We start from the raw sequence: 460,067 nt of genomic DNA, 5'->3' as shown, positions 1-460,067 counted from the left end.
CTGATCCTGTTCAGCACCGCCGCCGGCGCCGGCACCGACCTGTCGCACTTCGTGCCGAAATCCACCATGCTGTACCTGATCGCCGGTGCGGCATTGGGTCTCGTCGGGGTCTTTCTGCTGATTCCCAATGTGCGACGGTGGCTTTCGACGGCGGTGACCCCCAAGCTCAAGGAGATCGTCACCGACATCGCCGAGGTGGCGCGCGAGCCCCAGCGGATGGCGTTGATCGTGTTGGGTTGCACCGGAACCACACTCGGCGCGGCGCTGGCGCTGTGGACCAGCGTCGAGGCGTTTGGCGGCACCGCGTCGTTCGTCACCGTCACCGTGGTGACGATGGTGGGCGGCACGTTGGCGTCGGCCGCGCCTACGCCCGGCGGTGTCGGCGCTGTCGAAGCCGCGCTGATCGGTGGGCTCGCAGCCTTCGGGGTGCCCGCGGCCGTCAGCGTGCCCTCCGTGCTGCTCTACCGGGTGCTGACCTGCTGGTTGCCGGTGTTCATTGGGTGGCCGGTCATGCAGTGGCTGACCCGCAACGACATGGTCTAGCCGCCGGCGAAGTCGCCGACGGCGATCAGGGTGTTGCCGGTCCAGGCGGTGGCGAAGCCGACCGCGGTGAAAGCACAGTCCTCGATAACCGCGCGATGGGGAGGACTCTGCATCCACAGGTCCAGCGCCGTGCTCGGAGTTGCGCGGGTTCCGCTGCCCCAGAACAGGATCTCGCTGGTGCCGCCCGGCTTGGCGTAGCCCGCGTCGAGCACCCGTGCCCGCGGTGACGAACCGTCCGAACCGATGTGGCCGCGCTCGATGCCGTTGACCGCCAAATCGTCGGCGTGCCGTTGCGCGGCCGCCGTCAGACGCGGGTCGTCACCGATTGGCCCGCAGAACTGACGGAGTGCGCTGACGCCGTTGTAAATGGCGTCCCTGAAATCGTCTGCGCCTGCAGCAAATCCGGCAACGGCACCAAGAGGCATGCCGGACAGGCAGCAGACCGACAGGACAACGCTTATCTTTACTTTCATTTGACGCCCCCCACTACGCTCCCCGATATCGCCGTAGCAAACACATATTAGCCACTCCAGCCTGTTCGCGGGCGGAAATGGCGAACCCTCCGCTCCCGGTGTCCTTGCTCACACGATGATGGGGATGCCCAGCTGGTCGGCTAAGCTTGTGCAACGTTGGCGATCCAAGAAGCCGACACCGTCGTGGACTGCTCCGACATTCCATTCTCAAGCTTTCTCGCGGCGATCGATTTTGCCTCCCGGCAATCTCGCCACCCCTGATGCCTGAAAGGCACCACACCACTGTGACTGCTATTTCCTTTGCTGACCTCGGCGTGCCCGAGCGACTGATCAGCAACCTGTCCGCGCGCGGAATCACCGCGCCTTTCCCGATCCAGGTCAACACCCTGCCCGACACGCTCGCAGGCCGCGACGTGCTCGGCCGTGGCAAGACCGGCAGCGGTAAGACGCTGGCCTTCTCAATCCCGTTGGTAGCTCGGCTTGCAACGGCCAAGCGGCGCCCCCGGCATCCGAGCGGCCTGGTGCTCGCCCCGACCCGCGAGCTGGCCACCCAGATCACCGCGACGCTCGAGCCGCTGGCAGCCAGCTACGGCCTCAAGGTCACCACGATCTTCGGTGGGGTCTCGCAGACCCGTCAGGAATCCGCGCTCAACGCCGGCGTCGACATCGTCGTCGCCTGCCCGGGCCGGCTGGAAGACCTGATGCGCCAACGGCTGATCAGCCTCGACGCCGTCGACATCACCGTGCTCGACGAGGCCGACCACATGGCCGACCTCGGCTTCCTGCCCGGTGTCACGCGCATCCTGGCGGCCACGCCGTCGTCCGGTCAACGGCTGCTGTTCTCCGCGACCCTGGACAACGGCGTCGACAAGCTGGTCAAGCGATTCCTGCGCAACCACGTCATGCACTCCGTCGACGAGGCCCACTCGCCGGTGCCGGAGATGACCCACCACGTGTTCCACGTCGAAAGTGTCGGCGCCAAAAAGGAATTGGTGCACCGGCTGGCGTCGGGCACCGGCCGGCGCATCCTGTTCATGCGCACCAAGCACCAGGCTCGCAAGCTGGCTCGTCAGCTGACCGACGCCGGCGTGCCGTCAGTTGACCTGCACGGCAACCTTTCTCAGCCCGCCCGCGACCGCAACCTGGCGGCCTTCTCGTCCGGCGAAGCTCGGGTCCTGGTGGCCACCGACATCGCGGCGCGCGGTGTGCACGTCGACGAGGTCGAGCTGGTGGTGCACGTCGACCCGCCAGCCGAGCACAAGGCATACCTGCACCGCTCCGGTCGCACCGCCCGCGCCGGCAGCAGCGGCGACGTCGTCACCGTCGTGTTGCCCGACGAGCGTCGCGACACCTCGGTGCTGTTGAAGCGCGCCGGGATCAACGTGCGCCCGCAGACCGTCACCGCGGCATCCGAGTCCGTCGTGCAGCTGGTCGGCGAGATCGCGCCCTACCAGGCGCCGGCTCCGAAGCCAGTGGTCGCGCAGCCTAGCCGGGCGCCCAGGCGTCGTCCGAATCGTGGCGGCGAGCGCGCGAAGGCGGCCGCCCGCAACGGCCAGCACAGCCGGAGGCCACGTCGCTCCGCCTAGAGTTGTTTCGACTGTTCGACTTGGATGCGGGTGCCGACGGCGCCGCGTCCTGTCCACTGCCGTGCTGCGGCAGGTCGCCGCACGTGCCTGCACCGAGCTCGGGTTCGCCGAGGTCTCGGAAGCCGTTCGCAAGGCTCCGATCACGCTGGTCTCGTCCGCTCCCGTGAGGAAATGACACCGATCACCGAAGGCGTTGATGCGCCTTGTGGTCAGCCCGGTCCTGGGCTGGCCGCGGCGTACGGAGGGCCCAGCATCTGATGGGAATCGGGTTCCGCGACCACCGGGGGCCGACGAGCGACCAGTTCGCCGAGGCCATCGAGGAGCTGGGCCTGCGCGCGATTCGATTCACGCCCGCATCCTGAGCCGACCGGGGGGCTTTGTGCCCGCCTTCGAGCGAATTGGGCAAGACGCGGCGTGAATTCGCTACGAGGCGGGCAGGCGGACCGTTTGCAGGAGTCAAGGCCCCATTGGGATCGCACCACCTGCGGGTTCGCCGAGAATGTTCGCAGCGCTTTCTACGCATCGGGGATGATGCACAACTTTGTTGCCTATTCGCCGGTTACCGGCGAACGCTACGAAATGGACTGCGAAGGCGGCTTTTCCGCTCGCTTCAGCAACGGTGCGTTGGTGAATTCGACTCGTTGTTACGCCGGAGACAACGCCGAGGTCGTGGTTTGGTAGGGACGACCGAAGGTGTGCTGCGCTAGTTGATGATAGGGAACTCGTAGCCAATCGGCCTGCCTCGGTTGGCTTTGCGAGACTCTCCGCAAGCATCGGGTGCCGACGAGCGAGCAGCTCGCCGGGACCGGAGGGCTTTGTGCCCGCCTTCGAGCGACAACTTGTCGAGCGGGTGAAGTTGTCGCTGTGAGGCGGGCAGAGCGAACACCCCCGCCCCGCTGTTACTCATGTGGCGGATGCGCCCTCTGCGGCGTAAGTCGACGTAATCACAGGCTGGTTCCCGGCAGCGGCGCTCACGGCGACGCTGACGGCAGAGACGCGGCTGGCCGGCACTAGCGCGATCACGCAGCCACCGAATCCACCACCGGTCATTCGCGCGCCCAGGGCGCCGGCGTCGACGGCGGCGCGGGCGATCCGGTCGATGTGCGGCGTGGTGATCGCGAAGTCATCGCGCATCGACGCGTGCGAAGCGGTGAAGATACGACCGGCCGCTGCGTAGTCCGAATTACGCAGCGCCGCAACAAAATCAAGGACCCTCTGATTCTCTGTCAGCACGTGCCGAGCGCGACGCGCGTCGACTGGGTCGGTGACGCGCCCGAGCGCCGCGACGTCATTAACCTCCCGCAGCGACACCACACCCATGTCCGCGGCCGCCCGCTCGCACGACAACCGGCGCGCGGCGTACTCACCGCCGGCGTGGCCGTGCCGCTCACGTGAATCGATGAGCAACAGCTCGACACCGGACGACGACGGGTCGAAGCCGACCTGTGTCACGGTCAGCTCCCGAAAGTCGATCAGCAGCGCGGTAGCCCTCGCGCCGAACAGCGACGAGATCTGGTCCAGCAAACCCGTTGGCGCGCCGACGTATTCGTTCTCGGCGCGCTGCGCCAACCTGGCCTGGTCGAGGCGGTCGATACCGGGACACAGCGCGCCCAGCACCGCACATTCCAGGGCCGCCGACGAAGACAGCCCCGACCCGACCGGCACCTCGCTGCTAATCGACAGCACGCCGCCGGGTATGCGATGCCCGGCCGCGCGCAACGCCCAGACCACGCCGGCCACGTAGGCGGCCCAGCCGGTCACCTCACCGGGCTTGGTGGTCAACGGGATTCGCGCCGCATCGTCGGCGAGGTCGCTCGACACGGTCAGCTCGTCCGCAGCGGACGGCTCGAAAACGACCGACGTGCGCTGCGGCAGCGCGATCGGCAGCGACCAACCCAGGTTGTAGTCGGTGTGCTCGCCAATCAGATTCACCCGCCCGGGTGCCGAGTACCGAACCGTCACGCGAGATCCCGCAAGCGCTGGGCGACGGCTTCGGGCACCACGTCGGTGATGAACGCGTCCATCGCCGATTCCGACGCGGCCAGATACTTCAGCGCTGTCGCGCTGCGCCGGATCGACATCAGCTCGACGTGGAAGTAGCCGTCCCGCAACAAATCAGTGTCGGCGTACTGGTGCAGCGCCGACATGTATGGCAGCGGCGCGGAATACATCCGGTCGAAGCGCTGCAGGATGTCGACGTAGATCCGGGCGAAGTCGTCCAGCTCATCCGCGGATAAGTCAATCAAGTTGTGCACGAACCGGTTCGGATAGATGTGCACCTCGACGGGCCAGCGCGCGGCGAACGGGACAAACGCGGTGAACAGCTCGGTGCGCGCGACGATCCGGGCCCCGTCGGTGATTTCGGCGGCCAACAGGTCGGCGAAGAGGTTGCCGCCCCGGTGGGCGGCGGCCTGCGCCATCATCACTGCCGTCCGCGGCGTCAGATAGGAGTAGCCGTAGATCTGGCCGTGCGGGTGGGCCAACGTCACGCCGATCTCCTCGCCGCGGTTCTCGAAGCAGAACACCTGCTCGACGCCCGGCTGGGACTGCAGCGCGGCGGTCCGGTCCCGCCAGGCGTCGACCACCAAGCGGGCATGCGGCGCGGGCAGCTCGGCGAACGACCCGGTGTGGTCGCTGGAAAAGCAGATCACTTCGCAGCGTCCGACCCCGGGCAGGGGCGCGAAGCCGTCGGGCACGGTCGCCGCAGCGCCGGCACCGGACAGCGCCGGGAACCGGTTCTCGAAGACGACCACGTCGTAGTCCGGTGCGGGCACCTCGCTGGTCAACCCGGTCGGACCCGGGCACAGCGGGCACTGGTCGGGCGGCGGCTTGTAGGTGCGGTCCTGGCGGCGAGCGGCGATCGCCACCCACTGCCCAGTCGTCCGGTCGAACCGCAGCTGCGACTCCCCCGGCACAAACGGCGGCAACGGACGGCGGTCAACCACCGGCGACGGGGTATTACCCGGAAGTGAGAAGAACAACAGCTCGCGGCCATCGGCCAGCGTCACCTCCGTGCTCATCGGGTCTCATCTTCGCGCGTGTGCCAGAGTCGGTGGCAACAGACACGCATTTCGCAGGAGAGAGGCTGGCCACGGGTGTTCGGTGACGCAGCCGCGCTGTATGCACGGGCCCGTAACTGGACGATCGGATCCGACCCGGGCCTGCTGCGGCTTCGGATGGCCACCCGCACCACCGGCGCGCTGGCCACCGCCCTTCTGGTGCTGTTCCTGCTGACCAAAGCCACCGGGCAACCGATGACCGTGGCGCTGCTCGGTGCGCTGGTCACGATGGTGTCGGCGCGGTCGGTCAACGAACCCGATCCACACCGGCAACGCGTCACGATGGCGTTGCTGCCGCTGCCCACCGCGGCGGCGATCACCGCCGCCTCGCTGGTGACGCCGCACCCGGTGATCGGCGACGTCATCTTCGTCGTGGTGGTGTTCATCGCGGTCTACCTGCGCCGGTTCGGCCCCCGCGGGATGGCTTTGGGCATGGTCACGTTCATGTCGTACTTCTTCTCGCTGTACCTGCGGGCGCAGCTGTCCGAGCTGCCATGGCTGATCGGCGCCACCGTGATCGGCACCCTGTGCAGTTACGTGTGGGCGATGCTGCTGATGCCCGACCGGCCGGAAAGCGTTCTGCGCGCGAACATCCGGTCGCTGCGCGCGAGGATGGCGATCGTCGTCGACACCACCGCCGAGCTGGTCCGCAACCGCCGGGTCGACGAGCGGTCGCAGCGCCGGCTGCGGATCCGGACCGTCCGGCTCAACGAGACCGCGTTGATGGTTCAGGCGCAGATCGAAGACCGGGTGAACCCCGGTGTGCTGTTTCCCGGGGTCAGCGGCGAGGACCTCGCGATGTGGCTGTTCGACGCCGAACTCACCGTCGAGCGCCTCGCCAGGGCCGGCGCCCGAGCGTCAGAGGCCGACATGCCGGCCACCACCCGCGCCGAACTCGCCGACACCGTCGCGATGCTGTCGCGGGCAATCCGCACCCCGCACGACCACGGCCTCAAGCAAACCGCGGAACGCGCCCAGCGCCTGCTCGATCAATGCCCCGACGAGCTGCCGGTGCGCCGGCTGGCCCTGGCGGTCGTCGACACCGCCAAGGCGACCGCCGAAGTCCGGTCCCGGATGGAACGCGTCGAATCCGACACCGCACAGACCGCGGACATTGCCGCGCCGCCGCCGGAGCCGGCGCAGCAGACCGGCATGCGCCAGACCACCCGGCAAGCCATCCAGGTCGCCGTGGCCGCGGCGCTGGCCATCGTCGTCGGGGAGCTGCTGTCGCCGTCGCACTGGTACTGGGCGGCGATTGCCGCTTTCGTGATCTTCGCCGGCACCAACTCGTGGGCCGAGACGCTCGACAAGGGTTGGCAGCGACTGCTCGGCACGGTGCTCGGTGTGCCCAGCGGCGTGCTGGTCGCGACGCTGGTGTCCGGCAACAAGATTGCGTCGCTGGTGATGATCTTCGTCTGCCTCTTTTGCGCCTTCTACTTCATGAAGGTGACCTACAGCTTGATGACGTTCTGGATCAGCACCATGCTCGCGTTGATGTACGGCTTGCTTGGCGAATTCACGTTCAGCCTGCTGCTGTTGCGGATCGAGGAGACCGCGATCGGGGCGGTCATCGGGATCGCCGCGGCGATGCTGGTGTTGCCGATCAACACCCGCACCCATATCCGCAACGATGCCCGCGCGTTCTTCCTGACCCTGTCCGAACTGGTCGGCGATTCGGTCGCCAGCCTGCTGGGCGACAACCCGGGCACGAACCTGACCGAGACGGCGCGTCAACTCGGCCGCGACCTGCAGCAGTTCCGCACCTCGGCCAAGCCGCTGAGCGCCGGCATTGCCGGCCTGGCCGGCCGTCGCACCATGCGCCACGGCGTGCGGATGCTCAACGCCTGCGACCGGTACGCGCGAATGCTGGTGCGCAACAGCGAGACCCGCGTCGACACGTCGCCCGAGCTGGCCGACGCGATCAACGCGGCCACGGCGCAAATCCGCCGCAACATCGAGGTGCTGATCACCGCTCTCGAGTTCGACCATCCCGCAACGGTTTTCCCGTCGACCGACTTCATCGACGCCGCCGAGTCACTGGCCCGCCAGCATGGCGACGCCACAACAGAACGCGCGCGGCTGCTCGCCGCCCTGCATTCGCTGCGGCAGATCGACCGGGTGGTGATCAACTCCGCGATCGACCTCGGCGCCGACAACGGGGTCCTGATCTCCAACGAGGCTTAGGCCTGGCGGGCAAGGAAATTCAGCACCGCGTCGGCAAACAGATCGTTGCGGTCGCCGGCGACCATATGCCCCGCGCCCTGCACGTCGACGAATCCGACTGCCGGGAAACGGGCCAGGAATTCGTCCGCACGGTCCTGGCTGACCAGGTCGCTGACCTGACCGCGGACCAACAGCATCGGCACCCCGCCGTCGAGAATCGCCTGCACCGCGGCGTTCATCCGGTCGACATCGGTCAACTCGTCGGGCGGCAGCGAAGCGGTCGCGCTGATGAATTTCGGGTCCCAGTGCCAGTACCACCGATCGCCGCGGCGCCGCAGGTTGGTGCGCAGCCCGTTGAGGTCGGACGGCCGCGGTCGGTGCGGGTTGTATTCGGCGATCATGTCCGCGACCTCGTCGAGCGAGGCGAATCCCGACTCCATGCGGTCGGCCATGAAATCGTGGATCCGGTTTGCCCCCGACGGATCCATGTTGGGCACGATGTCGACCAGCACCACCGCGCGGGCGATGCCCGGCGAGAGTTCGCCCGCCAGAAGCATTGTCGTGAAGCCGCCCAGCGATGCGCCGACCAGCACCGGCCGCGGAGGCAGATACCGCAGGACTTCCTGCACGTCGCCGGCAAAGCTGGTCAGCCGGTAGTCGCCCTCTTCCGACCAGTCCGACTCCCCGTGGCCGCGGAAGTCGACGGTGACTGCTTGCCAGCCGCGTTCGGCCACCGCGGCGGCCGCCTTGCCCCAGGATCGGCGGGTCTGTCCGCCGCCGTGCAGGAAAACAACGGCCGGCTGGTCGGGGTCGCCGACCCGGTCGGCGACGATGCGGGTGCCGCCGACGCCGCTCGTCGTGAAGGTCTCAGGGGTGACGGTCATTGTTGAGTCCCTCCTTGAGTTCTCGCGTCAGCGCGCGAATTTCGTCGCGAAGCTCTTCGATGTGCGCGACGGTCGCGGCCTGATTCTCGGCGTCTTCCTCGGCAACCCGCTCGATGATCCATGACGCCAGGGCCGCGGTGACCACGCCGACGAGGCCGATGCCGCCGAGCATCAGGAGCACGGCGATGACTCGGCCGGTGTTGGTCAATGGGTAGACGTCGCCGTAGCCGACGGTGGTCGCCGTGGTGATCGACCACCACAGCGCCTTGCCGAACGAATTAATCGTGGCCCCGGGCAGGTTGTGTTCCTTGTCGTAAACCGCGAGCGACGCCGAATAGATGAGCAGGACGACACCGGACGTGGTGTAGACGAGAAGCCTGCCCCGGAAGGCATCCCCGACCGCCTTCTGCAGCAACTCGATCAGAACGATCAAGCGCAGCAAGCGAAGTGGCCGGATCAGCGGCAGCGTCACGATCCCGAAGTCGATCAGGTGATGCCAGAACCAGCGCCACCGGTTGGGGGCGAGGTATAGGCGTATGACGTAATCGACGATGAACATGCCCCAGATCGACCAGTCGATCAGCCAGAGAATGTGCGCTTCGCGCGGCGGCCTGGGGGCCAGTACCTGCACGGAGAATACGACCAAAAAGACCAGGGCTGCCGCGGCGAGCGGCCATTCGGCGTATCGCTCGAAGCGTTGGAGCCTCTCTTCGCTGCGCATTCCGCCAGTCTCGCTGGTGAGCCGGACCTCGTCACGGAGAACACGCAAAGAGCGCTAACCGATGGACACCAGTTGGTCGATGGAGTCGATCGGAAGGTCACCGTCCACGATTGCGGTGACCACCAGCTTTTTGAGGTCGATGAGACCCCGATGATTGTCCAGAAACGCGATGTCGGCGGCGTCCCGCCCGGTAGCGATCCGAACGAGCGTCTGACGGGGCGCCAGCAAGGTGCCGTCGACGACGTGCCATTGGCCGTCGACGAATGCCTCGGCGACCGCGTGAAAGTCCATCGGATACAGCCCTGGCGCGTACACCGACACCGCACGGGCCGGCACGTTCACCGCCCGGAGGAGCGCGACGACCAAATGAGCGAAGTCGCGACATACTCCGGCACCCGCGAGCATCGTCTCCACCGCACCGTCGATCGGATCACTGGATCCGGGCACGTAGTTCAACCGGGTGCCGACCCACAACGAGACACGTTCCAACAGCGTGGCCGAGTCGGCATAGCTGCCGAATTCCGTTCCAGCGAAACCGTATAGCTTGTCCGCCTCGGCATATCGACTTGGTCGCAAGTACGTGGAGAGGTCTTGCTCGGTCACGGGTGGGGGGTCGGTGCGGCCGATGACTGTCGCCGCATAGTCGACGGTCAGATAGCCGGCCGGAACGACCAGCTTGTGGATGCGGTTACCGTGCATGCCGCTGATTTCAAGTGGCTCAACCGATTTGCCGTCCAGCTGAAACGACAGACGTTCGGACACTTCGGCATTCGGGCGCGGCGCAACCGCGATCTGGAACTCCAACGTCGTGGGCTCGATGATCTCGACCTCAAGCTCGGCGCCCACTTCGCGCCTGAGTTGCCGGTTGTTCATGGGCCGCTTCCTTCTGGTGAAGGCCGAGCTGGAATGAGAACTGCCGCTCGAGGGCCGGACACCGCCCGACCAGGGCGTTCAGACCGACATTACACCTCGCAGGAGAGCTCCGACGGCAACGCAATTCGCCGCAGGCGTGTAGTGTCGAAGTATCGGCGATATTTCGCACGCAACCTTTCGACGTTGAGTCGTCGCCGATGTCAATTTCTGGCCGATTCACGGCCGAGACAGGAGCGTCTCATGACGCTGACATCAGATCGCAGTTCGACCGGTTCCGGCCCGCAGGTCACACCCCGGTTGCGCCTGAAACCTAAAGCCCCTACGACCGGATACGTCGACGGGGCCTGGTGGCCCCACAGCAGCGAATTGGTCGACGAACTTCCCGACTTGCTGGCGGTGCTGTCAGTCCGACTCGGCATCATCCAGCGGGTTCTGTACAACCTCGGTGAATGGACCGCGACACCGAGGAGGTTCTCGACCGGCGGCACTGTGGTACGCCTCGACGGTTACACCCGTCAGCCGGCCGACACCGTGGAGGTCATGGGGCGCAACGCCGCCACGATCCACCTGCTGGTGATACCACCCGGAACCGACCCCGACCGGGCACACGACGCCATGATGTCGGCCGCGGCACCCGGCAACGGGTCTACCTCCGCACAACTGTTGTCCGACAAACACTCCTAGTGACATTACGCAACACCCAACGATCTAACGCCGCCAAGCCACGCCTACGGCTGAAACCGAAAGCACCGACGACCGGATACGTCGACGGGGCCTGGTGGCCGCACAGTGACGACCTGGTGGTGGAGCTTCCCGACTTGCTGGCGGTGCTGTCGATCCGGATCGGACCGATCGAACGCGTCGTCTACAACCTCGGCGAATGGGCCACCGCGGCCGACGAGTTCCGCACCGGTGACAACGTGATCCAACTCGGCGGGTGTACGGGGCAGCCTGTCGACACCATTCAGATCATCAGTGACAGGGGCCCGAAGCTGATCCTGTTGGTGATACCGCCGACGACGGAGCGGGAAGAGGCGCGCACGGCCATGATGTCGGCTGCGGCAGCGGAAAATTCGTCGACGATCGAAGACCTGCTGAGGGATTTGATCGAAAACGGCGGTTGACCACTCAGAGAAACGAATTCTCGGCGGTCAGGCCGCGCTCGGGAAAGGCGCCCATCGCGAAGGTCTCCGCGTTGCCCAACCCGGTGCCGCCACCGACGGGGTCGTCGATTCGGACCAGCAGGTCGCGCAACTGGTGCAGCTCGCGGGCTTTCTCGGGCTTGTCGCAATCGGTGACGTGGCTGCCCTCGACCTTGAGGTCGCCGACCCACTGGCCGTAGACCCAGTCGTTCCAGCCGTAGTAGCCGGCGGTGCCGAGGTGGAAACCGCCAGGCCCCGCGGCGGTGACGGTCAGCGGTCGCCGGGATCCGTCGGTGTCGATCAGCGTGACGGTACCGTGGGTGAAGCGGCGGTTGCCGTCCTCGAAGTGCATGTCCTGTTCGACCGACGGGAATCGGTGCGACGATCCGTCCGCATTCTGTTGTTCGGCCTGGCAACGGATTTCGGTGAACCCGTCGCCGCGCTCCTCCTGGTACATGACGAACAGCGAGTAGGCCGAGCCGTCCGGCCTGGTCAGCGTCATCGGCATCCAGGTCATGAACATCTGCTTGATCTTGCGGCTGCCGCGGGGTAGTCCGGGAATGGGTTTGCCGATGCCGGGCCGAAGCCCCCAGGAGTGGTCACGGATCGAAATCCATTGGTCGTCCGCGACGTCGGTGCGCTCGCCGTCGACCTCCACCCAACCGGAGGCGACGCCGACCTGGTGGTAGCGCAGGATGTTGTGGGTCACCCGGTAGCCGTCGGGGCTGCGGTCGGGCCACGGGTCCTCCAGCGCCGCGTCGAAACTCCCGCGCAGCTCGACGTCGAAGGCGATCGGCTGATGTTCGTTGCGGTCCAAGCTGATTCGAATGGCCCGAAGCGGTTCGACGACGCGGTAGTGCACCGGCCCGACGTCGGTGCTCGATGGCGCGGACGACAATCGCCGGCCGGCGCGCACGGTCCACTGCTCGGTGCCGCGGCACACCCCGGCGGCGCCGTCGAACACGCCGCGATTGGTGTACTTGCCGATCCCGAGCACCACCTGCAGCGAGTTGTCGCGGGCGTGGGCGATAGTCCAGATCTTCTCGGTCCACGACGGGTCCGACTGGCTGACCGTGGCGAAGGTGTCAACGATTTGGTGGGTGAGCAGCTCATCCTCCGGCACCAGGGCGCCGTAATTCGTTGACAGCAAATCGATTACCTCGTCGTCGTCGGAAAGAACCGGGTCATGTCGACACCGTGGTCATATTCGCGCATCCAGGTGTCCGCCCACTCGGGCAGCGGCTGATCGGCCGGGTCGTGGTTGGGGGCCTGGGACAACACCAGCCGCCACACCATCGCCAGCAGTTCGCGGGTCGGGACGGCACTGAACAGTGTCGGTGGACCACCGCGCCCGGCGCGCCGGCGCCGGCCGCCGGGGCCGCGAAACATGAACTCGCCGTACAGCAGCGAGATCGACATCAACTCCTGCGCGGAGGCGCCGCGGTCCTCGAACGGGACGACCTCGTCGAAAGCCTTCGCGATCTCGTGGGCGACCGCGCTGACATGGGCGAACGTGTCGCGGATGCGCCTGGTCCGGTACCACGGGTTGGGGCTGATGTGGCGATACAGGATCAACCCGGAGCTGCGATGCTCGATCTCTTCGACGAAATGCCACATCATGAGCGACGCGACCCGTTGATCGCCTCCGCCGAACAACGAATCCCGGTTGTCCAGAAAGACTTTGAACAGCGGGGTGAACGTCGCCTCCAGGTTGGCGATGTAGGCGGCGTGGAATTCGATCGGCTGTTCGTCGAGCAACCGGTCATAAGCGCGGCACGCGTCGACGTAGCACCACTCGAGTTCGGGGTAACGCTGAACCAGCGCCAGCATGTGTTTGCGGTGCGCGGACGCGTGTTGCGCCTCTTGCCGCAGGAAGGCGTCGGCCTCCGCGGCGACGTCCGGGTCGTCGCGCCACGCGTCGGCGGCCCGCCGGACCACATTGACGATGTAGCGCTCGAACGGGACGGCGATGAACGTGAACGCGTTGCAGAACAGCCCGAAATTCGGATTGTCGGGCTGCCACTTGAACGGCACGCCGGCGTCCTCGAAATCCCACGGGATCTTGCGGATCACGAGGTGGGTCACCGTCGCTACCTTTCCATCGACCAGGGCCAGCGGTAGGGTCAGTGTGACATTTGACCCCCTGGATGTAAAGGACGCGATGGTGGCCTCCGCGCACGCCGCCGACGCCGAGCAGTCCACTCGGCGACGGATTCTTGCCGCCACGTTCGTGGTGCTGGCCCGGGATGGTCGCCGGCGGTTGCAGCTGTCGGACGTGGCAGCGCAGGCCAAGGTGTCGCGGCCCACGTTGTATCGCTACTTCGGCTCGAAGGAGGGGCTACTCGAGGCGTTCGGGCTGTACGAGCAGGACAACTTCGATGCCGGCATCGCCACCGCGATCGCGGGTCTGAGCGGGGCCGATCGGCTCGACGCCGCACTGCGATTCGTAGTGGACTTCCAGAACGGCTACTCGTTGGGCTCGCTGGCCGAGGTCGAGCCGGAACATGTTCTGCAGCAGATGAAGCGGGTGTTGCCGATCATGCGCGATCGCATCGCCCGCATCATCGGCGGCGAGCACGCGCATGTCGCGGCCTCGGCGGTAGTACGGATCGCCATGTGCCACTACGTGATCGCCGACAACTCCCCGAGCGAATTCCTCGCCGAGTTGCGCCACGCCGCCGGCCTGAGCCGCGCAGGTCTGCCCGCCTAGAGGATAGGCGTTATTTACATCCGGACCGTCATATGTAAATCTGTCTGGCATGGCGGGAATCGCGCTCGTACAACGCGACCTAGCGGACACCAGGGCCCGGCTGGAGACGTGGTTCGGCCACCGGTTCGGCGGCGAGGCGACGGTGTCCGAGCTCAAGACGGCGAACCGGGCGGCCGGCTGGTCGAGCGAGAGCCTGGTGTTCACCGCCGAAGTGGATGGCCAAGCCGGCGATTACGTGCTGCGCATCCCGCCCGCCGGCGGCGGCATCTACCCCGACTACGACCTCGAGGCGCAGACCCGGACCCAAGAGTTTCTGCACCAGCATGGGATCGCGACACCGTCGCCGATCGTCTACGAGCCCGACGAGTCGTGGATCGACTCCAAGTTCCTGGTGATGCCGCGCATCGTCGGGCACACCCCGTCCGACACCACGTACGCGACGCGCGGCTGGTTACACGATGCGGGCGCACAGGTGCAGCGCCGCGTTCACGACGCGTTCGTGGAAACGCTCGCGGCGCTGCAGCGGGTACCGGTCGACGAAGCGACGTGGCTTCATCGGCCCAGCGGCGCAGGCGTTTCCGCGGAGCTGGCGTGGTGGCGGGAGTACGCGGCCTGGGGCACCGACAACCAGATTCCCGACGTGATGGCCGAGGCGTTCGACTGGCTGTATCGCCACCAGCCCGAGGAGACCGGACACAACGCCGTGTGCTGGAATGACGCTCGGCTGTCCAACGCGATCTTCGGCGACGACGGGCAGATCGTCGGCGTCCTGGACTGGGAGCAGGCCTGCCTGTGCCCCGCCGAGACCGACTTCGCGTGGTGGCTGGCCACCCGTCGACAGATGTTGGAAGTCAATGGGATTGACGCCGATCCCGAGCTGCCCGGGTTCGACAGTCGCGCGCAGGTGATCCGCCGCTTCGAGGAGATGATCGGCCGGGAACTGGTCGCGCTCGACTGGTACGAGGTCTTCGCGATGACGCGGATGGGTTGTTGCATCATGCGGACCCAGGCGCTACTGCGCAGCATCGGGCAGGGCGATCATTTCCTCACCCGGGCGCCGATCCTGCCGGCCTGGACGATTGCGGCCGTGCGCGGGTAAACCGTGCCGAGTGGCCAATTACGACACGCGATTCGTCGAAAACTGTTGCAATAACTGGCTATTCGGGCCGCAGCTGATCTACAGCCAGGGCGGCACAATCCATTCGCCATAGGGAGCGACCGCGAGACGATCGAGCAGACCCGCCTCGTCGAACGCGACGCCGACTTCGCCGACGCCCTCGCTGAAATGCGCCCACCCGTCGACGTGGGCGGGAATGACCAAGCGGGCGCCCAGCACCTCGGCTGCGGCGGCAGCCCGCTGACCGGTCAGCGTCAACGGCCGGCCCCGCTCCTTCGACGCAACCCGCGCCGCTCCCGCGAAAATCACCGCGACGTCGACGTGGCCGACCCGTTCGGCGATCTCGCGGACCGCCGCCACCGACGCGTTGTCGCCGCTGAGATACACCGTCGGCAGACCCTCCCCCGACAACACGAATCCCGTCACCTCGCAGTTGACGTGGCCGGCGGCGTCGCGCACCCCGTCGGCGGGACCGTGCACGGCCGGAACCGCTTGCACCGATATCGCTTTGACAGCGCCCTCCGCGGGCAGCTCATAGGTTTCGAACGGCGTGAGGCCGACGGCCACCCGACCAAGCCGCCCAGCGGCGCCCGGATTCGTCAACACCAGCGGCGCGGCCAGCGCCACTCGGCGGCCCTCGTCGTCGAAGTTGTCGGGATGGTTGTCGTGGCTGATCAACACCACATCGACCGGCCCCAGCGCGTCGGACGGCACCGCCGGACCGACGATCTTCTTGAGGTAGTCGTGCGGGCCGGGCTCGTCGAACGTGGGGTCGATCAGGAACCGGCGGCCGCCGAGATCGACGACCGTCGTCGGACCGCCGAGGACGCTGAATGCGACGTCACGCCGTCGGGCGTCTACGCGAGTGCTCACGCCAAGGACTGTAGGCGCACTATGGGGTGGTGGATATCTATGACGTCATGCGGACCACATTCGCCGCGCGCAGCTACACCGACGACCCGCTGCCCGACGACGTGCTGGAGCGAATCCTCGACAATGCCCGCTTCTCCCCCAGCGGCGGCAACCGCCAGGGCGCCCACGTGATCGTGATCCGTGAACACGCAACCCGGCAACGGCTCGCCGAGCTGTCGATGACAGGCGCGCGCCGGTACACCGCGCAGATTGCCAACGGCGAAAGTCCTTGGAACCCCTTGCACGAACCCGGTCCCAGCGCCGAGCAGATCGCGGCGACCGACGTGCCGGCGCAGTTCACCGCCCCGTTCCTCGAGGCCGCGGTCGTGCTGGCCGTCTGCGTCAACCTGGAGGTGGTCGCCGCGATGGATCAGCACCTGGACCGGATCGGCGTGATCAGCGGCGGCTCGGTCTACCCGTTGGTGTGGAACATCCTGCTGGCCGCCCGCAACGAGGGCTTCGGCGGCACGATATCGACCATGCCGGTGGCCGAGGAGCCGCGCGTACGCGAATTACTCGGTATCCCAGACACTTACGCGCTCGCCGCGTTCGTGCCGTTGGGCAAGCCGACCAAACAGCTGACCAAACTGCGGCGGGTCAGCGTCGCCGAGTTGGCCACCCGGGAACGCTTCGACGGCGAGCCGTTCGAGGCCTAGTCCGCGGTGAGCGCATCCCCGGGTTGCTGCTGGCCGAGCAGTTCGTCTTGGCCGACTTCGGGCACGTCGTGGCCGTTTCCGTTGCCGTTACCGGAACGCTTGGTGGACTTCTTCTTCGAAGCGGTCTTGGCGGTGTCGTGGGCGTGGCCGTTGGTCGGCACGCCTGCCGCGGCGGCTACTCCCTCGATGGCCTTCTCGGTGTACACCCGGTAGCCGAACTTCGGTTCGTAGCCGTGGATCTCCTTGGTGTCGAGGTCGCGCATGAATTGCAGGATTTCACGGCTGAACACCTGACCGGGCACGAGCACCGGGAAGCCGGGCGGGTACGGCGTCACGTAGGTCGCCGACACGACATCGATTCCGGCGTCTAGCTTTTCGTCGATCTGGTCGCCGTTGAGATATTCGCCATTGCTGTCGTCGTAGGACAGGTAGAACGCGCGACGGACATCGCCCTCGGGTGTCGGTTCCGATCCGCTGTGGTCCCGGAACGCCTCGTGGAATCCGCTGAAGTTGCACAGCGGCACCGGACGCTCGGTGAGTCCCCACACCGCCTGCTCGAAGTGCTCCCGCTCACCCAGGCTCATCTCGGAGATGGACTGGTCGAGCTCGGCGGCGATGCTGACCAACACCTCCACCAAGAACGCCACCGAGCTGCGGGTGGTGCCGATGTTCGTCATGAACAGCACGCTGTTGCGCGACGTCTTGTTGATCTGAATGCCGTAGCGGTCCATCAACTGCTCACGCTTGAACGTGTCCCCGTCGTAACCAGTCCGCCCGATGGACAACGTGATTCGTGACGGGTCGAGCACGAACTCGTCGTCGTGCCAGGCGGCCATCATGTTGCGCAATCCGGAGCGCAGTGGCTGGTCGATGGCCGTCGGGCGGAACTCGCTGGGGATGAGATGCGCTGTGCCGAGGGTGTTCATGTACTTGCTGAGCAGTGGGTGGTTGTCGATCGCGTCGCGCAGCTGCATCGCGTTCTCGATCTGGCGCTGCACCAGCTCCGCACCCTCCAGCGCCACCTGACGACGCCCCAGGTCCAGCGATGCCAGGATCTGGTAGTTGGGCGAGGTCGAGGTGTGCGCCATGTAGGCCTCGTGGAACGGCACCGCGACCTTCTGGTCGAAGTCCTGGTCGTAGACGTGGATCATCGAGCCTTGCCGCAGCGAGGTCAGCGTCTTATGCGTCGACTGCGAGGCGTACACCCGCACCCGAGCGCGCGCCGGGTCGGGCTTGAGTCGACGGTTGAGAAGGTCGTCGTCGCTGGGGTTTTCGGCGGTCTCGGCGGCCAGGTACTTCTCGTATTCGGCCTTGTATTCCGGACTTTGCAGCCGCTCGCGCACGGCCGCGGCGCCGGCCATCGCGGTGCGGGTGCGGTACACCGGGTGGAACCGGGCGAACGCAAACCACGCCTCGTCCCACAGGAACACCAGGTCCGGCTTGATCGCGAGGCACTCCTCCATCACCCGCTCGACGTCATAGACGATGCCGTCGAAGGTGCAGTTGGTCAGCGACATCATCTTGACGCGCTCGAGCTTGCCGGCTTGCTTGAGCGCCAACAGCTTTGACTTGATCTCGCGCAGCGGTACCGCGCCGTACATCGAGTAGTCGTTGAGCGGGTATGCCTCGAGATAAACGACATTCGCGCCGGCCATCATCATGCCGTAGTGGTGCGATTGGTGGCAGTTGCGGTCCAGCAGCACGATGTCGCCGGGGGCCACCACCGCCTGGGTGATGATCTTGTTGGCCGTCGACGTGCCGTTGGTGACGAAATAGGTGTGCCGTGAGCCATAGGCTTTCGCGGCGAGCTGCTGGGATTCGCGCAGCGGGCCGGTGGGCTCCAGCAGGGAGTCCAGACCGCCGCAGGTCGCCGAGGTCTCGGCCATGAACACTTCCAGCCCGTAGAAGCCGACCATGTCTTTGATCCAGTGCGAGTTGACGATCGACTTGCCCTGCGAGATCGGCAGCGCGTGGAAGACCCCGGTCGGCCGGTGACTGTACTGCTTGAGAGCGCTGAAGAACGGGGTGCGGTAACGCGCCGCGACGCCCTGCAGGATCGACAGGTGCAGCTCGAGCATGCCTTCGCGAGCGTGGAATACCCGGCGGAAGTACTGGCCGAGCCGGCCCGCGATGTCCTCGACTTCGATCTCGGTCATCAGGTAGAGGTCGAGTTCCGGGCGCAGCTTGGCCAGCGAGGTGGCGAGGATCTGCGCACGCTCTTCCGGCGAATAGTGATCGGCGAGGTCGTTGGACAGCCCGGTGTCGACGAATTCCGACAGCGACGACAGATCGCGGGTCGACTTCGCCGAGAAGCGCCGCCGAATCACCACGGCCTGCAGGTTGACGTTGAGCCGCGCCGCGATCAGCGCCTCGTCACCGCTGGGCACCACGACCAGCTCGTAGACGAACTCGTCGTCGGGGCGCCGCCACTTGCGAACCTCGTTGCGCAGTGCGCGTTCCTGCGCCTCAGTCATCTTCTCGACGACCAGCACCTCGAAATAGGGGCGATCACGCTCGGCCTCGGTCTGGCCTTCGAGTTGCCGCGGATCGGACGGAAACATGTCCAGCTCGTCGGCACCGGCATTCTCGACATCGCCGGTGCGATACGACTCCTGGCTCAGGGCCCGGTTGATCTGCGCGACCAGCTGGCAGAACTTGTCATAGCTGCCGGCGGTGAAAAGCCTTTGCACGCGCGCGAATTGCGGCGAGCCGGGATAAGCCCAATACGGCTCCAGCGAGCTCAGGCGGCTCAGTAATTCCTGGCAGGACGCGATGCACTTCTCCTTGAGCTCACCCGCAGTGTCCGGGCGCGTCAGCCGGTCGGCGGCCTCCTCCAACCGGCACCAGGAGTCGCTGCGGACCTGCCACAGGCTGTTGTAAGCGCGCAAGTGTTCTGTCATGACCGGCCCTCTCGGAGTACGACGTGTCAAGGTTCGCAGACACAGCCCGCTCGATGGTGGCTGTTGAACAAACTCTGGGCGACCGTCGTATGATGCCGACGCCGCACCGGAAGCCAGCCCGTCCGGCTACAGTTCCGGCCTTCGCACTAATCCGCAGCGGGAAGGAATGCCATGTCGGTGCCCGAATTCGTGGCTGGCTCGGGACCCTCGCCGGTGCCGCAACGGCCGTTGCCGCCGGTCCACCACGTCTGGGTCGCCGGGCCGGGAGACGGGCGGCGGCTGTATCGCACCACGGTGATCAAAACCGCCAGCATGCGGTGGCTGGCGGCGCTGTGGGGGCTGTCGCTCGCGCTGCTGGTTTGCTCGGTCGTCCTGGACCCGACCCACAACGCGACGTGGTTGGTGGTCGACATCGCCTTTCCGGTCATCTTCGTGCTGCTGCTGCGTCAACGAAGCAAAGCCCAAGAAGCACTCATGACGCCGGGATCGGTATGGGCGACGGGTTTCGGCGCCAACGAACTGCTGATCGTCACTCCGGCCAGCACGCTGGTGATCGACTATGCGGCTCTGCTGCCGCCACACGTCGCCGGGTTGGCGGTGCTGATCCGGACCCGCTACGGGGTGAGCGCGACAGCGCTTCCGCTGCAACTGTTTCCGCCAGAGGCATTGGCCTTCCTGACCCAACGCACCGCGCAACACAGCTAGCGCAGCTGCGGAAGGACCTCTTTCTCGTAGGCCGAGAAGAAGCCCTCCAGGTCGGGCCCGATCTGCTGGACGTAGACCTCGTCGATCCCGGCGTCGAGATACTGACGCAGTTGCGCCGCGTGCTTGTCCGAGTCGTCGCCACACGTCACCGACTCGGCGACCTTGTCGGGTGGCACCAGGGTCGACGCGGCTTCAAAGTCCTTGGGACGGGGCAGGATCTGCGCCAGCTGGCCCGGCAGACTCTCGTTGGCCCACAACCGATGCGCTTCCTTCAATCCCGCGTCGGCGTCGCGGTCCCAGCTGACCTTCGTGCCGGCCTGAGTCGGCTTGTCGCCTCCGCCGTTGTCGCGGAACGCCTTGAGTAATTCCTCGTCGGGTGAGGTCGTGCAGAAGCCGTCTCCGATGCGACCGGCCAGTGCAGCTCCCTGCGGCCCGAACCCGGATACGTAGATCGGCACCGGCTTTTCCGGGAGGGTGTAGATGCGGGCTTCCTGCACCTCATAGTGCTTGCCGTGATAGCTGATCTCTTCGCCCTTGTGCAGTTTTCGGATGACGTCGATGGACTCTTCGAGCATTTCCTGACGGACACCAACCGACGGCCACGGGTCCCCCAGTACATGCTCGTTGAGGGCCTCCCCGCTGCCGACCCCGAGCACGAAGCGTCCACCGAGTTGCACCGCCGCTGTCGCGGCCGCCTGCGCGATGATCGCCGGGTGGATCCGGATCGTCGGGCATGTCACCGCGGTGGTGACCGGCAGCGACGTCACCTGTGACAGCGCGCCGATCACGCCCCAGACGAACGGGCTCTGGCCCTGCGCGTCGTTCCATGGGTGGAAGTGGTCAGAGATCCACAGCGCTTCGAAGCCGGCGGCCTCGGCACGTTTGGCCTGCTCGACGAGTTCCACTGGCCCGAATTGCTCGCACGAAAGAAAGTATCCGATTTTTGGCATGGCATCCGGGTACCCGCTTAGGCCTACCAACTGAACGTCCGCTAACCGAAGGTAACTTTCTTGTCGGCTCCCGAGCTCGATCCCTCGATCACCTCGTCCAGCGCATCGCCGTACCGGCACGAGGGTTTCGTTCCGCTGCGCAGCTACGCCGCCATCGGCGACGGCCGCACGGTGGCGCTCGTCGCGCAGGACGGTGCCATCGACTGGCTGCCGCTGCCGGGTTTGGACGACATTCCGGTGTTCGCGGCGATGCTCGACGAGATCAACGGTGGCCGACTCGAACTCGCGCCCATCGCCGACTTCCGCTCCGAGCGTCGCTACATCTACGGGACGAACGTTCTGCAGACCACCTTCATCACCGACTCCGGAAAGGTCACCGTCACCGACGCTCTCAATGTCGGCATCGCCGGCCGGCTGCCGTGGAGCGAACTGGCCCGCCGCATCGACGGCGTCGAGGGCTCGGTGCAGATGACATGGCGGGTGGCACCCGGGACTTGCTTCGACACGTCGTCGCCATGGGCACGAAAGACGCCGCACGGCATGGTCTTTCGGGCGCAATCCGTGACCCTGGGAGTGTGCGTGTCAGACGAACTTGACACCGACCTGACCGACCAAGCGATCTGCGGGACATTCACCATTCATGCCGGGCAGCGCCGCGTCATCGGCGTGGTCGGCTCGAAAGCCGAGCCGTTGATGTTGTCGACGGCCCAGGACGTCGACCACGGGGTCGATCGCACGATCGACGCGTGGGAGGCTTGGTCGGCTCAGTTCGACTACACCGACGATTGGCAGGACGCGGTGCGGCGCAGCGCGCTGGCGTTGAAGCTGCTGATTTTCAGCCCCACCGGAGCGATCGCAGCGGCCGCGACAACCTCACTGCCGGAACGCTTTTCGAGCGCGAAGAATTGGGACTACCGATACGCCTGGATTCGCGACACCGCCTACACCGTGTCGGCGCTGCTGCGGTTCGGCCTACGCGAGGAGACGCACGCCGCCGTCAGCTGGCTGCTGCGCACCGTGCGCAGGCACGGACCCGAAGTCGGCGTCTTCTACCGTCTGGACGGGTCGAGCCCCGACGAGCCGCAGACCTTCGACATCCCTGGCTGGCGACACATCGGCCCGGTGGTGACCGGAAACCGCGCCGACGGACAACTGCAACTCAGCATCTTCGCGGACCTGTTCGACACCGTCCGTCTCTACGTCGACAGCGGACGGGCCTTGGACACCGAGACCGGGCACTTGCTGGCCGCCTACGCCGACCAGGCGTGCGATGCCTGGCGCCAGCGCGACGCCGGCATCTGGGAGTTACCCCAACGCGAGCACTACACCAGCTCCAAGATCGGCTGCTGGCACGCGCTGCGCTGCGCGGTCCACCTCGCCGAGGAAGGCCAGATCCCCGGCGACCCGTCCCGGTGGGCGAGTGAAGCCGAGCGCATCGCCGACTGGGTTCACCGGCACTGCTGGTCGGATGCGCTCGGCGCCTACGAGTGGTATCCGGGCAGCGGCAAACTGGATGCCTCGTTGCTGTTGCACGCCGGCAGCGGCTTCGACACCGGCCCGCGCATGTCATCCACCGTCGACGCACTGCGCCGCGAACTAGGTTGCGGCTCATTGCTTTACCGCTACAGTGGGGCACGCGACGAGGAGCGGGAAGGCGCGTTTGTAGCCTGCGCATTCTGGGCGGTTTCGGCGCTGCACCATGTGGGGCGCACCGACGAGGCGCGGGAACTGATGGACGAGCTGGTCAACCACGCCAACGACGTCGGGTTGTTCGCCGAGATGATCGATCCCGACGACGGCTCGTTCCTCGGCAATCTTCCCCAAGGACTGAGCCATTTGGCGCTGATCGGCGCGGCACTCGACCTGACCGCCGACAGGCAGCGGTGAGCTCACATCGGCGGCAGATAAGGGATGAGCAGTTCGGCATTCGGTGCCGGGGAGTCCGTCGCCGTCGTGTGGTCGAAGTCGCGGCGCAGACTCGCCCCGAGCGCGTGCAACAGAGCGTCGAGCCGGGGCGAGTCCGCCGGGGGGTGGTCGAAGTTGGTCACAGCCGGTCCATTTCGCGGGCCATCCGGGACTGCTCCAGGTACCCCATGTCGCTGGGGTAGTGCTGACGCGGCGGCGGCAGATGCCACGAGCTGGCGGTGCTGCGTACCGCAGCGAACAGCCGGCGGGGCATCGACAACCTCCCCGACAGCGCCGACCGGGTTCCGAACAGCACCTCCTGCTCGGTGATCAGCACGGGTGCCTGATTCGGCGCACTGGGCTTCGGCGGGGTCTGGGCCGTGGTGTGGGCGACATCGCTCGTCGGCGCTGATATCGCTGTTGTGTCGGACATTTCGCCTCCTCGTGGGTGTGGTCCGCTGGTGGCGAACCCGCTGGGATGAACATCGAGTCTCATCCGAGGAGGAGCTGGCGAACAGAAAGCACGCACCACTTATGCGGTGGTGTGTACCCCCCGGTTTTCGCCCTGGTGATCGAGTGCCGTCGAAGTCGTTGCCGCGCCCGATAGTTCAGTAATTATGTGCGTTCAGTACGCGTCGAAGTGCGCGCCGCAAAACATAAGTAGTCGGCTACTCTAGCCGCCCGCGCCACATCCACGGATAGTTTGGGCAATCATGATCAACCGCTTCACCAGGCGATATGGGTTGCGTACCGTGAGAATCGGGAAAGGGCAACAATGAGTAGTCCAATTTCGGTCGTCATCGCCGAAGACAGCCTCTTGGTGCGCGACAGCGTTCACCGCGCGTTGTCCACTGACTCAGATGTGAATGTCATTGGCGTCGCCGAGGATTACGACTCCGCGGTCGAACTCATCGACAAGCACCGTCCGACACTGCTTTTCACCGATGTGCGAATGCCGCCGACATCAACCGACGAGGGCATTCGGCTGGCCCGGTGGATGCGCTCGGCACATCCCGAGATCGGTGTGATCGTGCTGTCGCAGTACGCGGATCCCGGTTACGTCGCGGGGCTGCTGGACGGCGGCACCGCCGCGCGGGGCTACCTGCTCAAGGAGCGCGTATCGAATTTCGACCAGCTCAGCGAGGCGGTCCACGAGGTTGCCGCGGGCGGGACGGTACTCGATCCGCTGGTGGTCGAGGCACTACTTGCCCGGCCCAGTTCGGTCGCGACGCTGAGCCGGCTGACGCCCCGTGAACGCGAAGTGCTGGCCGAACTGGCCACCGGGCTCAGCAATCGCACGGTGGCACAGCGGCTCGTCCTGACCCAGCGGGCGGTCGAGAAACACATCAACTCGATCTTCGCCAAACTGGGCCTGACCGGCGACGACTCGGTCGACCGGCGGGTCAGGGCGGTGCTGATGTTTCTCGGCGACAACAACTCGGTCCACCAGTCATGAGAACAGTGGTGTGTACACCCTGGCGAGCAGCGGATCGGCGCCGCATTATCCGTAGGTGGTGGACAAGGGAGTGCCGGTGTGGGTCGTCGACGACCAGACCAGTTTTCGGCTCGCCACCGCCGCGACAGTCGCCGCCACCGACGGTTTCACGATGGCCGGTATCTGCGAAAACGGCGAATCGGCGATCGCACTCATCCCCGGCGGAAGCGCCGGCATCGTGGTGATGGACATCCACATGCCGGGAATGGGTGGCATCGAAGCCACCCGGCAGATCCGCGCCGCACATCCCGAACTGATCGTGCTGTTGACGTCAACCTACGACGTCGAAGACCTTCCTGCGGAGGTCGCGGACTGCGGTGCGGCGGCCTACCTGCACAAGGAAGACCTCAGCCCCGAACTACTGACCCGGATATGGCGAACAACCCGGTGAAAGCCACCGCCGCAGCCGAATCGGTGCCCTACTGGCAGGTGCCGAAGGTGCTGCTGCTGGCGGCGGTGCGGTCGTCGTCGGTGCTCGGCCACGACCTGATCAATCGCTTCATGGTCGAACGCTTCCAACTCTTCCTCGCCGGCCACCTGGCCCTGTACTTCGGCGCCGGCGTGGTGCTCCCGCTGTGGGAGTACGTGTACGTGTTGCGATCGGCATGGTTTCTCGCCCTCATCGCGATCTGCGGAATGCAATGTGTCGTGCTGGCGGTGGCGCTGCCGTTGGCGCGGCGCGGACGCCACCAGTCCTCGATCACGTTGGCCTGCATCGGCAACTGGATCGCCGCGCTGCTCATCACATTCATCGCGCCGAACCTATTGCCGGCGATGGTGCTCCTCGCCCTGGTCCCCGTCGTCTTCGCTCAGCCCTACATCCGCTGGCAACGTGGCTTGACGTTCGCGGTGATCACCGCGGGCTGCGTGCTGGCACTGGCCGCGGTGGCCCGCTTCCAGCATCTCTCACAGTCGGCCAGCGGCCAGGTGCCGCGCTGGATCGACCACGCGTTCATTCTGATTGCGCTGCCGGTGAACGCCTTTCACATCCTGGTGATCGCGTGGAACAACGCCGCGGCGCTTGCGGTGTCGGAGCAGCTGCTCGCCGAACGCGCGGCCGAAGTCGAGGCGTCGCGCGGCCGGCTGGTGACCGCCGCCGACGAGGAACGGCGCCGCCTCGAACGCGACCTGCACGACGGGGCCCAGCAACACCTCGTCGCGTTGGCGGTGCTGATCCAGCTTGCCCGCAACGCCGAGGGTGACGCGCACCGTCCGCTGTTGACCGAAGCGAGCGGGTTGCTGGACAACGCGATCGCCGAGATCCGCCGGCTCGCCCACGGCATCTACCCGCCGTCGCTGGTCAGCGGGGGTTTGCCTCAGGCGCTGTCGGCGGTGGCCGCGCACTCCGCCATCCCGATCCACCTCGAGCTGCACGACCTGGGGCGCTACCCGGGTTCGATCGAAGCCGCGCTGTATTTCTGTTGCAGCGAAGCGCTGCAGAACGCCGCCAAACACGGCGGCCCAGACGTCACAGTCACCATCGCCGCACGCGCGAAGCCAGAGTTGTTGACGTTGACCATCAGCGACACCGGCCCGGGATTCGAGCCGGCCACCATCGGCACCGGGCTAACCAACATGCGGGACCGGATCTCGGCGATCGGCGGTCAGCTGCTGATCGACACCGCGCCGGGACACGGGACCCGCATCACCGCTGTCGTAGCGACTGCGGCGCAACAGGATTCGCTTCAGCCTCAACGCAGAGTCGCCGCTCACACCTCGTAAACGCTGATCAGGCCGTCTTGCACGGCGCGGGCGAACAACGCCGCTTTCGACGGGGCTGAGCGATTGATTTCGCTGTAGCGCTTTCGGATTCGCTGCAGATGGGTCCGCACCGTGCTGGGTGCGATGTGCAGCTTGTGGCTCACCGACTCCTTGTTGTCGGTGAGTAGCCACTCGATAAGGACGCGCCGCTCCTGCGCGGTGAGGTCCGGGCGGCCGTGTTGTCGTGCGGCTCGCACCGCCGCGGCGGCGCGTGGGCCGCAGGATGCCTTGCCGTGCTGGGCCGCCGTGATGGCATCGATAAGATGTTGCGGTGCTTCCGATTTCACGATGTAGCTAGTGGCTCCGGCGTCCAGGCACTTGAGAATGATCTCAGTCGAGGCGAGCTGCGAGTAGGCGATGACGCGATGCCGCAGCTTGGACAGTTGCTCGAGGCCGGCGAAATCCGGCCGCTGCTCGCCGCATTCAGGGTCGTAGACGATCACCTCCGTGACGCTGGGGTCACGCGGGTGCTCGTGGAGAAACTCCGCCACTGAGCGGTAGGCCGGCACGATTCCGGTCGGAATAGCCGCCTCGGCAGCCCACCGCACCACACCGGTGTGGACGATCGGGTGGTCATCGATAACGACCAGGGGAACGGTGCCAATCATGTGTGCGACCACCATCCGATGGCGCGTGTAAACGCGCAGGAACCATAGCCAACCTCCCTGCTGAAGTTGACTGGTACGTGACGTACCAGTAGCTAGATTAGCGGGACAGTACGTACCATGTAAAGCATGACATTCAGGGGGCAGGAAATGTCATCCGGAACACGGGTGGTCGACGGGCGGGCGGCCCGTTGGGAGGGGCAGCGCGAGAAGCGCCGCGAAGAATTCATCGAGGCCGCGTTAGAGGCGATTGCCCTCTACGGGCCGGGCGCATCGACAGAGCAGGTCGCCGAACACGTCGGGGTGACCCGCACCAAGCTCTACCGGTATTTCGACGGAGCCGCCGACCTGCACCACAGCATCGCGCGGCGGGCCAGCGACATGCTCACCGCCAAGCAGACGCTGGTCTGGGACCGGCCCGTCAGCCCGATGCAGCTGGTCAGGGCCACCGTGACGATGCACGTCCGGTGGCGCATCGAGCACCCGAACCTCTACGAGTATCTGACCCACCACCCGCTCAGCGATGACGCGCACGCTGTCGCCGCCATCCACGACGTCAACCGCACGGTGGCGGCGAATCTCTGCGAGGTGATCGCAACGTACTACCGCACCCTCGGCATCGACGAACGCCCCGCCGTGCCGCTGAGCATCGGCGCGGTCGGCTTCGTGGAATCCTCAGTCACCCACTGGCTGAACGACCCGAAGCCGCTGCCGCGCAAGGAATTCACCGACCAACTCGCCGAATGGATGTGGTCGCTGCTGAACACGGCGGTCGTGAAGGCCGGGCTCGTGGTCGATCCCCACGAGCCGATCGCCCCGAAGAACCCGTGAGACGGACGAGCCCGCAGCATCTCGATGCTGCGGGCTCGTACCTCTGAGTGGCAGATCCAGGATTCGAACCTGGGTAGGCGTTAGCCGACGGATTTACAGTCCGCTCCCATTGGCCGCTCGGGCAATCTGCCGGTGTATTACGGGTAGCTAGCCTACAACGAAGATGTACTCCGATAACAAACGGCCAACACCGCACAACCGGCCCACACCGATGGAAGGAGACGTACCCGATGGCGGATTCATCGTTCGACGTCGTGAGCAAGCTTGACCGGCAGGAGGTCGACAACGCCCTCAACCAGGCCGCGAAGGAACTCAGCACCCGATTCGACTTCCGCGGCACCGACACCAAGATCGCCTGGAAGGGCGAAGAGGCGATCGAGCTGACGAGCTCCACCGAGGAACGGGTCAAGGCAGCCGTCGACGTCTTCAAGGAAAAGCTGATCCGCCGCGACATCAGCCTCAAGGCGTTCGACGCCGGCGAGCCGCAGGCCTCCGGCAAAACCTACAAGGTCACCGGAACCCTGAAAGAGGGGATCACCAGCGAGAACGCCAAGAAGATCACCAAGCTGATCCGTGACGAAGGACCCAAGAGCGTCAAGACGCAGATCCAGGGCGAAGAGGTTCGGGTGACCAGCAAGAGCCGCGACGACCTGCAGGCCGTGCAAGCACTGCTGAAGAAGGCCGACCTGGAAGTGGCCTTGCAGTTCGTCAACTACCGGTAGGCCCTCGCCCAATCAACCGGTGGGTGCCTACTCTGGTGACCTAGTTAACAGCGGACGTGAGGGGCACCGATGACTGTGACGCCATCTGAGGTAACCGAGGTCGACGTCGTCATCATCGGCGCGGGCATCTCGGGGTTGGGTGCGGCCTACCGCATCACCGAGCGCAACCCGGGGACCCGGTACGTCATCCTGGAGCGCCGCGAGCGGATCGGCGGCACCTGGGACTTGTTCCGCTACCCGGGCGTGCGGTCCGACAGCAGCATCTTCACCCTTTGCTTCCCGTGGGAGCCGTGGACCAAAGCGGCGAGGGTGGCCGACGGCGTCGACATCCGGGAGTACCTGGAAAAGACCGCGCACAAATATGGCATCGATCAGCACATCCGGTTCAACAACCGGGTGCGCTCCGCGGACTGGGACTCCTCGACCGACACCTGGACCGTCACCGCCGAGCATGACGGCACGGAGAAGACCTATCGCGGCCGCTTCGTGTTCTTCGGGTCCGGCTACTACAACTACGACGAGGGCTACACCCCTGACTTTCCCGGCTTCGACGAATTCGAGGGCGCGAAAATACATCCACAGCATTGGCCGCAGGACTTGGACTACCGCGGCAAGAAGATCGTCGTGATCGGCAGCGGCGCAACCGCGATGTCGCTGATTCCGTCGCTGGCCCAGCAGGCCGCCAAGGTCACCATGCTGCAGCGCTCCCCCACCTACCTGTTCTCGGCGGCCAAAAGCAGTCCGTCGACGAACTTCGTACGAAAGATTCTGCCGCGCAAGCTTTCTCATTCCTACGCGCGGCAGAGCAATGCATTGCTGGAAGGCGTGATCTGGTTTCTGGCCCGCACCACGCCGGGGTTCGTCAAGTGGTGGATCCGTCAGATCGCGCTGCACTACCTGCCCAAGGGCTACGACGTCGACACGCACTTCAAACCGCGCTACAACCCATGGGACCAGCGGCTGTGCCTGATACCCGACGCCGACCTGTACGTCGCGATCGGTGACGGCCGGGCCGAGGTGGTGACCGATCACATCGACCATTTCGATGCCACCGGAATCACGCTGAAGTCCGGTAAGCATCTCGACGCCGACGTGATCGTCACCGCGACCGGCCTGCAACTGCAGGCGCTCGGCGGGGTGACGGTGTCGATGGACGGCGGCGAGGTCAAGCCGCAGGACCGATTCGTCTACAAGGCTCACATGCTCGAAGACGTGCCGAATCTGTTCTGGTGCGTCGGGTACACCAACGCTTCGTGGACGCTGCGCGCCGACATGACCGCCCGTGCGACGGCAAAGCTGTTGCATCACATGGCCTCTCACGGCTACACCCACGCCTACCCACACCTCGCCGGCGAACCAATGCCAGAGAAGCCGGCGTGGGACATCCAGGCCGGCTATGTGCTGCGCGCTCCGCACGCGCTGCCGAAGTCGGGCATCAAGCGGCCGTGGAACGTCCGGCAGAACTACTTCGCCGACGCGATCGACTATCGCTTCGATCGGATCACCGAGGCAATGGTGTTCGGGAGGGTCACGGAGAAGTCGGCACTTACCGGGTGACTCCACACGGGTGAAGTGACAGGGCAGGCAGATCCGTGAAAAGCTCAGTGCCGTGACTGGTCTGTCGGTTGCAGACATCGACCGATGGCAGCCCACCGATGTGCGCGAGGTTTTCCATGCCGCGCGTAGTCGCCATGAGGCCAACGAACTCGCACGCGATGGCCTGGCGAGACTGCCTGCTTTTCAGAGTTGGGGAGGCGCGGCGGCCGATGCGGCCAAAAACTCCGTCGAGCAGACCCGGAAAGACCTCGACAAGGACGGGCGCGAAGCGCTGGCCGTAGCGATGGCCGCCGACCGGGCCGCGGATGGCATCGAAGCAGTGAAGGCGCGACTGCAAACGCTTCGCGATGCGCTGGTATCCGCCGGGCTGACAATCGACCCCGTGTCCAACAAGGTCGTAGCCAGCTCGGCATTCACCGGCAGCGCTCACATGCTCGCGGAGAAGCTTGCCCAATTTCAGCCTCAGCTCGACGCGATTCTGGGCGAGGCGACCATCGTGGACGAGGAATTAGCGCAGGCTATCGACATGGCTGACGGCGACATTCCGATCCCTCACGGAACGCCAACCATCGATCGGGTTGGTACCGATGGCCTGACACCCGAACAAGTCACCATCGATGCCAACCAGGAAAAGAATCGCCGGGATGCGTTCCGCCAGGTTTACGGCCGAGACCCGTTGTCTGCCAACGATTGGCGGATGGCCGAGGCGCTGGACCCCCATACCTACGACCCGAGATATCGTGGGTACGAATCCAATGTCGTCGTCGGAAAGTTCAATCCGATTCCCGGTGCAGGTGTGTATCGGCAGAACATGTACATACCCGGCGCGGAAGTCCAGAACTTCGAATTCAACGACCGGGCCAATCCGCACATGGTCGGTGACAACCGGGGGCCATCCCCGTTCGCGCCATCGGAAGCCTCGCGGGTCAGCCTCTATGTGGACATGGACCACGGCATTATCGTCGCTCGGCAGAATCCCACGCTGTCCACCGACGGGAAGGACGCCGGCGCCGGCAAGCCCATCGTCAATGCGCTCCAAGGCGACAACGGGGCGTTGATGATTGGCTACCAGGCCGCGGATCCGTTTGAGCCAGGGATTGCGAAACCGTTTGTGAATGTCAACGGCACGATGAATATCGTGCCCACCGGAGGCGGCAATGTGGCCGTTGGTGGGAGCATCACGCCGTACCCGAGCACGGAGGCGTATCAGTTCAAGCCCGACGGCACCATAACTCAACTGTTCAACCAGCAGGTGACCACGAACCAGCTTGGCCCGCTTACTCTTCCGCTCGGCCACAACGATGTTGGGGCGTCCCTGCCGAATTTGCCTCAGCCGTGGACTCCACAAATGCCAGACGGATTACCTCCTTCGGCGCCCCGCCTCATACCCACCCAGCCGTTACCGTTGACAACGCTGGGTTCGGCCGCTAATCCACCACAGGTGTACACGGTCCCGGTGCCGCCTCCTCCTGCACCGCCCGTGGCCGCACCACCGTTGCCGGTCCCCACGCCACCGCCTATGCCCGCTCCGCCGTCCTGACAGAAAGCGTCGTTGCCATTAAACCGATCAGGCTGTCACCGCAATACTGGGCGCTGGCAACATTTCTCATACCGATTGCCAGCGCGATCGCCTACGGCGTCTGGCTCGGTGTCAGCGCTGCCGGACTGGCGCATTCGACGCAGAGTGAAGAAGCTGTCCGCACGGGTGCGCTCGCAATATTGGGCGCCGCCTGTGCGCTCGTACCGCGCGCGTGGGTGCGGGCCGTGGCCATCTCGTTCAGCGCCGCCTTGCTTCTCGCGCTCCTCGTCTTGCTCCAAACCACCATGCTCGGAGCAGCTTGATGAGAGCTGATCGCGAAGTCGCTCAATCGGCGCCACGCTTTTCAGCCTGGTCGCCCCTCGTCGCGGTGATGGGAGCATTGATCGCCGGATCGTCGCCCGGATGGGTGACCGCGGCGGCTTGGGGTCTGGCGGTGGTGTGTTCGCTGCCGTTCAGAAGGTTTCGGATGGTCGTTCCGTGCGCGCTCGTGGCCTGGGCAGCGGGATGGTTGGCCTCCTTTGCGGTTCGGCTCACCGAAGCGGGGTTGATCGGGCTGTTCGTGGTGAAGTGACAGCCGTTTGCGGGCTTGGTAAGAAATCGTCATGACATTGCGGGTCAACCTCGAACACCTCGTCACGTCCGTCGCTCAAATCACCGGTCACGGCGAAGACCTGGCGACTTCGCACTTGTCCGCCGACAATCGGATCGCGGCCGCACAAGGCGGCTGGACGGGCCGCTCGGCACAAGCTCTGGCTCGCCGCACGCCGCAATGGAGCGAGAATTCGACGGCGCTGGTGACCCAAATCGGCGATCACGCCGATCAGTTTTCCGCCTGCGGTCGGACGTTCGCAGCGATGGAGACCAGGCACGCGAGCCAACTGCATTCTTTGATCGACTCCTAGTAACAACTTCTGGCCAACCGCCGGTAAAGATCACGCGACCGCAATACGCTGAGCCACATGGCAGCTACGCGCGAACCGAACGTCGTCGTTCTGGGGGGCGGCTCCTGGGGTACCACCGTCGCATCGATCTGCGCGCGCCGCGGGCCGACGCTGCAGTGGGTGCGCTCGGAGGAAACCGCCAAGGACATCAACGAAAACAACCGCAACACCAAATACCTTGGTGAGGATCACGTCCTGTCCGAAAGTCTGCGCGCCACCACCGACTTCGCCGAAGCCGCACAGTGCGCCGACGTCGTGGTGATGGGAGTGCCGTCTCACGGATTCCGCGGGGTGCTGACCGAGCTGGCAACCGAACTGCGGCCGTGGGTGCCGGTGGTGTCGCTGGTCAAGGGTCTCGAGCAGGGCACCAACATGCGGATGTCGCAGATCGTCGACGAGGTGCTGCCGGGCCACCCGGCCGGCATCCTGGCGGGGCCCAACATCGCCCGCGAGGTCGCCGAGGGCTACGCCGCCGCGGCCGTACTGGCGATGCCCGACCAGCATCTGGCCGCGCAACTCGCTCAACTGTTCCGCACCAAGCGTTTTCGGGTGTACACGATCGACGACGTGCTGGGCGTCGAAATGGCCGGCGCGCTGAAGAACGTGTACGCGATCGCGGTTGGAATGGGCTACTCGCTCGGCATCGGCGAGAACACCCGAGCGATGGTGATCGCGCGCTCGGTGCGCGAGATGTCCAAGCTGGGCGAGGCAATGGGCGGGCAGCGGGACACGTTTGCGGGCCTGGCCGGGATGGGCGATCTGATCGTCACCTGCACCAGCCAACGCAGCCGTAACCGGCACGTCGGCGAGCAGCTGGGCTCGGGCAAGACCATCGACGAGATCATCTCGTCGATGAACCAGGTCGCCGAGGGCGTCAAGGCCGCGAGCGTGATCATGGAATTCGCCGACAAATACGGGCTGAACATGCCGATCGCCCGCGAGGTCGACGGAGTGGTCAACCACGGCGCCACCGTCGAGGACGCCTATCGCGGGCTGGCCGCGGAGACGCCCGGTCACGAGGTCCACGGCGCCGGGTTTTAGTCACAGGTCGAGCAAACTGATGGGCGAGCGGCCCGCCAGCTTCTGCACGACCCACTGGTTCAGCGACACGTTCTGCTCAGCGGCTTCGACAGTGAGTCGCGAATGCAGCATCGGCGATGTCCGCACCAGGAACTGGCCGCTGAATTTTCGGTCGGTGAGCGGCGGTGGGCCCTCTCCGTCATGTTCGGCGAGGTATTCGTCGACGTCGCGTTCGATGCCGGCGATCGCTTCGATGACCGTCGAAGCACGCTGCGACAGCCACGGCAGTTCGAGGCATCGCCCGATGTATTCGCCGAATTCAGAACACCATTCGGCGCGGTAGGTGTAGCGGTTCATCGGATGGTGATACCACCGGCGCGGCCGTCTCACGAGTCAGCCTGTGGAAAGCCCGAGGGGCCCAAAAGCGAAGGCACAATGCTTTGTGAAAAACGACTCGTATGCGATATCACCGGCGGGCAGTGGTATCGCATACGAGTCGAAAACGAAAAAGCATTACGCCCCAGCTGACGGGACAGATGAGGCGGACGTGACGAACGTCCGGCGACCAGTTCGCGACAGCGGATGCGACTAATGCCCGGCCATTTGTTCCAGACGGCGGATGCGGTCGGCGATCGGCGGGTGCGTCGAAAACAACGCCCCGATCTTCTCGCCGGCGCGAAACGGGCTGGCGATCATCAGGTGCGCCTGCGCGGCCAGCTGCGGCTCGGGCGGCAGCGGTGCGGCTTGCACGCCACCGGAGATCTTGCGCAGCGCCGACGCCAGCGCCAACGGGTCGCCGGTCAGGATCGCACCCGACTCGTCGGCCTGATACTCACGCGACCGCGACACGGCCAGCTTGACCACCGTCGCCGCTACCGGACCCAGCAACGAAACCAGCAGCAGCGCAAACGGATTGCCGCCCTCCCGATCGTTACCGCTCATCGACCCGAAAATGAACGCCATGTTGGCCAACGCGCTGATCACCGACGCCAACGCGCCGGCCACACACGAGATCAGGATGTCGCGGTTGTAGACGTGCGACAGCTCATGACCGAGCACGGCACGCAGCTCGCGCTCGTCGAGAATATTCAGAATGCCGGTGGTGCAGCACACCGCGGCGTTACGCGGGTTGCGCCCGGTGGCGAACGCGTTGGGCGCGGCGGTGTCACTGATGTACAGCCGGGGCATCGGCTGGTGGGCGGCGGTGGCCAGCTCGCGCACGATCCGGTAGATCACCGGCTCCTGCACCTCTGACACCGGCTGGGCGTGCATCGCACGCAGCGCCAGCTTGTCGCTGTTGAAGTAGGTGTAGAGGTTCATGCCGACGGCAAACAGGACCGCGACGAACATCACGCCCCTGCCGAACAAGCTGCCCACGAACACAATCAGTGCCGACATGCCAACCAGCAACGCGAACGTCTTCGCCGTGTTGTGATGCGGATGCCAGGTCATCAAAATCCTCCTACGACCATCCAGGTTCTCCCATTTAACGACGAGCAGCCGCGGGAGAGTTCCGCCCGCTAGCCGTGTCGGTGAATCGTGTAGTCGACCAGCGTGGCGAGCGCCGTGCGCCCGGGGCCCGCGGGCAGCGCGTCCAGTAGCTCACGGGCCTGCGTGGCGTATCCGGCGACCGTCTCCTTGGCCTTAGCCATGCCCGGCGAAGCGCGCAGCAAGCCGAGCGCCTCGGCCAGCGCCGCATCGTCGTCGATCGGTCCGGCCAGCAGCTCGCGAAGCCGGTCGGCGTCGGGTCCGCCGTCGTGCAGCGCGTAGAGCACCGGCAAGGTGTGCACGCCCTCACGCAAATCAGTCCCCGGCAACTTGCCGGACTCGTCGGGGTCGCTGTCGATGTCGATGATGTCGTCGGAGATCTGGAACGCGGTGCCGACCAGGTCGCCGAGTCGGCTCAGCCGCTCGATCTGATCGTCGTCGGCGCCGGAGAACATCGCCCCGAACCGGCCCGCGGCGCCGATCAGGCACGCCGTCTTCTCGTGAATCACCTTGAGGTAGTGCGCGACCGGGTCGGCGTTGTCGGCCGCGCCCTTGGTTTCGCGCATCTGACCGGTCACCAGCTGAGCGAACGTCTCGGCGATGATCCGCACGGCGTCCGGCCCCAGCCGCGAGACCAGCCGGGACGCTGTGGCGAACAGGTAGTCGCCGGCCAGGATCGCCACGTTGTTGTTCCACCGCAGGTTGGCGCTGGGTGCGCCGCGACGGACCTGCGCCTCGTCCATCACGTCGTCGTGGTACAGCGTGGCCAGATGCACGAGCTCGATGACGGCCCCGGCGGTCGTCACGTCGTCGGAGTCCGGATCGGGACCCAGTTGTGCGGACAGCACCGCGAACAGGGGCCGAAATCGTTTGCCGCCCGCCTCGAAAAGGTGCAGCACCGCGTCCGTCATCAGGTCGTCTGACCCACGGAGTTCGGTTTCCATGAGTTGCTCGATACGCGCCACCCCATCGCGCACGCTGGTGGCGAAATCGGCGTCCCCGAAATCCACCCCCGCTACCACTGTCGCCGGAGTCCTCACCCGACCAACATACTGGTCAGCATGGACCCCCATGCCTCCAGAGCCGAAGTGGTGGTCGTGGGCGCCGGACCGGCCGGGTCGGCGGCTGCCGCCTGGGCGGCCCGAGCCGGTCGCGACGTGCTGGTGATCGACGCGGCCAACTTTCCCCGCGACAAAGCCTGCGGCGACGGGCTGACACCGCGGGCGGTCGCCGAGCTGGAAAGACTGGGCCTCGGCGAATGGCTGGACGCGCGGATCCGGCATCGGGGCTTGAGGATGAGCGGGTTTGGCGGCGAGGTCGAAGTCGAGTGGCCGGGCCCGTCGTTTCCGTCGACCGGCAGCGCCGTGGCCCGCACCGAGCTGGACGACCGGATCCGCAAGGTAGCCGAAGAGTCCGGTGCCCGGATGCGGCTCGGTGTCAAAGCCGTTGGCGTCAATCATGATTCGTCGGCGCGGGTGACGGCGGTGACGCTGTCGGACGGCAGCCAGGTCGCCTGTCGCGAGCTGATCGTTGCCGACGGCGCCCGTTCGACGCTGGGACGAGTGCTGGGCCGGCGCTGGCATCAGGAGACGGTGTACGGCATAGCGGCCCGCGGTTACCTCGCCACCGCGCGCAGCGACGATCCCTGGCTCACATCGCATTTGGAGCTTCGCTCACCCGACGGAGCGGTGTTGCCGGGCTACGGCTGGATCTTCCCGCTGGGCAACGGCGAAGTGAACATCGGGGTCGGAGCGCTGTCGACGGTCAAGCGGCCGGCCGAGTTGGCGCTGAAGCCGCTGATGTCCTACTACACCGATCTGCGCCGCGAAGAGTGGGGCTTCGAAGGTCAGCCCCGCGCGATGTCGTCGGCGCTGCTGCCGATGGGCGGCGCGGTATCCGGTGTCGCGGGCCGCAACTGGATGCTGATCGGCGACGCCGCGGCGTGTGTGAATCCGCTCAACGGCGAAGGCATCGACTACGGATTGGAGACCGGACGGCTGGCCGCGGATATGCTGGGCTCCGGTGATCTGTCGAGCGCATGGCCGCACGAGCTCCAATCCCATTACGCGCGTGGGTTTTCCGTCGCGCGGCGGCTGGGATTGTTGTTGACGTTCCCGCGGTTCCTGCCCGCTGCGGGACCGATCGGGATGCGCTCGACGACGCTGATGGGCATCGCCGTGCGGGTGATGGGCAACCTGGTGACCGACGAGGACGCCGACTGGGTCGCACGCGCATGGCGCGGCGGTGGCCGGATCTCCCGGCTGCTGGATCGGCGAAAGCCGTTCAGCTGACCCGTAGTAGCGGCAGGACCTGTTCGCCGATCCGCGACACCTCCGACAAATACGGGGTGTCGGACAGGATGAACTGGCTGACGCCCAGATCCCGGTACTTTTGCAGGGCGCTCGCGACTTCGGCGGCCGAGCCGACCAGCCACGTGGTGCCAGCGCCCTCACCGCCATATCTGCTCGGCGCGGTGTAGAGGCAGGAGTCGAGGACTTCGCCGCGATCGGCGAGATCGGTCAGCCGTCGCTGCCCCTCCGCGGAGGCCGCATTGTGCAGCGCCGACAGCGATGGCTTACCCGCCAGCTCGGCGACCTTCGCTTCGGCGTCGCGCCATGCCTCCTCGGAGGTGTCGCGGACCAGCGTGGTGATCCGCAATCCGTACTCCAGCGGTGCATGCTCGCGGCCGAGCTTTTCGGACAGCAGCTTGAGTCGTTCGATGCGTTCGGCGATGCCGTCCAGCGGCTCGCCCCAAAACAGTTGCACGTCGGCCTCTTCGGCGGCGACCTCCTCCGCCGCCGCCGACGCGCCGCCGAAATACAGCTTCGGTCCGTCACCATCGGGACGCGGTTCCAACGTCGAATGCTCGACGGAGAAGTATTGACCGTCGAAGCTGACGTCTTCTTCTTGCCAGAGCCGGCGGACCAGCTGCATGAATTCGCGGGTCCGCTCGTAGCGGCTCGACTTGTCGAGTTCGACGTCGCCGTAAGCCAGGACGTCGTCGGCGCCGGTCACGACGTTCACCAGGAGCCGCCCGCGGCTGAGCTGGTCCAGGGTGGCGGCGGCGCTGGCGAAATGCGCGGGGTGCCAGTAGCCGGGCCGGATGGCGACCAGCGGGGCGAAGGTGGTGGTGCGTGCGGCGATGGCGGTCGCGATCGTAAAGGCGTCCGGCCGTCCCCAGCCGGTGCCGATCAGCGCACCGCCGAAGCCGTTCGCCTCGGCTCGCAGCGCCAGCTCGACCGAGTAATCGAGGCTGCCCCAACCGTCGACGGTGTCGTCGCCCCGGTGTCCGGCCAGCACAGTATTCGGGATATACCAAAGGAATTCACGGCTCACCGGACCCGATGGTGGCACGCGAGGGTGGATAGGGCCAGACCGAGAATCAGCGCGAGTGAAACTCAACGGGCCTTGTAGGCGGCATGCAGCGCCACGATGCCGCCGGTGAGATTGCGCCACCGCACCGCCGACCATCCCGCGGCCGATATCTGGTGCGCGAGCTCGGACTGGTCGGGCCAGGCCCGAATCGATTCCGCAAGATAGACATAGGCTTCGGGGTTGCTCGACACCGCGCGGGCCACCCGCGGCAGGGCCTGCATCAGGTACTCCTTGTACACCGTGGCGAAGGGCCGGCTGGTGGGCGTGGAGAATTCGCAGACCACCAACCGTCCGCCGGGCCGCGTCACCCGCGCCATCTCGCGCAGCGCCTGGTCACGCTGCGCGACGTTGCGTAGCCCGAAGCTGATGGTGACCGCGTCGAACACGTTGTCGGCGAACGGCAAGCGGGTCGCGTCGCCGGCGACCTTGGGAACCAGGCGGGCCCGGCCGGCGGCCAGCATCCCGACGGAGAAATCGGCGGCCACGCACCACGCGCCGGAGGCGGCCAGCTCGACCGTCGACACCGCGGTACCGGCGGCCAGATCGAGGACCGTGTCCCCCGGTCCGATGTCGAGGGCCTTGCGGGTGGCGCGACGCCAGTATCGGTCCTGGCCCAGCGACAGCACGGTGTTAGTGATGTCATAGCGACGAGCGACGCCGTCGAACATCGACGCCACCTCGCGAGGGTCTTTGTCCAGCGTCGCCCGGTTCACACCGTCGAACCTACCTTTTGCCGCGCTGCGACAATGCGGACCGTTGCACGGCCCGAGGAGGAGCAGCGCAAACGGCCGGGAATGGGTCGACGACGGATGCGTTGCACCACGGCGTGACAGAAAAAGTTTGGTTCATCACCGGTACTTCACGAGGCTTCGGGCGGGAATGGGCCATCGCGGCCCTGGAGCGAGGCGACAAAGTCGCCGCCACCGCGCGCGACACCGCCACCCTGGCCGATCTGGTCGACAGGTTCGGCGACGCGATATTGCCCATCCAACTGGACGTCACCGACCGCGCGGCCGACTTCGCCGCCGTCAAGCAGGCGCACGACCATTTCGGGCGGCTCGACGTCGTGGTCAACAACGCCGGCTACGGACAGTTCGGCTTCGTCGAGGAACTGTCCGAGCAAGACGCCCGCGACCAGTTCGAGACCAACGTCTTCGGAGCCCTGTGGGTCACCCAGGCCGCGTTGCCTTATCTGCGGGCTCAACGCAGCGGCCACATCGTGCAGGTGTCGTCGATCGGCGGCATCACCGCGTTTGCCGACGTAGGCATCTACTGCGCGTCGAAGTGGGCGCTGGAGGGTTTCTCGCAGTCGCTGGCCCAGGAAGTCGAGTCGTTCGGTGTGCACGTCACACTGGTCGAGCCGCAGGGATATTCCACCGACTGGTCGGGGTCGTCGTCGCGACGGGCCGACGAATTGGCGGACTACGCCGAGGTGCACGCCGCCACCGAGGAAGGCCGCAAGACCCGGTGGTCGGCACCCGGCGATCCGACAGCCAGTGCCGCGGCGATACTCAAGGTCGTCGACGCCGAGAAGCCGCCGCTGCGGGTGTTCTTCGGCGAATCACCGCTCCGGATTGCCAAGGCTGATTACGAACAGCGGCTGAGCAACTGGGAGGAATGGCAGCCGGTTGCCGAGCTGGCGCAGGGCTAGCTCACTCGCCCTGCGCCTGTTGCCGGCGCGCCAGCCGCGCGCGGGCGATCGGCGACAGGACGGCCTCGTAGTGGCCGAGCAGTTCGTCGCAGATGGCGGGCCAGCTGCGTTCCAGGATGCTCTTACGGGCGGCAACCGAGTAGCGTGGCCGCTCTTCGAGTAGGTGTGAAACGGCCTGCGGCAGTTGGGCTTCGAATTCCTTGACCGGCAGCAGCAGCCCGGTGCGGTACGGCGTGACCAGGTCGCGGGGCCCGCCGGCGTCGGGGGCGACCACCGGCAACCCGGACGCCAGCGCCTCCTGCACCACCTGGCAGAACGTTTCGTGCTCACCCGCGTGCACGAAGACGTCCATGCTGGCGTACGCCGCCGCGAGTTCCTCGCCGTACAGCGCGCCGGTGAAAACGGCTGTGGGCATGGCTGATTGCAGCTTGGCTCGGTCGACACCGTCACCGACGATGACGACCTGCACGTCACCGGACGCGGCCAGTGCGGCGAGCCGTTCGACGTGCTTCTCCGGTGCGAGCCGGCCGACGAACCCGACGATCGGCTTGCCGTCCGGCGACCAGTGCTCACGCAGCGCCTCGTCGCGCGCCGACGGCGCGTAACCGATCATGTCGACGCCGCGGGCCCATTTGTGCACCCGCGGAATGCCATGAGCGACAAGCGATTCCATGGTCGCGGTGGACGGGGCCAGCGTCCGGTCGGCGAGCTTGTGCAGGTGACGAAACCAGGCCCAGGCGGCCCGTTCGGTTGGGCCGATGCCGTAGCTGGCGGCGAAACCCGGCACGTCGGTCTGGTAGACCGCGACGGTGGGCACACCGAGACGGCGAGCGGCCTTCACCCCGCCCCAGCCGAGCAGCGCAGGTGAGGCCAGGTGCACGACGTCGGGCTCGAAACCGCGCAGCACCCGCAGGATTCGCGGCAGCGGCAGCCCCAGCGGCAGGGTGGTGACCTTCGGGAACATCCAGGACGGCACCCGGTGAATCCGGATACCGTCGTAGACGCGCTCCGCGGGCTCTTCGCCGTGCGGAGTATCGGGAGCGATGACGAGCGCCTCGTGGCCGGTGCGGCGCAGATGCTCGAGAGTACGGACGACGGAGTTGCTCACGCCGTTGACGTGCGGGAGAAAGGATTCCGCGACAATCGCTACTCGCACACCATCACGGTGACAGTGCCGCCTGTCGATATGGTTACCGACTGGCATACGCGACACGAACTCTGACGCAAAGGGGAATCTTGCGATGCGGTCCTACCTGGGCGTTTTGGCGATCGCGTGGAGCCTGGTGATGTTCACCACCGGCACCGCGCACGCCGACGTGCCGCGCACCCTGGACGGCAACGGAGTGCTGGTCGGGTCGTGGCTCGCCCCGGTGCAGTTGGAAATCTTCTGCGAGCCCCAGTGCCCGTACTGCGCGGAGATGGAAGCGACCGACGGTGACAAGCTCGCGGCCGCGGTGGCCGGCGGTCGGCTGGCGATCACGTATCGGTGGCTGACCTTCCTGAATGCCCGCCACCACAACGACGTGTCGACCGGTCTGGTGAATGCGCTGTTCCTGGCTGCCGACCCGGCCACGGCACCGACGGCGTATCAGGCCTTCGTGCAAGACCTCTACCGCCACCAGAGCAAGGACGGACCGAGCAATGCCGCCGTCGTGGCGATGGCCAGGGAAAGCGGGTTGCCCGACGTGGTCGCCGACCGGATTGCGGCCGGCGACAACGCCGTCGACGCCAACGCGGTGGGCGACGCGAACAAAGCGCGGCTGCACGACGAGAACCCGGAGAACCCGGGCACGCCGACGATTTACAACCTGAACACCAGAAGCGTTGTCGACACCGATGATCCGGGCTGGCTCGACGCGCTGACCAATTAGGATGCCCACACCAGCTTCACGCTCGCGCGCCGACCAGCTGACGGTCCAGCCGTTTGTCGACCAACGCCAGACCCGACAAGACCGCCGCGGCGACCAGCCAGCCGAGCACCGCAATGGAACCCGCGGGGACAATCGCCAGCTTGGCGTTGCGATGTTGCACCCGAACGAGATTCGGGTTGCGCTTGTCGTACTCGACGTAAATCCGCATGCCCGTTGCCAATTCGGACGGGTATAGCACGCCGAGCTCAGGCCGGTAGGTGACCCGGTCAGGGGTGACGAACTCGATGGTCGAGCGTCGCGGACCCGCGTCGAGCACCTCGGCTTCCGCCGCGCCCATGTTGTGCGTGATCGCAAAGTCGTTGCGCACGGCCCCGGCCACCAGCAACACCGATTGCAGGGTCACCAGCCCGGCGACGATGAGCACCGTGACCCGGGCGACGCGGACCGCGTGATGTCCACGGGTGTTGGGGAATTCGCCGCTGCGGCCGTGGATCAGGATGCGCCACCACGTCTTCAGCACGGCCAGAGCGCCGACCAAACGCGTCACAAAGCTGCCTTGATGGCCGCGTGCAACTGCCGCAGCGACGACCGGTCCGCCTTGACCTCCAGCACCCGCAGGCCGGCGGCCGGCTCGTCGAGTGCGGCCCGCAGGTCGCCGAGCTCGATCTGCCGGCTGTCGATGTGGTACGCGCGGCACAGCGCACCGACGTCCACGTCGTGCGGCGTGCCGAACACCCGGGCCGACACGTCGGAGAATCGGGGGTCGCCCTGCTCGAGCAGTTCGAAGATGCCGCCGCCGTTGTCGTTGGACACCACGATGGTCAAGTCGGCCGGGACTGGCTCGGTCGGGCCGATGAGCAGACCGGAGCTGTCGTGGACGAAGGTCATATCGCCGATCAATGCCACCGTCCGCCCACCGGTCGCATCGTGCGCCAGCGCGGCGCCGATCGCGGTGGACACCGTGCCGTCGATGCCGGCGACGCCGCGGTTGGAGCGGACTTTCACCCCGTGGGGATTGAGGCCGACCAGCGCGGCATCACGGACCGGGTTCGACGCGCCGAGCACCAGCTGGTCGCAGGGGCGCAGCGCATCGGCGACGGCCGCGGCGACGTGCAGTCCGGTGGTCAGTGGGTGCGCCGCGAGCTGGTCGCGCACCGTGGCGACGGCGTGACGGTTGAGTTCGCCGCAGCGGTTCAACCAGTCGGCGCGCGGCGTACCGGTAGTGACCGCGCGGGTGCCGGTGGCCTGCGAGTTGCCCGAGACGTCAGGCCAGCGCGGGCCGGTGGTCAGCGCGTACACCGGTAGCGACGGGTCGGCCAGCAGGGCCGACACCGGCCGGTGCAGGGTGGGACGGCCGAGCATGATCACCTGCTGCGGGCGCAGCTTCGGCAGCGCCAACGGGTGCAGGGGGTTGGCGGCGGCCGGGGCGGTCGGCTCGGCGACGGTCGGCAGCGCGGCCAGCTCGGGCCGCTGGCCCGCTCCGTGGCCGGCGATCACCACGGTGTCGAGGCTCAGGTCGATGTCCAGCGGCTGGTCGAAGGTGACCGCCGGGGTGTAGGTCCACGGCCGGCCGTCGGGCCGCCCGGGCGGGATGTCGCCGGGCTCGGGGTCGGGTACCAGCGGCTCGCGCAGCGGAATGTCGAACTGCACCGGGCCGGCGTTGGCGCTTCGAGCCCCTGTCGCGGCGACCAGCACGCGGCAGGTGGCCGAGCGCCACGTGGCGTTGAAGGTGTCCATCTTGTCCGGGGCGTCCTCGGCCAGCCCGAGGCTGATCGTGGCGCGAACCTGGGTGCCGAAGTAGCCCAGCTGCTCCATGGTCTGGTTGGCGCCGGTGCCGAGCATCTCGTAGGGCCGGTTGGCCGACAGCACGATCAGCGGCACCCGGGCGTAGTTGGCCTCGACCACCGCGGGCCCGAGGTTGGCCACCGCGGTGCCGGACGTCATCGCGACGCAGACCGGTGTGCCCGCGGCGATCGCCAGCCCGACGGCCAGGAACCCGGCGGTCCGCTCGTCGATGCGGACGTGCAGGCGGATTCGGCCCTCGCGGTCGGCGTCCTGCAGCGCGAAGGCCAGCGGGGCATTCCGCGAGCCCGGGCACAGCACCACGTCGCGGACGCCGCCGCGAATCAGTTCGTCGACGACGACGCGGGCCTGAGCCGTCGAGGGATTCACCAGACCAGCCTAGAGGTTCGTCGACTGTGCACCTTTTGGGCGCGAAATTCGCTGATCAGCGTGGATAACCCGCACACTCGGCGGCTCAGAACCCCATGCTCTTGAAGAACTTCAGGATCGTCGCGTTGACCGTATCGGGCCTTTCCAGGAATCCGAGGTGGCCGGTGTCGGCGATCAACTGGTACTTGGCGCCCGGAATGGCATTGGCAACCTCTTTGCCCAGGTGCGGCGGCGTCACGACGTCGTCGGCGAAACCGATGACCAGCGTCGGCGTGTGGATGCCCCCGTAGGAGGGCAGGTGGTTGCCCTGCGGCGAGATCCAGCCCTGACGAACGATGCCCGGCGTGATCTTGATCGGCCAGATGGTGAACATGCTGATCCACTCGGCGACCGCTTCGTCGTTGTTCAGCGTCTTGGGTGAGAAGCTCTCCAGCAGCCGGATCTTGGCGTCGTAGGCGGTCGGGATCTGCACCCCGGACGCGGCCAATTCGTCCTCGGCCGTGCGGAAGAAGTCGCGGGCCTTGTCCAACCGGCCGCGGGTGGCCATCAACACCGTCTGAGTGACCAGGTCCGGCCGGGCCAGCATCAGCTCCTGGGCGATGAAGGAGCCCATCGACACCGCCACGATGCGGACCGGGCCGACGCCGAGCGACTCGATCAGCGCCGCGGTGTCGGCGACCATGCTCTCGGTCGTGAACTGGTCGGCGCTCGCCGTCGCGCCCACCCCGCGGTTGTCGAACGTGATGACGCGGTAGCCGGCGTTCAAGAAGGCCGGGACCTGATGCAGATGCCAGGTGCGTCCCAGTCCGCCGCGGCCGGCGATGAAGAGGACGGGCTCCCCCGTCCCGTTGTCGTCATAAGCCAGGTTGATCACGACGACGAAACTACGCGACACCGGCCCGCTGGCAGCATTTGGCAGTCGACGGCGTCGTGCTGGCAGTGTGTTCGGCGGTTGAGTGGCAGCCATGACTCAACTGACGCTCACGCAGGCAACCATCGACTATCGCGAGTACGGCCCGAAGGACTCGGCGTATCCGCCGGTGTTCTTCGTCCACGGGGTGTTGGTCGACGGCGAGATCTGGCGCGAGGTCGCCGAGGAGCTCGGCCGACGCGGCTACCGCTGCATCGTGCCGACCCTGCCGCTGGGCTCACACACGATTCCCGTCGACGACGCCGGCGCGCTGTCATTGCGGGGCGTCGCCTCGATCGTCAACGACGCTCTCGACGCGCTCGACCTCTCGGAGGTGACGCTGGTGGGCAGCGACACCGGCGGTGGAATCTGCCAGCTCGCCGTCGACGCCCGCTCGGAACGTATCGGTCGTCTGGTGCTGACCAACTGCGACGCCTTCGACCAGTGCCCGCCGTTTCCGTTCAACGCGGTGTTCGGCTTGCTACGTGGCCCGGTCACGATCAAGGCGATGATGGAGCCGATGCGGATCGGCGCGTTGCGCAACTCGGCGGCCGGGTTTGGCCTGCTCATCACGCGGCCCGACAAGCGGGTGACGCTCGAGTGGATCAGGCCGTGCCTCGACAACGGCCTGATCCGTCGTGACCTGGCGACGCTGCTGCGCGACATCGCCAAGGCCGACCTCACCGACGTGGCCGACCGGCTGACCCGATTCGACAAGCCGGTCACGCTGGTCTGGGGGCAGGGCGACGTGGTGTTCAAGCCGAGCCTGGGCCGGCGGTTGGCCGCGGTGTTCAGCAACGCCAAGCTGATCGAGGTGCCGGGTTCGCGGACCTTCGTGTCGATGGACGAACCCGAGGCGGTGGTCGACGCGATCGCTGGCTAACCACCAGCGCCAGGAAGTTTCCCGGTGCCCGTTGTGCCCGCCTTCGAGCGACAACTCGGGGAGTTCGCTGACGTTGTCGCTCGGAGGCGGGCACTTTGCCTGCCCTCCCGCGCCGGGGCGATTGCTAGCGGACGGCCTTCGCCCGGACCGCATCCAGCGCCCGGTCCCAGAGCAATCGCGCACCGGCGGTGAGCGCCGCAGGAATCTCGACTCCCCGGGCGACGTTGGCGGTGGCAAGCGCCTTTGTCTTCGCCGACGCCTTCGACATGTGACCGGAGTCGAACGGCGGCTGCGGGTCGTATTCGATGGCCAGCTGGATGGCTTTGGCGGGGTCTTCGCCGGCGATCTCGCCTGCCAGCCACAGCGCCAGGTCGATGCCGGCCGATACGCCGGCGCTGCTGACGATGTTGCCTTCGTGCACCACCCGTTCGTCGCCAACAGCGTTGACGCCCAACGTCTTCAGCAGAGCCAGCACACTCCAATGCGAGGTGGCGCGTTTGCTTTTCAGCAAACCGGCGGCGGCCAGGATCAGCGAACCCGAGCACACCGACGCCGTCCAGGTCGCGGTCTGGTGCGCGGTGCGCACCCAGTCCAGCAGCTTCTCGTCGCGGGCATGCTCGACGGTGGTTACGCCGCCCGGTACCAAAATGACGTCCGGCGAGGGGGTTTCGTCAAAGGAGTGGGTGGCCCCGATGACCAGGGCGGCGGAGTCGGCGGTGATCGGGCCAGGCTCGTGCCACAGGAAGCGCACTTCGGTGTCGGGCATCCGATGCAGCACCTCGTAGGGGCCGATGAAATCCAGCGCCGTGAATCCCGGGTAGACGACGATAGCGATCTGAGTCATGCGAATGCCTTTCGGTATTGATCGGGTGAGACGCCGATGCGACGAATGAAGTTGCGGCGCATGGTTTCCGCGGTACCAAAGCCACACCGGGACGCAATCGTCACCACGGTGTCGTCGGTCTGCTCGAGTTGGCGACGGGCCGCCTCGGTGCGCACGCGCTCGACGTAGGCTCCCGGCGCCTCGCCGACCTCGTCGGTGAACACCCGGGTGAAGTGCCGCGGGCTCATCGCAGCGAGGCGGGCCAGCTCGGTGATGCTGTGCGCGCCGCCGGGTTGCGATTCGACGGCTTCCTGGACGGCGCGGATCGGCTCGCGTTTCGCGCGCGCCACCCATATCGGCGCCGCGAACTGCGTCTGACCGCCGGGCCGGCGCAGATGGAGCACGAGCCAGCGCGCCACCGTCTGCGCGACCTCGGTGCCGTGGTCTTCCTCGACGAGCGCCAGCGCCAGGTCGATGCCGGCGCTGACGCCCGCCGCGGTCCACACCGTCGGCGAGCTGCGGACGAAGATCGGGTCGGGGTCGACGACAACGGCGGGGAATTCGCGGGCGAGCTTGTCCGCGAAGGCCCAATGGGTGGTGGCGCGGCAGCCGTCGAGCAGGCCCGCCTGCGCAGCCAGAAAGGCGCCGGTGCAGACGCTGACCACGCGGCGGGCGTGCGGTGCCGCGGCGGCGATCCAGTCGACCAGGCGCGGGTCGCGCCGGTCCCCACGCGCCCCGCTGCCGCCCGGCAGAAGCAGCGTGTCTATCCCTGCAAGGTCATCGGCGGCTTCCGGCAGCGGTTTCGCCCCGAAGCTCAGCCCCGTGTCGGTGGACACCGACAGCCCGTCGAGCGTCACTACTTCCAGCGCGTAGCCGTCCTTGCCCTGGGCGGCCAGCACCTTCGTCGCGCCGGCGAACACCTCGAACGGACCGACCAGATCCAGCGCTTGCACGCCGGGGAAGCCGACGATCAACACCTTCTGCGTCATGGTCTCAGTGTTGGCGACCCAACCCCGTGTCGTCTACGCCATGCACCCCACACATCAGGACATCAATGGATAACAGGCTTTGACCCGGTCGATCCACCATTGCCGACGGTCCGGCGCCGCAGCCAAGGCCTGCAGCCGGGCCGGGTCAGGCGTGACCGGGCCGACCGGCAAGTAGCCGTCTTGCGCTTCGATCGGTTCGGCGACGTCCTCGACGAACAACCGGCCGGTGCCCAGGCCGCAAGCGTGCTCGAGGCTGGGCAGGGCCGACGCCGCGTTCAGACCGACGCCGATGCCCACCGCGGAGTCGAGCGCGCTCGAGACCACGACGGGGATGTCGATCTGCCGAGCGATGGTCAGCAACGCCGAAATACCGCCCAGCGGAGCGACTTTGAGCACCGCAATGTCGGCGGCCCCGGCCCGCACGACCGCGAGCGGGTCGCCCGCCTTGCGAATGCTTTCGTCGGCGGCCACCGGGACGTCGACCTGGCGGCGAACCTGTGCGAGTTCCTCGACGCTGGCGCAGGGCTGCTCGATGTACTCGAGCGGGCCGAGCGCTTTCGCGGCCGCAACGGCCTGGGCGACGGTCCAGGCGCCGTTGGCATCGACGCGCACGGTCGGCACCAGCGCGCGCACGGCGTCGACCCGGGCGACGTCGTCGTCGAGGCTCTGGCCGGGTTCGGCGACCTTCACCTTGGCGGTCCGCGCACCGGGAAAGCGCGCCACGATCTCGGGCACCTGCGCGGCGGGCACGGCCGGGACCGTGGCGTTGACGTCAATGCGGGTCCGCAGCGGCGGCGGGGGCATCCGGTAGGCGGAGTCGAGCGCGGCGGCCAGCCAGTGCGCGGCCTCGGCGTGGCCGTATTCCAGGAACGCGCCGAACTCGCCCCAGCCCGCCGGGCCGTCGATGAGCGCTACCTCGCGAGTCATGATGCCGCGGAAGCGAACCCGCATCGGCAACGACACGACATGCAAACGGTCGAGGACGTCGTCGAGATTCATCGCGCGTAGACGGGGCGGCCGGCCAGAAACGTGGCGCGCACCTCCAGGTCGGCGATCTCTTCCGGCGGTACCGCGCGCGGATCTGCCGACAGCACAACCAGATCGGCGTACTTGCCGACTTCCAGCGAGCCGATGACGTCGTCGGCGAACAGCTGCCAGGCCGCGTCGATGGTCTGCGCGCGGATCGCCTGCTCGACGGTCAGCCGCTCCTCGGGTCCGAGCACCCGACCGCTGGGCGACATCCGGGTGACGGCCACGCTGATGTTGCGCAGCGGCTCCTCGGGCGTCACCGGCGGGTCGTTGTGCAGTGAAATCCGCATGCCGGTTGCCACTGCGGAACCCGCTGGCATCCAACGGTTTCCGCGTTCCGGGCCGAACAGCCCGTCGACGATGACGTCACCCCAGTAGTGGATCTGGTCGACGAAGATGCTGCAGGTGACGCCCAGGTTGTGCGCGCGCTGCAACTGCTCGGGCCGGATAGCGCCGACATGCTCGAGACGCAGCCGGTGGTCGTCGCGAGGGTTGCGGGTCAGGGCCTCCTCGTAGACATCGAGGATAGTGTCCACTCCCGCGTCGCCCTGGACGTGACAGGCCATCGGCCAACCCAGCGGGTAGTAGGCGCCGACGATCTCAATGAGCTGTTCCTTGGTGTAGTTCGCGCACCCGCACGATCCCGGCGTCACCCCGATCGTCCGGGTGGCCGCGGTGTCGAGGTACGGGAACGACAGGTCGATGTTGCCGATCCACGGCGAGCCGTCGACCCAGATCTTGATGCCGACCTGGCGCACCATGTCGTCGCCCTGGCCGGGAGTGGCGGTGGTCGTCATCTGCGGGTTGGACATCTCGTAGGTACGTAACCGGACGGTGAGCGCGTCGCGCAGCCCTTCCACCAGGGGCCGCAGCGAGGGGTCGAACGCCATCTCCGAGCAGGTGGTCAGCCCCGCCCTATTGAGCCGGGCGCATTCGGCCAGCAACATCGCCGGGTAGTCGCTGGGCGAGATCGCGCCGCTGAGCAGCGGGAACACCGCACCGGTTTCTTCGGCGGTGCCATCGAGGTCCCCGTGGGCATCGCGGCCGTATTTGGCACCCTTCGGGTCGGGGGTGTCGCGGGTCAGCCCGGCCCGTTCGGCGGCCCGCGCGTTGAAATACGCCTTGTGCCCGGAGTTGTGGATGATGACCAGCGGATGGTCCGGCGCGATGTCGTTCAGCCAAGCCAGCGTCGGCTCGGGCAACCCGTCCTGCAGCAGCGGGTCCCAGCCGTTGAGGTAGGCGCCGTCGGCTCCCCGGCGGGCCACCTCGCGGCGAATCGACTCGACCACCTGGCCGGCGTCGCGCATGGTGACCGGGCGGATGTCGACCAGCCGATCGGATAGCGCGATGGCCTCCATCAGCGGATGACCGTGTGCCTCGACGAAGCCGGGCATCACGCAGCCCTCGCCGAGGTCGATCGTCTGCGTCTGCGGGCCGAGCCAAGAGTGCACCTCGGAGCGGTCCCCTACCGCGACGATCCGGCCGTCCGCGAACGCCAGCGCCTCTGCGGTCGGCCTCGCGTCGTCGACGGTCAAGACGGTTCCGTACATGACGACATCTGCGACGGCCATGAGCAGAAATGCTAGTGATTTCCGGGCGCTGCTGACACAAATTGGAACACGTTCTAGTCTGACCGTTATGCCTGACTTGTTGCGCCATCCCACCCACAACGGCCACCTGCTCGTCGGGGCGCTCAAGCGCCATAAGGACCGCCCGGTGTTGTTCCTCGGGGACACCACGCTGACCGGCGGCCAGCTGGCCGAGCGGGTCAGCCAGTACACCCAGGCCTTCGAGGCGCTCGGCGCCGGCACCGGCGTCACGGTCGGGCTGCTCGCCCTGAATCGTCCCGAGGTGCTGATGATTCTCGGCGCCAACCAGACCCAGGGTTACCGGCGCACCGCGTTGCACCCGCTCGGCTCGCTGGACGACCACGCCTACGTGCTGTCCGACTGCGGCGCCAGCTCGTTGATCATCGACCCGAACCCGGCATTCGTCGAGCGAGCCCTGGGCCTGCTGGACAAGGTCGACTCGCTCAAGCAGATCCTGACAATCGGGCCGGTACCGGAGGCCCTGAAAGATGTTGCGGTCGACTTGTCCGCCGAGGCGGCCAAGTTCGAGCCCAAGCCATTGGTAGTCGCCGAGCTGGCACCCGACCACATCGCCGGCATGGCCTACACCGGCGGCACCACCGGCAAACCCAAGGGCGTGCTGGGAACCACCGGCAACATCGCCACGATGACGCAGATCCAGCTGGCCGAGTGGGAGTGGCCCGAAAGCCCCCGGTTCCTGATGTGCACCCCGCTGTCGCACGCCGGCGCGGCGTTCTTCACGCCCACCGTGGTCAAGGGCGGCGAGATGGTGGTGCTGGCCAAGTTCGATCCGGCCGAGGTGCTGAAAGTCATTGAAGAGCAACGCATCACCGCGACAATGCTGGTGCCCTCGATGCTGTACGCCCTGATGGACCACCCCGATTCGCACACCCGGGACCTCTCGTCGCTGGAGACGGTGTACTACGGCGCCTCGGCGATGAACCCGGTGCGGCTGGCCGAGGCGATCCGTCGGTTTGGACCGATCTTCGCTCAGTACTACGGGCAGTCCGAGGCGCCGATGGCGATCACCTACCTGGCCAAGGCGGACCACGACGAGAAGCGGCTGACCTCCTGCGGGCGCCCGACGCTGTTCGCGCGGGTGGCGTTGCTAGGCGAGGACGGCAAGCCCGTCCCACAGGGCGAACCCGGCGAAATCTGCGTCAGCGGACCACTTTTGGCAGCCGGCTACTGGCAGCTGCCGGAAGCCACCGCCGAAACCTTCAGGGATGGCTGGCTGCATACCGGCGACATGGCCCGCGAGGACGAGGACGGTTTCTACTTCATCGTGGACCGGGTCAAGGACATGATCGTCACCGGCGGCTTCAACGTCTTCCCCCGAGAGGTCGAGGACGTGATCGCCGAGCACCCGTCGGTGGCGCAGGTATGTGTGGTCGGCACGCCCGACGACAAGTGGGGCGAGGCCGTCACCGCGGTGGTGGTGCTGCGCTCCGACGCCGCGACCGAGGAGACCGCGATCGAGGCGATGACCGCCGAGATCCAAGCCGCGGTCAAGGAGCGCAAGGGTTCGGTGCAGTCACCCAAGCGGATCGAGATCGTCGACGCCCTCCCGTTGACCGGGCTGGGCAAGCCGGACAAGAAGGCCGTACGGGCGCGGTTCTGGGAGGGCGCCGGCCGCGCCGTCGGCTAGCTTTGGCGGCTCCCGCCCGGCTGGCCGGGCGCTCGCATCCCGCCGCCCGGCAGGCCGGGCGCTCGGCCGGCCGTTCAGGCCCAGGGGCCGATACCGCCGACCTTCTCGACGCGGATGTGCGTGACGTATCCCGGCGGGGCGTCTTTGGGCGGGAACTGATTCGGGTCCAGAAGGGCCTCCGACAGCTCGGTGAGCAACTCGGGCGCGCCGCCCTCTTCGATGTAGGCGGTGCCCTCGACCGATAGGTAGTTGCGCAGCGCCCTGTTGGTGTCGCCCGGTTGCGCGATCGTCACCGCGACCCTGGGGTCCCTGCGGATGTTGCGGACCTTCTTGTGCTCGGACAGATGCCCGGTCACCAGCTCGTCGCCGTCGGGTGTCGACCGGAACGCGACCCAGACCAGGCTGACCTGCGGGCTGCCGTCGGGATTGAGCGTGATCAGCGTGGCGTCGGCGCCGTCTCCGATGAATTCCCGTGCTGCATCGTTGAGTTTCATGTTCGCTCTAAGCGCGATTACCGCGTGGCTATTCCGGCCACCAGCAGGTCCAACATGCGCCCGGTCTGCTCGGGCGATCCGCTGGCCAGGAAGATGCCGATCAGACTAGACACGATGTCGTCGGCCCGGACACCGGCGCGCAGGCTGCCATCGTCGACGCCGGCCCCCAGCAGTCGGTCGACGGCGCCGATAATGCTGGCGCGCGTCTCGTTGGGTTGCATGGCGCCGGAGTCGAACATCGCGTGCAGCGATTCGGCCATCCCGCGTTTGGCGGCGACGAAGCTCGCGTACCGGTCCATCCAGCGACGCAACGCAAGCTTGGGTGGATTCTGCTCGAGCAGCGTCGCGGCCGTTTCCGCCACCTCGGCAAGTTCCGCCCGGTAGACGGCCTCGACCAGCGCCTCGCGAGTCGGGAAGTGGCGGTACAGCGTCCCGATGCCGACTCCGGCTGCTCGAGCGATCGATTCCAGCGTCACCGGCTCTCCGTCGCCGGCGGCGAACGCCGCGGTCGCGGCGTGCAGCAGCCTCTCCCGGTTGCGCCGCGCATCGGAGCGCGCAGTCTCGACCAAGGCGGAGGCACCTCCGTTTCTGCTACTGTCGGATAAGCGGAGGTACCTCCGCATCGCTACCAGTGTCGCACGACTAGAGGAGCACCATGACTGACCAGCAGGCACCCGGCGGGTTGGGCCGCATCGGCACGCACGACGTCGCCCGGGTCGGCTACGGCGCCATGCAGCTGGACGCGACGTCTCACGACGAGGCGGTCGCCGTGCTGCGTCGGGCAGTCGAGCTGGGTGTCAACCACATCGACACCGCGTCGTTCTACGGCCCCGGCGAGGTGAACCGTCGCATCCATGCGGCACTGGCGCCCTACCCGGACGACCTGGTGATCGTCAGTAAGGTCGGCGCGCGCTTCACCGGCGAGAAGCCGATTCCGCTGGCCCCGGCGCAGCGACCGGCAGACCTACGTGCCGCCGTCGAGGACGACCTGCGCCAACTCGGCCTCGAGCAGATTCCGGTGGTCAATCTGCGGCGCCTGGACCTGGGCCCGGGGCTGCAGGCCGAGGGCAACCAGATCGTCGACCTGGATGACCAGCTGGCCGAGATGATCGCGCTGCGCGACGAGGGCAAGATCGGCGGGATCGGCGTCAGCAGTGTGCCGCTGGAGGTCCTCAAGCAGGCGCTGCCCGCCGGCGTTGTGTGCGTGCAGAACTCCTACAGCCTGCTGGACCGTTCGCAGGAAGACATGCTCGACGTCTGCACCGCCGAGGGAATCGCGTGGGTGCCCTATTTCCCGCTCGGCTCGGCGTTCCCTGGCCTACCGAAGGCATCGGACCACCCGGTGGTGAAAGAGATCGCCGGCGACCTCGGCGCCACCCCGGCCCAGGTCGGGTTGGCGTGGCTGTTGGCACACGCGCCGACGACGCTGCTGATCCCGGGAACCAAGTCGATCGGACACCTCGAGGAGAACCTCGGCACCGGAGACGTCACCTTGAGCGCCGACGCACTCGCCCGGCTGGACTCCATCACCGCGCCCGGAACCAGCGCCATGCCCGAGGGCATGGAGGGGTTCCACGACAACACCTAGGCGATCGCGGCGCCGACCAGGTGGCCGATCAGGTAGGTCACCGCGAGGGCCAGCCCTCCCCCGACGAAGTTGCGCAGCGCCGCACGGTGTTTCGGTGCGCCGCCGAGGCTCGCCGACACCACTCCGGTGACGAGTAGCGCCAGCAGCACGGACGCCACGGTCACGGGTATGCGCACGGCGACGGGCGCGACCAGGATGGCGATCAGCGGCAGCAGCGCGCCGATGGCGAATGACAGCGCCGACGACGTCGCGGCCTGCCACGGATTGGTCAGCTCGTCGGGATGGAAACCGAGCTCCACTTCTGCGTGCGCGAGCAGCGGATCGTGGTCGGTGAGTTCCTCGGCCACCGTGCGGGCCGTCGCCGCGGACAGACCCTTGGCTTCGTACAGCGCAGCGAGTTCGTCAAGCTCTGCCTGCGGGTCGTCGCGCAACTCCCGGCGTTCGACATGGAGCAGGGCCTGTTCGGTGTCGCGCTGCGCGCTGACCGATACGTATTCGCCCAGTGCCATCGACACCGCGCCGGCGGCCAGCCCCGCGATCCCGGCGGTGATGATCGGGCCGCGCGCCACCGTCGCCGCGGCGACGCCGACGACGATGCCCGCAGTCGAGACAATCCCGTCGTTGGCTCCCAGCACCCCAGCCCGAAGCCAATTCAGGCGCGCGGACACCGAACCCGAATGCGGCTCATGAGGATGCGACACGGCACCAGACAATAGGCAGTCGGCAACGTCGCCGCCAGGAAACATAGCCTTGCCAAACCGCGACGGGCCCGACGAGTACCGTCGCCGTATGTTCACCAAGCGGGTCGCATTTGCGGTCTTTCGACTAGACGGAGTCCAATAGTCTTGACTGACAATCCTTTTCACGCCGATCAGTGGAAGCCCGTCGACGGTTTCGGCGAACTGACCGACATCACCTATCACCGGCACGTCACCGACGCCACCGTGCGGGTCGCGTTCGACCGCCCCGAGGTGCGCAACGCCTTCCGGCCACACACCGTCGACGAGCTGTACCGAGTGCTCGACCATGCCCGGATGTCGCCGGACGTCGGCGTGGTGCTGCTCACCGGTAACGGACCGTCACCCAAGGACGGCGGCTGGGCATTCTGTTCCGGTGGCGACCAGCGAATCCGCGGCCGCAGCGGCTACCAGTACGCGTCCGGGGAGACGTCGGACACGGTCGATGCCGCCCGCGCCGGACGGCTGCACATCCTCGAAGTGCAGCGGTTGATTCGCTTCATGCCGAAGGTGGTGATCTGCCTGGTCAACGGTTGGGCCGCGGGCGGCGGGCACAGCCTGCACGTGGTGTGCGACCTCACCCTGGCCAGCCGCGAGCACGCCCGGTTCAAGCAGACCGACGCCGACGTGGGCAGCTTCGACGGCGGCTACGGCAGCGCGTATCTGGCCCGGCAGGTCGGTCAGAAATTCGCCCGCGAGATCTTCTTCCTCGGCCGGCCTTACACCGCCGAGCAGATGCATCACATGGGCGCGGTGAACGCCGTCGTCGACCATGCCGAACTGGAGTCCGAGGCGGTTCAGTGGGCGGCCGAGATCAACGCGAAATCGCCGCAGGCGCAACGGATGTTGAAATATGCCTTCAACCTGCTCGACGACGGGTTGGTCGGCCAACAGCTGTTCGCCGGTGAGGCAACACGGCTGGCGTATATGACCGACGAGGCCGTCGAAGGCCGCGACGCGTTCCTCGAGAAGCGGCCGCCCGACTGGGGTCCATTCCCGCGCTACTTCTAGGGAGCCGACGCTTCAGTCACACCCGTCACTGAGGTAACTGCGGGCAGGCGGTGTTCGATGTGCCCACCTCCGAGCGACAACTCAACATCCGCGCCGGATTGTCGCTACGAGGCGGGCACAAAGCATGCGCCCTCCGGCGGAGGCGGTTGTGGCGGCTGTGACGCCTCGGGCGGACTTGGGACCGCGCCCTAGACTTCGGGCCTGTGAGTTGGAACCCGATCCGAGCCCTGGCCGAGCAGATCACGTTGACCTCGATGCGTCCGCCGCTGCTGCCCCGCCTGCTACCTAACCCCGCCGCAACGACCGTCGACCTGGCCGGCAAGCGCGTCTTGCTCACCGGGGCCTCGTCCGGTATCGGCGAATGCGCCGCCGAGCAGTTCGCTCGCCGCGGCGCCACCGTCGTCGCGGTCGCCCGCCGCCAGGATCTGCTCGACGAGGTCGTGGGCCGGATCACCGCCAACGGCGGCGACGCCACCGCCATCCCGTGTGACCTGTCGGACCTGGACGCCGTCGACGCGTTGGTCGCCGACGTCGACAAGCGCCTCGGCGGGGTGGACATCCTGATCAACAACGCCGGCCGGTCGATCCGCCGACCGCTGGCCGAGTCGTTGGAACGCTGGCACGACGTCGAGCGGACCATGGTGCTGAACTACTACTCGCCGCTGCGGCTCATCCGCGGCATCGCGCCGGGGATGATCGAGCGCGGCGACGGGCACATCATCAACGTCGCCACGTGGGGCGTATTCAGCGAGCCGTCGCCGTTGTTCGCGGTCTACAACGCCTCGAAGGCCGCACTGTCGGCGGTGAGCCGGGTGATCGAAACCGAGTGGGCGACAAAGGGTGTGCACTCGACCACGCTCTACTACCCGCTGGTGGCCACCCCGATGATCGCGCCGACCAAGGAGTACCAGGGCCTGCCGGCGCTCACCTCCGAGGAGGCCGCGGGCTGGATGATCGACGCGGCGCGTACCCGTCCGGTGCGGATCGCGCCCCGGATGGCGATCGCCGCGCAGGCCATCGACACCCTTTTGCCGGGGATCGCCACGACGGCGATCCGGCGCCAGCGTTTGCAACCGAACGCGTGATAGACACGAGGACATGGAAATTCTCGCCAGCCGGGTGCTGTTCCGGCCGGTGGACTATCAGCGGTCGCTGAGCTTCTACCGGGATCAGATCGGGCTGGCCATTTTCCGCGACTACGGCGCGGGCACGGTCTTCTTCGCCGGCCAGTCGCTCATCGAACTGGCCGACCATGGCGCCCCCGAGCAACTCGCGGGACCGTTTCCGGGCGCACTGTGGCTCCAGGTCCGCGACGTCGCCGCCACCCAAGCCGAGCTGGAGAGCCGCGGCGTGCTGATCGCCCGGGAGGCCCGCCAGGAACCGTGGGGTCTGCACGAGATGCACGTCGTCGACCCCGACGGCGTTGTGCTGATTTTCGTCCAGATTCCACCCGAGCATCCGCTGCGCCGGGACACCCGCGGTTAACGCCGCTAGCTGCAAGGTTAACCCCAGACGAACATCTGACTACTAGTGCAAAATACCTTGGTCTTACGACACAGTTCTTTCGACAACGACGCCCTGCTACCCCCAGAATTAGGCCCGTGACCCTTCAGCTGTTCCTTCTGATCATTGTCGTGATCACCGCGCTCGCTTTTGATTTCACGAACGGCTTCCACGACACCGCCAACGCCATGGCCACTTCGATCGCGAGTGGGGCGCTCAAGCCGAAGACGGCGGTGACGCTTTCGGCAGTGCTGAACCTCCTCGGAGCGTTCCTGTCCACGGCGGTGGCCGGAACCATCGCGAAGAACCTCGTCGACGCCCACCTCGTCAAGCCCGACCTGATCTTCGCCGGGCTGGTCGGCGGGATCGTCTGGAACCTGCTGACCTGGCTGCTGGGCATTCCCTCCAGCTCGTCGCACGCCCTGGTCGGCGGCATCATCGGCGCGATGATCGCCGCGGTCGGCGGCCACGGTGTGATCTGGAAGGGCGTGGTGTCGCTGGTGCTGATTCCCGCGCTGGTCTCGGTGGTCCTGGCCGGCGTCGTCGGCGCGGTCGGCACCTGGCTGGTGTACCGGTTCAGCCGCGGCGTACCCGAGGAGCGCAGCGAGGCTTCGTTCCGTCGCGGCCAGATCTTCTCCGCGTCGCTGGTCTCGCTGGCCCACGGCACCAACGACGCCCAGAAGACGATGGGCGTGATCTTCTTGGCCTTGATCTCCTACGGCGCGGTGAGCCGGACAGAGCACGTGCCGCCGTTCTGGGTGATCCTGGCCTGCGCCTGCGCGATGGCCCTCGGGACCTACACCGGTGGCTGGCGAATCATCCGCACGATGGGCAAGGGCATCGTCGAGATCAAGTCGCCGCAGGGCATGGCAGCGGAATCCTCGTCGGCCGTCATCATCTTGCTGTCGGCTCACTTCGGCTACGCGCTGTCCACCACCCAGGTGGTCACCGGTTCGGTGCTGGGTAGCGGGGTGGGTAAGCCCGGCGCGGAGGTGCGGTGGGGCGTCGCGGGCCGGATGGCCGCGGCGTGGCTGATCACCCTGCCGTCCGCGGGCCTGGTCGGTGCGATCGAGTACTTCATCGTGCACGGCATCGGCGGCTACCCGGGTGCGGTCATCGGCTTCCTGGTGCTGCTGGCCACGGCCGGGGCGATCTACCTGCAGTCGCGCAAGACGAAGGTCGACCACACCAACGTCAACGCCGAGTGGAAGGGCGACCTGACCGCCGGCCTCGACGAGCACGGCCACCCAGGCCTGGCAGGCGCCCCCTTCCGCAACGGTGAAGTCCCCACCGACGCCGCAACCGCCACCGAGCCCAGGAAGGCAGGCACGCTGTGACTCACTGGTTCAACTACGAGGCCTCACTGAAAATCCTGATCTTCGGCCTGTTGCTCGGCAGCGGACTGCCCGCGCTGTTCGCGCTCGCCGTCAAGGTGGGTGCCGCGGGCGCCGGCATCCAGGGCTCCAATGGCGCTGCCGTCGCGCACAAGAACCCGGCACTCACCGCCATCAGCTACGTGATGTATGCGCTGGCGCTGGCCGCGGTCGCCGTCGGCGTGCTGTTCATCGCGCGCGACGCCATCGGGGCGTGGACCGGCTTTTACCTGCTGGGAGCGAAGCCCGCGTAGCATCGGAAATCTCACTCCGAATGCATATCGACCGTCCGGCGGGGGAAGTGCACCTATCGTGAACCGATTCCTGAGCTCGGTGGTCGCGTGGCTGCGCGCGGGCTACCCCGAAGGCATCCCGGCGACCGACTACTTCCCGGTGTTGGCGCTGCTGTCGCGTCGGCTCAGCAACGACGAGGTCGCGGCGGTCGCGCGCGAGTTGATCGACCGGGGCGATTTTGACCACGTCGACATCGGCGTGCTGATCACCCGGCTCACCGACGAGTTGCCGGCGCCCGACGACATCGAGCGGGTACGCGAACGGCTGGCCGCCAAAGGCTGGCCACTCGAAGACGCACACGACGGCGAGGACAGCGGATAGCCGTCCTGCGCGCTTTCGCCGTGGCGCAGGGCTCATCGGTCGGCCCGTTACTGGCGGCGCTGGAGCAAGCGCTGCACGGCGAGTCACCCACGCTGGTCCCGGTGGCCAGCGGCATCGAACGCTCAGCCCTAGAAGCCCTGCGCGTCGACGAGGCCATCGACGACGACGTGGCGCTCGTCGCGACGACCTCGGGAACGACCGGCGCACCCAAGGGTGCAATGCTGACCGCCGCCGCGCTGACCGCCAGCGCGGCGGCCACCCACGCCCGCCTCGGCGGGCCTGGCCGGTGGTTGCTGGCCCTGCCGTCTTATCACATCGCGGGCATCCAGGTGTTGGTGCGCAGCCTGCTGGGCGGCACCTATCCCGTCGAACTCGACGTCTCCGCTGGTTTCGATGTCAGCCAATTACCCTCTGCCGTAGACGAACTCGGCGCCGGCCGGCGTTACACCTCGCTGGTCGCGACGCAATTGGCGAAGGCGCTGACCGATCCCGCCGCCGCGGGGGCGCTGGCCGAGTTGGACGCGGTGTTGATCGGCGGCGGCCCGGCCCCACGACCGGTGCTCGACGCCGCCGCGCGCGCCGGGGTGAACGTGGTGCGCACCTACGGGATGAGCGAGACCGCCGGTGGCTGCGTGTACGACGGCGTACCGCTAGACGGCGTCAGGCTGCGCATCGACGACGGCCGGATCGTGATCGGCGGCGACACTTTGGCCAAGGGCTACCGCAACCCGCCGCAGCCGGACCCGTTCGCCGAACCCGGCTGGTTTCGCACCGACGACCTTGGCGTGGTCGACGACTCGGGCGTGCTGAGTGTGCTGGGCCGGGCCGACGACGCGATCAGCACCGGCGGGTTGACGGTGTTGCCGCAGCCGGTCGAGGCGGCGCTGCGGACCCATCCGGCAGTGGCCGACTGCGCGGTGTTCGGCATGCCCGACGAGCGTCTCGGCCAGCGGGTGGCGGCCGCGGTGGTGCTGGCCGACGGGGCAGCCGCGCCGACGCTGGAGGAGGTGCGGGCGCACGTGCGGCGAAGCCTCGACCACACCGCCGCGCCGCGTGAACTTCTCGTCATTGACGCGCTGCCGTTGCGCGGCATCGGCAAGGTCGACCGTCCGGCGCTGACGCGCCTGGCCGCCGAGCGGCTGCCATAGCAATGCGGATGCGCCTCACTGGTCACTCCAGGTGACATAATGCCCTGGTGAACCGGCCCGACGAGTACGCACCATCGATCGGGCCCTCGAGCAACGGACGAAGCCATGCAGCGCCACATCATTGTCAGCGGTGACAATGCGTTGGCGACCACCATCGCCGACGAGCTGAAGAGCGCAGGGGCGGTTGTCACCAGACTGGTCAGTTCCGATCAGAGCGACGCCGGCATGGCCCGGGAACTGGTGCTTGCCGACATTTCCAATGCGCTGGCCGTCGTCTGCGCCGGCGACGACGACGCGGTGAACCTCGAGATCGCCCTGCTGGCAAGAAAAGCCAACCCGACCGTGCGGGTGGTGTCCCGGGTGGCCAACGACGTGCTGCGCGAGGCCGTCGCCAACGACAACGGTCCCGGCGCGATTCTCGATGTCGCCGACCTCGCGGCGCCCGCGATCGTCGAGGCCTGCCTGTCGCAGGCCACCCACGATTTCGAGGCCGCCGGTCTGCGGTTCGTCGTGACCGGCAAGGCCGCCTCGCGCGAGGCCACGCTGCGGGAGCTCTACGGCGACCTCGCTCCGGTGGCCGTCATGCGCGATGGAGACTCACCCGGGCCCGGCGAAGTCGAGATTTGCCCGGGCCGCGATCAGCGGGTGCACGCCGGGGACTGGACGATGATGATCGGCACGGCCGAGGAGCTCGCCGCCCAGGGCATCAAGGTGCCCAGCACGTCGGTGTCACGCTCGCGCCGCAACATCTTCAGGCGGGCGATCGACTCCATCCGGGGCGTCATCAACGACTTCAACCCCACGTTCTATCCGGTCGCCGGCGCGACGCTGCTGGTCTTGGTCACCGCCACCTTCGTTCTGCGGTTCGGCTACAAGCCGCCGCCCAAGATGGGCTGGGTCGACGCGTTCTACTTCACCATCGAGACGATGACCACCACCGGTTACGGCGACTTCTCCTTCGTCGACCAGCCGACCTGGCTGCGCACATTTTCGACGCTGTTGATGTTCAGCGGAGTCACCACCACCGCCCTGCTGGTGTCGTTCGTCGCTGACGTATTGCTTTCCCGCCGTTTCGTTTTCGCGTCGGCACGGCCGCGGGTGGGACACCTGCGCAACCACATTGTCGTGGTCGGGCTCAGCGGCCTCGGTATGCGAGTGGTCCAGGACCTGAGCAACCTGGGATACGACGTCGCGGTGATCGAACAGAACGAGGAGAACCGCTTCCTGTCGGCGGTCCGTGACCTCGATGTGCCGGTGATCCTCGGCGACGCCACCCTGCGCGAGACGCTGCAGTCCGCCCGCGTCGACCGTGCCCGCGCCGTGGCGGTGCTGACCCGCGACGACATCATCAACATCGAAACCGGCATCGTGCTGGCCGAAATGCTGGGCAAGAAGACCCCGACCCGCGAGCATTACACCCATATTCCGTTGGTGCTGCGCGTCTACGACCGCACGCTGGGGTTCGCGGTGGCGCAGCGATTCGGTTTCGAGAACGTCCGCTCGACCGTCGAGCTAGCGGTGCCGTACTTCATCGGCGCCGCGATCGGCCTACAGGTGCTGGGCACATTCTCGGTCGGCCAGGCCTCATTCGTGGTCGGCGGCATGCAGGTGGCCGCCGGCAGCGAGCTGGACGGGCTGCGGATGTTCGAGTTGTCGACTCAAGCGCGAGTCATCGCGATCGTGACCTCCAACGGCCTGCTCAAGCTGCACCCGCGCCGCGACGCCCGGCTGCACGCCGACGACACCGTGTACCTGGTCGGTCCGTACCGCGAGCTGATCGACACGCTGCGGCGAGGCCGGCTCCCCAGCCAGCCGGACGTCAAAGCCGGCTGATTCGCTAGGTTGAATCGCCCGCCTCCTCCTCATCGCGCTGCGCGCTCTGCATCGTCGGCGCGCTAGGTCTCGTCGAACGGGAGCGGCATCCCGGTGTGCGACAGACACTCCGTACACGTGCGCTCGGCGGGCACCCGCCCCACCGCTTCGCGGATCAGCTCCTTGAACGGCTCGATGTTCTTGGCGAATTCGTCGACGACGTTCTCCATCGTCACTCCGGCGCCCGATTCGATGCCCGCATCCAGGTCGGTCACCAAGGCTACTGCGGCATAACAGATTTCAAGCTCGCGGGCCAGCACGGCCTCGGGATAGCCGGTCATGTTGATCAGCGTGAACCCCGCCGAGGCGAACCACCGGCTTTCCGCGCGCGTGGAAAACCGCGGGCCCTCGATCACGACCATGGTGCCGCCGTCGACGACATCGGGTAGACCGGTCGCCGCCGCACGCAACGTCGGGCAGTACGGGTCGGCGAAGGCCACGTGCGCCGCGCCGGCGTCGTAGTAGGTGTCGGTGCGACGCCGGGTGCGGTCGACGAGTTGATCGGGCACGACGATCGAACCGGGGCCGTGTTCGACGGTCAGGCTGCCGACCGCGCACGGTGCGAAGATCTGCCGGACGCCGATGGAGCGCAGCGCCCACATGTTGGCTCGGTAGGGAACCTGGTGTGCGGGGTAGCGGTGGTCGAGACCGTGACGGGGCAGAAACGCCACCTCGTGGTTCCCGACCGCGCCGATCGTGACGGGACCGGCCGGCTCACCGAACGGGGTGTCCAGGCTGACGCTGCGGGCGGCCGAGTCGAAGAAGCTGTAGAAGCCGCTGCCGCCGATCACTCCGATCACTTGGCCATTGTCGGTTACCGGCATGAAACGATCACAAGGTGGCCAGTCTTGCGCAGTGGATCGAGGGTGCGCGACCGCGAACGCTCCCCAACGCCGTAGCCCCAGTCATCGCCGGAACCGGTGCCGCCGCGTGGCTGCACGCAGCCGTCTGGTGGAAAGCGCTGCTTGCGTTGGCCGTCGCGCTCGCCCTGATCGTCGGGGTCAACTTCGCCAACGACTACTCCGACGGCATCCGCGGCACAGACGACAACCGGGCCGGCCCGCTGCGACTGGTGGGCTCTCGGCTGGCTGCGCCGCGATCGGTCCTCGCGGCGGCGGTCGCCAGTCTTGCCGTGGCGGGACTGGCCGGACTTGCCCTGGCGCTGACGACGGCGCCGTGGCTGATCGCGGTCGGCGCCGCATGTATCGCCGGGGCCTGGCTCTACACCGGCGGCTCGAGGCCCTACGGCTACTCCGGCTTCGGCGAGGTCGCGGTGTTCGTGTTCTTCGGTCTGGTTGCGGTACTGGGCACGCAGTACACCCAGGCGCTGCGCATCGACTGGGTCGGTGGCGCGTTGGCCGTGGCGACAGGGGCGTTGTCGTCAGCGGTGCTGGTGGCCAACAATTTGCGAGACATCCCCACCGACGCCGAGTCGGGGAAGATCACGCTGGCAGTTCGACTGGGCGACAAGCGAACCCGCGTCTTCTATCAGCTGTTGCTAGGGGTCGCCGCAGTGTTGACGCTGGCGCTGAGCGCGGCAACGCCGTGGTGCCTGGTGGGCCTGGTCGCCACCCCGCTGGCGCTGCGGGCCGCGAAGCCGGTGCGCACTGGTCAGGCTGGTCCCGCGCTGATCCCAGTCCTGCGCGACACCGGTCTGACAATGCTGGTCTGGTCGATCACGGTGGCCACGGCGTTGGCAGCGACGGCTCGTTAGCTCGCTGACTCTGCGCTCAGGGCGGGCCCCACTCGCACTTCTCCGCCCTCACCGAAGTGTCAATCCGCGGCGGGTGGTGGCTCGCCACGCAGCCGGGCCCGTAGTTGTTCGCGGTCGTGCCGGCGCCTGGCGGTGGCTTCTTCGAGTCCGGCGGTGGCTCGTCGACGTAGCGGGGCGAACAGCCACATCCCCAACGGCATCGCGACGATCAACGCGAACAGCAACGCGACGACGATCGGGAATTCGTGTATGCCGAGCGCCCGGCCGATTCCGAAGATCGCCGCGGCCAGAACGGCGACCAACGCCAGCCGAGCGACGACGTAGAGCAGCACGCTCGCGACGGCACGGCCGGCTGAGCTCTGTCCGTTTGACACAGTGCGAGCCTAGGTCGCCGCGTATATTCAGACCAAGGAGGTGTTGAGTGCTGTATCTGCTCCTGGTCTTCGTTCTCGGATCGTTGGTGTATCTCGGCGTGCGCGTAGCCCGCGCCCAGATCAACCGGCCCAAGAGTCGCGTCATCGGGCCTGACGACGATCCGGATTTCCTGTGGCGCTTGAGCCACGGCGACAACAATCCGCGCTAGCGCTCGGGTTCGATTTGCCCTACTCACCAGGCCGTACCGGCCTGCACCGCTGTCGAGCTAGATGAAGTGCTCGTTGGATCGGCGCTGATCGCTCGGAAAGCCATCTGCGACAACGGCTGCCAGTTCGATGAGAGCCTCGCGGGTTTCCCGCTTCAGCCTGTCCAGGTCGATCTCGGCACCCTCTTCGAGATGCGGGTCGAACGGCACCAAACGCACTGCGCGGCAACGCCTGGAGAAGTGGTCCACCACCTTCTGCATGTCGACCTTGCCGGAGCGCGGACGCACCGCGTTGATCACCGCGATCGAGTTGCTCACCAGATCTTCGTGGCCGTGCGCGTCGAGCCAGTCCAAAGTTGCTGAGGCACTGCGAGCGCCGTCGATCGATCCAGAGCTCACGACGACGAGCGCGTCGGCCTTCTCCAGCACCGCCTGCATCGCGGAGTGCAAAAGTCCTGTGCCGCAGTCGGTGAGGACGAGGCCGTAGAACCGCTCGAGAATTTCCAGCGTCTTGCTGTAGTCCTCGGCACTGAACGCTTCCGACATCGCAGGATCACTGTCGGAGGCAAGCACTTCCAGCCTGCTGCGGCCCTGCGAGGTGTAACTGCGGACATCGCTGTAGCGCTCGATGGTTCCGGCGTCGCGCAGCAGATGGCGCACCGTGGCCGGGGTTTCCAGCGGCACCTTCTGACTCAACGTCCCGCGGTCGGGGTTGGCATCGACGGCGATCACCCGGTCGCCGCGGACCGAGGCGAACGTCGCGCCCAGCGTCGCGGTGATGGTGGTCTTTCCGACGCCGCCCTTCAGCGACAGCATCGCGATGCGATAGCAGCCGCGCAGCGGACGGTTCACTTGAACGGTCAGGTCGTTGTAGCGGATGGTCCGCGGGCTCTCCCCGACGTTGATCAGCTGCCCCGACAGTTTGTACAGCCATAGTCGCCAGCCCTCCGTCGGCGCCGGCTTGACCTGGCGCAGCAGGGTGCTGGTCGACAACTCCGGATACCGCGACGGCGGCAGGTGTCCCTGCGCATCGGCCGACAGGGGTGCCGACGGTCCGCCGTAGTTGCCGTAGACGCGGCGGGGCGCGTTCGGGGGCTCGACCACGCGGGGCAGCCCCTGATACGGCGTCTCTGCCCACGCCCGCGGTTCGACCCTGGTTTCTGGGAGTGCCGCGTTCTGGGTGGCCCCGGGCGCATTGTCACCGAAGCGGCGTTCGGTACGGAACCCGGCGAACGCGCGGGTCGGCGGCTCGGCAGGCGGGGGCGGCGGCGCGTGCGGTGGCAGTTCGGTCGTCGGATGGTCGCCGCGACGGCCGTCGTCCGCTTCGTGCGGCGGATGGTCAGACACGTGAAATATCCCCTCGTTGCAACACTCGGGTCGCTAGTCGACGAACAGTTCTCCCGATCGAACATAGCTCAGCGCCCTTAGAAGCCGCTGAACTGCGCTTATCCAACTCCGGCGTACGAGTGCAGGCCGACGGTGACCAGGTTGACGAAGAACAGGTTGAACACCATGGCCACGAAGCCGGCCACGTTGATCCAGGCCGCCTTCCGATCCCGCCAGCCGGCGGTCGACCGGGCATGCAGGTAGGCGGCGTAGACCACCCATGCGATGAACGCCACAGTCTCCTTGGGATCCCAACCCCAGTAACGCCCCCACGCCTCCTCAGCCCAGATCGCGCCGAAGATCACCCCGAAACCGAACACGGGGAAACCGAAGATGGTGGTCCGATAGGCGATGCGGTCGAGTGTCTGCGCGTCGGGCAGCCGCTGCACCAGCTGCGCGAATCGTCCCGTCGCGTCGGGCTCTGCCAACCGCGAGGTGCGCAGCAGGAACAGGATGCTGGCCACCCCGGCGACCATGAACACCCCGGAACCGAGGCTGACCACCGAGACATGGATGGGTAGCCAGTACGACTGCAGCGCGGGCATCACCGGAGCGGCGTTGGTGTAGAGCCAGCGCCCCGACACCGTCAGCAAGATCAGCACGGGCAGCAGCAAAAACACCCACAGCGGACGGTATTGCGGGCGGCGCAGCACGATGGCGCCGGCGACCAGGCCGCAGAAGCAGGTCAGGTTGATGAACTCGTACATGTTGCCCCACGGCACCCGCTGGGTGGCCAGGCCACGCAACACGATGCACAGGAACAACAGCCCGATTCCCGCGTAGACCAGCAACAGCCCGGCGCGCCCGACGCGTTCGTCGACCGGTCGGCGCGGGGCCTCGGTCACCAGGCCAGGGGTTGCGCTGTCCGCACCGACCCCGACCAGCTCATTCTCGGCTTTCCGGCTGCGGGTATAGGCGAGCTCGACGGCCAGCAGGAGCAGCGCGACGACCATGATCACCACCGACGAGGTGAACGCCCAGTCCGAGTTGCGCGCCAGCCCGAGGTGGATATGAGTCGTATTCACCGGCGCCACTCTCCCCCGCAAGCGGGCGGTACCCCCACACCGCCGGCGATGCCGGCTTTATCGTCGTCGGCGCAATTCACGGGTTGCTCCTTCCGGTCGCGATCGGCTCAGCCGAGGTGACGCTCAACCCCTCTTCGAGGCGTTCGACGAGCCGCTCGAATTCGTCGCCCCAGCCGGCGTTATCGGTCCGTGCCAAACCGCCTACCTGCACGTTCACCGTACCGGGCGTCGTCGTTTCCAGCCTCACCCAGACCCGTCGCCGGCGCACCAGCAGGGACACCACCAGCCCGGCCATCATCGCCATCGCCGAGACCAGCACCCAGATCTGGCCGGGATCGTGGGAGACCTGCAGGTTGACGAACGGCACCGCGCCGTCGAAGCGCACGACGGTGCCGGCGGCGGGCCCTTGGTCGATGCGCACCTCCTGACCGACGCGCAGGTTGACCCGTTTGACTCGGGTGATCCGGTGCTGGTCGATGAGGCGCGGGTCGAGGGTGTACAGCGACTGGGGCCGACCGCTGTCCAGTCCGGTGTCACCGGAGTAGATGTCGACGGCGACCGCGGGGGCGATCAACGCGGGGAAACTCGACGAGAGCAGGGTGCCCTCGAGTTGCTCGGTCGGGGCGAGCAGTCCGGTGATCGCGATCTGGTGTTGACGACGCTCGGCCGCATTGGGGTACGTCCCGGCGGGCGGATCGATGCGGGCGACGCCCGAGGACAGCAGCGTCCGCGGGTTGTCGGGGCGCCACTGCACGGTCGACGTGCGGACCTGGCCGTCCGGGAACACCACGCTGAACGTCGGCGCGTAGCCGTGGCCCTGCAGGTACACCCGGTCGCCGCCGACCCGCAGCGGGTGGTTGACCTCGAGCCGGTAGGGTCGCCAGCTGCCGCCGGCGAGGTCGCGGCCGGATTGGTAGTCGATGTCCGCAGCGAACGACGTGGCCTGCCCGGACGGGAGGTACTTGGCCTTGAAGTCGTTGACACGCAGGCAGATCGGATGCAGGGACGTGCCGTCGACGGTATTTCCGGCTCGGAACGAGTCGAACGCCGCGGGCGATGCCGAGCAGAAGCCCGGTCCCCCGTCGGCGATCACCACCACGTTGCCCTCGTAGCCGAACAGCTTGCCCGCGGCCACCGCGACGAGCAGGCCGAGCAGCGAGAAGTGGAAGACCAGGTTGCCGAATTCCCGCAGATAGCCCTTCTCGGCAGAAATTTCGACAGTCTCGCCACGGCGGACGATCGTGCGCCAACCACGCAGCCGCTCGGTCATCGTGGCACTGATCGAGTCGGCGTCGCCCGCGACGGTGGCCACGGCGTGCTTCGGCAAGCGGGTCAGGTTGCGCGGCGCGGCGACCGGCGTCGCCCGCATGCTGCGAGCGTGTTCGATCATCCGCGGCGTCAGGCAGCCCAGCAGCGAGATGAACAGCAGCGTGTAGATCGCGGTGAACCAGAAACTACCGAAGACGTTGAACGCCTGCACCTTATCGAGCAGCGGCCCGATTTTCGGGTGGGCGGCCAGGTAGTCGTCGACCTTGCCCGCGTTCAGACTGCGCTGCGGCAGCAACGCGCCGGGCATGGCTCCCAGCGCAAGCAGGAACAGCAACACCAGCGCGGTGCCCATCGACGTCAGCGCCCGCCAGGTGTTGCGGGCGTAGGCGATTACGCGACTCAAATCGGCAACCTCACATCCGAGACGAGCCCGTCGCGCAGCCAGGACACGAAGTCGTTCCAGCCGCCGCTGACCAATGCAATGCCGACTGCGACCAGTAACGCGCCCCCGAAAATTTGGAGCGCCCGGGTGTGCCGACGCAGCCAGCCCAGCCCCGCGACCGCCGACGCCGACCCAAAGGCCAACAGCACGAACGGAATTCCCAGACCGAGGCAGTAGGCGATCACCAGCACGATGCCTCGGGCGACGCTGGCGCCGTCGGTGGCCGACGCGACCGTGACCACGCCGGCCAGCGTCGGTCCGAGGCACGGCGTCCAGCCCAGGGCGAACACCGCACCGAGCAACGGCGCACCGGCCAGTGTCGACAACTGCCGCGGCGCGAAGCGCAGCTGGCGTTGCAGAGCCGGGACGTAGCCCACGAACACCAGCCCCATCACGATCGTGATGACGCCGCCGACACGTTGCAGCACAAGCTGATTGGTGATCAGCGACGTGGTCATGCCGAGCACGGCGACCGTGCCGAGGAGGAAGACGACGGTAAACCCGGCGACGAACAGCGCCGCCGAGCCGGCCACCCGCCAGCGCGCGGTCGCTGGGGCGCGCTCGGATTCGTCGACGCCGACGACGGCGGCCAGGTACGACAGGTAGCCCGGCACCAACGGCACCACACACGGCGACGCGAACGACACCAGGCCGGCCAGCACCGACACCGCCAGCGCGAGCACCAGCGGTCCGGCAGTGGCGGTTTCGGTGAAACTCATTTCTCGGCTGCGATCCGTTGCACAACCGGCTGCAGATCTTCGGCGAGCAGTTCACGCAAGAAGACCGCGGCGACACGGTGCTGGCGATCCAGCACTGCCGTGGACGGGATGACGGAGGTCGGATATTTGCCGCCGAAGGCAAGCATCGTGCGCATCGCCGGGTCGTAGATCGACGGGTAGGTGACCTTGCGGTCTTTGACGAAGTCCTGCGCGGCCTGCCGGTTGTTGTCGCGCACGTCGATGCCGAGCATCTCGACTTGTTCGGCGCGGGTGGCGTCGTACACCTTCTCCAGCGCCGATGCTTCGGCGCGGCACGGCCCACACCATTGACCCCACACGTTCACGACGACGACCTTGTCGACAAAGTCGTCTACGGCCACCGTGCGGCTAGGATCCATCAGGTCGGGACCGGAGATCAGTCCGGGCTTGCCGCGGCGATCGGGTGGATCGTAGAAGATGTCGGTTTTGCCTCCGGGAGAGACGAATTCGAAGGTGCCGCCTTGCGCGACGGCGTCGTCGCCGGTGGAGCAGCCGGCGAGCAGGCCGACCACCATGAGGACGACGAACGCCAGCCTGGTCACTGCAGTGTCGGTTCCATGTACTGCACGTCGACCAGCCGATCGCCTTCGTAGATCAGCGAGGTGATCGAGCCCACCGCGCACTCGCGGCGGCGAGGGTCATGCCAGAGTCGTTTGCCGGTGACCGCCAACCTGCTCGTCCACACCGGAAGCTGATGGCTGACGCAGACGACCTCGTGCCCCGCGGCCCGGGCACGCGCCTTATCGATCGCGGTCGTCATCCGCGCGGCGATCTGCTTGTACGGCTCACCCCACGACGGGGTGAACGGGTTGCGCAGCTGCCACCAGAACCGCGGGTCGCGCCACGCGCCGTCACCGGGGCTGACCCGCTTGCCCTCGAAGAAGTTCGAGGATTCGATCAGGTCGGGGTCGGTGTCGACGGTGAGGTTGTGCTTGGCGGCGATCGGCGCGGCAGTCTCCTGTGCGCGTTGCAGCGGCGAGGCGACGACGGCGACGATGTCGCGGTCGGCCAGCGCGTCGGCGGCAGCCTGAGCTTGTCTATTTCCTTTGTCGGACAAGCGAAATCCTGGTAGCCGTCCGTAGAGGATCGCGTCGGGGTTGTACACCTCGCCATGCCGGATGAGGTGGACGCGGGTGTGCTCAGCCATCAGGGTTTGGTCTCCTTGGCTGCCGCTTCGGCCGCGGCGGGCAGTGCGTCGGCAATTCGGTCGAACGCAGCATCGTCGAGCGCCGCCGAGACAAACCACGCTTCGAAGGCGCTGCAGGGCGGGTAGATCCCGCCGTCGAGCAGCGCGTGGAAGAACGGCGCGAAGCGCCAGGTTTCGCTGGCGCGCGCCGAGGCGAAGTCGGTGACCGGCTCGTCGGTGAAGAACACGCTCAGCATGTTGCCGGCTCGCGGAATCTGGTGCGGCACACCTGCTTCGGTGAGCGCCAGCGACAGCAACCCGGCCAGCCGGTCGGCGTTGGCGTCCAGGGCGGCGTAGACGGCATCGTCGGCGGCCCGCAGCGTGGCCAATCCCGCGGCGACCGCGACCGGGTTACCCGAGAGCGTGCCGGCCTGATACACCGGCCCCAGTGGCGCGAGCCGTTGCATCACTTCCGCGCGACCACCGAACGCCGCGGCGGGCAGCCCGCCGCTCATCACCTTGCCGAAGGTGAACAAGTCGGCGTCGACGGGATCGATTCCGTACCAACCACTTCGGCTGATCCGAAATCCGGTCATCACCTCGTCGACAATCAGCAAGGCGCCGTGCTCGGCGGTGACGGCTCGCAGCGCGGCGTTGTAGCCAAGGGCGGGCGGGACGACGCCCATGTTGCCGGGGCTGGCCTCGGTGATCACCGCGGCGATCTGGTCGCCGAACTCCTCGAAGGCGTGGCGCACCGCGTCGATGTCGTTGTAGGGCAACACAACCGTGTCGGCCGCGGTCGCGCCAGTGACGCCCGGCGAGGACGGCAGCGCCAGAGTCGCGACGCCGGAGCCGGCGTCGGCCAGCAGTGCGTCGACGTGGCCGTGGTAGCAGCCAGAGAACTTCACGATCTTGGACCGGCCGGTGAATCCGCGGGCCAACCGGACCGCGCTCATGGTGGCCTCGGTGCCGGAGTTGACCAATCGAACCAAGTCGACAGGCGCGACCCGGTCGACGAGCTCGGCGGCCAGTTCGCTTTCGGCCGGCGTCGGCGCCCCGAACGACAAGCCGCCGCGTGCGGCCTGGGTCACCGCGTCCACGACCGCGGGGTGCGCGTGCCCGAGGATCATCGGGCCCCACGAACAGACCAGGTCGACGTAGCGGTTGCCGTCGGCATCGGTGAGCCAGTAGCCGTTGGCCTCGGTGATGAAGCGGGGTGTGCCACCGACCGCCTTGAACGCCCGAACCGGCGAGTTCACTCCGCCCGGGATGACCGCGCTGGCGGCATCGAACAACTTCGACGAGGCTTCTGTGCGCTGCGACGATGCAGGCCGCGCTGCGGCCTGAGGTGGGGGCACCTCCCGCTTGCGGGGGAGAGCCGCGCCATCGTGCTCCCGCTGCGACGATGCAGGCCGCGCTGCGGCCTGAGGAGAAGCCGCGCCATCGCGCTCTTGCTGCGACGATGCAGGCCGCGCTGCGGCCTGAGGTGGAGCCGCACCATCTTGTCTGTGCACGTCCTCCAGTGTCCCAGCCGCCGAGTCGTTGTCGACTACAGGGTGTAGTTGTTGACGGGAGGCGCGAAAACGACGGATTCACGCGTTTGGTTCGCCGGTGAGCGGTGGTACTCCGTACGGATGACATACATCACACGAATTGCAGCCGCAACTGCCTGTGCCGCGGGTCTTGGACTTGCTGGTCTGGGCGCGGCGAGCGTAGCCGAAGCACTTCCGGGTCCGAGTGGACCCATGCCAGCCGACTGGTGTCCTGGCCAGTTCTGGGACCCGGGTTGGGGCAACAACTGGGACTGGAACAACTGCCACGGTGGCGGGCCTGGATTTATGCCCAACGGCGGTCCCGGGCCCGGGCCGATCGGCCCCAACGGGATGCCCAATGGCGGCCCAGGACCCGGTCCGTTCGTGCCCAACGGTCCGGGCGGCTTCAACGGCGGTGGAGGATTCGGCGGCGGCCACGGCGGCCACTGACTGGTAGCCACAGACGTCGAAGACCCGGTGCCGGCCGCACCGGGTTTTCGCGACGTCAGCTCACACCGGCGCCAGCTCGATGACGTGCGGGTAGTCGTCGTCTGGTAACGGCGCGAGCTGATGTTGGTCGGCCCAATCCAGCGGGTCGACCTCGACGGGTAACGCATCGAGTTCCACGGTCAACCTCCAGTCCTGCTCATCGTCATCTCGCCAATGTGAGGGGAGCCGGCCCGTCGCGGGAAACCCAGGACAGGGATGGGCGCGGCAGCTTCCATCGCGCCAACATTCAGCCCGTCGACGGGCCGGCTATGACTTACTGCGATGACATCACCTCCTCGATTCAGCGTGAGCGTTGCTTTGGTGGCGGAGGGCTGCGCTGGACGGCGACCACCCCCCGCGGCGGTACTCGCCACCGTCCCCTCGGCGTCAGCCAAGCCCGACCAGCGGGCCGGGGCCCCCGCAGAGCCCGCCCGGTCGCTGGTGGTGCCGGCCGCTGACCAAGGCGGTTCGCCTGCGCCGCCGCGCACAAGATCGCGTCGACCTCGATGAACAGCTCCATTTCCTCGGGTAGCGGGCACGGCCGAACCCGAGGCCGACTCACTGAAGTTTCGCTGTCCACCGGCGCCGCCGTGCGCGTCCACAGCATCAGCGCTGGCTCACTAACCGTCAGCATCTGACCGGCCAATCAGGCGTAGCAGGCCTGCAGTCCGTTGAATCGGCGGGAAGGTTTCCCACCCCGGAAAACTGTGCATTTCGCCAACATGGTCGCCACCTCCCAAACGTTCGATCTTTGGCAAACTAGCCACAAGATCTATGCCTGAAGACACATGTTTTATACAACGCGCCGCGCGGCGCTGACAAGAACCGGTCGAGATTTTTTTCGGGAAAAGTGTTGAGGCCCTTGCCTCAGACGGCCGATTGGGGTGAGGCCAGACGGAGCCGGGCGGCCGACCGTGTTTGGCAGGCGATGCGTCTCTCCTCGGCCACGATCGCGGCGGCCTTGGCGTCGATCGCCGCCTGCTCCAGTTCGCGACGGCAGAGATCGGCGATGATGAGCCCGTTCATCCGGGTGCACCAGGCGACAACCGCCTCGTCTTCGCTGGCTTCCGCGCCGGCCAGCAGCAGCGAGTGCAGACCTTCCAACTCCGCGGCCGCAAGCGTTTTCAGCGGACGCGGTTCGCTGGTGCTGCCGTCGACTTGGACGCCGGTGCTCGCCGCCACCAAGCGGACCAGCAGGGCGTCGGACACCGACGCAGCCCACCGCGCCAGGCCCTTGTGCCGCGACCGCGACAACTGCGCACACACGCCGAGCAATGTCGCGGTGGCCTCTTCGGGCAGATCGTCGACGGTGGGATAGGTCATCGTGATCCTCCTCGTGCTGGTGAGAGGAATTCGGTGCCGAACTCGACGTGGTTGGGTCGAATTTCGAGGGGTTGAGGTCGACGCTGCCGCGGGGGTTGGATAGCGGTATGCAACTACCGCAGCGGCTCGCCCGGTTCAACCGGCACGTGACCAACCCCATTCAGCGGATCTGGGCCGGTTGGGCCCCGTCGTTCGGCATCCTCGAGCACGTCGGCCGGCGCTCCGGCAAGCCATACCGCACGCCGTTGACGGTGTTCAACGCCGAAGTCGACGGAAAACCCGGCGTGGCCATCCTGCTGACCTACGGCCCGGATCGCGACTGGCTGAAGAACCTGAACGCGGCCGGCGGCGGCAAGATGCGACGCCACGGCAAGACGTTCAGCGTCAGCAACCCGCAGATCGTCACCAAGGAGGAGGCAGCGGCTCACGTCGCCGGCGCCGCGCACCGAGTCTTCGCCCGGTTGCCGTTCGAGCAAGCGGTCCTGCTGACCAAGGCCGGCTAATCACGCCGCGCCGCAACACGTTTGGTGGCGAAGTACAACGCCACCGTGACGGCCCAGGACAGCAGACTCAACCAGAACTGCACGCGGGCGCTCGCGTCGAATGCCATCTGCACCAGCACAGCGACGATGCCGGCAACGGTCAGGATCGACAGCGCGGGGAACCACCACATCTTGACGGGTAACTTCTCCGGCGGCGTCCGGCGTCGTAACACGATCTGCGACAACGCAATCAGGAGATAGACCAGCAGCACGATCGCACCCGACGAGTTCAGCAGAAACTGGAACACGGTGTTCGGCGCGACAGCGGCCATGATCACACACAAAAAGCCCACCACCGACGAGGCGACGATCGCGAGGTACGGCACGCTGCGGTCGCTGACGTTCAACATCCGGGCCGGCGCCTCGCGTCGACCGGCGAGCACGAACAACACTCGCGATGCGCTGTAGAGACCGGAGTTTAGGCACGACAGCACCGCGGTGAGCACGACCGCATTCATCACATGGTCGGCGCCAGGGATTCCCATCTGCTTCAGCGCACCGACGAACGGCGAGGCACCCGGTTGCACGGCATTCCACGGCATGACGACGGTGAGCAGGAAGACCGATCCGACGAAGAAGATCGCGATGCGCGCGGCCACCGCGTTGGTGGCGCGCTGGACGGCCTTCTCCGGGTCGGGGGTCTCGGCTGCGGCGATGGTCGCGATCTCCGCGCCGACCATCGAGAAGATGACCGTCACAACGGCGCCGAAGGCGCCGTGCAATCCGTTCGGAAAGAACCCGCCGTGGGCGTGCAGGTTGGAGAAGTCGGCGTGCCGGTGCGGCCACAGCCCCAAGACATACATCGTGCCGAGTAGCAGGAACACCACGATGCTGGCGACTTTGATTCCCGCAAACCAGAATTCGAATTCACCGTAGGACGACACCGAGAATAGATTTGTCGCCGTCATCAACGTCATCAGCAGCAGCGACAGCAGCCATAGTGGCGCGTGAAACCAGTAGGTGATGACCTTCGCCCCGGCGACCGCTTCGAAGCCGACGACGATCACCCAGTAGTACCAGTACAGCCAGCCGACCGAGAACCCCGCCCAACCGCCGAGCGCTTCGCGGGCGTATTCGGCGAACGAGCCTGTCGATGGGTTCGCGGCGGCCATCTCTCCAAGCATCCGCATCACCAGAATGATCAACACGCCGCACAGCGCGTAGGTGAGGACAGCCGCGGGTCCGGCTTTACCGATGACCACACCCGAGCCGACGAAGAAGCCGGCGCCGATGATCCCGCCGATCGCGATCATCATCAGTTGACGCTGCGAGAGCCCTTGGCTGAGTTGCGGTGTGGTGCTCTCCGGCATGTCGGGACGCTAACACCCGGCCGCCGGAGCGCGCTCGATTACACCGGTACCGCGCGCAGTGCGGCGGGCAGGCTGGGCAGAAAGTGCGCGGTGGCGAACGCGCGAATATCGTCTTCGTCGACGATCGGCTGACGGGCCGGCAGCAACAACAGCATGGCCGCGTAGCGCAGGATGGTGTCGGCGAGTTCGTCGACGGCAGCCGCGCCGATTCGTTCTGCGAATCCGTCGGGAAAGATGATCCGCAGTGCGGCCGACATCCGCTCGACCGCGGCGCCCCAGTGTTGGTGAGCCAGCTCGATCATCAGGCCGGGCTCGTCGGCGAGCATCCGGGTCAACACCCGGTGCTGACGGAACCGCACCATCGAGAGCGTGAACGCCTCGACGTAGTAATTCGATTGTCGCCGTCGGCTTTTCAGCTCATCGGCGATGTTGGCGAACAGCACCGCGTTCTCGCGGTCGATGACCGCGGAGACCAACTCGTCGCGGTTCGCGAAACGCCGGTAGATCGTGGTCCGGCTGACCCCGGCCCGGCGGGCGACGTCGTCCAGTGCGACCCGGCGAAAGCCGTGCTGCTGGAACTCGGCGACGGCGGCGTCGAGAATGGCGTTGGTGGCCGCGTCAGCCCCGGGCATAACCACCGCGCGCAAAACCGTTGTAGCGCACACGCATTGGCAGATGGTCCCACAGCCAATTCACCGGCCGTGACCGCCATGCCGCGGCGAACCGCTGATAGCGGCGCTCCTGGCGCTCGGTCCACGGCAACCCGAGCAGTTCCCGGCCCCGCGGCGGCATCCCGCCGGTGGTGAGGAAGGCAGCGATCGGGTTGAACACCGGAGACACCAACCGCCAGACAAATGGCGATACGCCCTTGGGTCGCGGGAATCCTTTGGTCACGTATCCCACACCGTATTTCGCGGTCGGGTGGGCGATCATGACCTCGTTCATCATGTGGTCCCAATACTTCTCGAACTCTTGATAGTTGGCGGGCATAGGCCGCTCGCTGACGCCGTAGCGGCGATACCACGTCTTCGACTCGAGGTAGATCTGTTCTTTCTCCGCCTGCGTCAGCCGTTTGACAAAGGTGTCGGCGAAGTAGAGCACCTGCTCGACGAAGGTGGCATGCGCCCAGAAGTAAGTGTCGGGGTCCAGCGCGTGATAGCGCTCGCCGCTAGGCATTTCGCCCTTGATCTGATGATGGAAGTCGCGCACCTGCCGGCCGGCGTTGTCCTCGTCAGAGCCGTAGACCGTCCTGAAGATCGGAGGCAACGAGCGTTTGATGCGCGCCGAGGTATCGCTGAAGAACACCGAATGGTCGAGCACGCCCTGCCCCAGCTCGGCCAGCATGTTCTGCAGCACCGCAGGCCGCGGTCCGATCAGGAACATCCGGTTGTCGCCGAAGTACCGCCAGACCAGCGATTGGGGCCCCAACGGCAGCGCGTCGGCGGTGGCATCAACGTCGGACGACTCGCGCAACTCGGTCATGGGAGACAGTGTTACATATTTTGCACTTTGTACCAAGTGCGGACTCGGTCAGTGGCCGCGGACGGCCACCACCGCCTTGTTCAGCAGATCAACGAGAGGAGCGGGGTCGCCCCTGCCCCCGACCGCGATTTCCACCCGGCCGCTGAGCTCGGCGCGAAAGGTCGTCTCGTCGACCGTCTTCGGGCCCTGCGGGGTGGTCAGGTCCGCATGGGTCTTGGTGCCGGTGGTCTTGAGTCCGGCAATAGGTGGCCCGGGGATGCGTTCGGCAGTGCCCTTCACTTCTCCGGGGACGCTGAAGGAGACGCGATTGCAGCCGGCAACGTCGGGGGGATCCGCGACCGCTGCCGGCGATTCCACGGCCAGGATCACGATCTCCTGGGGCTTGCGGACCGAGACGCCTTGGATCTGGCTACCCGCGACGAGATGCGACGATTTCGACAGCAACGCCCCGCACTGAGGCGGGTCGTAGCTGAAGTCTTTACGCATACCAGCCAGCTTTTTGGCTTCTTCCTCGTTCACCGTGGTGTGCGGGATCGGGACGGCCTCCATCTCCGGCGGGAGTGCAAGTCCGACTTGGTCGATCCGGGATATGTCGAAGCCGCCCGGCGCCTCTGACGTCGTGGTAGACGAGGGGCTCTGCGTCGCGGACTTGTCTTTGGAAGCGCATCCGGCCAGTCCGCCGCACGCTGTCACGACGATGAGAAATGCGGCACCTATCCGGCTTGCGCCGGCAACGGAAAGCATTACCCGACCCTAGCAACCGGGCGTTGTTGTCGGAATGTTGTCAGACCGTTGCCGTCGAGCGTCAGTTGCCTTGGCACGATTCGCTGGTGGATTCGATGAGCCGCCGTGCCGCTCTGCGCCTGGGGGCTCGGGCCTTCGCCGGCGCAGCGGGCGCCTGGGCGGTCACGGCTCTAGCGGATCCCACTCTCGGGCCAGCCGACCCGGGCCCGGTTCAACCCGCCGCGCCACCCGGACCCGCGGATCCCCCCGCCGCCGCGCCAACCCCGTTGCCGACCAAGGTGTCCGGTTCCTTCGTGTCGGCGGCGCGCGGGGGCGTTGTGACGAACTACATCATTGCGCGACCGCCCGGAATCGTCGGTCCGCTGCGTCCGGTGATCGCCCTGCACGGCGTGCGTGGAAGCGCCAAGCAGGTGATGAGCTTCGGAGTCGAGCAGACGCTGGCGGATCTGGTGAAGGTGGGGCACCCGCCCTTCGCGGTGGTCGCTGTCGACGGCGGCGACACGTACTGGCACCGACGGGCTGGCGGCGAGGACGCGGGCTCGATGGTGCTCAACGAGCTGATCCCGATGCTGTCGACGATGAGTCTCGACATCACCCGGGTGGGTTTCATCGGCTGGTCGATGGGCGGGTATGGGGCGCTGCTACTGGGCGCCCGACTGGGTGCGGCGCGCACCGCCGGGATCTGCGCGGTCAGCCCGGCGCTCTATCAGTCCTACACGGCCAGCACGCTTGGCGCCTTCGACAGCTACGACGACTGGACACGCAACACGGTGTTCGGATTGCCTGCGCTGGCGTCGATTCCGCTGCGGATCGACTGCGGCAACGACGACCGCTTCGCGCCGGCCACCCACCAGTTCATCGGGCAACTCCGGGTCCCGCCCGCGGGTGGGTTCACTCCGGGAGGCCACGACGAGGCGTACTGGCGTCAGGAACTGCCCGGCGAGCTGGCCTGGCTGGCATCCTGACGGGGCTAGCCGTCAAACCGCTTGAGCCGCAGACTGTTTGTCACCACCAGCAATGACGAGCAGGCCATCGCCGCGCCGGCGATCATCGGGTTCAGCCAGCCCAGCGCCGCCAGCGGGATAGCCGCCACGTTGTAGGCGAATGCCCAAAAGAGGTTCATTCGGATCGTCCGCAACGTGCGCGCCGACAGCCGCAGCGCGGTCGGGACGGTGTGCACTTCAGTGCGGATCAGCGTCAGATCGCCCGCGTCGATCGCGGCGTCAGCGCCGCTGCCCATCGCCATACCGATATCGGCGACGGCGAGCGCCACCGAATCGTTGACGCCGTCACCGACCATCGCGACGGTTCTGCCACTGGCCTGCAAATGCTCGATGGCGTCGGACTTTTCGGTCGGCAGCACGCCGGCGATCACGTTGTCGGCGCTGATGCCCACCTGCTCGGCGACACGTCGGGCCACCGCAGGGCTGTCGCCGGTCAGCAGCATCGGCGTGATGCCCATGGCGAGCAATTCCGCGATCGCCGTGGCGCTGTCGGGCTTGACCTCGTCGGCGAGCGTAATCACCCCACGGACCTGTCCGCCCCAGGTCACCTGAACCGCCGTCTGCCGGGCCGGGGCCAGCAGCTCGACGCCGGCCAGCGAGCCGGCCCGCGAGACCGCCACCTCGACACCGTCGACCACGCCGACGACTCCCGTGCCGGGATGGTTCACGAAATCGGCTGGGCCGCTGCCCAACTCAAGCCCGCGCAGACGGGCTGCCGCCACGATCGCCGCCGCCACGGGGTGTTCTGAGGCCGACTCGACCGCCGCGGCGCGAGCTAACACCAGGTCGGCATCTTCGCCCGGCTGGACCTCGACGTCCTGGACAGTCATCGCGCCGGTGGTCAGGGTTCCGGTCTTGTCGAAGACGACCGTGTCGACGCCGTCGACGGTTTCCAGCAGCGTGGGATCCTTGATCAGGATGCCGAGCTGGGCACCACGGCCGGTGCCGACCAGGATCGCGGTCGGGGTGGCCAGTCCGAGCGCGCAGGGGCAGGCGATGATCAGCACCTCGACGGCCGCGGTGAACGCCGACGCGGCCGGCTGCCCGGTGAGCAGCCAGCCGGCCATCGTCACCGCGGCGATCACCAGCACGGCGGGCACGAAGATCGCGGCGACCCGGTCGGCCATCCGCTGGACGGGGGCCTTGCTGTTCTGGGCCTCACTGACCAGCCTGGCCATCCGGGCCAACTGGGTGTCGGCGCCCACCCTGGTGGCGCGCACCAGCAGCCGCCCGTAGGTGTTGAGTGAGCCGCCGACGACGATGTCACCGACAGCCACGTCCACAGGGACCGGTTCGCCGGTCATCGCCGAGGTGTCCAAAGCCGTTGCGCCGTCGATGATCACGCCGTCGGTAGCGACCCGCTCCCCCGGCCGCACCACGACGACGTCGCCCACCTGGAGCTGCGATACCGGCACCGGCACCTCTTCTCCGTCGCGCGACACGACGGCGTCCTTGGCCGCCAGACTCACCAACGAGCGCAGCGCCGCCCCGGACGCGCGCTTGGCGCGTACCTCGGCGTAGCGGCCCGCCAACAGGAAGACGGTGACCGCCGCCGCGACCTCGAAGTACACCGGGCCCACTCCGCGCAGCACCGCCGTCGCCGACCAGAGGTAGGCCGCGAGCGTGCCCAGCGACACCAACGTGTCCATCGTCGAGGTGCGATGCCGAAGGCCGGCCAGCGCGGCGCGGTGGAACGGGTAGCCGCCCCACGCCACCACCAGGGTGGTCAGCGCCAGGGACAGCCACTGCCAGCCGACAAAGTGCCACGGCATCACCATCGACACCGCGACGACCGGCAGTGCCAGCAGCGTCGACCCGATCAGCCGCCGACGCAGCTCGTCGTTCGGGGCGTCATCGGCCGGCCCGAACGGGTCGACCACCACTGACGCCTGATACCCCGTCGACTCCACCACGCGAATCAAGTCTGTGGCCGACACCGCGGGCTCGTGTTGGACGTGGGCGCGCTCGAGCGCAAAGTTCACGGCCGCCCGCACACCGTCTATCCCGTTCAGTGCACCCTCGATGCGCGCGGCACACGACCCGCAGCTCATGCCGCGCAGGTCGAGATCGGTGACGGTCATGGCGCCGCGGCACGGCTGGTTCGTCGCAGCCGCGCGACGCCGACCACCGCCAGCATTCCGGCGGCGGCCGCCAACAGCAGGGTGAGCAGCAGCATCGACGGGTCGTAGACCACGGACGTGGTCGCGGGCTGATCCTTGATGACGGGTGCCACCAGGATGGTGGCCCGCACCGTCGACCAACTGGCCGCGCAGCCGACTGCCGCGGCGCAGGCCAGCAGCAGCTCGATAACCGCACGCACTCGTCCCGTCACCAGCCTGAACCCTCGTCGTCGTCCGGAACCTCGGTGGGCCCGACCCGTTCCTCGACCAGCGGGGTCAGCGCGTTGCGCAGGTGGCGGTGACGCCGCGCCCATGCCTGCGCGGTCCGTCCGCCGGTGAGCCGCAGGCCGATGCCCGTCCGACCCTTGGGCACCCCGACCAACTCGCCGAGCGCACGCGCCGACTGCCACCGCTCCAGGTCTTTCTGCGCCGCCAGCGGGCTTTCGGGTTCGGGGTACACCTTCACGATTTCGGACACCTTGATGGTCTCGGTGCCCTGACGCAGCGTCTGCGGGGTCAGCACCACCGAGGTGTGGATCCGGGCCGCTTTGACTTGCAGCGCAATGAAACTCGAGACCACGACCAAGAAGAACAGCGGGACCGAGACTTGCCAGCCGTTGCCGTTGGACTTCTCGATCCACAACATGATCCCGGCCGAGATGGGACCGGCCAGCACCCAGTACCAGGTGGCGCCGACCTCGCGAAAGATCGGCGCCGCGTCGGTGTCCGTACCGGCAGTCACGCCATCCATCATCCCCTGTCCGACCAGCGGGCGGCGAACCACCTGGGGTCGTGACTGTCAGGCGTCTACGGCGTCGGCGTCGGTGCGGTGTCCCAGGGGCCCGGGCCGGGCGCGGTGTGATGGCAGCCGGTCTGGCCCTCGACGGTGATCAGCGGACGGGCCGGCGCAGCCGGGGTGCCAATGGTGAGCCGCGGGAGACCGTGATCGCGCGGCAGCTGCCCGCTCACCGACTGACCCTTCGCCTCGTCGATGTTGTCGGCGTGGCGGGCGCGCAGCACATCCGCCGCGGCGGCGACGACGGCCTCGCGATCGGCGGGCGACGTCGGCGCGGGGGTGCTGTAGTGCGGTAGCTGGTACACCGTCCCGGTGAGGAAGGTGAACGGCGGGTCGCAGCCGGCTTGGCCGCCGTGGGTCACGGCCGACCACTGGGCCCCCGGGTAGACCCGCTGCACCGCTTCGCGGATCTCCTTGGCGACCGCGATCAAGTCGTTGGCAGCGTCCTGCAGCGAATCACGTTGACTGAGTTGGTTTTCCAGCGGCGTGGCGGACGGCTGACCCGGCCGGGGCCACGGGTACGGGTCGTAGTGGCAGCCCGCGAGGGCGGCCGCACCGGCGACGGCGATCCCGGCGCACCACCGCCGCGACGTCATCTCACTTGCCCGTCTTGGCCGCATGCGGCACCCCGGACAACACGGCGGCCAAGTTGTATCCCGACATCCGCAACGTCCCGTCGACGGCGCGGGGATAGTCGGCGTGCACCTCGGCCGCGGCTCGATCGATGCCCAGAATCGGGTCGACGCCGGCCGACGTCGACAGCGGGACGATGCCGGCGACCTGGTTGGGAGTGTTGCCGAACCACTGGTCGTTGACGCCGCTGCCGCCGAGCACGTCGATCAGGCCCAGCACGCCGAACGGCGCCAGCGGAGGCACGGCGAGCGCGGGAAGCAGTGCCTGCCCGTACTCCGGGGCCTTTTGTATCAGGGCGATCGGATCGCGTGCCGCCTCCTCGAAGAACGCGTGCCCGCCTGGCGCCAAATGCAGATCGCCGACGCTGTTGAGCTCCAGCCCGGGCGAGCCGTAGAAGACGACGTCGTGGACGTGGCTGTCCCCCTGTTGCAGCGCCAGGCTGGTGACCAGCGATCCGTAGGAGTGTCCGAACGCGGTGATCTGCTGTGACGGATTTTCGCTTGTCGCCGCCAGCCCCTGCCAGAAGCTGTTTAGGTGCGGCGCCGCCGCCTTGGCCCCCGCGTCGCTGGCGACGCTGAGGTCGGTCATCGACGCGGGTGGTTCGTAACCCACCCAGGCGACGGTGGCCACCGAGTTCGGGTTGAGATTGCCTGACTGCTGCAGGATTTGCGTCGTGGTGTGACGCAGGTTGGTGGCCTCGTCGACCATGCCGGGCAGGCTGGTCGCGTTGGTGCCGACCCCGCCGGTGGTGACCCCGAGATGCGTGGCGTTGTCGACGTCGCCGACACCGATGGCGGCGAAGACGTGATTCTCGTTGGATTTCGTGTCGAGCATGATGAGGCTGCGACGGTCGGCGGGGTCGATGGCTCGCGGCGTCCCGTTCGAGTTCGTCGGGTACAGCACGCTCTGGATGGCCTGCAGGTCGTTGTAGCGGGTTTGCGCCTTGGCGAGCGCTTCGGCGTTGGCGAATCCGGTGCTGCCCGTGGAATGTATGGCGTCGTCGTGTGCCCGGTCCAGCGTCTGTTTGGCGACGCCGAGTTCGTGTGGCAGCCGGATGCGGTTACCGGCGTCACGGACTGCGGTCGGGATCCCGTCGCGGTCGAGCGCGCCTGGGTCGTTGGCCAGGTAATCGGATTGCTGTTGCGGCGTCAGGCCGTCCCACCACTTCTTGACGTCGGTCGGCTTCGCCGAATTGTCCGGCGCCTTCGGCAGATTCGGCTTGGGAGCGGTTGGCGCCGGCGCGGCTGCGGCGCCGTCGGCGGCTTTGATGGCGGTCGCCAGGTCGCGGTCGACGCCGTCGGCGTCAGCGATCAGTTGCCGGATCCGGCTCTCGACGTCGGCTTTGACCGCGTCCTGCTGCTTCTTCATTTGCACCGTCATGACCGTGGCCTTGGAGGTGACCGCGCCGGTCTGCTCGTTGATGCTGAGTTGCGCCGCGTTGGCTTCGGCTTTGATCGTCGACAGCCGGTATTTCAGGTCGGCGACTTCCGCGGACGCCTTGTGCGCCGCGGTGGCCACCCGCTTGCAGTCTTCCGCGTGGTCGGCCAGCGTGACCTTGATTCGATTGGCTGACTCGCGGGCGGCCTCGGCCGTCTCGCCGTGCCAATCGACGAACGTGAGCAGGTCTCCGACGGTGTTACCGGTGGTCTCCGCGCCCTCGGCACGAAGCGTCGCCGCCAAGAACACCTGCTCGATCGCGGCGTCATCCCATGCCTCGATGTCGGCTAGCGACAGCGTCATCGGCCGAGTTTCAACCGCTGACTGGCGTCTTTGTCCATCTCGCTGAAGGCCGTCGCCGCGGCGTCGAGTCCGTCGTGGTGGTCATTGAGCATCCGGTGGTGGTCGCCGGCATGCGACTGCCACCGGTCGAGCAGACCCGACAGCGCCGCGCCCGAGGAGCCGACCCACCCGGACTCGGCATCCCATCCCTGCGACTGGGTCGAGGCGTAGGTGCCCGCCAGTTCTTCGTGGTGGTCACGACCGACCGTCGCGGCGTGAAAGACCTCTTCAGGCTTGATCCTGAGGTTGTCCACAGCGACCCCCGATGTCGACTCGACTAACTGGCCGAAATCGTATATCGCACCGCGAGGCCTGACACTTCACCCTTTTTTGGCGCTCACCTGGTGAAGTAGTTGTGCGCATCGCTGCGATGCAACAAGAACATGCCGCCTGCGATCAGCACCGACCCGGTGATGCCGGCCGCGCCACATACGACCGCATAGACGGGCGGCCACGTGGCGCTGAACAGGCGGGTACCGACGTAGACGACGGTAGCGATCGCCCCGCCCGTCAATGTCGTACGGGCCCAACGGTATCCGGCCCGCATCAGGATCAGGAAGGTCACGACGATAGCGCACAGCACCGCGGTGAAGAGCCCGGACGCAACGAGCAGCGGCGTGGCGCGCTGGCCGTCCGACGAGCCGACGAGGTCGGCGGCGTAACCGATCACCATCAGCGGGACGGCGACCAGCCACAACCAGAAGCCGGTATCGACGTCGACCGGCCGGTTCGGCGCCTCGGGATTGACCGGGGGCTGTTGACCCCAACCCGGTCCGACGGGACCCGTCACGACAACCAGTCGGCCGCGCTCGCGGCCCAGTAGGTGAGCACGATATCGGCGCCGGCACGGCGGATGCTGGTCAACGATTCGAGCGCGGCCGCACGCTCATCGATCCAGCCGTTCGCGGCCGCTGCCGCGATCATCGCGTACTCCCCCGACACTTGGTACGCGGCGACGGGAACGGGCGAGATCGCGGCGGCCGCGGCCACCACGTCGAGGTAGCTCATCGCGGGTTTCACCATCACGATGTCGGCACCCTCGTCGAGGTCGAGTTGGACTTCGCGCAGCGCTTCGCGGGCGTTGCCCGGCTCCTGTTGATAGGTGCGCCGGTCGCCGATCAGGCTGGAGCTCACCGCGTCTCGGAAGGGGCCATAGAACGCCGACGCGAATTTGGCCGCGTAGGCCAGGATGATCACGTCGGCATGCCCGGCGGCATCCAGGCCATCGCGGATGGCCGCCACCTGGCCGTCCATCATGCCGCTCGGCCCCACCACGTGTGCCCCCGAATCAGCCTGTGCCACAGCCAGTTCCACGTAGCGCTTCAAGGTGGTGTCGTTGTCGACGCGACCGCGTTCGTCGAGCACGCCGCAGTGGCCGTGATCGGTGAATTCGTCCAGGCAGGTGTCGGCCATCAGCACGGTCGAGTCGCCGAGGTCGTTGGCAAGGTCTCGCAGTGCCACGTTGAGGATCCCGTCGGGGTCCGATCCTGCCGACCCGACAGCGTCTTTGTCTTCGGCCCGCGGAACGCCGAACAGCATCAGCCCGCCCACCCCTGCGCTCACCGCTTCGGCGGCGGCTTTACGCAGCGAGTCGCGGGTGTGTTGGTAGACGCCCGGCATCGACGCGACGGGAGCCGGCTCGTCGATGCCGTCGGCGACGAACATCGGCAGCACCAAATGCCTTGGCTCGAGCGAGGTTTGCGCGACCAGCCGGCGCATCGCCGGGGTCGACCGGAGCCGACGCGGACGCTGCCGCATGCTCATTCCCCTACGTTGACTCTGCGTCCAGGGCGGGCGTTGCTCGCACTTTTACGCCGTGGGCGCAGACTCAACGTGCGACAGGTCATCGCCTGCGGCTCTTCTTACGCGGCGGCGGCAGCGCACCCTCGGCGCGCAGTCGCGCGGCATGCTCGGCCAAGGCCTCGATCAGCGGACCGACCGCCGCGGTCTCGGGCTGCACGTCGACGCGCAAGCCGAATTCGGCTGCCGTCTCAGCGGTTTTCGGCCCGATACAGGCGACGATCGTGCGGGCGTGCGGCTTGCCGGCGATGCCGACCAGGTTGCGCACCGTCGAGCTGGAGGTGAAGCACACCGCATCGAAGCCACCGGTCTTGATCATTTCGCGGGTGGCCGCCGGCGGCGGGGCGGCCCGCACGGTCCGGTAAGCGGTGACGTCTTCGATCTCCCAGCCGCGTTCGCGCAGGCCCTCGGCCAGCGTCTCGGTAGCGATGTCGGCACGCGGCAGCAGCACCCGGTTCACCGGGTCGAAAATGCTGTCGTAGTCCGGGAATTCGTCGAGCAGGCCCAACGACGACTGCTCGCCGGAGGGCACCAGCTCTGGGCTGATCCCGAACGCTCGGACCCGGTCGGCGGTCGATTCGCCGACGCAGGCGATCTTCACACCGGAGAATGCGCGGGCGTCCAGACCGAACTCGCCGAACTTCTCCCACACCGCGCGCACCGCGTTGGTCGAGGTGAACACCACCCACTGGTAGCGACCGTCGACCAAGCCCTTGACCGCACGCTCCATCTGCGCGGGGCTGCGCGGCGGCTCGACGGCGATGGTCGGCACCTCGATCGGCAATGCGCCGTGCGCGGTCAACCGCTCGCTCATCTCGCCGGCCTGGTCCTTGGTGCGCGGCACCAGCACGGTCCAGCCGTACAGCGCGCGGCTCTCCCACCAGTTCAGCTTGGCGCGATTGGCGACGGTCTTGCCGATCGTGACGATCACCGGTGACGGCGCGGCGCCGTCCGGTGCGAGCAGCAGCGTCGAATCGGTCAGCCCGCCCAGCGTCGACTCCACCGAGCGCTGCTGGCACGTGGTGCCCGACGACGTGACCACGCAGGGCGTGGTGTCGGCCAGGCCGTACTCGATCAGCGTGCGCGCCGCATCGGCGACATGCGACGACGTGGCCTGCAGGATCAGCGGGCCAGGTCCCGCGGCCAGCGCGCCCCAGTCGACGTCCCCGCGGACGTCGGCGACGGTGTGTGAGGAGCCCAGCGGCAGACCGGCGTAGGTCGGCACCGCGTCGCTGGCGGCCAGGCCCGGCACGATCTCGAAGTGCAGGTGGCTGCGCGCCACGGTGTTGACTTCGGTGATCACCGAGTCCACCGACAGCGGGTCGCCCGAGACGAGCCGGACCACGTCGGCGCCGGTGCGCGCCTCGGCGACCAGCGTCTTGGCCACCTCGGCGGGGTCGCCCAGGGCCGGCCGCACGTCAGGCCCAACCGACACCACGGCGGGGGGTTGGTCGCCGGCGTCGGCACCCGCGGTGTCGTCGTTGCCCGACTGCGCAGCCGGTTCAGCCGGCGCAGGCCCGGAGACTGGCGGCAGATCCTTGCCGATCAACGCCAGTACCGCCTCGGGCACGTCGGGATCAATGAACACCAGGGGGGCATTGGCCAGCACCGCCGCGGCCCGCGTGGTCAGCAGGGCCGGGTCGCCTGGACCCAAACCCACGAACATGATGCGGCCGGGCCTCGGCTTGCGCCCTCGCGTCGTCATCGTCGCTCCTACCTACCTACCTCGTTGGCGCGCGTGGGTTATCGCGCGCTCGACATGACTTCCCGTGCGCCCAAGTCGAACAGCTCGGCGGCCACCGAGAGCCCTAGCTCTCGTGCCCGATCCGGACTGCCGATCCCGGACGCGCGGATCACGTCGGATCCGTCCAGGGCCGCCACACAGCTGCGCAGCGACAGCTCCTCGAAGATGTGGCCGTCCTCGTCGATGGACTCGACCACTTCCGCGATCGCACCCACCGGCGCGGAGCAACCCGCCTCCAGTTCGGCGAGCAGGGCACGCTCTGCCGTGACGGCCGCGCGGGTGTCGGCGTCGTCCAGCTCTGCCAGCAGAATCGCGAGCCGGGAATCCCCAGCTCGGCACTCAACGGCGAGAGCTCCTTGAGCCGGCGCCGGCAGCATTTGCACCGGCTCCAGCGTCTCGGTGACGTCGTCGAGACGTCCGAGTCGGGTCAGACCCGCCCGAGCAACCACGATCGCGTCCAAATCACCACTGCTTACCCTGTTCAACCTGGTGTCTAGGTTGCCTCGTAGGGGGCGAATTTCCAAACCGAGACCCAGTGCTCTAAGCTGCGCGGCCCGACGGGGCGACGATGTGCCCACGACTGCCCCGCCCGGCAGCTCTCCCAGCACCAACCCGTCGCGGGCCACCAGCGCATCGCGGGGATCTTCCCGTGGCGGGATGGCCGCGATCACGAATCGCTCGTCCTGCGCGGTGGGCAGGTCCTTGTACGAATGAACGGCCATGTCGACCTCGTCGGCAGCGATGGCTTCGCGTAGCGCCGCGGTGAAGACGCCGACGCCGATGTCGGCAATCGGCTCGTGCGACTGGTCGCCAGCGGTGCTGATGATGACGAGTTCTGCCGGGTGGCCGTTGGCCACTAAAGCGTCGCGAATGGCGCCGGCCTGGGTGGTGGCCAGCAAGCTACCACGGGTACCGATCCGGATCACGTCGGGCAAGCGGCTACTCTGCTAAATCCGTTGAGGCAGTGGGTAATTCACCGACATTCGCGACGGCGTCGACGGCGGTCTGGTCGAGCTCGAACAGCTCCCTGAGCGCTTCGGCGTAGCTGTCTCCACCTGGTGCGCTGGCCAGCTGCTTGATCCGCACGGTAGGCGCGTGTAGCAGCTTGTCGACGACACGGCGGACCGTGCGGGCGACTTCGTCTTTTTGCGCGGCCTCGAGCCCGGGAAGCCGATTTTCGAGACGCAAGAGTTCGGCTTCGACCACGTCGGCGGCGCGCTGACGAAGCGCGGTGACGGTCGGAGTCACTTCGGCCATCCGCTGGCCGGCCAGGTAGGTGGCAACCTCGGCGGCGACCATGTGGCGGGCGGCGTCGGCGTCTTTCGCGGCGGCCTTGGCGGTCGGCTCGCGCTGGATGCGGTCCATGTCGACCACCCAGACGCCGGGCAGTCCGGAAACCGCCGGGTCGACGTCGCGGGGCATGCCCAAGTCGCAGATCACCAGCGGCTGGTCGTCGCGGCGAGAGGCGGCCAGCGCGTTGTGCACGTCGGCCAGCGACACCACCGGGCGCACCGCGCCGGTACAGCTGACCACGACGTGCGCATCGGCCAGCGCCGTCGACAGCTTGTCCAAGCTCAATGCCTCGGCGGCGGTGCCGGATTCGCGCAGCTTGCGGGCCAGCCGCTGCGCCCGCGGCAAGGAGCGGTTGACGACGTAGATGCGGCCGATCCCAGCCCGAGTCAGGTGGGCGACCGACAGGCCGCCCATGGCCCCGGCGCCGACGACGACGGCGGTCTTGCCCTGCAGGCCTTCGAGCCTGGTGTCCGCCATGCCGAGCGCGACGGAGACGACGGATGCGCCGGCCGCGTCGATACCCGTTTCGGAATGCACCCGCTTGCCCACCGCGAGCGCGCGCTGAGCCAGCTCGTGCAGCGTCCGGCCGACAGTGCGGTTGACCTCGGCGGCCGCATACGCGCGCCGGACCTGCCCGAGCACCTGCTGTTCGCCGACGACCGCCGAATCCAGGCCGCTGGCCACGGCGAACAGGTGCTCGACGGCGGCCTCGCTGTAGCGGACGTAGGCGTGCTTGGTCAGGTCGGGCACCGACATGCCGGAGTGGTCGGCGAGGACCTGGCCGATGGCCGACAGTCCGCCGTGGAACGCCTCGACGACCGCGTAGACCTCGACGCGGTTGCATGTGGAGAGCACCATCGCCTCGGTCACCAGCGGTGACTGCATGATCCGGTCGACGAGCTTGATCTGCTCGGACTCGTCGGTGCTGAGCTGCTCGAGGACGGAGACTGGCGCGCTGCGGTGCGACACACCGAAGAGCAGGACGCTCACGGCTGGATCACCTGGCCTGCTCCCTTGCTAACACCGGTGAATTGACTGCTATCCACCGTAGTCGGTTACCTGAAAGGCCACCAAATTTACGGCGAAGTCACCCGTTGGCGAGATCTGAGCGCAGCCGGGGTTCGTCGAGTTCCCAGTAGCTGTGTTCGCGGCCGTCGAGCAGGACCACCGGAAGCCGGTCGCCGAATTCTGCTCTGAGTGACGTGTCGCCCGTCGAGGCCTCGGCGTCGACGTCGGTGGTTTCGAGGTCGAAGTCGAGCTCGGCCGCGAGCTTTTTCAGCTGCGCGTGGACTCCGTCGCAGATCGTGCAGCCGGCGCGGGTCAACAGCTGCACTTGTCGACGACTCATGGGGCCCAGTCTGTCAGGGCGGGCAGGCCGATGGAAAACGCGGAAAAGCGCATCCGACGACGACGTTCGGCGGACAAAAGCTGAATACCGGAATCGGTGATCAGCGATAACATCGCACCATGTCGGAAAATCCGTCGAGCGGACCTATGCACGGGCCTGGAGCTGGGTTTCCGCCTGCGCCGACCGGGTTTCAGCCGGGCCCGCCGCTGTGGCAACCCGCGCCTGCCAAGGGCCAGTCGCGCGGATTGACCTACGCCGCGCTTGCGATTGCCGTGATCGCGACGGGTCTGGCGATTGTCGGCTGGTTTCGGCCGACGCCCCCGCCGCCAGCGACAAAGGCCTCTCCGAGCACCCCGACGTATACCGAGCAGCAGATCGCCGACGCGAAGGCAAAGGCGTGTGCGGCACTGGATGTCGTGAACAAAGGCGTTACGCAGCACGCTGGCTCGGGCTCACAATCGCATCAGAGCGATGACCCTGCTATGGCGGAGGCTCAAGCCGCTGATTCACGACTCGCAATCATTGCGGGCGGTTGGTATTTACGCGATCATTTGGACGCCGCCACGCCCGAGGCGATCGCTGATTCGATCCGTCATCTCTCGCAAATCTTGCTCGATCTGGGCGAGAACTACCTGGCTGGCTTAAGAAACGATGATCCGGCCCAAGCGAATTTGATCAAAGAGGGTAACTCCGGCTTCGACCACGCCCTGGAGTTGTGCAAGTAATGGCGTCAAGCAACGTCGATCCGTGGTTCAACCTCATGGTGGGTCACTGGTACACCCCAGAAACTGACCTGGGATTAGTCCATGCCTCATCGACTAAGCGTCAGATGACCTCTGCCGTCTGGCGAAATTTCTCAGAGCAATTGCGCCAGCAACTAACGTCGTCATTGAGTCCCGACGTGCAAAAGGGCATCACTGCCGACGGCCTCCGCGAGACGTTCAAGTGGGGCGCAGATCAAGCGGAAAATGTCGCCGACACGAACGGCGTGATAAGCAATTCGCACGCATCAGGCTTCCACTGCGCGAGCGACTTGAATTCCCGGCTCAAAACGATCGCTTCCGAGGGCAAGGCGGAGATCAACCAGATCCAGCAATCGAAGGATCTGCCTCCTATCAAGCTGGGCAAGATTGTGGAGGTGGTGATGCAGCGTCAGCAAGAGGCAAACAGCGCTGCTGCACCTAGCACTCAAACCGTCTTCGAAGCGATCCAGAAAGTTCTAGACCAGCGGGGAATCCCTCTGAGTGCCCGACAATTTGCCCAACAGCAGGGGATCGATACCACACGCATGTTGGGATCCCCGAACCAACAAAAAGTTACAGAGCAAGTTAAGAACATACTCGGTCAAGGCGGGCCACCTCAGGCCCCGCCGCCACCGGCAGAAAAGACACATCTTGGAGAGGACGCTCCACAAGGTCCTTTACCCTCGAACGTTCCGCCAACAGAGCAGAGTACGCACCTCGGAGAGAGTGCTCCGCAGTCCCCTCCGGCTGCCCTAGGTACTTCTCAACCCCTGCAACCCACCCATCTTGGTGGCCCTGAGCCGCAAGCGCTTCCGTCCGGTATGGGCACTCCTAATTTGCGAGCCCCTGTATCACCCGCCCTACCCTCCACGAGTTCATCCCTTCCCATGACCGGCCTGGCAAATAGCACGCCCACCAACGCTTTTGGCCCGCCGACACTGGGATCCGTTCCCCAGACCGGCGGGTTGATGCAAGGGATGAACCCAGGCCTGGGCCAGGGCGCACCGATGCCGGCCGCGCTGAACAATATGCCGCCGGTGACAAGCCCGGTTCAGCCTCAACTGCCTACTCAGGCGATCTCGGATCTGCCGGCCTCGACGATGCCGTCGGCGGCGCACGCCCCCGCGTTCGATGCGCCGACCCCGCCCGCAGCGCCACCTGTCAGCAGCACCCCGAGCCCGGTGATCGAGTCGAATACGCCGTATTTGGCCTCGCCCGCCGCTGCCGCTTCGGCCGCGGCGCCACCTGTCGGTCCCCTGCCGAGCTACGGATCAGACATCAGGCCGCCCACGCCAATAGCGTCGACACCCACCGTCCCGTCCAGTCCCGTCGCGGCGACGTCGAGCCCGTCGAGTTACTCCCCGACGTCAGCGCCGGTAAGCCCTTCGGCCGGATCGAGCGCTCTCTCGCAACCCGCGGTGATTCGTCAGCCCGCAAGCGCGCCGACCGCGCCCCCCGCACCGGCCAGCATCGGCGAGCAAGCCGTCGTGGCAACGGCTGGCGGTGCCGCTGCCGGCGCCACATCTGCGCAAGCGACCGCAAATGCCCGACTTCAACGCATCGTCGACTTCGTCGCTCGCCAAGAACCGCGACTCCGCTGGGTAGCCGGGGACCGCGCAGACGGAACGACTGTGCTCATAACCGATCTCGCGAGCGGATGGGTTCCACCAGGCATCCTAATCCCGTCGGTGGTGACCCTGCTCGAGCCCGCCGACCGTCGAGGTGACCTCGAGGCGTTGCTCGGCCAGGTCGAGACCTCGGCTAGCTACACCCCGCTGCACTACCTCCCCGAGCCCGATGAGGAAATCGAACCCACGCCAACATCGTTGCGGCCTAGGCGAGTTCGTGCCGTCGATGACTTGGGCTGGGAGTTGGGACAGGCAACCAACTACCGCGACGGACTGCCGCGAATGGCACATACGATCGCCAGAGCCGCATTGGCCGACACCGGTGTATTAGATATCGAAATCCAGCTGCTCGACGAACATCTCACAAAACTTCGCGAAGGCGTGATCAGCTCGTACCCAGACGACATCGATAGCGCGGCGGTCGCCAACTGGCAGCTATTGGCGGCGATCGACGCACTTGTCGCGAAGGACGCGATCGGTGCCAACTACCACTTCGCCTGGTTTCAGGCACTCAATCGCGTGCCCTAGGAGTAGAATTCGATGGACCCGCAGCAGTTGCAAATCGTCTTGAGTCAACTCGCGCACGCCTACGGCATGCCACCGCCGCCGCCACTGACACCCGACCAGATCGCCTCGGGAAGCTCCCTGATGAGTCAGCTGCTTGCGACGTTGGGCCTCGCGGGCAACGTCGGCGACCCGGCCGATCTGGCCGCCGCCCAAGCTCAGCATGCTCAGCGCGGCCAGCAAACTGGCGATGCCATGACGAAATTTCCTGCCAATGAGGAGAATTCGAGCAAAGAGCTAGAGCAGCTGATGGGCACCGTCCAGCAGTTGCCTCAACAGGTGATGCAAACCTTCAGCGGACTTCTCCAAGGCCTGACTCAACCACTGAACCAAGCCATGCAACAGGTGTCGCAGATCAGTTCGCAGCTGACAAGCACTCTCGGCAAGGCCGGTCAGGGCGCGGGGATCGGTGCATCGGTGCCCGCCGACGCACTTGGTGATGCTCTCGGCGCCGGGAGCGCCGGGCTGGGGGCAGGAGGAGCCGGGGCAGGGGCAGCTCTCGCGGGCGGCACCACCCCGGCGGGAACCCTTGGGCCACCGCCAACTCCGTCGGCCGGGACTGTTCCAGCCTCGTCCCAGACGCCTGTCGTACCGCCGAGCGCGCCGGACTCCGCCGCCGGGGCACGCGGAACGATGGGTGGTGGCATGCCGATGATGCCGCCGGGCGCAGCGCATGGCGCCGCGGGTGGCAGCGACAGCAAGGCCGACACGAAGCGCATCGTTCCCCCGACCGTGAAGAACGGCGCACCCGTTCAGGGTCGGATCGCCACCCCACAAGCAGCACCCGAGGTCGTCAAACGAGTGGCGGGCAAGCCGGTAGCCAGCCGTCGCCTCCTTGTCCCCGAAGACAAGCGCGACGACGACGAAGAGGACAACAGCCGCAAACAGGCCTAGCACCCTGCGGCCAGGGGTGAATTGTGCTGTTCGCGCGAGACCTCTAGCTTTACGGCTATGGCCGAGCGTTCCGTCCTTCGGGCTCAACCTGAGGCGATGCACGTTGTCTCACAAGCCTTGTCAAGCGCAGCGAAAGACCTGCAAATCCGACTGGTCGAGCTGGACAATCAGGTTCGCGATCTCCTAGGCGGCTGGCAGGGCAGCTCGGGCGGTGCCTACGCCGCAGTATGGGATTCGTGGCATCAGGGCGCCCGCGAAGTGCAAAAGGGATTGTCGATTATGGCCAACGCCGTGGGCTCGACGGGCGCTGAATTTCAGACTAACGAGGAGGCGTCGGCGCAGGAATTGAACGGACTTTACCGTGACTGACGCCTTCAGCGTAAATCCCAATGCGCTCGCCGACGCGATAGAGCGCATGGGCGATTACCTCACGCATACCGAAAGCATCACTGCTGAAATCGACTCGTTGGTAGCTCATTTGCACCAGAGCTGGTCGGGCCAAGCGGCGGCAGCACACGCAGAGGCACACAAACACTGGTCAGCGGGCGAATCGACGATGCGGCAAGCACTGAGCCAACTAAAGGCTGCCGGCGCCACCGCACACCACAACTACACCCAAGCCATGGCGACGAATTCTGCCATGTGGTCCTGAGCCATGGCACCGCTTGCGGTCGATCCGAGGGCGCTGGATAGTGCTGGTGCCAAGGTCATTTCGGTCGGCCAAGGCCTCGACTCCGCCGTTTCGGCGTTGACCACGGCGCTCGCTGGGTGCCACGGCATGTCCGGCGACGACCCGGCGGGTGCGTCCTTCGGCCACGCCTATGACAGTTCGGCGTCCAAGTTGCTCGATGCCATGGCGACTACCCGAAACGGATTGTGCCGTTTGGGTGATGGCATCAGAGTATCGGCACACAACTACTCTGTCGCAGAAGCGAATTCAGATATCTCAGGCCACGGTCAACCGCTGCCGGGGCCTCATCGAACCGGTGCCATCGCGTCGGGATCGGCGCCGTCGTCGGTCGGCCACGGCGTCGGAGTCCCGGCGGGTTGGGGCTGGGTGGCCAACTACATCGGGATGATCTGGCCGACGGGGAATTCGGCCAAGCTGCGCGGTGCGGCGGCGGCGTGGACGACCGCTGGGACCCAGTTTGAGGTCAGCGAGATACTCGGCACGGTCGGGCCAATGAGCGTCATTGGCGCGCAAGAGATTCCCGAAGGCCCGGCGATCGCCGCCGCCTTTGCCGAAACCCATCGTTGCGCAGCCGGAATCTTGCAACAGTGTGCGACGGTCGCCACCCACTTAACGACCTACGCAGCCAAGATCGACACAGTCCATGCCGCAATCATCGATTTGCTGTCCCGCATCTGCAATCCGCTGACCGGGATCAAAGAAGTGTGGGAGTTCCTCACTGACGAGGACGAAGACGAAATCAAGAAGATAGCCAACGACATTCGTGTCGTCGTAAAACAGTTCACCGCCGAAGTGCATGCCCTGGGGCAACAAATCGCCTCTGCGCTCCACGAGGCGGAAGCGATTCTCTCCACCATGGCACAGTATGCCGAGAAGGAGTGGGACCACTTCCTGCATGCCACCGACATCGGCCGGGCGCTCGACAACTTCGGGCGGGCGTGCGGCGGCTTTCTACGAGAAGCGGAAAGCACCGTCAAAGGTCTGTGGAATTTCAATCCGCTCCGTGCTGTCGTGGATCCAAAAGGTTTCTGGCACTCCGTGTCTGGTGCGGTCGAGAAGCTGGAGGCGCTCACCGGCGCTGACGGCGAGCAGAAAGCCGAAGAGTCGTGGAAAGAGCTCGGCAAAGGCATTGTCCACTGGGACGACTGGGGCACGGACCCGTTTACGGCAGCGGGCGAGACGCTATTCGACGTGGCAACGGTAGCGCTGCCCGGCGGCGCCTTGTCGAAATTGTCCAGACTCGGCCGCGTCGCGGAGGATGCCGCAGAAGCGCCGAGAGGGCTTCATATACCCACACCGGGACGCTTGCCGAACCCCGCCCCTCACGACAACCCACCGCCTCGTAATGACCAGCCGCGAACTGAGGCACCTAAAGCGGCTCAACCGATTCCCGCTCCCACTACCAAGGGTCCGCTGCCGCCCTACGGGGTCACCGAGCCGAAAAGCCCCGTTACTCAGAAGCCGCCGGCGGGCGTAGAGCCGAAGTCAGCGGGCGAGTCGGTCCCACCATCGCCGTCACACGCCGCCGTTCCGCCCGTGCCCACGTCGCCGGCGAGCGCGCCACCCGGAGCCGTCGGTCCTCATACGGCTCACCCGCCAGCTCAGAGCAGTGCACACCCTCCGGCCGGCGGAGACGACGCGGCAGTGCATGGCTTGACGGACGCGAAACGCGACGAGATTCTCGCGATGCCGAAGGGCAGCCGTCCCGACCCAAGTGAATATCTATCCCCCGAGTACATCCAGCAGCATCTGGACCAATTCCACGACGGCGTAACTCGATTCATGCCGGAGAGCAACCTCGATAAGTACGGCATCGCGCAGCGAGACGGGACATCGTTCGTCATGCCGAGGAGCGAAGCTGACGCGCTGATTGAAGCGACGCGCGGTGACCCCCGCGCTATGGAGAAGGCCCTTGGTCTAGTCGACGGCTTTCTCGACTCGACCAAGATTGTCCGAATTGATATCGGTCATCCGGATGACTACGACCTACGCGTGCCATCTGGCAATGAGGCTGGCGCCAATGATCAGTGGATTCCCGGCGGCAAGTTGCCCGACGGCGCGTCCGAGGCCGTTATCGACGGTGGAAGGGTCCCGGAGCCCGGCTACAGTGTCACCGTCATCTACGAATACGAGGATCTCTCATGAAGTTCGAGGACACCTATTTCTCGCGGGAAGACCGGTATTCGTTGGGTGTCGAATCCACGTCGGGCCGCAACTACGTATCGATTCCCGTCAGCAACGGCGTTGTGGATTACGAAGAATATTACGAACTCACGCCCGCTCAGTTCGAAGAGTTCTCTAGCGACCGAACCGCGGCGATTCAGTTTGTCGAGGCGTGCCGTCGCCACGAGCGGGACGAGTTGCTTTTGCAGAAACCCGGCAGCAACCGAGGCACTCCAGTGTGAGCGCAACCCGTCTGCCAGACGTGTCGACCAACCTGACCCAACGCCGCGGGGACGGATAATGTGAAACCGTGACCGCTCCCGGCGGCCCGGGCACTGTCGAACCCGGCCCGAACGCAGAACCTGACCCCGCTGAGCAGCAATTCGAGACGGCGGCCGCCAACGCCAGCGCTGAGCGGGCGCTCGAAGGCGTCCAAGCCGACGAGGAGCCAGGGCCCGAGCAGCCGCCGATCGACCTGACCGCCGCAGCGTTCTTCGACGTCGACAACACGCTGGTGCAGGGTTCGTCGCTGATCCACTTCGGCCGCGGGCTGGCCGCCCGCAAGTACTTCACGTATCGCGACGTCCTCGGATTCGTCTACGCGCAGGCCAAGTTTCAGGTCCTCGGCAAAGAAAACAGCAACGACGTGGCCGCGGGTCGTCGCAAAGCACTGGCTTTCATCGAAGGCCGGTCGACCGCCGAGCTCACCCAGCTGGGCGAAGAGGTCTACGACGAGATCATCGCCGACAAGATCTGGGAAGGCACCCGCGCCCTGGCGCAGATGCACCTCGACGCCGGCCAGCAGGTCTGGCTCGTCACCGCCACGCCCTACGAGCTTGCAATCACCATTGCCCGCCGCCTCGGACTGACCGGGGCGCTGGGCACTGTCGCGGAATCGGTCGACGGGATCTTCACCGGCCGTTTGGTCGGCGACATTCTGCACGGACCCGGCAAAGCTCACGCCGTGCGCTCGTTGGCCATCCGCGAGGGCCTCAACCTCAGGCGCTGCACCGCCTACTCTGACAGCTACAACGATGTGCCGCTGCTGTCGCTCGTCGGCACCGCCGTAGCGATCAATCCCGACGCCGCCTTGCGGGACTACGCGCGCAAACGCGGCTGGGAAATTCGCGATTTCAGGACCGCCCGCAAGGCGGCCCGCATCGGCGTACCGTCGGCTCTGGCACTGGGCGCGGCGGGCGGCGCACTGGCTGCGGTGGCATCTAGGCGGCAATCTCGCTGATAGGCTGCGCCGCTGAACACCCGTAAGAGTGGAGAGCAGCGCATGTCATTGCCCGCAGGCACCGAAGGCCTGATCGGCACGCACTACCGGTACCCCGACTACTTCGAGGTCGGACGCGAAAAGATCCGCGAGTTCGCCGACTCGATCAGCAACGACCACCCTGCTCACCACTCGGAAGAAGCCGCCACGGAGTACGGCTACGACGCCGTCGTGGCGCCACTGACCTTCCTTGCGGTCGCAGGACGACGCGTCCAGTTGGATGTCTTCACCAAGTTCGACATCCCGATCAATCTGGCCCGGGTACTGCACCGCGACCAGAAATTCATTTACCACCGGCCGATCAAAGCCGGCGACCGGCTGTACTTCGACACCTACCTAGACTCGGTCATCGAGTCGCACGGCACGGTCATCGCGGAGATCCGCAGCGAAGTCACAGACGCCGACGGCGAGCCGATCATCACCAGCATCGTCACCATGCTTGGCGAGTCGTCGAATCCCGACGCCAACGCCGAGGCGACGATCGCGGCAATTGCTTCTATCCGCGCTGGCGCTTAGGGTCAGCCGGAACCTTGTAGGGGGATTTCGACCGATGAGCACTGACCTCACGCCACATTTCGACGACGTTCAGTCGCATTACGACCTGTCTGACGAGTTCTACCAGCTATTTCTCGATCCCACTCAGACGTACAGCTGTGCCTACTTCGAGCGTGACGACATGACGCTCGAGGAAGCTCAGCGGGCAAAGGTCGACCTGTCGCTGGGCAAACTGGGCCTGGAGCCCGGCATGACGCTGCTCGACGTCGGCTGTGGCTGGGGGGCCACCCTGCGCCGTGCCATCGAGAAGTACGACGTCAACGTCATCGGCTTGACGCTGTCGAAGAATCAGGCCGAGCACGTCCAGAAGTCGTTCGACGAGCTGGACACCCAGCGCTCCCGGGAAGTCCGGCTGAACGGCTGGGAGCAGTTCCACGAGAAGGTCGACCGGATCGTCTCGATCGGCGCCTTCGAGCACTTCGGCTTCGAGCGGTACGACGACTTCTTCAAAATGGCGTGGGACGCGCTGCCTGCTGGCGGAACGATGATGTTGCACACCATCGTCGTCCCGAGCGACCAGGAACTGGCAGACCGCGGCATCAAGATGACGATAACCAGGGCACGGTTCGCCCTGTTCATGATGCGGGAGATCTTCCCGGGCGGCCGGCTGCCGACGGTCGCGATCGTCGAAAACCACGCCACCAAGGCCGGCTTCCAGCTGACCCGCGTCCAGCCGCTGCGCGAGCACTACGCGCGAACCCTCGATCTCTGGGCCGAGGCGCTGAAGGCCCGCAAGGACGATGCCGTCAGGATTCAGTCCGAAGAGGTCTACGAGCGGTACATGAAGTACCTGGAGGGCTGCGCCGAGCTGTTCCGCGAAGGCGCCACCGACGTCTGCCAGTTCACCCTGGTCAAGCCGGCCGAGTAATCAGCCGAAGAACATATTGCGGCGGCCGGCCAGCAGCTGATACAGCGTCTGCTGAATGGTCTCGCGCACCTGGTCGGTCAGCTCGAACGTGACCATCGGGTCCTCGGCGTCTGCGCCCTCGTAGTGCGCGGTGTCGATCGGCTCGCCGAACGCGATGTGCCACTTCGACGGTAGCGGCACCAGACCGGCCGGACCGGCCAGCGGGAACAGCGGCGTGACCGGGAAGTACGGCAACCCGAACAGCCGCGCCAGCAGCCGGACATCGGTCAGCATCGGGTAGATCTCCTCCGACCCGACGATCGAGCACGGGATGATCGGCGCCTTGGCGCGCAGGGCCGCCGCCACGAATCCGCCGCGTCCGAACCGCTGCAGCTTGTAGCGATCTTTGAAGCGCTTGCCCAGCCCCTTGTAGCCTTCGGGGAACACGGCGGTCAGCTCGCCGGCGGCCAGCAGGCGGTGTGCGTCGGCAGTGCACGCCATGGTGTGGCCGGCCTTCCGGGCGGCCGAGCTGACCACTGGCAAGTCGAACACCATGTCGGCGGCCAGCAGGCGCAGATCGCGGTGCGCGGGATGTTCGTCGTGCACGGCGACCGACGCCATCAGACCGTCGAACGGCAACACGCCAGCGTGGTTGGCCACCACCAGGCCGGCGCCGGTGTCGGGCAAGTGCTCGATGCCGCTGACCTCGACGCGGAACCACGACCGGAAAAAGAACCTCAGCAGTGGCCGAACGATCGCGTCGTTGAAGTGCGGGTCGAACCCGAAATCGTCGACGCGGTAATCGCCGGCCAGCCGTTGCCGTAAAAAATCGGCGACGGAGCTGACCTTCTGCACGAGTTCGTTGGTGGGCTTGTCAGCCGTTGAGCGGACACTCGCGCCCCGTCGGTGCTGATCGATTTCGCGTACGACAGCGGCGATCTCGTCGGCGGAGGCACGAGAGTCGGGCTCCGTGAGCAGGGACGGATGTTGGCGAGTGCTGTGCGTGCGTTGCCCGGCACGGCGTTGTGCCGCTGCGCGGGTCGAATTGCCGTGCAGCGGAATGACTTTGGCTTTCGAGTCGCCCGCCATAGGAAATACCTCACCCGCGTCAATTGATTTTGGCTCGGGGACCAAAGCGCTGCAGTGCTGCTACGGCCCGACCTTCAATGAAGCGTACCCATTCGGGATCAATAATGGGAGTCAAAGCTCGTCCACGAACGTAATCGTCAAAAGCCTCCGCAGTGGACCACTTGGGATGGTATCCGAGTTCCTGTTCCATGCGGGTGGTGTCCATCACTCGGCCATAGCTCAGGTAGTCGAGTTGCTCTCGGTTGATCTCGAGATAGCGGTTGGCGCGGCGCAGCGAATCCAGGGCCGCGAGACCAAAACCCGGTACTGGCACCGCAACTCGACCCGCACGCCGGATTGCTTGCGACAACATGATGATCCCGCTGGCTCCGATGTTGAACGTCCCGGGCTTGCCCGCCATCACCGCACGCTCCAGCGCGCCGAGCGCATCCTGCTCGTGTAACAGTTGCAAGCGCGCGTCGCGGCCGAGCACCGTCGGAACCAACGGACCCGCGAGGTAGCGCGACAATGTGGTTTCCATCGCCGGACCGATCATGTTCGCCAGCCGCAGGATTGTCACCGAGATGTCAGGCCGACGCCGGCCGAGACCACGTGTGTAGCCCTCGATGTCGAGGCTGTCCTTGGGAAAGCCCTCGCGAAAAGGACGACGGCTACTGCTGTCTTCGGTGAACATCACCGGGTCGTGCGGGCTGGACCCGTAGACCTCCGACGTCGACTTCAACACGACGCGACGCACCGACGGCGCCTTCTGGCACGCGGCGAACAACTGCATCGCGCCGAGCACGTTGATTTCCTTCAGGGCCGCCCCACCACCCGACCGCGGCGCGAATGACGCGGCGGCTGCGTGTACGACGGTATCGACGTCGCCGTTGCGGATCACCTTCGCGACAAACGGATTGCGGATGTCGGCCCGGACGAACTCGGCGCGGCCCATCCGGCGCAACATGTCCTTGCTGGGCGCGACGGCGTCGACGGCGATAACCCGGTCGATCATCGGATTCTGCGCCAGTCGCGCGGTCAAATAGCCGCCCAGAAATCGGCACGCGCCTGTGACCAGGACAACTTTCGGATAGTGCGGGGTGTCGGCGCCGGAACCTGATTGACCGCCAGACGAGTCCACGTGATCAGCCTAACGATCTCGAGCCAGCGGGGCATCGGCCGCGCATGACGGCAGCACGCAGCAGAAGGGTTACTTGCCGAGTTTTCTGCGCTGGACCCGCGTGCGGCGAAGCAGCTTACGGTGCTTCTTCTTCGACATCCGCTTACGGCGCTTCTTGATTACTGAACCCATAACTCCGCTATCTGTACTGGATTGCCCGACTCCTCCTCAGGACGCTGTGCGTCCCGCATCGTCGTCGCGCGGTCTGGATTGCCCAGGGCCGACGCGGCCGGGCAGATGCATGAACCTGGCTACTCTACCCGGGGGGGTAGGTCGAACACCAAAGCCGTCGAGCGGGCACTCAGGGCGACGACACGCCGACACGCGTCACCCTGACGGCACGCTGGACGCCGCGAAAGCACACTCGAGGAGTGTCGATCGCTAGCCGGCGTCGAAGTACGAGCTCTCCAGCATGTCGTGCACGGCTTTCGCGTGCACGCGGAAGGACCGGCCGACGCGCACCGCGGGCAGTTCACCGTTGTGAACCAGCCGGTAGACCGTCATCTTGCTGACCCGCATCAGTGCTGCCACTTCCGCAACGGTCAGGAATTGCGTCCGGGGCTGCTGGCCGTCCACGGAACCTGCGTCTCGTCCCGCTTTACCGCCAGCCGATGGCCCGTTCATAGACGTCATCGCAACCCAATCGTCAGGCTCCTGCAGTCCCAGCGGCTTCCCCTCCGCTGGCACCCACAGGTGCATACCAACAAGGAGAATAGCGGGACTCGTGTGGTTATTGCGACGGGTGGTGGCAAATAAATAAAATTCTATAAATTACTCAGATGTAATTCTTAGCTGCTCAGAGCGTGTTTTTGCGGCCTGCACAGCCGCATCGACGGCCGTGCGCAAACCACCTTTTTCTAATTCCCGCAGCGCAGCGGCGGTAGTGCCACCGGGCGAGGTAACAATGGCGCGCAGCCGTGCCGCGGTGGTGTCCAGCGACAGGTCGCGGCGTGAATCCGGGCCTGTTCCGCGATCTTGTTCGATGCGGTCCAGCAAGAGCGCCGCCGAACCAGCAACCGTCTGCGCGACGAGCTCGGTCGAGACGGCGCGGCTCAGCCCGGCCGCCACCCCGGCATCGATCAACGCCTCGATCATCAAGAAGAAGTACGCCGGTCCCGACCCGGAGACCGCCGTGACGGCGTCCAAGTGGTCTTCTGAGACCGTCAGCACCGCTCCTACCGAGTCGAACAGCGCCGCGACCTCCTTGAGCTGCTCAGGGGTCGCAAAACGGCCTGCCGCCATCGCGCTGATCCCGGCGCCGACCAACGCCGGGGCGTTGGGCATCACCCGCACGACCGGAGTACCGGCAAGCAGCTTGGATTCCAGATACGCCGTCGTCACCCCGGCCGCGACGGTGATGAACACCTGATCCGGGCTGTCATGCGCGGCGTCCGCGGCCACCTTTCCGATCTCGCCGATTACCGACGTGACGTCCGAGGGCTTGACGGCGATGATGACGAACGTGGCGTTCTCCACCGCGTCGGGCAGCGAGGTCACCAGGACGCCGTAGGTCTCAGCCAGGTAGCGGGCGCGGTCGGGTGACTTCTCGGCGACCACCAGGTCTTTGACCTGCCGTCCGGCGCGCAGCAAGCCCGACAGCAGGGCCTCGCCCATGCTTCCCCCGCCGACGAGCGCGATTCTGGCCATGTCGTTCAGCATGGCAGACGGATGTGACGTTTGAGCATCAAGGCGATCGCAAGCGCGGCGCACGCGCACCTCTACGGGCGCTGCAGACCACCCATCGAGCCGGGCGACGCTTTCTCCTTCGCCCGGGCCTTCTCGTCCCTTCCGTCAACGATGCCTCCGGCGAGCATGATCACAATGACCCCCGGGAAGCCAGCCGAGACGGCGATGACCAACCAGGAAACTGCATAGGACGGGTCGATTCGAGCAGTGATGCCGGTCAAAGCCGCTCCAGAAATTCCAAAGCCGCCTATGACATACACCGACCACTCAATGTACTTATCCCGACGCTCCCGCCGGCTGGAGCCCCGAGATGACGTGTAGGTAATGACAGCGATCAATAAAGCCATCAGAATTGCCACCACAATGAATGTCCAGGTGAGCAATTTGTCTGGACTGTCCAGGAGTACCTCATAGAAATTCGTCGAAGTGTAAAGCATGAAAATGGTGCCGGCCAGAACGCCCACCGCTGTCGCCGTGGCCAGCCGCTGTAAGTAACGCCGCTCGGATTCGGCGTTGTAGGCCACCAACACGTAGCCCAGGCCCACCACCATCGTTGCGGCACCGACCACCAGCATCGCGATAGCGATCATCCCCGCCATCCACGCCGCTTTACAGGCATCTGCGGTGGCGCGCGGATCAAGAGTCGATTGCACCGAAAAACCGGAGAGGCGGCTGAACAAAAAGCTGGCGAATGCCAATACAATAAAGCTAGCTGTAAAAAGCAGCACCACTTCTTCACGCTTTTCGCTTCTACCCAGAAGGTAAACGAGCCCAAAAAATAGGAAGCCAGCCAATATACCCGCAACATTTGAATTCGCTTGCGCCGACGTTATTATGCTCCACCCGTTCGATCCGCAGTCGGCCATGCCGCATCTTCGCACACGCGAGCCCTTTGCAAGCCTCCGTGTGCTGTATTCAGGGACGAGCAATTTTGAAATAGCGGACCGCGGCCTCGAGGGTCAGGGGGCGGGCACCATGGCCAGCTGACGGCTCTGCACGATGATGCGGCCCGTCGAGTCGACGACGGTGTGGTCTTCGTCGAACCAATCCTGGCCGATCTGCACACACGTGCACACCACCCGCAGCCAACCGTCGGCCGGCAGACCCCGCAGGTAGGCGGTCAGCTGCACGGTGGGCGCCCAGCCGGTGCGGTCGACGGCAAAGCTCACCGGCGCCGAGATGTCACCGCACATCAATGCGAACAGCACGTCGGGCGCCGCGTCGCGCGGGCGAACCCAGTTCTGGATTACCGGCGGACGGCCGTCTGCCGAGATGTCGAGCGTCGACTCGCGCGTGCGGATCTCGCAACCCTCGGCCAGGTTGACCAGCCCGCGCAACCGATGGCCCGGTTCGACCGCCGCGATGTCCGCGGGCGGCTCGGGGTCCATCAGACCTGCCACCGGATTGGCCGACAGCAGGGGCGGCGCCAGGTGCTCCGGCTCCCCCAGCGTGACCACCGCGTGCACGGCGGCGCGCTCGCCCTGGATCAATTCGACGTCGACCACGCTGATCCGGCGGCCGCGTTTGCGCATCGACGTCGTCAGCCGCATCGGACCAGGGTCGGGTGCCGACAAAAAGCTGGCCGAGACCGCGACCGGCTCAACGGGTCCGCCGTGTGCTGAGCGAGCGGCGTTGGCGCACAACGCAACCATGACTCCACCATGCACCTTGGGCCCGATGGTCCAGATCTTGTTCAGCTCGCCCTCGTAGACGGTGTGGACGCCGTCGGACTCGATTTCGCGAAGCTCCATCGCCTCGGTGAATAGCGCGGTCATGTGAGGTTGGAGTTCCCTTGTCTGTCAACGCAATAGGTGCGTACGAGCGAATTGCAGCGACTCGGCCAGCATGGCTTCGCGCTCATGGACTGAACGCGCCGAGGAAGTGGATACCTCCAGCACTACGTGGCCGGCGAAGTCACCGGTAGCCAGCATTTGGCATACCTCGACGACCGGTTGGCTGCCGCGACCCGGCGGGAGGTGCTCGTCTGCGGGCAGTCCGGTGCCGTCGCATAAGTGCAGGTGCACCAAGCCCTCACCCATTCGCTCGGCCATGTCGATGGCGTCGGTGCCCGCGGTCGCCGAATGCGACAGGTCGAGCGTGTAATGCGCGTGATTGCCGTCAAGCGGGTCGTAGGACGGCGCGAATGCCGAAATTCCTAGCCCCGGTCCCCCGCCGCGACGACGCATCCGCTCCTTCGTCTGGCCCGGGAAGAACCGGTCGGTGCGGAACGGGAACATGTTCTCCACGGCGACCAGCACGTCGCTGGACTCCTCCAACTCCGCCACCTGCTCGGTGAAGCCCTCGACGTAGCGGCGCTGCCAGCGGAACGGCGGATGCACGACGACGGTCTGCGCGCCGAGTTTCTCGGCGGCGCGGACGCTGCGGTCCAGCTTGGCAATCGGATTCGCACCCCAGACCCGCTGCGAGATCAACAGGCACGGCGCATGCACCGACAGCACCGGTACCCGATACTTCCGTGACAGCTTGGCGACGGCGTCGATGTCCTGGCTGACCGATTCGCCCCACACCATCAGCTCGACACCGTCGTAGCCGAGATTGGCCGCGAACTCGAAAGCGGCCTCGGTCTTCATCGGATAGACCGAGGCCGTTGACAGACCGACCTTGATTGCTGGGCGCACGTGGACTTGTTGCGGCTCAGCCGGATTGCAACAACGCCAGGGGCCCGAACGTGACCAGTGCCCCCACCGCCACCGCGATCAGCGTGCTGCCGAAGTCCTCGGTCTTGCGCACCACCCGCACACCGACCACCAGGCCGAGGATGACGAGCACCGAGAGGACCAGCGCAACGATGTTGTTCCAGCGCCATAGCTGGTCGAACGCAATAAATAACCCGGCCCCGAATCCGACGGCCAGAAGCGACTGCAGGACAACCGCTCCGCCGAACTTCACGGCGTCGGCACGCGACCATGTTTGCGGCTCGTCGGACTCGTCCTCGGGGTAATCCTCTTCCTCGGCGACGTCGTCGATGTCGTGATACCGCGCGTCGACGTCGCCCTTGCTCGCGGATGACCGCAGATACGAGCGCACATAGGCGGAGTCTTCGATGGCCGGCTCGGCGTCGCGAACGTCGGTGTCCATCACATCAACCGACATGCCCGCGTAGTCCTCGAGCGGGTCGGGGATCATTCCCTCGGCGCCGGCCCGGTCTGCCGACGTCTCGTCGCGCAATTCGGAGCGCTCGCGCTCCGGGCGGACGTTGTTGCGGACCGGGCGCGGGTAGGCGCTGCGCTGCGGACGGGATTGCCGCGCCTGGGCGCCCTCTTCGCGCGGCCGCGGCGGCGCAGACGGCGGCCATCGAGGCTCGGGCTCGGACCAAAACTTCTCCGCCGGCGCCTCTTCAGCAGGAGCCTCGACGACCTCGTCCTCGACGCGGGAGCGCCCGTTAGCGCGATCTACCCGCGATTCCGGCGCGGAGTGCTCGTCGGCGGAGGGGTCAGTCTCGTCGGTGATGACGGGGATCTCACCGGTCAGCTCGGCGACGGTGACCGCATCGGAGTTGCCGCGACGACGGCGGCGGCGTGTCGGGGCCGGAGCACCGTGCGTGCCGTTCTTCGCAAGCAGCTCGGCAACCGAGATTGGTCGGGTGGTGTCGTTGGGTCCGCTCATTTCTTGCCACCGTTCCGATTGGCTTGCCGACCTCCAGCATCCCGCACCGACGTCTCTACGAGAGCGGTTCCGTCAGCTTCACTGTCGAGTTTGCGCAAAATGAGACCTTCTCGTAGCGCCCACGGGCAAATGTCCACCGTTTCTATCGACAGCGCTCGCATACTCGCCTCTGCGACCAGAGCTCCTGCCACGATTTGCGGCGCTCGCTCGGCGCTCACCCCTTCCAGTTCTGCACGGTCAGCGGTCGTCATCCTAGAGATGAAAGATATGAGTTGTCTGAGGCCATTTGCCGTTAGCGTTCTCTTGACGCGGGGCCCCGCCGCCGATGGCGCCGCGCCGGTGAGGCGGGCCAGCGAACGAAATGTCTTCGAGGTCGCAACCGCCAGATCGGGGCTGCCCGCGTCAAGCATTTTGGTGGCCGCATCGGCCAGTTCGGCGTCCAACCAATCACGCAGCATGCCGACACGGCGCCGGCCCGGTGGGTCGTCGTTGAGCCATTCGCGGGTCAGCCGCCCGGCCCCCAGCGGCAATGACATCGCGACCTCGGGCTCCTCGTCGACGCCGTTGGACAACTCCAGCGAGCCGCCACCGATGTCGAGGTTGATGATCCGGCCCGCGCTCCAGCCGTACCAGCGGCGGACCGCGAGGAACGTCAGCCGCGATTCGTCGACGCCGCGGAGTACCTGTAGCTGGACGCCGGTCTCCTTGCGGACCCGGGACAGCAGGTCGTCGGAGTTCTTGGCGTCGCGCACCGCTGAGGTGGCGAAGGCCATCAATTCTGCGCAACCGGAGCTGTCGGCGATCTTTTCGAATTCCTCGATCGTCTCGATCAGCTTGTCGGCGCCCTTGCGGGTGATCTTGCCGGAGTTGTCGATCGACTCGGCCAAACGCAGCGTGGCTTTGGTCGAACTCATCGGCGTGGGATGGCCGCCGCGACGAGCGTCCACCACGAGCAGGTTCACCGTGTTGCTGCCGACGTCGAGAACACCTAATCGCACAGGACACAACCTTACGTGTGACCAGCCAGGCCGCAGATTGGTCTACCGTTAAAACTGTGGCAAGTGCGCACCCTGAGCATCCCGGCGAAGTCGAATTGGACTTTGCCCGTGAGTGGGTCGAGTTCTTCGACCCAGACAACCCGGAACATCTGATTGCCGCCGACCTGACCTGGCTGCTCTCCCGATGGACGTGTGTGTTCGGGACACCGGCCTGTCAGGGCACGGTCGAGAATCGTCCCGACGACGGCTGCTGCTCGCACGGCGCGTTCCTCTCCGACGACGACGATCGCGCTCGCCTCGACGACGCTGTGTCCACGCTCACCGACGACGACTGGCAATTTCGCGAGAAGGGCCTGGGCCGCAAGGGCTATCTCGAACTCGACGAGCACGAGGGCGAAGAGCAGTTCCGCACCCGTAAGTACAAGGGCGCCTGCATCTTCTTGAACCGTCCCGACTTCCCGGGCGGCCAAGGCTGCGCGCTTCATTCCAAGGCATTGAAAATCGGTGTGCAGCCGCTGACCTTGAAGCCAGATGTCTGCTGGCAGTTGCCCATTCGTCGCAGTCAGGAATGGGTGACGCGTCCGGACGGCAGCGAGATCTTGAAAACGACTGTCACCGAATACGATCGACGCGGCTGGGGCGCCGGCGGCGCCGACCTGCACTGGTACTGCACCGGCGATCCGGCCGCCCACGTCGGCGCCGAACAGGTATGGCAAAGCATGGGCCCGGAGTTGACCGAGCTGCTCGGCGAGAAGGCCTATGCCGAGCTCGCCGCAATGTGTAAGCGGCGCAACGGCTTAGGGCTGATCGCCGTGCATCCCGCGACCCGGGCCGCCGAGTAGCGGCTCGAGCCGCGGATCTAGCCTTCGAGCTTGTAGCCGAGGCCGCGCACGGTCACCAAGTGGATCGGGTTTGCCGGATCGGACTCGATCTTGGAGCGCAGCCGCTTGACGTGGACGTCGAGCGTCTTGGTGTCGCCGACATAGTCGGCACCCCACACCCGGTCGATCAACTGTCCACGTGTCAGCACTCGGCCACTGTTGCGCATCAGGTATTCGAGTAGGTCGAACTCCTTGAGCGGCAACGTAATTGCCTCACCGTTCACCGAAACGACGTGACGCTCTACATCCATCCGGACCGGGCCGGACTCCAGCACGCCGTCGGTGACTTCGGAGTCGTCATCGCCGCCGCGGCGTAGCACCGCGCGGATGCGGGCAATCAACTCGCGGGCCGAATAGGGCTTGGTGACGTAGTCATCCGCGCCCAGCTCCAAACCAACCACCTTGTCGATCTCGCTGTCGCGAGCGGTCACCATAATCACCGGCACGCTGGAGCGCGACCGCAACTGCTTGCACACGTCGGTGCCCGACATGCCCGGTAGCATCAGGTCGAGCAGCACAATGTCGGCGCCGGATCTGTCGAATTCGGCCAGAGCGGTCTGGCCGTCGGTCACCACGGTGGCCTCGAAGCCTTCCTTGCGGAGCAGGAACGCCAGCGGATCCGCCAGCGATTCTTCGTCCTCCACGATCAGGACACTTGTCACGGGCGTGACTCCTCAGTGCTCATCGGTGTAGTTCTTCCTCTCGTTGGGGCTCCCGTAGGGGCTTCATGGGGCGCGACTCGCGCTCGGGTGGCAGTTCGGTCGGCTCGACGTCGCCGGCGTAGGCGGGGATCGACAGGGTGAACGTCGAGCCGGTTCCCAGCTGACTCCATAGCCCGATGCTGCCGCCGTGGTTGGCGGCGACATGTTTGACGATGGCCAGCCCGAGTCCGGTGCCGCCGGTGGCCCGGGAACGGGCCTTGTCGGCGCGGAAGAATCGCTCGAACACGCGCTCCTGGTCTTTGCGGTCGATGCCGATGCCGCGGTCGGTGACGGCGATCTCGATGTTGTCGCCGCGCCGCCGCCGGCTGATCGAGACCAGCGAGCCGCGCGGCGAATAGGCGATGGCATTGGAAACCAGGTTGGCCAGCGCGGTGACCAGCAGGGCCTGCTCGCCGTGCATCCGCAGGCCGCTGGCATCATCGGTCCGCACGACGATGTCGGCGTTCTCGGCGGCCACTTTGTGGCGCGAAATAGCTTCGGCGACAACGGAGTCGACGTCGACAGCGCCCATGTCGGGCATGCGCTCGGCGCCCTGCAGCCGGGACAGCTCGATCAACTCGCTGACCATGTTGCCCAGCCGGGTGGCCTCGACCAGAACTTTCTCGCCGAACCGTCGCACCGTTTCCGGGTCGTCGGCCGACGACAGCAGGGCCTCGGCGAGCACCGACATTGCGCCCACCGGCGTCTTGAGTTCGTGGCTCACGTTGGCCACGAAGTCGCGGCGGGTCGCCTCCATGCGCGCGTATTCGGAGTGGTCGTAGACGAAGACCACGGCGAACCGGCGATCCTCCTCGCTGAGCAGGCGTGCCTGACCATGCACCGACAGCCCGGCCCTACCCGGGGCCTGCCGCTTGCCGGGCAGCACGTCGAATTCCACGTCGGCTCCATCGGCCAGGGTCTTGCGGGCTGCCTTCCAGGCCTCGTCGTCAAGCTGGCGCTCGCGAACCAGACCCAGCTCTCTGGCCCGTTCGTTGTGGTAGACGACGTCGCGGTGCCGATCGACGACGGCGGCTCCCAGAGGCATCAACGCGACAATGCAATCAAGCATCTGCGCGACCGTGATTCCGGCCGCTTCGACGGCCTCCCGTTGCCGTCGCTCGATCGCCCTCGGCGCCAAGTGCGCGCCGACGGTGATCCCGACGGCCAAGGCCGCGAGAAACGAAACCCCGGCCAGTGACAGGGCCGAGAACACGGTCACGTGAAAAGCTTACAAATTCGGTGAACGCCAACCCAGCAGCACAAGGCCAAAATCGGTCATGTCACAGGCTACGAGACAGGTGTTCGGTGGCCGTTTACCCGACGTTTGCCCAGTTGCTGCGGTCAGGCGGCTACTTCGCGCCTTGGCTGGCCACGGCGGCCGCACCGGCCGCTGCCGCATCCGGGTCGAGGTAGCTGCCGCCGGGCACCAACGGGCGCATATCGGCGCCCAAGTCGTAGCGCAAAGGAATTCCGGTCGGAATGTTCAAACCGGTCACCTCGGCGTCGGACATGCCGTCGAGGTACTTCACCAGGGCGCGTAGCGAGTTTCCGTGCGCAGCGATCAGAACCGTCTTGCCGACCCGCAGGTCAGGCATGATGACGTCGGTGAAGTACGGCAGGAAGCGGGCCACCACGTCGGCCAGGCATTCGGTGAGCGGGCCACCCCCGATGTCGACGTAGCGCGGGTCGGTGTCCTGGCTGTACTTGCTGCCTTTTTCGATGGGCGGCGGCGGGGTGTCGTAGCTGCGCCGCCAGGTCATGAACTGCTCGTCGCCGTAGCGTTCCTTGATCTCGGACTTGTCGAGACCCTGCAGGGCCCCGTAGTGCCGCTCGTTGAGCCGCCAGGTGCGGTGCACCGGGATCCACAGCCGGTCCGCGGTATCCAGCGCTAGGTGCGCGGTGGTGATCGCGCGGCGCAGCAGCGAGGTGTACAGCACGTCGGGCAACAGGTCGTGCTCGGCGAGCAATTCACCGCCGCGGACCGCTTCACGGCGGCCCTTGTCGGTCAGGTTGACGTCCACCCAGCCGGTGAACTGGTTACTGGCGTTCCATTCGCTTTCACCGTGGCGGAGCAGAACCAGCGTTGCAGCAGCGTCTCCCATGGCGGGAAGTATTTCACGCGCAGGCGAGACCTTCGCTGTGCGTAACGCCACGTCTTGATACACCCGGAAAAATGAGCCGCGGCGTTACGCTCGCCGACCAGCCCTCGAAGACTTAGTCGTCTTCGGGCCCTACGCTCGACTCCTCCTCATCGCGCTTCGCGCTCTGCATCGTCGTCTTCGATCAGATGCGCGAACGCTTCGAGGTTCTTCAACGACTCGCCGCGCGACACCCGCCACTCCCATTCTTTCTGGATCGACGAGCGAAAACCCAACTCCAACAACGTATTGAAGTCGTTGTCGACGGCCTCGAGGACCTGGCCGAGCACTCGGTCGATCTCCGCGGCGTCCACCGACGCCAGCGCCATCCGGCCGACCAGATAGATGTCGCCGACGTTGTCGAGGGTGTAGGCGACGCCGTACAGCCGGCGGTTGCGCTTGAGCAGAAACTTGTAGACGCCCTCGTGATTTTCGTCGGGTTTGCGACAGACGAACGCCTCCACGCGCACCGAGTGCTCGCCGATGCTCAGGATCGTGTTGGTCTTGAGCCGACGCTCACCGGGCAGGGCGACGATCAGGCCCGGCAGGCCACCGTGCGCACCCTCGTGGCGGGTGTATTCCAGTCCGCTGGTTTCCAGCGTGTCTTCGATTATCCGTTGTGCGTGCGTGATCGGTGCACCGCTGTCACCGTTGGCGGTCATGCCCATGCCTTGCGTCGCGACGGCAGTCGTCCCGCCTGCGCGGACCGCCGCGTCGAGGGCAGCGCACGCATCGCGCGGCGTGCGGTGAAGTCACCGATCGCCCGGCGGTAGCTGGCCAGCAGTGAGTCGACGGTGTTGTCCCAGGAGAAGTCCTTGGCGTGCGCAACCGCGGCCGGCCCCAACGCTTCTGGGCCGAGCTTCAGCGTCTCGTCGATCGCGTGCGCCCACCGGTCGGCGTCGTGGCCGGACACCAGCGCGCCGGTGACGCCGTCGCGCACCGCTACCGGCAAGCCGCCTACCGCCGCGGCAACCACGGGCGTGCCGCATGCCTGCGCCTCCAACGCCACCAGACCGAACGATTCCGAGTAGCTCGGCACCGCCACCAGGTCGACGGCCCGGAACACGGTGACGAGATCTTCCCGCGACTGCGGGGGCAAGAACGTCACCCGGTCAGAGATACCCAGATCGGCGGCGAGCCGAACCAGGCCGTCGGGAACCGCCAGCCCGCTGCCCGACGGCCCGCCGGCCACCACCACATGAACCCGGGGCAGCTTGGCCGCCGCACGCAACAACACGTCGGGACCCTTGAGCGGTTGGATGCGCCCCACGAACGCCACCACATCCTGGTCGGGGGGCAAGCCGAGTTCGGCCCGCGCGGCGCGGCGGTCGCCGGGACGAAACACGTCGAGGTCCACGCCGGGGTGGGCGATGTCGATCCGCGCGGGATCGGCATGATGCAGCGAAACCAGTTGCGCGGCTTCGTCATCGGTGTTGGCGATCAGCCGGTCGGCCTCGTCGACCACCTGCTGCTCGCCGACCGTGCGGAGCGGCGGCTCCGGGGTGTCGCCCTCGGCCAGTGCCGCGTTCTTCACCGCGGCCAGAGTGTGCGCGGTGTGCACTAGCGGGACTGACCAGCGGTCGCGGGCCAGCCAGCCGACCTGACCGGACAGCCAGTAGTGCGAGTGCACGATGTCGTAATAGCCGGGCTCATGGGCGGCCTCGGCCCGCAGTACGCCGGCCGCGAACGCGCACAGCTGCGTCGGCAATTCGTACTTGTCCAGGCCTTCGAACGGTCCGGCCACCACGTTGCGTACCAGCACGCCGGGGGCGACCCGCGCGATGGGGGGATCGGTGGACGCGGTCGCCCGGGTGAAGATTTCCACCTCGACGCCGCGGCGGGCCATGTGCAGCGCGCTCTGCAGCACGTAAACGTTCATGCCGCCGGCATCGCCGACGCCGGGCTGGGCGAGCGGCGACGTGTGCACCGCGAGCACCGCGACGCGACGCGGATCGGTCAGATCAGAGGAACCCACCCCGCCATCATGCAGGGCTGGCCAGAGACGCAGGTCAGGCGGGTGTCTCGACGTCGACTTCGTAGACGGGCGCCGGCGGAGCGGCGCGTCGCATGGCACCCAGCGGGTCGGCGTACAACCCGGCCAGTGACACGATGCCGGCGCCGGACTCCTGCACCCGGTTGCCGAACGCGGTCATGCGAATGTCGCGCGGCGGCAGCACCAACCGGGCCTTATAGGCCTCCTCGACCCGCTTCATGCCCTCGGGGTATTCGGTGAAGGCCTGTCCGCCGACCACCAGGTCGTCGGGGTTGAGCAGGTCGCGAAGCAGAGCGACCGACTCGCCGAGCACGCGGGCCCGCTCGTTGAGCAGCTCCTGGGCCTGCTGGTTGCCGCCACGGGCGGCCTTGAGCACCTCGGTCACGCTGCCGTTCGCGGGGCCGCCGTGGGTCGGCAAGATGCGCAGCCGTCGCGCGGCGGCCAGCACGGCCTCGTCGCTGACCGTCGATTCCAGCAGCCCCGAGCCGCCGAGGAGCTCGGAATGCGCGGGCAGGTTGGTGATCGTGCCCGGTCCGCTCGCCGGGCTGTGCACCCGCCCGTCGATCATGAGCGCGTAACCGACAGTCTCGCGGGCGTAGACATACAGGCTGGTCGAGGAATTCGGCCCAAACCGTCGCATGCCGAGCAGCAGTTCGGCGGCGGCCATCGCGTCGACGTGCGAGGCCACCGAGACCGGCAGCTCCAACGTCTCGGCGATCACCGGACCGACCGGAGCGTCCCGCCAGCCGAGGCGGGCGTGGTCGACATGGCCGCTGGAAGCGTCGACCGTGCCACCGATCGCCACACCGACCCACAGCGCGCGCCGGCGATGCCAGCGCCGCAGGTAGCGCTTGGCGCCGTCGGCCAAGGCGGCCAGCGCCGGACCTTGCGCGGTCCGCGGAGTCGGGGTTTCGACGGCATCCAACGTGCGGCCGAACAGGTCGGTAGCGACGATGCTGGTGGTCCGGGCGCCGACATGGATGCCCAGCGTCAGGAACGGCTCGTGGTTGACCTCGACCGGCACCCGGGGACGCCCGATCGCGCCGGAGACGGCCAGGTCGGCCCGCTCCCGCAGGATGCCCGCCTCCAGCAGAGCGATGACCTGGCGGTTTACCGTCGCAATCGACAGCGACGTGATCTGGGCGATGACGTCGCGCCCGATCGGGCCGCGCAGCCGCACGGCCCGGAAGACCGATGACGCGGCAGCGTCGGAGAGTTGCAGCGAGGGCGCCACCACGCGGTGCCGTCCGGGGCCCCGACGGCGAGCGGCCGCGAGGGGGTTGTGCTGATGAGAAGTGAAAGTCGTTGAACGCATTTGCATTTCCTTGTCCGAGTTCCGATGGCGGTCTGTGCCGCACACCGTCGCGAGCGCTAGGCGCTTAGCTCAGGAGCGGCTAGTTGCGCGGCAACAACACGCGCAGCCCGCGCAACAACACGCGGGCAGACAGCCGAACAAGGTGCTCGAGTACACAGGGGGAATTTAGCACGGTTACTAGAGTCGTTCAGATGAGTTCCCGTAATCCGCATCCGACCGCCTCTGACGACCCGAACGGCGACCAACCCGTCGCGGTCGTCACCGGTGCCAGCGCGGGTATCGGCGAGGCGACCGCGAGAGCTCTTGCAGCGCAAGGCTTTCACGTGGTCGCGGTGGCACGACGGGCCGACCGGATCAAGGCGCTGGCTGCCGAAATCGGCGGATCCGCGGTTGTGGCCGACGTCACGGACGATGCCGCCGTCGACGCCTTGGCCGCCGGGCTGGGGCGGGTAGATGTGCTGGTCAACAATGCCGGCGGCGCCAAGGGCCTGGCGCCGGTGGCCGAGGCTGATCTCGACCACTGGCGCTGGATGTGGGAGACCAACGTGCTGGGCACGCTGCGGGTCACCCGGGCGCTGCTGCCCAAGCTGATCGCATCGGGCGACGGCCTGATCGTCACCGTGACCTCGATCGCAGCGCTGGAGACCTACGACAACGGCTCGGGCTACACCGCCGCCAAGCACGCCGAGGGAGTGCTGCACCGCACGCTACGCGGCGAGCTACTCGGAAAGCCCGTGCGGCTCACCGAAATTGCACCCGGGGCCGTGCAGACGGAGTTCTCGCTGGTGCGTTTCGACGGTGATCAGGACCGTGCCGACGCGGTGTACCAGGGCATCACACCGTTGACCGCGGCTGACGTCGCCGAAGTGATCGGCTTTGTGGCGTCGCGGCCGTCGCACGTCGACCTGGACCTGATCGTGATCCGGCCTCGCGATCAGGCGCCGGGCAGCCGGTTCAGCCGCCGGGCCCCGCAGGACTAGTCGTCGTAGTCGGTGTGCCGGACAGCGTCGGCGCGTCGCGCGGAGTGGCTGGGGCGCTGCGCGGAACCGATACCGGCGATGGCTTGGCGCCGCTGGGCGCCGGTAGGGCCGACATCCCGACCCAGGTGTTCCAGTCGACAGCCCAGTCCCAGATATCGCCGTCGGCGTAGGACAACTCGATGGTGCTGCCGGTGACCTCGACCGGATCGCCGTAGATCGCGCTGGCAAAGTACTGCTCGGCGTCGGACGTCGAGAGGTTGATGCAGCCGTTGGTGACGTTGCTGTTGCCCTGCGCGCCGGCGCTCGACGGGTTGGCGTGGATGAACTCGCCGTTGTTGGAGATCCGCACCGCCCAGCGCTCGTGGACGTGGCTGTAGCCGGCCGCCGGGTTGGACATGTAGAAGTCCGAGTACTTCTCGCTGACCACGTGGATCCCGTTGCGGGTCACGTTGCGGGGCTTGTCGGCTTCGCCGTAGCTGCACGGAAAGTCCATGATCACGCCCTCGTCGCGGACCACCTGGATGCGGTGCGAGGAGACTTCGGCCTTCACCACCTGACGACGACCGATGTCGATCTTCAGGCTCATGTCCTGTTTGCCGTAGGCGCCGTCGCCGAAGGCCAGCCCGTAGAGCTTGGCCTCGACGTTGACCTTGGTGCCGGCCGGGTAGTACTCGCGAGTGCGGTAGTGCACCCGGGCGCCCTGCGCCTCGTCGGGCAGCCACGCCCAGCTGCCCTCGACGGGCGGCTCGGTGGTGATCTTCAGGGCGCGCTCGACGGCGGCCTTGTCCGCGATCGGCGCATCGAACTGGATGATGATAGGCGTCGCGACCCCGACGGTCTGGCCGTCGGCGAGCTGGAATCCGCCGTCGATCACCTTGGTGGGCGCGATCGTGGAGATCTCGCCCTTGACCGGGACGGGCTTGCCGTCGTGGCCGACCGCTGACCCGGTCCAGGTGTACGTGCCGTCGTACCCCAGCGGCTCGGTGATCGTGTAGATCGTCCGGTCGCGGTTGAGGGTGCCGGCGACCACCTTGCCGTCCGCGTTGGTCAGCGCGACGTGCTGGAACCAGCCGTCGCGCACTTCGACGCTGATCGGCGCGGTCGGCAGCACCTTGGTGGCTTTGTCGGCCGGGCGGAACGTCAGCGCGGCCTGCGCCGGAGGCTTGGCCTTTTCGGCCTCCTTGGCCGACGGTCCGCCGCACGCGGCCAGCACGCTGGGCGCAAAAACGCTGACTGCCAGGGTGGTAAGGGCCCGGCGCCGGGTCACCGGCGAGTCGCCGCGCTCTGTGGTCACGACATCAAGATACCGGCGAAAACGGCGCCGTTCCGCCGCGTGTGATCTACAGGGAGCAGCCGACCAGCACCGGCTCGGGAACCAATGTGACACCAAACACATCACGCACACCGTCGCGCACCCGGCGAGCCAGCGCGAGCACATCGTCGCTGCCGGCGCCGCCGCGGTTGGTCAGGGCCAGCGCGTGTTTGGTGGACAGCCGGCACTGTGCACCGGCATCGGGGTAGCCCTTACCGAAGCCTGCCTGCTCGACCAGCCAGCCCGCGGCCAGCTTGACGCCGTCGGGCGCCGGATAGTGCGGCACCGCACGATCGGTCCCGTTCGCCAGCTCCTCGTAGAACTGTTGTGTGACAACGGGATTGGTAAAGAACGAACCGACGCTCCAGGTGTCGTGGTCGGCGGTGTCGAGCACCATGCCCTTGCCTGCCCGCAGGGTGAGTACCGCCTCGCGCACCGCCGCCGGGTCGGCACGCTCGCCGGCCGTGGCGTTCAGCGCGCTGATCAGCTCGCCGTATCGCAGAGGCGCGCTGCGACCGGTCGGGTCGAGGGAGAATTCCACCTCCAGCACCGTGGCGGCGTCGGAGTGCTTCAACACGCTGGTGCGATACCCGAAGCCGAGTTCGACCGCGGACGCCCAGCGGACCTCGCCGCGGCGGCGGTCCAACAGCCGGACCCGGGTGATGGTGTCGGCCACCTCGACCCCGTAGGCGCCGACGTTCTGCACTGGGGTGGCCCCCACCGACCCGGGGATTCCCGACAGGCATTCCAGCCCGCCGAGCCCGGCGTCGATCGCCGCGACCACCACGTCGTCCCATACCGCGCCCGCCTCGGCCCGCAGCGTACTGCCATCGATGCGAATTGCGTTGTTGGCCAATCGAATTACGGTCAGGTCGGTCAGCGTGTCGCATACGACCAGGTTCGAGCCGCCCGCCAATACCAGCAACGGAGCCGCGTTCAGCTCGTCGAAGTGGCGCAGCGACGCGACCACTTGCTCGGCGCTGGTACACGTGACGACCTGGGAGGCGACCGGCCCGACGCGCAGCGTGGTCAACGGGGCCAGCGGCACGTTCTCGTCGACGCGCGCGCCGGCGAAATCCGTTCCCACGGTGCCCCCTTCGAACCCGGTTACCTGGTTGTTGACGGTAGCCTGACCAGCTATGCCGCGTTCTTTCGACATGTCCACTGACTATGCGGAATCCGTCAAAGCGGTACTCCAGGCGTTCAGCGAAGAGCAGTACTGGCTGACCCGGCTGGACGATTCCGGTGCAGACGACTCGACGCTGGATTCGATGGACGTCGCCGACGACGGAACCATCGACGTGGTGACCACCCAGGTGCTGCGGGCCGACCGGATGCCGGCCGTTGTCAACCAGTTCCACCGCGGCGATTTGCGGATCCGCCGCGAAGAGCGGTGGGACCCGCTCGTCGACGGGTCGGCGACGGCGACCGTCACCGGCTCGATCCTGGACTCACCGGCCTCGCTGACTGGCACCGCGGTGCTCGAGCCGCTGGATGGGGGCGGCTCCAGGCTGAAGTTCCGCGCCACGGTCGAGGTGAAGATTCCGCTGGTCGGCGGCAAGCTGGAGAACTTCATCGGTAGCCAGCTGGTTGAGCTGCTGATCCGCGAGCAGCGCTTCACCACGACGTGGATCGGTGGAACCGCCTAGGACCGCTCAGCGGCCTTGACGGCGCCACCGAGCAAGTCGCCGATCACCCTCTTGAGCAACGGTTTCAGTAGCCAATTCGAGCCAGGGATCTTAGGCGTCGACCGCAGGTGCCACTCGACCTCCGTGCCGGACCCCGCGGGGCGCAGCGTCACCGTTCCGACGTGGTCGCGGACCGGAGCGCCGGAGAGCATCTTGTACGCGTAGCGGGTCGGCCGCTCGTACTCGATGATCTCCTCGACGATGGCCGGTCCGACCGCCTCGATCCGGCGGATGGCACCGACGCCGTTGGGTGCGGGGACGCCCTCGCGATCCAGTGTGCTGCGACGTGCCATGGACACGTCCGCGATGGCGGCATGGTCGGTGAGCGAGTCGAACACCTTCTCGATCGGTGCCGACGTCGTCTTCCTCAGCGTGAACTCGATCATGGGGGGAATTCAAGCACGGCCTCGTCGAACGTCGACCTGTCGGGCAAATCGGCCGCGGTTTCACGCAGCAACTCGACGCTCGCCAACCTTTAGGCTGGCATTCATGCGAATCGCGGTGGCGCAGATCCTCAGTGGCACCGACCCGGCCGCCAACCTCGTGGTCGTGCGCGACTACGCCGCGCGGGCCGCCGAAGCCGGCGCCTCGCTGGTGGTCTTCCCGGAGGCGACGATGTGCCGCTTCGGGGTCCCGCTGGCCCCGATCGCGGAACCAGTCGACGGACCGTGGGCCGACGGCGTCCGCCGGATCGCCGCCGACGCCCGCATCACCGCAGTCGTCGGCATGTTCACCCCCGCCGACGACGGGCGGGTGCACAACACGCTGCTGGCCACCGGGCCGGACGTCGAGGCCCACTACGACAAGATCCACCTCTACGACGCGTTCGGGTTCACCGAGTCGACGACGGTCGCGCCCGGCAGCGAGCCGGTGACCATCACGGTTGACGGGGTCGGCGTGGGCCTGACCACGTGCTACGACCTCCGCTTTCCCCAGTTGTTCACCACGCTGGCCGGCCGCGGCGCCCAGCTGATCGTGGTCAGCGCCTCGTGGGCGGCTGGACCCGGCAAGCTCGACCAGTGGACGTTGCTGGCCCGGGCCCGTGCGCTGGACTCCACCAGCTACATCGCCGCGGCCGGGCAGGCGGACCCGGGCGAGCCGCTGGCCTCCAGCGCGCCGACCGGTGTGGGCGGCAGCCTGGTGGTGTCGCCGTTCGGCAAGGTGGTGGCCTCAGCCGACGGTGATCCACAACTGCTGATCGCCGACCTGGAGCCCGAGCAGGTCACCAAGGCCCGCGAGACGATCGCCGTGCTGCGCAACTCCACAGCTGTCGCTCATGGTGATAAGGCAGAATCGCGCGGGTGACGAATCCGCAGGGGCCCCCACACCAGGACCCGTCCTCGCCATGGTCGCGTCCGGGGGAACAGAATTCGCCCACCCATCCGGGACCGCAGGCCGAATACTCCTATCAGCCGCCGACCACGCCGTCGTACTCGCCGCCGGTGCAGGAGTACCCGGCGACCACGACGTTCGACCAGTCGCCGCAGGACCCCGCCGAGCCCGGCACGGCCAAGCGTCGCTTCCGGGTCGGCGGCGATCCGGTGTCGATCGTGCTGGTGCTGGTGATCGTCGCAGCCCTGGCCATCGCCGGCCTGGTCGGCGGGGAGTTGTATGCCCGACACCGGGCCGACAGCGTCGTCGCCTCGGCCACCCAGTGCGTCATCCAGGACGGCGCCACCGCCTCCTTTGGGCCAAGCCCGTTTCTCTTGCAACACGTGATGGGTCACTACAAGGACATCACCATCCACACCGCCGGACACAACATCCGCGATGCCAAGGGGATGAAGGCCGACATCGAAATCGACGATGTCGACTTGCACGGCAATGCCGACTCCAAGGGCACCATCGGCAAGCTCGACGCCAACATCACCTGGACGTCGGAGGGCATCCAGGAGACGATCCAGAACTCGCTGCCGTTCATTGGCGGCCTGGTAAACAGCGTTTCCACCGATCCCAGCGCCGGCACCATTGAGCTCACCGGTGCGATGGGCCTCGGTGGCGTCACCGTCAAGCCGCAGGTCACCGACGGTCAGCTCGCACTGCAGGTGTCGAGGGTGAACGCGCTCGGCGTCCTCGTCCCGCACGAGACCGCGCAGACGGCGCTGAACACCTTCACCGCGGCGCTACTCAAGCAGTACCCGTTGGGTATCAAGGCCGACAGCGTGCAGGTCACCAACGATGGTGTGGTGGCACACTTTTCCACCCACAACGCCTCGATCCCCGCCGGCGGCAGCGACCCCTGTTTCGCCCATGTCTAATCCACCGGTCCCCCCGAGCAACGACCCGCAGCGCGGCCGTCCGTCGGGGCCGCCCAACCGCGGCTTCCCGCCGCGCCGCGTACCGCCGCCACCGTCGGAGTCGCCGACCCGCAACATCCCGCAGCCGGGCCGCGCCCAGCAGCCTTCCGCGCGCGACCTGCCGCGACCGCAGCAACCGGGACGGCCACCGGGCCGCCCGCCTCAGCAGCCGGCTCCGCCGACGAATCGTCCGCCGCATCAAGTCGAGCCGCCACACCAGCCCGGCCCACCGCCGGTACAGCCGGGTCTGCCGCCCAACGCGCGGGCGCAGCAACCCGGGCCGCCGCCACCGGCACATGAGAACCTCACAACCCGGATCTCGATACCGACCCCTCCCCCGTCGATCGGCGAACCGAAGCGCGAGGGTGGACGCCGCGTGTTCGCCAACCGCACGTCACTGCTGTTGATCCTGTTGATCGCCGCGCTGGTGGTGGTCGCGACTGCGATCGGCGGCGAGTTGTACGCGCGTCATGTCGCCAGCACCAAGGTCGCCAACGCGGTGCAGTGCGAGGTCCAGGACAGCGCCAAGGTGTCGTTCTCCCCGGCCCCGCCGGTGCTGTGGCAATACCTCACCAAGGACTACAGCGACATCTCCGTGCAGACGGCCGGCAACCAGGTTCGCAGCGCCAAGGGCATGACGGTCAAATTCGACGTCCGCGACATCAAGTTGAACAACACCGCCAACTCCCAAGGCACCATCGGATCGATCAACGGCACGGTCGACTGGTCGAACGACGGCATCAAACAGTCGATTCAAAACGCTGTGCCGGTGCTGGGGGCCTTCGTCACGAGTGGGGTGACCACCAACACCGCCGACGGGACAATCAACCTCAAAGGCATGCTCAACAGCGCCACGCTCAAGCCGCAGATCGTCAACAACGGCCTGTCGCTGCAGGTGGTGAGTGTGTCCGCGTTCGGCAAGACCATCTCGACGGATACCGCGCAGAAATACATCGACGACCTGATGGCCAAGGCCACCAGGAACTATCCGCTAGGTCTGCACGCCGACAGCATCAAGGTCACCGACAGCGGGGTCGAGGCGGCCTTCTCCAGTAGCAACGCGACGATCCCGTCCGGTGGTAGCCAGGACCCCTGCCTGGCCGACCTCTAGCCCGCCCGGCGACGATGCAGAGCGCGTAGCTGCGACGAGACGGACCCCGGCAATCTAGTCGAGCGCGTCGAGCACGGCGCGGGTGCCGGACAGCCCGAGGCGGGTAGCCCCGGCGTCGAGCATCGCCACTGCCGCCTCCGCGCTGCGGATGCCGCCGCTGGCCTTGACCCCTAAGCGCCCACCGACAGCGTCGGCCATCAGCGTGACGGCCTCCACCGACGCTCCACCGGCGGGATGGAAACCCGTTGAGGTCTTGACGAAGTCGGCGCCCGCGTCCTCCGCGGCGCGGCAGACCTCGACGAGGGTCTTGTCATCAGTGAGGGCCAACAGTGCCGCCGACTCGACGATGACCTTGAGCACCGCGGTCGGGATCGCGGCGCGCACCGCGGCGATCTCCGAACGCACGGCGTCGATGTCTCCGGCGACGGCCGCGCCGAGGTCGATCACCATGTCGATTTCGGCGGCGCCGAATGTCACCGCCAGCGTCGCCTCCCCAGCTTTGATCTCGGGCATGTGCTTGCCAGACGGAAAGCCGACCACTGCGGCGACCGGAAGACCACCCGCGATCGCGTTCGGCACCATCGACGGCGAGACGCAGACGGCGTAAGCGCCCAGTGCGGCAGCCTCTTCCGCCACCGCGACGACATCAGCGGCTGTCGCCTCGGGCTTGAGCAGAGTGTGGTCGACGAGCGCTGCGACTTGCTCGCGGCTCCACGCCATCAGAACGGCTCCTGCGGACCACCGGGATTGCAACCGGTAGTGACCATCGTCGCGTCGTCGACGACCGGTCGCCAGGGCTCGAGGTTCCAACTCGTCTTGCCGGGCTGGACGTTCTCGGCGAAATCCCAGTGGCAGCGGAACTGGTCGCGCATCCCGGCGGTATCGGCCTGCGGCGCCAACGCCACCACTTCGGCCCAGGCCTCGCCGGCCTCCGGGCTCGATGATCCGAGCTGTTTGGCGGCCGCACGCCCGCTCGCCGTCGGGTACACGCGCAGGCTGGACAGCTGGCTTCCGCTGCGCCACTGCACCCAGGAGATGTGGTCGACGAACGGCGGTCTATCGACCTGCGCGCTCACGGGATCCGGCGCCGCGGACACCGGCGGGGCCGCGCACAGCGGGCCGATCAGCGTCATCGCGAAGATGCAGGCTCGCATACCGCTATCGCGACTTGCCTTGAATCTCAAGAAGTTTGGGCCGCACGTCGACCCAGTAGACACCGGCGGCACAGGCGGCGGCCACCGCTCCCATAACGTTGAGGATCCAGGCGAGCGGGATGGCCAGACCCAAAATCAGCAGCCATACCGGCTTGGTGAGCTTGTCGGCGGCCGTGTAGGCGTCGGGTCGCTGCATCGCCGCGTGCACGAACGCGTAGAGCGTCATCAGCATGACGCCGATCTGTAGGTAGAAGACGACGATATTCACCAAGTCCACCCACTAAGCGTAAGCGGGTGTCGCCGGAAACGTCGACTCCGAGCCACCCAGGCGGGCGACTCGGAGTCGAGTGGTGAAGCGAAATTACTTCTGGGTGACCTTCTTGGCGGGAGCCTTCTTGGCCGGAGCCTTCTTGGCAGGCACCTTCTTGGCCGGTGCCTTGGCGGGCGCCTTCTTCGCGACCGCCTTCTGGGCCTTCTTGGCGGCTTCGTCGGCCTTCTTGGGCAGCTCGATGCCGACCAGCTTGGCGGCACGCTCGCCGACCGCGCGGGTCTGCGACGCGACGGTGCCCAGCGCCTCCTGAGTCAACTCGACAGCCTGGTCGACGTAGCCCTGGGCGTTCGCCGAGGCTTCGTCCAGACCGGACTGGCTGCGCAGGCGCTCCAGGGCGGCCTCGCCGCGTTCGACCAGCTCGTTGTAGCGCGAGGTCGCGGCCTCGACGTAGCCCTCGGCGGCGCTGCGCAGCTCCTCAGCGGTGAAGCGGTCGCGCAGGTCGCGCAGCTGCTCGGGCAGTTCCTCCTGCAGCTTGGTCAGGCGTGCGCGGCTCTCCTCGACCCGGCTGCGGGTGTCGGTGCGGGTCTCCTCGGCCCGCTCGCGCAGCTCGGCAAGCAGGTCGTTGACAGTGGCCAGGGCCAAGTCGGCGGCGCCGAGCGCGGCAAGCAGCGGGGCCTTCAGGTCGTCGATCGACGGGTTGTTGTCAGCCATGGTGGCTCCTTTCGTCATTCTTCTTGTGCGTCAATGGTTTCCGTTGGTGTCCGGGTTTAGGCAGAGGTGGTCTCCTCCCGCGCAGCGTCGTTTTGCTGCACGAAGGACGTGTAGATGTCCAGCAGGACCTGCTTCTGCCCTTCGGTGATTGTCGCGTCGGCAACGATGGCGTCGCGTACTTCGCTCCTCGGACCGGGTTCGAGCATTCCGGCCTGGACGTAGAGCACCTCGGCGGAGACACGCAGCGCTTTGGCGAGTTGGTTGAGCACGCCGGCCGAAGGTTTGCGCAATCCACGCTCGATCTGGCTGAGATACGGATTGCTCACGCCGGCTTTTTCGGCCAGCTGTCGCACTGATACCTGGGCGGCTTCACGCTGCGCTTTGATGAAGCTGCCGATGTCCGAGGCAGCGGTTGTCACCACTGCAGCGAGGTTTTCCTCCTGCGGCATTGACGCTTCCTCCAGTCCTTGCATCGGCTCGGTCGGTGCGAACGCGCCCACCGTAGCTAACAGGTGCTAACTTTTGCAAGCACTGTTAGCGGACCGAAGAACTTTTGCAAGCAGGTTCAGAACAAAAGCTGGGCTATCGCGTAGATAATCAGCCCTGCCAGCGAGCCCACGACGGTGCCGTTAATTCGGATGAACTGCAGGTCACGGCCAACATGTAATTCGATCCGCCGACTCGCTTCTTCCGCATCCCACCGTTCGATGGTGTCGGTAATAATCGCTGTGATCTCGACCCCGTATTGAGCCACCAAATGCTCGGCCCCGCGCACGATCCAGTTATCGACTTTGTCGCGCAATTCCGCGTCATCGCGTAGCGATTCTCCGATCCCGACCACCGCGTCAGCGATGCGGGTACGCAACGCGCTCGATGGGTCGTCGACGCCTTCGAGCACCAGACGCTTGAGCGTTTTCCACGCCGTGCCGGCGGCGTTGGTGACCTCGTCGCGCGACATCAGCTGATCCTTCACAGCCTCGGCGCGAGCGATCGTGGCGTCGTCGTGCTGTAGGTCGTCGGCGAACTCGAACAGGAACCTGGTCGCCGAGCGGCGCAGCTCGTGCTCCGGATTGCGCCGGACCTTGTCGGTGAAGTCCATCAGCTCGCGGTGGATGCGGTCGCCGACGAGCTGGTCGATGAACCGCGGTGACCAGGTCGGTGAGTCGCGCTCGATGACCCGCTGGATCACCTCGCCGGCATTCAGCGACCACTGGAAGGCGCGATCGGCCAGCAATTGGATCAAGGCTTCCTGCCGGTTCTCGGCCAGCAGAGTGGACAGCACCCGCCCCACCGGCGGCCCCCACTGTGGCTCGGCGATGCGCCGCACGATCATCCGGTCGATCACTTGCTGGACGTCGTCGTCGCGCAGCAGTTCCACCAGCACCCTGAGCACCGTCGCCGATTCGGCGGCAACCCGCTCGGCGTGCGACTGGTCCGAGAGCCACTTGCCCAGCCGGCTGGGAACCTGCGCGTCGCGAATCTTGGTGCTGACGACTTCCGGCGACAGAAAGTTCTCTCGCACGAAGGTGCCCAGGCCCTCGCCGAGCTGGTCTTTCTTGCGCTTGATGATCGCGGTGTGTGGGATCGGGACGCCGAGCGGATGCTTGAACAACGCTGTGACAGCAAACCAGTCCGCGAGTGCGCCGACCATCCCGGCTTCGCCCGCGGCTCCGAGGTAGCCGATCCATACTGCGGTCATGCCACTCGCCTGTGCCCACCGGCAGCCGAGGAATACGGCGGTGGCGCCGACGAGGAAGCTCAGGGCCACGGCCTTCATTCGGCGTAGTGCCCGTTGGCGCTCCGCGTCGGCCTGCGGGTCGGCGCCGGCGAAAGACTCGGCGAACGACGCCGGCTTGGCCGGGTCGCCCGGCGGCAGCGGCGCACCTGCTGCGCGCGACGGACGTTGCGCGTCGGCTCGGTGCCGGGGTCCCGGTGCGGGCCTCCCGTTCAGTTCGACTGCCACTCCACCATCATTCCCGATCCACGTCGCTGTTCGGTGACGATGCACTCCAATTCTCGGTCGGTAACTGTTACCGGCTACGCGACATTGCCCCGTTCTCGGAGGTCCAGACAGGAAATCGTCAGAGTTAAGCATTACTATGCAATAGAACGACGGGATAGGAACCGGCATAGTGGCAAAGCAAATCCCGGCCGGGACGGTAAAAACCGATGGCCGGAAGCGGCGGTGGCACCAACACAAGGTGGAACGGCGCAACGAGTTGATCGACGGAACGATCGAGGCGATCCGGCGTCGTGGCCAGTACGTCAGCATGGACGAGATCGCCGGCGAGATCGGCGTCTCCAAGACCGTGCTCTATCGGTACTTCGTCGACAAAAACGACCTGACCACCGCGGTGATGATGCGGTTCACCCAGACCACGCTGATCCCCAACATGACCAAGGCCTTGTCGTCGAACCTCGACGGCTTCGACCTGACCCGCGAGATCATCCACGTCTACGTGGACACGGTGGCTTCCGAGCCCGAGCCGTACCGCTTCGTGATGGCCAACAACTCGGCCGGCAAAAGTAAGGTCGTCGCCGATTCCGAGCGGATCATCGCCCGGATGCTCGCGGTGATGCTGCGCCGGCGGATGCGCGCGGCGGGCATGGACCTCGGTGGCGTCGAACCGTGGGCGTACCACATCGTCGGCGGCGTGCAGCTGGCCACGCACTCGTGGCTGCTGGACCCGCGCATGAGCTCCGACGAGTTGATCGACTACCTGGCGATGCTGAGCTGGAGCGCGCTGTGCGGCATCGTCGAAGTCGGCGGCTCGCTGGCGAAGTTCCGCGACCAACCTCATCCCTCGCCGATTCTGCCGTCGTCGAGCATGTAGCGGACTACGTTGCGGAAATGACCGCAACGACGCGTTCGCGTTTCAGCTCCTGGGCCTACGCTCTGCGTACCACCAATCCACCGCCGGACGGCCCGGTCGATCGCGTCACCCGCTGGCTGGTCGTCACCCGCGCGGCGGTATTGCCGATGACGCTGTTCGCGGGCCTCGTCGCCGCGCTGCTGGCGGTGGGCCAGCCCGGGTGGGATTGGCGCTGGCTGACTCTCGCAATCGCGGGAATCCTGTTGGCGCACACCGCCAACAACCTGATGAACGATCTCTACGACACCGAGACGGGTTTGGACAGCGCGACCTATCCGCGGGCGCTCTACGCCCCGCACCCGGTGCTTTCCGGGCTGGTCAGCCGGCGCACGCTGCTCGTTGCGATCGGCCTGGTGAACCTGGCCGACCTGGCCATCCTCATCGTGTTGACGTGGGCACGCGGCTGGCCCGTAGTGGCGTTCGCACTGACCGGGTTCGTGCTGAGCTTTGCCTACACCGCACCGCCGTTGCGGTTGAAGAAACGCGGCCTCGGGGAGCCCGACGTGCTGGTGGTCTGGGGACCGATGATGGTCTGCGGCACATACTATTCCGCGGTCGGGCACGTGGGCTGGCCGGTGCTGCTGGCGTCACTGCCCTACGGGCTGCTCTGCACGACCGTGCTGATGGGCAAGCACATCGACAAGATCCCTTACGACCAACCGCTGGGCATCAACACGCTGCCGGTGCTCCTCGGCGGAAGACGGGCCCGCGCAGTAACGCTCGCGATGATGGTCGGGTTCTATGTGCTGGTGGTCGCCGCGGTACTGGCGAAGGCGATGCCGTGGCCGGCACTGCTCGTGGGGCTGGCGCTACCCCGGCTGATCAAGGTGTGGCCGTACTTCCGGCGCCCACCGCCCGACCAGCCGCCGCCCGACTTCCCGGTGTGGCCATTGTGGTACGCGGCGTTGGCCTGGGTGCACGTCCGTCAGGCGGGCGCGTTGCTGGTGGCCGGTCTGGCGATCGGGGCGTTAGTGCCCGGACTAGGTCGTTAGCTCTTCACCAGAGTGAATTGGCCGACCTCAGAGACGTTGCGCTGGAAGAAGTCCGAACACCCGATGAGGTAGCGCATGTAGCGGTCGTAGACCTCTTCGGAGGTGGCCGCGATGGCTTCGTCCCGTGCGGCTTCCAGCTTGGTGGTCCAGGTGTCGAGGGTCCGCACGTAGTGCGGGGTCATTTTCTGCAGCCGCTCGACCTTGAAACCGGCGTTGGCGGAGTACTCGAAGACGTCCTCGTCGCATGGCACCGCGCCACCCGGGAAGATCTCGGCCGCGATGAAGCGCATGAACCGCAGGTCGGACATCGTGATCGGAATGCCCATCTCCGGCCAGCGCTTGAGCGGGTGCCCCATGATCGTCTGCAACACCATCCGCCCGTCGTCGGGCATGATGCGGTAGCAGAGGTCGAAAAAAGCCTTGTAGCGCGACTTCGGGAACGCCTCGAAAGCCTCGATGCTGACGATCCGGTCAACCGGCTCGTCGAACTCTTCCCAGCCACGCAGCAGCACCCGCCGCGATCGATCGCTGTCCACCCCGTCGAGAATCTGTTGTCCCAACGCATGCTGATTTTTGCTCAACGTGAGGCCCACGACGTTGACGTCGTACTGCTCGACGGCCCGCTTCATCATCGCGCCCCAGCCACAACCGACGTCGAGCAGAGTCATCCCGGGCCGCAAGTCGAGCTTGGCAAGGGAGAGATCAAGCTTGGCGATCTGCGCCTCTTCCAGCGACATGTCGTCGCGTTCGTAGTACGCGCAGCTATACGTCCGCGTCGGGTCCTGGAAGAGGCCGAAGAACTCGTTGGAGGTGTCGTAGTGGGCTTGGACGTCCTCGTAGGCCGGCCGCAAATTCGACGAGTCCTCCGACCCGATGTCCGTCATCTGCGATGCGCCTTTCACGTTCGAATCCTGTTGTCAGCTCAAAGCATTGCGCACGTTCGCCGAATCGGCTACGCGGCGGACTTCTCGCAGGTGAATTGGCAGACGTCGGTATAGCCGTCACGGAACAAGTCGGCGCAACCGGTCAGGTATTTGTAGAAGCGCTCGTAGATCTCCTCGGAGGTGATCGCGATGGCCTCGTCCTTCTTCGACTCCAGGTTGCTGGCCCAGGTGTCCAGGGTGCGCGCGTAGTGCGGGCGCAGTTTCTGCTTGAGCGTCACCGAATAGCCGGCGTTGACCGCAGCGTCTTCGACCTGGGCGGCCAGCGGGAGGCGGCCGCCGGGGTAGATCTCGTCCATGATGAATTTGATGAAGCGCACCTTCGACATCGTCAAAGGCAGTTGACGCTCTTTGATCTCTTCATCGCTCGGAATGATGATGGTGTGCAACAGCATTACGCCGTCGTCGGGCATCAAGTTGAACGTCTTCTTGAAATAGTCGTCGTATTTGTTGAAGCCGAAATGCTCGAATGCGCCGATTGACACGACGCGGTCGACCGGCTCATCGAAGTCTTCCCACGGCTGCAGACGCACTTCCATGCTGCGTGTGGTGTCGATGTTCGGGAAACGGTTCTGTTCGATGTGCTGCTTCTGATTCTCCGAGAGCGTCAAACCGATGACGTTGACGTCGTACTTCTCGACCGCGCGCTGAATCGTCGAACCCCACCCGCAGCCGATGTCCAGCAGCGTCATTCCGGGCTTGAGACCGAGCTTGCCGAGCGACAGATCGACCTTGGCCAGCTGCGCTTGCTCGAGGGTGTAGTCGTCCTTTTCGAAGTAGGCACAGCTGTAGGTCTGCGACGGGTCCTGCCACAACCGGAAGAAGTCATTGGAGATGTCGTAGTGGAACTGGACTTCCTTTTTGTCCGAGCCGCGGGTCTGCGAGGCCGACTTGGACAACCATTTGGACTGGGCCGTAGGCGTAGGGCTTGAGGTATCTGACACCGTTTGTCCTGACAATCGGAATGAAATTCTGGGCGGCCGTGCCGGTTGTTCGACACATGGGCCGAGGTTACCGCCCCCTTGCGGGGAATCAGCCTAACTGTTGGCGCAAGTCTAATGCGCGCTCAGTATCGCCCGAAGGCGAGTGCGACGTTGTAGCCGCCGAACGCGAACGAGTTGCTGACCGCGTACTGGTAGTCGCCGCGTCGCGGCTCACCGGCTACGACGTCGAGATCGATCTGCGGGTCGAGTTCGTTCAGGTTGAGCGTCGCCGGTATCACGCCGTCGCGCAGCGCCAGGACGGTCAGGATCGCTTCCACTGCGCCGACCGCGCCGAATGAATGCCCCAGCGCGGCCTTCGGCGCGTAGACGGCGGGCTGGTGGGTCCCCATGATCCGCCGGATCGCCTTTGCCTCGGCGAGGTCGCCTTCGACCGTCCCGTTGGCGTGCGCGTCGACGTGATCGATGTCTGCCGGGCCGAGTCCGGCGAGTTGGATCGCGCGTGCGATGGCGCGGCCGGCCTGCTCGCCGGTCGGGTCGGCAAGCACGGCCTGGTAGCCGTCCGATGTGATGCCGGCGCCCATTACCCGCCCAATGATGTTGGCGCCGCGGGCTTTTGCATGCTCCTCGGTCTCGAGGGTCATCAGCGCTCCCGCTTCGCCGAACACGAAACCGTCGCGGTCCTTGTCGAACGGCCGACAGGCGCCGGCCGGATCGTCGTTGTTGGTCGACAGCAGACCCTGATTGCAGAAAGACGCGATCGGTACCGCTTCGATTTTGGTTTCGACGCCGCCGCAGATCGCCATGTCGGCCTCACCGAACACGAGATTGCGCCAGGCCAGCGCGATCGCCTCGGCACCCGAGGCGCACGAGGCCACCGGCGTGAGGATGCCGGCCTTGGCGCCGCGCTCCAAACCGACGGCCGCCGCGGCCGCATTGGGCATGGCCTTTTGGACGCCGACAGGCGAGATCGCCTTCATACCCCGCTTTTGAAAGTCGTCACTGACCTCGATGAACTCTTGCGTGGAGCCCATCCCGGTTCCGATGGAGACCATCAGGCGACTGGTGTCGACCTCCGGCGAACCGATGCTGTCCCACAGGCGCCGCGCGACCTGCGTCGAGATCTTCTGCAGGTATAGAAACCGGCGCAGCTCGATCCGGGTGAGGTACTGGTCGAAGTCCTCGAGTAGATGGCCGCCGATCCGAACCGGTAGGTCGAACCTTTCGACGAACTCGTCATCCAGCTTGCGAATACCGCTCTCGCAGGCAAGCAATCGCCGCCAGGTTTCGTCTGCGTCGGTGGCCAACGGCGTCGTCATCGCGACGCCCGTGACTACTACGTCCGGAAGACCGTTTCCCGTAGACAACTCCGCCATCGCTGCACATCAGTCCTTCGCTCAAGTTAACAGCGCTGATTGCCACTACTCGCGGCCATTCCCCATTGTGACGAAAGCCTAAACCTGGCGCGATCGCGAGGTGGCCTCCGGATTCGCCCCCGGAGGGACGCTTCGCAATTGGGATTGTGGCGTCACGCGGCCGGGTATATCGTCACGATGGTGGCTCCAGGAGGCGAAGCCGACGGCGTTGCGCTGCAACCGAATGTCGGCAACATTCAATCGCATTACGATCGCTCGAACGAATTCTTCAAGCTGTGGCTTGACCCAACGATGACCTACAGCTGCGCGTATTTCGAACGCGACGACATGACGCTGCAAGAGGCGCAAATGGCGAAGGTCGATCTATCGTTGGGCAAACTGGGTCTGCAACCGGGAATGACGTTGTTGGACATCGGTTGTGGCTGGGGCTCGACGATGCGTCGCGCCGTCGAGAAGTACGACGTGAACGTGATCGGGTTGACGCTGAGCGAGAACCAGTTCGCCCACAACAAGCAGAAGTTCGCCGAAATGGACTCTCCCCGCACCAAAGACGTGCGGCTGCACGGATGGGAAGAATTCGACGAACCCGTCGACCGCATCGTGTCGATCGGGGCGTTCGAGCATTTCGCCGACGGCGTCGGCACCTACGAGCGCTACGCCGACTTTTTCAAGATGTGCTACAACGTTTTGCCCGACGACGGTGTGATGCTGCTGCACTCGATCGTGGTGCCTTCCGAACAGGAGGCCGAGGAGATGGGCCTGAAGCGGACCATGTCGCTGATGCGCTTCATCAGTTTCATCCGCAAGGAGATCTATCCCGGCGGCCGGCTACCGATGGTCTCGGTGGTCGACGAGTACGCAACCGCGGCTGGATTCGAGATCACCCGCCATCACATGATCGGCGAGAACTACGTGCGCACCCTCGACACTTGGGCCAAGGCGCTCGAAGCCCACAAAGACGAAGCCATCCAGCTGAAAGGGGAAGACGAGTACAACACCTTCGTCAAGTACCTGACCGGCTGCCGGGAGCTGTTTCGCGACGGCTTCACCAACGTGTGTCAATTCACCATGGAGAAACCAGCCGCGTAACTGCTCGCGGCGTCACTTGACCAGGGTGTATTGCGCGACGTCGGTGATACCTCGGCGGAAGAAGTCGGCACAGCCCGTCAAGTAGCGCATGAAGCGGTCGTAGGCCTCCTCGGACTGCACCTGGATCGCGCGCTCCCGATTCGCTTGGAGATTGGCGGCCCATGTGTCGAGTGTGCGCGCGTAATGCGGCCGCAGCCGATCGATTTTCTCGCAGCTGAAACCGGCTTGTTGCGAGAATTCCAATATGTCTTCCTGGGACGGCATTTGACCGCCCGGGAAAATCTCTTTCTGTATGAAGCGCATGAACTTCAGGTCGGTCATCGTGACCTTGACGCCGTGTTCGCTCCAATACGTCCAGGGGTGGGTGAATATGCTGTGCAGCAGCATCCGGCCATCAGCCGGCATTATCTCGTGTGCACGTTCGAAGAAGGCCAGATAGCGTTCCTTCTTGAAAGCGTCGAAAGCCTCGAACGACATGATGCGGTCGACCGGTTCGTCGAACTCTTCCCAACCCTGCAACCGCGCCTCGGCCCGGCGAGTCGTCGGGATGGCGTCCAGCTTAGCCTGGCTGTACGCCGCATGATTGCGGCTGAGCGTGATACCGATGACGTTGACGTCATAGCGTTGCAGGGCCCGGACCAGTGCCGCTCCCCACCCACAGCCGACATCCAACACCGTCATGCCGGGTTCGAGCTTCAGCTTGTCCAGCGCGAGATCCAGTTTGGCCATCTGCGCTTCTTCCAGCGTCATATCGTCGCGGTCGAAGTATGCGCAGGTATAGGTCATCGTGGGATCAAGAAAAAGCGCAAAGAATTCATCGGAGATGTCGTAGATCGCCTGCGACTCTTCATAATACGGCTTTAGCTTGGACATGCTATTGACCTATCGAGTTGACCCGGCCCGAGTGGTCACGACAATACCGCGTTCTGCGGCATATGGCATACCGCTCATTCAGTACGAGTAAAAGCCCTTGCCGGATTTCTTGCCCAGTTGGCCGGCTTCGACCATGCGCTGCAACAGCGGTGGGGGCGCGTAGTGCGCATCCTTGAGTTCGTCGTACATCGCGTCGGCGATCAACTTCATGGTGTCCAGGCCGATCAGGTCGGACAGCCGCAACGGACCCATCGGGTGCGACAGGCCCGCGACGACCGCGGTGTCGACGTCTTCGATCGACGCGACGCCCGACTCGACCATCCGGATGGCCGACAACAGGTAGGGCACCAACAGCGCGTTGACGATGAAGCCGGAACGGTCGCCGCAGCGCACCACCTTCTTGCCGAGCACCTCGCCGGCGAAGTGCTCGACGCGTTGCACCGCCTCGTCGTTGGTGACCAACGTGTTGATCAACTCGACCAGCGGCAGCACGGGCACCGGGTTGAAGAAGTGCAGGCCGAGCACACGACCCGGATTCTTGGTCGCCGCAGCGATTTTCATGATCGGGATGCTCGACGTGTTGGACGCGAGGACGGCCGTGGGATCGGTGACGATCTCGTCGAGCTCGGCGAAAAGCTTGGCCTTGACGGCCTCGTTCTCGACGATCGCCTCGATGGTCAGCTGACGGTCCGCGAGGTCGGACAGCGTGCTGGTGTAGCGCAGCCTTTTGCAAGTCGCGTCGCGGTCGTCGGCGGACAGCTTGCCCTTGCCGACAGCCCGCTCCAGGGACGCCTCGATGCGCCCCTTGCCCGCGGCGGCGAGTTCTTCAGTCGGCTCGTAGACCACCACGTCGGCGCCGGCCTTCGCCGACACCTCGGCGATGCCGGCGCCCATCTGTCCAGCGCCGATAACGCCTACGCGCTCAATCGCATTGCTCACGTCCAGGTTGTCCTCTCGATATGCGGCAGGCCCCGCCCAGGGTTTCCGGGCGGGGCCTGCGCTGTCAAGCCGGATGCTTGTGGCTACGGCTTGGGCTTAGTGGAACTTCCCATGCGCGAGCAGACGCGAACTCGCGCGATCGCGGCCGCATTTATGCGATTTTGCGTCTGTTCGCCACGGGGCCTTGGGCTCAGTGGCTGACCATGTCGGTTCCACTTCCTCCTCGCGGCCCCAAGGCCGCGCATCGTCAGTGGCTACCGTTCTCGGTTCCACTTCCTCCTCGCGGCCCTAAGGCCGCGCATCGTCAGTGGAACTGACCCTCTTCGGTGGAGCCGGCCAGAGCGGTCGTCGACGAGGTCGGGTCCACCGTGGTGGCGATCCGGTCGAAGTAGCCGGCGCCGACCTCGCGCTGGTGCTTGGTCGCGGTGTAGCCGCGCTCCTCCGCAGCGAACTCGCGCTCCTGCAGCTCGACGTAGGCGCTCATCTGGTTGCGGGCGTAGCCGTAAGCCAGATCGAACATCGAGTAGTTCAGGGCGTGGAAGCCGGCCAGCGTGATGAACTGGAACTTGAAGCCCATCGCGCCGAGTTCCTTCTGGAACCGCGAGATGGTCGAGTCGTCCAGGTGCTTGCGCCAGTTGAACGACGGCGAGCAGTTGTAGGCCAGCATCTGGTCCGGGAACTCGCTCTTGACGCCCTCGGCGAAGCGGCGCGCCAGGTCGAGGTCCGGAGTACCGGTCTCCATCCAGATCAGGTCGGAGTACGGCGCGTAGGCCTTGGCGCGGGCGATGCAGGGCTCGAGGCCGTTCTTCACCCGGTAGAAGCCCTCGGCGGTGCGCTCGCCGGTGATGAACGGGCGGTCGCGCTCGTCGACGTCGGAAGTGATGAGGGTGGCGGCCTCGGCATCGGTACGGGCGATGACGACGGTCGGCACGTCGGCGACGTCAGCCGCGAGGCGGGCTGAGGTCAGGGTGCGGATGTGCTGCTGGGTCGGGATCAGCACCTTGCCACCCAGGTGGCCACACTTCTTCTCGGACGCGAGCTGGTCTTCCCAGTGCGAACCGGCGACACCGGCGGCGATCATGGCCTTCTGCAGCTCGTAGACGTTGAGCGCACCACCGAATCCGGCCTCACCGTCGGCGACGATCGGGGCCAGCCAGTTCTCGACCGAAGTGTCGCCCTCGACCTTGGCGATCTCGTCGGCGCGCAGCAGCGCGTTGTTGATCCGGCGGACCACCTGCGGCACAGAGTTGGCCGGGTACAGGCTCTGGTCGGGGTAGGTGTGGCCGGACAGGTTGGCGTCACCGGCGACCTGCCACCCGGACAGGTAGATGGCCTTCAGGCCGGCGCGAACCTGCTGGACGGCCATGTTTCCGGTCAGCGCACCCAGCGCGTTGACGAACTCCAGGTCGTGCAGCTGGCGCCACAGCACCTCGGCACCGCGGCGGGCCAGGGTGGCCTCCTCGACAACCGAGCCCTGCAGGGCCACGACGTCGGCGGGGGTGTAGGTACGGGTGATGCCCTTCCAGCGGGGGTTGGTGTCCCAGTCCTTCTGGATCTCTTCGGGGCTCTTCGGCTGGCCAACGCTCGACATAGCGCTCTCCTCAAAAGTTACTGACCTGAGGACCCGAGATTTCCATGCTTGCTAAGGACCCCAGCGCCATTGCTGACTTGCTAACACGAAGATGGCACAGGTCAGCAGCCCAGGTCCACCTATTTTGATGCCAACTTTGGCTAGGGGTCAGCCGCTTTTTGCAAAGATTGCGAAGATCCTTCGCAACTGAACCGGTTCAGCTGTTACCCGTTGGTAACTTAAATTCGCAGGTCAGCCCGGCGGTTTGCATAACGCTCGTACGGTTAAAGCGGGAAGATCGCGGCGAGCGCTTTCACCTCGTCGCCGACCGCATATGTGAGCGTTCTAACAGTGCGGTTCGCGAGGTTCTCGCCGAACCGGTCGGTGGAACCCGCCGGGTGGACGTGCGAGATGATCTCGAGCTTGTCGCCCAGGGCCACCGGCGCGTCGTGCTCGATGGCCACCCGCAGCGGCGCCGCGAGCAGTTCGGGAAACGACCAGAGATAGTCCTCGACCACGCTCCAGTAGACGGAGTTGTTCATGTGGTCGAACAGGTCGATATCGGTCACGCGAACCGGAAAGTCGTGTACCGCTGTGGCGTCGTCGCGGCTGCCCGGTTTCAGGTGGCCCTTCCAGCGCAACCGGTTGACATCGGTCGTCTTGCGCAAACCGTCGAGGAAGTCGTCGGAGATGCGCGACGGCATCTGTGTGTCGCGGTTGATGTTGATCCAGAACGCCTCGGATTCCATGAGCCCGCCCTTGCGCCCGTCGATCCGCACCCTCATCTCGCACCAGCGATTAGAGGTTCCCGAACACCAGCGGCGCATCCGCAGCATGTCGCCGAACTCGACGGGACGAATCAGGTCGATGATGGTGCGGCGCACGATCCACAGCGGGTGGGTCTCTTCGAACCCCATCTCCCGTAGCTGATCCTGGCCGATGTCCTGAATGTGACGGGCAGCGGCGTCGAAGCGAAGCCGGCCGTGTCGGTCGATGTCGCCGACACGTAGCGGCCACTCCCGGTCGAAGACGTCGGGATGCCCGTCGGGCACCGGCATCATCACTTTGTCCAAGCTCACGGCTCCACTCCCAGCCCTGCAAGGCACCCTGGCCTTCGAGCGCATAATGCCAAAAGACCTGCCCTTCCAGCCAATCCTCAGTCGCTCTGCAAATGTTGCTAACCGTGCCTTCGCAACGCGGTACGCTGGCTGAATGGCCAAGACATTCGTTGGCTCGCGAGTCCGGCAGCTACGCGGCGAGCGCGGGTTCAGTCAGGCCGCACTCGCGCAGATGCTCGACATCTCCCCCAGCTACCTCAACCAGATCGAGCACGACGTCCGGCCGTTGACGGTCGCCGTGCTGCTGCGCATCACCGAGGTCTTCGGCGTCGATGCGACGTTCTTCGCCTCGCAGGACGACACTCGGCTGCTTGCCGAACTGCGCGAAGTCACTCTGGACCACGACCTCGGTGTCGAGGTGGATCAATCCGAGCTTGCCGACGTGGTGAATTCGCACCCGACGCTGGCGCGCGCTTTGGTCAATCTGCACCGGCGATACCGGCTCACCACGACGCAACTCGCGGCCGCCACCGAGGACCGGTTCTCCGACGGCAGCGGCAGCGGCTCGATCACCATGCCGCACGAAGAGGTGCGTGACTACTTCTACGAACGGCAGAATTACCTGCACGAACTCGACACCGCCGCCGAGGAACTCACCGTACGAATGCGCATGCACCGCGCCGACCTGGTCCGCGACCTGTCCGACCGGCTGACATCGGTGCACGATGTTCGCATCAAGCGGATTGATTTGGGCGACAACGTCCTTCATCGCTTCGACCCGAAAACCAACACGCTGGAAATCGGCGGCCATTTGCCGTCGGGTCAGTACGCGTTCAAACTCGCCGCCGAGCTGGCCTACCTGGAGCACGGCGAGCTGATCGACCGCCTGGTCGACGAGGGCAGTTTCACCAGCGACGAGTCGCGCACGCTGGCCCGGCTCGGGCTGGCCAATTACTTCGCCGCCGCGACGGTGCTGCCGTATCGGCAGTTCCACGAGATCGCGGAGAATTTCCGCTACGACGTCGAGCGGCTGTCGGCGTTCTACGCGGTGAGCTACGAGACCATCGCCCACCGGCTGTCCACCCTGCAGCGGCCGTCGATGCGCGGCGTGCCACTGTCTTTCGTCCGCGTCGACCGGGCTGGCAACATGTCAAAACGCCAGTCCGCCACAGGGTTTCACTTCTCGTCCGCGGGCGGAACCTGCCCGCTGTGGAACGTCTACGAGACCTTCGCCAATCCCGGCAAGATCCTGGTGCAGATTGCGCAGATGCCGGATGGACGCAGTTACATGTGGGTGGCCCGCACCATCGAGCGCCGCGCATCGCGATATGGTCAGCCGGGTAAAACCTTCGCGATCGGGCTGGGCTGCGAACTCCGGCACGCCCACCGGCTCGTCTACTCGGAAGGACTCGACTTGTCCGGCGACCCCGCCTTGTTGGCCACTCCGATCGGCGCGGGTTGCCGGGTCTGCGAACGCGACACCTGCCCGCAGCGGGCGTTCCCCGCGCTGGGTCGCGCCCTCGACCTCGACGAGCACCGCAGCACGGTGTCGCCTTACCTGGTGAAGCAGGCATGACGGCCCAGAATCCCCGTATCCCGTCCGGTCGTTTCCGCGAGCTCGGACCCGTCAACTGGGTGCTCGCAAAGCTCGGCGCCCGCACGGTGAACGCTCCGGAGATGCACCTGTTCACCACGCTCGGTCAGCGTCGATTCCTGTTCTGGGCCTGGGCCGTCTACGGCGCTCGGCTATTGCGCGGCCGCCTACCGCAGGTCGACACCGAACTGGTCATCCTGCGGGTCGCTCATCTGCGCAAGTCGGAATACGAACTGCAACACCACCGCTGGATCGGACGCCGTCGCGGCCTAGACGACCGCACGCAGGAACTGATCTTCGCCTGGCCCGAATCAGCGCACGACACCACGTTGACGGAACGGCAACGGGTGCTGCTCAGCGCGACCGACGAATTCGTGTTGCACCGATCGATCAGCGACGCCGTCTGGCAGCAGCTCAGCCAGCATCTCGACCGCAAGCAGATCATCGAATTCTGTCTGCTGGCAGGGCAATACGATGCTCTAGCCGCCACGATGTCAGCCTTGGAGATCCCGCTAGACCATCCGGGCGATCACAAGTAACTGTCGGCCACCACAAGCAGCGACAGCAGCACCGGCAGCACCGGCAGCGCGAGCGCGAAGGCCGCCACAGCGCGATTCCCGCGTCCGCGCACCCGTCGTCCCCATAGGGTCGCGACCAACGCCAAGACCGCCGAGAGAGCCAAAATGATCGGCCCCCACAGCCCCGCCGTAGTGAAAAAGTCGCCCACCGAAATGGCGATCAGCCATAGCACGTAGCCGACGAGCACGCCGCCGACCGCGGCCCACACCGATTCGGCTCGCACCGCTTTCATCCTCGTCACGTCGGCCCCCAGGCAGTCGGTGTCAGAAGTTGATCATGTGCCCGGTCAGGCCGTGGAAGCACTCCTGCAGCGCCTCGGACATGGTCGGGTGCGTATGGACGTTGCGCGCCAACTCAACTGCGGTCAGGTCCCACTTCTGCGCCAGAGTCAGCTCCGGCAGCAGCTCCGAGACGTCGTGGCCGACGAGATGTCCGCCGAGCAGCTCGAGATGTTTCGCATCGGCGACCAGCTTCACGAAGCCGCTGGCGTCGCCCACACCATGGGCTTTGGCGTTCGCAGTGAACGGGAATTTGGCGACCACGACGTCGTAACCCTCGTCGCGGGCCTGCTGCTCGGTGAGGCCGAAGCTCGCCACGTTCGGCTGACAGAAGGTCGCGCGCGGCAACATCCGGATGTCGCCGAGCGGCATGGTCTCGTCGCCGCCGATGGTTTCGGCCGCCACCACGCCCTGCGCCTCGGCGACGTGCGCCAGCTGCAGCAGGCCGGTGACATCGCCGATCGCGTAGACGTGGTCGACGTTGGTGCGCATGTAGTCGGTGACACCGATCGCCTTGCGGTCGGTCAGCGCGACACCGACCTTGTCCAGGCCGAAGCCCTCGACATTGGGAGCGAAGCCGATGGCCTGCAACACCTTTGCGGCCTTGAGTTCCTCGGTCTTGCCGTCCTTGCTGACCGTCACGGTGACCGTCGACCCGTCGTCGTTGATCGACTCGACCTTGGTGCCGGTGAGAATCTTGACGCCGAGTTTCTTGTATTGCTTTTCGATCTCTTTGGACACGTCGGCGTCTTCGTTGGGCAGCGCGCGCGGCAGGAACTCGACGATGGTCACGTCGACGCCGTAGTTCTTCATCACGTAGGCGAACTCGATGCCGATGGCGCCGGCGCCGGCGATGATGATCGACTCGGGCAGCTCGCGGGTCATGATCAGTTCCTCGTAGGTGACCACGTTCGCCGACAGCGAGGTGCCGGGGACCAGCCGGGTGCTGCTGCCGGTGGCGATGATGACGTTGTCGAACGTGACGGTCTCGGTGCCGCCCTCGTTGAGGTCGACGGAGAGGGTGTGTGCGTCGGTAAATGTGCCGTAGCCGTGGATCTCGGTGATCTTGTTCTTCTTCATGAGGAAGTGCACACCGGCAACCCGACCCTCGGCGACCTTGCGGCTGCGGTCGAAGGCGGCACCGTAGTCGAAGGTCACCTCGCCGCTGATCCCGAAGGTCTTGGCTTCCTTGTTGAAGATGTGCGCGAGTTCGGCGTTGCGCAGCAGCGCCTTCGACGGGATGCAGCCGACGTTGAGGCAGACTCCGCCCCAGTACTTCGGTTCCACGATCGCGGTATTCAGCCCCAGCTGCGCGGCGCGGATGGCCGCAACGTATCCGCCGGGTCCGGCTCCAAGAACGACAACGTCATAGTGGGTCACGGCACCTACCCTAGTGGCTGCCGCCAAACAGAACTGAGGGTCGTGATCTCGGGCGCGATCGCAGCCGTGGCTTCCGTTTCGCGGCGCTCAGTAAGGCAGAACGCCCGCCGCGCAGTGGCGGTGGCTGTGCTCGCAGTAGAACTTGCCGTATACCGGCGCCGCGCCGACGACAGCGGCGAATACCGCCGAGATCAGCGCGATCGACAACGCCGGGACCAGCGGCCGGTCGGGCACCATCGCCAAGATCAGACCGGCGACAGTCGTCACGACGACGTAAGCCAGCACCACGAAGACCACGGTGGTCTTGTGTTTCGAGGGGTCGTGGCTCCACCAATAGAACAGCCCTGCGCCGGCGGCCCCCGCCGGGATCCAGACCGCAAGCAGGATCAGCGCGAACTTCCACCACATCAGGTACGGGTATGCGACCGCCGGAAGAGCCTCCGACGGCGGCGCTTCGGTCTCGGTGTAGGCCGTCGGAATGACACCGCTTTCCGGTGCCGTTTCCTCCGGTGATTTGCGGCGCAACCAGCCGCGTCGGCGCGGCGGCGGCTCGGGCTCGATGAAGGCGGGCTCGGCCCTGGGCTGCATGCCGGTGTCGAAGGTCGGCTTGTACGGCTCGGTCAGCGGCATCGACTCGGTCTCCACGCGTTCGCTCTCAGCCACGCGTCACGACCTCGACCAGGGCAAGCACTCCGAACCACCCCGGCGCCAGCGCCAGGATGAACGCGCCCAACGCGGTCAGCCACGGGCGTCGGGCCATCAGAACCACCAGCAGTCCGACCACGCTGGGGAATCCCACCACCAGGGCGATCGCGATGTCGGGACGCATTCGAGCATGCTCCACCGTCAACGCGGCCGTCCCGCCCAGGAGTCCGGCCGCGACGCCGAGCAGCATCGCGCTGGCCAGAAACCAGGGCCGCGGCAGCGGAATCACGATTCAAAGATACTGCCGACGCCGCCGACTACGGCTTTAGCGGCGCGGCGCGCCCTGCGGGGACTGGACAGACGTCGACAGCGGCCGCAACCACCGGCGCACGCTCACGGGGCCGGTCTCCGCGTTCGTAGTCGGCCCCGGTGACGACGGCAGCTGCGGCGAGTTCGGCGTTTTCACTGTCGGTGAACGACCGTCCGCGAGACAGGAAACGCTTGCCCTCGGGCGCTTCCACACTGAACCCGCTGCCCCGCCCGGGCACCACGTCGATCACGAGCTGGGTGTGCTTCCACGCCTCGAACTGCGGCCCCGAAATCCACACCGGCACCCCGTCGGCTCCGATGTCGAGCACACCGAGCAACACGTCGCGGTCACCGACGATGAAGTCGCCCAGCGGGTAGCACATCGGCGACGACCCGTCGCAGCAGCCGCCGGACTGGTGGAACATCAACGGGCCGTGCTGCTTTCGCAACTGGTCGAGCAGCGCGGCCGCGTCGGCCGTGACTACCACGCGCGGGGTCATCAGAAAAAGCCTTGTGCCTTCTGCGAATACGACACCAAGAGATTTTTCGTCTGCTGGTAGTGGTCGAGCATCATCTTGTGGTTCTCCCGGCCGATGCCGGACTGCTTGTAACCACCGAACGCGGCGTGCGCCGGGTAGACGTGGTAGCAGTTGACCCACACGCGACCGGCCTGGATGTCGCGGCCAGCACGGTAGGCGGTGTTGCCGTCGCGGCTCCAGACTCCAGCACCCAGGCCGTAGAGGGTGTCGTTCGCGGTCGCGATGGCGTCGTCGTAATCCTTGAACGATGCGACTGACACCACCGGCCCGAAGATCTCTTCCTGAAAGATCCGCATCTTGTTGTTGCCGGCGAAGATGGTGGGCTGCACGTAGTAGCCACCGGACAGGTCGCCGCCCAACTCGGCGCGCTCACCGCCGGTGATCACCTTGGCGCCTTCGTCTTTGCCGATTTCGATGTAGGACAGCACCTTTTCGAGCTGATCGTTGGAGGCCTGGGAACCGACCATGGTCTCGGTGTCCAGCGGGTCGCCTTGGCGGACGGCTTTGGTGCGGATCGCCACGAGTTCCAGGAATTCGTCGTAGATGTCGGCCTGCACCAGGCTGCGCGACGGGCAGGTGCACACCTCGCCCTGGTTAAGCGCGAACATCGTGAACCCTTCCAGCGCCTTGTCCTGGAAGTCGTCGTTGGCGGCCATCACGTCGCTGAAAAAGATGTTCGGGCTCTTGCCGCCCAGTTCCAGGGTTACCGGGATCAGGTTCTGGCTGGCGTACTGCATGATCAGCCGCCCGGTGGTGGTCTCACCGGTGAAGGAGACCTTGGCGATCCGGTTGCTCGACGCCAGCGGCTTGCCGGCCTCGACGCCGAATCCATTGACGATGTTGACCACACCGGCCGGTAGGAGATCACCGATCAACGACATCAGATAGAGCACCGAGGCGGGCGTCTGCTCGGCGGGTTTGAGCACCACGGTGTTGCCGGCCGCCAACGCCGGCGCCAGCTTCCAGGTGGCCATCAGCAGCGGGAAGTTCCACGGGATGATCTGCCCGACCACGCCCAGCGGCTCGTGGAAGTGGTAGGCGACGGTGTCGTCGTCGACCTGCGACAGCGAGCCTTCCTGGGCGCGGATCGCGCCGGCGAAGTAGCGGAAATGGTCGACGGCCAACGGGATGTCAGCGGCCAACGGCTCTCGGATCGGCTTGCCGTTGTCCCAGACCTCGGCCAGCGCCAGCGACTCCCGATTGGCTTCGATCCGGTCGGCGATCTTGTTCAGGATCGCCGCGCGCTCGGCGGGCGCCGTCTTGCCCCACTTCGGAGCCGCCCCGTGTGCGGCGTCGAGCGCCTTCGCGATGTCGGCCGCATCGGAACGGGCCACCTCACAGAATGGCTGTCCGATCACCGGCGTCAGATTTTCGAAATAGCGGCCGGCGGCCGGCGCCACCCATTCACCGCCGATGAAGTTGTCGTATCGCGACTCGAACGACATGAGCGCGCCTTCGGCGCCGGGACGTGCGTAAACGGTCATCGACATCAGCTCCTCGGTCGTGCGTGACAAACCTCACAGTACCGCTCACGGCCCATGGACGGCCGTCGTCACCAGCATGGCGTGAACCCTGATTGTCGGCGGCAAGCAGAATGGCGGTCATGAACGACGACCCCTATCTGTGGCTGGAGGACGTCCTCGGCGACGAGCAACTCAACTGGGTGCGCAACCGCAACGATCCGACGGTCGCCCGGTTCGGCGGCGAGGAGTTCGAGCGGATGCGTGCCGAGGCGCTCGAAGTGCTCGACACCGACGCCCGCATCCCGTACGTCCGCCGCCGCGGCGACTACCTGTACAACTTCTGGCGCGACGCCACCAACCCCCGCGGGCTATGGCAGCGCACCACGCTCGACAGCTACCGAAGCGACAACGTCGAATGGGACGTGCTCATCGACGTCGACCAGCTGGCTCGCGACGACGACGAGAACTGGGTCTGGTCGGGCGCCATTGTCATCGAACCCGAATTCGACCGTGCCCTGGTCAACCTCTCCCGGGGCGGTGCGGACGCCGTCGTCGTCCGGGAATTCGACGTGACGACACGACAATTCGTGGACGACGGGTTCGAGCTGCCGGAAGCCAAGACGCAGATCAGCTGGCACGACCGCGACACCGTCCTGGTGGGCACCGACTTCGGCCCCGACTCGCTGACCGACTCCGGCTATCCGCGCATCGTCAAAAAGTGGCGGCGCGGCACGCCGCTCGCGGAGGCGCAGTTGGTGTTCGAGGGTGCCCGTACCGACATCAGCGTAAGCGGATCGACCGACCGGACACCGGGTTTCGAGCGGACCTTCATCTCACGCGCCACCGACTTCTGGAACAGCGACCGCTACGAGTTGCGTGGCGAGGAGCTGATCCGAATCGATGTCCCGTCTGATGCCAGCAGCGTCTCGATCCACCGTGAGTGGCTCTTGATCGAACCGCGCACCGACTGGGAGTTCGGCACAAATACCTACCCTGCCGGCTCGTTGCTGGCGACGAATTACAACGAATTTGTCGACGGTGCACGCGATTTGACCGTGATCTTCGAACCCGACGCGCACACCTGCCTGCACCAGTACGCCTGGACCCGCGACAGGCTGCTGCTGGTCACGCTGGCCGACGTGGCCAGTCGGGTCGAAACAGTCACCCCGCCCTCGCGTGACGACCCGCTGCGCCCGGCTTCGCCGCGCTTGCGATCGTCACGGGGCAGTTGGGAGCGCGCACCGCTCGCGGGCATTCCCCCGGCGACCGAGAGCGTGATCGTCGCCGCCGACGACACAGGCGACGAGTTCTTCCTCGACTCCAGCGGCTTCGACAGTCCGTCGCGCCTGCTGCGCGGCACCGGCCACGGGCCGCTCGAGCAGGTCAAGGCCGCGCCCGCATTTTTCGACGCTGAAAATCTCTCCATCGCACAGTATTTCGCCACGTCGAAAGACGGCACCGCGATTCCCTACTTCGTCGTGCGGCCCGGCGGAGTCGGCGGCCCGGGTCCGACGCTGCTCTACGGCTACGGCGGATTCGAGAATTCTCTGACCCCCAGCTACAGCCCGGTGATGGGCCGGCTCTGGTTGGCCCGGGGCGGCACCTATGTGCTGGCCAACATCCGGGGCGGGGGTGAGTACGGTCCGCGATGGCACACTCAGGCGATGCGCGAAAACCGCCACCTGGTTGACGAAGACTTCGCCGCTGTGGCAACGGATCTGGTTGACCGTGGCATCACCACGGTGCCACAGCTCGGCGCACAGGGCGGCAGCAACGGCGGTTTGTTGATGGGCATCATGCTGACCAAATACCCGCAGCTGTTCGGTGCGCTGGTGTGCCAGGTGCCGTTGCTGGACATGCGCCGGTTTCACCTGCTGTTGGCGGGCGCATCATGGGTCGCCGAATACGGCAATCCTGACGACGCCGACGACTGGCAATTCATCGCCGAATATTCGCCGTACCAGAATGTTTCGGCCGACGTGAAATATCCGCCGGTGTTGATTACGACGTCCACCCGGGATGACCGCGTGCACCCCGGGCATGCCCGCAAGATGACTGCGGCGTTGGAGGCGACCGGCCACCAGGTTTGGTACTACGAGAACATCGAGGGTGGTCACGCCGGTGCGGCCGACAATGCCCAGAGCGCGTTCAAAACGGCGCTGGCGTTTTCGTTCCTGTGGCAGATACTCAGCACTTGACAGCAAAACCGGTGAAGGTGTGGTGTAGGGCAATGCGCGTGCCGTACATGCTGGGAGTCGGGGCAGCCGCAGTGACGTTGCTGATGGTGCCCGGATGCTCGAAGGTGACCGCGGGCAGCGCGACCCGAGATCCTCAGGCACAGATCAGCAAATCGACTGACTGCGAGTCGGTTTCGGCACCCCTGACGTCCATCGACTCGCGCGCGACGGGCGAACCGCAGCTGAAGATTCCGCAACCGGCCGGCTGGGAGCGCGCGTCGACGCTGGACTCGGACATCATCCGATTCACGATGCGCAACAAGGATTTGACGGCAGACGACTTCATGCCCACCGCAGTCGTGACGCTGGAATCCATCCCGGGCGACGATGCCGACACCAGGTCGATCTTCGACCAGGAGCGTGCGGCCCTCGTCGATCGCCTGGGCGCCACCGGCCTTCAGGTCTCCGATACGACCCGTTGCGGGGACGAAGCGGAGCTCGTCGACTACGACGCGCCGAGCATGGGCCGGATTCCCGCGCGAAAGATCAAGACGCTCATGGTGGCCGGCCCATTCGACGGCACCACCTACGTAGCGACGGTCACCGTTCAGTCCACCGACCCAGACAACACCGTGTATGCGCGGGACACCGGGACCGTCCTGGCCGGATTCCAGATGCTGCCCCCTGAGCCGAATTAGCCGCTTTCCGTCACCGCCGCAGCGGCAACGTTTGGCAGCGGCTCGACCGCGAAATCGATCGTCAACTGGTTCAGCGTCATCGGCAGCGGCTCGCTCGGCGACAACGTCGGCCTCGATCGCATCCCCAGCCGAAGCGACGAAAGAAGATGCGCCATCGTGGTCGCGGCAAGGAATAGCACCAGGTTGCGTCCCGGACACTCAGCCGGGCCGGCGCTGAACGGAACCAGCGCCGGATGCTGCTGGGCCCGGCCATCCAACCAGATGTCCGGAGTGAACTGATGCGCGAAGGGCAGCAATTGCTCGTCGCGATGGAACGCCGGCACTGCCACCATCACCGCAGCGCCGGCAGAGATAGTGAATTGTCCGGCTTTGGAACGCCATTCGGTGTCCTCGATGGTGTCGCGCAGAATGGTCGGTGTCGTCGGCCACAACCGCACGGACTCGAGCATGCACGCGTGCAAGAATGTACGGGGCAGCACTTCGTCGGGGTCCGCGGCGTCCTTCAAGGCTCGGTCGAGTTGCTCGGGGTGCGTGCTCAGCAGGGCTAGTGCCCTGATCGACGCCATCCCGACCGCGTCGAAGGCGAACAACCAATGCGGCACCTGGCCCACCGGGTCTAGGGCGCCGCCTGCCGGGATTTGCGCCAATGCATGCAGCAGCGTCCCAGGTTGTGGCGTCTCGGCGTAGCGGTACAGGTGCTCGGTGAACCGCTCCCGCAAACCGCGGCGCGGTATGGCGAGAAATGACCAGTTACCGGCTTTTCGCAGTCGCATCAGCTGGTCGGTGATCGCCTCGTCGTCTGCCGCACTATCGCCGAGTGTCACCCGGCGCACTATTCGCCACCAGGCGGCCATGAAGTGGGTGGAGTCCAGGTGTCCGAGCCTGACGGCGACGAAGGACAGCCGGTCGGCCTCCTCGCGGATCACTGTCACGAAGTCGCCCGCCAATGAATGGATTTCGGACGCGGTTTCCAGCGCGGCCTCGTTGAGGGCGCGACGTTGTTCGCGGATGGGGCCTCGGCTGATCAGGACGCCGTGTGGCTGGAACCATTGGAGCGCCTTGCGCTTCTCGATGTTGGCGGGATGAAACGGGTTCGGCGAGTCTTCGAGGACCTGGCCGACCTCTTCGGGATCGGTGATCACGACATAGCGGCGGCCGGGAAGCCTCAATTCAACCGGGCCGCCGTCGAATTCAGCACGCAGCTTGTGCATGCGGGTCACCGCTCGTTTGTCGGCCTGGATGCGCTCCAGGGCTCGCACCACATTGCGGCGGCGAGCCAGTACTCCGGCCGCGATCGAGGCGAACCCGAGATCGGCGAGGGCGGCCAACGCTCGCAGCCCAGTGAGATGCGGGGTGTCAGTTGCCATGGGGCCGCCATACCCCCATCCCAGCGACCGCAAAACCTTTGTGGCCAGCGGTTCGCATTCCGTACTGGCAGGGACCTGCCGAGGCCTACGCTTCGCCCATGCCGACAACAGATTTCGAGACGTTGCTGTACTCCACGGCCGGGTCGGTCGCGACCATCACCCTGAACCGGCCCGACCAGCTCAACACGATCGTTCCGCCGATGCCTGACGAGATCGAGGCGGCCGTCGGGCGGGCCGAACGCGACCCCGCAGTCAAAGTGATCGTGCTACGCGGAGCCGGGCGGGCGTTCTCCGGAGGCTACGACTTCGGTGGCGGCTTCCAGCAGTGGGGTGACGCGATGAACACCGGCGGACGCTGGGATCCGGGCAAGGATTTCGCCATGGTCACCGCCCGCGAAACCGGTCCGACGCAAAAGTTCATGGCGATCTGGCGGGCCTCGAAGCCGGTGATCGCGCAGGTGCACGGGTGGTGCGTGGGCGGTGCGAGCGATTACGCGCTGTGCGCGGACATCGTGATCGCCAGTGAGGACGCCGTGATCGGCACCCCGTACAGCCGGATGTGGGGCGCTTACCTGACCGGAATGTGGCTCTATCGGCTGAGCCTGGCCAAGGTGAAATGGCATTCGCTGACCGGCCGTCCGCTGACCGGTGTGCAGGCCGCCGAGGTCGAACTCATCAACGAAGCGGTCCCGTTCGAGCGGCTGGAGGCCCGGGTTGCCGAGATAGCTGCTGAGTTATCACAGATCCCGTTGTCGCAGTTGCAGGCTCAGAAGTTGATCGTCAACCAGGCCTACGAGAACATGGGCCTGGCGTCGACCCAGACGCTGGGCGGCATCCTCGACGGTCTGATGCGCAACACCCCCGAGGCGCTCGGCTTCGTCGAAACGGCGGCCAGCAAAGGCGTTCGGGCCGCCGTCGAGGGCCGCGACGGGCCGTTCGGCGACTACAGCCAGGCGCCGCCGGAGCTACGTCCCGATCCGTCGCACATCATCACGCCGTGACGACGCCAGCGCCTGCGGACGGCCGAACAGCACGCCCAAAGCCAGCATCCCGGCGCCGAGCGCAAAATGCAGCCAGTTGTCGCCCGTGTTCACCGGCACGAAGTTGATCGGCTTGTTCTGGTTGATGACAAGACCGTAGATCCAAAGCACAACATAGATGGCACCGCCGATGATCAGAAACGCCCGCGCCGCCATCGCGTTTCGACTCAGGGCCAAGCCTGCGACGCCGAAAGCCAGATGCACGATGTTGTGCAGTATCGACACGTTGAACAACCCAAATAGTTCGGCACCCGAGTGCGGACCGGCGGCCGTCAACATGGCGTAATGCGTGGTGATGCCGGGGATGAAACCCAGAATTCCGACCAGCAGGAATACGACCCCAACCACCAACGCGGATATCTGAACGGGCGCCCAACGCAGTTGCGCTGCACGGGATTCGGCGTCGATGTTGTCGGTCATGATTTTTCGCCTGTCATCGAAGTGAAATCCCGCTCGCGACTTGGCGGAGACGCTTCCGAATACCCGCGGGGCCTCGCGCTAAACAGCTAAAGCAAAGCCGGAGCCGCTTCGCGACGTCGCGCGACAGTGGGAAGAAACGGCAGCGCCGCCAGCGGGAAGAGACCACATACCGCGAAGGCCGAGGGATAGCCGGCCGTGGTGATGAACGCCCCGAACACCGGTGGAGCGACCGCGACCACTAACCGCTCGACGGTGTTTTGGACGCCCAACGCTCGACCGCTCCAGAATCGCCCGGCGATCTCGGGGACACTGGTGAACGGCAAGCCGTTGTCGCCGGTGATCGCCAGGGCGATGACCATGGGGTACAGAGCGATTGGCGAGTGCTGCTGGTCGGCCAGCGCCAGCACGATCAAGACCGCCGTGGTGGCGACCGCGATCACGCGCAGCGGTCGCATGCGCGAGCCGATCCGGTCTGCCCAGCGTCCCGCTGCGGTCCGCGCGAGCGCACCAAGCAACTGCGAGAGGCCCATCAGGACGCCTGCCGACGCGATAGAGAAGCCGTGGCTGCGGGTTGCCCAGACCAGCATGAAGGTCAGCACCACCGGTTGCGGAAGCATCAGCAGCGCCGACCCGAGATGAATCCGCCACAGCGTGCCCGTGCGTCGATAGGGATTGGCCAGTTCCTGTTCGTTGGCATCGGCTCGCGCCGGACGCGGCGGATCATGCACGCCCACAAGAACAGCGACTGCCGAGATCACGCAGGCGGCGGCAGGGAACACCAGCGCCGTAGAGTATTCGCGCCAGGCGAGCTCGGGGAGCACGACCGCTCCGATCCCGATGCCCAGTGGCTGCGCGGTCTGGCGGATTCCCATCGCCAGTGCGCGTTGTTGCGGCGCAAACCATCCCGTCACCAGCCGGCCGCTCGCGGTGATCGCGCTGGCGGCGGCCATGCCGCCCAGGAACAGGAAGACCGCCATCATCGCCATCGACTGCGTCGCGGATGCGGCCAAGGCGGCGGCCGCCGTCAACGCGAGACCGGTCGTGAGTACGAAGCGCTCGCCGGTAACGTCCAGCAGGTAGCCCCAGCCGATCAAAGTAACCATGGTGCCGAAGTTGGGCATCGCCGCGAGCAAGCCCGCCGTCGCCAGACTGATACCGCGCTGCGCATTCATGGCGGGAATCAAAAACGCGATCGCATTGATGAAAACGTTGGCCGCCAGCGTCGCGATCAGCGAAATGGCCAGCATGGACCAGCGTTTGGTTGCTGTCACCGCCACGCGTCGCTGCCGATCATCGCGGGTGGTCGCCGCATCAAAATCTGGTCGACCCCCGCCCGGCCGTACGCGAAGGCCATTCGCCCGCCGGCCAGATAGAGACGCCAGGCGCGGACAGTCTCTTCGCCGACCAGTTGCACCGCGGTGTCCCAATGATTTTCGAGATTCGCGATCCAAGCATCGAGGGTCTGCACATAGTGCCGAACCATCGTGTCGACCGAAAGAGTGACCAAACCGGCGTCTTCCAGCAGTGCAATCGTTTCCCCGAGCGGACGCAGATGCAGGTCGGACGAGATAAACGCTTCGATGAAGGGACCACCGCCACGGTGACCGCCGCGTCGGGAGGTCTGCTGGATCAGCACCCGACCGTCGGGCCGGACACAGTCGTGCAAGATGCCGGCAAAAGTCGAATAGTCTTGCAGTGTAACGTGTTCGCCCATCTCGATCGCGGCCGCCGCGTCGAACAGCCCAGCAGTGAAGCCGCGGTAATCCTGAACCTGAATCTCAACCCGGTCGGCCAATCCCCGCGCTGCGAGCGCAGCGTCGATGTAGGCCTTCTGCGCGGCGCACGGCGTGATACCGACGACCTGTGCGTCGTAATGCGCGGCGGCGTGCAGACTCAGCGCACCCCAGCCGCAGCCGATGTCGAGTAGCCACATGTCGGATCGTCGATCCAAGCCGAGTTTCCGGCAGATGCGGTCCAACTTCTCGCGCTGCGCGTCACCGAGCGTCGCGTGGGATTGCGCCGAATCCCAGTATCCGCACGAGTAGGACATCGACGGATCCAGGACCAGCTGGTGGAAGGCGTGCGTCACGTCGTAGTAGTGCCTGACTTTCACCGGATCGTCACTGGTGGCCGGCAGCAGTTCGTCGAGAGCCCCGAGTCGCAAGGCGATCGCTCCGAGGCGTGCCAGCGCGGTCGCGGACGGTTTGTGCGGGCTCAAGCGCTCGTCGGCGATCCTCGACCAGACGCTGTCCAGCACGGTGACCAGATCCCCGTCGACATCGAGATCTCCAAACACGTAGGCCTGCGCTACACCCAGTTCTCCTGGATTGCAAAGCATTCGGCGCACGGCGGCTGCGCTGCGCAACCAGACGACGGGCGCACCCACGGGCCCGGCGACGCTGCCGTCCCAGGCGATCAGTCGTACTGGCAGCTCGCCATCGATGACCGGTTCGATGGCGGCCGCCAGTACGGGTGCCACGGCGGTCGTCGCCCGTGTCGAGGTGTCGTGGCCAAACCTCACTAGGCGGGCGGCAACAACACCGTGTCGATCATGTACACCGTCGCGTTGGCGGTGGGCACGCCACCACAGACCAGGCCCGCGTCGTTGACCCTGACTCCGTCGCCCATACCGGTCACATTCACCGGAGCACCTTGGACGGTGTTATGCGAGCCGTCCACCTGTGCGGGACTGAGCTGTCCCTTCACCACGTGGTAGGTCAGGATGCTCTTCAGCTTGTCCGAATTGGTCTTCAGGTCGTTGATGGTGTCGGCCGGCAGCTTGTTGAAAGCGGCGTCAGTCGGGGCGAAGACCGTGAACTGGCCGTTGTTCAAAGTGTCGACGAGGTTCACCTGCGGGTTGAGCTTGCCCGACAAAGCTGCGGTGAGCGTGGTCAGTTCGGGGTTGTTCGATGCCGCCACCGCCACGGGGTCCTGCGACATGCCGGATACCGATGCGGGTCCACTGGGGTGGGTTGCCGCGTAATTGGCGCAACCGGCCCCGACCAGGTTCGGCGCGGCCGTCGCGGGCGCACAGGTGGACACGGCGATACCCATCGCGGCGGCCACTGCCGGCACGACCTTGGTGTGAATGGTGCTCACGTTAAAGCTCCTCACGTGTTTTTTGCTGGACACAGGTTGTTCGGAGCTGGACGCAACGCGGACGGGCTGATACGTAAATCAGCCGTAGGTGAAGGAGAACACCTGCAGCCCTTTGCTGACGCCGATGTCGAGTGTCCCGCTTGCCACTTGGTCTCTGGTGGCGATCTCGTGTGAGGTAGGCGGCCCGCTGATCGGCACCGACGTCGTCTTCCCGTCCCGCGTCACCTCGAGGCCGCCGGTACCACCGACGACCATGTAAACGTGCTTGGCGTGGTAGTTGAGTTTGATGCGCGCCGCGTCACCGTCGGCGGTCGCGCCTTGGTAGTCCAGCGCCCAAGGCCCCTGCAACGCAAAGGTATCGGGCGGCAACGTCGGGGGGTAGGAAAACGTCGCCTGTCCTTGGTCGTACACACCGATGCCGGCGTAGTTCGACATTTTCCCGACGCCGAAGTACGTCTCGGGCGTCAGGCCCGCCGTGGGGGTGGTGTCGGGCGCATCCACCGAGGGTGGCAACGATACTCCGGGCCGCGCAGACGTGAGCAACTGCCGGATCAACTTCTCGGTGCCGTCATAATCGCCCTCGCCGAATTTGATATGCCGCACAACGCCATTCGCATCGATGACATATTCGGCCGGCCAATAACGGTTTCGGTAGTTGGTCCAGGTCGAGTAGCTGTTGTCCTGGGCGATGGGGTAGGTGATGCCGAGGTCGGCCGCGCCTTTCTTCACATTGTCGGTGACCTTCTCGAACGCGTACTCGGGGGTGTGCACGCCGATTACCTCGAAACCGCTGTCGCGATAGGCCTTGTACCAGCCCTCAACGTGCGGGATGGCGCGTTGGCAGTTGATGCAGGAGTAGGCCCAGAAGTCGATCAACACCACCTTGCCATGCAGCTCATGCAGATCGATCGGCTTGCCACCCGGAGTGTTCAGCCAAGACACGATGCCCTTGAGGTCGGGTGCCTGCCCGCAACTTTGCAGCTGTTCCGATGGCTTGGCGCAATTCGACAACTCCCTGTTCTGATCGTTGACGATGCCACCGAGCTGTTGCTGGACCTGCTTGTCGCGCGCCAGCTTGTCCTGCAGCGACGCGGTGTAGTCGGGCAGCGCCCGCTGCAGTGCGGCCGGAAGGTTGAACACCAACGCGACCGCCAGCAGAATCGTCACGATTCCCGCCGCTACCCGGATGGCGCGCTGATGCCGCCGAAAAGTGCCGACGCGGTGCGCGATTCGCTCACCTGCTACCGCAAAACAGAGCAGCGGTACCGCAGTGCCCACCGCAAATGCACATGTGAGCACGATGATGGGCAGGCCGATCTGCGCGGTAGCCCCGGCAACGACGATCGCCGCCAGTACTGGACCCGCGCAGGGAACATACAGCACGCCCAGCGCCAGTCCTAGACCGAAACCATTGGCGCGCTGCATGATCCGCTTTTGCGGAATACGGGAGAACGGCTTTTCCAGCAATTCTTCGACACGCGGAAAGATCAGGCCAAGGCCAATTGCCACCAATGCGACCAACGCCACCCACCGAATGGCATCCTGTGGGAGATGCAACAACGACAGCAATGCCGAACCGAGCAGCGTTACCAAGCTGAAGCTCAGCACCAGCCCCGCGATGACCCGATACGGCCGCGACACATCACGTTTGGTGTCGACGACCATGTCTTCGGCGTTGGTGGTTCCGGAGAAGAAGACCACCGGTAGCACCGGAAGGATGCACGGCGAGATACCGGTGATGAGGCCCCCCAGGAGGCCGATCAATGCGAGCGACACCACAATCATTATTCGCGACGAGGGTGTGCTCGGATTGGTACGGGCCCTCGACGTGAGATAGGGCAGCCCGGATACCGGGCTGCCCTATCGCGCGACGCCTGACCGCTACTGGCTGGGCGGCACCAGCACAGTGTCGATCATGTACACCGTCGCGTTGGCGGTGTGCACCCCTCCGCACACCAAGCCGGCGTCGTTGACCTTGAGTCCGTTGCCTTGGCCGGTCACGTTCAGCTCGGCGCCCTGCAGCGTCTTGTGCGTGCCGTCGACCTTGGCTGGGCTCGACTGGCCTTGCACCACATGGAAAGTCAGGATGCTCTTCAACTTGTCGGCGTTGGTCTTGAGCTCGTCGATGGTGCTCGCCGGCAGTTTCGCGAACGCATCATTGGTCGGCGCGAACACCGTGTACTGGCCGTTGTTCAGTGTGTCGACCAGGTTGACCTGCGGGTTCAACTTGCCCGACAGCGCCTCGGTCAGCGTCGACAACATCGGGTTGTTCGACGCGGCCGTTGCAACCGGATCCTGAGCCATTCCGGCCACCGAGGCCGGCCCGCTCGGGTGCAGCGCAGCGTAATCCGAGCAACCGGGTCCGATCAGGTCGCTCGACGGGGCCGCCGCCGGCCCGGTCATGGCCGGCGCCGCAGAGCTGCTTGCCGGCTGTGCGGTGCTCTGTTGCGCCGAGTCCGACTTGTTGCTCGAACACGCCGACATGCCCACCGCCGCGAGCGCCGCCAGGCTCATCGCGAGCGTCTTACTGTGGCCGATTTTCATTCGCGTAACTCCTTTGTCAGGGGCCTAACGCAAAGCATTCGGAGCACTCACCCTCAGGGACGGGTGGTGTTTCCCGCCGTCATCCACGACGCCGTCCGCTCCGAATGCCTGACGTGCAACAGCCATGCCACCTGTCCGTGGTCGACGACACCGCAGAGATCGCGTTCGCAGGACCCGCTTTCCACCACCACAGCCTCGGCCGGCCGCCCAGTGCCGACTCGGCGATGTGGCCGGAAGTCTTCACGGTGCCGTCCGGTGCGCTCGCAACCGCTTCGGCGGTCGTCGCCGATCGGTTGCTGCGCCGCGCGGTCGCTCCCCTGCCGATCCGGCTCGAGTACCCCGACGGAACTGTGATCGGGGCGGGCGGCGCCGCGGCACCAGTCCTGACGGTGGACGAGCCGGACCGGTTGGCCCGCAGACTCGGACGGCATGGCCTGATCGGCTTCGGCGAGTCCTACATGGCTGGCGAGTGGGAATCCCGAGATCTCGTCGGGGTGCTCACCGCGCTGGCGCCCGCACTCAACGAGATGGTTCCCAGCGAGCTGTGCTGGCTCGACCTCAATGCCTTTCGGCCGCAATCGCATTCGTCACATAACGGCCGAGAACAGATGTTGCGGAATATCGCGGCACATTTCGACGACCTGTCCAGCGATTTGTTCATCGAGTTCCTCGACGAGACGATGACCTATTCGAGCGCGCTGTTCGACCGGTTGCCTGCGTCATGGGACGACCTCGCCGCGGCGCAGCGCCGCAAGATCGACCGACTGCTCGACGCGGCCCACGTGGGACCTGGAACCCGGCTCCTGGAGCTCGGCAGCGGATGGGGCGAGTTGTGCATTCGTGCGGCCGTACGCGGCGCCGTAGTCCACTCCGTCAGCCCGTCCGAGCGCCAGGTTTGGCTGGCTCGTCAGCGGGTCCTCGCGGCAGGTCAATCGGACCGGGTGCGTTTAGTGGCGGCCGACTATCACGACGTCGACGGATGCTACGACGCCGTGATTTCGGTGGAGATGATCGAGGCCGTGGGGCATCGCGCGTGGCCGGAGTTCCTGCGCACCGCCGGACGGCTCGTCAAACCCGGCGGCAACGTAGTGATCCAGGCGATCGCGTGCCCCCACGAGCAGATGCTCGCCACCCGAGACCGGCTGACCTGGCTGCAGAAGTACATCTTTCCCGGCGGCGCGATTCCATCGAGCAAGGCGATTCTCGACGTCGTCGAGCAGGAAAGCGACTTGCGGCCGATCCACACGCTGTCGCTGCGCGGACACTACGCGGAAACCCTTCGGTTGTGGCGGGAACGGTTCCTTCAGCGTCGGAAGACATTGGCGCACGTTGGTTTTGACGAGGTATTCGCCCGGATGTGGGAGCTGTACCTGGCCGACCGCGAAGCCGGGTTCCGCTCCGGCAACCTCAATGTCTACCAGTGGACCTTCGTCAACCTCGCCGCCCCATGAGCACCGACTTGGCCACCATGTCGAGGGCGCCGGCAGTCGCACTGCTGGCGCGGTCCGAGGCGGCCGCTGACATCGAATTTCATCCCGGAAGCATCCGGATCGGCCCGAAAATGACGACCGCAGTTCTGGAGCCGTTAGGCTACCGAGCGATGACCCAACCGAGGGACGGCGCCGACCTGGACTCGTTGCTGCGCCAGGTGGCACGCCGCGACGCCGACGCGTTCGCCGGGTTCTACGACCAAACCAGGTCGCGAGTGTACGGCCTGATCACCCGTGTGCTGCGAGATTCGGGCTACAGCGAGGAGACCACCCAGGAGGTCTACCTGGAGGTGTGGCGGACCGCGGGCGCCTACGACCCGTCGAAGGGTTCCGCGCTGTCGTGGCTGATGACCATGGCCCACCGCCGCGCCGTCGACCGGGTGCGCGCCGAACAATCGGCCGGCCAGCGAGAGTCGCGCTACGGCGCGGCAACCGTCGAGCGACCCGGTGATCTGGTCGCCGACTCGGCGATCGCCGCCGACGAACGCCGTCGCGTGACGGCATGCCTGGACTCGTTGACCGACGTGCAGCGCCAGTGCATCGAGATGGCGTACTACGGCGGGTTGACCTACGCCGAAGTCTCGCAGCGGTTGTCGGCGAACCTGTCGACGATCAAGTCGCGGATGCGTGACGCGTTGCGCGGACTGCGCGGCTGCTTGGGGGTGTCATGACCGGACCCGCCGACTTCGGCCTGCTGGAACTTGCCACGCCGTATGCATTGAACGCCATTTCCGACGACGAACGCGCCTCCATCGATCGGCAACTCGCCGCCGCACCGTCGGCGGTGGTGAACGCCTTCAACGACGAGGTCCGCGCGGTGCGTGAGGCGCTGGCCGTCGTGTCGGCCGCGACGGCCACCGAACCACCCGATCGCCTGCGCGCGGCGGTGTTGGCCCGCGTTCAGCGCGACTCGGCGCGGCCGTCTAGGTGGCGCACTGCTCTGTTGGCGGCGGCCGCCGCGATCGTGGTGGCGCTTGCCGCGTTCGGCGCGGGTATCGCGCTGCGCCCCCACCAAACTCCGACCATGGCCGAGCAGATCATGGCCGCGCCCGACGTGCGAACGGCGTCCACGCCGATCGCCGGTGGAACGGCAACGGTGGTGTTCTCACGTGAGCGCAATGGCGCTGTGCTGCTGATGAACAACGTGCCGCCGCCGACGCAGGGCACCGTCTACCAGATGTGGTTGGTCGGCGACAAGGGTCCGCAGTCGGCAGGCACGATGGACGCCGCCGCCGTGCTGCCGTCGACGACCCACACCTTCGGCAGCCTGCAGAACTCCAGCATGCTGGCGTTCACCGTCGAACCCGGCGACGGGTCGCCGCAGCCGACCGGAAAGATTTTCGCGAAACTGCCGCTGACGTAACGGCGTACGCCACCGAGGGGGGACTTGGCGTGACAACCATCGACACCGACTACCTGGTGGTCGGCGCCGGCGCGATGGGCATGGCGTTCACCGACACTTTGGTGGCCGAGACCGACGCGCAGGTGGTGATCGTCGACCGCGGGCATTCACCGGGCGGTCATTGGAACAGCGCCTATCCCTTTGTCCGGCTGCACCAGCCGTCGGCCTATTACGGTGTCAACTCCCGCGGGCTGGGCAGTGACAGCATCGATCAACTCGGTTGGAACGAAGGGCTTTACGAGCTGGCCACCGTCGGCGAGATCTGCTCCTACTTCGACAAAGTGATGCATCAGGAGCTGTTGCCGAGCGGGCGGGTCTCCTACTTCCCGATGGCCGAGTATCTGGGCGACGGCCGCTTCCGCTCGCTGTCCGGCGGCGACCACAGCGTCGACGTCCGCGCCCGGATCGTAGACGCAACCTACCTGCAGACGACGGTGCCGTCGATGCGGCCGCCGGCCTACGCGGTCGCCGACGGTATCGACTGCGTGCCGCCCAACGATTTGCCCGCCAACGCGGTCGACCGCGATCGTTTCGTCATCGTCGGCGCCGGCAAAACCGGTATCGACGCGTGTTTGTGGTTGCTGCGCAACGGTGTTCCGCCCGAGCGGCTGACCTGGATCATGCCGCGTGACTCGTGGCTGATGGACCGCGCCAACATCCAGCCCGGCCCGCAGTTCCTGGAGCGGTTCCAGGCCGGGTTCGCCCAGCGTCTTATGGCGATCGAGGCGGCCACCGACGTGGCCGACCTGTTCGAGCGCTTGGAGGAATGCGGCAACCTGCTGCGGCTGGATCCGACGGTGCGTCCCACCATGTACCGCTGCGCGAACGTGACCAAGACCGAACTCGACCAGCTGCGCCGAATCGGCGACGTGGTCCGGTTGGGCCGAGTCCTCAGCATCGAACCGGGAAAGGTCGTGCTCGACGACGGTGAGATCGCCGTCGACGGCTCGGCGCTCTACGTCGACTGCAGCGCCGACGGCCTCGAGAAACGACCGGCAGTAACGGTTTTCGACGAGAACCGGATCACCCTGCAGAGTATCCGCGGCTGCCAGCAGGTGTTCAGCTCCGGCATGATCGCTCACGTCGAGGCCTCCTACGGCGACGACGAGACGCGAAATCGGCTGTGCCAGCCGGTCCCCCACCCCAACACCGACCTCGACTGGCTCACCACCACGCTCGCCGAGCAGCGCAACCAGATCATCTGGTTCTCCGATGCCGAGCTGATGAACTGGCTGAGCGGGGCGCGCCTGGACTTGATGCGGCACATGTACGCGCCGCTGGTAGGTCAGTCCGAGAAGGTGCGCAACAAGGTGTTCGGGCTGATCATCGCGGGGTTGCGGTCGGCCAACGAGAAGTTGGAAACGCTACTGGGTCAACATCTTTCAGCTGCTCCGCAGACTACTCAGGCCAGCCGCTAACACATCGAGCAGCAGCAGCAGCATTACTTTTTGGCGACGCGGCGGGGACGCGCGAGCGCCAACTTGGTCATCATCTTGTTCGTCCGCTTCAGCGCCTTCAGCGAGTTGTGGTAGAAATTCCCGCCCGCACCGACATTCGTGCGCGGGGCGACAACGGTCTCGACCCGGCAGAACTTACGCAGACCGTCCGCGCCGCCGAACCGCGCGCCGATACCTGAGGTCTTCCAGCCGCCCATCGGCGCCGTCGTGCACATCAGGTTGGTGATCACGTCGTTGATGTTGACCGCACCGCAATCCAGCTGCAGTGCAATCTCTTTGGCCCTCTCGACGTCCTTGGAGAACACCGAGGCACTCAGCCCGTACGGACTGTCGTTGGCGAGCCGGATCGCTTCATCGACCGATGCGACCTTCATGATGGGCAGCGTCGGGCCGAACGTTTCCTCGGTCATACAACTCATCGAATGGTCGACGTCGACCAGCACGGTGGGCGGGTAGAAGCTGCCCGAGGTGGTGGTGCGTTGACCACCTGTGAGCGCTTTGGCACCGGCGGCCAACGCCTCGCGCACGTGCCGCTCGGTGACCGCCAGCTGCTCCTCGTCGATCAGCGCTCCGAAGGTGTTCCCCGCGCCGGCTCCGACCTGCAGCTTCTGCACGTCGCGGACCACGGCGTCGACGAACTGGTCGTAGATCGAATCGAGCACGTAGACGCGCTCCACCGAGACGCAGGTCTGGCCGGCGTTGAACATCGCACCCCACACCGCGGCGTGTGCGGCGAGATCGACGTCGGCGTCCTCGAGAACGATCATCGGGTCCTTGCCGCCGAGTTCGAGGCTGACCGGCGTCAGGCGCCGCGCGGCGCGCTCCATTACCTTGCTGCCGGTGGCGCACGAGCCGGTGAACTGGACATAGTCCGAGTTGTCGATGACGGCCTCGGACACCGCTCGGGCACCCTGTACCACCGCGAAAACGTCGGGCGCCCCCGACTCCAGCCAGCCGCGTCGCAGCACCTCGGCGGTCAGCGGGGTGCGTTCCGACGGCTTCAACAGCACCGCGCAGCCCGCGGCCAGGGCACCGATGCCGTCCATCAGCGCGTTGGCCACCGGGTAGTTCCACGGCGCTATGACGCCCACGACGGGTCGCGGCCGGTAGTGCACCGACACCTTCTTGATCGCCATGAAAGGCAATGCGGCAGGACGTTTTTCGGGCGCCAGCGCCTTGGCGGACGTCCTGATGTAATAGGACAGGATCATGATCAGCATCGGCACTTCCTGTGCCGCATCGACAGCCGATTTCCCGGTTTCGGCGATCAGCAGGCTTTCGATCTCGTCGCGGTGGTCGGCTAGCCAGATCGCGAACCGCGCCAGCACTTTGCCGCGACCATCGGGGCCGCGCTGCTCCCATTCGCGCTGCGCGGCGCGCAGACCAGCCGCGATGGCGGGCACGTCGGCGGGATCGGTCCATTCGACCTGGCCGGCGACGGCGCCGGTGGCGGGGTTGTGGATGGTGCCGGTGCCGGAAAACTCGGTGATGCTAGGCGCGGTTTCGGGAGGCTTGATGGCGGTCATAGGGGCCATCGTAGACGCGTCAGTGTGACGTGGGTCGCACGGGTTCGACAGGTGTCAAGTTTTACGGCGTCAGGGTGCGATTCCGCGCAGATACGCCGCCTGGCCCAGGTGCTGTGCACAGTCGTCGATGATGCTGACGATCCGGGCGCTGGCCGTCACTGGCGGATCCCAGTTGCGGTCGACGATGCGCAGCAGGTCTTCGGCGGTGACGCCCGCGACGAATTTCAGCGTCGCCTCGTGCAGGGCGTGGTAGTACCCGACCAGCAGCTCGATCGGTGCTCGCACCTTGGCAACCTCTTCAGGGCCGTGTCCGTAACCGGAGTCGTTGCGCGGCAGATCGAGTCCGAACCGATCCACCCATCCGCCGCTCGTCCACACCTGGTCGATGCCGGCGATCGGAGCGAGCTGGAGGTCCTGCACCCGGGCGCTGTGCCAGATCAGCCACGCAATGCTGTTGGCCTGCGGCGTGGGCCGGTAATCCGCCTGCTCTTCGGTCAGGCCGTCGGTGATCTCGTCGACGTGTTCGATCAGGCGGGTGAACGAGTCGCGGAGCAATTCCCGGGCAGCGTCGTCGGGGTCAGACATATCTGCCGACCCTACGCGTGACAGACGGCTTCGACATTGTTGCCGTCGGGGTCACGGACGAAGGCAGCGAAATAGCCCTCGCCGTATTCCGGCCATAGCCGGGGTGAGTGCAGTACCTCGGCGCCCAGCTCGACGGCAGCCTGATGGAACGCATGTACCGCGCCGTGGTCGGCCGCGGTGAAGGCGAAGTGTGTCTCACGATTCGGACCCATCCCCGCACCCACGGCAATCCAAAAGTCCGGGCTACCGTCCGGTCCGTATCCGACGGCCTCGCCGAAATCGAGTTGCCGCGAGTACCCCAGCGTCGGCAGCACCCGGTCGTAGAACTCCTGCGCCTTGGCGTAGTCCTTGCAGTTGATTCCAAAGTGATCGATCACTTGGGCCGCTCCTCCTCATCGCTACGCTCTGCATCGTCGCCGGCCATCACAGCCTTGGGCCGCTCCTCCTCATCGCTACGCTCTGCATCGTCGCCGGCCATCACGCCACCGATCCTGGCATCTAGCACCGACACGGTCGTAGATTCGAGAGATGACCTACGACCTGATCATCCGCAACGGCACCATCGTCGACGGGCTGGGCGGCGAGCCGTTCGCCGGAGATGTCGCCGTGCGCGACGGAGTCATCGCGGCGGTCGGCGACCTCAACGGAGCCGGTGCCGCTCGCGAGATCGAGGCCTCGGGGTTGCTGGTCACGCCCGGCTTCGTCGATCTGCACACCCACTACGACGGCCAGTCGATCTGGTCGGAACGACTGACGCCGTCGTCCGCGCACGGCGTGACCACCGTGGTGATGGGCAATTGCGGCGTGGGATTTGCGCCCTGCCGGCAGGAAGACCACGACGTCCTGGTCGACGTGATGGCCGGGGTGGAGGACATCCCCGGTGTCGTCATGACCGACGGCCTGCCGTGGAATTGGGAGACCTTCCCGGAGTACATGGACGCTCTGGAAGCGGGCAAACGCGACATCGACGTCGCCGCCTACCTCCCGCACTCGCCGTTACGGGTCTACGTGATGGGCCAACGCGGCGCCAACCGCGAGCCGGCCACCGCCGAGGACCTGGCGATGATGCGCAAGCTGGCCAAGGAGGCGATCGAGGTCGGCGCACTGGGCTTTGCGTCGTCGCGGCTCACCATTCACAAGACCGAAAGTGGTTCTCCGATACCGAGTTACGACGCGGCCCGCGAGGAGATCGAGGAGATCGCGCGCGGAGTCGTGGACGGCGGCGGCGGACTGCTGCAGTTCGTTCCCGACATTCCAGCCGCCGGCTACCAGCCGGTGCTGCAGACGGTGTTCGACGTGGCTGAGGACGTCGGGCTGCCGGTGACGTTCACGCTGGTGGTCGGCAACAGCGGCGACCCGACGTGGCCGGACGCCATCACGATGATCGAGAAGGCCAACGCGTCGGGCGGCGAGGTCACCGCTCAACTCCTGCCAAGGCCGATCGGGCTGATCATCGGCCTGCAGCTGACCGCCAACCCGTTCGTGCTGTATCCCAGCTACCGCGAGATCATGGACCTGCCGCTGGCCGAGCGCGTCGCCGAGATGCGCAAGCCCGAAGTCCGCGCCCGCATCCTCGCCGACAAGCCCGGCGTCGGCCACCCGATCCTCTACGTCGCACAGATGTGGGACTGGATCTTCCCGCTGACCGACAACCCCAATTACGAGCCAGACCCGAAAGACAGCATCGGCGCCCGCGCCCGCGCCAAGGGCGTCGACCCGATGGAAGAGGCCTACGACCGGCTACTCGACGACGAAGGACGCGCCATGCTGCTGGTCGCGACCAGCAACCTGCAGAACCAGTCACTGGATACGGTCGGCGAACTGCTTCACCGCGACGACGTGGTGCTGGGATTGGGAGACGGCGGCGCGCACTACGGAATGATTTGCGACGCAAGCTATTCGACGTACTTCCTGGCGCACTGGGCGCGTGACCGCAAGGCCGGCCGATTCGAGGTGGCGGATGCGATTCGCCGTCTGACCTCGGTGCCGGCCCAAGTCGCCGGCTTGGCCGACCGCGGCCGGATCGCCGTGGGGTACAAAGCCGACCTCAACGTGATCGACCACGCAAAACTGCGGCTGCACAAGCCAGTGATCGCGCACGACCTGCCCGCCGGCGGACGTCGGCTCGACCAGACCGCCGAAGGCTACGTCGCGACGATCGTCAGCGGTGAGGTGATCGCCGAGAACGGCGTGCCCACCGACGCGCGCCCCGGCAAGCTGATTCGCGGCCGCCAGCCCGTGCCGGCCTGACTTCGACGGGCAGTCCGTACCCGCGAATGTCGCTGGCCGGACGGGGGTGATGTGCCCGCCTCTGAGCGAATTGCCCGGGTGTTGTCGCGCGAAGGTGGGCACATCGGATGCCACCTCCGCGGGTGACGGGTGTGGCGGGCGCCCGCGAAGTCAGTTGGTGGACAGCGCGTCGAACAGTGCCGCCAATTGGTCCGGTGACACCGACGTGTTGCACCGGCCGCGCAGGTCGAGCAGCGGCTGGGCGATGCCCTTCAACTCCAGCGCTTGCCCGGGATGGCTGAGGAAGTAACCCCGCACCGATGACTTGGCGTCGGCCGGCGACTGGTTGACCGCGCCGGTCAACACATTGTTGGCGTCCGGATGGGCATCGAGGTATCCGCTCGCCGAGTTCAGCACCCCGCTAGCGGTGGCCGCCACTCCGCTGGCCGAGCAGGGGTCGGGCGCAGCGGCTGCGGTCGGCGCCAGGATCAAGCAGGCCGCGCAGCTGGGGATTACTCCAAAGATCGTGCGCTGTAACGTTTTCCGCATTACTTCATTCCCTTCATCCCCAACTCTTCGAACGTTCAGTAGATCAGTTACCCAAATTCGCGGATAACCAGGCCTACTCTCGGTCGCATGAGCCTCTGCCGCTGGTGCGCTGCGCGGCGTTGACTCTGCGGTGACGGTGGTGGCTACTCGCACTTTTCCGCCATGAGCGCAGAGCCAACATACGAAAAAGGCCCGACTCCTGATAGGAGCCGGGCCTTTTCGTCGACTTACTTAGAAGTCCATACCGCCCATGCCACCGGTCGGGTCGCCGACGGGAGCGGCGGCCTTCTCCGGCTTGTCGGCAACGACGGCCTCGGTGGTCAGGAACAGCGCCGCGATGGACGCCGCGTTCTGCAGCGCCGAACGGGTCACCTTGACCGGGTCGGCGACGCCCGCCTTGAGCAGGTCCTCGTACTCACCGGTGGCGGCGTTCAAGCCGGTGCCGGCGGGCGAGTTGGTGACCTTCTCCGCGACGACGCCGGGCTCGAGCCCACCGTTGAACGCGATCTGCTTCAGCGGAGCCGAGAGCGCCACGCGCACGATGTTCGCACCCGTCGCCTCGTCACCGGTCAGCTTCAGGTCGTCCAGCGCGGGAGCCGACTGCAGCAGAGCCACGCCACCACCGGCGACGATGCCCTCTTCGACGGCCGCCTTGGCGTTACGCACGGCGTCCTCGATGCGGTGCTTGCGCTCCTTGAGCTCCACCTCGGTGGCAGCACCGGCCTTGATCACCGCAACACCACCGGCCAGCTTGGCCAGACGCTCCTGCAGCTTCTCGCGGTCGTAGTCGGAGTCGCTGTTCTCGATCTCGGCGCGGATCTGGGCAACCCGTCCGGCGATGGCGTCGGAGTCACCGGCGCCCTCGACGATGGTGGTCTCGTCCTTGGTGATGACCACCTTGCGGGCCTGGCCCAGCAGCGAGATGTCAGCGGTCTCCAGCGACAGGCCGACCTCTTCGCTGATGACCTGGCCACCGGTCAGGATCGCGATGTCCTGCAGCATGGCCTTGCGGCGGTCACCGAAGCCCGGGGCCTTGACGGCGACGGACTTAAAGGTGCCACGGATCTTGTTGACGACCAGGGTCGACAGAGCCTCACCCTCGACGTCCTCGGCGATGATCAGCAACGGCTTGCCGGACTGGATGACCTTCTCCAGCAGCGGCAGCAGGTCCTTGACCGTCGACACCTTCGACGACACCAGGAGGATGTACGGGTCTTCGAGGACCGCTTCCTGACGCTCGGCGTCGGTGACGAAGTAACCCGAGATGTAGCCCTTGTCGAAGCGCATACCCTCGGTGAGCTCCAGCTGCAGGCCGAAGGTGTTCGACTCCTCGACGGTGATGACACCCTCGTTGCCGACCTTGTCCATGGCCTCGGCGATCAGCTCGCCGATCTGGGTGTCACCGGCCGAGATGGCAGCGGTGGCCGAGATCTGCTCTTTGGTCTCGACCTCCTTGGCCGACTTCAGCAGGGTCTCGGTGACCTTCTCGACGGCCTTCTCGATGCCGCGCTTGAGGCCCAGCGGGTTGGCGCCGGCGGCAACGTTGCGCAGGCCTTCCTTGACGAGCGCCTGCGCGAGCACGGTCGCCGTGGTGGTGCCGTCACCGGCAACGTCATCGGTCTTCTTGGCGACTTCCTTGACCAGCTCGGCGCCGATCTTCTCGTAGGGGTCCTCCAGCTCGATCTCCTTGGCGATGGACACACCATCGTTGGTGATCGTGGGGGCGCCCCACTTCTTCTCCAGGACGACGTTGCGACCCTTGGGGCCCAACGTCACCTTTACCGCGTCGGCGAGGCTGTTCAGGCCCCGCTCGAGGCCGCGACGGGCCTCTTCGTCGTACGCAATTGTCTTAGCCATTGCGAAGTGATTCCTCCGATTGGGGATGACACGTCTATGGCCGGGTGCAGTGCCCGCGACGGACGGCTTGGGTGTCTCCGCTGGCGCGGCCCTTGCCTCACCGTCCCGACCTAGCACTCGCCGGTCGCGAGTGCCAGTGTCATTTTTAGCACTCGCCTATATCGAGTGCAAGATCAGCCCAGGCTCATCGCGGCGGGCGTAAACCGTCGATGACCACGCTGGTCACCCGCTCGGCACGCTCCTTGTCATAGCCCTGCATCGCTTGGCATCCCACCAGCAGGGCCTTGACCTCGGGCACGTCGACGTCGGGCCGGACGGTTCCGGCTCGCTGGGCGGCGACCAGCAGTTCGCCGAGGAGCCTGCGGAAGGCGTCTTCGGCGTCGGGCGCCGCCGTATGGATGTCAATGCCCATGCCGCCCAACGCGTCGACCAAGCCCTGGTCGGTCGCACCGAAGTCGAGCACCATCGACCGCAGGAACGTGAACAGCGCCTCCGCCGGACCGGGATCGTCGAGTAGCGCGTGACCCGCCGAGATGACCTGCTTCAACCGATTGTCGACGACCGCGGCGAACAAGTCTTCTTTGGTAGGGAAATGGCGGTACACCGTGCCTGCGCCGACGCCGGCTCGCCGGGCGATCTCGTCGATCGGCACCGACAGGCCTTCGGCGGCGAAGGTTTCGTAGGCAGTTTCCAGTACCCGGGCGCGGTTGCGGGCCGCGTCCGCACGCAACGGCTTGGCGGGTACCGACATTTCACTCCCTCGTGGGTTGACAAAGCGGGGCGTGCGTTCCGTATAGTCGTGGCATCAAACCGGGGCGAACGCCCCGCTTACCTTACCGCCTGAGGAGCATTTCATGTCGAAATGGACGACCGCCGACATTCCCGACCAGACCGGTCGCGTCGCCGTCATCACCGGATCCAACACCGGCCTCGGATTCGAGACCGCCGCAGTCTTGGCCGCCAAGGGCGCGCACGTCGTGCTCGCGGTCCGCAACCTCGACAAGGGCAAGGACGCCGAACTCCTGATCAAGCGGCGCTTCCCGAGCGCAGACCTCGCCCTGCAGGAACTCGACCTGACATCGTTGGATTCGGTTCGCGCTGCCGCGGAGCAGCTCCGGTCCGACCACGACCGCATCGATTTGTTGATCAACAACGCGGGCGTGATGTGGACCCCGAAGTCGAACACCAAGGACGGTTTCGAGCTTCAGTTCGGCACCAACCACCTGGGCCACTTCGCCTTCACCGGGCTGCTCCTGGACCGCCTGCTGCCGGTTGCCGGCTCCCGGATCGTGACCGTGAGCAGCATCGGCCACCGCATCCTGGCCGACATTCACTTCGACGACCTGCAGTGGGAGCACAGCTACAACCGGGTCGCGGCGTACGGGCAGGCCAAGCTGGCCAACCTGTTGTTCACCTACGAACTGCAGCGGCGGCTGGCGTCCCATGGCACCACGATCGCCGCTGCCGCCCATCCCGGCGGGTCCAACACCGAGTTGACCCGCAACTTGCCGCCACGGGTTCAGCCCGTGCTCTACCGCCTCTTCGGTCTTATCGCGCAGGACGCGGATATGGGAGCGCTGCCGCAGCTGCGCGCCGCGACCGACCCGGCGGTCGTCGGTGGGCAGTACTACGGACCCGACGGCTTCGGCGAGATGCGCGGCTACCCGGTCGTCGTCAGCTCGAGCGCGAAGTCCCACGACCCCGCGCGCCAGCGCAAGCTCTGGGCTGTCTCCGAGGAACTGACCGGGGTGAGCTACCCCGTCTAACCGATATCGAGCAGCTTCTCGTAGAAGCCGCCGAACCGGTGCTGCGGATCGATCAGGTGTATTTCCAGAATCCAGTGACACTGACGGCCGCTGGGGTCGAGCCGCCGCATCGGTTTGGTGGAGCCGGGCATGACGTACCACTCAGTCTTGGTGCCGGGGATCGTCTTATGCGGGAACTCCCCGACCAGGTGACCGGCAATGTGACTGCCCCAGTCGAACCCCTCGTCGCGGGCCAATCCGACTGTGGCGTCGAATAATTCGGAACCGGTGACGTCGGCATGGTCGTTGAAGTAGGCACGCCCCGCCTGCCATACCCTCGGTAGCGCGTCGCGCAGGGCAAGCTTATCCGGGTCGTCGCCGAGGACATACGTGCGACCGAAGTCGGCTTCCCACTCCTCGAATATCGGGCCGAGGTCGAGGAACGCGATGTCGTCCGCGCCAAGGACGCGGTCGGGCGGACGTTCCTTGAACGGCTGCAGGGTGTTCTCGCCGGCGCGCACGATCCGCCGATGCCAGTGCCGCGTGACGCCGAGCAAGTCCGCGGCCAAGGCGTTGATCTCGTCGGACAGATCTTTCTCTCCGACTCCGGCGCGAATCAGGCCGCGACGCTCGATCTCGTCGAACAACTGCTCGGCCTTGGCTTCGGCGTCGAGTAGTCTTTCGACGCGAACGCTCTCTTCGGTCACCGCCTTGATGCTACGGGCTGGGCCGCTCAGCGGCCGCCGAGCAGGCGCTGCTTTTGCTCGGTGAACTCGTGCTCGGTCAACGCCCCGTTGTCGCGCAGTTCGGCGAGTTTGCTGAGCACGTCGGCGATCTCACGCATGTGCGCCGCGGCGCCGACGGGTCGAGCTTCGATTTTGGCTTCTCGTGTAGTGACGACTCCCGGCACTGCGGCTCGCTGGCGCGGCTCGCGCGTGCTGTCGCGACCAGGCATCGCCATCAACGGCGCCTGGCCGAGCAGCGGCATGTCACCGAACATCCCCGAGGCGCTCGGCGGAGCGGCGCTGGCCACCGGCGCCTCCACGGCGGCGAGCCGAACCTGCGGGGCCGCCGATGTCCAGCCGTGCGGCACCGAGAGTCGTCCGAGCGAACCGGATTCGCCCATCTCGGCCGACACCGCAGACGCTGCTTTGGGCACGTGGGCCCCCGGCTTCGGCGGAGCTGCCGGTTTTGCTGGATCGTCCGAATCGAACAGGGGGGCGGTGATCTTGTCCTCGGTCTTGGTGATGAAGCCCGCCGCACCAGACAGCCCGATCAACCCCGTGCCGTTGCCAAGCAGTCCGGAGCCCAATGACGCGAGGTCGTAGACGTTCGAGAACTCCGAAAAACCGGTCAACCCGGTGGACGACTCGAGCGATTGCAGGGCGCTGGGTATCGCCGACATCGTCGACTGCGCGTTCCCGGCCACGGTGCCGCCGGCCTGGGTGGCCGCGGCGCTCTGCGAGGCCACCCCATCCTGGTTCGTGGCCTGCTGCGGCTGGGTGAAGGGCGTCACCTGGGACGCCGACTTCGCGGCGCCGGCGTAGGCGTACATCGCCGCGACATCCTGGGCCCACATTTCGCCGTATGCGACTTCGTTGGCCGCGATCGCCGAGGTGTTCTGGCCGAGCACGTTCGTCGCCTGCAGAGTGAGCAGCTGCGCCCGGTTGGCCACGATCGCGGTAGGCGGCACGGTCATCGAGTAGGCCGACTCGTAGGCCGAGGCGGCGGCCTTGGCCTGCGTGCTGGCCTGGGTCGCCCGCGACGCGGTGGAACGCAGCCACTCGACCTGAGGCGCGGCGGAGGCTGCCATCGACTCCGAGGAGACGCCCTGCCATAGCTCGCTGGTGAGGCCCGCAATCACCGACTCATAATCGCTCGCCGCCGAGTGGAGCTCGTTGGCCAGCTCGTCCCAGGCCGAGGCGGCGGTCAGCAACGGCCCCACGCCGGGGCCGGCGTACATTCGACCGGAGTTGACCTCTGGCGGCAGACCCGCGAAGTGCATGTCGATGACTCCTGAACCAAGCTGCGAGCAGAACAGCCACCCTTGCTACCACGCGATCCAGCAGCTCACGAGCGAGCCGCCGCCGGTCACAGCAACCGCGAGCTGTCGACCCCGCATTGTCTTGCGCTTTCGCCATCAAGATCGATATTTGTTGCGTTGCCCACAGCCGAAATGTCTAGGCCTGTTGCCACGACTCGCCGCCGCCCTGCGAAGATGCATGGCCCGATGTCCTTGCCCTAGACTGCATCTCGATCAGATTGGAGTCTCGGGTGCGGGCAGTTGAAGCGCCCAGCACCCGGGCTTTGCGGGGCTGGCAGCGTCGAGCCTTGGTGCGTTATCTGAGCGCCAAACCGCGCGATTACCTGCTGGTCGCTACCCCCGGCGCAGGCAAGACCGCATTTGCCCTGCGGATTGCCGGGGAGTTGCTGGCGGACCGCACCATCGAGGCCATCACCGTCGTCGTTCCCACCGAACACCTCAAGGTGCAGTGGGCCTCGGCCGCCGCGATCGACGGCATCGCCCTCGATCCCAAGTTCAGCAACAGCGCGGCGCACACCTCCGCCGAGTATCACGGTGTAGTCGTCACCTACGCGCAGGTGGCCAGCCACCCGACCCGGCACCGGGTGCGCACCGAGGGCCGGCGCACGCTCGTCATCTTCGACGAGATCCACCACGGCGGCGAGGCCAAGAGTTGGGGTGACGCCCTCCTGGAAGCGTTCGGTGACGCCACCCGGCGGCTGGCGCTGACCGGCACGCCGTTCCGCAGCGACGACTCACCGATCCCCTTCGTGCGCTACGAACCGGACGCCGCGGGCGTGCTGCGGTCGCAAGCCGACCACACCTACGACTACACCGACGCACTCGCCGACGGCGTGGTGCGCCCGGTGGTGTTCATGGCCTACTCCGGTGAGACGCGGTGGCGCGACAGCGCCGGCGCCGAGTACTCGGCCCGGCTCGGCGAACCGGCCAGCGCTGAACACACCGCGCGGGCCTGGCGTACCGCGCTGGACCCGGCCGGCGAGTGGATGCCCGCGGTCGTCACCGCGGCCGACACCCGGCTTCGGCAGCTGCGCGCCGGCGGGGTACCGGACGCCGGCGGCATGGTGATCGCATCCGATCAGCAAGCCGCCCGCGCGTATGCCGTTCTGTTGAAACGGATTACCGGCGAAGAGCCGACCGTGGTGCTGTCGGATGATCCGGGCGCGTCGAAGCGCATCGCGCAGTTCTCCGCGGCAGATAGCCGCTGGCTGGTCGCGGTGCGGATGGTGTCCGAGGGTGTCGACGTGCCGCGGCTCGCGGTCGGCGTCTACGCCACCAGCGCCTCGACGCCGTTGTTCTTCGCTCAGGCCATCGGCCGGTTCGTCCGGTCGCGACGGCCCGGTGAGACCGCGAGCGTCTTCCTGCCGTCGGTGCCGTCCCTGCTCCTGCTGGCCAGCGAGCTGGAGGCACAGCGCAATCACGTTCTCGGCCAACCACATCGAGAGAAAGAGATCGACGAACTGGCCGAGGCGCAACGGCGCCAGGACGAGCCCTCGGAGAACGACAACAAGTTCGAATCGCTCGGCGCCGACGCCGAACTCGACCAGGTGATCTTCGACGGCTCGTCGTTCGGCACCGCGACGCCCGCCGGCAGCGACGAGGAGGCCGATTACCTCGGCATCCCGGGACTGCTGGACGCCGGGCAGATGCGAGAGTTGTTGCGGCGCCAGCAAGAAGAGCAGTTCGACCGTCGTAGCCGTGACAGCGCCGCGACGGCCGAGCCGGTCACTCGGCACGGCCAACTGCGCGAACTTCGTCGCGAGCTGAACGCGCTGGTGTCAGCGGCCCACTATCGACTTGGCAAGCCGCACGGCTGGATTCACAACGAACTTCGTCGGCTGTGCGGCGGCCCGCCGGTTGCCGCGGCGACCAGCGAACAACTCGCGGCCCGCATCATCGCGGTGCGCGGGCTGACCGCCTAGGAACCTGTGCGGGCCCAGATGCTGTCGGCCACCCACGGCGACGCCTGCGCCGCGATCGCCCACACCTCGTCGTCCGGGACGTCGATCAGCGGGTAGCGCTTGACCCCGGCGGCGGTGGCCGCCACCAGCGTCGCGACATTGGCCCGGCGCTGAAACGGCGTCTGGCGGACCGTCCAGCTGATCACGCCCGCCGTCGCAATGCAGTCGCGGCGCCGCTCGACACTGCCCGACCGCATCACCAGCCAGCCGTCGTCAACCCGATGCCCGAGCGCGCCGATTCGGTCGACCGCCAGCAGCGCACACCATGCCGTCACTGCAATCCAGGCGGGCCAAACCCATACCGGCACAGTGCCTTTCGTGCCCAATGCCGCTGCCAGCAGCAAGCCGATGCCGGCCAGCACTGGCAACCCGAGTGCACGGGTCCATCGCCGGGTCGCGGCCCGACGGCCGTGGCCACGCAGCGGCCCGGCCACCACCTCTTGATCGCCGATTAACTCGGTCAGCACCGACTCCGCGGTGGCCGCCGGACACGGGGGCAGCAACACCGACGCCTCACCGGCCCCGTGTACCCCGGTCATCACCGCATCCAACCGCGCGCCGCCGAATAGCCGCACCAACAGCGGTTGCCGTAGCGTGCCGCCGCGCAGCCTGCTCATGTCATAGGAACGCTCGCGCAACCGCAGCAGACCGTGCCGCAGGTGCAGCACGTCGGCCTGGCGGACAAGCACCAGGTTCCCCCAGGTGAGCAGCGACCGCAACACCGCGAGCAACACCGACGCCAGCAGGATGACGCCGCCGATCACCGCGACCGCGGTCACCGTCCCGAGCTTGTGGGCCGCGTCGATTCCCGACTCGACGATCCGCGAATGTTGTAGCGGCCCAACGAAACCGCTCTCGTAGACCACGCCGGCCGCGGCAGCCAGCGACAGCAGACCAGAGACGCTCAACGGCGAATACCGCAGCCACGCCGGCTGCCAGCGGGCCAAGACACCCGACGTTTCGGAGGGTTCGTCCTCGTGGGCCTGGGCCGTGTCGGCCAGCAGGATGGCCTTCAACCGTGGCACCTGGCCGGCCTCGACGGCGTTCAATTCGAAGACGCCGGAACCGCTGCCGCCCTTGGCCTCCTGACCGGTGCTCACCCGCACCACCGCCAGGCCCATCAGCCGGTGCAGCAGCCCGGCGTCGCTGCTTACCGAACGAATCCTGTTCAGTGGCAACGACAAAACCTTGCGCTGCAGCAAGCCGGTCCGCAGCTGCAGTTGGCCGGCGTCGATGCGATAACTGGTGGTCACCCAGCGGGCCACCCCGATCACGACGGTGTAGGCCACAACGCCGACCGTCCACAGTTGGTTGCCGGTCGTCGTGCCGACCACGATCGCGCCGATCAAAAACGGCAGTTCGCGCAGCAGTTCGTACACCGGGTGGACGAGCAGCATCCTGGGACTCAGTCGCTGCCAATCGGCTGTGTTCATCGGTGCCGCTCCTCAACATTGGCGCCGCTACTGCGGCGCGTGGTCGAGTCACCGGCACAACTCACGTGGCATCCTCGACGCCGATCGCGGCGACGTCGGTCAGTTGTGCGACCAGCCGATCGGCGACGTCGTTGTCAAGCGCCACGATGTGCACCGCTCCAGACGACGAGGCGGTCGTGACCGTGACATTCGCCAGTCCGAACAACCGATCGAGCGGGCCGCGGTAGGTATCGACGGTCTGCACCCGCGAGATCGGCGCGATCCGGCGTTCCTGTACCAGCCATCCGGTGCGGGTGAACACCGCCTGGGGACCGAGCTCCCAACGATGCACGCGGTAGCGCCAGACCGGCACGAGGGCCGTCGACACCACCAGACCGAGCGCCGTCGCGGCACCGATCACGATGTGCAGCCACGGCATTCGCGTGTCGAATTCCAGCCAGACGACCTGAGCAACGGCCAGCAACAGCCACGGAATGACGCCACCGACCGCCCATCGCAACGGCGCCCGCCGGCTGGGCAGATGCGCGGGATCAACCATGTCCACGCCTTCAGAGGATGCCACCGCCGCAAGAACGAATCGCACCGACACGGCGACACCGCAGTCTGATGGGTATCGTCGTTCCCGATGAGTTCCGAGGGCACGTGGACCACCGGCGACATACCCGACCAGCGCGGACGGGTAGCCATTGTCACCGGCGCAAATACCGGCCTCGGCTACCACACCGCCGCGGCCCTCGCACAGGCCGGAGCGCACGTCGTCCTCGCGGTGCGCAACCTGGAGAAGGGCAACCTGGCGCTGGCACGCATCGTCGCCGCCAACCCCGGTGCCGACGTGACGTTGCAGGAACTCGACCTCAGCTCATTGGATTCGGTGCGCGCCGCCGCGGCCGCGCTACGCGAGACGTATGCGCGAGTCGACCTGCTGATCAACAACGCCGGCGTGATGTGGACGCCCAAACAGCTCACCGCCGACGGCTTCGAGATGCAGTTCGGCACCAACCATTTGGGCCATTTCGCGCTGACCGGCCTGCTGCTGGGCAACCTGCTGCCGGTACGCGGATCGAGGGTGGTGACCGTCAGCAGCAACGGCCACCGGCTGCGTGCGGCAATCCACTTCGACGATCTGCAGTGGGAACACAGCTACGACCGGTACGCCGCCTACGGCCAGTCGAAGTTGGCCAATCTGCTCTTCACCTACGAGTTGCAGCGACGATTGGCGCAGCATGACCAGAACACCATTGCCGTCGCGGCGCACCCCGGCGCGTCCAGCACGGAGCTGGGCCGCAGCGTGCCGGGGTGGGCGAAGCCGCTGTTCACGGTGGCCGGCGCGGTCTTCTTCCAGGGCGCGGCGATGGGCGCGCTTCCGACGCTGCGCGCCGCTACCGACCCGGACGTCGTTGGGGCCCAGTACTACGGACCCGACGGGTTGGGCGAGATGCGCGGCCACCCGAAGCTGGTGTCGTCGAGCGCGCAGTCTCATGACGAGGCCCTGCAGCAACGGCTGTGGGCGGTCTCCGAGGAACTGACCGGCGTCACGTATCCGGTCTGACGGCGATTCGGGCTCCGTAAGATAACCGCGTGGCACGACGTCCCCGCTCGACGGCCGAGAACCCGACGATCAGCCCGCAGCACATCTTCATGCTGCTGCGGGAGACCGTACCACCCGTGCATCCCGCCGGGCTGCCATTCATTTCGGCCGGTCTGGGTCTTGCTCTGGTCGGTCGCCGCTCCCGCTGGCTGCGACGGACGGGCCTGCTGGCCGCTGGCGCGTGCGCGGGCTTTTTCCGGCACCCGCCGCGGGTTCCACCCACGCGGCCCGGCATTGTCGTCGCGCCCGCCGACGGCCAGGTGTGCCTGATCGAGTCGGCCGCCCCGCCTCCCGAACTGGAGATGGGCGACGCCGAGATGCTGCGGGTCAGCATTTTCCTGTCGGTGTTCGACGCGCACGTGCAACGAGCGCCGGTGAGCGGCGAAGTGGTCGACGTGCTGCACCGGCCGGGCCTGTTCGGATCGGCCGATCTTCCGGTGGCCAGCGACAGCAACGAACGCAACAGCGTGCGGATCCGTACCCCCGACGGGGTGGACATTGTGGCCGTGCAGATCGCCGGGCTGGTGGCCCGGCGCATCGTCTGCAATGTTCGGACGGGCGACAAGCTTTCGATCGGCGACACCTACGGCCTGATTAGGTTCGGGTCGCGGCTGGACACCTACCTGCCCGCCGGTTCCGGGCTGGCGGTCAGCGTCGGACAGCGGGCGGTGGCCGGCGAGACGGTGTTGGCCGAGTTGCCGTGATCACGACCAAGCCGCGCGGCAGACGGAACGTTCCCCTGCGCATCCTGCCCAGCTCGATGAGCGTGCTGGCGATCTGCGCGGGGCTGACCTCGATCCGGTTCGCGCTGGAAGGCCAGGCGTATGTGGCGATCGCGTTGATCGCCGCGGCCGCCATCCTCGACGGGCTCGACGGCCGGGTGGCCCGCGCGCTGGACGCCGAGTCGCGGATGGGCGAGGAGATCGACTCGTTGGCCGACGCCGTCAATTTCGGGGTGGCCCCGGCGGTGGTCATGTACGTGTCGATGTTGCCCGGCCAGCCGGCCGGCTGGGTCGTGGTGATGCTGTACGCGGTCTCAATTGTGTTGCGGCTGGCGAGATTCAATGCACTACTCGATGACGTCACCCAGCCGCTGTTCGCGCGGGAGTTCTTCGTCGGCGTTCCGGCGCCGGCGGGTGCGATCTGCGCGCTCGGCCCGCTGGCCGCCAAGCTGCAGTTCGGCTCGGGCTGGTGGACGTCACCGTGGTTTGTCTGCGCCTGGATGGTGGCCTGCTCCATGCTGCTGGTGAGCCGAATCCCGATGCGCAAGATGCACGCGGTCTCCGTGCCGCCGAACCTGGCCGCGCTGCTGCTGGCCGGGCTGACCATCGTCGCGGCCGCCGCGTTCCTGTTTCCCTACATCCTGATCATGGTGGTGATCGCGGCCTACCTCTGCTACATCCCGTTCTCCGTCCGCAGCTACCACTGGCTCGCCGCGCACCCTGAAGCCTGGGGTGAAAAGCCCAAGCAGCGGCGTGCGACCCGGCGCGCGATTCGCCGAGCACAGCCCAGCCGGCGATCGGTCGCACGGCTTGGTCTACGCCGGCCGACCGGCCGCACATGACCTCTCCGGCTCGGCTGACCCTGACCGCGCGGTTGAACACCTCTGCCGTCGACTCTCGGCGAGGGGTTGTCCGGCTGCATCCCAATGCGATTGCTGCGCTGGGCATTCGGGAGTGGGACGCGGTGTCGCTCACCGGCTCGCGCACCACCACCGCGGTGGCCGGGATGGCCGGCCCGCAGGTACCGGTCGGCACCGTGCTACTCGACGACGTGACGCTGTCCAACGCCGGGCTGAGCGAGGACGCAGCCGTCATCGTCACCGCGGCGACCGTGTACGGCGCGCGGTCGGTGACGCTCAGCGGCTCTGCCCTCGCCTCCCAATCCCTGCCGTCGGGGACCTTGCGCCAGGCGTTGCTGGGCAAGGTGTTGACCGTCGGCGACGCGGTATCGCTACTGCCCCGGGACTTGGGGCCGGGCACCTCGACGTCGAGCGCGACGCGTGCGCTGGCCTCCGCGGTGGGCATCAGCTGGACGTCGGAGCTGTTGACGGTCACCGGTGTCGACCCGGCCGGACCGGTAAGTGTGCAACCGAATTCGTTGGTGACGTGGGGCAACGGTGTCGTAGCCGGCCCGGTCGAAGCACCGGCCACCGTGCCGGCACCGCAGCTCACCGTCGGCGACCTCAAAGGCGTCAGCACTCAGGCGGCCAAGTTGACCGAGTGGCTGAAACTGGCGCTCGACGAGCCGCACCTTCTCCAAACGCTCGGCGCCACAACCAATTTGGGTGTCCTGATTTCGGGACCTGCCGGTGTCGGCAAGACGGCGCTGGTGCGGGCGGTGTGCGTGGGACGTCGGCTGGTCGAACTCGACAGTCCCGAGGTCGGCGCGCTGGCCGCCGACGACCGTCTGCAGCGGGTCACCGAGTCGGTGGCCAAGGTGCGCAACGGCGGCGGAGTGCTGCTGATCGCCGACATCGACGCGTTGCTTCCCGCCGATGCCGAACCGGTTGCGACGCTGATCCTTTCGGAGCTGCGCAAAGCGGTTGCCGCCGAACGTGTCGCGGTGATCGTCACGTCGTCGGTGCCAGAGAACCTCGACCCGCGATTGCGCGCCCCCGACCTCTGCGACCGGGAACTGGTGCTCAGCCTGCCCGATGCACCCACCCGTGCCGCGCTGCTGCAGAGCCTGCTGGCCCGGGTACCCACCGACGGCCTCGACCTCGATGAAATCGCCGAGCGCACACCAGGTTTCGTCGTCGCCGATCTGGCCGCACTGGTCCGCGAGGCCGCACTGCGCGCCGCCGCCCGCGCCAGCGCCGACGGCAACTCACCCACCCTCACCCAGGCCGATCTGGTCGGCGCGCTCAGCGTGATCCGGCCGCTGTCACGCTCGGCCGCTGTGGAAGTCTCGGTCGGCTCGATCACACTCGACGACGTCGGCGACATGGCCGAGACCAAACAGGCGTTGACCGAAGCGGTGTTGTGGCCATTGCAGCATCCCGACACCTTCGCCCGGCTCGGCGTGCAGCCGCCGCGCGGCGTCCTGCTGTACGGGCCACCGGGCTGCGGCAAGACCTTCGTGGTCCGCGCGCTGGCCAGCACCGGGCGGTTGTCGGTGCACGCCGTCAAAGGCTCTGAGCTGATGGACAAGTGGGTCGGCTCCTCAGAAAAGGCGGTGCGCGAATTGTTCGGGCGCGCCCGCGATTCCGCTCCGTCGCTGGTGTTCCTCGACGAGGTCGACGCGCTGGCCCCGCGGCGCGGCCAGAGCTTCGACTCCGGCGTCACCGACCGGGTGGTAGCGGCGCTGCTCACCGAACTCGACGGCATCGAGCCGATGCGTGACGTGGTGGTGGTCGGCGCGACCAACCGGCCCGACCTCATCGATCCGGGTCTGCTGCGGCCCGGCCGGCTGGAGAAGCTCGTGTTCGTCGAGCCGCCCGATGCGCACGCGCGAGCGGCCATCCTGCAGGCAGCCGGCAGGTCGATACCGCTGCACGACGTCGACCTCGATGCCTTGGCCGCCGACCTGGACGGCTACAGTGCCGCCGACTGTGTGGCGCTGCTGCGCGAGGCCGCGCTCACCGCGATGCGGCGATCGGTCGACGCGGCGGAGATCACCGCCGAGGACGTCGCGGCCGCCCGCCAAAACGTCCACCCCTCATTGGATTCCGCGCAGCTGGCCAACCTGAGGGCGTTCGCCGCCGAACGCTAGTCGGCTCGCCGCAGCAAGAATGCGTGCGGTTCGATCACCGAGTCCTTCAACAGCTTCGCGATCCGGTCGGACTGCTCCTCGGCCACCTGCCACGCATGGTCGTCGCCGTGCCTGCGCTCCAACTCGGCCTCGACGGCCCTGACCCGCTGTTGCCACGGCTCCGGTGGCTGCCAGATGTCGCCGACGCTGCGACACGTCTCGATGCGCAGACCCGCTCGACGCACCGACTCGTCGAAGGACTCTCGGGTCGGGAAGAAGCTGTCTTCGGGCTCGCCCGGCGGTGCCGGCTCGCGGGTGATGAGGATCAGCAGCCCGATGCGGCCGGGTCGCCGCACCACGCGGCCGAGTTCACGTAACAGTTCCACCTGCGCCTCGGTCGTACACAGCACGCCGAGCGCCCAGGTCGCGTCGAACGCCTCGTCGGGAAATGGCAGCTTCGACGCGTCGGCTTGCAGCGCGGGAAAGCCGAACAGCTCACGCGACGCCGCGCAACCTCCCGCCTGTGGCTCGACCAGGATCGGCTGGACACCGCGTTGTTGGGCCGCATAGGCCGCCGGCCCACCGACGCCCGCACCGCAATCCAGCAGCGTCTCACCGGCTTTGAGATCCAGCTGGTCGATCAGCCAGTCGAGCACGTCCGGACTTCCGCTGCCGCGGCAGCCCGCCGGAATGTAGAACTCTTCACCCAGGTCCTTGGCGACCTGCGCGGTCCACTCCGCGAGTGTGTCGAACTCGGCTTCCGCCGGGTCACTCATGACGCATGCTCCCTTCGAATCCGTGCGCCGACCTCGGCTTTGATCTCCGCACCGCGCCGCGTACCGGACGCTGATGCCAAACCGGAGAGGTTGACTCCGTCGATCCCGTTGATAGCCAGCAATTCTCGCGCCTCGGTGACGGCCGCCTCGATACCCGCCTCGATCGGGTCGGCCGCATTCACCACTCCCTCGACCACTGCCGGGTCAAGTTCCAAACCCGGCAAACCCTGCAACACGGCGGCCGACACCACGTCGGTGAACACCGCGACCGCGGCCAGCACCGGCATCCGTAATCCCGCGGACCGCGCGTCGTCCATGAAGGCCGACAACGCCGGGGCTGACGACACGTGGTTGAGCACCGCCAGGCTCGCGCCGGCGCGCTGCTTCTCGACCAGCCGCGCCGCCCGCGCGTGAGTCGGCGGCGCCGTGGGAGTTTCGGGCACCGCGGCAACCATGTCGAGCGAGGCGGCAAGCGACACCAGCCGCGGCCCGTCCAAATCGAAGGTCTGCGTCACGTCGGGGCGCACGTCGTAGCCGCGGCCGTCACCGGTCACGCAGAACACCGTCGTCGCGCCCGTGAACCGAAGCCCGCGCAATTCCTGTTCCAGGACAATGCGATTGCGGTCGCGACAGGACAACGTGATCCACGGTGTGACGCCTTCGTCGAGGATCAGTTGGCTCATCAGCGTCGGAGGAAAATCGGGCCGGTTCTGGTGCTCGCCCACCAACACCGCGTCGCAACTCGAGGCGAGCGTAGCGGCGGTGGCAGCGACGTCGCCGGCGTCGAACGGCGCACAACTGAAATCGGTGAGGATCAGCGGCGCCGCGACCGGGGCCGGCTGTGCCGGGACGTCGGCCCACGGCACCGGGCGGTCGAAAGCGCAAGGCCCGGGACGCATTTCGCATTGCCCGTCGGGTTTGACACCACCGCAGGGTCCGTACAGCATGCGCTTGGGACAGTCGTCGTCGACCAATCATCCACCACCCGTCCCAGCCGCCGCCGGCTGCGGACCAGATACCCGCTCGCACCGGCCGAAAAACGCCTGGGCTGAGATGTCAGCTAACGCTCAACGCGTGAATGAGGCGAGTCATGACGGCGCCGGCTTCTTGGCGCGCCCGGTCATGATCGTCGGCCCGCGCCACGTAGAGGGTCGCCTCGCGCATGGCGCCGAGCATCGTCAGTGCGGTCGCTTCGACCGGCTGCGGCGGTATCCGGCCGATCTCGATGGCGCCGGCCAGCAGGTCGCGCACCAGCCCGATGTTGTAGCGGTTACCGATCTCAGTCCATCGCGCCCAGCCCAGCACAGCCGGCGCGTCGACAAGCACGATGCGTTGCACCTCTGGATCAGATGTGGCGTCCAACCAGAAATCGACGCCCAACCGCATGATGGTCACCGGGTCGGTCTGATTCGACGCGGCGATCACCTCACCCATTCGCGCGGCAAGTTCGCCCTCCACCCGTTCGAATACGGCAGCGAACAGCTCGGTCTTGTCGGCGAAGTGGTGATAAAGGGCCCCGCGGGTCACGCCCGCGGTACGCACGATCGTTTCGAGCGCGACATCGGCGAATCCGTGTGCGGCGAACAGCGATCGAGCGGCCCCGATCAGCGCCTCCTGCGTTCCGGCAGCCCGCTCGGCCTGCGTCCGACGCGTCGCATTCATCAGCTGTTGCCTTTCATACATACGGTATGTATCTTCATACATACCGTATGTAGGTTTGTGATCACCGTTCTAATTCGCCCGTCGTACCAGATAGTCCTACCAATCGGAGGGAACACCGCGATGCCCAGTTCCGCACTTGAAGCAATTGAGGCCGACCGCACGACACTGCTGACGCTGTGCCGCGACGCCGACGACTCCGTGTGGTCGAGACTGTCGGCGGACATGAAAAACTGCCCACTGGCGGACATGAAAGTGCCCGTTCGCGGCCAATAAGAACTGCCCACCGGCGGATACGAAAGTGCCCGCAGGCGGCCATGAATCTGCCCAGACCTACTTGATGTCGTTCGGCGCGTCTGCGCTGGGGCGGCCTCTCCTGCGGTTTCGATGTCGATGCCTAGTCGACCCGACAACCCCAGGAGAGACCTACTTGAAGTCTGACGGAGAACTCATGGAAATACTCAATGCCTACGACCTGACCGGGTCCTACCGCGCCGCGGCCGAGCTGTGTGGGTGCTCGCACCACACCGTGAAGAAAGCGGTCGAGGATCGCAACGCTGGGCTGCCCCCGGCCACGCGGCGGGCCCGGATGATCGATGATTGGCGCGACCTGCTGGAAACCTGGGTCGCTGATTCGAAGGGCAAGATCCGCGGCGACAAAGCCCACGACAAGCTGGTGGCGTTGGGCTACACCGGCACCGACCGCACCACCCGCCGTTCGTTGGCGGAGATCAAAGCGCAATGGCGCCTTGGCAATACACGCGTGCACCGGCCCTGGATCACCGAGCCAGGACTGTGGCTACAGTACGACTTCGCCGACGGCCCCCTTGTCGCCGGCCGCAAGATCGTGCTGCTCGTGGCGTGGCTGGCGTGGAGCCGCTACCGCGTCGTGGTGGCTTTGCGGGACCGCACCGCACCCAGTGTCTTCGCCGGCCTGGACCGCATCTTTCGCATCGTCGGTGGTGCTCCGACCTACCTGCTCACCGACAACGAGAAGACCGTCACCACTGGACACATCGCCGGAGTTCCGGTCCGCAACCGGGCCGCGGTCACCTTCGGCCGCTACTACGGCCTTTCGGTGCTGACGTGTGAACCCGCCGACCCAGCCACCAAGGGTGGGGTGGAGAACGCGGTGAAGCTCGCCAAAGCCGACATCGTGCCTACTGAGACCAACCTCCTGCCGCAGTACGACTCGTTCGCCGACGTCGAAGCCGCATGCGCCGGTTTCACCACCGAGATCAACGCCCGCGTGCACCGGATCACGGGACGCCGGCCGGCCGAGATGCTCATTCAGGAACGCCCGGCCCTGCACGCGGTTCCTGACCTGCCCCACACCGCCGCGTTGGGGGTGACCCGCCGGGTTCCCGACAACACCCCGATGGTCACCTTCGACCACTGCCAATACTCGCTGCCCGCAACTCTTCTGGGCCAGACAGTGTGGATCCGTGACCACGACGGCACCGATGAGGTGGTGATCTGCGCTCTTGATGGCGGCGGCCCGGTGGAGGTGGCGCGGCATCGCCGCGCCGCCCCCGGTAGTCCCGCCATCAACGATGACCACTTCCCTGAGCATCGGGACAAGGTGCCCGGTGATTACCGGGTGCGGGCCCGCACTGTCAGTGAGCAGACCTTCCTGGCGCTGGGGCCGGGTGCGGCGGTGTGGCTCAAAGAAGCCGCCGCCGTCGGCACCGAACGGATCCTGCAGAAGATGGCCCACGCGGTGGAACTGTCGGCGTTAACCGGCCGCGCCGATGTCGACTGGGCGCTCGGGCATGCTGGCGTGCACGGTCGCTTCGCCACCGGTGACCTTGATTCCATCCTCGCCAGCAAGGGCATGGACACCACTCGCCGCGGCGCCGACGAAGACACCTCCCTGGCGCAAGGAACCAGTGGGTGGAACTTATTCGGCCGCAACGTTATCGACGCTGACGAGGCAGGCATCGCGTGACTACCACCACGACCACCGCGTCGCTACCCGCCGACGTCGAAGCGCTGATGCGTGGGCTGCGGTTGCCGCACGCCCGCGCGATCGCCGCCGACGTGCTGGCCACTGCCCGAGCTCAACGCTGGGACCCCACCGAGGTGATCAAAGCGCTGCTGACCGAGGAGTCCGCCGGCCGGGCCCGGTCCATGCTGGCCGCCCGCCGCAAAGCCGCCGGCTTCCCGACCGGGAAGACATTCGACGTGTGGGACCCCAATGCGTCGTCGATCCCGTTACCGACCCAGCAGGCGCTACAGACCCTGGAGTGGGTGGGTCGTCGGGAGAACCTGGTGGTCTGCGGGCCCGCTGGCACCGGCAAGACGTTCTTCCTCGAAGCGTTGGGGCAGAAGGTCATCGAAGCCGGGATGCCGGTGGCGTGGTTCACCCTCGAGCAGATCGGGGTCCTGGTTCGGGCGCACCGCGCTGACGATTCGTTGGGCAAGGCCGTGGCCAAGATCGTGCGTGCCGAGCTCGTGGTGATTGACGACGTTGGACTGTTGCCCGTCGGTGCCGATGCCGCTGAAGGGCTCTACCGCATCGTCGAGGCCGCCTATGAACGGCGCTCGGTGGCGATCTCATCGAACCTGCACCCCAGTGGTTTCGATGAGCTGATGCCCAAGACGTTGGCGACTGCCACCGTGGACCGGCTGCTGCATCACGCGCACCTGTGCCAGACCAGCGGAGACTCCGTGCGGCTGGCCCAAGCCCTGCACGGGAAGGGAGTCAAACCCTTGAGCTGACAACGGCCTCAACCACCGGTGGCGGACACACCCTAATGGGCAGATTCGTGTCCGCCACTGGGCAGTTCTTATTGGCCACCTACGGGCAGTTCTCATGTCCGCCCACGGGCAGTTTCAGCTGTCCATTGACACGAGACCCACCGGCTGTCCGGGGTGGACGGTGCAGGACGTGGTGTCGCATATGGCCTGCAGCTTCTGGCTTGCCGTCGACATGTCGAAGTTGCCTGACTCGACTGGCTTGAGCTCGGAACGTGCGGCTGATTTGTATGTGGGGTCCCGGCGATCGATGACTCCCAAAGAGGTGCTCACCGACTACGAGACTGCCAGCTCGCGGGGACTGGAGATCATGGCAGCCATTCAGGGCCAGGATGTCGACGTCCCGCTGGGAGACGTCGGAACGTACCCGGCCGCGATCGTGCCGACCGCCTACGCATTCGAGCACTACGTCCACATCAGATACGACCTGTTCTCACCCGACGGGCCATTCGGCGACGAACCACCGGCGTCCGACGCGTTACGGCTCGCACCAACGCTGGACTGGATCGAAGCGGCCCTCCCCCAGCAGAACCGGGAACTCCTCGACGGGCTGAACGACGCAGTCGAGGTTCGGCTCTCCAGCGTGGAAAGCCGGACGCTGACGATCGGTGGCGGCGATGTTTCCAGTCGAATCGATTGCGATGCAGCGGCGTTCGTCCGCTGGGTGACTCAGCGGGGCAGCTGGGAATCGCTGGGCATCGACGCAAAGGGCGACCCCGCCGACCTCGGGATCGCACGCCGGCTACACGTCTTCTGAGGTTTCCGCGGCCTCAGCGCAGTCCACCGCCGCACAACTGCTCGTTTTTCATTAGCCTGGTCTCCGACACCGTTGTCGTCGTATTCAGCACGGCCGAAGAAGCGAGATGGGCGATGGTCATGACACGGGCCGACGACGACAGCTGGGACATCACCGAAAGCGTCGGCGCCACGGCGCTGGGTGTGGCGATGGCCCGGGCCGCTGAAACCGATTCCGGCTGTCCGCTGTTCATCGACCGGTACGCGCAGCTGTTCGTCGACGCCGCCGTCGCGCGAGGCTGGGATTCGTCGGATGTCGGCCGGCATCTGCCGTTGGTCCAGAACTACGCTGCCGCGCGGACCAAGTGGTTCGACGAATACTTCATCGCCGCCGGGGCCAACGGCATCGACCAGGCCGTGATTCTGGCCGCGGGGCTGGATGCCCGAGCCTGGCGGCTGCCCTGGGTCAGCGGAACCACCGTGTACGAGGTCGACCAGCCGCAGGTGCTGGCGTTCAAGGCCGAGACACTGGACGCCCGAAACGCCCGCCCCACCGTCGGCTATCGCGCCGTGCCCATCGACCTGCGGGGCGATTGGCCAACGGCGTTGCGAGTAGCCGGTTTTGACCCCTCGACGCCCACCGCTTGGTCGGCCGAGGGGCTGATGCCCTACCTACCGGCGGTCGCCCAGGATCTGTTGTTCGAACGGCTCGTCGAGCTCAGCGCACCGGGCAGTCGGATCGCCGTGGAAACGTTGAGTCCGAACGCCTTCGACGCCGATTACCTGGAGCGGGGTCGTGAGTTCCTGGGCGACGGCGGGCAGGACATTCCCAGCCTGCTCTTCGCCGAAGAGCGCGCGGACCTACGACAATGGCTGACGGACCGCGACTGGTCGGTCTCGTCGATCGAGGGGCTCGACCTGATGCGGCGATACGACCGGATGCCGGACGAGCATCTGATGGATCTGGCACCACGTAGCGTCTTCATCGAGGCACGCCTGGCCGCGATGCCGCCGCTGCGTTACTGCGAGAGCTGAAATTCGATCACCGCGGCCACGGACTCCACCGCTTCGTTGAGCGCGTCCAAGCGCGCGTGCGCTGTCGGCGCGGACAATACGGAGTAACGGTCCGCGGGTCCGATCGGAATCCGAGAGGCCAACGCGTACAAGCGTTCTCCCGCGTCGGTGAAGTCAAGTCCGGAGCCGAGCACTTCCCTCCGATCGGGCACCTGCAGGTCGCGGGCGTTGGCGATCCGTTCGAACAGCCCCATCATCCGATCCTCGACCTGCTCGAGGTCCGAGGCGGTCACCGGCTCCCCCGGCTGATCGGGCCATTCCTCCACCACCGCAAGCGGATACGGGTCGTCGGGCAGCCACTCGCACACCTTGATCCGTTCGGCCGTTTCGCAGCGCAGCATGAACCGGCCCGAGCCGGCGATCTCCACACACTCGGAAATCCTGGCGACCGTGCCCACGTCGCAGCGGACGTCGTCACCGCCGACCTCTCGGCCCTGAGAGATCAGCACCGTACCGAATCGCGGGGCGTTGTCCTGCAGGCAATCTCGTACCATTTGGGCATAGCGCGGTTCGAAGACCTGCAACGGCAGCTCCTCGCCGGGCAGAAACGCCGACTGCAGCGGAAACATCGCCAAACGACCGAATTCCGATTCCATCAGATCTCCAACTCGTCGACCAAGGCATCAACGACGGCACGCAAATCTCCGTCGTGCTCCTCGGCAACCCTTCGTTGTCGTTGGTAGGACGCCCCGCGTCGCGGAATGTCGGCCACGGCAGCCAGTTCATCGGCGCAATCCAGCGACGCGGCAACGGGTTCCAGTCGAGTCAGCAGATCGTCGAGGTCGTCGGTAACCAGGCGCTCGTTGCTGTCGGCGTCGAGGATGATGATGGAGTCCAGCCCGTAACGGGCTGCGCGCCATTTGTTTTCCTGGTTGTGCCACGGCGGCATGGACGGCAGCGTTTCGCCGGCATCCAGCCGACGCTCGAGATCGACCACCAGACAGTGCGTCAACGCCACCAGCGCGCCGAGCTCGGCGATGTTGGAGACGCCGTCGCACACACGTACCTCGAGCGTCCCGTTGCGCGGCGAAGGCCGGACGTCCCAGCGCACCTCGTTGACGTCCTCGATGATTCCGGTCTTTTTCTGGTCGTGGACGAAACCCTCGAACTGCGACCACGTTTCGAACTGAAACGGCAGACCCGCGGTGGGCAGCTGTTGGAACATCATGGCCCGGTTGCTGGCGTATCCGGTGTCGTCGCCCACCCACCACGGCGACGATGCCGACAGTGCGAGCAGATGCGGATACCAATTCAGCAGAGCAGACATCACCGGCATCACCTTGTCGGGTGAGGACACCCCGACATGGACGTGCACGCCCCAGATGAGCATCTGCCGGCCCCACCACTGGGTGCGTTTGATCAGCTCCGCGTACCGCGGCGCGTCGGTCAGCTTCTGCGTCGACCAACTCGCGAACGGATGGGTGCCCGCGCCGAACAACTCCATGCCACGCTCCCGAACGATCGGCAGGACGGCCTTCAGCGTGGATCGCAGATCGTCCATCGCTTGCGCGGTGTTGTCACATACACCTGTGACGACCTCGACGGTATTGCGCAGCAATTCCTTGTGCACGTGCGGGTTTTCGCCGATCTCGGCGAATACCGCGGTGGCTTCGTTGCTCAGATCACGCGTCTGCGAGTCGACAAGCGCGAATTCCCATTCGACTCCCAGCGTCGGGCGGGGCGAGGACGCGAAGTTCACCCTGATAGCGGTACCCCTGTCCGAAAAGGAATTAACCGGTGCCAATCACGCCGCACGCCACTCGCTTGCCGGCATCGCCAGTCGACATCGTCGTCTGGTCGGGTCCGGGTGTGCCGTTGACCTGGGTGTAGCGGTTGGGCGGGATGTTGCCGAAGTTATCGGCGCCGGCGTGGATCATTATCGAGGTTCCCGGAGCCGCGAGCAGATCGGCTTTGGTGAACCCGTCAGTGGTGGTCTCGAGCAGACCGCCACCGTCCTTGCGGACCTGCAGCGAGGTCAGGTCGCCGGCGCCGTGCTGGCCGTGCGGCATGAAGTGTCCACCCGCAGAAAGGAAGTCACCGGGCTCACCGCCGTTGGGTGCCGCCGAATTGGCTTCACACTTGCCCACCGAGTGGATGTGGACGCCGTGGAAACCGGGGCTCAGCTGACCGGTCCCGGTGGTCTCGATCGTGATGGTCACGTAATTCTGGTTGAACACGAACTTCGCGGTGGCGACCTTGGCGCCCTTCGGGTCGTTTAACTGCGTGGTCAGGCTGTCGGTTCCACCCTGCTGGCCCGTTTGTTCCGCACTCGTCGGCGCTGGTGAGCCGGTCCAGATCGACGGCTGGGTGCCGGGCGACGTCGCCGGGTATTGCGGCGCCTTGCAAGCGCTCATCAGCGCGGCCGAGGCGACGACGGGCAGGACTGCAGTGGCGGCGGCGAATCTGCGGCCGCTGGCTGGCTTGAGCATGGAGAGAAGCCTATCCCGGCGACGACGCGGGTCGGAACGACCCGCAAAGGAGCGGGATCATTCAGGCACGCCGGCGACGACGCGGGTCGTTGGGGTCTCGGGGCGAACTGAGTTTCGGGGCTTGCGCGCGTTCACCGTGTCAGTGCCGCCGATTATAATAGAACACATGTTCGAGAAACGCGATCCGGTCGGCTCATCACCTGAGGTGATAGCCCGGTTCGACGAGCTCTTCGAACGGCGCCATCCAAGCACTACCCCCGAATCAGCGGCTTTGGTAGATCGGATCAGCGCGTCGTGGCGCGAGCAGAACCGCGGTGCGGCCGCAGCGCTGGTGGCTGTCGGCGACTTGTTCGCCTACCGGTTGACCCGGTGCTCCGACACTGAAGACTGGGCCGTCGACACCGAGGCGGCGGTCAGCGCCGAGGTGGCAGCCGCTCTGCGGATGAGTCAGGGCTTGGCGGCAAGCCAACTGCGCTACGCCCGGGCGATGCGCGAGCGGTTGCCGAAGTTGGCTGACGTCTTCAAAGCCGGTGACATCGACCAGCAGACGTTTGCGACCGCGGTCTATCGCACCGACCTCATCAACGACTCGCGCGTGCTCGCGACGGTCGATGAGCAGCTGGCCGTCACGGTGCCGCGGTGGCCGTCGATGACGCGCGGCCGGCTGGCTGGGCAGATCGACAAGATCGTCGCAATGGCTGATGCCGACGCCGTCCGTCGCCGCACCGAGCGGCGCGCCGAACGTGAGGTGTGGTTCGCCGATCACGGCGAAGGCTTGTCGCGAATCTACGGAAGCATGCTGACTCCCGAGGCGCACGCCCTGGAGAAGCGTCTCGACGCGTTGGCCCGCACGGTGTGCGAACACGATCCGCGTACTCACCACCAGCGCCGCGCCGACGCTCTAGGCGCTCTCGCTGCCGGCGCCGATCGGCTGACCTGTCGCTGCGAACGTGAGGACTGTGCCACCGAAAAGCAGCCTGCTGCAACGTCTGTGGTCATACACGTCATCGCCGAGCAAGCGATGGCGTCCGAAGTGTGCGCCGATGGGCTGATCGGAGCCGAACTCGTCGCCGAGCTAGCGGCGACTGCGAGATTGGCGCCGCTGGTGCATCCGCGCGATGCGGCACCCGAGCCTGGATACGTACCGTCGACAAAACTCGCTGACTTCGTGCGCTGCCGGGACATGACCTGCCGTTGGCCCGGTTGCGATCACCCAGCATTCGATTGCGATGTCGACCACACCGTCCCCTTCGCCGACGGCGGGCTGACTCACGCGTCGAACCTGAAGTGCTATTGCCGCATCCACCACCTCGTCAAGACGTTCTGGGGCTGGCGCGATCAGCAGTTGCCAGACGGCACAGTCATTCTCACCTCGCCCGCGGGCAAGACCTACGTCACCACCCCGGGCAGCGCCTTGCTCTTCCCCAGCCTGTGCGCGCCGACCGGTGAGCTTCCCAGCCCTACAGCCGTCGACGATCGCGGCGATCGGGCGTCGATGATGCCTCGGCGACACCGCACGCGTCGGCAAGATCGTGCCCGCCGAGTCGCGATCGAACGCAAACAAAACCACGCCGCCAGGCTGAGTCGACGCGGCAACCGCCCAAGTTACTTTGGCCCCAGACCGCCAAGCGACAGCGACGACGACCCACCACCGTTCTGATTGCAGGGCAATGGTTTTAGCCGGTGACGGCGTAGAGCCGCCACTCCCCAGGAACGCCCTTGAGCTCGTGGGAGCCGCGCTCCTCGAATTCCAACCCTGACCCGATCACCAGATCATGCAGCGTGCTGGACACTAACACGTCGTTCGGCCTTGCCAGCGCGCTTACCCTCGCGCCGATGTGCACGCCGATCCCGCCAATGTCATCGCCGCGCACCTCACATTCGCCCGTGTGCAATCCCGCACGCACCTCAATCCCGAGCGCCTGCAGGGCCTCGCGGATTGCCATAGCGCAGCGGATCGCTCGCTGCGGTCCGTCGAACATTGCGAGGAAGCCATCGCCCGACGTGTTCACCTCACGCCCGCGAAACCGACCGAGCTGTGAGCGAACCACGGCGTCGTGCGCGTCGAGCAGTGCACGCCAGTCGCGATCGCCTATCTCGGCCGCGCGGCGCGTCGAGTCCACAATGTCGGTAAACAACACGGTGGCAAGCACCCGATCATCGGCCACGACGGCCTGATGGCCGGTCAGGAACTCGGCCATCTCCTGAAACGACTCGCGCCAGGGTTCAACGATGTGGTGCCAGTTGCGGCCGGCTACCTCAACGTATTTGGCGTCAGGTATGTGATCGGCAATGTACCTGCCTTTCACAGATGGGACGAAAACGTTGTCGGTGTGCTGTAGAACAAGCGTCGGCACACGGACAGTCGGAAGGACCGCCCGCACATCCACTTCGAACGCGAGCGGCATGACCAGAGCAAGCGACTTAGGGCTGGCCGAGAGACGTTCCAATCGAGCCCACGCGGTCCGGATCTCCTCGTTCCACGGCATGTCTGGATTTACCACAGGTTGAAGCTCCCCCGTGCCCCACAAGCGGACCGTAGCTGCCTTGGATTCGTCTTGAACAAGTGGGGTGTCGCCCGCGTCTGCGTAGCCGTCGAGCACGACCAGCGCGGTGGTGCGGGACGGATATGTCGCTGCAAACAGTGCGGCTGTGGCGAACGCGGAGTTCGAAGCTACGAGAACCGCTTCAGTGATCCCCACATCATCGAGGACCGCAGTGATGCTGTCGGCCCATTGCTCCAAGGTCGGCAGCATGTCCATTGCGACGGGATCGGATGCCCCGGTTCCCGGTTGATCAAATATGACTAGCCGACCGAGCGATGTCGTCGCCTGTAACCAACCTTGAACGGATGACAGCTCCGGCAGCACCTCACAGTTCGTGAACCAGTTCGGAACAAGCACGATGTCGCGCTCACCCTCACGCGACGCGCGATAGGCGACGCGCAAGTCACCGTTGCGCGCATAGCGCGTCTCGGAGAACACGCCCGAAGTCTAAGCAGAGGAGCCCGTCGGGCGGTGCGCATTAGCAGCATTTGTGCTGCTCATGAAGCGTCCCTTCGAAATGTACTTAAGCCAGTTGATCCCATCATCTCTTCGGAACATTTTGGGGCTGGCACGATCAACAGTTGCCCGATGGCACAGTCACTCTCACCTCACCCGCGGGCAAGAATGACCACGGCGGCTTAACGCGACGCCTGCGACTCAGTACTCGAGACCCTACGATCTCGATATGACGACGAGAGTATGGACGACCAAGGTCGGGGCGGCCGCGGCGGCGATGGCCGCTGCTGTCATGTGGGCCGCGCCGTCGGCCTGGGCGGGCAGCGACTTCTGCAATTCGCTCCCGCCGGCCCAGATCCGCGACTGCACCTGTGGTTCCGACAACGTCCCGGGCACTCAGGAGTTCAAGGATTGCCTGCACGGCAACGCGGCGCCCAAACCGCCAGCCGAGCCGCCCGCGCCGACTCCGTAGAAACGTCAGCCGGTCGCGAGCACGATCACGCCGGGCGGCTGGTCGGCGACATCCTTGATCCGCGGCGCGACGGGCGCTTTGAGCAGCTGACCGACCGCGTCGGCAGTTTCGTGCTCACCCGGCGCATCGGTGAAGTACACCGTTGTCTTCGAGATGTCCGGCAGCGACAGATTGTCGACCTTGGTGACGTTGAACCCACCCTGCTTGAGCTGGTCGGCGGTCCGCTTCGCGACACCGGACGAGTTCGAGACGTTGAAGACGAGCACGTCTGCCTTGGGCGCCGGCTTCGCCGAGGTCGTCGACGCCGCCGCGCTGGTCTTCACGCTGGACACCGCCGAGTCGTCGTCGGTGTTACTCCCCGATCCCATGGCCTGAAACCCGACCAGCAAAAAGATGACGCCGAGGAACAACAGCACCATCACCATGGCCCGCAGCGGGAGACCGGTCGAGTCGGGAACGCGCTCATTCATCGCAGTCACTGTATCCACGAGTGCGGGAAAACCCACACCGACGCCCAGTGAGCAGGCAAAATTCTCAGGTGAGCTCGAAGCCCAGCCGTCGAGCGGCCCGCGCCTTCTGCCGGCTGGCCCGCAACCGACGAAGTCGCTTCACCAGCATGGGGTCGGCGGCCAGCGCCTCGGGTCGGTCGACCAACGCATTCAGCACTCGGTAATAAGCCGTGGCTGACATTCCGAACAAATCTTTGATGGCTTCTTCTTTGGCTCCGGCGTATTTCCACCATTGGCGCTCGAAAGCCAAAATGTCGTGTTCGCGGCGAGTCAACCCATCGGCGAGTTCAGAGTCGTCCCCCGATCGATTAGCCCGCGCCATAGCGCTGTCCATATCGCTCCTGATCCTCCAAGACCCTGCGACTCGCGAATGCCCGCTGCTCCGGCGATTATTCAACCACGTCGACAACTGTTGACCTGGAAGCCAGACCCGCGAGTCGGCCGACTAGGTGAGGTTGCCTGCCGCACCCGTTCTCCGCAACTTAAGCTTCTCGGTCATGGCAGTAGTACCTATCCGCATCGTGGGGGATCCCGTCCTGCACACTCCCACCACGCCGGTGGCCGTCGCGGCGGACGGATCACTGCCGGCGGATCTGGCGGATCTCATCACAGATCTCTACGAGACCATGGACGCCGCCTACGGGGTCGGATTGGCCGCCAACCAAATCGGCGTGAGCCTGCGCCTCTTCGTCTACGACTGCCCCGACGAGCGCGGACAGACGGCGCGCCAGCGCGGCGTGGTGATCAACCCGGTGCTGGAGACCTCCGAAGTGCCCGAGACCATGCCCGACCCGGATGACGACGACGAAGGTTGCCTGTCCGTGCCGGGCGAGTCGTTTCCGACCGGCCGGGCGAAATGGGCGAAAGTCACCGGGCTCGATGCCGACGGCAAACCGATAACCCTGGAAGGCACAGGGCTTTTCGCTCGGATGCTGCAGCACGAGACCGGCCACCTGGACGGCTTCCTCTACCTGGATCGACTGGTCGGGCGTCACGCCCGCTCGGCCAAGCGCGCGGTCAAATCGCACGGCTGGGGGGTCCCCGGACTGTCGTGGACACCCGGCGAGGGTCCGGACCCCTTCGGCCACTGATGGTTTCGTGGCCGGAACTCGGCGCCCGGGTGACGGTGCGTTACCGACGGCCCGCCGGCTCCGTCCCGCCGCTGACCGACGTGATCGGCAACGTGCTCGAGATCGGCCCGACGGTACGCATCGCGACGAACTCGGGCGAGGTCGTCGAGGTCGCCCCCGACGACGTCGTTGCGACGCGCCTGCTCAGCGATAAACCGGTGCGGGCTTCAGAGATTCGGGCGCTCGAGCACGCGGACGCGTTGGCGGTGCCCGAAGTCGAGCGGCAGTGGCTCGACGGTTGGCTGCTGCGTGCCGGGACCGACGACAGACTTGCAAGCAACTCCGCTGTGCCCCTGTCGATCTCGGCGAACCAATCGGCGATACCGGCGATCATCGACTGGTACCGGAGCCGTGACCTGGTTCCGCGACTGGCCGTGCCGGAGCGGCTGCTGCGAATCCCCGACAAGGGCGAGCACGCCAACCGGGTGATGGTGTGCGATGCCGACCCAGCCTCGGACACCGAGCAATCGGAGGCCGTCATCGCCGACGCCCCGGACGGCACCCGCTGGGTGCGTCTGGCGCGAATCGACCACAGCTGCGCAGCCCAATTGGCCTGGGGCGCGTCCCAGGGCGCCACCCGTGGCTACGTCCGGTTGGCCGAAGGCGACCGCCCGTCCGCTGAACTGGCCCGGTCGCGGGGTTTCGTGCTGCACCATCACGCGCGCTACATCACGCTCACGTAGGGTCTGGGCCATGCCCGAAGGCATCCGCCTGGCCACCTGGAACGTCAACTCCATTCGCACCCGATTGCCCCGGGTGCTGGACTGGCTGGAGCGCGGCGAGGTCGACGTGCTCGCGATGCAGGAAACGAAGTGCGCCGACGACCAGTTTCCGACCATGCCGTTTCTCGAACTCGGCTACGAGGTTGCGCACTGCGGATTCAACCAGTGGAACGGTGTGGCGATCGCGTCGCGGGTCGGCCTGGAAAACGTCGAAATCGGCTTCGACGGCCAGCCGACCTGGAGCAGCAAACCAAACGTGGCCGCCGCCGCCGAGGCGCGCGCACTGGCCGCCACCTGCGCGGGGGTGCGGGTGTGGAGTCTCTACGTGCCCAACGGCCGCACCCTGGATGATCCCCACTACACCTACAAGTTGAATTGGCTTGCCGCGCTTCGTGATACCGCGGAGGGCTGGCTGCGCGACGACCCGTCAGCCCCGATCGCCCTGGTCGGCGACTGGAACATCGCACCGACGGACGACGACGTGTGGGATGTCGACGTCTTCAAAGGATCTACCCACGTCTCCGAACCTGAACGCAAAGCGTTCGGAGCCATTCTCGATACTCAATTCACGGACGTGGTAAGGCCTTTCACGCCAGGGCCCGGCGTCTACACCTATTGGGATTACACCCAACTGCGATTCCCGAAAAAACAAGGGATGCGCATCGACTTCATCCTCGCCTCCCCCGCACTTGCAGAGCGCGTCACCGATGCCCAAATTGTCCGCGAAGAACGGAAAGGTAAAGCACCCAGCGACCATGCGCCGGTGGTGGTGGATTTGCGCGCCGGTGACGCATAGAAACTGCGCGGGCGGGTATTCATCCGCTGTTCATTTACCCATCAAGGTCATAGGATTGCGGACATTAGTTTCGGCCCTATACCGACTAACAGGGAGACATCATGGGTGTCGTTGACGGCGCCGTACGCAATGTAAGTCGAACGGTCAGCCGCGCCGCCTCAGCAACCACCGCGACCGCGGGCGCCGTCGGGGGCGCCGCGGTCAATGGCGTCGTCGGCGCCGTGACCGGCGCGGCCGCCGGCGTGCAGAAGGGTATCGACAGCGGCAGCCACTCCACCCCGGCAGCGGCGTTGACGCTGGGCGCTCTCGGCGTCGCGGGCTTGGTCGAATGGCCGATTCTGCTGGCGGTCGGCGGCGGTGCACTGCTGCTGCGACGCCTGAGCAACTCACACGACGACGGCGGGCACGTCGCCTCGGTAACGCCGGTCAAGGCGGCTCCGGCGAAGTCCACCAGTTCCGAGCGGCCACGTAAGACGCCCGCCAAGCGGACGCCGGCCCGGAAATCCAGCGGCGCCCAGTCGCGCACCCGCAGCTGATCTGAAGACAAGTAGGTAGCGTCGCGTTGGTGCGAGCATCCTTTCCGCTGCGCGCGGTCACCATGGGTTTTGCGGCGACGTCCGCGCTGGTCGACTCCCTAGGTACGGCGGCCTCAACCGGTCTGACCATGGCCGCCATCCCGGTTCGGGAAGGCGCCAGGGCCCTGACTTCCGGGCTGCCGACTCCCACGTTGACCCGGCACAGTTGGCGCGGACGAGGTCGCGCGTGGGTCGAGGTCCGCGGACTCGACGGCCCGGACGGCGCCGAACTCGGTCGCTTCGTGGTCGACGCCGTGCGCGCGCGGCCGGGAGTGAAGTCCGTCAGCGTCAACCGGCCGCTGTCGCGCATCGTGGTCACCCTGGCCGGCGATCACATCTCGCTGCGCGACCTCTGCCGTGATGTCGACGACGCCGAAAACCGTTGGCGGGCAAGCAATGCCGTCGATGAACAGCGCAACGACACGCGTCCCAAACCGCTCCCCGGCGACGGACTGCTGCTGGCCACCAATGCGTTGGGTGTCGGCGCCACCGCGGTCGGCGTCAGCGCCGCCATGGTGGGCCGGGTGCTGCGGTGGCCGCACCTTTTCGACGGCGTCGAAGCGCTGGTCGTCACGGTCGACTACCAGCCGCGGCTACGCAAGCTGCTCGAAGACAGCATTGGCCACTCGGCGACCGACGCGGTGTTGTCCGTCGCGATGGTGGTCGCGCACGTCCTGGAGTTGTCGCCCGCCTCGTTGGCCGTCGACCTGGCGATGGAGATCCTCAAGGCTTCTGAGTTCCAGGCCGAGGCGCGGGCCTGGGGTCGCCACGAGCCCGCACTGGCCCGCCACGCCGACCATGCCGAGGTCTATCCGCCGTCGCGGCCGGTGCCTCCGGCCGAGGGCCCGGTCGAGCGGCATGGTCGGCGCAGCGCGTGGGGCCAGGTGCTCGCTACCGCGGGAGTCGGAGCCTTTACCCGCAACGTGGCGCTGGCCTCGACCGCGACGCTTGTCACCACTCCGAAAGCCTCGCGCACTACTCGCGAATCGTTCGCCGCCGCCCTGGGGCAGGGCCTGGCCCAACAGCACGAGGTGTTGCCGCTGCGGCCCGAAAAGCTTCGTTGGCTCGACCGCATCGACGCGGTGCTGATCGACCCCCGAGTGCTGTGCACCAACACCCTGCGGGTGGTCCGCGTCCGCGGCGCGAACGAGGCCGAGCTGACACCGGCCTGGAACCGCGCCCAGCTGCTGCTGGAGAACAAAGGCCTCACGGTTGGCTGGCATCCGGTCGATGCGAAGGTGGAGGCGCTGATCGGCCCGACCCACCACCCCTTGGCCTCGGCCGTGCTGGCGGAGGCACGGCGGGCCGGTCTGGAGCTGATCTCTGTCGACATCGACGACCTCGGCGAGCTGCAACCCGCGTTCGACGAGCTACGTCCTTGGCGCCAGATGCCGATGGACATCGCGCTCGCCACGGCGTTGGCCGACCTGCAAGACGCAGGGCACACCGTCGCGGTGATCTCATCGGCTGCAGCGCAAGCACTTTCGTCAGCCGACATCGGCTTGGGCCTGATGCCCGACTCCGACTCCGAACCACCACCGTGGACCGCGGACCTGATCCTGAGCGACCTGGACAGTGCGTGGCGGCTGCTGCATGCCATCCCGGCGGCCAAGTCGGCGAGCAAGCGAGGCATCGAAATAGCAACCGGAGCAACGGCTTTGGGCGCTCTGCTGATGGTGCCGGGGGTACGCGGACGTGGCCCCGGCCCGGTGACGACGGGTGCCGCTGCCGGCCTGCTGTCCGGTTACCTGATGGCCCGCCGCGTGTTACGCGAACCGACACCGCTGCCCGCCCCAATTCACGAGTGGCACGCAATGTCGATCGAGCAGGTTCGAAAGATGTTGCCGCCACCGGATGTCCGGCTGGCGGTGCAGCCTCGCCAGGGCATAGCCACCCGCGCGAAGGAGACGGCGTATCGAGGCGCCGAGTTGACCGACCGCCCGCGTCAGGCGATCTGGCAGTTCCTGAAGGCGGTGCGGGCCGAGTTGTCCGACCCGCTGACACCCGTGCTGGCGCTCGGCTCGGCGGCCAGCGCGGTCCTCGGCTCACCGGTGGACGCGGTGCTGGTCGGCTCGGTGCTCACCGGTAACTCGATGCTGGCGGCCAGTCAACGGCTACGCGCCGAAAGCCGACTCAATGAGCTTCTGGCGCAACAGATCCCGCCAGCCCGCAAGGTGACGTTCCAGGCAGACGGGTCGTCGGTCTACACCGACGTGCTGGCCGCGGACTTGCAGCCCGGCGACGTGATCGAAGTGCGCACCCACGAGGTGGTGCCCGCGGACGCTCGACTGGTCGAGGAAGAGGATCTCGAGGTCGACGAGTCCACCCTGACCGGCGAGTCGCTGCCGGTGGAAAAGCAGATCGACCCCACGCCTGGCGCCGACCTGGCCGAGCGACGTTGCATGCTCTACGGCGGCACCACGATCGTCGCGGGCACTGGGGTCGCGCTGGTGACCGCCGTCGGCGCCGACACCCAGGCGCGGCGGGCCGCCGAACTGGTCTCCAGCGAGCTGCCACAGATCGGTCTGGAACATCAACTCAGTCAACTCACCAACCGCGCCTTCCCGGTCAGCGTCACCGGCGGACTACTGGTCAGCGGCTTGGGCTTGTTGCGCCGCAAGGGTTTACGCCAAGCCGTCGCCAGCGGCATCGCGATCACCGTGGCGGCGGTCCCCGAAGGCATGCCGTTGGTAGCGACCCTGGCGCAGGCGGCGTCGGCCCGGCGACTGACGAACTTCGGTGCGCTGGTGCGGGTTCCACGGTCGGTGGAGGCGCTGGGCCGCGTCGACGTCGTCTGCTTCGACAAGACCGGGACACTGTCGGAGAACCGGTTACGGGTGTCGCAAGTGCATCCCGCCGACGGTTACTCCCGTGACGAGGTGCTGCGCTGCGCGGCCAGCGCCGCACCGGACGCCAACGGCAGCCCGCAGGTACACGCCACCGACCGGGCCATCATCGAGGCGGCCAAGTCGGTCACGGACCCCGCGGCGAAGGCTGCGGAAAGCACAGCGCACCTGCCGTTCCGGTCCGGTAGGTCGTTCTCGGCATCGGTCCTGGGCGACGAGCTGACGGTCAAGGGCGCACCTGAGGTCGTGCTGGCCGCCTGCAACGGCGTCGGACCCGACATCGACCAAACCGTCCGCGGGCTGGCGGCCGAGGGCCTGCGCGTGATCGCGGTCGCGCGCCGCCAGTTGACCCCACAGCAGGCGCAGCTAGTGGCCGAAGACGAGGACGCCATCGCCGATCTGGCCGGTGCTGAGCTCTCGCTGGCCGGCTTCCTCGGATTGTCCGACACCCCGCGCGCCGAGGCGCCCGCCCTGCTGGCGGCGCTCACCGAGCGGGAGATCGGGATCCGGCTGATCACCGGCGACCACCCCATCACCGCCGCGGCGATTGCGCGTGAGATGGGCATGTCGATCACCGCCGACCAGGTGATCAGCGGCGCCGAATGGGACGCGCTGTCGCGCAAAGACCAGGAGCGGGTGGTCACCGAGCGGGTCATCTTCGCCCGGATGTCACCCGAGAACAAGGTCCAGGTGGTCCAGACGCTGGAGCGGGCCGGGAAGGTCTGCGCGATGGTCGGCGACGGCGCCAACGACGCCGCCGCGATCCGGGCGGCCACAGTCGGCATCGGCGTCGTCGCGCGCGGCAGCGACTCGTCCAGCGTCGCGGCTGACGTGGTGCTGCTGGATGCCCGCATCGAGGCGCTGCTGAACGCGATTGACGAAGGCCGTGAGCTGTGGCGGCGGGTGCAGGCGGCGGTGTCGGTGCTGCTCGGCGGTAACGCCGGGGAGGTCGCGTTCGCGATCATCGGCAGCGCGATCACCGGCGATTCGCCGCTGAACACCCGTCAGCTGCTGCTGGTCAACATCTTCACCGACGCCCTTCCCGCCGCGGCGCTGGCGGTCAGCAAGCCGAGCGGGCCGGCTGGGGCCGACGGCGCCACAGCCAGAGGCCCCGACCAGCAGGCGCTGTGGCAGGCCGTCGCGATCCGCGGTGTCACCACCGCGGCGGCTGCGACGGCGGCCTGGACGATGGCCGGATTCACCGGACGGCCACAACGGGCGTCGACGGTTGCCCTGGTCGCGCTGGTGTCCGCGCAGCTGGGTCAGACGCTGCTGGAATCCCGGACTCCGCTGGTCGTGCTGACCGCGGGCGGCTCGCTGGCCGTGATGGGCACGCTGATCAGCATCCCCGGCGTCAGCCAGTTGCTCGGCTGTACTCCGCTCGGCCCGCTCGCCTGGGCGCAGGCGCTGGGCTCAGCCGGGGCTGCGACTGCGGCTGTGGCCGTCGCGGGCCGGGCGTTCGCGAATCCGACCGACTCGGATCCGAGCGAGTCGACACCACCTCGACCGCGCCGAGGCGCCACAACGCGGCGTACAACTGGGTCAGCGGAACAGTCAGAAGGCCAGCCACGGCTCCGCCTAGTGGATCGGCAAGAGCATCGGTCGTCGACATAGTTCCGACGGTGACCGCACCAACAGTCACAATGGCAACGCTCAAGTTACCGAAAGGCAAATGATGGCCGAAAAGAATGCGCGCCGGGGAACGTCGCAGGCAGACGCCGTCGCACATATCCGGGAAGGGGAAACGTTCGCGATCAACCTTCCGGTATTCGGACAGGTCGACATTCCGCGGCCAGAGGCGCTGGCCTACTACGGCGGACTTGCGGCCTTAGCGGCGTTCGAGCTCATCGATTGGCCGGTCGCGCTTGTCATCGCCGCGGGTCATCTGCTGGCCAGCAACCATCACAACAAACTTCTCGAGGAGCTCGGCGAGGCCATCGAGGACGCCGAGTAGCGAACTCAGCTATTACCGCCGCGCAAGGCCCGGCGCGCGGCCTTCGCGTCATGATGGATCGGCATGCACATCAATTCCGCCACCCGATACATGAAGCTGTTCGGCGCCAACACAATAACGACCTCATGGTCAGCGAGCAGCCGATCCAGTGTCGAGAAGCCTGCGCTGTCCAGATATTTCACCTTGCTCAGGTGCAGGATCATCGGCCGCTCGCCGGGAAGGTCGCGTACCGATCGGTTGAACTCGACGACATTGGAGGCGTCGACCTCACCGGTCACGGTCACCTCCAACGGCGTCGACTCCAGTGCCGTCTGCAGCTGAAACTCCGCGCGGCTCACGATGTCATGCCTTCCACAAGACCATCCTCCGGCAGCACTGCCTCCTCGAACGTCAGCGTGACCCGGGTGCCGGCGGCGGTGCGCACGGTTTTCGCGTCGTCGGCGAGACCGTTGATCATCGTCAGGCCGCGGCCGCGCTCCTGACTTCGCTGGGATGCCGATGAGTCGCCGGACCATTGGCCCGCGTCGGTCACGGTCGCGGTGACGGTCCGCCCGCGCACGAACGCTTCGATGGACACCGTCATGGTGCCGTCGCCGCCACACCCGTGTTCGATCGCGTTGGTCACCGCTTCACCGGTGGCCAGCAGGATGTCGGATTCCCGACGCGGATCGACGTCGAGACCAGAAAGCCAGTCGCGCATACGATGTCGGGCATCGGCGATGTTGTCCAGCGACGCGGCCACCACAGTGGCAAAGCTGCGGTCCGAGCTGTGACAGGGACGCAGCGCCAGCAGCACGACGTCGTCGGTGTAGCCGCCGTCCGGGGCCATCCGCTCGAGCAGTTCGTCGCACAGGTCCCCGACCGGGAGGTCGGCGCGGTAAGCCGCGGCCCCTTGCAAACGCGCGAAGCCGTCATCGAGGGGTTCACCGGGCCGCTCGATCAGCCCATCGGTGTACAGCAGAATGACACTGCCGCTGGGTAATTCGTGCACCGCGGTGTTCTGCTTCAACGGGCTTTCCCAGGCGGCGACCGGAGGGCGTCGACCGTCTGAGAGGAACACCGGCGGCTGGCCGGGAGCCACCAGCAGCGGATAGGGATGGCCCGCACAGGAATAACTGATGCGGGCCACGCCGTCGCCGGTGTCCGGATCCGAGCCGTCGTCGATCACCGCGTAGCTGACCGTCGCGCACCGCGCCCCCGGCACCTTGGCCGCGTAGCGGTCCAGGTTCCCCAATACCGCGCCCGGGTCGGCATCGGTCAGCGCGCTGGCGGCCACTCCGGCCCGCAATCGGCTCATCGCGATCGCGGCGGGCAGGCCGTGCCCGACCACGTCGCCGACCGAAATCGCAATCCGGCCTTGCTGTTCCAGCGGCATGACCAGGTACCAGTCACCGCCGACCCGCATCGCTTCACCACCGGGCTGATAGACCGCGGCGACCACCGCCGCCGTCGAACCATGGTCCAGGTCCAGCAAGTGGTCCTGGAAGTCGACGGCGATCTGGTGTTCGCGTTGCACGCTGCGGATGCGGTCGACTGCCGACTGGGTGATTCTGGCAACGTGTGCGGCCCAATCGATTTCGGCCGGCTGGAATTCTCTGGGCCTGGGCCAGAGCATGCCGAGCGAACCGACGATCTTACCGTCCATACCGCGCAGCGGCTGGCTGATGCAGGACCGCACCGCGTTGGACGTCTCACCGACCACGTGCCGGTAGCGCGAGCTGAGATTGAGCGTGTCGGTGATGACCATCGGCTGCCCGGACCTGACCACGTCCACCGGCACGATCGGGGTGTCCATCGAGGCAATGTGGTAGCGGTCGCGAATTTCGGGCGCCACCGGAGCGCCGTACTCGAAGCGGAGGTTCTTCGCCTCTTCGTCGAGCAGACCGAGGCAGATGGTCGGCGGCTCACCCGGCACGAATTCCGCACCCTGCAACGCCGCCACGATCGCCGCGCCGGTATCGGCCCCCTGCAGCGCGGCCTCGAGTTGCGCGAAATACAAAGCTTGCTGCGCCCGGGCATCGCTGGTTCGCCTGCTGTCGCGTTCGCGCGCCTTGGCCGCTAGTCGCGCCGCGACGCGATCGATCAGGTCCTGGGACCTGAACGGCTTCGGCAGATAGTCGTCCGCGCCGCTCGCGAATCCCTCGCTGACAGCGTCCGCACCGGCCCGCGCCGAGAGCATCAGCACGGGGGTGGACGCCAGCGCGGAATCGGCGCGGATCTCCTCGACCAGTTCGAAGCCGTCCAGTCGCGGCATCATCACGTCGGTGATCACGATGTCGGGGCGAAGCGCACGGATCGCCTCGAGTGCTTTCTGGCCGTCGTGGACCAGCACCGTTCGCCAGCGCGGTGAGAGCACCCGGTGCAAATGTGCTCGCATGTCAGCGTTGTCATCGGCGACCAGCACCAACTCGCGGCCGTCGGGTGCAGGCTGCAGATCGCTTGCCCCCGGTCGGGGTCCCACCCATTGGTCCGCCTCGATCACGTACGGGTTCTCCAGCAACGCCGAGGAGGAATGGGCCACTGGCGTGTCTGCCGCCGACCGGGGCAACCGGATGGTGACGGCGGTGCCGCGACCGGGCTCGCTTTCGAATTCGACTGTGCCGTGGTGCAAGTCGACGAGCCCCTGCACCAGCGACAATCCGATCCCGGTGCCCTCGACGCTGCGCCCGTGCGTACCGTCCGCACGAAAGAACCTCTCCCCCAACCGCTTCAAGTCCGCCCTGGAAATGCCGACGCCGGTGTCGCGAACGGTGATGCGACAGAAGGCTTTGTCGTTGTGCGTGGTGACCTTGATGGAACCGGACAGGGTGTACTTGACCGCGTTGGACATCAGGTTGAGGATGACGGTCTCCCACAGGCCCGGATCGACGTCGGCCAGCACGGGCTGACAGTCGAGCACCAGGTCGAGATTCGCGCGCTGACACAGCTCGGCGAACGACGACGCGATGTGTGCCGTCAGCGCGCCGACGTCGGTGCAGACGAGCTCTGCAGTGGCCCGGCCGGCTTCGATGCGAGAGAAATCCAGCAGCGAGTCGACTAACCGCTGCAGCCGGCCCGCATTGCGCCGAGCGGTGCTCAGGCGGTTGGCCATCACGCTTTCGGGCGTGGTCGCCGCCAACGCATCGTCGAGCGGCCCCAACAACAGCGTGAGCGGTGTGCGAAATTCGTGACTCACGTTGGTGAGGAAGGCCGTCTTGGCGTGGCCCAATTCGGCGAGGGCGTCGGCCCGCCGCCGCTGCTGTTCGTAGGAGACCGCCGACGCCATCGCCGAGGTCAACTGGTCGGCCAGGAGCTGACAGAAGCCGAGGTATTGCTCGTCCAACACGCACAGCGGATTCGTTCCGACCAGCAGCGCCCCCGCCGCCGATCCCTCGCCCAGCGGTAGCAACAGCGCATGGTCGGGACATTCAGCGCCCAACACGTCCTGCACACCGTCGATCAGGGCCGCGACATCGTCGATCACCCGCGTCTCGGCGCGGGTGCGCGGCAAGTCCTGGGATTTCGTCAACGCCGCCAGAGTCGGCGGCAGCAGCGGGAGCACCGAGGGCGTGGCCGCGCGCAGCGTGACATCGGACGCCTCCGGATCGCCGACGTACATGGCGACGAACGGCACGTCGGGCCGGTTGGCGCACACCGCGACCGCTGCCTGCACGGCATCGTCGATCGTGTTGGTGTCCATGACCGCCGCGGCCACCTCGTTGAGCAGTTGCAGCCGTCGCTCGCTGAGCACTCGCTCGGTGGTTTCGAACGACGGACACATCAGCCCGAACGTCGTGCCGTCGGCACGGACCAGCGGGCTGTAGGTGAAGGTGAAGTAGCGCTCGCGACGACGTCCCTCGGTCACAATCGGCAGCATCAAGTCGTAGGACCACGTCGCGATGCCGGTGTCGATGACCCCGGCCAGCATCGGGCGGACCGGTTCCCATACATCCCACCAGGCGTACTGGCCGCGCTGGCCCAAGGCGGCAGGATGCCGGTCGGCGAGGATCGGTATGTAGGCGTCGTTGTAGATCAGGAACAGCTCGTCGGTGTCGAGCCACAGGACCATCGGAAAGCTCGACGTCAACAGCATCGCGACCGCCGACCGCATCTCGGTGGGCCATGACTGCGGCGACCCGAGAGGGTGTGCGGTCCAATCGAATTCGGCGAATCTGCGGCCCATCTCGCCGCCGAGCTCGACGGCGGCGGCCAGGTCGGGCGGCAGGAGTCTTTCGTCGCGCGGCCAGCCGCGGCGTTCGTGCCCGCTCACGACTCCTGCTCGGATTCGCGGCCTTCCAATGCGTCCGGGAGTGTGGGATAGAGGTCGAGCAGGCTGTCGAGATTGGTCACCTCGATCGGCCGGACCACCAACCCGTTGTCGGCCACCAGGCGCACCGTCGTGCCACCGCGCAGGCCCTGTTTGTGGGTGTCGAGGACGGCGTTCAGTCCCGCGCTGCCGAAATACGTCACGTCGTTGAGATCGATGATCAGCAGTCGAGATTCGTGGGCGCCGGCCTGCCGCAGCGCGGCCTGCAGCTGAGACCGCAGTTCGCCGGCCGTGCTGGAATCGATCTCTCCCGACGCGTGCACCAGTACTGCGTCCGGTCGAACGTCACAGTCGACCACCAACAGTTCCATCTCGCTCACCCGCTCCGACGCGCTCCAAACTGCTGGATCCAACGCCTGCCATCCACCGTTCGAAGGAGCCTATCTGGCATGACGGCTAACCGGTGGGTTCGACCGGGATACGTTGGTGCACGGTGAGCAGCAGATGATCGAAGGCGGCCTGGGTGTCCGCCGACGGCGTTGGCTGCGTTGAGATTTCGGCGATGAGTTGCCTAGCCAGGGATCGCAGTTTGGTATTGGTCTCCTGCGACCGCCATTTCAACACCCCGAAGGCCTGCTCGGGACTGACCCGGTACATCGCCATCAGGATGCCTTTGGCCTGCTCAATGACGGCGCGCGCCTCGAACAGATCGGGCAGCGCTTCGTCAAGCGCGTTCTGACGGTTCTCGATGAAGGTCGCGGTCAGGTCCAAGTAGTAGCCGGCGGTCCCGACCACCACCCCGGCGTCGTCGGACACCCGGTCGGCCACCACGACCGCGTCGTGCACATTGCCGGCCGTGTCGACGAAGCGGTGGCGGCCGGAAAACGAACCCCTGGACAGCAGCGCCCGGTCGAGCATGTCCTGGACGTGGCTCAGGTCGTCGGGATGTTTGTGGGAAAGCAGCAGTTCGGTCGTCGGCTCGACCGTTCCCGGTTGGTAGCCGTGCATCCGGGCCAATTCGTCGGACCACTCCCAACGCTGGCCGACGAACCAGAACCGGAACCATCCGACGCCGGGCTTCTCGGCATCGACGGGCGGCCAGCGGGCGGGCCAGGCATCGGCCCCGATGCTTGGTTCACCCGCCTCGTGCACGACGACCATCCTTCCACCGATGCCCCAGCTTGCCTACCGATTAGCCAGCAACCGAACGCATCCCTGCGCACCCCCGCCAGGCTGCGCTAGCGTAGGCACTGCCAGATAAACGTGCCCGGCGACAATGCGGATCGAAAAACGATCCGAGGAGGAGCCGGGCAAGACAGCGGGAGCGCACGCCCGGTGCGCTGAGAGGACGGCTCGGGGCCGTCGACCGTAAGAACCTGATCGGGTAATGCCGTCGTAGGGAGAGAAAATGACCGACTTAGCAGTCGAACCGACCGTCACCACCGGCCCGATCGCGGGCAGCAGCAAGGTCTACCGGGACGTCGACGGGGTGCCCGGTGCGAAAGTTCCGTTCCGGCGCGTGAACCTGTCCAACGGCGAACACCTCGACCTGTACGACACATCGGGCCCGTACACCGACCCTGACGCTGTGATCGACGTGCACGCTGGCCTGCCGGCTCGTCCCGGCGTGGTCCGCGATCGCGGCACCCAGCTGCAGCGGGCCCGCGCCGGAGAGATCACCGCCGAAATGGCGTTCATCGCGGCCCGTGAGCAGATGCCGGCCGAGCTGGTGCGCGACGAGGTCGCGCGCGGCCGCGCGGTGATCCCGGCCAACCACAACCACCCCGAGAGCGAGCCGATGATCATCGGCAAGGCGTTCGCGGTGAAGGTCAATGCCAACATCGGCAACTCCGCGGTGACGTCGTCGATCGCCGAGGAGGTCGACAAGATGGTGTGGGCAACCCGATGGGGCGCCGACACCATCATGGACCTGTCGACCGGCAAGGACATCCACGCCACCCGCGAGTGGATCATGCGTAACTCGCCCGTCCCGGTTGGCACCGTGCCCATCTATCAGGCGCTGGAAAAGGTCAACGGTGATCCGACCGAGCTGACCTGGGAGCTATACCGCGACACCGTGATCGAGCAGTGCGAACAGGGCGTCGACTACATGACCGTGCACGCGGGAGTGCTGCTGCGCTACGTGCCGCTGACCGCCAAGCGAGTCACCGGCATCGTGTCCCGCGGTGGTTCGATCATGGCCGCCTGGTGCCTGGCACACCATCGAGAGTCGTTCCTGTACACCAACTTTGCCGAATTGTGCGACATCTTCGCCCAGTACGACGTGACCTTCTCACTCGGCGACGGGCTGCGGCCCGGATCGATCGCCGACGCCAACGACGCCGCCCAGTTCTCCGAGCTGCGCACGCTGGGCGAGCTCACCAAGATCGCCAAAGCCCATGGCGCACAGGTGATGATCGAAGGTCCGGGGCACGTCCCGATGCACAAGATCGTCGAGAACGTGCGACTGGAAGAGGAGGTCTGCGAAGAGGCACCGTTCTACACGCTCGGGCCGCTGACCACCGACATCGCCCCGGCCTATGACCACATCACCTCCGCAATCGGCGCCGCGATCATCGCGCAGGCCGGCACGGCGATGCTGTGCTACGTCACGCCCAAGGAGCACCTCGGCCTGCCGGACCGCAAGGACGTCAAGGACGGCGTGATTGCCTACAAGATCGCCGCCCATGCCGGCGACCTGGCCAAGGGGCACCCGCACGCGCAGCAGCGCGACAACGCCTTGTCGCAGGCCCGTTTCGAGTTCCGTTGGCACGACCAGTTCGCGCTGTCACTGGACCCCGACACCGCCCGGGAATATCACGACGAGACGCTGCCGGCCGAGCCCGCCAAGACCGCGCACTTTTGCTCGATGTGCGGTCCGAAGTTCTGCTCGATGCGTATCACGCAGGACGTCCGGGATTACGCGGCCAAGCACGGACTCGACAGCGAGGAAGCGATCGAGGCCGCCATGGCGGAGAAGTCGGTCGAGTTCGCCGAGCACGGCAACCGGGTGTATCTGCCGCTTGCCCAGGCGTAGTTTTCTACCGCTGGCGCCGCCCGGCGGGACGCCGACGCGGGTGCTGACGATCGCCGGGTCGGACTCCGGCGGCGGTGCCGGCATGCAGGCCGACATCCGTACCTGCACCCTGCTCGGCGTTCACACATTGTGCGCGGTGACGGCGGTGACCGTGCAGAACACGGTGGGCGTCAAGGGTTTTCACCCCATTCCGCCCGAGGTGGTGGCTGCCCAGATCGCCGCGGTGTCTGACGACATCGGGCTGCACGCCGCGAAGACGGGAATGCTCGCGTCGACCGAGATCATCGCCGCCGTCGCCCGGAGTTGGCGCGAGCATGGCGCGGGCGTTCCCTTGGTCGTCGATCCGGTGTGCGCGTCGATGCACGGCGACGCGCTGCTCGACCATGCGGCGCTGGATTCCCTTCGCACCGAAATGTTTCCGCTCGCGACCCTGGTGACGCCCAACCTGCACGAGGTGCGGCTACTGGTCGATATCGACGTCGTCGACTCGACGACGCAGGCCGAGGCCGCCCGGGCGCTGCACGCATTGGGCCCGCAGTGGGCGATGGTCAAGGGCGGACACCTGCAGGGATCGGCCAGCAGCACCGATCTGCTGTTCGACGGCAACGACTTTCACGAATTCGAGTCGCCGCGGGTGAACACCACCCATGACCACGGCGCCGGTGACACCCTGGCAGCGGCGACGGCATGCGCGCTGGCACACGGCTACCCGCTGCTCGACGCCGTCGCGTTCGCCAAACAGTGGGTGACCGAGGGTTTGCGCGCGGCGTATCCACTCGGGCACGGCCACGGCCCGGTGTCGCCGCTGTTTAGGCTGCACGAATGAGCAACCTCGAGGACATCGCGGGCATCGCACACGAGCCGGACGGGAAGCCCTACGGTGTGGTCGTGCTGACGCACGGCGCCGGTGGTAATCGCGAATCGCCGATGCTGCAACGCCTTTGCGACGAGTGGGCCCGGCGGGGCTGGCTGGCCGTTCGCTACGACCTGCCGTATCGGCGCAAGCGACCCAAGGGACCGCCGTCGGGTTCGGCGGCCGGTGACCGCGCCGGCATCGTCGAGGCCATCGCGGTCTGCCGCGACCTGACCGACGGTCCGCTGATCGCCGGCGGTCATTCCTACGGCGGCCGGATGACGTCGATGGTGGTGGCCGCCAAAGACGCGGACGTCGATGTGCTGACCCTGTTTTCGTACCCCGTGCACCCACCGGGAAAGCCGGAGCGCGCCCGGACGGAACACCTGCCCGACATCGCGGTGCCGACGGTATTCACCCACGGCACGTCGGACCCCTTCGGCTCGCCGACGGAGGTGCGGGATGCCGCGGCGCTGATTGCCGCGCCCACTCAAATTGTCGAAATCGCCGGGGCCCGACACGATCTCGCGTCGAAAACCCTCGATGTGCCGGGACTGGCGGTGGCGGCCGCGCTTCGTCTGCTCGGCCGCGAGTAGCAAGATGGGCGGCAGCACGGTCACCTCGACCGGCTGCCGCCCACCGAGCGGTTATGCGTTGATGACTTCGCGAGCGCCTACACCGTTCTTGAGGGCCTGCTGCCCGCCCCCTCGACCGATCGTGATCTTGCGCGGCTTGGCCCGCTCGGACACTGGAATCCGCAACCGCAGCACGCCCTCGTCGTACGACGCGTCGATGTGCTCGGTGTCGAGGTTGTCACCGAGAACCAGCTGGCGGCTGAAGACGCCACGCGGGCGCTCGGACGCGAGCATCTCGCGGTTCTGGTCGACGGCGGGACGCTCGGCGCGAATCGTCACCACGTTGCGTTCGATGTCGAGGTCCAGCGAGTCCTGCTTGATACCGGGAAGGTCGAACTCGACGAAGAAGGCGTCTCCTTCGCGCCAGGCATCCATGGGCATCACCGCCGGGCGTGCGGCCGTGCCTTGCACCTGCTGGGCGAAACGGTCGAGCTCGCGGAACGGGTCGGTGCGCATCAGCATGGTGGTCACCTCTGTTCTCCAATCGTTGTGAACTGCCATGTATAAAGTGTGCCAGATGGCATAGATTTGATATAGCACTCCGGCGAGATATGTGCAAGCATGGTAGAAAGATTTTCTGAACTTACTGCGGAGGGTGGCGCGATGGTCGACCAATCGGACAACCACGTGACACCCTCGTCGGATCGCGGCGTCTATGGGATCTCGGTAGCTGCCGAACTCTCGGGCGTCGCGGTGCAGTCGCTGCGGCTGTACGAGCGCCACGGCCTGCTCAGCCCGGCCCGCAGCAACGGAGGCACCCGCCGCTACAGTGCGGACGACATCGCCCGACTCCGTCGCATCAGCGAGCTGGTGGACGCCGGGGTCAACCTCGCCGGCATCGGACGCATCCTCGACCTTCAGGACGACAACGCCGAACTTCAGGCCGCGAACCGGGCGATGGGCGCGAAGAACACGTCGACCGACTAGCGCGGCAGTTTACCGGTACCGGTGGTACTGCGTATATTGTCGTGCCATGACATCGGAGCATTTCGAGGCTCTCATCGTCGGGGCCGGCTTCGGCGGTATCGGCGCGGCCATCCAGCTCAAGCGCATGGGTATCGACGACTTCGTGATTCTCGACCGCGAGGACGACCTCGGCGGAACCTGGCACGTCAACCACTACCCGGGCCTCGCCGTCGACGTTCCCACGACCACGTATTCCTACTTCTTCGAGCCGAATCCGAACTGGTCGCGGCTGTTCACCCCGGGCCCGGAGATCAAGCAGTACGCGGCGAGCGTGGCCGACAAGTACGACGTCCGCCGGCACATGAGGTTCAACACCGTCGTCGAAAGTGCACGCTGGGACGAGGAGACCCGGCACTGGCAGGTCTCGCTGTCCGGCGGCGACGTCATCTCCGTGCGCTACCTGATCACCGCGACCGGCTTCCTGTCCCAGCCGAAGACCCCCGACATTCCCGGAATCACGACATTCGAGGGCAAAATCATCCACACCACCGAGTGGGAGGACGACTTCGATCCCGCCGGTCATCGGATCGGGATCATCGGGACCGGCGCCACGGCGGTTCAGCTCATTCCCAAGCTGGCCGAAAGAGCGGCTGATCTCACCGTCTACCAGCGCACCCCGATCTGGGTAGCCCCGAAAATCGACCTGCGGTTCTCCGAACGGGCCAAGCGGCTGTTCGCGCGCCTGCCCTGGACGCAGCGGGCTATCCGATCCATCACCGACACCATCTACGAGATGATGATCACCGTCGGGCTGGTGCGCTACCGGGTTCCGCTGTTCAAGCGGCTCAACATATCCGCAATGGATCTGTGCAAGATCAACCAGTTCGTGGCGATCCGCGATAAGGAACTGCGGCGCAAGCTCACTCCCGACTACGACCTGGGATGCAAGCGGCCGACGTTCTCCAACACGTACTTCCGCAGCTTCACCAAACCGCACGTGCACCTACAGGCCGACGGAATCGAACGTATCGAGGCTGACGGCATCGTCAACGCCGACGGATCGAAGACGCATATCGACACGCTCGTGCTGGCGACGGGGTTCGACCTGTGGGAAGCCAACTTCCCCGCCATCGAAGTGATCGGCCGCGACGGCCGCAACCTCGGAAAGTGGTGGCGTGACACGCGTTTCCAGGCGTATCAAGGCGTGTCGATGCCGTATTTCCCGAACTACTTGAGCCTGGCCAGCCCGTTCGCGTTCCTGGGTTTGAACTTCTTCAACACCATGGAGTACCAGATGCGGTTGATGGACCGGCTTTTCGCCGAGCTCAAGCGCCAAGGTGCCGACACCTTCGAAGTGACCGAAGAGGCCAACGCGCGCTACCTCGACCGGATGACCGAATTGCTCGGCGATTCGCTGTGGGTGCTGGGTAACTGCGCCAGCTCGCGGTCCTACTACTTCAATCCCAGCGGAGAACCGTCACTGCTGCGCCCGATGGCCACCGCGACGGCGATCGAAGAGGCGTCGAACTTCCCGTTGAGTGACTACGCGATCAGCTAAGGAGAGGCATGTCACGCAAAAGCAACCGCATCGCCCGCTTTTCGGGTTTGGCGCTGGCCGGCGCCGGCTTGGCACACTTCACCAGCCCTGCACTGTTCGAGCCGATCACCAAGTCGGCGTTCCCTCGTAACACCCGACAACACGTCTATACCAACGGCAGCATCGAAACGGTGCTCGGATTGAGCTTCGCCAGCAAGCAGACCCGCAGTCTCGGCGTCATCGGAATCATCGGATACCTCGCCTATCTCGGCGGCAACGCCATTCGCCAGTCCCGCTAGCCCGCAGTTATACAGTTCAAACTGTACAGTTTTAGCTGTCTACTGTATGGTGGGTCTGGTGGACGGGATCAGCGAGTCTGCGGTATCTGCCGCTCGAGATCTACGGGTGTTGTTCAGTCGGTTGCGTCGTCGACTCAGGGGCGTCGCGACCGGCGAAGGCCTGACGCCATCGCAGACCGCCGTGCTCAACCGGTTGTGGAAGGACGGCGCATCGACGACGAGCGCGTTGGCCACCGCCGAACAGGTGCGGCCCCAGTCGATGGCCACTATCGTGGCCGCGCTGGAACAGCAGGGCCTCATTCAGCGCGCACCTGACCCCAACGACGGTCGGCGACAAGTCATCTCGCTGACCGCCGCAGGGCGTCGACGCGCTGAAAGTGACCGCCAGGCCCGTGAGGAATGGCTGGCCCGTGCCATGCAGGAGCGCTATTCGGAGCGGGAACGCCGCGTGATCAACGACGCGTTGTCGCTGCTCGAGCGCTTGACCGACCAGTAAGGGGAGACACATGGAAGTAGGCATACACTTCATCGATTTCTTGCCGGGCGACCCGGCCGCGTTGACGCCGGCCCTGCTGTCCACCGCGACGGCCGCTGAGGACATCGGCGCCACTATGTTCACCCTCGCCGACCACTTCTTCCAGATGGAAGCCGTTGGGCGGGCTGAAGATCCGTTCCTGGAGGGCTACACCTCCTTGGGATTTCTGGCGGGCCGCACCACCGACATCGCGTTGGCGTTGCTGGTGACCGGGGTGACCTACCGGCATCCGGGCCTGCTGGCCAAGACGGTGACCACTTTGGACGTGCTGTCCGGAGGACGGTCGATGCTGGGTATCGGTGCGGCGTGGTACGAGCGTGAGCACGTGGCGCTGGGAGTGCCGTATCCGCCGTTGAGTACGCGATTCGAGATGCTCGAGGAGACCCTGCAGATCTGTCGGCAGATGTGGAGCGACAATGACGGGCCGTACGACGGCAAGCACTACCACTTGGCCGAGACCTTATGTGTGCCACAGCCGATTCAGCGTCCGCCGGTGTTGATCGGCGGTGGCGGTGAGAAAAAGACGCTGCGACTGGTCGCCCAGTACGCCGACGTGTGGAACTCCACCGATTCCGATGTCGACGTGGTGGCGCACAAGATCGACGTGCTTACGCGGCACTGTGAGGCCGTGGAGCGCGACGTCGCGGAGATCCGGAAAACGGTCGGTGTGTTCGACGATCCGTTCGCAGATGTCGACGGATATCTGAAGAAGCTCGAGGGTTTGGCAGGGCTCGGTGTCGACCTGATCAACACCGGTCCGATCCCCGGCACACCGGATCCGGCCGGGTTCGTGAAGCGGTTCGGCGACGAGGTGATGCCGCGGATGTCAGAAATCGGTTGAGCCAGCGGCAATCCCGTTCGGCCAGCGGCGTTCGCTGGCCGAACGGGATTGGGTTAGGGGCAGGCGACGTCGAGTTCGAACGATTTGTTGACTTGCCCGCCCATCGGGTTGGCCATGTCCACGCCGGTCGCGGTGCCGCTGATCTTGTACGAGTTGCCGTCCTTGGTGGCATCCGCCTTGCCGGTGGTGCCGCCGACGCCGAGCGTCACGCCGTTGACGTTGCCCAGCGCAACGGATTTCACGACAGGCGGCGTGGCATCGGTGAGCACTGCGCCGATGCCCGTGGCGCCGGCACCGGTGCCGCCGCCGATGGCGATGTTGAGCGTGCCGGCAACCTTGGTGCAGGCCACCTGGCCGGTGACGTGTTGATCCTTGCCGTCGACGACCACCTTGGTGTTGGACGCACCGGCGGGTGCCACAGCGGCGTTACCGACGCTGACGGCCTTGTCGCTGTGGGAGCAACCGACCATTACGGTGGCGAGGGCTGCCGCCGTACCGGTCATGATCAGAACGTTGCGCTTCATTGAAGAACTCCTTGTTGTGGGTTGTTGATGTCGTGCGTAAATACAGTGCGAGAGTGGGCTTGATGGATTCTTAATGCCGTTACTCCGACGCGTCGGCCGAGACATCCAGGTACATCGATTGAAGTCCGACCCGTCCCGGCCCGGTGAAGCGGTTGAAGACGAGATTCCCACTGCCGCCGAACATTCCGGTGCGAAGCCCATAGACCTTCGGTTCCATCGAGACACTCTCGTCGCGATAGATCCAGCTGCCGGGTTCGACGTCGATCTGCTCACCGGGTGCGAGCACCTTCTCGAAAACGTTGCCGTAGCCGTGCAACCACACCACACCTTCGGACTGGGTTGCGGCGAACCGGTCGACGAAGAGTCCCGTCGCGCCGGCCAGCATGTTGCGGATCCCCTTCTGACGCGTAAAGCCGTACTCCACATTGCCGGTGGCAGCGAGGTATTGGTGCTCTCGCACCTCGACCGCCGCACCCGGACGCAGATGCAACGGAAAGACGTGTCCGGCACCGTCGCGGGAGAGCGCGACCTGGCCGGGTCCCCGCGCTTCGGTCATCAGCAGCTGCATGCCGGCGACCATCCGCTTCAGGGCGCCCTTGCCCCTGAGCCCGATGTCGAGCCCAGGGTCCTTCCACAAGATGACGTGGTGCTCGAAGAACACCGGCACGCTGCCGTCCAGCCAGAGGTGCAGTACCGGCACCAGCTCTCCGTCGATGCGGTAGTAGACGCCTGGCGCGCGTCCGTCGGACACGTTGGTGGGCAGCAGTTGTGGCGGCTCGGGCCGATAGGACGATGTGCTGGTCATCGTCCCGGCTCAGGGTCGCGTGGCGTAGCGAGTGAGAAAGCCGAACGCGGCAATCCCTGCGACCACGCCGATCACACCCCACAACACGATGGAGAACACGAGCGAACCGAAAAGGAAGTCATAGGTCAGTGAGAGGTAGATCGACCAGAGCACGCGGTAGATGCACCAGAAGGCCGTAAGCGCGGCGCTGATCCCGATGATCAGGCTCCGGCTACGATCGACGCGGTCGATCTGTTCCTCGATGTTGGCGGGCAGAATCTTCATGTGCGTTGTCCTTTCGTGAGGTTGCGGTGCCGCCTCGCAGCACCTGTGCTCGCTCACTGTCCGGGACAGCGCTTACTGGATCCTTAACGCTCGGGCGCGCCCGTGTCGAGGGTGAATTCCTGGTCGCCGATCCGAATCTGGTCACCGTGGTGGAGTTTCGCGCTGGGGTCGATGCGCTTGCGGCGCACTCGCACGCCGTTCGCCGATCCCAGGTCGGTGATGAGCAGCGCTCGGCCGTCGTCGGCGATCACCGCGTGGTGACGACTGACCTTGGCGTCGGACAGCACGATGTCGTTGTCGGGGCTGCGGCCGATCCGGGTGGCCGAGCCGGCGAGTGCGTAACGCTGGCCGTCGGCGTCGACCAATGCGGCGGCCCGGGGTCCTCTGACTCGAATTGCGTTGTCCGACTGGGCGACAATGGTGTCTTCGGCGTGCGTCTGGGCAACCTTGCGAGCGTCCAGCGGTTCCTGTCGCAGGATGCGTTCGTACAGTTCGCGGATGGTCCAGCCCGGGTCGATGCCCAGGTCCTCGGCCAGCAGGGTCTTCAGCCTCAGGTATGCATCGAGTGCGTCCGATTGGCGATCAGCCAAGTAGTAAGCGGTGATCAGCTGCGCCCACAACGGTTCTCGGTAGCCGTGGCTGGCGGTCAGCGCCTCGAGTTCGGAGATCACGGTATGCGGTCGACCGCAGGCAATTTCGGCTTCGGCGCGCGCGATGTAGACCAACACTCGCTCCTCGTCGAGCGCCGCTGCGAGGGTCTCCACGAACTGGAAATCGCTCAAGTCCTCCAACACTGGGCCACGCCACTGGCCGAGTGCGGCGAGCAGATGCCGGCTCGCCTGCTCGAACTGCGCCGCGGCGGCGGCCTGTACGCCGGCATTTTTCTCGGCGATGAAGCGACCGAAGTCGTACTGGTCGTCGCGGATCGACAATTGGTAGCCCGGCGGTCTATTGGCCAGCACGGACCGGTCGATGCCGGCGTCACCCATCACCCGTCGCAAGTTGGAGATGTAGGCATGCAGCGTCGCCCGCGCTCCCGTGGGCGGCCGCTGATCCCAGGCGGCCCCGATGAGCGAGTCGATGCTGACCGGTCGATTCGCGTTGACGATCAACATGGCCAGCACCGCGCGCTGCTTGGGTGTGCCCAACGGCACCGCGACGTCACCCGTGCGGACCTGCAACGGCCCCAACACCCCGAACTGGGCCGCCGCAAAGGACTGCCCCGTATCCAACCCATCGGCCATCATGATGTTTCTACGCTCACCGAGTTCGCCAGCTAAACAAAAGCAGCATAGCTTCCGGTTACTATCTGCCCATGCCGGTTTCGGTGGGTGAGACGTTCGCGGGTTTCACGATCCTGCGTGTGCTGGGCGCCGGCGGCATGGGCACGGTGTACCTGGCCGCGCATCCCCGCCTGCCGCGGCAAGATGCGTTGAAGGTTTTGCCACCGCTGTGGACCGCCGACCCGGAATATCGCGAACGGTTTCTGCGCGAGGCGAATCTATCTGCCAGCTTGTCGCATCCCAACATCCTGGGCGTCCACGACCGCGGCGAGTACGACGGACAGCTGTGGATCTCAATGGACTACGTCAACGGCACCGACGCTGCCAAGCTGGTCCGCGAGCATCACCCGGACGGATTGCCCGCCCACCAAGCGCTCGAGATCGTCACCGCCGTGGCGTCGGCGCTCGATTACGCGCACGGGCAAGGTTTGCTGCACCGCGACATCAAGCCCGCCAACATTCTGCTGGACCCCAAGACGCAACGAATCTTCCTCGCCGACTTCGGCATTGCCCGCCTGATCGACGACCCGGCCGGGTTGACCGCGACCAACATGGCGGTCGGCACGATGGCCTACGCCGCTCCCGAGCAGCTCAGAGGCGAACCGCTCGACGGCCGGACCGACGAGTATGCGTTGGCGTGCACGGCCTTTGACCTGCTGACCGGGTCACCACCCTACGTCGACTCCAATCCCGCCGTGGTGATCACCAAACACGTTGCGGCGGCCATACCCTCGGTCAGTGAGCGACGGCCGGAGCTTGTCGCGCTGGACCCGGTGCTGGCCAAGGCGATGGCCAAGACGCCCGGCGACCGGTATGCCAGCTGCGGGGAATTCGCCCGGGAACTGAGCTACGCGCTCAACCCACCGTCCGGCTACTTACATCGGCCGCCCCCACCGCCGCCGAGCCCGTCCGCGCCTGCGGCCACACTCGTCACCAGGACACGCCGCCCGTCACGTCCGAAACTATTTGCGGCGCTTGCCGTTACCGCAGCGCTGCTGGTGGTCGCGGCGGTTTTCGCCGGCGTGAAATTCATGCGGCCGAACGATCGGTCCGGCAGCGCTTCACCGGCCGCCGCAACCCACGAATTCAGCGGTACCTACCGGGCGGACTACGCCCCCGGCACCGACCTCGAGGGTAACGCCGTCCCGGGTGCGCCATCCACGACTGGCACCTGGGATGTGCGCTCTACGTGCGGATCCGGCGGCTGTATCGCGACGGCGTCCTACACTGGTACCAGCGGAATCCCGCTCGTCTCGAACCTGGTGTTCGACCAGATAGCCGGCAGTTGGATCGCCGTCGGCCTCGGTTCGACGTCCTGCGGCGGCGCACCCACCGAGCTGTGGGTGATTTACACCCTGCAGCCGCAGCCCGACGGCACCCTGTCCGGTGATAGCACCAGGTTCAACACCAACGGGTGCGGGGCAGCAAAGCTAGCCGTAACCTTCACCCGCACCGGCGATCCCGATCTCTCGAAGGTTTCCGATCCGGCCACATTGCCGCCGCGGGTGACATCGGTAGCCACCACGCTACGCGGCCGCTACCACGAAACGGTCACCATGGCGAATGGCGACGTCGAACCGGGCCGAGACGACCTGACCGTCCGGACGGTGTGTCTGCGCACCGGCGAGCGATGCATGAGTATGTTCCACGCGCCCGACGGGGTGGTGCCCCTGGTGTTCGCCGGCGAAAAGTGGACCCGCGACGAGGAGGCCGACGTACCGTGCGGTCTCGGCGGAACCACACACATCAAGTTCACTGCCGAATATCCGGTGCCCGACCCGCCGCAAGATCCGATCAAGTTACTCACTGGCCACGGTCAGAAGATTCTGACTGGAAGCGCTTGTGTCGGAGGGGATCTGGAAGACAAATTCGAGCGCACCGGCGACTAGCGGTGCTGGGCCCCAACGTGAAACCATCTTCACGTTCGGTGCCGAGAGTGAAGCCAGCTTCACTCTCGCGGTGGCCGGGCCTGGCTACTTCTTGGTGAGTTCGTGGCGGGTGCGGTCTTCGCGCACGGGGACGCCGTTGCGACCGGTGATGTCTTGGGCGTAAAGGCCTATCGCATAGGCAACTCCACCGCCGTTGATGCCGAGTTCGGCGCGATCGATGTGATCCAGCGTGTCGGTGCTCTTGTGATAGTTGGGGTCGAACGGCTCGTCGGCGGCGCCACCCCACAGCTTCGCCTCGTCCGCGGACTTCTTGTTCTCCGCACCCGAGAACAGCCCGCCGGCCGGAATGCCGGCCTGCGTGAAGCCGTCATAGTCCGACCTGCCGTCGAACGACGTGTCCTGCGGCGTTTTTCCCGCAGAGTTGAGGTAAGCGGCCAGCGACCGCTCGATGCCGGCGGAGCCCTCGGGCACCACCGGGCTGCCGCGCTTGTCCGCCGGCAAGGACTGGTCGCCGTCGTAGGTGAAGTACCCGGGGTTCGGTGACGCGAGCATGTCGAAATTCAAGTAGAGCGCAATGTCTTTGAGCGCGTTGAGGTCTAGTGACTCGACGTACTTGCGCGATCCGATCAACCCGAGTTCCTCGGCGCCCCAGAAGCCGAACCGCACCGCATTGTGAATTCCGGGCGACGGCCCCAGTTGCAGGGCGGTCTCGAGCACCGCAGCGACCCCGGAGCCGTTGTCGTTGATGCCGGGCCCTTCGGGGACGCTGTCGAGGTGCGCCCCGGCCATCACGACGTCGGTGGCCGAGCCGGTCTTGGTCTGCGCGATGACGTTTCGGGCTGTGATGTTTTTGGTGTCGGCGGTCAGGTGCAGGGTTGCGGGCCCGATGCCCGCGCGAAGCGCTGCCCCGTCGGGTTTGGTGACTCCCACCACCGGAATCTTGACGTTGTTGGTCTCGCCGAGCGTGCCGGAGATGTGTTCCTCGACGACGTTGTCGGCCACGATCACCGCCAATGCGCCGCGTTGTGCGGCGGCACCGGCCTTCTGGGAGAACGGGCAGGTGCCCCGATCCACCAGCACGACGGCACCGTTGACCTGGAGGTGGTCGTAATCGGCGGCGGCGCAGCCGGGGCTCCCGTCCGCCGGGAAGGCGACCAGCGGGCCCGTGACGCCCTCGGGCGGCGTCCCGATGCTGTACTCCAGCGCGCGGGCCTCGTAATTCTTGTCCGCGACGGTCACAGACCCGGGGTCGGCGTGGAACACGTGCGCGTCGAATTGCATCGTCTGGACGTCAAAGCCCTTGTCGCGCAACTTACCCACGACATAGTCGACGCTTGCGTCGTACCCCGGCGTGCCGACCGCTCGGGTGTTGTTGTTGGCGTTGGCGATGTCCTGCAGCTTGGTCAGGTGCGCCATCATCGCGTCGGCGGTGACCCGGCCCTTCAACGAAGCGGCGAAGTCCGGGGCCGAGATCTGCTTCGTCGAGGCGGCGGTGTTCGACGACGCACATCCGCCGGTGAGCAGCAGCAGAGTCGCAGCCGCGGCCAGTATCGCTCTTGATTTGATAGCCATTGCGCCCCAGGTTAGACGCACTCGACCTGTTCTGAGGGATCGTCGCGCAGCAGGTAGGCGTGGATCGTGGTTCCGCGTGCGGTGGCGTGGGTGCGCAGCAGGTCCGCGATGGCGTTCACCACGAATAGGCCATAGGGTCCGTTCCTCCCGCCAGTGGGCGGCCGGCGGCCAGCCAGCGGGTCCGCCCAGTGGCCCATGTCGCGCGCCTCGCAGACGACGAATCCGCTGTCGTACCAGAACGCGAGGCGACACGGTCCGCCGGCGTGATCAAGACTGTTGGTGGCCAACTCCGTGGTGACCAGGAGGAGGTCGGCGATCCGCTCTGCGGCCATTCCGACCAGTCGGCCGTAGCGTTCCGCGCACCGGCGGGCCCCGGCCAGATCCAGGGCGTGCTCGACGGTGTGGGTGACCGCGGCGGGGTGGGTGTCCAGCGGTTGGTTGCAGCGATCGAGTGCGGCGTCGACCGCGTACTCCTCGCAGTGGGTGCGCGATCCGTTCTGCCAGACCTGCGGGTGGGTGAGCCGGACGTGGCCCAACACGGTGTCGTCCAAACCGGAGGCGTCATAGGGGCACAGGCCGGTGACGTTGAAACCGGAGAACGCGAGGTTGCTGAGGGCCTCGTGCTGCAGGCAGGCGAGGTACTCATGCTCGGTCCGCCCGGTCCACGCGGGTTCGGCGATCACCCGGACGTGTTTGTCGGGATGGGCGTCGATGAATGCGTGCTGACCGGCGATGATCCGGCCGGGGTTGCGGCCGAAGTCGGTGATGTCGGCCGTGGTGACGTCCTTGGCGGCATCGCCGAGTGCGTCACACACCGGTCCCAGTTTTGCGCCCGGGATAGCGAGCATGACGGGCTGTTGGTGATCCAGCCCGTCGTTGATGAAATGCACCAGCGAGTCGACGTACTCGCGCTCCGAGTAATAGAGAAGCGCCGAATGATCGAACTTTCGACGGTGCACGTGTTCTCTCAGTGTTCTGTCGATGTGTGGTTCCTCGGCCTTGCTGCGCGATGGCGCAGCGAGCTTAGATTTACCCAGGCGCCAAAAAGCTAATCAGGCGTGGTTGATCTGCTCGACGATCAGGTCGGCGACGGCGGCCATACCTGCGGCGTTGGGATGAAATGGTGCAGGGCGCCAGGGCAGTGGCCACCCCGCGCCCACGGTCCAGGGGTCGCTCGACCATGGATGGTGCGTGCGGCTGGCTTGACTGGCGCGTACCAATTCGCATCCGGTGGCCGCGGCGGCCGTCGCGGTCGCCTCCTGGAGTCCCGCCGCGACGAATCGACCTAGGTCGGCATGTTCGGGCGATAGCGGGGCGGCGTCGACTCCCGGTCCGGGCAACAGCGTGAGGTAGTCGACGAAGATCACCCGGGCCTGCGGTGACCGCTGGCACACCGAGGTTGCGACGGCGCGCAGCGCGTCACCGACGCCGGCGAGGGCTTGTTCGCGAGCCCCGCGGTCGAGAAGCTCGCGGATGGACGGCAGCTTGCGCAGCAGCGACGGCAGCGCGGCGCCCATCAGCAACGGCACGTAGCCGACGTCGTTGCCGCCGATCGTGATCGTCACGACCTTTTCCGATCCGTTCAGCGCGTCGATCTGCGGCGGCGCGCCGCGCTGCCGTTCGTCGAGCACGTGGGCCGTCGTGGCCCCGGAGAAGGTGACGTCGACCAGGTCGAGGTGCAGCTGATTGGCGACCAGGTGGGGGTAGTTGCGCGCCGACCGTCCCGACCCGAACGGAGCGCCCGGTGCGCTCGGCTTGATGCCGGGCCCGGCCGCCATCGAACTGCCCAGCGCTACGTAACGACTCACCTGGAGGGGCTCGAGGCCTGCGCCCAAAACCGCTTGGGAATGCGTCCGGCTCGGCGGGCGAGATACCCCGCGGTGACGGCGGCGGCCATCGCGGCGGCCATCGCGGGCGGGTCGGCGGCTCGGGTCACCGCGGTGGCCAACAGCACTGCGTCGCAACCCAATTCCATCGCAAGAGCCGCGTCACTGGCGGTGCCGATGCCGGCGTCGAGGACGACGGGCACCCCGGACTGGGCCACGATCATCTCGATGTTGTGCGGGTTGGCGATTCCCAGCCCGGTACCGATCGGCGAGCCGAGCGGCATCACCGCCACGCACCCGGTGTCCTCCAGGCGTTTGGCCAGCACCGGATCGTCGTTGGTGTAGGGCAGCACGACGAAGCCGTCGTCGACCAATTGCTCTGCGGCGCGGACCAATTCGACGGCATCGGGTAGCAGCGTGCGCTCGTCGGCGATCACTTCCAGCTTGACCCATTCGGTGCCGAGCGCTTCCCGGGCGAGTTGGGCGGTGAGCACCGCTTCGGCGGCGCTGCGACAACCGGCGGTGTTGGGCAGCGGCGTGATGCCCAACCGGCTGAGCAGGTCGAGCATGCCGGTGCCGCCCTCGGCGTCGACGCGACGCATCGCGACGGTGGTCAACTCGGTGCCGGAGGCGATCAAGGCTTCTTCGAGGACGGCCAGGTTCGACGCTCCCCCGGTGCCCATGATCAGCCGGGAGCCGAAGCTGCGGCCGGCGATGGTGAGTTTCTGATCAGCCACCCTGCACCGCCGTCACGACCTCGATATCGGCACCGTCGGATAGCGTTGTGGCCCAGCGTGATCGCGGTAACACGGCCTGGTCGACGGCCACCGCGATGCCCCGATCGGGATAGCCCAGCGATTGCAACAGCGCCGCGACGGTCATGTTCTCGTCGACCACGACGTCTTCGGCATTAATCTTGACGATCACGTAATCGCTCCCACCGGAAGAAGTTCGGACACAATCTGTTCGGCCGTCCACGGCGCAAGCAGGAAGCCCGACCGGCCGTGGCCGGCGGCGATCAGCGTGCGGTCGTCCAGCCGTCCCACCAACGGCAGGTTGTCCGGGGTCATCGGGCGCAGACCGGCGACGCACTCCGCGAACTCGTACTCGCCGAGCGCGGGCAGCACCGTGCACGCGTCGTCGAGCAGGTCACGCACACCTGACACCGTGGGCGCGGTATCACGGCCGTGCTCGTACTGGGTGGCGCCGACCACCACTCCGTCGGCGCGCGGCACCACATACACCGGACGCCCGTGCACACGAGCCCGAATCACCCGCTGCGGCAACGGCATACACCCTTTGCGCCAGCGCAACCTCAGCACCTCACCCTTCACCGGCCGGATCGGCAGGCCGGGCCACAGCGACGGCGCGTCGATGCCGTTGGCGATCACGACGGCGTCGGCACGCACCGAGCCGAGGTCGGTGAGCGGCTCGTCCCACTCGACGCCGAGTTGTGCACACGCCGCGGCCAGCGCATCGACCAGCGCGCGATTGTCGACCGCGAGTTCGGTGGGCGCCCGGAAGCCGTGCCGAATGCCCTGCGCCAGCATCGGTTCCACGTCGCGGGCGGCCGACTCCCAAACCACGGGATGCCCCTGCTCGGACAGCCAGTCTGCGACGGTCCTCAGGTCGGCGACGTCCGCGCGGTCGACGGCGACCACCAGCGACTCACGCGCGGTGATCACGTCGGCGGGCAGGCCGTCGGTGAATCCCTGTCGCCAGAGCCGCAGCGACTCCAGGCCCAGCTGTAGCAGGCGTTCCTCGCCCGGCCATCCCTCGCTGTGCGGGGCCAACATTCCCGCGGCGACCCACGATGCGCCGGGTTGCGTAGTGCGATGCAGTCGGACATGCCAGCCGGCCTGAGCCGCGTGCCGAGCCACGGACAGCCCGATGACGCCGCCGCCGATGACGGCCAGCGTCCCCGAATCCGATGGCATCTCACTCCCTTCGCCGGCATGATCCGGATCAGGTCGACGGTAAGGACAGGCTGCTGTGTCCACTCTCAGCCCCGCTCCAGGGACTCCCGTGTCGGCTCCCTACGGTAGTCGTTAGCGTCGCGGTGTGCATCAACCACTGGAACGGCTGGCCAGCGCCCGGCTCTACCTCTGCACCGACGCCCGCCGCGACACCGGGGACCTGGCCGAATTCGCCGACGCCGCGCTGGCCGGCGGAGTCGACATCATCCAGCTGCGCGACAAGGGCTCGACCGGTGAGCAGCGACTGGGCCCGCTGGAGGCCCGCGAAGAGCTCAAAGCGCTGGAGGTGCTGGCCGACGCCGCCCGCCGGCACGGCGCGCTGCTGGCCGTCAACGACCGCGCCGACATCGCCCGCGCCGCCGGCGCCGACGTGCTGCACCTCGGCCAGGACGACCTGCCGCTCGACGTCGCACGCGACATCGTCGGGCCCGACCGCGTGATCGGCCGCTCGACGCACGACGCCACGCAGGTCGATGCCGCGGCCACGGAGGCCGTCGACTACTTCTGCGTCGGGCCGTGCTGGCCGACCCCCACCAAACCCGGACGCCCGGCACCGGGGCTCGCGCTGGTCCGGTCGACCGCCAACCTGGGCGTCGACAAGCCGTGGTTCGCGATCGGCGGCATCGACGCGGCGCGCGTGCCGGAGGTGCTGGAAGCGGGCGCGCGTCGGATCGTCGTGGTCCGGGCGATCACCGCCGCCGAGGATCCACGGGCCGCGGCCGAAGCGCTCAGTTCGGCACTTGCAGCAGCGAGCTGATCCGCGAGCTCAGCCGCGACGGCTCCTGATCGGGATGGCCCGCCGTGCACCACACGAAGACGCCCTCCTCGATTTCGATCGTGCGCGGCAGGCTGTCCCTCAGCTGATCGTCGTGGCTGAGCGGTAAGACCTCCGACACGGTGCGCAGGCGGTGCCAGCTGGCCGCGAAGCCGGGATGCAACGGCAATGCGTCGACCTCGTCCTCGGCGACCCAGCGCATCTCGGCACTTTCGAAGTTCGCCACGGTCTGCAGTTGCTCGGGCGCATCGGCGACGACGGTGGTGTAGGTCCAACTCGTCCCGCTGGCCTTCGCGGTGATCACGCTGGCACGGACCGAGACGAGTCGGCTGACCAGACCAGCCTCCTCGTGCGCTTCGCGGACCGCGGCCTCCTCGGGGCTCTCGTGGCTGTCACGGGCCCCGCCCGGCAGACCCCACGTCCCACCCTGGTGGCTCCACGGCGCCCGGTGCTGCAGCAGAACCGCGGGCGAACCGTCGGATCGCGGCGCTCGAAGCAACAAACCGGCCGCGCCGAACCGACCCCAATGTGGGCTGCCGGTGTCAGACACCACCCATCCGTCACCGTCACCGCGCACGTAGTCATGTTAAGCAAGCCTCGCCGACGATGCGGGCGGCTCGTCGCCCGAGGAGGAGGCGGCATCTAAGGATGGAGCATGAATGGCGCGGGCCAGGTCGCGGACCGGTAACGAGTCGGGAAATCTGAGTGAGGACCTCCCCGCATCTCAGGAAAACACTCTTAGACTTCACTTAATACCCGTTCGCGACATGCACGCTTGGAAGATTGGGTCGGAACAGACGTGACCGTGGAGTTGGCGCACCCGTCGACTGAACCTCTGGGGTCGCGGTCGCCGATCGAGCCGGCCCACCCCCGCTGGTGGTTTGTGGCGACGACGCCGGGCCGGATTCTGTCGATCGGTCTGGTGCTGGCCATCCTCGGCGGGCTCACCGCCTTCGCCACCTCGACCACGATCAACCAGCGGCAGCACGCGCTCACCACGGTCCTCAGCCACACCGAGCCGCTGGCCTTCGCGGCCGGGCGGCTCTACACCACTCTCTCGGTCGCCGACGCGGCGGCAGCGACCGCATTCATCGCCCAGGCCGAGCCGCGAACCGTGCGGCAGCGCTACGAGCAGGCGATCACCGACGCCGCGGTCGCGGTCACCCGCGCATCCAGCGGTCTGACCGACGAGCCGCTGGTCCAGCTGCTCGGCCGGGTCAACGCGGAATTGGCCGTCTACACCGGGCTGATCGAGATCGCGCGGACCAACAACCGGGCCGGCAATCCGGTCGGATCGTCCTATTTGTCCGAGGCGTCGACGTTGATGCAGTCGACGATCCTGCCCGACGCGGCCCGGCTCTATGCCCAGACGTCGGAGCGAGTGGACACCGAGACCACGGCGTCGACTCAAGTGCCGGCGCCGGTGATCCTGGTGGTGCTCACCACGGCGATCTTCGGCGCGTTCTCGCACCGGTGGCTGGCCCGTCGCACCAGGCGGCGGATCAATCCCGGTCTTGTCGCCGGTGGGCTGGCCATTCTCGTTATGGTGGTGTGGGTCGGCACCGCGCTCGCGATCTCCACCAGCGGCAGCCGCAGCGCCAAAAACACTGCGGCCGAGTCACTGAAGACGATCACGAATCTGTCCATCAGTGCGCAGCAGGCGCGTGCCGACGAGACCTTGTCGCTGATTCGGCGCGGCGACGAAGAGGTCCGCAAGAAGACGTTCTACCAACGCATCGATGCCATGCACCGACAACTCGACGACTATCTGGCGCGCAACGACGCCGTCGACAAGAACGACCTGCAGGGCGCGGACGCGTTGCTGAATCAGTGGCGCCGGGCCGACGACCGGATCAACTCCTACATCTCGGTGGGTAATTACCGCGCGGCCACCCAAGTGGCGCTGGGCAACGGCGAAGACGACTCGACGCCCGCCTTCGACAAGCTCGACCACGCACTGGTGCGGGCGATGGAGCAAAGTCGCCACGAGTTGCGCGACGACATTCTCAACGCCCGAGCGGGTCTGGCCGGCGCGACCGTCGGTGGCATCGTGCTCAGCCTGGGTGCCGCGGTCGCGGTGGCGCTGGGACTGTGGCCGCGGTTGATGGAGTACCGATGAGGCGGCGGCCGCTGCGGATGCTGTGCGTCGCCGCGGCGACGGCGCTTCTCTTGGCCGGTTGCAGCGAGTCGGCGTCGATGGTGGTGGCGCCGGCGCCGACGTTGCCGCCGCCCACACCCGCCGGCATGCAGGAGATGCCGCCGCAGCCGCCGCTGCCCGTCGACAAGACCGGTGACGACTGCAATGCGACGGCGAGCCTGCGTCCGTTCGACAATCCGGCCGACGCCGACGCCGCGGTCGCCAACATCCGGGCGCGCGGCAGGCTGATCGTCGGCCTGGACATCGGCAGCAACCTGTTCAGCTTCCGCGATCCGATCAGCGGCGAGATCGTCGGATTCGACGTCGACGTCGCCGGCGAGGTGGCGCGCGACATCTTCGGGAATCCGGCGCAGGTCGAGTACCGGATCCTGTCGTCGGCCGAGCGCATCACCGCGCTGCAGAAGGGCGAGGTGGACGCCGTCGTCAAGACGATGACCATCAACTGCGAACGGCGCAAGCTGGTCAACTTCTCGACCGTCTATCTGGATGCGGCACAACGCATTCTGGCTCCGCGCGATTCGCCGATCACCAAGCCCGCCGATCTGTCGGGCAAGCGGGTGTGCGTGGCCACCGGCACCACGTCGCTGAACCGGATCCGCGAAATCGCTCCGCCGCCGATCGTGGTCGAAGTCGTCAACTGGGCCGACTGCCTGGTGGCTTTGCAGCAGCGGCAGGTGGACGCGGTCAGCACTGACGACTCGATTCTGGCTGGCCTGGTGTCACAGGACCCGTATCTGCACATCGTCGGGCCGAACATGGGCACGCAGCCCTACGGCATCGGGGTTCAGTTGGACAACACCGGGCTGGTGCGTTACGTCAACGGCACTCTGGAGCGGATTCGCCGAGACGGCACGTGGAATACCTTGTACCGTAAATGGTTAACGGTGCTCGGCCCCGCCCCGGCGCCGCCCAACCCGAGGTACGTGGACTGATGGCCGAGCAACCGGTGGAAGCCGACACCGAGGACGCGGACGAGGTCGGCCCGGGCACCCAGCCCGCCGACTCGATGGTCGACTCGTCCGCGCAAAGCCGACCGATCGCGACGCAGGCGATCTTTCGCCCCGACTTCGACGACGATGACGACGACGACTTCCTGATCCAGGTCGGCGATACCGCGCCCACGGATCGAACGAAATCTGCAAGACGCGCGCCGGTTCGCCGGCTCGGCGGTGGACTGGTCGAGATCCCGCGGGTGCCGGACATCGACCCACTCGAAGCGTTGATGCCCAATCCGGTTGTGCCGGAATCGAAGCGGTATTGTTGGAACTGCGGACGACCGGTAGGCCGTTCCACCAACGACGAGACGGCTCCCTCCGAGGGTGAATGCCCCTACTGCGGCAGCCCGTATTCGTTTCTCCCGCAACTCAATCCGGGCGACGTGGTGGCGGGGCAGTACGAGATCAAGGGCTGCATCGCCCACGGCGGTCTCGGCTGGGTGTACCTGGCGCTGGACCGCAACGTCAACGACCGCCCGGTGGTGCTCAAGGGACTGGTGCATTCCGGCGACGCCGAGGCGCAGGCCATCGCGATGGCCGAGCGGCGATTCCTCGCCGAGGTCGTCCACCCCTCGATCGTGCAGATCTTCAACTTCGTCGAGCACACCGACCGGCACGGCGAACCCGTCGGCTACATCGTCATGGAGTACGTCGGCGGCCAGTCGCTCAAGCGCCGCAAGGGCGAGAAGCTGCCCGTCGCCGAGGCGATCGCCTATGTGATGGAGATCCTTCCGGCCCTGAGTTATCTGCATTCGATCGGCCTGGTCTACAACGACCTCAAGCCGGAGAACATCATGCTCACCGAGGAGCAGCTCAAGCTGATCGACCTGGGAGCGGTGTCGAGGATCAACTCCTTCGGCTACCTCTATGGCACGCCGGGATACCAGGCCCCGGAGATCGTGCGGACCGGCCCGACGGTGGCCACCGACATCTACACGGTGGGGCGCACGCTGGCGGCGCTGACGCTGAAGCTTCGGGCCCGCGGCGGCCGCTACGTCGACGGGCTGCCCGAGGACGATCCCGTGCTGGCCAAGTACGACTCGTTCGGCCGATTGCTGCGCCGCGCCATCGATCCCGATCCGAGCCGGCGGTTCGCCAGCGCCGAGGAGATGTCCGGCCAGCTGTCCGGTGTGCTGCGCGAGGTGGTCGCCCGCGACACCGGGGTGCGGCGGCCGAGCCTGTCGACCATCTTCTCACGCAGCCGCTCGACGTTCGGTGAGTCGCTGTTGGTCGCCCACACCGACGTCTATCTCGACGGCCACGTGCACTCCGAGAAGCTGACCGCCAAGGAGATCGTCACCGCGTTGCAGGTGCCGCTGGTCGATCCCGCCGACGTCGCCGCTCCCCTGTTGCAGGCGACCGTGCTGTCGCAGCCGGTGCAGACGCTGGATTCGCTGCGCGCATTCCGGCACGGCGCCATGGATTCCGAGGACATCGACCTGTCGGAGTCCGTCGAGCTGCCGTTGATGGAAGTCCGCGCGTTGCTCGACCTCGGCGACGTCGCCAAGGCCACCCGCAAGCTCGACGACCTGGCGGAGCGGGTGGGTTGGCGGTGGCGGCTGGTGTGGTATCGCGCCGTGTCCGAATTGCTCACCGGTGATTACGATTCCGCGAGCAAGCATTTCAGCGAAGTGCTCGACACATTTCCCGGCGAGCTGGCTCCGAAGATGGCGTTGGCCGCGACGGCCGAATTGGCCGGCAGCTCAGACGAACACAAGTATTACGAGGCGGTGTGGAAGACCGACGACGGGGTGATTTCGGCGGCCTTCGGGCTGGCCCGGGCGCAGTCGGTGGAGGGTGATCGAGAAGGAGCCGTGCGCACACTCGACGAAGTTCCCGCCACATCAAGGTATTTCACCACCGCCCGGTTGACCAGTGCGGTGACGCTGCTGTCCGGCCGGTCGACGAGTGACATCACCGAGGAGCAGATCCGCGACGCCGCGCGACGCGTCGAGGCGCTGCCGCCGACCGAGCCGCGGGTGTTGCAGATCCGCGCGCTGGTGTTGGGTAGCGCCCTTGACTGGCTGGGCGACCACGAGGCCAGCACCAACCACATCCTCGGCTTTCCGTTCACCGAGCACGGTCTGCGGCTCGGCGTCGAGGCGTCGCTGCGCGGCCTGGCCCGGGCGGCGCCCACGCAGGCGCATCGTTACAAGCTAATCGACATGGCCAACCGCGTGCGGCCCACGTCGACGTTCTAGGCCTTGCGTTCTCGGCTTTCGCGTCTTGGCGTCGAGTGTTGCGTGGCGGCGTCGAGTGTTGCGCTGCGGCGGGGCTTTTCGCCGAATTGCCGCCGCGACGACACACTGAGCGCCAGGCTTACACAGTCGATCGGCGCGCATCCAACGCTTGGCGCACGCGACGCAGCACTGCGCCGGGACGGTCTCCAGCGATCACCCGAATGACGATCCAACCGAGTCGATCAAGCGTCTCGAGCCGGCGGATGTCCTTGCGGTAGTGCAGCGGATTGGTTCGGTGGTGTTCACCGTCGTATTCGACGGCGACCATGAATTCCGGCCAGCCCATGTCGAGTAATAAGGTCCCGACTCGGTCGTCACGGGAAGCTGCGTCTCCGGTCGTGGCAAGCCAGCGTTGATCAGCAACAGCCTGAGATACGTTTCCTTTGGCGACTGCGCGCCGGCGTCCACCAGATCGAGTGCCGTCTCGAGGCTACGAAGACCCCGCGCACCCGGATGCCGGTCGGCCACCGACCGCACAACATCGAGGTCGAGCCGCGTCGCACGTGCCAACGCGTCCAACCGCGCGACCGCCTCCCGGTGCGGCGAACGACGCCCGATGTCGAACGCCGTGCGGTCCGGCGTGGTGACGGCCATGCCGCGGACTGCGACGACCTCGCCGTCGAGCAATACGTCGCGCCGGACCAGGACGCCCCGCGGCGAACGGGTGCTGCGGTGAATCAGCTCGATGGTGGCGTCGTCGTCGATCCAACTCGCGCCGTGCAGCGCAGCGGCCGCCAACCCCGCAATAGTGGCGCTGCGTCTCGACCACAGCCATGCTGCGGCGATGCGCCGGTCGAGGGAGAGCGGGGCCAGCTTGGACAGGTAGACGTCCGGGAATACCAGCCGATGCCGCGTTCGAAGCTGGTGCCGATTAAAGGAGCCACACGCCACGGCTTCGGTGCCGATGAATGGCGCTGCTAGGTCGGGCCGCACCGGCACAGGCTTGCACAGCAGTGGCGCGGATCATCGCGCGTTATCCACAGCACCGACTAACGCGGTCGCAGGGAATTTCCCAGCACAATCCGGCACAGTTAAAGGATGGCGGGCCAGTCGGACAGGTGGATCACTACCGCACGCCTGCTCCGGCGGGTTGGCTTCGGCACCACCGGCGCCCAGGTCGATGCCGTTGCAAAGGTGGAATGGCCTGCTTACGTGGACGCGGTCCTAAACCTGAGCCCAGAACACGATCCGGGAGCGATAGCAACACCGCTGCCAACGCCGCCGACTATCCCCAGTCCGGGCAAAGGCGCGTCGGCGGCCAGCCTGCAGGAGCACGGCCGACGGGTCAATGGCCAGCTGACCGAGCTGTCGCACTGGTGGTTGCGACGAATGGTGGCTGTGCGATCTCCGCTTCAAGAGAAACTGACCCTGCTCTGGCACAACCACTTTGCCACTTCGGCAGAGAAAGTCCGGTCGCCTGCGGATTTGGCGGCACAGAACCAAAAGCTGCGCACGCACTCGCTTGGTGATTTCCGCACGCTTGCCTATTTAATGTTGACCGACGTCGCGATGATGCTGTGGTTGGACGCTCAGACCAACACGGCCAAATCACCGAACGAGAATCTGGCCCGAGAATTCATAGAGCTGTTCACGCTCGGGCACGGCAATGGTTACACCGAGCACGATGTCCGCGAGGGTGCACGGGCATTGACCGGGTGGACCATTCGGCCCGCCACCCGCCAGGCGGTGCTCGTGGCGAAGCGCCATGATCACACACCGAAGACGCTTTTTGGTGTTACGAAAAACTTCGATGCGGCCGGCTTCTGTGATGTCGTTCTCGCGCAACCGAAATCACCGCAGTACGTGGCGGGACAGCTTTGGCAACAATTAGCGTCTGACACACCGCCAGCGCCGCAGACACTCGACCGCTTGGTCAAGGCATACGGCCAAAGCCGCGACCTGCGCGCCCTGACCCGCGCGATCCTCACCGATGACGAGTTCGTCCACAGCCGAGCGGCCATCGTCAATACGCCGGTCGAGTGGCTCATTGGCGTGCTCCGGACGCTGCGAATACCGATAGACGAAGCCGCCCGGCTGAATGCCCTGAGCTATGCACTTGCGGCACTGGGCCAGCGCCCGTTCTACCCACCAGATGTCGGTGGATGGCCGCATGGCCGGCTCTGGCTGTCTACCGCCAGCGCCGACCTGCGGATGCGGGTGGCGAATCGTCTTGCGCTCACCGGTGACGTGTCGACGGTCGATGAGGCCGCGGCGGTTGACCGGATCGATGCCGTGGGGTATTTGATCGGCATCGGAGCATGGTCCAACCGAACCGTGACAGCGCTGAAGCCATTGACGGGCAAGCCGGTTGAGCTGGTCGCGGCCGCCGTGAACACTCCGGAGTACCTCACATCATGAGCGATTTGAGTCGACGTAAGTTCCTCGTCGCCAGCGCCGGCTTGGGTGCGGCCGGTCTGCTCTCGACTGCCTGCTCGGTCAGTTGGCCGCAAATGATGCATGAGGCTCAGCATCGGCCGCTCGCCGAGGGCACCGGCGTGTTGGTCATCCTCACGATGTACGGCGGCAACGACGGCATCAGCACCGTAATCCCATACGCCGACAACGCTTATCACGACGCGCGGCCAGAGTTGGCGTATGCCCCCGGCGATGTGCTACACCTCGACGACCGCCTCGGTCTGAATCCGGCGCTCCAGGGCCTGGCAGAGCAGTGGAGCAGGCGAAAGTTGGCGATCGTGCGCGGCGTGGGTTACCCGCAACCCGATCACAGCCATTTCCGGTCTATGGACATTTGGCAAACCGCCTCGCCGTCCGAACCCGTGCCGACCGGATGGATCGGGCGCTGGCTTGACACAACCGGGAACGACCCGCTTCGTGCGGTGAACATTGGTGCTGTGCTGCCGCCGCTAGCGGTCGGCGAAAAGGCTACGGCCGCAGCGCTTGCGCCGTTCGAGAATCCTGAATCTTCACATAGATTAGCGACGACGATGCGAGCCCTGGGCGTCGACGACGCCGACGACACACCAGCCATGGCGGCGGTCTGCGACGCGTATCGAGCCGCCCGCACCGTTAACACGGCATTTGGTGCAATCGCACCGTCCAGCGCAGAGCGCAACTCGTTGGCAGGCCAACTGAGCTTGGTGGCGGCAGCTGTCAAGGCCGCAGTGCCTACTCGCGTTTACGTAGTGAGCATGGGCGGGTTTGACACCCACGCCAACGAGCGGCAGGCACAGCAGCGTCTATTGCAGACGCTCGACGAGGCAGTGACACCGTTTCTTCAGCAAATGGCCAGCGACAGATACGGCAAAAACGTTGTGTTGATGGCTTATTCGGAATTCGGCCGTCGCGTGAAGGCCAACGCGTCGCAAGGCACCGATCACGGCACGGCTGGGCCGGTATTCGTCGCAGGCGCCGCAGTGAAAGGCGGCTTCTACGGTGACGAACCGAGCCTCACCAATCTCGACCATGGGGACCTCAAAGCCACCACTGACTTCCGCGACGTCTACTACGAACTGCTGAGCGAGACGCTGCGAACCGATCCCGCTCCGTCGGTCGGGACGGGTCGGCGCAGTCTGGGATTCCTCTGACGGATTTGGCGTGTGAACCTAGCAAACCTATTAGCCGGCAATGCTATTCGTCACCGACACAGTCGGTCGACCGTTGCTCCTTGAGCGTCTAACTTCTGTTTCAACGGGTCGATTACGGCTGGAGTACCCATCCTTGCGACGTAATAGACACCCATCGATTCAAGCGTCGCGGCAACGTCTTTGACCGCATTTGCCAGATCGGCGGGAGCGGCAGTCTCATTAGACACGGTCTCTTTCAGGAAAAGACCACCACCCAACATAGCTAATCGAACGTTAGCCGCCACCGCATCCAGGGCCACCGGATCGCCCGGTCGCGGGTTGGGAGTGACCTCCCAAACTGATTTCCGGACCGGGACCCACGCAGCGCAGACGTTCTTCTTCGCGTGGGCAGTCTCTTCGGAGGTGAACGAGTGGCTCCAGGATGGGCGGAACCAGCCCAATGCAGAGACGGCAACAGCCACGACGGCGATGGCTAACGCGACGATCGCAATGGCTTGAGGAGACGTCCACCAACGCAAGTTCGATGGCTGTCTTTGATGGGTGTTATCGCGAACGGGAGTGCTGGGGGCTGCACTAAAAGACATCCAATGACGATATCGCGGCAGCGGCCCGGGCGTGCCTCATTCAGCACTTTGGATAAAATTGTTTACTAGTTTTCCTCACAAAGTGTTGCACCGATTAAAGAAGCTGTGGCATGCGGATCGTCTAGCGGGCCCCGAACTTGAGTTGTCAGTTCCCGGCGCGCGCACTCGGACGCAGTCGCTCACGACCTGCGGCCGGTAGGACGTCGATGGTTTTGCTGTGATAGCGGACTCCCGACCAGCTGGGGAAGCCTTTGACGACTCGCGACTCTCCATGGAGGGGTCGGCGCGAAGAGGTCGGCTGCGACGGGGCGTCTCGGAAGACAGGCCTCATCTGGCGAATGGCCCGACTCAGCAATTCAGCCATTACTTTGCATGGATTGTCGACGTGCCGCGAACGTTCAACCGGGCCCCTCGCGGTCGTCGCCGATAACCGCAATGCTCTCGATTTCGTAAGCTTGGTAAAACCTTTCAGCTGAAATATTGACGGAGCAGATTGACCTCGCTCATTGGATGCAAACCGTCAGCGCAATCAGCGGAACGTACACGAAATGACAGCCGATACCTTGCGACCCTTGTGCACCGGTCGACCCTTGCGCTCCCTGAGTTCCCTGGGCTCCGGTACTGCCCTGCGCACCCGTCGTTCCCTGCGCACCAGTACTGCCTTGCGCACCCGTCGCGCCCTGAGCACCAGTGCTGCCTTGCGCTCCCGCAGTTCCCTGCGCACCAGTGGCGCCCTGGGCACCAGTAGTTCCCTGAGAGCCTTGAGCGCCGGCTGCGCCTTGTGCACCCGTCGAACCCTGGGAGCCCGTGGCACCCTGGGAGCCCGTGGCACCCTGGGATCCGGTGGTGCCCTGTGCACCCGTTGTGCCCTGAGCTCCGGTGGCACCTTGCGAGCCCGTCGCCCCCTGCGTGCCGTCCGCTCCCTGCGAGCCTTGAGCACCCGTCGACCCTTGCGACCCAGTTGAGCCCTGGGCACCGGTCGAACCCTGAGCACCCGTGGCGCCTTGCGAACCATCAGCACCCTGGGCACCCGTCGCACCCTGCGACCCAGCGACGCCCTGAGCTCCGGTCGCGCCTTGCGAACCATCAGCACCCTGCGCGCCGGTCGACCCCTGCGAACCAGCGACACCCTGCGCACCCGTCGAACCCTGCGCACCAGCGACACCCTGAGCTCCGGTGGCACCCTGCGAGCCCGTCGCGCCTTGCGAGCCCGTCGCGCCCTGCGAGCCATCGGCACCTTGCGCGCCGGTCGCGCCCTGCGACCCAGCAGTTCCCTGCGAGCCGGCGGTGCCCTGGGCACCGGTCGCACCCTGCGAACCAGCGACACCCTGAGCTCCGGTCGATCCCTGCGAGCCCGTCGCGCCTTGCGAGCCCGTCGCGCCCTGCGAGCCATCGGCACCTTGCGCGCCGGTCGCGCCCTGCGACCCAGCAGTTCCCTGCGAGCCGGCGGTGCCCTGGGCGCCCGTCGCACCCTGCGAACCAGCGACACCCTGCGCACCCGTCGAACCCTGCGACCCGGCGGTGCCTTGAGCACCCGTCGAACCTTGAGCACCCGTCGAGCCCTGAGCACCATCCGCGCCCTGCGAACCTTGAGCACCCGCCGAACCCTGCGAACCGGCGGTGCCCTGAGCACCCGTCGAACCCTGAGCACCCGTGGCGCCCTGCGAACCATCAGCACCCTGCGCGCCCGTCGCACCCTGCGAACCAGCGACACCCTGCGCACCCGTCGAACCCTGAGCACCCGTGACGCCCTGCGAACCATCAGCACCCTGCGCGCCCGTCGAACCCTGAGCACCGTCCGCGCCCTGCGAACCCGTCGAACCCTGAGCACCCGTGACGCCCTGCGAACCATCAGCACCCTGCGCGCCCGTCGAACCCTGAGCACCGTCCGCGCCCTGCGAACCCGTCGAACCCTGAGCACCCGTGACGCCCTGCGAACCTTGAGCACCCGCCGAACCCTGCGAACCGGCGGTGCCCTGAGCACCCGTCGAACCCTGAGCACCCGTGGCGCCCTGCGAACCATCAGCACCCTGCGCGCCCGTCGCACCCTGCGAACCAGCGACACCCTGCGCACCCGTCGAACCCTGAGCACCCGTGACGCCCTGCGAACCATCAGCACCCTGCGCGCCCGTCGCACCCTGCGAACCAGCGACACCCTGCGCACCCGTCGAACCCTGAGCACCAGCGACACCCTGCGCACCCGTCGAACCCTGAGCACCCGTCGAACCCTGCGAGCCGGCGGTGCCCTGAGCACCCGTCGAACCCTGCGACCCGGCGGTGCCCTGCGCACCCGTCGAACCCTGCGAACCAGCGACACCCTGCGCACCGGTCGCGCCCTGCGACCCAGCAGTTCCCTGAGCACCCGTCGAGCCCTGAGCACCCGTCGAACCCTGCGAACCAGCGACACCCTGCGCACCGGTCGCGCCTTGCGAACCATCCGCACCCTGGGCGCCCGTGGCGCCTTGCGAACCAGCGACACCCTGCGCTCCGGTCGAACCTTGAGCACCCCCGGCGCCTTGCGTACCGTCCGCACCCTGCGAACCTTGAGCTCCGGTCGCGCCTTGGGAACCATCAGCACCCTGCGCGCCCGTCGAACCCTGCGCACCAGTGGCGCCTTGCGAACCATCCGCACCCTGCGAACCCTGAGCACCCGTCGAACCCTGCGACCCGGCGGTGCCCTGAGCACCCGTCGAACCCTGCGACCCGGCAGTTCCCTGAGCACCGGTCGCGCCTTGCGAACCATCCGCGCCCTGCGAACCCTGCGCACCCGTCGAACCCTGAGCACCCGTCGAACCCTGAGCACCCGTGGCGCCTTGCGAACCATCCGCACCCTGCGCACCCGTCGAACCCTGCGACCCAGCGACACCCTGCGCACCCGTCGAACCCTGCGACCCGGCGGTGCCCTGAGCACCCGTCGAACCTTGCGCACCCGTCGAGCCCTGAGCACCATCCGCGCCCTGCGAACCTTGAGCACCGGTCGCGCCCTGCGACCCAGCGACACCCTGCGCACCCGTCGAACCCTGCGAACCGGCGGTGCCCTGAGCACCCGTCGAACCCTGCGAGCCGGCGACACCCTGCGCACCGGCCGCGCCCTGCGAACCTTGAGCACCGGTCGCGCCCTGCGACCCAGCGGTGCCCTGGGAGCCCGTCGAGCCCTGCGCACCCGTGGCGCCCTGCGAACCATCCGCACCCTGCGCACCCGTCGAACCCTGCGAGCCGGCGACACCCTGCGCACCGGCCGCGCCTTGCGAACCATCCGCACCCTGGGCGCCCGTGGCGCCTTGCGACCCAGCGACACCCTGCGCTCCGGTCGAACCTTGAGCACCCGTGGCGCCTTGCGTACCGTCCGCACCCTGCGAACCTTGAGCTCCGGTCGCGCCCTGCGAGCCGGCGGTGCCCTGGGAGCCCGTCGAGCCCTGCGTACCGTCCGCACCCTGCGAACCTTGAGCTCCGGTCGCGCCCTGCGAGCCGGCGGTGCCCTGAGCACCCGTCGAACCCTGCGACCCCGTGGCGCCCTGCGAACCAGCGACACCCTGCGCACCCGTCGAACCCTGAGCACCCGTCGAACCCTGCGCACCAGTGGCGCCTTGCGAACCGTCTGCGCCCTGCGAACCTTGAGCTCCGGTCGAGCCCTGCGCACCCGTCGAGCCCGGCGAACCATCCGCACCCTGCGAACCCTGAGCACCCGTCGAACCCTGCGACCCCGTGGCGCCCTGCGAACCATCAGCACCCTGCGCGCCCGTCGAACCCTGCGAACCATCAGCACCCTGCGCGCCCGTCGAACCCTGCGAACCATCAGCACCCTGCGCGCCCGTCGAACCCTGCGAACCAGCAGCACCCTGCGCACCCGTCGAACCCTGAGCACCCGTGACGCCCTGCGAACCATCAGCACCCTGGGCGCCCGTGGCACCCTGCGACCCATCAGCACCCTGGGCGCCCGTCGACCCTTGCGACCCGGCAGTTCCCTGAGCACCGGTCGCGCCTTGCGAACCATCCGCGCCCTGCGAACCTTGAGCACCCGTCGAGCCCTGAGCACCATCCGCGCCCTGCGAACCTTGAGCACCCGTCGAGCCCTGAGCACCAGCGGTTCCCTGAGCACCCGTCGACCCCTGAGCACCCGTGGCGCCTTGCGAACCATCCGCACCCTGCGCACCCGTCGAACCCTGCGACCCAGCGACACCCTGCGCACCCGTCGAACCCTGCGACCCGGCGGTGCCCTGAGCACCCGTCGAACCTTGCGCACCCGTCGAGCCCTGAGCACCATCCGCGCCCTGCGAACCTTGAGCACCGGTCGCGCCCTGCGACCCAGCGACACCCTGCGCACCCGTCGAACCCTGCGAACCGGCGGTGCCCTGAGCACCCGTCGAACCCTGCGAGCCGGCGACACCCTGCGCACCGGCCGCGCCCTGCGAACCTTGAGCACCGGTCGCGCCCTGCGACCCAGCGGTGCCCTGGGAGCCCGTCGAGCCCTGCGAGCCGGCGACACCCTGCGCACCGGTCGCACCCTGCGCACCCGTCGAACCCTGCGAGCCGGCGACACCCTGCGCACCGGCCGCGCCTTGCGAACCATCCGCACCCTGGGCGCCCGTGGCGCCTTGCGACCCAGCGACACCCTGCGCTCCGGTCGAACCTTGAGCACCCGTGGCGCCTTGCGTACCGTCCGCACCCTGCGAACCTTGAGCTCCGGTCGCGCCCTGCGAGCCGGCGGTGCCCTGGGAGCCCGTCGAGCCCTGCGCACCGTCCGCACCCTGCGAACCTTGAGCTCCGGTCGCGCCCTGCGAGCCGGCGGTGCCCTGAGCACCCGTCGAACCCTGCGACCCCGTGGCGCCCTGCGAACCAGCGACACCCTGCGCACCCGTCGAACCCTGAGCACCCGTCGAACCCTGCGCACCAGTGGCGCCTTGCGAACCGTCTGCGCCCTGCGAACCTTGAGCTCCGGTCGAGCCCTGCGCACCCGTCGAGCCCGGCGAACCATCCGCACCCTGCGAACCCTGAGCACCCGTCGAACCCTGCGACCCCGTGGCGCCCTGCGAACCATCAGCACCCTGCGCGCCCGTCGAACCCTGCGAACCATCAGCACCCTGCGAACCAGTGGAACCCTGGGAGCCCGTCGAACCCTGCGAACCAGTGGAACCCTGAGCACCGGACGAACCTTGAGCACCTGCGGCACCTTGCGTACCATCCGCGCCCTGCGAACCTTGAGCACCGGTCGCGCCCTGCGACCCAGCGGTGCCCTGAGCACCCGTCGAACCCTGCGACCCCGTGGCGCCCTGCGACCCATCAGCACCCTGCGCGCCCGTCGAACCCTGCGAACCATCAGCACCCTGCGCGCCCGTCGAACCCTGCGAACCATCAGCACCCTGCGCGCCCGTCGAACCCTGCGAACCATCAGCACCCTGCGCACCCGTCGAACCCTGAGCACCCGTGACGCCCTGCGAACCATCAGCACCCTGGGCGCCCGTGGCACCCTGCGACCCATCAGCACCCTGGGCGCCCGTCGACCCTTGCGACCCGGCAGTTCCCTGAGCACCGGTCGCGCCCTGCGAACCCTGAGCACCGTCCGCGCCCTGCGACCCAGCGGTGCCCTGGGAGCCCGTCGAACCCTGCGCACCAGCGGTGCCCTGCGCACCGGTCGCGCCCTGCGCACCGGCTGTTCCCTGAGCACCGGTCGAACCTTGAGCACCCCCGGCGCCTTGCGTACCGTCCGCGCCCTGCGAGCCGGCGGTGCCCTGGGAGCCCGTCGAGCCCTGCGCACCCGTGGCGCCTTGCGAACCATCCGCACCCTGCGACCCAGCGACACCCTGCGCTCCGGTCGAACCTTGAGCACCCGTGGCGCCTTGCGTACCGTCCGCACCCTGCGAACCTTGAGCTCCGGTCGCGCCCTGCGAGCCGGCGGTGCCCTGAGCACCCGTCGAACCCTGCGCACCAGCGACACCTTGAGCGCCGGTCGAACCCTGCGAACCATCAGCACCCTGCGCGCCCGTCGAACCCTGCGCACCAGTGGCGCCTTGCGAACCGTCTGCGCCCTGCGAACCTTGAGCTCCGGTCGAGCCCTGCGCACCCGTCGAACCCTGAGCACCGTCCGCGCCCTGCGAACCCTGCGCACCGGTGCTTCCCTGAGCACCTTGCGGCCCCTGGGGACCGTGGTCAGTCGGTCCACTCGGCCCTCCGCCACCGGGATGCCCGTTTGCCCCATGGGCGCCGGCCGCGCCATCCTGCCCAAAGATCCCGCCCTGACCGCCGGCACCGCCGAATCCACCGGTACCGCCAGCACCGCCGTAGCCGCCGAGTGCATTGGCGCCGCCTGCACCACCTGTGCCGCCGTCACCGCCGGCACCGCCGGCGCCGCCGTTGCCGCCATCGCCAAACAGGAACGCGCCGTGACCCCCGGCGCCGCCCATGCCTCCGTCGCCGCCGGCTTGACCGTCGCCGCCGGGCACACCCGGCAAGAGACTGTTATTCGTGCCGTTCTCACCGGCAAGACCATCGCCGCCGGCGCCACCGTCGCCGCCTGATCCAAAGAGCCATCCGGTCGCGTCGCCGCCTGCGCCACCCGCACCGCCGTCGCCACCGGAGGTAGTCGCGTCTCCACCGCGGCCACCGTCGCCCGCTAAGCCGTAGTAGGCATCACCGCCGGCACCACCAGCACCACCGCCGAACCCGTCTCCGCCGGCGCCGCCGTTTCCGTCGTTGGCAAAGCCACCCGCGCCGCCAACCCCGTCAGAGTCGGTAGCGCCGTCGCCGCCATCACCGAACCACAGCCCACCCGCTTGCCCGGTGGCGTCGGCCAACGATCCGCCGCCGACGCCGTCGGCGCCATTGCCGATCAGCATCCCCTGGCCGCCGATGTCGTTCCAGAACGTGTTCAGCGCGTTGTCCCACTGAACTGTCAGGTTTCCTAGGAAGGTGGTGCCCTCGATCCACTGCTGATCCCAGGCGTGGTTGGGCAGGTAGAACCACTGTTCGTAAAGCTGGGTGAGATCGAATGACGTGGCGGCGTCGCTTGCAGGTTCGACACCGGAGGCGGCGCCCAAGTTCGCCGGGTCGAAGGCTGAAGCAGCGGCAAGAGCGGAATCCAGATTCGAAAGCCAGCTCGCCATGTCGGGCGCTAAGGCGGGGTCTAATCCGGCGAGCGAGTTGACGATCTGATCGATGATCAGCTCTTCGACTCCGTCGGCCTTCGCCACCGGGATGTCCGCGATGGGCCCCAAGCCCATAGTGATGAACGCGCTGGTCGCGCCGCTAAGACCGACCAAACGTCCGAAGCCGCGTTTTATCGACTCTCGCGACCGCCTATTCCGTTTTTTGGAATGCCGAGCCACTGGACGCCTTCCGTCGACCTTAAACTCTCCGTTGAGCTAGATTTCCTCAGGTTTCGCGAAGTAGATCGGCGCCTGCCGCGTGGGCGGCACCCGTCGAAGCGTCCGGCCGACGTACGACGGAGAAGAGGTGCACCGACATCGCCATCGGGCGCGAAAGCGGCAATTAGCTGGGCATATGCGTTTCGGAGCGCGTTGGCACACCAGCGCCCAATCACTTGCAGTCGTCGCTGACCGCTGAACTGGACCCGCCACGAGCACTCCCGTACACCTGCAATCTCTAAGCTTCAGCTAAGGTATATCTTGGGGAAGGTTCGAGGTCGTGGAATCAGAGAAAAAGTCCGAATTTCCGAACTATCTGTTCAATGCTCGAACGCGGATGCGGCGTCGTGTCGCGACGACAGGAGAGGCAAGGGACTGCGTGCCGGGCTTCGAGGAATCCGACCAGGCGCCCGCTTCGTGCACATAAACTCCTCAAATGACTTCGGCCCGACCGTTCTACAACCGGCCCGGAGGGCCACGAAAGCACGCAGCGCGGCCCGCGAGCTCCGATCGATGTGCACTCCCTCAACGCGGTCGTACAACCTGATCGACCGTCGGCAGGCTCGTCAGTAGATGCGTAATCCTGGCCTTCCGAAAGTCGCGATCTTCGGCGTCACATCCATGGATCAGTTGCCGAGCGCCGACCAGTTGCGGTCGCATCCGGCGCCCGCATTCGAGGCAGATACCTTCGACTTCGCGTTGTTCGAAACTGATCGTGACCTGACCCGAATTCTCAAGCTTCACGACCCGCAGTGCATCGTCACGATCGGAGACATGCACAGCTTCACAAACTTGATGGCTGCTCCCTACTACATCCGCAGCAAGTGGATACATAAGAACAGGGCGAACGACCTACGGGGCATCGACATGTTGCACTGCTTCCTCGGCGGTGCGTTGCCCGGTTACTTCGGCGAGCAGGCAGTTCGCAAGGTGAGCGTTTACACGCCCACATACAACACCGGTAAACAGCGACTACTGCGAACATGGCAGTCGCTGAAACGACAGTCGTACGCGGACTGGGAATGGGTGATCGTCGACGACCACTCCACCGACACGAGCACTATCGAGGCATTGCGGGAAATTCAGGGAGATTACCGAGTCTCCGTTCATCGCCTCGAAAAGCCGAGCGGAAATATCGGCGAGTTGAAGGGATACCTTTGCTCGGCCGCGACAGGCGATATCTTTTTGGAGCTCGACCACGATGACGTGCTGACACCCCATGCCGTCGAGTGGATCGTGGAAGCGTTTGCGCAACATCCGGAATGCGGTGTTGCATATACGAATTGGGCCGAACAATACGAGGGTCGGCTGGAGTTCAACGACTACGGCTCAGACTACGCATTCGGCTATGGGAAAGCCCACTGGGAGTGGCATCCCGAAGACTACGCGACCTTCGAACAGATCCAAACGCAATACCTTGTGCAGGATTCATTGCGCATCAATGCAAAGACGATACGCCACATCGTGGGGGTGCCGAATCACATCCGGGCGTGGACCCGCGAGGCTTACCACCAAGCTGGCGGATACAGCCGCCTGCATGTGGCCGACGATTACGAACTCTTAGTTCGAAGCTTCTTGACCACCAGGTTTGTGCATATCCCGCGACTTGGTTACGTCCAGTTCTACAACACCGAGTCGATCGGAAACACTCAGCGCTCTCGTAACAAGGAGATACAGCGCATCGTGCGTTTCGTCGCAGACCATTACGCCGAGCGCATCCACGCCCGCCTCCTGGAACTGGGTGTCGACGACTACATATGGACACCCGAAGGCCTGGACTGGGACCGACCCCGCCCCGAGCCTGAATCCCATTGCAGCGTCATCATGAAGAGCTGAAGCGTGCCGCTAGGCATCCGACGACGGCTCCGAACGGCATGCGCCGTAGCGCTTTTGGTCTCGCGCGGCAATCACCGCCGGTTTAGCACCTAAGATGCCTTGTCAGCGGTATGTTCGGACACCATGACGGGTCGCGATGCCGAGTTCCGCGCCGGTCAAGTTCTGCGGTTCGCGGGAGCTGAGGCAATAGTCGTCGAAGCAGGCAGACGCCACGGCGAACCCGCCTACCTCATCGCCAGCGGTGACGTCCGGCTTCCGATGTGGCTTCCGGCCGGAGTACTCCATAGACATCAACGCGGTGGCCGTCGTAGTGCCGGAGTGTTTGCCCGCACAGTTCCTCACCTGTTGGCGGTGGACAACTTTTTCGAGGATCCCGACGAAATACGCGCTATCGCACTCGCTCAGGACTACGGCGAGAATCTCAACTTTTTCAAGGGTTCGCGCTCTAAGCAGCGATTCCTGTGGCCGCACCTTCGGGAGGAGTTCGGGCGGCTCCTCGGGACACCGGTGACCAAGTGGCTCGAACACGGTGCGAACGGCGTTTTTCAACTGACCAGCCACCAGGACCCGCTCGTGTGGCATCACGACACTCAGAGCTACGCGGCGGCGGTGTACCTGACGCCAGATGCGCCGCCGCAAAGCGGCACCAGCTTCTGGAGGGATCGAACCTATGGCTGCCGCCGCAAGCCCGACCATCCATTCGAGCGCAATCGGTTGGGCAGCGACCAGGCGGTAGCCGCCGCGCGCTCAATCGTTTACGACCCGTACAACGTCGAGCATGGCGACAACTGGGAACTGATGGAATCCGTTGCGGGGCTGTACAACCGGCTAGTGATCTGGGATGCCTCGCTGTTCCATTCCGCGACCACGTACGACCACTTCTCAAGCGATGGAACCTCCGCCAACAGGTTGGTCCAATTGTTCTTTTTCGATGTCGGATGAGCTTGCACGGACCTCGAGCCGCAACTGACGTCGGCCGATAAGGCAGGAGATATGGGCAGCACGCATGAATTCGATGACGAGACCGGCTCGTTCCGCATGCTCGGCGTCCCATACATTGAATTCCTCCACGAGTTGCACCGACAACTCTCGCCGCGGACATATCTTGAGGTCGGCACCGAAAGTGGAGCGTCGTTGGCAGTTGCGGACTGCGATGCGATTGCAGTGGATCCACAGTTTCAACTCGAGTTCAGCGCCACTGGTGGTCGAAAGCGCACGTTCTTCTTTCAGATGGCATCGGACGCCTTCTTCGCGACCGAAAATGCGGGCGCGCTGCTCGGCCGACCGCTGGACATGGTGTTCTTGGACGGCATGCACCGTTTCGAATTTCTCGTGCGTGATCTGATCGGCGCCGAGTCCGCCTGCCACGCTCGGTCATTGATTTTGGTACACGACTGCATCCCGTTGAATGCGCGGATGGCCCGCAGGCAGTGGCTGCCAGGCAGTCCCGCCGAGCGGGAGACGGCCGGATTCTGGACGGGTGACGTCTGGAAGATCGTGCCGATTCTCCGCAAATTTCGTCCGGATCTCCGTGTACACGTGTTCGACTGTCCACCAACTGGATTAGTGGCGATATCCCGCGTGAATCCGGCGTCTCGCACTCTCGCCGACGGCTATTACGACATCGTCGACCAGTTCTCTTCCACGACGCTCGACGACCGCCAGTTGCGGTCGCTGTGGGATGACCTCGATTTGATCGATTCTCGCCCACTGGTCGACGAGCCGGACCGGCTAACCGAACTGTTCAGCCTCTACTAAGACGTTGGCCCAGTCACTAGCCCCGCAGCGCACGATCTGCCTCAATATGATCGTGCGGAACGAGGCGCACATCGTCCAGGAAACTCTTGACTCGGTGGCTCCGTTTGTCAGCTACTGGGTGATAGTCGACACTGGCTCGACCGACGGAACTCAGAGTTTGATCAATAGCCACATGGCAAAACTTGGTATTCGAGGCGAGCTTCACGAACGACCATGGCATAACTTTGGTGAGAACCGCAGCGAGGCACTGACTCTTGCACAGGGGCACGCGAATTACATCTGGGTCATCGACGCGGACGACGTACTCGTCGGCGCTCCCGACTTCACCGAGCTAAGCGCCGACGGATACACGTTGCGCTATCACGCCGACGACGCAATTTTCTGGCGCCCGCAGTTGTTCCGTGACGGATTGCAATGGTGCTACGAGGGCGCGGTACATGAAAATCCGCGCGGTGACCCGTCCTATGTCTCGAAGCCCCTTATGGGCGACTACTACATACATGCGCGCTGCCTCGGCGCCCGTAGCCGCGATCCGAAGAGACACCAGCGCGATCGCGACCTGCTGCTTGCCGACCTAGATCGCAACCCCAACGACGTGCGAGCCATGTCGCATCTGGCTCGAAACTACTTCGGCACAGGCGATTTCGAGAGCGCACGCAAGTGGTGCACCCGCCAGGTCGAGCACGGTGGTGCGAGTGAAGCGACATATCATGCGAGGTTCCTTCTTGCCGAATCGATGTCGCGACTCGGTGATCCGTGGCCGGATATCCTGGACGCCTACTTGAGAGCGTGGGAATGTCGCCCGACTCGCGCCGAGCCACTGCATGCCGTCGCCGTTCACTGTCGGGAGCAAGGGCGCTACCAACTCGGCTACCACTTCGCCGAGCGCGCCGCCCGAATCCCACTCCCAGAGGGCGACTCGCTCGTCGAGTCCCGCGCGGTCTACGACTGGCGCATAACCGACGAGTTGGCGATCTGCGCCAGCTGGATCGGCAAGCACAGTGAAGCTTTTCGGCTGTGCCGGGAGTTGCTGGCGCGCTCCGACATACCTGACGAGGATCGACAACGGATCGCTCAGAACCGGGACTTCAGTGTGCCACCGATGATCGAGGCGGCCTCGCAATACGCAAATCCGTTGACAGCAAGGCAAATTGACAATGACGCCGACGTCACGATCAGCGTGCAAGCGGGCCTCGGTCGAGAGGCCACTCAACTGACACTGGATTCATTTCTGAATTGCTGCATTGATCTGTCCCGGGTAGGACGCATCGTCGTTTTCGACCATTCGGAGCTATCCAACAGCGATCGCGGGATCCTCCAAGACCACTACCCTCTCCTCGAATTCGCTCCTGGCACGCCCCACGACCGGCTCGGTCTGATACGTCAACGCGCTTGCGGACGGTTTTGGCTTCACCTGGGACAGGGTTGGCGATTCTTTGCCTCGGATGACTTCATTACCCGGCTCACCGCGGTCCTCGACGCGGAGCCGAATGTGTTTCAAGTCGGCATCAATTGGGGCGACGCGACCGGGCTGACAGGACGGTGCGCTGCCGAAGAATGCGTGCGCCGCGCAACAGGCACCGGCCGATATGTCATCGATAAGCTGCCAGCCAACGGCCCCGCGATGTTCGACTTGGCACGTCTCGAATCGGCCGTTGGCCTCGATGGGCAATCGACTGTTATCGCAGGGTTGCACACCGCGACCCTGGACGAGATCCTTTGCATCCTTGCCGCTTGAGAGTTCCGCATTGACGCTGCCAAACAGGCGCCTCACACAAATTCGACCGGCCCCCGCGGGCCGGTCGAATTTGCGCCGAGCGTGAATACGTCTAGCCGGACGGGCCAGTCGGTCCGGTCGGTCCCGTCGGTCCGGTCGGCCCCCGCATCCCGTCCAAACCGTCGTGGCCGAAGATGCCACCTTGGCCGCCATACCCGCCCGGACCGCCGAACCCGCCGTACCCCCCAGGACCGCCGGGTCCAAAGTCGGGGCCACCAGCGCCGCCTGCGCCGCCGGGCCCGCCAGCGCCACCGTTGCCACCGTTGCCGCCATCGCCGAACAGGAATGCGCCGTTGCCACCGTTACCGCCGGCCCCGCCATCCCCGCCGGTTCCGCCGGTGCCGCCCACCTCTCCAGGGAGAGTGCCGGGCGTTCCGGCTGAGCCGACCGCGCCGGCCCCGCCTTGACCACCGTCGCCGCCGTTGCCGAACAGGAAGCCGAGTGCGCTACCGCCGTCACCGCCGTCGCCGCCGTCAGTCCCGATCGTGACGGCATTGCCGCCATTGCCGCCGTCACCGCCGAGGCCGTAGTCGGTGCTGCCACCGACACCACCCATGCTGCCGCCGAAGCCGTCACCGCCCTCGCCGCCATTGCCGGCGTAGGCCATGCCACCAGCGCCGCCAGCCACACCGGCCACGTTGCTATCCCAGCCGTCGCCACCGTCACCGAACAGGAGTCCGCCGGCGCCGCCGTTGGGATCCAAGGCCGTTCCGTCGGCGCCATTGCCGATCAGGATGCCTTCCCCACCGATGTTGTGCCAGAACGCGTTCAGCGCGTCGTCGTACTGAACCGTCCAGTTACCGAGGAAGGTCGTGCCCTCGATCCACTTCTGCGAGAAGTCATGTGCAGGGTCGTAGATGTTGGTCTCATACCACTGGGCGAGGTCAGTGTTCGAAAGGGGTGCAGCGGGTTCGGCTGAACTCGATGCGGCGGACAAGGCGGACTCGACGCCGGGCGTCGTGTCGGCCACGCTCGACGGATCAATAACGCTCGTTGGGTCGAGGGCGCCGGCCACACTGGACGGATCGAAGACGCTAGACGGGTCGACTGCACTCGACGGGTCAAAGACGCCAGCCCAACTCGACGGGTCAAAACCACCGGCCCAACTCGAGGGGTCAAGACCGCTGGCCCAGGTCGAGGGGTCAAGACCGCTAGTCCAGGTCGAGGGGTCGAGAATACCGTCCAAGCTTGATGGGTCGAAATTCGACGCACCTTGCAAGGCGGCGTCGAGGCTGGAGAGCCAGCTGCTCATGTCCAACGCGGCGGTGGGGTCGATCGCCGAGAGGGAATTGATGATCTGATCGATGATGACGTCTTCGCCGTCAGCCTTTGCCATAGGCGCCACCGGCACCTGAATCAGCGGTGACAGGCTCAGCGTTAAGAACGTACCGGCCGCAGTGCTGAGTCTGATGAAGCGATGCTTACGGCGGTCGACTTCCCCACTCGATTCACCGTCTTGCTTCTTTGGACGCCGATTAGCCATCAGTCTTGCCTTCCCCTGGGCTGTACCTGTGGATCGCCGCGAGCTCCTCTAAGTGCCGACTTAGATTCACTCCCTATATTTCTGAGAACCTCTCAGGTGTCACTAAGGTAAACGCCCAACCTACGTTTGGGAAGAGAATCGTTAAAAAACCCGGAAAAAATTTGTGTTAACTTGTGTAAACCGAGCATATTGCCTGTTCAGAGCACCTTTCTGCGATGCTGGAGCGCTAGGAGCCAGGAGGCGATGTCCCTTCGAAATGATCTGTTGACAGCAAGAACGCCGGTACGGGAGCTCAGCTGCTTAGCTGAGCGATGCTCCGGAGAAACATATGGCCCCCTTGAGACTCCCCAGCGAGTTGCCCCAGCGGCCCCTGGCGGGCACGTCGGCAGGGACGCTCGACATAGTCGCCCTTCACAGGCCGCTGATACCCGCGCCATCGATCAAGTCGAGGTGGGTTTGCCTTCGTGTCGTTTTAAACCGAGTTCGAATTGGCCCGAGCCTCGATGCACTAGGGCTGCAGCTATCGACCCGATCGGCTGCCCATAGTTCAACCCAAGATGCTGGCGCGCGCTAGCTCATTCGCAGCAAGTAGCTTGGCGGGACCGCACGAAGTAACGCTCTCCTAACCCCAAGGCCGCCAACAAGTTCACCAAAGCTAAGGGTACGATCGTGGACCACTTCTCGGACGTATCAGGTCGCAACGCGGGCTCGCGTCAGTGGCTAAGAAAATCTGCCCCCTCGATATCTTTAGCTTCGACCGCCTCGTCTCTTAAGGGGGCACAAAATTTTCACAGAAGCTAAAGCGCTGTGCCCCAACATTTTTAATGTACTGGAGTTTCATTCGACAGCTCTTGCGCTAGCTGCGACGCACCCGCCAGCGGACTACTCTAACTTGGACGCGATCAGGGTCGGTAGGACCACTAGAACGGAATTCATTGCAATGCATAGCAATTCATCGAGACGGCGGTACGCAGGTCTAATAAACCCCCGCGGCCGCTATTTTGTTTAACGACGACCTGACTCGGTCGAGCGGTGCTTGAACATCTGCGAGCAGAAGGCCTCTGGCGCAATGAGTGATTGGCGGCTGGGGCCCGTAGCTGACTCTTGGGGGCGCTCGCAGTGTTGAACTTGACCGCACTGCCGGCGTTAATGCCCCGCTCGATGCCTTCGCGTTCCCTCGTCGCGAGCCCACACGAACGTCGTGATGGCGAGCCGCTTCCCGCGTGGATTCGTCCGCCTGGCTACGGGGATTCTTGCGGAAACTGAGGACATGGGCCACCTTGATTCCGTTGACCGTCGGAACGGCAACGGCAATGTCGCCCGAGGGTCTTGCTCACGGCAACCAACCATGTTTCGGGCGCAGGCGCTCGATCCGCGCGGCACCAATGTTCGGCGCCCAAGCAGTTAGAGCGCATGACCCATGTGTCGCCGGGCCGGCAGATCCTCCGAGAGCGTGGGGTAGCCGAGTATCGCCTTATTTGCTTATGGGCCGAATTTCCAGAGATACAGAAAGGTTGAGGGTAGTTGGGTCTTCTCCACCAGCGTGGGCGGCGTGCCGTCGTTCCACTCCGTGAACTGATCGAGGGTAATACCAGTTCCCTTGTACTGGTTGGGGACAACGATCAGCACATTCTCTGCGATCCGTTTGGCCTCAAGGAAACACTCTTTTTGTTTAGGGGCAAGATGCTGAAAAACCCGTAGGGCCACAAATAATTTGAATGCCTTCGTAGCGATCGGCCACGGTACAACCCGAGCATCGTGAACATATGTAGGCTTCTTGTGCTTGAAATCCCACGCCTTGTCGTAATCAATCGTCATGCAATCCGGGACGATCGACACGCCCATCGTTCCCATCTCAAGAACTTCACTCGGGTTGGTAATGTCAAGTGTCTTCGCGACCTCAACCGCCTGCGAATAGTACTTCCAGCGATCCTGGTAATCGTGCCAATGCGGCCCAGGATTATCCAAAGCGTTCCGCTCGAACGCCGCAAAGTCGAGAAACTGCATTTCGCGCATCCCCTCCGAGTCGGATCCTCGATTTTCGAGCTCAGGCTGACGGTTTGCAATGTCTAGCACAACGGACTCGAAGCTGGTAACGGTTTCGTCGAGAGACAAATGCGTCGTGTCGATGGTGTGGGTCGCCGATGCGTAGACCTTCCGCCTGACCTCCGAGTATTCGATGGTCTTATGCCTCTCAAGGCTCATCGTGGCGCCCTGCAGCACCCCAAGTTCATCGGACGGTCGGTACTTACAGAAACGCTCAAACGCAACTTCCTCCGACGCGACAATCCCAATCACAGGATATAAAAACGACAAGCTGGCCAACATGATGCGATTTTGGAACGCCGCGCCCACGTCCACCAAATAGATCTCGCCATCCGATGCAGCACCAAGACGCCGAAACAAGCTGGTAATCCCGATCATGAACAGACCGTCGGTTTTAACCTTCATCATCAGAGCGAACGCATCCATATCCTCTATGAGGCCACTCGCTCGCCCCGCCTCTACTGCGATGTCGTCCAGCGAGATGGGCTTAAAACGGGCATCGGCGTTCTCCATGAATTTGTGCAACACAGCAGATTTACCGATACCGGACGGACCAACGATAAAGATCACCAAGGGTGCAGACGGCCGATCATCGTCGGCTACAACGTTCGTCATCCTCCGAGCACCGACGAAGACGACACCAGCACCGCCAACACATCAACCGACGAATCCATCAAGCACTCCTTACCCGGAAATTGCCGGCCCAAATCTTGCGCGAACAGTTCTGATTGCACCTTTATGGGCGTGATTCTTATACGAGTCCCTGGCCTTCTGAAATCTGAAAGCGGGCAAGATATTCGGCCGGAGGAAGGCAACCTAGGGCCGTATCCGACGGTATGACATTGTCGTTTGGGCCAGAAGCACGAGCCGAGCGTGTCGACCATCCTTACACCCAACACGTAAGCCGGATCGTGGTGCAATCCTCAGATCGGCCGGTTGAACTTGTCTACGCACTTGTCGAAGACGGCGACGAGCGAGGGGTCATAGTAGGTGCGGAAGACCGTGCGGATGGCATCAAGGCGCGACTCGGGGATGGTGTAAGCCAGCGACCAAGGGATGGCGAACCCGTCTTTTGCGATCTGCTCCATCCGGGCGATCGGGAGGTCGAGCGAGACCGAGTAGATGTTGCCGTAATTGTCCCAGCCGGGCAGGTTGATACCCAATTTCGTGGACCGGTCGCGGTAGATATGCGGGAATTGGTCGTAGAGATACTTTGGACCGATGCCATAGATCTTGTCGGTCTGAAAGCGGTAAAGGTTGAGGTCGTGCTGGACGACTACCTTGGACCCGCCCATGACCGGGTAGAGGCACAGAGTGTCGATCAGCGGCCACGGGTGCTGGTGGCAGGCGTCCACGAAGGCCATGTCGAAGGTCTCGCCCATGCTCGGCACATCCGCAGCGATCGTAAGCGGCAGGTAGGAAACCTCAACTTTGCCACCGGGGTAAATGGGCTCTAGCAAGAACCCGTTTTCCTTAGTGTTGTCACCGAAGAAAGTCTTGTCGCTGTCAACGGTGACGAACCGCTTGCCGTCGTACTCGTCCAGCAGCAGGCAAATCAGTCCTCCAGATAATCCTGACGCGGTGCCGATCTCGATAAATGACGCCGGCCGATGCTGCTTGATGAGGTCCTGGATGTAGTCCATCTCGTCAGCTGTCACGGGCCAGTAGCTCGGGCGAGAGTGCTGATTCCAGATGCGTTCAATCTCAGGCAAGTCCATGCTCAGCGATACTAATACTGCAGACGTAAATCGGGTTCGTAATGCAGCAATAGTTAGGCCGAGTGCTCAGCCACCCAGCGTCCATCGTGTAAAGCTGCCGAGCCGATACGAACGACCGTGCGCTACTTTTTCTTACACGCGTCGAGGTGGAGACCTCTTTGACGACATGCTGCATCAAGAGGGCTTGAACGGCTGTGGCGACCGTCAATCCCCTTATGCCCGAATAGCTTCAACGTTTCGATCTTAGGGTCGAAATTGCTTTGGCAGACAAGCACTAAAGGGGCCAGATGACAACGAACCGGTCATAGGCTGGCGCGCACGTCTGCAAGGAGCACTGCTATTGCTGCTTCGGCTTGACCGCAATCGCGACATCCTGTCCGCTCATACCGTCCGTCCGGCCGCTCCATTTGCCGAAGCGCAAGGGTTCGCGAAGCTCTAGGCCGCATTCCCGATGCAAATCCCGGACGAATGCTTCCGTGTAAGCGGTCGCCGCCTCGGGCTGCTCGACATTAGCCGTTCGATAGCCTTGCATCTCGTGCCCGAAGTCAAACGATCCCCTTCCGTCTCTGCTTAGCGCCAACGAATCCTCGTTGATTAGGAAGAAGGTAATCAGACTCCGCCCGCCCGGCTTCAGCACACGGGCGATCTCGTGCATGTAGCGCTCAACACCCGCTGGCAGCATGTGCGTGAATACCGAAGCGAGCAGCACCACATCAAACGATCCGTCAGGATACGGGAAAGAAAAATCCGAAGGCTTGTATTTTCCGGTCGGGTTGTACAGTCCGTTCTGAACATCCACGACTCTGAAATCGAAGTTTGGGTGTGACGCCGAGATGTGTTCCGCGCACCACGCGATCGCATCCTTCGAGACATCGAAACCGGCGTAGCGGCCCCTGGGGCGATTCAGGTAGCCAGTGAGCGGGAGAGCTACCCGACCTGAGCCGCAACCAACGTCGAGCAGCGCATCACCTGGTTGCAATTCACATAGGTCAACCAGATAACCCAGAAACTCCTTGCCAGCTGCCTTGAACGCGTCAATGCCACCGCGACCAGCCCAATCCATGAGCTCATCGGGAGGCAGCACTTCACGGGACGCGCCCATTGCGTCTGGAACCGGCTCCGGACGGGCCGCTGGGGGCTCACTTACGCCCGCATCTACCGCAGGGCCTTGCCCTTGCGGCGGTTCGGGTTTCAATTTGCGACCGGAACCTAGGCCAGCCTGAATGGGAGTCGGCCATAACCACGTAGAGCGGAAGGCGACGAATTCGTAGTTGCGGTTGAACTGTTCCCAGCGGTACTCGTAGCGGGAAATGGGGTGCAGCTTGCCGGCGTCGTCGATGAAGTAGATCTTGTAGAGCCGGTGGGTGAGGAACAGCCAGAAGTCCTTGAAGAAGTGACGCGACTCGACCTGGTTCACGCCGAACTCAAAGAGGATGAGCTTGATTCTGCCCTCGTGGATCGACTGTGCCGCCCCGCGCAGCACGTCCATCTCAAAGCCCTCGGTATCAAGCTTCATGATATCCACCGAGTCGATCTGGCTGCGGGAGATGAAGTCATCGACGGTATCGACTGGAACCTCGATCGTGGTGTCGAGGCGAATGTCCTTGCCCCACTCCCCCCAACCGGGCTCCTCATGTTCAATCAGCGAACCAAGCGGACTGCCATCCTCGTTGGTGTACAGCGTGGCCATCCCCGGGGTACGGCCCATCGCACTGGGGTACACCGTGATCCGTTCGGACTCCTCGATGCCAAGCCCGGCAAGACTGTCCTCACGGTTACACAGCTCGCGGTAATTCTCAGGACTCGGATCAAACATATGGACGCGTCCCACGCGGTCGCCGAACACGTTGAGCAGCGCTCGCGTCCACTGACCCTTATTGGCCCCAATGTCAAGCACCATCAGATCGCGCTGATTGGGATAGAAGTTCAGCAGCGGCTGCACCTCAAGCCGCATCAATTTCGGAACTACCTGCCCACGAAAGCTCTCACGAACCTTCTCCCGCTCGACCTCACCACGGTACGTGCCCTTCATGCCCCCACCCCCCGGTCGCGCGACGCCAGCATAGGCGCCGACTTTATTTGCTTATGGGCCGAATTTCCAGAGATATAGAAAGGTTGAGGGTAGTTGGGTCTTCTCCACCAGCGTGGGCGGCGTGCCGTCGTTCCACTCCGTGAACTGATCGAGGGTAATACCAGTTCCCTTGTACTGGTTGGGGACAACGATCAGCACATTCTCTGCGATCCGTTTGGCCTCAAGGAAACACTCTTTTTGTTTAGGGGCAAGATGCTGAAAAACCCGTAGGGCCACAAATAATTTGAATGCCTTCGTAGCGATCGGCCACGGTACAACCCGAGCATCGTGAACATATGTAGGCTTCTTGTGCTTGAAATCCCACGCCTTGTCGTAATCAATCGTCATGCAATCCGGGACGATCGACACGCCCATCGTTCCCATCTCAAGAACTTCACTCGGGTTGGTAATGTCAAGTGTCTTCGCGACCTCAACCGCCTGCGAATAGTACTTCCAGCGATCCTGGTAATCGTGCCAATGCGGCCCAGGATTATCCAAAGCGTTCCGCTCGAACGCCGCAAAGTCGAGAAACTGCATTTCGCGCATCCCCTCCGAGCCGGACCCTAGAATCGATTTAAAGTTATCCATTTATAATTCCCCGCACAATGGTCTCGAAGCTGGTAACGGTTTCGTCGAGAGACAAATGCGTCGTGTCGATGGTGTGGGTCGCCGATGCGTAGACCTTCCGCCTGACCTCCGAGTATTCGATGGTCTTATGCCTCTCAAGGCTCATCGTGGCGCCCTGCAGCACCCCAAGTTCATCGGACGGTCGGTACTTACAGAAACGCTCAAACGCAACTTCCTCCGACGCGACAATCCCAATCACAGGATATAAAAACGACAAGCTGGCCAACATGATGCGATTTTGGAACGCCGCGCCAACGTCCACCAAATAGATCTCGCCATCCGATGCAGCACCAAGACGCCGAAACAAGCTGGTAATCCCGATCATGAACAGACCGTCGGTTTTAACCTTCATCATCAGAGCGAACGCATCCATATCCTCTATGAGGCCACTCGCTCGCCCCTCTTCTGCAGCGATGTCGTCCAGCGAGATGGGCTTAAAACGGGCATCGGCGTTCTCCATGAATTTGTGCAACACAGCAGATTTACCGATACCGGACGGACCAACGATAAAGATCACCAAGGGCGCAGACGGCCGATCATCGTCGGCTACAACGTTCGTCATCCTCCGAGCACCGACGAAGACGACACCAGCACCGCCAACACATCAACCGACGAATCCATCAAGCACTCCTTACCCGGAAATTGCCGGCCCAAATCTTGCGCGAACAGTTGCGATTTCACTTTCGCCGGAGGAAGGCAACCCGGGGCCGTATCCGACGGTACGACATTGTCGTTTGGGCTGCCAGAAGCACGAGCCGAGCGTGTCGACCATCCTTACACCCAACACCCAGGCCACAACTCCACGACGGAACCGGTGGGGGCGCGATCGACGTGTTGCTTAGCGGCGTAGGTGAAGGCATTGACGAGCATCGCGGCGCGAGACACGTTTGACGACGCCCGGGCCACCCTGCGGCGGCATAGGACTCGGTAGCGATGCCAGGAGGACTCTCGCGGGCCGATGAATCGACAAAGCGTCACCTGCAACGGGCGCCTAGCGTCGGCGGGCTGTATGTCAAGCCAGAGCGACATCAACCTGACCCGCCGCGGAAAGCCCAGATGCAGATACCGCGCCGATAGAGTGCCGTCCTCCATCCAGCTCGCTCAACCGCGCGCTACTTGACACCGAAGTAATGCGCGAGCTCGTGGAGCACAACCTGTCTCACCTCGCGGCGTAAGCGACCGGCGTCGCCAGCGCTGAGCCGCGTGATCGGCCCGCGGAATATGCTGACCTTTGCGGGAAACATCCCATCCGGCCTCCACCCTCTTGCTGCCAGCGGCGCCCCGCTGTATTGGCCAAGCAGCTGTCGCCCGTCGGGAGGCTCTTCCTCGACAACGATCGCAACATTGCTGATCGCCTTGCGGAGATCGGCGGGCAAGGAACTGAGCGCCTCATCAATCGCGTCTTCGAACGGGTCGTCGAGACCCTCGTCCCAGCGCTCATCCATTTCCGCAACGATGCCACAGACGGAGCCGGTCAGGGCCACAATGGCCGCTGTACCGTAGACGTACGCAGTAGCGCTCATTCTCATTGATGCACAAACGAAGCGTTCACGTCGATCGCCATGACACCCGTGAACAGCAAAGAAGACGTTAAGTCAGGAATACCTCGGCCGTTGCGATACTCTGCATTCATGCGCTTCGCCGTCGCGATCGCGTCACCTCCGAAATTCCAACACAGCAAGGCATTTGACGAAGTTGCGGAGGGATTGCACTATGCTCTTCGCGCCCTCGGTTATGACTCGGTGCTGACAGACCGCCTCGACCTTGACGACAGGTGCACGATCGTACTTGGCGGCAACCTTCTGGTACGGAACAGCCTGAAACCGCCAAAAAACCCTATTTTTTATAACCTCGAGCAATTGGGCGACGACTTACCGTCAACGACTTTGCCTGGATTCTTCGGCCTTTTCCGGCGTTACCCGACTTGGGATTACAGTCTGGCCAACATCGAGTACCTGGCAAGGTTGGGACTGCCTCGACCGACCTATGTTCCGATCGGTTACGTTCCCGAGCTGACCCGGATTGCCCCAGCCGTTGAGGATATCGACGTGCTTTTCTACGGTGCGACGTACGAGCGCCGGTACGCCATTCTTCGGGACCTGCACGACCGAGGTCTTCGGGTCAAATGGCTCTCGGGCACGTACGGCGCGAGCCGGGATGCCTGGATCGCGCGCTCGAAGATCGTGATCAACATCCACTACTGGGACGCGAAGATCTTCGAAATAACGCGCGTGTCTTACCTTCTCGCGAACAAGCGTGCGGTGGTCTCGGAACGTGGTGGAGATCCGGCGCTAGAGCGCGACGTGGAGTCCGGCGTCGCGTTCGCCGACTACGACGGGTTGGTCGATCGCTGTGTGGAGCTTCTTCGTGACGACGGGGCGCGACGCGAGCTCGCCGAGCGCGGCTACCAGATTTTCACGAGTCGCAGCCAAGCCGAGATTCTGCGAAGCGCGCTCTCAGACCTCGAGAGCGTCGGCCAAGAGATCACTGCGCATGATGATCCGATTACCGCGGTGAGCCACGACGGCCAAGAAGATAGCGTGGATCGTCAGAACCGCGAGCGGGAACTGTTCAGACACAAGATTCAGCCTGATCGCGACCTCTGGTTGGCTGAGGTCGAGCGCGATCCCGACAGTGCGCGATCGGTCCTATTTCTGGCCGAGACCTGTTTCCAATTGGAGGAATTCGTCGACGCGCGCAGGTGGTATGCGCGTCGGGCCGAGATGGGCGGCTGCGAGGAAGAGGTCTATTGGGCGATGTACCGGCTCGCAGCCTCAATGGCAGAACTCGATGAACCCTGGCCAGAGGTTCACGACGCCTACATCAAAGCCTGGGAATTTCGACCAACCCGCGCAGAAGCGCTGCACGCCATCGCCTTTCGGTGCCGCAACGAACAGCGCTACCAGCTCGGCTACCTATACGCCCGGCGCGCCACCGAAACACCCTTCCCCGAAAACGACCTCTTCGTCCTGGGATACTCCGCCGAGATCTACACCTGGCGCGCCGCCGACGAGCAGGCAACCTGCGCATTCTGGATCGGCCGCCGCGCAGAAGCCTTCACACTGTGCCGGCGCCTACTGGCCCGCCCTGACATCCCCGAGGATGAGCGCCAACGGATCGCAACCAACCGCGACTACTCAGTACCGGCCATGCTTGAGGCGACCCAACAGTATCCCGCTGCAACAGTGGCCCGCCTCGCCAACGCCACCCGCCACGCTGAGGTCACCGTCAGCCTCATCACCGGAACCGACCCTCACACCACCGGGCACACCATCAACACATTCCTGAACTGCTGCCTCGACGCCCCACGAATCGGACGATTCCTCGCCCTCGACACCGGCCTCACCACCGCCGACCGCGCCACCCTGCAGCAACGCTACAAATTCCTCGAGTTCATCGACGCCGACCCCGGTGTCGAGGGCACCGACCCCTCCGCCCACCTCACGCAGCTGCGCGCTCACATCCACGGACGGCTCTGGCTGCACCTAGGCCACGGCTGGCGATTCTTCGCCCCCGACCACTACATCACCCGCCTGACCGCAGTGCTCGACGCCGAACCCCAAGTCGTACAGGTCGGCATCAACCTCAACGACGCAGCCAAACTGACCGGCACCAGCGCCGCCGAAAAAACGATCCGCCGAGCACCCAACACCGGCCGCTACCTACTCACCACAACAATGGCCACCGGCCCAGCAATGCACGACACCACACGCCTACACCCAACCACCGACACCACGCCACACACCGCCACCCTCGACGAAGTGCTCTGCACCTCAACACTCAACTGAAACCCAACGCGCCAAACTCGCTGACGCTCAACTGAAAACCGAGCGCTCCGTGTCGACACGGGACAAATAATCTGTTCAACCAATGACTCGCTGCAATCCAGTGAGTGGTTAATCCGCGTCACTCAACGTTGCTCGTCCTTTACGCTGCACCCGTGCCGTTCGCCGTTGCAGTTGTGTCGCCTCCGGGTAATCCGACCGTTGGCGGAGCTTTCCGGGAGGTCGCGGAAGGATTGCATTACGCTCTTCGGGCGCTCGGTTATGACTCGGTGCTGACGGACCGCCTCGACCTTGACGACCGGCGCACCATAGTTCTCGGCGCAAATCACCTCGTCCACTATGGCCTTCAGGCCCCGACTAACCCCGTTTTCTATAACCTCGAGCAATTAGGTGACGACTCGCCGTGGATGGCGATGCCTGACTTCGTCGACCTCTTTCGGCGTTACCCGACTTGGGATTACAGTCTGGCCAACATCGAGTACCTGGCGAGGTTGGGACTGCCTCGGCCGACCTATGTTCCGATCGGTTACGTTCCCGAGCTGACCCGGATTGCCCCAGCCGTTGAGGATATCGACGTGCTTTTCTACGGCGTACTCAGCGAACGTCGCTACGCCGTTCTCCGGAAACTTCGCGACCGAGGTCTTCGGGTCAAATGGCTGTCAGGTGTTCTCGGCGCGAGCCGGGATGCCTGGATCGCGCGCTCGAAGATCGTGATCAACATCCACTACTGGGACGCGAAAATTTTCGAAATCGCGCGTGTCTCCTACCTTCTCGCGAACAAGCGTGCGGTGGTCTCGGAACGTGGCGCAGATTCAGCATCAGAACATGAACTTAAGTCCGGCGTCGCGTTCGCCGACTACGACGGGTTGGTCGATCGCTGTGCGGAGCTTCTTCGCGACGACGGGGCGCGACACGAGCTCGCCGAGCGCGGCTACCAGATCTTCACAAGTCGCAGCCAAGCCGACATTTTAAGACATGCACTGCCGGCAAGCCTGGACAACGTAAACCGTGAAGCTGCTGCGCCCCAGGGCGGTCGTATCGATGTGCATCCGATGGATCCAGACAGCAATAAAGATCATCAACTGCGCAATCGCAACTTGCTCAGGCATAAGTCCGAGCAGGAGCGCGATCAGTTGCTGGCTGAGGTCGAGCGCGATCCCGACAGTGCGCGACCGGTCCTATTTCTGGCCGAGACCTGTTTCCAATTGGAGGAATTCGTCGACGCGCGCAGGTGGTATGCGCGTCGGGCCGAGATGGGCGGCTGCGAGGAAGAGGTCTATTGGGCGATGTACCGGCTCGCAGCCTCAATGGCAGAACTCGATGAACCCTGGCCAGAGGTTCACGACGCCTACATCAAAGCCTGGGAATTTCGACCAACCCGCGCAGAAGCGCTGCACGCCATCGCCTTTCGGTGCCGCAACGAACAGCGCTACCAGCTCGGCTACCTATACGCCCGGCGCGCCACCGAAACACCCTTCCCCGAAAACGACCTCTTCGTCCTGGGATACTCCGCCGAGATCTACACCTGGCGCGCCGCCGACGAGCAGGCAACCTGCGCATTCTGGATCGGCCGCCGCGCAGAAGCCTTCACACTGTGCCGGCGCCTACTGGCCCGCCCTGACATCCCCGAGGATGAGCGCCAACGGATCGCAACCAACCGCGACTACTCAGTACCGGCCATGCTTGAGGCGACCCAACAGTATCCCGCTGCAACAGTGGCCCGCCTCGCCAACGCCACCCGCCACGCTGAGGTCACCGTCAGCCTCATCACCGGAACCGACCCTCACACCACCGGGCACACCATCAACACATTCCTGAACTGCTGCCTCGACGCCCCACGAATCGGACGATTCCTCGCCCTCGACACCGGCCTCACCACCGCCGACCGCGCCACCCTGCAGCAACGCTACAAATTCCTCGAGTTCATCGACGCCGACCCCGGTGTCGAGGGCACCGACCCCTCCGCCCACCTCACGCAGCTGCGCGCTCACATCCACGGACGGCTCTGGCTGCACCTAGGCCACGGCTGGCGATTCTTCGCCCCCGACCACTACATCACCCGCCTGACCGCAGTGCTCGACGCCGAACCCCAAGTCGTACAGGTCGGCATCAACCTCAACGACGCAGCCAAACTGACCGGCACCAGCGCCGCCGAAAAAACGATCCGCCGAGCACCCAACACCGGCCGCTACCTACTCACCACAACAATGGCCACCGGCCCAGCAATGCACGACACCACACGCCTACACCCAACCACCGACACCACGCCACACACCGCCACCCTCGACGAAGTGCTCTGCACCTCAACACTCAACTGAAACCCAACGCGCCGCGCCGTTGAACGTTGCATCGACAGATCGCGAAGTTGCTGATTCACGCCGTACCCGGTCGGGAGCTTCTCGCGCCGTTAGCAATTCAGCGGCAGAGCTACTGATTGGGTTGGCCGGTAGGAAGCCAACCTCTAAAGGGTTTAGTCGTCAGCTCAGCGAGCAGCCAACGCAGCTACTTCTTCTTTGGCGCAGGCTGCGGGCATCGGCCATCGTGAGCGGGCCTCAAAGTGACAACTGTCGCCTGCAGCGCGCCGTTACCTTCCTTAGTCCCCACTGCAGCGATGCATTTGCCCTGCGAGATGTTCGATGAGTTTACAGAGACGGCCTTGTTGTACTGCGTACTGTCGACGACCGACACAGCGGTCTCAGCAGGCTTACCGTTAGCGTCAGTTGCGGACACGGTGATGGTGTTACCCGCGACGGAAGCAACCGTGCCAACCACGCTTTTAGGCCCGGTCTTCGGTTGGGAGCATTTTTTGTCGCCCCCCTCTTGCGACAGAGATACGGCGTGGGCCGTAAGCCCGCCACCGGGAGCCGGAGCTGGTTCGCCGAGCGCGGTCACGCAATTCCCGGCAGCAACATCGCTCAACTGCGCCTTAGTCCACTCGGTGATCTTGCTGGCCTTGCTAACGTCGACAGTGGCCGTGCCAGCCTGCCCAGTGACCTGAACCGTGTCACCCGACACAGATGCGATCAAGCCGTTGACTGAGTCTTTCCCTTTGGCGGCAGCCGGCGAAGAAGACGGAGCTGGCGACTTCTCATGGTCCGACGAACTGCACGCACCCAATGACAGTACGGTTACGCCCGCGACGGCTAGGGTCGCAAGGCCGCTCAGCCGATCGGGGTTGAAAGTCAGTTGCATTGAATTCCTTTCAATCGTCGGCCGCTTCGGCCAATTCAGCTAAACGATGGTTCTAACATGCCGGTAAGGAGTACCTGCCGATTGTCGGTACTTAGAATACTGCGTTTTACGGCCGCTCGTGCCGAACTTGCATGACTGCTAAAAGCTATATTTTGGTGCTTATACTCAACCGAGGGGGTCAGACGATGACCGATAGCTACAACTGGGTAGAAAAATCGTACTTTTGGACGTAGATGGCATGACGAGATATACCTGCGTTATCCACAAGACCGGTGTGCTGACCGACATAGTTAATCTAATCAATGCGTGACAGCCTGATCGATTTTGATTGCGTTGATGACGGCACGTGCGAGAAACGCCGCTTGAGCCTTAGGATTCGTTTTTCGAATAGCTCGTATGATGCTGCTGCCACGCCCAGCGTCGAAAGCACATAGATACCCACTTCAGCCCATCCTTTCTTGCCGAGGACGTGCACGGCGACACCTAGGACCAGTGGGTGAAGCAGATACATGCCGTAGGACACGCGTCCGATGTAGACCATCGGCCACCACCGCAGCGGAGACCACCTCGTTCCACCCGCCGCAACATAGTCGATGATCGCCGCAACAGCGACTGAAAGCAGCAGCGGTTCGCAGTATTTGGCGTAGGGCAATGTCATAGCCCATTTGGTGCCCGTTATCGGAGCTGTCCAGCGGAGGACGAGTGCGGCGACGGTGACCCAGGCGAGCGTCGCGCCGAAACCACCGCCGCCGCGGGCCGCTCCGCCGTAGCGAAGGCGGTCCCAGCGGCTCCACGCCAACAGCGACCCCACCGCCAGGCCAAAGATATTCGTGTGTGTCATCCACTCGACGCCGCCACCGGTCTCGCGGAGGTGGCCCTCAATTGTCAACGCGCGCAGCACGAACGAGAGCACGATCGCACCGAGAAGGAAGGCCGGCACAGCCCAGCGCCACCGCATCCGGCTGCTTGTCAAGGCGATAAGGATCAGCGGCCAGACGAGGTAGTACTGCTCCTCGATGGCGAGCGACCAGTACACCGCCAGGCCAAGAGATACGTGATGAAGGTCGGAGACGTAGTTCTGCGCGAAGATCAGGTAAGACCACCACACTTGGCCGAACTCGGCGTACTGGGGTGAGTAGGTCGACACCCAAACGTTGCTCCATGGTCGGGAGTCGATATGCAGCAGCACGATCAGATGAAGCGCAAGCGCAGCGTAGTAAAGCGGCCAGATCCTCAGCGCGCGCCGCACGTAAAAGTCCCGCAGGCTGATCCGTCCGCTACTTGAGCGCTCACGAAGCAGCAGCGACGTGATCAGGTAACCCGACAGCACAAAAAAGATGCCAACACCGATGCCGCCAACGAACGTCCACTGGTGTGGCGCAAGTAATCGCACGGTGCCGTGCGCGACGACGACCAACAACACCGCGATCGCGCGCACACCGTCAAGTGAGGGGTTGTGGGCGAAAACCGCGGGCGGCGAGGATGTTTCCGGTACCGTCGGCGCGACTTCGGTCGTCTCAGTCACGGGCGCTGATGTTACGGGATGAGAGCGACCGCGGAGTGCGAAAGCACAGTAAAGCCCCACGCTGCCGATTCGCGCCTGTCAGCCTTCCCCGCAAGACTTTTGACATCATGACCGCGGACTGTCTCCCAGCGGGTGCTGCAACAGCCATCGAATAACCCACCTGTCCGCATCTCCGCGCATGGAGCGGAGTCGGGGCTCGAGTCCCGCAGCCGAAAAGCTTTAAACGCCGCGGAAGGCGACGAATTCGTAGTTGCGGTTGAACTGTTCCCAGCGGTACTCGTAGCGGGAAATGGGGTGCAGCTTGCCGGCGTCGTCGATGAAGTAGATCTTGTAGAGCCGGTGGGTGAGGAACAGCCAGAAGTCCTTGAAGAAGTGACGCGACTCGACCTGGTTCACGCCGAACTCAAAGAGGATGAGCTTGATTCTGCCCTCGTGGATCGACTGTGCCGCCCCGCGCAGCACGTCCATCTCAAAGCCCTCGGTATCAAGCTTCATGATATCCACCGAGTCGATCTGGCTGCGGGAGATGAAGTCATCGACGGTATCGACTGGAACCTCGATCGTGGTGTCGAGGCGAATGTCCTTGCCCCACTCCCCCCAACCGGGCTCCTCATGTTCAATCAGCGAACCAAGCGGACTGCCATCCTCGTTGGTGTACAGCGTGGCCATCCCCGGGGTACGGCCCATCGCACTGGGGTACACCGTGATCCGTTCGGACTCCTCGATGCCAAGCCCGGCAAGACTGTCCTCACGGTTACACAGCTCGCGGTAATTCTCAGGACTCGGATCAAACATATGGACGCGTCCCACGCGGTCGCCGAACACGTTGAGCAGCGCTCGCGTCCACTGACCCTTATTGGCCCCAATGTCAAGCACCATCAGATCGCGCTGATTGGGATAGAAGTTCAGCAGCGGCTGCACCTCAAGCCGCATCAATTTCGGAACTACCTGCCCACGAAAGCTCTCACGAACCTTCTCCCGCTCGACCTCACCGCGGTACGTGCCCTTCATACGCCCATTCCCACAGGAGGGAATGCTATCCCATGCTCGCCAAAAGATCCGAAATTCCGGCCTCATAGACGGAACGTGCATAGGATCCAATTGCCCGGCGTATTAGTTGTCTTAACCGGCGCCACCCTCTTCCTTAATTAAGGAGTCTCTCGGAATGGATGATGCGCCACGCCGCGAACTGTTCGACGAGGAGCTGTACCTTCGCACCTTTCCTGACGTCGCGCAGGCCGTTCGTGATGGTCTTTTCTCGTCAGGACACCACCACTGGACACTGCACGGCCGGTTCGAGATCGCTGCCGGGCAGCGCGAGTCCGGGCCATTCGTCCTCGCCCCCATCGAAAAGGGCGCGCAAAACTCTGCAGCCGGCAACGACCTGGTAGCCGACCTCGCCGCGAAGGAAAGGCCGCTTGCTGTCGCCAAGCCAGACTCGACGCAGAAAAACGGTGACAGCCCTGAATCCGTCAAGCGGACGAACGAGCGGGGCCGGCCGGGTATTGCCGAGGCGAGCGACGCCGGGGAGCACGACGCTCAGGCCCAATTTCACCCAGCCCTTCGTTACGCATTCCGGGCCGAGGAGCTAGTGAAAGCTGGGGACATCGAGGGAGCGGCTGCGGCGATTGCCGAAGCCGTCGGAGCCGCGAGACCGTCCGACACTGGGATACTGCTATTCGCCGGCGACATCTTCAGCCGTGTCCACTTCCCACCCGGACCGCTCGTCATCAAGGCGGCGCAGGCGCCTCTCAGGGATGCGGAGTACGACCGGCTCATCAGCATCTGGACCGAACACTGCCGCGCCGGATTATCCGAGGCGGACGTCGAAAGCCTGTTCTTGGCGGCGAAGACTCACCTGAGCGGAGGCACGCCGTCCGGCCCGTTGGCGACGAACAACGCCAAACTCTGGCCGTTCATATTGGCGGCGATGACTGGCAGCATCAGGCTGCCAATAGCGGCGCAGATGCGCATCTTCGACCATCTGCAGGAGACCATCTCAGTCGAGTCGGGCGACACAATCCGTTCTCGCGTTTGGCCAGTCCTATTACCAGCCCTCCACGACTATGTCGGGGTCGTCTCCGTGCGGGCGATGCAAGGTGGCCTCGAGGATCTCGCTGCGCTGGTCACTGAGTTCACGGCACTTCTCTTCCGTGAATTTCACGAACAGGCCGTCGCGGAACGGCTGTTAGAGGTGGCCAGCTCGCTCGATCCCGCGCTGCGCGCAGACCCCTTTTATCGATCGACCTATGTGCAGGTTCTGGAGGGCAGGTCGGCCAACTACGAAATCGCGGCCTATCTCGGCTCGATTGACGAGCCAGAACTCACCGCTCCCAACCTTTTTCTAGCTGCTTACCGCGCGTCAACTGCGCTTACCGTTTCTAACCCAGCCGACTTCCTTCCGACTCTGGACTGGCTCTGCAGGCTCTCGGGAGAGGTCTACGAGAAGGATCCCAACGTCGTCCAGCAGGCCGCTCAGCTGATCCAAGGCGAGTTGCGACGATTCACTGACGCAATGATTGGCCGCACCCAGCAACGCGCCAATCGGGGCGATCTCTCCGGTGGGCGCCGGCAGCGCTTCGAGATTCTCGAACACGGCCTTGCCGTGCTGCGCAGCCTAGAGGCAACGCAGCATCTTGCGGCCACGCCCGCGGCGGTGAGCGATGAACAAATCAGGCCCGCCCGCATCCTGGTGATCGGCTCGCGGAACCTGGCGCAATGCTGGCTCTACCGCGTCCAGCAGAAGGTCGAATTCCTACGCATGGCTGGATACGATGCAGTCCCAATCGATTTCGGCAGCGTCAGTCTCACCGAAATTTATGAACAACTATGCTTCGCCAGCCACGCCATCATCTTCAGGCTTCCAGCCTTCACCGACGTTCTGATGTTGACCATCTATGCCAAGAGGCTGGGCGTAAAGCTGTTCTACGACATCGACGACCTGATCTTCGACGACCGTCACTTCCCTGGACCTCTTGAGAGCTACTCCGGGCTGATCACGCGCGACACGCATACGCACCTGGCAATGGATAACCCGTTCTTTCAAGTCGCCATGTCCGCCGCAGGAGATGTGATTGTCTCAACACAACCGCTGGCCGATCTTGCGCGCGAGCTCCTAGGACCATCTGCACGCGTGCAAGTACATCGCAATATGGTCGGACTTGAGCTTGCCGCCACCGCGAAGCTGCCGAGGCTGCGCAAAGACGACGAAAAGGTCCGGATCTTTTTCGGCAGCGGGACCTTAGCCCATAAGGCTGAATTCTACGAGTCCGTAATCCCAGCTATCGCTCGCATTATGGACAAACGACCTGAGGTAGAGCTGCACCTGGTCGGTGCGTTCGTCGCGCCTGCCGAGCTCGCCCGCTTCGCGAGCCGGGTCAGGATCGAACCAGCGGGCAAAACATACGGCGACTACGTCGACCTGGTTCGCGAGGCAGATATCAACATTGCCGTGATGGAGGACAGCATCGCGGTGGACTGTAAAAGCGAGCTGAAATGGTTCGAGGCAGGGATTTTCGGTATCCCATCGGTGGTGTCGCCGTCCCGCAACTACGCGGATGTGCTGGCGAACGGGAAGGACGTGATCTTCGCACGGACGACCAAAGAATGGCACGACGAGTTGCTGCGCCTCGTGGACAAGCCAGCGCTCCGCAAGCGGATTGGGGCCGAAGCCAAACGCAAGATTGAGCAGGACTACACATGGCGCTCCGGTGTGGACAGTCTCTCATCGGTCCTTGGGCTCGGCGCGCCACGGGCCGCCGCTCAGCATCGGCGCACCCGGCTACTCTTCGTGAACGTCTTCTTTTGGCCGCAATCGATCGGCGGGGCGACGCGCATCCTTGAGGATTCGGTCCGTTACATCAGCGAGCACTACCCAGACGAGTTTGAGCTCTATGTGTTGTGCGCCGACGAGAGTCCCGATCCGCGACGCCCTTACCACATCGAGCAGTACTGGTATGGGGCTGCCATGGTCACGCGCATTAGCGTCCCGCGGCGTCCATGGTCTGATCATGAGGATGCTCGAGTCGAAAGCTTTGTGCGGCGGTTCGTACGCGAGTACCAAATCGACCTAGCACATGTTCACTGCGTACAGCTCCTGACCGCCGCAGCGCTTCGGGCCCTCTGCGACAGCGGCGTGCCAACGGTAGTGACCGTGCACGACGCCTGGTGGCTCTCGGTATCGCAGTTCCTCTTCAGTCCGCGGGGGGAGGTGATTGCGCCCGGCTGGGCCGAATGGGCCGCATCCGAATTAGTAGGCGCCGATTCCGAAGAACGAGCGAAATTGTTGGCGCGACGCCTAGACCTTATGGCGCTGCTGGGGCGGGCAAGCCGCGTACTGGCTGTCTCGGAGAGCTTTGCAGAGGTTTATCGAGCGGCGGGGCTGGCGACAGTTGGGGTCAACGAGAACGGCGTGACCGAGCTGCCAGCTTTACCTGAGCGCCGACACCGACACGACGGCGCGCCGATTGTCATCGGCTTCGTTGGCGGCATGAGCGCGCATAAGGGCTACGACCTTCTGCGCGAGGTCGTACGCGAGACTTCGCTCCCACACCTTGAGTTTCTCATTGTGGACCACGCAATGGACTTCGAATCATCTCGGCGGTCCCGCTGGGGCGAGTCGCTTGTCCGCTTCGTTGGCCGCTATCCGCAAACACGAGTGCACGAGCTCTACGCCGAGATGGATATCCTTGCTGCCCCGTCGCTTTGGCCGGAAAGCTTCGGTCTCGTTACACGCGAGGCCCTACTGGCAGGCGTGCCCGTAATCGCATCCGATCGCGGCGACGTGGGCAGGCACGTCAGACCCGGTATCGATGGCTGGATCGTAGATGTGACGACGCCGCAGGCGCTACACGACCTGCTGGCGCGGCTGGACCGCGGAGAAGAGACGGTACCCGTCGTCTCACTCGAGCTCAGTTTCCGCCGCCCTTCCGATCAGGTCGAGGAATTAGTGACGCTATATGTCGGCGGACATGAAAAACTGCCCACTGGCGGACATGAAAGTGCCCGTTCGCGGCCAATAAGAACTGCCCACCGGCGGATACGAAAGTGCCCGCAGGCGGCCATGAATCTGCCCAGACCTACTTGATGTCGTTCGGCGCGTCTGCGCTGGGGCGGCCTCTCCTGCGGTTTCGATGTCGATGCCTAGTCGACCCGACAACCCCAGGAGAGACCTACTTGAAGTCTGACGGAGAACTCATGGAAATACTCAATGCCTACGACCTGACCGGGTCCTACCGCGCCGCGGCCGAGCTGTGTGGGTGCTCGCACCACACCGTGAAGAAAGCGGTCGAGGATCGCAACGCTGGGCTGCCCCCGGCCACGCGGCGGGCCCGGATGATCGATGATTGGCGCGACCTGCTGGAAACCTGGGTCGCTGATTCGAAGGGCAAGATCCGCGGCGACAAAGCCCACGACAAGCTGGTGGCGTTGGGCTACACCGGCACCGACCGCACCACCCGCCGTTCGTTGGCGGAGATCAAAGCGCAATGGCGCCTTGGCAATACACGCGTGCACCGGCCCTGGATCACCGAGCCAGGACTGTGGCTACAGTACGACTTCGCCGACGGCCCCCTTGTCGCCGGCCGCAAGATCGTGCTGCTCGTGGCGTGGCTGGCGTGGAGCCGCTACCGCGTCGTGGTGGCTTTGCGGGACCGCACCGCACCCAGTGTCTTCGCCGGCCTGGACCGCATCTTTCGCATCGTCGGTGGTGCTCCGACCTACCTGCTCACCGACAACGAGAAGACCGTCACCACTGGACACATCGCCGGAGTTCCGGTCCGCAACCGGGCCGCGGTCACCTTCGGCCGCTACTACGGCCTTTCGGTGCTGACGTGTGAACCCGCCGACCCAGCCACCAAGGGTGGGGTGGAGAACGCGGTGAAGCTCGCCAAAGCCGACATCGTGCCTACTGAGACCAACCTCCTGCCGCAGTACGACTCGTTCGCCGACGTCGAAGCCGCATGCGCCGGTTTCACCACCGAGATCAACGCCCGCGTGCACCGGATCACGGGACGCCGGCCGGCCGAGATGCTCATTCAGGAACGCCCGGCCCTGCACGCGGTTCCTGACCTGCCCCACACCGCCGCGTTGGGGGTGACCCGCCGGGTTCCCGACAACACCCCGATGGTCACCTTCGACCACTGCCAATACTCGCTGCCCGCAACTCTTCTGGGCCAGACAGTGTGGATCCGTGACCACGACGGCACCGATGAGGTGGTGATCTGCGCTCTTGATGGCGGCGGCCCGGTGGAGGTGGCGCGGCATCGCCGCGCCGCCCCCGGTAGTCCCGCCATCAACGATGACCACTTCCCTGAGCATCGGGACAAGGTGCCCGGTGATTACCGGGTGCGGGCCCGCACTGTCAGTGAGCAGACCTTCCTGGCGCTGGGGCCGGGTGCGGCGGTGTGGCTCAAAGAAGCCGCCGCCGTCGGCACCGAACGGATCCTGCAGAAGATGGCCCACGCGGTGGAACTGTCGGCGTTAACCGGCCGCGCCGATGTCGACTGGGCGCTCGGGCATGCTGGCGTGCACGGTCGCTTCGCCACCGGTGACCTTGATTCCATCCTCGCCAGCAAGGGCATGGACACCACTCGCCGCGGCGCCGACGAAGACACCTCCCTGGCGCAAGGAACCAGTGGGTGGAACTTATTCGGCCGCAACGTTATCGACGCTGACGAGGCAGGCATCGCGTGACTACCACCACGACCACCGCGTCGCTACCCGCCGACGTCGAAGCGCTGATGCGTGGGCTGCGGTTGCCGCACGCCCGCGCGATCGCCGCCGACGTGCTGGCCACTGCCCGAGCTCAACGCTGGGACCCCACCGAGGTGATCAAAGCGCTGCTGACCGAGGAGTCCGCCGGCCGGGCCCGGTCCATGCTGGCCGCCCGCCGCAAAGCCGCCGGCTTCCCGACCGGGAAGACATTCGACGTGTGGGACCCCAATGCGTCGTCGATCCCGTTACCGACCCAGCAGGCGCTACAGACCCTGGAGTGGGTGGGTCGTCGGGAGAACCTGGTGGTCTGCGGGCCCGCTGGCACCGGCAAGACGTTCTTCCTCGAAGCGTTGGGGCAGAAGGTCATCGAAGCCGGGATGCCGGTGGCGTGGTTCACCCTCGAGCAGATCGGGGTCCTGGTTCGGGCGCACCGCGCTGACGATTCGTTGGGCAAGGCCGTGGCCAAGATCGTGCGTGCCGAGCTCGTGGTGATTGACGACGTTGGACTGTTGCCCGTCGGTGCCGATGCCGCTGAAGGGCTCTACCGCATCGTCGAGGCCGCCTATGAACGGCGCTCGGTGGCGATCTCATCGAACCTGCACCCCAGTGGTTTCGATGAGCTGATGCCCAAGACGTTGGCGACTGCCACCGTGGACCGGCTGCTGCATCACGCGCACCTGTGCCAGACCAGCGGAGACTCCGTGCGGCTGGCCCAAGCCCTGCACGGGAAGGGAGTCAAACCCTTGAGCTGACAACGGCCTCAACCACCGGTGGCGGACACACCCTAATGGGCAGATTCGTGTCCGCCACTGGGCAGTTCTTATTGGCCACCTACGGGCAGTTCTCATGTCCGCCCACGGGCAGTTTCAGCTGTCCATTGACACGCTATATCGGAGCTTGATCGGCGCGACGGGATCGCTTAGCGAACGCGGACCTCGTTCTTTGGCAGGATCGGGCCTAGCCCGCAGTTCAGAACGAAGCAGTCGGGCGGGCCGGGCCTCGCAATGAGGATTGTTCTGCATATTGGCCCCCACAAGACCGGTACCACATCAATACAGACACATCTTGCCGCGCTCCTGAGTCAGCCAGTGGCGGGTGGCTACTGGTATCCGATCGCGGCCGGTGACTTCGGCCCGGGCCACGCCGACCTCGCGAGGGAGTCACTCTGGGAAGAGGGGCCGGCTCACGCGCTCAACCAGGTGATAGCCACCGCCCAGCAGGCACGGGTCCACGCGCTGATCCTCAGCTCGGAGGAATTCAGCCACGCTGCCCCGGCGGGCTTGGCCCGACTGAGAGATGCTTTCACGGGCCACGAGATGCACCTTGTAGTCACACTCAACGAGATTGGCCGTCGTGCCAGTTCGATCTGGCAGGAACTTGTCAAGCACGGGCGCGCCGTCGGTCTTGACGGAGGAATCGAGCAGATTCTCTCTCGCGAGCCCGCTCTACAACCGCAACTGACTCGCAAGTTCATCGATGCACTGGCGCCCCACGAGACCTCAATCGTCCTGTCCCACCACCGAGCACCGGCCGCTGAGTTGCTGACCAATCTGTGCCGGGCGATCGGCCTGTTTGAGGCGGTGCCGGGGACCGAGGCGATCACCCACGCGTCGACCCTGTTTCTCAACCAGTCACTCGGCGCCACCGAGGCACAGATACTCCGGTCGGTCAACAGCTACCTCCGAGAGGCGGTCAAGGACCTCGGCGCAATTCAGTATTACGACATCAGAAATCTATATCTGACGTTGTTCAACACTCCAACCTGGCGCAACTCAGTTCCCTTCCGCCCCATCACGATTCCCGAGGCCCATGCGGCGGAGGTCCTTCACCGAGGGAGGCGGGAGCTTGACGATTTGAGGAGGCTCGCGACTGAGGGACGCGCCAAGATCTTTGGCGATTTCGACACCGTGGAGGCCGCCTTGGCCGACGTCTGACCCAGGTCGACCGGTGATCGCGGCAGCCGCAACTCATTTCAGAAAGGGGTGTCGTCCTATGGCATCAGCCCCCGTGGTAACGACGACCGACGCCTCGCCGTCCCGAGCGGCCGCTTCGCCGCGGGCCGGGGTCTTCGCTCACAATCCCTCGCTCGACGGTTTGCGCGCGATCGCAGTGTTGTTGGTCGTCATCGAACACGCCAGCGTCATGCTGCTGGCGCGGAACTCGTGGTTGGTTTTCGGCCGCGTCGGTGTGGGCATCTTTTTTGTGCTGTCGGGTTACCTGATCACGTCGCTGCTGCTGGGCGAGCGTGAGCATCGGGGGCGGATTAGCCTGCGGGACTTCTACATTCGACGAGCACTGAGGATCTGGCCGCTGTACTACGCTGTGCTGTTACTCCAGCTAATCGTACTGCTTCACGTTGACTCGCTGCCCTGGGGCGAGATGTGGGTGTCCACCGACTCGTCTAAATACTCTGCCTTCGGCCATGTGTGGTGGTCCTACCTGATATTCGCGCAGAACTACTTCTCCGATGTGCGTCATTATGTGACCCTTGGCCTCGGCGTGTACTGGTCGCTTGCCATCGAGGAGCAGTACTACCTCGTCTGGCCTTTGATCCTTATCGCCTTGACCAGTAGCCGGGTGCGCTGGCGGTGGGCTGTGCCGGCCTTCCTTCTCGGCGCGATCGCATTGTCGTTCATCCTGCGCGCGTTGACAATTGAGGGCCACCTCCGCGCGACCGGTGGCGGCGTCGAGTGGATGACACACACGAATATCTTTGGCCTGGCGGTGGGGTCGCTGTTGGCGTGGAGCCGCTGGGATCGCATTCGGCACGGCGGACCGGCACGCGGCGGCGGTGGTTTCGGCGCGACCCTCGCCTGGGTCACCGTCGCAGCACTCGTACTGAGCCGGACGTTTCCTGCGGTGCTTGCTGGTTGGGAGATCAAGCTGCCATATTTCGACTACTACGACCCGCTTCTGCTCTCCGTCGCCACGGCAGCGATCATCGACTACGTTGCGGCGGGGGGAGCGATCTGGTCGCCGCTGCGGTGGTGGCCGATGGTCCACATCGGACGCGTGTCCTACGGCATGTATCTGCTCCACCCGCTCGTCCTGGGTGTTGCTGTCCACGTCAGCTCAAAGGAGAACCGCTCGGGCTGGGTCGCGCTGGGCGTCTTCCTCATCGCGACTGTCGGAGTGGCTACGGCGTCGTATGAGTTGTTTGAGAAGAGGATTTTGCGTCTTAAGCGGCGCTTCTCGCATGTCCCGTCGAGAGGAACCGAGCCGCCACCACCGCTGCTCCAACGTACATAGTTAACTGCTGTCTAACTAGTTGTGGCTGTGACTGCGACAGGCAGTCCCAGCGATGTATGCAGTGCGTTAGCCGCCGGCTAGCGTGCGGTCGGTAAGCGTGGCGAGTACCGGCGCCATTAGCCCGGCATACTCCAACGTCAGGTGACTCTCGTTGAAGTGGACCAGTGTGTTGCCGACGATCACCGGGCAGCGCTCCGCCGTGCAGAAGAGGTCGGTCACGTCGGCGTATTGACCGCCGCCAGCCTCGACGGCGGCTTTCTCTGCGGCGATGAGCGAATCGTTCACTGCGGCTGACCGCAGCGGCGAGCAGGCCGTCGCATTATCCAGGTGCTGGGCAAGGCAATCCGGCGGCGATAAGTGCGGATCTGGGATGGGGCCGAGCACCAGGACCCTTGCCCCGGTGCCGCGTAGCTGCCGCATGAAGCGAGTGATGCTATCGGTCCATGCGGCGTCCGTCGGCTCACGGTAGCCGCGCCGCACGGTGTATACGATCAGTTTCGGGTGCTCGGTCTGTAACCGCTCGATGATGCGAGCGCGCCATTGATCGCATTCAACGTATCTCCTGCCATGCGCGATGACGGGCAAATCCAGTACTGGGCAGCGTCCCTTGGTCAACATTTCCAGCCGCCAGCCTCGATCGGACGCGACTCGCTGGAATCCCGGCGTCCACATCGCCGCATTTGAGTCGCCGAGCAAGGCCACCGTGGTGGCCGAGGTTATGTCGGCCATCGCGCACTCGGGGTGCTCGACCTCCTTCGCATCGTTCAAGCAGCCGTCGTACAGCATGCGATCTTTCTCGGCTGCCGCATCGGCGAGTGCAGGGTCAAGATTTGACGGGACATCCTCCAAATCTGCAGATGCCGCGACCGCGGCCTGCACCTGCGCGTAAGCGCGCCGCACCGCGGCGTTGTACTGCTCGATGCTTCCACCCTCTAACGGCGGGGCGAGCTCCCCGTTGAGCGTTTGGGTTGCCATGCTGCGCCCGATAGGTGCGGGAATCACGACCATAGCCGCCACCGCCACGCAAGCCGCCAATGCCGTTGCGGCAGCGCCGACGGCAATGCTGGCGGCGGGCGAGCGGCGCAGCCGAGCGGCGTATCGCAACGGGTTTTCGACGAAACGCAGGGTCAGCATGGCCAGTCCGCCGGAAAATAGCACCGCCACCAACTTGCCAAACAGACCGAGAGGGTGCCCCAGCAATGCGGGTGCGATCACAAGCACGGGCCAGTGCCACAGATACCAGGAATACGACAGCCGTCCAATCGCCCGCATCGGCGCCCATGACAATATCCGCCCGCAACCCCGCAATGATCCCGAACAGCCAGCACCTATCACCAGCACCGTGCCCAGCATCGGCAACAAAGCGGCCATACCGGGATAAGGCATTGTCGTCCTCAACTGGTTGCAGGACAACACAATCAAGGCAAAACCGGCCCAGCTTGTCATCGTGGCAGCGAAAGCCGGCAGCCGGCCCCATTGGGTAGCGGTGAAAGCTATGAGCGCGCCGATGGCGAGGTCCCAGGCCCGCGTTTGCAGCGAAAAGTACGCCATCGGAGGCGTCCAGTAACTCTCCACCAACGACACCGCGAACGACCCGCCCGCGATCACGACGATGACGACTAGATACGGGAGCTTGGGGAACCCCGTGTGTGCGCCGCCGCGCCGCCGCGCACGCGCACGCACGACGAGCCAAGTCGTGACGGCAAGTATGACCGGCCAAAGCAGGTAGAACTGTTCCTCAACACCGAGAGTCCAGTAGTGCTGAAAAGGAGATGGGGGCCGGTCAGCGGCGAAGTAGTCGACGCCCTGCAGAGCGAAGCGGTAATTGCCTACATAAAGGGCGCACGCAATGCCGTCAACAAAAACGTTCTGATTCTCTAACGGAGGCAACCAAATTGCCGACGCAATCACCGTGGCAACGCCCACTAGGGCCGACACCGGCAGCAATCGTCGAGCCCTACCCGCGTAGAACTTCCGGAGTCGAATAGCGCCCGAGCCTTTTACCTCTTTCCAGAGCTGCCCGGTGATGACGAATCCCGAGATGATGAAGAAGATGTCTGGGCCGACGAACCCGCCGCCGACACCGGGCATATCAACATGAAAAAGAAGAATGGCCAACAGGGTGACTCCGCGCAGGCCCTCGATGTCGGTGCGAAATTTCGGCGCCGGGGCGCGCTCGTCCCGCACCTGTTGCACAGGGCTCACGCTGTCAACCTGAGACATGCTTACCTTCTTCACAGCTTGGTGGGTCGATCTAAAATACCGCTAGCCTTAAGGCCCGTTCGTGATTTCCGATGGTCTTTTAGTACGTTGCGAGGCTGATTCCGCCTGTGGCACTGCATCTTTACGGTGCAGAAGGATAAGGGAAATAACCCCGCCCGCATCTCTATCAGATGAAATGTTGCATAGGCACGAAGCGGAAAGTTTCTATGCCAAATCGCTACATGCTTAGGCAAATCTCAGCTACAGTGCGTCCGACAAGTCGGATACAACGTCCGAAGAAAGGACGTCATGGAACACGCCTCCCGCCCCGCCATCGCCACCGGTATTGCCCTGGTCAGCGCCGCCCTGATCGGAGTCGTGCCGTCGACGACTACGGGGCCGGCCGACATCCAGCACCGGCTGGTGCAGCTCACTACTGCCGGCGAGATCAACTTCCCCGAGGTCGACTGGAACGACCTCGTCGCCAACACCACCGCCAACTGGAACGGCCTGGTCGAGATGTACGACCACACCACCGCCATCTACTCGCTACCCGAGGCGGTCTACACCCAAGGCCTGACGCAGGTGTTCAACGACCTCTCGACGGACGTGCAGGAGTTGGCGAAGTACTCCGCGCAGCTCTCGGCTTACAACGCAGCAGTCGCGGCGCAACTCGGCGAGCTGAACCCGACCGGTCCCCTCCCACCGATCCCCACCTTCCCGGACCTCTACAACGACCCGGTGCTCAACCCGGTGTCGGCGCTGACCTTGCTCATACACAACGGCCTCGCCTCGAGTTTCGGCACCAACGCGCTTACGGTCGGCGCGACCGGCATCTACCAGAACATGCTGCCGTCCATCAACGACATCAAGACTGAATTCAGCGACATAACAACGCAACTGCAGAATTTCTTCACCGGCGGCACCTTCTCGGCAAGCGACGTCCAGACCGACTTGACCAACATCGGGACCGACTTCACCACGATCGAGAAGTTCCTGTCGCTGGCCCCCACCACGCTCCTGAATGACTACCTCAACGGCTATCAAATACAGTCGGCCAGCCCGGACCCGCTTGCCAACGCTGTCCCCGGCATCGGTGATGCGTACACGCTGAACGCGCCCTTCACCTCTGCCACGAACGTCGCGATCACACCCTATTTCGGTCTGCTTACCAACCCCTACGCCGAATTCACCACCAACACGAGCGGCTTCGGCGACGGAACGTCATCGACGTTCCTGGGTAGCGCGCCGCTCGAAACCGGCACGCTCGCAGCGCTATTGCAGTCCGAGCAGACACTCTCCGACGAGCTGCTGACGGTGACGTCGACGGTCCCCGGCAGTGGGGTGACGGCTCCGGATCCGACCGGGATCCTGACCATCTTGGGCCCAGACACGTTGAACCTGGACGTCAACCTCGACAACCTTCCGGTGATCGGCCCTGTGCTCGATCTGCTCAACGACACCGTCATTCCCGGCATCAATGGAGCCCTGACCACGGCCGTGAACGTGACGAACGAAGCCATCGGCGTCGCGAACACCGCCATCAACGGCCTCAGCGGAGTCATCAACGACACCGTCAACCCGTTCATCTCCGCGATCGACGCTGTTGCAGGCACGTTCGGCCTGCCGACGATCAGCCCTGTGACCGTCAGCATCCCCAGCGTTCCGACGATCCCGACCTCGGACATCCCGTCCATCGGCACGATCGACACGCAGATAGACACCAGCTACGACTTGCCCGACGTCACCGAGCCCGGCGTTCCCGCCTACGTCATGGACCTGGCGCACAACGAAATGGCGATTCTGGGAAGTCTCGCCAACCTGGCCGCCCCGGTCACGGGCACGGTCAGCAGCGCGGAATTCGGCAACTTCCTCGCACCTGACGCGTTCATGAACCTCGGCACCATTTTCGACCAGTCGATCGCCACCCTGCTCGACATCATCCCGAACGATCCGATTCAGCTCACAGCTACGCTGCCGCTCGACTGGGCGAACCTGGTGGCCGAGAGCCTGCAGAACATCTTTACCGCTCCCTGATCCGGAGAAGGCGGAGCACTCCGGCGTACCCCGCGCCGGAGTGCTTCGCGTTATGCCTCTATTGCGATCAGGCAGTCGCGGGCGATCGCCAACTCTTCGTTGGTCGGAACGACCAGCACCGCCACCGACGAGTCATCGGTGGAGATGCGCCGAGCCCCATTGGCGGGCTGAGCATTTCGGTCTTCGTCGATTTCGATACCCAGGCCCTGCAGTCCCCGCAAGGCGTCCAGACGCACTGCGGCGGCGTTCTCGCCGACGCCGGCAGTGAAGCTGATGACATCGGTGCGGCCCAGGATCGCCAGGTATCCGCCGACGTATTTGCGGAGCCGATGGATGAACACGTCGTAGGCCAATTGCGCTGTGCTATCGCCCGATTCGATTCGCTGGCGCAGCGCGCGGAAATCCCGCTCACCGGCCAACCCGAGCAGCCCGGAATGACGATTGAGCATCACCTCGGTGTCCTCGATGCTCATGTCGGCCTCACGGCACAGATAACCGATGATGCCCGGATCGATGTCACCGCTGCGGGTACCCATCACCAGACCCTCCAACGGAGTCAAACCCATCGACGTGTCGACGGGTCGGCCACCGGCGATCGCCGACGCCGAGGCACCGTTACCCAGATGCAGGACAATCTGATTCGCGCGGTCCCACCGCAGCCCCAGGAATTCCGCGGCCTGTTCGCTGACGTAGCGATGCGAGGTGCCGTGGAAGCCATACCTGCGGATGTGCCACTTCTGCGCGAGTTCCCGGTCGATCGCATAGGTCGCCGCGGCGGCCGGCATGTCGTGGAAGAACGCGGTGTCGAACACCGCGACATGCGGCACGTCCGGCAGCATCCTGCGGGCGACGTCGATGCCATCCAGCGCCGGTGGGTTGTGCAGCGGGGCGAGCATCGACAGGTGCTTCAATCGCGCGATCACCGCGTCGTCGATGACGGTCGGCCGGTAGAAGACCGCTCCGCCGTGCACCACGCGGTGTCCCACCGCAACTAGCCCACACGTCTTCAGGTCGATGCCGTCGGCAGACAGCGCCTCGAACGCCGCCTGCAGCGCCGCGCCGTGATCGGCGACCGACGACGAGGGTTCGCCGATTTGCTCGATCGTTCCGTCCGCAAGCGACTTGCCCGAGTCCGGTTCGATCAGTTGATATTTCAGCGACGACGACCCGGCGTTGAGCACCAAGACTGTGTCAGTCACCGCCGCTCCTCCTCATCGCTCCGCTCTGAATCGTCGCCGGCGGGCTCACTCATGCTGGGCCTGAATCGCCGTAATCGCCACGGTGTTGACGATGTCTTCGACCAGGGCACCGCGCGACAGGTCGTTCACCGGCTTGTTCAACCCCTGCAACACCGGACCGATCGCGATCGCCCCCGCGCTGCGCTGCACCGCCTTGTAGGCGTTGTTGCCGGCGTTGAGGTCGGGGAAGATCAGCACGGTGGCTTTGCCGGCCACCGGCGAGTCGCGCAGCTTGGTGGCCGCCACCGAGGGCTCGACGGCGGCGTCGTACTGGATCGGACCTTCGACCAGCAGCTCCGGCGCCCGGCTGCGCACCAGTTGAGTTGCCTCCCTGACCTTGTCGACGTCGGCGCCAGTCCCGGACTCCCCTGTCGAATAGGACAGCATCGCCACCCGAGGTTCGATACCGAACTGCGCCGCGGTCTGCGCCCCGCTGATCGCGATGTCGGCGAGCTGTTCGACGGTCGGGTCGGGAACGATCGCGCAGTCGCCGTATGCCAGCACCTGATCGGGCAAGCACATCAAGAAGACGCTGGACACCGTCGAAATGCCTGGCGCGGTGCGGATGATCTCGAACGCCGGCCGAACGGTGTGGGCGGTGGTGTGCGATGCGCCGGACACCATCCCGTCGACCCTGCCGGTGTGCACCAGCATCGTGCCGAAGTACGACACGTCGTGCATGATCTCGCGGGCCTGCTCGACGGTGACGCCCTTCTTGGCCCGCAACCGGGCGTACTGCTCGGCGAACTCGTCGCACAGCTCGCTGGTGCGCGGATCGTAAACCGTTGCGTCGTCGAGATTCACGCCGAGCTCGGCCGCGCGGGCGCGGACTTGCTTCTCGTCGCCGAGGATGGTCAGATCCGCGATGCCGCGCTGCAGCACGCGGCCCGCCGACTTCAAGATTCGGTCGTCGTCTCCCTCGGGCAGCACGATGCGCTTGCGATCCGAGCGTGCCCGCTCGCGCAGCTGGTACGTGAACATCTGCGGCGTCGTGACTTTGGGGATCGGAATCGCCAACTGCGCCAACAGGTCAGCGAGGTCGACGTGGCTCTCGATCAATTGCAGCGCGGTATCGATCTTTCGTTGTGAGGTCGCGGTGACCCGGCCGCGGGTCGACCCGACCGCGGTGGCGGTGTCGAAGGTTCCCAGCGTGGTGGCGACGATCGGCAACCGCAGCCGCAGGCCGGCCACCAGCGCGCCCACCGACCGGTGCAACTCGAATCCGCCGTTGAGGATGATGCACGCTAACGACGGAAACCCTTCGGCGGCGTGGGCACTCGCTACCGCAAGCACCACGTCCGAGCGGTCCCCCGGCGTGACGACCGCCGCAGCCTCCTCCAACCGCTCGAGCACGTGGTCGGCCGTCATGCCGGCGACCACCACGCTCAGTACCTCACGGTTCATCAGCGCGTCGTCGCCGGCCACCACGGTGCCGTTCACGGCTGCCTGCAGGTCGGCGACCGTCGGCGCGACCAGCAGCGGCTCGTCGGGAACCGCGTAGGTCTTCGGGGCCAGCGGACGAAGCGCATCTGCAATCGCATTCAATTGCGTTGGCTCGCAACGGTTTGCGATCACGGCGGCGGTATGGGCATGCTGCGCGCTCAACTCGGCCAGGCAAACCTCGACGGCGTGCACCACCTGTTCGGGGCTGCGATCCTTGGCGCGGACGGCCAATACCACCGGCGCGCCGAGGTTGACTGCGATGCGCGCATTGAGGCCCAGCTCGGCGGGACTGGCGACATCCGTGTAGTCGCTGCCGACGATGACGACCGCATCGCAGTCGTCGGCCATCGCGTGGTACCGCTCGACGATGTCGTCGATGGCGCCGTCACGGTCGGCATGCAGCCGCTGGTAGTCGACACCGATGCAGCGCTCGTAGGGCACGCCCGCGGTGGCCTGCGCCAAAAGCAAGTCGAGGATGTAATCGCGGGAATCGCTGGAGTTTGATGGCGTCGACCCGCCGCGCCCGACTTCGTCGGGCTTGCGATCGCCGACGGAAGCACGCGTAATCGGCCGGAACACACCCACTTTGGCGACGGTGGCGGCCAGCCGGTGCAGAATCCCCAGCGCAATCGCGGACTTGCCGGTATCCCCTTCCGGCGCCGCGATGTAAATACCGGCGGGCACGCTGCGTTTCAGCCCAGCCGTCGCAGCCGGGGCTCGAGATCCTTCTGGAACAGCTCCAAGAACCGGCGCTGGTCATGGCCGGGCGCATGGAACACCAGGTGGTTCAGGCCCCAGTCGACGTAGTCCTTGACCTTGGCGACGGCCTCGTCGGGATCCGACGCCACGATCCACCGCTTCGCGACCTGCTCGATCGGCAGCTCGTCGGCGGCCTTCTCCATCTCCAGCGGGTCGTGGATGCTGGTCTTCTGCTCGGCCGTCAACGACAGCGGCGCCCAGAACCGGGTGTTCTCCAGCGCAAGCTCCGGGTCGGTGTCATACGAGATCTTGATCTCGATCATCCGGTCGACGTCGTCGGGATTCTTGCCCGCGGCCTCGGCGCCTTCCCGCATGGCCGGAATCAACTTGTCCTTGTAGAGCTCTTCGCCCTTGCCCGAGGTGCAGATGAATCCGTCGCCCGCGCGGCCCGCGTACTTGGCCACCTGCGGACCACCCGCGGCGATGTAGATCGGCACACCGCCCTCAGGCACGTCGTAGATCGAGGCGCCCTTGGTCTTGTAGTACTCGCCGTCGAAGTCGACCCGATCACCGAGCCAAAGCTCACGCATCAGCCGGACCGACTCGCGCAGCCGCGCGTAGCGCTCCTTGAATTCCGGCCACTCCCCCTCGTAACCGGTGGCGATCTCGTTGAGCGACTCACCGGTACCGACGCCGAGGAAGATCCGGTCGGGGTACAGGCACGCCATAGTGGCGAACGCCTGCGCGATCACGGCCGGGTTGTAGCGAAACGTCGGCGTCAGCACCGACGTGCCGAGCTGCAACCGCTTGGTGCGCTCACCGACCGCCGTCATCCAGGCCAGCGAGAACGGCGCATGCCCGCCCTCGTGACGCCACGGCTGGAAGTGGTCGCTGACCGTTGCGCTGTCCATGCCGTGCTCTTCGGCGGCGACCGCCAGCTCGACGAGTTCGCGCGGCGCAAACTGTTCCGCCGACGCCTTGTATCCAAGTTTGAGTTCAGCCACGATGTCGTTTCTACTCCACCTTTGTTGCGGGTGACCCGCTGCATAGACTTCGGGGCATGGCAGCGGTGTTGAAAGCAGTCACCGAACACGTGCACCTCGCTCAAGGTGGCGCCGTCAACTGGACGCTGGTCACCGATGAACGTGGGGTCCTGCTGATCGACGCCGGTTACCCCGGTGATCGCGACAACGTGCTGGCGACGCTGAGCCAGCTCGGCTATCAACCCGGCGACGTGCGCGCGATCCTGCTGACGCACGCTCACATCGACCACCTGGGCTCGGCGATCTGGTTCGCCAAGACCCACGGCACACCGGTGTACTGCCACGCCGACGAGGTGGGCCACGCCAAGCGGGAGTACCTCGAGCAGGCGTCACCGATCGACGTCGCGATGAACATCTGGCGACCCCGCTGGGCGCGGTGGACCGTGCACCTCGTGCGTGACGGCGGGTTGAGCCGCGAGGGAATCCCGACCACGCAGCCGCTGACCGCCGACGTGGCCGCGGGGTTGCCCGGTTCCCCGATGGCGATTCCGACCCCGGGCCACACCGGTGGCCACTGCTCGTATCTGGTCGACGGGGTGCTGGTCAGTGGCGACGCATTGGTCACCGGCCACCCGTTGCTCACCAAAAGCGGTCCGCAGTTGCTGCCCGAGTTGTTCAGCCACGACCAGGAGGGGTGCATCCGCAGCCTGGCCGCGCTGGCGCTGCTCGACACCGAGATTCTCGTGCCGGGCCATGGCGACCTGTGGCGCGGCCCGATCCGCGAGGCCACCCAACAGGCGACCGCGCTAGCCCGGTAGCGGGTCACGATCGGGTCACGGCCGATTCAGAATTCTTTAAGGGACGCTCCCGTGGTTTAAGAAATCGGTCCCGAATTCGGCCTCAAACGCCACATTTTTCACAGTGCGAGCCGAAACGGTGCTCTAGCAACGATTTCCGGTCATTTGCGCACTCCGCACTTCACGTACTTTGGTGTCAGGTCCTCGGCAACCTGTACTCACAGTGCGACCTTCAAGGAAAAACACATCATGAAATTCAGTGCTACATCCGCGCGTCGAAACACCGTCGGAGGCATGGTGCTCGCCGGCTTGGCCGCCAGCGCGATTGCCGCGCCGGTCGCCTCGGCGGCACCGGACTGCAGCCCCGCGGGCGTGTCCAACACGGTCAGCTCGGTCACCGGCTCGGCCAGTCAGTACCTGGGCGGACACCCGGGTGCCAACGCCGTCGTATCGGCTGCCCGCAACGAGCCCCGCGGCCAAGCCGCCACCGACGTGCGCAATTACTTCACCGCGCATCCGCAGGAATACTTCGAGTTACGAGGCATTCTCGCTCCGATCGGTGACACCGAGCGTCAGTGCAACACCACCGTGCTGTCGCCGGATCTGCAGTCGGCCTACAACGAGTTCATGGCCGGCTAGCTAGTTGGCTGCGCCCGGCTACCTCGGAACAACCGGACGTTCCGGTAGCCGGGCGCTTTCATTCATCCCTATTCGGCCTTCGGAGAATTCGCAACGTGCAGGTACCATCGTGGTACCTAATACCGAGATGAGGTGCACGAGTGCCGGCGTTGAACATCCAATTCACGGACGACGAGCTGGCGCGCGTCCGCACAGCGGCCAGTCGCAATGGTAAGGCGCTCAAGCCGTTTGCACGCGATGCGATCTTGGCCGCGGCCGACGCCCGTGCCGCGCGCGTCACCGAGGCGTTCGAGTACGTAACTGCTCGGTCGACTGAACTCAACCGCCGTCTCGCGTGATCTTCTACCTCGAACGCGACGACGTTGTCGTCGGTGGAAGCATCGCTTGCGGCTTCTCGCTCGCTGTCTCCGACGAGGGGCTGCTCCAATCGGCTGTCGCTCGGCCGCAGACGAGCGTGATGGGTGACGACGCCTACCCGACGCTCTGGGATAAGGCTGCCGCACTGCTGCATTCGCTGGCGCGGAATTACGCATTTGTCGATGGCAACAAGCGAACCGCGTGGGCCTCGGCGTGGGCTTTCCTTCGCCTCAACGGGATCGACCTGCCGGATGCCTACGACGTCGACTACGCGGAGCAATTGGTGCTGACGGCGGCTGTGGGTGACGTCGACTGGCCAAAGATTGCCGACGGCCTACGCGCTCTGGCGGGATAAACGTCGAGCGCCAGTCACACAAGCCACAGCTGCACCTGCTCCCCGGACGCACTCGTTTCGGGAAAAGTGACCACATGCGATATCACCAGTCGGGCCTGCCGGTCGGGTGATATCGCATGTGCGTCGAAAACGAAAAAGCATTACCTACCCGCTGACGGGACTCCTGAGTCTGTTGTGAATCAACGGTTCTCGGTAAGCCCGAGGTGGTCCCGCAATGTGGTGCCGCGATATTCGGTGCGGAACCCGAATCTTTCCTGCAAAACGGGCACCACCCTGTCGACGAAGTCGTCGAGACCGTGCGGCGTCAGGTGCGGGACGAAGATGAACCCGTCGCAGGCATCGGCTTGGACGTAGCGGTCGATCTCCGCGGCGACATGTTCGGGCGTTCCGACGAATTGCTCTCGGCTGGATACCGCGATGATCAGCTCGCGGATCGACAGGTTCTGGGCTGAAGCGCGTTCGCGGTAGCGGCGGGCCACCTCGACCGGGTCGCCGTGCCGGACGCGGCCCTGCGTGATGCTGGTGTCGCCGCTCGGGTCGTCCTTGGGTAGCGGACCGTCCGGGTCGTAGTCGGAAAGGTCACGGCCCCAGACCTGTTCGAGCATCGCGATGGCCGTCGGCCCGCTGACCTGCTGGCGCCTGATGTGGCGTGCTCGATCGTCGGCCTCGGCGACGGTGTCGCCGAGCACGAACGTCGCTGCGGGCAAGACCTTCAGCTCGTCGGCATCTCGCCCAAACGAGGCCGCGCGGCCTTTGACGTCGGCGTAGTAGCGCTGCCCGTCCTCGAGCGATCCGTGCAGCGTGAACAACGCGTCGGCGTAGCGCGCACCGAAGTTGCGTCCGTCGTGAGAGTCGCCGGCCTGCAACAGGATTGGATGTCCTTGCGGCCGGCTGGGCAGCGTCGCCACCCCGCGTACGTCGAACTGCGGGCCGTGATGTTCGACGACCGCGACCCGGTCGGGATCGACGTAAGTCCCGGCGTCGAGGTCGGCCCGCACGGCGTCGGCCGCCCAACTATCCCAAAACTCGCGGGCCACCGTGAGGAACTCCTCGGCTCGCGCGTAACGGTCTGCGTGGTCGAGAAAGCCGCCGCGCCGGAAGTTCTCGCCGGTGAAGGCATCCGACGAGGTGACGATGTTCCAGCCGGCACGGCCGTCCGACAGGTGATCGAGCGTGGCGAATTGCCGCGCCACTTCGAAGGGTTCGTTGAAGGTGGTGTTGATCGTCCCGGTCAGGCCGAGCCGGTCGGTGACCGCCGCGAGAGCCGCCAGCACGGTGAACGTGTCGGGTCGACCCACCACGTCGAGGTCGTAGATCTGACCGCGATGCTCGCGCAGGCGCAGACCTTCGGCGAGGAAGAAGAAGTCGAACAGGCCCCGCTCGGCGGTGCGGGCCATGTGTACGAACGATTCGAACGCGATCTGGCTACCCGACTGTGGGTCACTCCACACCGTGGTGCTGTTGACCCCCGGGAAATGCGCGGCCAGGTGAATGGTCTTGCGATGCTTGCCTTCCCGGACACTCATCGCCTGATGCCCCAGCGAGTGGCGAGCAGTTCGTGGGAGCGCAACCGGGCCCGGTGGTCGTGGGTCACCGATGTCACGACAAGTTCGTCGGCGCCGCTCAGACGTTGCAGCGCGTCCAGCCGCTCGGCGACCTCTTCCACGTCACCGACGAACTGTGTCTCCAACCGGTCCTTGACCACCGGCAGCTGCTGCTCGGTGACCGGCTTGGCGTCGGCGGGCGCCGGGTAGGGCACCGCGCCGACGCCGGTGCGGATCGAGTACACCCACTGCCCATAGCCCGAGGCGAGTTCCTGTGCGGTAGCGCTGTCTTCGGCGACGACGACGTCGGCGGACACCACGACGTAAGGCTCTTTCAAGGTCGCCGAGGGGACGAACGTGTCGCGGTAAGCCTCGATGGCTTCCAGCGCGGTGGCGGGCGTGATGTGGTAGCTGGCGACGAACGGTAAGCCGTGTGCGCCGGCCAGTCGCCCGCTCTGCCCGCGGGTGCTGCCGAAGATCCACGGCGACAACCCCGACCGCTCCCCCGGTACCGCGTGCACCTCGAAACCGCTTGCCTTGTAGGTTCCTTCGAGCATCGCGAGTATGTCGCCCAACTGGTCCGCGAAGTCGGGAGCGACGGCCTGCGGCTGCTGGAGAATTTCCATCGTCGCCAGCACCCGCTCGGTGTCGAGCAGGCCCTTGAGGTCGAACGGCAGCGGAATCACCACGCCGTCGATTTCGCGCCACTGCCGGGGTGGACGATCTTTCGAAGACGGGTGCTTCGGCTTGAACCCGGTGTCGCGGCGCTGGCCCCGGCCCAGACCGAGATCGATGCGACCCGGGTAGAACGCCTCGAGCATCCCGAAGCTTTCGACCACGGCCGCCGGCGTGGTGTGTCCGAGCTGGACCGCGGCTGCCCCGACGCGAATGGTGTTGGTGGCAGCGGCGATCTGTCCGATCAGCACCGCCGGCGCGGAGCTGGCGACACCGACGAAGTGATGCTCGGCCACCCAGAATCGGCGATACCCCCACCGCTCGGCGTGCTGTGCGAGATCGATGGTGTTGCGCAGCGCCGTCGTCGCGTCACTGCCGGCGCTGATCGGCGACAAGTCCAGGATCGACAGCGGGACGTTGGTCATGACGTCGCCTCCTCATAGCGGTTGACTGCGACGGGCAGGCCGAGTCGTTGCCGTAGTGTTTCGCCCTTGGAGTATGCGGCGCGGAATCGGTTGGCCTGCTGCAACATTGGCACCACCTCGTCGACGATCATCGGTAGGTCCGTCGCATTGACCGCGGGTCGCAGTCGCACCCCGTCGACGCCGCGTTGTTGCCAGCCGAGCACCAGGTCGACCACGTCGGACGGATTGCCGTCGAAAATCATTGCATCCGAGCCGAATTCGGTGTCGCCACCGAAGGTCACCACCAGGTCGGCATAGACCTTGAGGTGCTGGCCCCCGGCCACCTTGATCTCGTCGATAATCGCGTCGAGCGAGGCGTCGTCGGTGGGCGTGATGAACACCAGATCGGCACTGCTTGCCGCGAACTCATAGATCCGCGGGCCGTGAGCGAGGGCTGCCACCACCGGTTGGCCCTGCGGCGGGCGGGGGGTGATCGAGGGTCCCTTCACCGAGAAGTACTTGCCGCGGAAATCGATGTAGTGCAACTTCGTTCGGTCGATATAACGCGCGGTCGCGACGTCGCGGATGATCGCGTCGTCTTCCCAGCTGTCCCAGAGACGACGCACCACCTCGACCGCGTCGGCCGCCTCGTCGAACAGGTCGTCGCCCGCAGTGGGGGCGCCGCGGCGGCCGAACAGGGCGGCCTCGTGCGCGGTCGAACTGACTCGTGGCTGCCAGCCGGCCCGCCCGTGCGAGATGTGGTCGAGGGTGGCGATGGCCTTGGACACGTGGAAGGGCTCGGTATGGGTGACCGTTGCCACCGGAATCAGCCCGATGTGCTTGGTGACCGGCGCGATTCGCGCGGCGACGAGCACCGCGTCGGCGCGGCCAGCCAGCCGTCGCGGGCTGATCGCCTCGCTGCGACCGGGCTGCGGCGTGAGCGCGTCGTCGATGGTGAGGAAGTCGAGCAGGCCGCGCTCGGCGGTGGCCGCCAAGCCGGCCCAATAACGCCCGCTGAGCACCGATTCCGTGCCGGGGTCGGCGGCGAGCGTGGTGCGCCACGCCTGCCGGTGCCAGCCGTAGCCGTCGAGCGCGACGCCGACGTGCAGGAGTTCCGGCCTCGTCACGTCAGATCCTTCGCGAAAGCGATCGGGAAAACCGGCCCGCGCGAGGGCAGCGGCTCCGACAGCCGGGTGTAGCCCGCCGCCTCGTACAACGCCTCGGCCTCGGGCTGCCGGTTACCCGTCGTCAGGTACACCCGGCGATAGCCCCGCTGGGCGATGACGGCTTCCAGTTCTTTCAACAGAGCCCTGGCATACCCGCTGCGGCGGTGCCGCCGGTCGGTCCAGATCCGCTTGAGCTCGGCGGTCTGCTCGTCGAATCGCTGGAACGCCCCGCCGGTCACGGTGATCCCGTCCACCGCACCGACCAGGAAGCCGCCGTCGGGCGGCGCGAATTCGGACGTCGGCACCGACCTCATCCAAGCCGTGACGGTCGGCAGGGTGGATTCGTAGCGCTGCGCGTACTCGACGGCCAGTTCGTCCAGCAGCGGCTGAGCCCTAGGATCGTCCGCGGTCACCGTTGTGAAACGGACCTGCTGCGGTGGAGCGGGTTGGCTGGGCTGGGGCATCACTACATCTCTAACGTCTCGCGAGGGGCCGCATTCCGGTGCGACTAAGCCAGAATCGCACGAACGTAGCGGCCCGCTACCGGCGCGCCGTTGAGATCCTGACGCCGCAAACCCGGCAGGCCGGTCATCGTGAACAACTTGTGGATCTCGGTGACGACGGTCCGCCAGCCGAGCGCGGCCAGCGACTCGGCCGGGTCGCGGTGCTGGTCCGGATAGGTGAACTCCGCCATGTCGCCGCTGAATCCGAACTCTCGCCAGCGGGTCGCAAGCGCGTGTTCCTGGTCGAGGAAAGGCGGCTGCCGCTCCGGGAAATAGTCCGCCGCCGCACGGCTGCCCGGCGCACTCAGCGCGGTGACGTTGTCGAGCAGCCGGTCCTGGACGACCGAGGGAAGAAAGCCGATGAACAAGCCCTCGGCGATCCAGACGGTGGGCTGGCCCGAGTCGAAACCGACCCGGCGCAGCGCTTCCGGCCAGTCTCGCCGAAGATCGATCCCCACCGCGCGCCGATGGGCCGCCGGCGTCACATCCAGGCCACGCAGCGTCCGGGTCTTGAAGTCGATGACTTCGGGCTGATCGATCTCGTAGACGGTGGTGCCGGGCGGCCACCACAACCGGTAGGGACGGGCGTCCAAACCCGAGGCGAGGATGACGGCCTGGCGGATTCCGGCGCGGCACGCGTCGGTGACGAAGTTGTCGAAGAAGCGGGTCCGTACCGCCAAAAGGTCTGTCAGCAAAGCCAATCCGCTTTTGCCGCCGACCTCGCTGAGCGCCAGCTCTCCGCTGGCCACCTTGGTGAAGAAGTCCAATCCGACGGCGTTGACCAGCGGCTCGGCGTACGGATCGCTGATCAGCCCCGCCCGGTGCGCCAACGCTCGCGCGGTGGCCACCAGGGTGGCGGTCGTTCCGACGCTGGTGGCCGGACCCCAGGAGTCGTTGTCGGTCCGCTTCACCGCTGAGCCACCCCGGCGCGCCGACGCCCGAGGCGCGCGATCGCGCGCCAGCCGAGCAGCAACACCGCGGTGACGGTCGATGCGACCACGATGAAACTGGCCGCGGTGCCAGCCGAGGTGACCTTACGCAGCACCATCCCGACCACCACCGTGCACAGCCACACCGCCACGCCGGTGGGATAAACCGTGGTGGGGCGGCGCCAGGCCTGCGACACCAACCAGCCGACGGCGGTCCCACTCAGAAACGGCCAGGCCGTCGTCGCGATGCCGGCGACGTTGAGACCTTCGTCATGGCTTCGCCGCCCCAGGGCGCAGAACACCAGCACACACGCCACGTCGATGCTCAACCAGGCCGGACTGCGCCGCGGACGATCCATCAGGCGAGGCTACCGCTGCGGTAGAGGTCAGCGCTTGGGTCTGGGACGCAGCCGCGCTTCGGACTGCCCGAGTTCCACGTGGTGGCCTTCGACGCACTGCACGTGGGCGACGAGTGGAGCGCCGCAGCCTTCGCCGTGTACCAGGTCGAGCCGCCTCGAGTCACCCTGTAGGAGCAGGCCGAATTCGATAAGGCTGACAAGCACGGGGAACAGCTGCCGACCGCGCGTGGTCAGCACGTATTCGTAGCGGGTGCGCTGACCCGGCGACTTGTAGGGCTGCTTGGCCAGCACTCCGGCGTCCACCAACTGCTTGAGGCGCGTCGCCGCGATCTGCTCGGTGAAGCCGGCCCGTTGCGCGAAGTCCTCGAATCGTGTTGTGCCCCAGAAAGCCTCGCGCAGCAGCACCATAGCCGATCGGGTCCCGATGGTGTCCAGGGCCCGCTCGATCGGGCAGACCTGCCGGTAGCCGGTCCTCTCCCCGTCGGCGAGACGGCCCGTCAGGGTCATCGCGTCAGGTGCTGCGGTCATCAGGCCATCCTATCTGCTGACCATACTTTTCTATAGCCAGACCCTCACGGCCCCGCGATGATCAGGCAGCCACTCGTCGCCGTGGCCAGCAGTTTGCCTGCCTGCGTGGTCAGCGAGGCCTCGGCCAACGCGGTACGGCGGCCGAGGTGACGGACCGTGCCGGTGCAGCGGACCGGCCCGGTGTCGACCCGCATGGCGCCGAGGAAACGCACCGAGAGATCCTGGCTCGTGTAACCCGTTCCGGCCGGTAACAGGCTGTGCACGGCGCAACCCGCCGCCGAATCCAGCAGCGCGCTGTAGACACCGCCGTGCACCGAACCGATTGGGTTGTAATGGAACTCGGCCGGTGTCATCGTGAAGACGACTTCACCGGGCTCGACCGACTCGATGCGGACGTCGAGGGCGTCCATCACCGGCGGCTTCGGCAAGGTGCCGGCCAGGATCGCGCGCAGATAGTCCAGACCCGCCATCTCCATGGCGACCCGCGCCCCGATCTGCGGATCCTGCCAGCTGAATGTTCTGGTGCGCGCGGTGGTTACGACGTTGGTCATCGTGCTATCTCCAGGGCCTCCCGGTTGGCGCGAATGAACTCGCGCAGGGTTATCGGCGTCCGGTCGATCATCCGGGTGAGTTCGTCGTAGTTTGCGGGTGGCGCTCCCCGCCCCGCGACCGCCAGGCCGACATTCGCGATATGGCCCGCCATCGCGGTGTTGACCACTCCAGCGGGATTTTCTCGCGCGAGGCGAACTAGGTCTTCACGCCACGCGTCGGGGGAAATCGGTTCGAACGTGATCGGGCGCCCGAGTTCGTCGGTCAGGATCGCGGCGACCTCGTGGTGGTTCAGCAGCTCCGACCCAGTCGGATAACACACCGGCCCGGCGAACCCGCCCGGACGCAGCAGGGCAGCCACCGCAAGTTCGCCCGCATCGCTACCGTTGATCCACCCGACGGCTCCATCACCAAAGCTGTTGCGTAGCAGATTCTCTCGTCTGATCGAATCACCGTGCAGGGCAAGCAGGTTCTGGTGAAACGTCGCAACGACCCGCAGGATCAGTACGTCAAGCCCGCCCCACATCATCACCTCTTCGGCCAGCCATTGGGCACGGCCGAGATCGCTGGGGTGTTGCGGGTGAGCCGGACCCATCGACATGACGACGGTGCGTATCGGACGTCCCGTCTCACGCACAGCCGCAGCGTAATTGGCCGCGGCGACGATCACGCCGGCGTCGACGGGATATGTGAAATAAGCCTGCTCTACATCAGTGAGCGCATCGAGCAGGCTGCGACGGTCGTGCAGGTCCCCGATGCAGACCTCGGCGCCCAACGCTGCCAGCGCATCCGTGCGATCACTCTGAGCGCGCGCGAGAATCCGAACCGACCGGCCTTCCTCGCGAAGCCGGCGGGTGACGTGTGCGCCGGTGGATCCGTGCCGGCCGGTAGCACCCGTCACCAGGATGGGCGCAGCTGATCCGCTCATACGGACAACCATCGCCGCTGTCTTGAGTAAAGTCAAGCCAACTATCTGACGCGGTATGCACTATGCGTTGTGTGACAGGGTCTTTGACAGCCCAGTGCCAAAGAGGATCGGACGTCTGCCTTCGTGTGACGCTGCCGGATACCAGAAGGACGGGCTAAAACCGCAGCATAGATGGTTTTATTCCGCCGTTTCGTCACGTCTTTCAGGAACAAACCAGAGCCCCCATTTGGCTTGACTTGAGTAGAGCTAGATGTGACAGTGACCTGCATTGCCACTCCGCGTGAGAGCACCGACGAGAGGAACCCTGATGTCCACCGACCACAACGCGTTGCTGGTCACCGGCGCCGCCGGCCGAACCGGTGGCTACACCGCGAACCTGCTGCTGGAACGCGGCCACCACGTGCGCGCGCTGGTGCACCGTTTCGACGACCGCGCCGCCGCGTTGCGTGACAGCGGTGCCGACGTGGTCGTCGGCGACCTGCACGACATCGACGTCGTCCGCGCGGCCGCCGACGGCGTACGCGCCGCCTACTTCGTCTACCCGATCAGCCCCGGACTGCTCGAGGCCACGACCACGTTCGCGCAAGCCGCCGGAGAAGCCGGGGTGACCGCGATCGTCAACATGTCGCAGATCTCGGCCCGGCGCAGCGCCGCCAGCGATGCCGCGCGCATTCACTGGCTGGGCGAGCGAATCCTGGACTGGTCACCGATCGCAGTAACCCATCTACGGCCAACGTATTTCGCGGAATGGTTCACGATCTTCGGCGCCAGAGGAATTCGCGAGGACGGTGTCCTGCGCCTGCCCTTCGGTGATGGCCGGCACGCGCCGATCACCGCCGAAGACCAAGGCCGAGTGATCGCGGCGATCCTGGAGCACCCGAAGGAGCACGCCGGGAAGATCTATCCGCTGTTCGGCGCCGTGGAGATGAACCACTACCAGATCGCCGACGCCATCTCCGAAGTCCTGGAGCGGCCCGTCCGTTACGAGCCGACGGAGATTCCGGACTGGATCGAGAGCATCAAGGCGTTGGGCTTCCCCGACTTCCTCGCGCAGCACCTGAGCAATGTCGCCGTCGACTACCAGAACGGGATCTTCGCCGGCAACAACGACCTGGTCGAGCGGATCGGCGGCAAGAAACCGACCACCGTCGGAGAATTCATCGCCGACCACCTCGCCGAGTTCACCGGCTGACCACCTCGAAAGGTGAACCAGTGAGCCAACGTTCGTCCGGACGTGCTCTGTTGCAGCGGTGGTGGCTGGGTCTGGTGACCGTGATTGCCGTCGGGTTGGGTGTGACCTGCATGTGGAAGGTGCACCAATTCTCCGAACCACAGCCGGTCATCTCGGTCAACGGCCCGCAGGCCCCCGAGGAGTTCAACCCCAAACACCTCACCTACGAGGTGTCCGGTGCGGTCGGTAGTGGCGGCATGCTCGTCTACGTCGATATCGACGGGCACCCGCACCGGGTCGACGTCACGGCGCTGCCGTGGTCGCACACCGAGACGACGGTGCTGACCGTGGTGTCGGGCAGCATCTCGGCGCACGTGCACGGCGGTCAGGTGAGGTGCCGGATGCTGGTCGACGGCGTTGTGCGCGACCAACAATCGGCGACACACAGCGACGCCGACGTCCAGTGCCGGGTGAAGTCGGCATGAGCGCACACCGCGCGGGTCGGCCGTTGTTCGCCAGGACGGTGCGCATCCTGGCGATCCCGATCATCGTGTTGTGGGCGCTGCTGGCTATTGCCACGAATGCGTTCATGCCCAAGGTGGAAGACGTCGCCGAAGAACTCGCCGGGCCGATGGTGCCGACTTATGCACCCTCGCAGGTCGCGATGCTGCAGATCGGCGACAAATTCAAGGAGTCGACCTCGACCAGCCTGACCATGGTTGTGCTCGAGGCCAATCACAGCCTTGATGAAGACGATCATCGTTACTACGACGACCTGATCACCCGGCTCAAACACGACAAGCATGTCCAGTACGCAATGGACCTGTGGGGCAAGCCATTTACCGCGGCCGGCGCGCAGAGCGTCGACGGCAAATCAGCTTACGTGCTGCTGCGACTGGCCGGCGACATCGGGCAGATGCAAGCCAACGAATCGGTCGACGCGATCAGGGACCTCGTCGGCAATGACAGCCCGCCGCCGGGACTGAAGGTCTACGTCAGCGGCGCCGCCCCGTTGGCGTCGGACACGTTGTCGATCGCCAACAACAGCCTCAACAACATCACCATCGTGACGATCATCTTGATCTTCATCATGCTGCTGCTGGTGTATCGCGGCCGGATCACCACCCTGGCGGTTCCGATGTACGCGGTGTTGTTCGAAATCCTGGTGGCGAAAGGGATCGTCTCGACACTGGGCCATCTCGAACTGATCCCGTTGTCGTCGTTCGCGGTCAACGTCGTCATCTCGCTCACCTTGGGCGCGGGGACCGACTACGGCATCTTCTTGATGGGCCGCTACCAGGAGGCCCGCCAGGACGGCGAAAGCCCGGAAGAGGCGTATTACACCGCCTTTCACGGCGTGGCGCCGATCATCATCGGCTCGGGGCTGACCATTGCCGGGGCGTGCGCGTGCTTGAGTTTCGCCCGGTTGAACTACTTCCACACCATGGGCCCCGCTGTGGCGATCGCGATGCTGTTCACCATCGCGATGGCCCTCACCCTGGCGCCGGCGTTGCTGACGCTGGGCAGCATCTTCGGGCTGTACGAACCCAAGACCAAGGAGAAGGGCACGCTCTACCGGCGGATCGGCGCGAGCGTCGTGCGTTGGCCCAAACCCATTCTCGCCGCCAGTAGCACGGTGGTCATGCTCGGCGCGGTCTTCGTACCGACCTACAAACAGAACTACGACGACCGCCAGTACCAGCCGGCTTCGGCGGCGGCCAAAAAAGGTTTCGCCGCCGCAGACCGGCACTTCCCGCCCAGCAAGTTGTTCTCCGAGATGCTGATGGTCCAATCCGACCACGACATGCGCAACTCGGCCGACTTCATCTCACTGGACCGGGTCAACCGGGCGCTGATCCGCCTGCCCGGTGTGGCCATGGTGCAAAGCATCACCCGCCCCCTGGGGCGACCGCTCGAGCACGCCAGCATTCCCTATCTGTTCACCACCCAGGGCAGCGGCAACGGCCAGCAGTTGCCGTTCAACCGCGAGCAGAACATGAACACCGATCAGCAAGCCGATATCCAGAAACACTCGGTCGACGTGCTGCGCCGCGAGATCGGCTTCTTCCAGAAGGTGTCCGACGAAATCCACAACACCGTGCTCACCGTCGAAGACCTACAGCACGTGGCCGACGACATCAACGAAGAGGTCTCCAATCTCGACGACTTCTTCCGGCCGCTCAAAAGCTACTTCTATTGGGACAAACACTGTTTCGACATACCGATCTGCTGGGCGCTGCGCTCGGTATGGGACACCATCGACCAGATCGACCACCTGGCCGAAGACATCAACAACACCAGGATCTCGCTCGTCGAAGTCGACAAGGCCTTCCCGAAGATCATCGCCGAGCTCAAGGCCACCGCCGACGACACCGAAGCAATACGGGCCAAGCTGGTGAACTCCTACGGCTCAGCGGATCTGGGCAACATGCAGACCGAGCAGACCTTCGACGACTCGATCAACGTCGGCAACGACTTCGACCGGGCCCGCAGCGACGACTTCTTCTACATCCCCCACGAAGGCTTCGACAACGACGACGTCAAAACCGGCATGCAGCTGATGATGTCACCGGACGGCAAGGCGGCCCGTTTCATCGTCACCCACGAAGGCAATGCGATGGGCCCCGAAGGCGTCCAACACGTCGAGCGGTTCCCCGAGGCGATCACCACGATCCTCAAAGAAACCTCACTGGCCGGAGCCAAGGTCTACATCGGCGGATCGGCATCCAACAACAAAGACATCAAGCAGTACGCGATGTCGGACCTGCTGATCGCGGCGATCGCGGCGTTCGTGCTCATCTTCCTGATCATGATGTTTTTGACCCGCAGCCTGATCGCCGCTTTCGTCATCCCGGCCACCGTCGCCTTCTCCTACGCCGGGGCATTCGGGCTCTCAGTGTTGTTCTGGCAGCACCTGATCGGCCTTCCGCTGCACTGGTTGATCCTGCCGCTGTCATTCATCATCCTGGTCGCCGTCGGATCCGACTACAACCTGCTGCTGATCGCGCGGGTCAAAGAGGAACTCGGCGCCGGCCTACACACCGGGCTGATTCGCGCCCTGGGCAGCACCGGCGGCGTCGTGACCTCCGCGGGACTGGTCTTCGCGTTCACCATGCTGGCCATGCTGGCCAGCGACCTCAAGACCATCGGTCAACTCGGGTCCACCGTCTGCATCGGCCTGCTGCTCGACACGCTGATCGTCCGCTCGTTCGTGGTGCCATCGATCGTCACCATCCTCGGAAAATGGTTCTGGTGGCCGACATTGGTCCGCTCACGCCTACCCCTGCCGACAGGAGTCCGACAATGAACTGGGGCCTGTGGAATTACCTGACCGCAATCACACTCGCCCTCGAAGTGGTCTTCGCGACATGCGCCGCCATCCACGTCGGCCGAGTGATGCGCCAATCACCGGTGCCGCTGGCCAACGAGGTCAACGCCGTACCGACCGTCCTGGGCAAACTCCGCAAAGGAGTGGCGCTGCAGGACTACGAAAAACCCCTTGCCAACCAGGTCGTCGACGCTCGCCGGCCACTGCTGGCATTCTCCATCCCGGCCACCTTCATGACCGCAGGAGCGTTCTACATCTTCGGCAGCCTCGAGCACCTACACGGTGCCCAACCTTCCGAACGCACCTACCTCGGCCTCATCCCCATCATCACCTCCACCAACCTAACCATGCGAATGTTCCTCAGCGGCAAGCTGAAAAGCCGCATCGACAAATGAGTGGACGGTCTGGCGTCACGAGGTGACGGCGCTGGCCCAGGCCAACGGATTCAGAGAGCGGAAGGGATCACCCGACCGCACGGCGAGCAGATCGGTGAGAATCTGCTGCAGCGCATGCTCGGTCCGTTCTTTGACAGTGTTCACCCATGCGCCGGCATCTACAGCCGGAGGCTTTGTCGTGTCGATCGGCGATCCGAAACGCAGATACATCCGCTGCGGCCGAGGGATCAGCGTGGGGCCGATCCCCTGTAGCAACGGCATTGCCATATCGTTGCGTCCGTTCATTTTTCGGCTGAGCCATGCACTGAACTTGGCCCAGGATCCGTCTCGGGATGTGACGCTGCGATACACGTCGTCACCACCGACCAAGCCGACCGGAACTATCGGGTAGCGCTGCTCGGCCGAGATTCGTGCAAACCCCGCCCGCCCCTGCCACCGGAGGGCGTACTCCTCCCCCTTGAACTTTGCGATTTCGCGTGCTCCGCCGGGAAATACCAGAATCGTCTGATCCCGGAGCATCAGTTCACGCGCGCTCTCGGGAGAGCCGACGACTCCACCAAAGGCCGCGAACAGATCCGCCGGTAGGCCGCGCATGCGGCCGAAGTTGCGATCCGCCAGCGGCCGGACCCTGGTGCCGATCGACGAGCGCACCGCGTCCGCGATCAGATACACTTCCGATCCGAGCTGAGTGTGATTGCCCACCAACAAGAATCGGCCGTCTGCCGGAAGGTTTTCGGTTCCATCCACGTAAGGCCGGGACAGCTGGATCAGCGGGCGAATGCCCCGCGTCACGGTGTCGAGGCGCCGCTGCAGCGCCAAGACGCGAGCACTCGGTTCCGTCAGCATTGCCAGATCCGCGCCGTCAGACACTGCGATCCCTTTGTGGCCGAGAAAACACCACGGCGACCGACGGTAGGCCGAACCGCTTGCTCGTCGGCTGGATCTCGACATTCATCTGGGCATCCGCGGCACGCCCCAAGGCACGCAGCGCCGACGGGCTGTATGCCCGTAGCGCGCTGATGAACCCGTCGTGCAGGCTCGGCGGAATCCATGACCACGGCAGCAGCGCCAGTTGGACCGGCAGTGCCACGATCGGAAAGAGCAGGGTAGCCAACGGCGTTCGGCGCTTCAGGTCGATCACCAGGAACCGGGTGGCGACGCGGGTCGCCTCAGCGATGGCCTGCGCGGCGGTCGCCGGCGGCAGATGATGAAAGGCCAGTGCGAACACCACCAGGTCGTAACTGCCATCGGGGGCGTCGATCGCGGTCGCGTCGACGACATCAGCGCGCGCACGGGGGTGACGGCCCAATTCACCGGCCGCGATGTTGGCCACCGATGTCGCGTTGACGTCGCTGACAGTGACCGTCGCAGTCGGGTGCAGTTCGAGGATCTTCGCCGAGAGTCGACCGTGGCCGGCGCCCAATTCCAGAATGCGTGGATTAGGGATGTCGGCGACCAGCTCCAGCGCGGCGCGCGCATGCTTCTCATGCTGATTCGTGAGCGCGCCCATCCGGTCGAGCATGCCGATCACCTTCTGTTTGACGTCCTCGGAGACGTCGTCGCGATCGAGATACTCGAGCGCGTCGGTCTGAAACCGACGGTCCAGCCAGGACGCATCGGGGCCACCGCGCGGCATCGTGGCAATCGACTGGTCGATCAGGGACGCGGCCATGGGGCCTCCTCGGGTGGAGCGGAATGCGTCATGCCACCACGATAACAAACGAACTAGTTCGTCTGTATATGCTTCATAGTGTGAGATCCACGACTGAGCTGCGCGGCGAGATCCTCGCCGCCGCGCGCGCGGAATTCGCCCAGTTCGGTTTGGCCGGCTCGCGGATCGACCGCATTGCGCGCGCCGCCAGCGCAAGTAAGGAACGGCTCTACGCGCACTTCGGCGATAAGGAGACACTGTTCCGCGAAGTGGTCGCCGCCGACGGCGCGGAGTTTTTCCGGGCCGTGCGGCTTCGGCCCGAGGCGGTGCCCGAATTCGTCGGCGATATCTATGACCTCGCACAAAGCCGACCGGAACACCTTCGCATGATCAATTGGGCACAGCTGGAGGGATTTCCGCTCGACCTGCCCGAGGTCGACGGAGAGAAGCCGCCTCAGACGGCGATCAACGCGATTCGACAGGCACAACTCGACGGCCGCGTTGATCCGGTATGGGATCCCCAGCAGTTGCTGGTGCTGTTGTTCGGCATCGGGCTGGCGTGGGCGCACTGGCCCGACCCGGCCGCGGCGACAACCGATCCGACCGAGAGTTCCAGGCGCCGCGCGGCCGCCGTCGAAGCCGCGGCGCGGATCGCAAAGGCGCGTTAAGACTGCGTGATGCACTGCTTTCGACGAGAAGCCGCATCCGACCGCCAGATGTACAGCTGACCAATTCAAACGCAGTCTCGGCCGTCACCGAGGGGATGCGCCGGTCGGGCCGCTTATCGTGGAGAAACGTGACCACCACAGACCAACCGCCCGAGTCCGGTGACGCGACAACGGCCAGCACCCCTGTGGCCGTCGACAGTCGTCGGCGCTCCGGCGACGTCCGGCGGGAGGGCAAATTCTGCGGTTGCGGCATGCAGCTGTCGCTGACCGGGGTCTGCGTCAACTGCGACTAGCGTTGTGCTCGAACGACTTAGGGCACCCGCGTCCACGGCTGGCAGTTCTGCGACTCGAACGCCTTGACGCCAGTGTTGATGTTGGCATACATCGGGCCGACCGACGAATTGGTCTGCAGGACATGGTCTTTCGCGGCATCGGGGGTGCTGTAGGTGAACCACGAACACATCGAATCCTGAGTCGGCACATTGTTGATCCAGACGCCAAACGCCGACCCCGAGCCCGCTGTGTGATACAGGCCCGGCGCGATGTCCGGCCCGACGACGAACACTCCGTTGCCGGGGATCGGATCGACCGGGTCGGCGGCCGCCGGCGGACCCAGCGCGACGGCGATCACGACCACGGCCCAGACGCGACCGAGTGGGGGCATGCCTATCACCTCCAGGTTCAATACCTGCGAAAGCAGCGTAGGCCGACTTCCTCGCGGTGGCAGTATCTAGGCCATGAGTACCGGTACCGCTCCCGCCTTCAATCCGCAGGACCCGCTCGGCCTGGACGCTTCGCTGTCCGACGACGAGAAGGCGGTGCGCGACACCGTCCGGCAGTTCTGCGGCGAACACGTCCTGCCCCATGTCGCCGAGTGGTTCGAAATCGGCGACCTGCCAGTGCGTGACCTGGCCAAACACTTCGGCCAACTCGGATTGCTCGGCATGCACCTGGAGGGCTACGGCTGCGGCGGCGCCTCGGCCGTGCACTACGGGCTGGCGTGTACCGAGCTGGAAGCCGCCGATTCCGGGATCCGGTCGATGGTGTCGGTACAGGGTTCACTGGCGATGTTCGCGATCTGGCGGTTCGGTTCCGAAGAGCAGAAGCAACAGTGGCTGCCGGGCATGGCCGCCGGCGAGCTGCTGGGCTGTTTCGGGTTGACCGAGCCCGACGCCGGGTCCGACCCGGCCTCGATGACCACGCGGGCCAAGCGCGACGGATCCGACTGGATTCTGAACGGCCGCAAGATGTGGATCACCAACGGCTCGGTCGCCGACGTCGCGGTGGTGTGGGCGGCCACCGACGACGGTGTGCGAGGTTTCGTCGTCCCCACCAAGACCCCCGGATTCTCGGCGAACACCATTCACCACAAGCTGTCGCTGCGGGCGTCCATCACCAGTGAGCTGGTCCTCGACGACGTCCGGCTGCCCGACGACGCGCTGCTGCCCGAGGTGCGAGGGCTCAAGGGTCCGCTGTCGTGTCTGTCGGAGGCGCGCTACGGCATCATCTGGGGGTCGATGGGCGCCGCGCGCTCGGCGTGGCAGGCCGCGCTGGACTACGCCGGTGAGCGCACCCAATTCGGTCAGCCGATCGCCGGATTCCAGCTGACGCAAGCCAAACTCGTCGACATGGCCGTCGAATTACACAAGGGCCTACTGCTCGCGCTGCAGCTGGGACGGCTCAAGGACACCACCGGCCTGCGGCCCGAGCAAGTCAGCTTCGGCAAGCTGAACAACACCCGCGAAGCGATCGAGATCTGCCGCACCGCGCGAACCATTCTGGGCGGTAACGGAATATCGCTGGAGTATCCCGTGATCCGCCACATGGTGAATCTGGAATCGGTGCTCACCTACGAGGGCACTCCGGAAATGCATCAGCTGATCCTGGGTCAGGCGTTCACCGGACTGGACGCCTTCCGGTGAGCGCACGGCTGGAGTACGCAGACGAGCACCGGCAATTCCGCGACATGGTGCACGACTTCGTGCGCCAAACCGTGGTGCCGGCGCACGAAGACTGGGAGAAGGCAGGCAGCGTTGACCGCTCCCTGTTCACCGAGGCCGGAAAGCTCGGGCTGCTGGCCTTTTCGGTCCCGGAGGAATACGGCGGGGCGGGCGTCGACGACTTCCGGTACAACGCGATCGTCGTCGACGAACTCCAACGCGCCGGCGCGGCGGCCGAAGCCATCGCACTGTCGCTGCAGAACGACATCGTGCTGCCCTATCTCACCGACCTGACGACCGCCGAGCAGAAGCAACGCTGGCTACCCGGCGTGGTCACCGGGGAGACCGTGATCGGTATCGCGATGACCGAACCGGGCGCCGGCAGCGACCTGGCCGGCATCCGCACCACCGCAACGCGCGACGGTGACCACTACGTCATCAACGGCGCAAAGACTTTCATCTCCAACGGCCAGACCGGCGACCTGTTCGTCGTCGCGGCACGCACCGGGCCCGACCGGCACAAGGGCTTGACTCTGTTCGTGGTCGAGCCCGACACACCTGGGTTCAGTCGGGGCCGCAACTTGGAGAAGATCGGTCTGCACGCGCAGGACACCAGCGAACTCAGCTTCACCGATATGCGCGTTTCGGTCGACAATCTGCTGGGCGAGGAAGGTCGCGGCTTTTACCAGTTGATGAACAACCTTCCCCAGGAACGTCTTTCGCTGGCTGTGGGAGCGGTCGCGGCCGCCGAGGGCGTGCTGGCCGAGACGCTCGACTACGTCAAGCAGCGCAAAGCGTTCGGCTCGCCGATCTCAGGGCTGCAGAACACCCAGTTCGTGCTGGCCGAGTTGGCCACTGAAATCGACGTCGCGCGTACCTACCTCGACGACTGTATCGCCGAACACCTGCTCGGTGAGTTGACTGCGGCTCGGGCCGCCAAGTTGAAGTGGTGGACCACCGAGCTCCAAGTGCGGACCGCCGACCGCTGCTTGCAACTGCACGGTGGGTATGGGTACATGCGCGAATATCCGGTGTCGCGAGCGTTCGTCGACGCCCGTATTCAGACAATCTATGGCGGGACCACCGAGATCATGAAGACGATCGTCGCCAAAGATCTCGGAATCTGACTAGTTTCAGGCGCTTTCGCGGATGATCGCCGACATGCCGTCGACGCCGGAGACCGGTTGCTGCTCCAGGGGAGCGGGCATCCGGACGGCGGCACCGACCAGAATCATCGCCGCGGCGGTGGAGGGGTCGACCTGCCACTGCGACCCGCTACCGAACTTGAGCATCTTGTCGCGGGTCTCGGTGTCGGTGACGAACATGATCCACACCGGCTCGGAGTTGTTTTCCATTGCTATACCTCGGCGAATTTCGGATTGACAGGGATGAGACGAGGCCGCAACGGCGCGGCGAGCGCGGATGATGTGAACAAGCCTGCGAGGTCGGTGCCGATCTCTCCCCGCCGGAACTGCTCGTGCAGTAAATCCTTTGTCTCGCAGACGATCTTTGCGAGCTGATCGGGTTGCGCATGACCGAAGAAGTCGTGTCGGTTCCACCACAGCAGCTTCGTCTGGTAGCGATCATTGGGATACGGCGTCGCCGATACCGGTGCCACGACGGATCCCGAGGAACGCCAGGTGTCGAGAACCGCGGTGGCGGCCGTGCACATGGTGTACTGAAAATCCAGCATCACCATCATGTAGAAGCAGGCCCGGGCCAAAGTGGTAGTGAGCAACGGATTGCGGCCGGGCGCGTCGGTGACCCACCCGGCTTTCATCTCCAGCACGCCGCGCGGCACGCGGTCGGCGATCATCTGGCGCACCGCTAGCTGATCGGGTTGACCCGCCCACTCTTCGACCGCGTGCGAGTCGTCGGCGGATCGCAGGGCGATGGCCCGGTAGCCACCGACCACCTGCCCGGAGTCGCCGACCACGGCACAGAACATGATCGTGTCGTCGCCGGCGCGCAGCGCGTCGATGTCGAGCGCGCTTTCGACGCCTCGTTTGCGGTAACTCCGTATTGCACCCGCGGCGTATTGGGCCCATAGCTCCCGGTCAAGGGCTGGCTGTGACACGACGAGCGTGCCGTCGACGTCGGGATCGTGCCATCGGAAGCTCCGGCCGAGGGAGAATGGCACTGCGGCGTTGCACAGCGGTACAGGTCTCACGGCCCATCCTTCCCGGTGGCAGACTGACATTTCGCTAAAAGGCTGTGTTTCATACGATCGGTATCTTTTCGAGCTCTATCAGTATCAGACGGTATCTATCAGCGCAATAGGCAATACATGTGGCCGCTAATACGAACAAAAGCTGAGAATCGAGTATGAATACGCCGGGTTCACTAGATGGTTCGCCGAACAGCCGCACCTGACCTGCGCCATAAGCCGAAGCTCACCTCCCGCTTCGCCCTTTCGCCAGGCGCCTGAGTGACAGAACCGTCGTCCGCTCAGGTGGTTCCGCCACGGACTTGACACCTGTTAAGTTCGACGGATGGACAACATCAGGGGCAAGACGATCGTCATTACCGGCGCCGCCCGCGGCATCGGTTACGCGACTGCGCAGGCATTGCTGGCGCGCGGTGCCCGGGTTGTGATCGGTGATCGGGACCTCGACGTGCTCGAGAGCGCCGTCGCCGGCATCGCCAGCCTCGGGCAGATCACCGGTCATCCCCTCGACGTCACCGATAAGGAGTCGTTCGCGGCCTTCCTGGACAAGGCTCGCGCCGATGGCGGCGGCCAGATCGACGTGTTGATCAACAATGCCGGCGTCATGCCGGTGGGCCCGTTCCTCGAGCAGTCCGAGCAGGCCATTCGCTCCTCGATCGAGGTGAACCTCTACGGAGTGCTTGCCGGATGCCAGTTGGTGCTACCGGAGATGGTAAAGCGCCGCGCCGGGCACATCGTCAACATCGCGTCGCTGGCCGGTATGGTGGCGGTCCCGGGCCAAGTGGTCTACGCCGCAACCAAATTCGGCGTAGTCGGGCTGTCCAGCGCGATGGCCGACGAATTCGCGCCGCAGGGCGTGAAAATCACCGCGGTGCTGCCGACCTTCACCAACACCGAACTGATCGCGGGGACGTCGCCGTCGTCGGCGCAGAAGCCGGTCGAACCGGCCGAGATCGCCGCCGCGATCGTCAAGGTGCTCGACAAGCCGAAATCCCGGGTGTCGGTGCCGAGTTGGGGAAAGTCGTTTGCCGCGGCAGCTACCCTGCTGCCCGACGGCGGTCGCCGCTGGCTGAACAAGAAGATGGGCAACGACACCGTGTTTCTCGACGTCGACGCTGGCGCGCGCCGCAGCTACGAAGACCGCGCGCAGCATGCGACCGGGGTGATCGAGCACCAGGAGTGATCAGCGCCCGCGCGGGGCGTACATGATCACGCCGACACCCGCCTGGCAGACGGCCGCACCGAACACGTCCCACCTGTCGGGCCGGAATCCGTCCAGTGCCATTCCCCACGCCAGCGAACCGGCGACGAACACGCCGCCATAGGCGGCCAGCACTCGGCCGAATTGCGCGTCGGGCTGGAACGTCGCGACGAAACCGTATGCCCCCAAAGCGATCACGCCCAGGCCAGCCCACATCCAGCCGCGATGCTCGCGCACGCTCTGCCATACCAGCCAGGCGCCACCGATCTCGAGCAGGGCGGCCAGCCCGAACAACAGGATCGATCGGGCGACAGTCACTGCTCAGCCGAACGTCGAGGCGCTCAAGCTTCGGATGGTTTGCGACTCGACGTTCTGGAATGCGTTCCCATCCGGCCGTATCAGGTCGTGGAACCACACCTTCGGGACCGCTGTGTACGGGTGATTCCACGAGTCCCACGGGAAATAAGTCTGGGTCTTGCCGGCCACCAGCCCCCAGTTGATCGCTCCGACGTTGCGCCGCTTGGCAACTGGGAGAATCGACTCGACGGTGCTGCCCTGGGTCCGGGCCATGTATTCGGTGCACAGGATCGGACGACCGTGCGGGGTGAGTTCGTTGATGCGCGACTCGAAGGTCGACGGGCCGGCGTAGGAATGAAAACTGACCACGTCGGAGTTAGCCAATTGGATGTTCTGAATGGTGGTACGGCTGCCGGCATCTGCCCACTCGCCGTCCCACACGCCGCTGGTCAACGGCTGACGCGCGTCGACCGAACGCGCCCACGAGAACACCTGCGGAAGTAGGTCGGCAACGCGGTCTAGCTTGTCGCCGCGCTCGACGCGCGAGTATTGCGGAGCGGGGTTGTCGGGTTCGTTCCACACGTCCCACCCCAGCACCCGGTCGTCATTGCGGAACTGGGTCATCACCCCGGTGACATAGTCCTGCAGCGTGCGGGTGTAGCGCTTGTCGTCGATCCGTTCGGCGCCAGGGCTCTGGACCCAGCCGGAGTTGTGCACCCCGGGCGTCGGTGCGTGTTGCTGACCCGATTTCGGGAACGGGTCCCAGCAGGAGTCGAACAACACGAACAACGGCTTGATGCGATGGCGAGCCGTGAGACCGACGAACTGCGCCAGGCGCGTTTGGAAGCCCCGCGAATCTTGGGCCCACAGCTGGTCGTGCAGAAAAACCCGCACCGTGTTGAGTCCGTGCGCGCGAGCCCACCCGAGTTCTTGGTCGATGCGGCGCGGATCATAGGTACCCGGCTGGAACATCTCGAGTTGATTGATGGCCGTGGAGGTGATGAAGTTCGCGCCGACCGGCCAGCCTTGGGCCTGATACCAACGATTGGCCCGATCCGACGACCACCGACTCGATTCAGCGGACGCCCGGGGCGGGTCGGCGGCGGCACGTGGCGCCTGAGCCAGAGCCGTGCCCGCTGCCAAAAACAGCGGCAGTTTCAGGACAGTGCGGCGGTACACACCGCGACGATAAGGCGCGCACCGCGACCTTCCGGGGATCTGTCCAGCGCGTCGCGCGACTTGTTATCGCGCCGTCACCATGAGCGATCAGCGCGCCGCGGCAAGAGCCCGTTCCATGCTCAGTGCCTGCGCGCCGGCGGTCAGCGAGCTGGCAGCCGACGTGGCGATCATCGCCCAGCGGCCCGGCACGATACCCACTTCCTCGCAAGGCTGTTGGGCGGTCGACGAGTTCGAAACCACCTCACGGATCCGTTCCGCGCTGCCGGTCGCGTCCGGGCTGAGCACGCGCGTGGCGGCGCCGACCCCAATCTCGGGATGACGCGCCATGAACTCCCGCAGGAACAGCGCGCCGGTGACTTTGGGGTTGATGTCCTGGACGGCCGCCATCACCGTGTCACCGAACACGCCGCCGACGGTGCCGACCGCGAAGTCGATGCCGCAGTGCAGCAAACCCAGTCGTTCATGGAGATCCGTCATCGTCGCGCGCAGCGCGGCGTAGACGCTCGGGTCCAGCCCCAGGCCTTCCCATTCCCCGCGGCTGACGAAGATGTTGCCCTTCCACGACGTGCCCCGCATGAACTGCAGAGTGAGCCCGTCGAGAAGCTCGCCGGAGCGCACATGAGCCGACGGCGTGGTCAAGACGCGTTCGCCGCCGACTTCTCGCTCGAAGTAGGTGACATGCGCCTCGAGTACCTGATCACCACCCAACCTCCATGCAGCGCAGGCTAATTCGTGAAGCTGAGCGGCGTTGCCGAGGTCGATGCCGGGGGTGATGCGTCCGCCGTTGCCGCCGTCGGACGGCTTCAGGCAGCCGCGTGTGAGGCCGTATCGGCTCTGCAAGAGCGCACCGGCGCGGAGCAGGCCAGCGCAGAAGTCATCGCGATTCTCCTGCCAGGCAACCGCGTACCCGGGCAGCACGGGGATCGGAACCTGCAGGGCCGCGAATGCCTCGCTTGCCCGGTGCTCACGCTCCAACACCATCGGGCCCGGTTGACCGTCGATGTCGACCAGACTCAGTGCGGCCTCCACGGTCGGATGCAGCATGCGCTTGCGGTTCCACACGCCCAGCCGAGAATCGTTGGCGTCCACCCGGATTCGGCCAACACCGGTAATCCGAGCCAGCCATGTCACCAGCAATTGGAATTCCGGTTCGAAGTCGTACGGGCACACCACCGTCGACGGGTCCTCCCGGACGAACTCGACGATCCGGCGGATCACCGGATCCCGCTCGCCGCCGTCCACCGCGCGACGCACCAACGCCTGGGAGAGGTAGTAGTAGTCGGAGTCCGGAAGCATCAGGCGCTCAACGCCTTTTGCCGCGGTCCCGTGAAGCCAGGGCCGTGTCCGCCCGACCACGAGATCGCCGCTGCGAGCCAGGTACAGGCCGCGAGTCTCGACGTACGTGGTGAGGTCCAATACCGGTCGGCCTTCCACCATCGCGGCGAGGTCGGTTTCGAAACTGCTGGCGTACGGCGTGGTCGAATGCACCATCAAGCGGCGTTGCCCGTCGCTGGGCGATGCGAACTCCACGTGCTCGGCCACCAACTCGGGCAGTTCGCCGGGTTCGATCGAGAGCAGCTTGCGGGTCGCGATCGCGAAGTCGGTCTCGTCGAATCTCAGCGGGCCGGCGTAGCTCTGCCAGCTGACTTCGTCGCCGTCGACGATGACGGCCCATTCGTAGAAATCACCGGTAAGCGGATGAGGTGACGTCCGCGGCCGGCTGATGCTCGATATCACGCAAGTCTCTCCATTTCGGGCCCGATGTGGTCTCCGCAGGTATGGCGCTGCGATCTACGCACCGTCCTACCTCTATCGAGCTCATTCGCCATGGCGTTACTATCGCGCCGAAGTGTCCTGCGGTTGGAAAAGACCACACGACGGTTGGATGAATAGCGCGGTAACGCGGGTGGCCGCGAGGGCATATCCGTTGCCGGACACGCCGATTGCACGCAACCAGCGAACTCTCAGCAGACTCCTAGCTCAACGCCCTGTCGAGGTCGGCGATCAAGTCTTCGGTGCCCTCGAGTCCCACCGAGATGCGAACGACGCCGTCGCCCAAGCCGATAGCGGCACGTCCTTCGGGCCCCATCGCACGGTGGGTTGTTGTCGCCGGATGAGTGACAAGGGATTTCGCGTCACCGAGGTTGTTGGAGATGTCGATCAACTTCAACCCGTCGACCACCTCGAACGCCCGCTGTTTGGCCGCCTCGGCCGGCGCATCGAGCTCGAACGTGACAACCGTTCCACCGCCCGACATCTGACGCTTCGCCAGATCGTGCTGCGGGTGCGACGGCAGGAACGGATAGCGGACCCACCGCACCGCGGGATGATCCTCCAGGTATTCGGCGATGCGCTGGGCTGAGTTGTTTTGATAGTCGACGCGAATCGCCAGTGTCTCAAGGCCTTTCAGCATCACCCAGGCGTTGAACGCACTCATCGCGGGCCCGGTGTGACGCATGAGTTTCTGCACCGGACCGTCGATGTATTCCTTGTCGCCGAGAATGGCGCCGCCGAGCACCCGGCCCTGGCCGTCGATGTGCTTGGTGCCGGAATAGACCACCACGTCGACACCGAGCGGGATGCCCTGCTGCAACAACGGAGTCGCAAAAACGTTGTCCAGCACAACCTTCGCGCCGGCCGCATGGGCGAGCTCGGCCACTGCAGCGATGTCGACCAAAGATTGCATCGGGTTCGACGGGGTCTCGAAGAACACCGCCTGAGTCGGGACCGACAGCGCCTTCTCCCACTGGGACAAGTCGTCGCCGTCGACGAATACCGTCTCGACGCCCCAGCGCGGCAGAATCTCACTGCACACCACGAAGCACGAACCAAAAAGGCTGCGCGAGGCGACAAGTCGATCGCCCGCGCCGAGCAGTGCACCCAACGACGTGAACACCGCCGCCATCCCGCTCGCTGTGGCGAATGCCGCGGTGGCGCCCTCGATGAGGCGCAGCCGCTCCTCGAACATGGTGACGGTCGGATTGCCGTAGCGCGAATAGACGTAGCGGTCGACCTCACCGGTGAACGCCTGCTCCGCCTCGGCCGAGGAGCCATAGACGTAACCGGACGCCAGATAGATGGCCTCGCTGGTCTCTTCGAACTGCGAGCGCAGCAATCCGCCTCGCACGCCGATGGTGGCCTGGCTGACGCCGTCGGGCAGCGCCGGTGGGATCCGGACCGACGGGACCTGCTTGTCGTCGGTCATATTGCGCCGCTCCTCCGCATCACTGCGTTCTGCATCGTCGCCGACGCGGCTCATGTCTGGGTCCACGGCAAACCGATTGCCCGCCAGCCCCTTCCGCCGCGGTGCCGGTTGCCGTCGAGTTGACCCTCGAAGCCGTCGAGCACGTTGTAGGACGGGGCGACACCCGCCGCGGTGGCAGCCTCGGCCGCGCTGATCGAGCGATTGCCAGAACGACACAGGAACACCACCGGGCGATCACCGCCGGCGGGCACGTGTTCGAGCAGGTCAGCGACGAAGTTCTGGTTGGGCTTGCCCTCGACGTCGTTCCACTCGATGTAGACGACGTCGCGGCCCAAGCTGCCCAGATCCGGAACGCCGACGAACCGCCATTCGGCGTCGGTGCGGACGTCGACCAGCACCGCCTCCGGGTTCTCGCTGAGCAGCTTCCACGCCTGCTCAGGGGTGAGATCTCCTGCGTATGAATGCTCGGACCCTGTTGTCACCTGAGGTTGCCCCATGCTCGATCGTCGACTTTGGGTTCGACAATATCCGTGCCTGATCGGCGCCTGAAATCCAGCGTCGCCGACTCCGCACTGTTTCCGGCTACCAGAGCCGGCGCAGCGCGGCCGACGCGTGCCGGGCCCGGCCGCGGGCGGTGGCCACGTCCGCGGCGGTCACCACGGCCCCTCCCAGCGGACGTCGGCCGCCAGAATCGTCGCGAGCAAATACCCGGACATCGCTCTCGGTGGTACGCAGCGCATCGGCGAGCGCGCTGTGGCGCTGAGCCTCCGGGACGTCGCCGGCCCCCGCGTAGACAACCCCTGCCGCGCCCGGCGAGATCATGATGGTGTCGGTCGGCAGACCCAGGATTGCCCGCGCCTGCAGCTCGAACTCCGAAAGCCGTTGCGTGCGAACGGTCACCAGGCCGCTCTCGAACGGCCGGGCCGTGACGTCGTTGAAGTACACCTCGTCGCCGCGGATCATCAGTTCGACCCCGAACAGGCCGCGTCCGCCGAGCGCTTTGACCACGCGGGCCGCGATCGACCGGGCGGCGTCCAGCGCGGCCGGGCTCACATCCTGCGGCTGCCAGGACTCCTGCACGTCGCCGATGGCGTCACCATGGCCGATCGGCTGGCAGAACTGCATCGTCGGTCCCGACGGGCCGTCACCGCGAACGGTCAGCAGCGTGATGTGGAAGTCGATCTCGACCAGGGTTTCGGCTAGTACCCGGCCGTTGCCGGCGGGCACCGCCCGCCGCCAGGCCGCCTCGATGTCGCCGGGCAGCAGGACCACGGACTGCCCGTCGCCGGCCGCGCCTGCCACCGGCTGCACCTTCAGCGGGTAGCCGGCGTGGTTGGCAATGGCGTGCAGTTCGTCGAGCGACCCGGCGAACCAGAACGGCGCGGTGGGCAACCCAAGTTCGTCGGCGGCGAGCCGGCGCAGGCCTTCCCGGTCGGCCGTGAGCCGGGTGCAGCGCGGGGTGGGAAAGACCTGAATGGCCTCCCCTTCCGCGATAGCCGTGAGCGCGTCGACCGATACCGTGTCCGACGCCGTCACCACGATGTGCGGCTCCAAACGGGTGATCGCGGCGCTCAGCTCCGCGGCGTCGGTCAGGTCGACCACCAGCGACTCGTCAGCTGGGACGTTCGCGTCGGGCTGTTGCCCGGCCACGATCACGTGGGCACCGAGCCGCCGCAGCGCGGTCGCCAGCTCGCGGCTCAACTCCTCGGCCCCGAGCAGCATGACCCTGGTCCGGTGGCCGGTGTCGCGGGGCGGTTTGCCGTCAGTCACGGTGCCCAAGGATAGGTGCGTCGCCTATGTGGTCGTCAGGGCTGACCCGGCAGCAACCGGATCATCAGGCCGTTGGCCTCGGCCAGCAGGGTCTCACCGTCGAGAAGTTCGCCGCGGACAAATGCCTTGCGGTCCTCCGTCGCGGCGACGTGCCCGCGGACCACCAGCGGGGTGTCGATCGGCGTGATCTTGCGGTAGTCGACGTGGATGAAGGCAGTGCGGCTGATCGGCCGGCCGGCGGCGTGCACCACCATCCCGAAGACGTGGTCGAACAGCAGCGGCAGCACACCGCCGTGGACGGCCATGTTGCCGCCGACGTGGAATCGGCTGAAGTGGCCACGCATCTCGACGCCGTCGGGGTCGTACCGGGTCATCGTCCAGGGCGGCAGCAGCAGGCTCCCCATTCCGGGCAGCGTCGGCGATCGCCCCGCCGGAGCCTGGCCTTCGGGCGCCTTGAACGGCGCAAGCTGGTCGGCCAGCGCTTCGGCCTGCGCGGCGGCGTCGTTCCAGAGGTCGTCGCTGGGGTCGGCGGACACCGCGAGGTCTTGCACCCGCCGCATCGCCGCGACGAAGCGGCCGAAACCCGGGCCCGGGCTGGCGGCCCCGTATTCCGGAAAGCCGCCGTGATGGTCGTAGTCGGGATCGAGCTGTTCTGGATTATCGGTCACGGGCTGGTCGCCAGCACGTCACGCCGCACGATGGTCTGGTCGCGGCCCGGCCCCACACCGATGCACGAAATATGCGCTCCGCCAAGCTCTTCGAGCCGAAGCACGTAGTCACGCGCTTTCGCGGGCAGATCGTCGAACTCGCGCGCCTCGGAGATGTCCTCCCACCAGCCCGGCAGCTCCTCGTAGATGGGCTCGGCGCGGTGCAGATCGCTCTGCGTCATCGGCATCTCGGCGGTCTCCTTGCCGTCGATGCGGTAGCCCACACAGACCGGAACCGTCTCGAGGCTGGACAGCACGTCGAGCTTGGTCAGGAAGTAGTCGGTGATCCCGTTGACCCGGGTGGCGTAGCGGGCGATGACGGCGTCGAACCAGCCGCAGCGCCGGCGCCGGCCCGTCGTCACACCGAACTCACCGCCGGTCTTGGACAGGTACTCGCCGTACTCGTCGAACAGCTCGGTCGGGAACGGGCCCGACCCGACCCGGGTGGTGTAGGCCTTGAGGATTCCCAGCACGGTGGTGATCCGGGTCGGGCCGATGCCGGACCCCACCGCCGCGCCGCCCGCCGTCGGATTCGACGAGGTCACATAGGGATAGGTGCCGTGGTCGACGTCGAGCAGCGTGCCCTGCGAGCCCTCCAGCAGGACGGTCTCGCCAGCCTCCAGCGCGTTGTTGAGCAGCAGGCGGGTATCGGCGATCCGGTGCTTGAAGCTTTCCGCCTGCTCCAGCAGGACCTCGACGACGTGGGCCGGGTCGAGGGCCTTGCGGTTGTAGATCTTGACCAGCACCTGGTTCTTGAATTCCAGCGCGGCCTCGATCTTGTGCGCCAGGTCGTCGGGGTGGAGGACGTCGGCGGCCCGGATACCTTGTCGCGCGATCTTGTCCTGGTAGCAGGGCCCGATGCCACGGCCGGTGGTGCCGATCTTCTTGTTGCCCATGTAGCGCTCGGTCACCTTGTCGATGGCGACGTGATAGGGCATCAGCAGATGCGCGTCGGCGGAGATCAGCAGTTTCGAGGTGTCGACACCGCGGTCCTCGAGACCCTTCAGCTCCTCGAGCAGGACGCCGGGGTCGATGACGACGCCGTTGCCGATGACGTTGGTGACTCCGGGCGTCAGCACGCCGGACGGGATGAGATGCAGGGCGAAGTTCTCGCCGCTGGGCAACACCACGGTATGCCCGGCGTTGTTGCCGCCTTGGTAGCGAACGACCCATTTGGTGCGGCCGCCGAGTAGGTCGGTGGCCTTGCCCTTGCCCTCGTCACCCCATTGGGCGCCGATCAGGACGATTGCCGGCATGACTCGCTCCCACTCATTTCTGGCGCATATTGTGGTCCAGCCGGTGACCCACCTTAGCTCAGGCATTTTGCGAGGAAGCGCTGAATCCCCCGCCTGGTGACGATGCGGGCCGGAACGGCCTGAGGAGGAGGCGGGCGTTTGAGAACAGACGTGGCCGTGTTGGCGTTCGACCGTCGCCTTCCGCGACCGTTGCGAGGGCTGACGGTCATCGATCCCGGTGATATCGACGGCACACGCGGATCGGCGCGACGCCTGGTCGTGGTCGGCGGGGACGCTGACCTCGCCGCCGTTTTGACCCGGCTGCTGCGCGCGGAGCTGCTGGACGTCGAGGTGGCCTACGTCCCACGCCGCCGCACGCCGGCCACTCGCGCTTATCGCCTCCCCGCCGGCTGCCGCGCCGCTCGGCGAGCACTACGCGGTTCGGCCCAGCGGCTACCGCTGATCCGCGATGAGACCGGGTCGGTGATCGTCGGGTCGGCCGTCTGGCGTCCGGCCGACGGCGCGCGGCTGCTGCACGGCGAGGCCGTCGTCGACGACGCGGTGCTCTTCGACGGCGACATCGCCGAGGCGACAGTCGAGCCGACCGCCGCACTGCCTGGCCTGCGGGCCCGAGTGACCGGTACGCGCCGCTGGTTGACCGGGCGGGCGGCGCAATTGGGCGGCACCGGATTCTCGGTCGTCCGCGACGGAGTCGCCGCGCCGCGGTCGGTGCGCCGATCGACGGTGTACCGAAACACGGAGGGCTGGTTAGCCGTCCGGTGACCCCGTCCGGTGACGATCGCCGCGAGGCGTGAGGAGCCGGCGCAGTGACCCCGTCCCGTGACGATCGCCGCGAGACGTGAGGAGCCGGCGCAGTGACCGCGTCCGGTAGTTTCGTCGCGTGAACGCCCGTGACTTGCACCGGTCGGTGCGACCGAGCCCGATCTTCTGGGCCATCGTCGGCCTGACCGTCCTCGGTGGCGGGTTGGCCTACTGGGTGGGCGACGACGTCAGCCCGCTGGCTTATGCCGGGGTGTTCACGATGGTGATCGCCGGCTGGGTGGTGTCGCTGTGCCTGCACGAGTTCGGTCACGCCTTCACGGCCTGGCGATTCGGCGACCGCGACATCGAGCTGCGTGGCTATCTGGACATGGATCCGCGGCGCTACATCAGCCCGGTGTGGTCGCTCTTGGTGCCGATCCTGATCACCGCCATCGGCGGGATCGGATTGCCGGGCGCAGCCGTCTACGTGCGGACGTCGTACATGACGGCCCGGCAACGCACGCTGGTCAGCCTGGCCGGCCCGGCCGCGAACCTGCTGCTGGCGGTGGTCCTGCTCGGGCTGACCAATCTGTTTCTCGACCCCAAGCACCCGGTGCTGTGGGCCGGGGTGGCGTTCCTGGGCTTCCTCCAGATCACCGCGCTGCTGCTGAACCTGCTGCCGATCCCCGGCCTGGACGGTTACAACGCGCTGGAGCCGCACCTGAGCCCTGAGACACAGCGTGCGCTCGCGCAGTTCAAGCCCTACGGGTTTCTGCTGCTGTTCGTGCTGCTCTTCGCTCAGCCGCTCAACCATTGGTTCTTCGAACTGGTCAACTCGTTCTTCGAACTGTCCGGGGTTTCCGGTCTGCTGTGGCAGCTCGGCGCCGGCCTCACCCAGTTCTGGCGGCACCTGTTCTGACCTCAGGCGGGCGGCTGCAGCTCCTGCAGTCGCGCGGCGGCGGCCGGGCTCAGCGACGTCGAGCGGCGAGTCTCGTCGTCGACCTGCACGATGACCGTGCGGGCGAAGGCCACGCATTGATCCCGCTGAAACAGCGCCTGAGCCAGCGTGAATGAGGTTCGGCCGACCGCTTCGACTCTCGTGCCGATCACGACTTCGCCGGGCCAGGTCAACTCGCCGCGGAAGTCGAGTTCGAGCCGGGCGATGACGAACGATTTGCCCGCTTCGACGATGCCGGTGTCGGGAGCGTAAAGCAGTTCGACCCGCCCGGTTTCCAAGGCCGTCGAAAACACCGAATTGTTCACGTGCCCTTGCCGGTCGGTGTCTGCATAGCGCAACTTGTCGAAGGTGCGCGAGGGAAACTGCGTGATTGTCGGAGCGTCGTCCATGCGGGTGTCCTTCTGTCGAATCATCGCTCGGCGGCGAATGTCGCGATGTGGTCGATAGCGGTGCTGAGCGCGATCTCCAACGGCTCGCCGTCGCGCAACGCCTGGGCAAGCAGCAGGCCACCTTGCAGCGACGTCAGCAGCGCGGTGGCCAACTTGTCGACATCGGCGCTCTTGACCAGTCCACCGCGATCACGCAGATGGCTCAGACCGCTTCGGATGGCGTCATGCCAGCGCCGATAGGCGGCGGCGACGTCTTCTCTTGCGGCGCTATCGCTTTCGGCCAGCTCACTGGCCAACGAGCCCAGCGGGCAGCCGCCGCGAAACCCGTTGCCACGTTGGATGTCCACGATGGTCGCAGCCCAGCGGCGCAGCGCCTCCAGCGAATCGAGCCCTGCCAGCATCGACTCCTGAAACCCGAGAATCGCGTCGGCCTGATATTCAACGACCGCGTGGGTGAGTGAGCGCTTGTCCGTGAAGTAGTGGTACAGCTGCGACGCGCTGACCCCGGCCGCGGCTTGGACGTCCTCGGTAGAGGTGCCCGCCACGCCGCGCTCATAGACCAACGCCGCGGCGGCGGCCAGGATGCGATCCCGGGTGAGTTGGCCCTTCCGGGTGATCATCTGACGATTCTAAGTTTTTGGAGTTGACAATCCAAAAGCAGCCGAGTTTTCTGGAGAGATCAATCCAATCCGGCGGCTGGAGACATAGATGGCGATGCGCACACCCACGATCAGCGAGCAGGCCCATGCCGTGGCCGCCGGCGCGGCAGCCAACTTTCCCGCTGACGTCGTAGCCGCCTTCACCGCCGATCAAGCGGCGCTCGAGGCGCGGGGAGTACCGCAGAATGTCGCGGCACCTGGTTCCGTGATGCCGGACGGCGAGCTGCTCGACGTTCGGGGTGCCCACACGTCGTTGACGCGGTTGCGCGGGGGACGGCCGGCGGTCGTGGTGTTCTATCGCGGGGCGTGGTGCCCCTACTGCAACATCGCGCTGCGCACCTATCAAGCCGAATTGGTTTCGGCGCTCGCTGAACGTGGATTCGAATTGATCGCGGTCAGCCCGCAAAAGCCCGAGGGCTCGCTGACATCCGCCGAATCCAATGCGCTGACGTATTCGGTGGCGTCGGATCCAGGCAACCAGATCGCCAATGCGCTGGGAATTTTGACCGAACCATCCGCCGACTCACGTGCCGGACAGCTCAAGCTGGGGCTGGACATCACGGAGGTCAATGCCGACGGCGGCAGCACCCTTCCGATGCCGACGGTGGTTGTCGTCGACGCCGCGGGCACCATCCGGTGGATCGACGTGCACCCCAACTACACCTCCCGGAGCGAGGTGGCCGACATCCTGGCAGCTGTCGACGCCATACCAGGCGATTCATCGCTTTCGTGAAAAATCCGACGAAAAGGCGTCGCCGCGCTGACCTATATTGCTGGCTATGGGCGCGGGACACGATCACGCGAGCCCGGGCACCCCGGCTCCCCGACTAGCGATCGCCACCGCGCTGCTCGGCGCATTCTTCGTCGTCGAGCTGACCACCGCGCTGCTGATCGGCTCGATCTCACTGCTGGCCGACGCCGGTCACATCCTGACCGATGTCGCGGCCACCTTCATGGGCTTGTGCGCGGTGATGCTGGCTCAGCGCGGCAGCACCTCACCGGCCCGCACCTACGGGTGGCACCGCGCCGAGGTGTTCACCGCCGTCGCCAACGCCGTCCTGCTGATCGGAGTCGCGACGCTGATCCTGCGCGAGGCGATCGGCCGGATCGGCCAGGCGCCCGACGTGCCGGGCGTTCCGATGATCGTCGTCGCGTTGACCGGGCTGGCCACCAACGCTGCGGTCGCGCTGCTGTTGCGCGCGCAGTCGTCGCACAGCCTGGCCGTCAAGGGCGCCTACATGGAGGTCATCGCCGATACGGTCGGCAGCATCGGGGTCCTGATCGCCGGGGTGGTCACCCTGACCACGCACTGGCCCTACGCCGACGTGGTGGTCGCGGTGCTCGTCGCGCTATGGGTGCTGCCACGGGCGCTGTCGCTCGCCGCGGGCGCGCTGCGCATCCTGTCCGAATCGTCGCCCCGCCACATCGACGTCGACGAGTTGCGCGCCGGGTTGGCGGCGGTCGACGGCGTGACGGAGGTGCACGATCTGCACGTCTGGACGTTGGTGCCCGGCAAGGACATGGTGACCGCGCACCTGCGCAGCTGCGACAACTCGCCGCGCGTCCTGCGCGACGCCCAGGCCGTGCTGGCCGAACGCGGGCTCGACCATGCGACCATTCAGATCGAGTTGCCGGGCGACGTGCGCGAGTGCGAGCCGGAGTTCTAACTCAGGCCCAGTTCCCGACGGGCCACCGGGTCGCAGTCGTCGAGCAGATCCAGGCACCGCGCCTGCTCGTCCGTCTCGCCGATCGCGTCGGCCGCCCGGGCCAACACGGCGACACACCGCAGGAAGCCCCGGTTGGGCTCGTGCGAGAACGGCACCGGCCCAAAACCCTTCCACCCGTTGCGGCGCAACTGGTCCAGGCCGCGGTGATAGCCGGTGCGGGCGTACGCGTAAGCAGTGATGACTTTGTCGTCGTCGATCGCGTCTTCGGCCAGTGCGGCCCATGCGACCGACGCGGAAGGATGCGCGGCCGCGACGGTCGCCGGGTCGTCACCGGCGTCCAACTGGGCCTCGGCCTCCGGGTCACCGGGCAACAGGATCGGATCGGGTCCCAGCAGATCATGCATCGGCGTCATGCGGCCATTGTGCCGTGCCGCGCTGGCTCCCCCGATACCGCCATCGGCAGGCTTGGGTCGCTAAGCTGCCATAGGTATTTCGACAAGAGGACGGCTGACCAATGCCCAATCCATCAGGGTCTGACCGCGACAACACATCGAACACCGCCGAGCGAGGCGCCGCGGGCGACCCGGTGGAATCCGACGCTGACACCGCCGTCGAACCCGTCGCCGGTGCCGACGAAAAGACAACCGAAACCCAGCGTTCCGCCGATCCCGCGACCGAGGTGATCGGTCCACCCGCACAGGAGCACCACCCGCCCGCGGCGCCGTCGCAACCCGGTGAACGTCGGTTCACTGCCCCGGGTTTCGACGCCAAGGAGACCGCGATCATCGACGCGGCCAACGAACCCGCCACCGAGGTCTTTGCGCCCGGCCGCCCACCGCTGGGCGTGCCGGGTGGCGTGAGAACGGCTACGCCACAGATGATTCCGCCGCGACTGGGTTCGAAATTCCGGCCGTCGGGGCAGCGCAGCTGGGGCTGGGTGCTGGCGCTGATCCTGATCATCCTGGCGTTGGCCGCGGTCGCGGTGCTGGGTACTGTGCTGCTGACTCGCAATAACAGAAAGGCGAGCGCGTCGCAGGAAGACCAGGTGCGCAACACGATTCAGCACTTCGACGCCGCCGTGCAGACCGGCGATCTGACCGCCCTGCGCAGCCTTACCTGCGGCAGCATGCGCGACGACTATGTCAACTACGACCAGCATGAATGGAGCGACGTCTACCACCGGGTCGCGGCGGCCAAGCAATACCCCGTCGTGGCCGACATCGACCAGGTCGTGGTGAACGGCACTCACGCCGAAGCCAACGTCACCGCGTTCATGGCGTACGCGCCGCAGACCCGCTCGACGCGCAGCTTCGACCTGCAGTACCGCGACGACCAGTGGAAAATCTGCGAATCCAGTTCTAGCTAACGGGATTTAAGCCCGCTCGAGCGTGACGTTAGCTTCACACTGGGCGTCGAACGTGAAGGTGGCTTCACAATCGAGGCCAGCCGCAGCTAGCCGGAGACCGACTTGCCGTCGCTGTGCAGGTCCTGGCACGCCTCGACCACCCGTTCGGTCATCGACCCCTCGGCCTTCTTGAGATAGCTGCGGGGGTCGTAGACCTTCTTGTTGCCGACCTCGCCGTCGACCTTGAGCACGCCGTCGTAGTTGGTGAACATGTGGGCCGCCAGCGGACGGGTAAACGCGTATTGGGTGTCGGTGTCGACGTTCATCTTCACGACGCCGTAGCGCAGCGCCTCTTCGATTTCGGACTTCGCCGAGCCGGAGCCGCCGTGGAACACGAAGTCGAACGGCTTGGCGTCATCGCCCAGACCGAGCTTGGCGGCAGCCACCTTCTGGCCCTGAGCCAGGATGTCGGGGCGCAGCTTGACGTTGCCGGGCTTGTAGACACCGTGCACATTGCCGAACGTGGCGGCCAGCAGATAGTGGCCGTGCTCGCCGTGGCCCAGCGCCTCGATGGTCTTCTCGAAGTCCTCCGGCGTGGTGTAGAGCTTGTCGTTGATCTCGGCCTCGACGCCGTCTTCCTCGCCGCCGACCACGCCGATCTCGACTTCGAGGACGATCTTGGCGGCCGCGGCCTGCTTGAGCAGCTCCTGCGCGATGTCGAGGTTTTCGTCGATCGGCACCGCCGAGCCGTCCCACATGTGCGACTGGAACAGCGGGTTCTTGCCGGCGGCCACCCGCTCGGCGGAGATCGCCAGCAGCGGGCGCACGTAGGTGTCCAACTTGTCCTTTGGACAGTGGTCGGTGTGCAGGGCCACGTTGATCGGGTATTTCGCGGCGACGACGTGGGCGAATTCGGCCAGCGCCACGGCACCGGTGACCATGTCCTTGACCCCGAGCCCGGAGCCGAATTCGGCTCCGCCAGTGGAGAACTGGATGATGCCGTCGCTGCCCGCGTCGGCGAAGCCCTTGAGGGCGGCATTGATGGATTCGGAGCCAACGCAGTTGATGGCCGGGAACGCGTACTCGTTCTTTTTGGCGCGTTGCAGCATTTCGGCGTAGACGTCCGGCGTCGCGATCGGCATGGGGTCTCCTCCTGATGAGTTGTTCCAGTATCGCAACACACCCGACGCTCTCGCAGCCCGCCCGGTGAAAGCGGGGCTCAACCGCCGGTATCTTGAAGACCGTGATCACCACGGTGGTGGCAATGCCCAACATCCTCGACCCGATGTACTGGATCGGCCCACAGGGCCTGTTCGCGTCGGCGGTACTGCCGACGATCCTGGGCATCGTCTTCGTGGAAACCGGATTGCTGTTCCCCCTGCTGCCCGGCGAGTCATTGCTGTTCACCGGTGGTCTACTGGCCGCTCACGGCACCCTCGACATCTGGGTGCTGGCGCCGGCGGTGGCGCTGACCGCGATCGCCGGAGACCAGACCGGCTACTTCATCGGCCGCCGGATCGGGCCCGCGCTGTTCAAGAAGGAAGACTCGCGCTTCTTCAAGCAGCACCACGTCACCGAGTCGCACGCGTTCTTCGAGAAATACGGGCCTGCGGCGATCATCCTGGCCCGGTTCATGCCCTTCGTGCGGACGTTCACACCCGTGGTGGCCGGCGTGTCCTATATGCGCTACCCCGTCTACCTGGCGTTCGACGTGGTCGGCGGCATCCTGTGGGGTGGCGGCGTGACGACCGCGGGCTACTTCCTAGGCAATATCCCGTTTATCCACCAGAACCTGGAAAAGATCGTCCTGGCGATCCTGTTCGTGTCGATGATTCCGGCGTTCGTTGCCACCGGCCGGGCGTATTTGCGGCGCAAGAGGGCGGCCAAGAAGGACGACGAAAAAGTGACCGTCGGCGATTAGGCGGCGGTAAAGCCCATCGCGACGCCGTTCATGCAGTAGCGCAGCCCGGTCGGCGGCGGTCCGTCGTCGAAAACATGGCCGAGGTGCCCCCCGCAGCGGCTACACAACACTTCGGTGCGCGACATGCCCATCGTGCTGTCCTGCCGTTCGATGACGGCGTTGTCGATGGCCTTGTAGAAGCTCGGCCAGCCGGTGCCGCTGTCGAACTTGGTCGTCGACGAGAACAGCGCCTGCCCGCATCCGGCGCACCCGAACGTGCCGGACCGGTGCTCGTCGTTGAGCTGGCTGCTGTAGGGCCGTTCGGTGCCGGCGTTGCGAAGCACCTCGTAGGCCGCCGGTGACAGCAGGCGGCGCCACTCGTCGTCAGTGTGGTTCACCTCGAACGTCTTGGCCGGCCCGTTCGGCGCCCCCGTCGCAGTGAACGCGCTGATCGCGCCCGCACCGGCAAGCACACCGAATGCGGCGCCGAATAGGACATTGCGTCGGGTAGTCATTCCTCCACGATACGGTTGCGCGCTCAGACGGCTACCGTGAAATCGCATCCGGTCTTGGCCCGGACGTCGGCGACGGTGACGCCGGGGTGCAACTCGACCAGCGTCAGGCCGCGCTCGGGTACGACCTCGAAGACACACAGGTCGGTGATGATCATGTCCACTACGGCCTTGCCGGTGATCGGCAGCGTGCACTGCTTGAGGATTTTCGGGCTGCCGTCCTTGGCGGTGTGGTCCATCACGACGATCACGCGTTTGACGCCGGACACCAAATCCATTGCGCCGCCCGGCCCCTTGACCATCTTGCCGGGCACCATCCAGTTGGCCAGGTCACCGTTTTCGGCGACCTCGAGGCCGCCCAGGATGGACAGGTCGATGTGGCCGCCGCGGATCATCGCGAAGGAGTCGGCGCTGCTGAAGAAGCTCGACCCGGGCAGGCTGGTGACGGTCTGTTTGCCCGCGTTGACGAGGTCGGGGTCGACGGCGTCCTCGGACGGGTACGCACCGATGCCGAGCAGCCCGTTCTCGGACTGCAGGGTGACCGTGATGTCGTCGGGAATGTAGTTGGCCACCAACGTCGGAATGCCGATACCGAGGTTGACGTAGTAGCCGTCGCGCAGTTCCTTGGCAGCACGCCGGGCCATCACTTCACGAATCGGGCTGTCTTTCTTGGCCGTAGCGCCACCGCTGGTGGTGCGGAACTCGATGCGCTTCTCGTAGCCGGGGCCCTCGATGATGCGGTCGATGTAGATACCGGGGGTGTGGACCTGGTCGGGGTCCAGTTCGCCGACCTCGACGAGTTCCTCGACCTCGGCGATGGTCACCGCGCCACAGGTGGCGATCATCGGGTTGAAGTTGCGGGCCGTCTTGCGATAGATCAGGTTGCCCGCTTTGTCTCCCTTCCACGCCTTGACGATCGCCACGTCGGCCCGAATGCCTTCTTCCAGAACGTATTCCGTGCCGTCGAAGACGCGGGTGTCCTTACCTTCGGCGAGGTTGGTGCCGAACGCCGTGCGGGTGTAGAAGCCGGGAATGCCCGCGCCGCCGGCGCGCAACTTCTCCGCCAGCGTGCCCTGCGGGGTCAGCACCAGGTCGAGTTCACCGGCCAGCACCTGGCGCTCGAACTCCTTGTTCTCGCCGACGTAGGAGGCGATCACTTTGGTCACCTGCCGCGCCTTGAGCAGCAGACCCATCCCGAAATCGTCGACGCCGGCGTTGTTCCCGACGATGGTCAGGTCCTTGACGCCGCTGTCCACCAGGGCCCGGATCAGGTTCTCGGGAATCCCGCACAGGCCGAAACCGCCTGCGGCAATCGTGATCCCGTCCTTCAACAGGCCGTGCAGCGCCGACTCGGCGTCGGCGTGGACTTTACTCATTGCTGGTCCCTTCGTTTTCTCCGGCGACGGTCACGGCGTGCGCGGCCTCCATCAGCATCCAACCGGACAGCTGAACCGACAGGTCACGCTCGGGGATTTCGGACTCGTTGACGGCGCCGGCCACGAACTGGGCCTGCTCACCCGCGGCCGTCGGCAGGTCGGCAGGTCGATCCCAGAACGGCCCGAACAACGGAAGCCCCTGCACGGTCTGGCGGTTGTCCCACGCCGACTGGGCCGAGGTGAGCACGATATGGCGGGCGGTGTCGCGCGCCTTGACGTCGTCGGGGCTATCGCCGGGCAAGGTGGTGACGACCAGCGCCAGGTAGCGGGCGGTGATGCCGGAGAACAGCCCGCCGTCACCGCCGCCCGCGCCGCGGATCACCCCGCCCGACGCCATGTGCTCGTCGAGCGCGGCGACCAGGCGATGCACCCTGGGGGCGTGCCGGTCGTCGCGGGTGCGGGCGGCCAATTCGGTCTCCAGGCCGAGCACCACGCCCTGGCAGTAGGTGTATTGCGCGCGCACCAACGAGCCCGCCTTGATGCCGTCGAACACCAGGTGCGTCTCGGGATCGATCAGCGTTTCGTCGATCCAGTCGGCCATCTGCTGGGCTCGCCGCAATCGGTCGCCGTAGCGCGCCAGGAAGATTCCGGCCGGCCCGTTGGCCGGGGCGTTGAAGAACTGGTCCTGCTTGCGCCACGGGATGCCGCCGCCGTCCTCGGGCACCCACGCGTTGACCAGTTGATCGTTGAGCTTGCGTAGGGCGCGCTCGCGATCGACGCCCGCGATGCGCGCCGCCCGTTCCAGCGACAGGGCCAGCCACGCCATGTCGTCGTAGTAGTTGTTGACCCAGGATCCGTTGTTGCGCAGCCGGTGTGCGCGGATCTGTCGCTCGATTTTGACGCGCCGCTCAGGCTGCGGGTCACGCTGCTGCGCGTCGACCAGGCAGTCCAGCAGGTGCGCCTGCCACCAGTAGTGCCAGCCGCCGAACCATTTGTCGCGGCGGGTGGCGGGCCAGCCCACGACACCCAGTTGGGTGCCGGGCAGCCCCCACAGTTTCTTCAGATGCCGATCAGCGACAGCGGCCTCCGCGCTGACCGCCCGGTTGACCCAGACCCGATCCATGATTGCTGATCCTGCCCTATGGACCAGGCGCGCCGGCGGGCATCCTTCCGGGAATTCCCGGTCCCGGAAGAATGCCCGCCGAGGGAGCGAGTCGTCAGCCGAGCGATCCGTGCGGTGTCACAGACGCTGCATTTCGCGCGCCATGCAGGCACCTTCCAAGAACGCGTAGTGCTTGGGGTACTCGCGCCGGGCGCCACGGTCGTCACGCGCCGGCGCGGCCAACGAACGCCGGACGGCGACAAGCAGCCCGTGCGTGGCGCCGATCCACCGGCGCCGGGCCGGCGGTCGTCCCTGCAGGGCGATCGCCGTGGCGAGCGCGACCTCGTGCTCACTGATCAGGACGGGTGCCGGGGAGACCAGGCGCTCCTGGGCCTCGTCGGGGGTGATGACGGCCGGGTTGTCGGTGACCATTTCAATCCTCCGTGCTGCGATCCGTTACTGGAATCGTCAATCGCGGGGGATCAGTCGACGTCAGTGGCGCGGTACTGATATTCCGCCGCGTTGCGGCGTGATACCACCTACAGATGGACAGCAGCCGGATGCAGGGGCTGGTCGACAGGCACATGGCAGCCGAGAATTGCGGCGATCTCGACGGCGCGGTGGCCGTGTACACCGACGACATCGAGCACGACGTCGTCGGGTTTCCCGGCAGCCCCAGTCGTGGCAAGCCCGCGGCACGCGACTTCTATGCCTACCTCACGGCCAACTTCCGCAGCGAGGGCTGGGATGTGCTGCGGCAGTTCTTCGCCGCCGACGCGATGGTCCTCGAACAGCTCATGACCGGCACCGTCATCGGGTCACTGCTCGGACTTCCCGGCAACGGACGACGGATCAGTTTCGGCGATGATGCATGTGTTCGAGTTTCGCGACGGCCTGATCAGCCGGGAGAACATCTGGCTGGACGCGGCCGCGGTGACGGCTCAGCTGAGCTGATGCGAGCCATGACGGAGTCGCGGCAACAGCGCCGCCAGCTCGTCGCGGTTGGGCGTGCCGGTCTTGGCCATCGCCTTGTAGATGTGGCTCTCGACCGTCCGGACCGACAGCGTCAGCCGCTGCGCTATGTCGCGGTTCGACAAACCTTCTCCGATGAGCATCACGATTTCACGCTCACGGTCGGTGAACGGCAGCCGTTCGACAGCCTTGCGCAGCGTCGGGGTCCGGGCGCCGCCGCATTGCTCCGCCAACGCCTCGGCGCGTGCCGAGCAACCCAGCGCCGACCCGCGCCGATCGTGATGCCGGTAGGTGATCGCCGCGTGCGCGGCCGCATCGACGGCGGCGACCAGGTCGCCCAGCCTCTCGAATTCGGCTGATACGGCAGATAATTCGGCAGCATCGCCGTCGTGCAACGCTTCGGCGAACCGGGCCGCGACGGCGGCTCGCGGACCTTCGACGAGCGTGGCAAGCTCCCGCAACCGTGGCCCGCAGGACCGATCGCCGAACTGCGTGGCGGTCTGCAGGCACATCACTTCGGGAGCCAATTGCCCATTGCCTCTTGCTGTTTCGGCGGCGGCCAGGGACAGTGCGATTGCCTCGCTGACAGCACCCTGACCGCCCGCCACCCACGCCCTCGCGATCGCGTGCTCGTAGTCGAGATAACGCCAGCCCGGATGGCGTCGCGCTTCGAGGTCGCCGAGGCAGGCGGCCGCCTCGCCGACGTCGCCGCGCATGGCAAGCGCCGTCGTGAGCGCCAGACGGCAGCGGTAACTCCAGTCGTTCGAAGTGTGAACCTTGTCCATGGCCTGGCTGAGTTGGGCGACCGCGGCGTCGACTCGCCCAGCACCCAACGCCGCCCTGCCCACCGCCAGCGTGCCCACCTGGAAAAACTGAAAGGCGCGGAACTCAATTTGGCGCTGTCGGATAGTCTCCGCCGGCTCACCCGCGTCGAGGATCCGGCCTGCGAGAAGCAGCGCGCCGATGTGGGCGTCGGTGATGATGACGAACGAGCGTATCGGGACGGGGTAACCGGCCTGAGCCGCGGCGACGGCCTCGGCGGTGCGGCCCACTTCGCCCAGCGCGACGGCGAGCGCCCAGGCGGTAACGCGCTGGGCGACGAGGTCGGGCAGCTCGTTCCATGTGAATGTCTCCGCCGCCTCGATGGCCGCGTGTGGCTTGCCCATCGCCGCCCAGTAGACCGTGAGGAATGCGTCGATACAGCTGCGGGCCCGTGGTCCCGCGTGGTGTGCCGCTTCGTCGATGAGCGTTTTCGCGCCGTCTGGATCGGCCAGTGTGAACAGTCGGTTGGTGGATCGCAGAAAGGCCGCCCGCCCGTACATCGTCTCGGCCAGCTCGCCGGTTTGCATCTCGGCGAGCAGCGCATCAGCATCCTGGCCACGACCAGTGCAGGAAAAGGCGTACGCGCGAATGAGTTTCGCGTCGGCCGCACCTCCCGCGCGAATTGCGGCTGCCGCGAACCGATCGGCCAGCGGGAATTCCCACAACCAGACGGCGCCACGGGCCGCCCGCACCAGGAGATCGGGGTCGGGATCGAGATCGGAGTCCAGGCTCAGCGTGGCGCGCCGGACCACGAGCCGCATGTCGTCACGATCATCCGGCACGGCGAGCTCGGTGGCCACCTGGCCGCGCAACCGCCGCAACCGGGTGGCGGCGGCTCGCTTTCGCCGCACCTGCCCGTAGAGCGGGTGAGCCAATCGCACTTCGACCCGATCGCCGACCTGGTCGAGAGCGATGAGACCGCGGATGTCGGCCTGCTCGACCGCATCCGCGGTGGTGATCCGGCTCAGCGCCGCGAGTTCGATGGGCTCGCCGACCGCCAGGGCGTCGATCACGTCGCCGACCGCGCTGGGCAGGCCCCCGATGCGTCCCTCGATCAGCTCGACCAGGTTGGGCGGCAGCACCGGATCGCCGTCCCAGAACCAGCATCCGTCGCGCGAGACGATTCGACCGTCGCCGAGCTCCTGCTCGACGATGTTGCGCAGGTATAGCGGATTTCCCTGCGTCAGCATCCACAGTCGCTCGGCGGCCTGCCGCTCCACCGGGCCGCCCAATGCCGCCGAGACCAGAGCAGTCGTCTCGGCTTGCGACAGCGGTTGCAAGTCGAGGCGGTCGAGTTCGCCACGGTCCCACAACTCGCGCACCCCGGGCGGGATCGACTCACCCTCTCGAATGGTGAGCACCACCTTTGCGCTACGACGCTGAATGATCTGGTGCACAACGAACGTCGACAAATCGTCGAGCAGCGTCGCGTCGTCGACCCCGAGGACAACCCCGGCGCCGGGAGCCGAGGACGTCAGCGCTGCGATCGCGCGACGGACCAATTCGAGGTTGTCCTTCTCGGCGGGCTCAGCCCAGGCCGCCAGCGCGCCCAGCGGAATCGACCGGGCCGACGACGTACCGATGACCCAGCGGGTCTCATGCCCCCTCGAGGCCGCGGAATTCAGGGCCTCGCGCGCGACCCGGCTTTTACCCACGCCGGCCGCCCCGCACAGCACGATCCCGGACGAGTCCGAGTCGAACACAGCGGCTTCGATGAGTCGCTGTTCGTGTGAGCGGCCGGTCAGCGGCCAGGTCAACCGCACGCGTACAGACTAGAAGCGCTCATCCCGCGGTGCGCCGAAAGAGCAGTATCCGTCTACTGACCTGTCCCAGCCGCAGCGGAGAAACGATGACGTCGCGGTCGGCAACCGCCACGCCCACGTCCAACGCGAGGAGCCGTCATGAGCATCGACACTGTCCCCATCCGCAGTTGCCCGAGTGTCTTCGACGCGGGCCTTCCGATCCTGACCTACGAGCAGCTAACCGACCCCGCCGAGGCGCATCGGCTGATCGCGCGGGCTCGGGAGCGTGCGCCGATCGCCATCGGCGCCCACGGCCCCGAAATCCTGAGTTACGACCTGGTTCACAGCGTGCTGCGCGATCCACGGTTCCGCATGCCGAACGGAGTGTTCCTGACCGGCCAGGGCATTACTTCCGGCCCGATCTGGGACCGGGTCACCGCGAGTCTGCTCAGCCTCGACGGAGCCCCGCATCACCGCCTGCGTCGGCTGGTCTCAAAGGCCTTCACGCCGCGCGCGACCGCACGGCTACGCTCGACCGTCGTCAACGTGATCTCCGATCTTGTTGAGCCGCATACGAACTCCGGGCACTGTGACGTGGTGGCTGATATCGCGCGTCAATACCCGATCCCTGTCATCTGCGCGCTACTCGGCGCGCCCGCGGCGGATTGGAAGCTGTTCTCGGATTGGACCGACGACATCTTCAAGGCGTTCAGCTGGAACGTCGCGGAAGAGGCCGACGCGATCCTGGCGGCGTGGGAGGCGGTCGACGACTATGTCGACACGATGGTCGCCGATCGCCGCGCGGCGCTGACCGACGACCTGATCTCGGAGCTGATCCGCGCCGAGCACGAGGGCGATCACCTCGACGCCGACGAGCTGCGCATGCTGGTCGTGGGCTTGCTGATCGCCGGCACCGATACGACACGCAACCAGCTCGCGGCCTCGATTCAGGCCCTCAGCGACCACCCCGACCAGTGGGAACTGCTGAGCCGGCACCCCGAGCTGGCCGTCGCCGCCGTCGAGGAGACCATGCGGCACTCCCCGATCGTCTGGGGCACCCTGCGCGTGGCTCTCGAGGACGTCGAGCTCGCCGGGGTCACGATCCCGGCCGGAACGCTGGTCTTTCCCAACACCGCGTCGGCGAATCGGGATCCCGCCGTCTACGACCATCCCGAGCGGCTCGACATCACCCGCACGGATGCACCAGCGATGCAGACGTTCGGCGCGGGCATCCACTACTGCCTGGGCGCCAACCTTGCGCGCCTCGAACTCGCCGAGGCGCTGACGGTGATGACGCGTCGCATGCCCAATGCGCGCCAAGCCGGACCGGCGCCGTGGAAGCCGTTGGCCGCGCTGACCGGGCCGTTGACCCTGCCCATCGAATTCGATTGCGCCGCAAAGGGTTAAAGCACGTCCAGAAGCGGACATCCCTCCGATAGTCCCGGTCTCGGGAGGATGCCCGCCGCTGTTGAGACTCAACTGTAAAGAGCGGGGGTGGCGCGCCGATACAGGGATTTCCCTATTGTTTGGTCGCGCTACCAGGCCTTGCGCAGGTCCCCGTGCTGACAGATCCAGGTGTGCATCGCGATGCCGGCGGCGACCGCGACGTTGATGCTGCGGGTCGACCCGAACTGCGCGATCGAGACGGTCAGCGCGGCACCGTCGCGGGCGTCGTCGCTGATGCCGGGGCCTTCCTGGCCGAACAGCAGCAGGCAGTCCCGCGGCAGCGTGGCCTGCTCCAGCCGTGCCGCGCCCGGCACGATGTCGACCGCGACCACTGTGAGTCCCGCGCTGGCGGCGAAGCCCAGCAACCCCGCGGTGTCGTCGTGGTGCATCAGCCGCTGGTAACGGTCGGTGACCATGGCGCCGCGCCGATTCCACCGCCGCCGGCCGACGATGTGCACCGTGTCGACGGCGAATGCATTGGCGGCCCGCACCACCCCGCCGATGTTGGCGTCTTGTCCGAAGTTCTCGATTGCGACGTGCAACGGGTGCCGGCGCTGGTCTATGTCGGCGACGATCGCCTCACGCGTCCAGTAGCGGTAGGCGTCGACGACGTTGCGGGCATCGCCTTCGCGCAGCAGCTCCGGGTCATAACGGGGGTCGTCGGGAAGATCCCCCTGCCACGGGCCGACGCCGGGCACCGGGACGCTCCACTCCGTGGGGCCCGCACCCGCCTCGCCGTCGGTCACCGAAGAGTCCATACCGCGGCGTGGGTGGCGATGATCGCGACCGTCGCGTAGAGCAGCGCCTCGTTGAGATCGCCTTGGGTGCACAGCGATGCGTTGACATGCACGGCGTCCAGCGATGCCTCGGGCAGGACGAGCACCGAGGACCCGTAGGTTTCACAGGCGGGGCTGAGGCCGGGCGGCGGCAACGTCGGCGTGGCCAGCAGCATCATCGGGCCCCCTCGGCCGGCCGAGTCGTCGCGGTATTTGGCTGCGACGGTGTCGGCCTGTAGACCGAGCAGCATGTAGCCGCTACCGGTGAAGGCGGCCGGATCGCCGAGCGATTGCTGGTTCAGCGGAGTGCCGTCGGCCCGCCACGCCGCGATGCTGGTGCTTCGGACCACCAGCCCGGTGTCGCTCTGTTTGGTCGGCAGCACGCCGACCGGGAATGCCGCCGGATAGGCGGCCGCGGTGTCGGCAATGCGGTCGCGAGGCGAATAGAGGTAAACGCCGCGAACCGCGGACCGGTCTTTCAACGGACCCAGGCAGACAGTGCCGGTCATCCGGCTGCCGCCGGGTGCGGAAAGCGATTGCACAACAAGATTTTTCACACCGTCGCAGCTGCCGATACCGGCGGCCTCCATGGGGTGGGCCAGCGCGCCGTACAGCCCGAAGCGGATGTCGCGCGGATCTGCGTGCGGTTTCGCCGCGTCCGCCGGGGCGGCGTCGACGTCGACCAGCACGTCGTCTTCTTGCCAGCGCAGGTTCGATATCGAGATGCTCCACCCCAGCACGGCCAGCGACTCGCCCAGTTTGGCGCTTCGGGCACCGTACACCTGTTGAGGGGCAGTAGAATTCGAGCACGAGCAGAGCAGCGCCGCTGCCGCGATGATCGCGATGACCGTGCGCACGCCTGCCTAACTCAGCCCGAGGTCCGCCAGCCCCAGCACGCTGCGGTACGGAAAACCCTCGGCCTCAATGGCTTCGGCGGCGCCGGTGGCCCGGTCGACGACTGTGGCAACCCCGACCACCTCGGCGCCGGCGTCGAGCACCGCCCGCACCGCGGTGAGCGCCGAGCCGCCGGTGGTGCTGGTGTCCTCGACCACCAGCACCCGCCGGCCGGTGATGTCGGGGCCTTCGATAAGACGTTGCATACCATGGGTTTTCACCGATTTACGGACCACGAACGCATCGATCGGCCGGCCAGGCGCGTGCATGACGGCGGTCGCGACCGGGTCGGCCCCGAGGGTCAGTCCGCCGACAGCGGCGTAGTCCCAGTCTTCGGTGAGGTCGCGGACCAGTGCGCCGATCAGCGGCGCGGCACGGTGGTGCAGGGTGGCCCGGCGCAGGTCGACGTAGTAGTCGGCCTCCTTGCCGGACGACAGCGTGACACGGCCGTGCACGACCGCCAATTCGCGCACCAGCTCGGCTAATTCGCGTTTGTCAGGTGCGGCCACGGCCCCGCCCGAACACACTCGTCACGGCGCGCGACAGTGTTCGCGGCACCATCCGGGTCACGGTGGTGATCGCCTTGTACTGCAGCCCGGGAATGATCAACATGTTGCCGCGCGCGACCTCGGCCAGAGTTTCGCGGACCACGTCGTCGACCTCGAGCCACATGAACGACGGCAGCGAAGTCATGTCGATGCCGGCGCGGTCGTGGAACTCGGTGTGCACGTAGCCCGGGCAGACCACGTGGATCCCCACGCCGGTACCCCGCAGCCCGACGGCCAGGCCCTCGGTGAACGAGACCACCCACGCCTTGGAGGCCGAGTAGGTCGACCCGCGGCCCGACAGCAGGCCCGCCACGCTGGAGACGTTGATGACCGTGCCGGCGCCGTTGTCGATCATCGGCGGCAAGGCGGCCCGGGTCAGCTGCATGATCGCGGTGACGTTGACGTCCAGTTGGCGCTGTAGCAGCGCCGGGTCGGCGGTCCAGAATTCACCGGAGGTGCCCAGGCCGGCGTTGTTCACCAGCACGTCGACGCCTTGGGCCAGCCGGGCGGCGACCTTGTCGCGGTCGGCGGCGTCAGCGAGGTCGGCAGGCAGGACTTCGACGTCCCGGCCGCCCTCGTCGGACAGCTCGGCGGCCAGCGCAGTGAGGCGATCCGCGTTGCGGGCGACCAAGACGAGGTCGTAGCCGTCGGCGGCATAGCGTCGCGCAAAGCCTTCGCCAATACCAGCAGTGGGCCCGGTGATCAGGGCGACGGGGCGAGGCACCGCGTCAGTGTACTTAGCGCCCGTCCGCCTGGAATTCAGTGCTGCTGATGCGACGCCTGGTGACCGTTACGGCCGGTCGGCGGGCGGCGGGTCGGCTCTTGCCGGGCGGGAGGCGGAGTTGCGGCCGCGTGTGTCGTCGACCCGCCCTCGCGGGTGGCTCCCTCGGGCTGGCGCTGCGGCGTCTCACTGCGACCGGCCGGGGCCAGCGGACGGCTGGGCGCGGCGTTGCGACGGCTGGTCGCCTGCGGGCTGCCGGACGACCCGGCCGACTGCGGCAGCGGCGGCAGCACGCGCAGCAGGTCGTTGAATTGGCGGACGGTGCGTAGGCCTTCGTCCCACTGGGCGCGGGTGCTGCCGATCGGCATGCTGACCAGCGTCCAGTTCTGCTCGTTCCACATGATCTCGGCGCAGTCGGGCGCTGTGTGGGCGAACGTGACCATACGACGGTCGCAGGCGCGGCGCGCGGCGTCCAGGTTGGTCGAGTACACCATCCGCGGCCCGATCGCCCCCAGTAGCCAAATGTCGTTCTCGCGAGGCTCTTTGAGTCCTTTGAGCCGGACGTCGACGACGACGTTGGTGCCGACCTTGCGGTGCAGGGCGATGACGGTCGCGACCTCTTCGAGGTCGAAGATGAAGACCGCTTCACCGCGGATCTGGCCGAGCACGACGTTGCGAGCCGGGGTGTTGGTGCCGACCGTCGACATCACGCCGCGCTTCCAGCGCTTGAGGATCTCGGTGGATTCCTGCTCGTAGTCGAATCCGTGCGACCGAGCCCACGACTTGCGGCGCCGTCCTCGTCCACGGCGGCGGTCGATGTCGACGTACAGCAACACCGCCGCACCGACGAAGCACAGCGCGGAGAGCGTAAACCAAAGCGGAACCATCGCCACGTAGCGTAACCGCTGTCAGCCCCGGACCGGGAATGGCAGCAGGTCACAACCGAATTAATGTTTGCTCTCTACTTGCGTACCGCCGCCTCGCGAGCAGACGCAAAATCTCACCTCCGTGGCGGTGATAGCGCGATTCTGCGACTGCTCGGCGAGGACACTCAGCCCAGGACCAGCGAGTCGCCGTCGGCGCCGACGTTGACCGGCACCACATCGCCGTCGTGCACCTCTCCGGCCAGCAGCATCTTGGCCAGCTGGTCGCCGATGGCCTGTTGCACAAGCCGCCGCAGCGGACGGGCGCCGTAGACCGGGTCGAACCCGCGCTGCGCCAGCCAGCGCTTGGCCGGCAGCGACACCTCGAGCGTCAGCCGTCGCTGCGCCAACCGCTTGGCCAGCTGCTCGAGCTGGATGTCGACGATCTGCACCAGCTCCTCGGGGTTGAGCCCCTCGAAGATCAGCACGTCGTCGAGCCGGTTGATGAACTCTGGCTTGAACGCCGAGCGCACCGCGGCCATCACCTGCTCTTCGCTGCCGCCCGACCCGAGGTTGGACGTCAGGATCAGGATGGTGTTGCGGAAGTCGACCGTGCGGCCCTGCCCGTCGGTGAGCCGGCCCTCGTCGAGCACCTGCAGCAGCACGTCGAACACGTCCGGGTGCGCCTTCTCGACCTCGTCGAACAGCACGACCGTGTAGGGCCGACGGCGCACCGCCTCGGTCAGTTGACCGCCCTGGTCGTAGCCGATGTAGCCGGGAGGCGCACCGACCAGGCGGGCCACCGAGTGCTTCTCGCCGTACTCGCTCATGTCGATGCGGACCATCGCGCGCTCGTCGTCGAACAGGAAGTCGGCCAGTGCCTTGGCCAGCTCGGTCTTACCAACACCGGTCGGACCGAGGAACAGGAACGAGCCGGTCGGCCGGTTCGGGTCGGCGACGCCGGCCCGCGTCCTGCGCACCGCGTCGGACACGGCCTGCACAGCCTTGCGCTGCCCGACGACGCGCTTGCCCAGCTCGTCTTCCATCCGCAGCAGCTTGGCGGTCTCGCCTTCCAACAGCCGCCCGGCCGGGATGCCCGTCCACGCCGACACCACGTCGGCGATGTCGTCGGGACCGACCTCTTCCTTGAGCATCACGTTCTCGCGAGCCTCGGCCTGCGGGACCGCGGCGTCGAGCTTCTTCTCGACTTCCGGGATGCGGCCGTACCGCAGCTCGGCGGCCTTGGCCAGGTCGCCGTCGCGCTCGGCGCGCTCGGACTCGCCGCGCAACGCCTCGAGCTGCTCCTTGAGCTCGCGGACGATGTCGATGGCGTTCTTCTCGTTCTGCCACTTGGCGGTCAGCTCGGCGAGCTTCTCCTTGTGGTCGGCCAGTTCAGCACGCAGCTTCTCCAGGCGGTCGCGCGACGCCTCGTCGGATTCCTTGGCCAGCGCCATCTCCTCGATCTCGAGGCGGCGGACCAGCCGTTCCACCTCGTCGATCTCGACGGGACGGGAGTCGATCTCCATCCGCAGCCGGCTGGCGGCCTCGTCGACCAGGTCGATGGCCTTGTCCGGCAGGAAGCGCGCGGTGATGTAGCGGTCGGACAGCGACGCCGCCGACACCAGCGCGGAGTCGGTGATGCGCACACCGTGGTGCACCTCGTAGCGGTCCTTGAGACCACGCAGGATGCCGACGGTGTCCTCCACCGACGGCTCCCCAACGAACACCTGCTGGAAGCGGCGCTCCAGCGCGGCGTCCTTCTCGATGTACTTGCGGTACTCGTCGAGCGTGGTGGCGCCGACCAGGCGCAGCTCGCCGCGGGCCAGCATCGGCTTGATCATGTTGCCGGCGTCCATCGCCGACTCGCCAGTGGCACCGGCGCCGACGATGGTGTGCAGCTCGTCGATGAACGTGATGATCTGCCCAGCGGAGTTCTTGATGTCGTCGAGGACGGCCTTGAGCCGCTCCTCGAATTCGCCGCGGTACTTGGCGCCGGCCACCATCGAACCCAGGTCCAGGCTGATGACGGTCTTGTCGCGCAGGCTTTCCGGGACGTCGCCCGCGACGACTCGCTGGGCCAGGCCTTCCACGATCGCGGTCTTACCGACGCCGGGCTCACCGATCAGCACCGGGTTGTTCTTGGTGCGGCGGCTCAGCACCTGCACGACGCGGCGAATCTCGTTGTCCCGCCCGATGACCGGGTCGAGCTTGCCCTCGCGGGCCCGCGCGGTGAGGTCGGTCGAGTACTTCTCCAGGGCCTGATAGGTCGCCTCAGGGTCGGGACTGGTGACGCGCGCGCTGCCGCGAACCTTGACGAACGCTTCCCGCAGCGCCTGCGGCGAGGCCCCGTGTCCGGTGAGCAGCTTGGCGACCTCGGAGTCACCGGTGGCCAGACCGACCATCAGGTGCTCGGTGGAGACGTACTCGTCGTCCATCTCGGTGGCCAGTTGCTGCGCGGTCGTGATCGCGGCCAGCGATTCGCGGGACAGCTGCGGCTGGGAGTTGGCGCCGCTGACTTGCGGCAGCCGCTCAAGAATGCGTTCTGTTTCGGCGCGCACGGTGGCGGGATCGACACCGACAGCCTCCAGCAGCGGCGCGGCGATCCCGTCGTTCTGCGTGAGCAGCGCCAGGAGCAGGTGAGCCGGCCGGATTTCTGGGTTGCCGGCGGCACTCGCCGCCTGCAGCGCCGAGGTCAGCACCGCCTGGGTTTTGGTTGTCGGGTTGAAAGAGTCCACGACACCTCCGTTTCGAATCTTTGACGGCAGGCAACGGCCTGCAGACGTCTGAGAAAATGCTTGTCGCGTTGTTCAACGCCGTCAAGGTTGAGTCTGTTCCGCTCAACTCTATCTATTTTTACCCATCGTTCCAAGTGGCTTATGACCCTGATCGGAACATCGAAAACGCATCTATTTCGAACGTATGATCGAACGGTGGGTGACCTTGCCTCGATCGGATACAACGGGCAGCCGCTGCGCAACCCGTTCCGGGTCGTGCGGCCGCCGATCACCGTGCTGATCGACCTGACCGTGCTTTTCCCCCGCGAGCCGCACCGCAGCGGGCGGTATCACCCGCACGGCCTGCAGTTGCACAAGGTGGTCGAGGGTCGACTGAGCTGCTGGGGTATCTGCGAGCAGGGCGACTGGTGGGGGTTGGTGACCTATCCGATCGCCTACGGGTCCAAGCGCAAGACCGTCACGCACTGGGTGCCGGCCTGGACCCTGCGCCGCAACGATGCGGGGTCACCACGACCCCGCTGAGGCGCGGCGCCAACAGCCCTGCGCCGCAACGATGCGGGGTCACCACGACCCCGCTGAGGCGCGTCGCCATCTAACCCTGCGCCGCAAGCGGTAGTCGCCGAGCGCCAGCTAGTGCGAAGATTCAGCGCGTGACGCAAAGTTGGGTTTCCCTGCTGGCCACGCTGATTCCGCTGGCGCTCGTCGTCTCGATCTCCCCACTGTCGGTCATCCCCGCAGTGCTGGTGCTGCAGACGACGCGGCCGCGGCCGACCGGTCTCGCGTTTCTCGGCGGCTGGCTGCTGGGCCTGATCGTGCTGACCGGAGTGTTCATCGAATCCTCGGACGCGCTGACCGGCCTGCACGGCAAGCCGCCGGCGTGGGCGTCGTGGACCCGCGTGGTGCTCGGGCTGGCGTTGATCGCTTTCGGCATCTACCGGTGGCTGACCCGCGAAGGTCACACCGAATCACCGAAATGGATGCGGTCTTTCGAGACCATGACACCGGCCCGGGCGACGGTGATCGGCGTGGTGTTGACGGTGGTGCGGGTGGAGGTGCTGACCATGTGCGCATTGGCCGGTTTGGCCATCGGCAGCAGCAATCTGGGCCGCGCCGGCGAGGTGGTCACCGGGTTGATCTACGTCGCGGTCGCCGCCTCCACGGTCGCGATCCCTGTCCTGGCCTATGTAGCGGCCGGCCACCGTCTAGACGAACCGATGGCCCGGCTCAAGGCGTGGATGGAGCGCAACAACGCCGCGATGATGGCCGCGGTGCTGGTGTTGATCGGCGGGATGGTGCTCTACCACGGCGTCGATGCGCTCAGCTAGGGGCTTGGCCGGGGCGACCTAAGATCGGCGGCCGTGAGCCTCAACGATCGGGATGCGCTGGCGGTGTTGCACGCCGCCCTCGATCCCGACGACGCCAACGGGCTCATCGGACGGTTCTACACCCGATGGTTTTCCTTCGAGGCGTCGCCGCGCGACCTGTTCCCTCCGGACATGGCCGCCCAGCGGGCCGCCTTTGCGCAGGCACTGAAGTGGCTTTACGGCGAGCTGGTCGCTCAGCGTTCGCAGGAGCCGGTCGCGTTTCTGGCTCAGCTCGGACGCGACCACCGCAAGTACGGAGTGCGGCCCGAGCACTACCAGACGCTCGGGCAGGCGCTGTATGCGACGCTGCGCGAGGCGCTGGCCGACGCATGGACCGACACCGTCGACGCCGCCGCCCAGCAATCGCTGAACCTGATCACCGGGGTGATGAGCGGGGCCGCAGAGGCCGAGCAGGGGCCGGCGTGGTGGGACGGCACCGTCATCGAACACCTTCGGGTATCCCGCGACATTGCGGTGGTCCGGTTGCAACTGGACAGTCCCATGCCGTATCACGCGGGCCAGTACGTCAACGTCACCGTGCCGCAGTGCCCCCGGCGATGGCGATACCTGACGCCGGCCATCCCGCCCGACGAGACCGGCGCCGTCGAGTTTCACGTCCGCGCGGTATCGGGCGGCCTGGTCAGCAATGCCATCGTCAACGAGACCCGGCCCGGTGACCGGTGGCGATTGTCCAGTCCGCACGGCGCACTGGAGGTCAACCGCGACGGCAGCGACGTGCTGATGGTGGCGGGCAGCACCGGGCTCGCGCCGCTGCGCTCGATCATCATGGACCTCACCCGCTGGGCCGACAATCCGCGCGTGCACCTGTTCTTCGGTGGCCGATACCCGTGCGAGCTCTACGACTTGCGGACGCTGTGGCAGATCGCCTCCCACAATCCGTGGCTGTCGGTGTCACCGGTCTCCGAATTCAGCGGCGACCCGGCGTGGGCTGCGGATTACCCCGACGTGACGCCGCCGCGGGGACTGCACGTCCGCCAGACCGGGCGGCTGATGGACGTCGTCACGAGGTACGGCAACTGGGGCGACCGGCAGATCCTGATCTGCGGTGGGCCGAACATGGTGCGCGCCACCGTGGATGCGTTGGCGACCAAGGGTGCGGCGCCGGAACGTATCCAGCACGACCCGCTGTCGCGCTAGCCGTCGACGATGCGGAACGCCAAACGTTCCGAGGAGGAGACGGCTCACATCACTTACGCTCGTCGGGTGCGCATCGTCACGCTGAGTGATCCGTCATCCGACGTCGAGGCCAAGTTCGTCCCGGAGGCCGGCATGATCGGCATTTCGCTGACCGACGGCGGCGCCGAACTGCTGGGGCAGCGCCGCGGACTCGACGCCTACGTGGCCAACGGGAAAACGATGGGCATACCGCTGCTGTATCCATGGGCAAATCGGCTGGGCGCCAACACATACGAAGCCGAAGGCAAAACGGTCACGTTGACCGACGGCGAATACGGCGTGCGGACTGATCCCAACGGGCTACCGATTCACGGCGTGCTCGCCGCCTTTCCGAATTGGCGGGTGACCCACGAGTCGAGCCACGAGGTCACCGGCGAGGTCGATTTCACGACCGATGAACAGCTGCTGGCCAGCTTCCCGTTTCCGCACCGGCTGTCGCTGACGATCAACCTGTTCGAGCGGGTCTTGCGGCTTCGCGTTGCGGTGACTCCGACCGGCGAATACGCCGTGCCGATGTGTTTCGGCTTTCATCCGTACCTCCAGCTACCCGGGGTGCCGCGCGAGGAATGGGTGATCGAGTCGCCGGCGATGCGCCATCTGACACTCGACGACAAGGGGTTGCCGACCGGCGAGGCGGTCGTCCAGCCAGCCCTCAGTGAAGCCTTGGGCGACAGGACTTTTGACGACGGATACGACCAGGTGGCCGAGGGATCGGCGTTCGCGGTGGCCGGCGGCGGGCGCCGCATCGAGGTCCACTTCGAAAAGGGCTATACCGCGGCGCAGATCTTCGCGCCACCCGGCGAGGACGTCGTGTGCTTCGAGCCGATGACCGCGCCGACCGACGCGTTGCGCCGCGGCGGCTACCCGTCGGCCCAGCCCGGCGACTGGGGTGTCGCGCAGTTCTCGATCAGAGTCGAGCCGCCGCAAAACTGAAGCCAGGGCTGTGAATTCGTGAGAATCGCAGCCCTGGCTGATGTTTGACGCAAAAACTAGCGGCGCGGTTTCCAGACCACCACTGCAGTACTCTTGGGCACCACCGCGATATCGCGGCGCTGGTTGCCCCGCAGTACCTCGATCTCGGCGGCCATCTCCTTCAACCGCGACTGCAGCGCCTCGACCTGGTTGGTCAACTCGATGATCCGTTTGATCCCGGCCAGGTTGACGCCTTCGTCCTGAGACAGCCGCTGAACCTCACGTAGCAGGTCGACGTCATGTTGCGAATAGCGCCGTCCCCCACCGGAACTGCGGCTGGGGCTGACCAACCCGAGCCGGTCATAGGTACGCAGCGTCTGGGCATGCATACCGGCCAGCTCGGCGGCCACCGAGATCAAAAACGTCCGGGCTTCATCTTTTTGGGCCATCAGCGGTTACCCGCCCATCCGGCTCGGGGATCGAAACCACTCGACCGCTCGGCTACCGCGTAGGCTTCCAGCGCTTCTTTCGCAGCGCCTTCCAGATTCGGCGGCACAGCGACTTTCACAGTGACCAGCAGGTCGCCCTGACCGCCGGAGCGCTTGGGCACCCCGCGTCCTCGTACCCGCAGGATGCGACCGTCGGCCGTGCCCTTGGGCACCCGAACGCCGACCTTGCCATCCAACGTCGGCACGGAAAGCGTTGTGCCGAGGGCCAATTCGCTGAAGCTGACCGGAACGCTGACGGTGAGGTCGTCACCGTCGCGGCCGAACACCTTGTCGGGCCGCACGTGCACAGTGACGTACAGGTCTCCCGACGGAGCGCCGCGCAGTCCCGCTTCGCCCTGCCCGGCCAGCCTGATTCGCTGCCCGTCTTCCACGCCCGGCGGGATCCGTACGTTGATCGTGCGGGTGCGGGTCGTGACACCAGTCCCCTTGCACTCGTCGCAGGGGTGCTCGATGATCGACCCGCTGCCGCGGCACTCGGTGCAAGGCTCGGAAAACCCGAAAGCGCCTTGGTTGCGGTTGATGACGCCCGCACCGTTGCACGTCGGGCAGACCTTCGGGCTGGTGCCCGGTCGCGCGCCACTGCCATGGCAGTTGGTGCACGGCGCCGGGCTGGTCAGCCGCAGCGGCATCGCTACGCCCTTGGTGGCCTCGAGGAAGTCCAGCTCGGTCTCGGTTTCCAGGTCGTTGCCGCGACGCGGCCGGCTGGGCCGCGGTTGCGCACCGCGACCGAACAATCCGCCGAACAGGTCACCGATGTTCCCGCCGCCGCTGCGCCCGGCAGCGTCGAACAGGTCGTTGAGGTTGAACTCCGCGCCGTCACCGCCGAACCCGCCGGCGAAGTCGCCGGCACCGCCGCCGTTGAATCGCCGACCGAATCCGCCACCCGCGAAGAGTCGACGGGTCTCGTCGTACTCCTTGCGCTTGGCCTCGTCGGACAACACGCTGTACGCCTCGGATACCGCCTTGAACCGCTCGGCCCCGTCCGGGTTCTTGTCCGGATGCAGGTCCGAAGCCAGCTTGCGGTACGCCGTCTTGATCTCTTTGGCGGTGGCGTCAGAGGAGACGCCCAGCTCCTTGTAGAAGTCCTTCTCAACCCATTCGCGTTGAGCCATGCCGCGTCACCTCCTCGGCCTTTCTGTCGTCGAACCCGTCGTTACTTCTCCGACGGCTCTGATTCTGCGTGCTGTTCACCCTCATTCGCGTCGTTATCGCCGGTGTCGGCGGTCCCGGAGTTGTCCGACCCCTCCGCGACGGTGTCCACCACTCCCACGAGCGCGTGCCGCAGCACCTGCTCGCCGAGCCGGTAACCCTGTCTCATCACCGTGCCGATCACCGGTTTGGATCCCGGTCCGCCATCGCCTTCGTGCTGAACGGCCTCGTGCAGTGCCGGGTCGAAGTCGTCACCTTCCGCGGCGAAGGCCGTCAAGCCGAGCCCGGTCAGCGCACCGACGAGCTTGTCGGCCACCGACTTCAACGGACCCGAGTCCAGGTCGCCGTGGCTGCGTGCCCGCTCGAGATCGTCGAGTACACCCAGCAATTGGCCCACCACGCTGGCTTTGGCCCGCTCGGCACTGGCCTCCTGGTCGCGCAACGCCCGTTTGCGGTAGTTGGCGTAGTCGGCCTGCACCCGCTGCAGGTCCGCGGTCAGCTCGGCAACCTTCTCGCTGTTAGCCGAGCTGTCACCGGCCGACGCGTCCGGCGCCGCCCCCGCAGGGGCGGCACCGGCATCGACGTGGCGTACCTCGCCGGTCTCGGGATCGATGCGTCGCTTGTCAGTGACGGTCACCGGTTCGTCTGAGTTCCCTTCGGTCACTGGCCCTCCCGGTCATCGTCGACCACCTCCGCGTCGACAACGTCATCGGCTCCGGCGTGTCCGGGCTCACCGGCGCCGCCGCCGGCGGCCTGCTCAGCCTGAGTGGCCTCGTAGATGGCCTGGCCCAGAGCCTGGGATTCCTGGCCCAGCTTCTCCATGGCCGTCTTGATGGCGCCGATGTCGGTGCCTTCCAGCGCCGTCTTGGCTTCCGCCACCGCGGCGTCCACCTTGTTCAGCGTGTCCTCGGGAACCTTGGATCCGCCTTCGGCGCTGCGCTGTTCGGAGACGAACTTCTCCGTCTGGTAGACCAGCGTCTCGGCCTGGTTACGGACGTCCGCCTCTTCGCGACGCTTACGGTCTTCGTCCGCGTGCGCCTCGGCGTCCTTGATCATCCGGTCGATCTCCTCCTTGGACAGGCCGGAGCCCTCCTGGATCTTGATCGTGTTCTCCTTGCCGGTGCCCTTGTCCTTGGCGGTGACGTGCACGATGCCGTTGGCGTCGATGTCGAAGGTGACCTCGATCTGCGGCACGCCGCGCGGGGCCGGCGGGATACCGGTCAGCTCGAACGACCCGAGCAGCTTGTTGTGCGAGGCGATTTCGCGCTCACCCTGGAAGACCTGGATCTGCACCGACGGTTGGTTGTCGTCGGCCGTGGTGAAGGTCTCCGACCGCTTGGTCGGGATGGTGGTGTTGCGCTCGATCAGCTTGGTCATCACGCCACCCTTGGTTTCGATACCAAGGCTCAGCGGTGTGACGTCAAGCAGCAGAACGTCTTTCACCTCACCCTTGAGCACACCGGCCTGCAGCGCGGCACCCACGGCGACAACCTCGTCCGGGTTGACGCCCTTGTTGGGCTCCTTGCCACCGGTCAATTCCTTGACCAGGTCGGTCACGGCGGGCATACGGGTGGAACCACCCACCAGCACCACGTGGTCAATTTCGGAAACCGCGATGCCGGCGTCCTTGACCACCGACTGGAACGGCTGGCGCGTGCGGTCCAGCAGGTCCTGGGTGATTCGCTGGAACTCGGCGCGGGTCAGCTGCTCGTCAAGGAACAGCGGGTTCTTGTCCGCGTCAACGGTGATGTAGGGCAGGTTGATCGAGGTGCTCTGCGAGCTGGACAGCTCGATCTTGGCCTTCTCGGCCGCTTCCCGCAGCCGCTGCATCGCCATCTTGTCCTTGGTCAGGTCGATGCCGCTGGTGCCCTTGAACTTCTCGACCAGCCAGTCGACAACCCGCTGGTCCCAGTCGTCACCACCGAGGTGGTTGTCACCCGAGGTGGCACGCACCTCCACGACACCGTCACCGATCTCCAGCAGCGACACGTCGAAGGTGCCACCACCGAGGTCGAAGACCAGGATGGTCTGCTCCTTCTCACCCTTGTCCAGGCCGTAGGCCAGCGCGGCCGCGGTCGGCTCGTTGACGATCCGGAGCACGTTCAGGCCGGCAATCTGGCCGGCTTCCTTGGTGGCCTGACGCTGTGCGTCATTGAAGTAGGCCGGGACGGTGATCACCGCGTCCGCGATGTCCTCACCGAGGTAGCTTTCCGCGTCACGCTTCAGCTTCTGCAAGATGCGGGCGCTGATTTCCTGCGCGGTGTAGTTCTTTCCGTCGATCTCTACGGACCAGTCGGTGCCCATGTGCCGCTTGACCGAACGGATGGTCCGGTCGACGTTGGTCACTGCCTGGTTCTTGGCGGGCTGGCCGACCAGCACTTCGCCGTTGCGCGCGAACGCCACGACGGAGGGGGTCGTCCGCGCGCCCTCGGAGTTGGCGACGACGACGGGGTCGCCACCCTCGAGAACTGCGACGACGGAGTTGGTGGTCCCGAGGTCGATACCGACCGCACGAGCCATAGTGGATCCTCCCTGATATTTCGAGCTTCGTAAGCACTACGCTGCTGAGTGAACCTCGCTCAACCTTGCCTTCAGCGAGCCGTCGCTGTCAACTCAGGCTTGAGTCTGATCCGCTCAAGTTTGTCAGATGGCTCAACGACGTCTTTCCGGAGTTTGTTCCCGCGATGCGCAGAATTTTCCGGACAGCCTCATGTCCCTGCTGGGCCGAGTAGCAGGTGGGCCCTCCGTGGGTCGCGCAGCGGATCGAGGCTGCTCAGAACGCAGCTTTGCGCGGCGAGGGACGCCGTCGTCAGATAGGTTCACATCCGACTCCTCACGCGGTTGTGCCCGGCGCCGCAGCATTGCCCCACGACGTAAGGAATTCAATGCCACCGCCGCCAAGCGCGCCCGGTCCTGCCTCGGGCGGACCGTCTAAGTTCTCCCGCGAAGACGAGGGCTATCACCACGACCTCAGCAATCGGCAAATGCAGATGATCGCGATCGGCGGCGCGATCGGCACTGGGCTCTTCATGGGCGCCGGAGCCCGCCTCGCGTCGGCCGGACCCGGATTGTTCCTCATCTACGGAATCTGCGGGGGCTTCGTCTTTCTGATCCTGCGCGCGCTGGGCGAACTCGTGCTGCATCGGCCGGCTTCCGGATCGTTCGTGTCCTACGCCCGTGAATTCTTCGGCGAGAAGGCGGCATTCGTCGCAGGCTGGATGTACTTCCTGAACTGGGCCATGGCGGCCATCGTGGACAGCACCGCGATCGCCAGCTACTTCCACTACTGGACCGCATTCGAGGCGGTCCCCCAGTGGACCCTCGCCCTTGTCGCCCTGGCGGCAGTGGTGTCGGTGAACCTGATCTCGGTGAAGGCCTTCGGTGAATTCGAGTTCTGGGCGGCCCTGATCAAAGTGCTGGCCCTGACGACGTTCCTTGTCGTCGGAATCGTCTTCCTGGCCGGCCGTTTCAAGATCGACGGAAAGACCACCGGCCCGGACCTGTGGGCTCACCACGGAGGATTCCTGCCGACGGGCCTGTTGCCGCTCGTCTTGGTCACGTCGGGGGTGATATTCGCCTACGCGGCAGTCGAACTGGTGGGCACTGCGGCCGGCGAAACCGCCAACCCGGAGAAGGTCATGCCGCGCGCGATCAACTCGGTGATCGCGCGGATCGCGGTCTTCTATTGCGGCTCAGTGCTTTTGCTAGCGCTGCTGCTCCCCTACACCACCTACAAGCATGGCGAGAGCCCGTTCGTCACGTTCTTCTCGCACATCGGTTTCAGCGGCGCCGGGTCGCTGATGAACGTCGTGGTTCTGACCGCCGCGTTCTCCAGCCTGAACGCCGGCCTTTATTCCACCGGCCGGATTCTGCGGTCGATGTCGGTCAACGGCAGCGGTCCCAAGTTCACCGCCCGGATGTCCAAACATGGTGTGCCATATGGGGGCATCCTGTTGACCGCCGTCATCGGACTGTTCGGCGTCGTGCTCAACGCGGTGAAACCCAGCGAGGCCTTCGAGATTGTCCTCAACATCGCCGCAGTCGGCGTCCTGGCGGCCTGGGCCACGATCGTGTTGTGCCAACTCCGCGCCTACCACCGAGCCAAAGCCGGGACCATGCAGCGGCCGGACTTCCGGATGCCGTGGGCCCCCTATAGCGGATATGTCACGTTGGCGTTTCTGCTCAGCGTGCTGGTGCTGATGACTCTCGACCCGGAGAAGGGGCCCTGGGTGATCGCCGCGCTTGTGGCCGCCGTCCCCGCCCTGGTCGGCGGCTGGTTCCTGGTCCGCGAGCGCGTCACCAGCGCAGCCGGGCTCGACGAGCCCACTCCCGAGGTTCCGGAGCTGGCGCCCGAGTAATAGAGCATCCGCTCTGTTATGGTGCTGGGGTGCCTCGCCCCCGCCTTCACGAGCCGGATCGGGTGCTGGACGCCGTCGAGGCGTTGACGGTGGCATCCGGGCCCGCAGCGGTCACCATCCGCGCGGTCAGCAGCGCGGTCGGCGTCTCCAACGGCGCGCTCTACCACACGTTCACGTCGCGCTCGGGCCTGCTGGCCCGCGCCTGGATACGCGCCGCACGGCGCTTTTTCGGCCTTCAGGGCGCGCTGGTCGACCAGGCACTAGCCGACGCTGACGCACACGCCGCCGTGGTAGCCGCCGCCGAGGCACCGGTAGTGTTCGCCGAACGGCATCGCGACTCGTCCGCGGTGATGTGGGCGGTGTCGCGCGAAGAGCTGCTGAAGTCCGAACTGCCAGACGACGTCACGGCCGAGCTGAACGGCCTGCACCGGCTGCTGATCGACGTGATGATCCGGCTCGCCGACACGCTGTGGCAGCGCACCGACGCCCGCGCCGTCGACACGATCACCACCTGCATCGTCGACCTACCGACCGCAATCGTGTTGAGCCGCGACCGGCTGCACGACCCGACCGCCCGCGAGCACTTGCGGGCATCCGTGCGCGCGGTGCTCGATATCGGACCACCACCCCCTCGGAGAAAAGGAAACACATGACGATCAGCCTGACTTACGACGACAAAATCGCCGTTCTCGACCTCGGAGACGACGAAAACCGGTTCTCCCCAGAGTTTCTCGACGAGATCGACGGCCACCTGGACGACCTTGTCGGATCCGGCGCCCAGGGGCTGGTGACCACCGGCGGTGGCAAGTTCTACTCCAACGGCCTAGACCTCGATTGGCTTGGCGCGCATGGGGATCAGACGACGTGGTACGTCGGGCGGGTGCAGGGGATGCTTGCGCGGTTCCTGACGCTGCCGATTCCGACCGCGGCGGCGGTGGTCGGCCACGCGTTCGGGGCCGGTGCAATGCTCGCCATCGCACACGACTTTCGGGTGATGCGAGCCGACCGCGGCTACTTCTGTTTCCCCGAGGTCGACATCCGCATTCCGTTCACGCCGGGAATGGCCGCACTGATCCAGGCCAAGCTCACCCCGCAGGCCGCCGTCGCCTCGATGACCACCGGGCGCCGATTCGGCGGTGACGACGCTCGCCAGTTCGGCATTGTCGATGCCGTTGCGGACGAGGGAGCGGTGGCCGGCGCCGCGGCCGACCTGTTGCGACCGCTCGACGGCAAGGACCAAGGCACGCTCGGCGCCATCAAGCAAACGATGTTCGGCCCCGCGGCGCAGACCTTGACCATCAATACCTAAGGGCGACAAGCAAAGCTGCGCAAGGGGCTACGTTGGTGGCATGGCTCCCAAAATCGCGACGGCTGACACCGTCGACCTGGCCGAGTTGCTCGATTTCGTCCGGCCGCGACACCGGATGGTACTGACCACGTTTCGCGCGGACGGCTCGCTGCAGAGTTCGCCGGTGACCGGCGGCGTCGACGACCAGGGCAGGCTGGTGATCGCGAGCTATCCCCAGCGCGCCAAGAGCGCCAACATCCGGCGCACTCCCAAAGCCAGCGTGGTAGTGCTCTCCGACGAGTTCAACGGCGCCTACGTACAGGTCGACGGCGACGCCGAGGTGATCGACGTGCCCGACGCCGTCGACGGTCTGGTCGACTACTACCGCGCGATCGCCGGTGAGCACCCCGACTGGGAGGAGTACCGCAGCGCGATGGTCAGCCAGCGCAAATGCCTGATCCGCGTGACGCCGCGCCGCTGGGGTCCGGTCGCGACCGGAGGATTTCCCCCGCAGTAGCGGACCGGCGCGTCACTGCGGTCACATGGCTCGAGTCCTGCGTACGCTTCAGGTGCGATGTCTGCGCGTGAACTGCACACCCGTCCCGGCGGCCGGCTACTGGCCGGCCTGGTGATGAGCGCCGCGCTGATCAGTGGGTGCCACTCCACCACGTCCGGCACCCCGACCGCGTCTCCGGCGGCGGGGCCGACCGAACCGACCTTCCCCAAGGCCAAGCCGTCCATCCCGTCGCCGAGCCCGACGCAGCCCGCCCCGTCGAGCGGCGCTCCGCCGGCGGCCGCGATTCCCCTACAGCCGGACCCCAACGGCCGCGTCTTCATCGAGACCAAGTCCGGACAGACGCGCTGCCAGATCGACAGCGACAGCGTCGGCTGTGAGGCGCAGTTCGCCAACCCGCCCACCGAAGACGGCGAGAAGGCCAACGGTGTAAACGTCACCGCGGCCGGCGAAGTGCAGTGGGTGGCCGGCAATCTCGGCGACATTCCCACCGTGCCTATCGATTACCGGACCTACGACGCAGTCGGCTGGACGATCGCGGCCGCCGAGAGCGGCACCCGGTTCACCAACCAGCACACCGGCCACGGCATGTTCGTCAGCATCGAAAAGGTCGACACCTTTTAGATTTTCGAGCCCAGCCCGGCGATCAAGTTGATCGTCACCGCCAGCACGACGGCACCCAGCAGGTAGGACAGCAGCGCATGCCGCAGCACCGTCGCCCTGATGCTGGTCGCGCCGATCTCGGTGTCGGAGACCTGAAACGTCATGCCGATCGTGTACGCGAGGTACGCGAAATCACGGAAGCGCGGCGGGTTGGGATCGTGAAAGTTGATGCCGCCCGGTTCATCTGAGTAGTAGAGCCGCGCGTAATGCACGGTGAACAACGTGTGCACCGCAAACCAGGAGGCGGCGACGGTCAGAACCCCGAGCAGCGCCGCCTGCAGCGTGCCGCTCCCCGACAGCTTCGACCCGGCGGCCACCACGTAACCGACACCCAGCAGGCTCGCCAGGCTCGCGGTCAGAATGACGACGTCGGCGACCACCCGGGTGGGATCTTCGCGAGTCACCCAGCGGCAGGTCTGCTCGGCGTCCATTCCGATCAGAATGCGTTGTGTCCACACCACATACAGCGCCGCGGCGGCCACCCACCCGGCAAGCGCGAATCGCCAGCCGACCGTATTGCCGATTCCGACAGCGACCACGCCGCCGAGTACCACCGAGACCAAGATCCGAACCGCGACGGTGTCGCGGACAAGCTTCGCGAGGGAATCCACGACCCCGACCTAACCATTGAAGTGGGGCTCCCGGCACAGCTCAATGGATAACGCGGTACCGGCACCGCTCACCGACGGACAGACTCCCGCCGCGAGCGTCATTCATCGGCGAACGCCTAGTCTGGCGGTCGTGGACTTCCGGGTATTCGTTGAACCGCAGCAAGGCGCCAGGTACGCCGACCAACTCGCAGTCGCGCAGGCCGCGGAGTCGCTGGGCTACTCGGCGTTCTTCCGCTCCGACCACTACTTGGCCATGAGCGGTGACGGGCTGCCGGGCCCGACTGACTCGTGGGTGACCCTGGGCGGCATCGCGCGCGAGACGTCGACGATCCGACTTGGCACGCTGGTCACCTCGGCAACCTTCCGCCACCCCGGCCCACTGGCCATCTCGGTGGCTCAGGTGGACGAAATGAGCGGTGGCCGTGTCGAATTCGGGCTCGGCACCGGCTGGTTCGAGAAGGAGCACGTAGCCTACGCGATCCCGTTCCCGCCGCTGCGCGAACGCTTCGACCGGCTCACCGAGCAACTCGAGCTCATCACCGGCCTGTGGACCGCTCCGCTCGGTGAGACGTTCGATTACGCGGGAACGCATTACGCCGTCAAGGAGTCACCGGCGTTGCCCAAACCGGTCCAGCGCCCGCATCCCCCGATTCTGGTCGGAGGTTCGGGCGCCAAGCGGACGCCGCGGCTGGCCGCCACCTTCGCCGACGAATACAACGTGCCGTTCGCGCCGCTGGACACCATCGCGACCCAGTTCGACCGGGTCCGCGAGGCCGTCGATGCCGTCGGCCGGCCCGCCGATTCGATGACGTACTCGGCGGCCTTCGTGGTGTGCGCGGGCCGCGACGACGCCGAGATCGCCAAGCGCGCCGCCGCGATCGGACGTGAGGTCGACGAGCTTCGGTCCAACTCACCGCTGGCAGGCACCCCAGCGCAGATCGTCGACCAACTCGGCCCGTTCGCCGAGATCGGCGTGACGCGGGTCTACCTGCAACTGCTCGACATGTCGGACCTCGACCACCTGCAGCTTTTCGCCGACGAGGTGCAACGACAGCTCTGACGTAGCATCGGGGCGTGACCGGCCTTCCCGACGATCCGAGCGATCAGCCGACGCGGATGGCCGACTACAGCAGCGACGACACGCGGCAGCTGGTGATCCCGAGCGCGCCCGACGACACGACCTCGCCCGACCCTGCCCCCCGCCCCTGGTACCGCAGCCGGCTTCTGATCGCGCTGTGGACGCTGATGGCCGCGTTGCTGCTCACGCTGATCATCTACGGCATCGTCGAGCTGTCGCGCGGCGGTGGGGCCAGCGTCCCGGCGCCGCACACGTCGACCACCACACCGACGCGGTCGTCCACGACGTCACCATCGACCACCCCGCCGACAACCGGCCCGTCGACGACGACCGAACCGCCGCCACCCGAGTCGCCAGAGCAGCCGTCCGAACAGGCGCCGCCCCCACCGGTCAACTCGCCCGCGCCCACCCAAACCCCGCGGCACCATCACCACTGGCACCTGCCGCACCTTTTCTGAGGCCGACGGCACTGTGAGCCCGCCGGGATCCGGGGCTAGCATTGGCGTACGTGACCGGCAACGAATCCCCTGAGGACCCCAGCGAAGCGCCGACCGGCTACTACGACTACAGCAGCCAGGAAACCGGCAGCACGCCGCCCGGACAACCCTGGTATCGCCGGCCGATCATCTCGTTGACCGTTGCTTTGTTCGCTGCGATCCTGCTCGGATTGTTGATTTACGTCCTCGCCGATCAGACGAAGGGATCGGGCGGCACCAAGCAGACGCCCACCTCGCCGACCACGCCGACGTCGGCGCCATCGACCACGGCGTCCCCCACGACCACCGAGCCGGCGGCCCCCTCGGAGACTGCCACGACGACCTTCCCGCCGTCGACGACCGAGCCGGCCACGACGCCACCGACCACTCCGCCGACACCGACCACGAGCCTCGACGGCCATCACCATCACCACCACCACGACGGCGGGACGCCTTAGCGGTGAATGAGAACCGACCGTCCTACGACGATTACTCGCAGGGCGTCGATGAAACCGAGAGCTTCAGCGTCTCCGAAGGTCCCTGGTACCTCAAGCGCTGGGTGCTGGCGCTGTGGGGGTTGGCCGTGATCATGCTGATCGCGATCATCGTCTACGGCCTGACCATCCTTGCCCGGGGGAACGGCGGCAGCACGCGGGCCCCGACCACCACCCGGACGCCGACCACCACGTCGGAGTACACGATCACCACGTCGCCGACACCGTCGACCACCGGGCCGACGACGACGCCGCCGCCGGAGGAGAGCACCATCGAGCCGGTGCCCACCCCGACCTGGACGCCGCAGCATCCGAGGCACCACTGGCGGCACAGTAATTTGCCCCCGCTACCCCCGATACCGCACTTCTAACCTGCACCGATATACGGCGTTCACGGGCCGCTCGCCACGCATGGCCGTCGCCAAGTTAGGGCATCCTTCGTCGCGGGAACCCCGTCGAAGATGTCACTATGGGCATGCTTATATGGCTTGAGCAGGTGCAGTAGTAAAGCTACCGACGAGTAACATACGGTTAGTTACCGGTCAGTAACACTGAATATTGGGGAGAAGCTTCGTGCAGACGCAGATGCTGATCAGATTGATCGTCGGCTTGGGCGGGACCGCGGTCATCGCTTTGCTCGCACTCCGCCGAGTCCTGTGGCTGTTCAAGCTCACCATGTCCGGCCAGCCCGCCACCGGTCGCACCGACGACATCGGCGCGCGGATCTGGGCGCAGATCTCGGAGGTGTTCGGCCAGCGCAAGCTGCTGAAATGGTCGATCCCGGGAATCGCGCACTTCCTCACCATGTGGGGCTTCTTCATCCTCGCCACGGTGTACGTCGAGGCCTACGGCGCGTTGTTCGACGACCACTTCCACATCCCGCTCGTCGGGCGCTGGGATGGGCTCGGTTTCCTGCAGGACTTCATCGCCCTCGGCGTGCTCGTCGGCATCGGCACCTTCACGATCATCCGGTTGCGTTCCGAGCCCAAGGAATACGGCCGCTCGTCGCGGTTCTACGGCTCGCACACCGGTGGCGCCTGGCTGATCCTGTTCATGATCTTCCTGGTCATCCTCAGCTTCTCGATCTTCCGCGGCGCTTCGGCCGTCACCGGCACCCTGCCCTACGGCTGGGGGGCGTTCTTCTCGCACGGCATGGGCGTGCTCATGCAGCCGCTCGGCGTCACCGCCAACGAATGGATCGAGACCATCGCGCTGCTGGCCCACATCGCGGTCGCCCTGGTGTTCCTGCTGATCGTGCTGCACTCCAAGCACCTGCACATCTTCCTGGCGCCGATCAACGTCACGTTCAAGCGACTGCCCAACGGACTCGGTCCGCTGCTGCCCCTGGAGTCACACGGCAAGCCGATCGACTTCGAAGATCCCGCCGAGGACGCCATCTTCGGGCGCGGCAAAATCGAGGACTTCACCTGGAAGGGCAACCTCGACTTCGCCACCTGTACCGAGTGTGGGCGCTGCCAGTCGCAGTGTCCGGCATGGAACACCGGAAAGCCGTTGTCTCCCAAGCTCGTCATCATGGACCTGCGCGATCACTGGATGGCCAAGGCGCCCTACATCCTCGGTGAGAAGGAAAGCCCGCTCGAGAGCACGCCCGAAGGCGGCATCACCGAGGACTTGACCGGTGAGAAGCACGACGAGGAGCACCACGTGCCCGAGTCGGGCTTCGGACGCATCGTCGGATCCGGACCAGCGCAAGCCACCCGTCCCCTGGTCGGCACCGCGGAGCAGGGCGGCGTCATCGACCCCGACGTCCTCTGGTCGTGCGTGAACTGCGGCGCCTGCGTCGAACAGTGCCCGGTGGACATCGAACACATCGACCACATCGTCGACATGCGCCGCTACCAGGTGATGATGGAATCCGAGTTCCCCTCGGAGCTGTCGGTGCTGTTCAAAAACCTGGAGACCAAGGCCAACCCGTGGGGCCAGAACGCATCGGCGCGTACCGACTGGATCAGCGAGGTCGACTTCGACGTCCCGGTCTACGGCGAGGACGTCGACAGCTTCGACGGCTTCGAGTACCTGTTCTGGGTCGGCTGCGCGGGCGCCTACGACGACAAGGCCAAAAAGACCACCAAGGCCGTCGCGGAACTGCTGGCCACCGCCGGGGTGAAGTATCTGGTGCTGGGCACCGGTGAGACCTGCAACGGTGACTCCGCCCGCCGGTCGGGCAACGAGTTCCTGTTCCAGCAGTTGGCCGCGCAGGCCAAGGAGACTCTCGACGGATTGTTCGAGGGCGTGGAGACGGTCGACCGCAAGATCGTGGTGACCTGTCCGCACTGCTTCAACACCCTGGGCCGGGAATACAAGCAGCTGGGTGCCAACTACACCGTGCTGCACCACACGCAGCTGCTGAACCGGCTGGTGCGTGACAAGCAACTCGTTCCGGTGAGCCCGGTTTCCGAGGACGTCACCTACCACGACCCCTGCTTCCTGGGCCGCCACAACAAGGTCTACGAGGCTCCGCGTGAGCTGATCGGCGCGGCCGGGGCAAAGCTCGCCGAGATGCCGCGGCATGCCGACCGCAGCTTCTGCTGCGGCGCCGGTGGGGCGCGGATGTGGATGGAAGAGCACATCGGCAAGCGGATCAACCACGAGCGCGTCGACGAAGCGCTGGCCACTGGCGCCTCGACCGTCGCGGTCGCGTGCCCGTTCTGCCGGGTGATGATCACCGACGGCGTCAACGACCGTCAGGAGGCGGCCGGCCGCGAAGGCGTCGACGTCCGCGACGTGGCGCAGCTGCTTCTCGAGTCGCTCGATCGCAGCACGGTCACATTGCCGGAGAAGGGCACCGCGGCCAAGGAAGCCGCCGAGCGTGCGGAGAAGGCCGAGAAGACCGCCCCGAAGGCGTCCACCGCGACAGCTCCGGCGCCGGCCGCCGAGCCAGAGGTCGCGGAGCCGGCCGAGGAGAAGCCCGCCGAAGCTAAGACGGAAGCCGCGCCGGTCAAGGGTCTGGGCATCGCCGGTGGGGCCAAGCGCCCCGGCGCCAAGAAGGCGGCTCCCAAAGCCGAAGCCGCGCAAGCTTCTTCGGCCACCGAAGAGGAGGCTCCCAAGGCGTCGGCGGCTGCCGCGCCGGTCAAGGGCCTGGGCATCGCCGGCGGGGCCAAGCGCCCCGGCGCGAAGAAGACGGCCGCCAAGCCGGCGGCTGCGACACCGTCCGAACCCACCGAGCCCGAGACGACGTCCGAGCCGGCCGAGGAAAAGCCCGCCGAAGCCAAGACGGAAGCCGCGGCGCCGGCGGCACCGGTCAAGGGCCTGGGCATCGCAGCCGGGGCCAAGCGCCCGGGCGCCAAGAAGGCCGCCGCCCCGACCCCGAAGCCGGAAGCCGCACCGAAAGCAGAGTCCACGCCCGAGCCCGAGGCGAAGCAAGAGCCGCAATCCACGCCTGCCGACACCGGCGGCAACGGCGACGGTGGCGGCGCGCCGGCGGCACCGGTCAAGGGTCTGGGGATCGCCCGCGGGGCCCGTCCGCCAGGTAAGCGCTGATCAGGCCGTCGATCGAATTATTAAATAGTTAGACAACCATGGCACCATTGGTGACGTGACCACTCACCAGCTGCCCTGGCAAGGCGCGGGACATCAGCCGCGGCAGCGCACGTTCGCGCAGTCTTCGAAGCTGCAGGACGTGCTCTACGAGATCCGCGGCCCGGTGCACGATCACGCCGCGCGCCTCGAGGCCGAGGGGCACCGCATCCTCAAGCTCAACATCGGCAACCCCGCGCCGTTCGGCTTCGATGCGCCCGACGTCATCATGCGCGACATGATCCAAGCGCTGCCTTACGCGCAGGGTTACTCGGACTCCAAGGGCATCCTGCCGGCGCGGCGCGCAGTGGTCACCCGATACGAACTCGTCGAGGGCTTTCCCCGTTTCGACGTCGACGACGTATACCTGGGCAACGGAGTGTCCGAGCTGATCACGCTGACCCTGCAAGCGTTGCTGGACAACGGCGATCAGGTGCTGATCCCCGCGCCGGACTATCCACTGTGGACCGCCTCGACGTCGCTCGCGGGTGGCACCCCGGTGCACTACCTGTGCGACGAAACCCAGGGCTGGCAGCCGGATATCGCCGACATCGAGTCGAAGATCACCGATCGCACCAAGGCGCTGGTGGTGATCAACCCGAACAACCCAACCGGCGCCGTCTACAGCCGCGAAATCCTCACGCAGATCACCGAATTGGCTCGCAAACACCAGCTGCTGCTGCTCGCCGACGAGATCTACGACAAGATCCTCTACGACGATGCCCGGCACATCAGCCTGGCGTCCTTGGCGCCGGACCTGCTGTGCCTGACGTTCAACGGCCTCTCAAAGGCCTATCGGGTCGCCGGGTATCGGGCCGGTTGGCTGGCCATCACCGGACCCAAGGACCACGCCAGCAGCTTCATCGAAGGCATTCATCTGCTGGCGAATATGCGGTTGTGCCCGAATGTCCCTGCGCAACATGCGATTCAGGTCGCGCTGGGTGGTCATCAGAGCATCGACGACTTGGTGTTGCCCGGTGGTCGTCTGCTCGAGCAGCGCGATGTCGCGTGGTCCAAGCTGAACGAGATCCCCGGGGTGTCGTGCGTCAAGCCCGCCGGTGCGCTGTACGCGTTCCCGCGGCTCGATCCCGAGGTGTACGAGATCGTCGACGACGAGCAACTCGTTCTCGATCTGCTATTGCAGGAAAAGATCTTGGTGACCCAGGGAACCGGGTTCAATTGGCCCGCACCGGATCACCTGCGGATCGTCACTCTGCCCTGGTCGCGCGACCTGGCCCGCGCCATCGAGCGGCTGGGCAACTTCCTAGCCAGCTACCGCCAATAGGCAATTCCCGGTCCACCACCGAACAGTCCACCCGTTACCATCTCCCCCGGTTGCTGAGCGTTCCTGTCAAAATTCCTGATACTTTCCCATTCGTCAGCTGTGCGTAGAGCACAGCCGAATGCCAGCGCCAAATTTGAACTTTCTATGAATTTGGCCGCTCAATTCGCACCCGCGCGATGCTTAGGCGCACTATGGGTTGCATCTATGCCAACGTTTCCGCCTCGACGGCTCGCACAAAGTAGTGGCTGCGCGAGAGGTTCTGCGGCGCGCATGACCTGACCACGGGGGTGCGGCGGATCGACTAGCAGATGTCGTCCCGGTCGACCTTCACGCATCCGCGCATTTTGCGCTTTGGAAAATTTGCATCAACGGATCTGGATAGATCGGCGTTTATCGAAAGGAGAGTTGCGATGTTCTCTGTTGCGACGCAGGCGCAGTCGCCCGCGGCAACGGCCGACCGCAACCGATTGTGTACCTCGACGGCCCCGAGTGTGGACCGTCGATGATCGACTTCGGCGCACTGCCACCTGAAGTCAATTCTGGGAGGATGTATTCCGGTCCCGGGTCGACGTCCATGCGCACGGCGTCAGCGGCGTGGAATCTGATCGCCGCCGAGCTCGAGTCGGCCGCAATCCAGTACCAGTCCACGATCGACGTGCTGGACGACGAATGGCTCGGCCCGACATCCGCGACCATGGCCGCCGCCGTCGCCCCCTACATCACCTGGATGACCACGACCGGAGCGCTGGCCGGCCAGGCCGCGGCCCAAGCCTCGGACGCCGCGAGCGCCTACGAAGCGGCTTTCGCGATGACCGTCCCCCCGATGGAAATCGCCGCCAACCGCGCGCAGCTGGCCATGCTGGTCGCGACCAATGTCATCGGCCAAAACACTCCAGCGATCGCCGCCAACGAAGCCATGTACGGCGAGATGTGGGCCCAGGACGCCGCCGCGATGTACGGCTACGCCGGAAGCTCGGCGGCCGCATCGGCGGTCAAGCCGTTCACTCAGGCACCGGAAACGTCTAACCCCGCCGCACAGGCGATGCAAGGTTCGGCGGTCAGCCAGGCCAACGGCGCCAGTACCGGCGCCGGCGTCCAATCTCAGCTGCAGCAGCTCACCTCGGCGATCCCAGGGTCGCTGAATCAGCTCACCTCGCCGATGTCCGCGGCGGCTGCCCCGCAAGACTTCGGCTTCCTCGGTCAGATCCTGAACTTCCTGGACGGCGCCGACGGTAACTCCATCGGAACCTTCCTGAACTCGAGCCTGGTGAACGGTTTCGTGTCGGCCGGCTACACCAGTCCTGCGATCATCACGCCCGCGGTCACCAGTGGTATCGCCGACATCAACTCGTTGAACCCCAACGTCGAGTCGGCGCCCGGCGGTGCCGGCGTCACCGGATACATCGCTCCGCCGCCGCCGGTTCCGACTCCCGCGGCCGTGCCGGGCGGGGGCGTGTCGGTGAACACCGGCGGCAGCACTCTGGTCGGCAAGCTGTCCGTCCCGCCGGCGTGGTCGGCGACGGCGCAAGTCGCCAACCACAGCGGCGTCACCTACGCCGGCGGTGGCTGGACCAACGCGGTGGGTCCGGCTGGCGGTGGTACCGAAGCCGTGCCGGCCGGTATGCCGGGCATGCCGGGCGCGTCCGCAGCCCGCAACGGCGGCTTCGGACACGGTCCCCGCTACGGCAACCGGTTGACCGTCATGGGACGCCCATTGTCCGGCGGCTGAGCGTCAGCCCCGTTCCAGTAGCTGCAGCAAATAGGTGCCGTAGCCGGATTTCAGCAAAGTTTCGGCGCGCCGGGTCAGCTGCGCATCGTCGATGTAGCCCATCCGCCACGCGATTTCTTCGGGGACGCTGACTTTCAGACCTTGGCGACGCTCGAGCGTGCGAATGTAGTCGCCGGCGTCGGCCAGTGAGTCGAACGTCCCGGTATCCAGCCAGGCGGTACCGCGGGCCAGCACGTCGACGGTCAGCCGGCCCTGATTGAGGTAGGTCCGATTGACATCGGTGATCTCGTATTCGCCACGCGCAGAGGGTTTCAGGTTCCGGGCAATCTCGACGACGTCGTTGTCGTAGAAGTACAGACCGGGCACCGCGAAATTCGACTTCGGCGTCGCCGGCTTCTCCTCGATCGAGAGAGCAATGCCGTCCGGGCTGAAGTCGACGACACCATAGGCCGACGGGTTGGCCACCCAGTAGGCGAAAATTGCTCCGCCGTCTATGTTTTGGTGGCGGCGGAGGTTGGTGCCGAGTCCTGGGCCGTAGAAGATGTTGTCGCCCAACGCCAAAGCCACCGAGTCGGACCCGATATGGCCGGCGCCGATGGCGAATGCCTGGGCCAGACCCTCGGGGCGACCTTGTACCGCGTAGGTGATGTTGATGCCGAATTGGCTGCCGTCACCGAGAAGTCGTTGGAATGCGGCGGCGTCGGGAACGGTGGTGATCACCTGGATGTCGCGTATCCCGGCCATCATCAGGGTCGACAGCGGGTAGTAGATCATCGGCTTGTCGTAGACGGGCAGCAACTGCTTGCTGACACCCATGGTGATCGGATGAAGCCGAGTCCCCGAGCCACCGGCCAGAATGATCCCTCGCATCCGCTACCCCCTCAGTCGACGAGATCGGCGTCCGTCAGATCGGTCGCGGCCAGCGCCGCAGCCACATTGTCGTGACGGAACACCGAAGTCACGTGATCGTGCACCACACGGAACGCCGACGCGACGGTTTGGCCGGATTCACCCGGTCCGCCGACCTTTTGCTCGACCACCACCACGCCGTCGTGCACATAGATCCGGCCCACCTCTGCGTGGCGCGGGTGAGCGGTTGCCCACTCCTGCAACGCGGCGTGGCCCTGGGCGGCGCCGTGCGCGTCGCCGACTTCGATGTCGTCGCTGGACAGGGCCAGCAGCGTGTCGGTGTCGCCCGCATTCAACGCGTCGTGCCACGCCAATACGGTGGCCATCTCCGATGTGGTCATGGTGTAGAAACGTACCGCGTGCGTCTAGAACGGCGTGCGGTCGAGCCAGTTCTGCCAAATCGACGCGTCACCAAATACCGCGATGTCGGTGTCGGCGACCGCAACTCGCCGCACGACTGCCAGCAGCAGGTCGACCGCCCCGCCGCGCAACGCCACGTCGCCCTTGTCGTGGCCGTGTGACCACGTGATCCGATGCCCGCCGGCGCGGATGGTCCATTCACCGGCCGCGCCCAGACCATGGTCGTCGGCGTGCAGGTGGACGGTTTGGCCGTCGTCCAGCGGGAGCGCCGCTTCGTTGCTGCCCGCTTGGGCCGCGACTCGCTCAAGCCATTCGCTGATGGCGTCGGCTGCCAGCTCAGGTGTGAGCGAGTAACCGACGCCGAGCGCCAGCGCGGCGTCGGCGCGATGCACGGTCGCCTCGTGCAGCCGCCGCCGCACCCACCAGGAGGCCGGACGCGAGCCCAGGAAAGTCCACACCGGGCTCTCCGCACCGACGTCGTCGATCGCGTCAATGAGCCGCTGAGCCCCCTCGTGCAGCCAGGCGATCGCCCCGTCCGGGTCGGATGGCGGCTTGCCGTTCGGGACCGTGCGCGGATCGAGGTAGTCGTCGACGCGGTCGGTGATGAGCTGCGCGGCCCACCGGTCACCGCGACCGACATGACGCAGCAGCTGGTCAAGGTTCCAGCCCGGACACGTCGGGATCGGGGCGGAGGCTTCGCCGCCGCGGATCAGCTCGCCGAAGGCGCGGTTCTGCTCGAGAAACTCGACCGCATAGTCCACGCGGTCAGGCTACGCGGCGCCCGAGGGAATGTAGGCGCCAACCGGCCTGCCGCCAGCGCTGCACGTCGAGGCAGTTGCGGCCATCGACCACGACGCGGGAGCGCACCCGGTCGGCGAGCACGTCGGGGTCGAGCTCGACGAACTCCGGCCACTCGGTGAGCACGAGCACTGCATCTGCCCGATCGCACGCTTCCTCAACCGAGACTGCGTAGTTCAGGGTCGGGAAGAGCCGCTGCGCGTTCTCCAGCGCCTTGGGATCGTAGACGTTGACCGCGGCGCCGTTGAGTTGCAGCTGGCCCGCGACGTTGAGTGCCGGCGAGTCGCGCACGTCGTCGGATTCGGGCTTGAACGCGGCGCCGAGAACGGCGATGTTGGCCCCGAGCAGCGAACCTCCGCACGCCTTGGTCGCGAGTTCGACCATTTTGGTGCGGCGCCGCATGTTGATGTTGTCGACTTCGCGCAGGAACGTGAGTGCCTGATCCGCACCGAGCTCACCGGCGCGGGCCATGAACGCGCGAATGTCCTTCGGCAAGCAGCCACCGCCAAATCCCAACCCGGCGTTGAGGAATCGACGTCCGATCCGCGGGTCGTGGCCGAGCGCGTCGGCCAGCAGCGTGACGTCGGCGTCGGCAGCCTCGCACACCTCGGAGATCGCGTTGATGAACGAGATCTTGGTGGCCAGAAACGCGTTCGCGGAGACCTTCACCAGTTCGGCGGTCTGCAAGTCCGTCACCAGGAAGGGCACGTCCTCGCCGAGCATCGGCGCGTACATCTCGCGGATCGCCGCCTCGGCACGCGTCGAATCATCTTGCACGCCAAGCACAATACGATCGGGGTGCAGGGTGTCGTGAATAGCGAAGCCTTCGCGCAGGAATTCAGGATTCCAGGCGACTTCGACGTCCACCCCGGTCCGCGCGGCGGAGCGGGCCCGTCCGACCAGCTCGGCAGCCGTGCCCACCGGGACCGTCGACTTGCCGACGATCACCGAGGGCCGGGTCAAACGAGGTGCGAGCGTGTCGATTACGGCATGGACGTGGCTCAGATCGGCCCCGTACTCACCGCGCTTTTGCGGTGTGCCTACCCCGAGGAAGTGCACGTCGGCGAACTCGGCGGCCAGGTCGTAATCGGTGGTGAACCGCAACCGGCCCGCTTCGATGTTGTCGCGCAACATCTTTCGAAGGCCGGGCTCGTAGAACGGTACGTCTCCGGCGGCCAGCTTGGCGACCTTGCCGGGATCGATGTCGACACCGACGACCTCGTGACCCAGTTCGGCCATCCCCGCGGCGTGGGTAGCACCCAGATAACCCGTACCGAAAACGGTGCACCTCATACACCCGTGTGTAAGTCGCGGCAATGAGCTAACGGCATCGCTCTTCTGAGCGGGGGTCAAACGTCAGGTGACGGTTTCGTGTCGAGGGTCAAACACGCTGGCCAGGCGCAGGGATCAGTGACCCCAGCCGCCGTGACCTCCGCCACCAAAGCCTCCGTGGCCGCCGCCGAAGCCGCCGCCGCCACTGCCGTGGCCACCACCGCCGCCGGGGAAGCCTCCGCCGCCGGGATAGCCACCACCGCCTCCGGGGAAGCCGCCGCCACCACCCGGGTAGCCACCACCACCGCCTCCGGGGTAGCCGCCGCCTCCAGGACCCCACGGACCCTGGCCGGGGCCACCGAGAACCGGCGGGACGCCGGGAATCGGGATCGGGATCGGCACCACGGCGGGTGGCGGTGCGGGTGCCGGTGCCGCCGGGGGCGGCGCGGGGGCGGGCGGCGGTGCTGCGGGCACCGGAGCAGGAGCTGGAGCCGGCGCCTCGGGTGCCGGCGCGGGAGCCGGTGCCGCCGGCGCGGGCGCATGAACGACGGGCTCGGGTGCCGGGGCTTCAGGAGCCGGCGCGGGCGCCTCGGGTGCCGGCGGGGGGGCGGCCGGGGCCGGCGCCGGAGCGGACGCCGGTGCGGGTGCCGCCGGTGCTGCGGGAGCCGGCTTGGCGTTGTGACCAGGATCGGGCCGGGTCGCCGCGGTCGGCCGCATGCTAACCGCCAACGCGACCAGCAAAGCCGCGGCGCCCACCACGAAAATCGCCGCCACTGCGCTGGCCACCAGGAACAGCGGTCGGCGGCCGCCGTCGGACTCCTCTTCGGCGACCCCGGTGTACAGACCGGTTTCCGCTTGGCTGTCGTCGGCGAGCGCGGTATAGGCGTCGTCGTCGGCAACTGCGCTGTAGGCCAGGGCCTGCTCGCCGGTTTTGCCGTCGGTCGCGACGTCGAAGTAGCCGGGCGCGACAGCGTAGGGGTTGATGAATCCGGTGCCGGGGTCTTGCGCGTAGGCCAGCGCCTCGGTCGACGAGGTGAACAGCGGGGCGTTGGCCGACGCCAGCGCCGCCCCGCGGGCCAGCGCGGTCTCGGGCTCCTCGGGGGCACTGACGATCATGCCGGTCGCTGCCTCCAGCCTCGGCTTGAGCGCGGCAATATCGACATCGCCCGACCCGACCAGGAACAGCCCATCGGGCCGGACACCCAGCGATTCCGCGCCGGACGCCAGCGCCGCGAGTTCGGCCGTCGGGTCGCCGCCCGGGGTCAATGGCTGACGGTGTACATCGGTGATCGACCCGTCGGCGCTGTTGACCACCGCCAGCGTCGCGGTGTCGGGCTCGACGAACAGCAGCCCGGTTTGGGAGTAACCCACGGAGTTGCCGACGACTTGGGCTAACGCAGCGGCCGCCATGAACGACGACACGAGCATGACGTTTTCGACCTTGCGCGCGGCCAACGCATCCCGCAGCGCGGCGGCCTCGACCGGATCGGTCCAGGTCACACCGATCGAGCGGAGGTCATAGCCGCTGTCGACAGCGCCTTCCCGGGTGCCGAGGATCGCGGACACCACTTGATCGGCCGCCTTGACCGTCGGTGCGTCGTCGGCGGCGTTGACGTCGAAGCCGTCCTCGTCGACCGTTGCACCGTCGGCGTTTTCGCCCTCGACGAGAACCATCCGGACCGCGGTGGGTGCCATCGAGACACCTAGTACGGTGTCCACTTTTCCTCCAAAGCTGCTGCTCGCTGACCGGGTTCGGAGCGGCGGGTTGATCGCCAGTAACTGTTACTACGACGATACCGATCCGCCGGTACCGGCGGCTATGGGTTGGCTATGCGTTATCGGCCTAAGAGTCGGGGTCGCTAGTGGCCGTGGCCGCCGTGACCCCAGCCGCCACCGCCGTGACCCCATCCGCCACCGCCGTGGCCCCAGCCACCGCCGCCGTGCGGACCGCCCCAACCGGGGCCGCCGCCACCGTGACCCCAGCCTTCGTCACCGTGCGGGCCGCCCCACGCGGGCGGAGGCGGCGCGAGACCCGGAATGCCGGGAAGGATCGGGCCCAACGGAATCGGAATCGGGGCCGGCACCACCGCCGGCGGCGGCGGGGCGGGCGCAAAGACCGGTGGTGGGGCGGGCGCCGGCGCAAATGCCGGCGGCGGCGCGGGAGCCGGGACCGCCGCGGGTGCCGGTGCCGGAGCGGCCGCGGGGGCCGGAGCCTGCACGGGTGCAGCCGCGGGCGCCGGCGGCGCAGCGGGCGCCGGAGCAGGGAGCTGCCGAGCCGGTGCGACCACGTTGTGAGTCAGGCTCGGCCGGGTGTCGGCCGACGGTCGGATGCTGAACGCCAGCGAGATCACCAGGCCCATCACCCCTGTCACGAACACCAGCAGCACGCCCATAGCCACCAAGAACGGCTTGCGGCTCTGCTGTTCCTGTTCCAGCCGATCGAAGTCGGGATACATCCCGGTAGTGAAGTCTTCATGCTGCTCGGGGCCGACATAGGCGTCGGGGCCGAGCTGCGTGTAAACCCCGGAGTCGTCGGCCACGGCGCTGTAGGCCAGGGCGTCGGCGCCTGCGTCCGGGCTCGGAACCGCCGCCTCGGCGACAGCCAGGTAACCCGGCGCACCCGCGTACTGGCTCACCGCACCGGTGCCAGGGTCGAGCGCGTAGGCCTGCGCGGCGGTCGAGGAGGCAAACAGCGGCGCGTGCGCCGAGGCCAGGGCCGCGCCGCGGGCCAGCGCCGTCTCAGGGTGGTCGGGAATGCTCAGCGGCAGCGAGGTAGCGGTTTCCAACGCGGGCTTGATCAGCGGGATATCGACCCCGGAGCCCACCACCAGCAGGCCCTCGGGCTGCTCGTCATGTTGATCGGCGCCGGAGACCAGGTTGACCAGCGTCGCGACGGCCTGGTCGTCGTCATCGGGCAGCTGCTCACGCTGCACGTCGATGATCGAACCGTCGGAGGTGTTGACGACGGCCAGGGTGGCGATATCCGGCTCGACATACAGCAATGCGTTGCGCGCGTACCCGGTTGCACTGCCGAGCGACTGCGCCAGCGCGGCCGCGGCCAGAAACGACGACACGAGCATCACGTTCTCGACCTTGCGGGCAGCCAGCGCGTCGCGAAGCTCGGCGGCGGCCCGCTGGTCGGTCCAGGTCACACCGGTCGAGCGCAACGCGTAGCCGGCCTCGTCCGCACTTTCTCGGGTACCAAGGATCGCCGAGACGACCTGTTCCGGCCCGCTGACGGTTGCCGGGTCTTCGTCGCCCGCGACCGCGATGTTGTCCTCGTCGACGGTTGCCCCGTCGGCGTTCTCCCCCTCGACCAGCACTACGCGGACCGTCGTGGGCGCCATCGATACACCGAGTACGGTGTCCACAGTTCCTCCCCGCTTCTTTGCTAGTCGTCCGCGGGCCATCTGGAGTTGGGCGGCTTGTCGGCCGCCCACACAGAACGCATCGCCACTTCGGATCGCGGCGTTACGACCGCGGACTTTGGTGTCCCAAGAAGACGTGACCAGGAGCGATGGTCGATACATGCCCCCCGGCCGACCCTTCTGCGGAAATTTTACCCTGCCACGCAACCGGCAAAACGGCTAATGGTGTCCCCCGCCAAAGCCGCCGCCGTGGCCGCCTCCACCGAATCCACCACCGCCGAAGCCGCCGTGCCCGAAGCCGCCTCCACCGAAGCCACCACCACCACCGAAGCCGCCTGGGCTATGACCGCCGCCAAAGCCTCCCGGACCACCGCCCAAGCCGGGATTGCCGCCGCCAAAACCGCCCGGACCGCCACCGAAACCGGGATTACCCCCACCAAAGCCTCCCGGACCACCGCCCAACCCGGGGTTACCCCCGCCAAAACCGCCCGGACCGCCGAATCCACCGGGCCCGTTGCCTGGTGGATTGAATGACGGTCCCTGCGGTGAGCCGCCTGGCGGCGAGAGGCCAGGGATCCCGAGTCCCGGCAGTCCAGGAATCAGCGGCGGCGCCGCCGGCGGCGGGAGGTGTCCGGGCTCGGACCCCGGCCCCTGCGGCGGCCCGATCTGACCCGGCTGCTGTGGATCGGGCAGATGCACCGGCGGTTTCGGCGCCGGCCAATGCACTGGAGGCTGCACCGGATCCGGCACCTGCACCGGCGGCGGAGCCGGCACCTGCACCGGCGGCGGAGCCGGCACCTGCACCGGCGGCGGTGCCGGAGCGTGCACGGGGATATGGACCGGAACGGGCGCGTGCACGGGAATCGGGATGGGCAGCGGGACGACCACCGGCGCAGGAGCGGGCGCTGGAGGTGCAGCCGGAAGCGGTGGCGCAGCCGGAAGCGGCACTGGCGCAGCGGGAATGGGTGGCGCGGGAGCAGGCGCCGCGGGCGGCGGAGCCGGAACGGCCGCGTGCGCGGGAGCCGGCACCACCGCGGGAGCGATCATGTGGTTGACCGCCGGTGCGGGTGCGCTGGCCTGAACCGGAGCCGCAGCGGGTGCTGGAGACTGGATGATGAGGTTTTGCAGCGGTCGGGGCAACAACGCCACGCTTGGCCGAATACCAAGGGCCAAAGCAACTTCCAACGACAGAGCGGCGGCGACGAAGATCACCGCCAAGATGCTGCCGACGAGGACGAGCGGGCCTCGCTGATGTTCGCTGTCCGGCTGCTCGAGACTCAACGCCGGTTGTTCGATGGTGTGAGCCTCGGCGTCCTCGTCCGGGACTGCGCTGTAGGCGAGGTCCTCTTCGCCCAGCGGAGTACCCAGCGGAACATCAGGTGCCACAAGGTATCCCGGCGACACGGCGTAGGGATCGACCGCGCCGGTGCCGGGGTCCTGGGCGTAGGCCAACGCCGCGGTCGACGAAGCGAACAGCGGAGCGTTCGCCGACGCCAGCGCCGCACCCCAGGCGAGCGCGGTCTCGGGCTCCTCGGCCGCGGTGATCGGAAGCGTCGTCACCGCCTCCAGTTGCGGCTTGATCGCTGCGACATCCACACCGGAACCGACGATGAACACGCTCTGCGGTTGCGTCTCGAGCTCAGCCAAACCAGCCACCATCGCGGCAAGTTCGGCGACTCCCTGGCCGCCGGACATCAGCTCTTTGTGGACGTCGGTGATCGATCCGTCGGCGGAGTCGACGAGAGCCAACGTCACGGTGTCAGGCTCGAGGAAGAGTAACGCGGTATGGGCGTCGCCGACCGTGCAACCAACCCTCTGCGCAAGCGCGGCGGCGGCCATGAAGGACGACACCAGCATGACGTTCTCGACCTTGCGGGTCGCCAACGCGTCGTGCAACGCGGCCGCGTCGACGGGGTCCGTCCACGTAACCCCCGTCGAGGTCAGAGCATGACCGGCCTCGCTGGCGCCCTCGCGGGTGCCCAGGATCGCCGACACCACCTGATCGGCGGCGCTGAGCGTCGCCGCGTCATCGTCGGTCGCGATGCCGAACGTGGAGTCCTCGACCGTCACGCCGTTGGCGTTTTCGCCTTCGACCAGCAACATCCGAACCGATGTGGGGGCCATCGAGACCCCGAGCACGATATCCACCGCGCCTCCAGAACCATTTCGTAGCGCGCCACGGTTTTAGGCGGAGGGAACACCGCGTCCGGCGCTACTACTGCATAGTCTTCGCGCTAGCTGTGCTGTGGGGCAGTCAAACTTAAGTGGACCTTATGAAATTCAAATAGGACTTCGACGGCGTCGGTCCGCGCTGACCCTGGTACTTCGAGCCGACCGTCGCGCTGCCATAGGGATGCTCGGCCGGGCTGGTCAGCCGCAGGATGCACAGCTGACCGATCTTCATGCCGGGCCACAGGGTGATCGGCAGGTTGGCGACGTTCGACAGTTCCAGGGTGATGTGGCCGCTGAACCCGGGATCGATGAAGCCGGCCGTCGAGTGGGTCAGCAGACCCAGCCGCCCGAGTGACGACTTGCCTTCCAGCCGGCCGGCCAGATCCTCGGGCAGCGTGCACGTTTCGAGCGTCGACCCGAGCACGAACTCGCCCGGGTGCAGCACGAACGGCTCGCCCTCGGCCGGCTCGACCAACGTGGTCAGCTCGTCTTGCTGCTGCGCGGGGTCGATGTGGGTGTAGCGGGTGTTGTTGAACACCCGGAACAGGCTGTCGAGGCGGACGTCCACGCTGGACGGTTGGACCAGGGCGTCGTCGAACGGATCGATTCCCAGCCGCCCGGCGGCGATTTCGGCCCTGAGATCGCGATCGGATAGCAGCACGCGAAGAGCGTAGCCGCTAGGTACCCAAGCACGATTGCCGACGACGATTGACCAGTCCGCGCGGCCTGAATCCTGCGCACTGACCAGGCGGGTTTTTGCGGCAGTACAGCGGGTAATCGCCGTAGGTGCGCGCGGAATCAGTTGTCGCCGCAGCCGCGTTCATCGCGGCCGTCGCTGCCTGCTCGTATCCCGCCGCCTCCGCCGACTCCGAGAGTCCACCATTCCCGACAACTCAGGGGGGCGTGCCTCTGCACGCGCGGTCGGCACCGGGTGCAACCGCCGACATCACTGTCAACAGCGCGACGCGGTTACCGCCAGGGTGCGCGTCTCATTTTGCGAATCCGGCGGGTGACCCCGGATGCACCGTCGTCGAACTGACCATCACCGGGACATCGGAGTACTTCTTTCAGTTCAACTACGCCAACATGTTTGCCGGATACGGCGGCGGCAACCAGCCGTGGACCCATCCCGACGATGCACCCCAGGCTGCAACCCTCTCGGTCGACTTCCAGAGGCTTGACAAGATGCCCCCCTTGCAATCGGGCGGCGTTCACGACGGCCAAACCGCGCATGGATTCGTCGGCTTCGTGATCCCGGCGGGCAGCGACCTATACATGACGATCAACGATCCCGAAAGTCGCACTCCCTACACCGAAGCGGGATTCATCGTTCACACCTGACGCAGATCAGGACGGGACACTCGGTCACCAGTGCCCTCGTGCGTCTGTATGCTCACTCGCAGTCAAAAGACGCCTTGCCGATGTAGTTCAATGGCAGAACATCAGCTTCCCAAGCTGAATACGCGGGTTCGATTCCCGTCATCGGCTCCACGATTTCCACTTGGTCAGCCGCTAGGCGTTGATCAGCACCCGATCCGGCCGACGATGCGACGCCACCTTTCCCACACCCGTAGTCGCCGGTCCCGTGCGACGGTGTCGGCCCGCACTCCCGCAAAGGCATTTGATGGCCCCTACCCACACACGGTTTGCCGACGAAATTCCTAAGTGATACAGGGATTTTACTTGTAAATGGCAAAACGGATGCTGCGGAGGTTCCGGGATAGGCTCATTTCCCGGTGTTCCTCTCGGCCGCGGCCACTTGCCGACGAAATGAAAGTCGCGAGGGGCACTGAACGCCGGGATTAGCGAAAGCTCGTGTCCACCAAATGGTTTGAACGCACGTTGGGCGCGTCAGTCCGGCTACTTCTTCCGCCGCTCGTAACTTCATTCGAAGGTATTAATTTCTTTTCCTCCAAAGTTCACAAAAAGTAATCTGCGAAATCGCAGTCTTCGATCAGGCGCTCAACTAGATTCGCTCCCACACAAGCCAAGGGGTTGCTCTTGATCGAGGCCTGGGAACTCGTCCTGCATCACACGTACAGCGGCACCCCGCGTGTCGTCATCGACGATTCTCCGGGCCGCCAATGCCACGGTGTCGCCATTAATTTGACCGATGACGATTTTCTCGCCGATGGCGCCGCCCCTAACTCGGGCGCGGTGCGATGTCACCCCGACAGCATGATCCGGGTGCCGGCAACCAAAGTGCTCAACGAGATGTCCAGCGTGCGCGTCGAAGTCACGTTCATCTGCGATCGCCCTGAGGGCGGGGACCTGGTAATCGGGGATTCCTTCGGTTTCGGTATTGGGAACGGCCACTTGAGTGCTGGGTGGGCGAACGTGGCCGGATCATTTGGCGGTTACACGATCGGCGCGACGGGCCCCCCACTCGCGGTGGGTCAGTGGCACACGGCGGGCTACTTCTACGACGGATTCTTGTCTCACGGATTCACCCAAAACGGGCAGAAGGTCAGCGATTTCCGTGACGAGATCCACCCGCTGAATCCGGTCGGCGCCCTCCGCATCGGCAATCGCGACGTTGGCCAAACGGGTAGTCCCACTGTTCGAAAAGGCTTCGCAGGCCGCATCGATGACGTCAAGGTATGGCGGCTAAACCCCCACTACGTCGACGCGGCGTTTCAAGACCGACCGACCGACACAGACACCAACGACTGCTGGCGCCAATGGCGACGGGCACTCAACGCCGCACTGAGCGACGGTTCCGAATGCGCTGCCGTGGTGACCGATCGGATTGCCCGGGCGGTGGCGGGCGTCATGCACAGCGCCGCGGCGAGTGACGACGTCGCTGCCCAGTGGGAGTTCGCCGCGCAGCGCTACGCCGAATTCTGGCAGGCAGACCAGCTCGACCAGATCGTGCCCGTGCTCGTCGATCTCGTCAGCTATCTCCGCGGAGCCGGCGTCGATCCGACGAACGACGCCGACGTCATCGCATTGATTCACGAGCCGTGCTTCGACGAGATCCGGCGCAAGCTTCCGCCCCTGGACTGCGATCAGAAGTTCGTGAGCATGCTCGAGCATCTGGAGATTTCCCTGTGACCCGTACCGCCCCGACCAGGTCCCGAGGGAAGCATTCATGACGCGCAAAAAGTTGACCACCGGCAATTCCGTCAACGACGCCAACACCTTTCAGACCGCCGCTGTCGCCCCCGCACCAAACACCCTCGTGTTGGCCTTCGTCATCAACGCACGCTCATTGGCCACCACAGCGCCGGCCATCCCCACTGCCGTTGGCAACGACACGGCCTGGGTACTGGTGGAGACGGTGACCGCGGGTAGAACGAACGATCGTCGGCTCTCGTGTTTTCGGTCGATGGCGAACGCTCCCACGGCTGGACCGATCACCTTTAGTTTCGGCGGAGAGACTCAGGACTTCTGCGCCTGGTCGATCCTGCAGTACGACACGGTGGACACCAGCGGTACTTCCGGCAGCGGCGCGATCTCCCACAGCAGCACGGCGCGCGACGACGCCGACGTCACCAGCCTCGTCGCCACTCTCCCGTTGGCCGCCGATCCGTCTCACAACACCGCGGTGGGCGCCGTGCTGCTTCCGACGCCGGCCAACGAAAGTCAACCGCTGCAGCCGGGTCCAGGCATGGCGAAGGTGGACGAACAAGATTTGACGCAATTCTTGGCCCGCGGCGCCACACTGCAAACCCAGGACGCGGCGCCGGCACGTGCGGATGTGCAGTGGACCTGGACCACCCCCGGTCCGGCCGCCGCCATCGTCGTCGAAGTGGCAGCCGAACCGGTGAGCCCGGGCCCGTCGGGCCCCACTCCACAGCCGTCGCCCACCATTCCGGTCGACGAGCTGGTCCGCCGGTTTGCTCCCGTGCTGACTTTCCACCCCGAAGAGGTGTTCTTTCCCGTCGACGCCAAGCGCTACCTCGAACACGCGGCGATGTGGAACGCTCGGGCGGCATTCGACGAGACACGCGACTGGGGAGGCGTTCCCGCCGACCCCTTCCCGCGCAAGCCGTCCGTACCGGCCGGCGCACTCACCGGCCTCGCGGACGAAGGCGGAACCTTCATCGGCGATCCAAAATTCGTCCTCGCCGGCTCCGCCCAAGAACTCTTCCTCGAGCTCGGCGGCTGGAAGAACCGCGACAGCGTTCACGAACCCGAGGTCACCACCGACAGCGCCAACACCTACGCCGACCGCGCCGAGATCGCCAGGCGTTACCGTGAACCTGCGCTGGAGGCCAGCCAATATTGGTACCACGCCGAAGCTTTCGACTATCAGCGTCTGAAAACCATTGCGGGCCGCACTGGGACCGCGGACCTGCTGCCGCTCTTCGAGCGCTTCAAAGATCCGGTCCTGCTCTGCTATTACCTGTTCTTCGCCGCGCATGAACACGGCGTCGGCGAAGGCACTTGCACGAACATCGAAGCCAAGGAGAACGGCTGCCACGCCGGCGACTGGCAGTGCGTCGCCATCCTGCTGCAAGGCGACGGCAGCGGCTCGGCGGCCAGCTTCAACCCGGCGTTCTACGGCGTTACCGGCATTCAGCCCGCCCAGGTTGATGTCGACGGCAACCCGACCTTTCGCCCGTACCAGTACGACTCCGAACGCCGCACGGTGATGAAGGTCGAGGCATGGCGGCCCGCCACCGGTCCCACTGCCAATCAACCGCAGGTCGAACAACGGGACCATGCACACCTGTTCGTGGCGCGCGGTTCACACAGCCTCTACGCCACCCCCGGCGACCACGAATTGGACGTTCAACCGTATTCCGGACCGTCGGACTGCGGACGATCCGACACTGTCACCATCACGACCGACGATTGGCCGGCGTCCGGCTGGCTGAAGGCAGCGGCCTTCAACGCCAAGATCTTGACTGGCGGGGCTTTCGGTCCGATCGGTGCGATCGCCGGTGTCGTCGCCGCCGCCGCGGAATTGAAGCACTGGCTCGACGACGTCCCCGATCCGTTTTCACCGACCGATCAGCCGAATCCCGACCGGACTGCGCCCCCAAGCGCCGGTATCACGGTGCGACCGCCGGGCGTCGACGTCGCCGGCGTGGCTGCGGACCGGCTCAAGGACTGGCGCGCCCAGCAGAACACCCAGATCGACGGACGCAGATACGACGTCATCGTCGACAGGGCCACGCAGAAGTGGTGGCCTTCCGACGACGGCGCAACCGGCTTCCTGGGCCGCTGGGGCCAACGGGTAACCGAGGACTCGACGGGACGGCGCGCCGGCCCCACGTTCCCCGACTTCGCCGCGATGTTCTTCTTCGCGCTCGCCGACGGCGACCACCGGGCGCTGCTCGACCTCAACACCTGACCACTTGCCGGATTCCCGTCATCGGCTCCACGAAGTCATGGATGCGTGACGAGATACGTCTCCCGGCCCAACCCCTTGGTGAGCTCGTCGATCCTGAACGGGCGGTCGAGTCGCGCGTGCAGCGCCTTCGGGTCGATCAGGAGGCTGATTTCTGCGGTCTGCCGCGCGAAGAGCCGCCCGATGAGCGGGTAGATCCGCCGCATGACCGCTCGTTCCGCGGACGTGCACCGTGAGGCGCAGTAGCCGACGTGTCCGATCTCGTCGGTGAATATCTCGGTGTAGAGCAGCTCGATCCGCGCCGACACCTCCGGTTCGTCGGCGAACAATTCGAGGCCGACGCGGCGCAGTTCGTCGAACATGATGCAGCCGGCCATCTCGGCCGCCCCGACGAATAGGAAGCTCAGCCGTGCGGGAATGAACACGCCCGTCTTGACGAACTGCCGCATCACGAACGGCGGCGGAACGACCTGGAAGTTCAGATCGAACACGTCGAGCGCATAGGCCAAAAGCCTTGTGTGACCGTCAATCAGTGCCTAACTGGTCAGCCACTGCGACACTCCCCCGTGGCGCGAGCACGTGCCGGAATGGTGGGTGCTGAACGAGTAATCGCCGTCCCGGCATATGGCCGTCGCACCGGGAGGCGGGCCGACCGGGCTGCCGCCGCCGACGCCGGGACCGGTCTCAGCACCCGGGCCGACCAACTGGGGCGCGGTAGCCAGGTCCGGCGCCCCACCAGTCGAGGGCGTTTCCGACGAATCCTTCGACGGCCTGGGAATGCAATCCCCGTCCGAATTTCTATAGAAGCCCGACCCGCAGCCGGTCACATAGGCCGGCGGCGCACTGAGCGCCACCGGAGCCGCACCTACACCGATAGCACCCATCGCGGCCAGGACAAACAACGCAATACGAACGCGCACAACCCACCTCATGAAAAACTGTTGTGTCGAGAATGAGCTGCCGACGCCCCCGGCGCACAGCGTAAAGCTTCCCGCCCGACGTCGTTATGGTTTTGACATAAGCAAGCCGCCCTACTCAGCGGCGAACACGTCGGGCAGCCCGCCCGGGAACAACAAAGTCCCCCGCCGTGACAGGTACCCGCGACCAGGGTCCCACTGCCGGCAGCCGCCGTGGGTAGTAGTCGAGCCCCTCGTCGCGCATCGGTTCGAGTTCGTCGACCAAATGAATTGCGGCGGTGTCCCTTTGACGTCTTCTTCGGGTGCGTAGCCGGCAAAACATGTCGAGTCGCTCGACCACACATTGCCGTGGCCGCCTCGACACATCCGTCGACACGTGCACACTGGTGTGATGACGACATTTAGATTTTCCGGCGTCACGTCCTTGGCGGCCTGATGGCGCCCGACGCGCCGCGACGGCTCGAAGGGCTGTCGGACATTCGTGCGTTCTTCCACACGAATTCCGTGCCGCTGTTCTTCATCTCACCCACGCCATTCAACCTGCTCGGCGTCGACCGCTGGATCCGAAACTTCTTCTACCTCACCTACTTTGATTCATTCGAGGGAACGCATTCGCGGGTGTTCGTCCCCCGCCGTCGCGACCGGCTCGACTTCGACTCGATGGGCGACGTGTGCAACCACCTGCTGACCGACCCCGAGACCGTCGAGTTCATCGCCAGTCGAGGCCCCGGCGGTAAGGCGTGCTTCGTCATGATGGACGAAGAAACGCAGCGGCTCGCCCGGCAGGCCGGCCTGGAGGTCATGCATCCACCGGTACGGCTGCGCGAACGTCTCGGCTCCAAAACCGTCATGACCCGTTTAGCTGACGAGGCCGGAGTCCCGAGCGTTCCGCATGTGATGGGTCGAGCCGGTTCCTACGACGAGCTGCTGAAACTGGCGCACGATGCAGACCTCGGCGACGACCTCGTCATCTCCATTCCTGTCGGCAACGCCGGTAGCGGGACCTTCTTCATTCGGGGGCAGGCCGACTGGGACGAGCATGCCGAGGAACTGACCGAGCAGTCCGAGTTCAAGGTGATGAAGCGCATTCGCAACGTCGAGGTGTGCATCGAAGGCGCCGTCACACGGCACGGCACCGCGATCGGCCCAGCGATGACCAGCCTCGTCGGTTATCGAGAACTGACCCCGAACCGGGGCGCCTGGTGCGGCAACGACATCTGGCGTGAGGTGCTGCCACCCGACCAGACCCACGCGGCCCGGGAGATCGTGCGCAAGCTGGGTGACATCTTGAACCGCGAGGGCTATCGGGGCTACTTCGAGGTGGATCTGCTGCACGACCTGGACTCCGACCAGCTCTACCTCGGCGAGGTCAACCCGCGCTTGAGCGGAGCCAGCCCGATGACGAATCTGACGACCGAGGCCTACGCCGACATGCCCTTGTTCCTGTTCCATCTTCTGGAGTACATGGACGTCGACTACGAGCTGGACATCGACGGCATCAACGAGCGCTGGGAACGCGGTTACGGTGAGGACGAGGTCTGGGGCCAGGTCATCATCAACGAAACCTCCTCGGACGTAGAACTTTTCACCGCCACACCGCGCACGGGGGTGTGGCGTATCGACGACGACGGCCGGGTCTCGTTCGCGCGGCCGGCCAACGACTGGGCCACCTTGCTCGACGGGTCCGAAGCGTTCTACATGCGGGTAGCGGCACCGGGCGATCTCCGCACCGAGGGCGCTCAACTGGGCGTACTCGTCACCCGCGGACACCTGCAGACCGACGACTACCGGCTGACCGAACGCTGTCAGCGCTGGGTCAAGGGCATGCGTGCCAAGTTCGTCTCGACACCGCTGGCGCCCGCTGCACCGATCGTCTCGCGGCTCGTCGCACGAGCGTGACGGCGCAGGACCGCGCCAGCGACGCCCCGGCAGGCATCTCGCTGGAAAATTGGCTGTCGCCGCCGTATTCGCGCTGGTCGTTTCAGCACGTGGACGACTTCGTGCCGACCACGCTGATCACGCGCGGCGACGGTCCAGTGGCGCGCTTCCGGAGAGCCGGTGCATCGGTGGCCGATATTTCGGTGACCGTGTCCGATGGGCAGGCGAGCACAGTCGGAGCCGTCATGGCCGCCACCGCCACCGACGGGTGGGCCGTCGCGCACCGGGGATGCCTGGTGGCCGAGGAGTACCTCGACGGCATGACGGCCGAATCGCGGCATCTGGTGTTCTCGGTGAGTAAGTCCCTGGTCGGCGCGGTCGTTGGCGTACTGCACGCCGCGGGTGCCATCGATCTCGACGCGGCGATCACGAGTTTTGTTCCTGCGCTTGCAGATTCGGGCTATGCCGGTGCCTCCGTCCGTCATCTGCTCGACATGCGGTCGGGTATCGCGTTCCGCGAGGATTACAGCGACCCGGCCGCCGAGATACATCTGCTTGACCAGGCCATGGGCTGGGCTCCGAGAACGAGCCCGACCGCGCCCGCGACGATGCGTGACTTCTTGCTGACCTTGCAGCAAAAATCGCCGCACGGCGGCCCGTTCGAATACCGCTCATGTGAGACCGATGTGCTCGGTTGGGTCTGCGAAGTCGCGGCGGGCCAGCCGATGCCCGACCTGATGTCCGAATGTCTGTGGAGCCGGATCGGCGCCGAGTATGACGCGACCATCGCCGTCGACCCGGCCGGCACCGGATTCTTCGACGGCGGTGTCAACGCCGCGCTGCTCGACCTCGTTCGGTTCGGCGCACTGTTCCTCCACGACGGCGTGTCCTTGACCGGCGATCAGGTGGTGCCGGCGGCGTGGATTGCCGACACGCTCGCCGGAGGGCCCGACTCGCGTCAGGCCTTTGCCGCGAATCCGGACGACACCGATCTACCGGGCGGCATGTACCGCAACCAAGTGTGGATCCCCAACCCGGGCAGCGATGTCGTGTTGTGCCTGGGCATGTGCGGACAAATGATCTACGTCAACCGTGCCACCGACACGATCGCCGCCAAGGTCTCCGCGCAGCCCCACTCGCACGAGCCGCACATGCTCGACACGTTGCGCGCTTTCGACGCCGTGGCGCATGAGTTGAGCTGACACCGCACGCTATTGCGAAGTGCGTTCAACTTCGTCACGCTCTTGGTGGAGCCGGTCCTTGCTGCGCAGCAGCCGTGGCAGGGTCACCAACACCAGGCCCCCGACCACGTTGCCGACGGCGGTGTAGGCGAACCAGTAGAGCCAGTCGAGGTAACCGAACGGCGCCTTGCCGGTGATCAGCGCGCCAAAGATCAATAGCGAGTCGAGGATCGAGTGAAACATCTGGAGACCGGCGAGCAGGAAGGCGACCGCGATCGCCGCTGCCATCTTGCCGACCACCGCATCGGTGCCATGTTGCATACGGGTCATCAGCGTGATGGCCATCCCGCCAAGCACGGCCAGCGCGAGCGACTGCATCGACAGAGGAGCCAGCGCGAAGTGCGCGCCGGACTCGACGGCCTGCGCGTGAAGCTGCGGAAACGCCGCCATGATCAGCCACATCAAGCACCAGCCACCCGCAAGGTTCGCGGCCAGCGTCCCGCCCCACAACTTCAACAGCTGGGCGATGCTGGCACGCTTCGCGGCGACCGTCGTGATCGGAATCAGAAAACCCTCGGTGAAGAGTTCGCTGCGACCCAGCAGCAGTGCCAAGAAACCGATCGAGAAGGCGATACCGCCGACCAGCGGATTGTGCGTCGCATGCAGCACCGACAGGTAAGCCAGCACGCCCATCGCCACTTCCGTGCCGCCGAAGAAGCCGGTCACCGTCACGCCCCGCCACGTCCGGTGCAGGCGCTGGGTGCCTTCGGCGATCATCCTGTTGAACGCCCGCTCGAGTTCGTCCTCGATCGGGCTGTCGGACTCGCCGAGGTGGCGTTGATCGGTTTTGCTCATGTCGGTCCTTCGGTCGGTACTGGCCTCGCGAGTACCCCGTAACGCGCCACCTGCCAGCAAAATGGCGCAACACACGCCAGCCGGCTTCGTGCCCGAGGCAACCACGCCGCCGAAACCAAGCCTGTCGCAAGTGCTTTCGCGACCGAAAGACACATCGCCTGGTAGCTTCGTCAGCTATGGGTGCCTTGGACGGACGCGTTGCCTTGATCACCGGCGGAGCCCGCGGGCAGGGCCGCGCGCATGCGCTGGCGCTGGCCGCCGAGGGCGCCGATGTCGTCGTCGCCGACGCGCCGAACCCGATGGCGGAGCTGACCTACCCGCTGGGGACCGAGGACGACCTACGCGAGACCGCGAAGCTGGTCGACGAGCTGGGCCGCCGCTGCGTGCCGGTGACCCTGGACGTCCGCGACGGCGCCGCCGTCGAGGCCGCGGTCGCGCAGACGGTCGCCGACCTGGGCAGCCTCGACATTGTGATAGCCAACGCCGGCGTCGTCAGCACCGGGCCGCTCGACGAGGTCAGCGACGGCGTGTGGCAGCAGCTGGTCGACACCAACCTGACCGGCGCGTTCCACACCCTGCGCGCGGCCATCCCGGTGATGCGCCGACAACGGTTCGGGCGGATCGTCGTCACCTCGTCGATGGGCGGCCGGATGGGCATCCCGGACCTGGCCGCCTACAACGCCACCAAGTGGGGAGTCATCGGGCTGGCGAAGTCCGCCGCGCTAGAAGTTGCCAAGGAGGGCGTGACGATCAACGTCGTCTGCCCCACCACGACGCAGACCCCGATGGTGCAACCCGCCGGCGGCGACGACATACCCGACGACCTGGTGCGCCGGATGATGAAGGCCAACCCGATCCCGCAGCCGTGGCTGCAGCCCGAAGACGTCAGCCGCGGAGTGCTGTACCTGGTGACCGACCCGGGTGTCATCACCGGCAGTGTGCTAGAAATCGGCCTCGGCGGCAGCGCCCGCATCCACTGAAGCGACGGGTCAGATCTCCGGTGTGCATACGCTTGCCACCCCGGCAGGTATCGCACTTTCCGGAATCTCTCGCGTCGTGCGGCCGAGAATGCCTTCACGGGTGACGACGTACGTGTATCTGTCGGCGCCGGGCTCGCGGGTGGGCGGTTCCTCGCTGTCGAGAATCTGTTCCAGCGCGTTGCGGTCATTCGGATCCAGTGCGTCAGCGTCGATTGTGCCGCTCGCTTTCAGGCCCGCGATACCGCCTCGTCGCTCAATGAAGTAGCGATCCTGCATTGCTACGCCTCGCTCGGGTCCGGGATGCCGACTCGCGTCCACGCCTCGTCCACGCCACGATAGACCCTGGTATCACTGGGGAACAGCGACCTGGCGGCAGTGCGGGTGAGCGCCGCGAAATTGCCGAAGCTGGTATACGGACGGGCCTTGCTACCGCTCAGCGCGGCGTACCAGACCTTTCCGGCCTTCTCCCACGACTGTCCACCGATAGCAGTCGCCGCCAGGTAGAACGCGTGATTCGGTATACCGCTGTTCTCGTGCGGGTCGCCGCCCGCAACGTACTCGCTGTAGTGCGACGGCTGCGGCGAAAGGCATTGCGGTAAGCCGGGTTCGGCCAGACTGCGTAGGCACGTGTACCCCTTGGCGGCCGCGACGGGACCGATGACGCCGGCGCCGATCAGCCAGTCCGCCTGCGTAACCGCTTGTTTGCGTCGCCACTGGTGGAACATCGCGCCGAATACATCGGAGACACTCTCGTTGAGGGCGCCCGGCTCGTCGGTGTAGTCCAACCCTGCCGTGAATTGTGTGACGCCGTGCGTCAACTCGTGACCGATGACGTCGTCGGACTTGGTGAAGTCGGTGAAGACCCGGCCGTCGCCGTCACCATACGTCATCTGAGAGCCGTTCCAGAAGGCGTTGTCGTAGCGGACGCCGTAATGAATCGACGACATCAGCGTCATGCCCGCGTTGTCAACCGAGTTGCGCCCGAAGCATTCCCGGTAGAAGTCGACGACGGCACTAGTTGTGTCGAATGCGCGTTTGGCCGTCGGATCAGAGCTCTCGCCCGGCTTCGAGACGGGTGAGCCGGGCAGCGACTGAGTGTTCTTGCAGTCGTAAACGGTCACCGCCGGAATGGGAGTGAGCACGTCCGCGACACTGAGGCCGGTCGTTTTCGCGGCGAGGAGCAGGGTCTGCGTCGCCTCGGTGTGCGCGGTGCGCAGCTCGCGCCACGCGGGCTCTACCGCGGCACTATCGAGCAGTGCCTGCCGCGATTCGGCCGGGATCGAGTCATCGTCGGCGAGCCTGCGCAGTACTGCCGTTGGAACGATGGAGCGACTGCCATCAAAGCACACTGCAACTCCTCCGAGCTCGATTCACCGGGTCTGACCCATGTAAGCAGGCTCGGCTGAGAAGTGCTCAGCGGCTGGGTCAAGCGTTCACGGCGGTCCGGTCTTTCCTTTCCAGTGGCGCTGGCCACGGCGACGGCTTCGGCCGTTGCCGGACGACCTGCGGCCACCAGAACCACTTGCCCATCAGCGCGGCGATCGACGGCGTCATCAGCGACCGGACGATCAGCGTGTCGAACAGCAACCCGAGGCCGATCGTGGTGCCGACCTGTCCGATGACCGTCAACTGACTGACCGCCATCGTCATCATCGTGAACGCGAACACCAATCCGGCCGAGGTGACCACCGATCCGGTGCCGCCCATCGACCGGATGATTCCGGTGTTTAGGCCGGCGTGGATCTCCTCTTTGAACCGCGACACCAGCAACAGGTTGTAGTCGGCGCCCACCGCCAGCAGGATGATCACCGACATCGCGAGCACCATCCAGTGCAACTCGATCCCGATCAGGTGCTGCCAGATCAGAACTGACAATCCAAACGACGCACCGAGCGACAGCAACACCGTTCCGACGATCACCGCCGACGCCACCACACTTCGCGTGATGATCAGCATGATGATGAAAATCAGGCACAGCGAAGCGATTCCGGCGATCAGCAAGTCGTAGTTGCTGCCGTCGGCCATGTCCTTGAACGTGGCCGCGGTGCCGCCGAGGTAGATCGTCGCGCCCTCCAGCGGCGTGCCCTTGAGGGCCTCCTTGGTTGCGTTCTTGATCGCGTCGATGTGCGAGATGCCCTCTTCGGTCATCGGATCGCCGGCATGGCTGATGATGAACCGCACCGCGTGACCATCCGGTGAGATGAAGTTCTTCATGCCCCGTTTGAACTCGGCGTTGTTGAACGTCTCCGGGGGCAGGTAGAACGACTCGTCATTCTTGGCTTGATCGAAGGCCTTACCCATGGCCGTCGAGTTCTTCTGCGACTCAACTTGCTGATCCAGCAAGCCTTTTTGGCTCTGGTACATGGTCAGCATCGTCTTCTTCATATCCTTCATGTTCGCGATCATTTCGGGCATCATCGCGGACAACTGAGGCATGAGGGTGTCGAGGTGATCCATCACCGGCAGCAGGCTCTCGATGTCGTCGGTCATCGTGTCGATGCCGTCCAGGCCATCGAAGACCGACCGTAAAGACCAGCACACCGGGATGTCGAAACAGTGCTTCTCCCAATAGAAGTAGCTGCGGATGGGTCGGAAGAAGTCCTCGAAATCTGCCATGTGGTCCCGCAATTCGGCGACGTCGATGGTCATCGAATGCATCTTCTGGACCATGACGTGCATGTCGTCGGACATCTGCTTGGTCAGCCGCGACATCTTCTCCATGCTGTTGATCGTGGTCTGCATCTCGTCGGACTGCTTGAGCATGTCGGCCATCTGATCCATTTGATACTTCTGGTTCAGCTGCTGGGTGACGCCTTGCATGCTGATCTGGAACGGGATCGACGTGTGCTCGATCGGCGTGCCTTCCGGTCGCGTAATCGCCTGCACGCGACCAATTCCGGGCACCCGGAAGATCGCCTTAGCGATCTTGTCGATCACCAGGAAGTCCGCCGAGTTGCGCAGATCGTGGTCCGTTTCGATCATCAGCAGCTCGGGATTCATCCGCGCCTGGGAGAAGTGCCGATCGGCGGCGGCATAACCGGAGTTGGCCGGAAGATCGGCTGGCAGGTAGTTGCGGTCGTTGTAGTTGGTGCGGTAGCCGGGCAGCGTCAGCAGCCCGACGAGGGCCACCGCGATCGTCGCGACCAGGATAGGTCCGGGCCAGCGGACCACGACGGCGCCGATCTTGCGCCAGCCGCGGATCCGGGTGTTCCGGCGTGGCTCGAGCGTCTGCCGGAACCGCGAGGCCACCGAAACCACAGCCGGGCCAAGGGTTAACGCCGCGGCCACCACGACCACCATGCCGATGGCGAGCGGAATGCCCAGCGTCTGGAAATACGGCAGGTTGGTGAAGTGCAGGCAGAACGTCGCACCGGCGATGGTCAGCCCGGACCCGAGCACGACGTGGGCCGTGCCGGAGAACATCTCGTAGTACGCGTCCTCACGGGACGCGCCCTTACCTCGCGCCTCCTGGTAGCGACCGATCAGAAAGATGGCGTAGTCGGTGGCGGCAGCGATGGCCAGCGTCACCAATAGGTTGGTCGCGAACGTCGAGAGCAGGATCACCTTGTGGTAGCCCAAAAATGCCACCAATCCGCGAGCGGCGGCGAGTTCGAACACGACCATCGCCAAGGTCAGCAGCACGGTGACGACCGACCGGTACACCATCAACAGCATCCCGATGATCACCGCGAACGTGACGGCTTCGATCACCTGCAGGCTGCGGTCTCCGGCGATGTTCTGGTCGGCCGACATGGCCGCCGAGCCGGTGACGTAGATCTTGACACCGTTAGGCGGCGCAACACTTTTGACGATCTGCTGAACTGCCTCGACCGACTCGTTGGCCAGTGCCTCACCCTGGTTACCGGCGAGGTACACCTGAACGTAGGCGGCCTTGCCGTCGTTGCTCTGCGCGCCCGCTCCGGTCAGCGGATCACTCCACATATCCTGAACGTGCTCAACGTGTTTGCTGTCCGCGTCGAGCTTCTTGACGACTTGGTCGTAGTACGTGTGCGCATCGGCGCCGAGTGGCTTTTGGCCCTCCAGGACGATCATCACTGCGCTGTTCGACTTGTATTCTTTGAACACCTCGCCGACGCGCTTGGTGGCGATCACCGAGGACGCGTCTTCGGGACTCATCGACACCGACCGCATCTTCCCGACTTCTTCGAGCTGCGGGACGATGACGTTGAGCAGCGCGATCAGCGCGATCCAGCCGATGATGATCGGCACCGCGAAGGTCCGAATGAAGTGCGGTATCCGGTCGCGCGCAGCATGTTTGGCGATTGGGATCTGATCGGTGTGCGCCTCCGAGAATGTTGTACTCATACCGATTTCACCATGCAGAAGGTCAGCGCATGCACACCGGTATTGGACTTCTCGTCTTTTACTTCGTCGTCGACGGTGATGCGACAACCGATGAAGTCACCGTCACTTTGCGCCACGATGTTCGGAAATACCGATGGCGCAGTGGTTTTGAGCACCAGCGTCCAGGGCAGCGGCGCATTGTCGACCCGCTGCGGATCGGCACTGAGATCCAGATAATTCACGTTGGCATGGCCGGCCGGACCGAAGATCTCGTATTTCACGACCTTCGGCTTGAACGGCTTGGAGTCGTCGAGTTTGGTCGTGGTGATAGCGCCGGTGTCGTGGGCGCCGAAGAACGACTTCACCCGTGTCACGGCGAAGCCGCCCACCACCACCACGGCGACGATCAGCAGCGGCAACCACGCGTTGCGGATCAGCTTGGAAATCTGCACCCGATGGTTCCTTCCCGGTCAGATGGCGGGCAGCACGAATAAGCCTGCATCGCAGGCAGATTCATCACACCGGCACACCGGGTGCGGCTTCGCCCCAGTGCACCCGCACGAGCATTGCTACATCATGTGCATATTTTGCAGAATGTGCAAGTTTTTCGCTTAGTGCGTCAAATCACTTTGTGAAAATGCTGTTGACCAGCGCCGCGGCACGCTCGACGTACGGCAAGGGCGTGTCGTCGATGTCCTCCGGCTTGCCCTGCGTCCAGCGTTCGATGCCCGATCGGATAGCCGTCAGCGCCAGGGCCGAGATCACCGCCGGAATCTCCTCGTCCGGCTTCATGCCCTGGCGACGGGCGACAATGTCGATCAGGTGATTCTGAAAACGCTCCAGATCGGCGAGGAATGCCGACAGCATGGCGGGCGTCGTCTTGGCGAGTTCCAGGCAGGTTTCGGCCTGCTCGCGGTCCGGCGGCATGTCGCGGAGGTGGTGGGCGGCCAGCATGATCAGCTCGTCCAGCACTACCGAATACGCGGCCGGGCCTGCCGCGACGAACTCCTCGACCAGTTCATCCGGTATGTCCGAAGGGCCGTAGGCGATGGCGGATTCCTTGTTCGGGAAATAGTTGAAAAATGTGCGCACCGAGACTCCGGCCGCGGCGCAGATCTCGTCGACGGTCACCTTGTCGAAGCCGCGTTCACGGGCCAGCCGCACGGCGGCGTCACGGATGTCCGCGCTGGTCTGCCGGCGACGGCGTTCGCGCAGACCTAACTCAGTCGCCATACCTCATGGTGACACGACTAGGTGTGATGGCGTCGACCCGCTTCGCACGGCTCGCCGCGCTCGCAATCGCAGCTAGGCGGCCGACTTTTCCAGGATGTGCACGCCGCAAGCCGAGCCGAGGCCGATCACGTGAGCCAATCCGACCTTTGCGTTCTCGATCTGCCGATCGCCCGCTTCGCCGCGCAGGTGATGGCAGATCTCCCAGATGTTCGCGATTCCGGTGGCGGCAATCGGGTGACCCTTGGACTGCAAACCGCCCGAGACGTTGACCGGTGTAGCGCCGTCTCGCCATGTGGCGCCGGTGTTGAAAAAGTCTGCGGCGCCGCCCTTTTCACACAGCATCAAATTGTCGTGGTGCACCAGCTCGGCGGTGGCGAAACAGTCGTGCAACTCCACCAGGTCGAGATCGCCGGGTCCGACGCCGGCCTGCTCGTAGGCCGTCGCGGCGGCGTTGCGGGTCAAGGTGTTGACGTTCGGCAATACCTGACAACCGTCCTCGAAGGGGTCGGTGGTCAGGACCGATGCCGCCACCTTCACCGCCCGCTTACGCTGCTGTAGCGACAGCGACTTCAGCGTCTCCCCGTTGCATACCACCGCGGCCGCGGCACCGTCGCAGTTGGCCGAACACATCGGTCGGGTGTTCGGGTACGCGATCATCACGTCGTTCATGATCTGTTCGAGGGTGAACTTCTTCTGGTAAGCAGCAAGCGGATTCAACGTCGAGTGAGCGTGGTTTTTCTCGCTGATCCTGGCAAACAGCTCGAAGCTGGTGCCGCCGTAGTTGTGGCCGTACTCGGTGCCGATCTGGGCAAACACGCCGGGCATCGACTCGGTGCCGATCCGCCCGTCGATCGGGGCCACCGCCCCGTAGCGGCCTCTGGGTTCCCAAACGTCGGCATCGGCCTTCTTGGTACCGGCGCCGCCGAGTAACCCGGCGCCGGAGAGCTTCTCCACCCCGACCGCCAGGCCGTAGTCCACCTCGCCGGCCTTGACGGCCATGATCGCGGTGCGCAGCGCGGTGGCACCGGTGGCGCAGGCGTTGGCGACGTTGTACACCGGGATACCGGTCTGGCCGATCTGCTTTTGCAACTGCTGGCCGATGCCGGCATTTGCCGCCATCAGGTTCCCGGCGGCGATCACGCCGATATCGGCCATCGTCACCCCCGCGTCGGCGAGAGCGCCCGTCGCCGCCTCGGCGGCGAGGTCGACGGTGTCTTTGTCGGCATGCTTGCCGAACTTGGTCATTCGGATACCCAGGATCCAAATGTCGTCGCTGGCGCTCATGGTGCTGCTCCTCGAAGTGGGACGGTCATCAGGTCGCGGGCTCGAAGCCGAAGCCGACCGCCTCGGTTCCAGCCGAGTCGGTGCCGATCGGGAATGTCGCCAGCCGCACCTTCATGCCGTCGTGGACGTGCTCGGGATCGGGCTCGACGTTGACCAAATTCGTCCGCACCTGGGTTCCGTCGCAATCGACGACGGCGGCGACGAATGGGGTGGGAATGCCTGGTGCGGCAAAAGTGACGATCGTGAATGCCCGCACCGTGCCGTCGGTCGGTACCGCAACCGTCTTGAATTCCGACGCGAAGCAACTGGCACAGGCGTTGCGCCGATCGAAAAATCGGGCCGCGCAGTTTGTGCATTCCTGTGCGACGAGGTGTGGGTCGCCGTCGTCGAGCACCAGATAGTCGACTAGCGGAATTTGACCCGTCATAACACCTCCGATGTCTGTAGTGTCGACGGTATCCACTTCGGTTCAGTCAAAGATGCCGATTTTCAAGATCAGATCTAGCAAAACCGAGACTTCCCCCACGGCAAGCGATGTGCGTAAGCTCCTCGCTAAAGTTCGTTAAGAAGTTACGACAATTTTTAGGTCGATTTGCTTATGCTCGATCCCGCTCCGGCAACGGCTGACACCGGCCACGAGTCTCTGTGGACCTACGTCGCCTGCCCGACCCTCGTCGTCGACCAGACCGGGGCCATCCGCGCATTGAGCGCCTCTGCGCAGGAATTACTGCCGTCGGCCGCCCTCGGCAGCCAGCTAGAAGCCACCGTCGACTGGCTTTCGCCGGTACACATGCGACTCGTCGCGCCCTCGTCGGTGCCGACCAGCCGGGAATCGTTCAACGCCGGTGGCCCGGTCGGCGGACGCAAATTCGAAGCCCACCACGCAACACTGCCCAGTGGAGAGGTGGCCTGGTCGCTCGTCGAGGACACCGGCCACGTGCTGCGAGAGGCCCAGTACGCGCTGACCCGCGAGCACGAGCGCGCGGCATTCCTGCTCGAAGCGTCGTCGGTGTTGATGGCGTCGCTGAACATCGACCGCTGCCGGGAAGCCACCGTGTTGCTGGCGGCCCGTGACCTCGCGGACGCCGCCGTCGTCGTGGCGCCCGCCGGCCGCGGCCGGCGGATGCCGATCTTCTACTGCGACCACAACGGCACCGTCGAGCAGCGCAGCGTCGACGCGGATCCGGCGTCGGTAACCGGGCTGAGTGAGGCGCTGCGGGGCTTCCCGCCGGTGCCTTCGCGCTGGATCGACGCGGCGACGCTGCCGGACTGGCTGATCCCAACCGGCTTCCCGGCGCCGGTGCGGTCTGTGATGATCACCCCGTTGCCCGGCCACGGCGTCTCGGCCGGTGCTCTGGTGCTGCTGCGGCATGCCGAAGAAGGCGAATTCAGCGAAGGCGAAGAGGTGCTGGCGCGGTTGTTCGCGGCCCGCGCCGGCGCGGCGTTGTCGGCCGCGCGGCTCTACGCCGAACAAGCCGCGATCACCCGGACGTTGATGCGCGACCTGCTGCCGCCGGACTTGCATCCCGTGCACGGCATCGAGTTCGCCGGCGCCTACCGGGCCTCGGAGGACTACGAAGTGGTCGGCGGCGACTTCTATGACGTGCATCCCGCCCCGACCCCCGATGGCGAGACGTTGGTAGTGCTAGGCGACGTCTGCGGCAAGGGCCTCGAGGCCGCCATGCTCACCGGCAAGATCCGCAACACCCTGCAGGCGTTGACGCCGTTGGCCGCCGATCACCACGCCGTGCTCGAACTGCTCAACGGCGCGATGCTGTCCACCGAGCACGCCCGCTTCACCACGTTGGTGCTGGCCTCGGTGGCCAACCGGGACGGCTCGGTGGTGGTCCGGTTGACCAGTGCCGGTCACCTGCCGCCGCTGATCATTCGCGAAGGCGGGCGGGTCGAGCAGGCCGACACCTTTGGCACGCTGATCGGCGCCCTCCCCGAGATCCATGCGCAGTCGTTCGAGACGACACTGGCCCCGGGCGAGACCTGCGTGCTCTACACCGACGGCGTCACCGAAGCCCGCGGTGGCCCTCTCGGTGACTACATGTTCGGCGAGGAACGCCTGGCGGCCGCGCTGGCCGAGTGCGGCGGAATGCCCGCGACGGCGGTGGTCGAACGGGTCATGATGCTGGCCACCCAGTGGGTAGGCCAGCAGGTTCACGACGACATCGCCGTCGTGGCCATCACCGCCCCGCGCCGCACCCATTTGAGCGCCGTCGACGGCCACACCCGGGGAAGGTTCACGGCTTGAGCGCTCCGGACGTCGGTACCGCCGAGGATTCGGCGATTGACGACGCAGACCAGGTGCTGGTACGGGAACAGCTTTGGGGTGCCGTCGCCGACTGCGACGAGTACGCGGCCGTGACCACGATCTTCGCCGCGGTCGAGGCTGGCATGCCGCCAGAGGACATTCTGCTCGACGTGATCGCCCGGGTGCAGCACCGGATCGGCACCGAGTGGGCGGCCAACCGCATCACCGTCGCCCAGGAACACGCCGCCACGGCGATCAACGACAGGGTGATCGCTGCGCTGGCACAGCACCCCGCCAGCCGCTCGACCGTCAAGGCCGGCCGGGTGACCGTCGCGTGCGTCGACGGCGAGTGGCACGCCCTACCGGCCCGGCTGCTCGCCGAGACACTGCGTTTGCGCGGCTGGCAGGTGGATTTCCTGGGCGCGCAGGTGCCCACCCCGCACCTGATCGCGCACCTGCACCAGAGCGGGCCGGACGCGGTGGCGCTCTCCTGCTCGATTCCCACCGGCTTGCCGACCGCGCACGCCGCGATCACCGCGTGCCAGGCCGCCGGGGTTGCTGTGCTGGTCGGGGGTGCGGCGTTCGGAGTCGACGGCCGTTACGCCCGTCAGCTCGGTGCCGACGCCTGGGCACCGAACGCCCGAGCCGCAGCCGAGCTGCTGGGCGAAGGATTTCTCTGCACGCATCTCGCGACCAACCGGCAGCCCGTCGACGACCTGCCGCACCTGATGGACCAGGAATACACCACGGTCAGTCAGACCTCGACGCAACTGGTAAAAGAGACATTCAGCACACTCGAGGACCGCATTCCCGCGATGCGCACCTACACCGAAGCGCAGCGACAGCGAACCGCCGAGGATATTGCCCATGTGGTCGACTTCCTGGTGGCCGGCCTCTACATCGACGACGACGAGTTGTTCAGTGGCTTCATCACGTGGACCGCAGATATCCTCAACGCCCGGGGTGTCCCGCCGGCGACGTTGTTTCCGACCCTCGAGCTTTTGGGTAAACAGCTTCATGAGTTTCCCCGCAGCCAACGCCTGTTGAGCGCTGCACTCACCGCCCTCGCCGACAAGAAGGGTTCGGCGACCGACCCCCAACGACATACATGACCTATCACCTGACGATCACCACGGCGCCACGGATGGCCACTGTAGGAATCACCGGCGATCTCGACTACGAGACCGCCGATGACCTTGTCGACGTCGCCTCGAAACTGATCACCAGCCAGAACGGCGTGCGCGACCTGCACCTCGATTTCAGCAAGACGGCGTTCCTGGATTCCGCTGCGCTGTCCGCCTTGCTGCTGCTGCACCGCCGCACGTCGCAGGCAGGCATTGTTCTTCACCTCGACAATCGCCCGGCATTCCTGGACAGAGTTCTTCAGGTCACCGGATTGTTCGATCACTTCATACCGGAAGCTGAAGCCGCCGCCACCGCAGGCGACCCGAACCTGGTGAGCCAAGCGAGTTCCGGCGACACCGGGGCTCGCTGAGTTCGTTTTTCCTTCACTCGCTTTCCGCGGGCCGTGGCCCAAACGTGACCGATGCTTTACCGAATTGCTAACGCGCCCTTGCCGGTCCAAGATTCCGGACATGCCTAGGATCGCTATTGCAAGGTCGTCTACTAAAGGAACTGGTGGATGCGCACGGTCTTTCGGTCTGTTCTGGTGGCGGCTGGTACCGCCGCATCGGTGGTAGCCGGCCCCTCAGGTGTCAGCCTCGCCGCATCCGACCAGTCGTTTCGGTTCCCCATTGCGTCGATCGGACCGAACGCCGGTGAGGTGGTGGGCGTGGCGCACCCTGTCGTCGTCACGTTCCGCTCACCGGTGAGCGACCGCAATGCCGCAGAACGCGCCGTGCACGTGAACTCGTCGCCTCCGATGACCGGTAAATACGAGTGGCTCAACAACCAAGTCGCACAATGGATCCCGGACCGGTTCTGGCCGGCCCACAGCACGATTGCGCTGTCGGTCGGTGGCGCGTCGGCAGAGATCAAGACCGGCCCCGCCGTACTCGGTGTCGCGGACATTTCCGACCACACGTTCACTGTCAGTGTCGACGGCGTTCCGAGTGGACCCTCCGACCAACTGCCAACACCGCACCATCAACCACACTTCGGCGAGCCAGGCGTGATGCCGGCCTCGATGGGCCGACCACACTTTCCGACACCGGCCGGCGTATACACCGTGCTGTCGAAAGAGCGCACGGTGATTATGGATTCGAGTAGTGTCGGCGTCCCGATCACCGACCCCGAGGGCTACAAGACTCCGGTGGAATATGCCACCCGATTCACCAACCGAGGACTGTTCGTGCATTCGGCACCGTGGGCCGTCAACGCGCTGGGTCGCGAAAATGTCAGCCACGGCTGCATCAGCCTGAGCCCCGCCGACGCCGAGTGGTACTTCAACCACGCCAACATCGGTGATCCGATAGTGGTCAAGGAGTAAGTCGCACAGGGCTTTTCGCGACTATCAAAAATGCCCCCCGGCGTGAACCGGGGGGCATTCCTGTCACGCTCAGGAAGCGGGGCCAGCGGGCAGCGGATCACCGGGCAGCGGACCGCTCGTCGGCGCCGAACCGGCTGGCGCACCCTTACCACCGGCCACGCCGGCCATGTCGGCGATCGGTGCACCGGGCACGCCGCCCAGCGCGATCAACGGAGCGCCGGCCGGAACAGCAACGGGCAGTGGGGCTCCCGCCGGGATCGGCGCACCAGCAGGTACCGGCGCTCCGGCGGGGAAAGGAAGTCCGGCCGGAATCGGTGCCCCACCCAAAACCGGCGCGCCGACGGGTAGTGGGGCGCCGGCCATGTCGGCGATCGGTGCACCGGGCACGCACCCGGCTCCGGCCCCACCAGCTCCCGCTCCGGCTCCGGCAAGCCCCGCGCCGGCCCCGGCGGCTCCGGCTCCAGCGGCGGCAGGTGCGCCAACCTCGCCGGCCGTGCCGTACATGCACGCTGCACCGCCAGTCTTCATGGGCACAGCCTCGGCGTGCGGGCTCAGCGCTATGGCAGCACCGAACAACCCAACGCCAGCAACAGCTTTGATGCTGAATCGGTCAGTCATCGACGTCAACTCTTTCTTCCACGCCGGGCGTCGCCCGCACATCAACACGGTGCTGTCGCACCGTAGCCACGCTTCTTGCGGCCATCTCAGATTTAGTAGACCTATGTTCAACACGCACCACGCCGCACCGCACCGTTTTCAAATAGAGACGTTTCATCCGGTTTATCGGACGACGGACGTGGAAACGTTCACTGATTGTAATAGAGGGCGAATCCCGTAGTGGGACTTCGTGTTTGACCTGTTACATCACGAAACGATCTCAAACGTGTTGCAAGCCAACACTTTTTCAGCGGATATAGACTTCGCCGCCGGTCGGATATCCCCCGCCGTGGGTGGTGATGTGCACGTGGTCGTAGTGACCGTAACCCGATCCGGACGGGCCCTTGGGGGTGTAGTACGTGCCGCGCCAGATGCAGTCCTGCAGCGCGAACTTGTCGGCGTTCTTGAGCGCGAACGACACGATCTGGTTGCCGAGTGCGATCCCGGCCGCACTGGACGGGTTCGGGATCATCACGTCGATTGCCAGGCCCCGCGGGTGCCAGGGCAGCGGGTCCGGGCGGACGCCGCCGATGCTCTTGATCTCCGGGAAGATGGCGCTGATGGTGCGGGCCACCAGGATGGTCTTCACCTGCAGGCCACGCTCGGACGCCACATCCGCGGTCAACACCTGCGGCGCGTTCATCGAGGCGACGTGCCAGCGCGACGCGCGCGACGCCGAGGCCGGCTCCGCGGCGGCGGCGTCGAGCTGCACACTCGACGCCGACCACGACGATGCCATGGGCACTCCGGGCGTCAACTGCAGCTCGCAACACGGGGCGGCGTTGTCGGCGACCTGGTCGTGGTGGCGCTCGGCATGGGCGCTGCCACCGAGGGCAAAGAGGGCGGCAACCGGCGCCGCAACCGCAGCCATCAGTACCGACGGTTTGCGCCTGGTGCTGGCTAACTGATGACGAGGCACGGCAGCAGCTTACGAGGAAATCGCGAAATAGTCACGATCAGGTAACGACGGCGAGGTAATGCGGGTACGTCAGATCGGCCAGCTGTCGGATTCCGGACCGAAGCGAAGAGCCGCCACCGGAGGCAATGGACGCCGTTCACCTGCGGAAATGGCGTCCAGCATCAACGCGACGTAGCGACGCCATCCGTCGCTACCGGGGTCCATCGTCTGCAGCACGCTGTAGAGCATCGTGATCATTCGGGGTAAGTCGGCGGCGGCGAGATCGGAGCGGATGACCCCAGCGTGTCTGCCCCGCTCGGCCAGCTCGGTGAGCACCTCGACAAGCGCAGTCGAGACGTCGGAGGTCAGCGACCCGGCCTTGTGTGCGGCGATCAACAGGTTGCGCTCACGCGCCCCCAGCGAGATCGCCGCGTCGATGAGCCGCGCGAGCCCGTCCAACGGATCAGCAGTGTCGCGGACCTCGTCGATCGTGGGCGTCAGGTCGCGGGCGACGCACTGGTCCAGCGCGGCCCGCACCAGCTCAGCTTTGGTCGGGAATCTGCGGTAGATCGTGCGCTCACCGACGCCGGCTCGACGTGCGATCGCCTCGATGGGCGCCTCCGGCCCGAGTTCGTCGTAGACGTCCCGGGTGGCCCGCAGGATGCGCTCGGCGTTGCGCGCGGCATCCGCGCGTAACGGCCGATCGCTCACCGCGGTCATCGCCCCAGAGTACTGACTGTTGACTGCCACTTAGCCACGTCTTACGCTTCGGTTAACTGACAGCCTGCTGACACTTAGTGAGAACCGCCAGTGACCGCAACAGCGTCCGATTTACCCGTGATCCCGATGCGACGCGCCGCGGAATGTCCGCTGGCACCGCCGCCCGAGTTCGAGAGTTGGCGAGACGAGCCGGGCCTGCGCAGGGCGGTATGGAACGGCGAGTCGGTCTGGATCGTCAGCCGCTACCACGACATCCGTGCCGCGCTGGTCGATCCACGGCTGTCTGCGGAAACGCTTCCGCAATTGAACACGCCGTCAGAGGACGACAGCGCACCAAAGGTGTTCGCGCGCATCGACGATCCGGAGCATCACCGGCTGCGGCGAATGATGACCAGCCAGTTCACGTTTCGCCGTTGCGAAGCGATGCGACCGCAGATTCAACGACTCGTCGATCACTACCTGGACGCGATGATCGCCGCCGGTCCACCCGCAGACATCGTGCGCGACTTCGCATTGCCGGTGCCGTCGCTGGTGATTGCGCTGCTGCTCGGCGTCCCGCCCGGAGACCTCGAACTCTTCCAGCACAACACCAGCGCCGGACTGGACGTCAACTCCACCGAAGAGCAACGTATCCAGGCTTTCGGCGAGATGTACGCCTACCTCCAGCAGCTGGTGACGCGCAAGGAAAACGAGCCCGGCGACGATCTCATCAGCCGCCTGCTCACCGACTACGTCGCAACCGGTCAACTCACCCGTGACACCGTTGCGGTCAACGCGGTGATCATGATGCAGGCCGGCCACGAGACCACCGCCAACATGATCGCCCTGGGAACCGTTGCGCTGCTGAGAAACCCGGACCTTTACCAGCTAATCGGCCAGACCGACGACGCCACCGTCATCGCGCACGCCGTCGAGGAGCTGATGCGCTATCTCAGTATCGTGCATGCCCAAGTCGACCGGATCGCGCTCGAAGACCTGACCATTGGCGGCCAGTTGATCCGGACCGGTGAACGGGTGTTGATGAACCTGCCCGCCGGCAACTGGGACATCGGGTTCACCACCGAACCCGCCAAACTCGATATACAGCGAAACGTCCGCGGGCACTTGGGCTTTGGCTACGGCGCCCACCAGTGCCTCGGAGCCAACCTCGCTAGAGTCGAAATGCAGGTGGCGTTCTCCACGTTGGCGCGCCGGCTGCCGGGGCTGCGACTGGCCGTGCCAGCCGAAGAACTGCGGTTCAAGGATGCCGACATCTACGGCATGAAAGAGCTGCCGGTCACCTGGTGAGGGACGAGACAGCCGGGCTGATCGCTACAGGTGGCTGGCGGCGTAATCCGCGCCCTGCTGAGTCATTCCATTTGCCGGGTACGACGCGTGCGCGAAACTCGGCAGCCCACCGGGGTCACCATTGCAGATGGTGTCGCCGTCGGCGCACAACTCGTCGGTCTTGGGTGCGTACAGCGGCCCGATGGTGACCACCGGCGCGCCGTAGTTCTGCAGCCATTGCGCCGACGGCTTGCCGAACAGGACGACCGCCGCCACGTGATTGGCGACCTCGGGCGGCATCGGCTTGGGCAGGAACGAGACATACTCGGCGGGAATGCCCGCAGGCACCGATGCCGAGGTGGTGAACCCGGCCACGACCGCACCCTGGGAGTAGCCGCCCAGCACGATGCGGGTCTTCGGACAGTTAGCCGCCGTCGCCTCGATGTGGTTGCTGGCGTCGGTGATGCCGTCGACGACGCTGCGCGCGAACTCGATGCGGTCGTTGAAGTTACTACTGGCCTCGTAGTTGACCGGATAGACGTCGAGCGACTTGGGACCGACCGCGGTCCGCAGCTCGTCCACGAACGGTTGCCCGATGCCGCCGACACCGGCCGGCTCACCCGTTCCGCGGGCGAACACTGCCTCCACGTCCGGGCATGGCTGCGCGGCGGCGATCGGAATCGGAGCACTCACGAATGCGCCGAGGGTTACCAGTGCTGCGACGAAGACACGACCGATCAGGCTCAGGGACATGGCCCCCATTGTTGCGTAAAGAACGCGCGCGTGCCGGAAGCCGCTGGTCGAAGACGGCTTAGGCGGCTACGACGCCTCACCGGGATCGTCGAGGACACTCACCGCGATGCCGTATGGCAGGAAGCGAACCCTGCGGGTGGTGTCGGTGTTGTTCTGGTTGGCGCGCAGGGCATCGAGCTCGGTGGCGTACACCTCCTCGACCCGGGCACCGCCGTCGGAGCTCACCGAGTAGATCACCCACACCCCATCACCGGCTTCGCCGGTCGTTTCCGGCCTGGTGCGGGTGCGCCGTGCCAGATCCTCGAACACCGACGACCAGCCGGCCCGGTCGCTGGGCATTGTGAAGAACCTGCCGACACCCTCGAACGCTTCACGGAGACCCTCGGTCGCGTCGCGAAGGATGTGTTCGAAATCTTCCGGCTCGAATCCGAACCGACCGTTGTCATCCATTGCGGCCTCCTGGCTGCCTACATCCGAATACACCCAGTGTGCGCATTTCGGCCGCCTCGCGCCATGCCTCAGTAGCCGTAACCGGGCCCGGCGTAGGGATTCTGCGGCATGTACGGACTCTGCTGGTACGGATTCTGCTGGTAGGGGCTCTGCTGATACGGGTTCTGGTACGGGTTCTGCGGCTGTTGCTGACTCGGGCCGCCCTGCCCTTCGGGCACCTGGACGGGAATCGGCACCGGCACGAACGGCAGGTTCAAATAGGTCGTGGTCATCGCCGGGGCTGTCGAGGTGCTCGGTGGCGGCGGAGGCGGCGGCGTCGTGCTCGGCGTGGTGCTGGTCGCCTGCGGGATGGTGGTCGTCGGTTGCGGGACGGTGGTAGTGGCCTGGGCCGTCGTGCGCGGCGGTGGCGGGGGCTCGTAAGTCTGCACGGGCGCCGTAGCCGACGGGGGCGGGGGCGCTTCCTGGGTGGGCGGTGGCGGCGGGGGCGCCTCACTGCTGGGCAGCGGAGGCGGCGGGACGGGGCTCGAGGCCGGCAGCTGAGAACTCAGCGGCGGCGGTGGCGCCGGGGTGCTGCTGCTGGGCAGCGTCGGTGCGCGGTTGCTACTGGTCAACGTGAAGGCAACGCCGCCGATCGCGACCATCGACACCAGTGCGGCCAACCCGAGGAACACCTGGGGCAGCCGCGCTCCGCGCGGCCGATAGGGGTCGACCGGATCGGCCCTCGGCAGCTGCATCAGCTGTGACGGCGTCGCCCGGTCGTCGATGTCGTAGGGCTCACCGGTGTAGGCGACCGGCTCGTCGTCGAAGTCGTCGGCCTGCGACCAGGCCAGCTCGGTCAGGCGTTCCGACGGGTCATCGAAAAGCGCCCCCGCGGTCGGGATATCGAACGTGCCTGTCGACGCCGCGAACGCGCCGGTGGAGGTGCCCAACGCGTCGGTGGGCGCACTGAACCGCCCAGTGGTCGGTAGGGCACCGGTGGTGACTGCGAGACCGCCGGTGGAGGCACCCACCAGAGCCGACATCGTCGTCTCTTCACGTTCCGCGTCCGCCTGCGCGACGGGCTGGCGGGCCGACAGCTTGACGGCCCCGACCGCGGTCGCGAGAGCCGGCTGGGTGGCGGTGATCACCGCCGTCTTGGTGTGCTCCGAAAGACGCTGCGCAACAACGGGAATCTTGGCCGTCCCGCCGGCCATGGCCACGGCGACCAGGTCTTTGCTGCGAATCCTGTTGCGGCGCAGCATGTCGTCGAATGCGGCGAACAGGTCGTCGAGCCGACCCTCGATCAGGCCGTCGAGCTCGGCTCGGCTGACCTCCAGTCGGGTGCGCAGACCCGGCAGCTCGAGCGCCAGCTCGGTCGTCTTTTCGGTGGAAAGCCGCTCCTTGGCTCGCTGGCATTCGTGCCGCAGACCGGCGAATTGCCCGACGACTGCGGTGTTGGCGGGGTCGACGGCGATCTCGCGGCCGGCATTGTCCAGCGCGTGCACCATCAGCGCCTGGTCGACCAGGTCACCGGAGAAGTCCTCGTATCGCAGCGTGTCGGCGATCGGGGTGAAGTCCGATGCGGCGTCCGCCAGGGTGATGCTGGTGCCGCTGCCGCCGAAATCAAGCAGCGCGACAACGCCCTTCGCGGGCAGACGCGAATCGGAGTTCAGCGCGGTCAGCGCCGCCACCGAGTCGGGCACCAGTCGCGGCGAGATACCACCGTGGACGAAGTCGGCATGGGTATTCAGCGCCTCCTGCATACCCCGCAGCGCCTCAGCACCCCAGTGCGCCGGAACCGCCATCGTGATGTTCGAGGTCGCGGCTTCCCCACCGGCCTCGTTGATCAGCGCGTCCAGCGCCTCCACCAGCAACAGCGACGGGTCGTGACTCGAACCGTCCACTGATTTCAGGGTTTTCGACTGGCCAACCCGCTCGACGAATCCAGTAACGAGCGTGCCGGTCTCATCAGCATCCGGATTGCTCTCCGGCACACCTAGTTTCGGCGCACGGTCGGGAAACAGAGTAAGCGCCGCGCGGCGTGATACGGGCGGATTACCGTTGCGAACCGCGACTAAGTTTGTGGTCCCGATCGATAACCCCAACGGGTCATACATAACTCAAATACTTTCGTCGACAGCGTTCGGTGGCCAGCGTCAACGATAACGGCGGACCGGGCTATGCCGATCGGCCACAAGATCATCGGTATCCGGTCGATGCGGTTGCGTCACCGAAGTGATACAGCCCCCGGCTTGACAGATCGTGCCGGGTCAGACCACGGTCAACGGCAGCGATCGACGCGGCTGGAATTGAAATGTCGCGCCGCCGCTGACTTTGGCGACCGAGACCTCCGGCAGCTCTTTGTGCGCAGAGTCGGTCTCGGTCAGCTCGGCGGTCCAGTCGGTGGCCGTCCCGGTGATCCGGACCTCGATATGCGGGTCGATGGCGGTCGCGATCGCTTGCAGCGGTTGAACGGACGCCGGCGAGCACAGCGAAATCCAGGCGGCGTCGTCGTGGGCCGGGGACTTGTGGATCGTCAATCCATCGCCCACTTCGGCATTGACGTAACCCAGCGGATTGATCAACGGGTGCAGCGCCAAAACTCTTCTCACGCCCTCTATTCCGCCTGGCAGGTCGAGGGCGCGGTGAATGCGCTCGGCGCCCAGACCAGCGACGCCGATCAACTGGCGAGTGCAGATCGAGTCGGCGAGCTCGATGTCGGACCCGGCGCGCGCCCGGACCGCGATCGCAAAGGACAGATACAGCAGATGCATCTGCAGGCAGACCTCATCGGCCATCCGCACCAGCGCCGAATGTGAGTACGCGCCGAAATCGAAGTCCGAGACGACCGGGCCCGAATAGTCGGCCAATCCTTCGCCGGAGCGGTCGATGTCATCGAGTTTCCAGGTGGCGGCGCGGGTTTCGGCAACAATGTCGAGCGCCGGAATACCTTCGACCGGGGGGTAGGACTCGTCGATGATCACGGTCCATGCGCAGTGCGGGTGCCGGTCCGAGGGCACCCGCGGCGGCCGGTGGATGGGCCGCACCTGGGCACGCGCGTTCGTCGCGACCGCGGTGGCGTCGAACGTCGGATCCTCGATGGTGTGGCACATTCCGAAGACGTAATCGTGACCCATCGGTTCGACGTCGAGCAGTGCCCCGCAGTAGTCGAGGTGGAACTCGCCGTGCCAGCGGTCGTGAATGGTGTAGCGGAAGTCCATGAACTGCGGCGGTGCGCCGATGTCGAGTTGCAGACCCTTGAAAATCGTTGGGACGTCCACACCTTCGTAATTCAGTGCCCGTTGCATGCGTCGGGTGTAGATCGGGCTCGCCCCGGCCCACTCCTCGATCGCGATCTGCACCATTTCGTCGCGCCCGAATTCCTGGATGCACCAGGCCATGCCGGAGCGGTCGATCATCTGCCCGATGAGCAGCAGCTCGGGAAGCAGCACGGCGAGCTGGTCGCGGGACAGCTGAGCGTAACGGGAATGACTCACCGGCCAAAAATAGAGCCGACTATGTTATAAAGTCAACAATGTCTATTGTCGCAGGCCAGAAGGCTTCTGCCAGCCCCACGCGGCGGACGAGCTCGCCCCGCAAGCGCGGCGACGACACCCGCGCCAAGATCATCGACGAGACTGTCCGCTGCATCGTGGAGGAAGGCTTCGCCGCCGCCACCGCGAAGCACGTCGCCGAGCGGGCAGGCGTCACCTGGGGCGTGATCCAATACCACTTCGGCGACCGCAACGGTCTGCTGATGGCTGTCGTCGACGACGGGGTGGCCCGGCTGCTGGACAGCCTGTCGTCGGCCGACGTCGCCGAGCTTCCGATGCGCGAGCGCATCGAGGTCGTGGTCGACATCGCCTGGAGCTGCTACAGCAGCCCGACCTCGATGGCGGCCTTCGAGATCCTGCGTGCCAACCGCGACGGGCCCGACGGCTCGTCGCGAAACCACCTGCTCGAGATGAATGCGGCCATCGGCCAACTCGGCCGGCTCATCACCGACGACCCCGCCAATGATGGTGTGGCCGAGGTTATCTGGGCGACGCTGCGGGGTGTGGTGTTGGCGCAGATGATCATCGGGACGCCGATCGACTGGCAACGCGAACGGCACGCGCTGATCGAGATGGTCACCCACTACCTGAGCTGAAGGTCAGCCCGGGATCCTCGCCGCGATGCCGTGCACGATGTCGAGGGCCTGTTCGGTCACGTCGTAGCGGCAGGCCGAGACGTCGATAGCGACGTTGTTGCGCACCGTTAGCGCCCGCTGACACTGCATGCCGCCACCGTCCTTCAGGGTCTGGGTCATGGTCATCGTGCCGTCCATGTCGGCCGGCGTGCCGGCGGTCCACAACTGCGGCGACGGCGGCGCCGGAAAGGTCAGCGACAGCGTGCGGCCCGAGCAACTGGCCCATTGCGATTCCTGGTCGGCCAGAAGCTTTTTGGCCGCGTCCGCAGTCGGGAAGCTGATCACGGCCTGGATGACGGCGTAGATACGCGGGCCGTCACCGGCATTGCGCAGCGCCTGCGATCGCACACCCGTCCATCCGGTGTCGGCGTAGACCAGGTGCTGCGCGGGCGCCATCACACCGATGCAGTCTTTCTGCAACAACTTCGGGGAATCGTCGATCACCGAATCGGCGAACGACTCCTGAACCAGATCCGCGGCGCCAACCATCCCGGCGACGCGCTCGGGTGGCAGCAGGAGCCCAGATAATGCGCTGCTGTTCAGCGGACCGGTGGCCGCGGCCGATGCCGGCACGCTGGTAGCCGCCGGCGACGCAGCGGGATGCGACCTCGTCCCCAAAACCGCCGCCACCACCAACGCGGCCACCACCACGACGACGGCGCCGATCAGCACGCCCAGGCGTGGTCCTCGCCCGACGGTCGAGGCGGTCACCGGCATCCCACGCAACCCCAAGGGAACCGTGCCCGTATACGGTCCGCCCCCCTGTCCGCCGCGATCGGGCGCCAGCGGGTTGGTCACCTGCCATGGCGCCGTCGTCGAACCCAGCTGGTCGTTGAGCGCCTCGGCGGCGGCGTCGGCGAAGTGGCGCGCCGACGCGAAGCGCTGAGCCGGGTCCTTCGCCATCGCGGTCGCGATCACCTGGTCCAGCTGTGTCGACAAGCTTGGCACCACGTCGGTGACCTTGGGTGGTGGCGCGTGCAGATGTGCGGCAATGACGGCCGCCGAACCGTTGGTCGTCGGATACGGCGGCTGCCCGGTCAACAGCCGAAACAGGCTGCAGGCCAACGAATACAGATCCGCCCGACCGTCGAACGGCTGGCCGGCCAGCACCTCGGGAGCCGCATAGGCCACCGTCGCCGTCACCGATCCGGTGGTCGTCAGCCCCGCGTCGTCAAAAGCGCGCGCAATGCCGAAGTCTCCCAGCAACACTCGCTCGTCAGGACCAATCGGCCCGGACAGCAGGAAGTTCGCCGGTTTGACGTCGCGGTGCACCACTCCGCGCTGGTGCGCATAATCCACCGCCTTGGCCACCTCGCCGAGAATGTGCACGGCCCGCGCCGGTGTCATGGTGCCGGCCTTCGACGCGGCGTTGGCGTCGGTGCCGTCGACGAATTGCATCGCGATCCACAGCTGGCCTTCGAATTCGCCACGCTGATGGATCGACACGATGTTGGGATGGTCCAGCGCCGAGGCTACGTCCGCTTCGCGGATGAACCGGGCCCGGAAATCCGCGTCGTTGGACAGCTCGGCGTTGAGCACCTTGAGCGCTTCGCTACGTGGCAGATCGGGGTTGCGTGCCAGGTACACGGTGCCCATGCCACCGCCGCCCAGCACCCGCTCGATCCGGTATCCGGCGAACAGCGAACCGGGGCTCAACATGGTGGCGTGTGTCCTTCGTGTCAACCCGGCGATTGCAGACGGCGGGGATAGTCGCCGATGCCGGGAGAATACCTGTCCGCATGTGCTGCAATGTCGAGATGAGCTCCCAAGGTCAGGACGCCCGGTTCGCCGACATCAATGCGATCGAACAGGTCAAGTACCGCTATCTGCGCGGACTGGACACCAAGCACTGGGACGACTTCGCCGACACCCTCACCGAGGACGTCGTCGGCGACTACGGGTCGTCGATGGGCGAAGAACACCATTTCACCAACCGTGCCGACCTCGTCGCATACATGCGTTCGTCGCTGCCGTCGAACGTGATCACCGAACATCGGGTCACCCACCCGGAGATCACCGTGACCGGCGACGAGGCGACGGGCATCTGGTACCTGCAGGACAAGGTGATCGTGGCCGAGTTCGACTTCATGTTGATCGGCGCAGGTTTCTATCGCGACACCTATCGGCGCACCGCAGACGGATGGCGCATCAGCGGAACTGGATACGACCGGACCTACGACGCGACCTTGTCGTTGAAGAATCTGGACTTCAAGCTGTCCGCGGGCATCGCCTTGGCCTGAAAGGCCTTGTCGCCGAACGCTACTGCGTGATCGCCATGACCGCGCCGGGCTTCAGCCACTGAATGACCTGCACCAGCTTGGCGTCGTCGATCGCGACGCACCCCTCGGTCGCGCCGCCGTCGGTGGTGTGGAAGAAGAACGCCGCGCCCTTGCCGGGTTGCCGATTCGGGTTGACGCCCATCACGACCGCGTGCTTGTACTGCGGAATCTCCAGGTTTTCGCTCGCACCGGTGTCGAACGGACACTGCGTCTTCTGGCACACCTGCATGGTGTTGAACGTCGGGCTGCCGTCGTCGCCGTTCCACCAGTGATTCGACCCGACCTGAACGTATTTCAAACCGCCGCCCGGGTTCGGCGCCGTCCCGAACGCGAAAGGCAGGGCGAACACACCCATCGGTGTGGCCGGATAGCCGCTCTTGGCCTGTGGCGCAAGGCCTGCCGATCCGATGTGAGTGGGGATGCCGGCCTCGACTGGTTGCCAGCCGGACGCCGTTCGTTGGTAGATGTCCATCTTCGCGTTCGAACCGCCGGTGCCGACAACGGAAATCACTTGAGTGGCGTTGCCCACCGAAGGTGCAAACCAGGGTGCGCCGACTGCACCCCCCTTCGGAGCTGTCGCCATGGGTACAACGGCTGCGCACACCGCAGCGCACAGAAGACCCAGCAGTCGGCGCACCGTCTAATCGTCTGTGCACTCGGATCGACGCGTCAAGTCAAGGTTTAGCGTCGATCGTGTTACCGCGAGGCCGCGGGACGCTGCTGTGGTCGCTTGCACACCGATATGTTCGTAAGCGTTGGTTCACCGGGTATAGAAAGCACCACATGTCCCCCACAGATCGCCGCCGTCCGCCCTTCGACGGTGCCCGTACCACGCAATTCGCGACAGCGAGCGGCGTCAGCGTGCCTCCGCTGACGGTGTGGGTCGGGTCGGCGATGTACACCTTCCCGGACGATCGCGACGTCATCGTGGGCCGTGACCGCGACTGTGACATCTGCTTCGACGACGTCAACCCCGAAGACCTGACCTTGATATCGCGGGTGCACGCGATTCTGCGGCTCGACGGCGGCCGCTGGGTCGTTGTCGACAAGAGCCAGAACGGCATCTTCGCCGACGGTTCGCGCGCCAACGTGATCCCGGTTCGCGACGGCCTGAGCGTCGCGTTGGGCAGCCCCCGGGGACCCAGGTTGTCGTTTCGGGTCGCGGGCGCGCCGGGGGGCCCGATGCGCCGCGACAACGCCGCCACAGCAATGTTCCGTGTGCCGAGTCGGCAGCCTGCGCCTCCGCCGCCCTCTGCGCCCCCTCCGGTCTCGCGCCCCTTGCGGACGCAGGCGCGGCCGTCGCCACGGTCGGCACCACAGCCTCAGCCCAGCCGACCCGTTCCTGCGCGCGAATCGATGACTATCGGCCGTGCCAAGACCAACAGCGTCGTCGTCGAGGACGCCTTGGCCTCCCGGGTGCACGCGATGGTGTCGTCCACGCCGTCCGGTTTGGAGATACGGGACAACAACAGCAGTAACGGCACTTTCGTCAACGGCGTCCTGATTGCCGGCCCCAAGCTGTTGCGCGACGGCGACGTCGTCACGATCGGCAACACCGACCTGCTCGCGACGGGCAACACCCTGGTCCCCCAGCCGGCGGCGGCGCGCAACCGGGGGCTGACGGCGCATGGGCTGGCGTTGACGATCGACGGGCGGCAATTGCTGCAGGACGTGTCCTTCTCCGCGAAACCCGGGACGTTGACCGCGGTGATCGGGCCGTCCGGGGCCGGGAAGTCGACGTTGGTAAAGCTGGTCGGCGGTGCGCTCCCCCGCAGCGCGGGCCTGGTCGCCTTCGACGGACACGACGTACACGCCGAGTACGCGTCGATGCGCTCGCGGATCGGGATGGTGCCCCAGGACGACGTTGTGCACCGCCAGCTGACCGTCGAGCAGGCCTTGAATTTCGCCGCCGAACTGCGGCTGCCGCCGGACACCACCGCCGGCGATCGTCGAGGAGTCGTGTCGAGGGTGCTCGACGAGTTGGAGTTGACGCCGCACAAGGACACCCGAGTCGACAAGCTGTCGGGCGGTCAGCGTAAGCGCGCGTCGGTGGCGATGGAGCTGCTTACCGGCCCGTCGCTGCTGATCCTCGATGAGCCGACATCGGGCCTCGACCCGGCGCTGGATCGTCAGGTGATGACGATGCTGCGGCGGCTCGCCGACGCGGGCCGGGTGGTGATCGTCGTGACCCACTCGCTGACCTACGTCGGGATGTGCGATCAGGTCCTGTTGCTCGCGCCCGGCGGCAAGACGGCCTTCGCCGATCCGCCGGGGCAGATCGGCTCGGTGATGGGCAGCACCGACTGGGCCGACATCTTCGCTCGCGTCAGTACCGACCCCGACGGCGCGCACCGCGCATACCTCACCCGTCACCCCCCGTCCCCGCGCGGACCGTCACCGACCGCCGGCGCGGCCCCGCTCGGCCAACCTCCGCGGACCAGTTCATGGCGGCAGGTGCTGACGTTGGTGCGTCGCCAGACGCGGTTGATCACCGCCGACCGTGGCTACTTCGCGTTCCTGGCAGTGCTGCCGTTCGTGCTGGGCGTGCTCTCGCTCGCGGTGCCCGGCAATACCGGGCTCGGGCAGGCCGGTGCGACCGAAGAGCCGATCGACATCTTGATCCTGCTCAACATCGGCGCGGTGTTCCTCGGGACCGCGCTGACGGTTCGCGACCTGGTCGGCGAGCGGATGATCTTCCAGCGTGAGCGCGCCGTCGGGTTGTCCGCATCGGCCTACCTTTTTGCGAAAGTCATCGTCTACAGCATCGCGGCCTTGATCGGTACGGCGGTCATGGTCGCGATCATGACGATCGGCAAGGGCACGCCATCGCACGGCGGGGCGTTACTGGGACACGGCGTGGCGCAGAGTGTTTTGGAGCTGTATCTAGGCCTGGCGTTGACGGCGATCACGTCGGCGATGGTGGGGCTGACGCTGTCCTCGCTGGCCCGATCCACCGAGCAGGTGCTGCCGATGCTGGTGGTCACGATCATGGTGTCCATGGTGCTGGCCGGCGGCCTGATTCCGGTCACCGGACGGCTGGTGCTCGACCAGCTGGCCTGGTTCGTGCCCGCCCGTTGGGGTTTCGCAGCCTCGGCGTCGACGGTCGACCTGAACGCCGTCGAGGTCGGCTTGCCCATGGACCGGTTGTGGCGGCATGTGTCCGGGGCCTGGCTGCAAGACATCGGCATGCTGGCAGCTTTGGGAGTGGTGCTGGCCGGCCTGGTCCGCTACCGGCTGCGACTGGGTAAGCGGGCCCGCTGAACTGAATTGACGGCCCTGTCACCGGTAGTAGCGTTGAGGCTCCATCGGAGAAGGGTGCGCGATGTTCGTCGACACCGCCAAGCTGCATTCGGGAGCGGACAACTCCTATTCCGCGAGCGAGCATGCGCAGGCAGGGGCCAACCACCTCGCTGGTTCGCCCCCGATGTCCGGGATGTTCGGCGATTTCGCCGATGCCGACGATTTTCACGAAGCGATTGCCAGCGCCCACGCCCAACACGTTCGCTCGTTGCAAGATCACCACGAACGCCTCGATGACGTCGGCGCCAAGGCGCATCGCGCAGGATCAGAGTTCACTGCGATGGACGACCACAACGCATCGGAGTTGCGCAGACTCCGGTGACGCTCCAGCACATGAGCCCTGGGCTGCTCTCCATGTTCGCCGGGGGCGATCCCTGGACGGTCAATGCGTCACTGCAGAGCGGACGTCCCGCGCAAATCGCTGCGCTGGCACAGGCCTTTCACAACGCAGGGCAGTCGACACAGGAAGCTGACCGCGCCTTCGCCGAGGCCCGCACCCAGTTCGAAGCCTGGACGAACAACAGCGGGCAACAACCCATACCTAACTCGACCGAGGTCCAGAACACTGTCAACGGGTTGAAGCTGCAAGCCAACCAGTTACCCCTCATTGCAGTCGACCTGGAAAGAATCGCGGCGGCACTGGCTCAAACGCAGGGAACCGCAACCGGATACATCAACACGCTGAATGCCCGGCTCCAACAGCTCGATGATTGGATCGGCCAGGCCGAAGACCTGATCAAACAGGACCAAGATCTGCTCGCCCAAGCCGATGACGAAGACGACGTCGCCGAACTCGAGGACGACATCGACCAACTCGAGCAGTACATCGAGGACTGCGAACGAGAAGCCATCGAAGACACCAGGGAGACGCTGCACGCACTCCAGCGAATCCGCGACGAGTATGCGGACGGGTTGAAGAAAGCCAAATCGAACCTGTCGACCGATGGCCTCGACCCGAATTCGATCTACGGGGTCGACGGCGTGGCCGCGAAGCCCGGTGACGTTCCCCCGTCAGGCCTCGAGGCTTCGCAGTTGGCGGACCTCAACCACCTCGTCAACCAAGCGGTCGTCGATCAAATGGCGAAGGTGCGCGCCGCACAGAAGGCCGTCGATGATGCGGCGGCTGCCGCTTACAAGGGCGGCGCCGGGTCGCCGGAAGCCCTGGCTGCGATGAACCGGCTCCCAGAGCTGAAGAAGAACCTTGCGGACGCGCTCAACGACCTGGGCAAGTTACCGGACTACGGCGGCATCGATCCTTCGGCGCTGCGGTCCAGCGCCGACGGGCACTTTTTATTCGGTTATGACGCCGAAGGACATCCGGTTCAGGTCACCGGTCAGCTCAAGAACGGCACGGGCGAAATTTTCGACCAGGGCCGCGGCACGTACTACACCTTCAAGGACGGCAAGCTCGTCGGGATGCGCACGCCCGATCCGGGACGCGCCGAGGCGACGGACGAACCGCTGCTGTCTGCCGTCATGCTGGCGACCGGGGTTGGGCCCGAAGCCAAAGCCGCCAGCGAGGGCGCAATCCAAGGATTCAAGTCGCTTCTCGAGCGACGAGCGGTGGGCTTGGGCGAGAACATCACCTCCGACAACGTATTGGCGCGAACCTTCAGTGCGGCCGAAGCCCGCACCGAGCAGGCGCAGCAACAGCTCGCCGCCGAGCACACGCCCGCCTCGCTTCCACCGAGCGTCGCGGCCGAGCATCCCCCGCCGGTTGTTTCAGCCGAACATCCGCCGGTGCCGGCACACGAGCCAGCTCCCGTAGAGCACGCCCCGCCGGATCCGCCAGGTTTAGTAGCGCATCCGTTGCCCGCAGAATCTTCGCTGTTCGAGGGCTATCACCCGGTCGACCCAGGCCCGGAATTCACCAACGCCGACGGCAGCTTGATATATCCCGACCAGTCACTTCCGAGTAAGCCTTACGCCGTTCCAGGAACCATCGTTCCAAATGCGCAGCTTGCCCCGGGCACGGAATTGAGTCGGTTCGGCTTCCCAGGTGGCGAATACCTTGCTCCCGACGGCACACCGTTCGCCCAGCTATCACTTCCTCCGTCAAGCGCGTTGAAACCGTATTGCGAGTACGTCGTGGCGGACCCTGCGAAGCTTCCCCCGGGCTGGCAAATCGAACAATCTGAGGTGGCGCCGTGGTTTCACCAGCCAGGCGGAGGCACTCAATACCGGATCATCGCGCCCAGGGGCCAAGAGCCGTCAGTGCAGGAGTTGCTGGACTGGGGATACTTGAAACCGAAAGGAAAATGACGTGACGGACTTTTCTCGACTGTCCAAAAGTTGGATCACGTGGTCAACGGTGGCCGGCATACCTGGTGCGACGGTATCGACCGAATGCGATGACTGCGAGGTCGCGTTCCTCTCGGACGACGACTCGGTTCACTTGAGACACGAAGCCGACTGGTGGAAGATCGACGTCGTCAATGATCGAGGTCAACGGTACGAAGATGTCGCCTCACTCTCGAACTATGGACTTGTGGAAAAATTCTTGATCTGGCGTTGGGCGTCTCTGGCACGCACGACGATCGGCGCCAAGCAATTGGGCGCAGAACTTCACGCCAAAGGCCTGTGCAGCGCCGTTGAGTTTGTCCGTACACAGCGCGAGTATGTGGTCGAATTGCGGCACGGAAACGATAGGGCCGTCGTCTCAGAAGCCAGCGCAGTGGTCTTCAGTCACGTCATGACCATGTCAGTGGAGGAGATTGAAAACCTTGTTTCGCAGGATATTTCGTAGTCGCAGAGACCGGCAGGCGACTGGTGAGACGGTAGGAAATATCCGGATTGGCAATACTCTCTGTCCCCGTACTAGTGAGCTTTCAGCGCTTGTGACCCGATGGCTCAACGGGAGAGCAACTGCCGCCGCCTTCAGTGGTGCACGTGGCAACGTTTGAGATCGTAGATATCGACTACGACCAGACCGGATTTGGTGGAGGACAGGGAGTAGCCGAAGTTAGAGCGCAATTGCCGCGCACCGCAAAACTCACCCGGCGCCTTGCCGGCCCGGACCGCGACGACTACTTCCTAGCGATCCTGGAAAATCCGATCAGATATCACCCATCGCCGCCATTCGATTGGTCGAGAAGCCCGGAGAGGTTTACCGCGACTGACGACAGCGGCCGATTCATCTGGGTCTACGGAATCATCATCGCCGCGTTGATGACCGGGACGCAGATACATGCAGGGATGAAAAATTTCGCGGTAAACCTCGCCTTTGTCATCGACCACACCGCAGGCAGCGACGAGATGCTGGATTTTGGCAAGTGCGACTCGATCGGCTGGGCGACGATCAATGACGTTGACACGAAAGAACTCGGTTCGTCAGTTTCGCCGTAGAAACGGCATCCGATTCAAGGCTGGATCTCTATTCGGACCGAGAGCTCATGCGTCGCAATGCTTTTCATCTCGAAGGTAGCGATCCGACCCACCTAGTTGTTCGAAGGCGGCGCCTGTGGTTGGTAGGGGGTGTACCACCACCATTGGGCGCGTTCGCCCAGTGGTCCGGGGTAGGCCGGGACGTCGGGCGGGGGTTGTGTGGGTGGATGGGCCAGTGCGGCTCCGCTGAGCGGGTGGCCGTCTTCGTCGGTGACCGTGAGGTTGGTGGCGGGTCCGGTCAGGGTGATGCCGCCCTGGTGGTGCAGGCGGTGGTGATAGGGGCAGACCAGGACCAGGTTGTCCAACTCGGTGGGGCCGCCGTCTTCCCAGTGCCGCAGGTGGTGGGCGTGCAGACCGCGGGTGGCCCCGCAGCCGGGAACCACGCAGGCCCGGTCGCGGCGCTCCAGCGCGCGGCGCAGCCGCCGGTTGATCACCCGGGTTGATCGCCCGGCGCCGATAGGTTGGCCGGCGCGTTCGAACCACACCTCACACGTCGCATCACAGCTCAGATACTGGCGTTCGGCGTCGGTCAGCAGCGGACCCAGATGCAGGCCGCCAACCTGCTGGTCGACATCGACGTGCACCACCACGGTGGTGTGCGCGCCGTGCGGGCGACGCGCGGCCTCAACGTCCCAGCCGGATTCGACCAGCGCCATGAACGCCTCCAGGGTGCCCGGCAGCGGCGGGCGGTCCCCGACCCCGCCCGCACCGCCGTCGTGGTCTTGCTTCCACTGCGCGACCAGCGCATCGCGATGCGAGGCCAAAGCCGCATCGAATTTCGCGGCGTCGTGGTGCGGGAGTTTGATCCGCCACCAGCTGAACCGTTCATCGCCACCGCGGGTGATCGAGGGCTGCGGCGGCGGCCCGGGCTCGGGTTCGGGGCGCGGCTCCAAACTCACCGCGGTCCGCAACTGGCTGACCGTCGCCACGGCCGCCAACTGCGCGTAATGGGCATCCGAACCCGCACGGGCGCGGCCGGCGATCACCCCGACCTGATCCAACGACAACCGGCCCTCCCGCAAACCCGCAACACAGCGGGGAAACTCCTCCAGTCGCCCCGCCACCGCCGCAATCGTGTGCGCATTAGCTGATGACGAGCCCAGCTTCCAGGCCAGCAACGCCGCCACCGACCGCGCACCCGTGGCCCCCCACAACTGATCGCCGTCGATCTCCGCGGCGATCTGCACAATCCGCCCATCGATCGCATTGCGCTGACCGGCGAGCTCCGACAACTCCGCAAACAACACCTCGAGGCGCTCGCCACGGCTCACCTCAGGTGACGGCGCGACCACAGACATGACGCCATCATCACACCGAGCACCGACAAAAAACCGGCCGCCGGGATGGCGGTAATACTGGAGTGATGCCGGTCTTCGTCCGCAGGCTATTCGGCATCGGCAAGCTGCCCACCGACGTGCGCGCAGAGGCCGAAGCCGAGGGCCTCCTCTACCTCGCCGACTTCGTCCCCGTCACCCGCCGATTCAGTGGGGCGATCCCAGGGCTGCGGTCGTCACACAGTGTCGCCAGCTATGTCGGGTCGGTCGTATTCACCTCGCGGCGCGTGCTGGCCACGTTGTCGTCGCTACCCAAACTGGCCGGCCCCACCGTCGACGAAGCTTGGGATGCAATGCAATTCGGCGCCGCGACAGCGGTGATATCGTCGACGGGGTTGCAGGTCGAAACCGACGTCGACGACATCGACGAAACCTTTTCCGGCCACCTCTCCCTGCATTACAAGCTCGACATTCCCGGCGACGTGCTAGCTACCTTGCCCCGGCGCACGCTGAACTTCGACATGCCGCCGGCCAACGTCCTGCGCGCGGTCGGCGTCACCTACCGCCCTTAGGCGCCGGCGGTTTCTACGATGGGTCTGTGGACGACCACGCATTCAGCACCTCGGAGCGGCAGGCGATCTACCGGGTGATCGCCGAACGCCGCGACATGCGGCGATTCGTCCCGAACAGCAAGGTGCCCGAGGACGTCCTGGCCCGCCTGCTGCAGGCGGCGCACGCCGCGCCCAATGTCGGCTTGATGCAGCCGTGGCGATTCATCCGCATCACCGACGAGGCGTTGCGTCGGCGCATCCACGCTCTGGTCGACGACGAACGTCTGCAGACCGCCCACGCGCTCGGCCCGCGCGCCCAGGAGTTCCTCGCCCTCAAGGTCGAAGGCATCCTCGATTGCGCGGAGTTGCTCGTCGTTGCGCTCTCCGACGGCCGCGACAGCTACGTGTTCGGCCGTCGCACGATGCCGCAAATGGACCTGGCATCCGTGTCGTGCGCCATCCAAAACCTCTGGCTGACAGCGCGATCCGAAGGCCTCGGCATGGGATGGGTTTCGCTGTTCGATCCACCGGCGTTGGCCTCGCTACTGTCGATGCCCGCCGACGCCGAGCCGGTCGCGATCCTGTGCCTGGGTCCGGTGCCCGACTTCCCCGACCGGCCGTCGCTGGAATTGGACGGCTGGGCGTTAGGTCGCCCGCTGTCTGAGTTCGTCTCGAAGAATCACTGGGGATACCCGCCGGACCACACGATGTGACACTCAACTAATCGCAAGTTGGGCGATGAGCGTTTCGATTGCCGCGGCGGCGTCAGGCGGCACGGAACGCTCGGCTTCGGCGTCCAGGAGCGCCTCCGTCGAAACGCCCGCGGCGTTGGCGGCCTCGTCGACGTTCAGTTCGGCGCGATGGCGCGCGCCGTAGAGCCGCTGCCCAAGCGTGGCCGACGGCGACTTGGCCGCCTGCAGCATGAGCTCGTTGTAGCGCCGTCGGACCGCGCTGAGCGCCAGCACGACCGACGGGGTGCCGCGAGCATTGCGAGCGGCGTTGGCGGCCAACGTTTCCAGTTGGCGCAGAGTGGCCAGGATCGGAGTGACTCGCTGGGTGAAGTCGGGCGCCGACGGATCAGGCAGCGCCTCGACCGCCGTGCCGATTCCGTGCATCGCAAGCTCGACCGCCTCGGCCATCATTGGCGCCTGAATCGTGTCGGTCAGCACCTCGGTGACGTCGTTGCTCGGGGCAATCGGACTGCCGTTGCGGATGCGGGCGATGGTGCCGGGCGGCCAGTCGAGGACCTCCTCCAGCTTGGCCAGCGTCCCGCGCCGCGGCCAGCTGCGTCCCTTCTCGAACGCGATCAGGGTGCCGGCGTTGATCACCTTGTCCCTGGCCAGGCTGCGCTGGGTGATATCGAGCTCGCGCCGACGGGCGGCGACCGCACGACCGGCGCGGGCCACGTCGGGATCCGTCTCGGCGAGTTCGTCCCATTGATCCTCGTCATCAGGGTCGTCCGGCTCGTTTTCGACCCCAGTTCGCACGGTCTCGCCCCGTGGTCCGGCGGGCATCAGCGTCACCGGAATGCCGTCCGCGTCACCGAAGTGGACCGTCATCGGGCCGGTGATCAGCGCGGAGTTGCGACGCACGCCGTCGACGAATATCCCGTTGGTGCTGGTGTCGATCAGCTGCCACCCGTCGTGGCGCGGCTCCAGCCGGACGTGCGACCGGGAGATCCGACCGTCGTTGAGGCGCACGGTCGCCGACGGATCCCGGCCGATGACGGCCACGCCGTCGTCAGCCTTCAACGGATGTGACTGAGATCCGATCCGGACCGTCAAATCGGGGATGGCTGCGGATGCGCGCTGCCCAGTTGTCATCGCAGACTCCATGAAGTCGAATCGGTGCTACGTCTCTGCTGCAATATGCCGAAGCGCATTGGTCACCACAGCGCTTCGTTTTTGATGCTAAACCACCGCGGTTTTCGGCACATAAAGAAGCCTTATCGGCTCCATAGCGTTTCACCATAGCACCCTTAGACCGTGTTTTAGCACGTCAGTGGGCCTCTTTGGCACTCCTGTCCGCGCATGCAGCGTTTCGCAGCATCGCTACGATTTAGTTGTTGCGCTGCTGCGACAGACGTCCTAAAGTCGTAGCAATAGCGATGCGAGTGCATCGCACCAGGAGAGGTACTTGCTATGACTGCCACGCTGTTGGCGCTGACCGCGCCGTCCGACGAGTTCGTCCCGATCTGCACGACTGATCCGGAGCGATGGACTACCCGCCCGGACGACGAGGCGAAAACTCTCTGCCGGGCCTGCCCGGCCCGCTGGCGTTGCGCCCGCGAAGCCTGGGAAACTCCCGGTTCCGAAGGCCTGTGGGCGGGCGTCGTGATTCCTGAGTCCGGCCGCGGGCGCGACTTCGCGCTACGCCAATTGCGATCTCTAGCCGCACACGGGGGCTACCCGGTGCGGCCGGGCTACCGCGCGCGGCGCCGCATCGCCCTGCCCGGCGCGTAGCGCGTCGCAGATCCGAAGCCTGTGGCCTGGCGGCGGTTACGATGCCGGGGTGCAACCTCCGCCGCCGGGTCCGCCGCCTCAATGGGGACCCCCACCGGGCGATAACTGGGAGCACATGGGGCCCGAGCACACGGCGCCGGGTTCCGGCGGGCAGCCGAGTCCGGAGAACTTTGGCCGGCAACCACCGCCCGGGTACGGTGCACAGCACTGGAGCGGTTACGGTCCCCCCACGCCGGCGCCGACGTCGCAGCCGACCATCGGCTGGATCAGCCTCGCCGCCACTGGATTGCTCGGTTTGCTCGGAGCGACCCTGACACTGACGCTGTGGATCAACCTGAAGAGTTCGGTGAGCCGCGCGACGGACGTGTGCAACCGGTTCGGCGGCGAGTACGCCAGCTTGTGCCGACACCAGATCGAAAAGATGGTCCCCACGGTGCCGGTGGCCTTGGTGGTTTGCCTCTTCCTGATCGTCGCGGCAAGCCTCGCGGCGACAGCGGGAGCGGTGATGCTAATTCTCAAACGGCAACTGGGGCAGTTCCTGCTCCTCGGTGGCGGCATCGTCATGCTCGTGCTGTCGATCGGTGTAGAGGCCCGGTACGGCGCCACGAGTCGAGTTACATACGACCTGATTGCAGGTCTGGTCATAGCGGTGATCGGCGGCGTGATGTTCGTTCCGGCCTTCCGGGTGATGTTGGGCTTGCCGCCGCACGTGCTGAGCAGTCCGAGGCCGGGGGGCTATCAGGGCGGTGGGCCCTGGCCTTCCGGACCTCCTCCGCCACCGCAATACGGACCTCCCGGCCCCCCGCAGCAGTGGTGAGCGGCTCCGTCGGACAGGCCCCACCGCACGCCGCGGATCGCCGTGGCCGATAACGTCGACGGGGCCCGGCAGGCAAGCCTGGAGGAGGTGGCGGCGATCGGCAGTACAGACCCGGACGCGCAGCGCGACAATGTGCTGCTCGTGCACTGGCACGACTTGGGCCGTTATCTGGGTGTCTACGGTCACCCCGACGTCTCGAGTCCGAGGCTCGACCGGTTGGCCGCCGAGGGCATCCTGTTCACCAGGGCGCACGCCACCGCGCCGTTGTGTTCCCCGTCGCGCGGTTCGCTGTTCACCGGGCGGTATCCGCAGAGCAACGGCCTGATGGGACTGGCTCACCACGGGTGGGAGTATCGCCCCGGCGTCCGCACCCTTCCCCAGATTCTTTCGGAAAGCGGTTGGTACTCAGTCTTATTCGGAATGCAGCATGAAACCTCCCATCCGGCGCGGCTGGGGTTTGACGAGTTCGACGTCTCGAACTCGTACTGCGAGTACGTTGTCGAGCAGACTCAGCGCTGGCTTCGGAACCACGATGACGATCAGCCGTTCCTGCTGACTGCGGGATTCTTCGAGACGCACCGCCCTTATCCGCGGGACCGCTACGAACCCGCCGACGTCGACACCGTCGACCCGCCGGAGTATCTGCCTGATGTCGTCGAGGTGCGCCAGGACCTCGCCGAGTTCTACGGGTCGATCACCACCGCCGACGCCGCCGTCGGGCAGCTACTCGACACGCTCGCGGACACCGGGTTGGACGCCACCACCTGGGTGGTGTTTCTCACCGACCACGGCGCGGCGTTCCCGCGAGCCAAGTCGACGCTATACGAGGCGGGCACCGGAATCGCGATGATCGCTCGACCGCCGACTCGAATGAATGTGCCGCACAAGGTTTATGACGACCTTTTCAGCGGGGTCGATCTGTTGCCGACGCTGCTCGACCTGCTTGGCATCGCCAAGCCGTCCGACCTCGAAGGCATTTCGCATGCACAGGCATTGGTGGGCGAGGAGCTCGGGGAGCCGGTGCGCGACCACGTCTACACCACCAAGACGTTTCACGACTCGTTCGATCCCATCCGTGCGATCCGGACGAAGGATTTCAGCTACATCGAGAACTACGCCCGTCGGCCGCTGTTGGACCTTCCGTGGGACATCGAAGAAAGTCCATCCGGACATGCGGTGGCACCGTTGATCACGGCTCCGCGCCCGGAACGTGAACTGTACGACCTGCGCGCGGACGCGGGCGAAACAAACAATTTGTTGGCCGGCGAGGTGACCGAGCATGCCGACCGGATTGCCACCGAACTTGCTGTGCGCCTGCATGACTGGCGCGAGCAGACCAACGATGTGATTCCATCCGATTTCGCCGGCACCCGGATCGCGGCCCGCTACACCGAGACATATTTGCAGATCTACGACAAGGCGCCGACGAGTCGCTCGGGTATCGCAGTCGACCGCGGAATCGACGTCGCGATCCGTCACACCGATCCGTAAACACGGCTCTGCGCCGTCCGGTTAGGCTCTCTCGGTGCCCGATCATCCCACGTCCTATCTCGTGCTCGCCTCGCAGCGCTGCGGCAGCACGTTGTTGGTCGAGTCGCTGCGGGCCACCGGCAGCGCGGGCGAGCCGCAGGAGTTCTTCCAGTACCTGCCGACCACCGGGATGGCGCCGCAACCGCGGCAATGGTTTGCCGACGCCGAAGACGAGACGATCCTGCATCTGCTCGACCCGCTGGACCCAGGCACACCGGACACCTCGTCGTCGGTCGCCTGGCGTGAGCACATCCGTAGCTCGGGCCGCACACCCAACGGTGTCTGGGGTGGCAAGCTGATGTGGAACCAGACTCCCCTACTGCAGCAACGGGCGTCGTCGCTGCCCGATCGCTCCGGCGACGGCCTGCGGGCGGCAATCAAGGACGTCATCGGTAACGAGCCGGTCTATGTGCATGTGCACCGGCCGGACGTGGTGTCGCAGGCGGTGTCGTTCTGGCGAGCGGTACAGACGCGGATGTGGCGTGGCCGCCCTCATCCCGAGCATGAGGCGAAGGCCACCTATCACGCCGGTGCGATCGCCCACGCCGTCGCGATGCTGCGCGAGCAAGACGAGTGCTGGCGCGCCTGGTTCGCCGAAGAGGGTATCGAGCCGATCGACGTCCCCTATCCGGCGCTGTGGCGCAATTTGTCGTCGATCGTCGCAACGGTGTTGAAAGCGATCGGTCAGGATCCCCGGCTGGCTCCGCAGTCAGCGCCGAAACCCCCGGACGAGGAGCACGCCGACGAATGGGTCGATCGCTACCGCGACGACGCCCGGCGGCTGGGCTTGCCGCAATAGGTCAGCCGCCGACCCGCGCGACGAAGAACACCCGCCGGAACGGGTAGAACGTGACGCCGTCTGGACGTGACGGATACGCCTCTGCCAGCAACGGGATGAGCTCTTCACAAAAGCGTTGGTATTCCGCCTCATTGAGCTGTTCCTTGACGGGCGTCAGCGCGGTGCCGCTGATCCAGTCCAATACCGGGTGCTCGCCGGTGAGTTCGTGAAGGTATGTGGTCTCCCAGGCGTCGACCGTGCACCCGGCATCGATCAGCAGATCGGCATACCGCGCCGGCTCGTCGACCACCCTTCCGCCCTGAAACGGAATGCCGCGCAACTTGTTTGCAAATGGCTCGCGGCCAGCGACAATGCGAGCCGCAGCGTGCGAAGGGGATTCGAAGTTCCCCGGCATCTGGATGGCGATCCACGCCCCGGCGGTCAATTGACCCGCCCACCGAACGAACAGCTCGCGGTGCTCGGGTACCCACTGCATCGCGGCGTTGCTGAGCACGACGTCGGTATCGGGCTGCGGCGTCCAGGATCTCAGGTCGGTGACCGACGCGTCCACCCCGCGTCCTTGAGCCGCCTCGACCATCTCCGGTGAGCTGTCGATGGCCTCGATGCGCGCGTTCGGCCAGCGGCGAGCCAGCTCACCGGTGAGAGTGCCCGGCCCGCAGCCGAGGTCGACGACCCGGCGAGGCTCGGCCGGCCCCACCCGGGCCAGCAGGTCGTAGAACGGGCGGGCCCGGTGATCGGCAAAGCCGAGATAGATGTCCGGATCCCACATGGTGGTCCTCCTGTTCAACCGCGCTGGAGCCGACTGATATAGACAACGTATTACCTGCCGGACGAGTCGAGGATGGACGATGACTGAAGACGACGAGATCGCCGAGGTTCGGCAGATCTGGTCGGAGCTGGGCTTGCCCGGCGTGATCGACGTCCACACCCACTTCATGCCGAAGTCGGTGATGGACAAGGTCTGGCGGTATTTCGACTCGGCCGGCCCGCTGGTCGGCCGGCAGTGGCCGATCAACTACCGGACGGCCGAGTCCGAGCGGGTCGAAATGCTGCGCCAGTTCGGGGTGCGCGCCTTCACCTCACTGGTCTACCCGCACAAGCCTCAGATGGCCGCGTGGCTCAACCAGTGGGCCGTGCAGTTCGCCCGCGAGACACCGGATTGCCTTGCTACCGCCACGTTTTACCCCGAGCCGGACGCTGGACACTACGTCGCGGCCGCGATCGACAGCGGAGCACGGATCTTCAAAGCGCACGTCCAGGTCGGCCGGTACGACCCCAACGATCCGTCGCTCGACCCGGTTTGGGGAGCCGTAGAGGACGCCCGGACACCGGTGGTCATTCACTGCGGGTCCGGCCCCACACCCGGCGAATACACCGGTCCTGGGCCGATACAGGCTCTGCTGCAACGCTTTCCGCGGCTGCGACTGATTGTCGCGCATCTGGGAATGCCGGAGTACACCGATTTCTTGGACATCTGCGAGCGGTCGGCCGAGGTGCGGCTCGACACCACGATGGCGTTCACGCCGTTCATCGACGAGCAGATGCCATTCCCGGCGTCGGAGCTCAATCGTCTGCGCGACTTGGGCGACCGCATCCTGTTCGGCAGCGACTTCCCTAACATCCCCTACAGCTACGCCGACGCCCTGCGCTCGCTGATCGAGCTACCCGGCGTCGATGACGCCTGGCTGCGCGGCGTTCTGCATGACAACGCCGCGCAGCTGTTCGGCTAGTCAGGCGATCGGCTGCGGCTGGGCGGTGCTGGTCCAGCGCAGTCGCTCCAAGAGCAGCGACTCGGGCAGCACCACGTGGCCGTCGAGGCGCCGATTCGACAGCGGATCCAATGCGGTCAACGCTTCACGCTGAATGCCGGACTTCGAAATCAGCCCAGGCAGTGGCCCATTCGCGGTCGGCTTAGCGTCGGTGCGGAAGGCGCAGGCGACCGCGAGGGTCTGATCGGCGCCGGAGCCGGACACCTCGGCGGCCGTCCAGACCTCGCGGACCGGGTACGACCAGATGGCGGCGAGCGTATTGGGCAACGCCGTGTCGACCTTGACGCCGTATGCGGCGACGTATGTCGAGCTGCCCTGGCTGACTCCGGCCCAGGTCTCCTTGGCCGGACGGATGAACGGCGAGGGGACGTCGTCGGGATTGACGAGGGCAGCGTTCCAGCCACTTTCGCGCAGATGATCCGCCAGCCGTCGTGCCGCCACCTCGGCGGTCTCATGCAGCGGAATCCGCGGTGAACGGGCCTGCAGCGCGGCGAGATTGTCGGCGGCGGAAAGCGTTACGCCGATCCACGTCTCGCGTTCCCGGGTGCCGACCTCCGAGGTGCTGTCACGGCTGGTGACACGAATGGCGTCGGCCCGTAGGCCGTAGCGGTCCGCATAACCGGCGATCAGTGCCAACGGCAGCGCGTCGGCCTCGCTCAACGGAGGCGTGACCCGGAGCAACGCAGTGGTCCGCACATCGGTCACCGACTCCTCGGCGCGCCGGGCGCCCCGGTTGGGCCGCAGGATGGCCAGTCGGCGGTACAGGATGGTGGTGAGGGGCAGTCCCCGCCAACGCGCCAGCAGCACGACCACCACGACGATCGCAACCCCGAGCACCCAGCGTTCGCGATCCGAGTGCCACGGGTAACCGACGGCGGCAAACGTGGCGGCCAACAGCACCAGCGAGATCCGTCCGGTGGGCGGGGAGATGGTGGGCTGCGCGCTCACAGTGAGGTTTCCTTTCGTCGGCGTGCGGCGATCGCGGCGGCAGCCACGACGGCCAGTGCGAGAGCGGCCGTTCCGCCGAATGCGACGATCCGTGGCCACGGGCTCTTCGGCGCGGGCTCAGGCGGCGCCGCAACGTGTTTCACGGGTGACGTATCGCTGTTCGGGGCGGCGGGAAGCTGCCAGGTCAGCGCGGCCACCGGATCCACGGCACCGGCTCCGACCACGTTCGACGGCGCTCGGGCGCCGTTGTGCGCGGACCCGGTGATCCGCTGGATCACCTGCGTGGAGTTCAACTCCGGGTACTTGCTGCGCACCAAGGCCGCGACACCGGCGACGTATCCGGCGGCGTAGCTGGTGCCCGACAGCGGGACCAGCTGCTGGTGTTCGTTCGGCAGGCCGTTGGCGAGTCCACCGTCGTCGCGATTACTCACCGAGACGATGCCCTCGCCCGGGGCGGCGACACCGACCCACGGACCGGCCATGGTGAACTTGGACGGCTGATCGCCGGGCGTGAGCGAGCCGACCGAGAGCACATAGGGCTGCCACCAGGACGGCACCGATACCGACGTGACGCCGTCCCAGTTGCGTGGATCGTCCGGGTGGCTCAAGTCGGTGAGCGGGTTCGAATCACACGCCGCTCCACTGGTGGCGCCGGCGGCGCCGATGTTGCCGGCCGCGGCCACGATCACCGCGTCTTTATCGACGGCGGCATAGCGAATGGCCGCTCCCAGCGCACCTTGGTCGACGTTGCGATCGGCTGCCACACAGGTGATTCCCGCGACGGTGATGACCCGTGCACCGAGGTCGGCCGCGTGCACGATCGCGCGACCGAGCGCGGTCACGTCCACGATCGCCCGAGACTGGCTCGGGTCGCCGCCCACACCGCGCGGCGCGAATTTCGACGACGTCACCCGCAACGAGACCAGCTTGGCGCCCGGGGCTATTCCGGCAAAGCCGTCGTCACCGGGCTGGCCGGCGATCAGGCCGGCCACCGCGGTACCGCGCCCGTCGCAGTCGGTGAGCCCGTCGGTCGACTCGATGTAGTCACCGCCCGGCTGTACACCGGGTAACCGCGGACCCGGCCGCACACCGGTGTCGAGGACGGCGACCAGTTGGCCGTCACCGCGGGAAAAGTGCCAGGCCGCAGGGGGATCCAGCGTCTGCTGACTCGGCGGCACCGCCTTGAGGTCTGAGCCCGAGATGAGCCCGGTAGCGCTGCACTCCCCGCTCTTCTCCATCGGCGCCACCGGACCGGGAGCGCCGGGAGGCGGCGGTGCACCGGGGTCGACCTGAGGCCGGTCGACCGCCAGCGCAGGCGGGCAGCCCCACAGCGTGGCAACCAAAGCCGCTGCGAGACAACCGATTCGCCGGGTGCGAGCAGAGCTCATCGATTGAGCACCCATTCGAACAACCCGACCAGGTAGGCGAGCACCGGGATCAGCGACGCGTCGATGCCCGACGCGACGAATCCCACCAGGCGGCGCAGCGGCAGCGAGTAGGTCTCCGGCGACCCGACCGCCGGGTTCAGCGCAACCACGACCCAGGTCAACGCCAGGACGGCGAGCACTGCCGCGACCACCAGCGCGGTCAGGTAGTGGGCCGTCGCGGTGTAGAGCACGACCAGTCCGACGGCTACCAGGAACGGCTGAGCCAGCAGCCATGCCTTGCAGGCGGCCGAATCCCACACGCGGGCCCGCAACGCGGCGGCGGCGGAGGCCGCGGCGACCACGTACCAACCCCAGAAGGACAACGTCTCGGGCCGCCATGCGATGGCGAGCGAACCGATCACGCTGAGCAGTACGGCGCCGGCGATGAACCCGTTCTGGTGCGCGTCGCTGATCCGCACCCGACGCGGCAGGTCGGCCAGTACTCGCGAGGAGGGAGCCGACGGCGTCGGGTCACCGGGCGCGGGGATGACGGGCAGCGGGAAGCGTGCCCACAGCGCGGACAGTTGCGGTGCCTCGACGGTCACCAGCAGGGCGACGACGAGAAGCCCGGCGCCCAGCGTCACCAGTGGCAGTTGCCAAAGCGAGCTGGCGCCGGCGGCCAGCAGCACACCCACGCCCAGCACCGTGGTCGCGGTGAAAAAGCCGATCAGACCGTGGTTTTCGCGCCCAGGAAGAATCAAGCTGACCAGTGACCATGCCGCGACACCGGCCGCCGCCAGGGTCACCTGCGGCGGGCCGAAATGACCGGGCACCGCAAGCGCCAACGCTGCGGCGATCGGCACCAGGGCCGCGGCGGACAGCGCCCCGCCGGCCCGCGGTGACCGCAAGAGCAGGCCGGCCACAACGGTGAGCAGCGCGATGGCACCGACGGCGAACACTCCGACCGGAGAGCCGGTCGCCACCCGATGCGCGACACCCAAACCGGTGGCCACCCAAATCAATCCGATCAAGACCGCGATCGCGCCACGCTGGATGTGCGCGGTGCCCCACGGCTTCAACCGGGACGTCGAGAAGATCACGGCAGCATCGGCGATATCCTCGACGATGCCCGGCGCCGCCGGTCCGGCCGGAATCGGCTGCAGCGCAAGCAGGTCGCCGTCGACAACGCCGACGGTTCCCAAGCTGGCGTCCAGGCTGAACGGCGCGCCGCCGATCGGAGCGAGGCTGAGCCGTGCGGGAATGGCCGGTTCGGCACCCCCGGTGGCGGCGTCGTCGGTGACGGCCGGAACGACCAGACGTTCGACCGCCGGCAGGATGTCGCGCAGCGGCAGATCCGCGGGCAGGGCGACCTCGGTCAGCCGGCTGTCGGCGAGGATGGCGACCCGCACGACGGGTATGACAGCGCTGGACATCACCGACTCCTCAGGATTCTGGGGAACATTGTTTCTCTTTCTCTGTGTGAACGACGACTGTTCGGGAAGGGTCAGACAGTTTGCGGGTTGGCGCTGGTGAAGTCTCGGAAGAGCCGGTTGCCCTCGAACCAGTGGCCGCCCGGCAGTTGCCCGGTCAATTGCTCGACGGCAACGGCGACGGCGAACGGCGTTCCGGGGCTGAAGGTGGAGATCCACTCACCGTCGAACGCGCGCGACGGGCTGACCAAGACCCGGCCTTCGGTCGTGTCGACGACGCTCATGCCCACCTCGGTGGTGGTGTGCCGGCCGTCGTAACGACAGCCCGCGACGATCTCGACGTAGCTGCGCGGTCCGGTGAACACCGACTCGACCACGGCGCGCGCCGACTGCGGAATGCCAAGGAAATCAAGGACTTCGACGAGTGGCGCGCCGTTGCGCAGCCGCTCGTCGGCCCGCGCGCCGGCCTGGGCGGGCAGGCTGAATTCGTCGAACCGGGCCGGCGGACGCTGCGCCAGGCCGACACCAAGGATCGGCACCAGCGCCCGTGAGTCGTGAATATCCATCGCGGTGAAGGTGACCAGCTGCGCATTACGCAGTGCCACAACCGTTTTCCCGCCGCGTTGGGCGACGATGCCGCGCAGCAGGTCGTCACTCCCGGACGCGGCGGCGGACCCGACATAGCGCAGGTCCAGCCACCGCTCCGGAAAACACACCACCCGAATCCAATCGGCGACCGCCCGATTGATGGCGCCATCGGCCGACGCCACGCCCATGCGGGCCAGTTCGTCGGTCTGGGTTGCGAGGAACGCACCCCGTTCAGCGGCATCGGTGTATGGCGTGGTGATCGCCAGCACCCAGGGAAACGTTCCCGCTCCCACGGTTTCAGCGATGCACCACGCCTGATCGACGGTCAGCTCGACGGCGTTGGGCTCGATGGTCATCGACGTTGCGGGCCTAGCCGCCCCACTTGGCGCCTTCGGCCGAGTCACGGGCCAGCATCGAGGTCGTGTTGCTCTCGTGCGTGCTGGCCATCGCCCGGTACGACAACACCAATTGCTCCAGCGCCTGATTCCACTGCGCCTGCCACGCCTGGTAGCTCAACCCGGTGTCACCCTGCCACGCCGACTGCAACGCAGCCTGCTCAGCAGAGATGTCGGCACCCAAGCTCTGGATAGTGCCCGCATAACCCGCCATATCCGCCGAATGCGCCAGCATCGCCGGGTAGTTGTACATGATCTGTGACATCACAAGTCCTTTCTAAAAACCCGGGTAGCTGCTCGCCGCAGCGCTGTCGGCGGCCACATACGTACCCGCAGCGTCACCCAGATTCGCCTGAGCGATGTCTAACAGCGAATTCACCTTCGCCGCCGCCGCCACGAACCGGGCATGCGCGGCCTGAAACGCCGCAGCACCGTCACCGGCATGAAACGCCTGCGCCGACAACGCTTCCTGCTCGGCCTGACCGATCGTCGAGCGCATCAAACCCGCCTTCGCACCGAACGCCGACTGCGACGCCACCAACTGCGGAATGTGAGCATCCAACAAACTCATTCGTCAAATCCTTTCGTTACTTGATTACCGTTGCCGTACCTGGACATTCAGCCGTGCTCCCCCTCCAATCCTTCCGATGCCGGCGGCTCCCACGTGCCCGGAACCATCGGCATGCGCGGGCCATCGCCAAAACCGTTACTGCTCAACGTCGCCAGGCCCGTGGCCTCAGCGGAGTTGTCCTTGCCCAGCGTTCCGGCGAACCCGAGAGCGCCCGAACCGTTGCCTGATGCCGCGGCCGTCCCGACGAGTTCCCGCTCGTCGCGCACCCCCCAGTCCGGATCGACGTCGACGTCCATGTCGGCGAACTCGTCGTAGTGGTCGCGTTGCATCGCCCGCCGGCGCCGCCGTGTCCGCGACGCGGCCGGGCTCGCCGCGCTCGCGGCGGCCGCAGCGGCAATCGAACCGGCCGGCGCCTTGGTCTCGTCGCGATCGATCAGCGTCGGCCCTGGACCGTCGTCGGGATCCATTCCGCCGACCATGTACGCAAAAGCGGGCGCGGGCGCCGCCGCGGTCGGGGCTCCGGCCGGCGTACCGACCGTCGAACTCGATCCGGCGGGCGCTGCCGCACCCGTCCCGATCGGCGTCAGCGCCGCGGCGGGCATTCTACTGGGCTGCCCGACCCGAAAACCGGGCCCCGCAACCACATCGGGGGCCGGCTCTGCCGCGGCGGGATTGTTCAGGGTGCTCAGCGCGAGCGCGAGAATGAGCGGAAGGAAGGCCGGCGAGCTGAGCAGCACCGACCAGAACGTGGTGCCGAACGGGATGAAGAATGCCTCGTAGGCGATGAAGAACAATAGCGGGAACCACTGACTGGGATTGGCCAGGATCGCGCTGAGCGTCCCGCTCGGGTCCTGAACCAGTTGCACCAGCTGATTGAAGATGTCGGTCAGGAAGTTGCCCGACGACGGCGGATTCACAGCCGCCGCAAGCGAATTGTTGCTCTTGAGCACCGGCGGCGCCGCAGCGGTGCGCGGAGCTGACGCCAGCGCCGTTCCGGCGATCCCCTGGTAAGTCGCCATCGTGGTGGCGGCCTGAATCCACATCCGGGCGTAGTCGGCCTCGTTGAGCGCGATCGGAATCGTGTTGATGCCGAAGAAGTTGGTGGCCATCAGCACGCCATGGATGACGTGGTTGGTCGCCAGCTCCGGCAGCGTCGGCATCGCGGCCAGCGCAGTCGTGTAAGCGGCCGCGGCCAGCTCATGTTCAGCCGCCGTGCCGGCGCTGTTCGCGCTGGCCTCGGTGAGCCATGCCAGGTAGGGCAAGTGCGCGCTGACGTACTCTTCGGCGCTCGGGCCTTCCCACGCGCCCGCTTGCACCTCGCCCAGCAGTGCGGTGAGATCACTTGCCGCCGAAGAATACTCAGTGCTCAGCGCGGACCAAGCCGCCGCGGCCGCCAGCAGCGACCCGGGGCCCGGACCGCTACTGAGGAGCACTGAGTGCACCTCAGGCGGCGAAGCCATCCACACCGGCGCGGTCATCGGCTACAGGCCGCCGCCGTAGGTCGCTGCCGCGGCGGCGTCACCTGCTGCGTAACTGACTCCGGAATCGGCCACGCCGACACCGGCACGGCCGAGTTCCTCGACGCCTTCGGCGACCACCGCCGCGTGCTCGGAGCCCTGCGCACTGAAGCCGGCCGCGGTTTGCAACGACACCGGATCGGCCGCGGACGGGACGACGGCGGTGATGGCGGGTGCGGCAGCCGCATGCGCGGCCGCCAACCGGGCCGTGATCGCCTCGACGGCGGCGCTGGCCGATGCCAGACCTTCTGGAACAACTCGCAGTGTCACGTCATTCTCCTTCGGTTTGAACTCACCGACCGCGCTCGGCGGCCACACTTTCGTCGACGAGTGGATTGACCAATTGCACGTAGGTCGGGGTGTCGCTGTCGGTCAGCAGAATCGCCCGACCGGCCGGCAGCCGGTCGAAGCGCTGGCCGCGAATCTTGCCGCCGTCCACCGGGTTACCCGACAGCATCAACGTGGTTGCTTGCAGGTCGTTGAAGCGACGCAACAGCGGGCTGGTCATCAGCGCGTGCGCGGCACCGCTGGCGCGCGCAGTGACGATGACGCGCAACCCCAGATCGCCGGCCTGCGCCAACAGCCCGATCAGCGGCGTCCAGGGACGCTGTCCCACATAGGGTCCCGTCATCGCCGGGGTGTCCGGGATCTGGTCGACGTCGTCCATGATCAGGTAGTGGGTGTGACCCTCGAAAGACCAGCCGGTCAGCTGCGACGCGTCCAGGCCGGCCGGCGGGCGCCGCTTCTCGATCAGGCCCGCCAGGCCCAGCATCGCCGGGGTGACCCGGTCGATGTTGGCGGTGTACTCGTTGTCTGGGAAGAGCGGCTCGTCCACGAGATGCAGCCGTCGGTCCAGCACGGTGAACGCGACCCGGTCCGGTGTCGAGTTATCGCGGATGGTGCGAATGATGTGACGCAACAACGTCGTCTTGCCGGTCCTGGTGTCGCCCAGCACCATCAGCAACGGGTTCTGCGCGAAGTCGAGTTGGACTGCGGCCAAGTCTTCTTCGCGTTGACCGATGACGATCCGATCCGAGCCGCCGTACACCGGTTCCAGCGCGGCGGGGTCGAGGTTGGTCGGCAGCAGCCGCACCGGAGGAGCGGTGATCCCCTCGTGCAGCGCGTTGATGGCCGGCACCTGCCGCAGGTCGGGGGCCGCGATCAGGAAGTGCTCGGCGGCCATGGTCAGACCGCGACCCGGCTGGTCGGCAGGCACCGCCTCGGCCGGGCGGTGCAGCGCCCCGACCACCCGGACGTTGCTGTCTCGCGCGTCGTGCAGCTTGAGCTCGAGTCGCATGCCGAGACCGTCACGCATGGCCAGCGGCACCTCGAGCCAGCTCGGCGTCGTGACAACCACGTGGATGCCGTAGGACAGACCGACGTTGACGAGCTCGGTCACCTTGCTCAACAACGGGTTTCGGGTGTTGAACTGATCGGTGTTGTCGCGACTGAACGCGTACAGGTTGTCGATGACCAGGAACACCTGACCCAACCCGTCGTCGGGGCCCTGCTTGTCGCGGAACACTTCCCGCTGCTGACGGGACCGCAGCAGCTGCTCGAGCTCGCCGAAGGTGCGCCGGATGCGTTCAGGTTCCAGCGACGACGCAACACTGCCGACGTGGGCCAGGTCTTCCAGCGCCCGCAGCTGGCCGCCGCCGTAATCCAGGCAAAAGAAACTCACTTCGCGCGGCGAGTGCAGACTGGCGGCCGACAGGATGAAGGTCTGCAGCGCAGTCGATTTACCCGACTTCGCCCCGCCGTGGATCAGCAGGTTGCCAGCCGAGGTCCGGGCGTCGAAGACCAGCGGGTCGCGGCGCATCTGGAACGGCCGGTCGATCTCGCCGAGTGGCCAACGAAGCTCGCCACGCGGCACCGACGCGCGGGCCAGGGCTGCGCTGAGCGGAATCACCTCGTCGAGCGGCGGCAGCCACAGCTCCGGCGCACGAGGACCGAAGCGTGCCAGCTGGTCGCCGATGGTAGCGATCAGCTTGCGCGACGGCGCGATCGGCTCGTCGTGCCCGTTCTTGGCGATGATCGTGGTCTGTTCGGGTTCCACCCGGCCCGCAGTGAACAACTTGGGTTCGGGAACGGAATGCACCACAAGCGTTTTCGGAGTCTGCGGCGGATCGTAGATGCCGTCGACATAGGTGCTGCGGAACTTGATCGGCGCGGCACCGGGCGCGGGAACCAGGAACCCAACACCCTTGTGCTCCTTGCCCGCCTCGATGTGGTAAGCGTCCTCCACACCGATGATCGACCGGGAGACCGCGGGGCTGGCCACTTTCAGACCGATCCGGTACGAGGTGTTCTTGTCGATGTCCTTGATCTTGCCGACGTCCAGCGTCTGCGACGCGAACAAGATGTGGATGCGGAACGAACGTCCCTTGCGCGCAACGTAATCGAACAACTCGGCATATTCGGGGTGGTCGGCCAGCATCAGCGTGAACTCGTCGGCGACCACGAACAACGTCGGGATCGGCACGAGGTCATGCCCGGCGGCGATGGCGTTCTCGTATTCGGTCACCGAGTTGAACGCGCTGCCTTGCACCTTGCGGCCGGCTTCGCGGAGCAACGTCTCCCGTCGCGATACTTCGCCGCGCAGTGTGTCGGCGAACCGGTCGGCCAGCGACTTCTTCTCCGCCATGTTCGAGATGACCGCGACCACCTGGGGGAAATTGCGGAAGATGTCCGCCCCGGCCTCACCCTTGAAGTCGGCGTAGATGACGATCAACCGATCGGCCGAATGAGTCGTCAACAGCGACAACAGGATCGACATCAGGGTCTGTGACTTGCCGGCGCCGGTCATACCGATCATCAAGCCGTGCGGTCCCATGCCACCTTCGGCCTCGTCCTTGAGGTCGAACATCAGCGGCTCGCCAGTCGCGGTCACGCCGATCGGCACCCGCAACTCCTCGTCGCGGGGTCGCGGCGCCCACAACGTCAGGACGTCCAGCTGTGATGCGTCCGGAATTCCCAGCAGCGTCGTGAACGTGGCGCCACGAGTCGCGGTCGACTGCAGGCCGCTGTGCGTCGGGTTGGAGTCCCAGCGGGACAGCCGGCGCGCGATGTGGACGGCGTCGTCGACGCCGAGTTCGTCGGCCTTGTCGATGTAGGCCTGCCAGCCACCGGTCTGCCAGCGCTCGATCGTGCCCTGGGCGATCCGCAGGATCGGCCGCTCGGGATCGGAATACTGCTCCCGGTGTGGCGCTTGGGTTGATCGGTACACCACGGTGACCCCGGCCCGGCCGGCCGCCAACGGCGAGGCAGCGAGGTCGAAATCCGGGTCGTCGACGATGATCAGCAAGTGCCGCAACGCATCTGCCGAACCATTGGCGAATGCCGGCCGATCGGTCAGCGTAGTTCCCAGCAGTGCGGTCAGCTCGTCGGCCTTGGTCGACAAGTAGCGGGCCGGACCCACACCGTCGGACTCGGCAGGGATGTCGACGTGTGGTAGCCACTTCACCCACGACCAGTCCGGCGACTCGATGTCGGGGGTTGCGACCGCGACGCCGAGCACTGTCGGGTCGTGCCACGTCACCGCCTGCGCGACCCAAGCGCGCAGCGCGCCGCGAACTTCGTCGGCGTCGCCGAGCACGGTGATGCGCGACAGTTTGGTCAGATCGATTCCGGTGGGAACGTCGTGGACGGTGCGCTGAGTGTCCAGCAGGCTGCGTAATGCGCTGTGCGACACCGGTTCCAGGTCGACTTCGTCGGCGGTGTCGTTGACTCGCAGCGCGGTGTCCAAGGCGGCCGAGTGCACGCCGGCCCGAACCACCAGGAAGTCGGCGTCCTGCGGGTCACGTTCCCATTGGCGTCGCGAGCCCGGAATGGCGGCGAGGTCGACGGGTTCAGGGTGCGACCATTCGGCAGCGGCGCGTTGCGCAGCCGCCTGCGCCCGGATGTTGTCCCGGACCACCGACAGGTAACGCAGATAATCGGCGCGCTCGGCGTCGACCTCCTCGGTGCGCGACTTGTTGTCACCACGAAAGAACGCGGTGGCGGCCAGCAACAGCACGAACGGGAAGAACAAGGTCTGGGGCGAGATGAGCCGCATCCCGGTGGCGACCATCGCGACGATCATCCCGACGATCAGCAGCACGATCACCACGGGCAACGCGCGGCGCAGCAACGACGGCGGGATCACCCGCGGCAGCTCCGGCGGCGCTTCGATGTTGATGCTGCCCTTGCGGGTCACCGGCGAGGGCAGCCGGCGGCGTGCCTCGAAGATCAAGCGGCTCATCGGTTTTGCCCTTCGGCAGAGGTACGGCCAGGTCGGGAGTCGGGAGCCAGACCGTCGTGCGCCAGCAGAGCGTCGGCGCGGGACAGCGTCGGGCCGGGCGCGTACAACGACAGCACCGACCACGGGATCGGCGTCGCCGGTTGGTTCAGCCCGAGCGCATCGGCGGTTTTCGCGTTCCCGGTCACCCCGGCCTCGTTGTCGATGCCGTAGCGCACACCGGTGTCGGAGATCCAGAACAGCGATCCGGCCGCGGGGGAGGCGGCGCTATGCCCGACGGTCTGGGCGAAATACCCGGTGCCAGGAGCCATTGCGACGCGATTGGCGGTTCCGCCCGCTCCGGCGCCGACCAGATCCTCGGTGTGCACCGAGTCAGGAATCGGCAGCGCCGAACCGGCAAGCAGCGTCAGCGAATTCGTGCTGGCACCTGAGGCCTTACTCCAGTGCGCACAGGTCACCGGGTCGTGGGCGGCGTCGAGCAAACTGACGCGGCGTTCGGGGTAGCGGCTGGTGTCCAGCTGTCGGGACACCGGGAGCTTGGCCACCTTGTCGGCTCCCAGACGCGGCGGCTGGTCCAGCCCGTAGGAGTTGGCATTGCGCAGAATCGCGGCCAGCACCGGCGAGACCTGCTGCAGGCCGTCCGGCAGCACCGCGTAATAGTTGGCCGAATCGCTTCCCAGCTCATGCGATTCGACGACGCCACCGATGGGCGCAGGCACCGGGAACTTGGCCGGGCTACCGGCGTCTGGGATGGCGGGAGCGGCCAGCGGCGGCGACTCCGGGATCGCGTTGAACAGGCCCGCTGCGATCGGGCGGGGCGTGTGTATGTCGGTGCCGAAACCCAACGCACTGGTTACGGCGTGATCGGCGAGGTCGATCCGGCTGCGCCGGCCGTCCCACAGCAGCCAGGCGCCGGACGGATTGCTCACCAACACAGCCTTGCCCGCGTCCACGGTCGCGGCTCGCGCACCGGAACTGTCCGGAACACCGGCAATTACGGTAACGCCGCGGACTTCCGCACCTCCGGTCGCGTCGCAGACCGTCCAGTCGGCGTCTTTTCGGGTGTTCTGCACCATCCGCTCGGGCGCGCCGGGGATGCCGATCAGGTTGCCGAGCGGAAACTTATCCAGCTCAGCGCTTTTCACCATGGTCGGGTTGGCCGGCTTGCCGGCGATCAGCCGGGCCGACGTCAGGTTGAGCACCGGATGCAGTTGGTCACCAACCCGCACGTAGAGCGCGGCGGTCGAACGGTCCGCCAGGATCGCATTGTTGGCCGCCGACCCGTTCGGCCGGATCAGCGAAAAGACGAAGCAGCCGACCAGCGCGGTGACCAGCACGACGACACCCATCAGCACCGCCCGCGTCTGGGTGCGCAGTGGGTCGACCAGCATCCGGGTGTCGTGCAGGGCTACGCCAGAAGCAATGCGGCGCATGACGAATCGCCAGCCGGTCACCTGATGGCGGGTGACGAATCCGCGTCGATAGGCAACTTTGTCCGGGTTGTCGTTCACCGGGGTGCGCGAAGCGAACGAGCGACGGTCGTCCGGGGAGGTCATGCCGGCATCTCCAGCCGGAGGCCCTCGAGCAACGGTGGCACGGTGTTGGCCACGTCGGCGGCGGTGATCGTCATGAGCTCCTCGTCGGTGAATTCACCGGTCTTGGCGTGTTCGGAGTGGTCCAACCTGAATTCCCGCTCCTCTTCCGACTTTTCGACGACGTTACGAACGAATCGACCGTTACCGGCGATGTCGAGCCCGCGACGTTCGACGCCCACCGAGTCGGCCTTCGTCGTGTTGGCCAGGTGCGCGAACAGCGCTTCCAGGTCGACGAGCGCCTGCTGCTCGAACGCGCTGTCGCGTCGGGTGGCCATGAAGTTGGCGATTTCGATCAGCTCGGAAGGCTGATATGACGGGAAGTCGATGGTCCGGGTGAACCGCGACCGCAGACCCTGGTTGGTGTCCAGGAACCGGTCGAGGTCGGCCCGGTAACCGGCGATGATGACGACGAGCCGGTCGCGGTCGTTTTCCATCCGGGCCAGCAGGGTGTCGATCGCCACCAGGCCGAAGTCGTTCTTGGCGCCGGTGGCAACCAGCGCGTAGGCCTCGTCCAGGAACAGCACCCCGTCCAGCGCGCTGTCGATGATCGCGTTGGTCTTGGCCTCGGTCTCACCGATGTGCTGACCGATCAGGTCGGCACGGTGCACCTCTTTGATGTTCTCTTTCTTCAAAAGGCCAAGGCCGCAATAGATTTTGGCGACCACGCGGGCGATCGTGGTCTTACCGGTCCCGGGCGGCCCGGTGAACACCAGGTGATGGGTACGCTGCGCGACTTCCAGGCCGCGCTCCTTGCGGACCAATTCCATCGCCACCGCACTCTTGAGCCGGGCGACCTGGTCCTTGACCTTCTCCAAGCCGATGAACTCGTCGAGCTCGCGTTCGGCCTCCGCCAGCAGAACCGCCTTGCGCTCCTGAGCGCCGGGGTCGACGAAATCGCCGGGCTTGGGTTCGGTGGTGACGTCCCACGGGTCGATGCGCGCGTCGATACGATCCGACGTCGTCGGCACGATCCCGAAGCTGGAGTCGGTCAGCGCCTCTTCGACCTGGGCATTTTCCGGGTTGGCGGCGTACAGGTCCTGCAACACCTCGCGCGCGGTGTCTTCGTCACCGTCGGCCCGCAGGGACAGTGCCCGAGCCAACGCCCCGTCAACCGCCGCAACGGCGATGGGACCCTCCGGCTCGTCGAGGTAGGACAGCGCGGCAGCAAACATACCGAGCCTGGCCAGCGAGATCCCGAGCGCGATCTTCACGGCATGCCCGAAGTGATCGTCGAGGGTGGCGTCATTGACGATCGGTGACAGCAGTTTGACCACGTCCGCCCACCGCTCCGCACGGTAGTGGATCGTCGACATCACCCAGCGCGCTTCGTGCGAGCTCGGCTTGCGCCGGCTGACGTCGGCGACCAACTGATGAGCGGCAGCAAATCGGCCGTCCGCGGCGAGCGCCGCGGCGTAGGCGAGATGGAAGTCGTCGGGCCCGGAGGCGCGGAATTTGAGATACAGCCCGGTGTCGTAGAGGAAACCGAGCGCACCCTCGGCCAGTTCGACCTGACGCTGCAGAACCCCCGCCGTGGAGGCGTTATGCGAAATCGCTTCCAGCACAGCCAAAGACGTATCGCCCGCCGCGGCCAACCCGACCCACGCATCGGCTTGGTCATGGGCGATCCGGACCAATCCGGTAAAGCCGGAGCGCGCCGCGGCAAGGTCGGCGGGACGCCTGCGGTCGTAGATCGTCAGCCCGAGCGCGCGGCAGCAGGTGGCGAACCGACTTACTACGTCGTCGTCCACCCGTGCGGTTACCGGCCGGGTGGCGACACTGCCGGTGTCAGCGATTTCCACGCCTCAGTCCCTTTCGAGGGTAGTGTTGCCTAAGCTAACTTTGGGCGAAGTTAGCATTGCATAAGCTGGGTGTCGAGACGCACCTGCCCACTGGGCGGGTGGCCTCGACGACCCGAACGTCAAAGCCCAAGCGCTGCACGTCAAACCGCATGCGGGCCGGTTTGCGAAGCATTTCGGGCACGCCGAGAGGAATGGCCGTCACCGCTCCCCCTCGACCGGCTTAATGAAAATGAATGTCATTAGCCGAGAACTGTACGCCATTACGGCCTCACCGCTTCACGGCCCTGACCAAGGTGTTGCGAGCGACCATGGGTCCGGCCTCGATGTCCGGGCCGGGCACCGGGCGGCCCACCTCGCGGAGGTAGTCGGCCAGCGGTGTCGCGACCGCAGTCCAGCCGTGCTCGCCGAGCCACTGCTGCGCGGGGGCGTGCTGCTCGTTGTAGACCAGTTGGAAGAACAACCGCTCGTCCCCCTCTGCCCGAGCCGCACGCTCCTCCTCGACCGCAGCCGCGAACGCCTCGGCCGGCATCGGCGCCGCGTCTTCCACGGCGACGTGGCTTCCAGAGCTGGCCAGTGCATCGATGCCGCTGAACAATTGCTCCTGGGCTGCAGCAGGTAGATAGACGAGTAGCCCCTCGGCGATCCAGGCCGAAGGTTGCGTCGGGTCGAAACCGCTGTCCCGCAATGCCTGCGGCCAATCCTCGCGGAGGTCGATCGCGACCTCACGACGATCGGCATTCGGCGTCGCACCCAGGTCGGTAAGTACCGTGCGCTTGAAGTCGAGCACCTGCGGCTGGTCCAATTCGAAGATCGTGGTGCCGTCCGGCCACGGCAGCCGGTAGGCCCGCGAGTCCAAACCTGCGGCCACGAGCACGATTTGGCGCACCCCGGCGTCGGCGGCCTGCCGGAAATAGTCGTCGAAGTAGCGGGTGCGAGCAGCCTGGTAATCGACGAAGTACGGACCGAAATCAGGCGTTTTCAGTTGATGGTCGGGCCTGCCGCCGTCCAGTACCTCGGCGGCCGACCCGCCGACCGCACGGCAGAACACCGCGGCAAACGGGTCGATGGCAAGCGGATCTGGCTTCTGCGCTTCCAATGCTCGAGCGGTCGCCACGAATAACGCGGTCGAACCGACGCTTGTTGTGATGTCCCAGTTGTCGTCGTCAGTACGCACGGCAACCGACCCTACGCTCGCGCAAGGGAACCCAGATATCGCCCGATCCAGCCACGACGGCATTCAATACGACGGTGCGTCGTAGATACAAGACCCCGATCGGGTAGGGGGTATTCGGTTCTCGAGTCAGACGCTGACCGCCGCGCTCAGCTCTTTTTGTGCGGAAGAAACTCCTGCGCCTTGGTCTTCAGCCCGGTTTTGACGAACCCGACCCGATCCTCGTCGCCGGCCAGCACGGCGGTGGTTGCCGCCTTGAATTGCTCCCAGGTGGCATGCGGCGGGATGGGCGGCATGTCGGGGTCGGTGTAGACATCCAGCACGGTGGGCCGGTCAGCCGACAACGCATCGCGCCATACGTCCGCGAGCTCCTCGGGATCCTTGACAGACCGGGCGTTGAGCCCGAGACCGGCCGCGAATGCCGCGTAGTCGACGTCGGGCAGGGTCTGCGACTCGGCGAACTTCGGCGATCCGGCCATCGCCCGCATCTCCCAGGTCACCTGGTTGAGGTCGTTGTTGTGCAGAATGGCCACGATCAGCCGAGGATCGGCCCATTCCTGCCAGTACCGTTTGATCGTGATCAATTCGGCCATGCCGTTCATCTGCATGGCCCCGTCCCCGCTGAACGCGATGACCGGGCGCTCAGGCACCGCGAACTTGGCTCCGATCCCGTAGGGGACCGCCGGTCCCATCGTGGCCAGGGTCCCGGACAGCGAACCGCTAATCCCATCCCGGAAGCGAAGATTACGCGCATACCAGTTCGCCGCCGAGCCGGAATCCGCTGTCACGATGGCGTTTTCGGGCAGTTGCGGCGACAACTCGGAAAACAGTCGCAACGGATTGATCTGCTCGGTGCCGACCATCGCCTCCTTGTCCATCGTTTCCCACCACCGCGCCACGTTTTTTTCGATGGCCTCACGCCACGACCTGTCTTCCTTGCGCCGAAGCAGCGGGATGAGAGCGCGCAACGCGGATTTCGCGTCGGCGACGAGGTTGATCTCGTAGGGATAGCGCATGCCGATGAAACGGCCGTCGACGTCGATCTGCACCGACCGGCACTGGCCGAAATCGGGCAGGAACTGGCTGTACGGGAAGCTGGATCCCACGGTCAGCAGCGTGTCGCAGTCGCGCATCATCTCGTAGCTGGGGCGAGTGCCGAGCAGGCCGATGGATCCGGTCACCCAGGGCAGCTCGTCGGACAACACGTCCTTGCCCAGCAGCGCCTTCGCCGCACCAGCGCCAAGCAGATCGGCGACGGTGGCCAGTTCCTCGCGTGCCGCGCGGGCCCCGGTGCCGACCAGCATGGCGACCTTCTTGCCATCGTTGAGTAGGGCGGCGGCGCGGGCGACGGCGTCGTCGTCGGGGGCGATCGCCGGCCATTCGATGCCGAGGCTGGACGGCACCATTTTGAAGGCGTGCGTGGGCGGCGAGTAGGGCAACTCCTGCACATCGGCCGGGATGATCAGCGCCGTCGGCACCCGTTGCGTCAGCGCCACCCGGATCGCGCGGTCGAGGACATTCGGCAACTGCTCCGGGACGGTGACCATCTGGACGTAGTCGCTGGCGACGTCCTTGAACAGGCTCAGCAAGTCGACCTCTTGCTGGTAGGACCCGCCCATCGCGCTGCGGTTGGTCTGCCCGACGATGGCCACCACCGGCACATGGTCAAGTTTGGCGTCGTAGAGACCGTTGAGCAGGTGGATCGCGCCAGGCCCCGACGTGGCCATACAGACCCCCACCCGGCCGGAGAATTTCGCGTAGCCCACCGCCTCGAAGGCGCTCATCTCCTCGTGCCGCGACTGAATGAACTTCGGCTGGTTGTCGGCCCGCCCGAAGGCTCCCAGAATGCCGTTGATGCCGTCACCGGGATAGCCGAAGACGTGCTCGACATCCCACGCTCGCAGCCGCTCGAGTAGGTAGTCGGCGACATCCTGCTTCGACATGAATTCCCTTTCTGCTCAGACCGGCCGCATTGCCGAAACAACTCCAAAGGTGTTGCCGAAGGGCAAGCGCTCTAAGTGGCTCGCTTCGCCCGCCGCTTCTTGGCGCGTGCGGCGGGTCTCCTACGCCGTGCAGCCACGCGGTCGCACGCAACACCCGCAGCGGCGGAGTTCGGAGACCGCTCGTTGGCGGTAAGTACCCGCTATCGCCCGCATTACTCCTCTGCGGGATATCGGCAGCCGCCGAGGAACTAGATCAAGGGACGGCCGGCTTTGATCCGGCGATCCAGATCCCACAGCAAGAGGTTGAAGGGAAAGCGCCGGACAGGTTGCGGCAGGGCATTGTTCAGTGTGCGCAGGGCGCCGATCACCCGGTCGAACCGGCGTTGCGTCCGGGCGTCCCAGGCGAACTGCATCTCGTCGCGGAAGCGCTGCGGCAAAAAGCCGGTGGTCAGCAGCAGACCGAGCTTCTCGGGCTGCCGGCGTATGACATCGGGTAGGCGCAGCTTCTGAATGCGGCCCACCGCAATCGGATACAGGTACTCACGGACGGCGTCATCGATGTGAACCTTGTCGAGCTGGTCGTTCCAGTAGCGGTCGAACGCGGCCCGGTCGGCCGGCCATCTCTCCGGCGGCACCTGCAGTGTCGAGCCGAGCACGACTGCCTCTTGGTAGTGGCGGTCGGCGTCGGCGTCGTCCATTTCACCGATGAACGTGCGGTAGAAGTCCACCCCGCCCTTGTAGAGGCAGGCCGCCACCCACAGCTGCAGATCGACGTCGAACGCGTTGTACTGGACCGGGCTGTCCGGAGTCGAATACACCTGGGCGTGAGCGCGATTGACCGCCCGCCGAAACGCCGCCCTCTGGGTGTCGCTGCCCGCCATCGCCACCGCCAGGTAGGTGAACGTGGTGCGCGCCCGCTTGATCGGGTGCAGATCGATGCGGCCGCTCTCCACTCGGCTCTCCATCACCCCATAGCCGACGCCTGGCCGGGCCAGCTGCATGATCACGTTTGCCGGACCCAGCAGCAACGCCATCCCCATCAAGGTGTCGTCGAGTCGAGGGGTGCGCCGGGGCCGACTGATGGGCGGCGCGCTGACCGGGCGCTCGACGTGCCGTATGGGTTCGCTGACCGTCATCGCCCACCTGTCCGCTAAATGTGGAAACGCGTGTTTCCTGATATTGCAGTGCCACGTGGACGGGTGTCAAGATGGCATTCGTGTCCACGGTCCCCCCGGCGCGCGCGCGACCCTATCGCGGCGTCGATGCCGCCGAGCGGTTGGCGGCCCGCCGCGCGAACCTGCTGGACGCGGGCCTGGACCTACTCGGTGCCGACGAACCGGCGGAGTTGACTGTGCGCGCCATCTGCCGGCGGGCCGGGGTGGCGGCCCGCTACTTCTACGAGAGCTTCGCCGATAAGGACGAACTGGTCGCGGCCGTGTTCGACTGGGTGATCGCCGACCTCGCCGCCACCACCGAGGCCGCGGTGGCGGCCGCGCCGCCAAGCGAACAAACCCGGGCCGGTATGGCCAACATCGTCCGGGCCATCAACGAGGACCCCAGAGTCGGCCGGCTGCTGTTCAGCGCGCAGCTGGCCAACGTCGTGCTAGTCCGCAAGCGGGTCGAGTCCAGCGCGCTGTTCGCCATGTTGTCCGGCCGCTACGTCGAGAATGCGCTTCGGGTACCCGAGAACGACCGGATCAAGGCCGCCGCCCATTTCGTAGTCGGCGGGGTGGGACAGACCATCAGCGCCTGGCTGGCCGGCGACGTGCGACTCGACCCGGAGCAACTGGTCGACCAGCTGGCGTCGTTGCTCGACGAGCTGGCCGACCCGCGCCTGTACCGCGACTGACGCTAACGGGTTGCTGGGATACGCCGATCAGCCGATGTCTTGGGCACGGCTCGGGCGTCGTTAGCGGTGAATGCCTTCACCCAGCGGGCGAACTCGAGTGTGATGCCATCGGGGTCCTGGAAGTAGAACGGACGCACATAAACGCCGGGATGCAACGTGGCCGCGACCTGTCGCTCGCTTTCGTCGTGGTTGAGGACCGGGGTTGCGGTTGTGCGATTTGATCATCCCCAGACTCCCATTTCGCGGCGGAGATCAGAATCTGAACCTAACATCAGATTCAGGTCTATTCCACAAAAGCGCCGTTCCCGGGTCGATGGCGTCCGCGGTCACGACGAAGGAGGCCAGTCGGTGTCTACCGTGTCCGATTCATCGACCCGTCGTGTGCCGCTTCCGACGAATCGTGGCCGACAGACCCGAGCCGCCATCGACGCGGCCGCCCGAACAGTGATCGCCCGCAAGGGCATTCTGGCCACCACCGTCGCCGACATCGCCGGCGAAGCCGGCCGGTCGACGGCGTCGTTCTACAACTACTACGACTCCAAAGAAGCCATGGTGCGCGAATGGGCACTGAGGTTCCGCGACGAGGTCGGCGAGCGGTCTAAACCGGTTACGCAGCATGGACTTTCGACGCGGCAACGGGCCTGCCAATTCGCGGCAGCGCACTGGCACACCTACAAGCACAGGCTGGCAGAGATGATCAGCGTCTCACAGCTGGCCATCGTCAACGAAGACTTCGCCCGGTACTGGGCCGAACTTTGCGCCATCCCAATCGATTTCATCACCGAGACGGTGCGGCGCGCACAAGCCGAAGGATACTGCGCCGGCGACGACCCGCAACTGGTCGCCGTCGCGATCGTCGCAATGCTGAACCAATTCTGCTATCTGCAGCTGACCGATTCGGGCTCCGGCGACCCGCCCGACGACGACGCGTGCATCGCCACCCTGGCCAACATCTTCTACCGCACCATCTACTACAAGGAGGACCGCTGAGGTGACTCGTTCCACCGGCACCCCCGGAGTCGTCCGCGAATTCATCGGCCTCCCCTCGCCGACCGGCAGGCGCGCCGGCGCCGGCGGCCATCCGTGCCAGGGGCTGTATTACCGCGGCGTCGGGCGCAAGCCGAAGGTCGCGGTGATCGCGACCCACTATCAGATCGACTTCTCCGAGCACTACCTCGCCGACTACCTCGCGACTCGCGGCATCGGATTCCTTGGGTGGAACACCCGGTTCCGCGGATTCGAGAGCAGCTTTCTGCTGGACCACGCCCTCGTCGACATCGGCGTCGGGGTGCGCTGGCTGCGTGACACCCAAGCAGTGGAAACCATCGTGCTGCTGGGTAATTCGGGCGGAGGATCGCTGATGGCCGCGTACCAGGCGCAGGCGACCGACCCGCACGTGACACCGGTGCCCGGCATGCGGCCCGCGGCCGGCCTGACCGATCTGCTGCCCGCTGACGGCTACGTCGCCAGCGCTGCGCACCCGGGCCGGCCCGACGTGCTGACGGCCTGGATGGATGCCTCGGTGACCGACGAGAGCGATCCGATCGCGACCGACCCCAAGCTCGATTTGTTCGACGAGCGCAACGGGCCGCCGTTTTCACCGGACTTCTTGAAGCGCTACCGATCCGCACAGATCGCGCGCAACCACGCGATCACCGACTGGGTCGAGACCGAGCTGAAGCGAGTCCGGGCCGCAGGGTTCTCCGACCGCCCGTTCACCGTGATGAGAACCTGGGCCGACCCTCGGATGGTCGATCCGACGATCGAGCCTACGCAGCGTCAGCCCAACATGTGCTACGCCGGATTGCCGGTCAACGCCAACCGATCGGCGCACGGCATCGCCGCGGCGTGCACGCTGCGCAGTTGGCTGGCGATGTGGAGTCTGCGTACCGCGCAGACCCGGGCCGAGCCACACCTGACACGGATCACCTGCCCCGCCCTGGTCATCAACGCCGAGGCCGATACCGGCGTCTTCCCCTCCGACGCCCAACGTATCCACGACGCGCTGGCCAGCACGGACAAGTCCCAATACTCGATCAACACCGACCACTACTTCACCACGCCCGGGGCGCGCAGCGAACAAGCTGACACCATTGCCAAATGGATTTCCAAAAGGTGGCGCTGACGGTTCTGGCGCACTTCACTCCGGGTCCGAAGGTGCTCGATTTCCCTGCGCCGGAAGTCGATTGGCTCGACGTTCGGTGTGCGAACAACGTCGCGCTCACGCCGCACGTCACCCGGTCCACCGTCGATACCATGCGGCGCTATTTGGTCGACGCCCTCGCCAATTGCCGCCGGTTGCCGAGACGGGTAACAGCTAGCCCATGTGGTGAACCAACCCACCGGTTGTTAGCTTGGGTTTCACCGGAACCCGGAATTCCAAGGAAGGCGACCAATGCCGATCGCAATCAATCCTGAGCATCAAGAGCTGGCCGATTCCGTGCGGTCGCTGGTGGCGCGGGTGGCGCCGTCGGAGGTTCTGCACGCCGCCCTCGAGACACCCGTCGAGAACCCGCCGCCGTTCTGGCAGGCCGCGGCCGACCAGGGGTTGCAGGGGCTACACCTGGCCGAATCCGTTGGCGGACAGGGGTTTGGCATTCTCGAACTGGCCGTCGTGCTCGCCGAGTTCGGCTACGGCGCCGTTCCCGGCCCGTTTGTCCCATCGGCCATCGCCAGCGCGCTGATCTCGGCTCACGACCCCGACGCGCCGGTGCTGGCGGAGCTGGCGTCCGGATCCGCGATTGCGGCGTACGCGCTGACTTCCGGACTGACCGCGACACGGCAGGGCAGTTCCTTGGTGATCCGCGGCGAGGTCCGCGCGGTACCGGCGGCCGCGCAGGCCTCGCTGCTCGTATTGCCGGTGGCCTTCGACGGCGGTGAAGGATGGGCAGTGCTGCCCGCCGACCAGCTTGAGATCGAGCCGGTCGCCGGCGTCGACCCGCTCCGACCCATTGCTCACGTGCGCGCCAACGCCGTCGAAGTTCGCGACGACGTCGCGTTGAAAAACCTGACCGGGGCGACCGCACACGCGCTGATCTCCACGCTGCTGTCGGCCGAGGCGGTGGGCGTGGCGCGCTGGGCGACCGATACCGCTTCGGACTACGCCAAGATTCGCGAGCAGTTCGGGCGGCCGATCGGCCAATTCCAGGCCGTCAAGCACAAGTGCGCCGAGATGATCGCCGACACCGAGCGCGCGACGGCCGCAGTGTGGGACGCGGCCCGCGCGGTCGACGAGGCTCGCGAAAGCGGTTGGGACATCGAAGTTTCCAATGCCGTGTTCGCCGCCGCGGTGGCCGCGACACTGGCGCCGGCCGCGGCTCAGCGGTGCACCCAGGACTGTATCCAGGTGCATGGTGGCATCGGGTTCACCTGGGAGCACGACACGAATGTCTACTACCGCCGGGCGCTCGTGATCGCCGCCGGCTTCGGACGCAGGGCCGCCTACCCGCAGCGGGTGGTCGACACCGCCACCAGCACCGGGATGCGCGCCCTGGACATCGACTTGGACCCCGACACCGCGAAGCTGCGCGACGAGATCCGCGCGGAAGTGGCCGGGCTGAAAGAAATTCCACGCGAAGAACGCAACACCGCGATCGCGGAAGGCGGGTGGGTGCTGCCGTACCTGCCGAAACCATGGGGACGCGATGCCAACCCCGTCGAGCAGATCATCATCGCCCAGGAGTTCAACAGCGGACGGGTCAGACGGCCACCGCTCGGGATCGCCGCCTGGATCGTGCCGTCAATCGTCGCGTTCGGCACCGAGGAGCAAAAGCAGCGTTTCCTGCCGCCGACATTCCGCGGCGAAATGATCTGGTGCCAGCTGTTTTCCGAGCCGGGCGCGGGATCCGACCTGGCCGGCTTGAGCACCAAGGCGACCAAGGTCGACGGCGGCTGGCGCATCACCGGGCAGAAGATCTGGACCACCGCGGCACAGTTCTCGAAGTGGGGCGCGCTGCTGGCCAGGACGAACCCGTCGGCACCCAAACACAACGGCATTACCTACTTCCTAATGGACATGAAAAGCGAAGGCGTGGAGGTCAAGCCGCTGCGTGAACTCACGGGCGGGGCGATGTTCAATACGGTGTTCATCGACGACGTGTTCGTCCCCGACGAATTGGTGCTCGGCGAGGTCGACCGCGGCTGGGAAGTCAGCCGCAACACGCTGACGGCGGAACGGGTGTCGATCGGCGGCAGCGAGGCGCCCTTTCTCGCCAGCCTCGATCAATTCGTCGAGTTCGTCCGCGACGGGCACTTCGATCAGGTCGCGCAGAATCGGGCCGGGCAGCTGATCGCCGAGGGGCACGCGGCCAAGGTGCTCAACCTGCGCTCGACGCTGCTGACGCTGGCCGGTGGCGACGCGATGCCGTCAGCCGCAATCTCCAAACTGCTGTCGATGCGCACCGGCCAGGGTTACGCCGAATTCGGGGTGTCCTCGTTCGGGGCCGACGGCGCGATCGGCGACCCGGAACAGCCGCCGGGTAGATGGGCCGAATACCTGTTGGCAAGCCGCGCGACGACTATCTACGGCGGCACATCGGAAGTGCAACTCAACATCATCGCGGAGCGGCTGCTCGGGCTGCCCCGCGACCCGTAGCCCACCACGCAAAAATCCACGCCGTCCGACGATGGTCAGAGCGGCGTGGATGGGCCGGGGGCGGCCGGCCTCGTTTGTCCAAGAACGAGGCCGGCCTTATTCCCCCCCGATCGCTGGGGCGTCACCACCAACCGTGGTGACCGCCCCAGAAGCCCGGATGCCCCCAGAAGCCGACCGGGCGGCCCCATCCGGGACGACCCCAGCCCCAGCCGTGGCCCCAGCCGCCGGGGTGGCCCCACCCGGGGCGACCCCAACCGCCGTGGCCCCAGCCTCCATGGCCCCAACCACCGTGACCGCCGCCCCAGCCGTGGCCGCCGCCCCAGCCGTGGCCACCGCCTGGCCGTAGGGGTAGCGGCGCATCGTGCATCGGGCCGACTACCGCGGGCATCGGTGCGGCCGGCGCGGCGTTGGCTGCGGGCGTGGCACCGAAAAGCATCGCGCCTGCCACCGCGCCTGCGCCGACTGCGCCGGCGGCGACACGGCGGGCTGAAGAGAGTGAAAACAACACTTGCTTGCTCCTTCACGATTCGGGTGACTGACACCACGAACGTTAAGTGTCATTCCTTAGCAAACGCTGAATAAGTTTGTTAATTAGTCTGAGAATGTAGATATGCGCTGTGACCAGCTAATGGCCCGTATAAGCTCTATGTCTACTGAATACGCCATTTCTCACTTTACTGGCCTCAGGACTTCAGGACCTCCGACGATACTGGTTTCAGTAGTCACTGATTGACTATTGTCGCAGGTCAAACGACAAGTCATCGTATACTGACGTCAGTACCTACGGGCATGCGCAATTCAGCAATTACAGGCCTATGAGTTTCCCCGTATCTCGCAGGGTACGGTTTATCAATTCAATATAGCGAACTTTGCACGCGACAAAATGGATTAGTGTTATCTAACTGCGCGTGATCGCTAGCAACGTGAGATCGCCGAGCCACCAGTGACGGCCCGATCGAGCGCACAGCGGCGGGAGACAGATCCAGGCGGCGTGCCGATGCTGCACGTCGGCACCATCACAGCCATACTTATCTCCTGATCTACTGAACGCTCGCGCCAATCGAGAAGGTCGTCAGTCGCATGGATTCCAGTTCACCGTCGTTCCGCGCCAAGCCGCCCTCGCGCGCCGACGGCTCGGCGCAGACCGAACGCTTCTCCAGCATCCGGAACAACGAGCGACAGAAACCCGAGCCGCCGTCTCGCGGCCAGCGCACCCGGCGCACCGTCGACCTATCGCCCGCCACTCATCGAGCCCTCGACATCTGGCAGCGCGATGCGGCCGACCGTCTCGGCTACGCCCGGGTCACCGGTCAGGAGGTGATCAGCGCGCTCATCGAGCTGCTGCTGCGCGATGCCAAGCTGTCCGCCGAGGTCACCCGATACATTCGCGAACACCGCTGATCTTTCCGTCGACGCGGCGATGCTAGCTTCGGGCTCATGGCCGAGATTCAACGTCCCGATCGTCGTGAGCACGCGCTCAGCGGCGAACGCCCGACCTTGGAAGCGTTCCTCGACGACTACCGAGACATCGTCGTATGCAAGGCATCCGGGCTATCGGACGTGGACGCCCGTCGCCATCTTGTTCCGTCGCCGACCACGGTCGGGGGCCTGGTCAAACACCTGCGGTGGGCGGAATACGGCTGGTTCGACCAATTCCTGCAGGGGCGTCTCGACGACAACCGGCGTACCCACGAGCGGTCCTGGGAGTTCGAGCTGCAGCCCGACGAGTCACTGCCGACCCTGATCTCCGAATATCAGGCGCAATGCGCGGAGTCCCGCCGCATCGCCGCAAATTATCCGCTGGACCACGAGCTGTGGCACGGCCGACTCGGGACGACGGTTTCGCTGCGGTGGATCTACGTGCACATGATCCAGGAGATCGCCCGCCACGCGGGACAGATCGACATCCTGCGCGAACAACTCGACGGCGAAACGGGTTTCGACTAGTCCGGTCCGCCGTTACTCCGCGTCGATCTCGCGCAACTCGCGCTTGAGGATCTTCCCGGTCGGGTTACGTGGGAGCTCGTCGAGGAAGATCACTTCCCGCGGCACCTTGTACTTGGCCAGCTGATCCTTGACGTGCTTCTTGACGGTGTCCTCGTCGAGGCTGGCGTTGTCCTTCTTCACCACGAAGGCGCGCAACCGGTGGCCCCACTCCTTGTCCTCGACGCCGATCGCGGTGGCCTCCACCACGTCGGGGTGTGCGCTGATGCAATCCTCGACTTCGGCCGGGAAGACGTTCTCGCCGCCGGAGACGATCATCTCGTCGTCACGTCCGCTGATGAACAGCAAGCCGTCCTCGTCGAAGTAGCCGACGTCACCGGAGGAAAGCAGCCCGTCGATGACCTGCTTGTTGCCACCACCGGTGTAACCCTCGAACGGAAAGCTGGTGCCGACGAAAATCCGGCCGACCTCACCCTGCGGCAACTCCTTGCCGTTGTCGTCGTAGATCTTGACCTTGACACCCTTGACCGGGGGTCCAGCGGTGCTGGAATTGCGCTTGAGGTGCTTGGGCTGAGCGATCGTGGCGAATGCGATCTCGGTGGAGCCGTACATGTTGTAGAGCACCGGGCCGATGTCCTTGAGCGCCCGCTCCGCGACGTCGGCGCCCAGGGCCGAACCCGAGGCGAAGATGATCCGCAGACTGGACAGGTCGGGCTTTTTGTCCATCTTCTCCAAGGCATCGAGCATGCGCGACAGCATGACCGGCACGACCACGACCGCCGACACCCTGTGCTTCTCGATGTCTTCGAACACCTGCTCCGGCTTGAATTTGCTGTGCAACACCAGGGTTGAGCCCAAGAACATGCCGATCGTGGCGTGCAGGAAACCCAGCGCGTGGAACATCGGCGCCGGCAGCGACGTCACCTCGTTGGCCTTGAACGGAACGTGCGACAGAATGCCGCCGATCGGCGCCAGCGTCGGCGGGGTGCTGCGGTTCGCGCCCTTCGGGGTCCCGGTGGTGCCACTGGTCAAGATGATGATCGACGAGTGCTTGCTCGCCTTCGGGGCCGGCGCCTTGCTGTGCGCGGCAACCAGGTCGGCCAGCGTCTCGTCGGTGCTGCCGGAGTCCTCGCCGTCGGGGTTGGTGTCCAACGCTCGCAGCTTGCCCAACGGCGGATTCGCCTTGCTGACGTCCTCGGTGTACTCGTCGTCGTAGATGATCAGCTTGGCGCCCTCGCGCTCGGACACCTCCTTGATCTGTGGACCCGAGAACGAGCTGTTGAGCAGGATGATGCGGGCTCCGACGCGGGCGCAGCCGAATTCGGCGATCGCGAACCAGCGGTGGTTGCGCGCCAGGATCGCGACGCCGTCACCACCCTTCACGCCCTTGGCGAGCAGCCCGTGGGCAACCGCGTTGGCCGCCTCGTCGAGTTCCTGGTACGTGAGCTCACCGGCGTCGTCGATGATCGCGGCACGGTTCGGTGTCCGCCGGGCGTTGAACGACGGCAGCATGCCGATCTCGCCCCACTTCGCGATCTCGGCAGCCATCGCGGCGTAGTTCAGCGGGTTCTCCAACCGAAACGTGCCGGATTCGACGATCTTGCGGAGGTAATGCAGTTCGGAGACACCGCGTTCTGCGTATTGGTGAACCTTGGCGAGCGCCTGCCCAGGAAGCTCGAAGAGATTAGCCATGTCGCCCACCCTATGTGACGTAGGTCGCACAACGGCCCGAACGCTGTGCCGAATTAGCATGTGCCCATGGCTCCGGTGTCGCTAAACGTCGGCGGGCGCGAAGTCGCGGTGACCCACCCGGACAAGGTGGTCTTTCCCGACAACGGCGGAGCAGGCCCCGTCACCAAGCTCGACCTCATTCGCTACTACCTGGCGGTCGCCGACGGTGCCCTGCGCGGGGTAGCCGGCCGCCCGATGATCCTCAAGCGGTTCGTCAAAGGCATCGACCAGGAGGCTGTCTTTCAGAAGCGCGCCCCGGAGAAGCGGCCCGACTGGGTCGACGTCGCCGAATTGCGTTACGCCCGCGGCACCTCGGCCAGAGAGGCCGTCATTCACGACGCGGCCGGCTTGGCCTGGGCGATCAACCTCGGCTGTGTCGACCTCAATCCTCACCCGGTGCGCGCCGACGACCTCGAACACCCCGACGAGCTCCGGGTCGACCTGGACCCGATGCCCGGGGTCACCTGGCGGCAGATCCTCGACGTGGCGCAGGTGGCGCGCGAGGTGCTCGAGGATTACGGGTTGACCGCCTGGCCCAAGACGTCCGGCTCGCGCGGCTTCCACATCTATGCCCGCATCGCACCGGACTGGTCGTTTCGCCAGGTAAGGCTGGCCGCGCAGACGGTGGCGCGGGAAGTCGAGCGGCGCGCTCCGGAACTGGCCACCAGCCGCTGGTGGAAGGAGGAACGCGAGGGCGTGTTCGTGGACTTCAACCAGAACGCCAAGGACCGCACGGTCGCATCGGCGTACTCGGTGCGCGCGACGCCGGACGCGCGGGTATCCGCCCCGCTGCGGTGGGAGGAGGTCGCCGGCTGCGACGCGGGCGACTTCACGGTCGCGACGATGCCGCTGCGCTACGCCGACATCGGTGACCCGTGGGCCGATATGGACAACGCCGCCGGCGGCCTCGACCGATTGCTCACCCTGGCAGAGGAACTCGGGCCCGCGGAGAGAGCACCGAAGGGCGCGCGGCGGGACGGCTCGGGGCGGCGCCAGTCCATGATGCCGCTCATCGAGGTGGCGCGGACTAAGACCAGGGACGAAGCGATGGCGGCGCTGGATACCTGGCGTGACCGTCACCGATCGGCCGCGGAACTCCTCGAGCCGGCCGACGTGCTGGTCGACGGCATGCGTGGCCCGAGCTCGATCTGGTACCGGATTCGGATCAACCTCCAGCACGTGCCCGAAGACCAGCGGCCGCCGCAGGAGGACTTGATCGCCGACTACAGCCCTTGGACGCGATTGCAGCGATTGCAGGGCTCGAAGGGCGAGCCGGCCCGCTGACCCGCGCTAGGCTCACGCCGTGGACCAGCTATGGGATCGCCGGGGGTTCCTGCGCGCCGGGGCGGCTGCCGGGCTGCTCGCACTCGCGGGATGCTCGTCGGACAAAGCGCCGTCCGCTGAAAGCAGTGGTAGCGGCAACGGACCGGTCACCATCACCCACGCCTTCGGTCAGACGACAATCCCCCAGCCACCCAGGCGCGTGGTCAGCGCCGGCTTCACCGGCCAGGACGACCTGCTCGCGCTCGGGATCGTTCCCGTCGCGGTGACGAACTGGTTCGGCGACCAGCCGTTCGGGATCTGGCCGTGGGCGCAACCCAAGCTCGGCGCGGCGAAACCCGTTGTGCTCAACCTGGACAACGGAATTCAAACCAACCAGATCTCGGCCCTCAAACCCGATCTGATCGTCGCCACCGACGCCGGCCTCGACCAGGACACCTATCAGAAACTCGCCGCGATCGCGCCGACGCTTGCGCAGTCCGGAGCCGACGCGTTCTTCGAGCCGTGGAAGGACCAGGCAAAAGCCATCGGCCAGGCGGTCTTTCAGGCGGCCCCGATGGCGGCCTTGATCAGCGCTGTCGACAAGGGCTTTACCGCGGTCGCCGACAAGTATCCGCAGTTCAAAAACAAGCGGGCAATGCTGCTGGAAGGCACTCTGCACGACGACAACGTCGTCGCGAACACCGGATGGCAGACCGACTTCTTGAAGCAGATGGGGTTGGGCATTCCCGAGAGCCTGGCCGCATTGGCCGTCGATCAGCAACGAGCGTTCATCTCCAAAGACAAGATCAGGTCGGCCCTCGACGATGCCGAGCTGTTGATCTGGACCACCGAGAGCGAGGCCGAGCAGGCTGCGTTGCTGGCCAATCCGGATGTGGCCGCGCACCGTTCGCGCAGCATCTTCACCACCAAGGACCAAGCGGGCGCCATCGCATATGCGTCGCCGCTGAGCTATCCGCTGGTGGCAGAGCAGTTGCCGCCGCTGATCGCCAACATCCTGCATTAGCGCCGAGCGCCTGGCAGCCGGGACCCGGCGGAGTTACCGTCGAGAAATGCAGGCGGGCCCAAGCAGAAGCGTTCTCGACTACGGAGATCAGGCGCTACTGCTCGAATTCGACAGCAGCGCCGAGGTTTTGGCGTGGACGATCGCGCTGCGCGACGCCGCCCTGCCCGGCGTTCTGGATATCGTCCCGGCCGCACGCACGGTCCTGCTCACACTCGACGGCCCCGACCGGCAAAGTGCCGTCCGCCGTCGCCTTCACACCCTCGGCCCACCCTCCGGTGCCGAGACAAGCACGCCAACCGAGTCTCTGCTGATCGACGTGGTCTACGACGGCGCCGATCTCGCCGAGGTCGCACAGCTCACCGGACTAACCACGGCGCAGGTCGTCCGCGCCCACACCGGCGCTCCCTGGACGGTCGGATTCTGTGGATTCGCGCCAGGTTTCGCGTACCTGGTCGGTGGCGACCCACGCCTGGCCGTGCCGCGGCGCTCCGACCCGCGCCCGGCGGTGCCAGCCGGTGCGGTCGGGTTGGCCGGCGAGTTCACCGGCATCTACCCTCGCCGGTCCCCCGGCGGGTGGCAATTGATCGGCCACACCGACGCGGTGCTTTGGGACATCGACCGACCCGAGCCCGCGCTGCTGACCCCGGGCACTCGCGTCCAATTCAGGGCGGCGTAGCGCATGCCAACCTTGGAGATCCAGCGCACCGGACCGTTGGCGGTCGTTCAGGACCTCGGCCGGGTCGGGCTGGCCCATCTAGGCGTCACCCGCTCCGGTGCGGCGGATCGTCGTTCACACACGCTGGCCAACCGGCTGGTCGCCAACCCCGACGACCGCGCCACCATCGAAGTGACGATGGGTGGATTCACGGCACTAGTCCGCGGCGGCGACATCGACATCGCGGTCACCGGCGCCGACACACACGCCGCGGTCGATTCAACCCCGTTCGGCGCCAACAGCATTCGGCATGTCCGCGAGGGACAGACGATCTCCTTCGGTGTCCCCGAGTCCGGGCTGCGCAGCTACCTGGCGGTACGTGGCGGCATTGACGTGGCGCCGGTGCTCGGCTCGCGAAGCTACGACGTGCTGTCAGGCATCGGTCCGCCGCCGCTGCGCGCCGGCGACGTGCTGCAGGTCGGGGAACACACCGAGGACTATCCCGAAGTCGACCAGGCCCCGGTAGAGCCGATCGCCCGTCAACTCGTCCACTTGTCGGTGATACCTGGTCCGCGCGACGACTGGCTCGCTGATGCCGACGCACTGGTACACACCGTCTGGACGGCGTCGGACCGCAGCGACCGGGTGGGTCTGCGACTCCAGGGACGCCCGATGGCGCACCGCGACCCGAGTCGACAACTGCCCAGTGAGGGCGCGGCCCGAGGCGCAATTCAGTTGCCGCCCAATGGCTTACCGGTCATTCTGGGCCCCGACCACCCGGTCACCGGGGGTTACCCTGTGGTAGGCGTGATCACCAACCGCGACATCGACCGAGTCGCCCAGCTGCGTCCCGGCCAGCCCGTACGCCTGCACTGGTCACGTCCGCGATCCGTACCGGCCTAGGTCTCGCCTTCTGCTAGCGGCAGACGGACCGACCTGGTAGACCAGCAGTGTGCCCACCCAGGTTCACACCGCTCGCCTGGTTCACACCGCAGATCTGGAAAGTGACGCGCGGCAGCGTGCCCACGCGATGGTCAGCGAAGCCTTCGGCGGCGACTTCACCGAGACCGACTGGGAGCACGCCCTGGGCGGTATGCACGCGCTGATCTGGCATCACGGCGCGATCATCGCGCACGGCGCCGTCATCCAGCGACGCATGCTTTACCGCGGCGCCGCGCTGCGCTGCGGCTACGTCGAAGCCGTTGCCGTGCGCGAGGATTGGCGCGGCCAGGGGCTGGCCATCGCCATCCTCGACGCGTGCGAGCAGGTGATCCGCGGCGGCTACCAACTGGGTGCGCTGAGCTCCTCGGATCGGGGTAGGCGGCTCTACACGTTGCGTGGCTGGCTGCCGTGGCGCGGGCCCACCTCGGTGCTGGCGCCCACGGGGACGACCAGGACTCCCAACGACGACGGCTCGGTGTTCGTCTTCCCGCTAGGAATCGACCTCGACCCCACCGCGGGCTTGGCTTGCGATTGGCGGGACGGCGACGTCTGGTAGCACCGGGGTCTGTTCGCTGACAGCGAAACGACAGCTGGAACTTAAGCGTGGTCGACTCAAGTTTGTATCTGTAGACGCCGGCAGAACGCCGGCCAGCACAGAACACGAGGAGACACAGATGAGCAACTTGACGTTGTGGTCACGCCCGGCGTGGGATGTCGACCGCTGGCGCCGCGAATTCTTCGGCCCGGCCGCGGCCACCGACTGGATCAAGCCATTGACCGCTTTCAACCCCGCCGCGGAAATCGTCAAGGACGGTGAGGACGCCGTTGTGCGGCTCGAACTCCCGGGCGTCGACGTCGACAAGGACGTCAACGTCGAGGTCGAGCACGGGCGCCTGGTCATTCACGGCGAGCGACGCGACGAGCATGCTGAGGAGAAGGACGGACGCACGCTGCGCGAGGTGCGTTACGGCTCCTTCCGCCGTTCGTTCCAGCTGCCCGCACACATCACCAGCGAGGCCGTATCGGCGTCGTACGACGCCGGTGTGCTGACGGTCCGGGTAGCCGGCGCCCACGCCGGAACCCAGGCGCAGCGCATCGCGATCACCAAGTAACGACACCGGGATCCGGTGGGGCCGACCGGCTCCACCGGATTCCTGGCGTTAGTCGAAGGCCTGCCCGACCTCGACGCCGATGACCTTGAGAAGATTCGCCACTTTGCGGTCAAGGTCGGCGCCGACACCGGCGATCTCGGCGACGCCGAGGCTGCCGAAGGCCGGCCCCGGCTGATCCATCGTGAAGACCGCGTTGCCGTCGGCGTCGCCGTACACCAGCATCCGCAGCGGTGCGTAGAGCAGCGCCTTGGGGTCGTGCCGGAACATGGTCTCGGCGATGACGTGATTGCCGATCAGATATTCGACGGCCGGCGTGTGGTGGCCGGCGAGGCCGAAGTACCCGCGCCCGTCGATCTTGGCGTAGACCATCAGATCGTTGGGCGCGTTTTCGGCGGCGGCGGCGCGCACGTCGTCCCAATTGCCACCAGCCGACCTGATCCGCTCAACGGCCGCCCGGTCGACGGGCGGGGCCGCCTTCTCCAGCGCCTCGACGAACTGGTCGAAGGGGATTCCGGTCTCGATATCAACCCGGGTCATGCCGTGTTGCTCCCGATGAAAGCTCATCGCCGCGCCTTCCGTGGTTCATTGAACGAACTTGCCGACCGCAGTCTATGGTTCGGTGAACGAACTCGCAAGGCGTAAGATCTTTCCATGGCCCTGCCCCGCGAATACACCGCCGAGGTGTGTCCCATCGCCCGATCACTCGAGATCATCGGCGAGCGTTGGACCCTGCTGTTGGTGCGCGACGCGTTCTACGGCGTGCGTCGATTCAGCGACTTCCACGCTCATCTCGGGATTCCGAAAGCCGTGTTGACTGAGCGCCTTTCGCTGCTGGTGCAAGAGGGGGTGCTGACAAAATCGGATGCCGGGGGCGAATACACGCTCACCCCGAAGGGCCGAGCATTGTGGCCGACCATCTGGTCGCTACTCAGCTGGGGCAACGACAACTACATCCAGCAGTCGAATCAGCGCACCTATCGCCATGCCGAATGCGGCGGCGCGATCGACGCGGACCGGACGTGTTCTGCGTGCGGCCGGGTTCCCGACGTCGCCGACCTGGTCCTGCACCCACCGCGGCGCCCCCGCGATCGTCGAGACGATCCGATCAGCATTGCGCTACGCACGCCGCACCGAATGCTCGAGCCGTTCGACCCTGGATGACCCGCGGGGACGTGATCTGCCTCACGCGCGGGCCGGTTGGCCGATAGTATGGGAGCCGTACTGTGATCCGTGACACTTCGCCGATTGGGAGATCCGTTGTCCACCACGACCGAACTGGCCGAACTGCACGACCTCATCGGCGGCGTGCGGCGGTGCGTGAGCACATTGAAGGCGCGCTATGGCGACAGCCCCGCGGTGCGCCGCATCGTCATCGACGCCGACCGCCTTCTCGGCGACGTCGAATTACTTGACGCCGATGTTTCCGAATTCGACTTAGCGCGCGTCACGCTGCCGCAATCCAGCGAAAAGATCGCCATTCCAGATACCGACTACGACCGCGACTTTTGGCGCGACGTCGACCAGGAGGGCGTCGGCGGCCACAACCGGTCCTGATTTCGCGCCCCGCCGAGAATCATCGGGGCGTCCCTGGGTACTCTTCGACGAACAGCTAAGTTCGAAGAGGAACATTTGATGAGCGCACCCACGGCGAACCGTCCTGCGTCCGGTGTCTTTTCACCCACGCGCGCACACATCGACCAGCGCACGCTGCGCACCGACAAGTGGTGGTTGTCGCCGCTGCGGATCGACCTGGGATTTGCCGCGTTCATTATCTACGCGACATTCCGTGCGTTCCAACAGGATTACTTCTTCGTGCCGAAGTACCACATGCTGACGCCGTTCTATTCACCGTGCCTCAGCACGGCGTGCACCGACGGAGCCAGCGACTTCTGGCCGCAGATCCTGCCGCACGTGTGGTGGCTGCCGTTCGCGGCGCTGACCCTGCCGTTCCTGCTGCTGTTTCGGCTGACCTGTTACTACTACCGCGGTGCCTACTACCGCACGGTCTGGCAGTCGCCGACCGCCTGCGGTGTGGCCGAGCCGCGCGTGCACTACAGCGGCGAGACGAAGTTCCCGCTGATCGTGCAGAACACCCACCGGTACTTCTTCTACATCGCCGGGATCATCTCGATCATCAATACCTACGACGCCATCGTCGCGTTTCACTCCGACAGCGGCCCCGGCGGATTCGGCTTCGGTCTGGGCAACGTGATCATGGTCGGCAACGTGATCATGCTGTGGGTCTACACCCTGTCCTGCCACTCGTGCCGGCACGTCACCGGCGGGCGGCTCAAGCATTTCTCCAAACACCCTGTGCGGTATTGGATCTGGACGCAGGTGAGCAAGCTCAACACGCGGCACAAGCTGTATGCCTGGATAACGCTGGGCACGCTGATGCTTACCGACTTCTACATCGCCCTGGTGGCCGGCGGCGCGATCCCCGACCTGAGATTTGTTGGCTGACAAGCCGATTCACGGACTGAGAAAGTTGAGCGAGGTTGGAATGACTGAGGTCGAACGGCACTCCTACGACGTCGTTGTCATCGGTGCCGGGGGCGCGGGTCTACGCGCGGTCATCGAGGCGCGCGAACGCGGCCTGAAGGTGGCCGTGGTCTCCAAGTCGCTGTTCGGCAAGGCCCACACGGTGATGGCCGAAGGCGGTTGCGCGGCGGCGATGGGCAACACCAATCCAAAGGACAACTGGAAGACCCACTTCGGCGACACCATGCGCGGCGGCAAGTTCCTCAACAACTGGCGGATGGCCGAGTTGCACGCCAAGGAAGCACCTGACCGGGTGTGGGAGCTGGAAACCTACGGCGCGCTGTTCGACCGCCTCAAGGACGGCAAGATCAGCCAGCGCAACTTCGGCGGGCACACCTACCCGCGGCTGGCACACGTCGGCGACCGCACCGGCCTGGAGCTGATCCGCACCATGCAGCAGAAGATCGTCTCGCTGCAGCAGGAAGACTTCGCCGAACTCGGCGACTATGAAGCCCGTATCCGGGTGTTCGCCGAGACCACCATCACCGAACTGATCAAGGACGGCGACGCTATCTCCGGCGCCTTCGGGTACGTGCGCGAGACCGGCACGTTCATCTTGTTCGAGGCACCCGCGGTGGTTCTGGCAACCGGTGGCATCGGCAAGTCCTTCAAGGTCACCTCGAACTCCTGGGAGTACACCGGCGACGGCCACGCACTGGCCCTGCGGGCCGGCGCGACGCTGATCAACATGGAGTTCGTCCAGTTTCACCCGACCGGGATGGTCTGGCCGCCCAGCGTCAAGGGCATCCTGGTCACCGAGGGTGTGCGCGGCGACGGCGGAGTGCTCAAGAACTCCGACAACAAGCGGTTCATGTTCGACTACATCCCCAGCGTGTTCAAGGGTCAGTACGCCGAGTCGGAGGGCGAAGCCGATCAGTGGCTGAAGGACAACGACTCGGCCCGTCGCACGCCAGACCTGCTGCCTCGCGACGAGGTTGCCCGCGCGATCAACTCCGAAGTCAAGGCCGGTCGGGGCACCCCGCACGGGGGTGTCTATCTCGACATCGCCTCACGGTTGACGCCCGAGCAGATCAAGAAGCGGCTGCCGTCGATGTACCACCAGTTCAAGGAACTGGCCGGGGTTGACATCACCAAGGAGCCGATGGAAGTCGGTCCGACCTGCCACTACGTGATGGGCGGCGTCGAGGTGGACGCCGACACCGGCGCGGCGGTCGTTCCCGGTCTGTTCGCGGCCGGTGAGTGCTCGGGCGGCATGCACGGCTCGAACCGCCTCGGCGGCAACTCGCTGTCAGACCTGCTGGTGTTCGGTCGACGCGCCGGCCTGGGCGCCGCCGACTACGTGCGGGCGCTGGCCAACCGCCCGAAGGTGTCCGAGAGCGACGTCGAAACCGCCGTGCAGCGCGCGCTGGCGCCGTTCGAGACACCGGCAGACGGCGCGACGGCGGAGAACCCGTACACCTTGCAGCTCGAGCTGCAGCAGTCGATGAACGACCTGGTGGGAATCATCCGCAAGCAAGACGAGATCACCGAGGCGCTCGGCCGGCTCGATCAGCTTCGGGCGCGGTTCAAGAACCTCCACGTCGACGGCGGGCGGGCATACAACCCTGGCTGGAACCTCGCCCTCGACCTGCGCAACCTGCTGCTGGTCAGCGAGTGCGTTGCGAAGGCGGCGCTCGAGCGGACCGAAAGTCGTGGCGGGCACACCCGCGACGACCATCCGGGAATGGATTCGTCGTGGCGCAAGGTGCTGCTGGTCTGCAGCGCCAGCGGCGACGACCCGATCGTTCCCGACGTCACCGTCGAGCGGAAGGACCAGATTCCGATGCGAGCGGACCTACTGGAGACCTTCGAGATCGCGGAGCTCGAGAAGTACTACACCGACGAAGAGCTGGCCGATCACCCAGGACGGAGAGGCTGATGAGCGGCGCGCTGACGACGATAAACAGTGGTGCGATCGGAATGGGTCGGGAGGAGCAGCGCTCATGACGTATAACGCAACGCTGCGGGTATGGCGTGGTGACGAGGCCGGTGGTGGCTTGCAGGACTTCACCGTCGAGGTCAACGAGGGCGAGGTGGTGCTCGACATCATCCACCGCCTGCAGCAGACCCAGACCCCGGACCTGGCGGTGCGGTGGAACTGCAAGGCCGGTAAGTGTGGCTCCTGTTCGGCCGAGGTCAACGGCAAGCCCCGGCTGATGTGCATGACGCGGATGTCGACCTTCGCCGAGGACGAGGTCGTCACCGTGACCCCGATTCGGACCTTCCCGGTGATCCGCGACCTGGTGACCGACGTCTCGTTCAACTACGAGAAGGCCCGGGAGATCCCGTCCTTCGCGCCGCCGAAAGACCTGCAGCCCGGTGAGTACCGGATGCAGCAAGAGGATGTCGAACGGTCTCAGGAATTCCGCAAATGCATCGAATGCTTCTTGTGCAACAACGTCTGCCACGTCATCCGTGACCACGAGGACAACAAAGAGAACTTCGCCGGCCCCCGCTATTTGATGCGGATCGCGGAGCTGGAGATGCACCCGCTCGACACCCGCGACCGGCGTGACGAGGCCCAGGAGGAGCACGGTCTCGGCTACTGCAACATCACCAAGTGCTGCACCGAGGTCTGCCCCGAGAGCATCCATATCACCGACAACGCGTTGATCCCGATGAAGGAACGCGTGGCCGATCGCAAGTACGACCCGGTCGTGTGGCTGGGCAACAAGCTGTTCCGTCGTTGAAACACCGGGTGCCGCGTCACCGTTGATCCGCGTACCGTCGGGTACGACAGGAAAGGCGGTGACCGATGGCAATCCGAAAGCCCACTAGCATCAACGACATTCGCCGGGCAATCGCGGAACTGACCGCGCGCGCCGAACTCGCACACCGAGAGGGACGCGACGAAGAAGGCGCTGAGATCGAGCGTCGAGTCCAGGCTTACCGCGAGGAACTCGGCCGGCGACCGTGACCAGCAGCTAGACGCCCAGGCGTCGAAACACGCTGCGGTGAAACACGATCGGCGGGACATCCGGGTCGACGCGGACGTCGCTGACTCGCAGCACCACGATCGTGTGGTCCCCGGCGGGAATGAGTTGCTCGATCGCGGTCTCCATCCAGAGACTGGTGCCGTGGATGAACACTGCGCCGCTGCTGAAAGACTCCGTTTCCAGGTCGGCAAAGCGATCACCGGTCTTGGCGGCCAGAGCACGTGCGGCGCGGTCATGTGACTCGCCCAGCACGCTGATCCCAAGGGCTTGGGCGTCCTTGAGTTTGGGCCACGTCGTCGAGGTGTTCTGTACACAGAACGACACCAGCGGCGGCTCCAGCGACACCGGGACGAATGTGCTGGCGGCCAAGCCTTCTCGGACCCCGTTGACTTCGGCGGCGATGGCGATGATGCCGGAAGGGAAATGACCAAAGGCCTCGCGCAGGGAGGTGGGCGTCAGCTTGTCAGGTGTATTCACCGGCTTCACTCGCGTCGACGGGATTTCGTAGTGCCGACCCTACCCGTCGGGCGTTACATGTTTCGCGCTGGCCGTCACACGTAGCCGTGGGCGGCCGCAACGTCTGGATGTGCCCGCAGCCTGCTCTTCCAGGCATTCCGGCCATACACCGAGTGAATGGGGTCGGACGGATCCGCGCGCCGCTGCGCCTGGCGGGCCAATTCGGCGGGCAGCGTCAGCGCGGGGATCTGGGCGTCCAGCCGCGGATTGAAAAAGTACGGCACCGAGATCCGGTCCGCCGACTGTTGCAGGTTAACCCGGTGCTCGGTGGCGCGCAGGTAGCCTCCGGTCGCAAACTCGAGCAGCTCCCCGATGTTGACGATGAACGCCCCGTCGAGCGCGGGCACGTCGACCCAGCTGCCGTCGCGCGCCCGCACCTGCAACCCTCGGCTGCCCGGTTCGGCGAGCAGCAGCGTCAGAACGCCCGAGTCGCGGTGTGCTCCTACGCCCTGCGAGCTGGCCGCGGTGGTGGGATAGTGCACGATCTTGATCAGCGTGGCCGGCGCCTTGTCGAACGCCGCGTCGAAGACGTCGTCCGGGCTGCCCAACGCCACCGCCCAGTGCCGCAGCAGGGTGCGCGACACCGCCGCCAGTGCGGTATCCCATTCCGCGATGAGGTCCGGTAACTCCGGGAGGCGCGCGGGCCACTGATTAGGCCCCTGCAGCCAGAGGTAGTCGGGCTTGCCCTCACCGCCGATCGGCTCGCGGTCGGGGCCGATGTCGATCTGCTCGCGCCAGTCCACTTCGCCGCGGGTCCGCTCACCGCCCAGCCGCGTGTAGCCACGGAAATGCGGACTGTGGACCATCGCGATGGCGTCTTTGTCCGACTGTGGCAGCGCGAACAGCCGCCGGGCCGCGGCCATGACTCGGTCGATGAGCGACTCTGACACCCCGTGACCGGTCAGATAGAAGAACCCGACCTCGTGGGCCACCTCGCGCAAGCGTGCCCTCAGACGCCAGGCGGGGTGGCGTAAGTCCACTTCCGGAAGCGTCATGACGCCCTGCACAGTAGGCATGCCCTTCATCATCACCGCAGCTAGACGGGCACGCCACCGTCTAATCCAGCCCGAGCCCAACTAGTTGGTTGATATTTAGCTCACAGTCGCTTGCAACTGGTTACTCGCCGGTATAGTTTAGCCGTGTTACTGGTGGGTAACTTATTCCGAGTACCCAACCTCATGTGGCGTTCTCATCGAGGAGGAACCTAGTGAGCCACTACAAGAGCAACGTCCGCGACCAGGTATTCAACCTGTTCGAGGTGCTGGGTGTCGACAAGTCTTTCGGCGAGGGGGACTACGCCGACCTTGATGCCGACACCGCCCGCGAGATGCTCGTCGAGATGAGCCGGCTGGCCGAGGGGCCTGTCGCCGACTCGTTCGTCGAGGGTGACCGCAATCCGCCCGTGTTCGATCCGGAGACCCACTCCGTGAAGCTGCCCGACTCGTTCAAGCAGTCGGTGCACGCAGTCATCGAGGCCGGCTGGGACAAAGTCGGCCTGGACGAAGAGCTGGGCGGCATGCCGATGCCCAAGGTCATGCTGTGGGCGCTGCACGAGCACCTGCTGGGTGCCAACCCGGCCGTCTGGATGTACGCCGGTGGCGCCGGTTTCGCGCAGATATTCTACAACCTGGCCACCGAAGAGCAGAAGAAGTGGGCCATCCTGGCCGCCGAGCGCGGTTGGGGCTCCACCATGGTGCTCACCGAGCCGGACGCCGGTTCGGACGTCGGCGCCGGTCGCACCAAGGCCATCCAGCAGGACGATGGCTCGTGGCACATCGACGGTGTGAAGCGCTTCATCACCTCGGGTGACTCCGACGACATGTTCGAGAACATCTTCCACCTCGTGCTGGCCCGCCCCGAGGGCGCCGGACCGGGCACCAAGGGTCTGTCGCTGTTCTTCGTGCCGAAGTTCCTGTTCGACTTCGAGACCGGCGAACCGGGCGAGCGCAACGGTGTCTTCGTCACCAACGTCGAGCACAAGATGGGCCTGAAGGTCTCCGCGACATGTGAGCTCACCTTTGGTCAGCACGGCGTACCGGCCAAGGGCTGGCTGGTCGGCGAGGTGCACAACGGCATCGCGCAGATGTTCGAGGTGATCGAGAATGCCCGCATGCTGGTCGGTACCAAGGCCATTGCGACGCTGTCCACCGGTTACCTCAACGCCCTGGCCTACGCCAAGGAGCGCGTGCAGGGCGCTGACCTGACCCAGATGACCGACAAGACCGCGCCGCGCGTGACGATCACGCATCACCCCGATGTGCGCCGCAGCCTGATGACCCAGAAGGCATACGCCGAAGGCCTGCGTGGTCTGTACCTCTACACCGCGACCTACCAGGACGCAGCGGTCGCCAAGGCACTGCACGGCGTGGACGCCGATCTGGCGGTGAAGGTCAACGACCTGATGCTGCCGATCGTCAAGGGCGTGGGCTCTGAGCAGGCATACGCCAAGCTCACCGAGAGCCTGCAGACCTTCGGTGGGTCCGGCTTCTTGCAGGACTACCCGATCGAGCAGTACATCCGTGACGCCAAGATCGACTCGCTCTACGAGGGCACCACAGCCATCCAGGCGCAGGACTTCTTCTTCCGCAAGATCGTCCGCGACAAGGGTGTGGCGCTGGCCCACGTGTCCGGTCAGATCGAGGAGTTCATCAAGAACGAGTCCGGTAACGGCCGCCTGAAGGCCGAGCGGGCGCTGCTGTCCACCGCCCTGGAGGACGTGCAGGCGATGGCCGCGACGCTGACCGGCTACCTGATGGCGGCACAAGAGGACATCTCCAGCATCTACAAGGTCGGCACCGGTTCGGTGCGCTTCCTGATGAGCGTCGGTGACCTGGTCATCGGCTGGCTGCTGCAGCGTCAGGCGGCGGTGGCCCTGGAAGCTCTCGACTCCGGCTGCAGCGACGCCGATCGCTCGTACTACGAGGGCAAGATCGCGGTGGCGTCGTTCTTCGCCAAGAACTTCCTGCCGCTGTTGACCAGCACCCGCCAGGTGTTGGAGCACATCGACAACGACCTCATGGAACTCGACGAAGCCGCGTTCTGACACAAGCAACACAGCAAAATCCCCCGCCTCTTCGGAGACGGGGGATTTTGCGTTTCGGTAGTTCTGGAGGGGCCGCCGCGAGATCCCCTCTTTCCGTGGCGGCCCCGGTCTTGGTCTGCTGCCCGCGACCGGGAGCATTCAAGGACGCCCCGCGCTGCCATCGGGTCGGGGGTCTGACGGCAACACGGAGCTATCCAACCCGCTGGCTACCCGAGGTGTCGGGTGACTAAACCGGACCTGCGGCGACGGGCTCAGGCCTCCAAGATGGCGGCGACACCCTGGCCACCGGCCGCGCAGATCGAAATCAGCCCGCGCACCGGTTTGCCGCCATTGGCGGCCTTGGCCTCGTGGAGCTGCTTGGCCAGCTGCGCCAGGATCCGTCCGCCGGTGGCGGCGAACGGGTGGCCGGCGGCCAGCGAAGACCCGTTGACGTTCAGCTTGGACCGGTCGATGGACCCCAGGGCTGCGTCCAGACCCAGCCGCTCCTTGCAGTATTCCTCGGACTCCCAAGCCTGCAAGTGCGCCAGCACCACGGATGCGAACGCCTCGTGGATCTCGTAGAAGTCGAAATCCTGCAGGGTGAGCCCATTGCGGGCCAGCAGGCGGGGCACCGCGTACGTCGGCGCCATCAGCAGCCCGTCGGCGCCGTTGACGTAGTCGACCGACGCTGTCTCGGCATCGACCCAGTAAGCCAGCGGGGTGATCGAGTGCTCCTTGGCCCAATCTTCGGTCGCCAGGAGGGCAACCGAGGCGCCGTCGGTCAACGGCGTCGAGTTGCCTGCGGTCATCGTTGCGTCGCCGGCTTTCACTCCGAACACCGGCTTGAGCTTGGCCAGCTTCTCCGCCGACGAGTCCGGTCGCAGGTTGTCGTCGCGGTAGAGGCCCAGAAACGGGGTGACCAGGTCGTCGAAGAAGCCGCGGTCGTATGCCGCCGCCATGTTGCGGTGGCTGGCCGCGGCCAGCTCGTCTTGGTCGACCCGCTTGATGCCCATCTGCTTGGCGGTGATCGCCTGGTGCTCGCCCATTGACAGCCCGGTGCGCGGCTCGCTGTTCACCGGGATCTCCACACCGAGGCTGGCCGGCAGCTTGCCGACCAGCTTGAGCCGGTCGACGTTGGACTTGGCGCGACGCAGCCCGAGCAGCGTGTGACGCAGGTTGTTACCCAGCGCGATCGGTGCATCCGAGGTGGTGTCCACACCGCCGGCGGCGGCGGCTTCATAACGCCCCGCGGCGATGCCGTCGGCAGCCGCGATCGCGGCCTGGAGGCCGGTGCCGCAGGCCTGCTGCAGGTCGAACGCCGGCGTGTAGGACGACAGGGCCGATCCGAGCACACATTCGCGCATCAGGTTGAAGTCGCGGCTGTGCTTGAGCACCGCGCCACCGATGACCGCGCCGAGACGCTCGCCGGACAGGTCGAACCGGTCGACCAGCCCGCCTAGGGCGGCCGTGAACATGTCCTGGTTCGATGCCTGGGCATAGGCCCGGTCCGAGCGCGCGAACGGGATCCGGTTGCCACCCAGCACTGCGACGCGTCGTTTGGCGGCGGTCGCCTGGGAACTTGCAGAGGTGCTTTCAGCTGAGGCGTCTTGTGTAGGCAACGCTTATCTCCGTCAATAGATGGTTATCCGGTGTTGGGAGCCATCCTACTCACTGTTCTTACTCTGGAGTAAGTTAGCTCTCGACTACCGTACAGATACCCGACAGCATGAGAGGCAACCCTGTGGCACCCGATCTATTTTCCCAAGTCGTCAACTCCGGGCCCGGTGCATTTCTCGCCAAGCAACTCGGCGTGCCGCAGCCCGAGAAGCTGCGGCGCTATCGGGCAGGCGAGCCGCCGCTGGCCGGGTCGTTGCTGATCGGGGGCGAGGGCCGAGTGGTCGAGCCGCTGCGTGCGGCACTGGACGCCGACTACGACGTCGTGGGTGCGAACCTCGGCGGCCGGTGGGCGGATTCGTTCGGCGGCCTGGTGTTCGACGCCACCGGCATCACCACGCCGGCCAAGCTGACGGCCCTGCACGAATTCTTCACCCCGCTGATGCGCAACATCGCGCACAACGGACGGCTGGTCGTCATCGGCACTACCCCTGCCGAAGCGGAAAGCAGCGACGAGCGGATCGCGCAGCGCGCGCTCGAGGGCTTTACCCGTTCGCTGGGTAAGGAACTGCAGCACGGGTCGACGATTTCGCTGGTGTATTTGTCCCCCGACGCCAAGCCCGCGGCGACCGGCATCGAGTCGACATTGCGGTTCCTGCTGTCCGGGAAGTCGGCCTATGTCGACGGCCAGGTGTTCTACGTCGGACCCGCTGACTCCACCCCGCCCCGGGATTGGGACCGGCCGCTCGACGGCAAGGTCGGCATCGTGACCGGTGCCGCCCGCGGCATCGGCGCGACGATCGCCGAGGTGTTCGCCCGGGACGGGGCCCGCGTGGTCGCTATCGACGTGGAGTCCGCCGCCGAGGCGTTGTCGGAGACGGCCACCCGCATCGGCGGCACGGCGCTGGCTCTCGACGTCACCGCTCCCGATGCCGTCGAGAAGATCACCGAGCACCTGCGCGACCACTACAACGGCCACGCCGACATTTTGGTGAACAACGCCGGGATCACCCGCGACAAGTTGCTCGCCAACATGGACGACGCGCGGTGGAATTCGGTGCTGGCAGTCAACTTGCTTGCGCCTCAACGTCTTACCGAAGGTTTGGTGGAGAATGGCAGCATCGGCGAGGGCGGCCGGGTGATCGGCCTGTCGTCGATGGCCGGCATCGCGGGCAACCGTGGGCAGACCAACTACGCCACCACCAAGGCCGGCATGATCGGGCTCACCGATGCACTTGCTCCCAAGCTGGCCGAAAAGGGCGTCACGATCAACGCGATCGCACCGGGCTTCATCGAAACCAAGATGACGGCGGCCATTCCGCTTGCCACCCGCGAGGTGGGGCGGCGGCTCAACTCGCTGTACCAGGGCGGCCAACCGGTCGACGTGGCCGAGGCGATCGCCTACTTCGCCAGCCCGGCCTCGAACGCGGTGACAGGCAACACGATTCGTGTCTGCGGCCAAGCCATGCTGGGAGCGTGACACCAAGTGACTGACCAACAGCCCAGCGGCTTGCAAAACATGCTGCGCGCGGCAGTCGGAGCGCTGCCGTTCGTGCCACGCGGCGGCCAGTTGCCCGATCGGACCGTGACGGTCGAGGAGTTACCGATCGACCGTGTCAACGTGGCCGAATACGCGGAGGTCACCGGCCTGCGCTACGGCGACACCGTGCCGCTGACATATCCCTTCGCGCTGACCTTCCCGACGGTGATGTCGCTAGTGACCGGCTTTGACTTTCCGTTCGCCGCAATGGGTTCGGTGCACCTGGAGAACGAGATCACCCAGTACCGCCCAATCAGGGTGACGGACACGGTCAACGTCGCGGTACATGCGGAGAATCTGCGCGAACACCGCAAGGGTCTGCTGGTCGACGTCGTCACCGACGTCAGCGTCGGCAACGAAGTGGCCTGGCATCAGGTCACGACGTTCCTCCACCAGCAACGCACCAGCCTGTCCGACCAGCCCAAGCCGCCGCCGCAGAAGCAACCGAAGTTGCCGGCGCCCAAGGCGATCCTGCGGATAAGCCCCGGTCAGATTCGCCGCTACGCCGGCGTCGGCGGCGACCA

The 460,067-nt window shown here is 65.9% G+C and carries 441 protein-coding genes, 2 tRNA genes, 8 pseudogenes and 1 riboswitch (2 of these 452 running past the window's edge); of the genes and pseudogenes, 200 read left to right on the top strand and 251 right to left on the bottom strand.

What is annotated here, in order from left to right:
- Positions 1-543: the final stretch of a lysylphosphatidylglycerol synthase domain-containing protein gene (locus MKK62_RS13935; RefSeq protein WP_240260388.1), read on the top strand. It extends 1,833 nt beyond the left edge of the window; only the last 543 of its 2,376 coding nucleotides appear in the window; the start codon falls outside the window, past its left edge; the stop codon is at positions 541-543.
- On the opposite strand, the gene MKK62_RS13930 is transcribed toward MKK62_RS13935, so the two are convergent.
- Positions 540-968, bottom strand: coding sequence for a CAP domain-containing protein (locus MKK62_RS13930; protein WP_240260390.1), 429 nt, complete (start codon positions 966-968; stop codon positions 540-542). The genes MKK62_RS13935 and MKK62_RS13930 overlap by 4 nt on opposite strands.
- Before the next feature lie 308 nt (positions 969-1,276).
- On the opposite strand from MKK62_RS13930, the gene MKK62_RS13925 reads away from it, so the two are divergent.
- Together MKK62_RS13925 and MKK62_RS13920 are read left to right on the top strand one after the other, a co-directional pair.
- Positions 1,277-2,602, top strand: coding sequence for a DEAD/DEAH box helicase (locus MKK62_RS13925; RefSeq protein WP_240260392.1), 1,326 nt, complete (start codon positions 1,277-1,279; stop codon positions 2,600-2,602).
- A 528-nt stretch (positions 2,603-3,130) separates the two neighbouring features.
- Positions 3,131-3,283 carry a hypothetical protein gene (locus MKK62_RS13920; RefSeq protein WP_240260394.1) on the top strand — a complete coding sequence of 51 codons (153 nt, stop codon included), beginning with the start codon at positions 3,131-3,133 and terminating at the stop codon, positions 3,281-3,283.
- Positions 3,284-3,505: 222 nt separating this feature from the next.
- Here the strand turns inward: MKK62_RS13920 and MKK62_RS13915 are convergent, their stop codons facing one another.
- Both MKK62_RS13915 and galT read right to left on the bottom strand, forming a co-directional pair.
- Positions 3,506-4,564, bottom strand: a complete 1,059-nt coding sequence (locus MKK62_RS13915) for a galactokinase (protein ID WP_240260396.1) — start codon at positions 4,562-4,564, stop codon at positions 3,506-3,508.
- On the bottom strand, positions 4,561-5,622 hold the full coding sequence (gene galT, locus MKK62_RS13910; protein ID WP_240260398.1) for a galactose-1-phosphate uridylyltransferase: 1,062 nt from the start codon (positions 5,620-5,622) through the stop codon (positions 4,561-4,563). Before galT ends, MKK62_RS13915 begins: the two co-directional genes overlap by 4 nt.
- 156 nt (positions 5,623-5,778) lie before the next feature.
- Here galT and MKK62_RS13905 point away from each other — a divergent pair, with 156 nt between their 5' ends.
- Positions 5,779-7,845 (top strand): FUSC family protein, encoded by a 2,067-nt coding sequence (locus tag MKK62_RS13905; RefSeq protein WP_240264152.1) that lies wholly within the window; start codon positions 5,779-5,781, stop codon positions 7,843-7,845.
- Here MKK62_RS13905 and MKK62_RS13900 read toward each other — a convergent pair.
- Genes MKK62_RS13900 through MKK62_RS13890 form a run of 3 tightly spaced genes read right to left on the bottom strand, consistent with a single transcriptional unit; the run spans position 7,842 to position 10,302 of the window.
- Complete coding sequence (locus tag MKK62_RS13900) at positions 7,842-8,708, bottom strand: alpha/beta fold hydrolase (RefSeq protein WP_240260400.1); 867 nt, start codon at positions 8,706-8,708, stop codon at positions 7,842-7,844. The genes MKK62_RS13905 and MKK62_RS13900 overlap by 4 nt on opposite strands.
- The gene (locus MKK62_RS13895; protein WP_240260401.1) at positions 8,692-9,429 is read right to left on the bottom strand and encodes a potassium channel family protein; all 738 of its coding nucleotides are present in this window, start codon (positions 9,427-9,429) and stop codon (positions 8,692-8,694) included. The genes MKK62_RS13900 and MKK62_RS13895 overlap by 17 nt, the downstream gene beginning before the upstream one ends.
- 54 nt (positions 9,430-9,483) lie before the next feature.
- Positions 9,484-10,302 (bottom strand): transglutaminase-like domain-containing protein, encoded by an 819-nt coding sequence (locus tag MKK62_RS13890; RefSeq protein WP_240260403.1) that lies wholly within the window; start codon positions 10,300-10,302, stop codon positions 9,484-9,486.
- 240 nt (positions 10,303-10,542) lie between these two features.
- On the opposite strand from MKK62_RS13890, the gene MKK62_RS13885 reads away from it, so the two are divergent.
- Complete coding sequence (locus MKK62_RS13885) at positions 10,543-10,986, top strand: DUF5994 family protein (RefSeq protein ID WP_240260405.1); 444 nt, start codon at positions 10,543-10,545, stop codon at positions 10,984-10,986.
- Positions 10,986-11,426 carry a DUF5994 family protein gene (locus tag MKK62_RS13880; RefSeq protein ID WP_240260407.1) on the top strand — a complete coding sequence of 147 codons (441 nt, stop codon included), beginning with the start codon at positions 10,986-10,988 and terminating at the stop codon, positions 11,424-11,426. Before MKK62_RS13885 ends, MKK62_RS13880 begins: the two co-directional genes overlap by 1 nt.
- A gap of 4 nt (positions 11,427-11,430) precedes the next feature.
- Here the strand turns inward: MKK62_RS13880 and MKK62_RS13875 are convergent, their stop codons facing one another.
- Positions 11,431-12,594, bottom strand: coding sequence for an Rv3169 family protein (locus MKK62_RS13875; protein ID WP_240260409.1), 1,164 nt, complete (start codon positions 12,592-12,594; stop codon positions 11,431-11,433).
- A gap of 5 nt (positions 12,595-12,599) precedes the next feature.
- On the bottom strand, positions 12,600-13,529 hold the full coding sequence (locus tag MKK62_RS13870; protein WP_240260411.1) for a metal-dependent hydrolase: 930 nt from the start codon (positions 13,527-13,529) through the stop codon (positions 12,600-12,602).
- A 76-nt stretch (positions 13,530-13,605) separates the two neighbouring features.
- Between MKK62_RS13870 and MKK62_RS13865 the strand changes: the two genes are divergently transcribed.
- Together MKK62_RS13865 and MKK62_RS13860 are read left to right on the top strand one after the other, a co-directional pair.
- The gene (locus MKK62_RS13865) at positions 13,606-14,154 is read left to right on the top strand and encodes a TetR/AcrR family transcriptional regulator (protein WP_240264153.1); all 549 of its coding nucleotides are present in this window, start codon (positions 13,606-13,608) and stop codon (positions 14,152-14,154) included.
- 49 nt (positions 14,155-14,203) lie between these two features.
- A complete protein-coding gene (locus MKK62_RS13860) occupies positions 14,204-15,253 on the top strand; it encodes a phosphotransferase family protein (protein ID WP_240260413.1) in 1,050 nt (349 codons plus the stop codon).
- 78 nt (positions 15,254-15,331) lie between these two features.
- Here the strand turns inward: MKK62_RS13860 and MKK62_RS13855 are convergent, their stop codons facing one another.
- A complete protein-coding gene (locus MKK62_RS13855; protein WP_240260415.1) occupies positions 15,332-16,144 on the bottom strand; it encodes an MBL fold metallo-hydrolase in 813 nt (270 codons plus the stop codon).
- Between the two features lie 29 nt (positions 16,145-16,173).
- On the opposite strand from MKK62_RS13855, the gene MKK62_RS13850 reads away from it, so the two are divergent.
- Positions 16,174-16,839, top strand: a complete 666-nt coding sequence (locus MKK62_RS13850) for a nitroreductase family protein (protein WP_240260417.1) — start codon at positions 16,174-16,176, stop codon at positions 16,837-16,839.
- Here the strand turns inward: MKK62_RS13850 and MKK62_RS13845 are convergent.
- Positions 16,836-19,739: an aminotransferase class I/II-fold pyridoxal phosphate-dependent enzyme gene (locus MKK62_RS13845; RefSeq protein WP_240260419.1), complete on the bottom strand. Its 2,904-nt coding sequence runs from the start codon at positions 19,737-19,739 to the stop codon at positions 16,836-16,838. The two genes, MKK62_RS13850 and MKK62_RS13845, sit on opposite strands and share 4 nt — an antisense overlap.
- A 171-nt stretch (positions 19,740-19,910) precedes the next feature.
- Here MKK62_RS13845 and MKK62_RS13840 point away from each other — a divergent pair, with 171 nt between their 5' ends.
- On the top strand, positions 19,911-20,444 hold the full coding sequence (locus MKK62_RS13840) for a hypothetical protein (RefSeq protein ID WP_240260421.1): 534 nt from the start codon (positions 19,911-19,913) through the stop codon (positions 20,442-20,444).
- Here the strand turns inward: MKK62_RS13840 and MKK62_RS13835 are convergent.
- Positions 20,441-21,394, bottom strand: a complete 954-nt coding sequence (locus tag MKK62_RS13835; protein WP_240260423.1) for an LLM class F420-dependent oxidoreductase — start codon at positions 21,392-21,394, stop codon at positions 20,441-20,443. The two genes, MKK62_RS13840 and MKK62_RS13835, sit on opposite strands and share 4 nt — an antisense overlap.
- A 60-nt stretch (positions 21,395-21,454) precedes the next feature.
- Between MKK62_RS13835 and MKK62_RS13830 the strand changes: the two genes are divergently transcribed.
- Positions 21,455-23,281: a glycoside hydrolase family 15 protein gene (locus tag MKK62_RS13830; RefSeq protein ID WP_240260425.1), complete on the top strand. Its 1,827-nt coding sequence runs from the start codon at positions 21,455-21,457 to the stop codon at positions 23,279-23,281.
- 2 nt (positions 23,282-23,283) lie between these two features.
- Here MKK62_RS13830 and MKK62_RS13825 read toward each other — a convergent pair whose 3' ends face one another.
- Positions 23,284-23,442, bottom strand: coding sequence for a hypothetical protein (locus MKK62_RS13825; RefSeq protein WP_240260427.1), 159 nt, complete (start codon positions 23,440-23,442; stop codon positions 23,284-23,286).
- Positions 23,439-23,732 (bottom strand): hypothetical protein, encoded by a 294-nt coding sequence (locus tag MKK62_RS13820; RefSeq protein ID WP_240260429.1) that lies wholly within the window; start codon positions 23,730-23,732, stop codon positions 23,439-23,441. Before MKK62_RS13820 ends, MKK62_RS13825 begins: the two co-directional genes overlap by 4 nt.
- Before the next feature lie 342 nt (positions 23,733-24,074).
- Here MKK62_RS13820 and MKK62_RS13815 point away from each other — a divergent pair, with 342 nt between their 5' ends.
- From MKK62_RS13815 to MKK62_RS13805, 3 genes are read left to right on the top strand one after another with little or no spacing between them, the layout of a single operon-like run.
- Positions 24,075-24,755: a response regulator transcription factor gene (locus MKK62_RS13815; protein ID WP_240260431.1), complete on the top strand. Its 681-nt coding sequence runs from the start codon at positions 24,075-24,077 to the stop codon at positions 24,753-24,755.
- A 55-nt stretch (positions 24,756-24,810) separates the two neighbouring features.
- Positions 24,811-25,185: a response regulator gene (locus MKK62_RS13810; RefSeq protein ID WP_240260433.1), complete on the top strand. Its 375-nt coding sequence runs from the start codon at positions 24,811-24,813 to the stop codon at positions 25,183-25,185.
- The gene (locus MKK62_RS13805; RefSeq protein ID WP_240260435.1) at positions 25,167-26,516 is read left to right on the top strand and encodes a sensor histidine kinase; all 1,350 of its coding nucleotides are present in this window, start codon (positions 25,167-25,169) and stop codon (positions 26,514-26,516) included. The genes MKK62_RS13810 and MKK62_RS13805 overlap by 19 nt, the downstream gene beginning before the upstream one ends.
- On the opposite strand, the gene MKK62_RS13800 is transcribed toward MKK62_RS13805, so the two are convergent.
- Positions 26,504-27,163, bottom strand: a complete 660-nt coding sequence (locus MKK62_RS13800; protein WP_240260437.1) for a response regulator transcription factor — start codon at positions 27,161-27,163, stop codon at positions 26,504-26,506. The genes MKK62_RS13805 and MKK62_RS13800 overlap by 13 nt on opposite strands.
- A gap of 126 nt (positions 27,164-27,289) precedes the next feature.
- Here MKK62_RS13800 and MKK62_RS13795 point away from each other — a divergent pair, with 126 nt between their 5' ends.
- Complete coding sequence (locus MKK62_RS13795; RefSeq protein ID WP_240260439.1) at positions 27,290-27,991, top strand: TetR/AcrR family transcriptional regulator; 702 nt, start codon at positions 27,290-27,292, stop codon at positions 27,989-27,991.
- Positions 27,992-28,039: 48 nt separating this feature from the next.
- Here the strand turns inward: MKK62_RS13795 and MKK62_RS13790 are convergent.
- Positions 28,040-28,122, bottom strand: a tRNA-Tyr gene (locus MKK62_RS13790).
- Positions 28,123-28,221: 99 nt separating this feature from the next.
- Here MKK62_RS13790 and MKK62_RS13785 point away from each other — a divergent pair.
- The 6 genes from MKK62_RS13785 to MKK62_RS13760 all read left to right on the top strand — a co-directional run bounded on the left by MKK62_RS13785 (position 28,222) and on the right by MKK62_RS13760 (position 33,792).
- Positions 28,222-28,713: a YajQ family cyclic di-GMP-binding protein gene (locus tag MKK62_RS13785; protein ID WP_240260441.1), complete on the top strand. Its 492-nt coding sequence runs from the start codon at positions 28,222-28,224 to the stop codon at positions 28,711-28,713.
- 69 nt (positions 28,714-28,782) lie between these two features.
- Positions 28,783-30,270, top strand: coding sequence for a flavin-containing monooxygenase (locus MKK62_RS13780; RefSeq protein ID WP_240260443.1), 1,488 nt, complete (start codon positions 28,783-28,785; stop codon positions 30,268-30,270).
- A 52-nt stretch (positions 30,271-30,322) separates the two neighbouring features.
- Complete coding sequence (locus MKK62_RS13775) at positions 30,323-31,810, top strand: hypothetical protein (RefSeq protein WP_491562393.1); 1,488 nt, start codon at positions 30,323-30,325, stop codon at positions 31,808-31,810.
- A 301-nt stretch (positions 31,811-32,111) separates the two neighbouring features.
- Positions 32,112-32,381 carry a hypothetical protein gene (locus MKK62_RS13770; protein WP_240260447.1) on the top strand — a complete coding sequence of 90 codons (270 nt, stop codon included), beginning with the start codon at positions 32,112-32,114 and terminating at the stop codon, positions 32,379-32,381.
- A 31-nt stretch (positions 32,382-32,412) separates the two neighbouring features.
- Complete coding sequence (locus MKK62_RS13765) at positions 32,413-32,712, top strand: WXG100 family type VII secretion target (RefSeq protein ID WP_240260456.1); 300 nt, start codon at positions 32,413-32,415, stop codon at positions 32,710-32,712.
- A gap of 57 nt (positions 32,713-32,769) precedes the next feature.
- Positions 32,770-33,792, top strand: a complete 1,023-nt coding sequence (locus MKK62_RS13760) for an NAD(P)H-dependent glycerol-3-phosphate dehydrogenase (protein ID WP_240260458.1) — start codon at positions 32,770-32,772, stop codon at positions 33,790-33,792.
- Here the strand turns inward: MKK62_RS13760 and MKK62_RS13755 are convergent, their stop codons facing one another.
- The 3 genes from MKK62_RS13755 to grcC1 form a co-directional block, all read right to left on the bottom strand.
- A complete protein-coding gene (locus MKK62_RS13755; protein ID WP_240260460.1) occupies positions 33,793-34,128 on the bottom strand; it encodes a type II toxin-antitoxin system HicB family antitoxin in 336 nt (111 codons plus the stop codon).
- 231 nt (positions 34,129-34,359) lie between these two features.
- A complete protein-coding gene (htpX, locus tag MKK62_RS13750; protein WP_240260462.1) occupies positions 34,360-35,223 on the bottom strand; it encodes a zinc metalloprotease HtpX in 864 nt (287 codons plus the stop codon).
- A 68-nt stretch (positions 35,224-35,291) separates the two neighbouring features.
- Positions 35,292-36,299 (bottom strand): nonaprenyl/(2E,6E)-farnesyl/geranylgeranyl diphosphat synthase, encoded by a 1,008-nt coding sequence (gene grcC1 / locus MKK62_RS13745; RefSeq protein WP_240260464.1) that lies wholly within the window; start codon positions 36,297-36,299, stop codon positions 35,292-35,294.
- A gap of 21 nt (positions 36,300-36,320) precedes the next feature.
- Here grcC1 and menJ point away from each other — a divergent pair, with 21 nt between their 5' ends.
- Complete coding sequence (gene menJ / locus MKK62_RS13740) at positions 36,321-37,550, top strand: menaquinone reductase MenJ (RefSeq protein WP_240260472.1); 1,230 nt, start codon at positions 36,321-36,323, stop codon at positions 37,548-37,550.
- Here menJ and MKK62_RS13735 read toward each other — a convergent pair.
- Together MKK62_RS13735 and MKK62_RS13730 are read right to left on the bottom strand one after the other, a co-directional pair.
- Complete coding sequence (locus tag MKK62_RS13735; RefSeq protein WP_240260474.1) at positions 37,543-38,595, bottom strand: LLM class flavin-dependent oxidoreductase; 1,053 nt, start codon at positions 38,593-38,595, stop codon at positions 37,543-37,545. The two genes, menJ and MKK62_RS13735, sit on opposite strands and share 8 nt — an antisense overlap.
- Before the next feature lie 62 nt (positions 38,596-38,657).
- On the bottom strand, positions 38,658-39,347 hold the full coding sequence (locus tag MKK62_RS13730) for a demethylmenaquinone methyltransferase (protein ID WP_240260476.1): 690 nt from the start codon (positions 39,345-39,347) through the stop codon (positions 38,658-38,660).
- Positions 39,348-39,460: 113 nt separating this feature from the next.
- Here MKK62_RS13730 and MKK62_RS13725 point away from each other — a divergent pair, with 113 nt between their 5' ends.
- A complete protein-coding gene (locus MKK62_RS13725) occupies positions 39,461-40,285 on the top strand; it encodes an SDR family oxidoreductase (protein WP_240260478.1) in 825 nt (274 codons plus the stop codon).
- Between the two features lies 1 nt (position 40,286).
- Here MKK62_RS13725 and MKK62_RS13720 read toward each other — a convergent pair whose 3' ends face one another.
- Entirely contained in the window at positions 40,287-41,441 is a 1,155-nt protein-coding gene (locus MKK62_RS13720) for a glycosyltransferase family 4 protein (protein WP_240260480.1), read from the bottom strand.
- A gap of 85 nt (positions 41,442-41,526) precedes the next feature.
- Here MKK62_RS13720 and MKK62_RS13715 point away from each other — a divergent pair, with 85 nt between their 5' ends.
- On the top strand, positions 41,527-42,156 hold the full coding sequence (locus MKK62_RS13715; protein WP_240260498.1) for a DsbA family protein: 630 nt from the start codon (positions 41,527-41,529) through the stop codon (positions 42,154-42,156).
- A gap of 16 nt (positions 42,157-42,172) precedes the next feature.
- Here MKK62_RS13715 and MKK62_RS13710 read toward each other — a convergent pair whose 3' ends face one another.
- The 3 genes from MKK62_RS13710 to MKK62_RS13700 form a co-directional block, all read right to left on the bottom strand.
- Positions 42,173-42,682, bottom strand: coding sequence for a DUF3592 domain-containing protein (locus MKK62_RS13710; protein WP_240264154.1), 510 nt, complete (start codon positions 42,680-42,682; stop codon positions 42,173-42,175).
- Positions 42,683-42,699: 17 nt separating this feature from the next.
- The gene (gene menD, locus MKK62_RS13705; RefSeq protein WP_240260500.1) at positions 42,700-44,328 is read right to left on the bottom strand and encodes a 2-succinyl-5-enolpyruvyl-6-hydroxy-3-cyclohexene-1-carboxylic-acid synthase; all 1,629 of its coding nucleotides are present in this window, start codon (positions 44,326-44,328) and stop codon (positions 42,700-42,702) included.
- 85 nt (positions 44,329-44,413) lie between these two features.
- Entirely contained in the window at positions 44,414-45,202 is a 789-nt protein-coding gene (locus MKK62_RS13700; protein ID WP_240264155.1) for an alpha/beta fold hydrolase, read from the bottom strand.
- A gap of 91 nt (positions 45,203-45,293) precedes the next feature.
- Between MKK62_RS13700 and MKK62_RS13695 the strand changes: the two genes are divergently transcribed.
- The gene (locus MKK62_RS13695) at positions 45,294-46,121 is read left to right on the top strand and encodes an alpha/beta fold hydrolase (protein ID WP_240260502.1); all 828 of its coding nucleotides are present in this window, start codon (positions 45,294-45,296) and stop codon (positions 46,119-46,121) included.
- 124 nt (positions 46,122-46,245) lie between these two features.
- Here the strand turns inward: MKK62_RS13695 and MKK62_RS13690 are convergent, their stop codons facing one another.
- From MKK62_RS13690 to MKK62_RS13675, 4 genes are read right to left on the bottom strand one after another with little or no spacing between them, the layout of a single operon-like run.
- Positions 46,246-46,965 (bottom strand): DJ-1/PfpI family protein, encoded by a 720-nt coding sequence (locus MKK62_RS13690; RefSeq protein WP_240260504.1) that lies wholly within the window; start codon positions 46,963-46,965, stop codon positions 46,246-46,248.
- Complete coding sequence (locus MKK62_RS13685; RefSeq protein WP_240260506.1) at positions 46,962-47,933, bottom strand: GlxA family transcriptional regulator; 972 nt, start codon at positions 47,931-47,933, stop codon at positions 46,962-46,964. Before MKK62_RS13685 ends, MKK62_RS13690 begins: the two co-directional genes overlap by 4 nt.
- A gap of 54 nt (positions 47,934-47,987) precedes the next feature.
- Positions 47,988-48,932, bottom strand: coding sequence for an o-succinylbenzoate synthase (locus MKK62_RS13680; protein WP_240260508.1), 945 nt, complete (start codon positions 48,930-48,932; stop codon positions 47,988-47,990).
- Positions 48,929-50,533, bottom strand: a complete 1,605-nt coding sequence (locus tag MKK62_RS13675; protein WP_240260510.1) for an amidohydrolase — start codon at positions 50,531-50,533, stop codon at positions 48,929-48,931. Before MKK62_RS13675 ends, MKK62_RS13680 begins: the two co-directional genes overlap by 4 nt.
- A gap of 67 nt (positions 50,534-50,600) precedes the next feature.
- Here MKK62_RS13675 and fadD8 point away from each other — a divergent pair, with 67 nt between their 5' ends.
- Positions 50,601-52,199: a fatty-acid--CoA ligase FadD8 gene (gene fadD8, locus MKK62_RS13670; protein WP_240260512.1), complete on the top strand. Its 1,599-nt coding sequence runs from the start codon at positions 50,601-50,603 to the stop codon at positions 52,197-52,199.
- 74 nt (positions 52,200-52,273) lie between these two features.
- On the opposite strand, the gene MKK62_RS13665 is transcribed toward fadD8, so the two are convergent.
- Complete coding sequence (locus MKK62_RS13665) at positions 52,274-52,693, bottom strand: PPOX class F420-dependent oxidoreductase (RefSeq protein ID WP_240260514.1); 420 nt, start codon at positions 52,691-52,693, stop codon at positions 52,274-52,276.
- Between the two features lie 17 nt (positions 52,694-52,710).
- On the bottom strand, positions 52,711-53,262 hold the full coding sequence (locus MKK62_RS13660) for a TetR/AcrR family transcriptional regulator (RefSeq protein WP_240260516.1): 552 nt from the start codon (positions 53,260-53,262) through the stop codon (positions 52,711-52,713).
- An 86-nt stretch (positions 53,263-53,348) separates the two neighbouring features.
- On the opposite strand from MKK62_RS13660, the gene MKK62_RS13655 reads away from it, so the two are divergent.
- Entirely contained in the window at positions 53,349-54,281 is a 933-nt protein-coding gene (locus MKK62_RS13655; protein WP_240260518.1) for an aldo/keto reductase, read from the top strand.
- On the opposite strand, the gene MKK62_RS13650 is transcribed toward MKK62_RS13655, so the two are convergent.
- Positions 54,278-54,982 (bottom strand): VIT1/CCC1 transporter family protein, encoded by a 705-nt coding sequence (locus MKK62_RS13650; RefSeq protein ID WP_240260520.1) that lies wholly within the window; start codon positions 54,980-54,982, stop codon positions 54,278-54,280. The two genes, MKK62_RS13655 and MKK62_RS13650, sit on opposite strands and share 4 nt — an antisense overlap.
- A gap of 144 nt (positions 54,983-55,126) precedes the next feature.
- Here MKK62_RS13650 and MKK62_RS13645 point away from each other — a divergent pair, with 144 nt between their 5' ends.
- The 8 genes and pseudogenes from MKK62_RS13645 to MKK62_RS13610 all read left to right on the top strand — a co-directional run bounded on the left by MKK62_RS13645 (position 55,127) and on the right by MKK62_RS13610 (position 62,501).
- A complete protein-coding gene (locus tag MKK62_RS13645) occupies positions 55,127-56,029 on the top strand; it encodes a 1,4-dihydroxy-2-naphthoyl-CoA synthase (RefSeq protein WP_240260522.1) in 903 nt (300 codons plus the stop codon).
- A 203-nt stretch (positions 56,030-56,232) separates the two neighbouring features.
- On the top strand, positions 56,233-57,114 hold the full coding sequence (locus MKK62_RS13640) for an SDR family oxidoreductase (RefSeq protein ID WP_240260524.1): 882 nt from the start codon (positions 56,233-56,235) through the stop codon (positions 57,112-57,114).
- 13 nt (positions 57,115-57,127) lie between these two features.
- A complete protein-coding gene (locus MKK62_RS13635) occupies positions 57,128-57,514 on the top strand; it encodes a VOC family protein (RefSeq protein ID WP_240260525.1) in 387 nt (128 codons plus the stop codon).
- A 116-nt stretch (positions 57,515-57,630) separates the two neighbouring features.
- Positions 57,631-58,846 (top strand): annotated as a pseudogene (locus tag MKK62_RS13630) (inorganic phosphate transporter); the annotation flags it as partial.
- Positions 58,847-58,865: 19 nt separating this feature from the next.
- Positions 58,866-59,159, top strand: a complete 294-nt coding sequence (locus tag MKK62_RS13625) for a hypothetical protein (protein WP_240264156.1) — start codon at positions 58,866-58,868, stop codon at positions 59,157-59,159.
- A 58-nt stretch (positions 59,160-59,217) separates the two neighbouring features.
- Positions 59,218-59,520 carry a DUF3349 domain-containing protein gene (locus MKK62_RS13620; protein WP_240260527.1) on the top strand — a complete coding sequence of 101 codons (303 nt, stop codon included), beginning with the start codon at positions 59,218-59,220 and terminating at the stop codon, positions 59,518-59,520.
- 71 nt (positions 59,521-59,591) lie between these two features.
- Entirely contained in the window at positions 59,592-60,668 is a 1,077-nt protein-coding gene (menE, locus tag MKK62_RS13615; protein ID WP_240264157.1) for an o-succinylbenzoate--CoA ligase, read from the top strand.
- Positions 60,669-60,773: 105 nt separating this feature from the next.
- A complete protein-coding gene (locus MKK62_RS13610; protein WP_240260529.1) occupies positions 60,774-62,501 on the top strand; it encodes an NAD-binding protein in 1,728 nt (575 codons plus the stop codon).
- Positions 62,502-62,563: 62 nt separating this feature from the next.
- Here MKK62_RS13610 and MKK62_RS13605 read toward each other — a convergent pair whose 3' ends face one another.
- Positions 62,564-63,364 (bottom strand): S-methyl-5'-thioadenosine phosphorylase, encoded by an 801-nt coding sequence (locus MKK62_RS13605; protein WP_240260537.1) that lies wholly within the window; start codon positions 63,362-63,364, stop codon positions 62,564-62,566.
- A gap of 14 nt (positions 63,365-63,378) precedes the next feature.
- Here MKK62_RS13605 and MKK62_RS13600 point away from each other — a divergent pair, with 14 nt between their 5' ends.
- A complete protein-coding gene (locus MKK62_RS13600) occupies positions 63,379-64,254 on the top strand; it encodes a 1,4-dihydroxy-2-naphthoate polyprenyltransferase (protein WP_240260540.1) in 876 nt (291 codons plus the stop codon).
- 59 nt (positions 64,255-64,313) lie between these two features.
- Here the strand turns inward: MKK62_RS13600 and MKK62_RS13595 are convergent, their stop codons facing one another.
- Complete coding sequence (locus MKK62_RS13595; RefSeq protein WP_240260544.1) at positions 64,314-64,628, bottom strand: DUF4229 domain-containing protein; 315 nt, start codon at positions 64,626-64,628, stop codon at positions 64,314-64,316.
- 47 nt (positions 64,629-64,675) lie between these two features.
- Here MKK62_RS13595 and MKK62_RS13590 point away from each other — a divergent pair, with 47 nt between their 5' ends.
- Positions 64,676-64,837, top strand: coding sequence for a hypothetical protein (locus tag MKK62_RS13590; RefSeq protein ID WP_240260546.1), 162 nt, complete (start codon positions 64,676-64,678; stop codon positions 64,835-64,837).
- 57 nt (positions 64,838-64,894) lie between these two features.
- Here the strand turns inward: MKK62_RS13590 and MKK62_RS13585 are convergent, their stop codons facing one another.
- The 7 genes from MKK62_RS13585 to hemL all read right to left on the bottom strand — a co-directional run bounded on the left by MKK62_RS13585 (position 64,895) and on the right by hemL (position 72,198).
- Positions 64,895-66,181: a MinD/ParA family ATP-binding protein gene (locus tag MKK62_RS13585; RefSeq protein ID WP_240260551.1), complete on the bottom strand. Its 1,287-nt coding sequence runs from the start codon at positions 66,179-66,181 to the stop codon at positions 64,895-64,897.
- Between the two features lie 98 nt (positions 66,182-66,279).
- The gene (gene ccsB, locus MKK62_RS13580) at positions 66,280-67,245 is read right to left on the bottom strand and encodes a c-type cytochrome biogenesis protein CcsB (protein ID WP_240260553.1); all 966 of its coding nucleotides are present in this window, start codon (positions 67,243-67,245) and stop codon (positions 66,280-66,282) included.
- Positions 67,246-67,321: 76 nt separating this feature from the next.
- The gene (resB, locus tag MKK62_RS13575; RefSeq protein WP_240264158.1) at positions 67,322-68,866 is read right to left on the bottom strand and encodes a cytochrome c biogenesis protein ResB; all 1,545 of its coding nucleotides are present in this window, start codon (positions 68,864-68,866) and stop codon (positions 67,322-67,324) included.
- Positions 68,867-68,913: 47 nt separating this feature from the next.
- Positions 68,914-69,675 (bottom strand): cytochrome c biogenesis CcdA family protein, encoded by a 762-nt coding sequence (locus MKK62_RS13570; RefSeq protein WP_240260555.1) that lies wholly within the window; start codon positions 69,673-69,675, stop codon positions 68,914-68,916.
- Positions 69,672-70,229 carry a TlpA disulfide reductase family protein gene (locus MKK62_RS13565; protein ID WP_240264159.1) on the bottom strand — a complete coding sequence of 186 codons (558 nt, stop codon included), beginning with the start codon at positions 70,227-70,229 and terminating at the stop codon, positions 69,672-69,674. Before MKK62_RS13565 ends, MKK62_RS13570 begins: the two co-directional genes overlap by 4 nt.
- A 23-nt stretch (positions 70,230-70,252) precedes the next feature.
- The gene (locus MKK62_RS13560) at positions 70,253-70,861 is read right to left on the bottom strand and encodes a histidine phosphatase family protein (RefSeq protein WP_240260556.1); all 609 of its coding nucleotides are present in this window, start codon (positions 70,859-70,861) and stop codon (positions 70,253-70,255) included.
- On the bottom strand, positions 70,861-72,198 hold the full coding sequence (gene hemL, locus MKK62_RS13555) for a glutamate-1-semialdehyde 2,1-aminomutase (RefSeq protein ID WP_240260558.1): 1,338 nt from the start codon (positions 72,196-72,198) through the stop codon (positions 70,861-70,863). The genes MKK62_RS13560 and hemL overlap by 1 nt, the downstream gene beginning before the upstream one ends.
- A 387-nt stretch (positions 72,199-72,585) precedes the next feature.
- Here hemL and MKK62_RS13550 point away from each other — a divergent pair, with 387 nt between their 5' ends.
- Complete coding sequence (locus tag MKK62_RS13550) at positions 72,586-72,822, top strand: Mtp family mycobacterial-type pilin (protein ID WP_240260560.1); 237 nt, start codon at positions 72,586-72,588, stop codon at positions 72,820-72,822.
- Positions 72,823-72,882: 60 nt separating this feature from the next.
- On the opposite strand, the gene MKK62_RS13545 is transcribed toward MKK62_RS13550, so the two are convergent.
- Together MKK62_RS13545 and MKK62_RS13540 are read right to left on the bottom strand one after the other, a co-directional pair.
- Positions 72,883-73,005 carry a hypothetical protein gene (locus MKK62_RS13545; protein WP_260060430.1) on the bottom strand — a complete coding sequence of 41 codons (123 nt, stop codon included), beginning with the start codon at positions 73,003-73,005 and terminating at the stop codon, positions 72,883-72,885.
- A gap of 723 nt (positions 73,006-73,728) precedes the next feature.
- Positions 73,729-74,184: a hypothetical protein gene (locus MKK62_RS13540; RefSeq protein WP_240260562.1), complete on the bottom strand. Its 456-nt coding sequence runs from the start codon at positions 74,182-74,184 to the stop codon at positions 73,729-73,731.
- Positions 74,185-74,291: 107 nt separating this feature from the next.
- Between MKK62_RS13540 and MKK62_RS13535 the strand changes: the two genes are divergently transcribed.
- Positions 74,292-74,687, top strand: a complete 396-nt coding sequence (locus MKK62_RS13535; RefSeq protein ID WP_240260564.1) for a nitroreductase family deazaflavin-dependent oxidoreductase — start codon at positions 74,292-74,294, stop codon at positions 74,685-74,687.
- Here MKK62_RS13535 and MKK62_RS13530 read toward each other — a convergent pair.
- From MKK62_RS13530 to MKK62_RS13515, 4 genes are read right to left on the bottom strand one after another with little or no spacing between them, the layout of a single operon-like run.
- Positions 74,684-76,036 carry an amino acid permease gene (locus tag MKK62_RS13530; RefSeq protein WP_240260566.1) on the bottom strand — a complete coding sequence of 451 codons (1,353 nt, stop codon included), beginning with the start codon at positions 76,034-76,036 and terminating at the stop codon, positions 74,684-74,686. The genes MKK62_RS13535 and MKK62_RS13530 overlap by 4 nt on opposite strands.
- Before the next feature lie 38 nt (positions 76,037-76,074).
- Positions 76,075-76,668, bottom strand: coding sequence for a TetR/AcrR family transcriptional regulator (locus MKK62_RS13525; protein WP_240260568.1), 594 nt, complete (start codon positions 76,666-76,668; stop codon positions 76,075-76,077).
- Positions 76,655-77,518 carry an oxygenase MpaB family protein gene (locus tag MKK62_RS13520; RefSeq protein WP_240260570.1) on the bottom strand — a complete coding sequence of 288 codons (864 nt, stop codon included), beginning with the start codon at positions 77,516-77,518 and terminating at the stop codon, positions 76,655-76,657. Before MKK62_RS13520 ends, MKK62_RS13525 begins: the two co-directional genes overlap by 14 nt.
- 48 nt (positions 77,519-77,566) lie before the next feature.
- Positions 77,567-78,262: a DUF5642 family protein gene (locus MKK62_RS13515; RefSeq protein ID WP_240260572.1), complete on the bottom strand. Its 696-nt coding sequence runs from the start codon at positions 78,260-78,262 to the stop codon at positions 77,567-77,569.
- Between the two features lie 95 nt (positions 78,263-78,357).
- Between MKK62_RS13515 and MKK62_RS13510 the strand changes: the two genes are divergently transcribed.
- A complete protein-coding gene (locus MKK62_RS13510; protein WP_240264160.1) occupies positions 78,358-79,227 on the top strand; it encodes an alpha/beta hydrolase in 870 nt (289 codons plus the stop codon).
- A gap of 5 nt (positions 79,228-79,232) precedes the next feature.
- Here MKK62_RS13510 and MKK62_RS13505 read toward each other — a convergent pair whose 3' ends face one another.
- From MKK62_RS13505 to MKK62_RS13450, 12 genes are all read right to left on the bottom strand, one after another.
- Entirely contained in the window at positions 79,233-81,347 is a 2,115-nt protein-coding gene (locus MKK62_RS13505; RefSeq protein WP_240260573.1) for a heavy metal translocating P-type ATPase, read from the bottom strand.
- A complete protein-coding gene (locus tag MKK62_RS13500; protein ID WP_240260575.1) occupies positions 81,344-81,598 on the bottom strand; it encodes a hypothetical protein in 255 nt (84 codons plus the stop codon). The genes MKK62_RS13505 and MKK62_RS13500 overlap by 4 nt, the downstream gene beginning before the upstream one ends.
- On the bottom strand, positions 81,595-82,137 hold the full coding sequence (mce1N, locus tag MKK62_RS13495) for a transport-regulating membrane protein Mce1N (protein WP_240264161.1): 543 nt from the start codon (positions 82,135-82,137) through the stop codon (positions 81,595-81,597). Before mce1N ends, MKK62_RS13500 begins: the two co-directional genes overlap by 4 nt.
- A 56-nt stretch (positions 82,138-82,193) precedes the next feature.
- Positions 82,194-82,778 carry an LppA family lipoprotein gene (locus tag MKK62_RS13490; RefSeq protein ID WP_240260577.1) on the bottom strand — a complete coding sequence of 195 codons (585 nt, stop codon included), beginning with the start codon at positions 82,776-82,778 and terminating at the stop codon, positions 82,194-82,196.
- Between the two features lies 1 nt (position 82,779).
- Positions 82,780-84,555 carry an alpha/beta hydrolase gene (locus MKK62_RS13485; RefSeq protein WP_240260579.1) on the bottom strand — a complete coding sequence of 592 codons (1,776 nt, stop codon included), beginning with the start codon at positions 84,553-84,555 and terminating at the stop codon, positions 82,780-82,782.
- Positions 84,552-84,848, bottom strand: coding sequence for a WXG100 family type VII secretion target (locus MKK62_RS13480; RefSeq protein ID WP_240260581.1), 297 nt, complete (start codon positions 84,846-84,848; stop codon positions 84,552-84,554). The genes MKK62_RS13485 and MKK62_RS13480 overlap by 4 nt, the downstream gene beginning before the upstream one ends.
- Before the next feature lie 83 nt (positions 84,849-84,931).
- Positions 84,932-85,384 carry a hypothetical protein gene (locus tag MKK62_RS13475; protein WP_240260583.1) on the bottom strand — a complete coding sequence of 151 codons (453 nt, stop codon included), beginning with the start codon at positions 85,382-85,384 and terminating at the stop codon, positions 84,932-84,934.
- Positions 85,381-86,358, bottom strand: coding sequence for a porphobilinogen synthase (gene hemB / locus MKK62_RS13470; protein ID WP_240260585.1), 978 nt, complete (start codon positions 86,356-86,358; stop codon positions 85,381-85,383). The genes MKK62_RS13475 and hemB overlap by 4 nt, the downstream gene beginning before the upstream one ends.
- Positions 86,359-86,437: 79 nt before the next feature.
- Entirely contained in the window at positions 86,438-88,099 is a 1,662-nt protein-coding gene (locus MKK62_RS13465) for a bifunctional uroporphyrinogen-III C-methyltransferase/uroporphyrinogen-III synthase (protein ID WP_240260587.1), read from the bottom strand.
- 38 nt (positions 88,100-88,137) lie between these two features.
- Positions 88,138-89,064, bottom strand: a complete 927-nt coding sequence (gene hemC, locus MKK62_RS13460; protein WP_240264162.1) for a hydroxymethylbilane synthase — start codon at positions 89,062-89,064, stop codon at positions 88,138-88,140.
- A gap of 13 nt (positions 89,065-89,077) precedes the next feature.
- A complete protein-coding gene (locus MKK62_RS13455; RefSeq protein WP_240260589.1) occupies positions 89,078-90,421 on the bottom strand; it encodes a glutamyl-tRNA reductase in 1,344 nt (447 codons plus the stop codon).
- A 97-nt stretch (positions 90,422-90,518) separates the two neighbouring features.
- Positions 90,519-90,779: a glutaredoxin family protein gene (locus tag MKK62_RS13450; RefSeq protein ID WP_240260591.1), complete on the bottom strand. Its 261-nt coding sequence runs from the start codon at positions 90,777-90,779 to the stop codon at positions 90,519-90,521.
- A 245-nt stretch (positions 90,780-91,024) separates the two neighbouring features.
- On the opposite strand from MKK62_RS13450, the gene MKK62_RS13445 reads away from it, so the two are divergent.
- The 10 genes from MKK62_RS13445 (at position 91,025) to MKK62_RS13400 (ending at position 100,164) form a co-directional block, all read left to right on the top strand.
- Positions 91,025-91,504 carry a hypothetical protein gene (locus tag MKK62_RS13445; RefSeq protein ID WP_240260593.1) on the top strand — a complete coding sequence of 160 codons (480 nt, stop codon included), beginning with the start codon at positions 91,025-91,027 and terminating at the stop codon, positions 91,502-91,504.
- Positions 91,505-92,409: 905 nt separating this feature from the next.
- Positions 92,410-93,678, top strand: coding sequence for a DUF5631 domain-containing protein (locus MKK62_RS13440; protein WP_240260595.1), 1,269 nt, complete (start codon positions 92,410-92,412; stop codon positions 93,676-93,678).
- Positions 93,679-93,690: 12 nt separating this feature from the next.
- Positions 93,691-94,608, top strand: coding sequence for a hypothetical protein (locus tag MKK62_RS13435; RefSeq protein WP_240260597.1), 918 nt, complete (start codon positions 93,691-93,693; stop codon positions 94,606-94,608).
- Positions 94,609-94,665: 57 nt separating this feature from the next.
- Complete coding sequence (locus MKK62_RS13430) at positions 94,666-94,977, top strand: WXG100 family type VII secretion target (RefSeq protein ID WP_240260599.1); 312 nt, start codon at positions 94,666-94,668, stop codon at positions 94,975-94,977.
- Positions 94,970-95,260, top strand: coding sequence for a WXG100 family type VII secretion target (locus MKK62_RS13425; protein WP_286670859.1), 291 nt, complete (start codon positions 94,970-94,972; stop codon positions 95,258-95,260). The genes MKK62_RS13430 and MKK62_RS13425 overlap by 8 nt, the downstream gene beginning before the upstream one ends.
- 3 nt (positions 95,261-95,263) lie before the next feature.
- Positions 95,264-97,444 carry an ADP-ribosyltransferse gene (locus tag MKK62_RS13420; protein WP_240260601.1) on the top strand — a complete coding sequence of 727 codons (2,181 nt, stop codon included), beginning with the start codon at positions 95,264-95,266 and terminating at the stop codon, positions 97,442-97,444.
- Positions 97,441-97,704, top strand: coding sequence for a hypothetical protein (locus MKK62_RS13415; RefSeq protein WP_240260603.1), 264 nt, complete (start codon positions 97,441-97,443; stop codon positions 97,702-97,704). The genes MKK62_RS13420 and MKK62_RS13415 overlap by 4 nt, the downstream gene beginning before the upstream one ends.
- Before the next feature lie 68 nt (positions 97,705-97,772).
- Positions 97,773-98,702 (top strand): HAD family hydrolase, encoded by a 930-nt coding sequence (locus tag MKK62_RS13410; protein WP_240260605.1) that lies wholly within the window; start codon positions 97,773-97,775, stop codon positions 98,700-98,702.
- Positions 98,703-98,744: 42 nt separating this feature from the next.
- Positions 98,745-99,257, top strand: a complete 513-nt coding sequence (locus MKK62_RS13405; protein ID WP_240260607.1) for an FAS1-like dehydratase domain-containing protein — start codon at positions 98,745-98,747, stop codon at positions 99,255-99,257.
- 34 nt (positions 99,258-99,291) lie between these two features.
- Entirely contained in the window at positions 99,292-100,164 is an 873-nt protein-coding gene (locus MKK62_RS13400) for a cyclopropane mycolic acid synthase family methyltransferase (protein ID WP_240260608.1), read from the top strand.
- Here MKK62_RS13400 and MKK62_RS13395 read toward each other — a convergent pair whose 3' ends face one another.
- The 10 genes from MKK62_RS13395 to MKK62_RS13350 form a co-directional block, all read right to left on the bottom strand.
- Positions 100,165-101,232: a lysophospholipid acyltransferase family protein gene (locus tag MKK62_RS13395; RefSeq protein WP_240260610.1), complete on the bottom strand. Its 1,068-nt coding sequence runs from the start codon at positions 101,230-101,232 to the stop codon at positions 100,165-100,167. It lies immediately after the preceding gene.
- Positions 101,233-101,251: 19 nt separating this feature from the next.
- Positions 101,252-102,352, bottom strand: coding sequence for an SDR family oxidoreductase (locus MKK62_RS13390; RefSeq protein WP_240260612.1), 1,101 nt, complete (start codon positions 102,350-102,352; stop codon positions 101,252-101,254).
- A 69-nt stretch (positions 102,353-102,421) separates the two neighbouring features.
- Entirely contained in the window at positions 102,422-102,523 is a 102-nt protein-coding gene (locus tag MKK62_RS13385) for a 30S ribosomal protein bS22 (RefSeq protein ID WP_003402602.1), read from the bottom strand.
- Positions 102,524-102,772: 249 nt separating this feature from the next.
- Positions 102,773-103,024, bottom strand: coding sequence for a cell division/environmental response transcriptional regulator (locus tag MKK62_RS13380; protein WP_240260613.1), 252 nt, complete (start codon positions 103,022-103,024; stop codon positions 102,773-102,775).
- Positions 103,025-103,162: 138 nt separating this feature from the next.
- The gene (gene proC / locus MKK62_RS13375) at positions 103,163-104,038 is read right to left on the bottom strand and encodes a pyrroline-5-carboxylate reductase (RefSeq protein WP_240260614.1); all 876 of its coding nucleotides are present in this window, start codon (positions 104,036-104,038) and stop codon (positions 103,163-103,165) included.
- 71 nt (positions 104,039-104,109) lie between these two features.
- A complete protein-coding gene (locus MKK62_RS13370) occupies positions 104,110-104,943 on the bottom strand; it encodes a hypothetical protein (RefSeq protein ID WP_240260615.1) in 834 nt (277 codons plus the stop codon).
- A gap of 93 nt (positions 104,944-105,036) precedes the next feature.
- On the bottom strand, positions 105,037-105,852 hold the full coding sequence (locus MKK62_RS13365) for a thioesterase family protein (RefSeq protein ID WP_240260616.1): 816 nt from the start codon (positions 105,850-105,852) through the stop codon (positions 105,037-105,039).
- A 24-nt stretch (positions 105,853-105,876) separates the two neighbouring features.
- Positions 105,877-106,716: a sugar phosphate isomerase/epimerase family protein gene (locus MKK62_RS13360; protein ID WP_240260617.1), complete on the bottom strand. Its 840-nt coding sequence runs from the start codon at positions 106,714-106,716 to the stop codon at positions 105,877-105,879.
- A 16-nt stretch (positions 106,717-106,732) separates the two neighbouring features.
- Positions 106,733-107,704: an Rv0497 family membrane protein gene (locus tag MKK62_RS13355; protein ID WP_240260618.1), complete on the bottom strand. Its 972-nt coding sequence runs from the start codon at positions 107,702-107,704 to the stop codon at positions 106,733-106,735.
- The gene (locus MKK62_RS13350) at positions 107,701-108,702 is read right to left on the bottom strand and encodes a Ppx/GppA family phosphatase (protein ID WP_240260619.1); all 1,002 of its coding nucleotides are present in this window, start codon (positions 108,700-108,702) and stop codon (positions 107,701-107,703) included. The genes MKK62_RS13355 and MKK62_RS13350 overlap by 4 nt, the downstream gene beginning before the upstream one ends.
- A gap of 56 nt (positions 108,703-108,758) precedes the next feature.
- On the opposite strand from MKK62_RS13350, the gene MKK62_RS13345 reads away from it, so the two are divergent.
- Positions 108,759-109,544, top strand: coding sequence for a DUF3109 family protein (locus MKK62_RS13345; protein WP_240260620.1), 786 nt, complete (start codon positions 108,759-108,761; stop codon positions 109,542-109,544).
- 17 nt (positions 109,545-109,561) lie between these two features.
- Here the strand turns inward: MKK62_RS13345 and regX are convergent, their stop codons facing one another.
- From regX to MKK62_RS13315, 6 genes and pseudogenes are all read right to left on the bottom strand, one after another.
- Positions 109,562-110,245 carry a two-component sensory transduction protein RegX gene (gene regX / locus MKK62_RS13340; protein WP_240260623.1) on the bottom strand — a complete coding sequence of 228 codons (684 nt, stop codon included), beginning with the start codon at positions 110,243-110,245 and terminating at the stop codon, positions 109,562-109,564.
- A gap of 19 nt (positions 110,246-110,264) precedes the next feature.
- On the bottom strand, positions 110,265-111,503 hold the full coding sequence (locus MKK62_RS13335; protein ID WP_240260625.1) for a sensor histidine kinase: 1,239 nt from the start codon (positions 111,501-111,503) through the stop codon (positions 110,265-110,267).
- Between the two features lie 130 nt (positions 111,504-111,633).
- A complete protein-coding gene (locus MKK62_RS13330) occupies positions 111,634-112,386 on the bottom strand; it encodes a phosphoglyceromutase (protein WP_240260627.1) in 753 nt (250 codons plus the stop codon).
- Between the two features lie 112 nt (positions 112,387-112,498).
- Positions 112,499-113,084 (bottom strand): annotated as a pseudogene (locus MKK62_RS13325) (type III secretion system chaperone family protein).
- Positions 113,081-114,430 carry a D-inositol-3-phosphate glycosyltransferase gene (gene mshA / locus MKK62_RS13320; protein WP_434085086.1) on the bottom strand — a complete coding sequence of 450 codons (1,350 nt, stop codon included), beginning with the start codon at positions 114,428-114,430 and terminating at the stop codon, positions 113,081-113,083. The pseudogene MKK62_RS13325 and the gene mshA overlap by 4 nt, the downstream one beginning before the upstream one ends.
- 1 nt (position 114,431) lies before the next feature.
- Positions 114,432-115,730, bottom strand: a complete 1,299-nt coding sequence (locus tag MKK62_RS13315) for an ROK family protein (RefSeq protein ID WP_240260630.1) — start codon at positions 115,728-115,730, stop codon at positions 114,432-114,434.
- Between the two features lie 191 nt (positions 115,731-115,921).
- Here MKK62_RS13315 and MKK62_RS13310 point away from each other — a divergent pair, with 191 nt between their 5' ends.
- Complete coding sequence (locus MKK62_RS13310; protein WP_240260632.1) at positions 115,922-116,710, top strand: SDR family NAD(P)-dependent oxidoreductase; 789 nt, start codon at positions 115,922-115,924, stop codon at positions 116,708-116,710.
- Here MKK62_RS13310 and MKK62_RS13305 read toward each other — a convergent pair.
- Entirely contained in the window at positions 116,685-118,004 is a 1,320-nt protein-coding gene (locus MKK62_RS13305; protein ID WP_240260634.1) for a L,D-transpeptidase, read from the bottom strand. The two genes, MKK62_RS13310 and MKK62_RS13305, sit on opposite strands and share 26 nt — an antisense overlap.
- A 46-nt stretch (positions 118,005-118,050) precedes the next feature.
- On the bottom strand, positions 118,051-119,181 hold the full coding sequence (locus MKK62_RS13300) for a UDP-N-acetylmuramate dehydrogenase (RefSeq protein ID WP_240260636.1): 1,131 nt from the start codon (positions 119,179-119,181) through the stop codon (positions 118,051-118,053).
- On the opposite strand from MKK62_RS13300, the gene MKK62_RS13295 reads away from it, so the two are divergent.
- Positions 119,162-119,671: a DUF2505 domain-containing protein gene (locus tag MKK62_RS13295; RefSeq protein WP_240260638.1), complete on the top strand. Its 510-nt coding sequence runs from the start codon at positions 119,162-119,164 to the stop codon at positions 119,669-119,671. The genes MKK62_RS13300 and MKK62_RS13295 overlap by 20 nt on opposite strands.
- Here the strand turns inward: MKK62_RS13295 and MKK62_RS13290 are convergent.
- Positions 119,668-120,096: an SRPBCC family protein gene (locus MKK62_RS13290; RefSeq protein ID WP_240260640.1), complete on the bottom strand. Its 429-nt coding sequence runs from the start codon at positions 120,094-120,096 to the stop codon at positions 119,668-119,670. The genes MKK62_RS13295 and MKK62_RS13290 overlap by 4 nt on opposite strands.
- Positions 120,097-120,199: 103 nt before the next feature.
- Between MKK62_RS13290 and MKK62_RS13285 the strand changes: the two genes are divergently transcribed.
- From MKK62_RS13285 to MKK62_RS13275, 3 genes are read left to right on the top strand one after another with little or no spacing between them, the layout of a single operon-like run.
- Entirely contained in the window at positions 120,200-121,015 is an 816-nt protein-coding gene (locus tag MKK62_RS13285; RefSeq protein ID WP_240260642.1) for a carbon-nitrogen hydrolase family protein, read from the top strand.
- Positions 121,012-121,968 carry an LmeA family phospholipid-binding protein gene (locus tag MKK62_RS13280; protein WP_240260644.1) on the top strand — a complete coding sequence of 319 codons (957 nt, stop codon included), beginning with the start codon at positions 121,012-121,014 and terminating at the stop codon, positions 121,966-121,968. The genes MKK62_RS13285 and MKK62_RS13280 overlap by 4 nt, the downstream gene beginning before the upstream one ends.
- Positions 121,961-123,118 (top strand): LmeA family phospholipid-binding protein, encoded by a 1,158-nt coding sequence (locus MKK62_RS13275; protein WP_240260646.1) that lies wholly within the window; start codon positions 121,961-121,963, stop codon positions 123,116-123,118. Before MKK62_RS13280 ends, MKK62_RS13275 begins: the two co-directional genes overlap by 8 nt.
- Before the next feature lie 54 nt (positions 123,119-123,172).
- On the opposite strand, the gene deoC is transcribed toward MKK62_RS13275, so the two are convergent.
- The 6 genes from deoC to MKK62_RS13245 all read right to left on the bottom strand — a co-directional run bounded on the left by deoC (position 123,173) and on the right by MKK62_RS13245 (position 127,130).
- Positions 123,173-123,838: a deoxyribose-phosphate aldolase gene (gene deoC / locus MKK62_RS13270; protein WP_240260648.1), complete on the bottom strand. Its 666-nt coding sequence runs from the start codon at positions 123,836-123,838 to the stop codon at positions 123,173-123,175.
- Positions 123,838-124,272, bottom strand: a complete 435-nt coding sequence (locus MKK62_RS13265; protein WP_240260650.1) for a DUF2599 domain-containing protein — start codon at positions 124,270-124,272, stop codon at positions 123,838-123,840. The genes deoC and MKK62_RS13265 overlap by 1 nt, the downstream gene beginning before the upstream one ends.
- A gap of 4 nt (positions 124,273-124,276) precedes the next feature.
- Complete coding sequence (locus MKK62_RS13260) at positions 124,277-124,504, bottom strand: DUF2516 family protein (RefSeq protein WP_240264164.1); 228 nt, start codon at positions 124,502-124,504, stop codon at positions 124,277-124,279.
- A 129-nt stretch (positions 124,505-124,633) separates the two neighbouring features.
- Positions 124,634-125,254 (bottom strand): heparin-binding hemagglutinin, encoded by a 621-nt coding sequence (locus tag MKK62_RS13255; RefSeq protein WP_240260652.1) that lies wholly within the window; start codon positions 125,252-125,254, stop codon positions 124,634-124,636.
- Between the two features lie 56 nt (positions 125,255-125,310).
- Positions 125,311-125,703 carry a helix-turn-helix domain-containing protein gene (locus tag MKK62_RS13250; protein WP_240260654.1) on the bottom strand — a complete coding sequence of 131 codons (393 nt, stop codon included), beginning with the start codon at positions 125,701-125,703 and terminating at the stop codon, positions 125,311-125,313.
- Positions 125,704-125,819: 116 nt separating this feature from the next.
- A complete protein-coding gene (locus MKK62_RS13245; protein WP_240264165.1) occupies positions 125,820-127,130 on the bottom strand; it encodes a DUF445 domain-containing protein in 1,311 nt (436 codons plus the stop codon).
- Between the two features lie 256 nt (positions 127,131-127,386).
- On the opposite strand from MKK62_RS13245, the gene MKK62_RS13240 reads away from it, so the two are divergent.
- Together MKK62_RS13240 and MKK62_RS13235 are read left to right on the top strand one after the other, a co-directional pair.
- On the top strand, positions 127,387-128,088 hold the full coding sequence (locus MKK62_RS13240) for a TetR/AcrR family transcriptional regulator (protein ID WP_240260655.1): 702 nt from the start codon (positions 127,387-127,389) through the stop codon (positions 128,086-128,088).
- 17 nt (positions 128,089-128,105) lie between these two features.
- On the top strand, positions 128,106-129,119 hold the full coding sequence (locus tag MKK62_RS13235) for a prenyltransferase (protein WP_240260656.1): 1,014 nt from the start codon (positions 128,106-128,108) through the stop codon (positions 129,117-129,119).
- On the opposite strand, the gene MKK62_RS13230 is transcribed toward MKK62_RS13235, so the two are convergent.
- The 3 genes from MKK62_RS13230 to MKK62_RS13220 all read right to left on the bottom strand — a co-directional run bounded on the left by MKK62_RS13230 (position 129,116) and on the right by MKK62_RS13220 (position 132,377).
- Positions 129,116-130,003: a cyclopropane mycolic acid synthase family methyltransferase gene (locus MKK62_RS13230; RefSeq protein ID WP_240260657.1), complete on the bottom strand. Its 888-nt coding sequence runs from the start codon at positions 130,001-130,003 to the stop codon at positions 129,116-129,118. The two genes, MKK62_RS13235 and MKK62_RS13230, sit on opposite strands and share 4 nt — an antisense overlap.
- A 68-nt stretch (positions 130,004-130,071) precedes the next feature.
- Positions 130,072-131,004, bottom strand: a complete 933-nt coding sequence (locus tag MKK62_RS13225) for a cyclopropane mycolic acid synthase family methyltransferase (protein WP_286670858.1) — start codon at positions 131,002-131,004, stop codon at positions 130,072-130,074.
- Between the two features lie 122 nt (positions 131,005-131,126).
- Entirely contained in the window at positions 131,127-132,377 is a 1,251-nt protein-coding gene (locus tag MKK62_RS13220; protein ID WP_240260658.1) for a KasA/KasB family beta-ketoacyl-ACP synthase, read from the bottom strand.
- Positions 132,378-132,554: 177 nt separating this feature from the next.
- Here MKK62_RS13220 and MKK62_RS13215 point away from each other — a divergent pair, with 177 nt between their 5' ends.
- Positions 132,555-133,466 carry a cyclopropane mycolic acid synthase family methyltransferase gene (locus MKK62_RS13215; RefSeq protein WP_240260659.1) on the top strand — a complete coding sequence of 304 codons (912 nt, stop codon included), beginning with the start codon at positions 132,555-132,557 and terminating at the stop codon, positions 133,464-133,466.
- A 12-nt stretch (positions 133,467-133,478) separates the two neighbouring features.
- Here the strand turns inward: MKK62_RS13215 and MKK62_RS13210 are convergent, their stop codons facing one another.
- From MKK62_RS13210 to MKK62_RS13195, 4 genes are all read right to left on the bottom strand, one after another.
- On the bottom strand, positions 133,479-134,339 hold the full coding sequence (locus MKK62_RS13210; RefSeq protein ID WP_240260660.1) for a cyclopropane mycolic acid synthase family methyltransferase: 861 nt from the start codon (positions 134,337-134,339) through the stop codon (positions 133,479-133,481).
- A 78-nt stretch (positions 134,340-134,417) separates the two neighbouring features.
- Positions 134,418-135,233 (bottom strand): 3-hydroxybutyryl-CoA dehydrogenase, encoded by an 816-nt coding sequence (locus MKK62_RS13205; protein ID WP_286670902.1) that lies wholly within the window; start codon positions 135,231-135,233, stop codon positions 134,418-134,420.
- A 349-nt stretch (positions 135,234-135,582) separates the two neighbouring features.
- Positions 135,583-136,869, bottom strand: a complete 1,287-nt coding sequence (gene aceA / locus MKK62_RS13200; RefSeq protein ID WP_240260662.1) for an isocitrate lyase — start codon at positions 136,867-136,869, stop codon at positions 135,583-135,585.
- Between the two features lie 263 nt (positions 136,870-137,132).
- On the bottom strand, positions 137,133-137,927 hold the full coding sequence (locus tag MKK62_RS13195; RefSeq protein ID WP_240260663.1) for an acyl-[acyl-carrier-protein] thioesterase: 795 nt from the start codon (positions 137,925-137,927) through the stop codon (positions 137,133-137,135).
- 133 nt (positions 137,928-138,060) lie between these two features.
- Between MKK62_RS13195 and ramB the strand changes: the two genes are divergently transcribed.
- Complete coding sequence (ramB, locus tag MKK62_RS13190) at positions 138,061-139,482, top strand: acetate metabolism transcriptional regulator RamB (RefSeq protein ID WP_240260664.1); 1,422 nt, start codon at positions 138,061-138,063, stop codon at positions 139,480-139,482.
- A complete protein-coding gene (locus tag MKK62_RS13185; RefSeq protein WP_240260665.1) occupies positions 139,479-140,039 on the top strand; it encodes a carboxymuconolactone decarboxylase family protein in 561 nt (186 codons plus the stop codon). Before ramB ends, MKK62_RS13185 begins: the two co-directional genes overlap by 4 nt.
- Here the strand turns inward: MKK62_RS13185 and MKK62_RS13180 are convergent.
- The 6 genes from MKK62_RS13180 to adh all read right to left on the bottom strand — a co-directional run bounded on the left by MKK62_RS13180 (position 140,030) and on the right by adh (position 144,714).
- A complete protein-coding gene (locus MKK62_RS13180; RefSeq protein WP_240260666.1) occupies positions 140,030-140,311 on the bottom strand; it encodes a hypothetical protein in 282 nt (93 codons plus the stop codon). The genes MKK62_RS13185 and MKK62_RS13180 overlap by 10 nt on opposite strands.
- Before the next feature lie 31 nt (positions 140,312-140,342).
- On the bottom strand, positions 140,343-141,737 hold the full coding sequence (lpdA, locus tag MKK62_RS13175) for a dihydrolipoyl dehydrogenase (RefSeq protein WP_240260667.1): 1,395 nt from the start codon (positions 141,735-141,737) through the stop codon (positions 140,343-140,345).
- Between the two features lie 87 nt (positions 141,738-141,824).
- Positions 141,825-142,400 carry a hypothetical protein gene (locus MKK62_RS13170; protein WP_240260668.1) on the bottom strand — a complete coding sequence of 192 codons (576 nt, stop codon included), beginning with the start codon at positions 142,398-142,400 and terminating at the stop codon, positions 141,825-141,827.
- The gene (locus MKK62_RS13165; RefSeq protein WP_240260669.1) at positions 142,393-142,671 is read right to left on the bottom strand and encodes a putative holin; all 279 of its coding nucleotides are present in this window, start codon (positions 142,669-142,671) and stop codon (positions 142,393-142,395) included. Before MKK62_RS13165 ends, MKK62_RS13170 begins: the two co-directional genes overlap by 8 nt.
- 28 nt (positions 142,672-142,699) lie before the next feature.
- The gene (locus MKK62_RS13160; RefSeq protein ID WP_240260670.1) at positions 142,700-143,191 is read right to left on the bottom strand and encodes a DUF779 domain-containing protein; all 492 of its coding nucleotides are present in this window, start codon (positions 143,189-143,191) and stop codon (positions 142,700-142,702) included.
- Positions 143,191-144,714, bottom strand: a complete 1,524-nt coding sequence (gene adh, locus MKK62_RS13155) for an aldehyde dehydrogenase (RefSeq protein ID WP_240260671.1) — start codon at positions 144,712-144,714, stop codon at positions 143,191-143,193. Before adh ends, MKK62_RS13160 begins: the two co-directional genes overlap by 1 nt.
- 119 nt (positions 144,715-144,833) lie before the next feature.
- Between adh and MKK62_RS13150 the strand changes: the two genes are divergently transcribed.
- Both MKK62_RS13150 and MKK62_RS13145 read left to right on the top strand, forming a co-directional pair.
- Positions 144,834-146,891 (top strand): prolyl oligopeptidase family serine peptidase, encoded by a 2,058-nt coding sequence (locus MKK62_RS13150; RefSeq protein WP_240260672.1) that lies wholly within the window; start codon positions 144,834-144,836, stop codon positions 146,889-146,891.
- A gap of 32 nt (positions 146,892-146,923) precedes the next feature.
- Positions 146,924-147,568 carry an LpqN/LpqT family lipoprotein gene (locus tag MKK62_RS13145; RefSeq protein WP_240260673.1) on the top strand — a complete coding sequence of 215 codons (645 nt, stop codon included), beginning with the start codon at positions 146,924-146,926 and terminating at the stop codon, positions 147,566-147,568.
- Here MKK62_RS13145 and MKK62_RS13140 read toward each other — a convergent pair.
- On the bottom strand, positions 147,565-148,935 hold the full coding sequence (locus tag MKK62_RS13140; RefSeq protein ID WP_240260674.1) for a cytochrome P450: 1,371 nt from the start codon (positions 148,933-148,935) through the stop codon (positions 147,565-147,567). The two genes, MKK62_RS13145 and MKK62_RS13140, sit on opposite strands and share 4 nt — an antisense overlap.
- A gap of 98 nt (positions 148,936-149,033) precedes the next feature.
- Here MKK62_RS13140 and MKK62_RS13135 point away from each other — a divergent pair, with 98 nt between their 5' ends.
- Positions 149,034-149,936, top strand: coding sequence for a crotonase/enoyl-CoA hydratase family protein (locus tag MKK62_RS13135; RefSeq protein ID WP_240260675.1), 903 nt, complete (start codon positions 149,034-149,036; stop codon positions 149,934-149,936).
- Here MKK62_RS13135 and MKK62_RS13130 read toward each other — a convergent pair.
- From MKK62_RS13130 to MKK62_RS13105, 6 genes are all read right to left on the bottom strand, one after another.
- On the bottom strand, positions 149,901-150,395 hold the full coding sequence (locus MKK62_RS13130; RefSeq protein WP_240260676.1) for a DUF4383 domain-containing protein: 495 nt from the start codon (positions 150,393-150,395) through the stop codon (positions 149,901-149,903). The two genes, MKK62_RS13135 and MKK62_RS13130, sit on opposite strands and share 36 nt — an antisense overlap.
- 86 nt (positions 150,396-150,481) lie before the next feature.
- Complete coding sequence (locus MKK62_RS13125; protein ID WP_240260677.1) at positions 150,482-151,672, bottom strand: MFS transporter; 1,191 nt, start codon at positions 151,670-151,672, stop codon at positions 150,482-150,484.
- Positions 151,663-152,874, bottom strand: coding sequence for an SAM-dependent methyltransferase (locus tag MKK62_RS13120; protein ID WP_240260678.1), 1,212 nt, complete (start codon positions 152,872-152,874; stop codon positions 151,663-151,665). Before MKK62_RS13120 ends, MKK62_RS13125 begins: the two co-directional genes overlap by 10 nt.
- A gap of 41 nt (positions 152,875-152,915) precedes the next feature.
- Positions 152,916-153,449 carry a fasciclin domain-containing protein gene (locus tag MKK62_RS13115; protein ID WP_240264167.1) on the bottom strand — a complete coding sequence of 178 codons (534 nt, stop codon included), beginning with the start codon at positions 153,447-153,449 and terminating at the stop codon, positions 152,916-152,918.
- Between the two features lie 123 nt (positions 153,450-153,572).
- On the bottom strand, positions 153,573-155,273 hold the full coding sequence (locus MKK62_RS13110) for a cytochrome c biogenesis protein DipZ (protein ID WP_240264168.1): 1,701 nt from the start codon (positions 155,271-155,273) through the stop codon (positions 153,573-153,575).
- 102 nt (positions 155,274-155,375) lie between these two features.
- Positions 155,376-156,038, bottom strand: a complete 663-nt coding sequence (locus MKK62_RS13105; protein WP_240260679.1) for a fasciclin domain-containing protein — start codon at positions 156,036-156,038, stop codon at positions 155,376-155,378.
- Between the two features lie 224 nt (positions 156,039-156,262).
- On the opposite strand from MKK62_RS13105, the gene MKK62_RS13100 reads away from it, so the two are divergent.
- From MKK62_RS13100 to MKK62_RS13085, 4 genes are all read left to right on the top strand, one after another.
- Entirely contained in the window at positions 156,263-157,489 is a 1,227-nt protein-coding gene (locus MKK62_RS13100; RefSeq protein ID WP_240264169.1) for a class I SAM-dependent methyltransferase, read from the top strand.
- A gap of 149 nt (positions 157,490-157,638) precedes the next feature.
- Positions 157,639-158,199 (top strand): sigma-70 family RNA polymerase sigma factor, encoded by a 561-nt coding sequence (locus MKK62_RS13095; RefSeq protein WP_240264170.1) that lies wholly within the window; start codon positions 157,639-157,641, stop codon positions 158,197-158,199.
- A complete protein-coding gene (locus MKK62_RS13090; protein ID WP_240260680.1) occupies positions 158,196-158,891 on the top strand; it encodes an anti-sigma factor in 696 nt (231 codons plus the stop codon). The genes MKK62_RS13095 and MKK62_RS13090 overlap by 4 nt, the downstream gene beginning before the upstream one ends.
- A 29-nt stretch (positions 158,892-158,920) precedes the next feature.
- Complete coding sequence (locus MKK62_RS13085; protein WP_240260681.1) at positions 158,921-160,348, top strand: NAD(P)-binding protein; 1,428 nt, start codon at positions 158,921-158,923, stop codon at positions 160,346-160,348.
- Positions 160,349-160,371: 23 nt separating this feature from the next.
- Here the strand turns inward: MKK62_RS13085 and MKK62_RS13080 are convergent, their stop codons facing one another.
- The 4 genes from MKK62_RS13080 to MKK62_RS13065 form a co-directional block, all read right to left on the bottom strand.
- Positions 160,372-161,913, bottom strand: coding sequence for an aldehyde dehydrogenase family protein (locus MKK62_RS13080; RefSeq protein WP_240260682.1), 1,542 nt, complete (start codon positions 161,911-161,913; stop codon positions 160,372-160,374).
- Between the two features lie 69 nt (positions 161,914-161,982).
- On the bottom strand, positions 161,983-162,498 hold the full coding sequence (locus MKK62_RS13075; protein ID WP_240260683.1) for a mycothiol transferase: 516 nt from the start codon (positions 162,496-162,498) through the stop codon (positions 161,983-161,985).
- Positions 162,499-162,509: 11 nt separating this feature from the next.
- Positions 162,510-162,875, bottom strand: coding sequence for a VOC family protein (locus MKK62_RS13070; protein WP_240260684.1), 366 nt, complete (start codon positions 162,873-162,875; stop codon positions 162,510-162,512).
- Positions 162,872-163,009, bottom strand: a complete 138-nt coding sequence (locus MKK62_RS13065; RefSeq protein ID WP_240260685.1) for a hypothetical protein — start codon at positions 163,007-163,009, stop codon at positions 162,872-162,874. Before MKK62_RS13065 ends, MKK62_RS13070 begins: the two co-directional genes overlap by 4 nt.
- A gap of 17 nt (positions 163,010-163,026) precedes the next feature.
- On the opposite strand from MKK62_RS13065, the gene MKK62_RS13060 reads away from it, so the two are divergent.
- Positions 163,027-164,748, top strand: coding sequence for an N-acyl-D-amino-acid deacylase family protein (locus MKK62_RS13060; protein ID WP_240260686.1), 1,722 nt, complete (start codon positions 163,027-163,029; stop codon positions 164,746-164,748).
- 150 nt (positions 164,749-164,898) lie between these two features.
- Here MKK62_RS13060 and MKK62_RS13055 read toward each other — a convergent pair whose 3' ends face one another.
- The 3 genes from MKK62_RS13055 to MKK62_RS13045 form a co-directional block, all read right to left on the bottom strand.
- Positions 164,899-165,276, bottom strand: coding sequence for a heme-binding protein (locus MKK62_RS13055; protein ID WP_240260687.1), 378 nt, complete (start codon positions 165,274-165,276; stop codon positions 164,899-164,901).
- 231 nt (positions 165,277-165,507) lie between these two features.
- Positions 165,508-167,133 (bottom strand): chaperonin GroEL, encoded by a 1,626-nt coding sequence (gene groL / locus MKK62_RS13050; RefSeq protein ID WP_240260688.1) that lies wholly within the window; start codon positions 167,131-167,133, stop codon positions 165,508-165,510.
- Positions 167,134-167,317: 184 nt separating this feature from the next.
- Complete coding sequence (locus tag MKK62_RS13045; protein ID WP_240260689.1) at positions 167,318-167,884, bottom strand: TetR/AcrR family transcriptional regulator; 567 nt, start codon at positions 167,882-167,884, stop codon at positions 167,318-167,320.
- A gap of 103 nt (positions 167,885-167,987) precedes the next feature.
- Here MKK62_RS13045 and MKK62_RS13040 point away from each other — a divergent pair, with 103 nt between their 5' ends.
- Entirely contained in the window at positions 167,988-168,899 is a 912-nt protein-coding gene (locus MKK62_RS13040) for an SDR family NAD(P)-dependent oxidoreductase (protein WP_240260690.1), read from the top strand.
- Here MKK62_RS13040 and MKK62_RS13035 read toward each other — a convergent pair.
- A complete protein-coding gene (locus MKK62_RS13035; protein ID WP_240260691.1) occupies positions 168,896-169,585 on the bottom strand; it encodes a M24 family metallopeptidase in 690 nt (229 codons plus the stop codon). The genes MKK62_RS13040 and MKK62_RS13035 overlap by 4 nt on opposite strands.
- Before the next feature lie 26 nt (positions 169,586-169,611).
- A complete protein-coding gene (locus MKK62_RS13030) occupies positions 169,612-170,883 on the bottom strand; it encodes a PPE family protein, SVP subgroup (protein WP_240260692.1) in 1,272 nt (423 codons plus the stop codon).
- Between the two features lie 269 nt (positions 170,884-171,152).
- On the opposite strand from MKK62_RS13030, the gene MKK62_RS13025 reads away from it, so the two are divergent.
- Entirely contained in the window at positions 171,153-172,844 is a 1,692-nt protein-coding gene (locus MKK62_RS13025) for a DEAD/DEAH box helicase (RefSeq protein ID WP_240260693.1), read from the top strand.
- Here the strand turns inward: MKK62_RS13025 and MKK62_RS13020 are convergent.
- The gene (locus MKK62_RS13020; RefSeq protein WP_240260694.1) at positions 172,841-174,316 is read right to left on the bottom strand and encodes a PH domain-containing protein; all 1,476 of its coding nucleotides are present in this window, start codon (positions 174,314-174,316) and stop codon (positions 172,841-172,843) included. The two genes, MKK62_RS13025 and MKK62_RS13020, sit on opposite strands and share 4 nt — an antisense overlap.
- Positions 174,317-174,377: 61 nt before the next feature.
- Entirely contained in the window at positions 174,378-174,854 is a 477-nt protein-coding gene (locus tag MKK62_RS13015; RefSeq protein WP_240260695.1) for a PH domain-containing protein, read from the bottom strand.
- A gap of 87 nt (positions 174,855-174,941) precedes the next feature.
- On the opposite strand from MKK62_RS13015, the gene MKK62_RS13010 reads away from it, so the two are divergent.
- The 4 genes from MKK62_RS13010 to MKK62_RS12995 are packed head-to-tail and all read left to right on the top strand — an operon-like array spanning position 174,942 to position 179,618.
- Positions 174,942-175,865, top strand: coding sequence for an SDR family NAD(P)-dependent oxidoreductase (locus MKK62_RS13010; protein WP_240260696.1), 924 nt, complete (start codon positions 174,942-174,944; stop codon positions 175,863-175,865).
- A 29-nt stretch (positions 175,866-175,894) separates the two neighbouring features.
- The gene (locus tag MKK62_RS13005) at positions 175,895-176,608 is read left to right on the top strand and encodes a phosphatidylserine decarboxylase (RefSeq protein WP_434085063.1); all 714 of its coding nucleotides are present in this window, start codon (positions 175,895-175,897) and stop codon (positions 176,606-176,608) included.
- Positions 176,608-177,468 carry a CDP-alcohol phosphatidyltransferase family protein gene (locus tag MKK62_RS13000; RefSeq protein WP_240264172.1) on the top strand — a complete coding sequence of 287 codons (861 nt, stop codon included), beginning with the start codon at positions 176,608-176,610 and terminating at the stop codon, positions 177,466-177,468. The genes MKK62_RS13005 and MKK62_RS13000 overlap by 1 nt, the downstream gene beginning before the upstream one ends.
- Entirely contained in the window at positions 177,465-179,618 is a 2,154-nt protein-coding gene (locus MKK62_RS12995) for an AAA family ATPase (protein ID WP_240260697.1), read from the top strand. The genes MKK62_RS13000 and MKK62_RS12995 overlap by 4 nt, the downstream gene beginning before the upstream one ends.
- On the opposite strand, the gene MKK62_RS12990 is transcribed toward MKK62_RS12995, so the two are convergent.
- The 3 genes from MKK62_RS12990 to MKK62_RS12980 all read right to left on the bottom strand — a co-directional run bounded on the left by MKK62_RS12990 (position 179,615) and on the right by MKK62_RS12980 (position 182,035).
- A complete protein-coding gene (locus MKK62_RS12990) occupies positions 179,615-180,373 on the bottom strand; it encodes a class I SAM-dependent methyltransferase (RefSeq protein WP_240260698.1) in 759 nt (252 codons plus the stop codon). The two genes, MKK62_RS12995 and MKK62_RS12990, sit on opposite strands and share 4 nt — an antisense overlap.
- On the bottom strand, positions 180,370-181,320 hold the full coding sequence (locus MKK62_RS12985; protein ID WP_240264173.1) for a methylenetetrahydrofolate reductase: 951 nt from the start codon (positions 181,318-181,320) through the stop codon (positions 180,370-180,372). The genes MKK62_RS12990 and MKK62_RS12985 overlap by 4 nt, the downstream gene beginning before the upstream one ends.
- A gap of 109 nt (positions 181,321-181,429) precedes the next feature.
- A complete protein-coding gene (locus MKK62_RS12980; RefSeq protein WP_240260699.1) occupies positions 181,430-182,035 on the bottom strand; it encodes a TetR/AcrR family transcriptional regulator in 606 nt (201 codons plus the stop codon).
- 427 nt (positions 182,036-182,462) lie between these two features.
- Between MKK62_RS12980 and istA (MKK62_RS12975) the strand changes: the two genes are divergently transcribed.
- From istA (MKK62_RS12975) to MKK62_RS12960, 4 genes are all read left to right on the top strand, one after another.
- Entirely contained in the window at positions 182,463-183,980 is a 1,518-nt protein-coding gene (istA, locus tag MKK62_RS12975) for an IS21 family transposase (protein ID WP_240258325.1), read from the top strand.
- A gap of 47 nt (positions 183,981-184,027) precedes the next feature.
- A complete protein-coding gene (locus MKK62_RS12970) occupies positions 184,028-184,753 on the top strand; it encodes an ATP-binding protein (RefSeq protein WP_240263800.1) in 726 nt (241 codons plus the stop codon).
- A gap of 94 nt (positions 184,754-184,847) precedes the next feature.
- Complete coding sequence (locus tag MKK62_RS12965; RefSeq protein WP_240260700.1) at positions 184,848-185,546, top strand: maleylpyruvate isomerase family mycothiol-dependent enzyme; 699 nt, start codon at positions 184,848-184,850, stop codon at positions 185,544-185,546.
- Between the two features lie 119 nt (positions 185,547-185,665).
- Positions 185,666-186,559, top strand: a complete 894-nt coding sequence (locus MKK62_RS12960) for an SAM-dependent methyltransferase (protein ID WP_240260701.1) — start codon at positions 185,666-185,668, stop codon at positions 186,557-186,559.
- Here the strand turns inward: MKK62_RS12960 and MKK62_RS12955 are convergent.
- From MKK62_RS12955 to sodC, 3 genes are read right to left on the bottom strand one after another with little or no spacing between them, the layout of a single operon-like run.
- On the bottom strand, positions 186,544-187,194 hold the full coding sequence (locus MKK62_RS12955; protein WP_240260702.1) for an LON peptidase substrate-binding domain-containing protein: 651 nt from the start codon (positions 187,192-187,194) through the stop codon (positions 186,544-186,546). The two genes, MKK62_RS12960 and MKK62_RS12955, sit on opposite strands and share 16 nt — an antisense overlap.
- Positions 187,194-188,303 carry a glutamate--cysteine ligase gene (locus tag MKK62_RS12950; protein WP_434085085.1) on the bottom strand — a complete coding sequence of 370 codons (1,110 nt, stop codon included), beginning with the start codon at positions 188,301-188,303 and terminating at the stop codon, positions 187,194-187,196. The genes MKK62_RS12955 and MKK62_RS12950 overlap by 1 nt, the downstream gene beginning before the upstream one ends.
- 25 nt (positions 188,304-188,328) lie before the next feature.
- Positions 188,329-189,027 carry a superoxide dismutase[Cu-Zn] gene (gene sodC / locus MKK62_RS12945; RefSeq protein WP_434085062.1) on the bottom strand — a complete coding sequence of 233 codons (699 nt, stop codon included), beginning with the start codon at positions 189,025-189,027 and terminating at the stop codon, positions 188,329-188,331.
- A gap of 166 nt (positions 189,028-189,193) precedes the next feature.
- On the opposite strand from sodC, the gene MKK62_RS12940 reads away from it, so the two are divergent.
- Entirely contained in the window at positions 189,194-190,687 is a 1,494-nt protein-coding gene (locus MKK62_RS12940) for an HNH endonuclease signature motif containing protein (protein ID WP_240260704.1), read from the top strand.
- Between the two features lie 16 nt (positions 190,688-190,703).
- Here MKK62_RS12940 and MKK62_RS12935 read toward each other — a convergent pair whose 3' ends face one another.
- A complete protein-coding gene (locus MKK62_RS12935; protein ID WP_240260705.1) occupies positions 190,704-192,011 on the bottom strand; it encodes an adenylate/guanylate cyclase domain-containing protein in 1,308 nt (435 codons plus the stop codon).
- Between the two features lie 247 nt (positions 192,012-192,258).
- Here MKK62_RS12935 and MKK62_RS12930 point away from each other — a divergent pair, with 247 nt between their 5' ends.
- The gene (locus MKK62_RS12930; RefSeq protein ID WP_240260706.1) at positions 192,259-192,501 is read left to right on the top strand and encodes a hypothetical protein; all 243 of its coding nucleotides are present in this window, start codon (positions 192,259-192,261) and stop codon (positions 192,499-192,501) included.
- Between the two features lie 5 nt (positions 192,502-192,506).
- On the opposite strand, the gene MKK62_RS12925 is transcribed toward MKK62_RS12930, so the two are convergent.
- Both MKK62_RS12925 and napA read right to left on the bottom strand, forming a co-directional pair.
- Positions 192,507-192,971: a LytR C-terminal domain-containing protein gene (locus tag MKK62_RS12925; RefSeq protein WP_240260707.1), complete on the bottom strand. Its 465-nt coding sequence runs from the start codon at positions 192,969-192,971 to the stop codon at positions 192,507-192,509.
- 64 nt (positions 192,972-193,035) lie between these two features.
- On the bottom strand, positions 193,036-193,344 hold the full coding sequence (gene napA, locus MKK62_RS12920; RefSeq protein ID WP_240260708.1) for a nucleoid-associated protein NapA: 309 nt from the start codon (positions 193,342-193,344) through the stop codon (positions 193,036-193,038).
- A gap of 163 nt (positions 193,345-193,507) precedes the next feature.
- Between napA and MKK62_RS12915 the strand changes: the two genes are divergently transcribed.
- The 5 genes from MKK62_RS12915 (at position 193,508) to MKK62_RS12895 (ending at position 200,693) form a co-directional block, all read left to right on the top strand.
- Positions 193,508-194,101, top strand: a complete 594-nt coding sequence (locus MKK62_RS12915; RefSeq protein WP_240260709.1) for a peptide deformylase — start codon at positions 193,508-193,510, stop codon at positions 194,099-194,101.
- Complete coding sequence (locus MKK62_RS12910) at positions 194,101-194,823, top strand: GNAT family N-acetyltransferase, cg3035/Rv0428c family (RefSeq protein ID WP_240260710.1); 723 nt, start codon at positions 194,101-194,103, stop codon at positions 194,821-194,823. Before MKK62_RS12915 ends, MKK62_RS12910 begins: the two co-directional genes overlap by 1 nt.
- A gap of 22 nt (positions 194,824-194,845) precedes the next feature.
- A complete protein-coding gene (locus MKK62_RS12905; RefSeq protein WP_240264175.1) occupies positions 194,846-195,658 on the top strand; it encodes an exodeoxyribonuclease III in 813 nt (270 codons plus the stop codon).
- 101 nt (positions 195,659-195,759) lie between these two features.
- Complete coding sequence (locus MKK62_RS12900) at positions 195,760-196,194, top strand: hypothetical protein (RefSeq protein WP_240260711.1); 435 nt, start codon at positions 195,760-195,762, stop codon at positions 196,192-196,194.
- Between the two features lie 62 nt (positions 196,195-196,256).
- Positions 196,257-200,693, top strand: coding sequence for a cation-translocating P-type ATPase (locus tag MKK62_RS12895; protein ID WP_350355761.1), 4,437 nt, complete (start codon positions 196,257-196,259; stop codon positions 200,691-200,693).
- Here MKK62_RS12895 and MKK62_RS26525 read toward each other — a convergent pair.
- Positions 200,620-200,808: pseudogene (locus tag MKK62_RS26525) on the bottom strand (hypothetical protein); the annotation flags it as partial. The gene MKK62_RS12895 and the pseudogene MKK62_RS26525 sit on opposite strands and share 74 nt — an antisense overlap.
- Between MKK62_RS26525 and MKK62_RS12885 the strand changes: the two are divergent.
- Positions 200,755-201,033, top strand: coding sequence for a hypothetical protein (locus MKK62_RS12885; protein WP_240264177.1), 279 nt, complete (start codon positions 200,755-200,757; stop codon positions 201,031-201,033). The pseudogene MKK62_RS26525 and the gene MKK62_RS12885 overlap by 54 nt on opposite strands.
- Before the next feature lie 5 nt (positions 201,034-201,038).
- Here MKK62_RS12885 and MKK62_RS12880 read toward each other — a convergent pair whose 3' ends face one another.
- Genes MKK62_RS12880 through MKK62_RS12865 form a run of 4 tightly spaced genes read right to left on the bottom strand, consistent with a single transcriptional unit; the run spans position 201,039 to position 206,407 of the window.
- Positions 201,039-201,371, bottom strand: coding sequence for an STAS domain-containing protein (locus MKK62_RS12880; RefSeq protein ID WP_240260712.1), 333 nt, complete (start codon positions 201,369-201,371; stop codon positions 201,039-201,041).
- Complete coding sequence (locus tag MKK62_RS12875) at positions 201,368-205,282, bottom strand: SpoIIE family protein phosphatase (RefSeq protein ID WP_240260713.1); 3,915 nt, start codon at positions 205,280-205,282, stop codon at positions 201,368-201,370. Before MKK62_RS12875 ends, MKK62_RS12880 begins: the two co-directional genes overlap by 4 nt.
- Positions 205,279-205,692, bottom strand: a complete 414-nt coding sequence (locus tag MKK62_RS12870; RefSeq protein WP_350355756.1) for an STAS domain-containing protein — start codon at positions 205,690-205,692, stop codon at positions 205,279-205,281. The genes MKK62_RS12875 and MKK62_RS12870 overlap by 4 nt, the downstream gene beginning before the upstream one ends.
- 43 nt (positions 205,693-205,735) lie before the next feature.
- A complete protein-coding gene (locus MKK62_RS12865) occupies positions 205,736-206,407 on the bottom strand; it encodes a PAS and ANTAR domain-containing protein (protein WP_260060496.1) in 672 nt (223 codons plus the stop codon).
- A 280-nt stretch (positions 206,408-206,687) separates the two neighbouring features.
- Between MKK62_RS12865 and thiC the strand changes: the two genes are divergently transcribed.
- From thiC to MKK62_RS12850, 3 genes are read left to right on the top strand one after another with little or no spacing between them, the layout of a single operon-like run.
- Positions 206,688-208,316 (top strand): phosphomethylpyrimidine synthase ThiC, encoded by a 1,629-nt coding sequence (thiC, locus tag MKK62_RS12860; protein WP_240260715.1) that lies wholly within the window; start codon positions 206,688-206,690, stop codon positions 208,314-208,316.
- On the top strand, positions 208,303-209,142 hold the full coding sequence (gene thiD, locus MKK62_RS12855) for a bifunctional hydroxymethylpyrimidine kinase/phosphomethylpyrimidine kinase (protein WP_240260716.1): 840 nt from the start codon (positions 208,303-208,305) through the stop codon (positions 209,140-209,142). Before thiC ends, thiD begins: the two co-directional genes overlap by 14 nt.
- Positions 209,139-209,765 carry an alpha/beta hydrolase family protein gene (locus MKK62_RS12850; RefSeq protein ID WP_240260717.1) on the top strand — a complete coding sequence of 209 codons (627 nt, stop codon included), beginning with the start codon at positions 209,139-209,141 and terminating at the stop codon, positions 209,763-209,765. Before thiD ends, MKK62_RS12850 begins: the two co-directional genes overlap by 4 nt.
- Positions 209,766-209,816: 51 nt before the next feature.
- Here the strand turns inward: MKK62_RS12850 and MKK62_RS12845 are convergent, their stop codons facing one another.
- Positions 209,817-210,266, bottom strand: a complete 450-nt coding sequence (locus tag MKK62_RS12845) for an Hsp20/alpha crystallin family protein (RefSeq protein WP_240264179.1) — start codon at positions 210,264-210,266, stop codon at positions 209,817-209,819.
- Positions 210,267-210,407: 141 nt separating this feature from the next.
- On the opposite strand from MKK62_RS12845, the gene MKK62_RS12840 reads away from it, so the two are divergent.
- From MKK62_RS12840 to MKK62_RS12820, 5 genes are read left to right on the top strand one after another with little or no spacing between them, the layout of a single operon-like run.
- Positions 210,408-210,731 carry a MerR family transcriptional regulator gene (locus MKK62_RS12840; protein ID WP_240260718.1) on the top strand — a complete coding sequence of 108 codons (324 nt, stop codon included), beginning with the start codon at positions 210,408-210,410 and terminating at the stop codon, positions 210,729-210,731.
- Positions 210,732-210,777: 46 nt separating this feature from the next.
- Positions 210,778-212,268, top strand: coding sequence for a flavin-containing monooxygenase (locus tag MKK62_RS12835; protein ID WP_240260719.1), 1,491 nt, complete (start codon positions 210,778-210,780; stop codon positions 212,266-212,268).
- An 8-nt stretch (positions 212,269-212,276) separates the two neighbouring features.
- On the top strand, positions 212,277-212,546 hold the full coding sequence (locus tag MKK62_RS12830) for a DoxX-related protein (RefSeq protein WP_240260720.1): 270 nt from the start codon (positions 212,277-212,279) through the stop codon (positions 212,544-212,546).
- A gap of 58 nt (positions 212,547-212,604) precedes the next feature.
- Positions 212,605-213,042 (top strand): MarR family winged helix-turn-helix transcriptional regulator, encoded by a 438-nt coding sequence (locus MKK62_RS12825; protein WP_240260721.1) that lies wholly within the window; start codon positions 212,605-212,607, stop codon positions 213,040-213,042.
- A 10-nt stretch (positions 213,043-213,052) separates the two neighbouring features.
- Positions 213,053-213,922 carry an LLM class F420-dependent oxidoreductase gene (locus MKK62_RS12820; protein WP_240260722.1) on the top strand — a complete coding sequence of 290 codons (870 nt, stop codon included), beginning with the start codon at positions 213,053-213,055 and terminating at the stop codon, positions 213,920-213,922.
- Positions 213,923-213,975: 53 nt separating this feature from the next.
- On the opposite strand, the gene MKK62_RS12815 is transcribed toward MKK62_RS12820, so the two are convergent.
- From MKK62_RS12815 to MKK62_RS12800, 4 genes are all read right to left on the bottom strand, one after another.
- Positions 213,976-214,446 (bottom strand): lipoprotein LpqH, encoded by a 471-nt coding sequence (locus MKK62_RS12815; RefSeq protein WP_240260723.1) that lies wholly within the window; start codon positions 214,444-214,446, stop codon positions 213,976-213,978.
- A 79-nt stretch (positions 214,447-214,525) separates the two neighbouring features.
- Complete coding sequence (locus MKK62_RS12810) at positions 214,526-215,251, bottom strand: AIM24 family protein (RefSeq protein ID WP_240260724.1); 726 nt, start codon at positions 215,249-215,251, stop codon at positions 214,526-214,528.
- A gap of 9 nt (positions 215,252-215,260) precedes the next feature.
- The gene (locus tag MKK62_RS12805) at positions 215,261-215,515 is read right to left on the bottom strand and encodes a hypothetical protein (protein ID WP_240260725.1); all 255 of its coding nucleotides are present in this window, start codon (positions 215,513-215,515) and stop codon (positions 215,261-215,263) included.
- Between the two features lie 83 nt (positions 215,516-215,598).
- On the bottom strand, positions 215,599-216,759 hold the full coding sequence (locus MKK62_RS12800; RefSeq protein WP_240260726.1) for a BTAD domain-containing putative transcriptional regulator: 1,161 nt from the start codon (positions 216,757-216,759) through the stop codon (positions 215,599-215,601).
- Between the two features lie 71 nt (positions 216,760-216,830).
- On the opposite strand from MKK62_RS12800, the gene MKK62_RS12795 reads away from it, so the two are divergent.
- Entirely contained in the window at positions 216,831-218,687 is a 1,857-nt protein-coding gene (locus MKK62_RS12795; RefSeq protein WP_240260727.1) for a serine/threonine-protein kinase, read from the top strand.
- 84 nt (positions 218,688-218,771) lie between these two features.
- Here the strand turns inward: MKK62_RS12795 and MKK62_RS12790 are convergent, their stop codons facing one another.
- The 6 genes from MKK62_RS12790 to thiO all read right to left on the bottom strand — a co-directional run bounded on the left by MKK62_RS12790 (position 218,772) and on the right by thiO (position 224,022).
- Positions 218,772-220,259, bottom strand: coding sequence for a M28 family metallopeptidase (locus tag MKK62_RS12790; protein WP_240260728.1), 1,488 nt, complete (start codon positions 220,257-220,259; stop codon positions 218,772-218,774).
- Between the two features lie 11 nt (positions 220,260-220,270).
- On the bottom strand, positions 220,271-221,218 hold the full coding sequence (locus MKK62_RS12785; RefSeq protein WP_240260729.1) for an anti-sigma factor RsbA family regulatory protein: 948 nt from the start codon (positions 221,216-221,218) through the stop codon (positions 220,271-220,273).
- A 93-nt stretch (positions 221,219-221,311) separates the two neighbouring features.
- Positions 221,312-222,067 carry an SGNH/GDSL hydrolase family protein gene (locus MKK62_RS12780; RefSeq protein WP_240260730.1) on the bottom strand — a complete coding sequence of 252 codons (756 nt, stop codon included), beginning with the start codon at positions 222,065-222,067 and terminating at the stop codon, positions 221,312-221,314.
- Positions 222,064-222,822 (bottom strand): thiazole synthase, encoded by a 759-nt coding sequence (locus tag MKK62_RS12775; RefSeq protein ID WP_240260731.1) that lies wholly within the window; start codon positions 222,820-222,822, stop codon positions 222,064-222,066. Before MKK62_RS12775 ends, MKK62_RS12780 begins: the two co-directional genes overlap by 4 nt.
- The gene (gene thiS / locus MKK62_RS12770; RefSeq protein ID WP_240260732.1) at positions 222,815-223,012 is read right to left on the bottom strand and encodes a sulfur carrier protein ThiS; all 198 of its coding nucleotides are present in this window, start codon (positions 223,010-223,012) and stop codon (positions 222,815-222,817) included. The genes MKK62_RS12775 and thiS overlap by 8 nt, the downstream gene beginning before the upstream one ends.
- Positions 223,009-224,022: a glycine oxidase ThiO gene (gene thiO / locus MKK62_RS12765; RefSeq protein WP_240260733.1), complete on the bottom strand. Its 1,014-nt coding sequence runs from the start codon at positions 224,020-224,022 to the stop codon at positions 223,009-223,011. The genes thiS and thiO overlap by 4 nt, the downstream gene beginning before the upstream one ends.
- Positions 224,011-224,122, bottom strand: a riboswitch (TPP riboswitch). Its footprint overlaps the gene before it by 12 nt.
- Before the next feature lie 24 nt (positions 224,123-224,146).
- Here thiO and thiE point away from each other — a divergent pair.
- Positions 224,147-224,818, top strand: a complete 672-nt coding sequence (gene thiE / locus MKK62_RS12760; RefSeq protein WP_240260734.1) for a thiamine phosphate synthase — start codon at positions 224,147-224,149, stop codon at positions 224,816-224,818.
- On the opposite strand, the gene MKK62_RS12755 is transcribed toward thiE, so the two are convergent.
- The gene (locus MKK62_RS12755; RefSeq protein WP_240260735.1) at positions 224,790-225,413 is read right to left on the bottom strand and encodes an NUDIX hydrolase; all 624 of its coding nucleotides are present in this window, start codon (positions 225,411-225,413) and stop codon (positions 224,790-224,792) included. The two genes, thiE and MKK62_RS12755, sit on opposite strands and share 29 nt — an antisense overlap.
- A gap of 222 nt (positions 225,414-225,635) precedes the next feature.
- On the opposite strand from MKK62_RS12755, the gene glnX reads away from it, so the two are divergent.
- The 3 genes from glnX to MKK62_RS12740 are packed head-to-tail and all read left to right on the top strand — an operon-like array spanning position 225,636 to position 230,190.
- On the top strand, positions 225,636-226,955 hold the full coding sequence (glnX, locus tag MKK62_RS12750) for a protein kinase G-activating protein GlnX (protein WP_240260736.1): 1,320 nt from the start codon (positions 225,636-225,638) through the stop codon (positions 226,953-226,955).
- Positions 226,952-227,926: a glutamate ABC transporter substrate-binding protein gene (locus tag MKK62_RS12745; RefSeq protein ID WP_240260737.1), complete on the top strand. Its 975-nt coding sequence runs from the start codon at positions 226,952-226,954 to the stop codon at positions 227,924-227,926. Before glnX ends, MKK62_RS12745 begins: the two co-directional genes overlap by 4 nt.
- Entirely contained in the window at positions 227,926-230,190 is a 2,265-nt protein-coding gene (locus tag MKK62_RS12740) for a serine/threonine-protein kinase PknG (protein ID WP_240260738.1), read from the top strand. The genes MKK62_RS12745 and MKK62_RS12740 overlap by 1 nt, the downstream gene beginning before the upstream one ends.
- 118 nt (positions 230,191-230,308) lie before the next feature.
- On the opposite strand, the pseudogene MKK62_RS12735 reads toward MKK62_RS12740, so the two are convergent.
- Positions 230,309-231,162, bottom strand: a pseudogene (locus MKK62_RS12735) (endonuclease domain-containing protein).
- A gap of 105 nt (positions 231,163-231,267) precedes the next feature.
- On the opposite strand from MKK62_RS12735, the gene MKK62_RS12730 reads away from it, so the two are divergent.
- Both MKK62_RS12730 and MKK62_RS12725 read left to right on the top strand, forming a co-directional pair.
- Complete coding sequence (locus MKK62_RS12730) at positions 231,268-232,587, top strand: DUF1800 domain-containing protein (RefSeq protein WP_240260739.1); 1,320 nt, start codon at positions 231,268-231,270, stop codon at positions 232,585-232,587.
- The gene (locus MKK62_RS12725; protein ID WP_240260740.1) at positions 232,584-233,774 is read left to right on the top strand and encodes a DUF1501 domain-containing protein; all 1,191 of its coding nucleotides are present in this window, start codon (positions 232,584-232,586) and stop codon (positions 233,772-233,774) included. Before MKK62_RS12730 ends, MKK62_RS12725 begins: the two co-directional genes overlap by 4 nt.
- Before the next feature lie 50 nt (positions 233,775-233,824).
- On the opposite strand, the gene MKK62_RS12720 is transcribed toward MKK62_RS12725, so the two are convergent.
- Both MKK62_RS12720 and MKK62_RS12715 read right to left on the bottom strand, forming a co-directional pair.
- Positions 233,825-234,358 carry a hypothetical protein gene (locus tag MKK62_RS12720; RefSeq protein WP_240260741.1) on the bottom strand — a complete coding sequence of 178 codons (534 nt, stop codon included), beginning with the start codon at positions 234,356-234,358 and terminating at the stop codon, positions 233,825-233,827.
- Positions 234,359-234,887: 529 nt separating this feature from the next.
- The gene (locus tag MKK62_RS12715) at positions 234,888-235,145 is read right to left on the bottom strand and encodes a hypothetical protein (RefSeq protein ID WP_240260742.1); all 258 of its coding nucleotides are present in this window, start codon (positions 235,143-235,145) and stop codon (positions 234,888-234,890) included.
- 217 nt (positions 235,146-235,362) lie between these two features.
- On the opposite strand from MKK62_RS12715, the gene MKK62_RS12710 reads away from it, so the two are divergent.
- Positions 235,363-240,873: a glutamate-rich protein 5 gene (locus MKK62_RS12710; protein ID WP_240260743.1), complete on the top strand. Its 5,511-nt coding sequence runs from the start codon at positions 235,363-235,365 to the stop codon at positions 240,871-240,873.
- A gap of 95 nt (positions 240,874-240,968) precedes the next feature.
- Here the strand turns inward: MKK62_RS12710 and MKK62_RS12705 are convergent, their stop codons facing one another.
- A complete protein-coding gene (locus tag MKK62_RS12705) occupies positions 240,969-241,178 on the bottom strand; it encodes a hypothetical protein (protein WP_240260744.1) in 210 nt (69 codons plus the stop codon).
- A gap of 1,114 nt (positions 241,179-242,292) precedes the next feature.
- Between MKK62_RS12705 and MKK62_RS12700 the strand changes: the two genes are divergently transcribed.
- The 4 genes from MKK62_RS12700 to MKK62_RS12685 all read left to right on the top strand — a co-directional run bounded on the left by MKK62_RS12700 (position 242,293) and on the right by MKK62_RS12685 (position 247,051).
- Positions 242,293-243,555, top strand: coding sequence for a glycosyltransferase (locus MKK62_RS12700; RefSeq protein ID WP_240260745.1), 1,263 nt, complete (start codon positions 242,293-242,295; stop codon positions 243,553-243,555).
- Between the two features lie 123 nt (positions 243,556-243,678).
- Positions 243,679-244,497, top strand: a complete 819-nt coding sequence (locus MKK62_RS12695; RefSeq protein ID WP_240260746.1) for a DUF6445 family protein — start codon at positions 243,679-243,681, stop codon at positions 244,495-244,497.
- 51 nt (positions 244,498-244,548) lie between these two features.
- Positions 244,549-245,313 (top strand): class I SAM-dependent methyltransferase, encoded by a 765-nt coding sequence (locus MKK62_RS12690; protein ID WP_240260747.1) that lies wholly within the window; start codon positions 244,549-244,551, stop codon positions 245,311-245,313.
- Positions 245,314-245,359: 46 nt separating this feature from the next.
- The gene (locus MKK62_RS12685; RefSeq protein ID WP_240260748.1) at positions 245,360-247,051 is read left to right on the top strand and encodes a glycosyltransferase; all 1,692 of its coding nucleotides are present in this window, start codon (positions 245,360-245,362) and stop codon (positions 247,049-247,051) included.
- Positions 247,052-247,208: 157 nt separating this feature from the next.
- Here the strand turns inward: MKK62_RS12685 and MKK62_RS26575 are convergent.
- From MKK62_RS26575 to MKK62_RS12650, 7 genes and pseudogenes are all read right to left on the bottom strand, one after another.
- Positions 247,209-247,823, bottom strand: a pseudogene (locus MKK62_RS26575) (PGRS repeat-containing protein); the annotation flags it as partial.
- 2,232 nt (positions 247,824-250,055) lie between these two features.
- A complete protein-coding gene (locus MKK62_RS12675) occupies positions 250,056-251,234 on the bottom strand; it encodes an ATP-binding protein (RefSeq protein ID WP_240260749.1) in 1,179 nt (392 codons plus the stop codon).
- Between the two features lie 308 nt (positions 251,235-251,542).
- Complete coding sequence (locus tag MKK62_RS12670) at positions 251,543-252,337, bottom strand: class I SAM-dependent methyltransferase (RefSeq protein WP_240260750.1); 795 nt, start codon at positions 252,335-252,337, stop codon at positions 251,543-251,545.
- A 337-nt stretch (positions 252,338-252,674) separates the two neighbouring features.
- Positions 252,675-254,369 (bottom strand): class I SAM-dependent methyltransferase, encoded by a 1,695-nt coding sequence (locus MKK62_RS12665; RefSeq protein ID WP_240260751.1) that lies wholly within the window; start codon positions 254,367-254,369, stop codon positions 252,675-252,677.
- A gap of 51 nt (positions 254,370-254,420) precedes the next feature.
- On the bottom strand, positions 254,421-254,996 hold the full coding sequence (locus MKK62_RS12660) for a hypothetical protein (protein ID WP_240260752.1): 576 nt from the start codon (positions 254,994-254,996) through the stop codon (positions 254,421-254,423).
- Entirely contained in the window at positions 254,989-255,597 is a 609-nt protein-coding gene (locus MKK62_RS12655) for an ATP-binding protein (RefSeq protein WP_240260753.1), read from the bottom strand. The genes MKK62_RS12660 and MKK62_RS12655 overlap by 8 nt, the downstream gene beginning before the upstream one ends.
- 550 nt (positions 255,598-256,147) lie before the next feature.
- Positions 256,148-256,519: a metallopeptidase family protein gene (locus tag MKK62_RS12650; protein ID WP_240260754.1), complete on the bottom strand. Its 372-nt coding sequence runs from the start codon at positions 256,517-256,519 to the stop codon at positions 256,148-256,150.
- A 375-nt stretch (positions 256,520-256,894) separates the two neighbouring features.
- On the opposite strand from MKK62_RS12650, the gene MKK62_RS12645 reads away from it, so the two are divergent.
- Together MKK62_RS12645 and MKK62_RS12640 are read left to right on the top strand one after the other, a co-directional pair.
- The gene (locus MKK62_RS12645; protein ID WP_240260755.1) at positions 256,895-258,823 is read left to right on the top strand and encodes a glycosyltransferase family protein; all 1,929 of its coding nucleotides are present in this window, start codon (positions 256,895-256,897) and stop codon (positions 258,821-258,823) included.
- 152 nt (positions 258,824-258,975) lie between these two features.
- Positions 258,976-261,138, top strand: coding sequence for a hypothetical protein (locus tag MKK62_RS12640; protein WP_240260756.1), 2,163 nt, complete (start codon positions 258,976-258,978; stop codon positions 261,136-261,138).
- Between the two features lie 184 nt (positions 261,139-261,322).
- Here the strand turns inward: MKK62_RS12640 and MKK62_RS12635 are convergent, their stop codons facing one another.
- The 3 genes from MKK62_RS12635 to MKK62_RS12625 all read right to left on the bottom strand — a co-directional run bounded on the left by MKK62_RS12635 (position 261,323) and on the right by MKK62_RS12625 (position 264,548).
- Positions 261,323-262,012, bottom strand: a complete 690-nt coding sequence (locus MKK62_RS12635; RefSeq protein ID WP_240260757.1) for a hypothetical protein — start codon at positions 262,010-262,012, stop codon at positions 261,323-261,325.
- Between the two features lie 295 nt (positions 262,013-262,307).
- Complete coding sequence (locus tag MKK62_RS12630; protein ID WP_240260758.1) at positions 262,308-263,537, bottom strand: acyltransferase family protein; 1,230 nt, start codon at positions 263,535-263,537, stop codon at positions 262,308-262,310.
- 219 nt (positions 263,538-263,756) lie between these two features.
- Positions 263,757-264,548, bottom strand: a complete 792-nt coding sequence (locus MKK62_RS12625) for an FkbM family methyltransferase (protein WP_240260759.1) — start codon at positions 264,546-264,548, stop codon at positions 263,757-263,759.
- Between the two features lie 154 nt (positions 264,549-264,702).
- Here MKK62_RS12625 and MKK62_RS12620 point away from each other — a divergent pair, with 154 nt between their 5' ends.
- The 5 genes from MKK62_RS12620 (at position 264,703) to MKK62_RS12600 (ending at position 273,500) form a co-directional block, all read left to right on the top strand.
- Entirely contained in the window at positions 264,703-268,623 is a 3,921-nt protein-coding gene (locus tag MKK62_RS12620) for a glycosyltransferase (protein WP_240260760.1), read from the top strand.
- Positions 268,624-268,712: 89 nt separating this feature from the next.
- A complete protein-coding gene (gene istA, locus MKK62_RS12615) occupies positions 268,713-270,230 on the top strand; it encodes an IS21 family transposase (protein ID WP_240258325.1) in 1,518 nt (505 codons plus the stop codon).
- 47 nt (positions 270,231-270,277) lie between these two features.
- Positions 270,278-271,003, top strand: a complete 726-nt coding sequence (locus MKK62_RS12610; protein WP_240263800.1) for an ATP-binding protein — start codon at positions 270,278-270,280, stop codon at positions 271,001-271,003.
- A 336-nt stretch (positions 271,004-271,339) separates the two neighbouring features.
- Entirely contained in the window at positions 271,340-272,185 is an 846-nt protein-coding gene (locus tag MKK62_RS12605) for a hypothetical protein (protein WP_240260761.1), read from the top strand.
- A 13-nt stretch (positions 272,186-272,198) separates the two neighbouring features.
- Positions 272,199-273,500 (top strand): acyltransferase family protein, encoded by a 1,302-nt coding sequence (locus MKK62_RS12600; protein ID WP_240260762.1) that lies wholly within the window; start codon positions 272,199-272,201, stop codon positions 273,498-273,500.
- Between the two features lie 66 nt (positions 273,501-273,566).
- Here MKK62_RS12600 and MKK62_RS12595 read toward each other — a convergent pair whose 3' ends face one another.
- A complete protein-coding gene (locus MKK62_RS12595; RefSeq protein WP_240260763.1) occupies positions 273,567-275,723 on the bottom strand; it encodes an acyltransferase family protein in 2,157 nt (718 codons plus the stop codon).
- A 288-nt stretch (positions 275,724-276,011) separates the two neighbouring features.
- On the opposite strand from MKK62_RS12595, the gene MKK62_RS12590 reads away from it, so the two are divergent.
- Complete coding sequence (locus MKK62_RS12590) at positions 276,012-277,739, top strand: hypothetical protein (protein WP_240260764.1); 1,728 nt, start codon at positions 276,012-276,014, stop codon at positions 277,737-277,739.
- Between the two features lie 50 nt (positions 277,740-277,789).
- Here MKK62_RS12590 and MKK62_RS12585 read toward each other — a convergent pair whose 3' ends face one another.
- The 3 genes from MKK62_RS12585 to fgd are packed head-to-tail and all read right to left on the bottom strand — an operon-like array spanning position 277,790 to position 282,123.
- Positions 277,790-278,938 carry an acetate kinase gene (locus tag MKK62_RS12585; protein ID WP_240260765.1) on the bottom strand — a complete coding sequence of 383 codons (1,149 nt, stop codon included), beginning with the start codon at positions 278,936-278,938 and terminating at the stop codon, positions 277,790-277,792.
- A gap of 45 nt (positions 278,939-278,983) precedes the next feature.
- On the bottom strand, positions 278,984-281,104 hold the full coding sequence (pta, locus tag MKK62_RS12580) for a phosphate acetyltransferase (RefSeq protein WP_240260766.1): 2,121 nt from the start codon (positions 281,102-281,104) through the stop codon (positions 278,984-278,986).
- A gap of 8 nt (positions 281,105-281,112) precedes the next feature.
- Complete coding sequence (gene fgd, locus MKK62_RS12575; RefSeq protein WP_240260767.1) at positions 281,113-282,123, bottom strand: glucose-6-phosphate dehydrogenase (coenzyme-F420); 1,011 nt, start codon at positions 282,121-282,123, stop codon at positions 281,113-281,115.
- Positions 282,124-282,179: 56 nt separating this feature from the next.
- Between fgd and MKK62_RS12570 the strand changes: the two genes are divergently transcribed.
- The 4 genes from MKK62_RS12570 to MKK62_RS12555 all read left to right on the top strand — a co-directional run bounded on the left by MKK62_RS12570 (position 282,180) and on the right by MKK62_RS12555 (position 284,250).
- A complete protein-coding gene (locus tag MKK62_RS12570; RefSeq protein WP_240260768.1) occupies positions 282,180-282,920 on the top strand; it encodes an MBL fold metallo-hydrolase in 741 nt (246 codons plus the stop codon).
- 228 nt (positions 282,921-283,148) lie between these two features.
- On the top strand, positions 283,149-283,538 hold the full coding sequence (locus MKK62_RS12565; RefSeq protein ID WP_240260769.1) for a heme-binding protein: 390 nt from the start codon (positions 283,149-283,151) through the stop codon (positions 283,536-283,538).
- Between the two features lie 140 nt (positions 283,539-283,678).
- Entirely contained in the window at positions 283,679-283,876 is a 198-nt protein-coding gene (locus MKK62_RS12560) for an antitoxin Phd (protein ID WP_240260770.1), read from the top strand.
- The gene (locus MKK62_RS12555) at positions 283,873-284,250 is read left to right on the top strand and encodes a type II toxin-antitoxin system death-on-curing family toxin (RefSeq protein WP_240260771.1); all 378 of its coding nucleotides are present in this window, start codon (positions 283,873-283,875) and stop codon (positions 284,248-284,250) included. The genes MKK62_RS12560 and MKK62_RS12555 overlap by 4 nt, the downstream gene beginning before the upstream one ends.
- Before the next feature lie 179 nt (positions 284,251-284,429).
- Here MKK62_RS12555 and MKK62_RS12550 read toward each other — a convergent pair whose 3' ends face one another.
- From MKK62_RS12550 to MKK62_RS12510, 9 genes are read right to left on the bottom strand one after another with little or no spacing between them, the layout of a single operon-like run.
- Complete coding sequence (locus MKK62_RS12550; RefSeq protein WP_240260772.1) at positions 284,430-285,776, bottom strand: NtaA/DmoA family FMN-dependent monooxygenase; 1,347 nt, start codon at positions 285,774-285,776, stop codon at positions 284,430-284,432.
- Positions 285,773-286,894 carry an LLM class flavin-dependent oxidoreductase gene (locus tag MKK62_RS12545; protein ID WP_240260773.1) on the bottom strand — a complete coding sequence of 374 codons (1,122 nt, stop codon included), beginning with the start codon at positions 286,892-286,894 and terminating at the stop codon, positions 285,773-285,775. The genes MKK62_RS12550 and MKK62_RS12545 overlap by 4 nt, the downstream gene beginning before the upstream one ends.
- On the bottom strand, positions 286,891-288,000 hold the full coding sequence (locus MKK62_RS12540) for an LLM class flavin-dependent oxidoreductase (RefSeq protein WP_240260774.1): 1,110 nt from the start codon (positions 287,998-288,000) through the stop codon (positions 286,891-286,893). The genes MKK62_RS12545 and MKK62_RS12540 overlap by 4 nt, the downstream gene beginning before the upstream one ends.
- Positions 287,997-288,503: a GNAT family N-acetyltransferase gene (locus MKK62_RS12535; protein ID WP_240260775.1), complete on the bottom strand. Its 507-nt coding sequence runs from the start codon at positions 288,501-288,503 to the stop codon at positions 287,997-287,999. The genes MKK62_RS12540 and MKK62_RS12535 overlap by 4 nt, the downstream gene beginning before the upstream one ends.
- 44 nt (positions 288,504-288,547) lie before the next feature.
- On the bottom strand, positions 288,548-289,453 hold the full coding sequence (locus MKK62_RS12530; protein ID WP_240260776.1) for an SAM-dependent methyltransferase: 906 nt from the start codon (positions 289,451-289,453) through the stop codon (positions 288,548-288,550).
- Complete coding sequence (locus tag MKK62_RS12525) at positions 289,450-289,830, bottom strand: DUF3054 domain-containing protein (protein WP_240260777.1); 381 nt, start codon at positions 289,828-289,830, stop codon at positions 289,450-289,452. Before MKK62_RS12525 ends, MKK62_RS12530 begins: the two co-directional genes overlap by 4 nt.
- A gap of 27 nt (positions 289,831-289,857) precedes the next feature.
- Positions 289,858-290,358, bottom strand: coding sequence for a winged helix-turn-helix transcriptional regulator (locus MKK62_RS12520; RefSeq protein ID WP_240260778.1), 501 nt, complete (start codon positions 290,356-290,358; stop codon positions 289,858-289,860).
- A gap of 44 nt (positions 290,359-290,402) precedes the next feature.
- Complete coding sequence (locus tag MKK62_RS12515; protein WP_240260779.1) at positions 290,403-290,909, bottom strand: PaaI family thioesterase; 507 nt, start codon at positions 290,907-290,909, stop codon at positions 290,403-290,405.
- Complete coding sequence (locus MKK62_RS12510; RefSeq protein WP_240260780.1) at positions 290,906-291,835, bottom strand: NmrA family NAD(P)-binding protein; 930 nt, start codon at positions 291,833-291,835, stop codon at positions 290,906-290,908. The genes MKK62_RS12515 and MKK62_RS12510 overlap by 4 nt, the downstream gene beginning before the upstream one ends.
- A 307-nt stretch (positions 291,836-292,142) precedes the next feature.
- Between MKK62_RS12510 and MKK62_RS12505 the strand changes: the two genes are divergently transcribed.
- The 4 genes from MKK62_RS12505 to MKK62_RS12490 are packed head-to-tail and all read left to right on the top strand — an operon-like array spanning position 292,143 to position 296,729.
- Positions 292,143-293,027, top strand: coding sequence for an NmrA family NAD(P)-binding protein (locus tag MKK62_RS12505; protein ID WP_240260781.1), 885 nt, complete (start codon positions 292,143-292,145; stop codon positions 293,025-293,027).
- A gap of 20 nt (positions 293,028-293,047) precedes the next feature.
- Positions 293,048-293,491, top strand: coding sequence for an MmpS family transport accessory protein (locus MKK62_RS12500; protein WP_240260782.1), 444 nt, complete (start codon positions 293,048-293,050; stop codon positions 293,489-293,491).
- Positions 293,488-296,313 carry an MMPL/RND family transporter gene (locus MKK62_RS12495; RefSeq protein ID WP_240260783.1) on the top strand — a complete coding sequence of 942 codons (2,826 nt, stop codon included), beginning with the start codon at positions 293,488-293,490 and terminating at the stop codon, positions 296,311-296,313. The genes MKK62_RS12500 and MKK62_RS12495 overlap by 4 nt, the downstream gene beginning before the upstream one ends.
- The gene (locus MKK62_RS12490; RefSeq protein ID WP_240260784.1) at positions 296,310-296,729 is read left to right on the top strand and encodes a hypothetical protein; all 420 of its coding nucleotides are present in this window, start codon (positions 296,310-296,312) and stop codon (positions 296,727-296,729) included. The genes MKK62_RS12495 and MKK62_RS12490 overlap by 4 nt, the downstream gene beginning before the upstream one ends.
- 15 nt (positions 296,730-296,744) lie before the next feature.
- Here MKK62_RS12490 and MKK62_RS12485 read toward each other — a convergent pair whose 3' ends face one another.
- Together MKK62_RS12485 and MKK62_RS12480 are read right to left on the bottom strand one after the other, a co-directional pair.
- Positions 296,745-297,599, bottom strand: coding sequence for a lysophospholipid acyltransferase family protein (locus MKK62_RS12485; RefSeq protein ID WP_240260785.1), 855 nt, complete (start codon positions 297,597-297,599; stop codon positions 296,745-296,747).
- Positions 297,592-298,401: a class I SAM-dependent methyltransferase gene (locus MKK62_RS12480; RefSeq protein ID WP_240260786.1), complete on the bottom strand. Its 810-nt coding sequence runs from the start codon at positions 298,399-298,401 to the stop codon at positions 297,592-297,594. Before MKK62_RS12480 ends, MKK62_RS12485 begins: the two co-directional genes overlap by 8 nt.
- A gap of 80 nt (positions 298,402-298,481) precedes the next feature.
- Here MKK62_RS12480 and MKK62_RS12475 point away from each other — a divergent pair, with 80 nt between their 5' ends.
- Complete coding sequence (locus MKK62_RS12475; protein WP_240260787.1) at positions 298,482-299,048, top strand: TetR/AcrR family transcriptional regulator; 567 nt, start codon at positions 298,482-298,484, stop codon at positions 299,046-299,048.
- A 128-nt stretch (positions 299,049-299,176) separates the two neighbouring features.
- The gene (locus tag MKK62_RS12470; protein WP_240260788.1) at positions 299,177-299,341 is read left to right on the top strand and encodes a hypothetical protein; all 165 of its coding nucleotides are present in this window, start codon (positions 299,177-299,179) and stop codon (positions 299,339-299,341) included.
- Between the two features lie 17 nt (positions 299,342-299,358).
- Here MKK62_RS12470 and MKK62_RS12465 read toward each other — a convergent pair whose 3' ends face one another.
- On the bottom strand, positions 299,359-299,712 hold the full coding sequence (locus tag MKK62_RS12465) for an Rv1352/Rv1906c domain-containing protein (protein WP_240260789.1): 354 nt from the start codon (positions 299,710-299,712) through the stop codon (positions 299,359-299,361).
- 73 nt (positions 299,713-299,785) lie between these two features.
- Here MKK62_RS12465 and MKK62_RS12460 point away from each other — a divergent pair, with 73 nt between their 5' ends.
- Positions 299,786-300,970: an acyl-CoA dehydrogenase family protein gene (locus tag MKK62_RS12460; protein ID WP_240260790.1), complete on the top strand. Its 1,185-nt coding sequence runs from the start codon at positions 299,786-299,788 to the stop codon at positions 300,968-300,970.
- A complete protein-coding gene (locus MKK62_RS12455; protein WP_240260791.1) occupies positions 300,967-302,115 on the top strand; it encodes an acyl-CoA dehydrogenase family protein in 1,149 nt (382 codons plus the stop codon). The genes MKK62_RS12460 and MKK62_RS12455 overlap by 4 nt, the downstream gene beginning before the upstream one ends.
- Positions 302,116-302,121: 6 nt before the next feature.
- On the opposite strand, the gene MKK62_RS12450 is transcribed toward MKK62_RS12455, so the two are convergent.
- Together MKK62_RS12450 and MKK62_RS12445 are read right to left on the bottom strand one after the other, a co-directional pair.
- On the bottom strand, positions 302,122-302,343 hold the full coding sequence (locus tag MKK62_RS12450; RefSeq protein WP_240260792.1) for a hypothetical protein: 222 nt from the start codon (positions 302,341-302,343) through the stop codon (positions 302,122-302,124).
- A gap of 2 nt (positions 302,344-302,345) precedes the next feature.
- Positions 302,346-303,158, bottom strand: coding sequence for a hypothetical protein (locus MKK62_RS12445; RefSeq protein WP_240260793.1), 813 nt, complete (start codon positions 303,156-303,158; stop codon positions 302,346-302,348).
- A 322-nt stretch (positions 303,159-303,480) separates the two neighbouring features.
- Here MKK62_RS12445 and MKK62_RS12440 point away from each other — a divergent pair, with 322 nt between their 5' ends.
- Positions 303,481-304,338, top strand: a complete 858-nt coding sequence (locus MKK62_RS12440) for an SDR family oxidoreductase (RefSeq protein WP_240260794.1) — start codon at positions 303,481-303,483, stop codon at positions 304,336-304,338.
- Here the strand turns inward: MKK62_RS12440 and MKK62_RS12435 are convergent, their stop codons facing one another.
- From MKK62_RS12435 to MKK62_RS12400, 8 genes are all read right to left on the bottom strand, one after another.
- Positions 304,339-304,674: a YnfA family protein gene (locus MKK62_RS12435; RefSeq protein ID WP_240260795.1), complete on the bottom strand. Its 336-nt coding sequence runs from the start codon at positions 304,672-304,674 to the stop codon at positions 304,339-304,341.
- A 3-nt stretch (positions 304,675-304,677) separates the two neighbouring features.
- Positions 304,678-305,832 carry a cellulase family glycosylhydrolase gene (locus MKK62_RS12430; protein ID WP_240260796.1) on the bottom strand — a complete coding sequence of 385 codons (1,155 nt, stop codon included), beginning with the start codon at positions 305,830-305,832 and terminating at the stop codon, positions 304,678-304,680.
- A gap of 87 nt (positions 305,833-305,919) precedes the next feature.
- Positions 305,920-307,569, bottom strand: a complete 1,650-nt coding sequence (locus tag MKK62_RS12425) for a hypothetical protein (protein WP_240260797.1) — start codon at positions 307,567-307,569, stop codon at positions 305,920-305,922.
- Positions 307,570-307,807: 238 nt separating this feature from the next.
- Complete coding sequence (locus MKK62_RS12420) at positions 307,808-309,037, bottom strand: O-succinylhomoserine sulfhydrylase (protein ID WP_240260798.1); 1,230 nt, start codon at positions 309,035-309,037, stop codon at positions 307,808-307,810.
- Positions 309,038-309,087: 50 nt separating this feature from the next.
- On the bottom strand, positions 309,088-309,534 hold the full coding sequence (locus MKK62_RS12415) for a rhodanese-like domain-containing protein (protein WP_240260799.1): 447 nt from the start codon (positions 309,532-309,534) through the stop codon (positions 309,088-309,090).
- Positions 309,535-309,619: 85 nt separating this feature from the next.
- A complete protein-coding gene (gene purT, locus MKK62_RS12410) occupies positions 309,620-310,807 on the bottom strand; it encodes a formate-dependent phosphoribosylglycinamide formyltransferase (RefSeq protein WP_434085061.1) in 1,188 nt (395 codons plus the stop codon).
- Positions 310,808-310,842: 35 nt separating this feature from the next.
- Entirely contained in the window at positions 310,843-311,475 is a 633-nt protein-coding gene (locus MKK62_RS12405; protein ID WP_240260800.1) for a PaaI family thioesterase, read from the bottom strand.
- Entirely contained in the window at positions 311,472-312,770 is a 1,299-nt protein-coding gene (locus tag MKK62_RS12400; RefSeq protein WP_240260801.1) for an adenylosuccinate synthase, read from the bottom strand. Before MKK62_RS12400 ends, MKK62_RS12405 begins: the two co-directional genes overlap by 4 nt.
- A 138-nt stretch (positions 312,771-312,908) precedes the next feature.
- Between MKK62_RS12400 and MKK62_RS12395 the strand changes: the two genes are divergently transcribed.
- Together MKK62_RS12395 and MKK62_RS12390 are read left to right on the top strand one after the other, a co-directional pair.
- Positions 312,909-313,532, top strand: a complete 624-nt coding sequence (locus MKK62_RS12395; RefSeq protein ID WP_240260802.1) for a peptidase M50 — start codon at positions 312,909-312,911, stop codon at positions 313,530-313,532.
- A 118-nt stretch (positions 313,533-313,650) separates the two neighbouring features.
- Complete coding sequence (locus MKK62_RS12390; protein WP_240260803.1) at positions 313,651-314,430, top strand: site-2 protease family protein; 780 nt, start codon at positions 313,651-313,653, stop codon at positions 314,428-314,430.
- A 2-nt stretch (positions 314,431-314,432) separates the two neighbouring features.
- Here the strand turns inward: MKK62_RS12390 and MKK62_RS12385 are convergent, their stop codons facing one another.
- Positions 314,433-314,858, bottom strand: coding sequence for an acyl-CoA thioesterase (locus MKK62_RS12385; protein WP_240260804.1), 426 nt, complete (start codon positions 314,856-314,858; stop codon positions 314,433-314,435).
- A 20-nt stretch (positions 314,859-314,878) separates the two neighbouring features.
- Entirely contained in the window at positions 314,879-315,478 is a 600-nt protein-coding gene (locus MKK62_RS12380) for a TetR/AcrR family transcriptional regulator (protein ID WP_240260805.1), read from the bottom strand.
- A gap of 88 nt (positions 315,479-315,566) precedes the next feature.
- Between MKK62_RS12380 and MKK62_RS12375 the strand changes: the two genes are divergently transcribed.
- Entirely contained in the window at positions 315,567-316,250 is a 684-nt protein-coding gene (locus MKK62_RS12375; RefSeq protein ID WP_240260806.1) for a peroxiredoxin-like family protein, read from the top strand.
- A gap of 46 nt (positions 316,251-316,296) precedes the next feature.
- Complete coding sequence (locus MKK62_RS12370) at positions 316,297-317,184, top strand: cation diffusion facilitator family transporter (RefSeq protein WP_240260807.1); 888 nt, start codon at positions 316,297-316,299, stop codon at positions 317,182-317,184.
- Here MKK62_RS12370 and MKK62_RS12365 read toward each other — a convergent pair.
- Positions 317,181-317,597 carry a DUF3151 domain-containing protein gene (locus MKK62_RS12365; protein WP_240260808.1) on the bottom strand — a complete coding sequence of 139 codons (417 nt, stop codon included), beginning with the start codon at positions 317,595-317,597 and terminating at the stop codon, positions 317,181-317,183. The genes MKK62_RS12370 and MKK62_RS12365 overlap by 4 nt on opposite strands.
- Before the next feature lie 101 nt (positions 317,598-317,698).
- Here MKK62_RS12365 and MKK62_RS12360 point away from each other — a divergent pair, with 101 nt between their 5' ends.
- Positions 317,699-318,550, top strand: coding sequence for an Rv0361 family membrane protein (locus MKK62_RS12360; RefSeq protein WP_240260809.1), 852 nt, complete (start codon positions 317,699-317,701; stop codon positions 318,548-318,550).
- Positions 318,551-318,636: 86 nt separating this feature from the next.
- Here the strand turns inward: MKK62_RS12360 and fbaA are convergent, their stop codons facing one another.
- Positions 318,637-319,671 (bottom strand): class II fructose-bisphosphate aldolase, encoded by a 1,035-nt coding sequence (fbaA, locus tag MKK62_RS12355; protein WP_240260810.1) that lies wholly within the window; start codon positions 319,669-319,671, stop codon positions 318,637-318,639.
- A 101-nt stretch (positions 319,672-319,772) separates the two neighbouring features.
- Between fbaA and MKK62_RS12350 the strand changes: the two genes are divergently transcribed.
- The gene (locus MKK62_RS12350) at positions 319,773-320,450 is read left to right on the top strand and encodes a DedA family protein (RefSeq protein ID WP_240260811.1); all 678 of its coding nucleotides are present in this window, start codon (positions 319,773-319,775) and stop codon (positions 320,448-320,450) included.
- On the opposite strand, the gene msrB is transcribed toward MKK62_RS12350, so the two are convergent.
- The 4 genes from msrB to MKK62_RS12325 all read right to left on the bottom strand — a co-directional run bounded on the left by msrB (position 320,447) and on the right by MKK62_RS12325 (position 323,851).
- The gene (gene msrB, locus MKK62_RS12345) at positions 320,447-320,944 is read right to left on the bottom strand and encodes a peptide-methionine (R)-S-oxide reductase MsrB (protein WP_240260812.1); all 498 of its coding nucleotides are present in this window, start codon (positions 320,942-320,944) and stop codon (positions 320,447-320,449) included. The genes MKK62_RS12350 and msrB overlap by 4 nt on opposite strands.
- Positions 320,945-320,967: 23 nt before the next feature.
- Positions 320,968-322,317, bottom strand: a complete 1,350-nt coding sequence (locus MKK62_RS26440) for a 3-oxoacid CoA-transferase (protein WP_286670899.1) — start codon at positions 322,315-322,317, stop codon at positions 320,968-320,970.
- Entirely contained in the window at positions 322,310-323,440 is a 1,131-nt protein-coding gene (locus tag MKK62_RS12330; protein WP_240260813.1) for a glycoside hydrolase family 76 protein, read from the bottom strand. The genes MKK62_RS26440 and MKK62_RS12330 overlap by 8 nt, the downstream gene beginning before the upstream one ends.
- A 117-nt stretch (positions 323,441-323,557) precedes the next feature.
- Positions 323,558-323,851: a hypothetical protein gene (locus MKK62_RS12325; RefSeq protein WP_240260814.1), complete on the bottom strand. Its 294-nt coding sequence runs from the start codon at positions 323,849-323,851 to the stop codon at positions 323,558-323,560.
- A 113-nt stretch (positions 323,852-323,964) separates the two neighbouring features.
- Between MKK62_RS12325 and MKK62_RS12320 the strand changes: the two are divergent.
- A pseudogene (locus MKK62_RS12320) lies at positions 323,965-324,246 on the top strand (nuclear transport factor 2 family protein); the annotation flags it as partial.
- Positions 324,247-324,360: 114 nt separating this feature from the next.
- On the opposite strand, the gene MKK62_RS12315 reads toward MKK62_RS12320, so the two are convergent.
- Positions 324,361-326,976, bottom strand: coding sequence for a helix-turn-helix transcriptional regulator (locus tag MKK62_RS12315; protein ID WP_240260815.1), 2,616 nt, complete (start codon positions 326,974-326,976; stop codon positions 324,361-324,363).
- Positions 326,977-327,114: 138 nt separating this feature from the next.
- Between MKK62_RS12315 and MKK62_RS12310 the strand changes: the two genes are divergently transcribed.
- Positions 327,115-328,362: a cytochrome P450 gene (locus MKK62_RS12310; protein WP_240260816.1), complete on the top strand. Its 1,248-nt coding sequence runs from the start codon at positions 327,115-327,117 to the stop codon at positions 328,360-328,362.
- A gap of 128 nt (positions 328,363-328,490) precedes the next feature.
- Here the strand turns inward: MKK62_RS12310 and MKK62_RS12305 are convergent, their stop codons facing one another.
- From MKK62_RS12305 to clpB, 6 genes are all read right to left on the bottom strand, one after another.
- The gene (locus tag MKK62_RS12305) at positions 328,491-329,147 is read right to left on the bottom strand and encodes a TrmH family RNA methyltransferase (RefSeq protein ID WP_434085060.1); all 657 of its coding nucleotides are present in this window, start codon (positions 329,145-329,147) and stop codon (positions 328,491-328,493) included.
- A complete protein-coding gene (locus MKK62_RS12300; RefSeq protein ID WP_240260818.1) occupies positions 329,144-330,034 on the bottom strand; it encodes a hypothetical protein in 891 nt (296 codons plus the stop codon). The genes MKK62_RS12305 and MKK62_RS12300 overlap by 4 nt, the downstream gene beginning before the upstream one ends.
- 6 nt (positions 330,035-330,040) lie before the next feature.
- A complete protein-coding gene (gene pyrE, locus MKK62_RS12295; protein WP_240260819.1) occupies positions 330,041-330,580 on the bottom strand; it encodes an orotate phosphoribosyltransferase in 540 nt (179 codons plus the stop codon).
- Positions 330,567-331,343, bottom strand: coding sequence for an SDR family NAD(P)-dependent oxidoreductase (locus MKK62_RS12290; RefSeq protein ID WP_240260820.1), 777 nt, complete (start codon positions 331,341-331,343; stop codon positions 330,567-330,569). The genes pyrE and MKK62_RS12290 overlap by 14 nt, the downstream gene beginning before the upstream one ends.
- 35 nt (positions 331,344-331,378) lie before the next feature.
- Entirely contained in the window at positions 331,379-332,227 is an 849-nt protein-coding gene (ttfA, locus tag MKK62_RS12285) for a trehalose monomycolate transport factor TtfA (RefSeq protein WP_240260821.1), read from the bottom strand.
- Positions 332,228-332,391: 164 nt separating this feature from the next.
- Positions 332,392-334,938, bottom strand: a complete 2,547-nt coding sequence (clpB, locus tag MKK62_RS12280) for an ATP-dependent chaperone ClpB (RefSeq protein ID WP_240260822.1) — start codon at positions 334,936-334,938, stop codon at positions 332,392-332,394.
- Positions 334,939-335,133: 195 nt separating this feature from the next.
- Here clpB and MKK62_RS12275 point away from each other — a divergent pair, with 195 nt between their 5' ends.
- From MKK62_RS12275 to MKK62_RS12260, 4 genes are all read left to right on the top strand, one after another.
- Positions 335,134-335,460, top strand: a complete 327-nt coding sequence (locus MKK62_RS12275) for a hypothetical protein (RefSeq protein ID WP_240260823.1) — start codon at positions 335,134-335,136, stop codon at positions 335,458-335,460.
- A gap of 128 nt (positions 335,461-335,588) precedes the next feature.
- On the top strand, positions 335,589-336,263 hold the full coding sequence (locus tag MKK62_RS12270) for a GAP family protein (protein ID WP_240260824.1): 675 nt from the start codon (positions 335,589-335,591) through the stop codon (positions 336,261-336,263).
- 33 nt (positions 336,264-336,296) lie between these two features.
- Positions 336,297-337,460 carry an FAD-binding oxidoreductase gene (locus tag MKK62_RS12265; RefSeq protein WP_240260825.1) on the top strand — a complete coding sequence of 388 codons (1,164 nt, stop codon included), beginning with the start codon at positions 336,297-336,299 and terminating at the stop codon, positions 337,458-337,460.
- Between the two features lie 66 nt (positions 337,461-337,526).
- Complete coding sequence (locus MKK62_RS12260; protein ID WP_240260826.1) at positions 337,527-338,432, top strand: aldose 1-epimerase; 906 nt, start codon at positions 337,527-337,529, stop codon at positions 338,430-338,432.
- A 56-nt stretch (positions 338,433-338,488) separates the two neighbouring features.
- On the opposite strand, the gene MKK62_RS12255 is transcribed toward MKK62_RS12260, so the two are convergent.
- Genes MKK62_RS12255 through dnaK form a run of 4 tightly spaced genes read right to left on the bottom strand, consistent with a single transcriptional unit; the run spans position 338,489 to position 342,589 of the window.
- Positions 338,489-338,860 carry a heat shock protein transcriptional repressor HspR gene (locus MKK62_RS12255; protein ID WP_240260827.1) on the bottom strand — a complete coding sequence of 124 codons (372 nt, stop codon included), beginning with the start codon at positions 338,858-338,860 and terminating at the stop codon, positions 338,489-338,491.
- Positions 338,860-340,032: a molecular chaperone DnaJ gene (dnaJ, locus tag MKK62_RS12250; RefSeq protein WP_240260828.1), complete on the bottom strand. Its 1,173-nt coding sequence runs from the start codon at positions 340,030-340,032 to the stop codon at positions 338,860-338,862. The genes MKK62_RS12255 and dnaJ overlap by 1 nt, the downstream gene beginning before the upstream one ends.
- Positions 340,033-340,073: 41 nt before the next feature.
- Positions 340,074-340,733: a nucleotide exchange factor GrpE gene (gene grpE / locus MKK62_RS12245; protein ID WP_240260829.1), complete on the bottom strand. Its 660-nt coding sequence runs from the start codon at positions 340,731-340,733 to the stop codon at positions 340,074-340,076.
- The gene (gene dnaK / locus MKK62_RS12240) at positions 340,730-342,589 is read right to left on the bottom strand and encodes a molecular chaperone DnaK (RefSeq protein ID WP_240260830.1); all 1,860 of its coding nucleotides are present in this window, start codon (positions 342,587-342,589) and stop codon (positions 340,730-340,732) included. The genes grpE and dnaK overlap by 4 nt, the downstream gene beginning before the upstream one ends.
- Positions 342,590-342,954: 365 nt before the next feature.
- On the opposite strand from dnaK, the gene MKK62_RS12235 reads away from it, so the two are divergent.
- Genes MKK62_RS12235 through MKK62_RS12215 form a run of 5 tightly spaced genes read left to right on the top strand, consistent with a single transcriptional unit; the run spans position 342,955 to position 346,853 of the window.
- Positions 342,955-344,427 (top strand): amino acid permease, encoded by a 1,473-nt coding sequence (locus MKK62_RS12235; protein WP_240260831.1) that lies wholly within the window; start codon positions 342,955-342,957, stop codon positions 344,425-344,427.
- A gap of 29 nt (positions 344,428-344,456) precedes the next feature.
- Positions 344,457-345,080, top strand: coding sequence for a TetR/AcrR family transcriptional regulator (locus tag MKK62_RS12230; RefSeq protein WP_240260832.1), 624 nt, complete (start codon positions 344,457-344,459; stop codon positions 345,078-345,080).
- A complete protein-coding gene (locus MKK62_RS12225; RefSeq protein ID WP_240260833.1) occupies positions 345,077-345,736 on the top strand; it encodes an enoyl-CoA hydratase/isomerase family protein in 660 nt (219 codons plus the stop codon). The genes MKK62_RS12230 and MKK62_RS12225 overlap by 4 nt, the downstream gene beginning before the upstream one ends.
- A 40-nt stretch (positions 345,737-345,776) precedes the next feature.
- A complete protein-coding gene (locus MKK62_RS12220; RefSeq protein WP_240260834.1) occupies positions 345,777-346,232 on the top strand; it encodes a PPOX class F420-dependent oxidoreductase in 456 nt (151 codons plus the stop codon).
- 57 nt (positions 346,233-346,289) lie between these two features.
- Entirely contained in the window at positions 346,290-346,853 is a 564-nt protein-coding gene (locus MKK62_RS12215; RefSeq protein ID WP_434085059.1) for a hypothetical protein, read from the top strand.
- Here MKK62_RS12215 and MKK62_RS12210 read toward each other — a convergent pair.
- Complete coding sequence (locus MKK62_RS12210; RefSeq protein WP_240260835.1) at positions 346,850-347,503, bottom strand: DUF1345 domain-containing protein; 654 nt, start codon at positions 347,501-347,503, stop codon at positions 346,850-346,852. The genes MKK62_RS12215 and MKK62_RS12210 overlap by 4 nt on opposite strands.
- A gap of 130 nt (positions 347,504-347,633) precedes the next feature.
- Between MKK62_RS12210 and MKK62_RS12205 the strand changes: the two genes are divergently transcribed.
- From MKK62_RS12205 to MKK62_RS12175, 7 genes are all read left to right on the top strand, one after another.
- On the top strand, positions 347,634-348,563 hold the full coding sequence (locus tag MKK62_RS12205; RefSeq protein WP_240260836.1) for an LLM class F420-dependent oxidoreductase: 930 nt from the start codon (positions 347,634-347,636) through the stop codon (positions 348,561-348,563).
- A gap of 14 nt (positions 348,564-348,577) precedes the next feature.
- The gene (locus MKK62_RS12200) at positions 348,578-349,039 is read left to right on the top strand and encodes a hypothetical protein (protein WP_240260837.1); all 462 of its coding nucleotides are present in this window, start codon (positions 348,578-348,580) and stop codon (positions 349,037-349,039) included.
- A gap of 50 nt (positions 349,040-349,089) precedes the next feature.
- A complete protein-coding gene (locus MKK62_RS12195) occupies positions 349,090-349,515 on the top strand; it encodes a hypothetical protein (protein ID WP_240260838.1) in 426 nt (141 codons plus the stop codon).
- A gap of 2 nt (positions 349,516-349,517) precedes the next feature.
- Positions 349,518-349,922 (top strand): hypothetical protein, encoded by a 405-nt coding sequence (locus MKK62_RS12190; RefSeq protein WP_240260839.1) that lies wholly within the window; start codon positions 349,518-349,520, stop codon positions 349,920-349,922.
- 202 nt (positions 349,923-350,124) lie between these two features.
- Positions 350,125-353,052, top strand: coding sequence for a 4Fe-4S dicluster domain-containing protein (locus MKK62_RS12185; protein WP_240260840.1), 2,928 nt, complete (start codon positions 350,125-350,127; stop codon positions 353,050-353,052).
- Positions 353,053-353,098: 46 nt separating this feature from the next.
- Complete coding sequence (locus tag MKK62_RS12180) at positions 353,099-354,373, top strand: pyridoxal phosphate-dependent aminotransferase (RefSeq protein ID WP_286670901.1); 1,275 nt, start codon at positions 353,099-353,101, stop codon at positions 354,371-354,373.
- Positions 354,374-354,920: 547 nt separating this feature from the next.
- The gene (locus tag MKK62_RS12175) at positions 354,921-356,102 is read left to right on the top strand and encodes a PPE family protein (RefSeq protein WP_240260841.1); all 1,182 of its coding nucleotides are present in this window, start codon (positions 354,921-354,923) and stop codon (positions 356,100-356,102) included.
- Positions 356,103-356,105: 3 nt separating this feature from the next.
- Here MKK62_RS12175 and rfbA read toward each other — a convergent pair whose 3' ends face one another.
- The 8 genes from rfbA to dcd form a co-directional block, all read right to left on the bottom strand.
- Complete coding sequence (rfbA, locus tag MKK62_RS12170; RefSeq protein ID WP_240260842.1) at positions 356,106-356,972, bottom strand: glucose-1-phosphate thymidylyltransferase RfbA; 867 nt, start codon at positions 356,970-356,972, stop codon at positions 356,106-356,108.
- 11 nt (positions 356,973-356,983) lie between these two features.
- The gene (locus tag MKK62_RS12165; protein WP_240260843.1) at positions 356,984-357,352 is read right to left on the bottom strand and encodes a nuclear transport factor 2 family protein; all 369 of its coding nucleotides are present in this window, start codon (positions 357,350-357,352) and stop codon (positions 356,984-356,986) included.
- A 24-nt stretch (positions 357,353-357,376) separates the two neighbouring features.
- On the bottom strand, positions 357,377-358,132 hold the full coding sequence (locus MKK62_RS12160) for a maleylpyruvate isomerase family mycothiol-dependent enzyme (protein ID WP_240260844.1): 756 nt from the start codon (positions 358,130-358,132) through the stop codon (positions 357,377-357,379).
- A 4-nt stretch (positions 358,133-358,136) separates the two neighbouring features.
- Positions 358,137-359,462 (bottom strand): UDP-glucose dehydrogenase family protein, encoded by a 1,326-nt coding sequence (locus MKK62_RS12155; protein WP_240260845.1) that lies wholly within the window; start codon positions 359,460-359,462, stop codon positions 358,137-358,139.
- 114 nt (positions 359,463-359,576) lie between these two features.
- Positions 359,577-361,136 (bottom strand): DUF7159 family protein, encoded by a 1,560-nt coding sequence (locus tag MKK62_RS12150; protein ID WP_240260846.1) that lies wholly within the window; start codon positions 361,134-361,136, stop codon positions 359,577-359,579.
- 164 nt (positions 361,137-361,300) lie between these two features.
- Positions 361,301-362,788, bottom strand: a complete 1,488-nt coding sequence (locus MKK62_RS12145; RefSeq protein WP_240264184.1) for a DUF7159 family protein — start codon at positions 362,786-362,788, stop codon at positions 361,301-361,303.
- Between the two features lie 240 nt (positions 362,789-363,028).
- Positions 363,029-364,957, bottom strand: coding sequence for a DUF7159 family protein (locus MKK62_RS12140; RefSeq protein WP_240260847.1), 1,929 nt, complete (start codon positions 364,955-364,957; stop codon positions 363,029-363,031).
- Between the two features lie 112 nt (positions 364,958-365,069).
- Positions 365,070-365,642: a dCTP deaminase gene (gene dcd, locus MKK62_RS12135; protein WP_240260848.1), complete on the bottom strand. Its 573-nt coding sequence runs from the start codon at positions 365,640-365,642 to the stop codon at positions 365,070-365,072.
- Between the two features lie 125 nt (positions 365,643-365,767).
- Between dcd and MKK62_RS12130 the strand changes: the two genes are divergently transcribed.
- From MKK62_RS12130 to MKK62_RS12115, 4 genes are all read left to right on the top strand, one after another.
- The gene (locus MKK62_RS12130; protein WP_240260849.1) at positions 365,768-366,322 is read left to right on the top strand and encodes a hypothetical protein; all 555 of its coding nucleotides are present in this window, start codon (positions 365,768-365,770) and stop codon (positions 366,320-366,322) included.
- Positions 366,323-366,398: 76 nt separating this feature from the next.
- Positions 366,399-366,472: transfer RNA gene (locus MKK62_RS12125), tRNA-Gly, on the top strand.
- Between the two features lie 510 nt (positions 366,473-366,982).
- Complete coding sequence (locus MKK62_RS12120) at positions 366,983-368,035, top strand: LamG domain-containing protein (RefSeq protein WP_240260850.1); 1,053 nt, start codon at positions 366,983-366,985, stop codon at positions 368,033-368,035.
- Positions 368,036-368,072: 37 nt separating this feature from the next.
- Positions 368,073-370,283, top strand: coding sequence for a hypothetical protein (locus MKK62_RS12115; RefSeq protein WP_240260851.1), 2,211 nt, complete (start codon positions 368,073-368,075; stop codon positions 370,281-370,283).
- Between the two features lie 35 nt (positions 370,284-370,318).
- On the opposite strand, the pseudogene MKK62_RS12110 reads toward MKK62_RS12115, so the two are convergent.
- Both MKK62_RS12110 and MKK62_RS12105 read right to left on the bottom strand, forming a co-directional pair.
- Positions 370,319-370,801 (bottom strand): annotated as a pseudogene (locus MKK62_RS12110) (hypothetical protein); the annotation flags it as partial.
- Between the two features lie 15 nt (positions 370,802-370,816).
- On the bottom strand, positions 370,817-371,200 hold the full coding sequence (locus MKK62_RS12105; RefSeq protein WP_240260852.1) for a DUF3761 domain-containing protein: 384 nt from the start codon (positions 371,198-371,200) through the stop codon (positions 370,817-370,819).
- A 432-nt stretch (positions 371,201-371,632) separates the two neighbouring features.
- Here MKK62_RS12105 and MKK62_RS12100 point away from each other — a divergent pair, with 432 nt between their 5' ends.
- Positions 371,633-373,096, top strand: coding sequence for a biotin carboxylase (locus tag MKK62_RS12100; protein ID WP_240260853.1), 1,464 nt, complete (start codon positions 371,633-371,635; stop codon positions 373,094-373,096).
- Complete coding sequence (locus MKK62_RS12095; protein ID WP_240260854.1) at positions 373,093-374,277, top strand: serine hydrolase domain-containing protein; 1,185 nt, start codon at positions 373,093-373,095, stop codon at positions 374,275-374,277. The genes MKK62_RS12100 and MKK62_RS12095 overlap by 4 nt, the downstream gene beginning before the upstream one ends.
- A gap of 9 nt (positions 374,278-374,286) precedes the next feature.
- Here the strand turns inward: MKK62_RS12095 and MKK62_RS12090 are convergent, their stop codons facing one another.
- Entirely contained in the window at positions 374,287-375,111 is an 825-nt protein-coding gene (locus MKK62_RS12090) for a formate/nitrite transporter family protein (RefSeq protein WP_240260855.1), read from the bottom strand.
- Between the two features lie 176 nt (positions 375,112-375,287).
- Between MKK62_RS12090 and MKK62_RS12085 the strand changes: the two genes are divergently transcribed.
- Complete coding sequence (locus MKK62_RS12085) at positions 375,288-376,091, top strand: mycofactocin-coupled SDR family oxidoreductase (protein WP_240260856.1); 804 nt, start codon at positions 375,288-375,290, stop codon at positions 376,089-376,091.
- A gap of 9 nt (positions 376,092-376,100) precedes the next feature.
- Here the strand turns inward: MKK62_RS12085 and MKK62_RS12080 are convergent, their stop codons facing one another.
- From MKK62_RS12080 to MKK62_RS12050, 7 genes are all read right to left on the bottom strand, one after another.
- On the bottom strand, positions 376,101-376,367 hold the full coding sequence (locus tag MKK62_RS12080) for a protealysin inhibitor emfourin (RefSeq protein ID WP_240260857.1): 267 nt from the start codon (positions 376,365-376,367) through the stop codon (positions 376,101-376,103).
- A 2-nt stretch (positions 376,368-376,369) separates the two neighbouring features.
- A complete protein-coding gene (locus MKK62_RS12075) occupies positions 376,370-377,440 on the bottom strand; it encodes a M4 family metallopeptidase (RefSeq protein ID WP_240260858.1) in 1,071 nt (356 codons plus the stop codon).
- Between the two features lie 76 nt (positions 377,441-377,516).
- The gene (locus MKK62_RS12070) at positions 377,517-380,417 is read right to left on the bottom strand and encodes an MMPL/RND family transporter (protein WP_240260859.1); all 2,901 of its coding nucleotides are present in this window, start codon (positions 380,415-380,417) and stop codon (positions 377,517-377,519) included.
- A complete protein-coding gene (locus tag MKK62_RS12065; RefSeq protein ID WP_286670898.1) occupies positions 380,414-380,848 on the bottom strand; it encodes an MmpS family transport accessory protein in 435 nt (144 codons plus the stop codon). The genes MKK62_RS12070 and MKK62_RS12065 overlap by 4 nt, the downstream gene beginning before the upstream one ends.
- A gap of 172 nt (positions 380,849-381,020) precedes the next feature.
- Positions 381,021-381,629 carry a TetR family transcriptional regulator gene (locus MKK62_RS12060; protein WP_240260860.1) on the bottom strand — a complete coding sequence of 203 codons (609 nt, stop codon included), beginning with the start codon at positions 381,627-381,629 and terminating at the stop codon, positions 381,021-381,023.
- Positions 381,630-381,701: 72 nt separating this feature from the next.
- Positions 381,702-382,913, bottom strand: a complete 1,212-nt coding sequence (locus tag MKK62_RS12055) for a thiolase family protein (RefSeq protein ID WP_240260861.1) — start codon at positions 382,911-382,913, stop codon at positions 381,702-381,704.
- Positions 382,914-382,941: 28 nt separating this feature from the next.
- Complete coding sequence (locus MKK62_RS12050) at positions 382,942-383,340, bottom strand: Zn-ribbon domain-containing OB-fold protein (RefSeq protein WP_240260862.1); 399 nt, start codon at positions 383,338-383,340, stop codon at positions 382,942-382,944.
- 171 nt (positions 383,341-383,511) lie between these two features.
- Between MKK62_RS12050 and MKK62_RS12045 the strand changes: the two genes are divergently transcribed.
- The 4 genes from MKK62_RS12045 (at position 383,512) to MKK62_RS12030 (ending at position 387,622) form a co-directional block, all read left to right on the top strand.
- Positions 383,512-385,173 carry a PP2C family protein-serine/threonine phosphatase gene (locus MKK62_RS12045; protein WP_240260863.1) on the top strand — a complete coding sequence of 554 codons (1,662 nt, stop codon included), beginning with the start codon at positions 383,512-383,514 and terminating at the stop codon, positions 385,171-385,173.
- 35 nt (positions 385,174-385,208) lie between these two features.
- Complete coding sequence (locus MKK62_RS12040) at positions 385,209-386,285, top strand: cobalamin B12-binding domain-containing protein (RefSeq protein WP_240264186.1); 1,077 nt, start codon at positions 385,209-385,211, stop codon at positions 386,283-386,285.
- A complete protein-coding gene (locus MKK62_RS12035; RefSeq protein ID WP_240260864.1) occupies positions 386,282-386,668 on the top strand; it encodes an STAS domain-containing protein in 387 nt (128 codons plus the stop codon). Before MKK62_RS12040 ends, MKK62_RS12035 begins: the two co-directional genes overlap by 4 nt.
- Positions 386,669-386,815: 147 nt before the next feature.
- Positions 386,816-387,622: a L,D-transpeptidase gene (locus tag MKK62_RS12030; RefSeq protein ID WP_240260865.1), complete on the top strand. Its 807-nt coding sequence runs from the start codon at positions 386,816-386,818 to the stop codon at positions 387,620-387,622.
- Between the two features lie 69 nt (positions 387,623-387,691).
- On the opposite strand, the gene MKK62_RS12025 is transcribed toward MKK62_RS12030, so the two are convergent.
- The 3 genes from MKK62_RS12025 to MKK62_RS12015 form a co-directional block, all read right to left on the bottom strand.
- Positions 387,692-388,240, bottom strand: a complete 549-nt coding sequence (locus MKK62_RS12025; protein ID WP_240260866.1) for a hypothetical protein — start codon at positions 388,238-388,240, stop codon at positions 387,692-387,694.
- A gap of 286 nt (positions 388,241-388,526) precedes the next feature.
- Complete coding sequence (locus tag MKK62_RS12020) at positions 388,527-389,198, bottom strand: VldE C-terminal domain-containing protein (RefSeq protein ID WP_240260867.1); 672 nt, start codon at positions 389,196-389,198, stop codon at positions 388,527-388,529.
- A gap of 69 nt (positions 389,199-389,267) precedes the next feature.
- Complete coding sequence (locus MKK62_RS12015; RefSeq protein WP_240260868.1) at positions 389,268-389,897, bottom strand: TetR/AcrR family transcriptional regulator; 630 nt, start codon at positions 389,895-389,897, stop codon at positions 389,268-389,270.
- Positions 389,898-390,023: 126 nt separating this feature from the next.
- On the opposite strand from MKK62_RS12015, the gene MKK62_RS12010 reads away from it, so the two are divergent.
- On the top strand, positions 390,024-391,184 hold the full coding sequence (locus tag MKK62_RS12010) for a cytochrome P450 (RefSeq protein WP_240264187.1): 1,161 nt from the start codon (positions 390,024-390,026) through the stop codon (positions 391,182-391,184).
- A gap of 24 nt (positions 391,185-391,208) precedes the next feature.
- On the opposite strand, the gene MKK62_RS12005 is transcribed toward MKK62_RS12010, so the two are convergent.
- From MKK62_RS12005 to MKK62_RS11990, 4 genes are all read right to left on the bottom strand, one after another.
- Positions 391,209-391,916 carry a cutinase family protein gene (locus MKK62_RS12005; protein ID WP_286670897.1) on the bottom strand — a complete coding sequence of 236 codons (708 nt, stop codon included), beginning with the start codon at positions 391,914-391,916 and terminating at the stop codon, positions 391,209-391,211.
- Between the two features lie 66 nt (positions 391,917-391,982).
- Positions 391,983-392,366 carry an Rv0313 family protein gene (locus MKK62_RS12000; RefSeq protein ID WP_240260869.1) on the bottom strand — a complete coding sequence of 128 codons (384 nt, stop codon included), beginning with the start codon at positions 392,364-392,366 and terminating at the stop codon, positions 391,983-391,985.
- A 68-nt stretch (positions 392,367-392,434) separates the two neighbouring features.
- A complete protein-coding gene (locus MKK62_RS11995) occupies positions 392,435-394,249 on the bottom strand; it encodes an Hsp70 family protein (protein ID WP_240260871.1) in 1,815 nt (604 codons plus the stop codon).
- A gap of 366 nt (positions 394,250-394,615) precedes the next feature.
- Entirely contained in the window at positions 394,616-395,842 is a 1,227-nt protein-coding gene (locus tag MKK62_RS11990) for a hypothetical protein (protein WP_240260873.1), read from the bottom strand.
- Between the two features lie 38 nt (positions 395,843-395,880).
- On the opposite strand from MKK62_RS11990, the gene MKK62_RS11985 reads away from it, so the two are divergent.
- The gene (locus MKK62_RS11985; RefSeq protein ID WP_240260874.1) at positions 395,881-396,495 is read left to right on the top strand and encodes a TetR/AcrR family transcriptional regulator; all 615 of its coding nucleotides are present in this window, start codon (positions 395,881-395,883) and stop codon (positions 396,493-396,495) included.
- A gap of 3 nt (positions 396,496-396,498) precedes the next feature.
- On the opposite strand, the gene MKK62_RS11980 is transcribed toward MKK62_RS11985, so the two are convergent.
- Complete coding sequence (locus MKK62_RS11980; protein WP_240260875.1) at positions 396,499-398,193, bottom strand: serine/threonine-protein kinase PknH/PknJ; 1,695 nt, start codon at positions 398,191-398,193, stop codon at positions 396,499-396,501.
- An 80-nt stretch (positions 398,194-398,273) separates the two neighbouring features.
- Between MKK62_RS11980 and MKK62_RS11975 the strand changes: the two genes are divergently transcribed.
- A complete protein-coding gene (locus tag MKK62_RS11975; RefSeq protein WP_240264189.1) occupies positions 398,274-398,774 on the top strand; it encodes a nuclear transport factor 2 family protein in 501 nt (166 codons plus the stop codon).
- A gap of 19 nt (positions 398,775-398,793) precedes the next feature.
- Here MKK62_RS11975 and MKK62_RS11970 read toward each other — a convergent pair whose 3' ends face one another.
- Entirely contained in the window at positions 398,794-399,450 is a 657-nt protein-coding gene (locus MKK62_RS11970) for a L,D-transpeptidase family protein (protein WP_240260876.1), read from the bottom strand.
- Between the two features lie 146 nt (positions 399,451-399,596).
- Here MKK62_RS11970 and MKK62_RS11965 point away from each other — a divergent pair, with 146 nt between their 5' ends.
- The 5 genes from MKK62_RS11965 to MKK62_RS11945 all read left to right on the top strand — a co-directional run bounded on the left by MKK62_RS11965 (position 399,597) and on the right by MKK62_RS11945 (position 405,458).
- Positions 399,597-402,074, top strand: coding sequence for an ATP-binding cassette domain-containing protein (locus MKK62_RS11965; protein ID WP_240260877.1), 2,478 nt, complete (start codon positions 399,597-399,599; stop codon positions 402,072-402,074).
- Between the two features lie 61 nt (positions 402,075-402,135).
- A complete protein-coding gene (locus tag MKK62_RS11960; protein WP_240260878.1) occupies positions 402,136-402,435 on the top strand; it encodes a DUF2563 family protein in 300 nt (99 codons plus the stop codon).
- Between the two features lie 11 nt (positions 402,436-402,446).
- Complete coding sequence (locus MKK62_RS11955; protein WP_240260879.1) at positions 402,447-404,375, top strand: TNT domain-containing protein; 1,929 nt, start codon at positions 402,447-402,449, stop codon at positions 404,373-404,375.
- Between the two features lies 1 nt (position 404,376).
- Positions 404,377-404,859, top strand: a complete 483-nt coding sequence (locus MKK62_RS11950; RefSeq protein WP_240260880.1) for an Imm61 family immunity protein — start codon at positions 404,377-404,379, stop codon at positions 404,857-404,859.
- Positions 404,860-404,996: 137 nt separating this feature from the next.
- The gene (locus MKK62_RS11945) at positions 404,997-405,458 is read left to right on the top strand and encodes a hypothetical protein (RefSeq protein ID WP_240260881.1); all 462 of its coding nucleotides are present in this window, start codon (positions 404,997-404,999) and stop codon (positions 405,456-405,458) included.
- Positions 405,459-405,550: 92 nt separating this feature from the next.
- On the opposite strand, the gene MKK62_RS11940 is transcribed toward MKK62_RS11945, so the two are convergent.
- Positions 405,551-406,795, bottom strand: a complete 1,245-nt coding sequence (locus tag MKK62_RS11940; protein ID WP_240260882.1) for an HNH endonuclease signature motif containing protein — start codon at positions 406,793-406,795, stop codon at positions 405,551-405,553.
- Between the two features lie 65 nt (positions 406,796-406,860).
- On the opposite strand from MKK62_RS11940, the gene MKK62_RS11935 reads away from it, so the two are divergent.
- Complete coding sequence (locus tag MKK62_RS11935) at positions 406,861-407,343, top strand: hypothetical protein (protein WP_240260883.1); 483 nt, start codon at positions 406,861-406,863, stop codon at positions 407,341-407,343.
- Positions 407,344-407,438: 95 nt separating this feature from the next.
- Positions 407,439-408,035: a 5,6-dimethylbenzimidazole synthase gene (gene bluB, locus MKK62_RS11930; RefSeq protein WP_240264190.1), complete on the top strand. Its 597-nt coding sequence runs from the start codon at positions 407,439-407,441 to the stop codon at positions 408,033-408,035.
- A gap of 3 nt (positions 408,036-408,038) precedes the next feature.
- On the opposite strand, the gene MKK62_RS11925 is transcribed toward bluB, so the two are convergent.
- On the bottom strand, positions 408,039-409,145 hold the full coding sequence (locus tag MKK62_RS11925) for an FHA domain-containing protein (RefSeq protein WP_240260884.1): 1,107 nt from the start codon (positions 409,143-409,145) through the stop codon (positions 408,039-408,041).
- A gap of 318 nt (positions 409,146-409,463) precedes the next feature.
- On the opposite strand from MKK62_RS11925, the gene MKK62_RS11920 reads away from it, so the two are divergent.
- The 4 genes from MKK62_RS11920 to stf0 all read left to right on the top strand — a co-directional run bounded on the left by MKK62_RS11920 (position 409,464) and on the right by stf0 (position 412,930).
- Positions 409,464-409,784 carry a WhiB family transcriptional regulator gene (locus tag MKK62_RS11920; protein WP_240260885.1) on the top strand — a complete coding sequence of 107 codons (321 nt, stop codon included), beginning with the start codon at positions 409,464-409,466 and terminating at the stop codon, positions 409,782-409,784.
- Positions 409,785-409,833: 49 nt separating this feature from the next.
- On the top strand, positions 409,834-410,601 hold the full coding sequence (locus MKK62_RS11915) for a hypothetical protein (protein ID WP_240260886.1): 768 nt from the start codon (positions 409,834-409,836) through the stop codon (positions 410,599-410,601).
- 96 nt (positions 410,602-410,697) lie between these two features.
- Positions 410,698-412,092 carry a sulfatase family protein gene (locus MKK62_RS11910; RefSeq protein WP_240264191.1) on the top strand — a complete coding sequence of 465 codons (1,395 nt, stop codon included), beginning with the start codon at positions 410,698-410,700 and terminating at the stop codon, positions 412,090-412,092.
- A 34-nt stretch (positions 412,093-412,126) separates the two neighbouring features.
- Positions 412,127-412,930, top strand: coding sequence for a trehalose 2-sulfotransferase (gene stf0 / locus MKK62_RS11905; protein WP_240260887.1), 804 nt, complete (start codon positions 412,127-412,129; stop codon positions 412,928-412,930).
- 1 nt (position 412,931) lies between these two features.
- Here stf0 and MKK62_RS11900 read toward each other — a convergent pair whose 3' ends face one another.
- Entirely contained in the window at positions 412,932-413,699 is a 768-nt protein-coding gene (locus MKK62_RS11900) for a trans-aconitate 2-methyltransferase (protein ID WP_240260888.1), read from the bottom strand.
- 79 nt (positions 413,700-413,778) lie between these two features.
- On the opposite strand from MKK62_RS11900, the gene MKK62_RS11895 reads away from it, so the two are divergent.
- On the top strand, positions 413,779-414,660 hold the full coding sequence (locus tag MKK62_RS11895; protein ID WP_240260890.1) for an amidohydrolase family protein: 882 nt from the start codon (positions 413,779-413,781) through the stop codon (positions 414,658-414,660).
- On the opposite strand, the gene eccE is transcribed toward MKK62_RS11895, so the two are convergent.
- The 14 genes from eccE to MKK62_RS11825 all read right to left on the bottom strand — a co-directional run bounded on the left by eccE (position 414,661) and on the right by MKK62_RS11825 (position 433,396).
- Positions 414,661-415,647: a type VII secretion protein EccE gene (gene eccE / locus MKK62_RS11890; protein ID WP_240260891.1), complete on the bottom strand. Its 987-nt coding sequence runs from the start codon at positions 415,645-415,647 to the stop codon at positions 414,661-414,663.
- Entirely contained in the window at positions 415,644-417,035 is a 1,392-nt protein-coding gene (gene mycP, locus MKK62_RS11885) for a type VII secretion-associated serine protease mycosin (RefSeq protein ID WP_240260892.1), read from the bottom strand. Before mycP ends, eccE begins: the two co-directional genes overlap by 4 nt.
- Complete coding sequence (eccD, locus tag MKK62_RS11880) at positions 417,032-418,447, bottom strand: type VII secretion integral membrane protein EccD (protein WP_240260894.1); 1,416 nt, start codon at positions 418,445-418,447, stop codon at positions 417,032-417,034. The genes mycP and eccD overlap by 4 nt, the downstream gene beginning before the upstream one ends.
- 71 nt (positions 418,448-418,518) lie before the next feature.
- Positions 418,519-419,388 (bottom strand): ESX secretion-associated protein EspG, encoded by an 870-nt coding sequence (locus MKK62_RS11875; RefSeq protein ID WP_240260895.1) that lies wholly within the window; start codon positions 419,386-419,388, stop codon positions 418,519-418,521.
- A gap of 13 nt (positions 419,389-419,401) precedes the next feature.
- Positions 419,402-419,692, bottom strand: a complete 291-nt coding sequence (locus MKK62_RS11870; RefSeq protein WP_240258066.1) for a WXG100 family type VII secretion target — start codon at positions 419,690-419,692, stop codon at positions 419,402-419,404.
- Positions 419,693-419,704: 12 nt separating this feature from the next.
- Positions 419,705-419,998 (bottom strand): type VII secretion system protein EsxG, encoded by a 294-nt coding sequence (esxG, locus tag MKK62_RS11865; protein WP_240260896.1) that lies wholly within the window; start codon positions 419,996-419,998, stop codon positions 419,705-419,707.
- 47 nt (positions 419,999-420,045) lie between these two features.
- Positions 420,046-421,476 (bottom strand): PPE family protein, encoded by a 1,431-nt coding sequence (locus tag MKK62_RS11860; RefSeq protein ID WP_240260897.1) that lies wholly within the window; start codon positions 421,474-421,476, stop codon positions 420,046-420,048.
- A 3-nt stretch (positions 421,477-421,479) separates the two neighbouring features.
- The gene (locus tag MKK62_RS11855) at positions 421,480-421,785 is read right to left on the bottom strand and encodes a PE family protein (protein WP_240260898.1); all 306 of its coding nucleotides are present in this window, start codon (positions 421,783-421,785) and stop codon (positions 421,480-421,482) included.
- A gap of 22 nt (positions 421,786-421,807) precedes the next feature.
- Positions 421,808-425,755 (bottom strand): type VII secretion protein EccCa, encoded by a 3,948-nt coding sequence (gene eccCa / locus MKK62_RS11850; RefSeq protein ID WP_240260899.1) that lies wholly within the window; start codon positions 425,753-425,755, stop codon positions 421,808-421,810.
- A complete protein-coding gene (gene eccB, locus MKK62_RS11845; protein ID WP_240260900.1) occupies positions 425,752-427,308 on the bottom strand; it encodes a type VII secretion protein EccB in 1,557 nt (518 codons plus the stop codon). Before eccB ends, eccCa begins: the two co-directional genes overlap by 4 nt.
- Positions 427,305-429,146, bottom strand: a complete 1,842-nt coding sequence (eccA, locus tag MKK62_RS11840) for a type VII secretion AAA-ATPase EccA (RefSeq protein WP_286670896.1) — start codon at positions 429,144-429,146, stop codon at positions 427,305-427,307. The genes eccB and eccA overlap by 4 nt, the downstream gene beginning before the upstream one ends.
- A 268-nt stretch (positions 429,147-429,414) precedes the next feature.
- Positions 429,415-430,320, bottom strand: a complete 906-nt coding sequence (locus MKK62_RS11835; RefSeq protein WP_240260901.1) for a class I SAM-dependent methyltransferase — start codon at positions 430,318-430,320, stop codon at positions 429,415-429,417.
- Positions 430,321-430,466: 146 nt separating this feature from the next.
- Positions 430,467-432,260 carry a thiamine pyrophosphate-requiring protein gene (locus MKK62_RS11830; RefSeq protein ID WP_240260902.1) on the bottom strand — a complete coding sequence of 598 codons (1,794 nt, stop codon included), beginning with the start codon at positions 432,258-432,260 and terminating at the stop codon, positions 430,467-430,469.
- A 248-nt stretch (positions 432,261-432,508) separates the two neighbouring features.
- On the bottom strand, positions 432,509-433,396 hold the full coding sequence (locus tag MKK62_RS11825) for an oxygenase MpaB family protein (protein WP_240260903.1): 888 nt from the start codon (positions 433,394-433,396) through the stop codon (positions 432,509-432,511).
- 80 nt (positions 433,397-433,476) lie between these two features.
- On the opposite strand from MKK62_RS11825, the gene MKK62_RS11820 reads away from it, so the two are divergent.
- Positions 433,477-434,109 carry a TetR/AcrR family transcriptional regulator gene (locus MKK62_RS11820; RefSeq protein ID WP_240260904.1) on the top strand — a complete coding sequence of 211 codons (633 nt, stop codon included), beginning with the start codon at positions 433,477-433,479 and terminating at the stop codon, positions 434,107-434,109.
- Between the two features lie 2 nt (positions 434,110-434,111).
- On the opposite strand, the pseudogene MKK62_RS11815 reads toward MKK62_RS11820, so the two are convergent.
- Positions 434,112-434,309, bottom strand: a pseudogene (locus MKK62_RS11815) (VOC family protein); the annotation flags it as partial.
- Positions 434,310-434,457: 148 nt separating this feature from the next.
- Here MKK62_RS11815 and MKK62_RS11810 point away from each other — a divergent pair.
- Genes MKK62_RS11810 through MKK62_RS11795 form a run of 4 tightly spaced genes read left to right on the top strand, consistent with a single transcriptional unit; the run spans position 434,458 to position 438,703 of the window.
- The gene (locus MKK62_RS11810; protein WP_434085058.1) at positions 434,458-435,099 is read left to right on the top strand and encodes a TetR/AcrR family transcriptional regulator; all 642 of its coding nucleotides are present in this window, start codon (positions 434,458-434,460) and stop codon (positions 435,097-435,099) included.
- 1 nt (position 435,100) lies between these two features.
- Positions 435,101-436,234: an alpha/beta hydrolase gene (locus MKK62_RS11805; protein ID WP_240260905.1), complete on the top strand. Its 1,134-nt coding sequence runs from the start codon at positions 435,101-435,103 to the stop codon at positions 436,232-436,234.
- Positions 436,210-436,527 (top strand): hypothetical protein, encoded by a 318-nt coding sequence (locus MKK62_RS26570; RefSeq protein WP_434085057.1) that lies wholly within the window; start codon positions 436,210-436,212, stop codon positions 436,525-436,527. Before MKK62_RS11805 ends, MKK62_RS26570 begins: the two co-directional genes overlap by 25 nt.
- Positions 436,505-438,703: an acyl-CoA dehydrogenase family protein gene (locus MKK62_RS11795; RefSeq protein ID WP_240260906.1), complete on the top strand. Its 2,199-nt coding sequence runs from the start codon at positions 436,505-436,507 to the stop codon at positions 438,701-438,703. Before MKK62_RS26570 ends, MKK62_RS11795 begins: the two co-directional genes overlap by 23 nt.
- A gap of 121 nt (positions 438,704-438,824) precedes the next feature.
- Here the strand turns inward: MKK62_RS11795 and MKK62_RS11790 are convergent, their stop codons facing one another.
- A complete protein-coding gene (locus MKK62_RS11790; RefSeq protein ID WP_240260907.1) occupies positions 438,825-439,211 on the bottom strand; it encodes a hypothetical protein in 387 nt (128 codons plus the stop codon).
- Positions 439,212-439,783: 572 nt separating this feature from the next.
- Between MKK62_RS11790 and MKK62_RS11785 the strand changes: the two genes are divergently transcribed.
- The gene (locus tag MKK62_RS11785) at positions 439,784-440,104 is read left to right on the top strand and encodes a hypothetical protein (RefSeq protein WP_240260908.1); all 321 of its coding nucleotides are present in this window, start codon (positions 439,784-439,786) and stop codon (positions 440,102-440,104) included.
- Between the two features lie 36 nt (positions 440,105-440,140).
- A complete protein-coding gene (locus tag MKK62_RS11780; RefSeq protein WP_240260909.1) occupies positions 440,141-440,650 on the top strand; it encodes a DinB family protein in 510 nt (169 codons plus the stop codon).
- A gap of 12 nt (positions 440,651-440,662) precedes the next feature.
- On the opposite strand, the gene fadD2 is transcribed toward MKK62_RS11780, so the two are convergent.
- Entirely contained in the window at positions 440,663-442,339 is a 1,677-nt protein-coding gene (gene fadD2, locus MKK62_RS11775; RefSeq protein ID WP_240260910.1) for a long-chain-fatty-acid--CoA ligase FadD2, read from the bottom strand.
- Positions 442,340-442,405: 66 nt separating this feature from the next.
- Between fadD2 and MKK62_RS11770 the strand changes: the two genes are divergently transcribed.
- From MKK62_RS11770 to MKK62_RS11745, 6 genes are all read left to right on the top strand, one after another.
- Positions 442,406-443,662 carry a DNA polymerase domain-containing protein gene (locus tag MKK62_RS11770; RefSeq protein WP_240260911.1) on the top strand — a complete coding sequence of 419 codons (1,257 nt, stop codon included), beginning with the start codon at positions 442,406-442,408 and terminating at the stop codon, positions 443,660-443,662.
- A gap of 19 nt (positions 443,663-443,681) precedes the next feature.
- The gene (locus tag MKK62_RS11765) at positions 443,682-444,665 is read left to right on the top strand and encodes an ABC transporter substrate-binding protein (protein WP_240260912.1); all 984 of its coding nucleotides are present in this window, start codon (positions 443,682-443,684) and stop codon (positions 444,663-444,665) included.
- Positions 444,666-444,711: 46 nt separating this feature from the next.
- On the top strand, positions 444,712-445,341 hold the full coding sequence (locus MKK62_RS11760; RefSeq protein ID WP_240260913.1) for a 5-oxoprolinase subunit B family protein: 630 nt from the start codon (positions 444,712-444,714) through the stop codon (positions 445,339-445,341).
- Positions 445,342-445,344: 3 nt separating this feature from the next.
- Positions 445,345-446,223 carry a 5-oxoprolinase/urea amidolyase family protein gene (locus MKK62_RS11755; RefSeq protein WP_240260914.1) on the top strand — a complete coding sequence of 293 codons (879 nt, stop codon included), beginning with the start codon at positions 445,345-445,347 and terminating at the stop codon, positions 446,221-446,223.
- A 49-nt stretch (positions 446,224-446,272) separates the two neighbouring features.
- Positions 446,273-446,818 (top strand): GNAT family N-acetyltransferase, encoded by a 546-nt coding sequence (locus MKK62_RS11750; RefSeq protein ID WP_240260915.1) that lies wholly within the window; start codon positions 446,273-446,275, stop codon positions 446,816-446,818.
- 118 nt (positions 446,819-446,936) lie between these two features.
- Positions 446,937-447,374, top strand: a complete 438-nt coding sequence (locus MKK62_RS11745; protein ID WP_240260916.1) for an Hsp20/alpha crystallin family protein — start codon at positions 446,937-446,939, stop codon at positions 447,372-447,374.
- A gap of 48 nt (positions 447,375-447,422) precedes the next feature.
- On the opposite strand, the gene MKK62_RS11740 is transcribed toward MKK62_RS11745, so the two are convergent.
- A complete protein-coding gene (locus MKK62_RS11740; protein WP_240260917.1) occupies positions 447,423-447,938 on the bottom strand; it encodes a DUF302 domain-containing protein in 516 nt (171 codons plus the stop codon).
- Positions 447,939-448,025: 87 nt separating this feature from the next.
- On the opposite strand from MKK62_RS11740, the gene MKK62_RS11735 reads away from it, so the two are divergent.
- From MKK62_RS11735 to MKK62_RS11710, 6 genes are all read left to right on the top strand, one after another.
- Positions 448,026-448,535, top strand: coding sequence for a winged helix-turn-helix transcriptional regulator (locus MKK62_RS11735; RefSeq protein WP_240260918.1), 510 nt, complete (start codon positions 448,026-448,028; stop codon positions 448,533-448,535).
- Positions 448,536-448,631: 96 nt separating this feature from the next.
- Entirely contained in the window at positions 448,632-448,928 is a 297-nt protein-coding gene (locus MKK62_RS11730; protein ID WP_240264194.1) for an Rv0250c family protein, read from the top strand.
- A 78-nt stretch (positions 448,929-449,006) separates the two neighbouring features.
- Positions 449,007-449,837, top strand: coding sequence for a succinate dehydrogenase subunit SdhC (gene sdhC, locus MKK62_RS11725; protein WP_240260919.1), 831 nt, complete (start codon positions 449,007-449,009; stop codon positions 449,835-449,837).
- Positions 449,838-449,877: 40 nt separating this feature from the next.
- Entirely contained in the window at positions 449,878-451,794 is a 1,917-nt protein-coding gene (locus tag MKK62_RS11720) for a fumarate reductase/succinate dehydrogenase flavoprotein subunit (RefSeq protein WP_240260920.1), read from the top strand.
- A 64-nt stretch (positions 451,795-451,858) separates the two neighbouring features.
- The gene (locus tag MKK62_RS11715; protein WP_240260921.1) at positions 451,859-452,605 is read left to right on the top strand and encodes a succinate dehydrogenase/fumarate reductase iron-sulfur subunit; all 747 of its coding nucleotides are present in this window, start codon (positions 451,859-451,861) and stop codon (positions 452,603-452,605) included.
- Between the two features lie 65 nt (positions 452,606-452,670).
- Positions 452,671-452,832: a hypothetical protein gene (locus MKK62_RS11710; protein ID WP_240260922.1), complete on the top strand. Its 162-nt coding sequence runs from the start codon at positions 452,671-452,673 to the stop codon at positions 452,830-452,832.
- A gap of 7 nt (positions 452,833-452,839) precedes the next feature.
- Here MKK62_RS11710 and MKK62_RS11705 read toward each other — a convergent pair whose 3' ends face one another.
- On the bottom strand, positions 452,840-453,328 hold the full coding sequence (locus tag MKK62_RS11705) for a flavin reductase family protein (RefSeq protein WP_240260923.1): 489 nt from the start codon (positions 453,326-453,328) through the stop codon (positions 452,840-452,842).
- A 74-nt stretch (positions 453,329-453,402) separates the two neighbouring features.
- Positions 453,403-454,383, bottom strand: a complete 981-nt coding sequence (locus MKK62_RS11700; RefSeq protein ID WP_240260924.1) for an isopenicillin N synthase family dioxygenase — start codon at positions 454,381-454,383, stop codon at positions 453,403-453,405.
- A gap of 191 nt (positions 454,384-454,574) precedes the next feature.
- On the opposite strand from MKK62_RS11700, the gene MKK62_RS11695 reads away from it, so the two are divergent.
- On the top strand, positions 454,575-456,410 hold the full coding sequence (locus tag MKK62_RS11695) for an acyl-CoA dehydrogenase (RefSeq protein ID WP_260060485.1): 1,836 nt from the start codon (positions 454,575-454,577) through the stop codon (positions 456,408-456,410).
- Positions 456,411-456,661: 251 nt separating this feature from the next.
- Here MKK62_RS11695 and MKK62_RS11690 read toward each other — a convergent pair whose 3' ends face one another.
- Positions 456,662-458,008: an acetyl-CoA C-acetyltransferase gene (locus tag MKK62_RS11690; RefSeq protein ID WP_240260926.1), complete on the bottom strand. Its 1,347-nt coding sequence runs from the start codon at positions 458,006-458,008 to the stop codon at positions 456,662-456,664.
- 122 nt (positions 458,009-458,130) lie between these two features.
- On the opposite strand from MKK62_RS11690, the gene MKK62_RS11685 reads away from it, so the two are divergent.
- Entirely contained in the window at positions 458,131-459,483 is a 1,353-nt protein-coding gene (locus MKK62_RS11685) for a 3-oxoacyl-ACP reductase (protein WP_260060484.1), read from the top strand.
- Positions 459,484-459,522: 39 nt separating this feature from the next.
- Positions 459,523-460,067 carry the 5' portion of a MaoC/PaaZ C-terminal domain-containing protein gene (locus MKK62_RS11680; RefSeq protein ID WP_240264195.1) on the top strand. Its footprint extends 271 nt past the window's final position, so only the first 545 of its 816 coding nucleotides appear in the window; the start codon lies at positions 459,523-459,525; the stop codon falls past the right edge of the window.

This window comes from Mycobacterium paraterrae, assembly GCF_022430545.2.
Lineage (GTDB): Bacteria > Actinomycetota > Actinomycetes > Mycobacteriales > Mycobacteriaceae > Mycobacterium > Mycobacterium paraterrae.
The sequence above is the reverse complement of the archived record's forward strand: the minus strand, read 5'-3'. Positions and strand labels throughout refer to the sequence as shown.

Coding starts and splice junctions, on each gene's coding strand:
- MKK62_RS13930 (WP_240260390.1), bottom strand. CDS start 968: ATGCCTCTTGGTGCCGTTGCCGGATTTGCTGCAGGCGCAGACGATTTC.
- MKK62_RS13925 (WP_240260392.1), top strand. CDS start 1,277: ATGCCTGAAAGGCACCACACCACTGTGACTGCTATTTCCTTTGCTGAC.
- MKK62_RS13920 (WP_240260394.1), top strand. CDS start 3,131: ATGATGCACAACTTTGTTGCCTATTCGCCGGTTACCGGCGAACGCTAC.
- galT (WP_240260398.1), bottom strand. CDS start 5,622: ATGAGCACGGAGGTGACGCTGGCCGATGGCCGCGAGCTGTTGTTCTTC.
- MKK62_RS13905 (WP_240264152.1), top strand. CDS start 5,779: ATGGCCACCCGCACCACCGGCGCGCTGGCCACCGCCCTTCTGGTGCTG.
- MKK62_RS13900 (WP_240260400.1), bottom strand. CDS start 8,708: ATGACCGTCACCCCTGAGACCTTCACGACGAGCGGCGTCGGCGGCACC.
- MKK62_RS13895 (WP_240260401.1), bottom strand. CDS start 9,429: ATGCGCAGCGAAGAGAGGCTCCAACGCTTCGAGCGATACGCCGAATGG.
- MKK62_RS13890 (WP_240260403.1), bottom strand. CDS start 10,302: ATGAACAACCGGCAACTCAGGCGCGAAGTGGGCGCCGAGCTTGAGGTC.
- MKK62_RS13885 (WP_240260405.1), top strand. CDS start 10,543: ATGACGCTGACATCAGATCGCAGTTCGACCGGTTCCGGCCCGCAGGTC.
- MKK62_RS13865 (WP_240264153.1), top strand. CDS start 13,606: ATGGTGGCCTCCGCGCACGCCGCCGACGCCGAGCAGTCCACTCGGCGA.
- MKK62_RS13860 (WP_240260413.1), top strand. CDS start 14,204: ATGGCGGGAATCGCGCTCGTACAACGCGACCTAGCGGACACCAGGGCC.
- MKK62_RS13845 (WP_240260419.1), bottom strand. CDS start 19,739: ATGACAGAACACTTGCGCGCTTACAACAGCCTGTGGCAGGTCCGCAGC.
- MKK62_RS13840 (WP_240260421.1), top strand. CDS start 19,911: ATGTCGGTGCCCGAATTCGTGGCTGGCTCGGGACCCTCGCCGGTGCCG.
- MKK62_RS13835 (WP_240260423.1), bottom strand. CDS start 21,394: ATGCCAAAAATCGGATACTTTCTTTCGTGCGAGCAATTCGGGCCAGTG.
- MKK62_RS13820 (WP_240260429.1), bottom strand. CDS start 23,732: ATGTCCGACACAACAGCGATATCAGCGCCGACGAGCGATGTCGCCCAC.
- MKK62_RS13815 (WP_240260431.1), top strand. CDS start 24,075: ATGAGTAGTCCAATTTCGGTCGTCATCGCCGAAGACAGCCTCTTGGTG.
- MKK62_RS13805 (WP_240260435.1), top strand. CDS start 25,167: ATGGCGAACAACCCGGTGAAAGCCACCGCCGCAGCCGAATCGGTGCCC.
- MKK62_RS13800 (WP_240260437.1), bottom strand. CDS start 27,163: ATGATTGGCACCGTTCCCCTGGTCGTTATCGATGACCACCCGATCGTC.
- MKK62_RS13795 (WP_240260439.1), top strand. CDS start 27,290: ATGACATTCAGGGGGCAGGAAATGTCATCCGGAACACGGGTGGTCGAC.
- MKK62_RS13785 (WP_240260441.1), top strand. CDS start 28,222: ATGGCGGATTCATCGTTCGACGTCGTGAGCAAGCTTGACCGGCAGGAG.
- MKK62_RS13780 (WP_240260443.1), top strand. CDS start 28,783: ATGACTGTGACGCCATCTGAGGTAACCGAGGTCGACGTCGTCATCATC.
- MKK62_RS13770 (WP_240260447.1), top strand. CDS start 32,112: ATGAGAGCTGATCGCGAAGTCGCTCAATCGGCGCCACGCTTTTCAGCC.
- MKK62_RS13765 (WP_240260456.1), top strand. CDS start 32,413: ATGACATTGCGGGTCAACCTCGAACACCTCGTCACGTCCGTCGCTCAA.
- MKK62_RS13760 (WP_240260458.1), top strand. CDS start 32,770: ATGGCAGCTACGCGCGAACCGAACGTCGTCGTTCTGGGGGGCGGCTCC.
- MKK62_RS13755 (WP_240260460.1), bottom strand. CDS start 34,128: ATGAACCGCTACACCTACCGCGCCGAATGGTGTTCTGAATTCGGCGAA.
- htpX (WP_240260462.1), bottom strand. CDS start 35,223: ATGACCTGGCATCCGCATCACAACACGGCGAAGACGTTCGCGTTGCTG.
- menJ (WP_240260472.1), top strand. CDS start 36,321: ATGGACCCCCATGCCTCCAGAGCCGAAGTGGTGGTCGTGGGCGCCGGA.
- MKK62_RS13715 (WP_240260498.1), top strand. CDS start 41,527: ATGCGGTCCTACCTGGGCGTTTTGGCGATCGCGTGGAGCCTGGTGATG.
- MKK62_RS13695 (WP_240260502.1), top strand. CDS start 45,294: ATGACTCAACTGACGCTCACGCAGGCAACCATCGACTATCGCGAGTAC.
- MKK62_RS13690 (WP_240260504.1), bottom strand. CDS start 46,965: ATGACTCAGATCGCTATCGTCGTCTACCCGGGATTCACGGCGCTGGAT.
- MKK62_RS13685 (WP_240260506.1), bottom strand. CDS start 47,933: ATGACGCAGAAGGTGTTGATCGTCGGCTTCCCCGGCGTGCAAGCGCTG.
- MKK62_RS13680 (WP_240260508.1), bottom strand. CDS start 48,932: ATGAATCTCGACGACGTCCTCGACCGTTTGCATGTCGTGTCGTTGCCG.
- MKK62_RS13675 (WP_240260510.1), bottom strand. CDS start 50,533: ATGGCCGTCGCAGATGTCGTCATGTACGGAACCGTCTTGACCGTCGAC.
- fadD8 (WP_240260512.1), top strand. CDS start 50,601: ATGCCTGACTTGTTGCGCCATCCCACCCACAACGGCCACCTGCTCGTC.
- MKK62_RS13665 (WP_240260514.1), bottom strand. CDS start 52,693: ATGAAACTCAACGATGCAGCACGGGAATTCATCGGAGACGGCGCCGAC.
- MKK62_RS13655 (WP_240260518.1), top strand. CDS start 53,349: ATGACTGACCAGCAGGCACCCGGCGGGTTGGGCCGCATCGGCACGCAC.
- MKK62_RS13635 (WP_240260525.1), top strand. CDS start 57,128: ATGGAAATTCTCGCCAGCCGGGTGCTGTTCCGGCCGGTGGACTATCAG.
- MKK62_RS13610 (WP_240260529.1), top strand. CDS start 60,774: ATGCAGCGCCACATCATTGTCAGCGGTGACAATGCGTTGGCGACCACC.
- MKK62_RS13605 (WP_240260537.1), bottom strand. CDS start 63,364: ATGCCGGTAACCGACAATGGCCAAGTGATCGGAGTGATCGGCGGCAGC.
- resB (WP_240264158.1), bottom strand. CDS start 68,866: ATGGGCACCGCGCTGGTGTTGCTGTTCCTGCTTGCGCTGGGAGCCATG.
- MKK62_RS13570 (WP_240260555.1), bottom strand. CDS start 69,675: ATGAGTTTCACCGAAACCGCCACTGCCGGACCGCTGGTGCTCGCGCTG.
- MKK62_RS13565 (WP_240264159.1), bottom strand. CDS start 70,229: ATGGTGGTCGGCCTGCTCGCCGGCTGCTCCACCGGCGACGACGCCGTC.
- MKK62_RS13560 (WP_240260556.1), bottom strand. CDS start 70,861: ATGGCTGAGCACACCCGCGTCCACCTCATCCGGCATGGCGAGGTGTAC.
- MKK62_RS13550 (WP_240260560.1), top strand. CDS start 72,586: ATGCCAGCCGACTGGTGTCCTGGCCAGTTCTGGGACCCGGGTTGGGGC.
- MKK62_RS13540 (WP_240260562.1), bottom strand. CDS start 74,184: ATGACCTATCCCACCGTCGACGATCTGCCCGAAGAGGCCACCGCGACA.
- MKK62_RS13535 (WP_240260564.1), top strand. CDS start 74,292: ATGCAACTACCGCAGCGGCTCGCCCGGTTCAACCGGCACGTGACCAAC.
- MKK62_RS13530 (WP_240260566.1), bottom strand. CDS start 76,036: ATGCCGGAGAGCACCACACCGCAACTCAGCCAAGGGCTCTCGCAGCGT.
- MKK62_RS13525 (WP_240260568.1), bottom strand. CDS start 76,668: ATGCCCGGGGCTGACGCGGCCACCAACGCCATTCTCGACGCCGCCGTC.
- MKK62_RS13520 (WP_240260570.1), bottom strand. CDS start 77,518: ATGACCGAGTTGCGCGAGTCGTCCGACGTTGATGCCACCGCCGACGCG.
- MKK62_RS13515 (WP_240260572.1), bottom strand. CDS start 78,262: ATGCTTTCCGTTGCCGGCGCAAGCCGGATAGGTGCCGCATTTCTCATC.
- MKK62_RS13510 (WP_240264160.1), top strand. CDS start 78,358: ATGAGCCGCCGTGCCGCTCTGCGCCTGGGGGCTCGGGCCTTCGCCGGC.
- MKK62_RS13505 (WP_240260573.1), bottom strand. CDS start 81,347: ATGACCGTCACCGATCTCGACCTGCGCGGCATGAGCTGCGGGTCGTGT.
- mce1N (WP_240264161.1), bottom strand. CDS start 82,137: ATGGATGGCGTGACTGCCGGTACGGACACCGACGCGGCGCCGATCTTT.
- MKK62_RS13490 (WP_240260577.1), bottom strand. CDS start 82,778: ATGACGTCGCGGCGGTGGTGCGCCGGGATCGCCGTCGCCGGTGCGGCC.
- MKK62_RS13485 (WP_240260579.1), bottom strand. CDS start 84,555: ATGACGCTGTCGCTAGCCGACATCGAGGCATGGGATGACGCCGCGATC.
- hemB (WP_240260585.1), bottom strand. CDS start 86,358: ATGAGCATGCGGCAGCGTCCGCGTCGGCTCCGGTCGACCCCGGCGATG.
- MKK62_RS13465 (WP_240260587.1), bottom strand. CDS start 88,099: ATGACGACGCGAGGGCGCAAGCCGAGGCCCGGCCGCATCATGTTCGTG.
- MKK62_RS13450 (WP_240260591.1), bottom strand. CDS start 90,779: ATGAGTCGTCGACAAGTGCAGCTGTTGACCCGCGCCGGCTGCACGATC.
- MKK62_RS13440 (WP_240260595.1), top strand. CDS start 92,410: ATGACCGGCCTGGCAAATAGCACGCCCACCAACGCTTTTGGCCCGCCG.
- MKK62_RS13435 (WP_240260597.1), top strand. CDS start 93,691: ATGGACCCGCAGCAGTTGCAAATCGTCTTGAGTCAACTCGCGCACGCC.
- MKK62_RS13430 (WP_240260599.1), top strand. CDS start 94,666: ATGGCCGAGCGTTCCGTCCTTCGGGCTCAACCTGAGGCGATGCACGTT.
- MKK62_RS13420 (WP_240260601.1), top strand. CDS start 95,264: ATGGCACCGCTTGCGGTCGATCCGAGGGCGCTGGATAGTGCTGGTGCC.
- MKK62_RS13415 (WP_240260603.1), top strand. CDS start 97,441: ATGAAGTTCGAGGACACCTATTTCTCGCGGGAAGACCGGTATTCGTTG.
- MKK62_RS13405 (WP_240260607.1), top strand. CDS start 98,745: ATGTCATTGCCCGCAGGCACCGAAGGCCTGATCGGCACGCACTACCGG.
- MKK62_RS13400 (WP_240260608.1), top strand. CDS start 99,292: ATGAGCACTGACCTCACGCCACATTTCGACGACGTTCAGTCGCATTAC.
- MKK62_RS13395 (WP_240260610.1), bottom strand. CDS start 101,232: ATGGCGGGCGACTCGAAAGCCAAAGTCATTCCGCTGCACGGCAATTCG.
- MKK62_RS13385 (WP_003402602.1), bottom strand. CDS start 102,523: ATGGGTTCAGTAATCAAGAAGCGCCGTAAGCGGATGTCGAAGAAGAAG.
- MKK62_RS13380 (WP_240260613.1), bottom strand. CDS start 103,024: ATGACGTCTATGAACGGGCCATCGGCTGGCGGTAAAGCGGGACGAGAC.
- proC (WP_240260614.1), bottom strand. CDS start 104,038: ATGGCCAGAATCGCGCTCGTCGGCGGGGGAAGCATGGGCGAGGCCCTG.
- MKK62_RS13370 (WP_240260615.1), bottom strand. CDS start 104,943: ATGGCCGACTGCGGATCGAACGGGTGGAGCATAATAACGTCGGCGCAA.
- MKK62_RS13365 (WP_240260616.1), bottom strand. CDS start 105,852: ATGACCGCGCTATTCACCGAGGCGATGGAGCTTCGCGAAATCGAGTCC.
- MKK62_RS13355 (WP_240260618.1), bottom strand. CDS start 107,704: ATGAGCGGACCCAACGACACCACCCGACCAATCTCGGTTGCCGAGCTG.
- MKK62_RS13330 (WP_240260627.1), bottom strand. CDS start 112,386: ATGGGAGACGCTGCTGCAACGCTGGTTCTGCTCCGCCACGGTGAAAGC.
- MKK62_RS13315 (WP_240260630.1), bottom strand. CDS start 115,730: ATGCGTTCAACGACTTTCACTTCTCATCAGCACAACCCCCTCGCGGCC.
- MKK62_RS13310 (WP_240260632.1), top strand. CDS start 115,922: ATGAGTTCCCGTAATCCGCATCCGACCGCCTCTGACGACCCGAACGGC.
- MKK62_RS13295 (WP_240260638.1), top strand. CDS start 119,162: ATGCCGCGTTCTTTCGACATGTCCACTGACTATGCGGAATCCGTCAAA.
- MKK62_RS13300 (WP_240260636.1), bottom strand. CDS start 119,181: ATGTCGAAAGAACGCGGCATAGCTGGTCAGGCTACCGTCAACAACCAG.
- MKK62_RS13290 (WP_240260640.1), bottom strand. CDS start 120,096: ATGATCGAGTTCACGCTGAGGAAGACGACGTCGGCACCGATCGAGAAG.
- MKK62_RS13285 (WP_240260642.1), top strand. CDS start 120,200: ATGCGAATCGCGGTGGCGCAGATCCTCAGTGGCACCGACCCGGCCGCC.
- MKK62_RS13275 (WP_240260646.1), top strand. CDS start 121,961: ATGTCTAATCCACCGGTCCCCCCGAGCAACGACCCGCAGCGCGGCCGT.
- deoC (WP_240260648.1), bottom strand. CDS start 123,838: ATGGCGTGGAGCCGCGAGCAAGTCGCAGCGCTCGTCGACCACACTCTG.
- MKK62_RS13265 (WP_240260650.1), bottom strand. CDS start 124,272: ATGCGAGCCTGCATCTTCGCGATGACGCTGATCGGCCCGCTGTGCGCG.
- MKK62_RS13260 (WP_240264164.1), bottom strand. CDS start 124,504: ATGCTGATGACGCTCTACGCGTTCGTGCACGCGGCGATGCAGCGACCC.
- MKK62_RS13255 (WP_240260652.1), bottom strand. CDS start 125,254: ATGGCTGACAACAACCCGTCGATCGACGACCTGAAGGCCCCGCTGCTT.
- MKK62_RS13250 (WP_240260654.1), bottom strand. CDS start 125,703: ATGCCGCAGGAGGAAAACCTCGCTGCAGTGGTGACAACCGCTGCCTCG.
- MKK62_RS13235 (WP_240260656.1), top strand. CDS start 128,106: ATGACCGCAACGACGCGTTCGCGTTTCAGCTCCTGGGCCTACGCTCTG.
- MKK62_RS13230 (WP_240260657.1), bottom strand. CDS start 130,003: ATGACGGACATCGGGTCGGAGGACTCGTCGAATTTGCGGCCGGCCTAC.
- MKK62_RS13220 (WP_240260658.1), bottom strand. CDS start 132,377: ATGGCGGAGTTGTCTACGGGAAACGGTCTTCCGGACGTAGTAGTCACG.
- MKK62_RS13215 (WP_240260659.1), top strand. CDS start 132,555: ATGGTGGCTCCAGGAGGCGAAGCCGACGGCGTTGCGCTGCAACCGAAT.
- MKK62_RS13210 (WP_240260660.1), bottom strand. CDS start 134,339: ATGTCCAAGCTAAAGCCGTATTATGAAGAGTCGCAGGCGATCTACGAC.
- MKK62_RS13205 (WP_286670902.1), bottom strand. CDS start 135,233: ATGGGCGCCGGCATCGCCGAGGTGTCGGCGAAGGCCGGCGCCGACGTG.
- aceA (WP_240260662.1), bottom strand. CDS start 136,869: ATGTCGAGCGTTGGCCAGCCGAAGAGCCCCGAAGAGATCCAGAAGGAC.
- ramB (WP_240260664.1), top strand. CDS start 138,061: ATGGCCAAGACATTCGTTGGCTCGCGAGTCCGGCAGCTACGCGGCGAG.
- MKK62_RS13185 (WP_240260665.1), top strand. CDS start 139,479: ATGACGGCCCAGAATCCCCGTATCCCGTCCGGTCGTTTCCGCGAGCTC.
- MKK62_RS13180 (WP_240260666.1), bottom strand. CDS start 140,311: ATGAAAGCGGTGCGAGCCGAATCGGTGTGGGCCGCGGTCGGCGGCGTG.
- MKK62_RS13160 (WP_240260670.1), bottom strand. CDS start 143,191: ATGACCCCGCGCGTGGTAGTCACGGCCGACGCGGCCGCGCTGCTCGAC.
- adh (WP_240260671.1), bottom strand. CDS start 144,714: ATGACCGTTTACGCACGTCCCGGCGCCGAAGGCGCGCTCATGTCGTTC.
- MKK62_RS13150 (WP_240260672.1), top strand. CDS start 144,834: ATGAACGACGACCCCTATCTGTGGCTGGAGGACGTCCTCGGCGACGAG.
- MKK62_RS13145 (WP_240260673.1), top strand. CDS start 146,924: ATGCGCGTGCCGTACATGCTGGGAGTCGGGGCAGCCGCAGTGACGTTG.
- MKK62_RS13140 (WP_240260674.1), bottom strand. CDS start 148,935: ATGGCAACTGACACCCCGCATCTCACTGGGCTGCGAGCGTTGGCCGCC.
- MKK62_RS13135 (WP_240260675.1), top strand. CDS start 149,034: ATGCCGACAACAGATTTCGAGACGTTGCTGTACTCCACGGCCGGGTCG.
- MKK62_RS13130 (WP_240260676.1), bottom strand. CDS start 150,395: ATGACCGACAACATCGACGCCGAATCCCGTGCAGCGCAACTGCGTTGG.
- MKK62_RS13115 (WP_240264167.1), bottom strand. CDS start 153,449: ATGGGTATCGCCGTGTCCACCTGTGCGCCCGCGACGGCCGCGCCGAAC.
- MKK62_RS13105 (WP_240260679.1), bottom strand. CDS start 156,038: ATGAAAATCGGCCACAGTAAGACGCTCGCGATGAGCCTGGCGGCGCTC.
- MKK62_RS13100 (WP_240264169.1), top strand. CDS start 156,263: ATGTGGCCGGAAGTCTTCACGGTGCCGTCCGGTGCGCTCGCAACCGCT.
- MKK62_RS13095 (WP_240264170.1), top strand. CDS start 157,639: ATGACCCAACCGAGGGACGGCGCCGACCTGGACTCGTTGCTGCGCCAG.
- MKK62_RS13090 (WP_240260680.1), top strand. CDS start 158,196: ATGACCGGACCCGCCGACTTCGGCCTGCTGGAACTTGCCACGCCGTAT.
- MKK62_RS13080 (WP_240260682.1), bottom strand. CDS start 161,913: ATGACCGCCATCAAGCCTCCCGAAACCGCGCCTAGCATCACCGAGTTT.
- MKK62_RS13075 (WP_240260683.1), bottom strand. CDS start 162,498: ATGTCTGACCCCGACGACGCTGCCCGGGAATTGCTCCGCGACTCGTTC.
- MKK62_RS13060 (WP_240260686.1), top strand. CDS start 163,027: ATGACCTACGACCTGATCATCCGCAACGGCACCATCGTCGACGGGCTG.
- MKK62_RS13055 (WP_240260687.1), bottom strand. CDS start 165,276: ATGCGGAAAACGTTACAGCGCACGATCTTTGGAGTAATCCCCAGCTGC.
- groL (WP_240260688.1), bottom strand. CDS start 167,133: ATGGCTAAGACAATTGCGTACGACGAAGAGGCCCGTCGCGGCCTCGAG.
- MKK62_RS13045 (WP_240260689.1), bottom strand. CDS start 167,884: ATGTCGGTACCCGCCAAGCCGTTGCGTGCGGACGCGGCCCGCAACCGC.
- MKK62_RS13040 (WP_240260690.1), top strand. CDS start 167,988: ATGTCGAAATGGACGACCGCCGACATTCCCGACCAGACCGGTCGCGTC.
- MKK62_RS13030 (WP_240260692.1), bottom strand. CDS start 170,883: ATGCACTTCGCGGGTCTGCCGCCAGAGGTCAACTCCGGTCGAATGTAC.
- MKK62_RS13020 (WP_240260694.1), bottom strand. CDS start 174,316: ATGAACACAGCCGATTGGCAGCGACTGAGTCCCAGGATGCTGCTCGTC.
- MKK62_RS13015 (WP_240260695.1), bottom strand. CDS start 174,854: ATGGTTGATCCCGCGCATCTGCCCAGCCGGCGGGCGCCGTTGCGATGG.
- MKK62_RS13010 (WP_240260696.1), top strand. CDS start 174,942: ATGAGTTCCGAGGGCACGTGGACCACCGGCGACATACCCGACCAGCGC.
- MKK62_RS12995 (WP_240260697.1), top strand. CDS start 177,465: ATGACCTCTCCGGCTCGGCTGACCCTGACCGCGCGGTTGAACACCTCT.
- MKK62_RS12990 (WP_240260698.1), bottom strand. CDS start 180,373: ATGAGTGACCCGGCGGAAGCCGAGTTCGACACACTCGCGGAGTGGACC.
- MKK62_RS12985 (WP_240264173.1), bottom strand. CDS start 181,320: ATGCTGTACGGACCCTGCGGTGGTGTCAAACCCGACGGGCAATGCGAA.
- MKK62_RS12980 (WP_240260699.1), bottom strand. CDS start 182,035: ATGAATGCGACGCGTCGGACGCAGGCCGAGCGGGCTGCCGGAACGCAG.
- MKK62_RS12970 (WP_240263800.1), top strand. CDS start 184,028: ATGCGTGGGCTGCGGTTGCCGCACGCCCGCGCGATCGCCGCCGACGTG.
- MKK62_RS12965 (WP_240260700.1), top strand. CDS start 184,848: ATGTCCGCCCACGGGCAGTTTCAGCTGTCCATTGACACGAGACCCACC.
- MKK62_RS12960 (WP_240260701.1), top strand. CDS start 185,666: ATGACACGGGCCGACGACGACAGCTGGGACATCACCGAAAGCGTCGGC.
- MKK62_RS12955 (WP_240260702.1), bottom strand. CDS start 187,194: ATGGAATCGGAATTCGGTCGTTTGGCGATGTTTCCGCTGCAGTCGGCG.
- sodC (WP_434085062.1), bottom strand. CDS start 189,027: ATGCTCAAGCCAGCCAGCGGCCGCAGATTCGCCGCCGCCACTGCAGTC.
- MKK62_RS12940 (WP_240260704.1), top strand. CDS start 189,194: ATGTTCGAGAAACGCGATCCGGTCGGCTCATCACCTGAGGTGATAGCC.
- MKK62_RS12930 (WP_240260706.1), top strand. CDS start 192,259: ATGACGACGAGAGTATGGACGACCAAGGTCGGGGCGGCCGCGGCGGCG.
- MKK62_RS12925 (WP_240260707.1), bottom strand. CDS start 192,971: ATGAATGAGCGCGTTCCCGACTCGACCGGTCTCCCGCTGCGGGCCATG.
- napA (WP_240260708.1), bottom strand. CDS start 193,344: ATGGACAGCGCTATGGCGCGGGCTAATCGATCGGGGGACGACTCTGAA.
- MKK62_RS12915 (WP_240260709.1), top strand. CDS start 193,508: ATGGCAGTAGTACCTATCCGCATCGTGGGGGATCCCGTCCTGCACACT.
- MKK62_RS12910 (WP_240260710.1), top strand. CDS start 194,101: ATGGTTTCGTGGCCGGAACTCGGCGCCCGGGTGACGGTGCGTTACCGA.
- MKK62_RS12900 (WP_240260711.1), top strand. CDS start 195,760: ATGGGTGTCGTTGACGGCGCCGTACGCAATGTAAGTCGAACGGTCAGC.
- MKK62_RS12895 (WP_350355761.1), top strand. CDS start 196,257: ATGGGTTTTGCGGCGACGTCCGCGCTGGTCGACTCCCTAGGTACGGCG.
- MKK62_RS12885 (WP_240264177.1), top strand. CDS start 200,755: ATGGCCGAAAAGAATGCGCGCCGGGGAACGTCGCAGGCAGACGCCGTC.
- thiC (WP_240260715.1), top strand. CDS start 206,688: ATGACCGACTTAGCAGTCGAACCGACCGTCACCACCGGCCCGATCGCG.
- MKK62_RS12850 (WP_240260717.1), top strand. CDS start 209,139: ATGAGCAACCTCGAGGACATCGCGGGCATCGCACACGAGCCGGACGGG.
- MKK62_RS12845 (WP_240264179.1), bottom strand. CDS start 210,266: ATGCTGATGCGCACCGACCCGTTCCGCGAGCTCGACCGTTTCGCCCAG.
- MKK62_RS12840 (WP_240260718.1), top strand. CDS start 210,408: ATGGTCGACCAATCGGACAACCACGTGACACCCTCGTCGGATCGCGGC.
- MKK62_RS12835 (WP_240260719.1), top strand. CDS start 210,778: ATGACATCGGAGCATTTCGAGGCTCTCATCGTCGGGGCCGGCTTCGGC.
- MKK62_RS12830 (WP_240260720.1), top strand. CDS start 212,277: ATGTCACGCAAAAGCAACCGCATCGCCCGCTTTTCGGGTTTGGCGCTG.
- MKK62_RS12820 (WP_240260722.1), top strand. CDS start 213,053: ATGGAAGTAGGCATACACTTCATCGATTTCTTGCCGGGCGACCCGGCC.
- MKK62_RS12815 (WP_240260723.1), bottom strand. CDS start 214,446: ATGAAGCGCAACGTTCTGATCATGACCGGTACGGCGGCAGCCCTCGCC.
- MKK62_RS12810 (WP_240260724.1), bottom strand. CDS start 215,251: ATGACCAGCACATCGTCCTATCGGCCCGAGCCGCCACAACTGCTGCCC.
- MKK62_RS12805 (WP_240260725.1), bottom strand. CDS start 215,515: ATGAAGATTCTGCCCGCCAACATCGAGGAACAGATCGACCGCGTCGAT.
- MKK62_RS12800 (WP_240260726.1), bottom strand. CDS start 216,759: ATGGCCGATGGGTTGGATACGGGGCAGTCCTTTGCGGCGGCCCAGTTC.
- MKK62_RS12795 (WP_240260727.1), top strand. CDS start 216,831: ATGCCGGTTTCGGTGGGTGAGACGTTCGCGGGTTTCACGATCCTGCGT.
- MKK62_RS12790 (WP_240260728.1), bottom strand. CDS start 220,259: ATGGCTATCAAATCAAGAGCGATACTGGCCGCGGCTGCGACTCTGCTG.
- thiO (WP_240260733.1), bottom strand. CDS start 224,022: ATGCCATCGGATTCGGGGACGCTGGCCGTCATCGGCGGCGGCGTCATC.
- MKK62_RS12745 (WP_240260737.1), top strand. CDS start 226,952: ATGAGGCGGCGGCCGCTGCGGATGCTGTGCGTCGCCGCGGCGACGGCG.
- MKK62_RS12740 (WP_240260738.1), top strand. CDS start 227,926: ATGGCCGAGCAACCGGTGGAAGCCGACACCGAGGACGCGGACGAGGTC.
- MKK62_RS12730 (WP_240260739.1), top strand. CDS start 231,268: ATGGCGGGCCAGTCGGACAGGTGGATCACTACCGCACGCCTGCTCCGG.
- MKK62_RS12725 (WP_240260740.1), top strand. CDS start 232,584: ATGAGCGATTTGAGTCGACGTAAGTTCCTCGTCGCCAGCGCCGGCTTG.
- MKK62_RS12720 (WP_240260741.1), bottom strand. CDS start 234,358: ATGTCTTTTAGTGCAGCCCCCAGCACTCCCGTTCGCGATAACACCCAT.
- MKK62_RS12705 (WP_240260744.1), bottom strand. CDS start 241,178: ATGGCGCCGACGGCGTCGGCGGCGGATCGTTGGCCGACGCCACCGGGC.
- MKK62_RS12700 (WP_240260745.1), top strand. CDS start 242,293: ATGCGTAATCCTGGCCTTCCGAAAGTCGCGATCTTCGGCGTCACATCC.
- MKK62_RS12695 (WP_240260746.1), top strand. CDS start 243,679: ATGACGGGTCGCGATGCCGAGTTCCGCGCCGGTCAAGTTCTGCGGTTC.
- MKK62_RS12690 (WP_240260747.1), top strand. CDS start 244,549: ATGGGCAGCACGCATGAATTCGATGACGAGACCGGCTCGTTCCGCATG.
- MKK62_RS12685 (WP_240260748.1), top strand. CDS start 245,360: ATGATCGTGCGGAACGAGGCGCACATCGTCCAGGAAACTCTTGACTCG.
- MKK62_RS12675 (WP_240260749.1), bottom strand. CDS start 251,234: ATGACGAACGTTGTAGCCGACGATGATCGGCCGTCTGCACCCTTGGTG.
- MKK62_RS12670 (WP_240260750.1), bottom strand. CDS start 252,337: ATGGACTTGCCTGAGATTGAACGCATCTGGAATCAGCACTCTCGCCCG.
- MKK62_RS12665 (WP_240260751.1), bottom strand. CDS start 254,369: ATGAAGGGCACGTACCGTGGTGAGGTCGAGCGGGAGAAGGTTCGTGAG.
- MKK62_RS12660 (WP_240260752.1), bottom strand. CDS start 254,996: ATGGATAACTTTAAATCGATTCTAGGGTCCGGCTCGGAGGGGATGCGC.
- MKK62_RS12655 (WP_240260753.1), bottom strand. CDS start 255,597: ATGACGAACGTTGTAGCCGACGATGATCGGCCGTCTGCGCCCTTGGTG.
- MKK62_RS12635 (WP_240260757.1), bottom strand. CDS start 262,012: ATGCAACTGACTTTCAACCCCGATCGGCTGAGCGGCCTTGCGACCCTA.
- MKK62_RS12625 (WP_240260759.1), bottom strand. CDS start 264,548: ATGAAGGGCACGTACCGCGGTGAGGTCGAGCGGGAGAAGGTTCGTGAG.
- MKK62_RS12620 (WP_240260760.1), top strand. CDS start 264,703: ATGGATGATGCGCCACGCCGCGAACTGTTCGACGAGGAGCTGTACCTT.
- MKK62_RS12610 (WP_240263800.1), top strand. CDS start 270,278: ATGCGTGGGCTGCGGTTGCCGCACGCCCGCGCGATCGCCGCCGACGTG.
- MKK62_RS12595 (WP_240260763.1), bottom strand. CDS start 275,723: ATGTCTCAGGTTGACAGCGTGAGCCCTGTGCAACAGGTGCGGGACGAG.
- MKK62_RS12590 (WP_240260764.1), top strand. CDS start 276,012: ATGGAACACGCCTCCCGCCCCGCCATCGCCACCGGTATTGCCCTGGTC.
- MKK62_RS12570 (WP_240260768.1), top strand. CDS start 282,180: ATGGCAGCGGTGTTGAAAGCAGTCACCGAACACGTGCACCTCGCTCAA.
- MKK62_RS12565 (WP_240260769.1), top strand. CDS start 283,149: ATGAAATTCAGTGCTACATCCGCGCGTCGAAACACCGTCGGAGGCATG.
- MKK62_RS12550 (WP_240260772.1), bottom strand. CDS start 285,776: ATGAGTGTCCGGGAAGGCAAGCATCGCAAGACCATTCACCTGGCCGCG.
- MKK62_RS12545 (WP_240260773.1), bottom strand. CDS start 286,894: ATGACCAACGTCCCGCTGTCGATCCTGGACTTGTCGCCGATCAGCGCC.
- MKK62_RS12535 (WP_240260775.1), bottom strand. CDS start 288,503: ATGCCCCAGCCCAGCCAACCCGCTCCACCGCAGCAGGTCCGTTTCACA.
- MKK62_RS12525 (WP_240260777.1), bottom strand. CDS start 289,830: ATGGATCGTCCGCGGCGCAGTCCGGCCTGGTTGAGCATCGACGTGGCG.
- MKK62_RS12520 (WP_240260778.1), bottom strand. CDS start 290,358: ATGACCGCAGCACCTGACGCGATGACCCTGACGGGCCGTCTCGCCGAC.
- MKK62_RS12515 (WP_240260779.1), bottom strand. CDS start 290,909: ATGACCAACGTCGTAACCACCGCGCGCACCAGAACATTCAGCTGGCAG.
- MKK62_RS12510 (WP_240260780.1), bottom strand. CDS start 291,835: ATGAGCGGATCAGCTGCGCCCATCCTGGTGACGGGTGCTACCGGCCGG.
- MKK62_RS12505 (WP_240260781.1), top strand. CDS start 292,143: ATGTCCACCGACCACAACGCGTTGCTGGTCACCGGCGCCGCCGGCCGA.
- MKK62_RS12495 (WP_240260783.1), top strand. CDS start 293,488: ATGAGCGCACACCGCGCGGGTCGGCCGTTGTTCGCCAGGACGGTGCGC.
- MKK62_RS12490 (WP_240260784.1), top strand. CDS start 296,310: ATGAACTGGGGCCTGTGGAATTACCTGACCGCAATCACACTCGCCCTC.
- MKK62_RS12480 (WP_240260786.1), bottom strand. CDS start 298,401: ATGGCCGCGTCCCTGATCGACCAGTCGATTGCCACGATGCCGCGCGGT.
- MKK62_RS12465 (WP_240260789.1), bottom strand. CDS start 299,712: ATGCCCCCACTCGGTCGCGTCTGGGCCGTGGTCGTGATCGCCGTCGCG.
- MKK62_RS12460 (WP_240260790.1), top strand. CDS start 299,786: ATGAGTACCGGTACCGCTCCCGCCTTCAATCCGCAGGACCCGCTCGGC.
- MKK62_RS12450 (WP_240260792.1), bottom strand. CDS start 302,343: ATGGAAAACAACTCCGAGCCGGTGTGGATCATGTTCGTCACCGACACC.
- MKK62_RS12440 (WP_240260794.1), top strand. CDS start 303,481: ATGGACAACATCAGGGGCAAGACGATCGTCATTACCGGCGCCGCCCGC.
- MKK62_RS12420 (WP_240260798.1), bottom strand. CDS start 309,037: ATGACCGACGACAAGCAGGTCCCGTCGGTCCGGATCCCACCGGCGCTG.
- MKK62_RS12415 (WP_240260799.1), bottom strand. CDS start 309,534: ATGGGGCAACCTCAGGTGACAACAGGGTCCGAGCATTCATACGCAGGA.
- MKK62_RS12400 (WP_240260801.1), bottom strand. CDS start 312,770: ATGCCGGCAATCGTCCTGATCGGCGCCCAATGGGGTGACGAGGGCAAG.
- MKK62_RS12385 (WP_240260804.1), bottom strand. CDS start 314,858: ATGGACGACGCTCCGACAATCACGCAGTTTCCCTCGCGCACCTTCGAC.
- MKK62_RS12380 (WP_240260805.1), bottom strand. CDS start 315,478: ATGATCACCCGGAAGGGCCAACTCACCCGGGATCGCATCCTGGCCGCC.
- MKK62_RS12375 (WP_240260806.1), top strand. CDS start 315,567: ATGGCGATGCGCACACCCACGATCAGCGAGCAGGCCCATGCCGTGGCC.
- MKK62_RS12370 (WP_240260807.1), top strand. CDS start 316,297: ATGGGCGCGGGACACGATCACGCGAGCCCGGGCACCCCGGCTCCCCGA.
- MKK62_RS12365 (WP_240260808.1), bottom strand. CDS start 317,597: ATGACGCCGATGCATGATCTGCTGGGACCCGATCCGATCCTGTTGCCC.
- MKK62_RS12360 (WP_240260809.1), top strand. CDS start 317,699: ATGCCCAATCCATCAGGGTCTGACCGCGACAACACATCGAACACCGCC.
- fbaA (WP_240260810.1), bottom strand. CDS start 319,671: ATGCCGATCGCGACGCCGGACGTCTACGCCGAAATGCTGCAACGCGCC.
- msrB (WP_240260812.1), bottom strand. CDS start 320,944: ATGACTACCCGACGCAATGTCCTATTCGGCGCCGCATTCGGTGTGCTT.
- MKK62_RS26440 (WP_286670899.1), bottom strand. CDS start 322,317: ATGAGTAAAGTCCACGCCGACGCCGAGTCGGCGCTGCACGGCCTGTTG.
- MKK62_RS12330 (WP_240260813.1), bottom strand. CDS start 323,440: ATGGATCGGGTCTGGGTCAACCGGGCGGTCAGCGCGGAGGCCGCTGTC.
- MKK62_RS12325 (WP_240260814.1), bottom strand. CDS start 323,851: ATGGTCACCGACAACCCGGCCGTCATCACCCCCGACGAGGCCCAGGAG.
- MKK62_RS12310 (WP_240260816.1), top strand. CDS start 327,115: ATGAGCATCGACACTGTCCCCATCCGCAGTTGCCCGAGTGTCTTCGAC.
- ttfA (WP_240260821.1), bottom strand. CDS start 332,227: ATGGTTCCGCTTTGGTTTACGCTCTCCGCGCTGTGCTTCGTCGGTGCG.
- MKK62_RS12255 (WP_240260827.1), bottom strand. CDS start 338,860: ATGGCCCAAAAAGATGAAGCCCGGACGTTTTTGATCTCGGTGGCCGCC.
- dnaJ (WP_240260828.1), bottom strand. CDS start 340,032: ATGGCTCAACGCGAATGGGTTGAGAAGGACTTCTACAAGGAGCTGGGC.
- dnaK (WP_240260830.1), bottom strand. CDS start 342,589: ATGGCTCGTGCGGTCGGTATCGACCTCGGGACCACCAACTCCGTCGTC.
- MKK62_RS12235 (WP_240260831.1), top strand. CDS start 342,955: ATGCCACCGCCGCCAAGCGCGCCCGGTCCTGCCTCGGGCGGACCGTCT.
- MKK62_RS12225 (WP_240260833.1), top strand. CDS start 345,077: ATGACGATCAGCCTGACTTACGACGACAAAATCGCCGTTCTCGACCTC.
- MKK62_RS12220 (WP_240260834.1), top strand. CDS start 345,777: ATGGCTCCCAAAATCGCGACGGCTGACACCGTCGACCTGGCCGAGTTG.
- MKK62_RS12215 (WP_434085059.1), top strand. CDS start 346,290: ATGTCTGCGCGTGAACTGCACACCCGTCCCGGCGGCCGGCTACTGGCC.
- MKK62_RS12175 (WP_240260841.1), top strand. CDS start 354,921: ATGTATTCCGGTCCCGGGTCGACGTCCATGCGCACGGCGTCAGCGGCG.
- rfbA (WP_240260842.1), bottom strand. CDS start 356,972: ATGCGAGGGATCATTCTGGCCGGTGGCTCGGGGACTCGGCTTCATCCG.
- MKK62_RS12165 (WP_240260843.1), bottom strand. CDS start 357,352: ATGACCACATCGGAGATGGCCACCGTATTGGCGTGGCACGACGCGTTG.
- MKK62_RS12155 (WP_240260845.1), bottom strand. CDS start 359,462: ATGAGGTGCACCGTTTTCGGTACGGGTTATCTGGGTGCTACCCACGCC.
- MKK62_RS12150 (WP_240260846.1), bottom strand. CDS start 361,136: ATGGCACCCACCGCGGTCCGGATGGTTCTCGTCGAGGGCGAAAACGCC.
- MKK62_RS12145 (WP_240264184.1), bottom strand. CDS start 362,788: ATGGCGCCCACGACGGTCCGCGTAGTGCTGGTCGAGGGGGAGAACGCC.
- MKK62_RS12115 (WP_240260851.1), top strand. CDS start 368,073: ATGACGCGCAAAAAGTTGACCACCGGCAATTCCGTCAACGACGCCAAC.
- MKK62_RS12100 (WP_240260853.1), top strand. CDS start 371,633: ATGGCGCCCGACGCGCCGCGACGGCTCGAAGGGCTGTCGGACATTCGT.
- MKK62_RS12090 (WP_240260855.1), bottom strand. CDS start 375,111: ATGAGCAAAACCGATCAACGCCACCTCGGCGAGTCCGACAGCCCGATC.
- MKK62_RS12085 (WP_240260856.1), top strand. CDS start 375,288: ATGGGTGCCTTGGACGGACGCGTTGCCTTGATCACCGGCGGAGCCCGC.
- MKK62_RS12080 (WP_240260857.1), bottom strand. CDS start 376,367: ATGCAGGATCGCTACTTCATTGAGCGACGAGGCGGTATCGCGGGCCTG.
- MKK62_RS12070 (WP_240260859.1), bottom strand. CDS start 380,417: ATGAGTACAACATTCTCGGAGGCGCACACCGATCAGATCCCAATCGCC.
- MKK62_RS12060 (WP_240260860.1), bottom strand. CDS start 381,629: ATGGCGACTGAGTTAGGTCTGCGCGAACGCCGTCGCCGGCAGACCAGC.
- MKK62_RS12055 (WP_240260861.1), bottom strand. CDS start 382,913: ATGAGCGCCAGCGACGACATTTGGATCCTGGGTATCCGAATGACCAAG.
- MKK62_RS12050 (WP_240260862.1), bottom strand. CDS start 383,340: ATGACGGGTCAAATTCCGCTAGTCGACTATCTGGTGCTCGACGACGGC.
- MKK62_RS12045 (WP_240260863.1), top strand. CDS start 383,512: ATGCTCGATCCCGCTCCGGCAACGGCTGACACCGGCCACGAGTCTCTG.
- MKK62_RS12035 (WP_240260864.1), top strand. CDS start 386,282: ATGACCTATCACCTGACGATCACCACGGCGCCACGGATGGCCACTGTA.
- MKK62_RS12030 (WP_240260865.1), top strand. CDS start 386,816: ATGCGCACGGTCTTTCGGTCTGTTCTGGTGGCGGCTGGTACCGCCGCA.
- MKK62_RS12025 (WP_240260866.1), bottom strand. CDS start 388,240: ATGACTGACCGATTCAGCATCAAAGCTGTTGCTGGCGTTGGGTTGTTC.
- MKK62_RS12015 (WP_240260868.1), bottom strand. CDS start 389,897: ATGACCGCGGTGAGCGATCGGCCGTTACGCGCGGATGCCGCGCGCAAC.
- MKK62_RS12010 (WP_240264187.1), top strand. CDS start 390,024: ATGCGACGCGCCGCGGAATGTCCGCTGGCACCGCCGCCCGAGTTCGAG.
- MKK62_RS12005 (WP_286670897.1), bottom strand. CDS start 391,916: ATGTCCCTGAGCCTGATCGGTCGTGTCTTCGTCGCAGCACTGGTAACC.
- MKK62_RS12000 (WP_240260869.1), bottom strand. CDS start 392,366: ATGGATGACAACGGTCGGTTCGGATTCGAGCCGGAAGATTTCGAACAC.
- MKK62_RS11985 (WP_240260874.1), top strand. CDS start 395,881: ATGTCTATTGTCGCAGGCCAGAAGGCTTCTGCCAGCCCCACGCGGCGG.
- MKK62_RS11980 (WP_240260875.1), bottom strand. CDS start 398,193: ATGTTGAGCCCCGGTTCGCTGTTCGCCGGATACCGGATCGAGCGGGTG.
- MKK62_RS11975 (WP_240264189.1), top strand. CDS start 398,274: ATGTGCTGCAATGTCGAGATGAGCTCCCAAGGTCAGGACGCCCGGTTC.
- MKK62_RS11965 (WP_240260877.1), top strand. CDS start 399,597: ATGTCCCCCACAGATCGCCGCCGTCCGCCCTTCGACGGTGCCCGTACC.
- MKK62_RS11960 (WP_240260878.1), top strand. CDS start 402,136: ATGTTCGTCGACACCGCCAAGCTGCATTCGGGAGCGGACAACTCCTAT.
- MKK62_RS11955 (WP_240260879.1), top strand. CDS start 402,447: ATGAGCCCTGGGCTGCTCTCCATGTTCGCCGGGGGCGATCCCTGGACG.
- MKK62_RS11940 (WP_240260882.1), bottom strand. CDS start 406,795: ATGTCTGTGGTCGCGCCGTCACCTGAGGTGAGCCGTGGCGAGCGCCTC.
- MKK62_RS11935 (WP_240260883.1), top strand. CDS start 406,861: ATGCCGGTCTTCGTCCGCAGGCTATTCGGCATCGGCAAGCTGCCCACC.
- bluB (WP_240264190.1), top strand. CDS start 407,439: ATGCGGCGATTCGTCCCGAACAGCAAGGTGCCCGAGGACGTCCTGGCC.
- MKK62_RS11925 (WP_240260884.1), bottom strand. CDS start 409,145: ATGACAACTGGGCAGCGCGCATCCGCAGCCATCCCCGATTTGACGGTC.
- MKK62_RS11920 (WP_240260885.1), top strand. CDS start 409,464: ATGACTGCCACGCTGTTGGCGCTGACCGCGCCGTCCGACGAGTTCGTC.
- MKK62_RS11900 (WP_240260888.1), bottom strand. CDS start 413,699: ATGTGGGATCCGGACATCTATCTCGGCTTTGCCGATCACCGGGCCCGC.
- MKK62_RS11895 (WP_240260890.1), top strand. CDS start 413,779: ATGACTGAAGACGACGAGATCGCCGAGGTTCGGCAGATCTGGTCGGAG.
- mycP (WP_240260892.1), bottom strand. CDS start 417,035: ATGAGCTCTGCTCGCACCCGGCGAATCGGTTGTCTCGCAGCGGCTTTG.
- eccD (WP_240260894.1), bottom strand. CDS start 418,447: ATGTCCAGCGCTGTCATACCCGTCGTGCGGGTCGCCATCCTCGCCGAC.
- MKK62_RS11875 (WP_240260895.1), bottom strand. CDS start 419,388: ATGACCATCGAGCCCAACGCCGTCGAGCTGACCGTCGATCAGGCGTGG.
- MKK62_RS11870 (WP_240258066.1), bottom strand. CDS start 419,692: ATGTCACAGATCATGTACAACTACCCGGCGATGCTGGCGCATTCGGCG.
- esxG (WP_240260896.1), bottom strand. CDS start 419,998: ATGAGTTTGTTGGATGCTCACATTCCGCAGTTGGTGGCGTCGCAGTCG.
- MKK62_RS11860 (WP_240260897.1), bottom strand. CDS start 421,476: ATGACCGCGCCGGTGTGGATGGCTTCGCCGCCTGAGGTGCACTCAGTG.
- eccCa (WP_240260899.1), bottom strand. CDS start 425,755: ATGAGCCGCTTGATCTTCGAGGCACGCCGCCGGCTGCCCTCGCCGGTG.
- eccB (WP_240260900.1), bottom strand. CDS start 427,308: ATGACCTCCCCGGACGACCGTCGCTCGTTCGCTTCGCGCACCCCGGTG.
- MKK62_RS11830 (WP_240260902.1), bottom strand. CDS start 432,260: ATGTCGAAGCAGGATGTCGCCGACTACCTACTCGAGCGGCTGCGAGCG.
- MKK62_RS11825 (WP_240260903.1), bottom strand. CDS start 433,396: ATGACGGTCAGCGAACCCATACGGCACGTCGAGCGCCCGGTCAGCGCG.
- MKK62_RS26570 (WP_434085057.1), top strand. CDS start 436,210: ATGGATTTCCAAAAGGTGGCGCTGACGGTTCTGGCGCACTTCACTCCG.
- MKK62_RS11795 (WP_240260906.1), top strand. CDS start 436,505: ATGCCGATCGCAATCAATCCTGAGCATCAAGAGCTGGCCGATTCCGTG.
- MKK62_RS11785 (WP_240260908.1), top strand. CDS start 439,784: ATGGATTCCAGTTCACCGTCGTTCCGCGCCAAGCCGCCCTCGCGCGCC.
- MKK62_RS11780 (WP_240260909.1), top strand. CDS start 440,141: ATGGCCGAGATTCAACGTCCCGATCGTCGTGAGCACGCGCTCAGCGGC.
- fadD2 (WP_240260910.1), bottom strand. CDS start 442,339: ATGGCTAATCTCTTCGAGCTTCCTGGGCAGGCGCTCGCCAAGGTTCAC.
- MKK62_RS11770 (WP_240260911.1), top strand. CDS start 442,406: ATGGCTCCGGTGTCGCTAAACGTCGGCGGGCGCGAAGTCGCGGTGACC.
- MKK62_RS11760 (WP_240260913.1), top strand. CDS start 444,712: ATGCAGGCGGGCCCAAGCAGAAGCGTTCTCGACTACGGAGATCAGGCG.
- MKK62_RS11755 (WP_240260914.1), top strand. CDS start 445,345: ATGCCAACCTTGGAGATCCAGCGCACCGGACCGTTGGCGGTCGTTCAG.
- MKK62_RS11745 (WP_240260916.1), top strand. CDS start 446,937: ATGAGCAACTTGACGTTGTGGTCACGCCCGGCGTGGGATGTCGACCGC.
- MKK62_RS11740 (WP_240260917.1), bottom strand. CDS start 447,938: ATGAGCTTTCATCGGGAGCAACACGGCATGACCCGGGTTGATATCGAG.
- MKK62_RS11735 (WP_240260918.1), top strand. CDS start 448,026: ATGGCCCTGCCCCGCGAATACACCGCCGAGGTGTGTCCCATCGCCCGA.
- sdhC (WP_240260919.1), top strand. CDS start 449,007: ATGAGCGCACCCACGGCGAACCGTCCTGCGTCCGGTGTCTTTTCACCC.
- MKK62_RS11720 (WP_240260920.1), top strand. CDS start 449,878: ATGACTGAGGTCGAACGGCACTCCTACGACGTCGTTGTCATCGGTGCC.
- MKK62_RS11715 (WP_240260921.1), top strand. CDS start 451,859: ATGACGTATAACGCAACGCTGCGGGTATGGCGTGGTGACGAGGCCGGT.
- MKK62_RS11710 (WP_240260922.1), top strand. CDS start 452,671: ATGGCAATCCGAAAGCCCACTAGCATCAACGACATTCGCCGGGCAATC.
- MKK62_RS11700 (WP_240260924.1), bottom strand. CDS start 454,383: ATGCCTACTGTGCAGGGCGTCATGACGCTTCCGGAAGTGGACTTACGC.